General features: G+C 33.4%; 394 protein-coding genes, 7 tRNA genes, 1 pseudogene and 3 riboswitches (2 of these 405 only partly in view). Of the genes and pseudogenes, 212 read left to right on the top strand and 190 right to left on the bottom strand.

Going from position 1 to position 461,373, the window contains the following annotated elements:
- Both OLM54_RS18055 and OLM54_RS18060 read left to right on the top strand, forming a co-directional pair.
- Positions 1-342, top strand: the end of a protein-coding gene (locus OLM54_RS18055; RefSeq protein WP_264535949.1) for a sigma-54-dependent transcriptional regulator. Its footprint begins 1,005 nt before the window's first position; the window shows 342 of its 1,347 coding nt (coding positions 1,006-1,347); its start codon lies off the left edge, out of view; the stop codon is at positions 340-342.
- Positions 343-523: 181 nt separating this feature from the next.
- Positions 524-1,849: a sensor histidine kinase gene (locus OLM54_RS18060; RefSeq protein ID WP_264535950.1), complete on the top strand. Its 1,326-nt coding sequence runs from the start codon at positions 524-526 to the stop codon at positions 1,847-1,849.
- Positions 1,850-1,982: 133 nt separating this feature from the next.
- Here OLM54_RS18060 and OLM54_RS18065 read toward each other — a convergent pair whose 3' ends face one another.
- The 5 genes from OLM54_RS18065 to OLM54_RS18085 all read right to left on the bottom strand — a co-directional run bounded on the left by OLM54_RS18065 (position 1,983) and on the right by OLM54_RS18085 (position 6,133).
- Positions 1,983-2,309: an MGMT family protein gene (locus OLM54_RS18065; protein WP_264535951.1), complete on the bottom strand. Its 327-nt coding sequence runs from the start codon at positions 2,307-2,309 to the stop codon at positions 1,983-1,985.
- A 148-nt stretch (positions 2,310-2,457) separates the two neighbouring features.
- Positions 2,458-3,096, bottom strand: a complete 639-nt coding sequence (locus OLM54_RS18070) for a LysE family transporter (RefSeq protein WP_264535952.1) — start codon at positions 3,094-3,096, stop codon at positions 2,458-2,460.
- A 40-nt stretch (positions 3,097-3,136) separates the two neighbouring features.
- Positions 3,137-3,814, bottom strand: coding sequence for a tRNA (guanosine(46)-N7)-methyltransferase TrmB (gene trmB, locus OLM54_RS18075; RefSeq protein ID WP_059114995.1), 678 nt, complete (start codon positions 3,812-3,814; stop codon positions 3,137-3,139).
- A 182-nt stretch (positions 3,815-3,996) separates the two neighbouring features.
- Positions 3,997-5,379, bottom strand: coding sequence for an ammonium transporter (locus tag OLM54_RS18080; RefSeq protein ID WP_264535953.1), 1,383 nt, complete (start codon positions 5,377-5,379; stop codon positions 3,997-3,999).
- Between the two features lie 262 nt (positions 5,380-5,641).
- On the bottom strand, positions 5,642-6,133 hold the full coding sequence (locus OLM54_RS18085; RefSeq protein ID WP_264535954.1) for a nuclear transport factor 2 family protein: 492 nt from the start codon (positions 6,131-6,133) through the stop codon (positions 5,642-5,644).
- Positions 6,134-6,431: 298 nt separating this feature from the next.
- Here OLM54_RS18085 and OLM54_RS18090 point away from each other — a divergent pair, with 298 nt between their 5' ends.
- Positions 6,432-7,100 (top strand): hypothetical protein, encoded by a 669-nt coding sequence (locus tag OLM54_RS18090; RefSeq protein WP_264535955.1) that lies wholly within the window; start codon positions 6,432-6,434, stop codon positions 7,098-7,100.
- A gap of 90 nt (positions 7,101-7,190) precedes the next feature.
- Here OLM54_RS18090 and OLM54_RS18095 read toward each other — a convergent pair whose 3' ends face one another.
- The gene (locus OLM54_RS18095) at positions 7,191-7,505 is read right to left on the bottom strand and encodes an HPF/RaiA family ribosome-associated protein (RefSeq protein WP_264535956.1); all 315 of its coding nucleotides are present in this window, start codon (positions 7,503-7,505) and stop codon (positions 7,191-7,193) included.
- Positions 7,506-7,982: 477 nt separating this feature from the next.
- Between OLM54_RS18095 and OLM54_RS18100 the strand changes: the two genes are divergently transcribed.
- On the top strand, positions 7,983-8,216 hold the full coding sequence (locus OLM54_RS18100; RefSeq protein WP_264535957.1) for a hypothetical protein: 234 nt from the start codon (positions 7,983-7,985) through the stop codon (positions 8,214-8,216).
- Between the two features lie 123 nt (positions 8,217-8,339).
- On the opposite strand, the gene OLM54_RS18105 is transcribed toward OLM54_RS18100, so the two are convergent.
- From OLM54_RS18105 to OLM54_RS18125, 5 genes are all read right to left on the bottom strand, one after another.
- Positions 8,340-8,756 (bottom strand): very short patch repair endonuclease, encoded by a 417-nt coding sequence (locus tag OLM54_RS18105; RefSeq protein WP_264535958.1) that lies wholly within the window; start codon positions 8,754-8,756, stop codon positions 8,340-8,342.
- Positions 8,757-8,786: 30 nt separating this feature from the next.
- On the bottom strand, positions 8,787-9,998 hold the full coding sequence (locus tag OLM54_RS18110) for a type II restriction endonuclease (RefSeq protein ID WP_264535959.1): 1,212 nt from the start codon (positions 9,996-9,998) through the stop codon (positions 8,787-8,789).
- A gap of 41 nt (positions 9,999-10,039) precedes the next feature.
- Positions 10,040-11,275 carry a DNA (cytosine-5-)-methyltransferase gene (gene dcm, locus OLM54_RS18115; RefSeq protein ID WP_264535960.1) on the bottom strand — a complete coding sequence of 412 codons (1,236 nt, stop codon included), beginning with the start codon at positions 11,273-11,275 and terminating at the stop codon, positions 10,040-10,042.
- Complete coding sequence (locus OLM54_RS18120; RefSeq protein ID WP_264535961.1) at positions 11,275-11,496, bottom strand: helix-turn-helix domain-containing protein; 222 nt, start codon at positions 11,494-11,496, stop codon at positions 11,275-11,277. Before OLM54_RS18120 ends, dcm begins: the two co-directional genes overlap by 1 nt.
- A 263-nt stretch (positions 11,497-11,759) precedes the next feature.
- The gene (locus OLM54_RS18125) at positions 11,760-14,219 is read right to left on the bottom strand and encodes an AsmA-like C-terminal region-containing protein (RefSeq protein ID WP_264535962.1); all 2,460 of its coding nucleotides are present in this window, start codon (positions 14,217-14,219) and stop codon (positions 11,760-11,762) included.
- Between the two features lie 247 nt (positions 14,220-14,466).
- On the opposite strand from OLM54_RS18125, the gene trxA reads away from it, so the two are divergent.
- The gene (trxA, locus tag OLM54_RS18130; RefSeq protein ID WP_041516662.1) at positions 14,467-14,784 is read left to right on the top strand and encodes a thioredoxin; all 318 of its coding nucleotides are present in this window, start codon (positions 14,467-14,469) and stop codon (positions 14,782-14,784) included.
- 341 nt (positions 14,785-15,125) lie between these two features.
- Here trxA and OLM54_RS18135 read toward each other — a convergent pair whose 3' ends face one another.
- Positions 15,126-17,216 carry an ATP-binding protein gene (locus OLM54_RS18135; RefSeq protein WP_264535963.1) on the bottom strand — a complete coding sequence of 697 codons (2,091 nt, stop codon included), beginning with the start codon at positions 17,214-17,216 and terminating at the stop codon, positions 15,126-15,128.
- Positions 17,217-17,921 carry a LytR/AlgR family response regulator transcription factor gene (locus tag OLM54_RS18140; protein ID WP_264535964.1) on the bottom strand — a complete coding sequence of 235 codons (705 nt, stop codon included), beginning with the start codon at positions 17,919-17,921 and terminating at the stop codon, positions 17,217-17,219.
- Positions 17,922-18,122: 201 nt separating this feature from the next.
- Between OLM54_RS18140 and OLM54_RS18145 the strand changes: the two genes are divergently transcribed.
- The 6 genes from OLM54_RS18145 to OLM54_RS18170 all read left to right on the top strand — a co-directional run bounded on the left by OLM54_RS18145 (position 18,123) and on the right by OLM54_RS18170 (position 23,677).
- Entirely contained in the window at positions 18,123-18,650 is a 528-nt protein-coding gene (locus OLM54_RS18145; protein WP_264535965.1) for a hypothetical protein, read from the top strand.
- Between the two features lie 49 nt (positions 18,651-18,699).
- Positions 18,700-19,293, top strand: coding sequence for a hypothetical protein (locus OLM54_RS18150; protein WP_264535966.1), 594 nt, complete (start codon positions 18,700-18,702; stop codon positions 19,291-19,293).
- A 337-nt stretch (positions 19,294-19,630) separates the two neighbouring features.
- Positions 19,631-22,207, top strand: a complete 2,577-nt coding sequence (locus OLM54_RS18155; RefSeq protein ID WP_264535967.1) for a M1 family aminopeptidase — start codon at positions 19,631-19,633, stop codon at positions 22,205-22,207.
- Positions 22,204-23,130, top strand: coding sequence for a DUF58 domain-containing protein (locus OLM54_RS18160; RefSeq protein ID WP_264535968.1), 927 nt, complete (start codon positions 22,204-22,206; stop codon positions 23,128-23,130). Before OLM54_RS18155 ends, OLM54_RS18160 begins: the two co-directional genes overlap by 4 nt.
- Before the next feature lie 86 nt (positions 23,131-23,216).
- Positions 23,217-23,290, top strand: a tRNA-Asp gene (locus OLM54_RS18165).
- A 313-nt stretch (positions 23,291-23,603) separates the two neighbouring features.
- Positions 23,604-23,677: transfer RNA gene (locus tag OLM54_RS18170), tRNA-Asp, on the top strand.
- 270 nt (positions 23,678-23,947) lie between these two features.
- Here OLM54_RS18170 and OLM54_RS18175 read toward each other — a convergent pair.
- The gene (locus OLM54_RS18175) at positions 23,948-24,208 is read right to left on the bottom strand and encodes a helix-turn-helix domain-containing protein (protein ID WP_413614456.1); all 261 of its coding nucleotides are present in this window, start codon (positions 24,206-24,208) and stop codon (positions 23,948-23,950) included.
- 57 nt (positions 24,209-24,265) lie between these two features.
- On the opposite strand from OLM54_RS18175, the gene OLM54_RS18180 reads away from it, so the two are divergent.
- The 4 genes from OLM54_RS18180 to OLM54_RS18195 all read left to right on the top strand — a co-directional run bounded on the left by OLM54_RS18180 (position 24,266) and on the right by OLM54_RS18195 (position 26,084).
- Positions 24,266-24,496: a hypothetical protein gene (locus OLM54_RS18180; protein WP_264535969.1), complete on the top strand. Its 231-nt coding sequence runs from the start codon at positions 24,266-24,268 to the stop codon at positions 24,494-24,496.
- A 257-nt stretch (positions 24,497-24,753) separates the two neighbouring features.
- Positions 24,754-24,972 carry a hypothetical protein gene (locus tag OLM54_RS18185; RefSeq protein ID WP_264535970.1) on the top strand — a complete coding sequence of 73 codons (219 nt, stop codon included), beginning with the start codon at positions 24,754-24,756 and terminating at the stop codon, positions 24,970-24,972.
- A gap of 244 nt (positions 24,973-25,216) precedes the next feature.
- Positions 25,217-25,765: a Panacea domain-containing protein gene (locus OLM54_RS18190; protein ID WP_264535971.1), complete on the top strand. Its 549-nt coding sequence runs from the start codon at positions 25,217-25,219 to the stop codon at positions 25,763-25,765.
- Positions 25,752-26,084, top strand: a complete 333-nt coding sequence (locus OLM54_RS18195; protein ID WP_264535972.1) for a hypothetical protein — start codon at positions 25,752-25,754, stop codon at positions 26,082-26,084. Before OLM54_RS18190 ends, OLM54_RS18195 begins: the two co-directional genes overlap by 14 nt.
- On the opposite strand, the gene OLM54_RS18200 is transcribed toward OLM54_RS18195, so the two are convergent.
- Both OLM54_RS18200 and OLM54_RS18205 read right to left on the bottom strand, forming a co-directional pair.
- On the bottom strand, positions 26,069-26,605 hold the full coding sequence (locus OLM54_RS18200; RefSeq protein WP_264535973.1) for a hypothetical protein: 537 nt from the start codon (positions 26,603-26,605) through the stop codon (positions 26,069-26,071). The two genes, OLM54_RS18195 and OLM54_RS18200, sit on opposite strands and share 16 nt — an antisense overlap.
- A 273-nt stretch (positions 26,606-26,878) precedes the next feature.
- Positions 26,879-26,960 (bottom strand) — tRNA-Leu (locus OLM54_RS18205).
- 108 nt (positions 26,961-27,068) lie between these two features.
- Here OLM54_RS18205 and OLM54_RS18210 point away from each other — a divergent pair.
- From OLM54_RS18210 to OLM54_RS18220, 3 genes are all read left to right on the top strand, one after another.
- Positions 27,069-28,457 carry a dipeptidase gene (locus tag OLM54_RS18210; RefSeq protein WP_264535974.1) on the top strand — a complete coding sequence of 463 codons (1,389 nt, stop codon included), beginning with the start codon at positions 27,069-27,071 and terminating at the stop codon, positions 28,455-28,457.
- A gap of 663 nt (positions 28,458-29,120) precedes the next feature.
- Entirely contained in the window at positions 29,121-29,492 is a 372-nt protein-coding gene (locus tag OLM54_RS18215; protein WP_264535975.1) for a BlaI/MecI/CopY family transcriptional regulator, read from the top strand.
- Positions 29,489-30,712: a M56 family metallopeptidase gene (locus tag OLM54_RS18220; protein WP_264535976.1), complete on the top strand. Its 1,224-nt coding sequence runs from the start codon at positions 29,489-29,491 to the stop codon at positions 30,710-30,712. The genes OLM54_RS18215 and OLM54_RS18220 overlap by 4 nt, the downstream gene beginning before the upstream one ends.
- A gap of 27 nt (positions 30,713-30,739) precedes the next feature.
- Here OLM54_RS18220 and OLM54_RS18225 read toward each other — a convergent pair whose 3' ends face one another.
- A complete protein-coding gene (locus tag OLM54_RS18225; protein ID WP_264535977.1) occupies positions 30,740-30,982 on the bottom strand; it encodes a hypothetical protein in 243 nt (80 codons plus the stop codon).
- Positions 30,983-31,024: 42 nt separating this feature from the next.
- On the opposite strand from OLM54_RS18225, the gene OLM54_RS18230 reads away from it, so the two are divergent.
- Positions 31,025-31,450 (top strand): energy transducer TonB, encoded by a 426-nt coding sequence (locus tag OLM54_RS18230; RefSeq protein WP_264535978.1) that lies wholly within the window; start codon positions 31,025-31,027, stop codon positions 31,448-31,450.
- A 111-nt stretch (positions 31,451-31,561) separates the two neighbouring features.
- Here OLM54_RS18230 and OLM54_RS18235 read toward each other — a convergent pair whose 3' ends face one another.
- A complete protein-coding gene (locus OLM54_RS18235) occupies positions 31,562-32,926 on the bottom strand; it encodes a saccharopine dehydrogenase family protein (protein ID WP_264535979.1) in 1,365 nt (454 codons plus the stop codon).
- Between the two features lie 191 nt (positions 32,927-33,117).
- On the opposite strand from OLM54_RS18235, the gene OLM54_RS18240 reads away from it, so the two are divergent.
- From OLM54_RS18240 to OLM54_RS18250, 3 genes are all read left to right on the top strand, one after another.
- Positions 33,118-33,504, top strand: coding sequence for a DUF423 domain-containing protein (locus tag OLM54_RS18240; protein ID WP_264535980.1), 387 nt, complete (start codon positions 33,118-33,120; stop codon positions 33,502-33,504).
- 203 nt (positions 33,505-33,707) lie between these two features.
- Positions 33,708-35,312, top strand: coding sequence for a phosphoenolpyruvate carboxykinase (ATP) (gene pckA / locus OLM54_RS18245; protein ID WP_264535981.1), 1,605 nt, complete (start codon positions 33,708-33,710; stop codon positions 35,310-35,312).
- Between the two features lie 223 nt (positions 35,313-35,535).
- Complete coding sequence (locus tag OLM54_RS18250; protein ID WP_264535982.1) at positions 35,536-36,636, top strand: DUF4407 domain-containing protein; 1,101 nt, start codon at positions 35,536-35,538, stop codon at positions 36,634-36,636.
- A 122-nt stretch (positions 36,637-36,758) separates the two neighbouring features.
- Here the strand turns inward: OLM54_RS18250 and OLM54_RS18255 are convergent, their stop codons facing one another.
- The 7 genes from OLM54_RS18255 to ruvC form a co-directional block, all read right to left on the bottom strand.
- Complete coding sequence (locus tag OLM54_RS18255; RefSeq protein ID WP_264535983.1) at positions 36,759-37,466, bottom strand: PH domain-containing protein; 708 nt, start codon at positions 37,464-37,466, stop codon at positions 36,759-36,761.
- 49 nt (positions 37,467-37,515) lie between these two features.
- Positions 37,516-37,887 (bottom strand): MmcQ/YjbR family DNA-binding protein, encoded by a 372-nt coding sequence (locus OLM54_RS18260; protein WP_264535984.1) that lies wholly within the window; start codon positions 37,885-37,887, stop codon positions 37,516-37,518.
- An 8-nt stretch (positions 37,888-37,895) separates the two neighbouring features.
- On the bottom strand, positions 37,896-38,246 hold the full coding sequence (locus tag OLM54_RS18265; RefSeq protein ID WP_264535985.1) for a DUF4260 domain-containing protein: 351 nt from the start codon (positions 38,244-38,246) through the stop codon (positions 37,896-37,898).
- Positions 38,243-38,641, bottom strand: coding sequence for a GNAT family N-acetyltransferase (locus OLM54_RS18270; protein WP_264535986.1), 399 nt, complete (start codon positions 38,639-38,641; stop codon positions 38,243-38,245). The genes OLM54_RS18265 and OLM54_RS18270 overlap by 4 nt, the downstream gene beginning before the upstream one ends.
- A gap of 25 nt (positions 38,642-38,666) precedes the next feature.
- Positions 38,667-39,461 carry a cyclase family protein gene (locus tag OLM54_RS18275; protein WP_264535987.1) on the bottom strand — a complete coding sequence of 265 codons (795 nt, stop codon included), beginning with the start codon at positions 39,459-39,461 and terminating at the stop codon, positions 38,667-38,669.
- Between the two features lie 94 nt (positions 39,462-39,555).
- Positions 39,556-40,692, bottom strand: coding sequence for a radical SAM family heme chaperone HemW (hemW, locus tag OLM54_RS18280; protein ID WP_264535988.1), 1,137 nt, complete (start codon positions 40,690-40,692; stop codon positions 39,556-39,558).
- Between the two features lie 82 nt (positions 40,693-40,774).
- Complete coding sequence (gene ruvC / locus OLM54_RS18285; RefSeq protein ID WP_065449180.1) at positions 40,775-41,329, bottom strand: crossover junction endodeoxyribonuclease RuvC; 555 nt, start codon at positions 41,327-41,329, stop codon at positions 40,775-40,777.
- A 105-nt stretch (positions 41,330-41,434) separates the two neighbouring features.
- On the opposite strand from ruvC, the gene OLM54_RS18290 reads away from it, so the two are divergent.
- Positions 41,435-42,379, top strand: coding sequence for a flippase-like domain-containing protein (locus OLM54_RS18290; protein ID WP_264535989.1), 945 nt, complete (start codon positions 41,435-41,437; stop codon positions 42,377-42,379).
- Positions 42,376-43,479: a glycosyltransferase family 2 protein gene (locus OLM54_RS18295; protein WP_264535990.1), complete on the top strand. Its 1,104-nt coding sequence runs from the start codon at positions 42,376-42,378 to the stop codon at positions 43,477-43,479. Before OLM54_RS18290 ends, OLM54_RS18295 begins: the two co-directional genes overlap by 4 nt.
- An 80-nt stretch (positions 43,480-43,559) precedes the next feature.
- Here the strand turns inward: OLM54_RS18295 and OLM54_RS18300 are convergent, their stop codons facing one another.
- Both OLM54_RS18300 and OLM54_RS18305 read right to left on the bottom strand, forming a co-directional pair.
- Complete coding sequence (locus tag OLM54_RS18300; protein WP_264535991.1) at positions 43,560-44,045, bottom strand: hypothetical protein; 486 nt, start codon at positions 44,043-44,045, stop codon at positions 43,560-43,562.
- Positions 44,046-44,089: 44 nt separating this feature from the next.
- Positions 44,090-44,428, bottom strand: coding sequence for a hypothetical protein (locus OLM54_RS18305; RefSeq protein ID WP_264535992.1), 339 nt, complete (start codon positions 44,426-44,428; stop codon positions 44,090-44,092).
- Positions 44,429-44,519: 91 nt separating this feature from the next.
- Between OLM54_RS18305 and OLM54_RS18310 the strand changes: the two genes are divergently transcribed.
- On the top strand, positions 44,520-45,020 hold the full coding sequence (locus OLM54_RS18310; protein ID WP_264535993.1) for a DUF456 domain-containing protein: 501 nt from the start codon (positions 44,520-44,522) through the stop codon (positions 45,018-45,020).
- 279 nt (positions 45,021-45,299) lie between these two features.
- Positions 45,300-45,896, top strand: coding sequence for a DUF937 domain-containing protein (locus tag OLM54_RS18315; protein ID WP_264535994.1), 597 nt, complete (start codon positions 45,300-45,302; stop codon positions 45,894-45,896).
- Between the two features lie 80 nt (positions 45,897-45,976).
- Here the strand turns inward: OLM54_RS18315 and OLM54_RS18320 are convergent, their stop codons facing one another.
- The 6 genes from OLM54_RS18320 to OLM54_RS18345 all read right to left on the bottom strand — a co-directional run bounded on the left by OLM54_RS18320 (position 45,977) and on the right by OLM54_RS18345 (position 51,242).
- On the bottom strand, positions 45,977-46,885 hold the full coding sequence (locus tag OLM54_RS18320; protein WP_264535995.1) for a pseudouridine synthase: 909 nt from the start codon (positions 46,883-46,885) through the stop codon (positions 45,977-45,979).
- Between the two features lie 272 nt (positions 46,886-47,157).
- Positions 47,158-48,114 carry a geranylgeranylglycerol-phosphate geranylgeranyltransferase gene (locus OLM54_RS18325; RefSeq protein ID WP_264535996.1) on the bottom strand — a complete coding sequence of 319 codons (957 nt, stop codon included), beginning with the start codon at positions 48,112-48,114 and terminating at the stop codon, positions 47,158-47,160.
- Between the two features lie 63 nt (positions 48,115-48,177).
- Entirely contained in the window at positions 48,178-48,768 is a 591-nt protein-coding gene (locus OLM54_RS18330) for a DUF502 domain-containing protein (RefSeq protein ID WP_264535997.1), read from the bottom strand.
- A 73-nt stretch (positions 48,769-48,841) separates the two neighbouring features.
- Entirely contained in the window at positions 48,842-49,780 is a 939-nt protein-coding gene (locus tag OLM54_RS18335) for a mevalonate kinase (RefSeq protein WP_264535998.1), read from the bottom strand.
- A 53-nt stretch (positions 49,781-49,833) separates the two neighbouring features.
- A complete protein-coding gene (locus OLM54_RS18340; RefSeq protein WP_055097316.1) occupies positions 49,834-50,088 on the bottom strand; it encodes a hypothetical protein in 255 nt (84 codons plus the stop codon).
- 44 nt (positions 50,089-50,132) lie between these two features.
- On the bottom strand, positions 50,133-51,242 hold the full coding sequence (locus OLM54_RS18345) for a diphosphomevalonate/mevalonate 3,5-bisphosphate decarboxylase family protein (protein WP_264535999.1): 1,110 nt from the start codon (positions 51,240-51,242) through the stop codon (positions 50,133-50,135).
- Positions 51,243-51,394: 152 nt separating this feature from the next.
- Between OLM54_RS18345 and OLM54_RS18350 the strand changes: the two genes are divergently transcribed.
- A complete protein-coding gene (locus OLM54_RS18350) occupies positions 51,395-51,871 on the top strand; it encodes a TspO/MBR family protein (protein ID WP_264536000.1) in 477 nt (158 codons plus the stop codon).
- Positions 51,872-51,939: 68 nt separating this feature from the next.
- On the opposite strand, the gene OLM54_RS18355 is transcribed toward OLM54_RS18350, so the two are convergent.
- From OLM54_RS18355 to OLM54_RS18400, 10 genes are all read right to left on the bottom strand, one after another.
- On the bottom strand, positions 51,940-52,587 hold the full coding sequence (locus OLM54_RS18355; RefSeq protein ID WP_264536001.1) for an HAD family hydrolase: 648 nt from the start codon (positions 52,585-52,587) through the stop codon (positions 51,940-51,942).
- A 4-nt stretch (positions 52,588-52,591) separates the two neighbouring features.
- Complete coding sequence (locus OLM54_RS18360; RefSeq protein ID WP_264536002.1) at positions 52,592-53,800, bottom strand: NAD(P)/FAD-dependent oxidoreductase; 1,209 nt, start codon at positions 53,798-53,800, stop codon at positions 52,592-52,594.
- A 77-nt stretch (positions 53,801-53,877) separates the two neighbouring features.
- The gene (locus OLM54_RS18365; RefSeq protein ID WP_264536003.1) at positions 53,878-54,555 is read right to left on the bottom strand and encodes a glycerophosphodiester phosphodiesterase; all 678 of its coding nucleotides are present in this window, start codon (positions 54,553-54,555) and stop codon (positions 53,878-53,880) included.
- Positions 54,556-54,766: 211 nt separating this feature from the next.
- Positions 54,767-56,359 (bottom strand): alpha-amylase family glycosyl hydrolase, encoded by a 1,593-nt coding sequence (locus OLM54_RS18370; RefSeq protein WP_264536004.1) that lies wholly within the window; start codon positions 56,357-56,359, stop codon positions 54,767-54,769.
- A gap of 392 nt (positions 56,360-56,751) precedes the next feature.
- Positions 56,752-58,611 carry a glycoside hydrolase family 13 protein gene (locus OLM54_RS18375; RefSeq protein WP_264536005.1) on the bottom strand — a complete coding sequence of 620 codons (1,860 nt, stop codon included), beginning with the start codon at positions 58,609-58,611 and terminating at the stop codon, positions 56,752-56,754.
- Between the two features lie 204 nt (positions 58,612-58,815).
- A complete protein-coding gene (locus OLM54_RS18380) occupies positions 58,816-60,930 on the bottom strand; it encodes a glycoside hydrolase family 97 protein (RefSeq protein ID WP_264536006.1) in 2,115 nt (704 codons plus the stop codon).
- Positions 60,931-60,958: 28 nt separating this feature from the next.
- Entirely contained in the window at positions 60,959-63,262 is a 2,304-nt protein-coding gene (locus tag OLM54_RS18385) for a glycoside hydrolase family 65 protein (protein ID WP_264536007.1), read from the bottom strand.
- 330 nt (positions 63,263-63,592) lie between these two features.
- Positions 63,593-64,246, bottom strand: coding sequence for a beta-phosphoglucomutase (pgmB, locus tag OLM54_RS18390; protein ID WP_264536008.1), 654 nt, complete (start codon positions 64,244-64,246; stop codon positions 63,593-63,595).
- Between the two features lie 22 nt (positions 64,247-64,268).
- Positions 64,269-65,621, bottom strand: coding sequence for an MFS transporter (locus OLM54_RS18395; protein WP_264536009.1), 1,353 nt, complete (start codon positions 65,619-65,621; stop codon positions 64,269-64,271).
- 179 nt (positions 65,622-65,800) lie between these two features.
- Positions 65,801-66,832 (bottom strand): LacI family DNA-binding transcriptional regulator, encoded by a 1,032-nt coding sequence (locus OLM54_RS18400; protein ID WP_264536010.1) that lies wholly within the window; start codon positions 66,830-66,832, stop codon positions 65,801-65,803.
- A 235-nt stretch (positions 66,833-67,067) separates the two neighbouring features.
- Between OLM54_RS18400 and OLM54_RS18405 the strand changes: the two genes are divergently transcribed.
- The 6 genes from OLM54_RS18405 to OLM54_RS18430 all read left to right on the top strand — a co-directional run bounded on the left by OLM54_RS18405 (position 67,068) and on the right by OLM54_RS18430 (position 77,798).
- Positions 67,068-70,043 (top strand): SusC/RagA family TonB-linked outer membrane protein, encoded by a 2,976-nt coding sequence (locus OLM54_RS18405; protein WP_264536011.1) that lies wholly within the window; start codon positions 67,068-67,070, stop codon positions 70,041-70,043.
- A gap of 37 nt (positions 70,044-70,080) precedes the next feature.
- Positions 70,081-71,709 (top strand): RagB/SusD family nutrient uptake outer membrane protein, encoded by a 1,629-nt coding sequence (locus OLM54_RS18410; RefSeq protein ID WP_264536012.1) that lies wholly within the window; start codon positions 70,081-70,083, stop codon positions 71,707-71,709.
- A 17-nt stretch (positions 71,710-71,726) separates the two neighbouring features.
- Entirely contained in the window at positions 71,727-72,827 is a 1,101-nt protein-coding gene (locus OLM54_RS18415; protein ID WP_264536013.1) for a SusE domain-containing protein, read from the top strand.
- Positions 72,828-72,903: 76 nt separating this feature from the next.
- A complete protein-coding gene (locus OLM54_RS18420; RefSeq protein ID WP_264536014.1) occupies positions 72,904-75,780 on the top strand; it encodes an alpha-amylase family glycosyl hydrolase in 2,877 nt (958 codons plus the stop codon).
- A gap of 220 nt (positions 75,781-76,000) precedes the next feature.
- Positions 76,001-77,191 (top strand): hypothetical protein, encoded by a 1,191-nt coding sequence (locus OLM54_RS18425; protein ID WP_264536015.1) that lies wholly within the window; start codon positions 76,001-76,003, stop codon positions 77,189-77,191.
- A gap of 13 nt (positions 77,192-77,204) precedes the next feature.
- A complete protein-coding gene (locus OLM54_RS18430) occupies positions 77,205-77,798 on the top strand; it encodes a hypothetical protein (protein ID WP_264536016.1) in 594 nt (197 codons plus the stop codon).
- Positions 77,799-78,387: 589 nt separating this feature from the next.
- On the opposite strand, the gene OLM54_RS18435 is transcribed toward OLM54_RS18430, so the two are convergent.
- The 4 genes from OLM54_RS18435 to OLM54_RS18450 all read right to left on the bottom strand — a co-directional run bounded on the left by OLM54_RS18435 (position 78,388) and on the right by OLM54_RS18450 (position 80,961).
- Positions 78,388-78,612 (bottom strand): DUF6814 family protein, encoded by a 225-nt coding sequence (locus OLM54_RS18435; RefSeq protein WP_264536017.1) that lies wholly within the window; start codon positions 78,610-78,612, stop codon positions 78,388-78,390.
- An 11-nt stretch (positions 78,613-78,623) separates the two neighbouring features.
- Positions 78,624-80,120 (bottom strand): MFS transporter, encoded by a 1,497-nt coding sequence (locus OLM54_RS18440; protein WP_264536018.1) that lies wholly within the window; start codon positions 80,118-80,120, stop codon positions 78,624-78,626.
- 428 nt (positions 80,121-80,548) lie between these two features.
- The gene (locus OLM54_RS18445) at positions 80,549-80,836 is read right to left on the bottom strand and encodes a GIY-YIG nuclease family protein (RefSeq protein ID WP_264536019.1); all 288 of its coding nucleotides are present in this window, start codon (positions 80,834-80,836) and stop codon (positions 80,549-80,551) included.
- A 49-nt stretch (positions 80,837-80,885) separates the two neighbouring features.
- A tRNA-Phe gene (locus OLM54_RS18450) sits at positions 80,886-80,961 on the bottom strand.
- A gap of 104 nt (positions 80,962-81,065) precedes the next feature.
- Between OLM54_RS18450 and OLM54_RS18455 the strand changes: the two genes are divergently transcribed.
- The 7 genes from OLM54_RS18455 (at position 81,066) to OLM54_RS18485 (ending at position 88,151) form a co-directional block, all read left to right on the top strand.
- Entirely contained in the window at positions 81,066-81,800 is a 735-nt protein-coding gene (locus tag OLM54_RS18455) for a type III pantothenate kinase (RefSeq protein WP_264536020.1), read from the top strand.
- A complete protein-coding gene (locus tag OLM54_RS18460) occupies positions 81,793-83,019 on the top strand; it encodes an outer membrane protein transport protein (RefSeq protein WP_264536021.1) in 1,227 nt (408 codons plus the stop codon). The genes OLM54_RS18455 and OLM54_RS18460 overlap by 8 nt, the downstream gene beginning before the upstream one ends.
- A gap of 51 nt (positions 83,020-83,070) precedes the next feature.
- On the top strand, positions 83,071-83,622 hold the full coding sequence (gene lptC, locus OLM54_RS18465) for an LPS export ABC transporter periplasmic protein LptC (RefSeq protein WP_264536022.1): 552 nt from the start codon (positions 83,071-83,073) through the stop codon (positions 83,620-83,622).
- 8 nt (positions 83,623-83,630) lie between these two features.
- Positions 83,631-83,825, top strand: a complete 195-nt coding sequence (locus tag OLM54_RS18470) for a hypothetical protein (protein ID WP_264536023.1) — start codon at positions 83,631-83,633, stop codon at positions 83,823-83,825.
- 3 nt (positions 83,826-83,828) lie between these two features.
- Positions 83,829-85,088 (top strand): hemolysin family protein, encoded by a 1,260-nt coding sequence (locus OLM54_RS18475; RefSeq protein ID WP_264536024.1) that lies wholly within the window; start codon positions 83,829-83,831, stop codon positions 85,086-85,088.
- Between the two features lie 108 nt (positions 85,089-85,196).
- Positions 85,197-87,296, top strand: a complete 2,100-nt coding sequence (locus OLM54_RS18480) for a peptidylprolyl isomerase (protein WP_264536025.1) — start codon at positions 85,197-85,199, stop codon at positions 87,294-87,296.
- Positions 87,297-87,701: 405 nt separating this feature from the next.
- A complete protein-coding gene (locus tag OLM54_RS18485; protein ID WP_264536026.1) occupies positions 87,702-88,151 on the top strand; it encodes a hypothetical protein in 450 nt (149 codons plus the stop codon).
- A 28-nt stretch (positions 88,152-88,179) separates the two neighbouring features.
- Here OLM54_RS18485 and OLM54_RS18490 read toward each other — a convergent pair whose 3' ends face one another.
- Entirely contained in the window at positions 88,180-89,088 is a 909-nt protein-coding gene (locus OLM54_RS18490; protein ID WP_264536027.1) for a GYDIA family GHMP kinase, read from the bottom strand.
- Between the two features lie 104 nt (positions 89,089-89,192).
- Positions 89,193-90,506, bottom strand: a complete 1,314-nt coding sequence (locus OLM54_RS18495) for a hydroxymethylglutaryl-CoA reductase, degradative (protein WP_264536028.1) — start codon at positions 90,504-90,506, stop codon at positions 89,193-89,195.
- Positions 90,507-90,686: 180 nt separating this feature from the next.
- Here OLM54_RS18495 and OLM54_RS18500 point away from each other — a divergent pair, with 180 nt between their 5' ends.
- The 6 genes from OLM54_RS18500 to OLM54_RS18525 all read left to right on the top strand — a co-directional run bounded on the left by OLM54_RS18500 (position 90,687) and on the right by OLM54_RS18525 (position 98,177).
- Complete coding sequence (locus OLM54_RS18500; RefSeq protein WP_264536029.1) at positions 90,687-92,858, top strand: S9 family peptidase; 2,172 nt, start codon at positions 90,687-90,689, stop codon at positions 92,856-92,858.
- A gap of 35 nt (positions 92,859-92,893) precedes the next feature.
- Positions 92,894-94,762 carry a peptide MFS transporter gene (locus tag OLM54_RS18505; RefSeq protein ID WP_264536030.1) on the top strand — a complete coding sequence of 623 codons (1,869 nt, stop codon included), beginning with the start codon at positions 92,894-92,896 and terminating at the stop codon, positions 94,760-94,762.
- A 1-nt stretch (position 94,763) separates the two neighbouring features.
- Positions 94,764-96,251: a peptide MFS transporter gene (locus OLM54_RS18510; RefSeq protein ID WP_264538584.1), complete on the top strand. Its 1,488-nt coding sequence runs from the start codon at positions 94,764-94,766 to the stop codon at positions 96,249-96,251.
- A gap of 53 nt (positions 96,252-96,304) precedes the next feature.
- On the top strand, positions 96,305-96,772 hold the full coding sequence (locus OLM54_RS18515) for a thioredoxin family protein (RefSeq protein WP_264536031.1): 468 nt from the start codon (positions 96,305-96,307) through the stop codon (positions 96,770-96,772).
- Positions 96,773-96,990: 218 nt separating this feature from the next.
- Positions 96,991-97,449 carry a thioredoxin family protein gene (locus OLM54_RS18520; RefSeq protein ID WP_264536032.1) on the top strand — a complete coding sequence of 153 codons (459 nt, stop codon included), beginning with the start codon at positions 96,991-96,993 and terminating at the stop codon, positions 97,447-97,449.
- Between the two features lie 275 nt (positions 97,450-97,724).
- Entirely contained in the window at positions 97,725-98,177 is a 453-nt protein-coding gene (locus OLM54_RS18525) for a thioredoxin family protein (RefSeq protein ID WP_264536033.1), read from the top strand.
- Between the two features lie 8 nt (positions 98,178-98,185).
- Here the strand turns inward: OLM54_RS18525 and OLM54_RS18530 are convergent, their stop codons facing one another.
- From OLM54_RS18530 to surE, 5 genes are all read right to left on the bottom strand, one after another.
- Positions 98,186-100,222, bottom strand: a complete 2,037-nt coding sequence (locus OLM54_RS18530; RefSeq protein WP_264536034.1) for a ComEC/Rec2 family competence protein — start codon at positions 100,220-100,222, stop codon at positions 98,186-98,188.
- 53 nt (positions 100,223-100,275) lie between these two features.
- Entirely contained in the window at positions 100,276-100,761 is a 486-nt protein-coding gene (locus tag OLM54_RS18535) for a C40 family peptidase (protein ID WP_264536035.1), read from the bottom strand.
- A gap of 10 nt (positions 100,762-100,771) precedes the next feature.
- Positions 100,772-101,887 (bottom strand): lipid-A-disaccharide synthase, encoded by a 1,116-nt coding sequence (lpxB, locus tag OLM54_RS18540; RefSeq protein ID WP_264536036.1) that lies wholly within the window; start codon positions 101,885-101,887, stop codon positions 100,772-100,774.
- A gap of 65 nt (positions 101,888-101,952) precedes the next feature.
- Positions 101,953-102,225 (bottom strand): hypothetical protein, encoded by a 273-nt coding sequence (locus tag OLM54_RS18545; RefSeq protein WP_264536037.1) that lies wholly within the window; start codon positions 102,223-102,225, stop codon positions 101,953-101,955.
- A complete protein-coding gene (gene surE / locus OLM54_RS18550; protein ID WP_264536038.1) occupies positions 102,218-102,997 on the bottom strand; it encodes a 5'/3'-nucleotidase SurE in 780 nt (259 codons plus the stop codon). The genes OLM54_RS18545 and surE overlap by 8 nt, the downstream gene beginning before the upstream one ends.
- Positions 102,998-103,213: 216 nt before the next feature.
- On the opposite strand from surE, the gene OLM54_RS18555 reads away from it, so the two are divergent.
- Positions 103,214-105,400: a carboxy terminal-processing peptidase gene (locus OLM54_RS18555; RefSeq protein WP_264536039.1), complete on the top strand. Its 2,187-nt coding sequence runs from the start codon at positions 103,214-103,216 to the stop codon at positions 105,398-105,400.
- An 84-nt stretch (positions 105,401-105,484) separates the two neighbouring features.
- Positions 105,485-106,282, top strand: a complete 798-nt coding sequence (locus tag OLM54_RS18560) for a DNA/RNA non-specific endonuclease (protein ID WP_264536040.1) — start codon at positions 105,485-105,487, stop codon at positions 106,280-106,282.
- Here the strand turns inward: OLM54_RS18560 and rpe are convergent.
- The 8 genes from rpe to OLM54_RS18600 form a co-directional block, all read right to left on the bottom strand.
- Positions 106,259-106,921, bottom strand: coding sequence for a ribulose-phosphate 3-epimerase (gene rpe, locus OLM54_RS18565; protein ID WP_264536041.1), 663 nt, complete (start codon positions 106,919-106,921; stop codon positions 106,259-106,261). The genes OLM54_RS18560 and rpe overlap by 24 nt on opposite strands.
- A gap of 344 nt (positions 106,922-107,265) precedes the next feature.
- Positions 107,266-108,129, bottom strand: a complete 864-nt coding sequence (locus OLM54_RS18570; RefSeq protein ID WP_007804760.1) for an RNA polymerase sigma factor RpoD/SigA — start codon at positions 108,127-108,129, stop codon at positions 107,266-107,268.
- Positions 108,130-108,269: 140 nt separating this feature from the next.
- Entirely contained in the window at positions 108,270-109,994 is a 1,725-nt protein-coding gene (locus tag OLM54_RS18575) for a hypothetical protein (RefSeq protein WP_264536042.1), read from the bottom strand.
- Between the two features lie 14 nt (positions 109,995-110,008).
- On the bottom strand, positions 110,009-111,175 hold the full coding sequence (locus tag OLM54_RS18580) for a DUF4249 domain-containing protein (protein WP_264536043.1): 1,167 nt from the start codon (positions 111,173-111,175) through the stop codon (positions 110,009-110,011).
- 89 nt (positions 111,176-111,264) lie between these two features.
- Positions 111,265-112,440, bottom strand: coding sequence for a DUF4249 domain-containing protein (locus OLM54_RS18585; RefSeq protein ID WP_264536044.1), 1,176 nt, complete (start codon positions 112,438-112,440; stop codon positions 111,265-111,267).
- Positions 112,441-112,444: 4 nt separating this feature from the next.
- A complete protein-coding gene (locus tag OLM54_RS18590; RefSeq protein WP_264536045.1) occupies positions 112,445-115,228 on the bottom strand; it encodes a TonB-dependent receptor in 2,784 nt (927 codons plus the stop codon).
- Between the two features lie 5 nt (positions 115,229-115,233).
- Positions 115,234-115,977 (bottom strand): hypothetical protein, encoded by a 744-nt coding sequence (locus tag OLM54_RS18595; protein WP_264536046.1) that lies wholly within the window; start codon positions 115,975-115,977, stop codon positions 115,234-115,236.
- A gap of 178 nt (positions 115,978-116,155) precedes the next feature.
- Positions 116,156-117,118, bottom strand: a complete 963-nt coding sequence (locus tag OLM54_RS18600; protein ID WP_264536047.1) for a hypothetical protein — start codon at positions 117,116-117,118, stop codon at positions 116,156-116,158.
- 103 nt (positions 117,119-117,221) lie between these two features.
- Between OLM54_RS18600 and OLM54_RS18605 the strand changes: the two genes are divergently transcribed.
- Positions 117,222-117,965, top strand: a complete 744-nt coding sequence (locus OLM54_RS18605) for an LA_2272 family surface repeat-containing protein (RefSeq protein ID WP_264536048.1) — start codon at positions 117,222-117,224, stop codon at positions 117,963-117,965.
- A 3-nt stretch (positions 117,966-117,968) separates the two neighbouring features.
- Positions 117,969-118,586, top strand: coding sequence for a hypothetical protein (locus OLM54_RS18610; protein WP_264536049.1), 618 nt, complete (start codon positions 117,969-117,971; stop codon positions 118,584-118,586).
- A 76-nt stretch (positions 118,587-118,662) separates the two neighbouring features.
- On the opposite strand, the gene OLM54_RS18615 is transcribed toward OLM54_RS18610, so the two are convergent.
- The 3 genes from OLM54_RS18615 to OLM54_RS18625 form a co-directional block, all read right to left on the bottom strand.
- Positions 118,663-120,798, bottom strand: coding sequence for a polyribonucleotide nucleotidyltransferase (locus tag OLM54_RS18615; protein ID WP_264536050.1), 2,136 nt, complete (start codon positions 120,796-120,798; stop codon positions 118,663-118,665).
- Between the two features lie 177 nt (positions 120,799-120,975).
- On the bottom strand, positions 120,976-121,242 hold the full coding sequence (gene rpsO / locus OLM54_RS18620) for a 30S ribosomal protein S15 (RefSeq protein ID WP_029271792.1): 267 nt from the start codon (positions 121,240-121,242) through the stop codon (positions 120,976-120,978).
- Between the two features lie 163 nt (positions 121,243-121,405).
- Complete coding sequence (locus tag OLM54_RS18625; RefSeq protein ID WP_264536051.1) at positions 121,406-121,861, bottom strand: GAF domain-containing protein; 456 nt, start codon at positions 121,859-121,861, stop codon at positions 121,406-121,408.
- Positions 121,862-121,932: 71 nt separating this feature from the next.
- Here OLM54_RS18625 and xrtF point away from each other — a divergent pair, with 71 nt between their 5' ends.
- The 6 genes from xrtF to OLM54_RS18655 all read left to right on the top strand — a co-directional run bounded on the left by xrtF (position 121,933) and on the right by OLM54_RS18655 (position 126,711).
- Positions 121,933-122,469, top strand: coding sequence for an exosortase family protein XrtF (gene xrtF, locus OLM54_RS18630; protein WP_264536052.1), 537 nt, complete (start codon positions 121,933-121,935; stop codon positions 122,467-122,469).
- Positions 122,459-122,905: an exosortase F system-associated membrane protein gene (locus OLM54_RS18635; RefSeq protein ID WP_264536053.1), complete on the top strand. Its 447-nt coding sequence runs from the start codon at positions 122,459-122,461 to the stop codon at positions 122,903-122,905. Before xrtF ends, OLM54_RS18635 begins: the two co-directional genes overlap by 11 nt.
- 45 nt (positions 122,906-122,950) lie before the next feature.
- Positions 122,951-123,349 carry an HYC_CC_PP family protein gene (locus OLM54_RS18640; protein WP_264536054.1) on the top strand — a complete coding sequence of 133 codons (399 nt, stop codon included), beginning with the start codon at positions 122,951-122,953 and terminating at the stop codon, positions 123,347-123,349.
- Between the two features lie 112 nt (positions 123,350-123,461).
- Complete coding sequence (locus tag OLM54_RS18645) at positions 123,462-125,468, top strand: TonB-dependent receptor plug domain-containing protein (protein ID WP_264536055.1); 2,007 nt, start codon at positions 123,462-123,464, stop codon at positions 125,466-125,468.
- A gap of 44 nt (positions 125,469-125,512) precedes the next feature.
- A complete protein-coding gene (locus tag OLM54_RS18650) occupies positions 125,513-125,902 on the top strand; it encodes a heavy-metal-associated domain-containing protein (RefSeq protein ID WP_264536056.1) in 390 nt (129 codons plus the stop codon).
- Positions 125,903-126,030: 128 nt separating this feature from the next.
- Positions 126,031-126,711: a DedA family protein gene (locus tag OLM54_RS18655; protein ID WP_264536057.1), complete on the top strand. Its 681-nt coding sequence runs from the start codon at positions 126,031-126,033 to the stop codon at positions 126,709-126,711.
- A gap of 209 nt (positions 126,712-126,920) precedes the next feature.
- Here OLM54_RS18655 and rodA read toward each other — a convergent pair whose 3' ends face one another.
- From rodA to purH, 6 genes are all read right to left on the bottom strand, one after another.
- Positions 126,921-128,156: a rod shape-determining protein RodA gene (rodA, locus tag OLM54_RS18660; protein ID WP_264536058.1), complete on the bottom strand. Its 1,236-nt coding sequence runs from the start codon at positions 128,154-128,156 to the stop codon at positions 126,921-126,923.
- 15 nt (positions 128,157-128,171) lie between these two features.
- A complete protein-coding gene (gene mrdA, locus OLM54_RS18665) occupies positions 128,172-130,136 on the bottom strand; it encodes a penicillin-binding protein 2 (protein WP_264536059.1) in 1,965 nt (654 codons plus the stop codon).
- Positions 130,133-130,639, bottom strand: a complete 507-nt coding sequence (locus tag OLM54_RS18670; protein ID WP_264536060.1) for a rod shape-determining protein MreD — start codon at positions 130,637-130,639, stop codon at positions 130,133-130,135. The genes mrdA and OLM54_RS18670 overlap by 4 nt, the downstream gene beginning before the upstream one ends.
- Positions 130,632-131,456 (bottom strand): rod shape-determining protein MreC, encoded by an 825-nt coding sequence (mreC, locus tag OLM54_RS18675; protein ID WP_264536061.1) that lies wholly within the window; start codon positions 131,454-131,456, stop codon positions 130,632-130,634. The genes OLM54_RS18670 and mreC overlap by 8 nt, the downstream gene beginning before the upstream one ends.
- A 111-nt stretch (positions 131,457-131,567) precedes the next feature.
- Complete coding sequence (locus OLM54_RS18680; protein WP_007804822.1) at positions 131,568-132,596, bottom strand: rod shape-determining protein; 1,029 nt, start codon at positions 132,594-132,596, stop codon at positions 131,568-131,570.
- 56 nt (positions 132,597-132,652) lie between these two features.
- On the bottom strand, positions 132,653-134,179 hold the full coding sequence (gene purH / locus OLM54_RS18685; protein WP_264536062.1) for a bifunctional phosphoribosylaminoimidazolecarboxamide formyltransferase/IMP cyclohydrolase: 1,527 nt from the start codon (positions 134,177-134,179) through the stop codon (positions 132,653-132,655).
- Between the two features lie 164 nt (positions 134,180-134,343).
- Here purH and OLM54_RS18690 point away from each other — a divergent pair, with 164 nt between their 5' ends.
- Both OLM54_RS18690 and OLM54_RS18695 read left to right on the top strand, forming a co-directional pair.
- Positions 134,344-135,591 carry an ABC transporter permease gene (locus OLM54_RS18690; RefSeq protein WP_264536063.1) on the top strand — a complete coding sequence of 416 codons (1,248 nt, stop codon included), beginning with the start codon at positions 134,344-134,346 and terminating at the stop codon, positions 135,589-135,591.
- 90 nt (positions 135,592-135,681) lie between these two features.
- Positions 135,682-136,575 (top strand): cupin-like domain-containing protein, encoded by an 894-nt coding sequence (locus tag OLM54_RS18695; protein ID WP_264536064.1) that lies wholly within the window; start codon positions 135,682-135,684, stop codon positions 136,573-136,575.
- A gap of 203 nt (positions 136,576-136,778) precedes the next feature.
- On the opposite strand, the gene OLM54_RS18700 is transcribed toward OLM54_RS18695, so the two are convergent.
- From OLM54_RS18700 to OLM54_RS18715, 4 genes are all read right to left on the bottom strand, one after another.
- The gene (locus OLM54_RS18700) at positions 136,779-137,372 is read right to left on the bottom strand and encodes a hypothetical protein (protein WP_264536065.1); all 594 of its coding nucleotides are present in this window, start codon (positions 137,370-137,372) and stop codon (positions 136,779-136,781) included.
- Between the two features lie 83 nt (positions 137,373-137,455).
- Positions 137,456-138,310 (bottom strand): acetyl-CoA carboxylase, carboxyltransferase subunit beta, encoded by an 855-nt coding sequence (accD, locus tag OLM54_RS18705; RefSeq protein WP_264536066.1) that lies wholly within the window; start codon positions 138,308-138,310, stop codon positions 137,456-137,458.
- A 111-nt stretch (positions 138,311-138,421) separates the two neighbouring features.
- Positions 138,422-139,489 carry a class II fructose-bisphosphate aldolase gene (fbaA, locus tag OLM54_RS18710; protein WP_264536067.1) on the bottom strand — a complete coding sequence of 356 codons (1,068 nt, stop codon included), beginning with the start codon at positions 139,487-139,489 and terminating at the stop codon, positions 138,422-138,424.
- Between the two features lie 60 nt (positions 139,490-139,549).
- Positions 139,550-142,105, bottom strand: a complete 2,556-nt coding sequence (locus tag OLM54_RS18715) for an outer membrane protein assembly factor (RefSeq protein ID WP_264536068.1) — start codon at positions 142,103-142,105, stop codon at positions 139,550-139,552.
- A gap of 37 nt (positions 142,106-142,142) precedes the next feature.
- Here OLM54_RS18715 and OLM54_RS18720 point away from each other — a divergent pair, with 37 nt between their 5' ends.
- Positions 142,143-142,871: a TrmH family RNA methyltransferase gene (locus OLM54_RS18720; RefSeq protein WP_264536069.1), complete on the top strand. Its 729-nt coding sequence runs from the start codon at positions 142,143-142,145 to the stop codon at positions 142,869-142,871.
- Positions 142,872-142,880: 9 nt separating this feature from the next.
- Here the strand turns inward: OLM54_RS18720 and OLM54_RS18725 are convergent, their stop codons facing one another.
- The 4 genes from OLM54_RS18725 to OLM54_RS18740 all read right to left on the bottom strand — a co-directional run bounded on the left by OLM54_RS18725 (position 142,881) and on the right by OLM54_RS18740 (position 145,760).
- Positions 142,881-143,600 carry a porin family protein gene (locus tag OLM54_RS18725; RefSeq protein WP_264536070.1) on the bottom strand — a complete coding sequence of 240 codons (720 nt, stop codon included), beginning with the start codon at positions 143,598-143,600 and terminating at the stop codon, positions 142,881-142,883.
- Between the two features lies 1 nt (position 143,601).
- Positions 143,602-144,333, bottom strand: a complete 732-nt coding sequence (gene ubiE / locus OLM54_RS18730) for a bifunctional demethylmenaquinone methyltransferase/2-methoxy-6-polyprenyl-1,4-benzoquinol methylase UbiE (protein ID WP_264536071.1) — start codon at positions 144,331-144,333, stop codon at positions 143,602-143,604.
- Between the two features lie 588 nt (positions 144,334-144,921).
- Positions 144,922-145,404, bottom strand: a complete 483-nt coding sequence (locus OLM54_RS18735; protein WP_264536072.1) for a dihydrofolate reductase — start codon at positions 145,402-145,404, stop codon at positions 144,922-144,924.
- A gap of 11 nt (positions 145,405-145,415) precedes the next feature.
- The gene (locus OLM54_RS18740) at positions 145,416-145,760 is read right to left on the bottom strand and encodes a 2TM domain-containing protein (protein WP_264536073.1); all 345 of its coding nucleotides are present in this window, start codon (positions 145,758-145,760) and stop codon (positions 145,416-145,418) included.
- Between the two features lie 239 nt (positions 145,761-145,999).
- On the opposite strand from OLM54_RS18740, the gene OLM54_RS18745 reads away from it, so the two are divergent.
- Positions 146,000-146,296 carry an isoamylase early set domain-containing protein gene (locus OLM54_RS18745; protein WP_264536074.1) on the top strand — a complete coding sequence of 99 codons (297 nt, stop codon included), beginning with the start codon at positions 146,000-146,002 and terminating at the stop codon, positions 146,294-146,296.
- A gap of 37 nt (positions 146,297-146,333) precedes the next feature.
- Here the strand turns inward: OLM54_RS18745 and OLM54_RS18750 are convergent, their stop codons facing one another.
- The 4 genes from OLM54_RS18750 to OLM54_RS18765 all read right to left on the bottom strand — a co-directional run bounded on the left by OLM54_RS18750 (position 146,334) and on the right by OLM54_RS18765 (position 149,844).
- Positions 146,334-147,185: a thymidylate synthase gene (locus OLM54_RS18750; protein WP_264536075.1), complete on the bottom strand. Its 852-nt coding sequence runs from the start codon at positions 147,183-147,185 to the stop codon at positions 146,334-146,336.
- Between the two features lie 74 nt (positions 147,186-147,259).
- On the bottom strand, positions 147,260-147,883 hold the full coding sequence (locus OLM54_RS18755) for a bifunctional nuclease family protein (RefSeq protein WP_059114911.1): 624 nt from the start codon (positions 147,881-147,883) through the stop codon (positions 147,260-147,262).
- A gap of 164 nt (positions 147,884-148,047) precedes the next feature.
- On the bottom strand, positions 148,048-149,016 hold the full coding sequence (locus tag OLM54_RS18760) for an electron transfer flavoprotein subunit alpha/FixB family protein (RefSeq protein WP_264536076.1): 969 nt from the start codon (positions 149,014-149,016) through the stop codon (positions 148,048-148,050).
- Between the two features lie 81 nt (positions 149,017-149,097).
- The gene (locus OLM54_RS18765) at positions 149,098-149,844 is read right to left on the bottom strand and encodes an electron transfer flavoprotein subunit beta/FixA family protein (protein ID WP_264536077.1); all 747 of its coding nucleotides are present in this window, start codon (positions 149,842-149,844) and stop codon (positions 149,098-149,100) included.
- A gap of 482 nt (positions 149,845-150,326) precedes the next feature.
- Here OLM54_RS18765 and OLM54_RS18770 point away from each other — a divergent pair, with 482 nt between their 5' ends.
- The 5 genes from OLM54_RS18770 to OLM54_RS18790 all read left to right on the top strand — a co-directional run bounded on the left by OLM54_RS18770 (position 150,327) and on the right by OLM54_RS18790 (position 158,065).
- The gene (locus tag OLM54_RS18770; protein ID WP_042566137.1) at positions 150,327-151,304 is read left to right on the top strand and encodes a pyruvate dehydrogenase complex E1 component subunit beta; all 978 of its coding nucleotides are present in this window, start codon (positions 150,327-150,329) and stop codon (positions 151,302-151,304) included.
- Positions 151,305-151,374: 70 nt separating this feature from the next.
- Entirely contained in the window at positions 151,375-153,876 is a 2,502-nt protein-coding gene (locus OLM54_RS18775) for a DUF5686 and carboxypeptidase-like regulatory domain-containing protein (RefSeq protein ID WP_264536078.1), read from the top strand.
- A gap of 285 nt (positions 153,877-154,161) precedes the next feature.
- Positions 154,162-154,761, top strand: a complete 600-nt coding sequence (locus OLM54_RS18780) for a DNA-3-methyladenine glycosylase family protein (protein WP_264536079.1) — start codon at positions 154,162-154,164, stop codon at positions 154,759-154,761.
- A 110-nt stretch (positions 154,762-154,871) separates the two neighbouring features.
- Positions 154,872-155,402 (top strand): inorganic diphosphatase, encoded by a 531-nt coding sequence (locus OLM54_RS18785; RefSeq protein ID WP_264536080.1) that lies wholly within the window; start codon positions 154,872-154,874, stop codon positions 155,400-155,402.
- 113 nt (positions 155,403-155,515) lie between these two features.
- Complete coding sequence (locus OLM54_RS18790; RefSeq protein ID WP_264536081.1) at positions 155,516-158,065, top strand: sodium-translocating pyrophosphatase; 2,550 nt, start codon at positions 155,516-155,518, stop codon at positions 158,063-158,065.
- 91 nt (positions 158,066-158,156) lie between these two features.
- Here OLM54_RS18790 and OLM54_RS18795 read toward each other — a convergent pair whose 3' ends face one another.
- From OLM54_RS18795 to OLM54_RS18805, 3 genes are all read right to left on the bottom strand, one after another.
- The gene (locus OLM54_RS18795) at positions 158,157-158,327 is read right to left on the bottom strand and encodes a hypothetical protein (protein WP_264536082.1); all 171 of its coding nucleotides are present in this window, start codon (positions 158,325-158,327) and stop codon (positions 158,157-158,159) included.
- 364 nt (positions 158,328-158,691) lie between these two features.
- The gene (locus OLM54_RS18800) at positions 158,692-159,306 is read right to left on the bottom strand and encodes a deoxynucleoside kinase (protein ID WP_026983862.1); all 615 of its coding nucleotides are present in this window, start codon (positions 159,304-159,306) and stop codon (positions 158,692-158,694) included.
- Entirely contained in the window at positions 159,306-160,115 is an 810-nt protein-coding gene (locus OLM54_RS18805) for a hypothetical protein (RefSeq protein ID WP_264536083.1), read from the bottom strand. The genes OLM54_RS18800 and OLM54_RS18805 overlap by 1 nt, the downstream gene beginning before the upstream one ends.
- Positions 160,116-160,348: 233 nt before the next feature.
- Here OLM54_RS18805 and OLM54_RS18810 point away from each other — a divergent pair, with 233 nt between their 5' ends.
- The 3 genes from OLM54_RS18810 (at position 160,349) to OLM54_RS18820 (ending at position 166,317) form a co-directional block, all read left to right on the top strand.
- On the top strand, positions 160,349-161,257 hold the full coding sequence (locus OLM54_RS18810) for a GLPGLI family protein (RefSeq protein ID WP_264536084.1): 909 nt from the start codon (positions 160,349-160,351) through the stop codon (positions 161,255-161,257).
- 43 nt (positions 161,258-161,300) lie between these two features.
- Positions 161,301-163,988, top strand: a complete 2,688-nt coding sequence (locus OLM54_RS18815) for a carboxypeptidase-like regulatory domain-containing protein (RefSeq protein ID WP_264536085.1) — start codon at positions 161,301-161,303, stop codon at positions 163,986-163,988.
- A 91-nt stretch (positions 163,989-164,079) separates the two neighbouring features.
- A complete protein-coding gene (locus OLM54_RS18820; RefSeq protein ID WP_264536086.1) occupies positions 164,080-166,317 on the top strand; it encodes a hypothetical protein in 2,238 nt (745 codons plus the stop codon).
- 60 nt (positions 166,318-166,377) lie between these two features.
- On the opposite strand, the gene OLM54_RS18825 is transcribed toward OLM54_RS18820, so the two are convergent.
- Both OLM54_RS18825 and metK read right to left on the bottom strand, forming a co-directional pair.
- Positions 166,378-168,156, bottom strand: coding sequence for a DUF4153 domain-containing protein (locus OLM54_RS18825; protein WP_264536087.1), 1,779 nt, complete (start codon positions 168,154-168,156; stop codon positions 166,378-166,380).
- 158 nt (positions 168,157-168,314) lie between these two features.
- A complete protein-coding gene (metK, locus tag OLM54_RS18830) occupies positions 168,315-169,565 on the bottom strand; it encodes a methionine adenosyltransferase (protein ID WP_264536088.1) in 1,251 nt (416 codons plus the stop codon).
- 1,056 nt (positions 169,566-170,621) lie between these two features.
- On the opposite strand from metK, the gene OLM54_RS18835 reads away from it, so the two are divergent.
- The 10 genes from OLM54_RS18835 (at position 170,622) to OLM54_RS18880 (ending at position 181,161) form a co-directional block, all read left to right on the top strand.
- Entirely contained in the window at positions 170,622-170,807 is a 186-nt protein-coding gene (locus OLM54_RS18835; protein WP_264536089.1) for a hypothetical protein, read from the top strand.
- 70 nt (positions 170,808-170,877) lie between these two features.
- Positions 170,878-172,182, top strand: coding sequence for an O-acetylhomoserine aminocarboxypropyltransferase/cysteine synthase family protein (locus tag OLM54_RS18840; protein ID WP_264536090.1), 1,305 nt, complete (start codon positions 170,878-170,880; stop codon positions 172,180-172,182).
- Positions 172,183-172,320: 138 nt separating this feature from the next.
- Positions 172,321-173,409: an aspartate kinase gene (locus OLM54_RS18845; RefSeq protein ID WP_264536091.1), complete on the top strand. Its 1,089-nt coding sequence runs from the start codon at positions 172,321-172,323 to the stop codon at positions 173,407-173,409.
- A gap of 622 nt (positions 173,410-174,031) precedes the next feature.
- Positions 174,032-174,232: a hypothetical protein gene (locus OLM54_RS18850; RefSeq protein WP_264536092.1), complete on the top strand. Its 201-nt coding sequence runs from the start codon at positions 174,032-174,034 to the stop codon at positions 174,230-174,232.
- 188 nt (positions 174,233-174,420) lie between these two features.
- Positions 174,421-174,528: riboswitch (SAM riboswitch) on the top strand.
- 79 nt (positions 174,529-174,607) lie between these two features.
- On the top strand, positions 174,608-175,591 hold the full coding sequence (locus OLM54_RS18855; protein WP_264536093.1) for an alpha/beta fold hydrolase: 984 nt from the start codon (positions 174,608-174,610) through the stop codon (positions 175,589-175,591).
- A 1-nt stretch (position 175,592) separates the two neighbouring features.
- A complete protein-coding gene (gene thrA / locus OLM54_RS18860; protein WP_264536094.1) occupies positions 175,593-178,007 on the top strand; it encodes a bifunctional aspartate kinase/homoserine dehydrogenase I in 2,415 nt (804 codons plus the stop codon).
- Between the two features lie 134 nt (positions 178,008-178,141).
- Complete coding sequence (locus OLM54_RS18865) at positions 178,142-178,567, top strand: OsmC family protein (protein ID WP_042566157.1); 426 nt, start codon at positions 178,142-178,144, stop codon at positions 178,565-178,567.
- A gap of 142 nt (positions 178,568-178,709) precedes the next feature.
- Positions 178,710-179,882 carry a trans-sulfuration enzyme family protein gene (locus OLM54_RS18870; protein WP_264536095.1) on the top strand — a complete coding sequence of 391 codons (1,173 nt, stop codon included), beginning with the start codon at positions 178,710-178,712 and terminating at the stop codon, positions 179,880-179,882.
- 199 nt (positions 179,883-180,081) lie between these two features.
- Entirely contained in the window at positions 180,082-180,591 is a 510-nt protein-coding gene (locus OLM54_RS18875; protein ID WP_264536096.1) for an RDD family protein, read from the top strand.
- Positions 180,592-180,750: 159 nt separating this feature from the next.
- Complete coding sequence (locus OLM54_RS18880) at positions 180,751-181,161, top strand: RrF2 family transcriptional regulator (protein WP_095928069.1); 411 nt, start codon at positions 180,751-180,753, stop codon at positions 181,159-181,161.
- 80 nt (positions 181,162-181,241) lie between these two features.
- Here the strand turns inward: OLM54_RS18880 and OLM54_RS18885 are convergent, their stop codons facing one another.
- On the bottom strand, positions 181,242-182,024 hold the full coding sequence (locus tag OLM54_RS18885; protein WP_264536097.1) for a sulfite exporter TauE/SafE family protein: 783 nt from the start codon (positions 182,022-182,024) through the stop codon (positions 181,242-181,244).
- A gap of 298 nt (positions 182,025-182,322) precedes the next feature.
- On the opposite strand from OLM54_RS18885, the gene OLM54_RS18890 reads away from it, so the two are divergent.
- The 16 genes from OLM54_RS18890 (at position 182,323) to OLM54_RS18965 (ending at position 201,382) form a co-directional block, all read left to right on the top strand.
- Entirely contained in the window at positions 182,323-183,225 is a 903-nt protein-coding gene (locus OLM54_RS18890; RefSeq protein WP_264536098.1) for a sulfite exporter TauE/SafE family protein, read from the top strand.
- Between the two features lie 25 nt (positions 183,226-183,250).
- Entirely contained in the window at positions 183,251-183,961 is a 711-nt protein-coding gene (locus OLM54_RS18895) for a phosphoadenylyl-sulfate reductase (protein WP_264536099.1), read from the top strand.
- A 273-nt stretch (positions 183,962-184,234) separates the two neighbouring features.
- Positions 184,235-185,134 (top strand): sulfate adenylyltransferase subunit CysD, encoded by a 900-nt coding sequence (gene cysD, locus OLM54_RS18900; RefSeq protein ID WP_056190245.1) that lies wholly within the window; start codon positions 184,235-184,237, stop codon positions 185,132-185,134.
- A 139-nt stretch (positions 185,135-185,273) separates the two neighbouring features.
- On the top strand, positions 185,274-186,518 hold the full coding sequence (locus OLM54_RS18905) for a sulfate adenylyltransferase subunit 1 (RefSeq protein ID WP_264536100.1): 1,245 nt from the start codon (positions 185,274-185,276) through the stop codon (positions 186,516-186,518).
- 94 nt (positions 186,519-186,612) lie between these two features.
- Positions 186,613-188,703 (top strand): nitrite reductase, encoded by a 2,091-nt coding sequence (locus OLM54_RS18910; RefSeq protein WP_264536101.1) that lies wholly within the window; start codon positions 186,613-186,615, stop codon positions 188,701-188,703.
- Complete coding sequence (gene cobA / locus OLM54_RS18915) at positions 188,696-189,469, top strand: uroporphyrinogen-III C-methyltransferase (RefSeq protein ID WP_264536102.1); 774 nt, start codon at positions 188,696-188,698, stop codon at positions 189,467-189,469. Before OLM54_RS18910 ends, cobA begins: the two co-directional genes overlap by 8 nt.
- Before the next feature lie 44 nt (positions 189,470-189,513).
- Entirely contained in the window at positions 189,514-190,095 is a 582-nt protein-coding gene (locus OLM54_RS18920; RefSeq protein WP_264536103.1) for a bifunctional precorrin-2 dehydrogenase/sirohydrochlorin ferrochelatase, read from the top strand.
- A gap of 98 nt (positions 190,096-190,193) precedes the next feature.
- Positions 190,194-191,246: an NAD(P)/FAD-dependent oxidoreductase gene (locus OLM54_RS18925; protein WP_264536104.1), complete on the top strand. Its 1,053-nt coding sequence runs from the start codon at positions 190,194-190,196 to the stop codon at positions 191,244-191,246.
- A gap of 115 nt (positions 191,247-191,361) precedes the next feature.
- Positions 191,362-191,589 (top strand): hypothetical protein, encoded by a 228-nt coding sequence (locus tag OLM54_RS18930; RefSeq protein ID WP_264536105.1) that lies wholly within the window; start codon positions 191,362-191,364, stop codon positions 191,587-191,589.
- Positions 191,580-191,873, top strand: a complete 294-nt coding sequence (locus OLM54_RS18935) for a type II toxin-antitoxin system RelE/ParE family toxin (protein WP_264536106.1) — start codon at positions 191,580-191,582, stop codon at positions 191,871-191,873. Before OLM54_RS18930 ends, OLM54_RS18935 begins: the two co-directional genes overlap by 10 nt.
- A gap of 120 nt (positions 191,874-191,993) precedes the next feature.
- A riboswitch (SAM riboswitch) is annotated at positions 191,994-192,107 on the top strand.
- Positions 192,108-192,455: 348 nt separating this feature from the next.
- Positions 192,456-193,460: a homocysteine S-methyltransferase family protein gene (locus OLM54_RS18940; protein ID WP_264536107.1), complete on the top strand. Its 1,005-nt coding sequence runs from the start codon at positions 192,456-192,458 to the stop codon at positions 193,458-193,460.
- A gap of 525 nt (positions 193,461-193,985) precedes the next feature.
- Positions 193,986-196,661: a methionine synthase gene (gene metH / locus OLM54_RS18945; protein ID WP_264536108.1), complete on the top strand. Its 2,676-nt coding sequence runs from the start codon at positions 193,986-193,988 to the stop codon at positions 196,659-196,661.
- An 81-nt stretch (positions 196,662-196,742) separates the two neighbouring features.
- A complete protein-coding gene (metF, locus tag OLM54_RS18950; protein ID WP_264536109.1) occupies positions 196,743-197,699 on the top strand; it encodes a methylenetetrahydrofolate reductase [NAD(P)H] in 957 nt (318 codons plus the stop codon).
- Positions 197,700-197,868: 169 nt separating this feature from the next.
- Positions 197,869-198,525, top strand: coding sequence for a class I SAM-dependent methyltransferase (locus OLM54_RS18955; protein ID WP_264536110.1), 657 nt, complete (start codon positions 197,869-197,871; stop codon positions 198,523-198,525).
- Between the two features lie 190 nt (positions 198,526-198,715).
- Complete coding sequence (locus tag OLM54_RS18960) at positions 198,716-199,939, top strand: dicarboxylate/amino acid:cation symporter (RefSeq protein WP_264536111.1); 1,224 nt, start codon at positions 198,716-198,718, stop codon at positions 199,937-199,939.
- A gap of 33 nt (positions 199,940-199,972) precedes the next feature.
- Positions 199,973-201,382 (top strand): pyridoxal phosphate-dependent decarboxylase family protein, encoded by a 1,410-nt coding sequence (locus tag OLM54_RS18965; protein ID WP_264536112.1) that lies wholly within the window; start codon positions 199,973-199,975, stop codon positions 201,380-201,382.
- 117 nt (positions 201,383-201,499) lie between these two features.
- Here the strand turns inward: OLM54_RS18965 and gldA are convergent, their stop codons facing one another.
- Entirely contained in the window at positions 201,500-202,396 is an 897-nt protein-coding gene (gene gldA, locus OLM54_RS18970; RefSeq protein WP_264536113.1) for a gliding motility-associated ABC transporter ATP-binding subunit GldA, read from the bottom strand.
- Between the two features lie 145 nt (positions 202,397-202,541).
- Here gldA and OLM54_RS18975 point away from each other — a divergent pair, with 145 nt between their 5' ends.
- Positions 202,542-203,120, top strand: a complete 579-nt coding sequence (locus OLM54_RS18975; protein WP_264536114.1) for a porin family protein — start codon at positions 202,542-202,544, stop codon at positions 203,118-203,120.
- A gap of 420 nt (positions 203,121-203,540) precedes the next feature.
- Positions 203,541-203,924, top strand: a complete 384-nt coding sequence (locus tag OLM54_RS18980; RefSeq protein ID WP_264536115.1) for a helix-turn-helix domain-containing protein — start codon at positions 203,541-203,543, stop codon at positions 203,922-203,924.
- 978 nt (positions 203,925-204,902) lie between these two features.
- On the opposite strand, the gene OLM54_RS18985 is transcribed toward OLM54_RS18980, so the two are convergent.
- The gene (locus tag OLM54_RS18985) at positions 204,903-205,313 is read right to left on the bottom strand and encodes a helix-turn-helix domain-containing protein (RefSeq protein WP_264536116.1); all 411 of its coding nucleotides are present in this window, start codon (positions 205,311-205,313) and stop codon (positions 204,903-204,905) included.
- Between the two features lie 169 nt (positions 205,314-205,482).
- Between OLM54_RS18985 and OLM54_RS18990 the strand changes: the two genes are divergently transcribed.
- Positions 205,483-205,815 carry a hypothetical protein gene (locus OLM54_RS18990; RefSeq protein WP_264536117.1) on the top strand — a complete coding sequence of 111 codons (333 nt, stop codon included), beginning with the start codon at positions 205,483-205,485 and terminating at the stop codon, positions 205,813-205,815.
- A 96-nt stretch (positions 205,816-205,911) separates the two neighbouring features.
- On the opposite strand, the gene metE is transcribed toward OLM54_RS18990, so the two are convergent.
- Positions 205,912-208,233 (bottom strand): 5-methyltetrahydropteroyltriglutamate--homocysteine S-methyltransferase, encoded by a 2,322-nt coding sequence (metE, locus tag OLM54_RS18995; RefSeq protein WP_264536118.1) that lies wholly within the window; start codon positions 208,231-208,233, stop codon positions 205,912-205,914.
- A 157-nt stretch (positions 208,234-208,390) separates the two neighbouring features.
- Between metE and OLM54_RS19000 the strand changes: the two genes are divergently transcribed.
- On the top strand, positions 208,391-208,852 hold the full coding sequence (locus OLM54_RS19000; RefSeq protein ID WP_042566180.1) for an Lrp/AsnC family transcriptional regulator: 462 nt from the start codon (positions 208,391-208,393) through the stop codon (positions 208,850-208,852).
- Positions 208,853-209,041: 189 nt separating this feature from the next.
- Positions 209,042-210,387, top strand: a pseudogene (locus OLM54_RS19005) (deoxyguanosinetriphosphate triphosphohydrolase).
- On the opposite strand, the gene OLM54_RS19010 reads toward OLM54_RS19005, so the two are convergent.
- Entirely contained in the window at positions 210,388-211,389 is a 1,002-nt protein-coding gene (locus tag OLM54_RS19010) for a DUF3078 domain-containing protein (RefSeq protein WP_264536119.1), read from the bottom strand. It lies immediately after the preceding pseudogene.
- Positions 211,390-211,427: 38 nt separating this feature from the next.
- Entirely contained in the window at positions 211,428-213,215 is a 1,788-nt protein-coding gene (locus OLM54_RS19015; protein ID WP_264536120.1) for a 1-deoxy-D-xylulose-5-phosphate synthase, read from the bottom strand.
- A gap of 38 nt (positions 213,216-213,253) precedes the next feature.
- Between OLM54_RS19015 and OLM54_RS19020 the strand changes: the two genes are divergently transcribed.
- Positions 213,254-213,697, top strand: a complete 444-nt coding sequence (locus OLM54_RS19020) for a nucleoside deaminase (RefSeq protein WP_264536121.1) — start codon at positions 213,254-213,256, stop codon at positions 213,695-213,697.
- A gap of 26 nt (positions 213,698-213,723) precedes the next feature.
- Here OLM54_RS19020 and OLM54_RS19025 read toward each other — a convergent pair whose 3' ends face one another.
- The 3 genes from OLM54_RS19025 to OLM54_RS19035 form a co-directional block, all read right to left on the bottom strand.
- Positions 213,724-213,918 carry a hypothetical protein gene (locus tag OLM54_RS19025; RefSeq protein ID WP_264536122.1) on the bottom strand — a complete coding sequence of 65 codons (195 nt, stop codon included), beginning with the start codon at positions 213,916-213,918 and terminating at the stop codon, positions 213,724-213,726.
- Between the two features lie 160 nt (positions 213,919-214,078).
- The gene (locus tag OLM54_RS19030; RefSeq protein WP_264536123.1) at positions 214,079-214,312 is read right to left on the bottom strand and encodes a hypothetical protein; all 234 of its coding nucleotides are present in this window, start codon (positions 214,310-214,312) and stop codon (positions 214,079-214,081) included.
- A complete protein-coding gene (locus tag OLM54_RS19035; protein WP_264536124.1) occupies positions 214,296-214,541 on the bottom strand; it encodes a hypothetical protein in 246 nt (81 codons plus the stop codon). Before OLM54_RS19035 ends, OLM54_RS19030 begins: the two co-directional genes overlap by 17 nt.
- Before the next feature lie 225 nt (positions 214,542-214,766).
- Here OLM54_RS19035 and OLM54_RS19040 point away from each other — a divergent pair, with 225 nt between their 5' ends.
- Positions 214,767-220,445, top strand: coding sequence for an alpha-2-macroglobulin family protein (locus tag OLM54_RS19040; RefSeq protein ID WP_264536125.1), 5,679 nt, complete (start codon positions 214,767-214,769; stop codon positions 220,443-220,445).
- 70 nt (positions 220,446-220,515) lie between these two features.
- Entirely contained in the window at positions 220,516-222,891 is a 2,376-nt protein-coding gene (pbpC, locus tag OLM54_RS19045) for a penicillin-binding protein 1C (protein WP_264536126.1), read from the top strand.
- 236 nt (positions 222,892-223,127) lie between these two features.
- Here pbpC and OLM54_RS19050 read toward each other — a convergent pair whose 3' ends face one another.
- Both OLM54_RS19050 and OLM54_RS19055 read right to left on the bottom strand, forming a co-directional pair.
- Positions 223,128-224,672: a ribonuclease E/G gene (locus OLM54_RS19050; RefSeq protein WP_264536127.1), complete on the bottom strand. Its 1,545-nt coding sequence runs from the start codon at positions 224,670-224,672 to the stop codon at positions 223,128-223,130.
- A gap of 387 nt (positions 224,673-225,059) precedes the next feature.
- Positions 225,060-225,350 (bottom strand): HU family DNA-binding protein, encoded by a 291-nt coding sequence (locus OLM54_RS19055; protein ID WP_042566188.1) that lies wholly within the window; start codon positions 225,348-225,350, stop codon positions 225,060-225,062.
- Positions 225,351-225,489: 139 nt separating this feature from the next.
- On the opposite strand from OLM54_RS19055, the gene mutY reads away from it, so the two are divergent.
- The 4 genes from mutY to gldD are packed head-to-tail and all read left to right on the top strand — an operon-like array spanning position 225,490 to position 228,895.
- On the top strand, positions 225,490-226,536 hold the full coding sequence (gene mutY / locus OLM54_RS19060; RefSeq protein WP_264536128.1) for an A/G-specific adenine glycosylase: 1,047 nt from the start codon (positions 225,490-225,492) through the stop codon (positions 226,534-226,536).
- A 37-nt stretch (positions 226,537-226,573) separates the two neighbouring features.
- Complete coding sequence (locus OLM54_RS19065) at positions 226,574-227,014, top strand: single-stranded DNA-binding protein (protein ID WP_264536129.1); 441 nt, start codon at positions 226,574-226,576, stop codon at positions 227,012-227,014.
- A gap of 23 nt (positions 227,015-227,037) precedes the next feature.
- On the top strand, positions 227,038-228,333 hold the full coding sequence (locus tag OLM54_RS19070) for a gliding motility-associated protein GldE (protein ID WP_264536130.1): 1,296 nt from the start codon (positions 227,038-227,040) through the stop codon (positions 228,331-228,333).
- Between the two features lies 1 nt (position 228,334).
- Entirely contained in the window at positions 228,335-228,895 is a 561-nt protein-coding gene (gldD, locus tag OLM54_RS19075) for a gliding motility lipoprotein GldD (RefSeq protein WP_264536131.1), read from the top strand.
- Between the two features lie 66 nt (positions 228,896-228,961).
- On the opposite strand, the gene OLM54_RS19080 is transcribed toward gldD, so the two are convergent.
- Entirely contained in the window at positions 228,962-229,345 is a 384-nt protein-coding gene (locus OLM54_RS19080; protein WP_264536132.1) for a heavy-metal-associated domain-containing protein, read from the bottom strand.
- Positions 229,346-229,449: 104 nt separating this feature from the next.
- Between OLM54_RS19080 and OLM54_RS19085 the strand changes: the two genes are divergently transcribed.
- Positions 229,450-230,316: a DMT family transporter gene (locus tag OLM54_RS19085; RefSeq protein ID WP_264536133.1), complete on the top strand. Its 867-nt coding sequence runs from the start codon at positions 229,450-229,452 to the stop codon at positions 230,314-230,316.
- A gap of 183 nt (positions 230,317-230,499) precedes the next feature.
- Here the strand turns inward: OLM54_RS19085 and OLM54_RS19090 are convergent, their stop codons facing one another.
- Entirely contained in the window at positions 230,500-232,548 is a 2,049-nt protein-coding gene (locus OLM54_RS19090; protein ID WP_264536134.1) for an insulinase family protein, read from the bottom strand.
- Positions 232,549-232,560: 12 nt separating this feature from the next.
- Positions 232,561-233,883, bottom strand: coding sequence for a M16 family metallopeptidase (locus tag OLM54_RS19095; RefSeq protein ID WP_264536135.1), 1,323 nt, complete (start codon positions 233,881-233,883; stop codon positions 232,561-232,563).
- A gap of 274 nt (positions 233,884-234,157) precedes the next feature.
- On the opposite strand from OLM54_RS19095, the gene rplU reads away from it, so the two are divergent.
- A complete protein-coding gene (gene rplU, locus OLM54_RS19100; protein ID WP_042566198.1) occupies positions 234,158-234,601 on the top strand; it encodes a 50S ribosomal protein L21 in 444 nt (147 codons plus the stop codon).
- A 24-nt stretch (positions 234,602-234,625) separates the two neighbouring features.
- A complete protein-coding gene (rpmA, locus tag OLM54_RS19105; RefSeq protein ID WP_017497241.1) occupies positions 234,626-234,886 on the top strand; it encodes a 50S ribosomal protein L27 in 261 nt (86 codons plus the stop codon).
- Positions 234,887-235,140: 254 nt separating this feature from the next.
- Here the strand turns inward: rpmA and OLM54_RS19110 are convergent, their stop codons facing one another.
- Positions 235,141-237,900 carry an AsmA-like C-terminal region-containing protein gene (locus tag OLM54_RS19110; RefSeq protein WP_264536136.1) on the bottom strand — a complete coding sequence of 920 codons (2,760 nt, stop codon included), beginning with the start codon at positions 237,898-237,900 and terminating at the stop codon, positions 235,141-235,143.
- 54 nt (positions 237,901-237,954) lie between these two features.
- Positions 237,955-238,536 (bottom strand): tRNA-(ms[2]io[6]A)-hydroxylase, encoded by a 582-nt coding sequence (locus OLM54_RS19115; protein WP_264536137.1) that lies wholly within the window; start codon positions 238,534-238,536, stop codon positions 237,955-237,957.
- A gap of 113 nt (positions 238,537-238,649) precedes the next feature.
- Here OLM54_RS19115 and OLM54_RS19120 point away from each other — a divergent pair, with 113 nt between their 5' ends.
- On the top strand, positions 238,650-239,894 hold the full coding sequence (locus tag OLM54_RS19120; RefSeq protein WP_264536138.1) for a glycosyltransferase family 4 protein: 1,245 nt from the start codon (positions 238,650-238,652) through the stop codon (positions 239,892-239,894).
- Here OLM54_RS19120 and OLM54_RS19125 read toward each other — a convergent pair.
- The 9 genes from OLM54_RS19125 to porU all read right to left on the bottom strand — a co-directional run bounded on the left by OLM54_RS19125 (position 239,891) and on the right by porU (position 252,518).
- Complete coding sequence (locus OLM54_RS19125) at positions 239,891-240,769, bottom strand: helix-turn-helix domain-containing protein (RefSeq protein ID WP_264536139.1); 879 nt, start codon at positions 240,767-240,769, stop codon at positions 239,891-239,893. The genes OLM54_RS19120 and OLM54_RS19125 overlap by 4 nt on opposite strands.
- Before the next feature lie 10 nt (positions 240,770-240,779).
- Positions 240,780-241,193: a nuclear transport factor 2 family protein gene (locus OLM54_RS19130; protein ID WP_264536140.1), complete on the bottom strand. Its 414-nt coding sequence runs from the start codon at positions 241,191-241,193 to the stop codon at positions 240,780-240,782.
- A 75-nt stretch (positions 241,194-241,268) separates the two neighbouring features.
- On the bottom strand, positions 241,269-241,820 hold the full coding sequence (locus OLM54_RS19135; protein WP_264536141.1) for a carboxymuconolactone decarboxylase family protein: 552 nt from the start codon (positions 241,818-241,820) through the stop codon (positions 241,269-241,271).
- A gap of 267 nt (positions 241,821-242,087) precedes the next feature.
- Positions 242,088-243,938 (bottom strand): hydrolase/aminopeptidase, encoded by a 1,851-nt coding sequence (locus tag OLM54_RS19140; protein WP_264536142.1) that lies wholly within the window; start codon positions 243,936-243,938, stop codon positions 242,088-242,090.
- 125 nt (positions 243,939-244,063) lie between these two features.
- Entirely contained in the window at positions 244,064-245,710 is a 1,647-nt protein-coding gene (locus OLM54_RS19145; protein WP_264536143.1) for a pyruvate dehydrogenase complex dihydrolipoamide acetyltransferase, read from the bottom strand.
- A 6-nt stretch (positions 245,711-245,716) separates the two neighbouring features.
- Entirely contained in the window at positions 245,717-246,715 is a 999-nt protein-coding gene (gene pdhA, locus OLM54_RS19150; RefSeq protein WP_264536144.1) for a pyruvate dehydrogenase (acetyl-transferring) E1 component subunit alpha, read from the bottom strand.
- A 158-nt stretch (positions 246,716-246,873) separates the two neighbouring features.
- A complete protein-coding gene (gene cdd, locus OLM54_RS19155; protein ID WP_264536145.1) occupies positions 246,874-247,356 on the bottom strand; it encodes a cytidine deaminase in 483 nt (160 codons plus the stop codon).
- A gap of 75 nt (positions 247,357-247,431) precedes the next feature.
- Entirely contained in the window at positions 247,432-248,640 is a 1,209-nt protein-coding gene (gene porV, locus OLM54_RS19160) for a type IX secretion system outer membrane channel protein PorV (RefSeq protein ID WP_264536146.1), read from the bottom strand.
- 41 nt (positions 248,641-248,681) lie between these two features.
- Positions 248,682-252,518 (bottom strand): type IX secretion system sortase PorU, encoded by a 3,837-nt coding sequence (porU, locus tag OLM54_RS19165; protein WP_264536147.1) that lies wholly within the window; start codon positions 252,516-252,518, stop codon positions 248,682-248,684.
- A gap of 214 nt (positions 252,519-252,732) precedes the next feature.
- Between porU and gldJ the strand changes: the two genes are divergently transcribed.
- Together gldJ and OLM54_RS19175 are read left to right on the top strand one after the other, a co-directional pair.
- Entirely contained in the window at positions 252,733-254,415 is a 1,683-nt protein-coding gene (gene gldJ / locus OLM54_RS19170) for a gliding motility lipoprotein GldJ (RefSeq protein ID WP_264538585.1), read from the top strand.
- Positions 254,416-254,532: 117 nt separating this feature from the next.
- Positions 254,533-255,816, top strand: a complete 1,284-nt coding sequence (locus OLM54_RS19175; RefSeq protein WP_264536148.1) for a UDP-N-acetylmuramoyl-tripeptide--D-alanyl-D-alanine ligase — start codon at positions 254,533-254,535, stop codon at positions 255,814-255,816.
- A 55-nt stretch (positions 255,817-255,871) separates the two neighbouring features.
- Here OLM54_RS19175 and OLM54_RS19180 read toward each other — a convergent pair whose 3' ends face one another.
- A complete protein-coding gene (locus OLM54_RS19180; RefSeq protein ID WP_264536149.1) occupies positions 255,872-258,751 on the bottom strand; it encodes a triple tyrosine motif-containing protein in 2,880 nt (959 codons plus the stop codon).
- 345 nt (positions 258,752-259,096) lie between these two features.
- On the opposite strand from OLM54_RS19180, the gene OLM54_RS19185 reads away from it, so the two are divergent.
- From OLM54_RS19185 to OLM54_RS19225, 9 genes are all read left to right on the top strand, one after another.
- Positions 259,097-262,207 carry a SusC/RagA family TonB-linked outer membrane protein gene (locus tag OLM54_RS19185; protein WP_264536150.1) on the top strand — a complete coding sequence of 1,037 codons (3,111 nt, stop codon included), beginning with the start codon at positions 259,097-259,099 and terminating at the stop codon, positions 262,205-262,207.
- A gap of 14 nt (positions 262,208-262,221) precedes the next feature.
- Positions 262,222-263,733, top strand: a complete 1,512-nt coding sequence (locus OLM54_RS19190) for a RagB/SusD family nutrient uptake outer membrane protein (protein ID WP_264536151.1) — start codon at positions 262,222-262,224, stop codon at positions 263,731-263,733.
- A 153-nt stretch (positions 263,734-263,886) separates the two neighbouring features.
- Positions 263,887-265,341: a glycoside hydrolase family 30 protein gene (locus OLM54_RS19195; RefSeq protein ID WP_264536152.1), complete on the top strand. Its 1,455-nt coding sequence runs from the start codon at positions 263,887-263,889 to the stop codon at positions 265,339-265,341.
- An 82-nt stretch (positions 265,342-265,423) separates the two neighbouring features.
- Positions 265,424-266,887, top strand: coding sequence for a glycoside hydrolase family 30 protein (locus tag OLM54_RS19200; protein WP_264536153.1), 1,464 nt, complete (start codon positions 265,424-265,426; stop codon positions 266,885-266,887).
- 29 nt (positions 266,888-266,916) lie between these two features.
- Positions 266,917-268,374, top strand: a complete 1,458-nt coding sequence (locus OLM54_RS19205; RefSeq protein WP_264536154.1) for a glycoside hydrolase family 30 protein — start codon at positions 266,917-266,919, stop codon at positions 268,372-268,374.
- Positions 268,375-268,399: 25 nt separating this feature from the next.
- Positions 268,400-270,154, top strand: coding sequence for a cellulase family glycosylhydrolase (locus OLM54_RS19210; protein ID WP_264536155.1), 1,755 nt, complete (start codon positions 268,400-268,402; stop codon positions 270,152-270,154).
- Positions 270,155-270,352: 198 nt separating this feature from the next.
- The gene (locus OLM54_RS19215; RefSeq protein ID WP_264536156.1) at positions 270,353-271,192 is read left to right on the top strand and encodes an endonuclease/exonuclease/phosphatase family protein; all 840 of its coding nucleotides are present in this window, start codon (positions 270,353-270,355) and stop codon (positions 271,190-271,192) included.
- A 2-nt stretch (positions 271,193-271,194) separates the two neighbouring features.
- Entirely contained in the window at positions 271,195-272,619 is a 1,425-nt protein-coding gene (locus OLM54_RS19220) for a glycoside hydrolase family 30 protein (protein ID WP_264536157.1), read from the top strand.
- A 14-nt stretch (positions 272,620-272,633) separates the two neighbouring features.
- Positions 272,634-274,862 carry a glycoside hydrolase family 3 N-terminal domain-containing protein gene (locus OLM54_RS19225; RefSeq protein ID WP_264536158.1) on the top strand — a complete coding sequence of 743 codons (2,229 nt, stop codon included), beginning with the start codon at positions 272,634-272,636 and terminating at the stop codon, positions 274,860-274,862.
- Positions 274,863-274,911: 49 nt separating this feature from the next.
- On the opposite strand, the gene OLM54_RS19230 is transcribed toward OLM54_RS19225, so the two are convergent.
- Positions 274,912-275,130 (bottom strand): hypothetical protein, encoded by a 219-nt coding sequence (locus OLM54_RS19230; protein ID WP_264536159.1) that lies wholly within the window; start codon positions 275,128-275,130, stop codon positions 274,912-274,914.
- 394 nt (positions 275,131-275,524) lie between these two features.
- Here OLM54_RS19230 and OLM54_RS19235 point away from each other — a divergent pair, with 394 nt between their 5' ends.
- Positions 275,525-276,280 (top strand): NUDIX hydrolase, encoded by a 756-nt coding sequence (locus tag OLM54_RS19235; RefSeq protein ID WP_264536160.1) that lies wholly within the window; start codon positions 275,525-275,527, stop codon positions 276,278-276,280.
- Between the two features lie 59 nt (positions 276,281-276,339).
- Here OLM54_RS19235 and OLM54_RS19240 read toward each other — a convergent pair whose 3' ends face one another.
- The 6 genes from OLM54_RS19240 to ahcY all read right to left on the bottom strand — a co-directional run bounded on the left by OLM54_RS19240 (position 276,340) and on the right by ahcY (position 281,561).
- Positions 276,340-276,948 (bottom strand): alpha-ketoglutarate-dependent dioxygenase AlkB family protein, encoded by a 609-nt coding sequence (locus OLM54_RS19240; protein WP_264536161.1) that lies wholly within the window; start codon positions 276,946-276,948, stop codon positions 276,340-276,342.
- Complete coding sequence (locus tag OLM54_RS19245) at positions 276,935-277,180, bottom strand: Ada metal-binding domain-containing protein (RefSeq protein WP_264536162.1); 246 nt, start codon at positions 277,178-277,180, stop codon at positions 276,935-276,937. Before OLM54_RS19245 ends, OLM54_RS19240 begins: the two co-directional genes overlap by 14 nt.
- A gap of 88 nt (positions 277,181-277,268) precedes the next feature.
- Entirely contained in the window at positions 277,269-277,982 is a 714-nt protein-coding gene (locus tag OLM54_RS19250) for a 2OG-Fe(II) oxygenase (protein ID WP_264536163.1), read from the bottom strand.
- A gap of 23 nt (positions 277,983-278,005) precedes the next feature.
- On the bottom strand, positions 278,006-278,851 hold the full coding sequence (locus tag OLM54_RS19255; RefSeq protein ID WP_264536164.1) for a methylated-DNA--[protein]-cysteine S-methyltransferase: 846 nt from the start codon (positions 278,849-278,851) through the stop codon (positions 278,006-278,008).
- A 151-nt stretch (positions 278,852-279,002) separates the two neighbouring features.
- On the bottom strand, positions 279,003-280,097 hold the full coding sequence (locus OLM54_RS19260; protein WP_264536165.1) for a WG repeat-containing protein: 1,095 nt from the start codon (positions 280,095-280,097) through the stop codon (positions 279,003-279,005).
- Between the two features lie 147 nt (positions 280,098-280,244).
- On the bottom strand, positions 280,245-281,561 hold the full coding sequence (ahcY, locus tag OLM54_RS19265) for an adenosylhomocysteinase (RefSeq protein WP_154781500.1): 1,317 nt from the start codon (positions 281,559-281,561) through the stop codon (positions 280,245-280,247).
- 314 nt (positions 281,562-281,875) lie between these two features.
- Here ahcY and OLM54_RS19270 point away from each other — a divergent pair, with 314 nt between their 5' ends.
- Positions 281,876-282,526: a 4'-phosphopantetheinyl transferase family protein gene (locus OLM54_RS19270; protein WP_264536166.1), complete on the top strand. Its 651-nt coding sequence runs from the start codon at positions 281,876-281,878 to the stop codon at positions 282,524-282,526.
- A 141-nt stretch (positions 282,527-282,667) separates the two neighbouring features.
- Here the strand turns inward: OLM54_RS19270 and OLM54_RS19275 are convergent, their stop codons facing one another.
- The 3 genes from OLM54_RS19275 to OLM54_RS19285 form a co-directional block, all read right to left on the bottom strand.
- On the bottom strand, positions 282,668-283,084 hold the full coding sequence (locus OLM54_RS19275) for a group III truncated hemoglobin (RefSeq protein ID WP_264536167.1): 417 nt from the start codon (positions 283,082-283,084) through the stop codon (positions 282,668-282,670).
- Positions 283,081-283,368: a hypothetical protein gene (locus tag OLM54_RS19280; RefSeq protein WP_264536168.1), complete on the bottom strand. Its 288-nt coding sequence runs from the start codon at positions 283,366-283,368 to the stop codon at positions 283,081-283,083. The genes OLM54_RS19275 and OLM54_RS19280 overlap by 4 nt, the downstream gene beginning before the upstream one ends.
- A gap of 81 nt (positions 283,369-283,449) precedes the next feature.
- Positions 283,450-284,046 (bottom strand): Crp/Fnr family transcriptional regulator, encoded by a 597-nt coding sequence (locus tag OLM54_RS19285; protein ID WP_264536169.1) that lies wholly within the window; start codon positions 284,044-284,046, stop codon positions 283,450-283,452.
- A 95-nt stretch (positions 284,047-284,141) separates the two neighbouring features.
- On the opposite strand from OLM54_RS19285, the gene OLM54_RS19290 reads away from it, so the two are divergent.
- From OLM54_RS19290 to OLM54_RS19310, 5 genes are all read left to right on the top strand, one after another.
- Complete coding sequence (locus tag OLM54_RS19290; protein WP_264536170.1) at positions 284,142-284,870, top strand: geranylgeranylglyceryl/heptaprenylglyceryl phosphate synthase; 729 nt, start codon at positions 284,142-284,144, stop codon at positions 284,868-284,870.
- A gap of 36 nt (positions 284,871-284,906) precedes the next feature.
- A complete protein-coding gene (pnuC, locus tag OLM54_RS19295; RefSeq protein WP_264536171.1) occupies positions 284,907-285,527 on the top strand; it encodes a nicotinamide riboside transporter PnuC in 621 nt (206 codons plus the stop codon).
- Positions 285,491-287,605, top strand: coding sequence for a DUF4301 family protein (locus OLM54_RS19300; RefSeq protein ID WP_264536172.1), 2,115 nt, complete (start codon positions 285,491-285,493; stop codon positions 287,603-287,605). The genes pnuC and OLM54_RS19300 overlap by 37 nt, the downstream gene beginning before the upstream one ends.
- Positions 287,605-288,009 (top strand): alternative ribosome rescue aminoacyl-tRNA hydrolase ArfB, encoded by a 405-nt coding sequence (arfB, locus tag OLM54_RS19305; protein ID WP_264536173.1) that lies wholly within the window; start codon positions 287,605-287,607, stop codon positions 288,007-288,009. The genes OLM54_RS19300 and arfB overlap by 1 nt, the downstream gene beginning before the upstream one ends.
- Before the next feature lie 257 nt (positions 288,010-288,266).
- Positions 288,267-290,429 (top strand): TonB-dependent receptor, encoded by a 2,163-nt coding sequence (locus OLM54_RS19310; protein WP_264536174.1) that lies wholly within the window; start codon positions 288,267-288,269, stop codon positions 290,427-290,429.
- A 53-nt stretch (positions 290,430-290,482) separates the two neighbouring features.
- Here the strand turns inward: OLM54_RS19310 and OLM54_RS19315 are convergent, their stop codons facing one another.
- A complete protein-coding gene (locus OLM54_RS19315; protein WP_264536175.1) occupies positions 290,483-290,899 on the bottom strand; it encodes a hypothetical protein in 417 nt (138 codons plus the stop codon).
- A 155-nt stretch (positions 290,900-291,054) separates the two neighbouring features.
- On the opposite strand from OLM54_RS19315, the gene greA reads away from it, so the two are divergent.
- Together greA and OLM54_RS19325 are read left to right on the top strand one after the other, a co-directional pair.
- On the top strand, positions 291,055-291,531 hold the full coding sequence (greA, locus tag OLM54_RS19320) for a transcription elongation factor GreA (protein ID WP_264536176.1): 477 nt from the start codon (positions 291,055-291,057) through the stop codon (positions 291,529-291,531).
- 76 nt (positions 291,532-291,607) lie between these two features.
- Entirely contained in the window at positions 291,608-291,994 is a 387-nt protein-coding gene (locus tag OLM54_RS19325; protein WP_264536177.1) for an HIT family protein, read from the top strand.
- A 120-nt stretch (positions 291,995-292,114) separates the two neighbouring features.
- On the opposite strand, the gene OLM54_RS19330 is transcribed toward OLM54_RS19325, so the two are convergent.
- A complete protein-coding gene (locus tag OLM54_RS19330; RefSeq protein ID WP_264536178.1) occupies positions 292,115-293,263 on the bottom strand; it encodes a sensor histidine kinase in 1,149 nt (382 codons plus the stop codon).
- Positions 293,264-293,424: 161 nt separating this feature from the next.
- Here OLM54_RS19330 and OLM54_RS19335 point away from each other — a divergent pair, with 161 nt between their 5' ends.
- The 4 genes from OLM54_RS19335 to OLM54_RS19350 all read left to right on the top strand — a co-directional run bounded on the left by OLM54_RS19335 (position 293,425) and on the right by OLM54_RS19350 (position 296,369).
- On the top strand, positions 293,425-294,300 hold the full coding sequence (locus OLM54_RS19335; protein WP_264536179.1) for a flavin reductase family protein: 876 nt from the start codon (positions 293,425-293,427) through the stop codon (positions 294,298-294,300).
- Between the two features lie 30 nt (positions 294,301-294,330).
- A complete protein-coding gene (locus tag OLM54_RS19340; protein ID WP_264536180.1) occupies positions 294,331-294,702 on the top strand; it encodes a DUF3127 domain-containing protein in 372 nt (123 codons plus the stop codon).
- A 231-nt stretch (positions 294,703-294,933) separates the two neighbouring features.
- Positions 294,934-295,575, top strand: coding sequence for a leucyl/phenylalanyl-tRNA--protein transferase (aat, locus tag OLM54_RS19345; RefSeq protein ID WP_264536181.1), 642 nt, complete (start codon positions 294,934-294,936; stop codon positions 295,573-295,575).
- On the top strand, positions 295,575-296,369 hold the full coding sequence (locus tag OLM54_RS19350; protein WP_264536182.1) for an MOSC domain-containing protein: 795 nt from the start codon (positions 295,575-295,577) through the stop codon (positions 296,367-296,369). The genes aat and OLM54_RS19350 overlap by 1 nt, the downstream gene beginning before the upstream one ends.
- Here OLM54_RS19350 and OLM54_RS19355 read toward each other — a convergent pair.
- The 13 genes from OLM54_RS19355 to OLM54_RS19415 form a co-directional block, all read right to left on the bottom strand.
- Positions 296,366-297,076 carry a HesA/MoeB/ThiF family protein gene (locus OLM54_RS19355; RefSeq protein WP_264536183.1) on the bottom strand — a complete coding sequence of 237 codons (711 nt, stop codon included), beginning with the start codon at positions 297,074-297,076 and terminating at the stop codon, positions 296,366-296,368. The two genes, OLM54_RS19350 and OLM54_RS19355, sit on opposite strands and share 4 nt — an antisense overlap.
- Positions 297,077-297,103: 27 nt before the next feature.
- On the bottom strand, positions 297,104-298,225 hold the full coding sequence (thiH, locus tag OLM54_RS19360) for a 2-iminoacetate synthase ThiH (RefSeq protein WP_264536184.1): 1,122 nt from the start codon (positions 298,223-298,225) through the stop codon (positions 297,104-297,106).
- Positions 298,226-298,262: 37 nt separating this feature from the next.
- On the bottom strand, positions 298,263-298,640 hold the full coding sequence (locus OLM54_RS19365) for a GxxExxY protein (protein ID WP_264536185.1): 378 nt from the start codon (positions 298,638-298,640) through the stop codon (positions 298,263-298,265).
- 149 nt (positions 298,641-298,789) lie between these two features.
- Positions 298,790-299,566, bottom strand: a complete 777-nt coding sequence (locus tag OLM54_RS19370; RefSeq protein WP_319802291.1) for a thiazole synthase — start codon at positions 299,564-299,566, stop codon at positions 298,790-298,792.
- Positions 299,547-300,185, bottom strand: a complete 639-nt coding sequence (locus OLM54_RS19375) for a thiamine phosphate synthase (RefSeq protein WP_264536186.1) — start codon at positions 300,183-300,185, stop codon at positions 299,547-299,549. The genes OLM54_RS19370 and OLM54_RS19375 overlap by 20 nt, the downstream gene beginning before the upstream one ends.
- Positions 300,175-300,930 (bottom strand): hydroxymethylpyrimidine/phosphomethylpyrimidine kinase, encoded by a 756-nt coding sequence (locus tag OLM54_RS19380; protein ID WP_264536187.1) that lies wholly within the window; start codon positions 300,928-300,930, stop codon positions 300,175-300,177. The genes OLM54_RS19375 and OLM54_RS19380 overlap by 11 nt, the downstream gene beginning before the upstream one ends.
- Positions 300,897-301,496 carry a thiamine phosphate synthase gene (locus OLM54_RS19385; RefSeq protein ID WP_264536188.1) on the bottom strand — a complete coding sequence of 200 codons (600 nt, stop codon included), beginning with the start codon at positions 301,494-301,496 and terminating at the stop codon, positions 300,897-300,899. The genes OLM54_RS19380 and OLM54_RS19385 overlap by 34 nt, the downstream gene beginning before the upstream one ends.
- A 105-nt stretch (positions 301,497-301,601) precedes the next feature.
- Positions 301,602-303,425, bottom strand: a complete 1,824-nt coding sequence (gene thiC / locus OLM54_RS19390) for a phosphomethylpyrimidine synthase ThiC (protein ID WP_264536189.1) — start codon at positions 303,423-303,425, stop codon at positions 301,602-301,604.
- Positions 303,426-303,563: 138 nt separating this feature from the next.
- Positions 303,564-303,770, bottom strand: a complete 207-nt coding sequence (gene thiS, locus OLM54_RS19395; protein WP_099710711.1) for a sulfur carrier protein ThiS — start codon at positions 303,768-303,770, stop codon at positions 303,564-303,566.
- A gap of 64 nt (positions 303,771-303,834) precedes the next feature.
- A riboswitch (TPP riboswitch) is annotated at positions 303,835-303,932 on the bottom strand.
- A gap of 100 nt (positions 303,933-304,032) precedes the next feature.
- Positions 304,033-304,593 (bottom strand): DNA-3-methyladenine glycosylase I, encoded by a 561-nt coding sequence (locus OLM54_RS19400; protein ID WP_264536190.1) that lies wholly within the window; start codon positions 304,591-304,593, stop codon positions 304,033-304,035.
- A 77-nt stretch (positions 304,594-304,670) separates the two neighbouring features.
- The gene (locus OLM54_RS19405; protein WP_264536191.1) at positions 304,671-305,102 is read right to left on the bottom strand and encodes a lipocalin family protein; all 432 of its coding nucleotides are present in this window, start codon (positions 305,100-305,102) and stop codon (positions 304,671-304,673) included.
- A gap of 304 nt (positions 305,103-305,406) precedes the next feature.
- A complete protein-coding gene (locus OLM54_RS19410; protein ID WP_264536192.1) occupies positions 305,407-306,051 on the bottom strand; it encodes a hypothetical protein in 645 nt (214 codons plus the stop codon).
- Positions 306,052-306,066: 15 nt separating this feature from the next.
- Positions 306,067-306,738 (bottom strand): queuosine precursor transporter, encoded by a 672-nt coding sequence (locus OLM54_RS19415; RefSeq protein ID WP_264536193.1) that lies wholly within the window; start codon positions 306,736-306,738, stop codon positions 306,067-306,069.
- A 180-nt stretch (positions 306,739-306,918) separates the two neighbouring features.
- Between OLM54_RS19415 and OLM54_RS19420 the strand changes: the two genes are divergently transcribed.
- A complete protein-coding gene (locus OLM54_RS19420) occupies positions 306,919-309,039 on the top strand; it encodes a M3 family metallopeptidase (RefSeq protein WP_264536194.1) in 2,121 nt (706 codons plus the stop codon).
- Positions 309,040-309,114: 75 nt separating this feature from the next.
- On the opposite strand, the gene tsf is transcribed toward OLM54_RS19420, so the two are convergent.
- The 6 genes from tsf to OLM54_RS19450 form a co-directional block, all read right to left on the bottom strand.
- A complete protein-coding gene (gene tsf / locus OLM54_RS19425; RefSeq protein WP_264536195.1) occupies positions 309,115-310,077 on the bottom strand; it encodes a translation elongation factor Ts in 963 nt (320 codons plus the stop codon).
- A gap of 137 nt (positions 310,078-310,214) precedes the next feature.
- Positions 310,215-311,018: a 30S ribosomal protein S2 gene (gene rpsB / locus OLM54_RS19430; RefSeq protein ID WP_264536196.1), complete on the bottom strand. Its 804-nt coding sequence runs from the start codon at positions 311,016-311,018 to the stop codon at positions 310,215-310,217.
- Between the two features lie 209 nt (positions 311,019-311,227).
- Positions 311,228-311,614, bottom strand: a complete 387-nt coding sequence (rpsI, locus tag OLM54_RS19435) for a 30S ribosomal protein S9 (RefSeq protein WP_007808909.1) — start codon at positions 311,612-311,614, stop codon at positions 311,228-311,230.
- Positions 311,614-312,069: a 50S ribosomal protein L13 gene (gene rplM, locus OLM54_RS19440; protein WP_007808911.1), complete on the bottom strand. Its 456-nt coding sequence runs from the start codon at positions 312,067-312,069 to the stop codon at positions 311,614-311,616. The genes rpsI and rplM overlap by 1 nt, the downstream gene beginning before the upstream one ends.
- Positions 312,070-312,261: 192 nt before the next feature.
- The gene (locus OLM54_RS19445) at positions 312,262-313,074 is read right to left on the bottom strand and encodes a ferritin-like domain-containing protein (protein WP_264536197.1); all 813 of its coding nucleotides are present in this window, start codon (positions 313,072-313,074) and stop codon (positions 312,262-312,264) included.
- Between the two features lie 26 nt (positions 313,075-313,100).
- Positions 313,101-313,847 (bottom strand): ferritin-like domain-containing protein, encoded by a 747-nt coding sequence (locus tag OLM54_RS19450; RefSeq protein ID WP_264536198.1) that lies wholly within the window; start codon positions 313,845-313,847, stop codon positions 313,101-313,103.
- 197 nt (positions 313,848-314,044) lie between these two features.
- Between OLM54_RS19450 and OLM54_RS19455 the strand changes: the two genes are divergently transcribed.
- Positions 314,045-315,073 (top strand): LacI family DNA-binding transcriptional regulator, encoded by a 1,029-nt coding sequence (locus tag OLM54_RS19455; protein ID WP_264536199.1) that lies wholly within the window; start codon positions 314,045-314,047, stop codon positions 315,071-315,073.
- Positions 315,074-315,193: 120 nt separating this feature from the next.
- On the opposite strand, the gene polA is transcribed toward OLM54_RS19455, so the two are convergent.
- A complete protein-coding gene (gene polA, locus OLM54_RS19460) occupies positions 315,194-318,034 on the bottom strand; it encodes a DNA polymerase I (protein WP_264536200.1) in 2,841 nt (946 codons plus the stop codon).
- Between the two features lie 336 nt (positions 318,035-318,370).
- On the opposite strand from polA, the gene OLM54_RS19465 reads away from it, so the two are divergent.
- The 6 genes from OLM54_RS19465 to OLM54_RS19490 all read left to right on the top strand — a co-directional run bounded on the left by OLM54_RS19465 (position 318,371) and on the right by OLM54_RS19490 (position 322,892).
- Positions 318,371-318,580 carry a hypothetical protein gene (locus OLM54_RS19465; protein WP_264536201.1) on the top strand — a complete coding sequence of 70 codons (210 nt, stop codon included), beginning with the start codon at positions 318,371-318,373 and terminating at the stop codon, positions 318,578-318,580.
- 175 nt (positions 318,581-318,755) lie between these two features.
- Positions 318,756-319,430 carry a response regulator transcription factor gene (locus tag OLM54_RS19470; RefSeq protein WP_264536202.1) on the top strand — a complete coding sequence of 225 codons (675 nt, stop codon included), beginning with the start codon at positions 318,756-318,758 and terminating at the stop codon, positions 319,428-319,430.
- 12 nt (positions 319,431-319,442) lie between these two features.
- Complete coding sequence (locus tag OLM54_RS19475) at positions 319,443-320,780, top strand: sensor histidine kinase (RefSeq protein ID WP_264536203.1); 1,338 nt, start codon at positions 319,443-319,445, stop codon at positions 320,778-320,780.
- A 105-nt stretch (positions 320,781-320,885) separates the two neighbouring features.
- Entirely contained in the window at positions 320,886-321,089 is a 204-nt protein-coding gene (locus OLM54_RS19480; RefSeq protein ID WP_264536204.1) for a hypothetical protein, read from the top strand.
- A gap of 193 nt (positions 321,090-321,282) precedes the next feature.
- Positions 321,283-322,518: a metallophosphoesterase gene (locus OLM54_RS19485; RefSeq protein ID WP_264536205.1), complete on the top strand. Its 1,236-nt coding sequence runs from the start codon at positions 321,283-321,285 to the stop codon at positions 322,516-322,518.
- Between the two features lie 71 nt (positions 322,519-322,589).
- Positions 322,590-322,892 carry a thioredoxin family protein gene (locus OLM54_RS19490; RefSeq protein ID WP_059117840.1) on the top strand — a complete coding sequence of 101 codons (303 nt, stop codon included), beginning with the start codon at positions 322,590-322,592 and terminating at the stop codon, positions 322,890-322,892.
- Between the two features lie 19 nt (positions 322,893-322,911).
- On the opposite strand, the gene OLM54_RS19495 is transcribed toward OLM54_RS19490, so the two are convergent.
- Both OLM54_RS19495 and OLM54_RS19500 read right to left on the bottom strand, forming a co-directional pair.
- Entirely contained in the window at positions 322,912-323,550 is a 639-nt protein-coding gene (locus OLM54_RS19495; RefSeq protein WP_264536206.1) for a polysaccharide deacetylase family protein, read from the bottom strand.
- Between the two features lie 95 nt (positions 323,551-323,645).
- Positions 323,646-326,927: a DUF2723 domain-containing protein gene (locus OLM54_RS19500; RefSeq protein WP_264536207.1), complete on the bottom strand. Its 3,282-nt coding sequence runs from the start codon at positions 326,925-326,927 to the stop codon at positions 323,646-323,648.
- Positions 326,928-327,171: 244 nt separating this feature from the next.
- On the opposite strand from OLM54_RS19500, the gene OLM54_RS19505 reads away from it, so the two are divergent.
- Positions 327,172-327,242, top strand: a tRNA-Gln gene (locus tag OLM54_RS19505).
- A 159-nt stretch (positions 327,243-327,401) separates the two neighbouring features.
- Here OLM54_RS19505 and OLM54_RS19510 read toward each other — a convergent pair.
- The 4 genes from OLM54_RS19510 to OLM54_RS19525 form a co-directional block, all read right to left on the bottom strand.
- Positions 327,402-328,202: a helix-turn-helix domain-containing protein gene (locus tag OLM54_RS19510; protein WP_264536208.1), complete on the bottom strand. Its 801-nt coding sequence runs from the start codon at positions 328,200-328,202 to the stop codon at positions 327,402-327,404.
- A gap of 64 nt (positions 328,203-328,266) precedes the next feature.
- Complete coding sequence (locus tag OLM54_RS19515; RefSeq protein ID WP_264536209.1) at positions 328,267-329,682, bottom strand: aldehyde dehydrogenase family protein; 1,416 nt, start codon at positions 329,680-329,682, stop codon at positions 328,267-328,269.
- 155 nt (positions 329,683-329,837) lie between these two features.
- Positions 329,838-330,068, bottom strand: a complete 231-nt coding sequence (locus OLM54_RS19520) for a hypothetical protein (protein WP_264536210.1) — start codon at positions 330,066-330,068, stop codon at positions 329,838-329,840.
- Between the two features lie 395 nt (positions 330,069-330,463).
- On the bottom strand, positions 330,464-331,288 hold the full coding sequence (locus tag OLM54_RS19525; RefSeq protein ID WP_264536211.1) for a universal stress protein: 825 nt from the start codon (positions 331,286-331,288) through the stop codon (positions 330,464-330,466).
- Between the two features lie 174 nt (positions 331,289-331,462).
- Between OLM54_RS19525 and rimP the strand changes: the two genes are divergently transcribed.
- From rimP to infB, 3 genes are read left to right on the top strand one after another with little or no spacing between them, the layout of a single operon-like run.
- Positions 331,463-331,927, top strand: a complete 465-nt coding sequence (rimP, locus tag OLM54_RS19530; RefSeq protein ID WP_264536212.1) for a ribosome assembly cofactor RimP — start codon at positions 331,463-331,465, stop codon at positions 331,925-331,927.
- Between the two features lie 13 nt (positions 331,928-331,940).
- A complete protein-coding gene (gene nusA / locus OLM54_RS19535; protein WP_029271964.1) occupies positions 331,941-333,188 on the top strand; it encodes a transcription termination factor NusA in 1,248 nt (415 codons plus the stop codon).
- Positions 333,189-333,236: 48 nt separating this feature from the next.
- Positions 333,237-336,122 (top strand): translation initiation factor IF-2, encoded by a 2,886-nt coding sequence (gene infB / locus OLM54_RS19540; RefSeq protein WP_264536213.1) that lies wholly within the window; start codon positions 333,237-333,239, stop codon positions 336,120-336,122.
- 382 nt (positions 336,123-336,504) lie between these two features.
- Here infB and OLM54_RS19545 read toward each other — a convergent pair whose 3' ends face one another.
- Positions 336,505-336,894, bottom strand: coding sequence for an SPOR domain-containing protein (locus OLM54_RS19545; protein ID WP_264536214.1), 390 nt, complete (start codon positions 336,892-336,894; stop codon positions 336,505-336,507).
- Positions 336,895-337,113: 219 nt separating this feature from the next.
- On the opposite strand from OLM54_RS19545, the gene OLM54_RS19550 reads away from it, so the two are divergent.
- The 14 genes from OLM54_RS19550 (at position 337,114) to OLM54_RS19615 (ending at position 366,374) form a co-directional block, all read left to right on the top strand.
- Entirely contained in the window at positions 337,114-338,445 is a 1,332-nt protein-coding gene (locus tag OLM54_RS19550) for a c-type cytochrome (protein ID WP_264536215.1), read from the top strand.
- Positions 338,446-338,477: 32 nt separating this feature from the next.
- Positions 338,478-341,531 carry a TAT-variant-translocated molybdopterin oxidoreductase gene (locus tag OLM54_RS19555; RefSeq protein ID WP_264536216.1) on the top strand — a complete coding sequence of 1,018 codons (3,054 nt, stop codon included), beginning with the start codon at positions 338,478-338,480 and terminating at the stop codon, positions 341,529-341,531.
- Positions 341,532-341,565: 34 nt separating this feature from the next.
- Positions 341,566-342,966: an NrfD/PsrC family molybdoenzyme membrane anchor subunit gene (gene nrfD, locus OLM54_RS19560; protein ID WP_264536217.1), complete on the top strand. Its 1,401-nt coding sequence runs from the start codon at positions 341,566-341,568 to the stop codon at positions 342,964-342,966.
- A complete protein-coding gene (locus tag OLM54_RS19565; RefSeq protein ID WP_264536218.1) occupies positions 342,959-343,483 on the top strand; it encodes a DUF3341 domain-containing protein in 525 nt (174 codons plus the stop codon). The genes nrfD and OLM54_RS19565 overlap by 8 nt, the downstream gene beginning before the upstream one ends.
- A gap of 8 nt (positions 343,484-343,491) precedes the next feature.
- Positions 343,492-344,037, top strand: coding sequence for a c-type cytochrome (locus OLM54_RS19570; protein WP_140507728.1), 546 nt, complete (start codon positions 343,492-343,494; stop codon positions 344,035-344,037).
- Between the two features lie 27 nt (positions 344,038-344,064).
- Entirely contained in the window at positions 344,065-345,459 is a 1,395-nt protein-coding gene (locus tag OLM54_RS19575; protein WP_264536219.1) for a quinol:cytochrome C oxidoreductase, read from the top strand.
- A gap of 19 nt (positions 345,460-345,478) precedes the next feature.
- Positions 345,479-346,672 (top strand): cytochrome c oxidase subunit II, encoded by a 1,194-nt coding sequence (locus OLM54_RS19580; protein WP_264536220.1) that lies wholly within the window; start codon positions 345,479-345,481, stop codon positions 346,670-346,672.
- Between the two features lie 31 nt (positions 346,673-346,703).
- On the top strand, positions 346,704-348,506 hold the full coding sequence (locus OLM54_RS19585) for a cbb3-type cytochrome c oxidase subunit I (RefSeq protein ID WP_264536221.1): 1,803 nt from the start codon (positions 346,704-346,706) through the stop codon (positions 348,504-348,506).
- A gap of 131 nt (positions 348,507-348,637) precedes the next feature.
- Complete coding sequence (ruvB, locus tag OLM54_RS19590; protein WP_264536222.1) at positions 348,638-349,660, top strand: Holliday junction branch migration DNA helicase RuvB; 1,023 nt, start codon at positions 348,638-348,640, stop codon at positions 349,658-349,660.
- 9 nt (positions 349,661-349,669) lie between these two features.
- Complete coding sequence (locus tag OLM54_RS19595) at positions 349,670-350,485, top strand: alpha/beta hydrolase (protein ID WP_264536223.1); 816 nt, start codon at positions 349,670-349,672, stop codon at positions 350,483-350,485.
- 2 nt (positions 350,486-350,487) lie between these two features.
- Positions 350,488-351,408 (top strand): tRNA epoxyqueuosine(34) reductase QueG, encoded by a 921-nt coding sequence (queG, locus tag OLM54_RS19600; RefSeq protein ID WP_264536224.1) that lies wholly within the window; start codon positions 350,488-350,490, stop codon positions 351,406-351,408.
- A gap of 634 nt (positions 351,409-352,042) precedes the next feature.
- On the top strand, positions 352,043-363,397 hold the full coding sequence (locus tag OLM54_RS19605; protein WP_264536225.1) for an HYR domain-containing protein: 11,355 nt from the start codon (positions 352,043-352,045) through the stop codon (positions 363,395-363,397).
- 50 nt (positions 363,398-363,447) lie between these two features.
- Positions 363,448-364,359, top strand: a complete 912-nt coding sequence (locus tag OLM54_RS19610) for a type IX secretion system membrane protein PorP/SprF (protein WP_264536226.1) — start codon at positions 363,448-363,450, stop codon at positions 364,357-364,359.
- An 11-nt stretch (positions 364,360-364,370) separates the two neighbouring features.
- Positions 364,371-366,374, top strand: a complete 2,004-nt coding sequence (locus OLM54_RS19615) for an OmpA family protein (protein ID WP_264536227.1) — start codon at positions 364,371-364,373, stop codon at positions 366,372-366,374.
- 178 nt (positions 366,375-366,552) lie between these two features.
- Here OLM54_RS19615 and OLM54_RS19620 read toward each other — a convergent pair whose 3' ends face one another.
- Complete coding sequence (locus OLM54_RS19620; RefSeq protein WP_264536228.1) at positions 366,553-366,894, bottom strand: hypothetical protein; 342 nt, start codon at positions 366,892-366,894, stop codon at positions 366,553-366,555.
- 90 nt (positions 366,895-366,984) lie between these two features.
- Between OLM54_RS19620 and OLM54_RS19625 the strand changes: the two genes are divergently transcribed.
- The 17 genes from OLM54_RS19625 to OLM54_RS19705 all read left to right on the top strand — a co-directional run bounded on the left by OLM54_RS19625 (position 366,985) and on the right by OLM54_RS19705 (position 387,922).
- The gene (locus OLM54_RS19625) at positions 366,985-367,227 is read left to right on the top strand and encodes a helix-turn-helix domain-containing protein (protein WP_264536229.1); all 243 of its coding nucleotides are present in this window, start codon (positions 366,985-366,987) and stop codon (positions 367,225-367,227) included.
- Positions 367,228-367,904: 677 nt separating this feature from the next.
- On the top strand, positions 367,905-368,330 hold the full coding sequence (locus OLM54_RS19630; RefSeq protein WP_264536230.1) for a CBS domain-containing protein: 426 nt from the start codon (positions 367,905-367,907) through the stop codon (positions 368,328-368,330).
- 156 nt (positions 368,331-368,486) lie between these two features.
- Positions 368,487-370,781 (top strand): NADP-dependent malic enzyme, encoded by a 2,295-nt coding sequence (locus OLM54_RS19635; protein ID WP_264536231.1) that lies wholly within the window; start codon positions 368,487-368,489, stop codon positions 370,779-370,781.
- Between the two features lie 75 nt (positions 370,782-370,856).
- Positions 370,857-371,438, top strand: a complete 582-nt coding sequence (ruvA, locus tag OLM54_RS19640; RefSeq protein ID WP_264536232.1) for a Holliday junction branch migration protein RuvA — start codon at positions 370,857-370,859, stop codon at positions 371,436-371,438.
- A 25-nt stretch (positions 371,439-371,463) separates the two neighbouring features.
- Positions 371,464-378,729 (top strand): cell surface protein SprA, encoded by a 7,266-nt coding sequence (sprA, locus tag OLM54_RS19645; RefSeq protein ID WP_264536233.1) that lies wholly within the window; start codon positions 371,464-371,466, stop codon positions 378,727-378,729.
- 85 nt (positions 378,730-378,814) lie between these two features.
- Positions 378,815-379,195 carry a glycine cleavage system protein GcvH gene (gene gcvH / locus OLM54_RS19650; RefSeq protein ID WP_192185997.1) on the top strand — a complete coding sequence of 127 codons (381 nt, stop codon included), beginning with the start codon at positions 378,815-378,817 and terminating at the stop codon, positions 379,193-379,195.
- Positions 379,188-379,571: a VanZ family protein gene (locus OLM54_RS19655; RefSeq protein WP_264536234.1), complete on the top strand. Its 384-nt coding sequence runs from the start codon at positions 379,188-379,190 to the stop codon at positions 379,569-379,571. Before gcvH ends, OLM54_RS19655 begins: the two co-directional genes overlap by 8 nt.
- Before the next feature lie 115 nt (positions 379,572-379,686).
- Positions 379,687-380,430: a deoxyribose-phosphate aldolase gene (gene deoC, locus OLM54_RS19660; protein WP_264536235.1), complete on the top strand. Its 744-nt coding sequence runs from the start codon at positions 379,687-379,689 to the stop codon at positions 380,428-380,430.
- On the top strand, positions 380,431-382,572 hold the full coding sequence (locus OLM54_RS19665; RefSeq protein ID WP_264536236.1) for an energy transducer TonB: 2,142 nt from the start codon (positions 380,431-380,433) through the stop codon (positions 382,570-382,572).
- A gap of 156 nt (positions 382,573-382,728) precedes the next feature.
- The gene (gene cyoE / locus OLM54_RS19670; protein ID WP_264536237.1) at positions 382,729-383,631 is read left to right on the top strand and encodes a heme o synthase; all 903 of its coding nucleotides are present in this window, start codon (positions 382,729-382,731) and stop codon (positions 383,629-383,631) included.
- A gap of 2 nt (positions 383,632-383,633) precedes the next feature.
- Entirely contained in the window at positions 383,634-384,221 is a 588-nt protein-coding gene (locus tag OLM54_RS19675; RefSeq protein WP_264536238.1) for a heme-copper oxidase subunit III, read from the top strand.
- A gap of 42 nt (positions 384,222-384,263) precedes the next feature.
- Positions 384,264-385,244: a cytochrome c oxidase subunit 3 gene (locus OLM54_RS19680; protein ID WP_264536239.1), complete on the top strand. Its 981-nt coding sequence runs from the start codon at positions 384,264-384,266 to the stop codon at positions 385,242-385,244.
- Positions 385,245-385,262: 18 nt separating this feature from the next.
- A complete protein-coding gene (locus OLM54_RS19685; RefSeq protein ID WP_264536240.1) occupies positions 385,263-385,613 on the top strand; it encodes a cytochrome C oxidase subunit IV family protein in 351 nt (116 codons plus the stop codon).
- A 78-nt stretch (positions 385,614-385,691) separates the two neighbouring features.
- Entirely contained in the window at positions 385,692-386,357 is a 666-nt protein-coding gene (locus OLM54_RS19690) for a hypothetical protein (protein ID WP_264536241.1), read from the top strand.
- Positions 386,358-386,368: 11 nt separating this feature from the next.
- Positions 386,369-387,058: an SCO family protein gene (locus OLM54_RS19695; RefSeq protein WP_264536242.1), complete on the top strand. Its 690-nt coding sequence runs from the start codon at positions 386,369-386,371 to the stop codon at positions 387,056-387,058.
- A 2-nt stretch (positions 387,059-387,060) separates the two neighbouring features.
- Complete coding sequence (locus OLM54_RS19700) at positions 387,061-387,645, top strand: DUF420 domain-containing protein (protein WP_264536243.1); 585 nt, start codon at positions 387,061-387,063, stop codon at positions 387,643-387,645.
- Positions 387,635-387,922, top strand: coding sequence for a hypothetical protein (locus OLM54_RS19705; RefSeq protein WP_264536244.1), 288 nt, complete (start codon positions 387,635-387,637; stop codon positions 387,920-387,922). Before OLM54_RS19700 ends, OLM54_RS19705 begins: the two co-directional genes overlap by 11 nt.
- Positions 387,923-388,233: 311 nt before the next feature.
- Here the strand turns inward: OLM54_RS19705 and OLM54_RS19710 are convergent, their stop codons facing one another.
- The 10 genes from OLM54_RS19710 to OLM54_RS19755 form a co-directional block, all read right to left on the bottom strand.
- A complete protein-coding gene (locus OLM54_RS19710) occupies positions 388,234-388,656 on the bottom strand; it encodes a hypothetical protein (protein WP_264536245.1) in 423 nt (140 codons plus the stop codon).
- Between the two features lie 49 nt (positions 388,657-388,705).
- A complete protein-coding gene (locus tag OLM54_RS19715; protein ID WP_264536246.1) occupies positions 388,706-389,125 on the bottom strand; it encodes a hypothetical protein in 420 nt (139 codons plus the stop codon).
- Between the two features lie 188 nt (positions 389,126-389,313).
- Positions 389,314-389,757 (bottom strand): hypothetical protein, encoded by a 444-nt coding sequence (locus OLM54_RS19720; RefSeq protein ID WP_264536247.1) that lies wholly within the window; start codon positions 389,755-389,757, stop codon positions 389,314-389,316.
- A gap of 227 nt (positions 389,758-389,984) precedes the next feature.
- Positions 389,985-390,431, bottom strand: coding sequence for a hypothetical protein (locus tag OLM54_RS19725; protein WP_264536248.1), 447 nt, complete (start codon positions 390,429-390,431; stop codon positions 389,985-389,987).
- Between the two features lie 48 nt (positions 390,432-390,479).
- On the bottom strand, positions 390,480-390,926 hold the full coding sequence (locus OLM54_RS19730; protein ID WP_264536249.1) for a hypothetical protein: 447 nt from the start codon (positions 390,924-390,926) through the stop codon (positions 390,480-390,482).
- A 35-nt stretch (positions 390,927-390,961) separates the two neighbouring features.
- Positions 390,962-391,414, bottom strand: coding sequence for a hypothetical protein (locus OLM54_RS19735; protein ID WP_264536250.1), 453 nt, complete (start codon positions 391,412-391,414; stop codon positions 390,962-390,964).
- 374 nt (positions 391,415-391,788) lie between these two features.
- Positions 391,789-392,112, bottom strand: coding sequence for a DUF1493 family protein (locus OLM54_RS19740; RefSeq protein WP_264536251.1), 324 nt, complete (start codon positions 392,110-392,112; stop codon positions 391,789-391,791).
- A gap of 4 nt (positions 392,113-392,116) precedes the next feature.
- Positions 392,117-398,551, bottom strand: a complete 6,435-nt coding sequence (locus OLM54_RS19745; RefSeq protein ID WP_264536252.1) for an RHS repeat-associated core domain-containing protein — start codon at positions 398,549-398,551, stop codon at positions 392,117-392,119.
- Positions 398,552-398,556: 5 nt separating this feature from the next.
- Positions 398,557-399,003 carry a T9SS type A sorting domain-containing protein gene (locus OLM54_RS19750; protein WP_264536253.1) on the bottom strand — a complete coding sequence of 149 codons (447 nt, stop codon included), beginning with the start codon at positions 399,001-399,003 and terminating at the stop codon, positions 398,557-398,559.
- Positions 399,004-399,241: 238 nt separating this feature from the next.
- On the bottom strand, positions 399,242-400,648 hold the full coding sequence (locus OLM54_RS19755; RefSeq protein WP_264538587.1) for a DUF4403 family protein: 1,407 nt from the start codon (positions 400,646-400,648) through the stop codon (positions 399,242-399,244).
- A 175-nt stretch (positions 400,649-400,823) separates the two neighbouring features.
- Here OLM54_RS19755 and OLM54_RS19760 point away from each other — a divergent pair, with 175 nt between their 5' ends.
- The 7 genes from OLM54_RS19760 (at position 400,824) to tsaB (ending at position 408,661) form a co-directional block, all read left to right on the top strand.
- Complete coding sequence (locus OLM54_RS19760) at positions 400,824-401,525, top strand: ABC transporter ATP-binding protein (RefSeq protein ID WP_264536254.1); 702 nt, start codon at positions 400,824-400,826, stop codon at positions 401,523-401,525.
- On the top strand, positions 401,518-402,762 hold the full coding sequence (locus OLM54_RS19765) for an ABC transporter permease (RefSeq protein ID WP_264536255.1): 1,245 nt from the start codon (positions 401,518-401,520) through the stop codon (positions 402,760-402,762). The genes OLM54_RS19760 and OLM54_RS19765 overlap by 8 nt, the downstream gene beginning before the upstream one ends.
- A 2-nt stretch (positions 402,763-402,764) precedes the next feature.
- Positions 402,765-404,030: an ABC transporter permease gene (locus OLM54_RS19770; protein WP_264536256.1), complete on the top strand. Its 1,266-nt coding sequence runs from the start codon at positions 402,765-402,767 to the stop codon at positions 404,028-404,030.
- A gap of 41 nt (positions 404,031-404,071) precedes the next feature.
- Complete coding sequence (locus OLM54_RS19775) at positions 404,072-405,193, top strand: efflux RND transporter periplasmic adaptor subunit (RefSeq protein ID WP_264536257.1); 1,122 nt, start codon at positions 404,072-404,074, stop codon at positions 405,191-405,193.
- A gap of 79 nt (positions 405,194-405,272) precedes the next feature.
- Positions 405,273-406,661 (top strand): TolC family protein, encoded by a 1,389-nt coding sequence (locus tag OLM54_RS19780; protein ID WP_264536258.1) that lies wholly within the window; start codon positions 405,273-405,275, stop codon positions 406,659-406,661.
- A 6-nt stretch (positions 406,662-406,667) separates the two neighbouring features.
- Positions 406,668-407,960 carry an efflux RND transporter periplasmic adaptor subunit gene (locus OLM54_RS19785; RefSeq protein ID WP_264536259.1) on the top strand — a complete coding sequence of 431 codons (1,293 nt, stop codon included), beginning with the start codon at positions 406,668-406,670 and terminating at the stop codon, positions 407,958-407,960.
- Between the two features lie 26 nt (positions 407,961-407,986).
- Positions 407,987-408,661 (top strand): tRNA (adenosine(37)-N6)-threonylcarbamoyltransferase complex dimerization subunit type 1 TsaB, encoded by a 675-nt coding sequence (tsaB, locus tag OLM54_RS19790; RefSeq protein ID WP_264536260.1) that lies wholly within the window; start codon positions 407,987-407,989, stop codon positions 408,659-408,661.
- 7 nt (positions 408,662-408,668) lie between these two features.
- Here tsaB and OLM54_RS19795 read toward each other — a convergent pair whose 3' ends face one another.
- From OLM54_RS19795 to OLM54_RS19805, 3 genes are all read right to left on the bottom strand, one after another.
- Positions 408,669-409,481 (bottom strand): mechanosensitive ion channel family protein, encoded by an 813-nt coding sequence (locus OLM54_RS19795; protein WP_264536261.1) that lies wholly within the window; start codon positions 409,479-409,481, stop codon positions 408,669-408,671.
- Positions 409,482-409,574: 93 nt separating this feature from the next.
- A complete protein-coding gene (locus OLM54_RS19800; RefSeq protein WP_264536262.1) occupies positions 409,575-409,982 on the bottom strand; it encodes a YtxH domain-containing protein in 408 nt (135 codons plus the stop codon).
- A 153-nt stretch (positions 409,983-410,135) separates the two neighbouring features.
- Complete coding sequence (locus OLM54_RS19805) at positions 410,136-411,035, bottom strand: NifU family protein (protein ID WP_264536263.1); 900 nt, start codon at positions 411,033-411,035, stop codon at positions 410,136-410,138.
- Positions 411,036-411,177: 142 nt separating this feature from the next.
- Between OLM54_RS19805 and OLM54_RS19810 the strand changes: the two genes are divergently transcribed.
- Complete coding sequence (locus OLM54_RS19810) at positions 411,178-412,167, top strand: type IX secretion system membrane protein PorP/SprF (protein ID WP_264538588.1); 990 nt, start codon at positions 411,178-411,180, stop codon at positions 412,165-412,167.
- Positions 412,168-412,178: 11 nt separating this feature from the next.
- Positions 412,179-412,697: a gamma carbonic anhydrase family protein gene (locus OLM54_RS19815; protein ID WP_264536264.1), complete on the top strand. Its 519-nt coding sequence runs from the start codon at positions 412,179-412,181 to the stop codon at positions 412,695-412,697.
- A gap of 2 nt (positions 412,698-412,699) precedes the next feature.
- On the opposite strand, the gene OLM54_RS19820 is transcribed toward OLM54_RS19815, so the two are convergent.
- The 5 genes from OLM54_RS19820 to OLM54_RS19840 form a co-directional block, all read right to left on the bottom strand.
- Positions 412,700-413,416 carry a LytR/AlgR family response regulator transcription factor gene (locus OLM54_RS19820; protein ID WP_264536265.1) on the bottom strand — a complete coding sequence of 239 codons (717 nt, stop codon included), beginning with the start codon at positions 413,414-413,416 and terminating at the stop codon, positions 412,700-412,702.
- 133 nt (positions 413,417-413,549) lie between these two features.
- Complete coding sequence (locus OLM54_RS19825; protein ID WP_264536266.1) at positions 413,550-414,662, bottom strand: sensor histidine kinase; 1,113 nt, start codon at positions 414,660-414,662, stop codon at positions 413,550-413,552.
- Positions 414,663-414,995: a DUF4907 domain-containing protein gene (locus OLM54_RS19830; RefSeq protein ID WP_264536267.1), complete on the bottom strand. Its 333-nt coding sequence runs from the start codon at positions 414,993-414,995 to the stop codon at positions 414,663-414,665.
- On the bottom strand, positions 414,985-415,992 hold the full coding sequence (locus OLM54_RS19835; protein WP_413614469.1) for a Kelch repeat-containing protein: 1,008 nt from the start codon (positions 415,990-415,992) through the stop codon (positions 414,985-414,987). The genes OLM54_RS19830 and OLM54_RS19835 overlap by 11 nt, the downstream gene beginning before the upstream one ends.
- A gap of 19 nt (positions 415,993-416,011) precedes the next feature.
- Positions 416,012-416,800, bottom strand: a complete 789-nt coding sequence (locus tag OLM54_RS19840; RefSeq protein ID WP_264536269.1) for a DUF6268 family outer membrane beta-barrel protein — start codon at positions 416,798-416,800, stop codon at positions 416,012-416,014.
- Between the two features lie 282 nt (positions 416,801-417,082).
- Between OLM54_RS19840 and OLM54_RS19845 the strand changes: the two genes are divergently transcribed.
- Positions 417,083-418,405 (top strand): DUF4270 domain-containing protein, encoded by a 1,323-nt coding sequence (locus tag OLM54_RS19845; RefSeq protein ID WP_264536270.1) that lies wholly within the window; start codon positions 417,083-417,085, stop codon positions 418,403-418,405.
- Positions 418,406-419,641, top strand: coding sequence for an aromatic hydrocarbon degradation protein (locus OLM54_RS19850; protein ID WP_264536271.1), 1,236 nt, complete (start codon positions 418,406-418,408; stop codon positions 419,639-419,641). It begins immediately after the preceding gene.
- A gap of 10 nt (positions 419,642-419,651) precedes the next feature.
- On the opposite strand, the gene murI is transcribed toward OLM54_RS19850, so the two are convergent.
- Positions 419,652-420,431 (bottom strand): glutamate racemase, encoded by a 780-nt coding sequence (murI, locus tag OLM54_RS19855; RefSeq protein WP_264536272.1) that lies wholly within the window; start codon positions 420,429-420,431, stop codon positions 419,652-419,654.
- Positions 420,432-420,543: 112 nt separating this feature from the next.
- Here murI and OLM54_RS19860 point away from each other — a divergent pair, with 112 nt between their 5' ends.
- On the top strand, positions 420,544-420,714 hold the full coding sequence (locus OLM54_RS19860; protein ID WP_264536273.1) for a bacteriocin: 171 nt from the start codon (positions 420,544-420,546) through the stop codon (positions 420,712-420,714).
- Positions 420,715-420,769: 55 nt separating this feature from the next.
- Here the strand turns inward: OLM54_RS19860 and OLM54_RS19865 are convergent, their stop codons facing one another.
- From OLM54_RS19865 to OLM54_RS19895, 7 genes are all read right to left on the bottom strand, one after another.
- The gene (locus tag OLM54_RS19865) at positions 420,770-421,273 is read right to left on the bottom strand and encodes an OmpH family outer membrane protein (RefSeq protein WP_207384896.1); all 504 of its coding nucleotides are present in this window, start codon (positions 421,271-421,273) and stop codon (positions 420,770-420,772) included.
- Positions 421,274-421,289: 16 nt separating this feature from the next.
- Complete coding sequence (locus OLM54_RS19870) at positions 421,290-422,315, bottom strand: OmpH family outer membrane protein (RefSeq protein ID WP_264536274.1); 1,026 nt, start codon at positions 422,313-422,315, stop codon at positions 421,290-421,292.
- Between the two features lie 48 nt (positions 422,316-422,363).
- Positions 422,364-425,123 (bottom strand): outer membrane protein assembly factor, encoded by a 2,760-nt coding sequence (locus OLM54_RS19875; RefSeq protein WP_264536275.1) that lies wholly within the window; start codon positions 425,121-425,123, stop codon positions 422,364-422,366.
- A complete protein-coding gene (locus tag OLM54_RS19880; protein ID WP_264536276.1) occupies positions 425,056-425,796 on the bottom strand; it encodes an isoprenyl transferase in 741 nt (246 codons plus the stop codon). The genes OLM54_RS19875 and OLM54_RS19880 overlap by 68 nt, the downstream gene beginning before the upstream one ends.
- 4 nt (positions 425,797-425,800) lie before the next feature.
- Entirely contained in the window at positions 425,801-426,484 is a 684-nt protein-coding gene (locus OLM54_RS19885; protein ID WP_264536277.1) for a DUF6089 family protein, read from the bottom strand.
- A 173-nt stretch (positions 426,485-426,657) separates the two neighbouring features.
- Positions 426,658-427,545: an NAD kinase gene (locus OLM54_RS19890; RefSeq protein WP_264536278.1), complete on the bottom strand. Its 888-nt coding sequence runs from the start codon at positions 427,543-427,545 to the stop codon at positions 426,658-426,660.
- 88 nt (positions 427,546-427,633) lie between these two features.
- A complete protein-coding gene (locus OLM54_RS19895) occupies positions 427,634-428,293 on the bottom strand; it encodes a CBS domain-containing protein (RefSeq protein ID WP_264536279.1) in 660 nt (219 codons plus the stop codon).
- A gap of 116 nt (positions 428,294-428,409) precedes the next feature.
- Here OLM54_RS19895 and OLM54_RS19900 point away from each other — a divergent pair, with 116 nt between their 5' ends.
- The 6 genes from OLM54_RS19900 to clpX all read left to right on the top strand — a co-directional run bounded on the left by OLM54_RS19900 (position 428,410) and on the right by clpX (position 434,137).
- The gene (locus tag OLM54_RS19900; protein ID WP_264536280.1) at positions 428,410-429,123 is read left to right on the top strand and encodes a pyridoxine 5'-phosphate synthase; all 714 of its coding nucleotides are present in this window, start codon (positions 428,410-428,412) and stop codon (positions 429,121-429,123) included.
- Positions 429,124-429,125: 2 nt separating this feature from the next.
- Positions 429,126-429,890 carry an alpha/beta fold hydrolase gene (locus OLM54_RS19905; protein WP_264536281.1) on the top strand — a complete coding sequence of 255 codons (765 nt, stop codon included), beginning with the start codon at positions 429,126-429,128 and terminating at the stop codon, positions 429,888-429,890.
- 81 nt (positions 429,891-429,971) lie between these two features.
- On the top strand, positions 429,972-430,316 hold the full coding sequence (locus tag OLM54_RS19910; RefSeq protein ID WP_264536282.1) for a phage holin family protein: 345 nt from the start codon (positions 429,972-429,974) through the stop codon (positions 430,314-430,316).
- A gap of 117 nt (positions 430,317-430,433) precedes the next feature.
- The gene (locus tag OLM54_RS19915) at positions 430,434-431,756 is read left to right on the top strand and encodes a trigger factor (RefSeq protein ID WP_264536283.1); all 1,323 of its coding nucleotides are present in this window, start codon (positions 430,434-430,436) and stop codon (positions 431,754-431,756) included.
- Positions 431,757-432,048: 292 nt separating this feature from the next.
- Entirely contained in the window at positions 432,049-432,723 is a 675-nt protein-coding gene (gene clpP / locus OLM54_RS19920; RefSeq protein WP_026985566.1) for an ATP-dependent Clp endopeptidase proteolytic subunit ClpP, read from the top strand.
- 181 nt (positions 432,724-432,904) lie between these two features.
- Positions 432,905-434,137, top strand: coding sequence for an ATP-dependent Clp protease ATP-binding subunit ClpX (gene clpX, locus OLM54_RS19925; protein ID WP_264536284.1), 1,233 nt, complete (start codon positions 432,905-432,907; stop codon positions 434,135-434,137).
- Positions 434,138-434,265: 128 nt separating this feature from the next.
- Here the strand turns inward: clpX and OLM54_RS19930 are convergent, their stop codons facing one another.
- Entirely contained in the window at positions 434,266-435,231 is a 966-nt protein-coding gene (locus tag OLM54_RS19930; protein WP_264536285.1) for a GlxA family transcriptional regulator, read from the bottom strand.
- 143 nt (positions 435,232-435,374) lie between these two features.
- Between OLM54_RS19930 and OLM54_RS19935 the strand changes: the two genes are divergently transcribed.
- From OLM54_RS19935 to serB, 7 genes are all read left to right on the top strand, one after another.
- A complete protein-coding gene (locus tag OLM54_RS19935) occupies positions 435,375-435,773 on the top strand; it encodes a VOC family protein (protein ID WP_413614470.1) in 399 nt (132 codons plus the stop codon).
- A 35-nt stretch (positions 435,774-435,808) separates the two neighbouring features.
- Positions 435,809-436,219 (top strand): SRPBCC domain-containing protein, encoded by a 411-nt coding sequence (locus tag OLM54_RS19940; protein ID WP_264536287.1) that lies wholly within the window; start codon positions 435,809-435,811, stop codon positions 436,217-436,219.
- Between the two features lie 32 nt (positions 436,220-436,251).
- On the top strand, positions 436,252-436,656 hold the full coding sequence (locus OLM54_RS19945; protein WP_264536288.1) for an SRPBCC family protein: 405 nt from the start codon (positions 436,252-436,254) through the stop codon (positions 436,654-436,656).
- A gap of 113 nt (positions 436,657-436,769) precedes the next feature.
- Complete coding sequence (locus OLM54_RS19950; protein WP_264536289.1) at positions 436,770-437,186, top strand: VOC family protein; 417 nt, start codon at positions 436,770-436,772, stop codon at positions 437,184-437,186.
- 6 nt (positions 437,187-437,192) lie between these two features.
- Complete coding sequence (locus OLM54_RS19955; RefSeq protein WP_264536290.1) at positions 437,193-437,636, top strand: SRPBCC family protein; 444 nt, start codon at positions 437,193-437,195, stop codon at positions 437,634-437,636.
- Positions 437,637-437,669: 33 nt separating this feature from the next.
- Positions 437,670-438,119, top strand: a complete 450-nt coding sequence (locus OLM54_RS19960) for a VOC family protein (RefSeq protein WP_264536291.1) — start codon at positions 437,670-437,672, stop codon at positions 438,117-438,119.
- 221 nt (positions 438,120-438,340) lie between these two features.
- Positions 438,341-439,570 carry a phosphoserine phosphatase SerB gene (gene serB, locus OLM54_RS19965; protein WP_264536292.1) on the top strand — a complete coding sequence of 410 codons (1,230 nt, stop codon included), beginning with the start codon at positions 438,341-438,343 and terminating at the stop codon, positions 439,568-439,570.
- 40 nt (positions 439,571-439,610) lie between these two features.
- Here the strand turns inward: serB and OLM54_RS19970 are convergent, their stop codons facing one another.
- Entirely contained in the window at positions 439,611-441,134 is a 1,524-nt protein-coding gene (locus OLM54_RS19970) for a GH3 auxin-responsive promoter family protein (protein WP_264536293.1), read from the bottom strand.
- A 228-nt stretch (positions 441,135-441,362) separates the two neighbouring features.
- Between OLM54_RS19970 and OLM54_RS19975 the strand changes: the two genes are divergently transcribed.
- Entirely contained in the window at positions 441,363-442,157 is a 795-nt protein-coding gene (locus OLM54_RS19975) for a DUF2797 domain-containing protein (RefSeq protein WP_264536294.1), read from the top strand.
- A 243-nt stretch (positions 442,158-442,400) separates the two neighbouring features.
- Complete coding sequence (locus tag OLM54_RS19980; RefSeq protein ID WP_264536295.1) at positions 442,401-443,483, top strand: glycosyltransferase family 9 protein; 1,083 nt, start codon at positions 442,401-442,403, stop codon at positions 443,481-443,483.
- A 91-nt stretch (positions 443,484-443,574) separates the two neighbouring features.
- Here OLM54_RS19980 and OLM54_RS19985 read toward each other — a convergent pair whose 3' ends face one another.
- The 3 genes from OLM54_RS19985 to sppA form a co-directional block, all read right to left on the bottom strand.
- A complete protein-coding gene (locus OLM54_RS19985; protein WP_264536296.1) occupies positions 443,575-446,211 on the bottom strand; it encodes an AsmA family protein in 2,637 nt (878 codons plus the stop codon).
- A gap of 386 nt (positions 446,212-446,597) precedes the next feature.
- A complete protein-coding gene (locus OLM54_RS19990; RefSeq protein ID WP_264536297.1) occupies positions 446,598-447,545 on the bottom strand; it encodes an alpha/beta hydrolase family protein in 948 nt (315 codons plus the stop codon).
- A gap of 12 nt (positions 447,546-447,557) precedes the next feature.
- Positions 447,558-449,315 (bottom strand): signal peptide peptidase SppA, encoded by a 1,758-nt coding sequence (gene sppA, locus OLM54_RS19995; protein ID WP_264536298.1) that lies wholly within the window; start codon positions 449,313-449,315, stop codon positions 447,558-447,560.
- Positions 449,316-449,452: 137 nt separating this feature from the next.
- Here sppA and folK point away from each other — a divergent pair, with 137 nt between their 5' ends.
- Positions 449,453-450,586: a 2-amino-4-hydroxy-6-hydroxymethyldihydropteridine diphosphokinase gene (folK, locus tag OLM54_RS20000; RefSeq protein WP_264536299.1), complete on the top strand. Its 1,134-nt coding sequence runs from the start codon at positions 449,453-449,455 to the stop codon at positions 450,584-450,586.
- 100 nt (positions 450,587-450,686) lie between these two features.
- On the opposite strand, the gene OLM54_RS20005 is transcribed toward folK, so the two are convergent.
- From OLM54_RS20005 to OLM54_RS20015, 3 genes are all read right to left on the bottom strand, one after another.
- Complete coding sequence (locus tag OLM54_RS20005) at positions 450,687-452,843, bottom strand: T9SS type B sorting domain-containing protein (RefSeq protein ID WP_264536300.1); 2,157 nt, start codon at positions 452,841-452,843, stop codon at positions 450,687-450,689.
- A 41-nt stretch (positions 452,844-452,884) separates the two neighbouring features.
- Positions 452,885-453,421 (bottom strand): RNA methyltransferase, encoded by a 537-nt coding sequence (locus OLM54_RS20010; RefSeq protein WP_264536301.1) that lies wholly within the window; start codon positions 453,419-453,421, stop codon positions 452,885-452,887.
- A 74-nt stretch (positions 453,422-453,495) separates the two neighbouring features.
- Positions 453,496-453,927, bottom strand: a complete 432-nt coding sequence (locus OLM54_RS20015; RefSeq protein ID WP_264536302.1) for a DUF1573 domain-containing protein — start codon at positions 453,925-453,927, stop codon at positions 453,496-453,498.
- 156 nt (positions 453,928-454,083) lie between these two features.
- Here OLM54_RS20015 and mutS point away from each other — a divergent pair, with 156 nt between their 5' ends.
- From mutS to OLM54_RS20035, 4 genes are all read left to right on the top strand, one after another.
- Positions 454,084-456,690, top strand: a complete 2,607-nt coding sequence (mutS, locus tag OLM54_RS20020; RefSeq protein ID WP_264536303.1) for a DNA mismatch repair protein MutS — start codon at positions 454,084-454,086, stop codon at positions 456,688-456,690.
- A gap of 149 nt (positions 456,691-456,839) precedes the next feature.
- A tRNA-Gly gene (locus tag OLM54_RS20025) sits at positions 456,840-456,912 on the top strand.
- A gap of 14 nt (positions 456,913-456,926) precedes the next feature.
- A tRNA-Leu gene (locus tag OLM54_RS20030) sits at positions 456,927-457,012 on the top strand.
- 204 nt (positions 457,013-457,216) lie between these two features.
- Complete coding sequence (locus OLM54_RS20035; RefSeq protein WP_264536304.1) at positions 457,217-457,591, top strand: DUF1508 domain-containing protein; 375 nt, start codon at positions 457,217-457,219, stop codon at positions 457,589-457,591.
- A gap of 120 nt (positions 457,592-457,711) precedes the next feature.
- Here the strand turns inward: OLM54_RS20035 and OLM54_RS20040 are convergent, their stop codons facing one another.
- Entirely contained in the window at positions 457,712-457,936 is a 225-nt protein-coding gene (locus OLM54_RS20040) for a hypothetical protein (RefSeq protein ID WP_264536305.1), read from the bottom strand.
- Positions 457,937-458,284: 348 nt separating this feature from the next.
- Positions 458,285-459,514 (bottom strand): 3-deoxy-D-manno-octulosonic acid transferase, encoded by a 1,230-nt coding sequence (locus OLM54_RS20045; protein ID WP_264536306.1) that lies wholly within the window; start codon positions 459,512-459,514, stop codon positions 458,285-458,287.
- Between the two features lie 136 nt (positions 459,515-459,650).
- Between OLM54_RS20045 and OLM54_RS20050 the strand changes: the two genes are divergently transcribed.
- The 3 genes in view from OLM54_RS20050 to galE are tightly spaced (at most 14 nt apart) and all read left to right on the top strand, a layout consistent with a single transcriptional unit that may run on beyond the window.
- Complete coding sequence (locus tag OLM54_RS20050) at positions 459,651-460,784, top strand: DegT/DnrJ/EryC1/StrS family aminotransferase (RefSeq protein ID WP_264536307.1); 1,134 nt, start codon at positions 459,651-459,653, stop codon at positions 460,782-460,784.
- A gap of 3 nt (positions 460,785-460,787) precedes the next feature.
- Positions 460,788-461,228, top strand: coding sequence for a nuclear transport factor 2 family protein (locus OLM54_RS20055; protein ID WP_264536308.1), 441 nt, complete (start codon positions 460,788-460,790; stop codon positions 461,226-461,228).
- A gap of 14 nt (positions 461,229-461,242) precedes the next feature.
- On the top strand, positions 461,243-461,373 hold the 5' end (the start) of the coding sequence (gene galE / locus OLM54_RS20060; protein WP_264536309.1) for a UDP-glucose 4-epimerase GalE. The gene runs 883 nt beyond the window's last position; the window shows 131 of its 1,014 coding nt (coding positions 1-131); its start codon is at positions 461,243-461,245; its stop codon lies off the right edge, out of view.

Genomic DNA, 461,373 nt, shown 5'->3' on the forward strand with positions numbered 1-461,373 from the left:
GCCGAAAAATACAATCACGAAAATTGGCGTTTTGAAGATAATGTTGCGCCGTATTTAGAAAAATATCCGTGGAAAGGAAATATCCGTGAAATGGAAAATAAAATCGAGCGCGCATTGATTTTGGCAGATAATAATACAATTTCTGTACAAGATCTGGATATTCTTGATTTTGAAGATATTCAAGAAAACGATGATAATCCATTATCAGAAATGGAAAAAAGTGCTATCGAAAAGGCATTGTTTAAACACAATGGAAATATCAGTAAAACAGCCGAAGAATTGGGTTTGTCGAGAGCTGCATTATATAGAAGAATTGAAAAATACGATTTAAAAAATACTTAAATAGTTTTATAATAGATTGAAGGATTAAAAAGGGTTTAATTATACTCTCGCAGATTTTGCAGATTAAGCGGATTCCATTTTAATCTAATTTTATCTGCTAAATCTGCCGAATCTGCGAGAGAATTATATCAGGTAAAAAATCATTTTTAAGATTTTAAACTACGGCAATAAAAAATAAAATATGAAGAATTGGAAATTCTATAATGCCCTATTTGTTAGAGTCATATTTGTTATGATGCTCTTTTTTGTTTGTGTTTTTTTGATCTACAAAATGTTTTATTATAACGCACTTTTGGTTGGATTTTTTGGTGTTGTAATGTTGTTTGAAATCTATTTTTATATCAAAAACAAAGTGCTGTTTTATGACAGAACATTCCTTTCAATGCTAAAAAATGATTTTTCGACCAATTTTCCGGAAGAGAATAAAAAGGATAGTTTTAAAAATCTATATCTTCTTTATGAAACTTTAAAAGTTCAGCAGCAAGAACAAACATCGAAAGAAATTGTGTATCAATCGATTTTGAATAATATCGAAACGGGAGTTTTAATTTTAGAAAAAAACAGTGAAGATTGGAATATTTTTTTGATGAACGAATGTTTTTCAGATTTGTTTAAAGTTCCGAAAGTAAGCCATTGGAAATACCTCAAAAATTATCTGCCGTCATTTTGCAATGAAATTGAGAAAACGGATTTTTCCGAATTAAAATCGGCGATTTCAATAAAAATTGAAGAACAGGATTTACAGACTTTTATTTTGCAAACGTCTCTCACAAGAACATATAACAAAGAATATTATATCATTTTACTCGATAGTATTCAGCGTGTAATTGAGAAAAAAGAAAAAGAAGCGTGGATTAATTTGATGAAGATTATTTCGCATGAATTAATGAATTCTCTAACACCAATTCGTGCGCTTTCGCAGAATTTACTCCAAATTGTCGATCAGGAAAAACTCGAAGAAGACGATTTTGACGACATCAAAAGCAGTATTTCAACCATAATAAACAGAAGCGATCATTTGCAGGTTTTTGTCGAAAATTACAGAAAGCTCGCCATGTTGCCAACGCCAACAAAAGTAATGACACCAATAAATGCGCTTTTTGATGATTGCCTTCGAATTATGAACCCGATTTTAAAAACAGAAAATATCGAATTAATAAATGAAATTAATAGTTCACGTTCTATTTTAATCGATAAAAACCAAATGGAACAGGTAATTATCAATTTGATTACCAATAGTATTTATGCCTTAAAAGAGAAACCGGAAAAGAAAATGTTTCTGTCAAGTTATACAGAAAACAACCGATTTTTTATCACGATATCAGACAACGGAAAAGGAATCGATTCTGAGATTAGAGACAAAGTATTTCTGCCATTTTTTACCACCAGAAAAGACGGCGCAGGAATTGGTTTAACGCTTTCTAAAAACATCATCGAAGCGCACGGCGGTTATTTAAGCTACCAGACAGATGAAGATAAAACGAGTTTTGTTATTTGTTTGATTTGATCGACATCTCCTGCAAGGTTTTCAAAACCTTGTAGGTATGTGTATATGCGTTTTATTAATATTATTTTTCAGAGATTATAATAATTAAACCTACAAGGTTTTGGAAACCTTGCAGGACCCTAAAGTGAAAAATTTAAAATTCAACTTCCGGCTGCCAAAAGTGTTTTTCAAAATCTACAATCTGATTATTGATTACTTCAATACCTTCACTTTCCAACAGCTGCTGCATTAAATTCGTTCCGTCAAAGTGGAATTTTCCGGTCAAAAGTCCTTTGCGGTTTACGACTCTGTGAGCAGGAATATCATCCATATTATGACACGCATTCATTGCCCAGCCAACCATTCGGGCAGAACGAGCCGTGCCTAAAGCTTTTGCAATTGCACCAAAAGAAGTTACTTTTCCGTATGGAATTTGTCTGGCGATTGCATAAACTTTTTCAAAAAAATTATCTTCAGCCATAATTTATTTTTTTGCCACAGATTACAGGATTAAAAAGATTTTCTATAATATAGTTTTCTCGCAGATCGGGCAGATAAAAATGATTTTAAATAACTTGCTAAATCTGCTTGAAATTAAATCATTTTAATACTGTAATCTGTGGTTTATATTATCCGAAATAATAATTCAAAATATTAAAAAGCGTCACCACAGCAACTAAACCTGTAATACTTCCAATAATAGTATTCATGTTACGCATTAGATAATCGGTTTTCTTTTCGATTCTTCCAAAGAAAGCAACATAACTGTAAAGCGCTGCAAAAGAACCTAAAACAGAACCCAATACAAAAGTAAAAATAATGTTGTTTTCAAACTCAAAAAGATGGTAAGAAGCCAAAGTAACACTTACCACAACATAATATGGAATTGGAAAAAAATTCAAACCGGAAAGAAGCATTCCTAAAAAGAAACGGCTTTTTTTACTGCTCTTTTTAATCTTCGATTTTTTTTTGGTTTTTGGTTCTTTGGCAAGAAACAAAAAGTAGATCGTTAAAATAGAGAAAATAACAAAACCTACTTCGCGTAATAAAGTCACAACATCTGGACGATTGTCAATGACGTGAGCAAATAAAACCGCCAGATAAACCTGAAAAAAAATAACGACAACCGCACCAACAACAAACCATAAAGCATTCTTTTTTCCTTCTTTCAAGTTTATTTTGGCTGCCGTCATGTTAAGTAAGCCAGGCGGTATAATTCCGATGAAAGCAGCAATAAAACCTGAAAGTAATGGAGTAAGTAAGGCCATTCAGTTGTTTATGGGTTCGTAAATTCTTTTTAAAATTAAATCAATCTTTAATTTTGAAGCGAATATACGTAATTGCCTTATTAATTTCTAAATATTGTTTCTCATAAAATGTCTGAAAAGCAGTAACTTCTTCCGGACTTCCTTCGTTTGTATACACATTATGATTTGCGTATAAAACCTCATGTCCTTCTCCGTGAAGTAATCCCAGCGTATAACCGTGCATAAATTCGCTGTCGGTTTTAAGATTTACAACACCGTCTTTTTTAAGGATTTTTTTATACAATTTCAAAAATTCAGAATTCGTCATTCTGTGTTTTGTTCTCTTGTATTTAATTTGCGGATCCGGAAAAGTAATCCAGATTTCATCCACTTCATTTTCATTAAAAATATGATCGATTAACTCGATTTGAGTTCGAATAAAAGCAACATTATGCAATCCGGTTTCAACGGCAGTTTTTGCACCTCTCCAGAAACGCGCGCCTTTAATGTCAATTCCGATAAAATTTTTGTTTGGATATCTTTCTGCTAATCCAACAGAATATTCTCCTTTTCCGCATCCTAATTCTAAAACTAAAGGATTGTCATTTTTAAAGAAATCAGAATTCCATTTTCCTTTTAAAGGCATTAAATCGCCTACAACTTCTTCTCTTGTTGGTTGAAAAACGTTTTGAAATGTTTCGTTTTCCCTGAATCTTTTTAGTTTATTTTTACTTCCCACTTGTACAAAAATTTTCGGCAAAATTAAGGAATATAAACGGAATGATTGTTGGGCAATTGTGTTTAAATTTTTTACCACGAATTACACTAATTTTCGCGAATTTTTTTTGCCACAGATTTCACAGATTAAAATGATTATTTTTTCTAATCTGTGAGAATCTGTGAAATCTGTGGCATACTTTTTTACCCATAATGCGGTTCAGTAATTGGTTTTAATTTTGGATCAAGCGTTTCATCGTGTTGCGATAAATCAAGACCAATGTGTTCGTTTTCTTCAGAAACACGCAACGGGATTATAAAATTGGTTACTTTAAACAAGAAATAAGCGCCGAAGAAAGTAAATATCGAAACCAAAACCAAAGCCATCATATGATGTGCAAATACGTTCCAGCCGCCATGTAGCAAACTTGCATCTTCGCCATGAGCAAAAATCGCAGTCAGAATCATTCCCATAATTCCGCCAACACCGTGACAGGCAAAAACATCTAAAGTATCATCAAATCTTTTTGATAAACGACAATTTACAACTGTATTTGAAACCAAAGCCGTAACGAATCCGAAAAACATACTTTCAGGAACAGATACAAATCCTGCAGCCGGCGTTATAGCAACTAAACCAACAACAGCGCCAATACAAGCGCCAAGCGCCGAAACTTTTCTGCCATTCATTCGATCAAAGAAAACCCACGTTAACATGGCTGCGGCCGATGATGTTGTAGTCGTTGCAAAAGCCATTGCGGCAGTTCCGTTTGCAGCAAGTGCCGATCCGGCGTTGAAACCAAACCATCCAAACCATAACATTCCAGTTCCTAATAATACAAACGGAATATTGGTTGGTATATGCTGGCTGTTTTTTCTTTTTCCTAAAACGAGAACTCCCGCCAAAGCAGCAAATCCTGAACTCATGTGTACAACTGTTCCTCCGGCGAAATCTTTTACGCCAAAATAACTTCCTAAAATTCCTGTTGGATACCAAACCGAATGGCATAAAGGTGCATAAATGAAAATCGTAAATAAACTAATAAAAAGTAAATACGAGATAAAACGAACGCGTTCTGCAAACGAACCTGTAATAATCGCCGGTGCAATAATCGCAAATTTCATTTGAAACAAAGCAAACAGCATAAACGGAATCGTACTTGCTAATTTTTTATGAGGTAAAACGCCCACATAATCCATAAAAGCAAATGTGGTTGGATTACCAAAGAAACTATAAAAATGATCTCCTGAGCCAAAACCTACAGGATCTCCAAAAGCCAGACTAAAAGCCACTACAACCCATAAAAGAGTTACAACGCCCAAACAAATAAAACTTTGCAACATGGTCGAAATCACATTTTTTCGGCCTACCATTCCGCCGTAAAAGAAAGATAATCCCGGCGTCATGATTAAAACCAGACAGCAGGAAGTTAACATCCAGGCAACATCAGCAGGAACTATGTGATCTGTTGTACCAAATTCTGACAATATGTAACTATTTTCGGTAACGGTTGGCCAAAATGCACCCGTAATACAAACAATACTTATAATAATAAAGGAGATGATCCAGCGTTTTTCTATTTTCATTTTTCAAATACTTTATTGAACCCTATTTTTTTTGGGGTCAAAGTTAAAAAAAAATCAATATTTAGATTTTCAGGGCTGAAAAAATAGAGGCTTGGCTTTTATTTTAGTCGATTTTGTAAAATTCGATTAGTTTTTTTGAGACAATCTTATTTTAAACTTCTAATTTACGACTAATATTGTCAATTGTATTATAATTAATTTGATATTTGGTTTTGTAAAACGCCAGAAAAGTTAGGATTATAATAAGAAACACTCAAATTGTTTATTTTTTCTTTAGCTTGTCAATTAAAACGTCTTCAACTGGAGATTTTAATTTGGTTACGGCATCAACTTCATCGTTCGGAATTGTCATGGATAAAACATAATGTTGAATTTTCCATTCTTTTCCCACTTTCACTAAAACTCCTGATCCTCGACAGATTTTCATTTGAGTATTTAGCAATTCATCAAACCAGGCAATTTTCCCCGATTTATCAAAAAAGATATGACGTTCTAAAGCCGTGAAACTCCAAGTTGTTCCTTTGTCGAAAAAAGGTTTTGCCCAAACTTGAAACTCTTTTTTTGTCCAGTTTTCTGTAGCATCAGTTCCTATATAAATCGCGTCATCGTTTAATGCAGAAAAATAAGCATCGAATTTTACATCGGCAGCGGCTTTGTGCCACGCGTCAAGCGTTTGGTTGATTTTGTCTTTTTCGGCATTTTGCGCATTCGCGAAAGCAGAAATGAATAATAGAAGCAGGATTGATTTTTTCATATAAAGTTTGTTTTGGTTAAAGTTAGCAAATATTGTAGTAATCTTGCAAAGTTGCAAAGTCGCAAAGTTTTTTTGCTGCAAATCATTTCACGCAGATTTTAAAAGATTTAAGCAGATATATGCGGATGATTTTCTATCAAATTTAATTAAAAAAATCTGCTTAGATCTCTGTAATCTGCGTGAAACAAAAACTTTGCAGATTAGCGTTTTTACGAAAGATAATAAGTTAAAACTTATAGTATCTTATATCACTTATATGGTTTAATTAGTATATTTGAGGGCTTTAAAAATCTACATTATGAATCCAAAAATACTTATCAGTTCGTTAGTTCTTTCTTCAATACTTTTTACTTCTTGCAAAAAAGAATTAGAACCGCAGGAAAACACTCCAACATCAGAATTGGTAAAATTAGGATTGATGAAAGATACCACAAAAGTGAATTCTGTAGTTCAAAACCCGGTTCAGACAAATCCAAATACAGTTTTAAGTTCAAATGCCGGATTAAATCCCGCACACGGACAACCAGGACACAGATGTGATATTGCTGTTGGCGCGCCATTAAATTCAGCTCCAACACAAGGACAAACTGCAACTGTACAGCAGGCAGCACCACAAGCTGTTCAGGTAAATGCGCCTCAGCAAAATGTGGTTACAACTACAACCGCAGCGCCTGTGAAAGTAGCAAAAGGAATGAATCCGTCGCACGGACAACCCGGACACAGATGTGATATTCCGGTTGGAGCGCCTTTAAATTCTCCGGTTGCAGCAAAACAAACAACGACAAATACAGCACAAAGCGGAAGCACTTCGCAAACTTTTACCGTTACGCCGCCAGCAAATAACAATGCAGTTCCGTCTTTATTAAGTACCGAAACCCCAACGGTTGCCGAAGGCATGAATCCCGCGCACGGACAACCCGGACATCGTTGCGATATTGCCGTAGGAGCACCGTTACCGAAATCGTAAAGAGAAGGTACAAAGGTACAGAGTGACAAAGGGACAAAGATGCAGAGAAAACTTAGCACCTTTGTCCCTTTGTAACTATGTATCTTAAATTTAATGTTCTTTCATTTTCTCAAAAGTAGTGGTAAGCGATTTTTTTGCTTTTGCCAAAGCGCCACTAAAAGCTTTTTCAATAGTATCGGCGTGTTCTGTTACGGTTAGAGGCTGTAATTTTGCAGTACGAACTTCAATTACACATTTTTTATCGTTTAAGCTGAATTTCTCGCCATTTTCATCTCCAAAATGCACTTCAACGCGGGTAATTTTTTCTTCAAAACGAGTTAAACCTTTTTCTAATTCTTCAGAAAAATAAGTTGCTAATCTTTCGTGTCCTTCGATGTTTTTGTCTGTATTGATTTGAATTTTCATATTGGTTTATATTTAATGATTAATCTCAAAGCTATTTTATTTAAGATGAAAAGCCAAGTGAGTTAATAAAACATTATGAAAAAATAGTTAAAAATTTCAAGACCATTTTTGCCAGACTTAGCGATTTTGAAATGTTATTATGGAACGCGGATTTAACGAATTCACTTCGTGAAAACGCGGATAAAAACAGATTTTTTTACTTGTATTTTTTGTCAGGTTGAGCGGAGTCGATCCCGAAACTTCGGGACCGTAATAATAAACAAACTAAAAATTAAGATATTTTAGATTGATGAATAAATCCTACTAATTAGAAATGTTTATTTGGTATCTTCGCAGTCCTAAATATCGAGATTATGAACACAACAAAACTTTTTGCCCGTATGGTACGCTGGCGGTATTGGAAACAACCACAACGCGTTCTCGAAAGCGTAGGACAGCTAACCCATACGGGTTTTATATTTCCTAAATTCCGAGATTATGAGTACCAAAACCCTTTCAAAAGAAGCCGAAGCCCGGATTATTGACTTTTTCAACAAATCAGTCGATCCAGAAAGCCTGGCAAAAACAATTAGAAAACTAAATTATGTTCTTGCTTTAAGCACACTGCAAGAATGCCAAACTCTGCAAATTAACAAAACAAGCGTCGAAGATGGTTTTTATTGGCTCAATCAATTAGCCGAAATTTTAAATCCGTATTTGGATGTTGAATGATTAAGATTTAGATATTAAATGAAAAGCCACTGTGAAGTGGTTTTTTTTATTTTGTTTTCTTTTTTCGCCTGCTTTGTCATTCCGAAGAATGAAGGAATCGCACGAGAAACTTCGTTGTAATTGTTAAACTTGTCTTTCTGCAATTGCTTTTTCAATTTCAAGAATACACGAATCTAAATTCTTTTTGATATCGTTACTCCAAAAACGTAAAATTTTCCAGTTTTGAGATTCTAAATATGTATTGACTTCTATATCTCGTTGCATATTTCGTTCGATTTTTTTGATCCAGAATTCAGGATTAGTTTGTGGTTTTTTTCGGGTTTCCCAATCTTTCCCGTGAAAGAATTCTGAATCTACGAAAATGGCAATTTTTAATTTTTTGAATGTGAAGTCCGGTTTGCCGAAAACTGTTTTATTATTTTTTCTGTATCTGTAACCTAGATTCCATAATGTTTTTGCCAAACGAACTTCGGCTTTTGTTGCTGTGCTTTTGATGGCGCGCATGTTTTTTGAGCGTTGTTCAGGATTATGGACATCCATGATAATTTTAGTTAATTATTTCTAATTATTTTATTTTTGTCGTTGGCGAACTACGTTTATAAAGTCTTGAAGGTTTAATAAATTAACTTGTTGGGAAGCCGTAAAAGTTTCCTTCAAAGATTGTGGAATTACAAGTTGCAGATTTTGTGCAAACATTTCGTCAGTTTGATTTACGCTTATTGCTGGTTCTAAAGTGATTAAATGTTTCTGAGAAGTAATTCTCTCTGCTTCTGACAAAACTTGTCTCCATCTATCTTTTGCCGTAGTCTTAACACCAAGCATCGTCAATAATTCAACAGGGAAATCTGGATCATGATAATTTGTTATCGACGGGAAAAGAAAATCAGGTTTGTTATTCCTTTCTGTTTTTGCTCCCTTAGAAAAACGTATTTCCTGAAATTTAAAAATAGATGCGAGATGGTTTTCAAAAGCAAAACCGGCACGAGATTTTCTTCTATTCTGAACACTTAATGAAAATGAAATAAAATCGTCTACGTCGATCTTATTTTCTCCAAATCCTTGTTCAAGTTTTTTTGATACAATATGTTTCTCAAGTGTTTTGAAAAGTATTTCTTCTCTTTCAAGCCAAGCAATTAAGGTTTTATCAGGTTCTTCAAAGGGGGAGACATTATTAACTGTCGAACGGGCAAAATCTGAAAAGATCGCTGTCGAAGGAAATTGACCTTTAAATGTTGTAAGTATCAAGTCTAAAAAATCTGGCTCAGTTTCATCGATTTCAAAACCAAGTGAATTAAGAATGTACTTTCCTGCAAAATTAAGTTTGATGTCATTTGAGGAAATATCACGGAAAATAAATTTGTTTCCAATATCTCCTATTTCAAAAAGCCAAAGCAATTGCTGTTCCGCTGTTGTTCCTGTTGGAGCTACTACCACAGCTAATTTATTATCATGTGTTAATCCAATTAATAAAAAATCACCAACATTAGCCTTTTCCATAATTTGTGTTGTGGAATAATAGAGGCGAAATTCATTTCTTTTGGGATCATTTTCTCGTGCGTTATACCAAGTTAAGGAACCTACCTCATTTAATATAGTTTCTTCATTATCAGTTAGGTATATAAAAACACCTTCATATGTAGATCTTCCCGTGCCTAAAATAGATTTAAATTCATTAATACCATTGAATTCGTGTTGGTTAGAAACTTGGGGATCAACTTCAACTTGACTAAGTTTTTTTGCGACTATGCCTTTAAAGTATTTTGAAAGAAGACCATTTTCCATTATTAATAAAAATTAAAATTAATTTATCACGACTTACTCTATTATTGCTCTAGAGAATTTAATTTTTGATTATCCTTTTCTTTTACAATTTCTGCGACTAAATTTTTACCAACTGCTTGCATTAAAGGAGATACAACTGAATTTCCAAATTGTTTATAAGCTTGATTGTCAGACACAGGTATAACGAAATTATCAGGAAACCCTTGAAGTCGAGCGCATTCTCTAGGTACTAATCGTCTAGGATTTTTGCCTTCTTGAGGAATTAATATTTCTGCGCCATCTTTGTAATATCGGGCACTCATAGTTCTTGAAATTCCGTTTAAATCAGCTAAACCAAATCCAAAACCATTTCCTTTGGCTTTATGTTTTTTAGCATATTCTTGTAAATAGTTCCAGAGCTTATCTGATAGAGTGTATTTTGGATCAACTTCGGATAAAAGAATGTCTTTTAATGCAAATTTTACGTTACTCATTTCAGGAAATTTAAAATTTTCCTTTCCTTGAAAATATTCGTTATCAAATCCAACAATTATAATTCTTTCTCTATGTTGCGGAACAAAATGTTTACCATCTAAAACTTTAAAATAAATGGTATAATTTAATTCTCTTAATGTGTTTTGTATAACTTTAAACGTGTTGCCTTTGTCGTGAGATACAAGATTCTTGACATTTTCTAACATAAAAGTTTTAGGTCTTTTATGTTTAAGAATTCGAGCGATATCAAAAAAAAGTGTTCCTTGTGTTTCATCTAAAAAACCATGTTTTCGACCTAATGCATTCTTTTTTGAAACTCCCGCTATTGAAAATGGTTGACAAGGAAAACCAGCTAATAAAATATCATGATCAGGAATTTCAGTTTCATTTATTTGCGTTATGTCCCCAAAAGGCACTTTTCCGAAATTTGCCTCGTAGGTTTTTTTTGAATAGGTATCCCATTCGCTAGTAAAAACACATTTACCACCTAAATTTTGATATGCTAGTCTTATTCCACCAATACCTGCAAATAAATCAATAAATTTAAACTCAGGATTTTTAGGAGGAGGAAATGGTATATCCCATTTTATTGGCAAGTAATATTGAAAATTAGGTTCTTCAACAATATTTAATTTTTCATGGATGTCGGATAAGTATTCCGTTGCATCATCTTTGAAATATTGAGAAACCCCGTTAGTATGGTTCTGAAAATAATGAGTAAGTTGAGCAAGTCCATTATCTGTTTTTTTATCAACTTCGATATGGAGTTTTTCTTTTATAGCTGAATACTTTTTCTGTGTCATTATTTCTTAAAATTGTTGTCGTTGAAAAAAGCTCCAAAATCAGTTTCAAGAGCAATAATTATTTTTTCTAAAATTTTAACCGTTACATTTTTTTTTCCAGTTTCCACTTTTGTCATATAAGTTCTGTCGACTTCAGCAAGATTTGCTAATGCTTCTTGAGAAAGACCTTTTACTTTCCTTAATTCGCGAATTCGGTCGCCAATTCTAATATTTATGCTCATTGATTTTGTGATATTGAAGTAAACAAAACTATCCAAATGTTGCTTTTGGTACAACGGCATAAGAGGCACATATGGTTTGGATAGAAAATAATTTAAAAGGTTTTCAATAAAAAAAAGCCAATCATTTCTGATTGGTGTTTATGTTTTTGATAATATTGTGCGTGAGATTCTTTCGTTCCTCGGAAAGACAAGATTGGGTTAGTTTAGGGGTGTTTTTTCGTTTCTCTGAAAGACAAGATTGTATGGGAAATGTGATAAGAATTTTATTTCTCTTTATCTTTCTTTCCCCATTTAATTTTCATTTTTCCTTCATCATCCAATGCAATTAAATGCAGGACAATTCCGCGGTCGCGAACGGCGTCGCGTTCGGCTTGGGTGGAAAGTTTGGCGTCGTTTTTAGAGTTTCGGAGTGGGATGGTGAGGGCGAGATTGGTACCTCTGCCAAAGGAATAAATTCCGTTAATATCTAAGTTTAGAACACTGGAACTTATGATGAGATTGTTAACATCGATTTGCTCGCCGCGCATGTTGAGGTTTCCGGACAAATCGCTGAAGGTTATATTCTGCACATCGCGAAACGGAAAAGCAAATTTGCCCACTTTTACAATAGGTTCAAAATTGAGTAAAGCGCCCTGAGTGACTTTAAAATCGAGTTTTCCGTGCATCGAATTAGTAAGTAATTCGCCTCGGCCATTGATAAAACCCGTAACATTGGCGTGACTGCTAAGTCTTCCTTTTGTGTTTTTTGGACTAAAAGATGTGATTCCGAAATTGTTGAACGATTTTAAAAAACTCGCAATATCAACACTATTTACCTGCGCGTTTGATGCAAAACTGTAATTCTTGCCATTTGGCGAAACGGTGGTATTAAAAGTAATACTTCCGCCGGAAGTTTGTAGCGACCCATTTTTAATAACAAGCCTTGAATCAATCATTTGTATCGTAGCTTTTGTGTTGGTCGCGGTTAGTTTATTGTAGTTTATTTTGTCGGCTTTGATGTTGATGTCTACAACGCATTTTTCGATGGCATTTCGTAGTTGGTCAGACATGGTAGCTTTTTTTACTGTTACTTTCCTTTTTTGAGTATTGGTTAAAACACCTAAAAACTGTTTCAAATCGATATTTGGGCAATAAATATCCCAGTTTACGACCATTTTTTCGGGTGCGTCGTAATACAAATTCAGGAAATTGTCTATTCTGCCTTCCAGATAAATGATGTTTTTGTTGTGTTTATACGCGATTTTTTTAATCAATAAAGCTTTCTCTGTAAAGTCGAGCTGTACGTTAACTTTTTCGGCGTGAAGATTCTTCGGAATAAAATGAAACGAAACATCTTTTACGTTGACATTGCCAATAAAACGTGGTTTTGTAATGTACAAATCGACAATATCAAACTGAAATTTTAAGTTTGCCGAAGCGTGACCATCTGTAAAATGAATCCATTTTTCGGTATTTTCTTCGTTGAGGTTTTCAATATCAAAATCAGAATTTACGATTCCGGTTGCCAATGGTTTTTCTAAATTATTAATTACAGCTTGCGGAATCGTTAGCGGAATATTTTTGTATTTACCCGAAAATCGGGTTAAAATTACGGCTGAATTTGCATCGTTAAAACCATCTTTTGGCTTGAAATTATTGGTAAAAATGCCTTTAAAACTGCAATCGGTAATTAATCCGTCCGGAATACTGACTTCGTTATTTTTTATTTCGGCCTGAACGACAATTTTCGGATCGCCTTCGGCATTAAAATCGCCTTTGATGTCGCAATTAACGTCGATTTCTTTTTTTAAATCAAATCGGTTAAGTTTCGAACTAATGTTTGCCGATAATAAATTGGATGCATTTTGCCATAAAATAGTCGTACTAATATTGATTCCGAAAAGCGCATTCCCTTTCGCCAGATTAAAAAAAGCGATAATATCAAAATCATCCGTTCCTATTTTCAGGTTTTGGGTTACAACATCAATTTTCTCTTTTTCAGCAGAATAAGAAACGGCAAAAGTGCCTTCGAGAATTTTCTGTTTGGCAAAACTTCCGTGAACGGTATTAAATGCGAGACTTTTAATATTGGTTTTCAGGAAAACGTCCGTTTGCCAGTCGTCTCCGTCAAAATCAACTTTCGATTTTAAACTTTCGATATCAAAATCAAATAATTTATGTCCAACGTGATTGTCTAAAATAAAATGAACATTATTCAGATCAACCTGATCAATTGTGGTTTCGGTTTCTGATTTATCTTCGGGTGATTTTTTCTTTTTCGGTTTAAAAATATTCGCATTCGAATACCCGTTTTCGGCTTTATACACATAAATTTCGGCGTCGTTTATCAGCATTTTATGAATGTTGATTTCGCTTTGCAATAAACTCCAAACGTTTAAACGCGCTTCAATTTCTTTGGCTTTCAATAAAGTATGTTTGTGAATATTCCATTGATTGTCTTTGATTTCGACATCTTTTAAAGCGAGAGTAAAATTGGGGAAACCGGTCAAAAACTTATATTGAAAATCACCAATATGAAATTTCCCGTTTATGTTTTGATTGATTTTTGTGTTGATTTTAGCGATAATTTCGGTTTTATTCCGATTAAAATAAAACGATAATGCGCCAGATGCAATGACCACAAAGGCAATGCATCCCAAAATAAAAAAGCCAAATCGTTTGGCATATAATTTAAAATGAGAGGATTGCAAAAAGCTTTTTATGTGGTCTAAAAGTGCTTTCATGGATAACCGTTTCTGGAATATTAAAGGTAACATAAAAAAACGACGTTATTTTTAAAATTATGGCACTCAATATTTTATAAGTTTAAGATTACAATTTTAAAACATGGGATTGATATAATAAATGACAATGCATTTATAATGAAAACTAATTTGGGAATGGTGCATGATTGGTTTTTAATTTTTAAATTTGTACTCTAGTTTGATACTTTAGTTAATCAGACGATAAATTTTAAAAACGATAGATATTATGGCATTAGCAATAACAGATGCTACTTTTGACGAGGTAGTTTTAAAATCAGATAAACCAGTAATGGTTGACTTTTGGGCAGCATGGTGCGGTCCTTGTAGAATGGTTGGTCCAATTATTGACCAAATCAGTGAAGAATATGCAGGTAAAGTGGTGGTTGGTAAAGTAGATGTAGATGCTAACCAGGAATTTGCAGCAAAATATGGTGTGCGTAACATACCTACCGTTTTGGTTTTTCATAACGGTGAAGTAGTAGGAAAACAAGTAGGAGTTGCTCCGAAACAAACCTACGCTGATAGCTTAGACGCTTTGTTGTAATCGTAAGATTATGATTTATATAAAAAAGGTTTGACGAAAGTCAAGCCTTTTTTATTGGGATTAACTACTGGATGTTTTTTATAAAACACATAGAGACATAGATTTTGCAAACTTAAAAAGGGCATTTCATTTGTTTAAACAAACATAGCTGTGTGAAAACAAACGCTTCTCTTTTTATTCTTTCTTAAAAAATTTGCGCCTTTGCGTCTTTGCGCGATTTCTATAGAAACGTATATTTTGTAAACATTGAATGCATTTTATCTTTTTAGACACACACCTATGTTTGTTTAAACAAATGAAATGCCTTTTTAAACATTCAGCATAACTATGTTTCTATGTGTTTAAACATTCAACTCAAAGAATATAATCTTAAAAGTTGTTCCTGAATCTGGTTTTGAAGTGACTTCGATTTTGCAATTTATGGCTGTTGCCAAATCCCGAACCAAATGTAATCCCAGACCGGATTTTATTCCGATGACTTCTGAATCGTCGTAAAGTGCTTTAAATTGTTCCTGAGTTCCGCCGTGACCGTTATCTGAAATCGAAAGATAGATTTGGTTATTTTCCTGTCGGGCTTTCCAGATTATTTTTGCGTTTGAAGTTTTATCGAGTGCTTTTATGGCATTTCCGGTTAAGTTTCGGATGATGGTTTTTAGGTAATTTTCATCCGTATTTAAAATAATATTCTCTGGATTTTCGAATGAAATTGCTACTTTTTCTACACTCGAAAAATGTTTTTGTGTTTCTTCAAACAAATCCGAAACTGCTATTTTTTGAGGATGAGGTTTAAAGTTTTCCATTTGACCTTTACTCCACAATAAAATATCTTCCATCGACGATAATAAATTCTCTGCTCCCGAAATTACTTTTGTCTGCATTCGTAAAGCCGTTGCTTCGTCAATCAATTCAGGGTTTTCTTTTTGAAGATGTAAAAAGTGAATCAAATTCGAAATCGGACTTCGCAAATCATGATTTAAAATACTAAAAAATCGGGCTTTTATTTTATTGGCTTCGTCAAGTTCCTGGTTTAAAAGCTGTAGTTTCTGATTGGTTTTCTTTCTGTTTTGATTTTGCCTGAAAAGTAACAATCCAATAATTCCAACCAAAATAATTCCGGAAATTAAATAGAAACGCTGCTTTTTTGCATCTGCAATCTGAATGTTTTTGATGGTATTTTGAGCCGAAAGATTTTTTATTTCCTGCCCTTTGGTTTTGTTTTGATAACGGGCTTCGGCATTGGCAATATTCTGTTTTGCCGATTCCTGCATCATTTCGTCATTATATTTACTGTAGATTTCGTTGTAATAAAGTGCTTCTTTCCAAAGTTCTAATGCGGCATAACTTTGCGATAGTTTTTTATTTATAATTACATAAGATTCTTTATCGTAATTCAGCGCATTTTTTGATGCCAGTTTAAGCGTTTCGATTGCTTTTTTGTATTCTTTTTTTTCATATAAAACCCTTCCCATTATGGTATTTGCTTCGAGCAGAATTTCATCATCAGTAGATTTTTCACCCAATAATACCGCTTTTTTTGCGTAATAATAGGCTTTGTCTATTTGAGATTTATCAACGTAATAATCTGCCATACTTCGGTTTGCAAAACTCAAATTAAGAAATAAAGAATCTTTTACAGACGGAAGTGTATAGATTAACTTATAATATTTTTGAATGCTGTCTGGTTTTTTTTCGGCTACATAACATTGCATATAATAATTGCAGGAAAAAGCCCTGATATACGGAGAGGTTTTTATATACGGTTTTGCATCGTTTAAGTATTCAATTGCTTTATCAAATTGCTTCATTTTAATATATGCACTGGCAATCTGACTGTAAGAAACGCCAATATTTTCTGTATTTGAAATGCTTTTAGGAAGTAGTTTTTTATATGTTATAGCTTTTAATTGATATCCGATAAAATTTTCATACTGAGAATAATCCAGATAATATTCTCCCAGACTTCCGTTGAGTACAGATTGTGTATAAGTGTTTTTTGTAGTATCGAGAACCTTTTTTATATATCGAATTAAATTTTCTCTTTTAATAGTATCATTCAAAGAATAATAAACATAATTGAGACGCATTAAAACCGTTGTTTCGTTTTTAAGATGTTTAACGCTTTTGGCGTATTTTAATGCAAGCTCATAATTAACGACTGCTTTTTGATATTGGTTATTACTAAATTCGTATGCCAGACCTTTGTAAAGATAAAATCTGCTCAAATAAGCGGGATTGTTTTTAGAAATACTAATTCCTTTCTCGGCAATACTAAAAAGTTTCGCATAATCTTCTAAGTCAATAATTTCATTTGCATATGTAAGCCATGCTTTTAGTTTTTCATCGGGACTTTGAAAGCGCGCTAAATTAGGCTCTTGCTGTGCGAAAACAGAAATAGCGGTGAAAAACAAAAGTAAAACCAAGGCTTTTCTCATCTAGAATAAGTTTAGGTTTTCTTTGTAACTTCTCCCAATAGGAATGGTGGTGTTATTATTCAGAATAATTTCGGTTGAATTTATCTTCTGAATAAACTGTTTTTGAACCGCAAAACTTCGATGAATTCTAATAAAAGATTGAAAATGATTTTCTTTCAAAAGATTCCCAATGCTGGATAAAACACAATGTCTTTTTTTATCGGTAATAATTAAGGTATAATCTTTTAATGCTTCGAGATATAAAATTTCATGAAGCTTAACTTTTGTCTGTTCGTGTCCTTCTTTAATATAAATAGTATCGCCGCCAATACTTGCTTCAAAAAGAGAAGCTTTGAGTTTAATTTCCATAAACTCCTCAATACGACTTATGGTTTGTGTAAAACGATCCAGTTTTAAAGGTTTTACAATAAAATCGAGCGTTTCTATCTGAAAACTTTCTACAGCATGTTCAGGATGTGCGGTTATAAAAATGCAAACCGGAATTTCTAAGGCTTTTTTTCTAAACTCAATTCCGTTTAAACCCGGCATATCGATATCCAGAAATAAAACATCAATTTTTTCTTTTTCGATAAACGGAAGCGCTTCTTCAGCAGATTCAAAAACGCCTAAAATATCGAGAACAGGAAATTTTTTGGCAAATGAAACCACGGTTAACCTGTCAATTTCATCATCATCAATAATAATACAGGTGTATTTTTTATTCATTTAAGTTGATTTTACGTCGTCTGTCTATTTAAAATGTCGTCTGTCTATTAACTGTTTTTAGGGCGGTTTTAATCACGCAAATTTGTCCTGTAAATAATTCATCAGTCAAAAATAAACAAATTTTTTCTCTGATGACCTTTACAAAAATAATGTTATTGAACTAAATAAGAACCATTTAATAAAATTTTAAACTCAATTATTATGAAAAATTTCAAAACCATTTTAACTCTTTTTTCTATCGCAATTTTTACAGCTTCATGCAGCAGTGATGACGGAGCTGACGGAACAAACGGAGTTGATGGCAAAACAGGAACGGCAAATGTTATTTATAGTGCATGGTTAACTGCTCCAACGGCTGCTGCAGAAACGGTAGACGGAACTTCGGGAATGTCTACAACTATTAATGCACCGGAATTATCAGAAGATATTCTTTCAAAAGGAACCATATTAGTTTACGTTTCTTTTGGATCAGGAACTTATACGTTGCCTTACACATCAACAGCAGGCGGATTTGTGAATACTATTACAGCTATTTCTACCGTAAAGAAAATTAAATTATTCAGATTTAGACATGACGCAGGAGGAACTGTAAATCTGCCAACATCTCTTAGCTGGCGTTATATTTTGATTCCCGGAGGCGTTGCCGCTGCAACAGCAAAAGCTGCAAAAACAGATTATTCTAAAATGAGCTACGAAGAAGTTTGCGCACATTTTAATATTCAGCAATAAGTAAAGAATATACATTAAACCAAATAAGAACCAGTTAAACGATATTATTATGAAAACTTTAAAAACCATTTTAACTCTTTTTACGATCTCAATTTTTGCGATTTCATGCAGCAGTGATGATGATAAACCGGATCCGGTAAAATATAATGAAGAAAACCCGCTTGATGCATATATGGCAGGTTCAGGATTTAGCCAAAAAGCGGTTGATGTAAAAAATTCAGGAATTTATGAATACGGTTTTAGCTTTAAACCAACTGTAACAGGAAAAATCAATTCACTGATTGTAAAAATTCCGGATGTAAATTCGGCTTTACGAATTACTTTATGGGATGCAGCGACTAAAACTGTTATTAAATCTGAAACTGTAAATGTGACAACAGCAAATGTTACAGTTGAAAAAACGATTACAGCAATCCCGCTTACCAAAGACAAGGAATACTTTTTTACGGTAAACAGCGACGACTGGATTAACAGAACAAAAACTGACGGATCTGCAGCGACTTATCCTATCGTAGCCGGAAATATTACGATTACAGGTTATGCGTATATCTCAAGTACAGCTGCAGAAACTATTTTCCCAACAAATGCCCGCAATACCTATTATGCCGGAGATGTTACATTTAAGTTTCAGCAAACAGAATAATTTTGGATAGTTTGATTTAGTATGTTTTAAAAAAGGTTTGGCGATAGTCAGGCCTTTTTTTTTGCTTTATTTTTTGCCACGAATTTCACGAATTTCCTCGAATTATTTATTTTGATACTGCTAAAAAATTTGCCACAGATTAAATGATTCTCACAGATTAAACAATCATTTTAATCCTTTAATCTGTGGCAAAAGAATATACTAAGTTTTAAGTAATTTTAATTAGTGTAAATTGGTGAAATTCGTGGCGAAAAAAAAATCATTTTAATCCTTTAATCTGTGGCAAAAGAATTAGGCAAACTTTTTTTATTTTTACGAATCAAACAATTCCTCTAAAATGAAAATTTTTTACAGCTTTCTTTGCATTTTTACAATCGTAACAATTGGTTTTTCCCAATCCAAACAAAAAAGAAATCTTGTTTTAGAAAATGGTGTTTCAGAGGAATTAGCTGTTTTTCGTAAGCAGCAAATTTCAAATGTTTCGTACGGATTATCTTTTGAAATTCCGGAGAAAAAAGATCAGGAAATCAACTCTGATTTAATCCTTGACCTTACTTTATCAGATTTGAGTAAACCTTTATATTTAGATTTTAAAGAGAAAATCCAAAACATAAAATCAATTGAAGCAAACGGAAAAAATGTTGCAATTATTCACGAAAAAGGACATATTGTTATTTCTGCTGAAAGCTTGACTTTAGGCAAAAATACAATTACAATTTCTTTTATCGCCGGCAATTTGTCTTTAAACCGCAACGATGATTATTTATACACTTTATTAGTTCCGGATCGTGCGAGTACGTTGTTTCCGTGTTTTGATCAGCCGGATATAAAAGCCACTTATAAATTGAGTTTAACGGTTCCGAAAGATTGGTTGGTTTTGGCTGGAGCCGATATAAAAGAGAAGACAGAAAAAGGTGAATTTATCCATTACACTTTTATAGAATCAAACAAAATGAGTACGTATTTGTTCTCGTTTGTGGCCGGAAAATTTAAAAGTACAACTCAAAAGCCCGGCAATAGAGAAATGACAATGCTGTATCGCGAAAACAATCCCGAAAAACTTCAGACAAGTACCGATACTATTTTTAAATTACATCAACAATCATTAGAATTTTTAGAAAAATATACCAATTATAAATTCCCGTTTCAGAAGTTGGATTTTGCTTCGATTCCTGAATTTCAATATGGCGGAATGGAACATGTTGGCGCAATTCAATACAAAGAATCGGCTTTGTTTTTAGACAATACCGCGACTGACGAATTAAAATTAAGCCGTGCCAAATTAATCGCACACGAAACTTCGCATATGTGGTTTGGCGATTTAGTTACCATGAAATGGTTTGACGATGTGTGGATGAAAGAAGTGTTTGCCAATTTTATGGCAGACAAAATCATGAATCCTATTTTTCCGAAAATCAATCATAATCTGCAATTTTTTACGACGCATTATTCTGGGGCTTTCGCCGAAGATCGATCATTGGGAACACATCCGATAAGGCAACATTTAGCCAATTTGAAAGACGCGGGTTCGCTTTACGGAAGTATAATCTACAATAAAGCGCCCATTATGATGCGTCAGCTTGAAGCTACAATGGGAAAAGAAGCTTTCAGGAAAGGAATTGAAAAATACATTAAAAAATATGCCAACGACAATGCCGACTGGAATAATCTCGTAGAAATTCTTGATGACGAAACGCCGCTTGACATGAAAAAATGGAGTGACGTTTGGGTTAACAAATCAGGAAGAGCGATTTTCTCAGATAAGATAGAATACGATGCTAAAAACCAAATTAAAAAAGTTGAAATAATTCAAAAAGCAGAAGATAAATCAAAAAATATCTGGCCTCAGGTTTTTCAAATTGGATTTGTTTATGCAGATAATGTCAAAGTCATTGATGTTAATGTAAAAGGTAAAATAACGATTGAAAAAGAAGCAATTGGACTTAAAAAACCGCTGAATATTATTTATAATTATAATGGTTTTGGCTACGCCGTTTTTCCGCTTGACGGAGATAATTTAAATTATATCTCAACGTTGAAAGATGAGGTTGCAAGAGCTTCCAGCTACAGTAATCTTTATGAAAATATGCTAACCGGAAATGTTTCGCCTAAAAAAGCTTTTGATTGTTTTTTAAAAGGAATTCAAACGGAAGAAAACGAATTGGTTTTAAAAATACTAACAAATAATGCGAGTGCGGTTTTTTGGAAATTTCTAACAGAAAAACAACAAAATACAACTCAGAAACAATTTGAAGATATAGTTTACAATCGTTTACAAACCAATTTGCCGGGAAATATCAAAAAAACATTGTTTAATTTATTTAGTTCAATCGCTTATTCTGATTCAGGAAAAGAAAAATTATATCAGATTTGGAACAAGGAAACTGTGATCGTGAATTTGAAATTAAACGAAGATGATTACACTAATATCGCCATGAATTTGGCTATCTTTAAGCATGAAAAAGCAGATGAAATTCTGAATAAAGCACAAAAAGCAATAACAAATCCGGACAGACAAAAGCGATTTGAGTTTTTATTGCCTTCATTATCAAAAGAAGAATCGGTTCGCAATGCTTTTATGGAATCTTTAAAAGAAGAAAAAAACAGAGAAAAAGAAACTTGGGTTTTGTCTGCCTTAGCCAATATTCACCATCCTTTGCGTCAGGAAAGTGCTCAAAAACATCTTAGATTTTCATTAGATTTGACAGAAGAAATTCAGCGAACCGGAGATATATTTTTCCCGAAAGACTGGTTAAGCGGAACAATTGGTCGTTATTCTTCGAAATATGCTTTTGATGAAGTGCAGAGATTCTTAAAAGAAAACCCTAATTTTAGTCCGATATTAAAACGAAAATTATTTCAGGCGACAGACGCTTTATATCGCGCACAAAATATTAAAAAAGAAACCGAATGAAAATTGAAACGGAAATAGAGAAAGTCTCCAGTTTTCAGCATCTCGAAATGCTGGCAAATCAGGTTGTAGAAGGTTTTATATCCGGAATGCATAAAAGTCCGTTTCATGGATTTTCAGCTGAATTTGCTGAACATAAAGTTTATAATGCCGGAGAAAGCACCAAACATATCGACTGGAAATTATTTGCCAAAACCGATCGTTTGTACACCAAACGTTTTGAGGAAGAAACCAATATGCGCTGTCATATTATTGTCGATAATTCGTCGTCAATGCATTATCCGGAACTGAAATCGAATCAGCCTTTTTATGAAAAAAAGATTGGTTTTGCGGTTTTGGCATCAGCAGTTTTAATGAATATTTTAAAGAAACAGCGTGACGCCGTTGGTTTAAGCGTTTTCTCAGACAATTATGAATATTATGCTCCCGAAAAAGGAAGCGATCGCCATCATAGAATGCTGCTCAATAAATTAGAACAATTATTAGAACAGCCAAAAGTTAAAAAAACCACCGACACAATTACATATTTGCATCAAATTGCAGAGAAAATGCATCGCCGTTCGATGATTGTTTTGTTTACAGATATGTTTCAGTCTGAAGATGATGAGAAATTATTTAATGCCTTACAGCATTTAAAACACAACAAACATAAAGTCGTTTTATTTCATGTTGTAGATAATGAAACAGAGCTTAAATTTGATTTTGATAATACGCCAAGAAAATTTATCGACTTAGAATCTGGCGAAGAAGTATCGATTTTTGCCGATAATGTAAAAGCAGAATATGAAAAAAGGGCAGAAGATTACTTTAAAAAACTGGCTTTAACCTGCGCAAAGAACCAAATTAAGTACGTTCCGGTAAATGTAGGCGACAATTTTGAAAAAATACTGACTACATATTTAGTTGAAAAACAAAACTTTGGCTAAGGATTTAAAAATATATTTAATTTTTTTTATCAAAACACTTGCAGAAATGAAATTCTGTACTATCTTTGCAACCGCAATAACGCAGAGGTTTGGTAGTTCAGTTGGTTAGAATACATGCCTGTCACGCATGGGGTCGCGGGTTCGAGTCCCGTCCAGACCGCAATATTGGGAGAAGCCTTTCTTAACAGAAAGGCTTTTTTGCCCAAATACGGTATCTAAGATTAGTTGTGTTGTTTGCTACGAATTTGTAACTCGTAGCTGGTTTAGTAGTTAGACCAATGAAAAGCTTTCCACTTTTGTGGATGGCTTTTTTGATTTACAGCAATTCTGATTTTATTTTTTGACATATAGTTTAACTAGTTCAATAGAAATCAGAGGGTTAAAAAAATAGTGATTTTATTTGTTTAAAAAACGCAAAAAACCCTTGCAGAATCAAAGTTCTATTGTATTTTTGCACTCACAATAAAGCAGTGGGTTTGGTAGTTCAGTTGGTTAGAATACATGCCTGTCACGCATGGGGTCGCGGGTTCGAGTCCCGTCCAGACCGCTTTTAAAAAGAAGCCTTTTCTTAACAGAGAAGGCTTTTTTGTTTCCCGTTTATTCTCATTTTATGTCATTGCGAGGAACGAATCAACCTCACTAAGAATGTTCTAAACCCGACAGGTTTTAAACCTGTTGGGTTTGACAATATTGGATTACTTTGCGTTTTAAGGGATTAATCCATCTTTGCAGTTAGAAATGATAAATCAAATGAATTGCCTCCTGCTTTAACTGGAGGTTTTTTTTATGTTTAAAAGAGAAAGGCTTTAGCCAAAATTTATTTAGTAGAAAAATCAAACAATTCTTTAGGTTCAATATCTAAAGCATTTGCAATTTTCACAAGAGTTTTTACAGTTGTATTTATTTCAGCTCTTTCTATTCTGCCAATTTGAGTTTTACGGATATCACAATCATCAGCTAAAGCTTGTTGAGATAAACCTTTCTTTTCACGTAATTGTCTAATGTGAATCCCTAGGTTTGAAATAAAAGTTTCTTCTGAAATATCCATATTCCAAAAGTCACAAGATTTATTTTTCATTAGGTCACATGTATGCGCCTAAAAGTATTATATTTGGAGAATATAAAAAATAAGACAATGACTACAGAACACCTTTCAAAAGAAGTTGAAACGAGATTAAAAGATTTTTTTAGCGATGTTAAGGATCCTAAAGATTTGGCAAAGACAATACGGAGAGTAAATTATGTTCTTACTTTGGCCGTAATGCGAGAACGCGATACGATCGAATCTGAAATAAAAAACATTGAAGATAATTTTTATTGGCTCAATAAATTTGCCGAGGCTTTAGATCCTTATTTAGATGTTTAGATAGATTGGGCTATGCGTCTGTCGTTGCAAGGAACGAAACAACCTCACTAATATGATATGAAGTTTGACTTAGCAAATGTGATTGCTTCGTTCCTCGCAATGACAAAACTGGGGTTACTTGTGTTCCAGAGGAACGGAACATATTGTAGGGATGTTTAATCCATCTTCGCAGTTGTAATCGACAATATTGGTGTCATTTTACGATTTCGGCGAAAGCCTGGCAATAAGATAATAACATATTTTTTACATTTTAAATTATGAGCGAGAAAAAGCTTTCAAAAGCAACAGAAAAAAAACTAATTGATTTTTTTAATAACAACATAGATCCGGAAAGTTTTGCAAAAGCAATAAGAGAATTAAGTTATATAATTGCTTTAAATAACATAACTAAAAACGAAACAAGGTATACTCAGAAAGCGAATTTAGAACAAGGTTTTTATTGGTTAAGTGAATTAGCAAAAATTTTAAATCCTTAATTTTGGAGTGTAAGAAACGATTGTGTTTTGTAAGAAAAAAAAGTGTTTTTTTCTTCAAAAAAACATTTTGCATTCAATTTTTTAAGTTAAATGTTTGTGCCATAAATATTTAGAGGCTTAATGTGTTTTATTTAAAGTTAACTTTATTTCGTATCTTTGCAATATGGGAATGTTTAGAAGCATAAATAACGAAAAGATAGGTTATATTTTAAATTATTTGTCAGCCAATATTGAGTACTTGTCAATGACAAAGGCTTTAAAATTACTTTATATTATAGACGAAACTTCTATTAAAGAGACAGGTTCACCTATTACCTGGCTAGATTATAAAGTTTGGGAAATGGGACCGGTTGCGGTCGATATTTACAATGAAATTAAAAGAAACGAAATTATTTGTTATCAAGGTAAAGAATTGACTGTTAGCGAATACATTACTTTAAATGTCGTAGATAATATAGGCAGAGAAGAAATATATCTAAAACCTAAGGTTAATTTTAATGATAAGATATTTAATAAATATGAATTAAATCTACTTGAAGCTACAGTTTTTAAATTTGGAAATTGGAGTGCACAAGATTTAATTAAATATCTTCATGAAGAAAACTCTTTGTGGCACAAAACAGTAAAGGAACACAACTTAGAAGAGGTTTTTGCTACAGGAAAAAAGAGAACAAATTACTCCATAGAATTTACAGAGTTAATTCAAGATAATCCTATTCTATCATTAGCAAATAAAGCGTCATTTGAAGCTTTAGAATTTCAACAACGCCTAGCAGATTATGGCGAAAAATGATATTTATCAAGAACGTCATTTATTGCGTATAGAAGATTACGAATTTCAAGACGGAAATGGAGTAAGGGACAAATACGTTATTATATTAAATAGGAGTGAAGATTCTGCATTTATAATTCATACATTAACTACTAAACAGGCTAAAGGATTTAATCCATCAAAAACAGGCTGTCATAATAATAGTAATATTCCATTTTTTTATATTTCAAGAGGTGAAGTTATTGGAGAAAATGGCTTTGCTTTTGAATTGGATACGTTTACTTATGGATGTTTATCAAAATTTCGAATAGAAGTTTTTTTAAATTATGAAATCCAATAATTGAATTCCATTACAATTGTCCAAATTCCGTTAACATTTTTCAAAAAGTAACTTTTGCCAGAGGAGTTTTGAAAAGAATGTGAAGATATTGTAGAAACAATACAGTTTTCAAAATTATTGTCAAAAATAGGTTTGCTAATCGAGATTATATTTTGCCTTTTGTTTGTGTCTTTAAAGATTGCTTCTGTTTCTTCTTGAGTTAAACAATTTGTGTTTATAATATGACTGGAATTAAATTCTAATTGTTTCATTAATTCTGAATTCCAAACTTCATTAGTATTGATATTATTCTTTTCAAATTCATTTAGTATGGTTTCAGATATTACGAAACCTTCATTTTCGATCTTAAATTCTTTGATATTAAATGAAGTTTGAGGCTTTTTACATTCTATATAAAATGCAGATTTGTTTTTTTCAATTTCATGGCCAACTATTTTTTTAAATACTTCATTCTCTGATTTATTTTGAGAGAAACTCGAAATCGAAATAAGAAGAACTAATATTTTAAAGGCTTTTTTCATGGGTTGATTACAAATTCTTTAAATGAAATATTTATTAATTAATCAAATATATGAAAGAGTTTTAAAATCAATATAGCTTTTTTACGATGTGTTTGACTTAAATAAATAGATATAATGAGAAAGTAAAATACATAAAAAATAAATCATTCCTCCGGAATTCTATAAAAAGTTCCCGAGGAACGAAACATATTGTAGGGATGGATTTTAAATCCATTATTCTATCGAAATGACAAAAAACAAAAAAGCTTCTGATTTCTCAGAAGCTTTTTTCAGTGCGGATAATAGGACTCGAACCTACACGCCTTGCGGCACCAGATCCTAAGTCTGGCATGTCTACCAATTTCACCATATCCGCTCAATTGTGGGTGCAAAGATAATCATAACTTCTAATTTTCAAAGCATTTTTGCAAAAAAATATTTATTCTCTTTTTTGTACTTTTGAATTTCTATAAAAATAATTTAAATGGAAAATATAAAGTCGTACGTTCAACAACATAAAGATCGGTTTATCAACGAATTGATCGAATTATTAAAAATTCCGTCGGTAAGTGCTGACACTGCATATTCACAAGATGTTATCGATACTGCCGAAGCTGTAAAAGAAAGTTTATCAAAAGCAGGCTGCGATTTAGTCGAAGTTTGCGATACTCCGGGCTATCCAATTATTTATGGAGAGAAAATAATCGACCCAAATTTACCTACCGTTTTAGTTTACGGTCATTATGATGTTCAACCGCCGGATCCAATGGAATTATGGACATCGCCACCATTTGAACCAGTTATTAAAAACACAGAAATTCATCCAGAAGGCGCAATTTTTGCCCGTGGAGCTTGTGATGATAAAGGGCAAATGTACATGCATGTAAAAGCGTTAGAACTTATGGTTCAAACGAATACATTGCCTTGTAACGTAAAATTCATGATCGAAGGTGAAGAAGAAGTTGGTTCAAAAAGTTTAAGCTGGTTTGTAGAACGCAATCAGGAAAAACTAAAAAACGACGTTATTCTAATTTCAGATACCGGAATGATCTCTAATCAACAACCCTCGATTACAACAGGTTTACGTGGTTTGAGCTATGTTGAGGTCGAAGTTACGGGTCCAAATCGTGATTTACATTCGGGATTATATGGTGGAGCAGTGGCGAACCCAATTAATGTTTTGGCAAAAATGATCGCTTCTTTGCATGACGAAGACAATCATATTACGATTCCTGGTTTCTACGATAAAGTTCAGGAATTATCGACAGCAGAAAGAGCAGAAATGGCAAAAGCACCTTTCAGTTTAGAAAAATATAAAAAAGCCTTAGACCTAAACGATGTTTACGGCGAAAAAGGATATGTAACCAACGAGCGCAATTCGATTCGTCCAACATTAGACGTAAACGGAATTTGGGGCGGATATCAGGGTGAAGGTGCAAAAACGGTTATTGCGAGCAAAGCTTTTGCTAAAATCTCGATGCGTTTGGTTCCAAATCAGGATTGGGAAGAAATCACAGAACTTTTCTCAAAACACTTCGTAAGCATTGCGCCGGCCGGAGTTACCGTAAAAGTAACGCCGCATCACGGAGGTCAGGGTTATGTTACGCCAATCGATAGCATTGGTTATAAAGCGGCAAATATGGCGTATACAGAAACTTTTGGAGTTCCTGCAATTCCGGTGCGTTCCGGAGGAAGTATTCCGATTGTTGCTTTATTTGAAAAAGAATTAAAAAGCAAAACTATTTTGATGGGATTTGGTTTGGATTCTGACGCAATTCACTCGCCAAACGAACATTTCGGAATCTTCAATTACCTAAAAGGAATCGAAACTATTCCATTGTTTTACAAATATTTTGTAGAGCTTTCTAAGTAGTTTTACGCGAAGACGCTAAGACACAAAGTTTTATTTGAAATAATATAAAATCCGTTCAGAAATGAGCGGATTTTTTTATGGGCGTTCCCTTCGGTCGGGCTTTCGGCCATATCTTTTATTCCGTTTCACTTCATAAAAGGATACCGCCTCAATCCCTAACGCTTTTTTAAGGTTCAAAGGTTTTTTGTAGAGTCGCATAGCAATGCGTATAAAGGTGCAAAGGAACAAAGGTTTTAGCTTCGAAATTGAATAGCCTCCAGCTTTAGCTGGAGGTAATTTAAAGGAAATAATTGGCTTTAGCCGAAATTTTTAATCTTATTTGAATATAATTATTTGGCTAAAGCCATTTCCTTAAAATCTATTGGAAACCCCCAGCTAAAGCTGGAGCCTATTCAAAAAAAAGCTTTATTTCTTAGCGCCTTTGTGACAAAATAAACTTAGTACTTCAGCAAACTTAGAATCTAGAAACTAAAAAAAGCTTGCGTATTAAAAAATTTAATTCTACATTTGTAGAGCAACATCTATAAATGTAGAGTTAAATTTTTAGCCTCACGGATTTTTTTGACGAAATTGATTTAAATTCTAAAGTAAAATCATTTTAATCTGTGGCAAAAAAACTTAGAACCTTACAATCTTAGTAACTCAGAACCTAAAAAATAAAAAATGCAATTATCAAATTCAGAAGAGCAATTAATGGAACATCTTTGGAAGCTTGAAAAAGCTTTTATGAAAGATTTACTCGAAGCTTATCCCGAACCAAAGCCTGCAACAACAACCGTTGCGACGCTTTTAAAACGAATGATTGATAAGAAATTCGTTGCGTATAACGAATTTGGAAATTCTCGGGAATATTATCCGTTGGTAAAAAAAACAGTTTATTTCTCGAAGCATGTAAACGGATTAATCAGCAACTTTTTTAATAATTCGGCATCACAATTTGCTTCGTTTTTTACGAAGGAAACGAATTTATCAACTTCAGAATTAGAAGAACTCAAGAAAATAATCGATTCAGAAATTCAAAAAAAGAAAAAATGATAAACTATCTTTTAAAATCCGGAATACTTCTCTTGATTTTTTATGCAGTATATAAATTATGGTTAGAAAACGAAAAAATGTTTCGCTTTAATCGGGCTTATTTGCTTTTTAGTTTGGTTTTTAGTTTTGTGATTCCGTTGCAATTAATTTCATTTCGCCAAACCACTTCTAATAAAATTGCCTTATTTCAGCTGAATGAATTAGTGATTCAGAAAAGCACCAAAAATCTGGAAAAAATTTCCAGTAATGACTTTGTACTTGTTTTTATTGGTGTTGTTTACAGTTTTATAGTTTTGTTATTAATAGCTCGATTTTTCCTGAATTTATATTCGTTTTATAAGAGAATAAAAAACAGTGAAGTGCAATTTATAGCAGGAGAAAAAATAATTGTAGTCGACGAACCAATTTTGCCACACTCCTTTTGGAAATCAATTTTTATCAATAAAAATGCATTCGAAAACAGTAAAATTCCATTAGAATTAATTGCACATGAAAAAGCACATTTAAAACAAAAACATACTTTAGATGTTCTATTTATCGAAGTTTTACAAATTGTTTTTTGGTTTAATCCATTGCTTGTGTTTTACAAAAAAGCCATTAAACTTAATCACGAGTTTTTAGCTGATGAAGCTGTAAACAAACAATTTGGCGCTGTTAAAAGCTACCAAAGTCTTTTGTTGGATTTTGTTTCTAATAAAAATACCATTTCGCTTGCCAGTAATATTAATTATTTAATCACTAAAAAACGTTTACTTATGATGACCAAAAAAGAATCTCCGATTGCAGTTGTATTTAAAACATGTACCATATGTGCAGTTTATGTTTTATTGTTGTTTGTTTTTAGTACGAAAACAATAGCGCAAGAAATAAATAACAAAGCTGATGTTAAAGAAAAAGATCTTTACGTACTGGAAGATGTTGAAAAAATGCCTGAATTTCCGGGTGGCATGAACGAGTTTTATAAATTTATTGGCAAAAATTTTAAAATGCCTGCTGAAATTGGAAAAAATAAGATTGAAGGAAAAGCGTACATGCAATTCATCATTGAAAAAGATGGAAGTTTGTCAGATATTAAAACCTTAAAAGATCTTGGTTATGGAATTGGTGACGAGGCAATTCGTGTTTTAAAGCTTTCTCCAAAATGGACCGCTGCAACTCAACAAGGAAAAGCCGTTCGGGTGATGTATAGTTTGCCAATAACAATTCAGACGGAGAAATAAAATTTTAGTATTTTTATCAAGAAAAAACTAAAGTTTTATGATAAAAAGGATAAATTCAGGATTAAATTTTAAAAAAGTGCTATTCATTGTTTTGCTGTTTATTTTTGGAGCAACAAGTTTTGCCCAAACTTCGGTAACATCAACAATACCAGAAGCAGCAAAAAAGAAAAACGTTTTGGAATCGTATTTTGAAAACACGATTTTTAAAATTAAAGATGAAAAAGGCAATATTTCGGCCGAAAAAAGATTTAATGATCTTAGTTTAGCCAAAAAAAAGCGCTTCCAAACATCTTTTTTGATGAAAGAAGATTATTGTCGAAAGAAGAGATTATCGACAAACTTGAAAAAGGAGGTCCCGAAGTTGTAGAAATTAATCTGTTTGCCGAAAAATATAAAGCAATAAAAGCAGAAAACGGAATATATAAAACGGCTGATTTAATTGACAAACCTACCTATCCAGGCGGAATGCAAGAGTTTTATAAGTTTGTTGGAAAAAATTTTAAAGTCCCAAAAACGCCTGATAATGTACTCTTGAAAGGAAAAATATTTGTTAGCTTTATTGTGCAAAAAGATGGTTCATTATCTGATTTAAAAGTACTTAAAGATCTTGGTTTTAGCACTGGTGAAGAAGCATTAAGAGTATTAAAATTATCTCAAAACTGGATTCCCGGTAAACTAGACGGTAAACCAGTAGCAGCTCAATATAGTTTACCGATAAGTATTCAATCGGCTGACTAATCATTTTAACCGTAAAGAGAAAAGTTTTTAGCATAAAAAATCCGCTTCTAAATTTTAGAAGCGGATAAATTAAAAACTAAAAAAAATTCTCAAAAAAAAACTAAGCCATCACTAGAAAAGATCAGGATTATAGCCAAAATAAGGCATGGTTTGTTCGTTAAAAATAACGCCATACTCTTCTAATTCTTTTAAAATAGGCAAATACACTTCTTTATTTATAGGAAGCTGAACGCCGGGAGTTGTTATTTTTCTATTCAAAATCAACAATGTCGCCATTGCAACGGGCAATCCAACCGTTTTTGCCATTGCAGTATACGTTTGATCGTCGCCAATACAAACCATTTTTGAGTCGATTTGTTTTTTTTCACCATCTAATTCATAACCGAATTTATGGTACATCACAATCATATCTTTATCATCCGGTTCAAGAGTCCAGTTGTCTGAAAGTATTTTTTCTAATATTTGTGCAGGAGTTGCATTTGGCAGATTTACTTTTTTGTCAGGATTAAATAAATCAAGTTCCAAAAGTTTATCCCACATAATATCGTCCTGATCAATTTTTAAAATCAATCGTGTTTTAATTTCAACAGAATCTGTTGGATGATACGGTAAAAAAGAGTTTGTAAACTGGCGGTAACTCATGTTTTCAGAATCTTCCATAATGTAGCTGTCATCAGTCATGCCTAATTGTACAAACATATTCCATGCTTTTGAAAAACCAACTCTTCGAATTGTTCCTCTGTATAAAGTCAAAATATCATCTAAGCCATAAATTGATCTGTATTTAAGCGAATCTCTGTTGGAATAAGCTTCGAATTTTCCGTAACCCTCGACTTCAAGAAACTCAGTTCTGCGAAATAAAGTTCCGTATGGAATATATTTATAAGTGCCTTCCTGAACAAATTTGGCAGCACCGCCTTGTCCAGCCAAAACAACATTTCTTGGCGCCCATGTAAATTTGTAATTCCATAAATTATTGTCAGATTCCGGAGCAACAAGTCCGCCGCAAAAAGATTCAAAAAGTAACATTTTACCGCCTTTTGCCCTAATTTCGTCAATTACTTTCATCGCACTCATATGATCAATTCCTGGATCAAGCCCAATTTCGTTCATGAAAATAAGGTTGTTTTTCTTAGCTTCTTCATCAAGTGCCTGCATGGCGTCGCTTATGTAAGATGCTGTAACGAGATGTTTTTTAAATTCTAAACAATCCTGCGCAATTTCAATATGTAAATAAGCCGGCAGCATCGATATAACAATTGAAGCTTTCTCGATTGCGGCTTTTCTTTCCTCGGTATCAAAAATATTTAAAGCAATTGGAGTTGCGTTTGGATGATTTTGTGTCTTTTTTTCGGCTAGAGCCAAAGACAAATCCGCTACAATCAGATGCAGATTTTCACTTTCTGACTTTGATAACAAATATCGTATTAATGAAGATGCTGATCTTCCGGCTCCGAAAATTAAAATGCTTCTCATATTTTATAATTATAACACAAATATATTAAATTGTTATAAATATAACAATCGAAATGATTCAAAAAAATGAAATGTTTTTTATTTCAGAGAAAAAGTTATAGAATTCCTTTTCCTAAAAAGATTTTCAAAAAGTAAAATGCTTTTTCAATTGTTTAAAGTATTTTTGTGTTCAAATTGAAAGTATAGAAAATATGAAAAGAAAAATTATCCTTACTGGTGCTTTTATAGGAATGTTAGCTATTATTTTAGGGGCTTTTGGCGCTCATTTGCTAAAAAAATATTTATCGGTTGAGCAATTGGTTACTTTCGAAACCGGTGTTCGCTATCAAATGTATCACGCTTTCTTTTTGTTTTTTCTTTCAACCCGAAAAGAGCTTTCCCCAAAAGCATTAAAAACTATTTATAATTTAGTAGTTGCGGGTGTAATTTTATTTAGTGGATCTATCTATTTATTAGCTACAAAAAATCTTACTGTTTTTGATTCAAAAATTATCGTATTCGCAACACCTTTAGGTGGATTTTTATTAATTCTTGCTTGGTTGGGATTATTCATTAGTATTTTGAAGCAAAAATCATAAAATACCGAATAAAAAATTCTATCTAAAAATTAATCTTTAATTTTGTCCCATAAATAACATAAAACATTACTAATGTGAATTTTTATTTGTTTTTATCTCTATTGATAAAAAATATAACAATTCTTAACTTTAAGGTAAATACTTAAAGCTCAAAGTAAAATATGTTTGTGCACTAAAAAAATAATATACACAACTACAAATTTATGGACACTAACACACTTTTCACGCAATCGATTTCGCTTTCAGGATTAGGAATTGAAAATGCCAAGGTTCACTATCAATTATCTGCAGACGAATTGCATGCAATTACAGTGCAATCAGGACAAGGTGTTGAGAACTCTACAGGAGCGCTGGCAATTAATACGGGTGAATTTACAGGACGCTCTCCGCAGGATCGTTTTATCGTAAAAGATAGTATTACAGAAGATAAAGTTTGGTGGGGAAATGTAAATATTCCGTTTTCATCAGAGGCTTTTGAAAAATTATACAATAAGGTTACACAGTTTTTATCCAATAAAGAAGTTTTTGTACGTGATGCCTATGTTTGTGCAGATGCAAATTACAGACTAAATGTTCGCGTTGTAACAGAAACGGCCTGGTCTAATTTGTTTAGTTACAATATGTTTTTAAGACCGGAAGAAAACGAATTAGCAAACTTTACACCAGAGTGGACGGTAATTTGTGCGCCAAGTTTTATGGCAGATCCTGCTGTAGACGGAACACGCCAGTCTAATTTTGCCATTTTAGATTTTACTAAAAAAGTAGCATTAATTGGCGGAACAGGTTATACCGGAGAAATGAAAAAAGGAATTTTTTCTGCTTTAAACTTCATTTTACCGGTTTTCGAAAATACTTTACCAATGCACTGCAGCGCCAATGTTGGTGAAGCCGGAGATACAGCAATCTTTTTTGGTTTATCAGGAACTGGAAAAACAACTTTATCTGCAGATCCTGATCGTAAATTAATTGGTGATGATGAACACGGATGGACTGCTGAAAATACAGTTTTTAACTTTGAAGGCGGTTGCTACGCAAAAGTGATTAATTTATCTGAAGAAAATGAACCGGATATTTTTAGAGCGATCAAAAAAGGAGCGCTTTTAGAAAATGTGGTTTTCAAAGCAGGCACAAACGAAGTAGATTATGATGATGTTTCAATCACTCAAAATACACGTGTAAGTTATCCAATAACACATATCGACAATATTCAACCGGGATCTATTGGACATAATCCTAAAAATATATTTTTCTTAACGGCAGATTCTTTCGGAATTTTGCCTCCAATTTCTAAACTTACTCCAGGACAAGCAGCTTATCATTTTATCTCTGGATATACTGCAAAAGTTGCCGGAACAGAAGCGGGAGTTACAGAACCGCAACCAAACTTTTCAGCATGTTTTGGAGCGCCATTTATGCCTTTGCACCCAACACGTTATGCTGAAATGTTAACCAAAAAAATGAAAGAAGCCGACGTAAAAGTGTGGTTAATTAACACTGGTTGGACAGGCGGTGCATACGGAACAGGAACGCGTATGAAATTAAAATATACACGTGCCATGATTACGGCAGCATTAAACGGAGAATTGGACAATGTAGAGTTCAAAAACCACGAAGTATTTGGAATTGCAAAACCACAATCTTGCCCGAATGTTCCAAATGAAATTTTAAATCCGAGAAATACTTGGGAAGATCCTGAGTTATACGATAAAAAAGCATTAGAATTGGCTCAGAAATTTAAAGCTAATTTTGCCAAATTTGAAGAGTTCGCCAATGCTGAAATTTTAGCCGGTGCGCCAAAAACAGAATAAGGAAGATTACTAATTCAAACGAAAAAAAGCTGTTCAGTGATGAACGGCTTTTTTGTTTTTTATCATTTTTGCTTTTATTAAAAGAACAGTTATTTACAGTTGAGATTAGACACAGCAAAATAAAAATTATGGTTGTGTATTTAAAATCTATTACTTATTTACATGAGAATCAAAATTTTGGCGCTAAATTTGCCGTATCAATCACAATCAAAAATCATCAATCATGTTAAAACAATTTTTTATTCTATGTTCCGGAGCCGACAGAGATCTTCTCGAAGGCTGTTCAGAAGGTGAGCAAACCAAATATGTTGGTATTGGCGCCACCGTTTTTTTTACCGCAGTTATGGCTTTCCTTGCCAGTGCTTATGCACTTTTTACTGTTTTTGATTCCATTTATCCGGCTTTAATTTTTGGTTTTGTTTGGAGTTTACTGATCTTCAATTTAGATCGATTTATTGTTTCGACAATTAAAAAAAGAGATCGCTTTATGGATGAATTCCTGCAAGCGACTCCGCGAATTATGCTGGCGATTATTATTGCAATCGTAATTTCAAAACCTTTGGAAATTAAAATTTTTGAAAAAGAAATCAATACCGTTTTATTGAAGGAAAAGAATGAAATGGAATTAGCCAATAAAAAACAAGTTGGCAATTATTTCAAATCTGATTTGGATAAAAATAAAGCCGAGATTGCAGTTTTAAAAGCAGATATTCTGAAAAAAGAAAAAGAAGTAAATGCTTTATATTCAACTTATATTACAGAAGCAGAAGGAACAGCGGGAACAAAAAAATTAGGAAAAGGTCCGGTTTATAAAGAGAAACGCGAAAAACACGATGCTTCTTTAAAAGAATTTGAAACTTTAAAGAAAACTAATGAAGCTAAAATTGCCGAGAAAGAAAAGGAAGGAAAACAACTTCAGGCTGATTTAGATAAAAAAGTATCGCAGACACAACCCATAATCGAAGGTTTTGATGGTTTAATGGCAAGAATAAATGCGCTGAATAAATTACCCTGGCTGCCTTCATTTTTTATAATGTTGTTGTTTCTGGCGATTGAAACATCTCCGATTATAGCAAAATTATTAGCTCCAAAAGGCGAATTTGATTTCAAACAGGAAGAAGCCGAAACCGCAATGAAAGCTACCTTGGCACAAAATAAATACCAACGCGATTTGTTAGTAAAAACCAGTGCCGAAATGCACGACAAAGTGTATGCTGATATTGCCGAAGATAAAAATCTATACGATCTGCAACGTAAAAAAGCGACAGAATTATTAGAATTACAAGCACATAATTTTGTAGAAAAGCAAAAAGCGACTTTATAGTTGGAAAGTCGAAAGTTGGAAAGTCGAAAGTCTTTTGACTTCAATAAAAAAGCCAGAAATAGAATTTTCTATTTCTGGCTTTTTGCTTTAAAAACTTTATGACTTTAGACTTTTAGACTAAATTACATGTAACTCAATATCTCTTTTTTAAACGCATCATATTCACCTTGCATGATTAATCCGTTGTCCAGTAATTTTTTATAATTCTGTAATTTATCAAAAAGTTCTTCTTTAGATAATTCACTCAATTTACGATCTCCAGTCGGAGTTTGAGGTTGAATTGGTTCAAAAGTCTCTGTATAAGAAGGTGTTGTTGCCGGCATAATTTCGGCATAATTGGTTACTTCTTCCGTTTCAACTTCTTCAATTGTATCTTCAATTTCAGGTTCTGCAGCCTGAGCAGTTTCTATAGTTGGAGCAGAAATAACAACAGGATTTTTAAGTAAATCCAATTGTTCTTTTGCGTAAGTATATATTTTTCTAGCCTGGATTTTCGGAATATAATCAATCGAAATTGACAAATCGGTATTGGTGTTGAATGAAAATTCTGAGCCTAAAATATTTTCTTTTACAAAAGCACCCGCAACATCATCCCAGGTATAATCTGTAAAATCCATTGAAAGACCTAAATTTTTAGGCTTGCAAATAATGATTCGTTTGTTTGTTAATACAATACTATCAGGAAAAACAGTAATTGCAGGCTTTTTTTGAACCGCAATATATCCAACTTCTTCACCTTTCATCAATAAATCATTGAGTTTTGAAGTGATTTTTTCAATCGCTTTTGGATCTTGTTCTTCGTTTAGAAATTTTTTAAATTGTTCTTTCATGGGTGATAAATTGCTAAGTTTTGTTGTCGTAATGCTGCAAATGTAATGCCTAATTTTCTAATTCAATAATTTCATTCTGAATTTTCTTTGTCAAACTTTTGAAAACCAATTCATACGAATGATCGATGAGTTCCTTAACGAAAGCTGTCGACAGATTTCCGTTTAAAGCAATCGTATTCCAATGCACTTTGCTCATATGAAAACCCGGTTTTATCTCGTCATATTCAGCTCGTAACTCCTGAGCGCGCTCCGGATCACATTTTAAATTGACAGATTGTTCATTTTTTTCCCATTGTGATAAGGAAGATAAAGCAAACATTTTTCCGCCAACTTTAAAAACCAATGTATCTTCATCAAACGGAAAATGCTCTGTGACGCCTTTTTTAGAAAGGCAATATTCATAAAACGTTTCTAAATTCATATCATTTCTTATTTACCAATTTCACCCAAATGAGTATATTTAAAACCCTTTTCATATTTTAATCCGTAACCAAAAATGCGATCCATTGCCGAATGTGAAAATAAAATAATTCCGGTTAATTGAACACTTTCAATACTTAAATAACAGCCTGCAGCATAAATTAAAAGTGCGAGCCCTTTATGATGAAAAATGTTGTATAGAAATGCTCCGGTTTTATTGCCAAAAATATAGCCCAGCATCGAAAAATCCGGAGCCAGTATTAAAACCAAAAACCACCACCATTGATAATTCAGGAGACTAAATAAATAGATTCCGAGAATAAATAAACCTAATTCTTCTAACTTAATAACTGTTTTCATATTTTCTTTTCCATCATTTTTTCGGGATGTTCTAATGGTTTAAAACCAAATTTCTCATATAAAAAATGGGCATCTGTAGTCGCCAAACGCCAAATTTTAATATCTTTTAAAAGCGGTTCATTCATCATATTTTCAATTAATATAGATGAATAACCTTTGCCACGATGTTCTTCGGTAATAAAAACATCCATTACATAACCAAAAACAACATAATCTGTAATTACGCGCGCAAAACCAATTTGTTGATTATCTAAGTAAATTCCAAAACAAACCGAAGCATCAATTGTAGTTTGCACTTCTTCGATAGTTCGGCCCGCAGCCCAATAAATATCCTTTAAAAAGTTTTGTATAAACGGAACGTCAAGTTTGTTTTTATCTGTAGAAACGGTGATCATAGTATTCAGTCTCAGTTTTAAGTATTCAGTAATCTAAATCTGCAATTTTATATAGTATAGGCTTGCTAGGACTTGCATCATTTTCAAACGAAGCGATTTGTAAATTTAGTATATACGCTCCATCTTCAATTTCATCAGGAACAAAAATCATTTCTGTAATTGTGGCTTCAAAACGCGCATCTTTATTCAGATTATGTGTGTCTTTCACATTCCAAAAAGCTTTATGAGCCAATAATTTTCCTTCATCGTGTTCTTTATCAACACTTGGCAAATCAATTAATAAATGTTGAATTTTGCTTTCGCGGATGAAAATCGCTGCTTCTTCAGATAAATAAGGCGGATTTGTATTTGAATATTTTCTGGACTTTTTGTCTTTTTGATTGGGAAGAGTCCGAATAATAATGGCGTCAATTGTCATGCTGAGTGAAGTTGAACTACTTATCCCATTGAGCGAAGTCGAAATGTGTTCTTTCGTAATCACCAAATCATCGCCAATTTTTTCAGGCTCAATCGTAATTAATTTTGTAAAAAAGAAAAACTGTTTCAGCGATTGATTTATGCTGTAAAAATCATTTGTAATGTGTCCTAAACATTCCGTGTGCGTGCCATGTCCGTGCGGATTGAAGAAAATATTATTGAAATTGGTTGATGATTTTCCCTCAGAAACTTTCCCAATCCAATCGCCAAAAACAACAGGTTCAATAACCGGTTTTTCAATGTACCACGCAATCGGATTTTCGTCTGTATTGGTTAATGAGATCGAAATATCAATGGGTTTTGATAAGTCGATTTGATATTTATTGTTAAGAAGTGCTAGCATAATGGAACGCGGATTTTACGGATATTCTAACGCGGATTTACGGATTTTTCAATCAGCATTGCTTGCATCCGTTTTATCAGCGTTCTAATTTTTTTTATTCTTCCAAATTTAAGTAAAAGAGATCACTTGCAATTCCATCAGTTAAAAATTTTCCCTTTGCAGTCGGTTTTAAAATATTGTTTTCGATGAAAAGTAAATCATCATTTAAGAATTTCTGACTTTGTTTTTGCAGATAATTTAAATATTCTAAGCCAAATTCAGTTTCAATTCTGTCTAAAGAAACTCCCCAAATAGTTCGCAATCCCGTCATAATATATTCGTTATAACGATCTGATATTGTTAGAATTTCAGTTTCAATGGGCAAAATATTTTCCTGAATTGATTTTATGTAAAGAGAATTATTAGCAATATTCCAGCCTCTTTTTTCACCATCATAACTATGTGCCGAAGGACCAATTCCGATATATTTTTTACCTAACCAATACGCCGAATTATTTTTTGAGAAATAATTTTCTTTTCCAAAATTGGATAATTCATAATGAATAAAACCGTTTTTTTGAAGTGTATCAACTAAAATCATAAAATGATTCGAAGCTGCTTCGTCTTGAGGTTCAGCAATTTTTCCGGTATCGATCAATTTTTTTAAAGCCGTTTTTGGTTCGACCGTCAAAGCATAACTCGATATATGCGGAATGCCAAAACTCAATGCCGTTTCGATATTATTTTTCCACATTTCATCGCTCATTCCCGGAATTCCGTAAATTAAATCCAAAGAAATATTATCGAAATATTTAGTGGCTTCCTGTAAACATTTTATGGCTTCTGCTGAATTATGAGCGCGATTCATCATTTTTAAATCATCTTCATAAAAAGATTGAATTCCAATACTCAAACGGTTTATTGGGCTTTTTGATAATTCTAAAATTCGTTCTGAAGACAAATCATCCGGATTTGCTTCTAGAGTTATTTCCGGATTTTCTACAACCTTATAATTTTTATAGACTTCGGCTATTAAAAAGTTTATCTCATCATTACTCAAAACAGACGGTGTTCCTCCGCCAAAGTAAATGGTTTCTACAGTTTCGTCTTTAAATTCATTTTTGCGCAAGACAATTTCTTTGGCTAAAGCCAAAACCATTTCATCTTTCTTTTTCATAGAAGTCGAAAAATGAAAGTCGCAATAATGACAAGCCTGTTTGCAAAAAGGAATATGAATGTAAATACCGCTCATTTTTAATTAGATAATTAGGTAAATGTGCCAATTAGATAATTAAATATCCACAATACAAGAATTATCCAATTGGCACATTGACTCATTTCTTTACTCGTTCTTCATTTTGTTTCACAAAAGCATCCCAACCCGTATAACTTTTTCCGGCGACGATTTTTCCTGAATTAAAAAAGTGACAAACAGCTGCCGCCAAACCATCAGTTGAATCGAGATTTTTAGGTAATTCCTTTAAACCTAAAAGTTGCTGTAACATTTTAGCAACCTGTTCTTTACTGGCATTTCCGTTTCCGGTAATCGCCATTTTTATTTTTTTAGGTTCGTATTCCGTAATCGGAATATCTCTTGAAAGTCCCGCCGCCATTGCAACACCTTGCGCACGACCTAGCTTTAACATTGATTGTACGTTTTTGCCAAAAAATGGCGCTTCAATCGCAATTTCGTCAGGATGATGCGTTTCGATTAACTCGATGGTTCGTTCAAAAATGATTTTTAGTTTTTGGTAATGATTGTCGTATTTGGACAATTGCAGTTCGTTAAGCTGCAAAAACTCCATTTTTTTATTGATAACTTTTATCAATCCAAAACCCATAATGGTTGTTCCGGGGTCAATACCTAATATGATGCGTTCTTTTGTCAAGTGTTTTTTTGTTTCAAGTTTCAGGTTTAGAAAATTGACTCATTTTCTAATTTTCAAATTGACACATTTTCATTGCCACATTTTCAAATTGATTACTTTTGTGGCATGATTTCAATTCCTCACAAAGCTAAGCAATTCCTCGTTCTTCTAGTCAAACTTTTAATTGTAGGTGGTGCATTTTACTTTATTTATAATCAGTTGGCAAATAACGACAAACTCGATTGGCAAAAATTCATTACACTGTTTCGTAAAAATCAGTCGGTTTTAGGGATTGGATTTATACTGCTTTTAAGCATTTTAAATCGTTATTTCGAGATTTTAAAATGGCAGAATTTAGCTAAAGTTATTCATGAAATTTCAGCAGGCGAAGCAACAAAACAAGTTCTGGCAGCATTAACAGCCGGAATTTTCACGCCAAACGGAGTAGGAGAGTACGCCGGAAAAGCATTGTATTATCCAAAATCAGAAGCCAAAAAAGTGGTTTTTCTGAACTTAATCTGCAACGGAATTCAAATGATTTTAACGGTCATTTTTGGCATTTTCGGATTACTCTATTTCAATGCAAAGTACAATGTAATTACATCAAAAACGGTTGCCATTTTGTTTGGAGGATTTATTTTGGTTTTTATTCTTTTATTCTCTCTGAAAAAAATCAAAATCAAAGGATATTCAATTGAAAAACTGATTCATAAAATCAATGAAGTTCCGAAATCAATTCATCAAAAAAATATAATTTTAGGTATTTTACGATATTTAGTTTTCTCCCATCAATATTATTTTTTGTTTTTGGCTTTTGATGTCGATTTGCCTTATTTTACGTTAATTGCAACAATCGCCTCAGTTTATTTTCTGGCTTCGTCATTGCCAACATTTCAGTTTTTAGATTTTGCAGTAAAAGGAAGTGTTGCCATTTATTTCTTCGGAATTCTTGGTGTAAACGAATGGATCGTTGTTTTTATAAGTACATTAATGTGGTTTTTAAATGTAGTTGTACCAGTTGTTTTAGGGAGTTATTATGTGTTGAATTTCAAAACTAAAAGAATAGAATGAGTTTGATTTTATTCGTCATATTAAAAATTTATATAATAAGCATTGGTTTGCTTATTTATGGTTTTACACGAATAAAAAAATATCAAAAAACAGATTTAAAACCGCAAACGAGCTTTACAATTATAGTTCCATTCAGGAATGAAAAAGAAAATTTACCAAATCTTTTAAATAGCTTTTCGAAATTAAATTATCCAACAGACTTATTTGAAATGATTTTAGTTGATGACAATTCTAATGAAAAGTTTCATATCTCACATGCTGCATTTCACATTTCACAAATTAACAATATTCGCTCTTCAAATTCACCAAAAAAAGATGCTATTACAACCGCCATGCAGCACGTAAAAACCAATTGGGTAATTACGACAGATGCAGATTGTATTATGCCTGAAAATTGGCTTTTAACGTTTGATAATTACATTCAGCAAAATAATGTTTCGATGTTGGCGGGAGCAGTTTCTTATAAATGTGAGAACTCATTTTTGCATCATTTTCAGCAGTTGGATTTAACCAGTTTGCAAGGCGCAACTATTGGAAGTTTTGGTGTTAAAAAAGCATTTATGTGCAATGGAGCTAATTTTGCATACAAAAAATTGTTGTTCGAAAAATTAAACGGATTTGAAGACAACAATAAAATTGCCAGTGGCGACGATGTTTTTTTACTGCAAAAAGCAGCAAATTTATTTCCGGATGAAGTTCATTATTTAAAAGCAAAAGATGCAATTGTAATAACGAAGCCAACTGAAAACTGGAAATCATTATTTCACCAAAGAGTTCGCTGGGCAGCAAAAACCAGTTCATACCAAAGCAATTTTGGAAAGTTTTTAGGATTAACTGTTTTCTTCGGAAATCTAAGTTTTATAATAGCATTTGTCTTTTTACTTTTCGGATTCTGGTCCTGGCAACTTTTAATAGTATACGTTGCTATTAAGTTTTTTATAGACTTTATTTTACTTTATAAAACAAATCAAATTTTAACCGAAACAAGATTGCGTTATTTGGTTTTAAGTAGTTTATTTTATCCTTTTTTCAGTACTACAGTAGCCTTATACAGCTTGTTTGGTTCTTATGAATGGAAAGATCGACGATTTGAGAAATGATATTTCTTTCGCCATATAAGTTATATAAGTAAATGTAAGCAGACTTAAATTAAATGAACTTATATGGTGGAAAAAGAGCACTATTTTCCGTCTTTAGCCTTAATAATGACAGGTAGAATAAATTGAGTTTTTACAGGAACTCCGCGTTTTATAGCAGGATTTACTTTAGGAAAATCGACTAAACGAGCGTGTAAAATGCTGTCAATTTTAATAGTATCATAAGCCACAGAATCTTTAGGAAACTGGGGTTCAAATTTCATTGTAGCGTTAGGAAATATCGTTACTTTTACCTCAATAGTGTCGAGTTCAGGATATAAAATTGAGAGGGTGTCAATATCTAGTTTTTCCTGAATAAGCTGTGCCATTACTTCAAAAAAACATTGTTGACGTTGTTTTTTATCACCCACTTTTTCACAATCAACAACAGACGGAAACTCATCAACTTCTTTCCAATTGATAGATTTTAATTCTTTTTGAAGCAATTCTTTTTCAGACGGAACCTGCTTCTCAAAATATTGACAAGAACTTATAAATAACAGGATTAAAAATAATGGGAACTGCTTCAAGGCTTTGATATTGTATTGGAAATAATTATGTTATAAAAATACGATTATTTTTTTTGGCTGGCTTTATAATCTAAATATTCTTCATAACTTTCAGAAAGCCATTTTTCTTTATTTTGTTCAGCAACTTCTTTTTGATCAGGATACAATTTAGCCAATCGATCTGAAAAAGTAGCAATCTGAACAGTATAATTATAAAATTCAGTTTTACTTAATGTAATGTCAGGATTGTTTTTACGTGAAAAATAGTCGAAAAAAAGTGTGTCAAATTCCTTCATCGAGAAATTGAGAATCTTTTTCTTGTTACTTTTATAGATACTGTCCTGAAGTAATTGATCATCGACCGACAGTTTTTTAGTTTGCGTATACGCATTGCTATTAATCATAAAGATTAAGGAACAAATAAAAAATAATTTAAAAACGCTATACATTGTCTAATTTTTCTGACGGTTTATAAGCAAATTTACAAAAAATTAAATGGATTTACTATTGTTAATACTAGGATTTATATGTGTTATTGTGGGTGTTTTTGGCAGTTTTTTGCCTGTTTTACCGGGTTTATCCAGTTGTTGGGTTGGTTTATTATTATTGTACCTCACCAAAGCTGTCGAAAATAATTATTGGGTTTTGGGCATAACACTTTTAATAACAATTATAATTACAATATTAGATTATGTTATTCCGGCAAGCGGCACTAAAAAATTTGGTGGCAGTTCTTACGGAGTTTGGGGAACAAACATTGGTTTAATTGTCGGAATTATTGCTCCAATACCTTTTGGAGTTATAATAGGACCATTTGTGGGAGCTTTTATTGGAGAAATGATTTATGATTCAACAAATCATACTCGTGCAATAAAAGCGGCAACAGGTTCGTTACTTGGTTTTTTGGCGTCCAGCTTTATTAATTTCCTGTTTTGTATCATTTTTCTTGGTATTTTTTTAAATATTGTTTGGCAAAACAGATCTTTATTGTTTTAATTGTTATAATTACATTAATATTTTTCTTATATTTTTTATTTTTTTTGAAAAATAACAATTTTTTAATTTAAATTTTTTATTTCTTTTTGATAACGAAAGGGTTATGTTCATTGAGACTTTTAGTTTTTGATGTTAAAAAGCGTTAAATTTTACATCGAGATTCTTAACTTAATTTTTGGAAATGTTAAAATATTTTATATTTTTATCACGATAAACGATGAAAAGCCCCACTTAGTCGATTATTTTGAATGGATTTAAATAATTTTTAAAACTTAACATATGACTCCTAACCTACAAATTGAACTTAGACGTTTCATTTCTTCTAATGTTGTCTCAAAATTAAATAAGTTTTATTTCGAAAACGATGCACTTTTAATAAAGGGAATCGATGTTTCAATCGGTACCATTCTGATGGGATTGTATAACAAAGCCGAGGAGTCGGGTTTTTACAAAGAAATTGTTTCATTACTTGGTGATAATTCGACATTTTACGGAGAAGTTGATTTTACTTCAGGAAGAATTTTATCAGTAGACGATTGTTACCGAATTGAAGGAAACGCGTTATTGAAAGAAATTTTCAGCAATAAAAAAGGAAGAATTTCCGAAATGATCTCAAACGAAGTTGGAATTAAAAGTGAAACAGCACGCGAAATTCTAAATTTTTCGGCACTACTAGTTGTTTCCTATCTTAAAAATAATTCACAGCTAATTAAAAATCTGAAATTATTGTTAGAAGATCAAAAAAGAGATATTCTAAACAGCATTCAGCCAGGAATTAAAATCATACTTGGATTTTCTTGTCACGAAACAGTAGAAGAAAAAAATCAAGCCATGGGAAGATCTGTTTTCACACTTTTCGGACACAATTTTTTCTAGTATTTCAAACACAATTAAAATAAAAAATCCCATTTTACATATGTAAAACAGGATTTATATTGCTTAATTTGAAGCGTTTCTTAAACGTTCTTCAAATTGATAATTTCTTGTTCGGTTAAAAAACGCCAGTTACCTCTTGGTAAATTCTTTTTGGTTAAACCGGCAAATGATACACGATCGATACGTAAAACATCATAACTAAAGTGTTCAAAAATAGCACGAACCACTTTTACGTTTGATGAACGAAGTTTTAAACCAATTTCGCTTTTAGGTTCATTATCAATATAACTAACCTCTTCAACAAAAACACGGTGTCCGTCAAGAACTAAACCTTTGCTGATTTTTTCTAAATCCTCGAATTTTAAGTTTTTGTCTAACGAAACCTGATAAATTTTAGACGATTTTTGGCTCGGTAAAGTAAATTTACGAATCATATCTGTATCATTCGTAAACAACAATAAACCAGTTGTATTTTTATCCATTCTGCCAATCGGAGCAATTTTTGCCGTTGTAGAACCACGAACTAGCTCCAGAACGTTACGATATTCCTGACCTTCATCAAGAGCAGTTGTAAAGTTTTTAGGTTTGTTCAACAAGATGTATTCTTTCTTTTCAGGAGTCAAAGTAACACCGTCAAAATTTACAACATCGTTTAATTTTACTAAATAACCCATTTCAGTAACCGGAACGCCATTTACTTTAACGTTTCCGGACTGAATGTATATATCGGCATCACGACGCGAACAAACACCAGAATTAGAGATGTATTTGTTCAAACGAATTTCGTCTGCAGCTTTTTGTCTTTTCGGAGCCTGATTCTGTTTTTTAATTTTTTCTGCCTTTTCTTCTTCCGCAGCCTTAACAGCAGGTTTCACTTTTTTTGGCCCTTGCGCACGCTTCGCCATAGGAGGTTTTGGCTTGCTAGAGTTTGATCTTGAACTATTTGGTCTTGATCCGCCCCCTTTATTATTGCCTTCCTTATTGTTCATAAATTCTGTAATTTGTGCAAAGATAGTTTATTCTTGCTAAATAATCCTAAGTTCATTGTTCTTAGATTAATAGCTATTATTTTTTGAAGCTGGAGGAGCATCACAACTGGCTTTTTTCAGGCATGATTTCCCGCTTTCGGCTATATATTGTTCCGTAAACTCCACAATGATACCGCCTCAATCGGGGCTAAATTCAAACAATTGGCTTCTTTTAAATAAAACCTCTGCGTGTCTCAGTGAAACCTTTGTGTATCTCTGTGGCATAACTCATTTTAAAATCGTGAAATTAAATTCTTCCCATGCCACAAAACACTCGGATTAATTAAAACGATGCAAAAAACTCCTGAAACAATCAAAAACTTCAAAACATTATGAAGTAATAAATATTGTTCCTTAGAATTTGATTTCCATAAATAAAGCAAAAAAAACAGCAAGGCAATAAAACAGATATAAAAGTAAATATCCATATAACCCACATCATAAATATTGATCAAAACATAAACCGGAATCACCGTCATGAAAGTCAAAACCGTAATAATTTGTTTCGAAACCGTTTCATTATACAATATCGGAATCGTTTGATAATCGTTTGCCAAATCGCCTTTCAGGTTTTCCAAATCCTTAATCATTTCGCGAATCAGCAATAACAAAAACAAAAACATGGCGTGTGCCGAAATTACTGCAAAATGACTCATGTGATTTTCAATTTCCTCAAATAAAATCTTGTTGTAGAAATACAATAAAATCGCAAAAAAAGGAACAACAGCCAACAATGCCGATGTTAGATTGCCAATAATAACGTATTTTTTTATTTTATGAGAGTAAAACCAGATCAGGAAAATATAAGCCGAAAAGAATAAAAATGCGCGCCAGGAAACAATAAAAGCCATTAAAACCGCCAGAAAATTCAAGCTAAAGTAAACGGATAATTTTGTTTTCTGACTCACCAATCTGTCCAGCATCGATTTGTTGGGTCTGTTGATTAAATCCTTCTGACTATCATAAAAATTATTAATAATATAACCCGAAGCAATTGTAACAGCCGAAGCAAAAACAATCAAAAATAAATTGAAATCAAGTAAAATATCGAGAGCTCTTTTATCTGGAGCCAATATAAAAATGGCAGATAAATATTGTGCCAAAACAATAATCGGAATGTTGTAACCTCTTACCACAGAGAACAGACTGACAATTTTCATTACTAAAAGTTTGTGCTGTCTGCTTAACATTGTTTGATTTAAGTTTTTGAATTTTGGTCTAATTTAATATTTTTTAATGTAGGAAAAGAACGATCACAGTTTATTTTTTAATAATGCCGCAGATCCGTACCCTAATTTTCTGATGCAGGCTAAAGCTTGTTTTTGTGTAATTTCAACATCTTTAATGTCTTTTTTCTCTACAAAAACAACAGAACCGCTCCACGGATTTGGAGCATCGGGAATAAAAACGCTATAGTTGTTTTCATCTATTTGTTCGATTAAAAATGCAAATTGCCAGCCAGCATCTGTAGGAACAAGAATAACTTTTAAATCCTCATTAGATTCAAAACCCATTATATTTTCATTCATCTTTTTCATGAACGAATAACCGGGAACAAAGCTTAATATTCCTTCTTCTAATCTTTGAATTAATCTTTGTGCATACGAAGTTTTAGCAATTAAACCAGCACCAATACAAATAACAAGAATAATTAATATGGCTACGATTTCTTCTATTGCAAGTCCTAAAACTTTTACTTTCGGAAAATGATTTACAATCGGATTCGTGATTTTTTGAATAATGCCAAATCCTTTTTCTAAAAGTACAAGCAATAAAATTAACGGTGCTAAAAATAGAATTCCTCCTAAAAAAGTTGCTTTAATAATTTTTAAAATACTTTTCATATTAAATAACTTTTAGTGTAATAAATTAGAAAAGGATTATTCAAATAAGCGTCATTTTAAAGTGATTAATCCTTTAAAATTGATAAACAACTTCTAATTTGTAATCTTTTAAAGAGGCTTTAGCGCGTTCTAAATCTTCGGTAAAACCAAGAATATATCCACCGCCGCCAGAACCGCAAAGTTTTAAGTAATAATCGTTAGTATCAATTCCGTTTTGCCAGATTCCGTGAAATTGTTCCGGAATCATTGGTTTAAAATTGTTTAAAACGACTTTTGATAGCTTTTTAGTATTGGTAAACAACGATTTCATGTCGCCATGTAAAAAGTTTTCTACACAAGCATCCGTATATTTTACGAATTGGTTTTTAAGCATTGTACGGAAACCTTTGTCTTTTAGGTTTTCCATGAAAATGTTAACCATCGGAGCCGTTTCGCCTACAATTCCTGAATCTAATAAAAAGACAGCGCCTTTTCCGTCAAAACTTTGAGTAGGAATTCCCGTTGCTTCGATATTATCTTTAGAATTAATTAAAATCGGAATACTCAAATAACTGTTTAAAGGATCTAAACCAGAACTTTTTCCGTGGAAAAAACTCTCCATTTGAGCAAATATATTTTTTAACTGTAACAGTTTTTCACGAGTTAAATTCTCTAAAACTGTTATTTTGTGTGTAGCATATTTATCGTAAATCGCCGCAACCAATGCACCGCTGCTGCCAACTCCATATCCTTGAGGAATACTTGAGTCGAAATACATTCCTGTTTCGACATCATTTTTTAGAGTTAACAAATCAAAATTAACCAACTCAGGCTGCTCATTTTGTAAAGCTTCAAGATAAGTGGTGTAACGTCTTAAACTTGCGTTTGATGCAATTGCTTCAGTCGAAGGATCTTCGATTTTCTTCAAAGCACCATTGTAAAAATTATAAGGAATAGAAAGTCCTTTAGAGTCGCGGATGATTCCGTATTCTCCAAAGAGTAATATTTTTGAGTAAAATAATGGTCCTTTCATGTTTATTTTATGTCTTTCTTTATTATTTAAGAAGATGAATTTCTTTATTTTAATTAACCTTTAATATATAATCCAATGATCATCATGGCTAAAGCAAAAAACAGACCAACAAACCATTTTATCATATCATTTTTGGCATCTGTAATTTCTTTCTTTACAAAATCTCTGGTTGCAATTTCGTTTTTATCCTGTCTAATTTCTTCGCTAATAGTTCGGTCGATTGCTTCAACAAATTCTTTAGCCTTACTTTCGTCAAGATTAAGTTCTTTTCTAAATAAATCGTAAAGTTTTATAGTTGCAGTATTCATATTCTTAGCTGAAAATGTATTTTAATATATAAAGATACGGAAAATTATAATGCAATTGCACCCTCTCCAATTTGGTCACAAATGTACTGACCATTCTGACAAAATACAACTAATTCGTCCTGAATAAATTGAAGTACTTTATCGCTAACGTTTTCGGGATATAAAACGTGAACATTTGCCCCTGCATCAAGTGTAAAACAAACCGGAATTTGTGTTTCATTTCTGAATTTCCAAATGGCATTGATGATTTGCAATGTATTAGGTTTCATTAAAATAAAATACGGCATCGAAGTCATCATCATAGCATGTAATGTCAAAGCTTCGCTTTCGACCACTTTTATGAATTCGTCCAGATTTCCGCTTTCAAAAATGGCAGTTAACTTATCCAGATTTTCGTGTGCCTGAGCAAAACGTCTTTCGGCATACGGATGATTATGCATTAAATCATGTCCCACAGTACTCGAAACCTGTTTCTCGCCTTTATCAACTAATAAAATTGTGTCCTGATAATTTTTAAAATTAGCGTGAATTGTATGTGGAAATTCTACTCCAAATAGATCTGAACTTCCTCCAATATTTGCTTGGTTTCCCCAAACTACAACATTTCCTTTTACGCTTCGGCAGGCACTTCCAGATCCTAAACGAGCTAAAAATGATGCTTTTCGATAAAAATATTCATTAGTCATTTCCGGATTTAATGCTCTTTCCAAACTCATAAAGTTCATTGCCAAAGCTGCCATTCCAGATGCCGAAGAAGCAATTCCGGAACTATGCGGAAACGTGTTTTGTGTATCAATTGTAAAATGGTAGTTTTTCAAAAAAGGCAAATAAACTTCGATTCTTTCTAAAAACTTCTGAATTTTTGGTTTAAAATCTTCCTTTGGTTTTCCTTCAAAAAGTAAATCAAAAGAAAAACTTGTCACATTGAGCGGTCCCGAAACTTCGGGAGAAATGTCTCTCTTTTCAAAACCCAATTTAGTAATCGTTTTACAATTATTAAGTGTAAAACTTACTGATGGATTTGCCGGAATTTGATTGTCTTTTTTACCCCAATATTTTACTAATGCAATATTGCTGGGAGCGCTCCATTCAAAATTTCCATTTTCGATGGTCGAAGTATATTTTTTAGGAATAAAATCAGTTGCTGTAAACATGAATTGTAAAATTTTGGCAAAGATAGTTTTTAAATATTTTTACCATATAAGTTATATAAGAAAATGTAAGCTAAACTTCGAATAGATGAACTTCTATAACTTACTATGGTTTAAAATTTCTTTTAACTATTTTTGGATAAAAATAAATAAGAATGAATAAAATAGTTAAAATCGCCATAGCTCTAATCGTTTGTTTGATGGTAGGATATTCTGCAAGCGTTGTTACAAGACCAAGTGTAGAAACGTGGTATCCAACTTTAATAAAGCCAATTTTTAATCCTCCCAATTGGATTTTTATGCCAATGTGGACATTTCTTTATGTTTTAATGGCGGTTGCTGCGGGATTAGTTTGGGATAAGATAAAAGAACAAAACGAAAAAGTTAAAAAGGCATTAGCTTTCTTTTTGATTCAGTTAGCTTTAAATGCGATTTGGTCCTATCTTTTCTTCGGACTTAAAAATCCCATGTTGGCTTTAATCGAAATTGCACTTTTATGGCTGATGATTTATGAAACGTATTTAAAATTTATAAAAATCAATAAAATTGCGGGTTATTTATTGATTCCATATTTGGCTTGGGTTGCTTTTGCGGGAATTTTGAATGCGAGTATTTGGTGGCTGAATAGGTAAAATTGTCTAGTTTTCAGTCTCAGTTTCCAGATTGTGACTGAAAACTGCGACTGCGACTGAATACTTTTTTATAACATATTAATTAGTTCTTGAGGATTATTCAATACCACTTTTGCGCCGCTTGCTATTAATTCTTCTTCCGTTCTGTAACCCCAGGAAACTCCCACAGGAAACATATTTGCATTTATTGCAGTCAGCATATCAATATCTGAATCTCCTAAAAAAATAATTTCTTCGGTATTTAAATTCCAACTTTTGCTTATTTCTATAGCTTCAAACGGATTTGGTTTTTTAAGAGCTTCAGTACTTAAACCAACGGCAACATCAAAATGTTCAGGAAATATTTCAGTGGCTATTTTTTTTGTCAATTCATCTGCCTTATTTGAAAAAACGGCTAATTTGATATTTCTTGAAACCAAATTATCCAATAATGCTACAATGCCTTCGTATGGTTTTGTTTTTAGCGTACAGATTTTTCGGTATTCATGAATCATGCAATCAAAACATATTTCGATTTGTTCTTCAGAATTGTTTGTTGCCGGCAATGCTTTGCTTACTAAATTTCGTAAACCGCTTCCAATAAAATATTGATATGTGTTGTAAGTATGAGTGGGATAATTTAGACCGGTAAGTACGATATTCATAGCATCTGAAATATCTTCTAATGAGTTTACTAATGTTCCGTCTAAGTCAAAAATAATTCCTTTAAATTTCATTCTGTTAAATATTATTTGCCAATATAAACCCGCTTGTCCAGGCATTTTGAAAATTAAAACCTCCGGTAATCGCATCGATATTTACAATTTCTCCTGCAAAATAAAGATTTTGATGTAGTTTGCTTTCCATGGTTTTAAAGTTGATTTCTTTTAAATCGATTCCGCCGGCGGTAACAAATTCTTCTTTAAAAGTGCTTTTTCCGTTTACTTTAAATTCGGCTTTTGTCAATTGAGAAGCTAAATTTTGTAATTGAATTTTAGATAAATCTGCCCATTTTGTTTCCGCTTCAATTGCTGATGCTAAAACCAGACTTTCCCATAAACGATTAGGGAAATCAAAAGGAGATTTTTTTGAAACAGCTTTTTTAGCGTGTTCCTGTTTTAATTCTTTAATAATTTTTTCAGCATCTTCGGTATCAACATCATTTAACCAATTTACGAAAATGGTAAACTGATAATTTTTGTCAAATAAAGTTCGTGCGCCCCAAGCCGAAAGTTTCAAAATCGCGGGACCGCTCATTCCCCAATGTGTGATTAATAATGGGCCGGTTGATTCTAGTTTGGTGTCTTTTACGTTTACGGTAACTTGTGCCGCAACGCCGGGTAATTCTTTTATGCGAGGATCTTTAATATTAAAAGTAAATAGAGAAGGAACGGGACTTACAATGGCGTGACCTTGTGTTTGTAGCATTTCCCAAATTTTAGGATTGCTTCCTGTCGCTAAAACTAATTTTTCTGTAGCGTAATTTTCATCCTGAGTGTCAATTTTCCAATGATTTTCTGCTTTAAAAATCGATTGAACACTTTGACCCGTTAATACTTTAATGCCTAATTTTCCGGTTGCTTCGAGGAAACAATCGATTATGGTTTGGGATGAATTTGAAACCGGAAACATTCTGCCGTCGTCTTCGATTTTTAATTCTACGCCATGTTTTTCGAACCATTCGATGGTATCACCTGAACAAAATTGGTGAAACGGACCTCGAAGTTCTTTTTCGCCACGCGGATAAAATTTTACCAATTCATTAGGTTCAAAACAGGCGTGTGTTACATTGCATCTTCCGCCACCGGAAACACGAACTTTAGAAAGCACTTCTTTTCCTCTTTCTAAAATGGCAATTTTCAGTTTTGGATTTTTTTCGGCAATATTAATCGCTGTGAAAAAACCTGCCGCGCCTCCGCCAACAATAATTATGTCGAAATTTTTGATCATATTTTATTTTTTGCCACAGATTAAAAAGATTAGCACAGATTTTAAAAATCTTTTAAATCCTTTAATCTGTGGCTATTTTATATTTTATCCGGAAAATCAGAAATGATTCCGTCTACGTTGTAATTCTTTATTTTTTGAATATCTTCATCGATATTTATTGTCCAGGGTAAAACGAGAAAACCTTTTTTCTGAATATGATTTACGTTTTCCTGATTTAATAAATGATAATAAGGATGAATTGCTTTTGCTTTTATTGTTTCGGCGAAAGCCAAAGCCAGATCAAGATCAGTTTCTGTCAAAACGCCAATTGGAATATTTGAATTTAGATTATGAACTTTTTTCAGCGCATTCCAGTCAAAACCTGAAATAATAAAGTGATCGTAATTCCAGTTTTTTTCTGAAACATATTCTTCAATCAAATCAACAACTTTAGTGAAAGTTTCAGCACTTTTCAACTCGATATTGATCAGGCATTTTTTATTTACCAAATCAAAAATTTCATTTAATGTCGGAATTTGATGTTTCTCTTTAATCAAAAATGATTTTAATTCGGGCAAAGATAATGTATTTACAAAACCTTTTCCGTTGGTCATTTTGTCGATGGTTTCATCGTGAATTACGATAATATGTCCGTCAGCGCTTAAATGAACATCGAGTTCGATTCCGTCAGCATTTAAGTCTAATGCTTTTTGGAATGCTTTTAAAGTGTTTTCGGGTTCGTATCCTTTGGCACCGCGATGTGCTATTTTTAGCATGGATTGAAATTTTACCGCAAAGGTCGCAAAGTTTTACGCAAAGTGCGCTAAGGATTAGATAAAAAGTTAGGCACAGATTATAGGATTAAAATGAATTTTTGTTTCACGCAGATTTTAAAAAGATTTGAGCAGATTCACGCAAATAATCTTTATAATTTTAAATCTGCTCAAATCTGCAGTATCTGCGTGAAACAAACTTTGGAACTGCTTTCTATTTTGAAATTTCCAGTAAAACAAGTCCGAATTCAGAATTGATAATTGCTTTTCCGTTTTGAACTTCTGTTTCTTTTCCTGAAAAAGCATCTTTTAGTTTAGTTCCGTTTTCAAAAACTGAATTAACCGGAAGTTCTTTTATTCCATTTCCTAAATCTAAACCAACTACAACTTCATCGTTATAATTTCCATTAGTATAACTTCGCGAGAAAATATACGGTTTCTCTGAAATTAGAGTATGTATTCCTGCACCAATTGCAGCATGATTTCTGCGGAATTGCCCTAGCTTTTGCCAGTGCAAAAGTATTCTTTGGGTTTCAGGATTGTTTTGAATATCATCCCAATTCATGAAAGATCGTAAAGTGGCATCGCCTTCTGTGCCTTCAATTACAAGCGAACGACCTAATTCATCACCATAATAAACCTGAGAAATTCCGGGAGAAAGCAATAGTTTGGTTCCAGATTCGAAAGTTCTGTTTCGATTAGCATCAAAAGGAGCAGGATCATCGTGCGACGATACATAATTAAGAACGCTATATCCTTTTAATTCATTTTGAAGTTTCGCCGAATATTTCGAAAATATAAATTCATAATCGTTTTGTGCATCTAATGTAAACTCAAAATTGATCATGCAATTAAAACCGTGTTGAAAATAATTTACTTTTCGATCTCCAAAATCGTAATCTTTTCCACCGCTTATTTCGTAACCGTAAACTTCTGCAATTGTATAAAATGGGTTTTGATCCAGAACTTGTAATGGATGATGTTTTTTCCAGGTTTCAAATGCATAATCACATTCTTTTCTAAAATCGACCCAAACATTTTCTTCTGTGTGTTTTACGGTGTCGGCTCTGTAACCGTCAATTCCAAATTCGACGATATAATCTGTTAGCCATTTTATGATGTAATATTTTGGTGTTTTGGGATAATTTGTTCTTTTGAAAAACTGGTCTAATGAATTTATTTCTTTTTCATAACGACCTTCATTTTTCCATTTTTCGATTAAAAAAGAGGGTAGAGCTACTTCCTGATTACTTTCGGTTCTGACATCCGGAAGATTATCAACCAAAGTACACATTGTAGTATTTTCGAATGATTTGTAATCGCAGACAATTCCGGTTCTCACCCAGTCTTCCGGCCAAATAGGATCTTCGGGAGTTACGGGTCCGGTATGATTTATAACGCCGTCCAGCATAATTCTGATGCCTTTTGAGTGGGCTTTTTTAACCAGATTAGCTAAATCTTCTTTGGTTCCGAAATTAGGATCTAAAGCCGTCCAGTCTCTTGCCCAATAACCGTGAAAGCCATAACTAAGTCCCGTTCCTTCGTCAACGCCGTCGTGAATTTGTTCTACAATCGGCGTAAGCCAAATTGCATTTATTCCTAATTGATCAAAATATCCTTCGTCGATTTTTTTGATAATTCCGATAATGTCACCGCCTTCAAAACCTCGTAATTTTCCGGGAGTTTTGGTTCGGTTGAAATTTATATCGTTCGAAGGATTTCCATTATAAAAACGATCGGTAAGTAAAAAATAAATATTTGCTCCTTCCCAAATGAAAGGTGTTTTTGAAGTATTTTCTTTATTCATTGAAGCTGATTTTGAGCCAGAATATTAAAGATAAAGAAAGGAAAGGATATAATTTAAAAATTCCGCCACGAATTCACGAATTTATTTATTTCATATAACAAATAATAATTCGTGAATTCGTGGCGAAAAAACCATGAACATATTTTTTTAAACACATAGAAATATAGATTTTATTTCCTCAAAAGGTAAAAATAAATGATTAAATCATTTACACATAGCTATGTTTGTTAATGCAAGTGAAACGCCTTTATTGAACTAGAAAAACTATGTTTCTATGTGTTTAAAAATAATAGCCACAGATTAAAAGATTAAAATGATTTTTTAAATCTATAATAATCCTTTAATCTGTGGCAGAAAAATATTGCGCGCCTTGCGATTGCCTTTGCGGACTTTTATTCCAATTCTAAAACAATTGCTGACTTTGGTTCTAAAGTAATTTCAGTAGCTAAATCAAATATTTTTCCTGTCAAAACATCTTTTCCTGATTTAAAGTTTTTGATGTTTTCTTTGAAACGATTTGTTTTGATAGTTTGCTCTTTTGCATTGTTATTGAAAACTACCATTACTACCTTTGCATCTGTATATCTGAAATAAACATAAGTGTTATTTTCCGGAATATAATGTGTCATTTTCCCGAAATGAACGGCTTCGTTTGTTTTTCTCCAAGTGAATAATTTTGATGTAAAACCGAAGAATTTAGCTTGTTCAGCCGTTCTTCCTTCTTTTGTAAAAGCGTTATTTTTATCGCCAATCCATCCACCTGGAAAATCCTGACGAATATCGGCATCGCCTTTGCTTTTGTCACCACCCATTCCAATTTCTGAGCCGTAATACAATTGCGGAATTCCGCGAACCGTAGCTAATAAAGTCATTGCCAGTTTGTATTTTGGAAGATCGTATTTAAACTTATCATTCATACGATCTGTGTCATGATTTTCGGCAAAAACCAAAATGTTATTCGTATTTGGATACAAATAATCCATTGCGAAATTATTGTAGAATTTAATCATTCCGTTGTCCCAGCTTGGTTCATTTTCATTGAAAGCCGAAGTAACCTGACTTTGAAGTGTAAAATCCATTACACTTGGTAAATTCGAATTGTAGTTTTCGATTGCACCAATTTTACTGTCTTTTTGCCAATATGCTAAATTCGCCTGATTGTGCATCCAGATTTCTCCAACAATATTAAAGTTTGGATATTCATTGGTAATTGCTTTTGCCCAATTTGCCATTGCAGTGGCGTCAGAATAGTTGTAAGTATCGACTCTAAATCCGTCAAGATTGGCGAATTCAATCCACCAAATGGCGTTTTGAGTTAGGTATTTTGCAACCAAAGGATTTCTTAAATTCAAATCCGGCATAGACGGCACAAACCAGCCATCGACACAAACTTCCTGATCTAATTTTGAGGCGTGAATATCTGTAATAACTTCACGGCGGTGATGTGTTTGTGTGAAGTTTTCGAATTGGTTGAACCATGTTTTGGTTGGAATATCGCTCATCATCCAGTGCGTGATTCCCCAGTGATTGGTTACGTAATCCATAACCAGTTTCATGTCTTTTTTATGCATTTCTGCAGAAAGTCGAGCGTAATCATCATTTGTTCCGTAACGCGGATCTATTTTGTAAACATCAGATTGTCCGTAAGTATGGTACGAATGCTGTTTGTCGTTGTCTTCGCATAAAGGCGTGCTCCAGATTGTTGTTGCGCCAAGAGACGAAATATAATCTAAGTTTTTAATAATTCCTTCGATATCGCCGCCGTGACGTCCGCTTGGATCCTGGCGGTTTCCTTTTTCGGTTAAAATGGCGTTGCTGTCATTTTTAGGATTTCCGTTTGCAAAACGATCCGGCATAATTAAGTAAATCATATCCGATGCATCGTAACTTTTTCTATCTGCGGAATTTGCTCTTCTTTCTTTAAGGGAATATTTCTGTGTAAAAGCAACTTTGTTTTTGGTTTTGAAAGAGAAAACCAATTCAGAAGCTTTTAGGTTTTGTGTATCGATGGTAACGAAAAGGTAATTTGGGTTTTCTGTTTTCTCTACATTTTTAATCACCACATTGTTTGAAACCGAAGTTTCGTATTGTGCGATATTTTTTCCGTAGAACATGATTTGTAGTTCCGGATTTTTCATTCCTGCGTACCAAAATGGTGGTTCAACTTTCTGGATTTGCGCTTTTGCGGAAGCAGAAAAAATCAAGATGAATAGAAAGATTTTATAAATAATATGGTTTGTTTGAATTCTCATAATTTATAGTTTTAGTTTCCTGCAAGGTTTTCCAAACCTTGTAGGTATGTTTGATAAGAGTTTAAACCTACAAGGTTTTAGAAACCTTGCAGGATTAATTATAGGAGTAATACCTAACAAGTTTTAAAAACCTGTTAGGAGAAAATATATCAGATTAAAAAAAAGACAAGCAATCTCGGGGAAAATTGCCTGTCTTTTAGAAAATTATTTGGTTTCAATAATACTTATTGCATAACCTCCGCCCGGAGCAGAAAGCTGCGATAATTTTGATTTGTTTGTTACAGCAATTTTCTTGATGGTATAAGCTTGCGGATTTGTTTTGTAATGCGCATCTTTTGCATCAGCATAAATTGTAGCCGTATATTTTTTACCTTTTTCAAGGAAACTGAAATCAATGTTTGATGTACGAGGCGTTTCTCCGTTTACGTTTCCTACGAACCAGTTGTTTGTTCCTTTTGCTTTACGGGCAACAGTGATATAATCTCCTGGTTCAGCTTCGATATATTTACTTTCTGACCAATCTACAGCCACATCTTTTATGAATTGGAATGCATCTGGAAAACGGTTATAATTATCAGGAGTATCAGCTGCCATTTGCAACGGGCTGTACATTGTAACGTATAAAGCCAATTGATTACAAATTGTACTATTTACATGCGACGTGTTTTCAGGATTCATTTTGCTGATATCCATTTCGAAGATTCCAGGCGTATAATCCATTGGTCCACCAATTAAACGTGTAAAAGGTAAAACGGTAACGTGGTTTGGTTTAGAACCTCCAAAAGCTTGGTATTCTGTTCCTCTTGCCGCTTCGTTTCCAATTAAGTTCGGGTATGTTCTGCAAATTCCGGTTGGGCGAACTGCTTCGTGAGCATTCACCATAATTTTATAATCAGCTGCTTTTTCAATTGCATATTGATAATGGTTTACAATCCATTGGTCGTAATGGTTTTCACCGCGAGGCAAAATATCTCCAACATATCCGCTTTTTACAGCATCATATCCGTTGTCTTTCATAAATTGGTATGCTTTATCGATGTGGCGCTCGTAGTTACGAACAGAACCTGAAGTTTCATGGTGCATGATAATTTTGATTCCTTTAGATTTTGCGTATTCGTGCAAACCTTTTACATCAAAATCAGGATAAGGCGTTACGAAATCAAAAACATAATCTTTTGAGTGACCAAACCAGTCTTCCCAACCTTCGTTCCAACCTTCAACCAAAACGGCATCGAAACCATTTGCAGCAGCAAAATCAATGTATTTTTTTACGTTTGCATTGTTTGCTCCGTGAGTTCCGCTTGGTTTTGCTTTAGAGAAATCAGAAACTCCCAATTGTACCGTTGGGAAATCATTTGTATATGACCAAGAACTTTTTCCTGTAATCATTTCCCACCAAACACCAACGTATTTTACGGGTTTAATCCAAGAAGTATCATCAATTTTTGATGGATCGTTTAGGTTTAAAGTCATTTTAGATGACAAGATTTCTGTAGCATTATCGCTTACCATAATCGTTCTCCAAGGTGAGTGACTTGGCGCTTGCATATATCCTTTATCACCTTTTGCATCTGGTGTTAACCAAGATTCGAAAATCATGTTTTTGTCATCAAGATTCAAGTGCATACAAGAATAGTTAATCAAAGCTGCTTCGTGCAAGTTGATGTAGATTCCGTCAGCAGTTTTTAACATCAAGGAAGTCTGAACTCCTGTTGGTGAAAAGTTTTTTTGCGAAACATTTGCCGTATATGCTTTTTGAGATAAACCTCTAATTTCAGATAATTTCGATTTTGTATAATCGTATTCCTGAGTATCATAATCTCCCGGAATCCAAAATGCTGTGTGGTCGCCCGCCATCGCAAATTGTGTTCTTTCTTCTTTAATTATGAAATAAGTAAGATTCTTTTGAGCTGGAAATTCATATCTAAATCCAAGTCCATCATCAAATAAACGGAAACGGATTACGATTTGTCTGTCAGTTCCTTTTTGATTTAAAGTAACAGCCAGTTCATTATAATGATTTCTGATATTGTCTACTTCTCCCCAAACCGGTTTCCAGGTTTCGTCAAAAGAGGATGTTTTTGTATCTGTAACTGTAAAATCATTCAATAAAGATTTTTTGTCATCTTTAAGTTCAAGACCTAATTTACTGGTTTTTACAACCTCTTTATTTTTGTATTTTAAATTGTAAGTTGGAGTTCCGTCGTTTTGAAGAGAAAATTCCATTACGAACTTGCCTTCGGGTGATTTTAATTGTTGCGCTTTTGCAATCGTGCTAAAAGCAAACAAGATTAAACTTGCGAAAAATAAGTTTTTCATGTTTTTTAAGTTTTAAGTGTATTCTAGTTTAATTTATTTGTACAAATTTACTTGCAATTGTAGGATTTCCGTTCACGACAATTGTTAAATCTTGATCTCCATCTACAGTAAAATTGGTTTCATTATGATTTACATCAACTTTTAAAATTTGATTTCTGAAATTAATTTTAAAAGAATAACCTTTCCATTCTTTTGGAATTTTTGGAGAAAAATGAAGCTGATCATTTTTAACTCTCATTCCGCCAAAACCTTCTACAATACTCATCCATGTTCCTGCCATTGAGGTAATGTGACAACCTTCTTCGACTTCTTTATTATAATCATCGAGATCAAGACGAGAAGTTCTTAAATAGAACGTGTACGCCATATCCATTTTATCTAAATGAGCAGCCTGAATCGAGTGTACACAAGGCGAAAGTGAACTTTCATGAACCGTAAATGACTCATAAAATTCGAAATTGCGTTTTAATTCTTCTTTAGAGAAATGATCTTCAAAGAAATAAAAACACTGTAAAACATCGGCTTGTTTAATGTAAGGCGAACGTAAAACACGATCCCAAGACCATTTCTGGTTTATTGGGCGTTGTGATTTATCCAAATCTTTTACCGGAACTAAATCTTTGTCTAAAAAGCCATCTTGTTGCAAATAAATCCCTAATTCTTTAGAAGTTGGAAAATACATATCATCAGCTACTTTTTTCCATTCCTGAATTTCAGAAGCTGCAAGGTTTGTTTTTTCTAAAATACGTTTGTGATCTGAAGGATATTCTGTTGCAACTTTTTTAATTTGTTCCGATGCATAATCAATACACCATTTTGCAATATAATTGGTGTAGAAATTATTGTTGATGTTATTTTCGTATTCGTTTGGACCTGTAACGCCAAGAATTACGTATTGATTTTTTTCTTTAGAGAAAGAAGCTCTTTGGTGCCAGAAACGCGCAATTCCAATTAAAACTTCCAGACCTTTTTCAGGAATATAAGAGTAATCTCCGGTGAAACGGTAGTAGTTATAAATCGCAAATGCAATTGCACCATTTCTATGGATTTCTTCGTGTGTGATTTCCCATTCGTTATGGCATTCTTCTCCATTCATGGTAACCATTGGATACAAAGCAGCGCCATTTTTGAAGCCTAAATTGTCTTTGGCATTTTCAATCGCTTTATCCAATTGATTGAAACGATATGTCAATAAGTTTCTAGCCACTTGCTGATCTTTTGTTGCCATATAAAACGGAATGCAATATGCTTCGGTATCCCAATACGTTGATCCGCCGTATTTTTCTCCGGTAAAACCTTTTGGTCCAATATTCAAACGAGAATCTTTTCCTAAATAGGTTTGGTTTAATTGAAAGATATTAAAACGAATTCCTTGTTGTGCTTTTACATCGCCATCAATTGTAATATCTGACATTTCCCAGATTTTACTCCAGGCATCAATTTGATTTTGAAGCAATGTGTCATATCCTAAATTAGCGGCAGTTTTAATCACTTTTTCGGCTGCAGCCAAAGTGTTTTCGTGATTTAAAGAAACAGTATATCCACCAATTTTCTGAATTGATGAGGTTTGCCCTTTAGCAATAATAGTTCCGTAAGTAAACTGAACTTTATCTGCACTTGAATCGATTGTTGAAGGTGAAATATTTACATTTTCTCCGTTTGCAAAAATTGTATTGTGCATGAAAGTCGTAACTTTAAAATGCGTTTTAAAAGTTTGCGCGGTTACAAAAGCTTCACTATTTGATTTTTTTACTTCAAGTGGTTCCCAGAATTTTTCTTCCCAGTTTGCATCTTCGTTCGTAACTCCGGCATCAATATAAGGTTTGTAAACAATTTTAGCGTCTTTGTTTAAAGGCGTGATTTCATATTTGATAATTCCGGCTTCATCCAAATCCAAAGAAAGAAAACGACGGATGTTTACCGCGATTTCAGTTCCGTTTTTTAATGTTGCTTCAAAGGAACGATTGTACCAGCCTTCTTTCATATTCAATTCTCTGCGGAAATTTCTAACTTCGGTACAATTGTTTAAGTCTAAGTTTTCTTCGTTGATTTCAATGTCAATTCCAATCCAGTTTGGAGCATTTAATACTTTCGCAAAATATTTTGGATATCCATTTTTCCACCAGCCCACTTTTGTTTTGTCCGGATAATAAATTCCTGCGATATAACTTCCTTGAAAAGTCTCGCCTGAATAGGTTTCTTCAAAATTGGCGCGTTGTCCCATAGCACCGTTCCCGATACTAAAGAGACTTTCAGACGATTTGACTCTTTCTACGTCAAATCCTTCTTCTATGATGGACCAATTGTCTGGTTTTATATAATCTTGATTCATTTTTTAAATTAGATAATTGGGCAATTAGAGAATGTGTCAATTAGAGAATGTGCCAATTTGATAATTACTTGTCTTTGGCTGCTTCTAAATTTATTCCATCCTTAATTGCTTGTTGTTTTACTATTTTACTTTTTAATTGATGATTTGTATTTTTAAATTAGTTAATGAGATAATTAGTCAATGAGATAATTCAAGATTGCGCAAATTATCTAATTATCAAATTGGCACATTGCCACATTTTAAATTAGACAATTAGAAAATTAGTCAATTAGATAATTCAAGTTTGGAGAATTATCTAATTATCAAATTGACATATTGCCACATTCTTCACTAACCAATTAGTTTCTCGATAAACGTTGACTCGATCTCTGTGAAATCTTTAAAAATATAATCAGCTTCATGTAAAATTGTTTCCTCACCAATTCCTACACTTACCATTTCTGCTATGTTTGCCGCTTGAATTCCGGCAACTGAATCTTCAAATACAATTGAGTTTTTTGGGTCAATATGGAGTAATTGAGCCGCTTTCAGGAAAACTTCCGGATCTGGTTTGGCATTGGTAACGTCATTTCCGTCAACAATAACATCGAAATACGAAAGGATTCCAGTTTTTTCAAGGATTGGTCGGGCATTTTTACTCGCTGAACCCAACGCAATTCCTTGGTTTTTTTCTTTTAATAGTTGAAGCGTTTTAAAAACTCCCGGAAGAATCTCGGTTTCGTCCATGTCAACTAAATAAGATAAGTAATCTTCATTTTTTTGAATCAGCCATTTGTCTTTGTCTTCCTGCGAAGCCTGAACATTTCCTAATTCAAGAATTATATCTAACGAACGCACGCGGCTTACTCCTTTTAGTAATTCGTTGTTTTCGAGTGTAAAATTTATATTTAATGCTTTTGCAATTTTCTGCCAGGCTAAAAAGTGGTATTTAGCGGTATCGACAATTACGCCATCAAGGTCGAATATGAATGCTTTTTTGCTCATTATATTAGAAATTGTTCTTTTATTATTTTTGAATAGTGTCGTCTACATCTTTTACTTTATAGACTAAAAGAGCTGCGATTAAAAAACTAACTCCACTTGTAATTAAGGCATAAATTGCGTCGCCATTGTAGAGGTATTTTACAATTGGACCGCCAATAAGTGCATTTACAATTTGTGGAATAACTACGAAAAAGTTAAATATTCCCATATATACGCCCATCTTTTTTGGAGCAATTGATCCCGCAAGAATTGCGTATGGCATAGCCAAAATACTTGCCCAGGCAACTCCAATTAAAATCATAGGCAATACAACCCAATCTTCATTTGGCATAAAGTAAATGGATATTAATCCGATTCCTCCAATAATTAATGAAAGTGCGTGAGTTGATTTTCTTCCGATTTTTTTAGCGATGTAGGGCAAAAAAAACAGTGCGATAATAGCAGAAACTAAATTGTAAACTCCAAATAAAATTCCAACCCAATCTCCGGCATCTTGATATTGCTGGCTGGAAGTGTCGTTTAATGGTAAACCGTAAATATGATGTGCTATTGCGGGCGTTGTAAAAACCCACATTCCGAATAATCCGAACCACGAGAAAAATTGTACCCAACTTAGCTGACGCATTGTTGTTGGCATTTTTGCAAAGTCTGTAAAAATGTCTGTAAGTTTTGATTTTTCTTCAGAAGGAACATCGACTTCGCTTTGAGGATCTTCAAAATTGGCTAATTCTTCGGGAGTATATTCTTTTGTTGTAAACAATGTTACCAAAATTGAACCTATTAAAACGGCTGCTCCAATGATAAATGATAATTTCAGATTTAAAGGAATACTTCCGGGATCGGCGTTGTTTGAAATGTGAAAATATTTCGTTAAAACATACGGCAATGCTGAACCAATTACTGCTCCAAAACCAATTAATGAAGTTTGAATACTGAATCCGGCAGTACGCTGATCTGTTCTTAAATTATCACCAACAAGTGCGCGAAAAGGTTCCATGGCAATGTTGAAAGAAGCATCCATGATCATTAACATTCCGGCTCCAACCCATAAAGCGGGTAAAACAGAAATAAAAATTTTAGCTTGCGGCATTAAAATTAATCCAACTGAAGCTAAAATCGCACCAACAAGAAAAAACGGCTTTCTTCGTCCGAATCGTCCCCAGGTTCTATCGCTATAATGACCAATAATTGGCTGCACTATTAATCCCATTAAAGGAGCAATAATCCAAAACCATGATAGTTCATGTACGTCGGCACCAAAAATTTGAAGAATTCTGCTGGCATTTGCATTCTGAAGTGCAAACCCCATTTGTATTCCTAAGAAACCGAAACTCATGTTCCAAATTTCCCAGAAACTTAATTTACGCTTTTCCATTATCGTAATTAAAAAATTAATTAGACGATAAGCGCTATGCTTATCAAAACTTACTGTTTTTTTCGAAGTAAAAGTAAAAGCCTTGACGGGCGTAAAAGTATTAATTATTTTTAGATATATGCTAACAAAAAAGCCATAAATATTAATTATGGCTTTAGAATGTGTTGATTTTAAGAAAATTAGTCAGTAGATTCTCTTTTTATCAAATGTGTTTCTATAACTTCTGTGGTGTAATTTTCGTTTTCTTCATCGTCATCTTCATGTTCGGCTTCGAGTCTTTCGATGAGCATTTTAGCTGCTTTATTTCCCATTTTTTCACCACTTTGGCTTACGGTTGTAATACTTGGCGTTGAATATTTAGAGATGATTCCGTCTGTAAATGCAATTACTGCCAGATCTTCGGGAACTTTAAGTCCCATTTTGCTGGCTGTTTTTATAATTGTTACGGCAAAAAGCTCGTTTACAGCAAAAACAGCATCAAATGCTCTGTCGTGCAAAAGCTGACTAATGGTGATTTCGCAAGTGTCTACGTCTTCAATTTTAATGATTAAATCTTCGTTAAAAGGTAATCCGTTGTCAAGAAGCGCTTTTTCGTAACCGTCTGTTCGTAGTTTTCCAACACTTACATAATCAACGGTTGTTACAAGAGCGATCTTTTTTCTTCCATTATCAATTAAACTCTGAACGGCTTCGTAAGCTGCGGCTTTATCATCAATAATAACTTTGTCGCACAAAATATCGTTTGTTACGCGGTCGAACATTACAACGGGCATTCCTTGATTTATAACTTCTGTAATATGGTGAAAATCACCTTTATATTGGGTTTCTTTAGAAAGTGACATGATAAATCCATCGATGCTTCCGTTGGCTAACATTTCCATATTTAAGACTTCTTTATCAAAAGAATCATCAGATAAACAGATAACAACGCTGTAACCATTTTCGTTTGCAACCTGCTCAATTCCATTGATTACGGTTGAGAAAAAATAATGTACAATTTCCGGAATGATAATACCAATACTTTTGGTTTTTCGGTTTTTTAAGCTAAGGGCAATATTGTTTGGTTTATAGTTGTAAAACTTTGCAAAAGCCTGCACTTTCAGGCGTGTTTCTTCTCCTATTTCAAGGCTGTTTCTAAGTGATTTTGAGACAGTTGAAATAGAGACATCAAGCTCTCTTGCGATCTGTTTTAAGGTTATTTTTCGTTTCATGCTAATTTTTGAAAAAAATCTAATTAATAATAAAGGTATGTGAAATTTTGATAATTGATAATTTTTGACTTAAAAGATTACAAAATATAGAAAGTTTTCAACACTACCACGTTTTCGTAACTTATTAAAAATTGCAAAACGTTGGTCATGTTAATAAATTCATAATTTTGAAATTCGAAGTAAAATTAAAAACTTAACTAACAATCACAAACTCAAACTAATTTAAACAAAAAGTATGAAAACAATTTACAAAAAGTTGTTATTTTTATTCCTGCTGTTACCGTTTACTGTACTAGCTCAAAGTACTTTAAAAGGAACTGTTGCAGATCTTGCAACGGGACAACCAATCCCGGGAGTAAATGTAAATGTACAAGGTGCTCCGGGCGGAACATCAACAGATTTTGACGGTAAATTTCAGTTATCTAATTTAAAAAATGGAGACAAAATTACGGTTTCATTTATTGGATATAAAACGTCAACTGTAACTTTTAACGGACAACAAACATTAAGTGTTTCGCTGGAAGAAGATACGAATCAACTTAAAGAAGTTGTGGTACAAGTAGGTTACGGTACTGTTAAGAAAAAGGATGCTACCGGATCTGTTTCACAAATTTCTTCTAAAGAATTTAATAAAGGAATTAACGTAACTCCTGAGTCTTTAATTAGCGGTCGTATTTCGGGTGTTAATGTAACGGGCGGTGGTGCTCCGGGAGCAAAAGCAGATATTAGAATTCGTGGCGGTTCATCTTTAAATGCTTCTAATGAGCCTTTAATCGTTTTAGACGGATTGCCTTTAAGCAATGCGGTTCCTAGTGGGGCAACGAGTATTTTATCTACAATTGATCCTAATGATATTGAATCTTTTACGGTTCTTAAAGATGCTTCTGCTGCTGCAATCTACGGATCGAGAGCTGCAAATGGTGTAATTGTTATTACAACAAAAAAAGGAGCTAAAGGTGGTGTAAAAGTTAATTTCAGTTCTCAGGTTGGTATTAATACTGTGGCAAATACTGTTGATGTAATGAGTGCAGACCAATTTCGTGAATTGGTAAACACTAAAGGTACTCCGGCTCAGCAAGCTTTATTGGGTAATGCAAATACAAACTGGCAAGATGAAATTTTTCATACTGCATTAACAACAAACAATAATATCTCTATAAGTGGTGCTTTGTTTGATAAATTACCGGTAAGATTATCTGTTGGTAATGTTGATAATCCTGGAATCCTAAGAAACACTTCTTTTGAAAGAACTACGACATCGTTATCGTTAAATCCGGTTTTATTTGATAATCACTTAAAAATTGATATTAGCGGAAACTTATCTTTCGGTAAAAACCAATTTCAGGATGAAGGTGCGGTTATCGGAAGTGCTATTGGATTTGATCCTACGCAGCCTGTTTATCAAGCTGGTTCTCGTTATGGAGGTTATTTTGAATGGTTAGAGCCTACTGGGAATTTACCATTATTGCCTGCGAGAAACCCTGTTGCAAGATTAAATCAGGATAACAGAAGAGCTACTTCTACCAGAAAATGGGGTAATATTAGATTAGATTATAAACTGCATTTCTTTGAAGATTTAAGAGCTGTTGTAGAAGCTGGTATTGATAGATTTGACAGTAGCGGATATACTGAAGTAAGTACTCAAAGTGCTTTAGGATATCAGCCAAAACCGTTTAACGGACCGGATTATGTAAACTTAGGAAACTATAACAGTTATACAGATGCGCTTCAAAACAAAAACTTAAATGCTTATTTTAATTATACTAAAGATTTAGGAAAACTTAAAATTGATGCAACTGCGGGTTATAACTACCAATTGTTTCAAAAAGAAAAATATTCATCAGGAGAGGTTAGACAGCCAAATCCTAATTCAGATGTTGCTACAGATCCGGATGTTAATTTACAATCGTTCTTCGGACGTTTGAATTTAGGTTTTGACAGCAGATATTTATTGACTTTAAATTACAGAAGAGACGGAACTTCTCGTTTTTCTGAAGATAACAGATGGGGTAATTTTGGTGGGGCTGCTTTTGCATGGAATATGTCTGAAGAAGCTTTCTTAAAAGGAAATGCAACTGTTTCGACTTTAAAATTAAGAGTTGGTTACGGTACAACAGGACAACAGGATATCTCTGCTCAATATGACTATTTACGAAGAGTTACTTTAGGAACAATTAATTCGCAATATATTTTTGGTAATACAATTTATTCTACGGCAAGACCTGAAGGATATAATGAAAATATCAAATGGGAAGAATTGGCTGAAACTAATGTTGGTATCGATTACGGATTTTTCAACGATAGAATTACGGGAACGATTAACTATTTTGATAAAAAATCAACTGATTTATTAGCAGATATTGCGGTTCCTGATGGTGCAAATTTAAGAAATCAAGGTTTCTTTAATATTGGTAGTGTAAGAACAAAAGGACTTGAATTTAGTATTGCGTCTGATATTGTTAAAAATGATAATTTAACATGGAATGTGGCTTTCAATACGACTTATATCGATCAAAATATTTCTGAGTTAGGAATCACGGTTCCCGGTTTTCAGGGTTATTTGACCGGAGATAATATCTCGGGTGGAAATGGAAATAAAATCCTTATTAACTCTGTAGGATATGCGCCGAATTCATTTTTTGTATTCGAACAATTATACGATGCTAACAAAAGACCAATTGCAGGAGCTTATGTAGATAGAAATGCAGATGGAAAAATTGATGCGGGCGACCGTTACAGAGCAGGTAAGACCGCACCGGATTATACTTTTGGTTTATTCTCAACTTTAAACTATAAAAAGTTTGATTTTACAATGAATTGGAGAGCAAGTGTAGGAAATAAGATTTTTGATAACGTAAGTTCAAACTTAGGTTATTCTGATGCTGGTTTGAGAAGACAAACAGATTTGTCGAACGTAAGTTCAGATTACTTTAATACTGGTTTTACTTTTGAAGATAACGGAACACAACGTTACTTGTCTGATTATTTTATAAAAGATGCTTCGTTTATCAAATTAGATAACGTTACGCTTGGATATACTTTTGATAAAACGATCATTAAAGCAGCTTCTTTACGATTTACAGCTGGTGTTCAAAATGTTTTCATTCTTACGAAATACGATGGTTTAGATCCTGAGAAATTCAACGGAATTGATAATAATGTATACCCAAGAGCAAGAACATTCTTGTTTGGAGTAAATGCCAATTTCTAATAGTAGATTGAAAATCAAAAATTTAAAAATAAACAAAATGAAAATATCATTTAAATATATATCTTATTTTTTCCTATTCGTTTTAGGATTAAGTATGACGCTTACCTCGTGTACGGACGATTTAAACGTGACGCCAAAGGATGATGATGAGTTTTTATCAGAAGCCTTTTTTCAAGATCCCGCATCGTACAAAGAAGTATTGGCAAAGCTATACGCAGGTTTGTATGTTGGAGGTAATGATGGTGACGGAGATGCTACAAAACCTGGACAAAACCCTGATATTGCAGGACTTGGAGGTGATTTTAGCAGTTACCTGAGATTACTTTTTGTAACACAGGAATTTTCTACAGACGAAGCAATTATTGCCTGGGCTGATGGTACTTTGCCAACGTTGAATTCTCAAACATGGGCTCCGGCTAATGAATTTTTAGAAGGAACATTCTCAAGAGCATTCTATCATATTAGTGTTGCAAACGAGTTTTTAAGACAAACTACTGATGAGAAATTAACAGCAAGAGGTGTTGATGCAAATTTAAAAACGGATATCGCAAAGTTTAGAGCTGAAGCTCGTTTTTTAAGAGCGTTCTCTTATTATAACTTAATGGATTTATTTGGAAATGTGCCAATCACTACAGAAAATGATCCTGTTGGATTCTTTTATCCGGTACAAAAATCAAGAGCAGAAGTTTTTGCTTTTGTAGAATCTGAATTAAAAGATCTAGACAATAGTTTAGTAGCTTCTGGAGCAAATGAATATGGCAGAGTAGATAAAACAGCTGCTAAATTTTTATTGGCACAAATTTATTTAAACTCTAAAGTTTATACAGGCGTAGACAGAAACAATGAAGCGGCAACGTTATGTAATGAAATCATTACCGGTTCAGCTTATACCTTTGCAAACGTTCCTTACCGTTATTTGTTCTCTGCAGATAATAACAGAAACGGTGCGCAATCAGAAATTATTTTCCCAATTATTGGAGATGGTAACGCGATTAGAGCTACCGGTGGTGGAATGAGTTTTATTATGCACGCTTCTATTGGTGGTAGCATGGATGCTGCTTCCAGAGGAATGGACGGTGGATGGCAAGGGATTAGAACTCGCAGAGAGTTTGTAAACCTTTTTCCTGATGAAACTGCAACTGCAGATAATAGAGGAACATTTTATAGAGACGGACAATCTAAAGACATTAATAATGTTGGAACTTTTACAGACGGTTATGCTGTAACAAAATACATCAATAAAAATGCAGACGGTTCTGCAGCACAAAGAAATGATATCCCGGATATCGATTTCCCAATGTTTAGATTAACAGATGCTTATTTAATGTATGCCGAGGCAACTCTTAGAGGCGCTACTACCGGAAACATGAATACTGCTTTGGGTTATATCAATCAAATTAGAACTAGAGCAAATGCACAAACAATTGGGCTTCCACAATTAACACTTGATTTTATCTTAGATGAAAGAGGGAGAGAATTATTTTGGGAATGCCACAGAAGAACAGATTTGATTCGTTTTGGAAAATTTACTGGTAGTTCTAAAATCTGGCAATGGAAAGGTGGTTCTGTAAACGGTAACGCTACAGATTCATACAGAGATTTAATGCCTATTCCTGCAAGAAACATTCAGGCAAATCCAACATTGAAGCAAAATCCAGGATACTAATTTTATAAAACATTAAAATGAAAAATATATATAAAATTTTAATCGCATTTATTGGTGTGTTGGCAGTTTCATGTAATGCTGATGCCGTAGATGAAAGAACAGTTCTTAATGATGTTACAACACCAGAAATTACTGCGCCAACAACAGGACAAAATTATGTTCTGGATGTTAATAAAGCGGCAGATGAAGTTGCTAAATTTACATGGTCGGCAGCGGCGTATTCTAGTCCCGTAGCCATAAAATATACTTTGTTAATAGATAAAAAAGGCGGCGATTTTACAGCGGCAAAAACGCTTGCAACAACAACAAATAGTATTAAAGAAGCTTCGGTACTTGCCAGAGATTTAAATCAGGCAGCAATTGATCTTGGCGGACAGCCGGAAGTTGCTGCAATGTATGATGTAAAAATTTCATCAAATGTTTCCGGAGGATTTACTCAGGTATCAAAAGGTTTAATTACAATTACGGTAACCCCTTATGTAGGGAAAGTAGTTTACAATTTTGTTGATTGGTATTTAGTTGGTGATGCAACAGTTTCAGGATGGGATAATAATAAAGGAAATCAAATTTTATTCAGAAGTGCTGCAAATGCTAATCAATATAAATTTACGGGATTTTTTAAAGCAGGAGCATTTAAAGCGATCAAAAATTTAGGAAGCTGGGCTCCAATGTACGGAGGTTCTGCAGGTGCTCTTGCCTATAGAGGAGTTGACGCAGATCCTGATCCGGCTAGTTTTGTAATCGCTGCTGATGGATATTACACCTTTACAATGGATGTTGACAAGTTAACCTATACATTAGTTCCTTATGATGCATCTGCTGCTGTAAGTTATGCAACAGTTGGAATCATCGGAAGCAGTACTTCTAAAGGCTGGGATGCATCAACACCAATGATAAAATCTTCATTCAACGGGCATATTTGGACTCTTGGAGTAACATCATTAAACGATGGTGAAATGAAATTTAGAGCTAATGATGCATGGGATGTTTCATGGGGAGGAAAAACTCCTTTCTCAGGAGTGAACTCAGGAGATAATACACCTGTAGCAAAATCTAAATATGTGATTTATTTCAATGATTTAGACGGAAGTTACTTAATGATTCCAAATCAAGAGTAATCTTTTTTGAAATATTTAAAAGGGCTATCTGTAAGGTAGCCCTTTTTTAATCTTACTAACTAAACCAAACCACATTATGAAAAAAATTATACTATCAATATTCGTTTTGTTGTCGGCCATTACATTTGCCCAACCGCAAACTGCCATTTATTCAGTGAGTCCTTCGCCTTTTGAAGAAACTACCGCTATTACCATTACAATTGCCGGAAGCAGTATTAACGAAACAACATGGGGAATTACAGATCATTCACTTTACTTATGGACGTGGGCTTTTGATATAAACGATACTACGCAAAAAGGAACACCAAATAATGGAACGTGGGAAGCCTCAAGTGATGCCAGTAAATTTACCTACAATGCAGTTTCAGATACTTATACTAAAACTTTTACGCCAACAACCTATTATAATACTACAGGAATTGGAAAAATAGGCTTTTTGGTTAAAGCAAAAAACGGAACAGGCGATAAAAAATCGCAGGATATTTTGGTTGAGGTAGGTTCTTTTCAGACAACTTTAACAGCACCAATTGAAAATAGTACAACAATTATAACTTCGGGTTCAAATTTTAATATTACCGCTACAAATACAAATGGTGCGGCGAGTTATATATTAAAAGCAAACGGAACAATAATTAACACCAATGCAAGTACATCGTCTTATTCATTTAATCATACCAATATAACTACGAATCAAAGCTATGAATTGAGTATTGTTCAGGGCGCGACAACGATCGTTAAAAAATTCTCGGTTGTTGTAAATCCAAATACAATTTCTCAGGCAATGCCAGCCGGTTTGGTTGATGGAATAAATTATAATGCGACAGATGCTACAAAAGCAACGTTGGTTTTAGATGCATCTTTAAAAGATTTTGTTTACGTTGCCGGAAGTTTTAATAATTGGCAGCCTTCATCGGCGTATGCCATGAAAAAAGATCCTGTTTCGGGAAAATTCTGGTTAGAAATAACAGGATTAGTTTCCGGAGTAAATAATACATATCAATATTGGGTTGTTGATGCGACACCGCTTGTCAATTCACCATCTTTGGTAAAAACGGCTGATCCTTATTCTACCTTAGTTTTGTCGCCTTATGATGATTCTGGAATTCCGTCGGCTTCATATCCAAATATGCCCGTTTATCCAACAGGACAAAACTTTGAAGTAACAGTTTTAAAAACAGGACAAACGCCATACAATTGGCAAATAACCAATTTTGCAAAACCCGAAAAAGAAAAACTGGTAGTTTATGAAGTTTTGGTTCGCGATTTTGATGCAGCCAGAAATTATCAGAGTTTAATTGATCGCATCGATTATTTTAAAAACCTTAAAATAAATGCCATCGAATTAATGCCGGTAATGGAATTTGAAGGCAATGAAAGCTGGGGTTACAATACTTCGTTTCATATGGCGCTGGATAAATTTTACGGAACTTCGGATAAATTAAAAGAACTTATCGATTTATGTCATCAAAACGGAATTGCGGTTATTTTGGATGTCGCTTTAAACCATGCTTTTGGTAGAAATCCAATGGTTCGAATGTGGATGAACGATCCTGACGGAGACGGATTTGGTTCGCCAACTGCCGAGAATCCATATTTTAATACCGTTGCCAAACATGCTTACAGTGTTGGTGAAGATTTTAATCATCAATCGCTTAAAACGCAATATTATGTAGATCGCGTTATTAAACAATGGATTGAAGAATATAAAATTGACGGTTTCCGTTGGGATTTAACCAAAGGATTTACCCAAAATTGTACGGCTAATGATGGAGCTTGTACAGATCAATATCAGCAGGATCGAGTAGATGTCTTGAGAAAATATGCAGATTATTCGTGGAGTTTAGATCCTACACATTATACCATTTTTGAGCATTTAGGCAATGATGATGTCGAAGAACAGCAATGGGCAAATTACAGAGTGAATGAAACACCAAGTAAAGGCGTTATGATGTGGGGAAAAATGACCGGAGCGTACAATCAGTTGTCAATGGGATACGCATCTGACAGTAATATTTCGAGAATGTCCAGCGCGAGCCATGGCTTTGCAGCAAATCGATTAATGGGTTACGCCGAAAGTCATGATGAAGAACGCTTGATGTATAAAAATATGCAATACGGAGCTTCAAACGGAACTTATAATGTAAAAGATTTAAATACGGCTTTATCAAGAATGCCGGCAATTGGAGCAGTTTCTTTGCTTGTTCCCGGACCAAAAATGATTTGGCATTTTGGAGAATTAGGCTGGGAAAATTCAATTTTTACCTGCAACGATAATTCTGTAAATAATGATTTTGATGCTGTTTCAGGAGATTGTAAATTAGATACAAAACCGCAACCGCAATGGGTAAATAATTGGTTAGGAAATTCAAACCGAAATAAAATTTACAACGATTGGGCAAAAATGATTACACTAAAAACAACAGAACCTGTTTTTTTAGGAACTCCAACAATTGCAAATGTTAGTTCATTGGCGGTGAATATAAAAATTACGAATAGCAATTTATCTTCGGCACAATTGAAAGATGTTTTAATTGTCGCCAATTTTGATGTTACCACACAAAATGCAGCAACAGGTTTTCAATACACAGGAACCTGGTATAATTTAATGGATAATACCACTATAAATGTTACCGATGTAAATGCGACAATAAGTTTACCCGCCGGCGAATACAGAATTTATGGTAACAAACAGGCAAATTTAGCAATTGCAGATTTCGAGAAAGGAAATACAGTTAATCTGTATCCAAATCCGGTTTCAAATTATTTCACCTTAAATGTAACAACAACTAAAGTTGAGGTTTATGCAATATCAGGACAATTGGTTAAGAGTTTTATTACTGATGGAAATACCGATTTTCAATTTAGCGTAAGCGATTTAAAAGCGGGATTGTATGTAGTAAAAGCTTTAGATCAGAATGATAAAACTCAGGTTATAAAATTTATTAAAAAATAACGACTTGGAAATCTATTAAAATATAACCTAACAAGTTAAAATTTTGGTTTTGTTAGTAGTTAGAAAGGGTTGTCTGGAAACAGGCAGCCCTTTTATTTTACATCAGTTTTACAAACAGAAAGTATGGCTTATTCTGGCGCTTTAATATCTTTTCGGGGCAATTGAATGATTTAATAGGAAATAAATTTCAAGAACTATTTAACCATTAAATCATTTGACCATGAAAAAATTAAAGAAATTAGCAAAAACCGTATTTGTTTTAAGCTTTACGTTATTAATTACAAATTGTACCAAAGAAGAAATTGGTGAAAAACAGTCATTCAATCAGGAAAGAAAAATTAATGAAGCTAAGAATTGGTTTAATGTTTACAAGACAAATGAGCCTCTTGATTCAGTATTTAAGAGCATTGATTATCATTGGGAGAATGCTTCTGAAATTAAATTAGAAAATGATTCGATTGTTATAACCGTTCCAGTTAAGGACAATCCACAAAATCCGGAATACAAAGGAGAAAAAAGGTTATATTTATATCCTTTCGGCAAAGAATATAGGCCTGTTATACATGAGTTATTTCCTGATTCAGAAGCTGTTTTTAAACAAGATCAAACGAAAGATGATTTTGGTAGTCTGAATTTTTATAACGGTTATATTTTAACATGGGACCTGAAAGAAGGTTTTGTAAAAGGAGCTAAATTTGAAAATGGTATAGCCGTTAACAACGTAAAAGCAAGGTTTTTATCTGGTGACGATAAAATCAAACCTCGTAATCTTACTGGAAAAGAAGCTCCTATTCCATTAGATGAAGTAATCGTACAAGGTGGTAGCGGAGGTTCTTCAAATCCAATAGGCATAAGTAGAGATTTTAGTATCGGATCTTCTGTTGGAGGAATATATGGTACAGGTGGTTATATAAGCTCTGGAGGTGGAAGTAATAACGGAGATGGGAGTACAAATTCAAGTAATTCAGCCACGTATGCACCTCCGAGTTGTGAGAGTTTTTATTTTGTTAGAAAAAATGGAGCAAATTGGCAAGAAGCATTGGTTAAAAACGTTAGTTTTAAAATCGTTTTAGTTACTCAAAAAGGATTTCGAATTACACAAATAATCGATTACCCTCAGCCAATAAGTTTTGGTATACCTGTAAATTTTAATAAAGGGAATGGAGATGTAACTGTAGGTGTGGCGGCAACAGTCTCTGCAAAAATTCTTGAATTGGCAATGCGTGAGACGATTACCAAATACGGAAATACAGAAGTTTCTGAATTATCAGTGAGATTGTATTTTCAAAAAAAATTAATAGATGAGTACCGTCTTTATACTAATGGAGGTATAGTAAATTTTAATTCTACGTCCACTATTAAAGCTACAAATTATAAAACAAATACGTCAAGTACAGGAAACTGTGATTAAATTATTATAAAATATGATACATGAAGTTTTACTAAATTTAGCTTATTTGTTTTATCCTAAGAATATATGTCCTTGGGATCAAAATCAATTATATCTGCAAACTCAAGAGCACAAAAGATTGCAGTCAACAATAGATTTTTTTAATTCTGATGAAAATAAGAAATTGCGAGATGATATTAAAATAGAATTTGAAGAGGATTTAATTTTAAAAGATTTTGAGGATTTCTCACGACTAGATTCTCAAGACAGATGTTTTAAGTTTTTCCTAAATATTTTTGAAGGAGGAAAATTACACTCAATTACCCTATATTTAAGTGTCATATGTCCTTATTATGTAATTGTACAAATGCAACATCCACCAGAGCCTTTTTTTTCAAAATCAATAATTGAAAAATTAGAACAGGAGAATACAGACATCAGAAAAATGAAAGATTTAATTTTAGATATAGAAACTATTGTTGAAAGTAAACTGTCATACAAGAAATTTCCAGAAAAAATGCTCAATGTTATTATTCCTGATATTAGTTTTCAAGGTATCTATTTGGGATATTTCAAAATGTATAATGCTTTTTTTAATAACGAAAATATAAATGAAAACAATAACTAAAAACTATTTAATTTTTGTGACGATTTGCATTTTGTTGCTCGTCTATTTTTACTTTGTGGAATATTTTTATACAATTTGCTTTTATGATACTTTTTATATTACAAGTTATTTCTTTTTTGTTTTACTGGCTTTTATTATAGGTACTGTTTTTTATTTAATAAAAATTTTAATGATGAAACTTAGAAAAAAAGTAGATCAATCACCTGATGAATATTTCTTAAAATATTTACTGTTTATTCTGGCACCCAATTCCTATTTTAAAATGGAAAGAACGAATTGGAATTATTTAATTTTTGCGACAATCTGCATTTTGTTAATGGTTTATTTTTCCGTATTCGGTTATAGTTATATAATTTTAGAACCTAATCTTATCTACTATGCTATAAATTACTCCTATTTTATTTTGCCGGTATTTATTATTGGGACTATTTTTTATTTAGTATCAAAAAAAATGAAGAAAAACAGAATAAGCCACTCATAAAGATTTCTTTGAGTGAATTACAATCTTAAAACGATCTAAAAATAATTTGTAAACAAAAGGGCTGTCTTTTTTAGACAGCCCTTTTGTATTTTTGTTCAAAAAGTATTTTTATTTTTCTTTATTGTATTCACCGATCACGGCAAAATAACCAAAAGTTCCCAATCCTAAAACAATTAAAGGCGTTAGGATAAATAGAATGATGATTCCAAATACCAGATCATCTTGTTTGTCTGATAATAGTTTGGGTAAGCCAAATTCAAAGACACAGAAATAAGCGGCGGCAACGGCTAGAATAACCCATAAAACACCTAAAATTTGTTTGATTGCATTCATGTTATTAAATATTAAAGGTGATTTGTTTTGTTTTTATTATCAATATATATCATTCCAATTACAAAGCATACCGAAGCAATAATAATAGGATACCAAAGTCCGTCAAGATAAAATTCCGGTTTTCCTGCTTCTTTAGAATGCGTTACGAAATAGGTTGAGATTGCGGGAAGCAAACCTCCAAAAATTCCGTTTCCTACATGATAAGGAAGCGACATCGAAGTATATCTGATTTTCGCTGGAAACATTTCTACTAAAAATGCCGCAATTGGCCCATACACCATAGTAACAAATAAAACCTGAATGAAAACCAGAAAAATCAAAGTCCATTCGTCATTTGAATTGATACTGATTGAAGTATTAACCAGAGCTTCTTTCTTATTTACTACATACGTTTTTTTCTCTGTCAGAGTTGTTCCGTCTGTGTAATTTTTTTGAGTGGTAACAATAGAATCGTTGCTTTTGCTAGCCTCAGTGGCATATTTTGTATCTTCGACAATTTCAGTTTTATACTTTACATCAGTTGTTTCGTACATCATTTTGTAGATAGGTCTGTAGAACAAAATAGCGAGCAGCATTCCGCTCATCATGATATATTTTCGTCCTACTTTATCGCTCAGCCATCCAAAAACTATAAAAAACGGAGTTCCTAATAATAAAGCAATTCCAAGTAATTCATCTACCTGAGACGAATCTACATTCATTACCGTTTTCATGAAACTCATAGCATAAAACTGTCCGGTGTACCAAACTACACCTTGTCCCATTGTGGCGCCAAATAGTGCCAGTAAAACAAATTTTAAATTATATCGGTTTCCAAAACTTTCTTTTAATGGGTTTGTGCTGGTTGTTCCTTCTTTTTTTGCTTTTGCAAATACAGGAGATTCATCCATATTTTTACGAATCAAATAAGAAACGCCAACCATAACAATAGAAACCCAAAACGGCACACGCCATCCCCAGGAATCAAAATCTTCGGCAGAAAGTACGTTTTTGGTAGCCAGAATTACCATTAAAGAGATAAAAAGACCAACAGTTGCTGTAGTCTGAATCCACGAAGTCCAATACCCTTTTTGTCCCACAGGAGCATGTTCTGCTACATAAGTTGCGGCACCGCCATATTCTCCGCCAAGAGCAAGACCTTGTAATAAACGAAGAATTAAAACGAATAAAGGAGCTAAAAAACCAATGGTTTCATAACTGGGAATACAGCCTATTAAAAAAGTAGAACCGCCCATTAATAATAAAGTAGCCATGAAAGTATATTTCCTGCCAATGATATCACCAAGCCTTCCAAAAAATAAAGCTCCAAAAGGCCTTACTACAAACCCTGCTGCAAAAGTGGCCAAAGTGGATAAAAAAGCCGCAGTTGGATTATCGCTCGGAAAGAATTTTGTTGAAATCACAACGGCTAAACTCCCAAAAATATAGAAATCATACCATTCAATCATTGTACCCATTGACGAGGCCGAAATTACTTTCCAAATGCCTTTTGTAGAAGTTTTACCCATAAAATAACTCTTGTATTTTTGTTAATAAATAAAAGTATAAAGTATTATTTTACGAATATAAAGGATATTTTTTTATTTAATTGGTACTTTTTTAACAAAAACAGCTTAATTATTAACTTTGGTTTTTTTGGTAATTAAAAGTTTACAAAAGAATGGTTTTTTAAGTGCAAAGTGTTTAACCGCAAAGAGTGTAAAGTCACAATTAGTACATTTTTGTCATTTCGAGGAACGAGAAATCACATCCTGAGAGCAACGAAACGTGAATACATTATGTGATTTCTCGTTCCTCGAAATGACAAACTAGCGGTAAAACTTATTGGAATTAAATTGGAATTTTCAATAAAGTATTAAAAACAAAAAAACCGAATATTGCTATTCGGGTTTTGTGGTACCTCCAGTCCCGAGGCTTCGGGAGAACCACGGACACATTATGATTTTCTTTTAAATAGAATGTCTTTTAAAATAGAAGGATCTGCTATTATTTTGGTATTAAAAGTTTTACTTTTCATTCTTTTAATAAATTTTTCTAAATAGATAGCCTCTTCTTTATCAATGCAATCGAAGGTTAAAACAATTTTCCAGTCCTCAGCTATTTTAGTAAATGAATTTGAATAAAAATGATTTTGATGCTTTGAAATTCTACTTTCAATATTGTTGGTCTCTCCGATATAAAATTTTTGAGATGAATCTGAGTAAAGAATATATAAGTAGTGCATTTATAAAAAGTATTAAAAACAAAAAACCCGAATATTGCTATTCGGGTTTTGGTGGTACCTCCAGGGATCGAACCAGGGACACATGGATTTTCAGTCCATTGCTCTACCATCTGAGCTAAGGTACCGTTGTGCGGTTAATGCGGGTGCAAAGATAGAATCATTTTTCGTTTATCCAAAACATTTTTTTAAAAAAATCAATTCGTACCTTCGCATTTATAAAAATGCAAACATGGTTTTAACGGTTGATGTTGGAAACACTCGAATTAAAGCAGCTGTCTTTGAGGGAAGTAATCTTCTTGAAAGTTTTGTTTTTGAGAAAAATGAGCTCGAAAAAAAAATTGAAAAAATTTTAGAAAAATTTCAAAATTGTTCTGATTTGGTCGTTGCATCAGTTGGAAATATCGAAAAGCAGTCTTTTTTGTCTTTCGAAAATCAGCTTAATATTCATTTTTTAACACATGAAGATGTTTTTCCCTTCGTAAATAAATATGCGACTCCAAAAACGTTGGGAATTGACAGAATGGTTTTGGCTGCCGGAGCAACCTTGCAATTTCCCAAACAAAACAGATTAGTAATTGATGCCGGAACGTGTATTACCTACGATTTTATCGACGAAAATGACAATTATTTAGGCGGCGCTATTTCTCCGGGATTGCGTTTGCGTTATGAAGCATTGCATAATTACACGGCCAGACTGCCTTTACTGGAGCTTGAAGCACCTGATCTATATATAGGAAACTCCACAAAACAAGCAATTCATTCTGGTGTTGTAAACGGCTTCGTCTATGAGATTGACGGTTTTATCGATGAATATCGGTTAAATTTTTCAAATTTTATAATAATTTTAACGGGTGGTGATGCAGATTTTTTGGCTAAACGATTAAAAAATACCATATTTGCCAATTCAAATTTCCTTTTGGAAAGTTTGAACCAAACATTTCAATATAAAATCGACAATGATTAAAAAAATTATAATAAGTGCTTGTTTACTTATCTCGTTCGTTTCATTTGCTCAGCAAGGTACTTCATCGCCATATTCTTTTTACGGAATTGGAGATGCAAGGTTTAAAGGAACTCTTGAAAACAGATCTATGGGTGGAGTTTCGGTAGAGCAGGATAGTATTCACCTGAATATTGAAAATCCGGCAAGTTATGCCAGTCTTGGTCAAACGACTTTTACAGTTGGAGGAACTTTTGCAACTAATAATATAAAAAGCAGCAGCGAATCTTCAAAAGCACAAAGATCAACTTTTGATTATTTAGCTTTAGGAATTCCGATGGGAAAATTTGGAGCCGGTTTTGGTTTGGTTCCGTTATCTTCTGTAGGATATAAAATCTCAGACCTTAATCCGGCTCAGGGCGGAATAAATAGTCAGCTTGAAGGAAAAGGCGGCGTAAATAAAGTGTTCTTTGGTTTAGGATATAAAATTACTCCAAAATGGAATATTGGTGCCGATGTACAATATAACTTTGGTAAAATATCAACAACAACTATAGAAGCTGTTACCGATGTTTTAAGCGCAACAAGAGAAACAAATTCTTCTGAATTAGCAGGTGTAAATTTTAATATTGGTACTATGTATCAAACTAAAATTGATAAAAAATTAAATTTATATACAAGTTTAAGCTACACTTTTGCCAGTACATTAAGCTCAAAAAGCACAAGAGTCATTGAAGTAGACGGTGATCCGGATGACGTAACAGGAGATCCGGTTGAAAATACTTTGAAACTACCAAATAAAGTAACTTTTGGTGCAGGTGTTGGAGAAGCCAGAAAATGGTTAATAGGTACATCATTAGCTTTTCAGGGAAGCGGTAAACTTGATAATTATTACAATGCAAGCGATAATGTTCGTTACGAAAACTACTCTAAATATGCTATTGGAGGATATTATGTCCCTAATTATAGTTCATTTACAAGCTATTTAAGCAGAATTACATACAGAGCGGGTCTTAAATTTGAGAAAACCGGTCTGGTAGTAAACAATGAATCTATTAATGATGTTGGAATGAGTTTAGGTGCCGGATTTCCAATTACCGGAACTTTTTCAAATGTAAACTTCGGGATCGAGTTTGGTAAAAAAGGAACAACATCCGCAGGTTTAGTTCAGGAAAATTATCTAAACTTTAGTTTAAGTTTTTCTTTTAACGATAAATGGTTCGTGAAAAGTAAATTCAATTAAGCATAAAGTTATATGTTTTTTTAAGCTATTACAATTTACTACATTTGGCAAATGAATTTACCAAAGAGATATATACTAAACGTTGTCACAGTTTTTGCTGTGACACTGTTTTTTGGATGCGAAAGTAACTTTAAAGAAGTTCAGAAAATTAACTTTTCAGAGTTTGTTCCCGGAAGTGATGCAGATACTGTTAATATAAAATACACAGATTCAGGACGCATAACCGGAGTTTTGAAAAGCCGAAAAATGCTGGATTATTCCAATCTTGATTTTCCGTTTACAGAATTTCCTTTAGGAATTGATGTTACTTTGTATGATAAAAATCAAAAGCGTACTTTTATAAGATCAAATTATGCCGTTTCATACAAACAAACCGGAATTATCGATTTGCAGGGAAAAGTAAAAATTACCTCAGAAACAGGTCAGATGTTAGAAACGGAACAGCTGTATTTTGATCAGAAAAACGAATGGTTTTACACCGAGAGAAAGTTCAAGCTGACAGATGCAAAAGGGGTTTCAAACGGTCAGGGAATAGACTTTAGTAAAGATTTTAAAGTGATAAACTCACAAAGAATAACCGGCGAATTAGAAGCCGAAGAATAAATACTATCATGAATTATTTAAAATACACACAATACGTTTACATTTTATTTGCCGTTTTTTTTATTTATGACGGAATCACGAAACTAAATGAAGGAAACGACAATTCGACATTAAGTTTTATAATTGCAGGATTGGCGATTTTCATGTTTTTCTTTAGAAGAAAGTTTGCCAGAAAATTTGACGACCGTAACAAAAAACAATAAAAAATGGAAATTAGTATTATAATACTATGTTTAATACTATCAGCCTTTTTTTCAGGAATGGAAATAGCTTTTATTTCTTCCAATAAAATTTATCTTGAAATAGAAAAAAAACAAGATAATTTTCTTTCTCAAACCCTGACAAAACTAACCCAAAATCCTTCCAAGTTTATTGCTGCCATGCTTATTGGCAATAATATAGCCCTTGTCGTTTATGGTTTTTTCATGGGTGATTTAATCTTAGAATGCATTATCGGTTTTGGGTATCACTTTTCAAATCTGATAAGTTTATTGATTCAGACTTTAATCTCGACTTTTGTAGTTTTGATAACAGCGGAATTTTTTCCAAAAGTCTTTTTTCAAATTTATGCCAATTCCTTAATTAAGATTTTTGCTATTCCGGCTTATATATTTTATAGATTGTTCTATTATATTTCGACTTTTTTCATCTGGATTTCAGATTTTATTTTGAGAAAATTTTTTAAAACAGAAGGAGATCAGGTTCAGTTATATTTTAGCAAAATAGAATTAGGAAACTATATAACAGAGCAAATGAGTTCTGTAGAAGACAATGAAGAAGTAGATTCTGAAATTCAGATTTTTCAAAATGCCTTAGAGTTTTCCGGTGTAAAAGCGCGTGATATTATGACGCCGCGTACAGAAATTGTTGATATTGACTTGTTTGAAAATATTTCGGCACTCAAAGAACTATTTATAGAAACAGGATATTCTAAGATTGTAGTAAGTCAAAATTCACTCGATGACATTGTAGGTTATGTTCATTCATTTGATTTATTTAAAAAACCTAAAACCATTAAATCCGTTTTAATGACGGTTGAATTTGTTCCTGAAACAATTTCTATTAAAGATGCTTTAAGTTTGTTGATTAAAAAACGAAAAAATGTAGCCGTTGTTTTGGATGAACACGGAGGAACTTCGGGAATTATCACCATAGAAGATATTGTAGAGGAGCTTTTTGGAGAAATTGAAGACGAGCACGATTCCGAAGAAGAACTGATAGAACAGGAATTAGGAGAAGGCAAATATCTGTTTTCGACTCGTTTAGATGTTGAATATTTGAATGAAACCTATAAGTTGGGTATTCCGGAGGAGGATTCTTACGGAACTCTTGGTGGATTTATTGTGAATTCGACCAAAGAAATCCCTCAAAAGGGAGAAAAAATAGTCATTAACAGCTTTCATTTTGTGATTGAAGAGGCATCAAATAAGAAAATTGAATTAGTAAAAATGACTATAAAAGAGTAATTTTTTCATTAATTAAAAAAAAATGTCGAAAATAAAACACTAGTTGTATTGTTATTAACTAGATAATTGTATTTTCGCAAACTGAATATAAAATTAACGATAATAAAAATGGCAGTTTTAGCAAAAATTAGACAGCGTTCCGCTTTATTGATAGGAGTTATTGCACTTGCATTATTTGCATTTATAATACAAGATCTCTTTACAAGAGGAAGCTTCGGTCAGAGTTCGAAAGATGTAGGAAGCATCGATGGAAAAGATATTTCATTTGAAGACTTTAGAGTTAAAGTTAGTAATGTTGAAAAAAGTGGGCAAGGAATTACTTCCACTGAAGCTGCAAACAGAGTTTGGGATCAAGAGGTTTCAATCGCTTTATTGTCATCTCAGTTTGACAAATTAGGATTGAGAGTTGGTGAAAAACACCTTTTGGAAGTTTTAAAAACAGATCCTAATATTGGTAAAAACCCAATGTTTTTAAATGCTGCAGGCGCTTTTGACGTTGCAAAATTTAAAGAGTATTTTAAAACAAATCCTGAAGCAGCAGAATATATCTCATCAAAAGAAAAAGATGCTGAATTAAACGCAAAATTTCAAATTTACAATACATTAGTAAAAGCAGGTCTTTACACAACAGCTAGTGAAGGAAAATTGAAATATGAAATGGAAGCTAACAAAGTAAACTTTGCTTATGCTGCCGGATTATATTCTTCTATTAAAGATAGCGAAGTGAAAATTTCTGATTCGGATATTGTTGATTATATGAAGAAAAACGAGAAAAAATTCAAAGCGGATGAAACTCGTGAAATTCAATATGTTTTAGTTGAAGACAAAGCTTCAAAAGAGGACGAAGCTGAAATTAAAGCTAAAATCACAGCTTTATTAAACGGAAGAGTTGAATATAACGCAAAAACAGGTAAAAATGATACTTTGCCAGGTTTTAGAAATGCGACAAACATTGCAGAATTTGTAAATACAAATTCTGATGTTCCTTACGATTCTACTTACGTAGCTAAAAATGATTTACCTGCAGTTGATGCTGATAAATTATTCAGCTTACCAGCCGGAGCAATCTACGGACCATATGTTTTTGGAAGATATTATGCTATTTCTAAATCTTTAGGATTTAAAGCTGGTGTTAACGCAAAAGCAAGTCATATCTTAATTGCTTATGACGGATCTAAAACTCCAAACGCAAAAGAAAAAAGAACTAAAGAAGAAGCTAAAGCTAAAGCTGAAGAAATTTTAGCGCAAGTTCAGGCTAATCCTGATAGTTTCATGATGTTGGCTTTTACAAGCTCTGATGATTCATCTGCACAACAAGGTGGTGATTTAGGATATTTTGGTCCAAACCAAATGGTAAAACCATTCAATGATTTTGTATTCAATAACGGAATTGGAAAAATTGGTTTAGTTGAAACTCCTTTCGGATTTCACATTATCAAAATTACAGATAAACAAGACGGAATTCGTTTAGCTACAATTGCTCAAAAAATTGAGCCTTCTGAGTCTACTTCTGATAAAGTATTTACATTGGCAACTAAGTTCGAAATGGACGCTGCTGATAAAGATTTTAACGCAACTGCAAAAGCATTAGGTTTAAAAGTTGCAGCTCCTGTAACTGCAAAAGCTATGGATGAAGCGTTTGGTCCATTAGGAAACCAACGTAACATTATAAGATGGGCATTTGATAAAGAAACAAATACTGGTGATGTAAAACGTTTTGAAATTGCTAATATTGGTCACGTAATTGCACAATATAAAAGCGAAAACAAATCAGGTTTAGTATCAGTTACTGTTGCAAGACCTTATGTTGAGCCAATCTTGAAAAACAAGAAAAAAGCCGAAATGCTTAAAGCTAAAATGACAGGTTCAAGTCTTGAGGCTATTGCTAAAAGTGCTGGCGTTGCAGTTCAACAAGCTACAGATGTAACTATGGATAACCCGGTTTTACCTGGTGGAGTTGGACAAGAGCCTAAAGTAGTTGGAAATGCATTTGCTTTAGCAGCAAATAAAGTTTCTGCTCCAATTGAAGGAAACACCGGAGTTTATGTTGTAAAAAACATTAGTACAGTAAAAGCTCCTGCAATTGCTAATCACGCAGAATATGTTGCAAAAATAAAATCTCAAAGCGCATCTGATGCAAACAGAATTTTACCTGCGTTGAAAAACAATGCTAAAATTGAAGATAACAGATTACAATTCAATTACTAATTTTTAGTAAAACAAAATACAAAACCCGAAACATTCATTTGAATGTTTCGGGTTTTTTTATGACTGTTGGTTTAAGTTTGAATGACGTAAATTTTCAATCAAAATTTAAAACCGGAATAAAGAATTATTCGTATATTATTTTGAACAAGAACTACTGCAAATTACTTTAATTAGGAATCGAAATTTTCTATTTTTCAATTCATTTAGACCAATTCAAAATAATTTCGTAATAAAAATCTTTCTATTTTTCCTTAATTATATAGGAATAATAGAAATATAATTTAAAAAATTTGTGATATTCAAATTATTACAGTTTATTTGTTGAGTTTTTTGAAAACAAATTTAATCAATATTATAAGAGAATGATGAGCGATAACTTTAATAATCAGGCATTTAATTTTTTTTATGTTTAAGTTTTTGTTTAGAAGAAAAGCTAAAGTATATTCTAAAATAGAAAATCATATTTTTGGAATAATTACTGAACTTTTAAAAGTAAGCAGCACCGATATCAACGTTGATGAATTGGGAGGCAAGTATTATTTAAGTAATGAGGAACAGCATTTCAAAGTTACTATATTAAGTAACGATTATGTTATCAGACTTACTAATACGAGAGATTCTGTTGCTGAGAAGTACGATAAGTTTTTTGTCGAAGATGTTTTGAAAGCTGTAAAAGAAGAAAAACATCGCAGGATGGAACTTGTCTATGATTCTATCACTAATAGTATAGAAAAAATGGCCGAGCGTTTGCACAATACCCTTATTGAATCAAACGAACAGGAAACGCAAAAAGTGCGCCGACTTGAAACCAATACCAGCAATAAACAGGCTAGGAATAAAAAAGCAAATTACTAAGTTGATTTTTTGCTGAACAGCATTATACTTATAAAATCATTTCATCATAAGTGAGAATTGTTTCATATCCTTTTGAAACAAAGTAATCTTTTGGATTTTCTTTAGAAATTACCATTACAAAATCGCCGCCCCAAGCACCAAGACTTTTTATTACGCCATTAAAATCACGAAAAGCAATTTCTTTAATCGTTCTTGTTTCAAGAATATTACTTAAATGAATTTCATGTTTTTCTACAGCTAATGCAAATTCTTTTACCGTTTTTGCATTTATGATAGCCTCAGTAAGTTTGTTGTTTTTAGCAATGTTTTCAGCTAAATGTTCATTTCGGTTATTATAATATGCATTGATCGCAGCTTTACTGCTTTGCTTTTTATTGAGATAAACGAAGTAAATGTTTTTTGTGAAATCAGGGTTAAATGCGACAGTTTTTACAACGTTATTTTCAATTTGATAAATTATTGGTGTATCATTTTGCGCGCAGGCAATATCATAACCGCTTCCGCCAAAACTGTTTTTAAGCAAAGTAAAAGCATTAATTTTAGTCCATTGAGCAATATTATTCAGGAGCGTTGATGAAGTTCCAAGTCCCCAATTTTTTGGAAACGTTAAATGCGTACTAATTTTATATCCTTCAGCATTAGTAATGAAATCAGGATTTAAAAGATAAGCTTCGTGCAATATATTGACTAAAGTTGTTTTTACAGTCTCCGTTTTTGAGTCGGCATTGTTAATGATTTCTGTAAACGAAATATTATCCTCAAACCAAATATGATTGTCAAAATCGAAACTTTTCCACTCAATTTGTTTATTTAAACCATTTTCAACTACTAAATCCTGACCAAATTTTGTTGGTAAAGCAAAAGCATCAGCGCCGTCTAGAACAAGATATTCTCCGGAAATTAAAAGTTTTCCGTTACTGTAAAAAGTTGTTTTCATTCTGTATTTTTTAGCCCCGATAGTCCCGAAGTTTCAGGAGAAATCCTTTTTTGTTCTTCTTTAAAACAAAAAAGATTGTAACGAATAGCGGGAATAGCTTCTAATTATTTTCTTAAATTCTCGATAAATTCAACCACAGCGCTATGCGAAACGGTATTTTTCTTGAAATGAGCTTTTATCAAATGACGTTCTTCTTCATTTGCTTCAAACTGATTGATAATATTGTTTAAGTGCATTTTCATATGTCCTTCCTGAATTCCGGTTGTGGTTAAAGAACGCAACGCGGCAAAATTTTGCGCCAAACCTGCTACGGCAACAATTTGCATTAATTCTTCTGCAGCTGGTTTTTCGAGCATTTCAAGACATAATTTTACTAATGGATGCAATGACGTTAATCCGCCAACAGTTCCTAAAGCAAGCGGAATTTCTAACCAAAAAGTAAATATTCCGTTTTCGATTTTAGCGTGTGATAAACTTGCATATTGACCATTGCGTGATGCATAAGCATGCACGCCGGCTTCGACAGCCCTAAAATCGTTTCCTGTTGCCAAAATTACGGCATCAACACCATTCATGATGCCTTTGTTATGTGTTACGGCTCTAAAAGGCTCTACTTCGGCAATTTGAACAGCCTGAACAAAACGTTCTGCAAAATCTTGTGGATTTGTAATATGTTTTTCGGTTAAATCTTCGATTGGACACGAAACTTCGGCACGAACAAGGCAATTAGGGACATAATTAGATAAAATACTCATAATTACCTTGATATTTTCATCATCAGAAAACAGATCAGCATTTTGAAATTCGTCTTTTAAAGTCGTTGCAAATTGCTCTAAACAAGAGTTGATGAAATTTGCTCCCATGCTGTCTTTTGTTTCAAAAGTTGCATGAAGCTGAAAGTAGTTTTCGAGTAAACTTCTTTTGTCTTTTAGTTTAATATCTAAAATTCCGCCGCCACGCTGTTGCATGTTTTTGGTAATATTTTGCGTGTCTGAGAAAAATTTCGGTTTGATCTGATCAAAGAAAGATTGTAGTTTTTCTGCGTCTCCGTTAAACGTAAAATGAACCTGACCAATTTTTTCGGTATTGATAACTGTCGCTTTAAAACCCCCGCGAGTTGCCCAATATTTTGCAGATTTTGAGGCTGCGGCAACTACTGAACTTTCTTCAATTGCCATTGGAATGGTTTTGTATTTTCCGTTAATTAAAAAATTTGGAGCAACACCAAGTGGAATATAAAAGTTTGTGATGGTATTTTCTATGAATTCATCATGTAGTTGTTGAAGCTTTTCGTCTGAATTCCAGTAATTTCTTATTATATTAAGTGCTTCATCAGGTGTAGAAAAGTATTCATTTGCGATCCAGTTTATTTTTTCTTTTTTCGATAACTTCGAAAATCCAGCAACAGCATTGTTCATTTTCAGTATTTTAAATAATAATGTTGCGACAAAGATACCAATTTAAGAGTTTTGTTTGAAATCTATTTAATTTTGAAAAGTACGCAATCGTTATTTTTTTTAACATTTAACACTTAAAATGTGTATTATGTTTATTTTTTTCACTAAAATTGGGCTCTTTTTATATTTAAATTAATTCTAATGAATACAAGTAAAATTACTGTTATACTTTTGTTATTAGTTGCTACTGTTTTTGGTCAGCAAAAAATTACTGTTGAAAGTATCTATGGCGGGGCATTTCGTGCAAAAGGAATGGATGAATTGCAATCTTTGAAAAATACAGACCAATATACTGTATTGAATGTTGATAACGCCAGTAGAAGTATGCAAATTGATTTATACGATTTTGCAACTTTAAAAAAAGTATCAAACTTAATTGATACAAAAAATCACAAGGAATTAGCAGATGGAATTGACAGCTATACTTTTGATGCCTCAGAAAAAAAGATTTTGATTGCTTGTAATTCAAACCAAATTTTCCGTCACTCATTTACGGCAGATTATTTTTTATATGATATTGCTTCTAAATCATTAACGAAGCTTTTTGATTTTCAGGTTCAGGAACCAACTTTTTCTCCTGACGGAACTAAAATCGCTTATGCTAAAGAAAACAATCTTTATGTGTATGATGTAGCTTCAAAAAAATCGACTGCAGTTACTACAGATGGAAAGAAAAATGCTGTGATCAACGGTATTACGGATTGGGTTTATGAAGAAGAATTTGCTTTTGTTCGTGCATTTGACTGGAGTAAAGACAGTAAAAAACTAGCTTATATTCGTTTTGACGAAAGTGCTGTTCCTGAGTTTTCAATGTCAATCTTCAAAACAGATTTATATCCAACAATTGAAACATTTAAATATCCTAAAGCCGGAGAAAAAAATTCTCTGGTTTCATTACATATATATGATGCTGCTGCAAATGCAACTAAAAAAGTTGATTTAGGAAATTATAACGATTTTTATATCGCAAGAATGCAATGGACAAACGATAACAATACGCTATCTGCTCAGGTTTTAAACCGTCACCAGGATAATCTTGATTTATTATTTATAGACGGAACTACTGCTGCTGCAAAAGTGGTTTTGAATGAAAAAGACAAAGCGTATGTTGATGTTACAGACAACTTAACTTTTTTAAAAGACAACAGTTTTATCTGGACTAGCGAAAAAGATGGTTTTAATCATATTTACGTTTACGATAAAACAGGAAAACTTAAAAATCAGGTTACAAAAGGAAACTGGGAAGTTGTTTCTTACTACGGTTTCGACGAAAAAACAAAAACTATTTTCTATCAGTCTACAGAGAATGGTTCTATCAACAGAGATATTTACAAAATTGGTTTAGACGGAAAAAATAAATTACGTTTAACTTCAAAAGTTGGAACAAGTACTGCAACTTTCAGTCCGAATTTCCAATATTTCATTACAACTTTTTCAAGCAATTTAGTGCCAACCACTTATACGCTGAATGAGGCTAAAACCGGAAAAGAAATTCAGGTAATTGAAGATAATAAAGCACTTGCTGCTAAATTGAAAGATTATAATTTGCCTGCAAAAGAATTCTTTGTTTTAAAAACGGCTAAAGGAAATGAATTGAATGCATGGATTTTGAAACCAAAAGATTTTGATCCTTCAAAAAAATATCCTGTTTTTATGTACCAATATTCTGGTCCGGGATCTCAGCAAGTAAATAACGATTGGAACAACAGTGACGATTACTGGTTTCTTTCGCTTACACAACAAGGTTATATCGTAGCTTGTGTTGATGGTAGAGGAACTGGTTACAAAGGCGCAGATTTCAAGAAAGTAACTCAAAAAGAATTAGGAAAATACGAAGTAGAAGATCAAATTGATGCTGCAAAAGTAATTGGAGCTTATCCTTATGTTGATGCTTCAAGAATTGGAATCTTCGGATGGAGTTATGGTGGTTTTATGGCTTCAAACTGTATTTTTCAAGGAAACGATGTTTTCAAAATGGCAATTGCGGTTGCTCCGGTAACAAACTGGCGTTTTTATGACAGTGTTTATACAGAGAGATATATGCAGACTCCACAGGAAAATGCTAGTGGATATGACCAAAATTCTCCAATAAACCACGTTGATAAATTAAAAGGTAAATTTTTATTGATTCACGGTTCTGGTGATGATAACGTTCATGTGCAAAATTCTATGCAAATGATGGAAGCGTTAATTCAGGCTAATAAACAATTTGATTCTCAAATATATCCAGATAAAAACCACGGTATTTACGGAGGTAAAACGAGAATTCAGCTTTATAACAAAATGACTAATTTTATTAAAGAAAATTTATAGTATAACTTTATCAACCTTAAAAAATAGTGAATAATATGGAAGAAACTCAAGTAAAAACGGCGCATCCAAAAGGACTGTGGGTTTTGTTCGGGACGGAGATGTGGGAGCGGTTCAATTTTTATGGAATGCGGGCTTTATTGACTTTATTTCTTGTAAACTCATTATTAATGAAGGAAGAAGAAGCCTCGCTAATTTATGGAGGTTTTCTTGGGCTTTGTTATTTAACTCCGATGTTGGGAGGTTTTGTTGCCGATCGTTTTTTAGGTAACAGAAATTGTATTTTACTGGGCGGATTATTAATGGCCATAGGGCAATTATTATTGTTTACAAGCGGAAGCGTTTTTGAGACGAACCTGGGTTTGGCTAAAACAATTATGTATTGCGGTTTGGGAGTTATTGTTTTTGGTAATGGATTCTTTAAACCAAATATTTCAAGTATGGTTGGAAGTTTGTATCCAAAACAAGAAAAAACAAAACTTGATACTGCCTTTACTATTTTCTATATGGGAATTAATATGGGGGCTTTTTTAGGTCAGTCGATTTGCCCTCTATTAGGAGATGTTGTTGATACAGGTGGCGTTAGAGATATTCATGCTTTTAAATGGGGATTCCTGGCGGCTTCAGGAGCAATGCTTATAGGTACAATTGTTTTTTATGTTTTAAAAAATAAATACGTGGTTTCTCCGGATGGAAGACCATTAGGAGGTTTGCCATCTAAAAATGTAGCGGCAGATTTTGAAGAAGGAGAATCTCAAAAAGCCAATTTTTCTCAAAGAGCTTTAATTGGTGCAGGAATCGCATTCGTGATTTTAGGTTTGTTTTTCCATTATATAGTAGGTCAGAATTTAATTTATACGCTAATATATTCTAGTGGGATAGTTTTGGCAGGATTAATTATATCAGATTCATCATTAACCAAAATAGAAAGAGACAGGATTATTGTAATTTATATTGTTTCATTCTTTATTATTTTCTTTTGGGCAGCTTTTGAACAAGCTGGATCTTCATTAACTTTTATTGCTAATAATCAAACTGACAGACATTTCTTTGGCTGGCAAATGCCTCCGTCAATGGTGCAAATTTTTAACGGATTGTTCGTTGTTGTTATGGCAGTTCCGTTCAGTATTTTATGGGATTATTTAAGAGCAAAAAGCAAAGAACCAATTTCTCCTGTAAAATTAGCAATTGGTTTAGTGCTTATTACGGTAAGTTTCTTTATGATTGCTACTCAGGTTTCATATTTGGGAACTTCGGGATTGTTATTAGTTAAATGGCTTATTTTATTGTACTTTTTAAATACTTGTGCAGAGTTATGTTTGTCACCAATTGGTTTGTCATTGGTTGGTAAATTGTCTCCAAAACGTTTTGCTTCATTGTTATTTGGAGTTTTCTTTTTGTCAAATGCCTCGGGTTATGCGCTAGGTGGTACTTTGGGATCTATTTTACCTCCAACAGGAGATAAGTATAAAGCTGCGGAAAAAGTTAATATAGATTTGGCGTCAATATTAGAGAATAAATCTGTAGCAAATGGAGCCGAATTATTTGCTTTGGCTAAATTGCAAATTGCTAAAATTGATAAAGAAAAATCTAAAGAATTTAATTTAGATGTAGAAAAGAAAATTGAAACTATTGCTGAAATAAAAAGTCAAAAAGATTTGGCAATAAGAAAAAATCTAAAGTTCGAAAATAATTTTACTGCAAAGGACACAACATTTACTGAAAAGGAATTAAATGTTATTCAGCAGCAAAATGTAATAACAGTTTCTTATCCTAATTTTGCCGGTTTTATAATCCATAACTTATATGAGTTTTTTATGGTATTTGTTGTTCTTACAGGACTTGCAGCAATAATTTTGTTTGCTTTGACCCCATTATTAAAGAAAATGATGCATGGAGTTAGATAAAATGGAAAACAATACAATTACCTTAGAACAAATACAAGATTTTAAAGGCAAATACCCAAAACAATTGTGGTATTTGTTTTTGGTTGAAATGTGGGAGCGTTTTTGCTTCTACGGAATGAGAGGAGTTTTAGCCTTTTTTATGGTAGACCAATTAGGTTTACTTGAAGGAAAGGCAAATCTTCAATACGGAGCTATTCAGGCTTTTGTTTATGCTTTTACATTTATCGGTGGAATTTTTGCGGATAAAATTCTGGGTTTCAAAAAGTCGTTGCTTTTTGGAGGAATCGTCATGATTTTGGGAAATTTGCTTATTGCAGCGTCTCCGCATGATTTCTTTTACTACGGAATTACGTTGTCTATTATTGGTACAGGTTTCTTTAAGCCAAATGTATCTTCGATGGTTGGCGAATTATATCACGAAAGCGACGGTCGTAGAGATGCAGGTTACGGAATGTTCTATGCCGGTATTAATATTGGTGGAATGCTTGGTGGTGCGATTCCTATTTATTTAGGAAAAAACTATTCCTGGAGTTTATGTTTTCTTTCTGCAGCAATCGTAATGATTATTGGTGTTATAACTTTTCTTTTAACGAAAAAACACTTAGCACCAATTGGAAATTCTCCACTTGAAAATCATACACCAAAAAAACGTAATCTTTATGAAATCGCAGTTTACGTTGGTTCTATTGTAGTAATACCTTTGGTCTATATCATGGTAATCAATTCTGATTTTACAGAGTATTTCATGTATACCATTGGAGTTGCAGCGTTATTATACTTTTTATATGAATTGTTTCAGATAAAAGATAGAAATCAACAATATAAATTGCTGGCGGCTTTCATTTTTATCTTCGGATATTTTATGTTTATGGCTATTTCTGAGCAATCAGGAGGATCATTATCGCTTTTTGCTAAAGATAATTTATCCAGTAAATTACTGTTTTTTAATATCGATCCAAACGTAGTTAATAATAGTATTAACTCAATGTATGTTATTATTTTTAGTCCTTTGGTTGGGTTATTGTGGATCTTTTTATACAAAAGAAAAATAGAACCCAATACAGTTATTAAATTCGGACTTTCGTTTATATTATTGGCCGTAGGTTTCTTCATATTTTACTGTGCAAGATTTTTTGTCGATGCAAATGGTTTGAGTTCATTAGATTTGTTTGCCTTAGGATATTTGGTTTATACACTAGGTGAACTTTGTATTGGACCAATCGGAATGTCTGTAATTACAAAATTATCACCAAAAAGATTATTTGGTATGATGATGGGATTGTGGTTTTTATCGAGCGCATTCGGGCAATTTGCAGCAGGAAAACTGGGGTCAGAAATGTCAAATGCGAATACAGGAACAACCTTAATGTCTAAGCTTATTGCTTATACAGACGGATATTATCAATTGGCAATTTATGCACTTGTTGCAGGTGTTGTTTTAATTGTAACAACGCCTTTGATTAAAAAATTAATGCAAGAAGTAAAATAGAAGACATTTATCGATTCTTTTTTTGTTTAAATTTGTAAAAAATTAAAACGACCATGAAAAAAATATTTTTAGTTGCCTTGTTTATAATGGGCGCGTTTACCTCACAAGCACAAGAATTAAAATGGTATACTGATGTAAAAGAAGCCATTACTGTAAGCAATAAAGAAAATAAGCCAATGCTAATGTTTTTTACAGGAAGTGATTGGTGCGGCTGGTGTATTCGTTTGCAGAATGAGGTTTTAAAAACAGCAGAGTTTACAAAATGGGCAAACGATAATGTTATTTTGGTTGAGTTAGATTATCCAAGAAGAACGCCTCAAACGCCTGAAATAAAAAATCAGAATAATGAATTGCAACAGGCTTTTGGTATTCAGGGATTCCCAACTATTTATTTTACAAGTGCAGAAGCAAAAGATGGTAAAGTAAATTTTAAAGGTCTTGGACAAACAGGATATGTTGCCGGAGGTCCATCTGCTTGGTTAGCAGTTGCAGACGGAATTGTACATCCAAAGAAATCGTAGCAAAAGTTTAGTTTAAAATAATTAAGAAACTCCCTATAGTAATATAGGGAGTTTTTTTTGTTTAGTAGGAAAAGTTCTTGTTTGCATTTTTGTAAATTGTTATTTTAATATTTATTCAGTGTTAAAAAAACACATAGTGTATTTTTTATGCTAATAAAACTTGGAAAATTAAAATATTATGTTAATTTCGTTACGCTAATCTAACCAAACCTATTAACATGAATAAAAAACTACTTATCCTACTCGTTTTTTTTGGTTCATATATGTTACATTCTCAAAATTTAGTATGGAGAACAAACATGACTGATGCAATAGCAATCAGTAATGAACAAAAAAAACCAATGTTGATCTTTTTTACTGCCGCAGGTGCGCCAGATAATCTTCAAAACGAAATTTTTAAAACACCGGATTTTGCCGTATGGTCTCGTGATAATGTTGTACTTGTAAAGTTAGATTTATCCGATATCAATGCTTCTGAAGGTGATAAAGAACAAAATGTTAGACTAAAAGATGCTTTTGGCGTAGTTGAATTACCCGAAGTTTGCTTTGCAAGTGCATCTGTTAGAAAAAACAAAACCACTTTTAGCGCACTTGGAAAACTGGCTTACAAGCCAGGTGGTGCAAAATCATGGATTTCTGAATCAAACGCAATTCTGCATCCGGTCGAGACTGAGTAAAAATAAAATTTAAATTAAGTTTCTTAGTTTAATTTGTAGAAATCCCTTTTCATTTATAAATGAAAAGGGATATTTTTTTTTTACTCGCTTTCTAATTCACTATCAGGACTTTTATTATTTAAAAAGGTTTTTTTTTTTGATTTGATATTTTTTTCTCCTTTTATTATTGATTTCTTTTTTATTGCGTTTTCCTTATTTTTTTAACTCAAATCAACTTGTTTTTTAATGTAATAATGTTAAATTGGTTCAATTATTATAACCAAACTTTATATTTTATGACCCAAAAACTACTTATCCTACTGTTTTTTTTAGGCTCATTTTTAGTACAGTCACAAGGACTTGTCTGGAGTACAAACCTGACAGACGCGATTGCAGTAAGTAATGAACAAAGAAAACCACTATTAATTTTTTTTACCGCCTCTAGTGCGCCGGAAAAAATTCAGACCGAAATTTTTAATACGCCCGATTTTCTAAATTGGTCAAATAAAAATGTTGTTTTAGTAAAGCTTGATTTATCTGATGCTTCTGCCTCTGAGAGCGTAAGGGAGCAGAATGTTTCTTTAAAAAATGCCTTTGGGATTGATGAATTGCCTCAGGCATGTTTTGCAACAGCTTCTATTAGAAAAGGAAAAACTAATTTTAATTCCTTAGGAAAAATAGCCTATATGTCCTCAGGCGTAAAAGCGTGGATTGCAGAATCTAATCTGATTTTGAATCCGGAAGAATAACCGAGATTTTAATTTAATTTGTAATATCCCTTTTCGCGCGTTGCGTGAAAAGGGATTTTTTTTGAGGCGCAACTGGCTTTCCATTGTTTTTGAATGGCATTTGAATTTGTAGCATCTGCAATTATTGCTTTTGGTTTGAGTTCCTCCATCATGCGATCTAAATTTATTTTTGGCGATTGGGTAAGAATAACAATATCCGGCTGAATTTTATTTTCATAAACACCAAGACTATCTATTAAAAGGATTTTTTTGCCATTAAAAAACAAAATGTTTTTAATTGTTTTTATGTCATTTAAACTGGCAAAATTTCCAACGAGATAAGCATCGGTAAGATTGTTCTTTAATCCTTTTTTTAAAAGGCTGTCATTTGTAAAAAGTAAAACATTTTTGCCTGTTCTTTTGGTAATAATTGTTTTTTTGGAAGCATTGAAAACAATCAATTCATGTTGGCTTTCGGTTTCTTTTTTGGTGTATATAAAGGAAGTCTGCAATAAAATTACAGAGATAAGAAATACAAACAGTTTACCGAAACCCGGTTTTTTAAACCATATAATAATTGTAATAGTTGCTAAATAAAATGTGAGTAAATAATAGACGTTAAAACTAATATTGCGAATTACAAAAGAATCAAATGCCGCAACATAATGAATAATCAGATTTAAGAGGAAAATGCTTTTTTCGAAAATTTGAACAATAAATAATGGGCAGGTTTGAAAAACAGAGATTACCATAACAATAATTCCGGCAATCATTATAAATGATAAAACAGGCAAAATAAGAATATTTGTAACAAAAAATAAACCAGGAAACTGATGAAAATAATACAAGCAAATTGGGAATGTGCCTATTTGTGCTGCGAATGAAACTGTTAATCCTTCCCAGAGATATTTCAGAATTTTATTTTTTGGATTGCATATCATTTTCAATAAAGGCTGAAGCCATACGATAGAAAATAACGCAATGTAACTTAATTGAAATCCAACATCGAATAAAAAATAAGGCTCGAAAAGTAAAATCAATAAAATTGAAACGAGTAAAGTGTGATATATATTGGTATTTCTGTGTAAATGATTGCTTATTGCTATAAAAGAAAACATTACAACGGAGCGCAAAACCGGCGGAGAAAGCCCTGAAACAATGGCAAAAAGTGCTAATGAAATGATGATAGCGATTAGTTTTATAAAAGAACCCTTTTTAGTATTGGGAATTGGTTTTAAAATAAAAAGAATAAATAACATTATATAACCAACGTGTAATCCTGAAACGGATAAAACATGCGTAGCACCGGAATATTGATAATCCTGAATAATATCTGCCGAAATTTCTTGTTGCTGACCTAAGATTAATGCCATTGCAACGTTCATTTCTGCTTTATTGAAATTCGCTTTTTCGAGATTGTTTACTATTCGGGTATTTAACCGGGAAGCATAAAACCAAATATCTTTTTTGATTTTTCTATTAATAGTTATTTCCGATTTTGAAATATAAATCTGGGCATAAATTTGTTTGTTCTTCAGGTATTTACTGTAATCAAATTGATTTGGATTTTTTGATGAACTATTCTGTTGGAGAATTGTTTTTACCCTGATTTTATTTCCAATAATAATTGGGTTTGGCAGACTGTCTTTTTGCACGTTTATAATTATCCTGCCAGAATAAGTTTTTTCATTAATGGTATTGATAAGAGCGACATATCGATCGCTGTAAGTATTGCTTTTTATTTTTTCCCGCAATGTTAAAGTGATAAACTGCGGTTTTTCGAAAGCTTCTTTGCAGTGTATGTAATTGGATTTTTGAAGAGAATCGGTATTGATTAACAGTGTTGTCATGCCAATACAAAACGAAAGAAAGGAGGCACTAATTCCAAACAGGATATTTAGCTTTTTTTCTCTATGGGAAAGAAAATATAAGACTGAAATAAAAATTACGCCAACAATAAGCATTATTGCGGTTGCGAAAACTGATGGCTGACAAAAATAGGCGATCAAAATGCCTAAAATAAAACTAATGGTAATTTTAACCAATGGAAAATCGAATACTTTCATGATTTAAAAGTATTGATAATTTTGTAAGAAAAATAATATTTTATTAAATAATATTAATCAACAATTCTATTGATCTGTACAAATGATTTTTGGTAATAAGGTTCTTTTGTAGATGAAATTATAACGCCTTTTGAGGTTGAAGAATGTACAAATTTAATTTCATTAGAATTAACTTCGGTAATTAAACCAACATGATTGATTTGATTGCTTTTATTGGTCTTAAAGAAAATTAAATCACCTTTTTGAGCGTCATTAAACTTAATTATTTTTCCCACTTTAGCTTGTTCATAAGAGCTTCTTGGAAGTTTAATATTTTGAGATTCAAAAGTGGTAAAAACCAAACCAGAACAATCAAAACCATTTCTGGTTGTTCCGCCTGCTTTATATCGAACGCCAATATTGTCTGTTGCATTTTCAATTAAATGCGTTACAATATATTTGTTTTCTCGTTTTGATTCTGTTTTAGTTACTGCAGATGAAGTCGATTTGCACGAAATAAACAGCAAGGACAAAAAGAATAAAACGAGTATTTTTTTCAAAACAAAAACTTTAAGATTTTAAATCTGCAACAATAAGTTTAGCAGTCTTTTTACTTGCGCCAACTCCGCCAAGCTTTTGCTCTAAAATATGGTAATTTTTTAGCAGGTTTTCACGGTAACCCGGTTCCAGTAATTTTTGCAATTCCTCTTTAATACGTTTGGTATTGCAATCATCCTGAATCAATTCGGTTACCACTTCCTGATCCATAATTAAATTTACAAGAGAAATATATTTTAAAGTTATAATGCGTTTGGCAATTTGATAAGAAGCCCAGCTTCCTTTATAGCAAACTACTTCAGGCACTTTAAAAAGAGCAGTTTCTAAAGTTGCAGTTCCTGATGTTACCAATGCAGCGGTTGAAGAACGAAGTAAATCATAGGTTTTATTCGAAACAAATTTGATGTTTTTGTTCGTGATAAACTGCTGGTAAAATTCAAAATCCTGACTTGGAGCGCCGGCAATCACAAATTGATAATCCTGAAAATCATCAACAACACTTAGCATTACACTGAGCATTTTGGTAATTTCCTGTTTTCTGCTTCCCGGTAAAACGGCAATAATTGGTTTTTCGCTTAATTGGTTTTCTTTTCTAAAAACAGCTTCTTCAAAAGCAGGTTGATTCTGAATGGCATCAATTAAAGGATGACCTACAAAATCTACCGGAAAATGATGTTTATCTTCATAAAAACTTTTTTCGAAAGGTAAAATCACAAACATCTTATCAACATCTTGTTTGATCGCTTTGATTCTGTTTTCTTTCCACGCCCAAATTTGTGGCGAAATATAGTAATGTGTTTTATAGTTTAACGCTTTTGCCCATTTTGCAATACGCATATTGAAACCCGGGTAATCGATAAAAATAAGAACATCAGGCTGAAAATTAGTGATGTCTTTTTTGCAAAAAGTAATGTTGCTTAAAATGGTTTTTAGATTAAAAACAACTTCAATAAAACCCATAAAGGCCAGTTCGCGATAATGTTTTACCAAAGTTCCTCCGGCTTTTTGCATTAAATCACCTCCCCAAAATCTAATTTCAGCTTGAGGATCTTCCTCATATATTGCCTTCATTAAATTTGAACCGTGTAAATCTCCAGAAGCTTCACCAGCTATTATGTAGTATTTCATAAAAGTATTTTTGAGAATGTGCTTTATTTAAAAACACTATTTTTTTTGCAATACAAAGATAGAATTTAAATAAACAAAGTAGAAATAGCTAAGACAATTACAGCAAAAATGACTCCTCTAGCCATAAATTCTTTATTCATTTTTAGAAGAATTGTAAAAACAACCAAGTCTAAAGTGGTTCCTAAGGCAATTACTTTTCCTAAATACCCGTATTGTTTTATGGTTTTGATTCCGGTTGAAATTTCAAAGTCAGTGAAGAGTTTTATAAACAAAAAACTTCCCAGTAAAGCGACAAGAATTCCGATTGTGAAACCAATAAAAATGTCTTTTTTATTCATTTAATTTCCAGGTATTAAGTTGTTGCATGGTATGATGTGCCGTTAAATCGAACTGTACCGGAACTACAGAAATATATCCATTTTCTAAAGCCCATTCATCAGTATCTTCGCCTTGATCTTCGTTTGTAAATTTGCCTGTAAGCCAGTAATAATCTTTACCAAAAGGAGTTTGTCGCTTGTCAAATTTCTGGGCATAATAGGCTTTCGCCTGACGGCAAATTTTTATTCCTTTAATTTCATCTTCTTTTAATTTCGGAAAATTAACATTTAAAACGACACCTTTTGGCAATCCGTTTTCCAGTGTTTGCAAAGTAATTCTTTTTATGAAAGATTTTATGGGTTCAAAATCCGCATTCCAGTTAAAATCTAATAAAGAAAAACCAATGGCTGGAATTCCTTCGATTCCGGCTTCAACGGCGGCACTCATCGTTCCTGAATAAATTACGTTTATAGAAGAATTTGATCCGTGATTAACTCCCGAAACACAGAGGTCAGGTTTTCGTTTTAAAATTTCATTTACTGCCAATTTTACGCAATCAACAGGAGTTCCGGAACAGCTATATTCCGCAATAATGTCTTCTTCTTTTGATATTTTGTCCAAAAATAAAGTGTTGTTAATTGTTATGGCATGTCCCATGGCGCTTTGAGGTTTATCCGGAGCTACAACTATTACTTCACCAATGGTTTCCATAACACTTATCAAAGCCCTGATTCCGGGAGCCAGAATACCATCATCATTGGTAACTAATATAAGCGGTTTTTCTTGTTTCATACTAAAGAATTGTATTACTATACGGCTATTAAAAGCAGTATTATAAAGCAAATGTAGTGACAGATTTTGGTTGAATAATAACAATTAAAATAAAATTTGTCAACTAAAGTTAAGATGGCTTTGGTACTTCAAACATTTTTATATCTTTAACAAAAAATTATAGTGAGCTTGGCTTTGTTGGCACAGTTTTTACCGTAACTTAGATTAAAAAATTTGATGAATGCTATTATTAAGTTTATGAAAAGAAATTATAAAATACTTATAGCCGTATTATGCTTGTCTCTGACATTATTTGCTTTTAAAATTAATGCCAATAAACAAGAAGATCCGGACCCGAACAGAGATAAAACGCTTTTAGAATTGCTTGCGTTTGTTATTGAAAAAGGACATTACAGTCCGGCTGAGATAAATGATGAGTTTTCTAAAGGAATTTTTAAAGATTATATCGATGCACTTGACCCTTCAAAAAGATTCTTTTTACAGTCTGATATTGATGAGTTTAAGCAATATGAATTGCAGTTAGACGATCAGTTTTTAAACAAAGATCTTACGTTTTTTAATCTTACTTATACAAGATTAATGAAACGTATGGAAGAAAGCAAAAAACGCTATAAGACTATTTTAGCTCAACCTTTCAATTACAATGTTGATGAGACTTTTAATGCCGATTATGAGACGCTGCCTTATGCTAAAAATCTAACAGAAATTAATGAAAGATGGAGAAAGCAGATTAAATTATCGACTCTTTCGTCGCTTGTTACAAAGCAAAAATTAGAAGAAGATAAGAAAAAAACAGATCCTGCTTATAAAGTAAAATCGTTTGAAACATTAGAAAAAGAAACGCGTGAAAGTTCATTAAAATCTTTAGATGACAATTTCAGTCTTATTAAAGATTTAAATAAACAAGATTGGTTTTCGGTTTACGTAAATTCAATTATGACACGTTTTGATCCGCACACAAGTTATTTTGCACCGGAAGAAAAAGATCGTTTTGATGTAAATATTAGCGGAAAATTAGAAGGAATTGGTGCGAGATTAACTAAGAAAAATGATTTTACTCAAATTGATGAATTAATTTCAGGCGGTCCTGCATGGAAAGGAAAACAACTTGAGGCTGGAGATTTAATTTTGAAAGTTGCACAAGGAAACGAAGAGCCTGTAGATGTTGTAGGTATGCGCTTGGATGATGTTGTGAAAAAAATTAAAGGACATAAAGGAACTGAAGTTAAACTTACAGTTAAAAAAGTTGATGGAAGCATTAAAGTCATTTCGATTATCAGAGACGTTGTTGAAATTGAAGAAACATATGCAAAATCAAGTATCGTAGAGAAAAACGGATTGAAATACGGCGTAATTTATTTACCTAAATTTTATATCGATTTTGAAAATAAAGATGGTCGTGATGCCGGAAAAGATATCGCTCTTGAAGTTGAAAGACTGAAAAAAGAAGATATTAACGGAATTGTACTTGATGTTCGTGATGATGGTGGTGGATCTTTGTCTACAGTTGTTGATATCGCAGGTTTATTTATTGAAGAAGGACCAATTGTTCAGGTAAAATCTGCCGGAAAAAAGAAAGAAGTTTTATACGATAAAGATAAAAAAATAGAGTGGGACGGACCATTAGTAATTATGGTGAACAGTTTCTCAGCTTCGGCTTCAGAGATTTTGGCTGCTGCAATTCAGGATTATAAACGTGGTATTATCATTGGAAGTAAACAAACTTATGGAAAAGGTACCGTACAAAACGTTCTTGATTTGAACCAGTTTGTTCGTAATACAAATTATGGTGATCTAGGTGCTTTGAAAATTACAGGGCAAAAATTCTACAGAATTAACGGAGGTTCAACTCAGTTAGAAGGCGTTCATAGTGATGTGGTTATGCCGGATCGTTATGCTTACCTAAAAATGGGTGAGCGTGATATAGATAACGCAATGCCTTGGGATAAAATTGATCAGGCAGATTATAATACCTGGACAGGAACTGAGAAGTTTAATCAGGCAATTGCAAACAGTAGAAACAGAATTGCAAATAATACTCAGTTTAAATTAATTGAGGATAATGCAAAATGGATTGATGTTAAAAACAAAGAGAATACGTATAGTTTAAATATCAATAGTTTTAAAGCTACTCAGGAACAAGTTGAAAATGAAGGTAAAAAATACAAACCAATTTCAGATTATAAAAACAATCTGGTTTTTAAATCTTTACCTTATGAAGAGCTTGAAGTTAAAAACGATGCTACTTTAAAAGAAAAAAGAGAAGCCTGGCACCAGGCATTATCTAAAGATGTTTATGTTGAAGAAGCTTTGAATGTTTTAGATGATTTACAAAGCAAAAGCAGTGTTGTTAAAGGCGCATCTTCAAGTAAAATGAAAAAAGATAAATTAGTAAAATCTTAATTTTTTAGAAAACTAATTCATAAAAAACGCTCCGAAAGTTTATATTTACGGAGCGTTTTTTTATGAATTTTAATTAAAAATAATATGATAAAGAGTCTTGTATTTAGTTTGATTGGTTTGGCCTTGTTTTCTTGTAAAAATGAAATAAAAGATAAAGAAGAGATTGTAAAAGATGATGCTGTAAAGGATGTGTCATCTGATTTTGTATCAAATCAAAACAGTACAGATTCAGGCTATAATGTTACTTATTTGCCAACATCTACAACAAATCAAATTGTTAAGCATAAGTATTATACATTGTCTTATGATGAAAAACATGAACAAGCCGAATGGGTTGCGTATGAATTAAAAAAGGAATATCTAAAAAACAACGATTTTAAAAGACCTTATTTTATTGAGGATCCGGAAGTAACCACAGGTTCTGCAGATTGGAGAAATTATAAAAATTCAGGTTATGATAAAGGCCATCTTTGTCCTGCCGGAGATATGGAATTTAATAAAGATGCTTATACCGATACTTTTTATACTTCGAATATTTCACCTCAAAAGCACGATTTTAATAGTGGAATCTGGAATAGATTGGAACAAAAAACGCGTTATTGGGCTGGTAAGTATAATGATATTTACGTTGTTACCGGTGGAATTTTGAAAGATGCGGATAAAAAAATAGGAACAGAAAAAGTATCTGTTCCTAAATATTTTTATAAAATTATTTTAGCTAAATCCGGGAATGAACACAAAGCAATTGCTTTTTTGGTTCCCAATGAAGATAGCGATAAGTCACTTTATGATTTCGTTGTTCCTATTGAAACGTTAGAAAAAATGACAGGTATTGATTTCTTTCCGAATTTGAAAAATTTAAAAAGCAGTAAGGACTTTTAAATCTGCAATAGTTTGAGTTGGATTTTCTGCTTTAAAAACAAAGCTCCCTGCAACCAAAACATCTGCTCCGGCCTCTACTAATTGTTTTGCATTTTTGTTTGTTACGCCACCATCAATTTCAATAATTGTTGATGCGCCTTTTCGTGTAATTAAATCTTTTAGCTTTTTAACCTTAGCATACGTATTTTCAATAAATGATTGTCCGCCAAAACCCGGATTTACACTCATGATGCAAACAAGGTCAATATCGTTAATAACGTCTTCTAAGAGATCAATATTTGTATGTGGATTAATGGCAACTCCAGCTTTCATTCCTTCGGCTTTTATCGCTTGTAATGTTCTGTGCAAGTGAGTGCAGGCTTCATAGTGTACGCTTAATATATTAGCTCCTAAATCAGCAAAAGTTTTAATGTATCTGTCAGGATCAATAATCATTAAATGCACATCAATTGTTTTTTTTGCATGTTTTGAAATTGCTTCCAAAACTGGCATTCCAAAAGAAATATTCGGAACAAAAACTCCATCCATAATATCAATATGAAACCAATCAGCCTCACTATTGTTTATCATTTCAATATCACGTTGTAAATTGGCAAAATCAGCTGCAAGAACAGAAGGAGCAATAAGTGTATTCTTCATTGTGTGTAGTTGTGTGTTGTTATTTTTTGCAAAAGTAAGACTTTAGTTTCGTTTACAATGAAATTAAATTTCATTTTTGAACCATTAAGAGATTAAGTTTATTAAGCTTTGTGTATTAATTAGCTTGTTTTTTTAGCTAATTAAGGATCTTTCTTTATAAACTTAATCTTTTAATGTTTCAAACAAAAATAAAAAACTCCGGTAATCAGCCGGAGTTTCAATCATCAATCAAAAAACGAACAGTCAATCAAACTGTTGTTTGCGTTAAAATTATTTCAAGTTTAAGGTTTCAAGTTTTTTGAGGAACCCGAAACTTTAAACCTGAAACAAATATATTTTACTTATTAACCTAAATAGGTTTTAAGGATTTTACTTCTTGAAGTATGTTTTAATCTGCGGATTGCTTTTTCTTTAATCTGACGAACACGCTCACGAGTAAGGTCGAAAGTTTCTCCAATTTCTTCTAAAGTCATTGGGTGTTGGTCTCCAAGACCGAAATATAAACGAACAACATCTGCCTCTCTTGGAGTTAATGTTTCTAGAGAACGCTCAATTTCAGTACGTAATGATTCGTGAATTAATTCTCTGTCAGGATTTGGAGATTCTCCAGAACGTAAAACGTCGTAAAGGTTAGAATCTTCACCTTCAACAAGAGGCGCATCCATAGATAAGTGACGACCAGAGTTTTTCATAGACTCTTTTACGTCATTTACAGTCATGTCAAGTTCTTTTGCAATTTCTTCAGCAGAAGGCGGACGCTCGTTAGATTGCTCTAATAAAGCGTACATTTTGTTGATTTTATTGATAGAACCAATTTTATTTAATGGTAAACGAACAATACGGGATTGTTCTGCCAAAGCCTGAAGGATCGATTGACGAATCCACCAAACTGCGTAAGAGATAAATTTGAAACCACGAGTTTCATCAAAACGTTGAGCCGCTTTAATTAAACCTAAGTTTCCTTCGTTAATTAAATCAGGAAGAGTTAATCCTTGATTTTGATATTGTTTAGCAACCGATACTACGAAACGTAGGTTGGCTTTTGTAAGTTTTTCTAAAGCTCTTTGATCACCAGCCTTTATTCTTTGTGCTAATTCTACCTCTTCATCAGCGGTAATTAGGTCAACTTTTCCGATTTCTTGTAGATATTTATCTAACGATGCAGTTTCACGATTGGTTACCTGCTTGGTGATTTTAAGTTGTCTCATTGTATTGTCTCCTTATTTTAAAGTGTACAATTAGTTATACGTAAAAAGTTATCGAAAAGTTACAATACTTTTGAAAAAAAATAAAAATTCCCGTTTCAATATTGTAGAAACGGGAATTTTTATTTGATAATTTGAGTTTATTAGTTTGAAGTTGAGTCTTTTACTTCAATAATTTCTTTTAAGGAAACCGGTGATCCGTTTTTTGCAAAACCTTCAAGTCTTATCTCAAAAGTTCCTGAAAGATCCGAAGTGTAAAAAGAATTATTATTCTTGTCATTTACGGCAACTTCAGGATTCCAAAATAACTGATTTCTAAAATCCGGAATTCTGGCGTTGTCACTCAGGTTCGTATACTCAATTTTATTATATAATTTTTTTGGCTGTGGTCTTAATACAACAGGTTTTGCGATGAAACTTCCTTTTTCGGTACTTTTAAAATCTTTATCAAAAGTTGTAAAACTAACCAATCCGTTAAAAGATTTTGAGCCAACATAATATCTTCCAATAATTACATCAATTTTATAAACGTTTTTCATATTATAAGTCATCAAATCATTTTGATTTTCTAAATATAAACCATCAACCAAAACTAATGCAGCTTCTGGTAATTGAGGAAAAACGTTTGGATCATTAACATGCAAATATGTTTTGTCACCTACTTGTTTGTGATAAACTTCTGTAGTAACTTCAGTCATCGTTTCTTTTAATGTTTTAAATCGGGTATAATCATCCAAAACATATTCTTTTGCCAAAGGATAGTAGAAAGTTTCAAGTGTTGGCGTTTTTTCGATATTATCTACTTTTTTATGATAATAAGCATTTTCAACCTGACTGGAAACAGATCGGTCTAAAAGACTTTCTTTAATTATGTATGATAAATTGGCGTTTTGCTCATAAGATAATTTTGAATACTCTATTTCTGGTGCATTATTTACTGTCAGGTTATAATTAATGGCTTTCTCATCAATGATATGAACTACAACATCTGCTGTATAATATGTTTTATTGATGTTGAAAATAAAATTTCCTTCAGAATCTGTTTTTACAACTTTAAAAGCAAAAGATTTTCCCGGAAGCGATAAGCCAATGCTAATGTCTCCTACTTTGTCAGTATTGTTTTGCGCTGTGATTTTTCCCGAAATAGTTTCTCCTCGAAGTTCCGGAAGAATTATTTTTTGATCTTTATTTTGTAAATCAAGTAATACCGGATATGCTGTTTTTACAGCAAAATCAGCTGCAGAAACTTGACTTTTTGTTGGTATATTGTCTAATTTTCTTACTGATAAAGAATAATTTCCATCGGCAAAAGCTGCGTTTAAAGATTCAATTTTTAAATCGACCAATTCACGATTTGCAAATGTTTTTTTATTCAAATTGAACTTCACATTTTCATTTGTAAGGTTGCTTTCAATTGACGCACTTTGCGTATTACCTGACGGAGAAACATTTGTTGCCAAACTATTTTCAGACGTACCTTTCTCTGTTGTTTTGTATGGATTAACGATGTTTATTTCAAGCTGAAATAATTCAGAAATTGGTTTGTTCAACATCCAGTTTGTATAACCAATAAGCTTATAGCTTCCTGTTTTTAAAGTTGTGGGAACAAAATAATCACCTTGTCCCACTGCATTTTCTAAAGAAACTTTAGTTTTAAAAACCGATTTTTTATTACTATCTACAAGTTCTACATAAGCAACTTTGCTAATGTTGCTTGGTGTTTTATCGGTAGCTTTTAAGCAATAAATTTTATACAATAAGGTTTCACCCGAAACAAATGTTGTCGCATTTGAATGGATAAAAACAGTTTCATCCAGAGAGATGGTTTGTTGTGCGCTGCTGAATTGTGTACTTATAAGTACAAGCAATACAAAAAGGTGTTTTATTCTGTCCAAAATGAAGGTATTACGTTAGATGAAAATGATGTGCAGTCTCCGCATTCAGCGTCTACTAAAATATATTTATTTCCCAAATTTGAGTTATAGATCATTAGGTTTCTTTCCAGATTGTAAATCATTGATTCTCCTTCACAACTATCTCCTCTAAAGCAAAATAAAAACGGAATATCTTCGCAGGTATTAAAATAAGGAGGAAAGTTTTCAGGAAACATATCAGTATAATTAAAAAAGATTCTCAATGACGATACCGTATTTAATCCAAAATAACCAATTACATTTTTGTTAGGATCATTAATACATTTTATATTTCCACTTATAACTCCAGGTTGTTTCGGGGATAAAATGCTTGAAGAACTTGCTATGTCTCTCATTATTTTGTGAAATGTATAGGCGCCCAAACTTTCTACATATTGTTTAACTAATATACTGTATCTGTGACCTATAATGTAATTGTTTTCTTCAATAAACCGAATCGGAAGATTTACGCGATCTTCGGCTTGATCATTAGTATTAACCAAAATGATATCGGTAGATTTTTTCGTTGAATAACAAGTTCTGGTATCCGGACTGTTTGGAACAAGTTCTATCGATTCTGGTCCGGTTACATTTATTTTCATAGATGTCCATCTTGGTGCAATAATCTTGTATGTTTCCTCATATTCATACCTGTAATACTTTGAAGTTCTGCCAGGATCATAACTTTTAACGTTAATCTGTACACCTTTGCCTTTATCTTTGCTTGTAACGACTGTTGGTTCAATGCTTCCAATAGGAGTATCTGTTGTTAATACTTCTGAAGAAGACTGGTAAATTTTTCCATCTAAAGTTGTTATTTCCAGTGTGTATTCTCTCCCCGGTAAAATTTGAAATGGAGATTGAGAAATATATATACCTGCATTTTGCTCAAAAGTATATTCATTGTTTAAATTGTCTTTCACAATTACCTTCGCTCCATTTTCGGTTGTAATGCCAGTATCTTCAAATCGGGCTGTTTTGGTAATTTTTATTTCCTGATTTTTAAGTTCATTTGTTAAGGTGGCTTCTACTACTATTGCTTCTTCATAGGTATTTGTTAATAGAGGGTACGTTTCTGTGCATCCATTTACAAAAAAGGATATAATTAGTAATAAGAATATTTTATTTAAAGACATGACGTTAAATTTGTTTACAAATAGATATTTTCCATTTTTGAGAAGTAGAAAAATCTGTTTTTTTTTTGATGTTGAAATTAATATAATACTTAATCTGTCCAAAATATTGGTTTTATATTCGAAGCAATAGTGGTGCAATCGCCACAAGGTGCATTTACCCAAAAATAAAACCTGCTAGCGTTAAAATAACTTATTTTTTCTGCATCTAAATCATCAAAGTAACTGTCACCATGTGTACACGGATCTGGATTAAAAGGCTCATTTGCATAACAAAACTCTTTACAATCTGTATAATAAGGCGGAGGTGGTTCATTTGGAAAAATATCCCCATAATTAAAATAAATTCTTTCTACTGATACAGAAGCAACATCAAAATACCCCACTATTTTATTATTGGGATTATTTGTAGATTTTAAGTTTCCTAATAAAAATCCGGGTTGAGTAGGCGATAAAACACTTCCGGAACCTGATATTGTTTTTAAAGTATTGTAATAGGTAAAGGCGGCTAAACTTTCTACATATTGCTTTACTAATATGCTGTATCTTGTTGTAATAATATAATCCTGATCGCTAATAAAACGAATTAAATAATTAACACGATCCTCAGTAAGGGTATTCGTATTCACTAAAATTAGATCTGTACTTTTTTTACTGCTGTAACAAATCTTTGTGTCAGTTGAATTTGGAGTAAAAATAAGTGACCCGTTAATTAATGTTGCCTTAGTTGGCACCCATTTTGGGGCAACAATTTTATAGGTTTCTTCATATTCATACCTATAATATTGGGATTGCCTATTTGCATCAAAACTATTTATTCTAATACCAACTCCTCTTGCATTATCTTTTGTTTCAATAGCAGGAGTTACATCGTGCATAGGGTTAACAGTAGTTAATGTTTCTAAAGATGATTCAAAAGATCTTCCATCTTTGGTAGTAATATGCAATTGGTATTTTCTTTCCGGTTGAGCCTGAAATTCTACATCAGAGATGTAATTTTCGGCGTTTTGTGTAAAATTATACTGATTTCCGGCACCATCAGTAATAAATACTTTGGCTCCGCTTTCAGGTAAATAACTATCATCTTCAAACTTGGCTGTTTTCGTAAGTTTTATTTCCTGAAATTTAAGTTCGTTTGTTATTGTAGCCTCTACAACCAATACTTCTTCATAAGTATTAGTTAATAAAGGATACGATTCTGTACAGCCATTCAAAATAATGGCAAGCAGAAAAAGAATAATACAAATATTTGGTTTATAATTTTTCATTTAATTAAAATTTAAAATTATAGGTAATACTCGGTACAGGAATTGAGAAAATAGATGTTTTATACCCTTTTACTTTTCCACTTTGATCTGTTACGAAGTAAATAGAATATGGATTATTTCTACCTAAAACATTGTAAACAGAAATGTTCCAGAAACTATGTGCTAATTTTTTTATTTTATGATTTCCTTCAATGTTAATTCCAATATCCAGACGAATATAGTCCGGTATTCTGTACGCATTTCTGTCGCTATACAAAGTATAATCTGAATTTCCATAATGGAAAGTCCCAATTGGATATGTTATAGGTCTTCCCGTTTGGTATAAAAAGTTGGTTGATAAACTATAACGTCTTGTAAATTTATAATTTAAAATGGCACTTAAATCATGAGGTTTGTCAAAATTTGCAGGAAAATAATCTCCGTTATTTACTCTTTCAGAACTAAACTGACTATCTAATTTAATAAGAGTACGAGAATAAGTATATCCTATCCATCCGTTTAATCTTCCGGTTGTTTTCTTTAATAAAAGTTCAACACCATACGCTTTTCCTTCGCCTTGTAATAATTCCGTTTCAACATTTTCGTTTAGCAAAAGTTGTGCTCCAACTTTATAATCAAGAATGTTTTTAGATTTTTTGTAATATCCTTCAAGACTAATTTCATATTCTTCATCTTTTAGGTTTTTAAACAAACCTAAAGAAACTTGCTGTGCAGTTTGAGGTGCTACATTTGAGTCCGATAACTTCCAGGTATCCGTTGGCGATTGCGTAACATTGCTGGACAAAAGATGAATATACTGTCTTGTCATATCATATCCGGCTTTTACCGAGAAATCTTCCGTAATAAAATAACGAGCTGCCAAACGAGGCTCAAAACCGCCGTATGTTTTTATAACTTCATTTTTTTTGTAATGTGTCGTTCCTGTTACAGTTTCGTCACTTAAAGGCAAACCTGCCTGATAAGAATTTACATTTGCTTCTCCAAGCGCTGCATAATAAGAATATCTCAATCCTAAATCAAGCAGTAATTTATCGCTTAATTTATAACTGTCTGCTAAATAAATTGCCGATTCGAGCGCCCTTTCTTTTTCAATATCAGTTGAATTTAAAAGCGATTCAGGGTTTTTAGGATGTTGGTAACCCGGCGAAATGTTGTATAATTTACTTGCAATTCCGTAAGATAAAGTATGTTTTGGAGTTAACTGATAATTTAATTTTAACTGTAATTGTGATTCGCTTACTTTATATCCAAAGTCAAATGCGTTAATATCTGCAGAGTCATAATCAATATTAAATTTGTATTCGCTGTTTGTAAAAATCAACGCAGCTTTACTTTTTTTATTAAAAGTATGATCCCATTTTAAAGATGCAAGCCTGTTGCTGTATTTGTATATAGAATCTGAACTCAGACTAAAACGGTCATGACTATAATACGCCGTAGCTTCAATATTATTATTGCTGTTAATTGCATTATTATATTTTATAATTCCGTCATAAAAACCAGCCTGACTATTTTTTAAATTTTCATCATCTAAAGATTTTAAAATCCAGTCCGAGTAAGTGGCACGACCACCAAATATAATACTGGATTTATTTTTTTCGATTGGTAAACTAAGCGTAAGATTTGATGTAATTGGACCAATTGCTCCTTCACCTGAAAATTTTTCCGGATTTCCGTTTTTGGTTGTTATATCAAATACAGAAGATAATCTTCCTCCAAAATCAGCCGGAATACTACCTTTATAAATATCTGCTTTTTTAGCTGTATACGGATTTATAGCTGAGAAAAACCCTAAGAAATGCTGAGGATTATAAAGTACAGCATTGTCTAAAAGAATCAGGTTTTGATCGTCTTTTCCACCACGAACATTAAATCCTGCAGATCCTTCACCGGTAGTTTTAATACCCGGAAAAGTAGTCGCAACTTTTAAAATATCTCTTTCTCCAAGAATTAAAGGCACATTTTTTATTCCTTCAATATCAATTGAAACCAAGCCGGAAACGGCAGTTTCGGTTTGTTTTTTACCTTTTTTATTAATTACAACTTCATCTAACTGATTTGATTTATCATTAAGATTCACATCAAAACTACCGTCATCATAAACCATTAAAGTTTTTGTAACTTCCTTATGGCTTAATGATTTTATCTCGATAACATTGATTCCTCTTGGAAGTTGTAACGTATAATTTCCGTCAGGATCACTAGAAGTGCTAATGTTTTTGTTTTTTACTTTAACGTAAATATTAGCTTCAGGTTTGCCTGTTTCAGCATTTTTTATGGAGCCTGATACAGTGTACGTTTTTTTAGTTAAATCCTTATTTTCTTTACCAATAAAAACAATAGAGGCTTTTTTGGTCACACTATAACTATTTAATGAATCGTATTGCTGATAAAAAACAGGATTATCTGTACCGTTATTTCCATTATTTTGACTGTCTGCCGGAGCATCAGTAAAATAATTAGCAGGTAAATCATCGTGTATTGTGCTGTTAAGTGTTAATATCACTTTCTTTTTAAGAATGATAAAATTTAAATCGGTTTTATTTAAAATTTTATCCAGCAACTCATCGATTTTAATATCAGTATAAGTTTCGTTGATTAACGTTTTATTTGAGCTAACCCAGGTTGGATCAAAATAAAACTTGTAAGATGTTGATGCTTCAATTGCTTTTAAGGCACTTTCTAAAGTATCATCTTTAAAGGTTATAGATATTTTCTCATTCGAATTTTGGGCAACAGATAATTGAAATGAGAATAAAATAATTAAGGCGAGTATAAATTTTTTCATTTGTCTTATTTGGTTTGAATGGAAAGAGAATTACTAATATATTTCATCAAATTTCTCATAAATTGATTCGAGTCTGAATTTTTAAGTTCTCTATTCATTAAATAAAACCCATTGATTTGCTTTTTTTGGTCTGGAAATAGTTTGATGATGTCGTTCTTGCTTTGTATGGAATAAATTTTGCCTTTTAAATCAAGAAAATAAGAAGTGTCTTCTTTAAAAGTGTAAAGTAAAATCCCTTCATTAATTGATTTTTGTTGATTTTTATGATGTTTGATGTAAAATGTAAAATCAGGAGAGATTTTATTTTCTTCATAAAAACCAGCTGTAAATTCAGGAACTGCCGGATCTTTTCTGTCAATATTTACAAAGTTTTTGTCTTTAATAGAAAAAGATCCTACTTTGGTAGTGATAACATTTATTCCAACGTTTTCTGATTCACCAAAAGGATTCAAAACCAAAACATCTCTATAAATGTCATATTTTAGTTTTACATTATAATACATTTGCCCTTCATAAGTGAGTGTTCCCAATTCGTACTGATTAATATAATACAAATGATTTCCTTCAACTGTTCTGTAAGGATTGGTGTGCGGAATGCCATTAATAATGTCCAAATTCTCTTTACCAATCGTTTTATCGAACCAATTGTAAATAGCGACATCATTGCTTGTTTGGCTGTGAATAGCGAAAATGTTTAAGAATAATCCAAATAAAATAAGGAAAGCAGATTTTTTTTGATAATTTTTCAAAGGATTGTGTGGTTTTAATGTTTTATTTTGGCGATTTCAAAAGTATCAAAAAAATGTTATAAATTTCACGCATAAGTGTTAAAATGTCATTTATTATTTACTAGTTTAAATAAAAAATCCCAAGTCATATAGATGAATTAGGATTTTTAATGAAAAAATTATTTTTAAATATCAGTTTTTAAAACAGTAAATCTACCTGTGAATTTATCTTTTCAAGATAATAATCGATCTTCCTGATAGCCCTGTTAAAAAATAGATTTTGTTCCTTAATTCCGGATTGTCCTAAAGGTTTTGAATTGATAATTTGCTGTTTAAAAAATTGATGCACATTTTTGCAACTATCTTCATTATCAGTAATAAAATATCCTAAAAGAGTGTAAGGAACAAACATGGTTAACTTTTCTTCTGTTTCAATAAGCATATTATTGTTGAGTAAAATCAACTCGTTATAATAAATATTGAAATTCGTATTTGGCGCATTGCATTTTTCCTGAATCAAATTAATAATTCTTTTCAAGTCTTTGCAAAGTGCATTTGCATTTTTGAGGGAAAGTAAACCAGCCTCATGAAAATATAAAATTTGTTGTAGACTACTGTTTATTGTTGTGTCGTTCCAAATTTCATTAACAATAGTATTTTCATATACATTTTTTAGCTTTTGCATGTATTCTGCAAATGATTCTTCAATTATAAAACTCTCAAAATTGACTTTCTTCTGATTTGTGTTTAAAAGATTCAGCCAGACAAAAGCTTTGAATTTTGATAAAATAGTTCCGTCCATAAAATAAAACAGCGGAATATCTTTCGCGGAATAAAAAAGAGTTGTTTTGGGATTTTTGGTTAATATTTCAATTTGTTCTGCTGATGTCCTGAAATATTGAAGCATATCTTTTAATGTTTCTATTTCAATTGTTTTCTCTACGATCACTTTTTCTTTCTTCGAAAATAAATTATCCAGAGATATATTGAAATGATCTGCTAGTTTTATGGTTTCATCAATCGAAAACTTACTTTTTTCAGATATTCTTCGATGTGATGCATCATAACTAATTTCTAAAATAGCAGCAATTTCATCTATTACAGATGCCGATTTTGGAATCTTGTTCCGAATTGCCTTTAAAAAAGATTCTTGATATTTCATAATTTGCGATAATCACAAATATAATAAATAGTTTAATTGATTTAAGCAAATTTGTATGTGATAATTGCAATAGGTTTGTTCTGTAATTTTTAAATATAATTTTATGAAAACATCAATTTTAGTCGTTCTAAGTTTTGTTTTTGGATATTCTTACAGTCAAAATTCAGTACTGATTCAAAAGGATTCCGTTATACTGCATTCGCAAATTTTCAGTCTTTCACCAATTTCTAAAAAAGTAGATAAAGTAAACGGATTGGTATTTGGTCTTGGACATATTGAGAATAAAAATATTGAATACCAAACTATTAATGGTATAAATATAGAGGCAAATCCGGCACCTGCAGCCGGGGCATTCTATGCTTTTATATGCTTAATGCATCTGGATGAAAAAATTAGAAATAATAAAATCAATGGTATTGTAAAAACTACTGATGAAGATTTTAAAATTAAAAGTGTGCGTTATGCGCCTGATTTACAATTGAACGGATTAAATATTAGTTCGGGATGTTTTTTTACTATGACTAGTATGAACGGATTAAATATTTCTGCAGGAAATAAATTCAACAATTTTAATGGTCTTTCGATTACTGTTTTAGGAACAATTGCAGATCATCAAAACGGACTTTCGCTTGGTATTTATAATGCTAATAATGATTTAACCGGCTCGACAATTGGAATCTACAATCTATCGTATCAATTAAGTGGACTGCATTTAGGAGTTTTTAATCAAACGAGGATTAATAGAGGTTTGCAAATTGGAATTTTGAATAAATCAAATTCAAAAGGTTTTCAATTAGGTCTTTGGAATATAAATAATAAAAGGTCAATGCCTTTTTTAAACTGGTAAATTATGAGAAGATTTATAATATTGCTGATTTTTATATTTTCAGGATCTGTATTTTCTCAAAACGAATCCCAGGGTTCGTCTGATGAATATGAAAGAATTTATATTGAAGCCGGTTTTCTACAGCCAATCGGAAAGCTTTCTGATAAGTTTGATCTTTCGCCTTCATTTGGTTTTTGGTTTAGAAATAAATTGAATCAGGAAGATTTTGTAGATTTTGGATTTAATTTTTTTATTCCTAAAAATCCGGCGCAACCTAATTTTAAGTATCGGGATTCTATTGTACAATATAAATCAAGTCATTTTGCAATAAACATTGGAACTCGTTTTACAAAAGTTATTCTGTTATCTCAAAGAAAAACAGACTTTAATCTGGAATGGAATTCCGGAATTGGACTGGCTTTAAATTTTTATAATGCTCCAAATGAGTTAGAATTTGGCGATAGAGAACATACAAAAGAAGTTTTGACTACGTTTTATTTGTCTCAAGGAATCAAGCTTAATTATAAAAATACAGGAATACAATGTCATTATCAATGGTCGCCATACGGATTGTTTAATGATCGGGTTGAAAAGAATTTTGGTTCTCAAAGTTTGATGTTCGGAATAGTTTACAGACAGTAATTTAAACGAAAAACCCCAAGTCAAATAAATGAATTGGGGTTTTCTATGAATAAACCTTTAGTAAACTAAGATCTGATTACTCTTTTTTGTCCTCACGAGGAGGTCTTTGTAAAAGTGCTTTTCTTGACACTTTTTCTTTTTTAGTTTTAGGATCAACACCTAAGTATTTCACTTCAAATACATCACCCATGTTTACAACATCAGTAACATTTTCAGTGCGTTCCCAAGCTAATTCAGATACGTGTAATAAAACCTCATTTCCTGGTGCAGAAGTATATTCTACTACAGCTCCAAAATCTAACATTTTAATTACCTTAACTTCGTAAGCTTCTCCCATTTGTGGTTTGAAAGTAATTGACTTAATTTTCGCCAATACTGCTTCAATTCCGGCAGGATCTGTACCTAAGATTTCGATAACACCTTGCTCATCAACTTCGTTGATAACAATAGTTGTTCCTGTAGCTTTTTGTAATTCCTGAATTACTTTTCCACCAGGTCCAATTAAAGCTCCAATAAAGTTTCCAGGAATAGTTCTGGTAATGATTTTTGGTGCATGTGCTTTTACGTCAGCTCTTGGCGCAGCAATAGTTTCAGTTAATTTACCTAAAATATGTAAACGTCCTTCACGTGCTTGTCCTAAAGCCTGCTCCATAATATCATAACGTAAACCGTCAATTTTGATATCCATTTGACAAGCAGTAATACCGTCAGCAGTTCCGGTTACTTTAAAGTCCATATCTCCCAAGTGATCTTCATCACCTAATATATCAGACAATACAGCAAATTTATCACCGTCAGTAATTAATCCCATAGCAATACCAGAAACTGGTTTTACCATTTGAACTCCAGCATCCATCAAAGCCATTGTTCCCGCACAAACTGTTGCCATAGAAGAAGAACCGTTAGATTCTAAAACCTCAGAAACAATACGAATTGTGTAAGGACAATCAGCAGGAATCATATTTTTTAACGCTCTTTGAGCCAGGTTACCGTGACCAACTTCTCTTCTTGAAGTTCCTCTTAGAGGTTTTGCTTCACCAGTAGAAAAAGGAGGGAAGTTATAGTGTAAATAGAATTTCTCTTCACCTTGTTCAGATGGAGAATCAATTTGGTTTGCTTCTCTTGAAGTTCCTAAAGTTACAGTTGCCAAAGCCTGAGTTTCTCCACGTGTAAATAAAGATGATCCGTGAACTCTTGGTAAATAATCAATTTCACACCAGATTGGTCTGATGTCTGTTGTTTTTCTACCGTCTAAACGAACACCTAATTCTAATACTACATTACGAACAGCTTCTTTGTTTGTTTTGTAGAAATATTTAGAAACTAAATCTCCATCAGCAGCTAATTCTTCTTCAGTAAATAAAGCTTTAACTTCTTCTTTTACTTCTGCAAATGCAGCCGTTCTTTCGTGTTTAGCAGATCCAACTTTTGCAATAGCATAAATTTTATCGTAAGCTGCAGCTTTTACTTTTTTGTAAATTTCTTCGTTTTCTTTCTCACCTTCGTAAGTACGGATTTCTTTTTTACCAAAAGCAGCCTGCAAACGCAATTGTGCCTGAATTTGAACTTTTATAGCTTCGTGAGCAAATTTGATAGCTTCTACCATTTCTGCTTCTGAAATTTCTTTCATCTCACCTTCAACCATTGCAACTGAATCCATAGAAGCTCCAATCATCATGTCGATGTCAGATTTCTCTAAGTCTTCTCTGCTTGGATTGATAACAAATTTTCCGTCGATACGTGCAACACGTACTTCAGAAATTAGGTTATAAAAAGGAATGTCTGAAACAGCTAATGCTGCAGATGCAGCCAAACCAGCTAAAGCATCTGGCATAACAGTTTCGTCATGAGACATTAATTGAATCATAACTTGTGTTTCAGCATGGTAATCATCTGGGAAAAGCGGACGTAAAACGCGGTCTACTAATCTCATTGTTAATACTTCGCTATCGCTTGGGCGAGCTTCTCTCTTGAAGAAACCTCCAGGAAAACGACCTGCTGCTGCAAATTTTTCGCGATAATCTACCGTTAATGGTAAAAAGTCTACCGCAGGGTTAGCGCTACGAGCTGAAACTGCTGTTGCAAGTATCATCGTGTCGCCCATTCTTACTACTACAGAACCATCAGCTTGTTTAGCCAAACGTCCTGTCTCGATTGTGATGCTTCTGCCATCACCTAAATCGATTTTTTCTACAAATAATTGTGGAATCATAAATTTTTCCTTATTGGTTATACAATGGGTTTTAGTTGTGTTGTAGTTGTTGTGTGTAGTTGTTGTTAATCTAAAACCCAATGAAAAACCAAACTTTTTTTCTTATAAAAATGCTTGTAAATAAATACAATCTGTAAAAACAAAAAGAGGCACTTTCGCACCTCTTTTCTATATTGATTATTTTCTGATATTCAATACTTTGATAATCTCACGATATCTGTTGATCTCTTTCTTTTTCAAGTAATCCAACAAAGCTCTTCTTTTACCTACTAATAGTACAAGTGAACGTTCAGTGTTGTAATCGTGACGATTTTTTTTCAAGTGCTCAGTTAAGTGTGAAATTCTGTAAGTGAACAATGCAATCTGACCTTCTGCGCTTCCAGTATTTGTTGCACTACCGTGTTGAGCGAAAATCTCTTCTTTCTTTTCTTTAGTTAAATACATTCCAATATTATTTAATGATTTTTATGTAGTCGTACATCTTTTGTAAGACGGTGCAAAATTACTACTTTTTTTTGAAAAAATAAATTTAAAGAATGAAAAATTTACAGATTAAACAATTTAGACTAAAAATAATCTTTTTTTAATCTTTTAAGTGTCCAATTTTTTAAAATAATTTAGCAACTTCTTGATTAACAAACTCTAAAAACCTTTCGTCGGCTTCTGTAAAAGGATCTATAACATGGCTGTCAATGTCAATTTGACCAATATTTACACCATTTACAAATAAAGGAACCACAATTTCAGATTTTACTGTAAAGCTGCAGGCAATATAATTATCCTGAGCAGCAACATCCGGCACTACAAAATTAGCATTGCTTTCTGCAACCTGACCACAAATTCCTTTTCCAAACGGAATCACGGTATGATCTGTTTCTGCACCAACATACGGGCCTAAATGCAGCGTTCTGTTTTCGTGATTGGCAAAATAAAAACCAACCCAGTTATAATATTCTACATTCTCATTTAATAATTGGCAGATTGATAAAAGTTTTTCGTCTCTAACACTATTGTTATCAGCTACTATAGCGCTTATTTTTGGTTGTAATTCCTGAAATGTCATGATATAAAAATTTTATACAAAAGTATTTAAAGCTGAACTCAAAAAATACATAAATTTGAAAAAAAAATCTTTTGAGAAAATATTTAATACAATTCAAGCCATTTTTAATTTTTATCAGTACTTTTTTTGGAGTTTACATCTTGCTTACAGTTCTTTATAAATTATATTTAAATAGTTTTGAAACAACTAACATTGATGGAATAACAAATTTTGCCGGGCATAATGTCGATCAGCTGATGCGTTGGTTTAATTGTGATATCAAAATTTTTAAAAGTATTTCAAAACCTTATTTAGAGGTTTGGTACAATCAAAAATACACACTCAGAATTATAGAAGGCTGTAATGCTGTAAGTGTGCTTATATTATTTGTTTCTTTTGTAATTGCGTTTTCAGGCAAATTCAAAACCACTTTACTTTTTATCATATCCGGTGTACTCCTTATATATATATTGAATGTAATTCGAATCGCGTTATTAACTATTTTGTTATTTTATTTTCCCGAAAAAGAACATATTTTACATGGTGTTCTTTTTCCACTAATAATTTACGGACTTGTTTTTATTTTGTGGATTATTTGGGTGAATAAATTTTCAAAATATGCTAAATAAAATATTCGAGCATAAACTGAAAATTATAGTTACAATTTTGGTTGTAATATGTTTTGGAATCATTAGAGGTTTCGAAAACCAATTCTTTTACGATCCTTTTTTAGATTATTTTGAAACTGATTTTAAAAATTTGCCTTTTCCTGCAGTAGATTCTTTTAGGCTTTTTGAAGGGCTTTTATTTCGTTATTTTTTAAATGCGATTTTATCTTTACTATTAATTTACTCGCTGTTTGAAGATATTGAGATCGTTAAGTTCAGTACAATTTTATATGTATTTTTTTTGCTGCTGCTTTTTAGTATGTTTTTTATAATTCTGAAATTTTATCCTGAAGGAAACTGGATTCTTTTCTATGTAAGACGATTTGTTATCCAGCCCATATTTGTGCTCTTATTTATTCCGGCTTTTTATTATCAGCAGCAAAATCTTAAAAAATAACATTTTGTTAGCGCTTTTTCGAAGCTTTTTAAATAGTTTTGCAATATGAATTTAAAAAAGTGCACCGGATTATTTTTAGCGTTCCTATTGTTGGTATCCAACATTGGGTTTGCTTTTGATGTGCATTATTGCGGAGGTAAAATTGCTTCGGTTTCATTAAACACCACAGTTTCTGCCTCACCGGAAAAACAATGCTGTGGAGCAAAAGAAAAAAAATCATCTTGTTGTAAAGATAAAGTAGTTCATTTGGAGAAAAAATCAGATGACGCTACCTTTAAAATATTTTTTTTTCAGATTGCTTTTCCAGCAATAATTCAGGAATTTAAACCAATTGCTTTTTTATCGATACCTAATTTCAAAAGCAATCAAATCATTTCGTATTATTCTCATGCGAATGCACCTCCATTATATAAATTATATCGACAATATATTTTTTACGCCTGATTTTAATATTTAGAATCAAACCCTTTTATGGTTTGTAATGTACTGTTTTTGTTTTTCTGATGTATCGGAAAACTTAAAAACAGAATTTTCTAAATAATTAAAATCATTTTTTATGCAAAAAAATATCATGCTTTTTGTGATGGTTTTGCTTTCTGTTTCTGTGTTTTCGCAAGAAGATTTAGAAGAAGTAAAAATTACAAAAAAGCAAAAAGGAATTAAAAAATCCTATACGCTTACCGCTAATACAACCGTAATAACCAGCAAAGAATTGCTGAAAGCAGCGTGTTGTAATCTGGCCGAAAGTTTTGAAACAAATCCTTCCATAGATGTCAATTTCTCTGATGCTTTAACAGGAACCAAACAAATAAAAATGCTTGGTTTAACAAGTCCGTATTTAATGATCACCGAAGAAAATATTCCATCGGTACGCGGTGCTTCTCAGGCATATGGATTATCTTTTACGCCCGGAACCTGGATAGAAAGTGTTCAGATTACCAAAGGCGCCGGAAGTGTCATTAACGGTTACGAGAGTATTTCGGGACAAATAAATACAGAACTTTTAAAGCCTTTAAGCGACATTCCGTTTTTCCTGAACGCTTATGGTTCTACCGATTCCCGCTTTGAACTCAATACGCATTTCAATAAAAAAATATCCGATAAATGGGCGACAAGTTTATTTGTACACGGAAATACCCGAGTGTCTAAAAATGACATGAACAACGACGGGTTTTTAGATAATCCGTTAGGAAAACAAATCAATATTTTAAACCGCTATCAATACTATGATCCTGAAAGCGGTTTGGTGAGTTTTATCAATTTCAGATATATGAATGATAAAAAACAAACCGGAGAAGTTGATTTTGATAAAGACCGAGATCGCGGAACAACAAATCATTGGGGATCAGAAATCAATACAGAACGGTTTGATGTTTCTACCAAAATTGGATACGTTTTTCCGGATATGCCATATCAGAGTATTGGTTTTCAAAATGCTTTCAACAGCCATAATCAAAATTCTTATTTTGGTTTAAATCAATATGATATTAAGCAAAACAGTTATTATTCGAATTTAATTTTCAATTCGATTATCAATAATACAAAACACAAATTCACGACGGGTTTAAATTTTACTTATGATCAATATCAGGAATTTGTGAATGTAAATGATTATAGCAGAATTGATAATTCGGTTGGAGCCTTTTTTGAATATACATATGACAACACCGATAATTTTAGTTTAATTTTAGGAGGAAGAGTTGATAATCATAACCGACTTGGCTTTTTTGTAACGCCTCGTTTGCATATGAGATATAATCCGTGGAAAAATGGTGTAATTCGTTTTTCTGCAGGAAGAGGAAAACGCTCAGCTAATATTTTCGCCGAAAACCAACAGCTATTCGCAAGCTCAAGAACATTTTCTATTTTGGATAACAATGGAAAAATCTATGGATTAAATCCTGAAATTGCATGGAATTACGGAATTAGTTTTTCGCAGAAGTTTAAACTTTTTAATAAAAATGCCGATGCAGGTTTTGATTTCTACCGAACTGATTTTCAAAATCAGGCAGTTGTCGATTTAATGCAAAGTCCGCAGGAAGTTTTGTTCTATAATTTAAAAGGAAATTCATTTGCTAATAGTTTACAGGTTGAGTTTAATTACGAATTAGTCCATAATCTGAATTTAAGGACAGCATATAAATATTACGACATTCAAACAGATTATTTACGAGGAACGTTTCAGCGTCCGTTGCAGGCAAAACATCGTTTTTTAGGAAATCTGGAATACGAAACCAACCTGAATAATGATAAACAATGGAAATTCGATTATACTTTTAACTGGTCAGGAAAACAGCAATTACCTTATACAGCTTCAAATCCTGTTGCAGATCAGTTTCCGAATTTTTCACCGTCATACGCTGTAATGAATATTCAGGTAACAAGAGTTTTTTCATCGGTTTTTGAAGTTTATATTGGCGGAGAAAACATTGGGAACTACAAACAGGAAAAAGCAATTTTGGGCGCCAATGATCCATTTGGACCAAATTTTGATGCTTCTGTTGCATACGCTCCAATTTATGGACAAATGTATTATGCAGGATTACGATTTAAAATAAAATAGTTCAATATCAATTTCAATTTCAATAACAATAAATAATTAATAAGATGAAATCAACGATTCACGAATACAAAAAAAGCAATATAAAAGGCATGAGTAAAAATTTAATTTTAATAGCATTGATCACCTTTTTAGGATTTTCGGCTCAGGCTCAAACTAAAAAAAACAAGAACTTTAAATATACGACAGAAGTAAACGGAAATTGTGAGCAGTGTAAAAAGCGAATTGAAAAAGCGGCTTACAGTGTTCCTGGTGTAAAAACAGCCAATTGGGATATAAGCTCACATCAATTATCTGTAATTTTAAACGAGGAGAAATCGTCGCCTGATGATTTAAATAAAGCGATTGCAAAAGTTGGTCATGATACAAAAGATGTAAAAGCAACGCAGACAGATTATGATAATTTACATGCATGCTGTAAATACGAACGAGAATAAATGAATGAAGCCCAAGTTTAAACCTGGGCTTTTTTAATAGTTAATTTATCTTTAAAATACCGTATTTAATTGTGGTTAAAGTAAATTATTGCTACTTTCACCAACTATAAATGTAACCAAACCATTTTATGAATAATTTTGATTGGACCCAATTAATAAATCCTGAATTCTATATAACTTTAAGTATTGGAGGTTTTCAAATTGGTTTGTATATTGTTTTGTTTATAGTCTTTGCTGAAACAGGACTTTTTGCAGGTTTTTTTCTTCCCGGAGATAGTTTACTTTTTTTAGCAGGTATTTACAGTCGTGATTTAATTCAAAATGTAGTTTATATTCCAAGTGATTTTATAAATGTTTTTATACTTTCAATTTTGGTTGCCATTATGGGTGTTCTTGGAAACATGACTGGTTACTGGTTTGGTGCAAAAAGCGGTTATTATTTGTTTAAAAAAGAAGATACTTTCTGGTTTAAAAAGAAATACCTATTGCAATCAAAAGATTTCTTTGAAAAATATGGAGGAAAAGCAATTATTTACGCACGTTTCTTACCTATTTTTAGAACATTCGCTCCAATTATAGCAGGAATAGTTTCTATGGATAAAAAGAAATTTATGTTCTATAATATTCTAAGTTCATTTTTGTGGTCCTTTGTCTTAATCTTTTCAGGGCATTATTTGTACGGAGTGTTCTTAAAACAAGGAATAGATTTAAAAGAACATATAGAATACATTATTATAATAATTGTGATCATATCTACATTCCCGGTGCTTCTTAAATTACTAAAGAAAAGACCAATAGAAAAAATATAAATTAGATCATATTCATATAAAAAAAGTCCGAGGTTTTAAACCTCGGACTTTTTTTATGTAAATAAATAATCAGTAAATGGTTTTTAAACTTAAAAGCGATACAATTTTAAGCACAAAAAATCCAAGCTTTTGCTTGGATTTTTTTATATATAAGTTGAAATTTGGAATTTCAATATTGTAATTTAATCTTTATTTTGGAATTTAAACTCTTACCATTCATTTACCTTATTGGCATCCATCTTTAAAAAGATAAACAATAAAATAGTGAATCCCCAAAGTCCTGATCCTCCGTATGAAAAGAACGGCAGCGGAACTCCAATAGTTGGAAAAATACCGACAACCATTGCAATATTTACAAAAAAGTGAATGAATAAAATTCCTGCAACACAATAACCATAAACCCTGCTAAATTTTGTTTTTTGTCTTTCTGCCAAATAAATTACCCTTAAAAGCAAGCCAACAAATAATGCGATTACGACTAAAGAACCTGTAAAGCCCCATTCCTCACCAACAGTTGTAAAAATATAATCGGTATGTTGTTCAGGAACAAAACCTCCTTTGGTCTGAGTTCCTTCTAAAAAGCCTTTTCCAATCCATCCACCGGATCCAATTGCAATTTCAGATTGATTTGTATTGTATCCAATACCTTTCATATCAACTGTTTTTCCAAGCAAGATATTAAAACGGTCTCTGTGGTGTTGTTTGAATACATTGTCAAATACATAATCAACAGATAAAACAAAACCGGAAATCAAAGCCAAAAGTATAGTACTTAAAAGTATATTTCGATCTACAGCCCGACCTTTAAAATGTATTATGATTAAAACTCCCAAAGCAATAAGGATTACTACATAGGGTTCCAGCACCAAGGTTAACACAAAAAGCAGAATCGTTATAAAGCCAGTCCAGACATACCAGGATGGCAATCCTTCTCTAAAAAGAACCACAATAAAAATACTATATATTAAAGCACTTCCCGGATCTGGTTGCGGTAAAATTAAAAAAACGGGCAAAAACACAATAGCCAATGCCTGAATTTGTCTGTTTGTTTCCTTTAAATTAATTTGACTGTCACTTAAATATTTGGCTAAAGCCAATGATGTTGCGGCTTTTGCAAACTCAGAAGGCTGAATTGTAAAACTTCCGATAGCATACCAACATCTTTGCCCTGCAATGGTTTTTCCAAAAAGAAACAAACCGGCTAATGATAACAAAGAAACACCAAATATAATACTGGCGTATTTTTCATAAAATTTACCATCGACAAAAAGAACGACAAATATTAGCGGAATTGTACAGGCAATAAATATTAATTGTTTTTCATAAGTACCGTCTGTAGACAGTAGGGAAGATGAATATATATTCAGCCAGCCTAGAGTTACTAAGGCAATATAGATAAAGACACTTATCCAATCAATATTATTTTTTACACTTTGATTTCTCATTTGAAATAATCCTTATTAGTTGTCTTTAGTAGTGTCTACGGCTGTTTTTTTAATTTCTGTTTTGGCTGTTGGTACTTTCGGAACAACAATTTTAGCTTTTAAAACAGAGTCTTTAGGAGTAGATTCGATAGCGCTTGCTTCAGTCATTCCTCCTAATTTAGCATATTCGCCTGCTAAGCTTTTATTTAATACACGAACTTCTAAATCTGTTCTCGTAATTTTCTTTCTAAGATATTTTTCGATCATCAAACTCGCAATTGGTCCTGCAACTGTAGCACCAAAACCTCCATTTTCGATCATAATCGCTATAGCAATTTTCGGATTGTCTTTTGGAGCAAAAGCCACGAAGATAGAGTGATCTTTAAGCTGTGTTCTTTTTCCGTTTATTTTAGCGAAATTTTCTGCCGTACCCGTTTTTCCACAAATATCAATGCCTTCTACTCTAAGCGCATAAGCTGTTCCTTTATTGTATACATCAAATAAACCACTTATTACAGGCGGAAAATATTTTTGATCAATTGTTGTAACATGCTTGGTAGTAAATTTAGCATCAATTTTTTTGCCTTCAATCTTTTTAATGATATGAGGTGTGTAATAATAACCCTGATTGGCAACTGTCGCCATCATGTTGGCAAGTTGTATTGGCGTCATTAAAACTTCTCCCTGACCAATTGAATTTGATACAATTGTTGTGCTTCTCCACCCTCCATTAGGATATATTTTTTTATAGGTTTTAGATGTTGGAATATTTCCTTTTTTACCTGTAGGTAAATCATAACCCATAAACTGACCTAATCCAAAACTTTTTATGTGATCACTCCAAACGTCAACAGCTTTTCCCGGATCAGAAAATTTATTAATGGTTAACATGTATGCATTTGCAAAATAGGTATTACAAGAATTATAAATTCCGTTATGCAATTGATGCGGGCCAAAACCGTGACACTTCATAAAACGTCCTCTACCATAACTAAATCCGTGATGACACATAAAAGTTGTCTGCTCATTGATAACACCTTCCTGCAATGCAACTAAACCGGTTAAGATTTTGAATGGCGAACCCGGAGGATATTCTGCCAGAAGCCCTCTGTCGTATAAAGGTTTTGCGATCGAATCATGATATAAAAGTGTATAGTTTTTAGATCTTTGTCTTCCAACTAAAATTCCCGGATCATAAGACGGAGCAGTAACCAAAGCCAGAATTTCTCCGGTTTTTGGTTCAATAGCAACAATTCCTCCTCGTTTATTAATCATTAATTCTTCACCGTACTTTTGAAGTTCGGCATCAATGGTTAAATTGATATCTTCTCCGGCAACGGCGATGGTATCGTATTTTCCATCTTTATAAGAACCAATTTCTCGATTGTATTTGTCTTTCTGAATATATTTTACCCCTTTTATTCCGCGTAAAATTTCTTCGTAACTTTCTTCAACACCTTGTTTTCCAATTAAATCACCGCTATTGTAGTATGGATTTTTGGCAATTAAATTTTCGTTTACCTGAGTGATAAACCCAAATATATTAGCACCATAATCTACCTCATAATCACGAAGCGATCTTTTCTGAAAATAGAAACCTTCATATTTTCTGATCTTTTCCTGAAAAGCAGCAAACTCTGATTTATTTAATTGAGATAAAAATACAGATGGTAATCGCGGACTATAAACTTTTGCCTTTGCAATTCTTTTATAGTATTCGTCAGTTGTAATGCCTAATAAATTACAAAATTCAGAAACATTAAGGTTTTCTTTGATTTCTCTCGGAATAACCATGATATCATAAGAAGCCTGATTGGCAACTAATAATTTTCCATTTCTGTCATAAATATATCCTCTTTCCGGATAATCATAAGCTTTTTTAATTGCATTATTTTCTGATTTTAATTTAAAAGAATCATCAATAATTTGCAAATAAAATATCCTGATCACTAGCAAAGATGCTGCAATAATAATTAAAGAGGGCAGCAGAACTTTTCTCATCTTCTATTAGGCTTAATAAGATATATTATTATGATTGAAATAACTATGGTAAATGCTGAACTAAATAAAGTCCTGACCAGAATATCCCAGATAAATTTAAACTGGAAAGCTTCAAGTACAAATAGTACAATGTGATGTATTAAAACAGATACTAATATAAATGAAAAACGTTCAGGTGTTAAGGAATCATTTAGTTTTATAGTTTGATATTCGTAACTTAAACCAAATGAAAATTTAAAAATATAAGGCCTGTAATAAGCCAGAATTACACAAGCTGTTGCGTGAATTCCACCAGAATTACAAAACGTATCCATGGTAAGACCCAATAAGAAACTAGAGATAATCAAGCCAGATTTATTACTGTTTACCGGATAAAGAATAATATATAAGATATACGGAAAAGGACTTATGTATCCCAGGAAATTCATATTATTAAAAATAACAACCTGAATTGCCAGTAACACAATAAACCGAAAAATATTGACTAACAATGCGCTATTCATCTTTCCCCTTTTTTTCTAAATTAATAAGTTCTTCCCGGTCTTTACTCTTAATAATGTAAACATGTCCAAGATTGGTCATATCGTTAAACAGTTTTACGTTAATAACATAAAAACTTGTTTTGTCTTTGATGTATATTTTATCAACGGTACCAATGTTAATTCCTTCAGGGAAAATAACAGATTGACCACCGGTAACAATGGTGTCGCCTTTTCTGATAGAAGCTAATCTCGGTACATCTTCAAGCTGAACAAATCCGGTACTTTTACCGTTCCAGGTTAATGAACCAAAGTGATTTGATTTTTTGATTTTTGCATTAATCTGCGATTTCATATTCAAAATACTTACCACAGTAGAGTAGTTTTTTGATGTATTATCGACAACACCAATAATTCCTAAACTATTGATTACTCCCATATCCTGTTTAACTCCTTCTTTTGAACCGGAGTTTAAGGTAATGTAGTTTTCGTGTGTGCTGTATGAATTATGAATTACTTTTGAAACAATGATATCAGCAGGTTTTACTCCTTTTATACTATCAGCCAAAGGTATTTTTGTGGTGTCTTCTTTATTAAATAAGAGACTTTTTAATCTTGCGTTTTCAAGTACCAGCTCGTCATTTTCGGTTCTTAAATTCAAATATTCATTTACATGATTGATTTTTTCATAAACACCTCCGCTTAAAAAATTAGCCGAACTGATTACTCTGCTTTTATGGTAAGAATGGGATTGAATTGTGAGAGCCAACGAAATACCTAAAAGCAGCAAAAACAGCAATCGATTACTGTTTCTTATAATGAAATTAAAAATTTGCTGCATTTCTTGTTCGGTTATTTTGTTTCAGGATATGCTTTTGGGTTTCAAATTTTATAAGAGCCGAATGATTCAATTCGACTCTTATAAAGATATTTTGATTTGTTATTTTGAATCTTATTTTATTAAGATGCTTTTGAATTTTGCAATGTTTTTAAGTGCCATTCCAGTTCCACGAACTACAGCTCTTAACGGATCTTCGGCAATGTAAACAGGTAAATCTGTTTTTTGCGAAATACGTTTATCAAGACCTCTTAACATTGATCCTCCACCAGCTAAATAGATACCTGTATTGTAGATATCAGCAGCTAATTCAGGAGGTGTTTGAGATAAAGTCTCCATTACAGCATCTTCAATACGTTGTATTGATTTATCTAATGCTTTAGCAATTTCACGGTAAGAAACATCAACTTGTTTTGGTTTACCGGTAAGTAAATCTCTACCCTGAACTGACATATCTTCTGGCGGACCATCTAAATCTTCGATAGCAGCCCCAATTTGAATTTTTATCTTCTCTGCAGTACTTTCTCCCACAAAAAGATTGTGTTGTGTACGCATGTAATAAACGATGTCATTTGTAAAAACGTCACCTGCAATTTTTACAGATTTGTCACATACAATTCCGCCTAAAGCGATAACCGCGATTTCAGTAGTACCACCACCAATATCAACAATCATGTTTCCTTTTGGCTGCATAATATCGATACCAATACCAATTGCTGCTGCCATAGGTTCGTGAATCAAATAAACTTCTTTTCCGTTTACTCTTTCACAAGATTCTTTTACAGCTCGCATCTCCACTTCAGTAATACCAGAAGGAATACATACGACCATGCGTAAAGCTGGCGTAAACATTCTTTTCTTTAATGCTGGTATACTTTTAATGAACATATTGATCATTTTTTCTGAAGCATCAAAATCGGCAATTACACCATCCTTCAAAGGCCTTATGGTCTTGATGTTTTCATGTGTTTTACCCTGCATCATGTTAGCTTCTTTACCAACAGCAATGATTTTGCCTGATATTCGATCACGTGCAACGATTGATGGACTATCAATAACAACTTTATCATTGTGAATGATTAAAGTGTTTGCGGTACCAAGGTCTATCGCAATATCCTCGGTCATGAAATCAAAAAATCCCATAAGTTTTTTAGGGGTTTAAAATGTTATAAATAATTTATCGAACAAAGTTAAACAAATTAATGTTTAAAATGACGTGTTCCTGTAAATACCATTGCAAGATTATTTTCGTTGCAATAATTAATACTTAATTCGTCTTTAATAGATCCTCCTGGCTGAATTACAGCCGTTATTCCTGCTTTTTTGGCTAACTCTACACAATCCGGAAAAGGGAAAAATGCATCACTTGCCATAGAAGCGCCGGTTAAATCAAAACCAAAAGCTTTCGCTTTATCAACAGCCTGCATTAAAGCATCAACTCTTGAGGTCTGACCTGTTCCTGACGAAATTAATGTTCCGTTTTTTGCAAAAACAATCGTATTTGATTTTGTGTTTTTACAAATTTTTGAAGCAAATATCAAATCTTCTATTTCCTGAGCAGTAGGCTCTGTAGTAGTAACGGTTTTTAAATGCTCTTTAGTATCTGTAATATTATTTCTGTCCTGAATTAACAAACCATTAAGACAAGTTCTTACTTGTCTTGAAGGTAATTCAACTTCATTTTGAACTAATATAATTCTGTTTTTCTTTTCTTGTAAAACTGCAATTGCATCATCATCATAACTTGGAGCAATTACAACTTCGCAGAATAATTTGTTGATTTCCTGCGCTGTAGCTAAATCAATTTTAGTATTTGCAATCAAAACTCCACCAAAAGCAGATGTTGGATCGCAAGCCAAAGCTGCTAAATAAGCTTCGCTAATTGTTTTTCTTGAAGCTAAACCACAAGCATTATTATGTTTTAAAATAGCAAACGTTGGTCCGTCAGTTTTAAACTCATTTATTAAGTTTACAGCTGCATCAACGTCTAATAAATTATTGTAAGATAACTCTTTTCCGTGAACTTTTTTAAACATTGCATCAAAATCTCCAAAAAAGAAACCTTTTTGATGTGGGTTTTCTCCATATCTTAAAATCTGTCCGCCTGCAATACTCTCTTTGTAGATAGTTTCGTCAGTATTAAAATAATTAAAAATAGCACCATCATAATGAGATGAAACGTGGAATGCTTTTGTTGCAAACAATCTTCTGTTTTCAAGAGTTGTCGCTCCGTTTTGCTCTGTAATCAAATCAAGAAGCAAACTATATTCGTTTACCGAAGCAACAATAACAGTGTCTTTAAAGTTTTTTGCACCGGCACGAATCAATGAAATTCCGCCAATATCAATTTTTTCAATAATATCCTGTTCGCTTGCACCGGAAGCAACCGTTTTTTCAAACGGATACAAATCAACAATAACCAAATCAATCTGAGGAATATCAAATTCTTTCATTTGCTGAACATCACTTTCGTTATCCTGACGATTTAAAATTCCGCCAAAAATTTTCGGGTGTAATGTTTTTACTCTTCCGCCAAGAATTTCAGGAAAAGAAGTAATATCTTCAACAGGAACTACAGGAATTCCTAGGTTTTTAATAAAATCTTCGGTTCCTCCAGTCGAATAAAGTGTTACATTTTGTTCGTGTAATTTTCTAACGATTGGCTCCAGCCCATCTTTCGAAAAAACAGATATTAATGCTGATTGTATTGTTTTAGTTGTGCTCATTGTGTAGTTATGATTTTCAGACTGCAAAAGTAGTTTTTTTAAATATTATTTTAAAGGATTTAATGTAACATTATCTTAAAAAAATGTACTCATGAGTAAGTTACTTTTTATTAGGTTTTTGATTTTAATTTATTGAATTTTACTTTATTGAAAAATACTACTATATGCTACTTTATCTTAGGTTATTAAAAGAAAGTCTGAGCTTTGCCATTAATGCTTTACGAAATAATAAATTGCGAACTTTATTATCATTGTTAGGCGTTACAATAGGTATATTTTCAATCATTGCCGTTCTTGCTGCCGTTGATTCTTTAGACCGAAAAATTTCTAAAGATTTGAGCAGTTTAGATAAAAATACGATTTATTTAATGAAATATTGTTTCGGTCCGTCAGAAATTCCACAATGGAAAAGAGAACAATTTCCCAATGTGAAATATGACGAATATATCAGTTTGAAAAATTCACTTAATAATACAGAGCAGGTTGGGTATCAATTATTCGTAAATCACGAAAGTTTAAAATACGATTCGAAAACCGTTGCCGATGTAAATATGGTTCCTTCATCATTTGAGATGGTCGACATTGACGGAGTAAGTTTTGATAAGGGAAGATTTTACAACGAATCTGAATCAAATTCAGGAACTCCCGTAATTGTTTTAGGATATGATATTGCCAACGGACTTTTTGGAGAAAGTGATCCCATCGGAAAAAGTATTCGTTTGTACGGACAGCGTTTTACCGTAATTGGTGTAATGAAAAAACAAGGAGCAGGATTTTTTGGCGACAGTAATGATACTTCTGTTTATTTTCCTGCAAATTTTTTACGCAGAATGTATGGCGACAGCGACGCAATGACGCCCGTAATTGTTTTAAAACCTGTAAAAGGCATCGATATGGATGCTTATAAAGCCGAAGTTGCACAAAAACTTAGAGCAATTCGCGGAATGAAAGCAGGCGAGATGGATAATTTTTTCATCAATATACTTTCTGGGTTTACCGATTTTATCGACGGAATTTTAGGTCAGATGAATGTAGTAGGTTGGATTATCAGCGGATTTTCTCTTTTAGTTGGAGGTTTTGGAATTGCCAATATTATGTTCGTTTCCGTAAAAGAAAGAACTAATTTAATTGGAATTCAGAAATCGCTTGGCGCTAAAAACCGATTCATTTTATTTCAGTTTTTATTCGAAGCGATAATTCTTTCTGTAATTGGCGGAATCATTGGTTTATTAATGGTTTGGGCAATTGCATTAATCTTAACAAAAGCACTGGATTTTGAATTTGTTTTAAGTTTTGGAAATATCGTTTTAGGAACAACTCTTGCCGCACTTATCGGATTAATTTCCGGAATTTTACCCGCAATTTCAGCTGCAAATTTAGATCCGGTTGAAGCTATTCGAACAGGAATGTAATATATTGGTTTGTAATATTTTACTTTAAATTTTGAAGGCTATAAATAATTAGATATTTTTGGTTAGCCAGATAATTTAAATTAATAAATAATGAGCTTTATTCTAAAAAATGTTGATACAGTTGAGTCTATTTCTAGAGAAGATTTTAAAAAGAACTATTTAGATAAAAGAAACCCTCTAATTATAAAAGGATTAACAAAAGATTGGCCCGCAAGAGACAAATGGACAATCGATTATTTTAAGCAAATTGCCGGAGATATTGAAGTAAAATTAGTTGATAATTCAAAAGCAGATCCTAAAAAAGTAATTAATGCCTCAATTGCCAATATGAAATTTGGCGATTATCTGGATCTAATAAAAAACGAGCCAACACAGCTTCGAATTTTTTTCTTCAATCTTTTTAAACATCGCCCCGAATTAATTAATGACGTAAAAATTCCAAAAGAATTAATGGGTGGTTTTATAGAAAGTATGCCCGCCATGTTTTTTGGAGGTTCAAAAGCTATTACCTTTTTGCATTATGACATCGATTTACCCCATCTTTTCCACACACATTTTGGAGGAAGAAAACATATTATATTGTTTGATAATAAATGGAAAAAACGACTTTATTGCGTTCCAAATACCACGTACGCCTTAGAAGATTACGATGTTGCCAATCCCGATTTTGAAAAATTTCCCGCTCTAAAAGGCGTTGAAGGTTACGAAGTTTTTCTGGAACATGGCGATACGTTATTCATGCCAACCGGAATGTGGCATTGGATGCGTTATATAGACGGTTCTTTTTCTCTCAGTCTTCGTGCCTGGGATTCATCCATAACCCGAAAAATGGCAAGCGTTTGGAGTTTATTTATGCACGGCGCAGTTGATAGTGCTATAAAAATAGTTTTTAGAGAACGATATGCAATATGGCGCGAAAAAGTAGCTTTTAAAATAGCCGAAAAGGAATTAAAAAATAACAGGCCAAAAAACAACACGAACTAAAATCGTAATGAGAAAACGGTGTGTTCTCATTGCGAAGAATGGATTAAAATCCATCCCTACAATATGTTTTGTTCCTTTGGAACGCTGCATAAAATTCCGGAGGAATGACATATTTTGCAGCAACGTCCCGAAGCTTCGGGATTAATCCGTTAGAAGATGATATGTTAAAAAATATTCCGTAGGAACGAGACATTTTTTAGTTTCTAATTAGGAAGCTTGATTTTAGTTCGATCCCATTTGATTTCATCTGGATAGTAAGATTCATTGTTTTTCTTGTATTTTAGAACGGTATCTTCTTCTTGGGTTGTTCTTCTTATTTCGTAAGCTCGTAATTTATTTTTATTTATAAAATTAAAAAAAGAAGTGTTTTTTATTGTGTCGTTTTGAGATGCAATGATTAAAATTCGTCTGTTTTCTGCTTTGTTCAAAATGTTTTCTAATAGAAGATCAGTTAAGATTGTTTCAGGGATTTTTAGAATATCTTTTGGCTGTAAATTTAAAAAATGAGGAAGGGTGTCGTTTTCTCTACCTGTTCCGCAGTCAATCCCTGTATACTTTTGTTGATAGTAATATAAATCACCTTTTTTATCAATAATAAGATGGCTTTCTCCATAAAAACTTTTAAAAGGTAAGAATATTTTTCTATTGGTTTTATTTGATGAATCGATATACTTTTGAAGTTTTTGATCTTCATAGGAAATAATATATGGTTTATTTTTAATCTCAACATTCTCTTCTTTTTTACCACAATTTAAAAGAAAAAAACAAATGATAAAACCAATAAAAATTCTTGTCATAGAAATAAGATTTAAAATAAAGATATAAAAAAATCCCATCAGCCGAAGCAAATGGGATTTTATATGTCTTTAGAAGTTTAAAACTATCTAATTGTACTATTCTGAATCAAATCAATATATAAGTTGATTTTTTCTTTTAAATCTTTTCTTGGTGTAATAAAATCAAGGAAACCGTGCTCTAAAAGAAACTCAGCCGTTTGAAAACCTTCCGGTAAATCTTTTCCTGTAGTATCACGAACCACACGCGGTCCGGCAAAACCAATCAAAGCGCCTGGCTCAGAGATATTGATGTCTCCTAACATGGCGTAAGATGCAGTTGTTCCTCCCGTAGTTGGATCTGTACATAAAGAAATGTATGGTAAACCAGCTTCGGCAAGCTGCGCTAATTTTACAGATGTTTTTGCTAATTGCATTAACGAATACGCTGCTTCCATCATACGAGCTCCACCAGATTTAGAAATCATTACAAAAGGCATTTTGTTTTTGATCGCGTGATCAATACCTCTGGCAATTTTTTCACCTACAACAGCTCCCATAGATCCACCAATAAAGGCAAAATCCATACAGCAAATTACAAGTTCTTTTCCTTTAGATTTTCCTACTCCCGTACGTACAGCGTCTTTTAAGTGAGTTTTTTCCATTACATCTTTCAATCGCTCTGCATATTTTTTTGTATCCACAAAATGCAAAGGATCTTTTGATGTCATGTTTTTATCTAACTCAACAAATTCGTTGTTGTCGAATAAAATTTCAAAATAGGTTGCGCTTCCAATTCTAACGTGAAAATCATCTTCCGGACTAACAAATAAGTTTCGGGCTAATTCATCAGCATCAATAATTTTTCCAGTCGGAGATTTGTACCACAATCCTTTCGGAACGTCCATTTTATCTTCTGTAGCGGTCGTAATCCCTTTTTCTTGTCTTTTAAACCAAGCCATTTGTCTAGTTTTCAGTGTTCAGTAATCAGTTCCAGTGTTCAGTTTTTAATAATCAGTTTTAAGTATTCAGCATTATAACTGAAAACTTAAAACTGTTTACTGATCACTTTTTTAAAGTGTATTAACGTTATTTAAGTCTGCAAAAGCTTGCTCAAGTCTTGTATTGAATGTCACTTCGCTTTCACGTACCCATTTTCTTGGGTCATAATATTTTTTGTTAGGAACTTCAGCACCTTCCGGGTTACCGATTTGTGTTTTTAAATAGTCAATATTTTTAACCATATAATCACGAATTCCTTCTGTGTATGCAAATTGTAAATCTGTATCAATGTTCATTTTGATAACTCCGTAGCTAATTCCTTCTCTGATTTCTTCAAGTGTAGAACCTGAACCTCCGTGAAAAACGAAATCTACCGGATTAGGACCAGTTTTGAATTTGTTTTGAACGAAATCCTGAGAGTTTTTTAAGATTTTCGGAGTTAATTTTACGTTTCCTGGTTTGTAAACACCGTGAACGTTTCCAAAAGCAGCAGCGATAGTAAATTTAGGACTTACTTTAGATAATTCTTCGTAAGCATAAGCTACTTCTTCTGGTTGTGTGTATAATTTAGAACTGTCAACATCAGAGTTGTCAACACCATCTTCTTCACCACCTGTAATACCCAGCTCGATTTCTAATGTCATACCCATTTTACTCATTCTTGCTAAATATTCTTTACAGATCTCGATATTTTCTTCGATTGGCTCCTCAGACAAATCGATCATATGAGAACTGAATAATGGTTTTCCTGTTTCTGCAAAATGTTTTTCAGATGCATCTAACAAACCATCGATCCAAGGTAATAATTTTTTTGCACAGTGGTCTGTGTGTAAAATTACAGTTGCACCGTAAGCTTCTGCTAAAGTGTGAATATGTTTTGCTCCTGCAATTCCACCAGCGATTGCTGATTTCTCACCTGCATTAGACAATCCTTTTCCAGCGTTAAATTGTGCTCCTCCGTTTGAAAATTGAATGATAACTGGCGCATTTAGTTTCGCTGCAGTCTCAAGAACTCCATTAATAGTACTTGACCCCGTAACATTTACTGCTGGAAGTGCAAATCCTTTTTCTTTCGCATAATTAAAAATTTCCTGAACCTGATCTCCTGTAGCTACTCCGGGTTTAATGTTGTGTGCCATTGTAATTTTTTTTATAGTTGTTTTTAGTTTTTAGGTTGCAAAAATAAGAATTAATTAGCATTAGAATGGATAATTTATTCCAAAATTTAAAACCGAGTGCCCAAAATTGTATTCTTTAAACCAACGATCTCCTTCCGGATGCGCCGGATTATAGGTCTTGAACCCTAAATCTAAACGAATAACAAAAAAGCTTAAATCGTAACGTAAACCAAATCCTGAACCCAAAGCAATTTCAGCTAAATCGTTTAAGTTGTTGAATTTTGCTTTATCATCAATCACATTATCGAGCACATTCCAGATATTTCCGGCGTCTGCAAAGATAGCTCCCTTAACATCTCCAAAAATTTTAAATCGAAATTCGGCACTCATTGCAATCTTCATATTAGCCTCATTAAAATCGTTCATCGCATCGGTACTTCCCGGACCTAATGAATATGGTTGCCATGCACGATTATCATTAGAACCTCCAGAATAATAACTTCGTGAAAAAGGAATATAATTTGAATTTCCAAACGGAATCGCGATTCCAAAAAAGCTTCTTACCGCCAAAACCTTTTCCTTGCCAAAATCCCAGTGTTTAATATAATCTAATTCAGTTTTGATGTATTCTGAATATTCAAGATTGAAAATTTCATAGTTGCCATTTGTGTTTTTAGGCAAGTTGGCAACGCTTGAAATGGCTGATAATAAAGTTCCTGCAGATTCTATTTTTGTTTTAAACTGATAAAAAGTATTATCGGCAAGATCTTTTTTGGTTGTTGTCGTAAAAGTATAACTCGTTGCCAGGATAAAATCGTTTTCTGTCAATCGAACCCTTCTTTCCTCAATACTTTCCACATCTTTATATTGCGGATCTGTTGGCGTTAAGGCAGTTTGTCCGTTTAAAACTTCATTGGTAAAATTTGTTGTTCCCTGACTGATAATTAAATTTCCGTTATCGTCTAAGTTTGAAGCATTCGTATTGTATTGATTTGCAATGCCGTTTAATTCCTTATAAGAAGAAGTATAAACCCTAAAATAATTACCCGGATTTAAATTACGTACAAACTGTGCATTAAGCAAATCAAGTTTTACAGTATTGCGTCGTTTAGGAGACCAGTTATAAGCCAATCCACCCGTAAAATTTTCCTTGTCAAGACCAATATTCCTTTGTTTAGAAAAACCTGCAGCAATACTTGTGGAAGGAATCATCCTTTTCGGAATAATTTTTTCAGTTCCAAAAGGCATTAAAATCCTTGGGAAATTAAGTTTGGTATCAATTCCATATTCCGAAACATTAAAGAAATTATCATTCGGATTTGCCATATCTTTTGATGAACCAACATTTACACGTGCCGAAATTTCTAAAGTTTCAGCCCTGTTAAATACATTTCGAATCGTTTCAGAAACACTCGCTCCAATTCCGAAATCCTGAATATTAGAGTGCGTAAAATCTAAAGTAGCACCAAAACTATATTTCTTTCTTGGCGTTAAATAAACATTCGCAATTAAAGATTGTGCTGTCGAGTCTCGTTTATCGACTTCATATTGTATCGACGGATAATTAAAAATCTTCAAATTATTTAAATACCGTGAAGAAAGTGTTGTACGCGTATCAGAAAAAGTACTTCCCTTTGTAATAAAAATAGCGTCAGTTATGGCGCGGGGTTTGTATTTTAAGGTTTTGTAACTGTATAAATTAAAGTTGTTGTACGTGGTACTATCATTGATTTTTGTTTTTGCATTTGTAGGAGAATAATCCGTATAAATGTTTACATCGCTAATTTTATACAATTTAAAAGGCTCTGTTCTGCTTGAATCCCTTTCCTGAATATTGTTGTTATTGATAATTAAAGTTACATCAGCTTTATTTTTTTTGCCAATCGTGTCAATATTATAATTGATGTAAGTTGGCTGAAAAAAGTAAGCGCCATGATTTCTGAAATAAGTAGTAATTCGTGCTTTTTCTTCTTCAAAATCAGCAGTTTTAAACTGAGTTCCGGATTTTAAAAGCGAAGGTTCGTTGTTCGTTTTATATAACGAATCTAAAGCAGGAGTAAGAATATTGGTTTTAATTGAATCTAAAATATAACCGGGTCCGGTTGTAATATTATAATTTACCTGAGCTTTTTTTCTGCCCACACTATCAATACTATAATCTGTTTTTACATTGAAAAAACCATTGTTGAAATAATAATATTTTAAACGTAACAAAGATTTTGTTGTTTTGGCAGTATCAATGATTACAGGAGGTTCGCCTGTGTTTTTTAAAAATTCATGAATTCCTTTGTATAAAAAAGACTGACCAAGACGATCGACTTGTTTCGCAGATAATATTTTTGACTGACGTTCGTAAAGACCGGGATTATTTTTAAATTTTGCCTGATAAGTCGAGTCAGGATTTAAATTGGCTAAATTGTACATATTCAAACGCAGCTTATAACCCAATAAAGTACCATTAGGTTTTTGGTACATTTGATTTGATGCAGTTTCATCATTTGTAGACTTTCCATTAACCAGAATATTATTTTTTACAAGAAGGTTTTTTCCATCCGGAACTCTTTTTACGGCATTACAAGCAGAAATAAATATTGCTATTAGAATAAATGCTACTATTTTTGTGGAATTCTTTTTCAAGTGTTTTTTAATATTTAATTCAAAAGTACATTATTTTATGGTTAGTAAAAACCAAATAAAGCTTATAACAGGTTTACATCAAAAAAAGCAACGTTTTGCAAATCAATTATTTTTTGCTGAAGGAGTAAAAGTAATTCAAGAACTCTTGCAATCCAATTTTGAATTAGAGCATTTATACACCACACAAAATGATTTTGAAACAGTTCAATCTTCAAAACGCACACTTATTAATGAGCAGGAACTGAAAAAAATAAGTGCTTTGTCGACCCCAAATTCATGTTTGGCAGTTTTTAAGATTCCTGTCGAAAATAAAATACTGGACTCTGGTTTAATTGTAGCTTTAGACGACATTCGTGATCCCGGAAATTTAGGAACCATCTTACGTCTTTGCGACTGGTTTGGTATCAAACAAATAATTTGTTCAAAAGAAACCGTCGATATCTACAATCCAAAAGTAGTGCAGGCTACAATGGGTTCTATTACCAGAGTAAATGTAAATTATGTCGATTTGAAAACTTTTATTGCACAAACAAAGTTACCGGTTTTTGGAACTTTTATGAACGGAGAAAACATTTATCAATCTAATTTACCTCAAAACGGAATCATTATTATGGGTAATGAAGCCAATGGTATTTCGGCAGAGATTGAAGAAACGGTTACCAGCCGACTCACAATTCCAAGATTTGGAGAGCTACAAAAAACCGAAAGTTTAAACGTAGCTACAGCAACAGCAATTATTCTAAGTGAATTTAAACGAAATAGTTGAGAAATTGTTTTAATGAAAAGTGAAATTTATTAAAATCGCTCTTGATTTCATCGAATCAATATTATCTGTCCACGGACTGGCTCCATTTGCAGGATTATCACGAATTAATTCATCTGTAATTCCAAACATTCCTCTTATAGAAGGAGAGAAAATAAAATATTCAGAGAAAATATCAATTCCAAAACCAAGTTCATAAGCTGTGGTCCAGGGTTTAACCCTGAATTTTCCTTCGTGATTATCATCCAGCGATTTCGAATTACTAGATAAATTTAATGTAGTCGACATTCCTCCAACTATATACGGACGAATATTTCCGGTACGCAGCGAAGAAAATTTCAACAACAAAGGAAAATGAATATACGTACTGTTTACCTCTCTTAAATAAGAGCTTTCTCCAAAAGAAGCTAATTCAGGATAATACAAATCACGTTTTGTATAGTATAAACCAGGTTCAAAACGCAGGTTAATATATTCCTGCAGCCTTAAATCTGCAACTACACCAACATTAAAACCGGTAGTTTTTTTTACCTGAATATCTTGTTGTACGGGATTTTTATAATCAATTTTAAAGTCGAAACTATTAAAGCCTAAATAATAACCAAAATACAAACGCTGTTTTTGCCAGTTTTCGAGGTTAATAATCGGATCTTTGCTAAACATATTTTTAGCAAATTGAGAATATCCTTTTGTCGTTAAGACTAATAAAAGTAAGATTACTGTTTTTTTCATACTATTTTTTAGAAGCAGAATAAATGGTTGCAACTCCAAATGTTTGAGGCATCGCCACAACATCTATAAACCCAATTTTTCTCAAAATATTGTTTAAAGCTTCTCCATAAGGAAAAACAGCAGCCGATTCAGATAAATATCCGTAAGCCGAATTGTCCTTAGAGAACAGTTTTCCTATAATTGGAAGTATATTTTTAGTATAGAATTTATATCCTTGTTTATAAGGAGTTTTATCAGGTACCGAAGTTTCTAGAATAACGAAAACACCGTTTGGTTTTAAAACTCTTAAAATTTCTCCGAAACCTTTCTCTAAATTCTCAAAGTTTCGAACGCCAAAACCTACAGTAATTGCATCAAAATAATTGTCTTCAAAAGGTATGTTTTCAGAATCCCCTAAAACTAAGTCAATAACGTTTGACAGTTTTTTTTCTTCTACTTTCTTTTTTCCCACTTCAAGCATTCCCGCAGAAATATCCAAACCTATAATTTTCTCGGCATTAGTTTGCGTCATTAAAATAGCAAGGTCGCCAGTTCCTGTTGCAATATCAAGAATGATTTTTGGTTTAGTGTCAGAAACTATTTTTAATACTTTTTTTCGCCACTTAATATCAATTCCAAATGAAATCACGCGGTTCAAATTATCATAGTTTCCAGAGATAGTATCAAACATTTGGGCAACTTGTTCTTTTTTGCCTAATGTAGAGTCTTTATAAGGGGTTACTTTTTCAGTCATTATTTTTTATTTACGCAAATATAATACAATCTGACTTAACTGTTAATGGGTTTTTTAAATTGTAAATCAAATGTTTCAGAAAAATATTCTTAAAATTAAAGTTTATCTTTTGCTTATCACGGAAAGTGGGTATTTTGAAAAAATCACGGAAAGTGGGTATTGCGGCAACAAGATATTATTGTCACTTTTGTCTTATAAATATTAAATTTTTTTAATGATTGATAGCTATAAGTGACTTAATCAAATGAATACTTTTTTTGCGCTGGTAATTTCATTTGTTCTTGTAAGTAGTTTTGACAGTATTTTTCTCATAATTAATACTTTTTATAAAGTGCAAAATACGTTCTTAGGATTAAATTTGTTTTTGGAAATTTTAATTTTCTTGTCTTTAATACCTTCGTGGTATTTGGTATTAAAGACCTTTTTTGAGATTTATTCTCAAAAATCAAATCATTTATAACAATGGTTTTCAATTGTTTAACAATTGTAATTTACGTCATGTTATCAAATACTATTTCTTGAATAAGTCCTAAGCTAGAAATCATTTTTATTAAAGACATCCTCATTTATTTGAGGATGTTTTTTATTTTAACGTCTAATGTAAGTTTCATAAGTATAATCATAAAGATGTTTTTCATCTTTAAAATTCTCCTCAGATTCTACTAATTGCCAATCACTCTCTTTAATCTCAGGAAAAAACGCATCAGCATCAAAAGTATGATGCACCTTAGTGATTTCAATAATATCAGCATAAGGCAAACCTAAATTGTAAATTTCTCCACCGCCAATAATGTACGAATCTTCATTTTCAGGACATAATGCAATAGCTTTTTCAATACTGTTTACAACAATACAGCCTTCAGGTTTGTAATTTTCCTGACGTGTTATAACAATATGAGTTCTGTTTGGTAATGGTTTTGGAAAACTTTCAAAAGTTTTTCTTCCCATAATAATATGATGGTTGGTAGTAAGTTCTTTGAATCTTTTAAAATCGTTTGGCAAATGCCAAACCAAGTCATTGTTTTTGCCAAGCGCATTATTTTCGGCAACAGCCGCTATCATTATAATCATGGTATGATGAACTAAATTTTATTATCGGTATCCTCGTTTATTTTTGACTCCAATTGACTTATTCTTTTTTGCTGTAAAGCTACAAGTCGGTCAATTTGTTCTCTTTCCCATTTTTTATTCATGAATCTGTCCGTAATATAAACTTTTATAAAATGGAGAATAAAGATAAAAAGCCATATTGTTATGGCCCAGATACACCAATTTTGTTCGGTATTGGCACCTAAACCAAAAAATCTATTTCCTACAAACAGAAACAAGCTGCCTATTAAGAAAAGTACGAAGTGAAAATAAAGTACTTTCTTTTGTCTTAATCTTCTTCTGGCGTATTCGTATTGTTCGTGCACTTCTTTTTCCATATGACATAAAATGAGGTCATAAAGTTAAAATTTATTTTGGAAACACGCCATTTCAATTATGGAATATTTCATTTAAAATGAGTTCTCAATTCCAAATGCTAAAAAAAGTACGGTTAAAATTATGGATATCATTAAAATAATATTCGCTTTTTGCTATTATCATAAATCGATTACTCCCGTATAGAATGTATAGTTGAATTTGTGTAATTTAGATGTATCAATCTAAAAATTAAATAGTTATGTCTTTAAAAAAGCAATTTATCAAAACAAAGCCAGTTTGTAAAGTTACATTTTCTGTAGAAGCTAAAGACGCAAGCTCAGCTGCTGTAGTTGGAGATTTTAATAATTGGAATGTTGAGGAAGGAACTTTAAGTAAGTTAAAAAACGGAACTTTTAAAGCTACTTATGACTTAGTAAAGGATGCAATTTACGAGTTTAAGTATGTAATTGACGGAAGTTATGTAAATGATCCTGAAGCAGATTCATACAAATGGAATGATTATGCCGGAAGTGAAAATAGTGTTTTAGTTGTATAAAAAAATCCGCTTAAAACGAAGCGGATTTTTTTATAATTTATACAGCAACACTTCCTTTTATACCCGCATGCGGCTCATAATCTAAAAGTGTAAAATCGTTATAATCAAAATCAAAAATATTCTTGATCTCAGGATTTAAGATCATTTTAGGTAACGGTTTTGGTTCACGCGTCAACTGCAATTCTAATTGCTCAAAATGATTATTGTAAATGTGTGCGTCTCCAAAAGTGTGAATAAATTCGCCATATTCTAAATCGCAAACCTGTGCAATCATCATAGTTAATAATGCATAAGAAGCGATATTAAAAGGAACTCCTAAAAATATATCGGCACTTCTTTGATACAATTGACAAGATAATTTTTCTTTTGTTTCACCTTTTTCAATGTCAGGACTTGTTACATAAAACTGAAAAAACGCATGACATGGAGGTAAAGCAGCTTTGTTATTGGCGACATTTTCTTCAAATGATTTTTTGGTATCAGGTAAAACAGAAGGATTCCATGCAGAAACCAACATTCTTCGGCTGTTTGGATTTGTTTTTAGCTCCGTAATTAATTCAGAGATCTGATCAATTTCTTCACTATTCCAATTACGCCATTGATGTCCGTAAACAGGTCCCAAATCACCATTAGAATCTGCCCACGCATCCCATATTTTTACTCCGTTTTCCTGAAGATATTTAATATTGGTATCGCCTTTCAAAAACCAAAGTAATTCGTAAATGATCGATTTTAAGTGCAATTTTTTGGTTGTAACCATTGGGAAACCTTCACTTAAATCAAAACGCATCTGATAACCAAAAACACTCTTTGTTCCGGTTCCTGTTCGGTCACCTTTTTGGTTACCGTTTTCTAAAACATGTTTTACTAAATCTAAGTATTGCTTCATAATTGTTTATTCGGTTATTCGTTTAGTAGTTTGATCGATTTAACGAATCAACAGTTTAACGATTAAACATTGAATTATCTTTTCGAGATTTCGTCTCTAATTTTGGCCGCTTTTTCATAATCTTCCTGAGAAACTGCCTGATCTAAAAGCTCATTTAGTTCTTGTAAACTATGCTTCGCATAAACATCTCCAGATTGATTTGTTTCTTCTTCATGACCAAAAGTTTCCGGATTTGAAAGTACATCGTCAATTTCCTGAGAACCCTGATCAGTTTCTGCAGTATTTGATTTTAAATAAATTCCGGCTTTATCCAAGATGTTTTTATAAGTAAAAATCGGAGCGTTAAAACGCAATGCCAATGCAATTGCATCAGAAGTTCTGGCATCGATAATTTCTTCTATTTTATCTCTTTCGCAAATTAAACTCGAATAAAAAACGCCATCAACCAGTTTGTGAATAATCACTTGCTTTACAACAATATCAAATCTTTCTGCGAAGTTTTTGAATAAATCGTGTGTTAATGGGCGTGGAGGTTTAATTTCTTTTTCTAAGGCAATAGCAATCGATTGGGCTTCAAAAGCGCCAATAACAATAGGTAATTTTCTTTCGCCATCGACTTCATTCAAAATTAAGGCATAAGCGCCATTTTGAGTTTGACTGTATGAAATTCCTTTTATGGATAATTTTACTAGACTCATATATAGTGGGTAAAAAGGGCACTTAATGCCACATTTTAATACTTTTTTTGATTAAAAAATAAAGGTGCAATTTTACTCAAAAAAAATGGAACAAAAAAGCTACCTAAAACAAAGATACGATTATCTTGTTTTTAGGCAGCTATATTTTTATAGAGAATTTTAAATTAAGAATGCTGTGCTTTAAAAGCTTTTAATTTCTCTGTTAGCTTAGGAATAATTTCAAAAGCGTCACCAACAATACCATAATCAGCTACTTTAAAGAAAGGCGCTTCAGGGTCACTATTGATCACAACTTTTACTTTTGACGAGTTGATACCCGCAATATGCTGAATCGCTCCTGAAATTCCAATTGCAATATATAAGTTTGTTGCAACCGGTTTTCCTGTTTGTCCAACGTGTTCGCTGTGAGGTCTCCATCCTAAATCAGAAACCGGTTTAGAACATGCCGTTGCAGCACCAAGTACAGCCGCTAAATCTTCTACTAATCCCCAGTTTTCAGGACCTTTCAATCCACGTCCGCCAGAAACTACGATATCAGCATCAGCGATAGAAACCTTTCCTGTAACTTTTTCTACAGAATCTACTTTTACACCAAAATCATTGTCTCCAATTGTTGGGTTAAAATCTTCTTCAGTTGCAGATCCTGCACTTTCAAAAATTCCATAAGAGTTTTTAGCAAGACCAAGAACTTTTACATCTGTATTGATTTCAGTAATATTGAATGCCTTGTTTGAGAAAGCGTTTCTTTTTACCTGAAAAGGAGAAGTGCTTAATGGTAATCCAACTACATTTGAAGCAAAACCAGCATTTAAAGCCACTGCAACTAATGATGAAAGATAAATACTATCTGTTGTAGAAGAAAGTAAAACTACTTTTGTTCCTTCTTTTTCAGCAGCTTGTTTGATCACATCGGCGTAAGCCTTAGCTGTAAAACCTGCTAATTTATCGTTGTTTACTTTTAGAACTTTATCAACCCCGTATTTATATAATTCGCTTACGTCGCTAGTGTTAATAGTTAAAGCGGTTACGGTAGTTCCTAAAGATTCAGCCACTTTTTTAGCGTAAGAAGCTAATTCAAAAGCAACTTTTTTAAATTTTCCTTCTGCAGATTCTGCATATATTAATATTGACATAATTTTTTTGTTTAAAAGTTATGAGTTTAAAGTTTCAGGTTTAAAGTTTCAAGTTCATAAACTGAGACTGAAAACTAATTACTAGATTACTTTCGCCTCGTTGTGTAATAAATTGATTAACTCATCTAAATTATCAGGAGAAATTAATTTCACTGCTGATTTTGGAGCTGGTTTTTCAAATTTCACCGCTTTTGTATTTACAGGAGCATCAACCGGCTCAAGAATAGTAAGCGCTTTAGTTCTTGCAGTCATAATTCCTCTCATGTTTGGAATGCGAAGATCTTTTTCTTCAACAAGACCTTTTTGTCCGCCAATAATTAATGGTAAAGTTGTACTTACAGTTTCTTTTCCACCATCGATTTCACGAACAGCTTTTACATTATTGCCATCCACAGTTAAAGAAGTACAAGAGTTTAAAAAGTTAGAGCCAGTAATTCCTGCGATCATTCCGGGAACCATTCCACCATTATAATCAAGAGATTCTTTTCCGGCAATTACTAAATCGTATCCGCCAGTTTTAATTACTTCGGCCAATTGTTTTGCAACAAAAAAACCATCAGTTGGATTTGCATTTACGCGAATAGCTTCGTTTGCACCAATTGCCAAAGCTTTACGTAAAGTTGGCTCAGTGTCCGGACCTCCAACATTTACTACAGTTACAGTAGCGCCTTGTTGTTCCTGAAACCAAATGGCACGTGTTAAACCAAACTCATCATTAGGATTAATAACATATTGTACACCGTTGGTATCGAATTCTGAGTCACCATTGGAAAAGTTAATTTTTGAAGTAGTATCAGGCACATGGCTGATGCAAACTAATATTTTCATAAGTATATATTTTATAATTTATAATATGCTTTGACAAATTTAGAAATTAAAATCGGAATAATATACTATGCATGCATAATATTTTTTTAAAACTATTACGTTTTCGAAGATTATGGATTTTTAGTGCTTTTTCATCCGAAAATGAAAATGGAAATACACGTATTGATGCTGATTCTTAGCAATCTTGCAATTTAGGATGTCAGAACTATCGCTAATTATAAAGAAATTTCGGCTTTAATTTATTCAGAAGAATTACATTATTAAAATGTAAAATCAAACAAATAGGGTTAAGTTTGTCAAAAAAAAGATTTTTGTAATCGATAACACGAATTATATCGATTTCGTAAATGATAGAGTAATCGTTAATAAGTTAAAACCAAAGAGCAGAAAGAAGTTCATGTGATTTTAAATTCAATTTATGCTTTTAAGTTATTTAAAATATTTATTTTTGCTCTTCAGAAAATTCAACATACAATATAAATATGAGAACAATACAATTTAGAGAGGCCATTTGCGAAGCGATGAGCGAAGAAATGCGTCACGATGAATCCATATATTTAATGGGCGAAGAAGTTGCAGAATATAACGGAGCATACAAAGCTTCAAAAGGAATGCTTGCTGAGTTTGGCGAAAAAAGAGTAATCGATACTCCAATTGCTGAACTTGGTTTTACAGGAATTGCAGTAGGATCAGCTATGAACGGTTGTCGTCCTATTGTAGAGTATATGACATTCAACTTCTGTTTAGTAGGTATTGATCAAATTATAAATAATGCTGCTAAAATGCGTCAAATGACTGGTGGACAGTTTAATGTGCCAATCGTTTTTCGTGGACCAACTGCTTCTGCAGGTCAATTAGGAGCAACTCACTCACAAGCTTTAGAAAACTGGTTTGCTAATACTCCGGGACTTAAAGTTGTTGTACCTTCAACTCCTTATGATGCAAAAGGACTTTTAAAATCTGCAATTCGCGATAACGATCCCGTAATTTTTATGGAATCTGAGCAAATGTATGGTGATAAAGGTGAAGTGCCGGACGGAGAATACACAATTCCGTTAGGAGTTGCTGACATTAAACGTGAAGGAAAAGACGTTACGATCGTTTCTTTTGGAAAAATCATTAAAGAAGCTTTTATTGCTGCTGATGAATTAGCAAAAGAAGGAATTTCATGTGAAATTATCGATTTAAGAACAGTTCGTCCAATGGATAAAGACGCAATCTTAAAATCTGTTAAAAAAACAAACCGTTTAGTAATTTTAGAAGAAGCGTGGCCATTTGCAAGTATTTCTTCAGAAATCACGTATATAGTACAAGAACAAGCATTTGATTTTCTAGATGCGCCAATTCAACGTATTACAACTGCAGATACTCCTGCACCTTATTCACCAGTATTATTAAAAGACTGGTTGCCAAATGCAGGTGATGTAGTAAAAGCAGTTAAAAAAGTATTATACAAATAATACACATTTAAAATACTCACAAAACTTCATCATTCATAGTTAATCGATGAAGTTTTTTTTTGCCCAGACAATGAAAAGAATAATTGTACTCAGCCTATTTTTTGTATTCGCATTTGCGGCTATTGCTACTGCACAAACGAAAGTGAGTGGAATTGTTTTGGATAAATCAAACCAGCCTATTCCGTTTGCGAATGTTGTTTTTAAAGGTTCAAATACGGGAATAGTTTCTAATGAAGACGGACGTTTTTATCTGGAATCGCCAAATGATTATACTGCTTTATTAGTTACATCTGCAGGATTTTCAGACAAAGAAGTTCCATTAGAAAAAGCCGTAAATTATGATTTTAAAATTGTTTTAGGCGAAGCCGAAGCATTGAATGAAGTAGTGATTTTTACCGGAAAAACATCTAAAAAGAACAATCCGGCACTTGATATTTTGAGAAAAATCTGGGAAAGAAAACGTAAAAACGGTTTATATCTTTTTAATCAATATCAAATGCAAAAGTACGAGAAAGTCGAGTTTGACATGAACACGATTGATAGTGCTTTTATGAAGAATAAACTATTCAAAGGAATGGAGTTTGTTTTTGCCCACGTTGATACATCAGATGTTACCGGAAAAACATATTTGCCAATTTTCATCAACGAATCAGTTTACGATGTTTATGGTGATAATAGATTAAAGAAAGTAAAAGAGAATATAACCGGGAATAAAATGTCTGGTTTTAATGGCAATCAGCAGATTCTTTCCTTTGTAAAAGACCTTTATTCAGATTATAATATTTACGATAATCACCTTAAATTTTTTGATAAAAGTTTTACCAGTCCACTTTCAAGAACCGGAATTGATGTTTACAATTACGTCTTAAAAGACAGTGCATTTATTGATAAAAAATGGTGTTATAATATCGTTTTTTATCCAAGACGTAAAAACGAATTAACTTTTAAAGGTGATTTTTGGGTAAACGATTCTACTTTTGCGATCAAGAAAATTAATATGGGCGTTACTAAAAGTGCCAATATTAACTGGGTAAAAGATATTTATATCGAGCAGGAATTCGAGGTAGAAAACGATTCTGTTTTTCTGTTAACACGTGACTACATGATGTCTGATTTTGCTTTAAATAAAAAAGAAAAATCAAAAGGAGTCTACGGAAAACGTACCACATTATATCGAAATCACCAATTCAATATTCAAAAACCGGAAAAGTTTTATAAAGAAGAAGTCAATTTTATTGATAATGCTGTTTATGACCGACCACCTGAATTTTGGGAGGAAAATCGTTTTGAAAAATTAAATAAAGACGAAGCAGGAATCTATAAAATGCTGGATACTCTGCAAACAGTCAAAAGATTCAAGCAGCTTTATAGTTTAGTTTCCATTTTAGGCAGCGGTTATGTCGAGTTTAAAAACTTTGATTTTGGACCAATATTTTCAACATTCGGTTATAATGAAGTCGAAGGTTTACGAATACGTGCAGGAGGAAGAACCTATTTTGGACCAAACGATCCATGGCGTATTCAGGCTTATACCGCTTACGGTTTTGATGATCATAAATTCAAATACGGCGTTTCAGGAAAATGGATGGTTGATAAGAAAAAAAGAGTCATTATTTCTGGAGGAAACAGGCGCGATATTGAACAGATAGGAGCCAGTTTAACCACAACAAATGATATTTTAGGAAGAAGTTTTGCTTCTTCTGCCTTATTTACAACAGGAAGTAATGGTAAATTGACCAATATTAATTTGAGTAATATTTCGGTTGAAATGGAACCGATGAAAAATTTCGTTGTTCAGGCGGGACTTTCATACAGGACATTAGAATCAGCTTCGCCAACTTTTAGTTTAGATTATTACAGTACTTTGCCAACAGCTGCAAATCCTGCCGGAGTTATCCAAAGCGCAGTAACACAATCTGAAGCTAATATTCAGTTTGAGTATATGCCAAATCGTAAAACAATTGGTTTTGGAGTAGAACGTGATCTTGTCGACAGTCCATTCAGTCATTTCTTTGTAAACTTTAGTTATGGTTTAAAAGGAGTCTTAAATAGTGATTTCGCTTACGAGAAAATACAAGTATTCTATAAGCAGCCTATCATTATTGGACCATTAGGAAGATCAAATATTATTTTGGAAACCGGTAAAACATTTGGAACAATCCCGTTAGGATTAATGAGTGTAATTCCTGGAAACCAAACCTATTTTACAATTGAAAACACCTTTAGTAATTTGAATTTTTACGAATTCATAACAGATCAATACACCACTTTACAATGGAATCATGATTTTGGCGGAAGATTATTTGCCAGAGTTCCATTTATGAGAAAACTGAATTGGAGAGAATTTGTGGGTATAAAAGCAGTTCACGGAACTATTTCGAATGCCAACAGAGCAATTAATGCTTCAGATCAGCCCTATGTTGCACCTGAAAATGTATATTGGGAATATAACGCCGGAATTGGAAATATCTTTAAAGTGTTCAGAATCGATTTTTCCTGGAGAGGAAGTTATTTAAATGCTCCTGATGCTAATAAATTTGCCGTAAAAGGATCTTTCGGATTCTATTTCTAATAGAAAGGTACAAAGAATCAAAGTTACAAAGTCGCAAAGGTTTAATTCTTTGCGCTTTTTTTTGCGCAATATTTGTCATTCGACGGAAGGAGAAATCACACTAGAAAATAGCTTCAATAGTTTTCACGCAGATTTTACAAGATTTAAGCTGATTACCTCAGATTATATAAATACAGTTTGAAGAAAAAATCTGCTTAATCTGCCAAATCTGCGAGCAAAAAAACTTTACAACTTTGAGGGATTCTTTTTTTATTTAATTTTGATTTGAAGCTAAAATTCCAAATCATGCAAGAAGCCATCGATTTTCTATCAAACAAAAATCCAATCTTTCAGCAAATTATAGAAAAGTATGGATTACCAACAATTCCAAAACGCCCGCAAGGTTTTGAAACTTTGGTATTATTGATACTCGAACAGCAGGTTTCTGTAGATTCGGCGAAAGCCACATTTTTAAAAATCAAAGCATATACAACCTGCAATCCTGAAATGATGTCGGTTTTATCAGACGAAGAATTTAGAAATCTTGGTGTAAGTCGGCAAAAAACGAAGTATATTAAAATTTTGGCTGAAGCCGTTTTAAATAAAGAACTCGACATTGAAAGTTTCGCCACAAAACCTGCAAAACAAGTTCGGGAAGAACTCATTAAATTAAAAGGAATTGGAAATTGGACCATCGATATTTATTTAATGTTCTGTTTGCAAGAGCCGGATTTGATTCCTTTAGGCGATATTGCAGTCATAAATACAATCAAAGAATTACTTGATATTCACGACAAACAAGAAATGGAAATTCACGCTGAACAATGGAGCCCGTTTCGATCTTATGCAACATATTTGTTATGGCATTATTACCTAAATAAGCGAAACAGGAAAATTACATATTAAGTGTCTGTTATTTAAAAGAAAAGTACGTAGATTAATGCGGTTTTTTATTGTAAAAAAGGATTCTTTGGTTACTTTTGCAATCGCAATTATAGAAATAATAAAAAACGAAAATGACCGCAGACAAACTAACAACTTTCGATGTATTAATCGAAATACCACGAGGAAGTAGAAATAAATACGAGTACGATTTTGAAATTAAAAGAATGCGTTTCGACAGAATGTTATTCTCTTCAATGATGTACCCTGCAGATTACGGATTTATTCCGGAAACTCTGGCACTTGACGGAGATCCTCTTGATGTATTGGTTTTGATAAACGAACCAACTTTTCCCGGATGTGTTATAGAAGTAAAACCAATTGGTGTTTTCCATATGGCAGATGATAAAGGACCGGACGAAAAAATCATTTGTGTACCCGTTTCAGATCCAATCTGGAATTCATTAAATGATCTTTCTGATATAAACGGACACTTATTAAAAGAAATCGAGCATTTCTTCCAGGTTTATAAAGATCTTGAAAACAAAAAAGTAGATGTAGAAGGTTGGGGAGACGTAAAAGAGGCTTTTGCAATTATTGCAGAATGTACGAAGCGTTTTAACGATATTGAAAACAAACCAGAGGGATTATTTAGCATTAAATAATTTTTACCCTATTCTATTATAAAAAAAGCAATACTACCGTCAGGAGTATTGCTTTTTTGTTTAAATTCGTTTTAGTTAGTTTATTGACTATTAACCAAAACCATTACTATATTATGAATGCATTTATGATTTACTTGCCTATTGTTATGGCAATTTTAGGATTACTTTTCATGGGAATAAAAAGGACTTGGGTTTTAAAACAAGATGCAGGCGACGGAAAGATGAAAGAGATTTCAGATCACATTTACGAAGGTGCACTTGCATTTTTAAAAGCAGAATATCGATTACTGACTTTTTTCGTAATTGGCGCCAGTTTAGTTTTAGCCGGAATTTCTTTTATTGTTCCTACCACACATATATTAATAGTAGTAGCTTTTATTTTTGGAGCATTTTTCTCGGCTTTAGCCGGAAATATGGGAATGAAGATAGCCACTAAAACGAATGTTAGAACAACGCAGGCTGCACGTACAAGTTTGCCACAAGCATTGAAAGTTTCTTTTGGAGGCGGAACTGTTATGGGTTTAGGCGTTGCAGGTTTAGCTGTTTTAGGACTAACAGGATTTTTTATCATTTTCTTTCAAATATTCATGAATGGAGTTTGGACTTCATCAGAGGATATGACTAAAGTTCTGGAAACATTAGCAGGATTCTCGCTTGGTGCAGAATCTATTGCTTTGTTTGCCAGAGTTGGTGGAGGAATCTACACAAAAGCTGCCGATGTTGGTGCAGATTTAGTTGGTAAAGTAGAGGCCGGAATTCCGGAAGATGATCCTCGTAATCCTGCTACAATTGCAGATAACGTTGGAGATAATGTTGGAGACGTTGCCGGAATGGGAGCTGATTTATTTGGTTCGTATGTAGCAACCGTTTTAGCCGCAATGGTTTTAGGAAACTACGTTATTAAAGATATGGGCGGAAATATTCAGGATGTTTTCGGTGGAATCGGTCCAATTTTACTTCCAATGGCAATTGCCGGTTTCGGAATTTTATTTTCTATTATAGGAACTACATTAGTAAAAATCACGGATGACAATGCTAAAGAAGCACAAGTACAAAAAGCATTAAACATAGGAAACTGGGTTTCGATTGTATTAACTGCAATTGCCTGTTTCTTTTTAGTACAATATATGTTGCCTGAAACCATGCAAATGAGCTTTTTTGGAGAAGGTTCCAAAGATATTTCGTCAATGCGAGTTTTCTACGCCACTTTAGTTGGGTTAGTAGTTGGCGGAGCAATTTCATCAGTAACCGAATATTATACAGGATTAGGTACAAAACCCGTTATGGCAATTGTACAAAAATCATCAACAGGAGCAGGAACAAACGTAATTGCTGGTTTGGCAACAGGAATGATTTCTACGTTTCCAACAGTATTATTGTTCGCTGCTGCAATCTGGATTTCATACGCTTTAGCAGGATTTTACGGAGTTGCTTTAGCAGCCTCTGCAATGATGGCAACTACAGCCATGCAATTGGCAATTGATGCTTTTGGACCCATATCTGACAACGCAGGAGGAATTGCAGAAATGAGTGAATTGCCAAAAGAAGTTCGTACAAGAACAGATATTTTAGATTCAGTTGGAAATACAACAGCAGCAACCGGAAAAGGTTTTGCAATCGCATCTGCAGCTTTAACGTCATTAGCCTTATTTGCTGCTTATGTGACTTTTACAGGAATTGACGGAATCAATATTTTTAAAGCGCCAGTTTTAGCGATGTTATTTGTGGGTGGAATGATTCCTGTAGTTTTCTCGGCTTTAGCAATGAATTCTGTTGGAAAAGCAGCCATGGATATGGTATACGAAGTACGTCGCCAGTTTAAGGAAATTCCGGGAATTATGGAAGGAACCGGAAAACCGGAATACGGAAAATGTGTTGAAATCTCAACAAAAGCTGCTCTTCGAGAAATGATGCTGCCGGGAATTTTAACAATAGGTTTTCCAATTGCAATTGTACTTTTAGGAAAATTAGTTTACGCTGATAACAATCAGTTAATTGCTGAAATGTTAGGTGGATATATGGCCGGAGTTACTGTTTCAGGAGTTCTTTGGGCAGTTTTTCAAAACAATGCCGGGGGTGCCTGGGATAATGCGAAGAAATCTTTTGAAGCCGGAGTTTTAATCAACGGCGAAATGACTTATAAAGGTTCTGATGCGCACAAAGCAGCCGTAACCGGAGATACAGTTGGAGATCCGTTTAAAGATACATCAGGACCATCTATGAATATCCTTATAAAATTAACCTGTTTAATTGGTTTAGTAATTGCGCCAATTTTAGGAGAAGGACATTCAGCTTCAGGTTTAGCCGAAAAAAGCTCATGCTGTGCTAAAACTGAAATGCATGCAGGTGCTGCTTCTAAATGCGGAAACCTCGCAATGATGACTAAAGAAGAATGCATTAAAATGTGCAAAGAAAAAGGATGTTCAGCAGAAGAAACAGCAAAATGTTTAGCACATTATGACGCAAACGGAAAATATATCCATCAAAAAACAGATTGTTTTGATACTACGAAATACAGTAAAAACCGCTTAGAAGTTAATCTATCTACGATTAACGGAGTTACAACCGGAACTGTAACCAAAACAGAAAACGGTAAAACAACAACCGAAGTTTATGAAGGTACAGAAGCTGAAGTAAAAGCAAAAATTGAAGCTGCAAAATAAGAAACTTGGGAGCTTTGTCAAAGTTTAAAACTTTGACAAAGGTTTTAGATACAAAAATGCCTCTAAATTTTAGAGGCATTTTTTATGGTTTTTACTTTAGATCAGGAATTGGATAATGTATTAACTCATATTCTTCTATTAGTGTTACTAGATTTTCTAATTCTATAGCTTCATTTGTATTAGGTATAGCATCAAAAAGAATGTTTACTCTTTTTAAAGCTAAGTCATAATCCTGTTCTGTTTTAATTGGTTTTATATCCATAATTACAAAATTTTTAAAGAGTACGGCAAAATGCTAAAGTAAGAAATTAACCATAAAAAAGGAAGTTTATTACAGTTTTAAAACCAAGACTGTAAAGAACTTTAAAAAAAAATGCACACTCCTTAATGTTTTAATTATTAAGCAGCGGTGCTTTTTGTCATTCCGAGGAACGAGGAATCTCCGTAAGAAACTCCGTAACAAGAATTGCCAATCTTTATAGAGCAACTTGCGGAGATTCCTCGTTCCTCGGAATGACAAACTTGAGGGGTTTTGCGACAGTTGAGCTTTGAAGAATCTTTCACAAAAAAATGCCTCTAAATTTTTAGAGGCATTTTTTATTCGTGTAAATCCGTGAAATTCGTGTTTAAAACAATCCGTTCAATTCGGCATCAATTCTATTAATGATATTTCCTAAATCTTCCGGATTATCGACAAAATTGATATTGTCCACATCGATAATCAATAATTTTCCTTTTGTATATGTCTGAACCCAGGCTTCGTATCTTTCGTTGAGGCGGCTTAAATAATCAATAGAAATAGAGTTTTCGTACTCACGTCCGCGTTTGTGGATTTGTCCCACTAAATTAGGAATAGAACTTCTTAAATAGATTAATAAATCAGGAGCTTTTACCAATGATTCCATCAATTCGAAAAGAGAAGTATAATTTTCAAAATCGCGGCTTGTCATTAAGCCCATCGAATATAAATTGGGAGCAAAAATATAAGCATCTTCATAAATGGTTCTGTCCTGAATGATTTTTTTTCCGCTTTCGCGAATTTGCTGCACCTGACGGAATCTGCTGTTTAAGAAATAAATCTGCAAATTAAACGACCAACGCTCCATTTGATGGTAAAAATCATCTAAATACGGATTATCGACAACATCTTCGTAATGTGGTTCCCATTTAAAATGTTTGGCTAATAATTTAGTCAAAGTAGTTTTTCCAGCGCCTATGTTTCCTGCTATTGCTATGTGCATTACGGTATTACGATTTTATAATTGGTAATTTGTTTAGTTGTAAAAATAGATAAAATTTGGTGTTTGTAGCAGAATTTATCAAAGGTTTTTTCTAAAATGTCAATTTCAGAAATAGTGTTCGAATTTGTATCAGAAATGTCTTTAAAATACAACATATTAGCTCTGCTAAAAATGTATTGATGCGGATTAGTAATTTCTATTTTGTCAAAATCAGGGACTTTTCCCAAGGGAGTTGTTTTTCCAAAAATATCACAAGAGAACCAATTGTTTTTTTTATCAATCCAATAGAAAGTATTAAAATCAGTTTGGTAATATTTTATAGATTCTGTTAGTGGTGTAGAAACCGTTTTGTATTCATTTTTCAAATAATCAAAAAGACCAATTTGTTGGTTTAGCGTATTAAAAACCCATAATTGATTTTGGGTTGACATGCCAATTGCCGAAACTACAATTGGAATATTATTTTGAGAAAAATTAATTTCTGTCATTTTATTCAATTGATTGTCGAGTAAAACAACACTATTAAAATCTTCGTAGAATAAAACTATCTTTAAAGGATTCAGAATATCGACTTTGGTGATATTTCCCAATGAAACATTTTTGTATTCGAAAACTTCACTTCCTTTTACTTTGCTGAAAACGTTGTTTTTTATCTGATACGAATATCCAAAAGAATCATAACCCAGAAATTCGTCGACATCAATAGTATAATGAGAAATTGAAGTGGCAATTATCTTTTTGTTTTGTGAAAAAACAGAGAGAGAACAGGCGATAAATAATAAGAATAAAATACGCACTGTTTTGCTCATAAGATTAAGATTTGAGAAGAGCCAAATTACAAAAAACTACTCTACGAATTGTTTAATCGGATAGATTTAAGTGAATTTATTTTTTAAACGCTTCAAAAACGTAATTGTCTAAGTAATAGCTAATTTTATCTATATCTTACGGGTATTGATATATTTAACTTTCAGTATTTTAAAATTAATAATACATTTGAGTGTAAGTTTTATCGGATTTACTCAATTTTAAACAAAACGTAATGAAAAAAGTAATTTTATATATGTCTTTAATCCTTGTATTTACTCAAATGCAGGCACAAAAAGATTTTCAGGGAATGGCTGTTTATGAGTCAAAAACGCAAGCACCTAAATTTGAAGGAATGCGAGGCGGAAATCGTGATATTACGCCGGAAATGCAAAAGACGATGGAAGAGCGAATGAAAAAAATGCTGGAGAAAACATTTATTCTAAATTTTGATAAATCAGCTTCTATATATAAAGAAGAAGAAAAACTAGATGCACCGGGGCAACAAGGAGGCGGAATGAGAATAATGATGAATTCGTTTATGGGCGGCGGCGGAACTTTTTATAAAGATGTAAAAGCAAAAACATATACAGTTGATAAAGAGTTTATGGGAAAAGAATTTCTCGTTGTAGATTCTTTACCAAAATTAAACTGGAAAATGGAATCTGAAACAAAACAAATTGGCGGTTATACGTGTTACAAGGCAACAGCTGTAAAAGAGGCGAGTAAAACAGATTTTAGAAATTTCAGACCTAAAAATAACGACGATAAAAAACCGGAAGAAAAAAAGGATGAAACCAAAAAAACTTCCGGTGAAACGAAAACCAATTTTGAGGACAATTTTGAAATGCCAAAAGAAATTTTTGTAACGGCTTGGTATACACCGGAAATTCCGGTGAATCAGGGACCTGAAAATTATTGGGGTTTACCGGGTTTAATTTTAGAAGTAAATGATGGGAAAACAACAATTTTATGTTCGAAAGTTGTTTTGAATGCAAAAGAAAAAGCGGAGATAAAACCATCTAAAAAAGGAAAAGTGATTTCTCAGAAAGATTATGATGAAACCGTAATTAAAAAAATGGAAGAATTTAGGGAAATGAATCGTGGGCGCGCAGGCGGACCACCGCCTATGATGGGAAGATAAAACTTCAGACTTTTAAAATTTATACATTCTAATCATTTTTTTGATGAACAAAATACTTTGTTTTGCAGCCATTTTATTGACTTCTGTTTCCTTTTCTCAAAGTCTTCGTTTTGATGGTTTTATTCAGGATGGACAAAAAAATCCGCTGGAAATGGCGAATATCATGGCTGTAAATACGGCTACAAAAGCAATGGATTCTTATGGGATTACTAATGATAAAGGAAAATTTCAGCTGACTTTAAAACCCAATACAGCGTATTCGATCAAAGTGAGTTATCTTGGTATGAAATCGAAAGAAATCGCTATTTCGACCAAAACTGAAAATATTGTTCAAAACATTGTTATGGACGATGTTGGAATTGAACTTGAAGGTGTAGAAATCGTGCGCGAAATGCCTGTTTCGATAAGCGGTGATACTATTGTTTATAATGCTGATTCGTTTAAATCAGGAACAGAAAAAAAACTGGAAGATGTACTAAAAAAACTTCCGGGCGTTGAGGTAAATGCCGATGGTGAGATTGAAGTTGAAGGAAAAAAAGTAAGCAAATTAATGGTTGAAGGCAAAGATTTTTTTGACGGAGACACAAAACTTGGCGTAAAAAATATTCCTGCTGATGCGATCGATAAAATTCAGGTTTTAAGAAATTACAACGAAGTTGGCGCTTTAAAAGGTTTAGAAAACGATCAGGATAATGTGGCGATGAATATTAAACTGAAAGAAGGCAAAAAGAACTTTTGGTTTGGCGATGTTACAGCCGGAACCGGAGTTGGAGAACTCGACAGCCGTTATATTATTAACCCAAAATTGTTTTATTACAGCCCTAAATACAGTATTAATTTAATCACCAATTTTAATAATATTGGTGAATTACCGCTTACCGCGCAGGATTATTTTAAGTTTACCGGCGGATTTAAAAGCCTGATGAAAAAAGGCGGAAGCAATTTTAATATTTCATCAAATGATATTGGAATTTCGCTTTTAAGAAACAATCGCGCCAAGGAAATTGAGACAAAATTTGGAGCGACAAACTTTGCTTATTCCATTACAAAATCCTGGAATATTAGCGGTTTTGGAATTCTTTCGACATCAAAAACAGATCTGGAAACGAAGTCTCAAACCACGATTTTAGATTCTGGAGATCAGCAAAAACGTGATGAATTAACACATCAAAAAAATAATCTGGGTCTTTTTAAACTGAGTTCGACTTATAAACCAAATGATAGATTTCAATTTGATTATGACATCTTAACAAAATTATCAAAACAAAATGAAGACACGGATTTGCTTCGTGAATCTGTTGTTGATAATGTTTCGAATACAGAAACTATTTTAACGAATAAAAAGCAAGATCCAACATCTGTAAATCAAAATTTGAGTTTGTATTATACACAAAGCACTAAAAATATTTTTGCTTTTGAAATACAGCATTTATATCAGGACGAAAATCCGTTTTATAATGCTAATTTAAGAACTCAGCCTTTTGTTTTGTCGGGCTATACACCAAATCAGAATAGAAATGATTTAAATCAGGATCGGTTTGTAAAGACCAATAAAATCGATGCCAAACTCGATTACTATTATATGGTAACGCCAAAAAGCAATATCAACATTACATTAGGAAATACGTATTCATACCAAAATTTTAATTCTCATATGTTTCAAATTTTAGATAACGGAGATCGAAATGATCTGAATACGCCGGAAAACAATAATCAGGTAAACTATAATTTTGATGATGTGTTTTTGGGATTTCACTACAAAATATTGACGGGAAAATTTACTCTGACGCCAGGTTTCAGCGTGCATTCGTATGCGATGAAAAACACGCAATTAGGAACAGATTATTCGCAGAATTTCACAAAAATACTGCCGGACTTTTTTGCTCTTTATCAAATTAAAAAAGCAGAAACGCTGACTTATAATTTTTCTTTGACAAACGATTTTACAGATATTAATCAATTGGCAGCAGGTTATGTTCTGTCTGATTACAGTAGTTTGTTTAGAGGAAATCGTTTATTGGAAAATGCGACTTCGCAAGTGCATACACTTCGATATTTTAAATATAATATGTTTAATTTTGAAAATATTTTTGCCAATGCAACATATACAAAAAAAGTCGATGCCATAAAAACGGCAGCAGAATTTACCGGAATTAACCAATCATCGGTACCTTATAATTCTAATTTGGCAGACGAAACTTTCTCCGGAATGGGAAATTACGGACGTTCATTTTTAAAGAATTATAAAGCCTCTGTAAATGCAAGTTTCAATTGGTCAAAATTCAATAACATTCAAAATAAAGAATTGGCTACAACAGAAAGTTTTGTGCAGAGTTACACTGTAAAAGCTTCGACAAATTACAAAAACTTACCGAATATTGAATTTGGATACAATGCATTAATCAACAAATACAGCGGTTCAACCTATTTTACAGATAAGCCTTTTGCACGATTAGATTATTACTTTTTAAACAGTTTTTCGTTTGTTTCTGAATATGAGTTTTACCATTATTATAACGGCAATAAAACCGTCGATAACGAATATGATTTTTTAAGCGCAAGTTTAATTTATCAGAAAAAAGAGAGTAAATGGGAATATAAAATTTCGGCAACAAATCTGTTAAATACAAAGTATCTTAATGATGACAGCTTCTCACAATTTTCTACGAGAGTTTCACAATATACCGTTCAGCCGCGCTACATTATCTTTTCTATGAAGTATAATTTGTAGCATTTTAAGTATCAATTTTAGATTTAACGTATTTGATTTCCATAATAATCGAATATCTTTACGCATAATATTAACCGCCAAAAATTAAATTATGCGCAATTTTATATGGAGTTTCTTAGTGTCTTTTTGTATAATATTTTCTTCTTTTTCTCAAACAAAAACAATAGAAAAAGGAACTTATATTTCTACCAATAAAGGACAAAAAATAAAATTAAACCTATTAGAAGATAATAAATACGAACTGGTTTTTTATACCGGCGAATACAAAATTAAGGGAGATTCGTTATTGTTTTTTCAAAAAGCAAAAGCAGAAAGCGCTTTTAATGTTGTTTTCAATAAAGGTAAAAAATCAGACAAAGTAAAAATCAAGTTTATAGATCCCTCTTATTATGCCTTTTATATAGGTACACAAAATGGTTCTGAGCCTGTTCAATATCAAAAAATTACTGATATTAGAACAAAAACAGATCCTGATTGGAAAGATCTGGATGTTGAATTTGAAATTGACAGAGCAGATTACGTATACTTTGTTTATGAAGGATATGAAACCGAAAGCCAGCTTTCGAAATTTGCTTTGCCAAAAGATGTTTCAGAAGTGACCGTAAAATACGAACTGGATGTTTTGGGCGATTTAAATATTGCAGGATTTTTGGACAAAAAAACAAACGAACTTAGAGTTTCTGAACAGGGAGGAAAAAATCCGTTAGTGTTTGTAAACGAAAAAGATGCTCAGCCGGAGAATACCACTTCAAAAGTTACGCCTCTTGAAAACGAAAAAATTTCAAAATGGACTTATCCCGGAAAAGAACCTTTGGTCGCAGATGATTTTGGAACAACAGATGTAACCGTAGATACTACCGCAATCGCATATCCGGTCTCTACATTTGATTTTAAATTTAAAATTGAAAACAATTTAAAAAGTGCGCTTGCAACAACAAAAACAGCAAAAAATAAATTTTTAGTTGTAAGTGTAGACAATAAAAATCCTAATGCTAAAGCTGATTTTAATGCTTTTTTGAAAGATACGGAAGCACAAGTTGGTTACAGCATGTACAACGGTTATGATGCCCAATTTGATGTTTTTAACTATTATCCGGCTACAGCCGATGATAAAAAATGGTTGAAAACAAATAAAATTGCAGATGATCCAAGTGTCGTTGTTTTAAATAGTGATGGCGATATTTTAGCTACTGCAAAAGCTAGTTTATTAGACAAAAAATCAGAGTTAAGTTATTATGATAGTTTCTATAAGAGTTTACAAATAACAGATGCATTCTACGCATTTAATAAAGTACAGAAAAATAAAAAAGCATCAGATGCTGATTTAGTTTCGGCTTTTTATAAAGCAGCTGCAACCGAATTGCCTTATGATTATCATTACGAAGAAGATTCAACGTATGCTAATGATGTTACCTATTTTAAATATACTAAGGTTGGTTTAAATAAAAAAGAGGTTTCTCAAATTTGGAAAAAGTTAATCGAAGCACATCAAAAAGATACAAAACCAAACCGATATTTAGTAGAAACTATTTTGAAAGAAATTAAAAATCAAGGTTTTTACAAACATTTTTTTAATGAAGACAGAATATTAAATGATACTGATTTTCTTGCCATTGATTATTTGCTAAAGCATTATGATGCGATACAAATAATGAATACAGAAAATGAACAAGGCGAAGCAATTGCGATGTATATGGGCAGTTTAAGTACTGAAATCTCATCATCATTACAGCAAAACACTTATATTTCGCAAGAAGGTATTGAGGGAAGTGCAAATCAGGATAAAATAATTAGTGTTTACAAAAAACTGATCGCTTCCGGAAAAGGCGATTACGATTGTTACAAAAATTATTTTACTTTTTTAACAACAGAAAGTGAGAAAAGTAACGACGATACGGCTCTTATAAAAGAATTTAATGCTTATTTTGAGAAATTTTTATCTACTGAAAAAGGAAATGCAATTCAGCGATTAGATGAAATGTACGCTACAATTAATCCTGAATTTGAGTACAATTACGGAGGCTGGAATGCTTTTAAAGAATATCATTCTAATTTAGCGAATTCTGTGGCTTGGCAGGTAACATTAAAACCTGAAAACGCGAGTTACATAAAAGCGGCTATAAATTGGTCTGAATACAGTTTGGTTATAACTAAAAACAATCCTTATTATTTAGATACTTTGGGTCAGTTGTATTATAAAGACGGACAAAAAGAAAAAGCAATTGCAACGCAAACGCTGGCAGTAAAGTTTTTAGATAAAAATATTGAAGAACAAACCGCTATGGAAATTCGAGAAACATTAACCAAAATGCAAAACGGAACTTATTAGTAATTCTTTTTTATAAATAGTAAACCCGACAGATTTTAAAATCTGTCGGGTTTCTTTTTTTTATTTTTTAATGCCAACCATAACTTTTATCTGGTAATTTTCTAATATTTTTTTCTTGTTTTTAATCTTACCATTCGCATTTATATACGTTAATAAAATAGTATACTTGGAGTTGTCGATTTTTTGTTCAATTTTTTTAGTCGAATTAGAATAATCATTTTTAAAACTTGAAGTTGCATTGACAAAATCATTTATTTTAAGAGGAATTATTTCCTGATTGATCTGTAAATCCTGACCATAATCTTTCTCTTTTGATTGTATTGAATACGATACATTATTTATATCGATACAGTTATTACATTCAAAAGCATTGTTTTTAGATAAAGTAAATGTAAAATCATAGCCATGAATGTTTTCTACGGCATCATCATTGTTTTCGTAGAAATAATAATTAAAAGAATCATTTAAATCTTCTTTTCTGTCGTATTCAGATCTGTATTCAAACCCTAGGCTTTTCATAATTTCACCCGAACCAGGATCTTTGTCTTGTTTATAAAGAGCGTCTAATTTCTTGTGAGCGTAAGGAAGCAGAACTTCAAAACCATAATTGCGTTCTAAAAAATCTACAATACTGCTTAATTCCTGTTCTTCTTCAAACGTTAGTTTTGTACCATCCGTCTTCTGCATATAATTTTCAAAACGAGATAACTGACTGTATTTTGAAACAGAATTAGCGCTTTGCGGACCAACAATAGAAAACAATCCCGCCAAACACATACTTATAGGAATGAATTTTATTTTAGGATGTTTTTGAATTAAAAAATACCCAACAACAACCGCAAGCCAAATCGACAATAGTAAAACGTAATAACGCTCATGCGTAAATCCGTAAAGATTAATTCGGTATAAAATCGCCCAAAATAACAATCCCAATAATGGAATTAATAAATAGTAAAACCAGCGATTGAATGTTCGCATCCAGAGATTTCCGTTTTCATTTGCAATAGGATGAACCAGTAAAAAAGAAAGAATTCCGGTAATAGCAAAGGCTAAAACAAGATAAGAAACCCAGCCAATAGGCAACGAAAGCGTAACAAGTATTTTAGCTTCATAACAAATCAAAATCACCAGATAAAGACTTATTAAAGGCAATAAAACATATTGTGTAAAATTTTTAAGTCCTTTTGGGTAATTTAACTGAAGAGGAATTTCATCATTATTAATCTCAGGAACACCGTTTAAGAAGAAAATAGTATTGAAAATTCCAGTAATACTGAAAAAGATATAGAGATAAATATTATTGTAAAACTCAAAATTAAATAGTTTTTCGACAGCTAAAATAGCCAAAGCCAAACCACAATACAAAACAATGCTATATAAACCAGAGGTTAAAATTCTAATGAAAAGCTGTTTGTTGAATTCCCAAAATTCTTCCTGATTGTATTTTTTTGGTAAAAAAGCGGCAAATGAAACCAATAAATGTAACGCGATATTGAGAACAAAAAACTGCTGAAATTCGACATCAGAAATTCTTTCCCTAAAACCAGAGATAAAAGCGACAACTAATAATCCGAGAATTAAACTTGTAGTAAATCGTAAGATTTTCTTTTTGTTCGAACTAATAAAAAACAAACTAATCGAAAGAAACAAAACGAGGCATAGAGAAGAACTCATTAAAGCTTTTTCGTAAAAATGTTTGTTGGGATTATTGTATTCTAACTCATTAAGAACAATGGCGAAAATGGTTCCTAAAATGGTTGTAATGGTTTCGAGAGGAAATCTAAAAACTGTTTTTTGTATCGCGTTTAATACGTTTTGTAAAGAAGGAAGTTTGCTCATTTTTGGTTGATTAATTTAGCATTAAAGAAAAGCAAATGCAATCTAATAACCAAATAAAAACCCCGAAGTCTAAACGAATAGAAATCGGGGTACTATAAGTAAGATTAAAAAGAAATTGACTGAGAAGTCTAAAAATTAATAATCGTTTGAATTAAAAATTAAAGTCCGAATGCAGCTTTTACTTTGTCTACAAAATCAAGTTTTTCCCAAGTAAACAATTCTACAGTAACTGTTTTTGAATGTCCGCCCGGAGCAGAAAAAGTTTTAGTTACAACTTCTGGTTTACGTCCCATGTGTCCGTAAGCAGCAGTTTCGCTGTAAATAGGATTTCTTAATTTTAAACGCTGTTCAATAAAGTAAGGACGCATATCAAATAACTCCTCTACTTTTTTAGCAATTTCACCGTTAGTTAAATTTACTTTAGAAGTTCCGTAAGTATCAATGAAAATACCCATTGGTTCAGCAACTCCAATTGCGTAAGAAACCTGTACTAAAATTTCGTCAGCTACACCAGCAGCAACTAAATTTTTAGCGATATGGCGTGTTGCATAAGCAGCACTTCTGTCTACTTTACTTGGATCTTTTCCTGAGAAAGCACCACCACCGTGAGCACCTTTTCCACCGTAAGTATCAACAATGATTTTTCTTCCTGTTAAACCAGTATCACCGTGAGGACCACCAATTACGAATTTTCCGGTTGGGTTAATATGGTAGTTGATTTTATCATTGAATAAATGAGCGTGCGCCGGATTTTTTGCAATGATTCTTGGAATCAAAATTTCGATAATATCTTTTTTGATTTTAGCCAGCATTGTAGCTTCTTCATCAAAATCATCGTGTTGAGTCGAGATTACAATCGCATCAATACGAGTTGGTTTGTTATCATCGCTATATTCTAAAGTAACCTGAGATTTAGCATCCGGACGTAAATAAGTAATTTCCTTATTTTCACGTCTTAAAATTGCTAATTCCTGTAATAATTTATGAGATAAATCAAGAGCCAATGGCATGTAGTTCTCAGTTTCGTTAGTTGCGTAACCAAACATCATTCCCTGATCTCCTGCACCTTGTTCTTCTGGCTTAGCTCTGTCTACACCTTGATTAATATCAGCAGATTGTTCGTGAATTGCTGATAAAATTCCACAAGAATTTGCCTCAAACATATACTCGCTTTTTGTATATCCAATTTTACGGATTACATCACGCGCAATTTGCTGCACATCAAGATAGGTATTCGATTTAACTTCTCCGGCCAAAATAACCTGACCAGTTGTAACTAAAGTTTCACATGCTACTTTTGAGTCAGCATCAAATGCTAAGAAGTTATCAATTAATGCATCCGAAATTTGATCTGCAACTTTGTCTGGATGACCTTCACTAACAGATTCTGACGTAAATAAATAAGCCATAATAATGTATTAAATTAAAATTAAGCGAGGAAAATAATTGCTGAAAATGCTAAAGGAGAATTCCTGCTTTAGCATTTTTTACTACTGAAATCAATCTTTCAGTATTCATAATGAACCGTTTCATTATGAAGAGGTTGCAATCAGTTCAAATTTTTCCTCTGTATTCGGGTGCAAAGGTATAAAACCATTTTGATTTGCAAATTAAAGTTGAACTTTTTTTATTTTTCTAAACAGAAATTTAACATATCATACTAATTTGATAGGCTAATAGAAATTATTTCTGTTTTTTGTTTGGTCAATTAAAAAATAGTTTGCAAATTTGCCTCACAAATAAAAAAGAAAAAATGAAATTAACTGTTTGCAATATGTCTTGTATGATGCCGGAAGCCTCCGCAGAGACACTATTGTAGTTTTTTTTCAAAAATATATATAGAACCTCTGCAAACTGCAGAGGTTTTTTTTTGCTCAAAAACGAAACCAATTAAAAACCACTTTAATCAAAATAATAATCAAAGAGAAAAAGGAATAAAAAGATATAGCATTAATAGTAGGTCTTTTAATGTTTTTTGAAATTGATACAGGAAGATTTGGTTTTGTAAGATTAAGTTTCAAGTTCTAAAGTTTATAATACAACCAGGTCACAGATTAAAAGAATCAAACAGAGTAAACACAGATTTTTTAATCATTTTTCTTAATCTGTGGCTAACTTTTTTATAAAATTAAAAGGCTATTTAAAAGCCAGTAAATACAGGGTTTTCTTCAGATTAAGAAACTTTTTAATGTTAAATGTTATTTTTTAATTTGGTGGTTCTAAAAATATTTATTATATTTACTCTATCGAACTAGTAGAGTTTAAAAAAAGAATTAATTTTAAATAAAAAGAAAATGAAAACAATAGCGAATAATATGATGGTATGCTGTGAGATGATGCAAATGTGCATCCAAATTCGTTGTTGCCAAAAGTAAAAGAGAGAATCTTTGTTATAGTTAAACTATAAGCCCTTTTGGTCGCCATCCGAAAGGGTTTTTTTATTTCAACATCTTAAAATTTAAATCATGAATACATTAGATATAAATACAATCGCATTTCAATATTTATTGAGAACAGGTTCTCAAAAAAATAATATTGCTGAAGAATCAATAAGCGAAGCTTTACAATATAATCCGGAACACTATATGAAAACTCAAAAATCATTACTGTTTCAGATGTATGAGCTTGAAGAAGAAGGCTCTTTTCTTTAAATCAATTTCAAAATTCAATTTTAATAACAATATATAATAGTAGTATAAATAACTAAAAAATTAAGAAATCATGAGCACACAAAAATTTGCAACAAACGCACTACACGCAGGACACGACGTAACTAAAAACGGAAGCACAAGAGCAGTACCAATTTACCAAACATCATCGTATGTATTTAATAACGCAGATCATGCTGCCAATTTATTTGGTCTTGCCGAAGCAGGATTTATTTACACCCGATTAAATAATCCAACAAACGATGTTTTAGAACAGCGACTGGCCGCGCTTGAAGGCGGAATCGCAGCTGTTGTTACAGCATCCGGAGCATCGGCAATTGCAACAACTTTCCTGACTTTGCTAAAAGCCGGAGACCATATTGTAGCGTCAAACAGTTTATACGGCGGAACTTATAATTTATTAAAAGTAACATTGCCGCGTTTAGGAATTACAACAACATTTGTTGATCCTTCAAAAGCAGAAAACTTCACAAAAGCAGCAAAAGAAAATACAAGAGCTTTCTTTGTAGAATCGTTGGGAAACCCAAAATTAGATGTTCTTGATTTGAAAGCAATTTCGGCAGAAGCCAAAAAATTTAAAGTGCCTTTTATTGTAGATAATACAGTTGCGACTTCTTATTTATTAAAGCCAATTGAACACGGTGCTAATATTGTCATTCACTCATTGACCAAATATATTGCCGGAAACGGTACTTCATTAGGAGGCGCCATTATCGACGCCGGGACTTTTGACTGGTCTAACGGAAAATTTCCTGAATTTACAGAACCTTCTGCAGGATATCACGGTTTAGTGTATCATGAAGCTTTAGGAAACGCAGCTTTTATTGCAAAAGCAAGAATTGAAGGATTACGTGATTTTGGTTCCGCTTTAAGCCCTTTTAATGCTTTTCAGATTATTCAGGGATTAGAAACTTTGCCAATCCGAATTAAAAAACACAGCGAAAATGCTTTGGCTCTTGCCGAATGGTTAGAGAAACAAGATGAGGTGGTTTGGGTGAATTATCCGGGTTTAAAAACCAATAAATATTATGATTTAGCCAAACAATATCTTCCGGAAGGACAAAGCGGAATTATCACTTTTGGATTAAAAGGCGGTTTTGATGCAGCTAAAAAAGTAGTCGACCAAACGAAATTATTTTCACTATTGGCAAATATTGGCGACACAAAATCATTAATAATCCATCCGGCAAGTACCACGCATCAGCAATTAACAGATGCTGAACAATTAGAAACCGGAGTTTCAAAAGATTTAATCCGACTTTCTGTTGGAATTGAAGATATCGAAGATTTAATCGCCGATTTAAAAACGGTTTTTGCAAGCGTGACACAATCACAATATAGCATTAATAAGAATTAGGTTTTTTTGTTTTTTGTTTGAAAAATTGCCTTTAGTAATGTGAGTTTTACTAAAGGTGATTTTTTATGATAAAAAAATCCAGCATAAAAATTTAACCATAATATATATGGTTCAAATAACCCCAATAAATTAAAAATTATGTCAAAGCTTAAAATAAATATTATCCTTTTCGGAATTGGAAATATCGGCAGCACATTAATTAATCAGATTATAGAAAGCCAGGAATTTTTTCTGCAAAGCAAAAACATCGACTTTCATTTTCCGATTATTACCAATTCTACAGTTGCCTTTTTTGAAAAAGAAGGCGTTGGATATGCCTGGGAAACCAATTTTGTGCAATTGGCGGTTCCTTTTAAAGTAGAAGATATCGTAGAATTTGCGAAAGAAAATGAATTTGAAAATTTGATTGCTGTTGATGCTACAGCGAGCGACGAATTAATAAGTCATTATAATACGTTGATTCAAAACGGATTTAATATTGTGGCGGTAAATAAAAAAGCCAATACGCTGCCCATTGATCTTTACAAAGAAATAAGAGAGAATCTTAAAAAATACGACAAAGAGTTTTTGTATGAAACATCCGTAGATACAGGATTTCCGGTTTTGCAGACTTTAAGAGATTTATACTATTCCGGAGAAAAAATAACCAAAATACGAGGTGTTTTCGCTGATAATCTAAGTTATGTTTTTAATCGATTTTCAAATGAAGAAACTACTTTTTCTTCTGTTTTAAAAGATGCCAGTTTATTAGGATTGATGCGTTCTACTTTTAAAGAAGATTTATCCGGAAATGATACGGCCAAAAAACTGTTGATTTTGACCAGAGAAATAGGAAAGGATTTTGAACTCTCGGATATTAAAATTAATTCTCTTATTAAGGAAGAACATTTAGAGAAAAACGGTATCCTTAATAAAGAAGCTATCGACAGACATTTTAAAATTGCAAAAATCACCCAGGCCGATAATCATGTACTGCGATATGTAGGAGAATTTGATGTGGAGAAAAATACATTAGAGGTAAAATTGGTTTCGGAGTCGGCAGCATCAGCAATTGGACAACTGAAAGGTTCGGATACAATTTTTGAAATTTACACAAAATCGTATGCCGATGTTCCAATCGTAATTCAAAGCGCTTCGGCTTGTAAACAGGCAATTTCAAGAGGAATTATAACCGATATTTTAAAAATTGCCGAAAAAATTAAAAATAAAGAAGCAGTTTGGCTTTAATGCCAAATAAAAAAATGCTTTTTAATGTTCTTTGATAAACTGATTTGTGGAAATAATAAGGTACAAATTGACTTTTTGTAAGTTTTTACATTGTTTTTGTGTAACAAAAAATTTGTAAGATGTTTTATATCGTCAAAAAGTGTTTTTTTGTCGGATTTTCGTATTAATTTATTGTTTTTTATTTGCGTAATTAAAATAATATTCCCATATTTGTTAAACCCAAAAGCTACTAAATCAATGAACTTAAATGTCTATAAAATGTTTTGCGCCATTTCGGTTAAAACCGTTGGGATGTCTTTTGCTTAAATTGTAAGAAAACAATAAAAATATATAGCAAAAGCCTCCCGATAATTTTTGGAGGCTTTTTAATTTTATACTAAAATGCAAGAATTTAAATTAATAAATAAATCACAGATGAATAAGTCCCTACAGATGAACCAAAAGTTCACTGTCGCATTTATTTGCGTATGCGTCTGTTGATACTAAAAAGTATATGAGTTTGAAAAACTTAAACCCTTTTGGTATCACGTCCAAAAGGGTTTTTTTATTTCATTTAACGTCTTAACAAATTAATAAACGAATAGTAAACATAATAAAACACAACAAACTAAAACATAATATCATGAGTACATTAAAATACATCAGCAAAACATTTTCAACATTGAAAAACAGAAGTAAAAGAAACAATCCGCCGCCGCCAAAAAATGAATTGATTCATCCAAGGTTCGGGATAACAGAAACGGACAAAATCGAAGAGAAAAAAGAACCAAACTCTTTATTGTTTTTGATGTACTCAAAAGAAAATGAAACGCTTTTTATTTAAATCGAAAAGCATCATAAAATAGGGGAAAACCTGCTTAATTTTACTGGGCAAATCGTTCGGTAATTTTTTGCGTACAATAGTTTTAGTTTGAATTATGTTTAAGAAATTGAGCAATCAGTTTCGATAAAATTTGTTTGTTTAAGAAATTAGTAGTTAATTTGCACCTTTAAGTTCAAAAACGTATTGAAATGTTATAAAGAAAGGACGAGGGATTAGACCCGATGAATCCTTAGCAACCCTTCGGTAAAGCGAAGAAGGTGCTGCATTCTACCACGCCCAACGTGGAAAGATAACAACAAGAATTTTTCTAGTTTCATACTAGTTTTTTCTTTCTAATATTTCCAGATACAAATCAATAATACAACAGATTTGAAATTGGAAAATATACCAAACCCTATCAGCATACAAAATTTCACCACCGAAAATGGTGCACTTTACCATTCGTTACCTTTAAGTTTTACCCTTTCTGGTTTGCCATTACATAGCGCGCCTATTGTTTTGGTGAATCACGCTTTGACAGGAAATGCTCAGGTGACCGGCGAAAATGGCTGGTGGAACGACTTAATTGGTGAAGAAAAAACAATTGATTCCAACAGATATACCATACTGGCATTCAACGTTCCCGGCAACGGAACAGATGCGTTTATTATAGAAAATTACCAGGATTTTACCACCAGAGATATTGCCCGAATCTTTTTAGAAGGCGTTAAAGCTTTAAATATTGCACAGGTTTATGCCATTATTGGCGGTTCTGTAGGTGGCGGAATTGCTTGGGAAATGCTTGCTTTAGAACCTAATATTACTCAGAATTTAATACCAATTGCAACAGACTGGAAATCGACAGACTGGATGATTGCCAATTGTTTCCTGCAGGAACAAATCCTTAATAATTCATCAAAACCAATTGAAGATGCCAGAATTCATGCCATGTTATGTTACAGATCTCCGGAATCATTCAAAGAAAAATTTCAAAGAACTGTCAACGAAAACCTTTCTGTTTTTAATATAGAAAGCTGGCTGGCACATCACGGAGATAAATTGCAAAAAAGATATCAATTGGCATCTTATAAATTAATGAACCAATTGCTAAAAACCATAGATATTACAAGAAACAGCGAAAATTTCGAATGCTTACTAGCAAAAACAGATGCCGCAATTCATATTATCGGAATCAATTCTGATTTGTTTTTTACGGCAAAAGAAAATAAAGAAACCTATCAGGAGTTAAAAAAGTTTAAAGACAATGTTTTTTACAGCGAAATAGATTCAGTTCACGGGCATGACGCTTTTTTAATAGAGTACAAACAATTAGATCATTTACTTGCCGATATTTTTAAGGCAGAAACAATAGCAAAATAAAATGAAAATATTAAAATTTGGAGGTAAATCATTATCAAACGGAGAAGGACTTAATAAAGTTGTCTCAATTATTTCAGATAAAGTAAATCAGGGCGAAAACATTGCCGTTGTAGTTTCGGCTCGCGGAAACGCTACAGATGAATTAGAATACATTTTAAAAATTGCCGCCAAAAACGGAAATTACAAACCCTTATTTGAAAACTTTAAAATCTATCAGGTTTCTGATTATCCACAAGTTGATTTATCCGAAGAATTTACCATTCTGGAAAAACTTTTTGAAGGCGTAAGCCTAATTGGCGATTACAGCAACAAAATTAAAGATCAGATTTTATCTAAAGGCGAATTGCTTTCGGCTAAATTATTGACCGCTATTTTGAAAGAAAAAGGAATTCCGGCAAATTTTGTTGATTCAAGAGAATTACTAAAAACCGATTCTAAATTTGGTGATGCACAGCCTTTAGAACAACTTTCGAAGAAAAACGTAATCAATTATTTTAAAGAACATAACGGTTCTACAGTAAATATTGTAACCGGTTTTATTGGTTCAAACAACAATAACGACACGACAACTTTAGGCAGAAACGGCAGTAATTATACCGCTTCGTTAATTGCGAATTACCTGAATGCCGAAGAATTACAAAACTTTACGCATGTTGACGGAATTTATACAGCAAATCCTGATTTGGTTGCCGATGCTAAAAAAATCGAATTTCTTTCGTTTAACGAAGCAAACGAATTAGCCAATTTTGGAGCAACAATTCTGCATGCAAAAACGATTATTCCTTTATTGGAAAAAAATATTCCGCTTCGTATTTTAAACACATTCAATCACGAAAATCGCGGTACATTAATTACTTCTGATTCTACAAAAGAAGGAATTAAAACACTTTCTGTTTTAGAAAATGTGTCTCTGGTAAATCTTGAAGGCCGCGGATTACTTGGAAAAGCCGGTGTCGATGCCCGAATTTTTAAAGTAATGGGCGATCATAATATCAGTGTAAGCATTATTTCGCAAGGTTCTTCAGAAAGAGGAATTGGACTTGTTGTAGCAACAGATAAAGCTACATTAGCAATGGTTGAATTAGAAAAAGAGTTCGAAAACGACTTTTATTCTAAAGATGTAAACCAGATTACAGTAACAGATAATGTATCAGTAATTTCGATTATTGGTCAGGATTTAAGTACTTTCCACAAACCATACACCGCATTAATTAAAAATAAAATTATTCCAATATTGTTTAACAATACCGTTACGGGTAAAAACGTGAGTTTGGTTGTTAAAAAATCGGAGCTTAATAAAGCTTTAAACGTAATTCACGGAGAGATTTTTGGAGTTTCTAAAAAAATCAATATTGCTATTATTGGTCACGGTTTAGTGGGCGGAACTTTAATCAATCAAATTTTAGAATCGGCTGCAGCCATCGAAAAAAGAAAAGATGTTCGCCTGAATGTTTTTGCAATTGCCAATTCTAAAAAGTTACTTTTAAATAAAAATGGCGTAAATTCAAACTGGAAAACAGAAATTGAAAAAGAAGGACTTCCTTATACCATTCAGGATATTATAGCCTATGCAAATCAGCATCATTTAGAGAACTTAATTGCGATTGATAATACGGCAAGTGCTTCATTCGTAGAAAATTATATTCCGTTGGTAGAAAGCAGTTTCGATTTGATTTCTTCTAATAAAGTAGCCAATACACTGAGTTATGGTTTTTATAAGGAATTGAGGAAAGCTTTGACAGAAAACCAAAAGAATTATTTGTATGAAACCAATGTTGGAGCCGGTTTACCATTAATTGATACGATAAAATTATTGCATCTTTCGGGTGAAAATATCACAAAAATAAAAGGAGTTTTCTCTGGAACTTTGAGCTATTTATTTAATAATTTCTCTGCAAAAGATGTTCCGTTTAGTGAGATTTTGAAAGAAGCAATTGATAACGGATACACAGAACCGGATCCGCGTGAGGATTTATGCGGAAATGACGTGGGAAGAAAATTATTGATTTTAGCCAGAGAACTTGATTTGCAAAATGAGTTTGAAGAAATCTCAATTCAGAATTTAATTCCGGAACATTTACGTGAAGGAAATGTTTCAGATTTCTTAACGAAACTAAAAGAATTCGATCCAATTTATGAGAAAATAAAAGCCGATCAAAAGCCAAATCACGTATTACGATATATTGGTGAATTGTCTGGAGATTTGCAAAATGACAAAGGAAATCTTGAAGTAAAATTAGTTTCTGTTCCTTCAGACACTGCTCTTGGCGGATTGAAAGGTTCAGATTCTTTCTTCGAAATTTATACAGAATCTTACGGAGATCGTCCAATTGTAATTCAGGGAGCCGGTGCAGGTTCTGCTGTAACTGCGAGAGGAGTATTTGGAGATATTTTAAGATTGTCAGATAAAGAGTAAAAAGTCTAGTCGTCATTGCGAGGAACGAAGCAATCACATTTGCAAAATCAAGCTTTGTGTAATTGTTAGTGAGGTTGCTTCATTCCTCGCAATGACAAGAATAAAACAACAAACAATAAAACAACAACAACACAATGAAAGTAACCTTAAACAGAGTAAACGACGCTTTTCATTTTAAACTTAAAAATGAACGCGGACATGTAGTCGATGTTGATAGCAGAGCCGAATTTGGCGGAAGCGATTTAGGTGCAAGTCCAATGGAATTAGTATTAATGGGCGTTGCGGGATGCAGTGCAATTGATATGATTTCGATTTTGAAAAAGCAACGTCAGGAAATAACATCATTTAATGCTGAGGTAGAAGGCGAGCGCGTACAAGTTGACGAAGCAAAACCTTTTAAAGAAATCAATGTCGTTTTTTATTTAGAAGGCGATATTAATCCTGAAAAAGCACAACGCGCAGCACAGCTTTCTTTCGAGAAATATTGCTCAGTTGCCAAAACGGTTGAACCAACAGCAACCATCAAATACAAAGTTGTATTGAATAACGAAGCGTTATAAGAATTAGAAAATTAGTCAATTAGAAAATTAGATAATTTTTATGTTGACTTAAAACTCACTATCGTTTCGATTTTAAAGTCGGGTTTTTATCTACCGAAAAAACTTGGAACTTGAAACTTGAAACAAAAAAAACAAAAGTAAAATGAACGAACAAGAATTTGGTTTTGAAACACAAGCCATACGCACACATCTGGAAAAAACACAATTTCAGGAACATTCAACTCCATTGTATTTATCATCAAGTTTTGTATTTGAAGACGCAGAAGATATGAGAGCGTCTTTTACAGAAGAAAAAGTACGCAACATTTATTCTCGTTTTAGCAACCCAAATACAACTGAGTTTGTAGATAAGGTTTGTGCTATGGAAGGTGCCGAAGCAGGTTATGCATTTGCAACCGGAATGGCTGCTATATATTCTACTTTTGCCGCATTACTGGATTCAGGCGATCATATTGTGTCTGCCGGAAGCGTTTTTGGATCTACTCACGCGTTGTTTATGACGTATTTTCCAAAATGGAATATTGAAACAACTTATTTTGATATCAATAAACCGGAAACAATAGAAAGTTTTATCAAACCAAACACAAAAATTTTATACGCAGAAACACCAACAAATCCTGGTGTTGATGTTGTTGATTTAGAATTGTTGGGTCAAATTGCAAAAAAGCACAATTTGATATTAATAATAGACAATTGTTTCGCTACGCCATACATACAGCAGCCTATTAAATATGGTGCACATTTGGTAATTCATTCAGCAACAAAATTAATTGACGGTCAAGGGCGTGTTTTAGGAGGAGTTGCAGTTGGAGAAGCTGAATTAATTCGTAAAATATATTTGTTTTCAAGAAATACCGGACCGGCAATGTCACCATTTAATGCATGGGTTTTGTCAAAAAGTTTAGAAACTCTGGCTGTTCGTGTTGATAAACATTGTGAAAATGCATTAAAAGTGGCTGAGTTTTTAGAAAATCATCCTAATGTAGAAAGCGTGAAATATCCGTTTTTAAAATCGCATCCAAAATATGAGATCGCCAAAAAACAAATGCTTTTAGGAGGAAATATTATTGCAATTGAAATTAAAGGCGGTATAGAAGCAGGAAGAAAATTTTTGGATAAAATTAAATTGTGCTCACTTTCTGCAAATATTGGAGACGTAAAAACTATTGTAACGCATCCTGCATCAACAACACATAGTAAATTGTCTGCTGAAGAAAAACTTGCAGTTGGAATTACCGAAGGTTTAGTACGTGTTTCTGTAGGTTTAGAGACTGTAAAAGATATTATCGCTGATTTAGATCAGGCGCTTTCTTAAATAAATTTTAGACTTTAGATTTCTCATTTTAAATTGTTAGAAATCTATAAAGCAAGTTATAAATAACGATTTTTGACTGTAATTCTATTACTGTTAAAAATCGTTATTCTATTTTGTAATTGTTTGGTTAAAAAGTATATTTTTGTTTGGATTAAAATTAAATACTATTAATAATCATAAACTTAAAACCAAACCAAACATGAGTAACTCTACTTACATTCTTGATGACAAATTATTAGTTTCAGGCGGACAAAGATTTCTTAATTATCTTTTGGATAATGTTTTTGTTTTAGCGTTAATCTTTCTTTTAGCTGTTTTTTTAGCATTTTTCGGAACTCTTTTAGGATTCGATGGATTAATTAGCTGGATGGATAACATTGGTGATTTAGAAGGAAGAATTCTTTTTGTTGTTTTTACAATCATTTATTACACCGTTACCGAAGGTTTGTTCGGAAGATCTTTGGCGAAGCTAATTACAGGTACAATTGTAGTGGATGAAAATGGTGAAAAACCTGATTTTGGAACTATTCTTAAAAGAAGCTTATGCAGAATAATTCCTTTTGATGGACTTTCGTTTTTAGGAAGTTCAGGAAGAGGCTGGCATGATACAATGTCTGATACTTATGTAGTGAATAAAAAAGCTTTAGATGAAGAAGTGAAAACATTTCATGAATTTAAACTAATTGGTGTTCAGGAGATAGAAGCGTAAATAAGAATTACGAAGTAATTTGATGGGTAAGGTAGAATTTAAATTCCATATTGTTATTATTCTCATATAAAAAGCATATTTTTGTTGCAGAAAAACATACAGTTTGTAGATTTGGATCAGAAATCTAAAATCTAACTCAACAATCTAAAATTTATATACGTGCTTTCAAAGAAAACAAAATACGGAATTAAAGCTCTTACCTATTTAGCCAGACGTGAAAATAACGATCCTGTACAAATTGCTGAAATTGCCAAAAGCGAACATATTTCGATTAAATTTTTGGAAAGTATTTTATTATTACTCAGAAATTCCGGGTTTCTTGGTGCTAAAAAAGGAAAAGGCGGAGGTTATTACCTAATAAAAGATCCAAAAGATATCAGCATGGCCAAAGTATATCGTATTCTCGAAGGTCCAATTGCATTGCTGCCTTGCGCGAGTCATAATTTTTATGAAAGATGCGATGATTGCGATGATGAATCTACCTGCGCAGCAAGACGTTTAATGACAGAAGTTCGTGATAATACACTTAAAATATTAGAAAGTAATTCATTGGCAGATATTGCATTTTAGCAAATTCTTAAAAACAATAAAAAAGACCTTTTCGTTTAAATGAAAAGGTCTTTTTGTTTATAAAATAATTGAATTTTCGGTTAAAAAATCAATTTATATCCGGCAATAAAAAGCATTACAGCAATGGCGTTTCTCAGAAATAAATCGGGTACTTTTCCACTTAACATACTTCCTATAAAAATTCCCGGAAGTGATCCCATTAATAATTGACCTAACAAAACTAAATCCAGATTTCCCATAGACGCATGTCCAATTCCGGCAACAAGAGTTAACGGAACAGCGTGTGCAATTTCAGTTCCAACCAAACGAGGCGTTGGTAAAAGCGGATAAAGAAAAAACAAAGTAACCGTGCCTAAAGCTCCGGCACCAATAGAAGTTAAAGTTACTGTTGCGCCTAACAAAACTCCAATTCCGATAGTTAACATGTTTTGTGTGTGACTCTCGCTATGAAATTTATCTCCGGCATGTTTTTGAGAATATATCAGTAATCTTTTCTTAAACAAAATAGCTACAGATGTAAAAAGTAATGCCCAGCCCAAACTGTATTTTATTACAGCATTTATTGTAGAGATATCTGTTTTAATACTATTTAAAATCCATAAAGTAGCTAAAGCTGCCGGAACGCTGCCTAAAGTTAGCCAACCGGTAATAGACCAGTTTATATTGCCTTTTCTATGATGTACAAATACGCCTCCCATTTTGGTAAAAGCTGCATATAATAAATCAGTACCAACTGCTGTTGTTGGAGGGATGCCAAACCACAATAAAATAGGAGTCATTAAAGAACCGCCGCCAACGCCTGTTAAACCAACCACAAAACCAACTACTAAACCCGCAACTACAAGACCAATCTGAAAATCCATAAAAAAAATTTGGCATAAAAGTAATAACAATTTTATAATTATCCTATGGAAATGGTAGACTTTGAAATCTTGTTTATAAACCAAATATTTTTTGTTTCAAAACGATAAAATATAATCTTATTTGTTAAATAAAGGTATAGAAGTTTTAAATATCTCGTTATAGTATAATTAATAGGCTATTAGCGGATTAAAAAAATAAAAATATTGTTTTGATATTTAGAAATAAGTAGTATTTTTGCAATGTAATCTACTAAGCCGATAGGGTAATAGGTTTTAAATCAAAAAGGGACATAGAAATATGGAAAGAGAGCTGAAAATAAATAGCGTTGATGTTAAGTCTGACACGTCGATAAAAGAAAAATTATGGGTTATAATACCTGTTGTTTTACTTATTGGATTGTTAAGTACTTTAATCTACAATCATTATGCTGAATTTTCGTGGAATGGTTTTGTTTCGGGATTTAATCAGGAATTTTTAGTTTTTTTCTTAATTGGAATTTTTGCTCAGTTAGTAGACGGAACTTTAGGAATGGGTTATGGAGCAACTTCAACGTCATTTTTATTGGCTTATGGAGTTCCCCCGGTTGTAAGCAGTACAGCAGTTCACGTATCTGAAATGTTTACAACAGGAGCATCGGCACTTTCTCATCACCGCTTTGGGAATATCAATAAAAAACTGGTAAAACATTTGTTGATTCCAGGGGTTTTAGGTTCGATAACGGGCGCTTATTTATTGGCAGATGTTATTAATGGAGATATTATCAAGCCATTTATAGCAGTTTACATGATTATTTTGGCGGTTATTATTATCAAAAAAGCGCTGAAAAAAACAATTATAAAAAAGAAAACTAAAAAACTAAGCTTTTTGGCTGTTTTTGGAGGATTTATGGATTCAGTTGGTGGCGGTGGCTGGGGTCCAATTGTGACTTCAACATTGTTAGGAAGAGGAAGAAATCCGAGATATACAATTGGTTCTGTTAATGCAGCCGAGTTTGCGATTTCATTTGCAAGTGGAATCACTTTTATGCTTTTTGGAGGAATTCACGGTTGGCAGGTTATTATAGGTTTGATTTTAGGAGGCGTAATTGCCGCGCCACTTGGAGCTTATCTGGTAAATAAAATCAAAAGAAAACCAATGATGATTGCAGTTGGAATTTTAATTATATTATTGAGTTTAAAAACATTATCTAAATTATTGTAATCGATTTTTTAGGGAGGAAGAGAATATGAGTGCACCAATTATAGAATCATTATTAGATATAACAAAAGATCTTTCGCTGGATGAAACATTAGTTTTTTTAGCAAAGGAATTTCCGGGAAAAGTAACTTTTTCTACTTCTTTTGGTCAGGAAGATCAGGTAATTACAGATTTTATTGCAAAAAGTAATCAGGACATTACCATTTTTACATTAGATACCGGAAGATTATTTCAGGAAACTTATGATGTTTTTCATAAAACATTAAAAAAGTACAAAAAACAAATAGAAGTTTATTTTCCAGAAGCAACAGCGGTAGAAAGTTTACTGAAACAAAAAGGCCCAAACAGTTTTTATGAATCGGTAGAAAATAGAAAAGAATGCTGTTTTATTCGAAAAGTAGTTCCGTTGAGAAAAGCTTTAGCAGGAAATTCAGTTTGGATAACAGGTTTAAGAGCAGAACAATCAGAAAACAGACAAGATTTAAATTTGTTTGAATACGACGGAGGTTTCGAAATCATCAAATTTAACCCGTTATTAAAATGGACTTTAGAAGAAGTTGAAACTTATCTTTCAGAAAACAATGTTCCTCAAAATGCTTTGCACAAACAAGGTTTCGTAAGTATAGGATGTGCGCCATGTACAAGAGCAATTTTCCCAGGTGAAGATATAAGAGCCGGAAGATGGTGGTGGGAATCAAGTCATAAGGAATGTGGTTTGCATAGTGCTAAGAAAGAGTAGTTAGAAGCTAGAGGCAAGAGAATAGAATAAAGAATATAGATTCAAGACAATAGATTTAAAGTTCCGGAGGAACGATTCATATTGTAGCGTCGTCCCGAGGCTTCGGGATTAACCCGATGGATGATGATAGCAAGATTCCGAGGCTTCGGGATTAACCCGATGAATGAGGAACAAAAAAAACAAACAAAAAAACAGAATAACGATAGTTTAAGATTTTAGGCAAGGTTGAACAACCTGAAACCTAAAACCTGAAACTTGAAACAAAAAAACACAATGAGTTCAGTATTAAAAACAAACGCTTTAGAGAGTGAAGCGATATACATTTTCAGAGAAGTAATTTCGCAATTTGACAAACCTGTTTTACTTTTTTCTGGAGGAAAAGATTCTATAACATTAGTGCGTTTAGCGCAAAAAGCATTTTTTCCTGCTAAGATTCCGTTTCCTCTTTTGCATGTTGATACGGGACATAATTTTCCTGAAACAATTGCTTTCAGAGATAAATTGGTTGAGGAACTAGGATTAGAATTAATCGTTCGTAATGTTCAGGATGCTATTGATGAAGGAAAAGTAGTTGAAGAAACTGGAAAATATTCCAGTAGAAACAGCTTGCAAACGATCACACTTTTAGATGCAATTGAAGAATTTAAGTTTGATGCTTGTATTGGTGGAGCGCGTCGTGATGAAGAAAAAGCAAGAGCAAAGGAACGTATTTTTTCAGTTCGTGATGACTTTGGTCAATGGGATGAAAAAAATCAACGTCCGGAGTTATTTGATATTTTGAACGGAAAAATAGAGAATGGTCAAAACGTTCGTGTTTTTCCAATTTCAAACTGGACAGAATTAGATGTTTGGAGTTATATCGAAAAAGAACACATCGAAATTCCGTCAATCTATTTTTCACATAAAAGAAAAGTTTTTTTGAGAGACGGTTTAATCTGGTCACATTCTCCTTATGTGTATCAGGAAGAAGACGAACAAATCGAAGAAAGGATTGTTCGTTTCAGAACCGTTGGAGATATGAGTTGTACCGCTGCTGTTGAATCGTATGCAGCAACAATCCAGGAAGTTGTTGGAGAAATCAGAACTTCAACTATTTCAGAAAGAGGAGCCAGAATTGATGACAAACGCTCCGAAGCTGCAATGGAAAAGAGAAAGCAACAAGGGTATTTTTAATTTTTGGTAAGAAGTTAAAAGTTAGATGTTAGAAGTTGATTGTAAGAGATCAACAACAGAAATTACAATTCAAAAAAACATACAGATTTATAAGTTTCGAAAGAACATGAAACTTTAAACCTGAAACAAATATTACAGAATGGAAGTTTTAAAAATAGCAACAGCAGGAAGTGTAGATGACGGAAAAAGTACTTTGATCGGGAGATTATTGTATGATACAAAATCATTGACGACTGATAAAATAGAAGCAATCGAAAAAAGCAGCAAACAAAAAGGATATGATTATCTGGATTTCTCATTGGCAACTGATGGTTTGGTAGCAGAGAGAGAACAAGGAATCACGATTGACGTTGCGCATATTTATTTTTCGACTGCAAAGAAAAGTTACATTATTGCCGATACTCCGGGGCACGTAGAATATACCAGAAACATGGTTACAGGAGCTTCGACTTCTCAGGTTTCTATTATTCTAATTGATGCCAGAAAAGGAGTAATTGAGCAAACATACCGTCACTTTTTTATCAATAATTTATTGAGAGTAAAAGAGGTAATTGTAGCAATCAACAAAATGGATTTAGTTGATTATTCTGAAGAAGTTTACAATAAAATCAAAGCCGATTTTCAGGCATTAAATGCTAAAAGCACTTTCAAGGAACAAAACGTAAGTTATATTCCGTTGAGTGCAATCAATGGCGGAAATGTGGTTGATCAATCTAAAGATATGCCTTGGTACACAGGTCAAACGGTGTTAGAACACTTAGAAGGATTACATTCTTCAGATGTTTTTGAAACAGGAAAAGCACGTTTTCCGGTTCAGACGGTGATTCGCCCAAAGACCGAAGAATATCATGATTTTAGAGGTTACGCCGGAAAATTATACGGAAACTCAATTAAAGTTGGAGATGCTGTAACCGTTTTGCCTTCTTTAACAGAATCTAAAGTATCAAAAATTCATTTTTTCGATAAACAATATGATGAAGCCGTTGCAGGTTCTTCTATTACAATTGAATTAGAAAATGATATCAATGTAACAAGAGGCGATATGATTGTAAAATCATCAGAACTTCCAAAAATTGAAAAAGAAATAACCACAACAGTTTGCTGGATGGACAGCAAGAAACTGGTTGCAGGTACAAAATATATCGTGCAACACAACACAAATTCAGTTTTGGCAAAAGTAGAAAGCATCAAAAATACAATCTCAACAGATTATTCCGGAACGAAAGAAGCATCGCAATTAGCCATAAACGAAATTGGAGAAGTAAGCATCAAGTTAAGCAAGCCTTTATATTTTGATGCCTATAACGACAATAAATCAAACGGAGCTTTTATCTTAATTGATACAGCAACGAACACAACAGCAGGAGTAGGATTCATTCGATAAATGCATTAGGCTTTAAGCAATAAGCCTTGAGCAAAAAACACAAAGTTTAAAAAAGCCTAGAGCGTACAGCTTAAAGCCTAAAGCGAAATAAAAAATGGAAAGTTTTAGAACAGAAATAGAAAATCCGATAGTTCAGAAAGAGATTATCGACTTAGAAAAAAAGATTCATTTATTCCGTGGAGGAAAAATTGATGATGAGCGTTTTCGTAGTCTTCGTTTAGCGCGTGGAATTTACGGACAACGTCAGGAAGGCGTTCAAATGATTCGTATTAAATTGCCTTACGGTAAAGTAACCAGCGAACAATTGGTGCGTATTACTAAAGTTTCTGATGAATATTCTACCGGGCGTTTGCACATTACAACGCGTCAGGATATACAAATTCACTACGTAAGTCTGGACAGAACTCCTGAACTTTGGGCAAATTTGGCCAAAGACGATGTTACGTTGCGTGAAGCTTGTGGAAACACAGTTCGTAACATTACAGGAAGCGAATTGGCAGGTGTAGATGTAAACGAACCATTTGATGTTTCGCCTTACGCACATGCTTTATTTCAATATTTGTTAAGAAACCCAATTTGTCAGGAAATGGGACGTAAATTCAAAATTTCGTTCTCATCTTCAGATGAAGATACCGCTTTGAGTTATTTGCACGATTTAGGATTTATTCCGAAAGTTGTTGATGGCGTTCGTGGATTCAAAATTATGTTTGGTGGAGGTTTAGGTTCGCAGCCGGCTCATGCTGAATTGCTTTCAGAGTTTGTTCCGGCGAATCAAATTATCCCAACGGCAGAAGGAATCATCCGTATTTTTGACAGATATGGCGAACGTGCAAAAAGAATGAAAGCACGTATGAAATTCTTAATCAAAGAAATGGGTAGAGATGTTTTCCTTGATTTAGTTGAAAAAGAAAAAAAAGCAATCGCTTTTGAAACTTACGAAATTGACACAACTGCTTTTGACGGACCAATTGCTGAACCATTATTGCAAGCTCCGGAAGTTACAATTGAAGATACTGCGGCTTATGAAGCGTGGAAAAAATCGAATGTAATTGCTCAAAAACAAGCAGGTTATTATGCTATTGGGATCAAAGTTTTATTAGGAGATTTTTATACTGATAAAGCCAGATTATTAGCAGCTTTGATTAAAAATTATGCAGCAAATGAATTACGTTTTTCATTGCGTCAAAATATTGTAATACGTCACGTAAAAGAGGAGAATTTACCCTTCTTTTATCAGGAATTAGCCAAGTTGGACTTTGTGCATTTAGGATATAATTCTACAGCAGATATTACAGCATGTCCGGGAACTGATACTTGCAATTTGGGGATTGCAAGTAGTACCGGAATTGCAGAAGAACTAGAAAAAGTTTTAAATGCAGAATATCCTCAATATTTAAACAATCGCGAAATTGAGATTAAAATTTCGGGTTGTATGAACGCTTGCGGACAACACAATATGTCGGCAATTGGTTTTCAGGGAATGTCAATAAATTCAGGAAAATTAGTGGCTCCGGCTTTGCAGGTTTTACTTGGTGGAGGAAGATTAGGAAACGGTGCAGGACGTTTTGCAGATAAAGTAATCAAAATTCCAAGCCGTAGAGGACCGGATGCTTTGCGTACTATTTTAAATGATTTTGATAAAAATGCAAACGGAGAAAAATTCCTAAATTATTACGATCTTAAAGGAGAGAAATATTTCTATGAAATTTTAAAACCTTTCGCAGACGTAACTAATTTAACCGAAGCTGATTTCGTAGATTGGGGTAATGCAGATAACTACGTAAAAGCAGTTGGAGTTGGGGAATGTGCTGGTGTAGTGATCGATTTAGTAGCGACTTTATTATTAGAAGCCAAAGATAAATTGACTTTTGCACAAGAATCATTCGACGAAAATAAATGGTCAGATGCAATTTATCATGCTTATGCAGGATTTGTAAACGGTGCAAAAGCGTTGTTGCTTTCAGAAAACGAAAAAACAAATAATCACGCAGGAATTGTTGATTTATTTGACACTGTTTTCATTGCAACTGATAAAATTCAATTACCAACAACATTCAGAGAATTGGTATATCAAATCAATCAAAATGAACCAACTGAAGAATTTGCAAAAGCATACATTCAACAAGGAATTTCATTTTTTGATACCATTGAAAAATACAGAGCTCAAGAATTAGCAAATGCTTAATATCAAACCCAAAGTAACTTTAGTTGGAGCAGGTCCGGGCGATCCCGATTTGCTTACACTGAAAGCCGTAAAAGCACTAGCTGAAGCTAATGTGGTTTTGTACGATGCCTTGGCTAATGAAGAAATATTGGCTCATGCTCCTAAAAATGCTATCCGAATTTTTGTTGGAAAAAAAATAGGCAATCACGCGTACACGCAAGATCAAATTAATCAGCTGATTGTTGATAATGCATTAACTTACGGAAATGTTGTGCGTTTAAAAGGTGGAGATCCATTTATTTTTGGACGCGGAAGCGAAGAAATAGAATTTGTAGAAAGCTTCGGAATCGAGACGTTTGTAATTCCTGGAATCTCATCTGTAGTAGCAGTTCCGGCAAGTCAGGGAATTTCGATTACTAAAAGAGGAGTTTCAGAAAGCTTTTGGGCAATTACAGGAACAACTTCTGACAGGAAATTATCTTCAGATGTGGCTTTGGCAGCACAATCATCGGCGACAGTTGTTATTTTGATGGGAATGCACAAATTGCCTCAAATTATTGATTTGTTTCAAAAAGAAGATAAAGGAGATTTACCCGTTGCGATTATTCAAAACGGAACAACAGCGGATGAAAAAGTAGGCGTTGGAACAGTAGATTCGATTTTAGAAGTTGTAAAACAGCAAAAGTTAAGTTCACCAGCGATTATTGTCCTCGGAAATGTGGTTCGCGAAAGCAATAAATTAAAGGGGTTTTACGAAGAATTTCTATCAAAAGAAATCGTTCGATAGTAATGAAAAATCATCTAATTTTGATTGGATGAAAAAAAATTAAAATGGAACAAAATGAATTATATCCAATATTTTTAAAACTTCACAATCTGAATGTTTTGATTGTGGGCGGAGGAAATGTTGGCTTAGAAAAGCTTTCTTTTTTATTAAAGTCGAGCCCAAATGCTAATGTTGAGGTTGTAGCAAAAGATTTTCATCTTGAGATTAAAATTCTGGCTGAAAATCATCCTTCGATTACATTAACACAATCGAAGTTTAAAAAGAAAATGCTCAAAAAACGCAACATGGTAATCGCATGTACCGATGATTTAAAAGTCAATAAAAAGGTATATGATTTATCCCGAAAGCGTTATTTGATTTGCAATATTGCCGATACGCCTGATTTATGTGATTATTATTTAGGCGGAATCGTAACAAAAGGAAATGTAAAAATTGCCATTTCGACCAATGGAAAATCTCCAACAACAGCCAAAAGACTGAGAGAGTTTTTTGAAGAAGTAATTCCGGAGGATATCAATAAAATGGTCGAAAACCTCAATGAATACAGGAAAACATTGAAAGGCGATTTTGAAGACAAGGTTAAAAAGATGAACGAAATCACCGCATCATTAAAAAATAAAGAGTAAAAAAATTCGCAAAGGAATGAAATGATAAAAATCATTGAAATTAGAATAAATTATTCGTTCCTTTGTCTTATTAAGAATGATTATAAACAAATACCATAATGATTAAAACAGATATACTTATAATTGGAGCAGGACCAACAGGTTTATTTGCCGTTTTCGAGGCAGGATTATTAAAATTAAAATGTCATATTTTAGATGCTTTACCACAAGCAGGCGGACAACTTTCAGAGTTATATCCAAAAAAACCTATTTATGATATTCCTGGTTTCCCAGAAGTTTTAGCAGGAGATTTAATTGATAACTTACAAGAACAAATTAAACAATTTGAACCAGGTTATACATTAGGAGAACGCGCTGAAACAATCGAAAAACAAGAAGACGGAAGTTTCATTGTAACATCAAATAAAGGAACTAAATTTCACGCACCGGTTATTGCTATTGCTGGAGGTTTAGGAAGTTTTGAGCCTCGCAAACCACTTATTGAAGATATCGAGTTTTATGAAGATAAAGGAGTAAAATACTTCATCAAAAATCCGGAGAAATTCAGAGATAAAAGAGTTGTAATTGCCGGAGGAGGAGATTCAGCATTAGACTGGAGTATTTTCTTGTCGAATGTAGCTTCTGAAGTAACCTTAATTCACCGTAGAAATGAATTTAGAGGCGCTTTAGATTCAGTAGAAAAAGTACAGGAATTAAAAACATCCGGAAAAATTAAATTAATTACTCCTGCAGAAGTAATTGGAATTAATGGTGCTGAACATGTTGAATCACTTGATATTGAAGAAAACGGAGCACACCGTAAGATCGAAACTGATTTCTTTATTCCACTTTTCGGATTAACGCCAAAATTGGGACCAATCGCAGACTGGGGATTAGATATCGAGAAAAATGCCATTAAAGTAAACAACGCATTAGATTACCAAACCAATATTCCGGGAATCTTTGCTATTGGAGACGTTAACACATATCCGGGAAAATTAAAACTGATTCTTTGTGGTTTCCACGAAGCGACTTTGATGTGTCAGGCTGCGTACCAAATCATCAATCCGGGTAAAAAATATGTTCTTAAATATACAACAGTTTCTGGTGTAGACGGTTTTGACGGAACTCGTAAAGAAGCGCCAAAAGCGGTTGTTAAGGCGATTGTCTAAGTTGCTAAGGTTCTAAGATACTAAGACGCTAAGATTTTATATATAGAGCTCAAACTTGTAAAATAGTTTGAGCTTTTTTTATTTGTACCTTTGTGATATATAAATTTTGATTATCATGGATTTAGAAGCTAGAAAATATCAATTTATTCAAGAGTTGGTTAAGGTGGAAGACGAGCGTGTTTTAGAAAAACTGGAATCGATTCTGAAAGAAAATCAAAAAGATTGGTTGGATGAGTTATCAGAATCGGAGAAAAACGAAATTCAAATTGGACTAGATCAAGCCGAAAAAGGTGAATTTACAAGCCATGAAGATGTTATGAAAAGATTTTCAAAATGGCATTAGAATTTATTTGGACCTCTCAAGCTATAAATGGTTTTAATAAAGTTGTTGATTATCTTGAGGAAAAATGGACAGCAAAAGAAATTTTAAGTTTAGAACATAAAATTCAACAAGTTATTAATCAAATTAGTCTTAATCCGGAACAGTTTCCAAAGTCTGCCAAAAATGAATCTTTGTATAAAGCTATTGTAGATAAGAATAATTATTTGGTTTATAGAATAAATAGAGAATCCAATATTATAGAAATAATCAATTTTAGAGGAACAAAACAAAAGTCTAAACATTAAAGTAAATTTCTAAACTTAAACCTTAGTGACTTAGTCCCGAAGCTTTGGAATATAAACTAAAAAAACACTTGCAAATCGTAAGGTGATTTCATACCTTTGCGCTGTTCTTAAAATTACTGAAAGTTATCACGAAAGGCGGAGGGAAAGACCCAATGAAACCTTAGCAACCCTTTATCATAAAGAAGGTGCTACATTCTACTTTATACTATTCTTAGTATTAAAGATAGATAACACAAATACATAAAAGTATTTCTCAAAACTCTTCCTGACAACTTACAATATAATTTTACCGAATTCACTTTGGTATCATGAGCGAATCATTGGCGCATTTTTGCCGTCAATCGTTCCCGCTTTTCGTTGCAATCTTTTACTTTTTGACAGCAAAAAGTAAAAGGATTTCCACTTCAATCGGGGCTAATGAGCCATCAATAGTGAATTCTTGGAATTAAAGTGAATCAAAATATCGTGCTAAACCTGACAGGTTTTTAAAACCCGTCAGGTTTACTAAACGTTAGAATTATAATTAAATAAAAACTTAGCGACTTAGAACCTTAGCGTCTTAGCAGCTAAAAGCCAAAAGATATGTCAATAACAATTCAGGAAGCAATTAAAAAAAATATCCTAATCCTTGACGGAGCAATGGGAACGATGTTGCAGCGCTATAATTTCTCCGAAGAAGATTTTCGTGGAGAGCGTTTCAAAGATTTTCCGCATCCATTAAAAGGAAACAACGATTTACTATCCATAACACAACCACAAGCAATCCGCGATGTCCACGCCGCTTATTTTGAAGCGGGTGCAGACATCGTAGAAACCAACACCTTTTCAGGAACCACAATCGGTATGGCGGATTATTTTCTGGAAGATTTGGTTTATGAATTAAACTACGAATCGGCTAAACTTGCCCGAGAAGTAGCCGATGAATTTACAGCCAAAAATCCGGACAAACCACGTTTTGTAGCAGGTTCAATTGGACCAACAAACAGAACTGCAAGTATGTCACCAGATGTAAACGATCCGGGTTACAGAGCTGTAACGTTTGATGATTTACGAATTGCTTACAAACAACAAGTAGAAGCCTTAATGGATGGCGGTTGCGATTTACTTTTGGTAGAAACAATCTTCGATACTTTAAATGCCAAAGCAGCACTTTTTGCAATCGAAGAAGTAAAAGACGACCGTAATATCGATATTCCGATCATGGTTTCAGGAACGATTACAGATGCCTCTGGAAGAACACTTTCTGGGCAAACGGTTGAAGCGTTTTTGATTTCAGTATCACATATTCCGTTATTAAGCGTAGGATTCAATTGCGCTCTTGGAGCCGATTTGTTGAAACCATACTTGAAAACATTAGCACAACACACGAGTTTTAATGTTTCGGCACATCCAAATGCAGGATTACCAAACGCATTCGGACAATATGATGAAACACCGGAACAAACTCAGGCATTCATCAAGGAATATTTAGACGATAATTTAATCAACATCATTGGCGGTTGTTGCGGAACAACTCCGGATCATATTAGATTAATTGCTGAGGTTGCGAAGGATTATAAGCCTAGAGTAGCGCCGGTTATTGCGTAACGTTTGCGTTTCCTGCAATCCCGAAGCTTCGGGACGAAACCTTGTAGGTGTGAATTTGTAGGCGAAAAAAACTAAACCTACAAGGTTTTCAAAACCTTGCATGTTGAATTGAGAATAAAAGTTCCGGAGAAACGAAATATATTGTAGCAACGGAATTTATTCCGTTGAAAGAAAGTAGACGCAAAACAAGTTCCGTAGGAACGGCATAAATGATAGGTTTAAAGATTTGAATAACGATAATTGAAATCGTGAAAACATAAAATGTCTTTTGAAACCGAATTTGCGTGAGGGATAGAAGTGGATAGCCCACAGCCTGACGAAGGAAGTGCGAGGACTAGAAACGAATAGCCCGATTCGCCGCGGCGAACACGCCCAAAATAAAATAGAAAAACCTTTTAGGATTCGAAATATTAGAATGAGATTGCTTCGTTCCTCGCAAAGACAAGCAAGACGTTGAACTAAAAGTTCCAGAGGAACGAAACATATTGTAGCAATGGAATTTATTCCGTTGAAAATTGAAAAAAAATGGCAGAAAAAAGAAAAGACCTTGTATTGGCAGGATTAGAACCGTTGATTATTACGCCAGAAAGTGTTTTTGTAAACATTGGCGAGCGTACGAATGTAACAGGTTCAAGAAAATTCCTTCGCCTGATCAAGGAAGAGAAGTATGACGAGGCGCTTGATATTGCAAGACAACAAGTAGAAGGAGGAGCACAGATCATCGATATTAATATGGATGAAGGAATGCTTGATGGTGTTCAGGCAATGACAAAATTTTTGAATTTAATTGCATCTGAACCGGATATTTCGAGAGTGCCGATTATGATCGACAGTTCGAAATGGGAAATCATTGAAGCAGGTCTAAAAGTAGTACAAGGAAAAAGCGTTGTAAACTCGATTTCGTTAAAAGAAGGCGAAGAAGCCTTTATTCACCATGCTAAATTAATCAAACGTTACGGAGCTGCGGCTATTATTATGGCTTTTGACGAAGTAGGTCAGGCGGATAATTTTGAGCGTAGAGTCGAAATCTGCCAGCGTTCGTATGATATTTTAGTTGATAAAGTTGGTTTTCCTCCACAGGATATTATTTTCGATTTGAATATTTTTCCAGTTGCAACCGGAATGGAAGAACATCGCCTGAATGCTTTGGACTTTTTTAGAGGTACAAAATGGGTTCGTGAAAACTTGCCGCACGCACATATTAGTGGTGGAGTAAGTAATGTTTCGTTCTCTTTTAGAGGAAACGATACGGTTCGTGAAGCGATGCACTCGGTGTTTTTATATCACGCGATTCAAAACGGCATGACAATGGGAATCGTAAATCCGGAGATGCTTTCGATTTATGATGATATTCCAAAAGATTTATTAGAACACGTTGAAGACGTAATCTTAAACAGACGTGACGATGCAACTGAACGACTTTTGGATTTTGCTGAGAATGTAAAAGGAGATGTAAAAACCGATGAAAAAGCGATTCAGGAATGGCGTTTAGGAACGGTTCAGGAACGAATAACGCATTCATTAGTAAAAGGAGTTGATGCTTTTATTGAAGAAGATGTTGAAGAAGCACGTCTTGCCGCTGTAAAACCTATTGAAGTTATCGAAATCAATTTGATGACGGGAATGAATGTCGTTGGAGATTTATTTGGAAGTGGAAAAATGTTCTTGCCTCAGGTAGTAAAATCGGCACGTGTAATGAAAAAAGCCGTTGCGTATTTATTGCCATATATTGAAGCAAGCAAACAAGCCGGAGACAAACAAGGAAACGGAAAAATATTGATGGCAACCGTAAAAGGTGACGTTCACGATATTGGTAAAAATATTGTTTCGGTGGTTTTGGCTTGTAATAACTATGAGATTGTAGATCTTGGTGTTATGGTGCCTCCGGAAAAAATTATTGCGGCGGCGATAGAGCACAATGTCGACATTATTGGTTTAAGCGGACTGATCACACCTTCGCTTGACGAAATGGTTTATTTGGCTAAAGAACTGGACAAACAAGGAATTAAAATTCCGATTATGATTGGTGGAGCAACGACTTCGCGTGCGCATACAGCCGTGAAAATCGCCCCGCAATACAGAGAAACTGTAATTCACGTAAACGATGCTTCGAGAGCTGTTACCGTGGCAGGAAACCTGTTAGATCACAATCGCAAAATATATGCAAGCGATATTCGTGCAGAATATGATGCGTTTAGAGAAACGTTTTTGAATCGTTCAAGAGATAAAAACTTCCTGACGATTGAGCAAGCGCGTAAAAATAAACTACAATTGGATTGGGATGAATATACGCCAACCAAACCAAAAGTAATTGGCAAACAAATCATTGAAGTTGATCTTGATGTTTTGGTTCCGTATATCGACTGGACACCATTTTTTAGAACATGGGAATTGTTCGGAAAATATCCGGCAATCTTGACGGATGAGGTTGTGGGAGAACAGGCAACTTCGGTTTTTGCAGATGCTCAGGAAATGCTGAAAGTGATTTTGGCAGAGAAAAAACTAACGGCAAAAGGTATTTACGGAATTTTCCCTGCGAATCAAATTGATGACGACGATATCGAATTGCGTGATGAAAACGGAAAAGTTCTGGAGAAATTCTTGACACTTCGTCAGCAATCACAAAAAACAAAAGGAGCACCAAACATCGCTTTATCTGACTTTATCTTGCCAAAGGATTCAGGAATTACAGATTATATAGGAGCATTTTGTGTAACAACCGGTTTTGGTGTAGACGAATGGGCAGCCGAATTCGAAAAAGATCTTGACGATTATAATTCGATTATGGTAAAAGCATTAGCAGATCGTTTTGCTGAGGCTTTCGCCGAATATTTACACGAAAAAGTACGTCAGGATTTCTGGGGTTATGATGCTGAAGAATCACTTTCGACAGAAGATTTGATCGAAGAAAATTACAAAGGAATTCGTCCTGCGCCAGGTTATCCGGCTTGTCCAGATCACTTGGAGAAACCAACAATCTGGAAACTCTTAAATGTCGCAGACGAAATTGGAGTAACCTTGACGGAAAGTATGGCAATGTGGCCGGCATCATCTGTTTCCGGATATTACTTCGGGAATCCAAAAAGTAAATACTTCGGACTCGGAAAAATAAAAGAAGATCAGGTAGTAGATTACGCCAAACGACGTAACGTCTCAACTGAATACGCAAGCAAATGGTTAAACCCTAATATAGCAGACTAAAAATAGTCATAAAGTCAAAAGTCATAAAGTCTCAAAAAGACGCGACTTTCGACTTTCGACATTCAAACTTTAAGACTTATAATGAAAGTAACAGAACATATAGAAAACGCCAAAGGAAATACATTATTCTCATTTGAACTTATTCCGCCTCAAAAAGGAAAAAGCATTCAGGAATTATACGATAATATTGATCCGTTAATGGAGTTTAAACCGCCGTTTATTGATGTAACGACTTCTCGCGAAGAGTATATTTATATTGATAAAGGAAACGGACTTTTAGATAAAAAGTTAACTCGTATGCGTCCTGGGACACTTGGAATTTGCGCTTCTATAAAACATAAATATAATGTTGATACCGTACCGCATTTGCTTTGCGGTGGATTTACGCAGGAAGAAACAGAATACATGCTGGTAGATTGTCAATATTTAGGAATTACTAATGTAATGGCACTTCGTGGTGATGCCATGAAAGACGAACAATCTTTTGTTCCTAAACCAGGCGGTAATCATTTTGCTATTGATTTGGTACGACAAATCAACAATTTAAACTGCGGAAAATACCTGCATGAAGTAATGGATATCGATAATAAAGCAGATTTTTGTATTGGCGTTGCAGGTTATCCGGAGAAACATTTAGAATCTCCTTCTTTACAATCTGATTTAAAAAGACTGAAAGAAAAAGTAGATGCCGGAGCAGATTATGTGGTTACACAAATGTTTTTTGACAATGCTAAATATTTTAAATTTGTAGAAAAAGCAAGAGAAATGGGAATCACAATTCCTATTATCCCCGGAATTAAACCAATTGCTGTTCAAAGGCATTTGCAAATTTTGCCACAGATTTTCAGAATTGATTTACCGGAAGATTTAATTGATGCAGTAGATAAATGCAAGAATAATGCAGAAATCAAACAAGTGGGAATCGAATGGGCAATTCAACAATCGTTGGAATTAAAAGCTGCCGGAGTTCCTGTGTTGCATTATTATTCAATGGGGAAATCTGAGAATATTCGCCAGATAGCGAGTCAGGTTTTTTAAGCGTAATATTGTCCTTGCGAGGAACGAAGCAATCTCACGCTGCATATTCTTTGTGTTTTTGTTAGTGTGGTTGCTTCGTTCCTCGCAATGACAAACCTGATGGATAATTATTAGTGTGGTTGCTTCGTTCCTCGCAAGGACAAACAGCTTGGAATTTAAATTTAAGTTTATGAAAAAAGAAGAATTACAAGCGATAGCTTCTCAGCTTAAAAATCCAACGGGAGAAAAAGGAATTGAAATGGCAAACATGATGCATGAAACTAACATCAACATGACGCGTCATTCGATTCAAAATCTACATATAGAATCAGGAAATACAATTTTAGAATTAGGTCACGGAAACTCGGGACACGTAGAATTTATTTTCGAACAGGCTGAAAACATTAAATATTACGGACTTGAAATGTCTGAATTAATGTTTCAGGAAGCACGCCGGATTAATAGAAATTTTGTCTCTCAAAAACAAGCTTTCTTTACATTATATGATGGAAATAAGATTCCGTTTCAAGACAATTTTTTTGATAAAATATTTACCGTAAACACCATTTATTTCTGGCTTGAACCTGAAAAATTACTTTCAGAAATAGACAGAGTTTTAAAACAAAAAGGTATCTTTTGTTTAACATTTGCCGAAGAAAGTTTTATGAAACAACTTCCTTTTACACAATACGAATTTGAACTTTACAGCACTGAAAAGGCTGAAAATTTAGTTCAAAAAACGACTTTCAAAATCATCAAAAAAGAGACTTTAACCGAAAAAGTAAAAACTAGAACCGGAGAATTGGTCGATAGAGATTTTACTACTTTGGTTTTAAAAAGAGACTAGCAAGATTAAATCTATTAGTAAATATTTTTTGCCACAGATTAAAAGATTATCACAAATTAAAAAATCATTTATAATCTTTTAATCTGTGGCATTAAAAAAACCGACAAACCAATTTTAGCACTCTTTTTTTGAGTAATTTAATTGATTTTTATTTCAAGTTTCTATTTCTGAATCGTAATACTTTAAATTTATGGAAGTTAAAAAGATCAATTTTCTAAAAAGCTACAGCAGCATTCTATTACTTCTTGGCGGTATCATAATCGGAAGTATTCTCGGATTAGTTTTTAAGGAAAAAGTTGAGGTTATAAAGCCTCTGGGAGATATATTCCTAAACTTACTTTTTACAGCAATTATTCCGTTGATTTTTTTCACGATTGCTTCTTCCGTTGCCAATTTAGAACAATCGGAAAAACTCGGAAAGCTTTTTATTATCATGATGGCTGTTTTTTTAGGAACAATCCTGATTTCAGCAATTGTAATGATTGTCGCTGTTTATATTTTCCCTATTCATCAAAGTATTATTGTATCTAAAATCCCATTGGAAACTATTGAGTCAGAAAGTATTGGTGCACAAATTGCAAAATTAGTTACGGCAAATGATTTCTTCGAATTATTATCGAGAAAAAGCATGCTGGCGCTTATTATATTCTCTTTTTTAGTTGGTTTTGCAAGTTTGCAATCCGGAGAAAAAGGAAGCAGTTTTAGAAGCTTTTTAGATTCAGGAAATGAAGTAATGAAAAAGCTTTTAGGTATTATTATGAAATTAGCTCCCGTAGGATTAGGCGCTTATTTTGCTTATCAGGTTGGCGTTTTCGGGCCTCAATTATTTGGTGCATACGCTAAACCATTAGGCGTTTATTACGGAGCTTGTATTTTTTATTTCTTTGTTTTTTATAGTATATACGCTTTTATATCAGGAGGAAAACGTGCTTTTGTTGTTTTTTGGAGCAATAATATTACACCTTCACTAACGGCAGTAGGAACTTGCAGCAGCATTGCCACGATTCCTGCAAATCTGGATGCGGCGGAGAAAATGGGAATTCCAAAACATGTACGAAATCTGGTTATTCCGCTTGGAGGACCATTGCACAAAGACGGTTCCAGCATGTCATCTATTTTAAAAATTACGGTTTTGTTTGCCATGTTTGGAAAAGATTTTACAGAACCTTCAACGATACTTTTGGCTTTAGGCATTACTGTAATTGTATCTATTGTAGAAGGCGGAATTCCAAACGGAGGTTATATTGGTGAAATTTTAGCGATAACTGTTTACGGTTTGCCAATGGAACAAGCCTTGCCTGTAGCCATGATTTTAGGAACTCTTGTTGACCCAATTGCCACTTTATTAAACGCAAATGGCGATGTAATTTGTTCGATGATGGTTTCGCGGTTTTCTGAAAAAACAAAATGGTAAAATAGAACTGACATCTACTTCAAAATAAAAAAAATGAATACATTATTACAACAGGATTTAAACGATTTTGAAAATATACTTGACAAAGCAAAACAACAGGGAATTGATTTTTTAAATAGGCTTGAAAATATTCCAACTTCCAATAAAAATTCAATTGATCCAACCCGCGGTTTAAACGAATTAGGTTTAGGTTCAATAGAAGCATTGAAGGAATTTAATGAACGATTAGCACCATTAATGGTTGCTTCTGCCGGCCCGAGATATTGGGGATTTGTTACCGGAGGATCAACTCCTGCTTCAATTGTGGGCGATTGGCTGGCTTCGGTTTATGATCAAAATACACAGGCTATAAAAGCTCAGGGTGGAGTTTCTGCTTTAATTGAATTTGAAACCATCCATTTATTATTGCAATTATTACAATTGCCGGATTCTTTTTTAGGAGGTTTTGTAACCGGAGCAACGATGTCTAATTTCACTTGTTTAGGCGTAGCCAGACAATGGTTTGGAAAACAATTTGGAAAAGATTTTGCTAAAAACGGAATTTCAGAACCAATTAATATTCTAACGGCAACGCCACATTCTTCGTCGATAAAATCATTGGCAATGTTAGGAATTGGAAGCAATAATTTCACCACAATTAAAACAATTGAAGGCAATCGTGAAGCAATTGATGTGGTTGATTTAGAAAATAATATCAAAAGTTTAGATGGAAAACCTTTTATCTTAATTTCAAGTGCGGGAACAGTAAATACAGCTGATTTTGATGATTTTAATGCTATTTCAAAACTAAAAGAAAAATATAATTTCTGGTGGCACATTGATGCTGCTTTTGGCGGATTTGCTGCTGTTTCGGATAAATTTAATCATTTTGTTGACGGTTGGCAAGGCGCAGACAGTATTACAATTGATTGTCATAAATGGTTGAATGTGCCTTATGAAAGTGCTTTTTATTTGATTAATAAACAACATGCAAGTTTACAAATAGAAACCTTTCAGAATTCGAATGCGCCATATTTAGGAAATCCGTTAGAGAATTTTAATTACCTGAATGTGCTGCCTGAAAATTCGAGACGTTTAAGAGCTTTACCGGTTTGGTTTTCTTTACTGGCTTATGGAAAAGATGGTTTTAAGGATATTGTAGAAAACAGTGTTTCGATGGCGCTGCATTTTGGAAATGAACTTATCGAAGATGGAAATTTTGAGTTAATGGCACCAATTCGACTGAATAATGTTTGTTTTACTTTAAAAGGAGATCATAATCAGGAAAAAATAGCTCAATTTTTTACGGCGCTTAACGATCGCGGTAAAGTGTTTATGACGCCAACTGTATATCGAAATCGTAAAGGAATCAGGGCTTCGTTTGTAAACTGGCGAACGACAGAAAATGATATTAAAATAGTTATAGAAGAAATAAAAGCTGTTTGTTTGGATTTGAAGATTTAATAACATTTCCGAATACAACAAAAAAGCCCGTTTAAATATAAACAGGCTTTTTTGTTAAACCGAGACTGTAAACTGAGACTGTAAACTGAGACTGAGACCGAGACTGTAAACTGTAACCTACTTAGTAATTTCTCTAAAAACAGCTTCCAGATTTTTATTTTTTTGATTTAATTGTAATGTTTTAAGTCCGTTTTCGTTGGCAAAATCAAAGATAGCCGGACGCATATCTTTCTCTGCAACAAAAGTTAATTCCCAGGTCATATCGTGGATATTTTTGTATGAAGTAATATTTTCAAGTTTAGCCAAAAGCTGTTCCTGTATTTGATAATCAAATTCAACTTCAATAACTTGTTCTTTATTTTCAGAAATTAAATGATCTAATTTTTTATCGGCTACAATTTGTCCTCTGTCAATAATTATGACACGATCGCAAATAGCCTCAACTTCCTGCATAATATGTGTGGAAAGAAAAACCGTTTTATCTTTTCCAACATTCTTAATTACATTTCGAATTTCCATTAACTGATTCGGATCCAGACCAGTAGTTGGTTCATCCAGAATTAATACATCCGGATTGTGCAATAAAGCATTTGCAAGTCCTACACGCTGGCGATATCCTTTAGACAATTGACTTATTTTTTTATGGCTTTCCGGTGTCAGTCCTGTCAGTTGAATAACTTCTTCAATTCTTGATTTGTCAACATGATAAACATCGGCATTAAAAGCCAAATACTCACGAACATACAAATCCAAATACAACGGATTATGTTCTGGTAAATAGCCAATAGAAAGTTGAACTGCCTTTGTGTTTGTCATGACATCGTGACCATTTACAAGGGCTGAGCCATTATCTGCAAGTAAATAAGTGGTCAAAATTTTCATCAAAGTAGATTTTCCAGCGCCGTTTGGCCCTAAGAATCCTACGATTTCTCCTTTCTCAATTTTAAAAGAAATTTCATTAAGCGCTTTTTGCGTACCGTAACTTTTTGATATGTTGTTTACTTCTATCGACATGAGTATTTATTTGCTACAAAAGTAAACAGAAATATGCTCGTTTACTACATTTTTGACTTTTTAAGAAATCATAAAAAAAACTTAACGTTTGGCTGTAACGGCATCGTTATTGTTAAAGAGTTATTAAATTTAAAACAAAAACAAAATGAAAAAAATGTTAGTTATTGCTGCATTAGCTGTAGTAAGCTTTGCAAATGCACAAAAAGGGACAGTCTTAGTTGGTGGAAGTATTGGTTATTCTTCAGAAACCAGAACTCTTGGTAATAACGAAGTAAAAAACAATGAATTTGATTTTTCTCCTAAAGTGGGTTACCAATTTCACGAAAGCTGGACAGTTGGAGCTGAGGCTTCTTTTGGTTCTTCTAAAACAGAACAAGGAGCTAACGAAGATAGATTTAATACAACTAAATTAGGTGCATTTTTACGTTACACAATGCCGTTGAATCCAACTTTTTCATTCTTTGCAGAATTAGGATTAGGTTATCAGGCTGAAAAAGACAAAACGTATACAGGACCAATTACTACAACTGCTAAAGGTGATGGTATGTATGTGGGTGTAACACCAGCTCTTTTTATTGACATGAAAAAAGGTTTTGGTTTAAACTTTAATATTGGTGGTTTAAACTACGGAACTATTAACTACGATAACAACGGACCAGAATACAAAAACTTCGATTTTAATTTTGGTAGAACATTTAATATTGGGGTTTCTAAAAATTTCTAATCTTAAATTATATATTCAATTTGAGAAAAGCATTCGCCGCGGCGAATGCTTTTTTTTGTTTTATAAAGATTCTTTTGAAATTATATTTTTCAATTGTCTAGCATTAATTTACTAACTGAAATTTATAACAATCTATCTTATGTTTTTATAAGATAGATTGTTATATTTTAATTAAGCGCATTGTTCTGCGATCCAGATCATCATTGCAAGAATAGCCTTTGTCATGATATATAATTTTATAAATTAATAATTTTCAAGAAGTCGTCAATTGCCTTTTTGAATATTGTAAATTTGATATTATTACAAGGGTATTAAGTAGTATAAATCGCATATTATTTGCTTAATTCGCATTTGCTTATGCATTAAATGTATTACTATTCTTATAATTTATTGCTATATTAGCTTAAAAGTATACATATAATGCAAACAGAAATTGTAATTAAAATAAAGAAAATCCGTCTGGAAAGAGGATTGTCTATACAAGACATGGCAGATAGACTTAATATAGATTTTTCTGCATATTCACGTTTGGAGTCGGGTAATACATTTACTTGGGGTAAATACTTAGAAGATATTTTAATAATCTTTGATATAACACCTGAAAGTTTTTTTAAGGGCATAATAGGGAAGAAAAATATTAGTGATAAACGTGATTTATTATCAGATAATTTGTCTTTTGAAAAATTTCATGTCGAGTATAAAGAAAAGGTAAAAAAAATTGAGGCTTTATATGAAGGCAGATTAAAAGATAAGGATGAGATGATAGAACAATTAAAAAACTTTAATAAAAACTCAAAAGAATAAACTCTTTTTATGAGCTTTTATTAAAGTTTTAAAACAGAATCAGTCTTAATCTATTTGTTAATCATTAAGGTCTTGTAAATTTTGATGTAATCGATCTATCATTTTTAGATAAAAGGCTTTATAAATTAGCCAAATAAAAAATGAAATAATAGTAGATAAAATGGCGATTAATATGAAAATAAAAATCTGATAAAGGATCAAATTATCTGCTAAATATCTATTAATATCTACTTGCGAACTGCAGAGATATTGATAAAAAAGAATAATTACATTCAAATTAAATAATATAATATTTAAGCAAATATAATTATAAACGGATTTTCTAGTTTTTAGTATTATTTCAGATAGATCCTTCAAATTTAAGGTCAAATCTATTTTTTTTAAATTAATAAAAAACCGAATGAAAAAGTAAATGAAAATGAAATAATATAAATAATTAGTGTATGTTAATATGCTGTTATTTTGGCTTATATTTTTTTGATTTATAATAATAATTGATACTATTGAAAGACAAAATTCTAAAATATTTACTAAAAGGATTCTTTTTAAAATTGATTTAGATTTCAGGTTTAAGAAGTTAGATAATTCAGAAAATTCTATATTATACTTTAAATATTTTTTGTTTTTCCAGTTCTTTTTTAGTCGCCTTAATTGAGATTCCATAATATTCTTTTACTTCATTAGTGGGTTTTTTACTATAATGTTACAATTTTTTATAAATAAATTGTAATATTTATATTATAAATTAATGCAAAAGCTGTAAAAATGTTAATTAGAATTTATAAAAAGGCAAACAATCTGTTAATAAAACAGATAAAAGAAAATTTATACTGAAATTAAGAGGGTTTTTTATAACAATAATGGTAATTTATCGAAGCGACTCTTCAAAAGTTTTTAAAACAAAAATGGTCGGAATTTCTTCCGACCACTCGTATGTGTAAAACTCTTTTTTTAAGAATTAATATGTTTTTAGAAAGCTTATTTCTTTTCCAGTAATTTTTCTAAATATTCGATTTTATCTTTTTCAGATTGTAACAAACGTTCGTAGAGTTTTTTGTTTTCATCGTAAGCTTCTACTAACTTATCTAAAGGATTGAAAGTTGGTTGTATATTAATAGCATTTAGAGTCGAGGTATCATTAAATGTATTATTAATGACATTCAATACATTTTCGTCACTATAATTTTTAATTCCTTCAGCGGTAACGCCTAAAGCTTCAGCAATTGTAATTAATCTTTCTTCATCAATACTTTCGCTTGCTTCAATATTAGAAACATATTGCTGGCTTACACCAATTGCAATCGCAAGCGCTTCTTGTTTCATACCTCGAAGCTCTCTGATTCGGCTTATATTTCTGCCAATATGTTTTGGTTTTAATTCTGTAGTCATAATTCAAAGATATTTAAAATTCTTTAAAATTTTTCTGTTTTGGTAAAATACAATTTAGTTGTGAGATACAACTCTTAATATTTCATTATCGTGTTATCTATTGCTTAATTGCAGTCTTTTTACAAAAGTAAGATTTTTATTATAACAACAAATTAAAACAGATGCAATTATGGAGACAGATGAAATTAAAAAATTAGAGAATCTTAGAAAATTAATTTCTTCGTATTTTAATCCTTCAAAACCTCTTAACGATAAATCAGAATTTTATTTGGCAGGAATAAAAAATCTGGAATATAATGAGTTGGGTTATTTCATTGTGAATATCTTAAAAATGTGTGCTTTGGCAGTAGATCAAGATGTACATAAAATGGTGGAAGTAAATAAAATTCAGCCTATTAATGTGAGCCTTATTCTGGAAATGGTGGTCGAAATGTTTCCTTTGGATGAATTTGAAATGTTAACTGAAATCAATCAAATGTTTATTACAGATTTACAAAAATAATATCAACATAAGTGAAGTCGAAGCTAATTCATAACTACAAGAATTTCGACCTCACTTGTTGACACTAAAAAACAAAAATATATTAAAATAAAAGTATTAATTAACCGGATTTTCAACGGCTGCTCTCATTTCCTGAGCTGCGGCAACCATTTCGATTAAAGCTTTTTTGGTTTCATCCCAATGACGCGTTTTTAAACCACAATCTGGATTTACCCATAATTGATCTACAGGAATTACTGCCGAAGCTTTTTCAAGCAATCTCACCATTTCGGCACTTGATGGCACACGCGGTGAGTGAATGTCATAAACTCCCGGACCAATTTCGTTTGGATATTTAAAGTTGGCAAAAGCATCTAAAAGTTCCATTTGCGAACGCGAACATTCTATAGTGATTACATCGGCATCCATATCGGCAATATTTTCAATAATGTCATTAAATTCGCTGTAACACATATGTGTATGAATTTGAGTGTCATCTTTAACACCGCTTGCCGAAATTCGGAATGCTTTTACTGCCCAGTGCAAATATTTTGCCCATTCTTCTTTTCTCAAAGGCAAACCTTCGCGAATGGCAGGTTCATCAATTTGAATAATTTTGATTCCCGCTTTTTCCAGGTCAACCACTTCATCACGAATCGCCAATGCAATTTGCGTACAAGTTTGAGAACGAGGCTGATCGTTACGAACAAACGACCATTGCAAAATAGTTACAGGTCCGGTCAACATTCCTTTTACCCATTTTGGCGTTAGAGATTGCGCATATTTCGACCATTTTACCGTCATTGGGTTTGGTCTTGAAACATCACCGTAAATAACAGGAGGTTTTACGCAGCGGCTTCCGTAGCTTTGAACCCAGCCGTTTTTAGTAAAGGTAAAACCGTCTAATTGTTCGCCAAAATATTCCACCATATCGTTACGTTCAAACTCACCATGAACCAAAACGTCAATGCCGGTTTCTTCCTGAAAACGAATTGTAGCTTCGGTTTCTTTTTCGATTAAATCATTGTATTGTTCGGTAGTTAATTCTCCTTTTTTAAACTTCGCTCTCCAGCTTCTCACTTCAGCCGTTTGAGGGAAAGAACCAATTGTTGTGGTTGGAAATAAAGGAAGATTTAAAGCATCAATTTGACTTTTTCTTCTGATAGCGAAAGTGCTTTTACGTTTATCGTCTGAAGCTGTAATATTGGCAACACGCGATTTAACTTCATTATTATGAATTAATTTTGAAGTTTTTCGGTTTTCATTTGCGATGTTATTTTGTTTGAAATCTTCTGATTTTTGAACATCAACTTCGTTCGAAGCAAATTGTTTTAAAAGTACAATTTCGTTGATTTTTTGTTTTGCAAAAGCCAGCCATTGTTTAATTTCCGGTGTAAGCGTTTCATCATTTGTTTCTAAATCCAGATCGCAAGGACTATGAATTAAAGAACACGAAGGTCCAACCAAAATTCTGTTTTCTCCCAAAGCATCGGTTGCTTTTTTGATTAATTCTAAAGAATTTTTGAAATCATTTTTCCAGATATTTCTTCCGTCAACAACGCCAAGTGAAAGATTTACGGTTGCGTTTAATTTTCCTGATTCTAAAATATCATCCAATTGCAACGGACAACGCACTAAATCTAAATGAAAAGTATCAACGGGCAAAGCTAATGCCGTTACTAAATTTTCGCCGAAACAATCAAAATAATTAGCCAGAATAATTTTTATTTTGGGAAAACGAATATTAATTTCATTATAAACTTCTGTAAAAATGATGCGCTCTTTATCTGTTAAATTTAAAGCTAAGAAAGGTTCGTCAAGCTGAATATATTCAACATTTTGGGTTTGTAATTTTTCGAAAACTTCGAAGTAAACCGGAAGCAATTTATCGACAAGATCAATTCGGTGAAAACCTTCTTCTTTTTCTTTTCCTAAAAGTAAATACGAAATTGGTCCAATTAAAACTGGTTTTGTAGCAATTCCTAAATCTTTAGCTTCTTTAAATTCATTGATTATTTTTTCTGAAAACAATTCAAATTTTTGGTTTTTTGTAAATTCAGGAACAATATAATGGTAATTGGTATCAAACCATTTCGTCATTTCCATGGCTACAACATCCTGCCCGTTTTTTTGCGCGCCTCTTGCCATTGCAAAATACAAATCGATAGAAGAATTGGTTTTTGCAAATTCGTGATAACGCTCCGGAATCGCGCCCAAAGTCAGCGTTAAATCAAGCACCTGATCGTAAAAAGAAAAATCATTAGACGGAATCAAATCAATTCCTGCCTCAGCTTGCAATTTCCAGTTTGTTTGGCGAATGTCTTTTCCGGTTTGAATAAGTTCTGCGGCCGAAATTTTTCCAGCCCAGTATAATTCACTTGCTTTTTTTAATTCTCGATTGCTGCCTATTCGTGGGTAACCTAAATTATTTGTTTTCATTTTTGTTTCAGTATTTTTTACTGAACAAATTTATTGTATTAGATTTTATAACTTATATTTGGGTATTATTTCAGTAAAATGTCTTACAGAATGAATTTTTAGAAGATTATATTACTGGTAAAATCTGTTTAAAAGAACTTTAGCCGTAAAAATTACTATGGAAAACTTAGATAAAACCGATTTATTGATCCTGAAACACCTTCAGGAAAACTCAAATATCAATACAAAAGACCTTGCCAGTAAATTATTTCTGACGGTTACGCCTGTTTACGAACGAATAAAAAGGCTGGAACGCGACGGATATATCACAAAATATGTGGCATTATTAGACAAGAAAAAAATGAATCGCGGTATGACCGTTTTCTGTAATGTTCGCTTAAAAGAACATGCAAAAAATGTAGGCAGCAATTTTGTAAAAGATATCGTTGCGCTTCCAGAAATTATAGAATGTTATAACATTGCCGGCGATTATGATTTTATGCTCAAGATTCTGGTTCAGGATATGGCTAGTTATCAGGATTTTGTCATGAATAAATTATCAACTATAGAAAACATCGGGAATACGAACAGTATTTTTGTAATGGGAGAAATTAAACACAGTACAGCATTAGAGTTTTAATATTTTGCCACAGATTGCACAGATTATAATGATTTCTTTATGCCGGATGGTAAGATTTCGCAGCGAACAAAACATTTAATCAAATTAATCTACAGTCTATTTTATTCAATATTATCCTAAAATAAAATGTATTTTTGAGGTTTAGATAGATCAATCTAAAATCATCAATCTGAAATATAAAATTGAAAAATGAACTGGGAACAACTTTTATCACTTAAACGCCAAGGCGACACTAGCAAAAGATTACGTGTAGAACAAGACGATACACGATTGGGTTTTGAAGTAGATTATGACCGAATCATATTTTCGGCTGCTTTTAGATCTTTGCAGGATAAAACACAGGTAATTCCGCTTTCAAAAACAGATTTTGTGCATACGAGATTGACGCACAGTTTAGAAGTTTCGGTTGTAGGAAGGTCTTTAGGTCGTTTGGTTGGAAAAAAATCATCGAAAAATATCCGTATTTAAAAGAAGTTCATGGTTATCATATGAATGATTTTGGTGCTATTGTCGCTGCGGCGTCTTTGGCACACGATATTGGAAATCCGCCTTTTGGACATTCTGGCGAAAAAGCAATTGGTGAATATTTTTCGATAGGAAACGGTTTAAAGTATAAGGATAGATTAACCGCAAAACAATGGCAGGATTTAATTGATTTTGAAGGAAATGCAAATGGATTTTCGGTACTTACCGCAAGTCGCCCGGGAATCGAAGGCGGATTGAGAATTTCATACGCCACTTTAGGCGCTTTTATGAAATATCCAAAAGAAAGTTTACCTAAAAAACCAACCTCAAATATTGCTGATAAAAAATACGGTTTTTTCCAGACAGATAAATCATTTTTTGAAGAAGTAGCGCAGGATATGGGAATGATCGCCAATAAAGAGGGAGATGATATTGGTTTTGAAAGACATCCTTTGGCATATTTGGTAGAAGCTGCAGATGATATTTGCTACACGATTATAGATTTTGAAGACGGAATAAACTTAGGTTTGGTTTCTGAAGATTTTGCTCTTGAATATTTAATAAAACTTGTAAAAGACAATATTGGCGTTTCAAAATATAAAATGCTCGAAACCAAAGAAGATCGTATCAGTTACTTACGTGCGCTCGCAATTGGATCTTTAATAAACGACGCCGTAGATGTTTTTATTGAAAATGAAGAAGCAATTCTGGAAGGAAAATTTCCTTTTGCTTTAACAGATAAAAGCAAATACAAGGCACAAATGAACGATATTATCAATTTAAGTGTTGAAAAAATCTATCAAAGCCGCGAAGTTATCGAGAAAGAAATTGTTGGTTATCAAATTATTCAAACATTGCTGGATAAGTTTATAACCGCTTTTAATAACAAATATGAAGGAAAAGCATCGAATTATGATAATCTAATTTTGAAAATGCTGCCGGAAAAACATCATTTAGACAAAACGAACTTATACGAACGTTTGCTTCATATTTGTCATTTTGTTTCTCTTTTAACAGATGGAAATGCACTCGAATTATTCGAAACCATTAACGGAAGAAAGAATAATTAATTATTGAAAAGCATATACAAGACCCACGCCCAAAACTTGTCTTAATTGCGCTCTTGGACCGTCATTAACCTGAGATGTTGTTCCCGTTGTTGGGTCTACAACATCTTTTTTGGTTTTAATATCATCATCATAAACCAAATGAATACCAATATTTGCTTTTACATAAGCGTTAACTACAAGATCTAAACGAGTATCATAATCAACATCGACATTACCAAATTTGTTTAAATAATCAGTATATAAACTTAGTCTGTTTTCGTAGAAAACGTTTTTGTAGATTTCGCTTTTCGAATATGCGGTCATTAAAATACCAAATTCGGCTTTTACTTTTTGCCCTTCTTCAACTAAAATTTGACTTGTCGGATCATTAGGATCAGTCATATAAACCGCTTTTTTAACACCAAAAGATCCCTGATTGGCTAAATATTGGTCTAATACCAAAGTTGTTTTTAACGTAACAGGAGAGAAATAAAATGTTCTGTTTTTTTGCTTATTTGAGTTTTCAGCTCCTGCTCCTAAAAAGATATAAGCCGGTGCAAATGGTCTGGAGATCGCAATATCTCTATTTGGATAATTATATCCGTCTGTAAATTGCGTATTGAAATTAAATTTAGCCGAATAATACCAATTTGAAACCGTATCTTTTCTAAATCCGTAAGTTGAGTTGAGCTGGAAAGCATCGTCGGTTTTTCTCAATTCTGTACCATCCTGTTTATTTAAACCATATTTTACAATAAGTTCGTTAACCCATTTATGATTTCCTTTTGCGTAAGTTCTTCCAAATTCACCTTTAAATAACCCGGAAATAGAACTTGTTCCCCCGGCGCTCCAGTTTACAAATGCAATTTCTGAAATATCAAAACCAACTTGGTTTTTCTTTGTCCAGTTTGATGGAATTTTAGGTAATTGAGCAGGATCTAAGGTTGTTCGAATAATCTGAGCAGATGTCGTAATTGAAAAACTAAAAAGGAATAATAAGATGGTGAATCGAAATAATTTCATTAGGTTAACTTTTGTTTTTTTTTGGTTGTGCAAAATAATTATTTTGAATGGTTTGAAAAAAGATTTGCCAAACTTTTAACGTCAATTTTGCACAATTGTTGTAATTGTAAGACAGTTCCGTGCTCGATAAATACGTCAGGAATGCCTAAAATTTGTATCTTAGAAGTGTAATTATTAGCAGCTGCAAATTCTAAAATTGCGCTTCCAAAACCGCCATTTACAACGCCGTCTTCAATAGTAATAATAGTTTTAAAAGTCTTAAAGATGTAATGTAATAAATTAGTATCTAGCGGTTTAACAAAAGGAAAATCATAATGGGCAATTGTTTTTGGATTGCCGGATTCATTTAATGCCGTAATCACATTATTACCAATTGTTCCCGTTGATAAAACAGCCGTGTGAGTTCCGCTTTTTAAGCAGCTTCCTTCACCAATTTTAATATCTTCGTATTGTCCGAAATTTTCTACTTCCCAATTCGAAATAACGCCACGACCTCGCGGATATCGAATCGCAATAGGATGTTTTAACCCAAATTGAACCGAATATAAAATGTTTTGCAGCGCAATTTCATTAATTGGTGCATAAATAATCATATTCGGAATCGATCTTAAATAAGCAATATCAAAAACACCGTGATGCGTCGCGCCATCTTCACCAACCAAACCGGCTCTGTCCAGACAAAAAATAACTGGTAAATCCTGTAGCGCAACATCATGAATAACCTGATCGTAGGCACGCTGTAAAAAAGTCGAATAGATATTACAATATACAATCATGCCCTGAGTTGCCATTCCGGCAGCAAGAGTTACAGCATGCTGTTCTGCAATACCAACATCAAAAGCGCGTTCCGGAATTTCATCCATCATAAATTTTAAAGAACTTCCAGATGGCATTGCCGGAGTGATTCCGATAATTTTTTCATTCTTTTTGGCTAAATCTAAAATGGTTAAACCAAAAACATCCTGATATTTTGGAGGAAGATTTTCTTCTGATTTTAAATGTATTTCTCCTGTCGAAGCATCGAATTTTCCGGGCGCGTGATATTTCACCTGATTTTCTTCTGCCTGCTGTAAACCTTTTCCTTTTGTAGTTACAATATGCAGAAATTTTGGACCTTTTATCTTCTTTAAGCGGTTTAATTCCTGGATTAAAGTTGGAAGATCATGCCCGTCAATTGGTCCCGAATAATCAAAATTAAGAGATTTAATGATGTTATTTTGCTTTGGATTTTTTCCGTTTTTAACAGCCGTTAAGTATTTTTTTAAAGCACCAACACTCGGATCAATTCCAATAGCATTATCATTTAAGATAACCAGAATATTGGCATTCGTAACTCCGGCGTGATTCAAACCTTCAAAAGCCATTCCCGAAGCGATAGAAGCATCGCCAATTACTGCAATATGCTGTTTGTTATGATCACCTTTTAATTGAGAAGCAATTGCCATTCCCAATGCAGCAGAAATTGATGTTGAAGAATGTCCAACGCCAAAAGTATCGTAAATGCTTTCACTTCTTTTAGGAAAACCGGAAATACCTCCGATTTGTCTGTTGGTATGGAAATTTTCTCGTCTTTCAGTCAGAATTTTATGTCCGTAAGCCTGATGTCCAACATCCCAAACCAATAAATCTTCCGGAGTATTAAAAACATAATGCAAGGCAATTGTCAATTCTATTACACCTAAACTCGCGCCCAAATGTCCTTCTTTTACAGAAACAACATCAATAATAAACTGACGTAATTCCTGAGCAATTTGAGGTAATTGCGCTTCTTGTAAAAGGCGTAAATCAGCCGGATTTTGTATGTTTGAAAGTAAATGTTCTGACATAAAGCAAAGGTACGAATTGAATTCTTATTTTTGCAATTATGATAAACCCTTTCACCGACGAATACTTTATGAAAAAAGCTTTGCAGGAAGCTGGAATGGCCTATGAAAAAGGCGAAATTCCTGTTGGCGCCATAATTGTTGTGGCAGATAAAGTAATTGCAAGAAGTCATAATCTCACAGAATTGTTAAATGATGTTACAGCTCATGCCGAAATGCAGTCTATAACCGCCGCCGCAAACTTTCTTGGCGGAAAATATCTTAAAGATTGTACCTTATATGTTACGCTCGAACCTTGCCAAATGTGTGCAGGAGCTTTGTATTGGAGTCAGATTTCGAAAATTGTTTTTGGCGCCCGTGACGAACAACGCGGTTTTATGGTTATGGGCACAAAACTGCATCCTAAAACCACTGTAGTTTCGGGAGTTATGGCCACAGAAGCTGCTGATTTAATGAGGCGTTTTTTTATTGAGAGAAGGAAGTAAAATTGCCGAGATACTTAGTTAAAACTTTACTCTTTAAAATTAAATTTATTGTAAACATATTTTTCAAACCATTCAGGAATTGATTCAGTATGAAACTTAAATGCAGTTCCTTGATAAATTTCAGCTAATAATTCATCATCTGTACAAATAAAATAAAGATATGTTCTGTAACCTAATTTGTTGGACAGAACAATTTCGTCTAATTTATGGCGATCACTCATTACAGTTTCATAAGTAAAATCTTTTTTGTTTAAAAGTAGAGAATATCTTATGAAGGATGCTGTAAAAGCAGCTTCGTAACTGTTGGTGTTTTTTAGATTATTAACAATGAAATTATCTATTACTTTTATTTCAATTGTATAATTCTCACTTATAGCTTTATTAATAAGTGATATACTGGAAGGTAATTTTTTTAAAATCGTCTAATTTTGAAGCGTCAACTTTTAAATTGAAATCTGTTAAATCAACAAATCTAATTGTTTTTAACTGCTTCTCAATTAAATCTGCATTTACAAAAATCCCTGAAATATATTTTTTACTAATAACATCATAGAGAGAACTTTTGCCGGAACCATTTGGACCTGCATAAATGCGTACTCTATTTTGACTTGGCATAAAGAATAGTTCCTTTTTTAATATTTAAAGGTTTTCTGGCAGCAATTGGTTTTACAAAAATAACATCTCCATTTCCCTCTTGTCTGTAAACTTTGTCTCCTTTTGTAAAAGTAAAAGATAATCCTAAAATTTTATTTTCACGAATAGCTTTTTGAGCAGCTTTTTTACCAGCAGCAATAAGACTTGAAGTTTCTTTAACGCCTCTAAAAATTATTTTTTTGCTTTCCATTGTTAAAAAATTAGATCATACAAAGATATGATTTTTAAAGCATTTTTTCTTGTAACGATCAAAATTAAAATAATTCAGAGAACTGAATTTTCCTCTTAAAATACTTCGGAAAATAGTATACATTTACTAGAATATAATTTGTGTTTTGTTGTTATGATTTTAAGATCATCAGACGGCATTTTGTTTATATTTAACAATATTTGTAACAATTAACTCCTTATCAAAGTGAAAGCAAGAAGATTAGTTTACGTGTTTTTTGTGTTTTTAATTTTTCAGGCCTGTGGCAAAAAATCAGATTTCAATTCCGATTTTTCATTATTCAAAGAGTATATAACAAGTTTTACAGGCGGAATCGTCTCGGCACAATCGGATATACGTGTTGTTCTTGCTTTCGATAAAAAAGAATGGAAAGTAAATCAGGTTTTAGACAATGATTTGTTTGATATTTCGCCAAGCGTCGACGGAAAAGTCGTAGCGCTTTCGAGTAATACAATTGCTTTTATTCCGGAGAAAAAACTAAAAGCCGGAACAGAATATCAGGTGACACTGCATTTAGACAAGTTAACTGAGCTTCCTAAAAAAACGAACGACGATAAAACAGATCTTTCTGATTTTAATTTTACGGTTAAAACCGTCAAACAGGATTTTACGATTAATACCTTGGATATTCAGTCTTACAGCAAAGAATATCAATATCTAAATTGTGTATTAAAATCGGCAGATGACATAGATTTAGAAACTGCAAAACAACTCGTTACGGCATCTCAAAACGGAAATAAAGTCAAAATTAAATTTGATAAAACTCCAAATTCAGGAAAAGAATTTAAATTTATCATTGATAGTATTCAGCGTTTTGATGCAGAAAGTAATCTTGAAATTGCTTATGATGGAAATGATTTTGATATTGACCAAAAAGGAAAAATGGATTTTCCGATTACGTCTATTAATGATTTCAAAATCGTTAAAGTTGATATTCCTGATGAAAATAATCAGCAAGTATTAATTAACTTTTCTGAACCTCTCGAAAAAGGTCAGGATTTTAAAGGTTTAGTAGCGATTCAAAACACTAATAATCTTAAATTTTCAACACAGGGAAATACCCTGAAAGTGTATTTCAGCAATCAAAAACCGGCCAAAGAAGTTGTTCATGAAGTTGCCGTTGTTGCTGTAGATTCGGCAAGTACAATAGTTGATTCGGCAAGTGTAGCCGTAGATAGTGTTGCTGTCGCAGATCCTGTTGTTGAAGAGGTTGCAGAAGAAGAACCGGAACCGGAATCGGCAGCAATATCAGGTGAATTATTACTGGAAGTTTTTCAGGGAATCGAGAGCCAGTACGGGCAGAAAATGAAAAGTAATTATTCTGAAAAAATATCTTTTGATCAGATAAAACCAAATGTTCGCTTTATTAAAAACGGAACAATTTTACCAAGTTCAAGTAATCTAAAACTGAATTTTGAAGCGGTAAATTTAAGTGCCGTCGATGTAAAAGTATATAAAATTTATAAGAACAACATTTTGCAGTTTCTTCAGAATAATGAATTAAACGGAGCACAAAATCTCAAACGGGTTTCGCAGCCTGTTGCAAAAACGACACTTAATCTTAAAGAAAATACTTTAATAAACCCAAGTAAATGGAACACTTTTGCATTGGATTTATCTAAAATTATAAGCCCGGAACCGGGAGCGATTTACAGAGTTGAATTCTCATATAAAAAAGCCTATTCTTTATACAAATGTGAAACTTCTGAAGATGATGAAAGCCAAAATGAAGAGGAAGAAGAAGTAGATGAAAATGACGTGAACTACAGCGGAAACTCATACGACGATTATTATTATGATGATTATGAGTGGAGAGAAAGCCAGGATCCGTGTACAGGTTCGTATTATTATAATGCCAAAATAGGAACCAATATTTTAGCATCTGATTTAGGTGTAATTGCCAAAAGAGGTGAGAATAAATCGTATTTCTTTGCCGTAAATAATATTCTAACGACTGAACCGGTTTCAAACGCAAGAGTTGATTTGTATAGTTTTCAGCAGCAAAAACTGGCATCAGAAGCAACAAGCAGCGAAGGAATTGCATCTTTTAAATTAGATAAATTTGCCTATTTTGCTATTGTAACCTTAGGAAATCAGTCTACTTATGTAAAACTTGATGACGGGAATTCACTTTCGGTAAGTAATTTTGATGTATCGGGCGAAACGCTGCAAAAAGGTTTGAAAGGATTTATTTATGGAGAACGCGGCGTTTGGCGTCCAGGCGATAATTTGTACCTGTCTTTTATTTTAAATGATGTCGCGAATAAATTGCCAAAAGCGCATCCTATAAAATTCAGATTAACAGATCCAAATGGAAAAGTAACGTATCAAACCGTTCAAAAAACGAACGAATTAAATCATTATGCTTTTATTGTGCCTACAGATCCTGATGCGCCAACCGGAAGTTGGGAAGCGATGATAAGCGTGGGCGGAGCCAAATATTATAAGAATATAAAAATAGAAACGATTAAACCAAATCGTTTAAAAATCAAAAACAGTTTTAAAAATCCTATTTTATCTTCGTCACATTCTAATACAAGCAATCTCGAAGTAACGTGGCTTCACGGTGCAATTGCCAAGAATTTGAATGTAGAAATGCAGGCTAAATTTTCACAGCAAAGTACCACTTTCAAAAATTATCCGAAATACATTTTTGATGATTTAGTACGCCAGTTTAGTACCGAAGAAATTAATGTTTTCTCCGGAAAATTAGACGCAAACGGAAGAGCATCCGTAAATATAGATCCTAAATTGCAAGGTCAGGCACCGGGAATGCTAAAAGCTGCATTTGTAACCAAAGTATACGAAGAAGGGGGAGACTTTAGTACAGATGTTATTTCAACTACTTATTCTCCGTATAAAACTTACGTTGGAGTAAAATCGCCGGAACCTAATAAATACGGAATGCTTGAAACCAGAACGGCAAACCGATTTGATATTGTTACTGTTGATGAAAACGGAAGACCAAAATCTGTTAAGAATCTTGAAGTAAAAGTCTATAAAGTCGAATGGCGCTGGTGGTGGGATGCATCAAGCGATAATTTATCGAATTATAATTCATCAGAAGCAACAACTTCTTATAAAACGTTTAAAGTAAATACAGATTCGAGCGGAAAAGGAAGTTTTCAATTTGCATTAACTGATGAAGAATGGGGACGTTATTTAATTCGTGTTTCAGATGAAACTGACGGTCATGCTACGGGATTAACCGTAAATATCGATTGGCCAATATGGTCCGGAAAAACCAGAAACACAGATGCTTCTACAGCAAATATGCTTGTTTTTTCTACCGATAAAAAGGATTATGCAGTTGGCGAAAAAGCACAAATTTCTTTTCCTTCAAGTGAAGGCGGACGTGCTTTGGTTTCTATAGAAAATGGATCAAAAGTAGTGCAGACACTTTGGGTAAAAACGCAAAAAGGCGAAACTAAAGTTGAAGTTCCGGTTACTGCTGCAATGGCTCCAAATGTATATTTCAACATTACGCTTTTACAGCCGCACGCAACAACCAAAAACGATTCGCCAATAAGAATGTATGGTATTGTTCCGATTGAAGTTGTGGATAAAAATACGATTCTTGCGCCTAAAATTGCAATGCCGGATGTTTTAAAACCAGAGCAGACATTTACTTTAAAAGTTAGCGAACAATCAGGAAAAGAAATGACGTATACCATTGCTGTTGTCGATGAAGGTTTGCTGGATTTAACACGTTTTAAAACGCCAAATGCCTGGGATAGTTTTTATGTACGTGAAGCTTTAGGCGTAAAGACATGGGACGTTTATAATGATGTTATTGGCGCCTATGGCGGAAAAGTCAATCAGATTTTTAGTATTGGTGGAGATCAGGATTTAGGTGGTGGAAAGGCGAAAAAAGCCAATCGTTTTAAACCTGTTGTGGTTTATCTTGGACCATTTAAATTAGAAAAAGGACAAACAAAAACACATCAGATAAAATTACCAAAATACATTGGTTCAGTAAGAACAATGGTTGTAGCGGGAGATGCCAATACGAGCGCTTACGGAAGTGTCGAAAAAGCAACTCCGGTTCGTAGCCCGTTAATGGTCTTGGCTTCATTGCCAAGAAAAATTTCACCATCAGAAAAAGTAACAATTCCGGTTACGATTTTTGCTATGGAAAAACAGATTAAAAATGTAAATGTTCAGATAAAAACCAGCAATGGTTTGAAAGTTATTGGAAGTGCAGTTCAAAAATTGACATTTGCAGAGCCTGACGAAAAAATGGCATATTTTAATCTTGCCGTGGGAAGTTTAACAGGAATTGGAAAAGTGCAGATTGTTGCCACGTCCGGAAATGAAAAATCGGTTTATGATGTCGAGATTGATATGACAAACCCAAATCCGGTGACAAATACTTTTACAGATGTAATTTTAGAGCCTAATAGTTCGAAAACAATTAGCTGGAAAACATTTGGAGTTTCAGGAAGCAATAAAGCCAAACTCGAAGTTTCGTCAATGCCAACAATCAATTTAAACGGAAGATTACAGTTTCTTATTCAATATCCGCATGGTTGTGTTGAGCAGACGACTTCATCTGTATTTCCGCAATTATTTTTAAATGATGTTGCAGATATTGATGCAACGCGTCAGCAATTGATTCAGAAAAATGTTACGGCCGGAATAAATCGATTAGGAGGTTTTCAATTGCCAAATGGAGGACTTTCGTATTGGCAGGGAAATACAATTGCAGATGATTGGGGAACTTCATACGCAGGACATTTTATGATCGAAGCCGAGAAAAAAGGCTATGTTTTACCAATTAATTTTAAATCAAAATGGCTTTCATATCAACAAAAAGAAGCCAAGCAATGGCGATTTGAACCTCAGTACGGAAATGATTTGGCACAATCGTATCGCTTATATACATTGGCTCTGGCTGGTTCTCCGGATTTGTCGTCAATGAACAGATTGCGTGAAACAAAAGGAATTTCTAACGAAAGTAAATTGCGATTAGCCGCCGCTTATATTTTAGCCGGACAAAAATCGGCAAGTCAAAACTTGTTTTTGCACAGCAAAATTGAAGATGAAACGAGCGATTATAATTACTATTATTATGGTTCAAGTGCCAGAAACAGAGCGATGGCTCTTGAAACAATGTTATTGTTAGGGCAAAAAGAAAAAGCATTTGCAATGGCAATAAAACTGGCTAAAAATATGGCAAGTGATCAATGGATGAGCACGCAAACAACAGCATATTGTTTATACGCAATGTCTAAATTTGCCTCAAATAATGGTACAAAAGGAATTGATATTCAGTTCAGTAAAGACGGAAAATCTCAAATTGTAAAAACATCAAAAACAGTTGCTGACAGAAGTTTGGTCGTAAAAACTGGTTCAAATAGTATCACTTTAAAAAACAATAAAAAGAATACAATTTATGTTCGTGTATTAAATACAGGAATTTTACCAATTGGACAGGAAAATGTGGTTCAAAACGATGTTTCGGCAGGAATTGTTTTCAAAAACCGAAAAGGCGGAACAATAGATGTTTCAAAAATTACACAAGGAACCGAGTTTGTTGCAGAAGTTACCGTTAGAAATCAACGAAATGAACGCGTAGAAAATGTTGCTTTATCGCAAATTCTTCCTTCTGGTTTCGAAATTGTAAATACCCGTTTTACAGATTATGGAGATGCAACAAACAACATTGCAGATTACATCGATATTCGGGACGACAGAACTAATTTCTATTTTGGAATGAAAGCCGGAGAAACGAAAACATTCAGAATTCTGCTAAATGCATCTTACTTAGGGAATTATTATTTACCAGGATTACAATGTGAAGCGATGTATGATAATACATTTTTAGCAAGAACTAAAGGATTTTGGGTTGAGGTTGTAAAATAAAGTTTCTTGTATACGTTTCCTAACAGGTTTTTAAAACCTGTTAGGAAACGAAAAAAGCAATAATATTACTTTGAAAAATAAAATAAAAGCGTTCTTTCAACGCGTTATAAGCTGGATTAAACAGAATAAAATAAAATCAGCAATTGTATTTTTACTCTTGCTGATTTATTATTTCTCATTACCGCGAACTTTGTTTCAGGAGCCGTATTCGACCGTTATTGAAAGTAAAGAAGGAGAATTATTAGGAGCAAAAATCGCACGTGACGGACAATGGCGTTTTCCTGAACAAGATAGCGTTGCCGATAAATTTAATAAATGTATTGTTTATTTTGAAGATGAATATTTCTATAAACATCCCGGTTTTAATCCTGTTGCAATGGTTAATGCCATCAAACAAAACCGAAAAGCCGGAAAAGTAGTTCGTGGCGGAAGTACACTAACGCAACAAGTAATCAGGCTTTCAAGAAAAGGAAAAAACAGAACTTATTTTGAAAAAATTGTTGAAATTATTCTTGCAACACGTTTAGAATTAGGTTATTCTAAAGATGAGATTTTAGATTTATATGCTGCACATGCGCCTTTTGGCGGAAATGTAGTTGGGCTTGAAATGGCTTCGTGGCGTTATTTCGGATTAAAGTCAAGTCAATTGTCGTGGGCAGAAAGCGCAACTCTTGCTGTTTTACCAAATGCGCCAAGTTTAATTTATCCCGGAAAAAATCAGATTAAATTATTGGAAAAGCGAAACCGGCTTTTATTAAAATTGAATCAGGAAGGCATAATCGACAAACAAACGTATGAATTATCTCTTGATGAGCCTTTACCCGGAAAACCTTATGATTTACCCCAAATGGCGCCTCATTTATTGCAGCGTGTTGCCAAAAATCAGGAAGGAAAAAGAGTAAAAACAACCGTTGATTTTGCGTTACAAAACAGGGTAAATCAAATTGCGAAATATTATTATAATCAGTATAAACAAAACGAGGTTAATAATCTGGCTATTTTAGTTATTGATGTCAAAAACAGAAATGTAATAAGTTATGTTGGTAATTCTCCAACAGATAAAGATCATCAAAAAGATGTTGATATTATTGATGCGCCAAGAAGTACAGGAAGTATTCTGAAGCCTTTATTATATGCCGCAATGCTTGATGATGGCGAACTTTTGCCCAATACGTTAGTTGCCGATGTTCCAACTCAGATTGCAGGTTATACGCCTCAAAATTTTAATTTGACGTTTGACGGAGCTGTGCCGGCACATCGTGCTTTGTCCAGATCTCTAAATATTCCGGCTGTTTTAATGCTGCAGGAATTTGGCGTAAATAAATTTTATGAAGAATTGCAAAAATTCAAATTAAGAGATATTAATAAAACGCCGGATCATTATGGATTATCGCTTATTCTTGGCGGAGCCGAAAGCAATCTGTGGGATTTATGCCGATCGTATGCAAATTTATCTTCAACAGTAAATTATTTTAATAAAAGTCACGGAAAATACAGAACAAAAGAATTTGCTGAACTGAATTATGAACACGATTTTGAGGCTGATTTTGGAGACGATACAAATCAAAAAAATATATTAGGTTCAGGTTCCATTTGGCTGACTTATAACGCAATGGAAGAAGTAAACAGACCGGAAGGAGATGAAGCCTGGAAGTTTTATGACAGTTCGCTTAAAATTGCGTGGAAAACAGGAACCAGTTTTGGTAATCGCGATGCCTGGGCTATAGGAACAAATTCAAGATATGTAGTTGGTGTTTGGGTAGGAAATGCAACAGGTGAGGGAAGACCAACTTTAACAGGCGTTACGAGTGCAGCTCCCGTTTTATTTGATGTTTTTAATTTACTGCCAAGACAAAAGTGGTTTGAAACTCCTTATGATGATTTAGATGAGGTAGAAGTTTGTAAATTAAGCGGTTATTTGGCAAAAGATGGCTGCCCGAAAATAAAGCAATGGGTTAGTAAAAAAGGAAAAACGACAAGTATTTGTCCGTATCATAAAACGGTTCATTTAGATCAAACGGAACAATTTCAGGTTAATAGCAGCTGTGAAAATGTAGAGAATATAATAGTGAAAGATTGGTTTGTTTTGCCTCCGGTTATGGCTTGGTATTACAAAAGCAAACATATTGAGTACTTGCCGTTGCCGCCATTTAAAGAGAATTGTATTGGAACACAAACGGCTTCAATGGATTTTATTTATCCAAAAGCAAACAGTAAAATCTATCTCACCAAGAATTTTGATAGCGAAATACAGCCGGTAATTTTTAAAGTTGCCTATTCGCAAAGAGAAAATAAATTGTTTTGGTACGTTGATAATGTCTATAAAGGCGAAACAAAAGTTTTTCACGAAAAACCAATTTTGATGACTGCGGGTTTTCATTATATTACCGTTGTTGATGAATTTGGGAATGAAATAAGAAGAAAAGTAGAAATTATAAGGGAATGATATTTTATCTGTAATGAGATTTTATATCTAAAATCTCATTACGAAAATAATTGCCTAGCCCAGATAGAAGTGGAAATCCTTTTGTTTTTTTCTTTAAAAAATAAAAGATTGAAACGGATAGCTGGAAATAGCTCCTGAAACAAATTCCGAAACACTAAAACGCAAAGTGAGATTGCTTCGTTCCTCGCAATGAGACACAAAAAAACCGCCAATCTTGCGAGAGGCGGTTTCTTGTTTTATTCTTTGATAACATTTCCTTTTTTGTCGTAGAAATGATATTCTAAGTACGTGTAAGCGTCACGAGGTATGATTTTCACCCATTTTTTATGTTCAAAAAACCATTTTGAACGTAATGATGGAAAACCTTTACTGAGGTATGCAGCCACAAACGGATGTACATTAAGCACAACTTTATTGTGGATTTTTAAAATTCTGTCTAAATCAGATGCGATTTTATCAATGATTAAAATTGGCGCTTCAATTTCGCCATGTTCATTGTTTGGATCTTCTTCTCTAGTTTTAATATTAACTTCTGGTCTTACGCGTTGTCTTGTAATTTGAACTAAGCCAAATTTACTCGGCGGTAAGATTTTATGCTTTGCTTTATCGTCGCTCATTTCTTCTCGCAAGAAGTCGAACAAAACCTTCCTGTTTTCAGGATTAGACATATCGATAAAATCAACTACGATTATTCCGCCCATATCGCGCAAACGAAGTTGTCTGGCAATTTCTGCGGCGGCAATCATATTTACTTCCATGGCGGTATCTTCCTGATTAGTCGCTTTATTCGAACGATTTCCGCTATTTACGTCTATAACGTGAAGAGCTTCAGTGTGTTCGATTATTAAATAAGCTCCTTTGCTCATTGAAACCGTTCTTCCAAATGAAGTTTTGATTTGTCTCTCTATATTGTATTTCTCAAAAATTGGAGTGTCGTTTGATTGATAAAACTTAACAATCGATTGTTTTGAAGGTGCAATCTCTTGCAGATATTCCTTCGTTTGATGGTACAACTCTTCATCATCTATTTGGATACCGCTAAAGGTATCGTTAAAAACATCTCTTAATATCGAAGAAGCTCTGTTAAGCTCTCCTAATACTTTTGACGGATGATGAGCAGTTGGTAATTTTTTACACATTGCAGTCCATCTGGCAAGCAGGTTCTGCAAATCTTTTTCTAATTCGGCTACGTTTTTGCCTTCGGCTACTGTACGAACAATAACACCAAATCCTTTTGGTTTGATAGATAGAACAAGTTTTTTTAGACGATCCTTTTCCTTTTTGTCTTCTATTTTTTGAGAAATAGAAACACGGTCAGAAAACGGAACGAGAACAATAAATCTTCCTGCCAATGAAAGCTCAGCGCTTATTCTTGGACCTTTGGTCGATATAGGTTCTTTTACAACTTGGACTAAAACAGATTGATTGGCACTTAAAATATCAGTAATGATGCCATCTTTGTCAATCTCTTTTTCAAACTGAAAGGTTTTTAGGGAGAAATCTTTTATTTTACCTGCGCTTACAAGTTTTATGAATTTCAATTGAGAAGCTAAGTTAGGTCCTAAATCGTGATAATGTAAAAAGGCATCTTTTTCGAAGCCTACATTTACAAAAGCAGCATTAAGTCCGGCAACTGGTTTTCGTATTTTGGCAATAAAAATATCACCAACCTGAAAGTTGCTTTTCTCTTCTTCTTTATGTAATTCAATTAGTTTTCCATCTTTTAATAAGGCAAAATCTACGGCTTCAGAACTAGATCTAATGATTAATTCTTTATTCACACTGTAAATTTTTATCTGTTTTTTCAGAAAATAGAATATAGAGACAAAAGTATAGATTTATAAAAACCTAAAATCTGAAATCTAAAATCTAAAATCTTATCTACAGATGGATTAAACAATATTTTAACAGGTATTGAACCCGGGGGAATTTTAGTTTGCAGTCATTAGTATCAGCTGGCAGTTTTAAGCTGCAGACTGTGACTGGATACTGAGACTAAATTCCAATTTCAATGAACGTTTAAAAAGAAAAAAGTAGTTTAAAACTACTTTTTCTTTTTGTGACGGTTAGCTCTCGCTCTTTTCTTACGTTTGTGAGTAGCTACCTTATGTCTCTTTCTTTTTTTACCACTTGGCATATCGTGTCGATTTTATAATTAATTAATAGTATTATTTTGCTTCGTTGTTCGTTTTTACTCCCTCTACAAATACTTTTGCAGGTTTGAACGCAGGAATGTTGTGCGCAGGAATTTTGATAGTGGTGTTTTTAGAGATGTTTCTTCCTGTTTTTTCAGCTCTTGTTTTTACGATAAAACTTCCGAAACCTCTTAGGTAAACATTGTCACCAGTTTCTAATGAAATTTTAACTTCTTCCATAAAAGTTTCTACTGTTGCTTGAACATCTCCTTTTTCAAGACCTAGTTTCTCTGAAATTTTCGCTACGATATCTGCTTTCGTCATTTTCTTTCCTATTTTATTTATAAATGATGTACTATTTTTTTGAGTTTGCAAATATAGGAATTAAAAAAATAATTAATCAAGCTAATTCGTTAAATTTTAATTACATAAACATTTACTTTTGTAATCTAAGTATTTTGCTATGAATTTTTCTAACATATTGATAAAATGGTATTTACAAAACAAGCGTGATTTGCCTTGGCGAAATACAACGAATCCGTACCTAATTTGGCTATCAGAAATAATGCTGCAGCAAACCAGAGTTGCGCAGGGAACGCCTTATTTTTTTTCTTTTTCAGAGGAATTTCCTACGGTGTTCGACCTCGCAAATGCCGATGAAGAGAAGGTTTTGAAACTTTGGCAGGGATTAGGTTATTATTCTCGTGCCCGAAATTTGCATAAAACCGCTCAATATGTGGCAAATGAACTCAATGGAATTTTCCCTCCTTCTTATATTGAATTATTAAAATTAAAAGGTGTTGGTGAATATACAGCCGCGGCAATTGCTTCTTTTTCTTATAATGAAGCAGTTCCTGTTGTAGACGGAAATGTATTTCGAGTACTTTCCCGTTATTTTGATATCGAATCGGATATTATGCTGCCGGCAACCAAAAAAGAATTTACAGCATTGGCACACGAATTAATGCCAAAAGATAATCCTGCAATTTTTAATCAGGCGATAATGGAATTTGGCGCATTGCAATGCGTTCCTAAAAGTCCTGATTGTACTGTTTGTGTTTTTGCAGATAGTTGTCTGGCACTGCAAAAAAGGAAAGTAGATATTTTGCCTGTAAAATCTAAAAAAATAAAAGTAACCAATAGATTTTTTAATTATCTGATTTTAGAAGATATTTTAGGAAACACCTTAATTCAAAAAAGAACTGCAAAAGGCATTTGGCATAATTTATATGAGTTTCCGCTTTTAGAAACGCAACATATTGTTGACTTTGATTTTGTTGCAAATGCAGTTCAAAATGAGATTTTTTCAACCTATACTATATTAGGTATTGAAGATTATAGTCATGCAACGGTCATTCATAAACTTTCACATCAGCATTTACATATTCAATTCTGGAAAATTAAAATTAGTGATATAATTGAAAATGGAGTAGATGCGGTTCGTTTAAAAACGTTTCCTTTTCCAATAGTGATTTATAATTTTATTGAAAAGCAAGAAATAAATTGCTAAAAAAATGTATCTTTGGGATAAATACCACAAATAAACCATGAACGGAACATTAAATAAAGTGATGCTCATCGGCCACTTGGGCGATGATGTAAAGATGCATTATTTTGATGGAGGGAATTGCATTGGACGTTTTCAGCTGGCAACAAATGAAGTTTATATTAACAAAACTACCAATGAAAAGATAACTTCGACAGAGTGGCATAATTTAGTTGTACGCAATAAAGCGGCTGAAATTTGTGAAAAATATCTCTCTAAGGGGGATAAAATTTATGTGGAAGGACGTATAAAATCGCGTCAGTGGCAAGCCGAAGACGGAACGACCAAATACACTACAGAAATTCAGGTTACCGAGTTTACTTTCTTGACTACCAAAAAAGAAACAGGAGGTCATAAACAAAATCATGATTCAGAATCCGCAAAAAACACTAACTTTGATGCGACTAATGAAGGCTTACCTATAAATGATTTGCCTTTTTGATTGTTTAACTAATCTTTTTTAATTTGGACCCGGAGCCCAGTTTGTTTTTAAATACCACTTTAGACATCAATTTAATAATTGGTTTTGTCGGAATATTTATTTTGCTGTTTCTATCGGCAATTGTTTCAGGTGCCGAAGTAGCACTTTTTTCTTTATCTCAAAAAGACATCGACGATACTTTACAAGAAGATACCTCAAAAGGAAAAATTATTTCCAATCTTTTAGATAAACCCAAAAAACTCTTAGCAACTTTACTCGTAGCGAATAATTTTTTTAATATCGGAGTTGTTATTTTATTCTCTTTTATAGGGCAAAATATCTTTTCAGGTGTTGTTTCGCCCGTATTTAAATTCATGTTAGAAGTTGTTGTCGTTACCTCTTTGATCTTGTTGTTTGGAGAAGTTTTGCCTAAAGTATATGCGAGCCGTAACAATATAAAATTTGCGAAATGGTCAGCGTATCCAATTTCTTTTTTAGATAAAGTACTCTCTCCAATAAGTTTGCCCATGCGCAGCGTTACCCTATATTTGCAGCATAAATTAGGAAAACAGAAGAATAATTTTTCGATAAACCAGCTTTCTCAGGCTTTAGAGCTTACAGATTCTGAAGGAACATCAAGCGACGAACAAAAAATACTCGAAGGAATAGTTTCTTTTGGAAACACAGATACCAAGCAGGTTATGAGTCCGAGGATTGACATTTTTGCGTTAGAAATATCAGAATCGTTTGCATCCATATATACAAAAATAATCGAAAAAGGATTTTCAAGAATTCCGGTTTACAAAGACAATATTGATCAGATAGAAGGCGTTTTGTTTGTGAAGGATTTATTGCCTCATATTGATAAAAAAGAATTTGAATGGACTTCTCTAATGCGCGAGCCTTTTTTTGTTCCTGAGAATAAAAAACTGGACAATTTACTAAAGGATTTTCAAAGCCTTAAAAGTCATTTGGCGATTGTAGTTGATGAATATGGCGGAACATCAGGATTAGTTTCTTTAGAAGATGTAATTGAAGAAATCGTAGGGGATATTAGTGATGAATTTGATGATGAAAATTTGAATTATTCGCAAATAGATGAAAAAAACTTTCTTTTTGAAGGTAAAATCAATATGAAAGATTTCTACAGAATTGTAGATGTAAATGAAGATATTTTTGAGTCACATAAAGGAGAAGCTGAAACATTAGCAGGTTTTATTTTAGAAATTTTAGGTAATTTTCCCAAAAAAGATCAAAAAATAGCTTTTGAAAACTGTGTTTTTACCATAGAAACAGTTGATAAAAAGCGTGTAAAACAAATAAAAGTAACAATAGAATAAAATGTTTAAAAGAATAATTTCGGCAGCTGCAATTTTACTAACATTAACAGTTATAAGCTGTAAAGATGATGTGATACCAAAACCGGCGAGTTTTTTACGCCTGGATTATCCCGAAGCTAAATATGCTAATTTTGATGGCAATTGTCCGTTTACATTTCAAATGAATGAAGCTGCGGTTATTAAGGGAGAAAAAGATTGCGGATTTGCTATTACATATCCAAAAATGAAAGCTACGATTTATTTAACCTATAAACCTGTAAATAATAATATTGAAAAGCTGCTTAAAGATGCTCAGAAACTAACGTATGAACATGTAATAAAAGCAGATGATATTTTAGAACAGCCCTATTTAAACCCTGAAAAAAAAGTATACGGAATGTTTTACCAAGTTGATGGAAATGCCGCTACAAACTCACAATTTTACGTAACAGACAGCACAAAACATTTTATTACCGGATCAGTTTATTTTTATGCAAAACCAAATTTTGATTCGATCATGCCGGCGGCAAGTTATATTAAAAATGATATGCGACAGTTGATGGAAACATTAAAATGGAAATAGAAAAAAATCAAAACATAAAAAAGGGCGTTCAGTTTGAACGCCCTTTTTTATTGAAAATAATTTCGATTATGATTTCAATTTCATATTCGAAACCTTGTATGTTTTTCCGTCTCCGGTTTCCTGTACCACTTTAGTTAAGTTTTCAGGATTTTGAATTGTTTTGTCAAAAGTAACCATTGCTGTTTTTTTATCAAAATCAACCGCAGCTTTTTCTACACCTTTAAGATTTGATAATTCTTGTTCAATCGTTTTTGCGCAACCTACGGCACAAGTCATTCCTTCAATTGTAAAACTTGCTGTTTGTACATTTTCAGGAGCAATTACTTTGTGTTCTTTTACTACTGTTTTTTCACCTCTTGCTACAGCCAGACTTTTGTCTTCTTCTTTTTTACAGCTTACCAATACTAAACCTGCGATTGCTACTGCTGCTATGATTTTTTTGATTTTCATTATAATGAGTTTTTAATTAGCGTTTTTATGTTGTTTGCAAAATTAATAAAAAAGGAGAGGTCAGTTCGTAAAATTATTACAAATTTGCAGTAAAAATACTATTTATGGATGCAAAACAATTAAAGTGGTTTTATTTATTCTTGCTTTCGCTAATTTGGGGAAGTTCTTTTATTCTAATTAAAAGAGGATTAGTTGGTTTAACTGCAATTCAGGTAGGTTCACTCCGAATTATTTTTGCCGCTTTATTTTTGCTTATTGTTGGATTTTCAAGTTTAAAGAAAATCTCTCGCCGCCAATGGAAATTTGTTGCCTTAACATCTGTTTTCGGGACATTTATTCCGGCTTTCTTTTTTGCTATTGCCGAAACTCAGGTTGATAGTTCAATTGTAGCCATTTTAAATTCGCTTACACCTTTAAATACCTTAGTTTTAGGAATACTTATTTTTGGAATTCAGTTTCAAAAACGACAGGTTATAGGAGTTTTTGTTGGATTAATAGGTTGTATGTTATTGGTTTTGAGTGGAGCTTCGGCACATCCGGGACAAAATTATTACTTTGTTCTTTTAGTTGTAATTGCAACAATTTGTTATGCCATAAATGTAAACTTAATCAAGAAATATTTACCTGATTTGAATTCATTAAGTATCACAACCGGAAATTTTACGGTTTTGCTTATACCCGCATTAATCATTCTAAGTACAACTGATTTTACACAAAGAATAAATATTGAGGTGACGCAGCGTTCTGTTTTATTCGTAATGATATTAGGCGTTTTAGGAACCGGAATCGCGAATGTTTTATTCTTTAAACTAATACAAATGTCTTCGCCTGTATTTGCAACATCAGTAACCTATTTAATTCCGATAGTAGCATTTTTCTGGGGATTATTAGATAATGAAATGCTAACACCAATTCAGTTTTTTGGAGCTTTTATTATTTTGATAGGGGTTTATTTATCGGCTAAGAAATAGAGGCAAAATGTTTTTTGTGAGATATGAAATGTTATGTTCATGTCACTTCGCTCAGCTGATAAAAACAGTCCATAAAAAAAGCTTTGTCAAAGTTTTAAACTTTGACAAAGCTTTCAAAAATCTTAGCAACTCAGTAACTCAGAACCTTTGTACCTCTGAGCCTATGAACCTTTGTGAACCTTTCTACAAAAAATCCCCATCAGAAACCCCTTCATTTATCTTAATTTCCGACATTTTAATATCTAATTCAAAACCTGCATTTTGAATAATATTAAAAGGGACTTTTACGCCTTTTACATCTTTATAATCGTTAAAATAAGTTGTTTGAGTGGTCGATTGTCCGCTTTGTTCTTTTATTTTCGTTTCGGCTAATTTTAATCCTGATTTTACGTCGTAATAATAAACCGTTTTTCCATCTTTTATGGCATAAGCATCATTGCCATTTATTTGCTCAATTCCGCTTACCGTCAAATCAGTTCTTTTGCTTAATTGTAATTCTTCAAAAGGAGCGGCGTTTGCTTTCATTTCGGCTAAATCTGCGCCTTCAAGATTTTTACGCTGACCTTGTTGTTCAATATAAGCGCCTTTGTCATTTACAACCTGTTTCATCAAAGCCATGGTTCCCATAGAAAGTGATACCATCATTTTTCCTTTTGAATCTAATTTTGAAACAAAGGTTAAAGGTGTTGGCGCTTGCGGAATTGTTGTAGAACCTTTCATAGCAAGTGTTTTTGCTGCCGAAACTGCTTTTTCTCCACCAATTGCCTTAATATAATTGTCAAAAACTGTTTTTGCAGTAATTCCTGCAGGAGCTTCTTTTTTACTTACCGGTTTTTCGACAGGATTTCCGTATTTGTCAAAATAGAAAATCGGAATTTGAAGTTTTTCTAAACCACTAAGTACTTCAGAACCTTTTCCTACGATAACAATTCGCATATTATCAATTGGAAAATATTTATTGGCTACACGATAAATATCATCTGGCGTAACATTATTAATGGTCTGAATGTATTTTTCGTAGAAATCAGCAGGAAGATTTTCTGTTTCAATGTTTAAGGCATAACGCGCCACAGCCTGAGGTTTTTCAACCTGCATTACAAATCTTCCAATATAACCTGCTTTTACGTTTTTCAGTACATCATCAGAAACTTTTTCAGATCTGATTCTTTTAATTTCTTTTACAAATTCTGTTACGGCACTATCTGTTACGGCATTTCGTACTGCAGATGTTGCTTTAAATTTGGTTACATATTTTCCGCTTCCAATGTTCGAATTTGCACCATAAGTCCAGGCGTGCTGTTCACGAAGATTCATATTTAGGTAACTATTAAAATCGCCGCCTAAAATTTGATTTGCAATAACAGCAGGGAAAAAATCAGGATCGCTCATTTTTAAATTCACCGTATTTACTAATGAAATTTCAGATTGAACTGCATTTGGAACATCAACAAAATCAATTTGAAGTTTAGAAACATTTTCCGGATTTGGATAACTGTTTTTTGGAGCAGTTTGTTTTTTCCATCCGCCAAAAAGTTTTTCTACCGCCGCCTTTGTTTCTTTAAATTTGATGTCTCCAATTACAACTAAATAAGCATTTTCCGGAACAAAATAAGTAGCATAATTTGCCTGTACATCTGCCAGAGTAACATTTTTTAATGTTTCTTCAGAAATAAATTCTCCCGAAGGATGATTTTTTCCAAAAGCCAAAACATCAACAACACGATTTGCAATTGCCGGAACGCTTTTTTCATCGGCTTTAAGCCCTTCTGATAATTTTGCTTTTTCCTTATCAAACTCTTCCTGAGTAAAATTAGGCTGTAAAGCACCTTCTGCCAAAAGCTCTAAAACACGTCCTGAATATTTAGAAAGTGAACTCGCATAAGCACCGGATGAAGTGAAATTGATACTGGCTCCGTAAAAGTCTATTTCTTCATTAAAAGCTTCTTTAGTTGTTTTTTTGGTACCGTTTCCAATTAAACTGCTGGTTAATTCGTCAACACCTTTTTTGTTTCCTTCAGTAAAAGGAGCGTTGTCAAGAGTTAAGTTAAAACTTACTCTTGGTAATTTATGATTTTCAACGACCAGAACTTTCATGCCGTTTGCCAAAACAAAAGTTTGTGGTTTTTTGATATTGACTACTGGCGCATTGCCTGGTTTAGGTTGTGTACGATCTTGTGCTTGCATAATTCCTGTTAGGAATAAAAGGATTAAAACTGTATGTATTTTTTTCATGATTCAATATTCTTAGTTTTGAACTTTTTTTGAAGGAACATAATCTAAAATTAAACGCTGATTAGGGTTTAAATACTTTTTAGCAACATCTCTGATTTCTTCTCTTGTGATAGAGTGGTAGAGGTCAATTTCGGTATTTATAAGATTTACGTCTCCATAAAGTAAATAATAAGAAGCCAGATTTTCGGCAATTCCTTCAACACTTGCGTTTGCATTGACAAAATTATTGTCGAATTTATTTTGTAACTTTTGATAGTCTTTTTCAGAAATCAAATCAGTTTGGATTTTTACAATTTCTTCATCCATTTCTTTTAAAATGTCTGCAGTTGTATAAGGCTGCATTGGCAAACCGTACAAAATGTACATTCCGTAATCTTCCTGACTAAAACCAACAGCACCAATTTGAAGCGCCATTTTTTTGTCGTCGACTATTTTTTTGTACAGTTTAGAACTTTTTCCATCACTTAAATAAGAAGAGATTAAATCTAAAACTCTTGCGTCTCTAGTTTTCATTGATGGCGTTCTGTACGAAGCAACTATCATTGGAATTTGAATGTTAGGATCTTCGTAAGTTGCTTTTATAGTCTGACTGATTGGTTCTTCAACAAAAGTTTGTTTTTTTACTACTTCGCCTTTCGGAATTGGAGCAAAATATTTCTGAATCCATTCTTTGGTTTTCGTTTTATCAAAATCACCGGCAACGACTAAAACGGCATTATTTGGTGTATAGAATTTTTTATTAAAAGCCTGAAATTCTTCAAGAGTTGCGGCATCCAGATCTTTCATCGAACCGATAGTTGTCCAGCGATACGGATGGTTTTTGAACATATTTTCTTTTACAACCGGCAAAATATTTCCATACGGCTGATTATCGTAACGCATTCTCTTTTCTTCTTTTACGACTTCATTTTGCGTGTCAACACCAATTTTATTGATTATTGGGTGCATTAATCGTTCAGATTCCATCCATAAACCTAATTCTAAACTGTTTGATGGAAAAACTTCATAATAATAAGTTCTGTCGTCAGAAGTGTTGGCGTTGTTAACTCCGCCATTTGCAGTAACGATTTTCATCCATTCGCCACGTTTTATATTTTGGGTTCCTTCAAATAATAAATGTTCAAAGAAATGCGCAAAACCTGTACGATCCGGGCGTTCGTCCTTTGATCCTACGTGGTACATTACAGATGTAACAACAACGGGCGCCGAAGGATCGTTATGCAAAATAACATGCATTCCGTTGTCTAAATTGTATTCTTCAAAAGCTACTTTTTGAGCATGAGCAACTCCGCCGAGCATTAATGCAGCACTTAACATCATTATCGAATTTTTCATAAAGATTAATAATTTATATTACCTAATAAGAGAGTAGGTAGTCAAGACTTGGTTATCGTTACACCAAAAATAAGTTTTTTTAATTATCATTTCAGGATTAGGGTTTGTTTTGATAATACTTTAACAATATTTTACCTCTAAATACTTTAATTACGGTATAAAACACCTTGAAAAAGAGACTTTAAGGTGAATAAAATATTTTTGAAATAAGAGATTGCACAGTAAATTATTAATTGTATATTTGCAACCTTAAAAATCAATAAATCAATTTGGTATGTATGCAATCGTAGAGATAGCAGGGCAACAATTTAAAGTAAGCAAAGACTTAAAGGTTTATGTTCACCGTTTGGCTAATGAAGAAGGTTCAAAAGTTTCTTTTGACAAAGTTCTTTTATTAGACGATAACGGAAACGTAACTTTAGGCGCCCCAGCTATAGAAGGTGCTTCAGTAGAAGCTAAAGTGTTACAACACTTAAAAGGAGATAAAGTTATCGTTTTCAAAAAGAAAAGAAGAAAAGGATACAAAAAGAGAAATGGTCACAGACAATATCTTACTCAAATTGTAATTGAAGGTATTACTGCAGCAGGTGGAACTAAAAAAGCAGCAGCTAAAAAAGCAGTTGTAGCAGAAGAAGCTCCGGCTACTGAAGTTGAAGCAGCTCCAAAAGCAAAAAAAGCAGCAGCTCCAAAAGCAAAAAAAGAAGCTACTAAAGAATAATAACAATATTTAAACTCATACGTCATGGCTCACAAGAAAGGTGTCGGTAGTTCGAAGAATGGTAGAGAATCAGAATCAAAACGTTTAGGCGTTAAGATTTTTGGTGGTCAAGCTGCTATTGCTGGAAACATCATCGTTAGACAAAGAGGTTCAAAACATAATCCAGGTGAAAACGTTTACATCAGTAAAGATCACACACTACACGCAAGAGTAGCTGGAGTTGTTAAGTTCCAAAAGAAAAAAGATAACAAATCTTATGTATCTATTCTTCCATTCGAAGCATAATCATTAGACTACTTATTACAAAACCCGTTCTGAAAAGAACGGGTTTTTTGTTTTTTATAGTTTTAGCATTTTGTCTTTGCGAGGAACGAAGCAATCACACTAATGATTATTATATATAAAGTTTGATTTTTGTAAATGTGATTGCTTCGTTCCCCGCAATGACTAAACTGTGCAAAAAAAACCTTTATCAAAGTTTTAAACTTTGATAAAGGTCACTATAGGTTTTTAAATAACCAGTAAGATAAAAATGGAATTTAATTTTCTGTATCCTTAGTTTCTTCCAGATCTTCTGTTTTGCGGCCCACTTTTACTTTCGGACTATTCTGTGTTCCGGTAACGGTTAACGGAATTCCAAAAATACCTAGCGGAGGTAAACCTAAACGCATTTTTAAATTCAGTTTTCCGTCTAAGCTTGTAGTTCCTTCAATTCTTGGTCTAAAACCTGCAAATTTAAATTTGAAGCGTTCAACCGTTATGATATTATTTTTGATTTTACTTTTAATTTCCACTTTCGAAAGATCCGGATTTTTCATTGCGTCAGAGCTTGTTTCCTTGCTTACGGCATTGAACATTTTTAATCCTCGCACTTTTACATCTTTTACGGCAAGCGTTCCGCCGCCAACAAGCGATGGGTAAACAGGATCCATATTTCCGTTTAATCTTCCTTTTAACTGATAATCGAGCGATACAATTCCTTGAGCTTTTTCGGCAGCGCTGGCCATTTTTCTAAAAACTTCGATTTCATTATAAGCCCTTTTAATATCAAAATCAGAAGCTTTTATACTATAGTCAAAATTTGCTTTTTGAGGCGTTACAGCCTGATAATTGGCATTCATGGCAACATTACACCCAATTAAATTAAAACCTGTATTCTGCATGCTCAATTTGCCTTTGGTCATTTTTAAATTTCCGGAGGCATTTTGAAGAATCAATTTATCAAAATATACTTTTTGTGCATTTGCCATTAATTGCAAATTCAAATTCGTCGGAATAATTATAACTCCCGTTTGTTTTGCTTCGTTTTGCAAAGCAGGAGTTTCAGTCTTAGTTTCTGTTACAGATGTATTTGCGGGCGTACTCGACATAAATTCGTCAACATTAATATATCGTGCCGAAACCGTAAAAGAGCCTTTTAAAACACCTGTTTTTGTAGTTACATAATTAAAAACGTTTTGTAAATAGCCATTCATTTTAAAATCTGATTGACCGTAAGCGGCCAAAAAGTTATTGAAAGACATTTTATCCTGATTGATTTTGAAAATCCCTTCCTTAATAATGAATTTTTTAGGCAAATATTCAGATGCAATTCCGATATTTCTTAGTTCAAGCGTTCCTTTATTATGAAGTTTGCTGTAATTTCCTTTTTCGGCATCGCTTTGTTTGCCTTTTAAAACCAAATCAGCTTTTACAAAACCATCTAAATCAAGTCCTTTTTGAGAAAAAACTTTATATATTTTACTAACATCCAATTCTCCTTTTGCTTTAACGTCATACGTTAAATCGTCAAAATTGCTTAAATCTGCGGCTACAAAAACCGGTTTTCCTTCAAAGGTAAATTGTGCCGGTTTTAAAGTGACCTTCAAATCCTGAAAAGTTCCTTTTTGATTCTCAATTTTAGACTTTATTAGAATATTGGTAATTGCATTTGGGTAATATTTTGTTTTTAAATATCCGTTCTCCAAATCAATATTTCCATTTGTAACAGGGAAAAGTTTCTTCTTTTGATCAAATTTTCCTTTTGCTTTTACATCACCAAGTAAAATTCCTTTCAGTTCCAAATTTGGAATTCCCAGCGCTTTATTTAGTTTCCCCAGATCCATTTTAGCATTAAAAGCAGCATCAATATCCGGCGTGGTTAAACCTTGCATGTAAAACTTCGATTTTACATAATCGTTATTAATATTTAAGGATATATTTTTAGCATCGACAATTAAAAGTTCAGGATTTAAGGACGGAACTTTTGTTTTTAGTTCTACATTCAGATTCGAAACCGGAAAAGCACTTTTGTTATAATTTATAAAACCATTGTCTAATTTTACGTCTAAATTAAGATCCGGAGCTTTTTTTTGCGAAGCAATATAATCTCCTTTTACGGTTAAAAGTAAATTGGTATTTCCTTTTAATTCTGTTTTAGAAAGCCAGGTAATGTATTTTGGGGGAAAAGCGGTGAAAACATCATTCAGATTACTGTTTTCAGATTTTACAGCCAAATCCATATTGTAACCGTCTTTCAGGAAATTAAAGTTTCCTTTAAAATCGACTACAAGCTGATTTATTTTTAAGTTGTTTTGCTGGAAAAAGAACGATAATGAGTTGATGTTTACTTTCGTAATCAAATCGGCATCAATTTTTTTGTTCATTAAATAAGGTTCTCCTTCATAAACAATATTTAGTTTTTCGACTTTTGCTTTAGAATATAAATCGAAGACGGATTTGTTTAGATCTCCTTTTCCTAAATAATTAAAACCCAAAGCGTCAAAATGAACTTTTGTAGATTGATCATCGTAAATTATCTTACTGTTGATGATTTCAATTCTCTCTAGTTTTAACGCGGTGTCAGAGCTGTCTTTTGTGTTTTTAACGTGCGCTTTAGATTTGTAAATGTTATAATTAGCTTCTCCTTTCGAGTTTACTTTTACGTTGATAAAAGAATCCGACAGATAAATCTGGTCAATTTTTACAGATCTTCCAAAAACCAGACTTGCGACATTTATTCCAAAAGAAACCTCTTTTGCAGTAATGAATTTTTCATTTTTATACGGAGCAGAACCGTTTAAATTTAAATCATTTAAGGTTAACGTTAAAGAAGGAAAATGGCGAAAAAACGATACAGAAACATCAGAATAATTTAATTCTGCGCTTAGCCTTTCGTTCGCCGTTTTTTTGATTTGATCTTTAATCTGATCTTCAAAAACGATAGGCGTTAAAAACAATAATCCCAGAATAACTGCAAAAGTTATTGCCAGGTATTTTCCTGTTTTTAATAAGGCCGATTTAAATTTATTCGTTGACATTTAAAATTGTGGTATTATTTATATTTTTGAAATAGAGTTGATTAGAAGATTTTCTTATCCGTGAACGGTTTCTTTTTTTCCGTAATTAGTAATGATCGAAGCTTCATATTCAATCCATTCTTTCCAGCGTTTATCGATATCTATATTATCTGTATATTTTCTGGCAAAACCTAAGAAAGTAGTATAATGTCCAGCTTCTGAAATCATCAAATCACGGTAAAATTTAGCTAATTCTTCGTCTTTTATATTTTCTGAAAGTACTTTAAAACGCTCACAGCTTCGGGCTTCGATCATGGCCGAAAACAATAAACGATCGCAAAGTGCATCTTTACGGCTTCCGTCTTTTTTCATAAATTTAAAAAGCTCATTTACATAATGGTCTTTTCTTTCGCGCCCCAATGTTAAACCTCTTTTCTTGATAATATCGTGAACCATTTGCAAATGCTCTAATTCTTCTCTGGCAATGACAAGCATTTCAGTTACTAATTCTTCTAATTCAGAATTGTAAGTAACTAAGCTAATGGCATTTGAAGCAGCTTTTTGTTCGCACCAGGCATGATCCGTTAAAATTTCTTCGATATTCGACTCGACTATATTTACCCAGCGAGGGTCTGTAGCTAATTTTAATCCTAACATAATTTTATAGAAAAAAGTTAACTGCAAAATTAGTGTTTTTTATCACCGAAAGTCAGTAAATTAGGTGCAAATCCGCGCAAAATAGTATTATTTTGTAACTTGAAACAAATAAAATGAATCAAACAAAAAAACTTTTAATAATTGGTTTTGTCTGGCCTGAACCAAATTCGTCTGCGGCGGGTGGCAGAATGATGCAATTGATTTCTATTTTTAAGGAAAATGGATTTGAAATTACATTTGCAAGCCCGGCATTAGACAGCGATTTTATGGTTGATTTAGCTGCATTTGGAGTAGAAAAGGTATCAATCGAATTGAATAATTCGAGTTTTGATGATTTTATAACAGCACTAAATCCGGATGTTGTTTTGTTTGATCGCTTTATGATCGAAGAACAATTTGGCTGGCGTGTTTCTGAAAATTGCCCAAAAGCTATTCGATTATTAGATACCGAAGATTTACATTGTTTGCGAACTGCTAGACAAAAAGCTTTTAAAGAAAACAGAACTTTTGAACTTCATGATTTATTATCAGAAGAAGTTGCAAAACGTGAAATTGCCAGTATTTTAAGATGTGATTTGTCATTTATTATTTCTGAATTTGAAATGAAACTTTTAAAAGATGTTTTTAAAATTGATTCGTCACTGCTGCATTATTTGCCTTTTTTAGTTGATAAAATGGCAGAAAATGATCTTTCGAAATTACCTTCTTTTGAAGATCGCAAGAACTTTGTTTTTATTGGAAATTTTCTTCACGAACCTAATTGGAATACGGTTCAATATCTAAAAGAAACAATTTGGACTTTAATTAAAAAGCAATTTCCTGAAGCTGTTTTAGAAGTTTACGGCGCTTATCCATCTCAAAAAGTACTGCAATTGCATCAGCCTAAAAATGGTTTTTTTATTATGGGAAGAGCTGTTGATGCTAATGAAGTGGTCAAAAATGCCCGTGTCGTTTTAGCGCCAATTCGTTTTGGTGCCGGATTAAAAGGAAAATTATTAGAAGCGATGCAATGCGGAACGCCAAGTGTAACTACAACGATTGGTTCTGAAGCGATGCATGATAATTTACCGTGGAATGGTTTTATTGCTAATGAAGCTGAGTTGTTTGCAAAACAAGCGACAGCTTTATATCAAGATGAAAACCTGTGGAAACAAGCGCAAAAAAACGGAATTGCAATTGTGAATTCCTGTTTTCAAAAAGAACAGTTTTCTTCTCAATTAATAAACATAATTAATGGATTGCTAAGTGATTCTGAAAGCCATCGTCTGCATAATTTTATGGGAAGTTTATTGCAGCATCATACTTTAAAAAGCACAAAATATATGGCAAAATGGATTGAGGCTAAGAATAAAAATTAGGCTTCCATTTTTCCAAAACCTACTGTTTCCCGATACAATTGTGGCGAAACATCTGCATTGGTTTTAAAAAATCGGCTAAAATAATGTTCGTCATCATAACCTAATTCATAAGCGATTTCTTTTACCGTTTTATTGGTCATATATAGTTCTCTTTTGGCTTCAATAATTATTCTTTCGGCAATAAGATCTGTCAGTGTTTTGTTAAAATAATTCCTGGATATTTTCGCTAAGGCTTTCGCTGAAATATTCAGCATTTCTGCATAATTTCCTGCGGAATGTTTTGTTTTGAAATTGTCTTCGATGGCATCTTTCAGGTTTTGAAGTATAAAAGGCTCTTTGGAATTGGGTATCGATTTCATTTCTTCTAACTGCTGATTTTTTAATCGTGAAGCTGTAATTAAAAATATCTTCAAGTAGGAAACCAGCGATTCGTATTGTGCCAAATCACTGTTTTGAATTTCTGCTTTCATCTGATCCAAAACCATTTTAAAAGTGGCGGAAGCTTCATCTGTAATTTTTACAAACGGCGGCTGATACACATTATTAAATAAAACACCACTGCACGAAACCTCTTTTTGATGCATGTGAATGCAATAAAAATCAGGATGAAAATGAATTGCAATTCCTTCAATTGGTTCGTTTACACAAAGCATAAAAGGCTGGTATGGAGAAAAGGCGAGGAGCGAGTTTTCTTCAAATTGATGTTCGGCAAAATCAGCTTTTACCTTTCCTTTTCCGTTGGTAACCCAAATTAAAGAGAAAAAATTATTGCGCTGCAAATGATCAAAATGGCTGTTGTCATCAAAGGGAAGTATTTTGAAAGCCAGATTTCCAGTTTGCGGATTTATCAGAGTAAAAACATTTTGACTGCTCATTTGGTGTTATTTATAATTTGCGATCAGTTTCGTTAATTGCTAAATCATTAATGCTGGCAAATCTTTTTTGCATATATCCATTCTCGTCAAATTCCCAAAGTTCGTTGCCATAACTGCGAAACCATTGTCCGGAATGATCTTGCCATTCATATTCGAATCTAACGGCCATTCTGTTTTCACGGAAACCCCATAATTCCTTTTTAAGTTTATAATTAAGCTCTTTTTCCCATTTTTTAGTAAGGAATTGTTTTACTTCTTCACGACCATTAATAAAGTCAGTTCTGTTTCTCCATTCGGTATCAATTGTATAAGCAAGTGCTACTTTTTCCGGATCTTTTGTATTCCATGCATCTTCAGCGATTTGAACTTTTTGAAGAGCAGTTTCCATCGTAAATGGAGGTAATGGATGTCTTTGTAGTTCCATAATTCGTTTTTTTATGATAAAGATAGTCATGAAATAAATCACGACTATCTTTATATATTCTTTTTTTTTTGAAAATTAGTTTTGTAATTCTAAACTTTGAACTGCAGGAAAATCAAGTTCTGTATTGGCAGTATTATTGAAATAGTTGGTTAAAACATTCAAAGCTACGTGTGCAACAGTTTCGGCGATTTCAGCTTCTGAAGCTCCTGCATTTTTAACTGCCTGTACATCTTCGTTGCTTACCAAACCATTTTTACTCACTAATACTTTAGCAAATTTTAAAATTGCATCTGTTTTTGCGTCTGCAGAATTTCCTTTTCTTGCATCTTGTAAAACCTGAGCATCAGCTTTTAGTAATTTTTCGCCAATAAAAGTGTGTGCCGCTACGCAATATTCACATGAATTTTTTTCTGAAATTGTCAAGGCTAATAATTCACCAGTTTTTGCACTTAGTTTTCCGTGGCTTAAAGCGCCGCTTAAATTTAAATACCCTTCTAATACCGCCGGAGAATTTCCCATTGTTCTCATCATATTTGGAACAACGCCTAATTTTGCTTGTACAGCGTTGAATAAATCTTTAGTTTTTCCTGTTACTTCTTCTGGGTTTAATGCTGTTAATCGTGTCATCTTATTTAATTTTTACGTTGTTATTTATTTGTTGTCTTTTGACATTACAAAGATGCGACGATCACAGATTTTAGAACATGGAGAATTTACGCTATGTGATGGACAATTTTCCCGAGGTGTTTTTTTGATAAAAAAATCCCCGATTACACCTTGTAATCGGGGATTTTTAGTTTACAGTTCTCAGTCTCAGTTCTCAGTTGCAGGATCACTGAGAACTGCGACTGCCACTGCAAACTGAGACTGAAAACTGAAAACTGCGACTGTAAACTATTCCAATAAACCTTCAACAGCCTGAACAGTTGTGGCATGATAACCTGATTTTGCTTTATCGAAAATTTGTTTTGCCCAGGTTTTTCCTTTCGGAGTTTTTACTAATTCTTTGTAAAGTGTCATTAAAGATCCGGTTCTGCTTGTTGCAATCATAAACTGTTCAATTGCAGGATAAGCGGTTTTGTATTGATGACGAATTGCCTGAACAAACCATTGACGTTTAATAACGAAGTTTCCGTTTTTAGTAAAACTGAATTCATTATCAATTGCAGCCATTTCTTCAACAGTGATATCTGCGGGTAAATAATCGATAAAATGTTGTTTTTCAGTTGTCGATTTAATCTTTTCGCTTAATCCTTTAACGCCTGATGTTCTCCAGCTTTTCTGAATATTATCTATTGCAGTAAAATCTTCAGATGAAGCTGCAGTAATATTTGAAGGGATTCCCGGTTTGTAAATCCAGTCGTCTAGTTTTATTTTATCAGCAAGGGCTTTGTCTCCTTTTATAAGGTTGTCATTTAGATATTTTACAAAATCTTCTGTTGTGATAGATTGAAAAGCATGCGCATCAAAATAGTTTTTAATAAACGGATCGAATTTTTCACGTCCAACAGCAGCTTCAATTACTTTTAAGAAGTTGTATCCTTTTACATAAGGAATTTGACTGATTCCATCGTCAGGATTTCTGTTCGTAAGGCTTACTTTTAATCGTGTATCTGGGTTTGTAGCGCCATATTCTGCTACATTATCGTCTAAATCTTTACGAGTTAAAACGTTTTGCATTTCAGCCTCTTTTTTACCGAAAATTTCTTCTCCAATTCTGTGTTCAACATACGTTGTGAATCCTTCGTTCAGCCAAATATCGTCCCAGGTTGCATTGGTTACTAAGTTTCCGCTCCAGCTGTGACCTAATTCGTGTGCCAATAAACTGGTTAATGAACGATCGCCGGCAATAACGCCCGGAGTTAAAAATGTTAAGTTTGGATTTTCCATTCCGCCATAAGGAAAACTTGGCGGTAAAACCAAAACATCATAACGTCCCCAGCGATAAGGTCCGTATAATTTTTCTGCTGCGCCAACCATTTTTCCTAATTCAGCAAATTCCCAAGCTGCTTTTTTTAGTAAAGATGGTTCAGCATAAACTCCTGTTCTGTTATCGATTGATTGAAATTCAATATCACCAACAGCAATTGCCATTAAATAAGATGGAATTGCTTTGTCTTGTTTGAAAGTGTAAATTCCGGTGTCATTCTTTTTCTGCGGATTTACTGAAGCACTCATTACTGCCAATAAATCTTTAGGAACGGTAACTTTTGCATTATAAGTAAAACGTATTCCCGGTGAATCCTGACACGGAATCCAGGTGCGTGACCAGATACTTTCGCCTTGAGAAAAAAGAAATGGTTTCTTTTTATCTGCCGTTTGCTGTGGATTTAGCCATTGCAATGCAACAGCATCTTTGGTTGTGCTATAATAGATAGTAACTTTTGTAGTGTTTGGCTCAATTGTAATATGAAGTGGTTTTCCGTGAAATTCAACTGCTGAACCAAGTTCGAATTTTGTTTCTTTTTCATCATCGCCTAAAGTTACTTTGGTAATGTTTAGCGTGTTTTCATCGAAAATAATTTCGTTTCCTTTACTGATGTTGTCAATTTGCCACGAAGCTTTTCCTGAAATGGTTTGTGTATCAAAATCGACTTTGATATCAAGATCCAAATGTTTTACAACGGCAAGATCTGCTTTAGAAAAAGTGTGTTCGTCTTTAACGGCGGTTGTTTTTTCTGCCGGATCTTTTTTCTGACAAGCTAATGCAGATAGAAATAAAGTTACTAAGAATATTTTTTTCATATTTATGAGGTATTGAAATTGAGGGTCTAAATTAAATAAAAAATCCCGTTCTGATTACTCAAAACGGGATTTAAATATAAATAACCTTCTCCCGAAGCTTCGGGACGCTCAGGCTGACAAAAAAATTATGCCAACATTGTAACCGGGCTTTCGATGTATTGTTTTAATGTTTGTAAAAATTGAGCTCCGGTTGCACCGTCAATTGTTCTGTGGTCACACGCTAATGATAACATCATTGTGTTTCCAACTACAATCTGACCGTTTTTAACGACTGGTTTCTCAACAATTGCACCTACAGAAAGGATTGCAGAGTTTGGCTGGTTGATAATTGAATTAAATTCAGTGATACCAAACATTCCAAGGTTAGATACTGTAAAAGTACTTCCTTCCATTTCCTGAGGTCCAAGTTTTTTGTTTTTAGCTCTTCCTGCAAGATCTCTTACGCTGGCACCAATTTGAGATAAACTCATAGCATCTGTAAATTTCAATACAGGAACTACTAATCCGTCTTCAACAGCTACGGCAACACCAATATTAACGTGGTGGTTGATGATAATAGCATCTTCTTTCCATTGAGAGTTAATTTTTGGATGTTTTTTCAAGGCTAAAGCACAAGCTTTAATTACCATATCGTTAAAAGATACTTTTGTATCAGGAACAGTATTGATAGTTGCTCTTGCGCCCATTGCTTCGTCCATATTTACTTCGATCACTAAGTTGTAGTGAGGAGCTGTAAATAAAGATTCTGCCAAACGTTTTGCGATAATTTTACGCATTTGAGAGTTTTTGATCTCTTCTGTGAAAACTTCTCCGGCAGGAACAAATACTTTTGGAGCAGCTGGTGCAGCAGTTTCTGATTTTGCGTCAGCACTTGCAGCTGGTTGCACTTGTGCAGATGGAGTAAAGTTTTCGATATCGCTTTTTACGATACGTCCGTTTTCTCCTGAACCTTTAACCTGGGTTAATTGGATTCCTTTATCAGAAGCGATTTTTTTAGCTAATGGTGAAGCTAAAATTCTTCCTCCGTTTGATGAAGTGTCGGCAGTTGCTTCTGTAGCTTTTTCAGCAGCAGGGGCAGCTTTTGTTTCTTCTGCAGCAGGAGCACTTGCAGTACCTCCGGCAGTATAATTTTCAGCAATTCCGGCGATGTCAGTTCCTGCAGGTCCAATGATTGCTAATAAGCTATCAACAGGAGCAGTATTTCCTTCCTGAATTCCTATGTATAATAAAGTTCCGGCATTGAAAGACTCAAATTCCATTGTAGCTTTGTCTGTTTCAATTTCTGCCAAAATATCTCCTTCAGCAACTGTATCACCTACTTTTTTTAACCAGGTTGCTACAGTTCCTTCTGTCATTGTATCACTTAAACGCGGCATAGTTACTACTATAACACCTTTTGGTAATTCAGTTGCAGCTTTTGCAGGAGCAGCAGTTTCTGTTTTTGTTTCAGCAGCAGGAGCGTCTGTTTTTGGTTTCGAAGCTTCGGGAGCAGCAGGAGCGTCTCCACCAGCTAAAAGTGCTGAAATGTCTTCCCCTTCTTTTCCTATAATTGCTAATAATGCATCAACCGGAGCAGTTTCTCCAGCCTGGATTCCAATATGTAAAAGAGTTCCTTCGTTAAAAGATTCGAACTCCATTGTTGCTTTGTCTGTTTCAATTTCAGCAAGGATATCTCCTTCGCTAATTTTGTCGCCTACTTTTTTAAGCCAGGTCGCTACCGTTCCTTCCGTCATAGTATCGCTCAAACGAGGCATTGTTACTTTTATCGCCATAATATTTTATAGTTTATGAGGTGTAAATGGATAGTCTTCTTGTGCGTATACTACATCGTATAATTGTTGCAATTCAGGATATGGAGATTCTTCTGCGAATTTCTGGCATTCCTCAACTAAGTCTTTAACTCTTTGGTCAATGGCTTCAATTTCTTGTTCTGTAGCATATTTTTGATCCATAATTACATCTAAAACCTGAGTAATCGGGTCAATTTTTTTGTATTCTTCTACCTCTTCTTTAGAACGGTACAATTGCGCATCAGACATTGAGTGTCCTCTGTAACGGTACGTTTTCATTTCAAGAAAAGTTGGTCCGTCTCCACGACGCGCTCTTTCGATAGCTTCGTGCATTGCTTCCGCAACTTTTACAGGATTCATTCCGTCAACAGGTCCGCAAGGCATTTCATATCCTAAACCAAGTTTCCAGATGTCAGTGTGATTTGCAGTTCTTTCAACAGAAGTTCCCATTGCATAACCGTTGTTTTCAACGATAAATACAACTGGAAGTTTCCATAACATTGCCATGTTAAAAGCTTCGTGTAATGAACCTTGTCTTGCAGCTCCGTCACCAAAATAAGTCATGGTAACACCACCTGTTTCAAAGTATTTATCAGCAAAAGCTAAACCAGCTCCTACCGGAATTTGTCCACCTACGATTCCGTGACCTCCGTAAAAACGGTGTTCTTTAGAGAAAATGTGCATAGAACCTCCCATACCTTTAGAAGTTCCGGTTACTTTTCCTAAAAGTTCAGCCATTACGTTTCTGGGATCAACACCCATACCTATTGGCTGCACGTGATTTCTGTAAGCGGTAATCATTTTATCTTTGGTTAGGTCCATAGCGTGCAAAGCGCCCGCTAATACGGCTTCCTGACCATTATATAAGTGTAGAAAACCTCTAACTTTTTGTTGAATGTATAATGCTGCAAGTTTGTCTTCAAACTTTCTCCAAAGCAGCATGTCTTCGTACCACTTTAAATATACTTCTTTTGTAACTTCTTTCATCTGAATTCTTTCTTTTGCTAAAGTTTGTTTGTGTTATCAATTGTTGCCTATAACGCAAAATAGTTTCCTCCCACAAATTTGCGCCCGAAAGGTCGGGATGCAAAAATAAGACATTACATTTAAGAACTAAAATTTAAACGCTACTTTTTGGTTTTTTTTTACAAGAACTTTTTATCAAACATAAAAGGGAGCAAATTTTTAAGGGATGTTGATTTGTAAACTTCGCCTATTTCGCCCATAAAATAGATTTCAATAGGGGTTTCCTGTTTAATCTCATATTCTGCTATTGATTGTCGGCATGAACCACATGGCGGAATTGGAGCTTGTGTCTGATTCGTGTCTGAAGCGGCTGTAATTGCCATTTTTAGTATTTTTGCTTCCGGATAAACACTTCCGGCGTGAAAAATAGCTACGCGTTCTGCACATAATCCTGAAGGATAAGCTGCGTTTTCCTGATTTGACCCCAGAACTATTTTTCCGTTGTCTAAAAGTAAAGCTGCACCAACTCTAAATTGTGAATAGGGAGCATATGCTTTTTTACGAATTTCAATCGCCTGGTTCATTAGGTTTTGAACATCGTTTGGCAGTTCATTTAGTGAATCATATACCAAAAATGATGATGTGACGCTTATTTCTTTCATTATTTTTAAGGGAAAAAAAATCCAAATTTCTAAAATTCAGAAATTTGGATTGTTATTATTGTATATTTTTTTTATTTAATATTCTTCGTATTTGTCGCCAAAGTTAAACGTTAAAGAAAAACGAAGTGTATTTTCTAACGGATTTTTAACTTTTGATGATGAGAATAAGTACGAAACGTCAACTTTTACAGAAGTATATTTGAATCCTGCTCCTAAAGAGAAAAATTGTCTTGCTCCTTTTTCAGGGCTTTCGTGAAAATATCCTGCTCTTACCGCAAATGAATCCTGATACATATATTCGGCTCCAACACTATAAGTTACTTCTTTTATTTCTTCACTAAATCCGCCCGGCGCATCTCCAAAAGATTTAAATATTCCGGAAACCCATCCTATATCTTTATAAGCCTGATAATTTGCAGCATCAGCTTGTGCCTGAGTAGTGTCTCCCGGATCTGTAAAATCTCCGTCTCCATTGGCGTCAACAGCTGTTCCTGGTCCCGGAGGCGTAGGAACTAAAAGTTTGGTAAATTCTACACTAACACCAACTTTATTATAATCATCTAAAATAAAATCAAAACCTCCACCTAATCTTAGGTTTGCCGGCAAAAAGTTAGAACTCAGATCGTCGTTGTCATAACTTATTTTCGGACCTAAATTTTGCATATTAAAACCAGCTCTCCATCTTCCGTTAAAATCACTGTAAGCAATTTCTTCTGATTGATAGAAACCTGCAATGTCTACTGCAAATGAGCTTGCCGCTGATGCATCAACACCGGTTGAAGGAATTTTTAAATTAGAATTGATGTATCTCGCGCCAACAGCCATCGAGAATTTATCACTTAATTTTAAAGAGTAAGATCCGTCTAAAGCAAATTCATTTGGGCTTACTTCTCTTGTAGGTTCGTTGGGATCTCCTGTTTCTCTTAATTCAATTCCGCCAAAACCAAAATAACGAAAACTTGCTGCAAAGGCGCTTCGTTCATTAATCTTGTTGTAATAATTAACTTGTCCAAGAGAGATATCAGTGGCTAAGTCTGTTAAATAAGGAGTATAACTTATTGCAAGACCTTGTGCGTCTGTCGCAAATGCGTATTTTGCCGGGTTCCATTGTTGTGAGTAAGCGTCTGTTGATGTCGCAACTCCCTGATCTGCTAAACCGGCTGCTCTTGCATCGGCTGCAACTAATAAAAATGGTACTCCGGTAGTAACTGGGTTTTCAATATTCTGGGCTTTTGCGTAGGAAATAATTAATAAACAGGTTAATAGTAGTGCTATTTTTTTCATTTATAGATTTAGGTTTTTTTATGGTAAAAATATATATATAATTATAATATGACAAGTTTTTCGTACTTTTCTGCTTTTTTATTTGTTAAATTCGACTTAACGGTAAGCTTATAGATGTATACTCCTTTTCCTATCCGGTCTCCAAAATCATCTTTTCCATCCCATGTTATCTCTCTCGATAAAAAGCCTTCTGTTGTAATAACCTGATTTTTTGTCCATACCACTTTTCCTGTAATAGTCATTACCTGAACTTGTACATCTAAAGGTTCGTAAGGCCTGTTGTGCGAAAACCAAAATTGGGTGTAGGTCGAAAAAGGATTCGGATAATTAAGAACGTGCGTCAGAGTTAATGATTCATCTCCAACAACTATAAATTGTATTTCGCTTGTTACAGGATTATTATAAACATCCCATGCTGTAAAACTTATAGTGTGCAATCCTGCTTCTAAATTTCGTAACGGAAAACGTACATTTCCGTTGGTGTAATCGTCTAATTTAGTTTGATAGTAATCGTTTAATATATAAGGATTACTGACATCTCCATCCAAAACAGCTATAATATCATGACCAATTCCACTAGCGGTATTTATTCCGTTTTCATCTTCTAAAAAAGCCAATAAAAAGGGAGAACTATTTGTAATTCCGCCAGAAACAAATGTTTCATCGTTCATATATAACTTCACTTTTGGATTTATATTGTCCACGGGTGCATTTTCATTTATTCCGCCTATTTTAATCGTACTGTTATAACCGGATTGGTTCTCTAATACGCTGGTTTTCTTCGAATAAAAACTGATTCTGCCATTATCTACGGGGATTCTGATATCTTTTGGGACAACAAACGTAAATTCAAATTGCCCGTTTGTTACAGATGCATTTCCTCTAAAAATGGTTTCTCCAAGAGTTTTAAATGACATTGCAGGGCTATAACCATCATTATTTAAGGTTGTGCTGGTGATTAATTTGTCGAAAACGGCTGTGGCTAATTCTCCATTATAATTACTTAAAAGGTTGTTGTTCTCATCTGTAATTTCACCCGTAATTTTAATTTTGGACAATGATTTTAAATCCGGAATAGTTTGCGAGATCAAAATATCATTAACTTTTGTCAGATTAATTTTTGGTTTCGGAATAGCAAGCATTAAAGCGGGATCTCCTATATAAAAAATAACATTGCTGGCAGAACTTGGGCTTTCATTTTTAGCATTTCTCAATGCTTCTGAAATGGTTGAGTATTGATTTGATCCGTAAGCGAATAAATATTTGTTTAGGGTATCATTGAAATTTTCGGCAGCAGGCTGTCCAATTGCACGAATAGTTGTCAACATAGAAATTGCTCCGCCTTTTGGATTCCAATAAATATATTCTCCTGCGGTTGGTCTTGTTGGGTCGTCAAATCTTGAAAACTCGCAGGTAATTGTAATAAATAAAGGGTATTTATATTGATTGTTTAAATTTTGCCCATCAGCTTTTTCCCAGATTCTTTCGGCTGCCAAACCATCTTCGCCACCGTGTCCTAAATAATTAAAAACCAAAGCACCTTTTTCAAAAGCATCAAAAAAATCGGTTCTGGCTTTAGGATATCTTGAACCTCCGGCAGAAGCTTCCTGCGTGTAAGAGTCTAAAATAATTTTATCAATATTAAAAAAAGGTTTTTCAGTTGCAATGCGATCTGCAAGTGTGTTTTGGCGGGCTTGCAGAGTAGAATCACCGTTTTTATCAGAATCATCGCTTATTGATACGAGGTTGTTTCGCCAGTTTCCGTACGATTTAATATCATGATATTCTAAGACTTTATTGACCATTTCTTCTGCTTGTGCATTATCAGAAATCAGCATTCTTCCTGTGGCAATATCAATTCCGCCAAACTCAGAAATGCCATGTCCTTCATCAGGATCCATGCGTGCGTAAAAATCATCCGAAGCAAACGAACTTTCGCCTTGTGTATCGCTTCTTAATGCATGATATACAGGCACAATATTAGTGTTGTTTGTGGTTCTGTTTTTATAATCATACGAAGCGTCGCCAAACAAATTCAGGTATTTAATTTTTTTATCTGTAGAAGAGGCGTTTTCGTAAATATATTTTATGCAATTTCTAATAGCTGCAATATCCTGTTTTCCTGAGGAGAATTCCTGATAGATATTTTCTAATGCAATTACTTTGACGTTTAGTTTAGAATAATTACGATGAAAATTGGCTAATTTTTCGGCTTGAGAAACTAAAAATTTTGGCGCAACAATTACATAATCGATATCCTGAAATGCATTTTGACTGTTTTTGAAAATAGTTCCTTTTAAATCCTGATTTGCAATTTTAGGCTGATTGTCTTTTAAAGGAGTATAAAAATCAGAAGCATCAATTGCGATATATTTTCGAATTTCTCCTAAAGCAGCTTTAAAGCTAAAAGTGCTTAAATTAGGGTTTTCTATTTTTGATACATTATATAGGTCTGTAACATCCCAAATTTGGCTAATGCCGGATGCGTTTCCAATCGTATAATTTGCGATTCCTGCTGTTGAACCTGCAAGATCATACTGAAACTTAAATTGTTTTCCCGTTCCAAGAAGTTTTCGCTTTGCAGTCAGATTAATATAATCCAGATATCCTTTTGAGCCGGGTACACTATTATTATTATAGGTAAGTTTTATTTTGATATTGTCTGAACTCGATATAGTAGTATTAGAAATGAGGTTTTTTAAATAAAACCGAGCTTCAGAATCTGCTTTGATTGCGTCAAAAGAAATATTTCCCACACTTTGCCCATTTGCAGAAACAACAAAAGAAGTAGTGGTGTAAGCTGCCGATAATGCATTTACTTCTATTTTTACCGGAACCGAGGTTTCAAGGTTAGGAAAATTAAACTCAAATTCTTGTTCCTGATTGATATCGAAGGATTCTCCAACCCATAAACGACCCAGATGTAAAATGTTAGTAAGATCAATTTCGTGAAATTGATAGTCATCAAACGTGTTTAGCTCCAGCGTACTGCTTCCTGTAGGCTGATTTGTTGTGGGAATTCTTTTTCCGTCGCCTCCGTTTGCCGTAATATAATAGTATGATTTAGTATCATATAAGTTAATGTTAGTCTGGCTTTCCGTGTTCCAGTTGTTCACTCCTTCGGCATAAAAAAGAATATAATCGTCATTATTAAAAGTTCCGTCTTCTTCTCCTATAATCTGAATTCCGTTTTCTGTTAAATCATCCGGATAATAAATGTTATTTGCCAGCGGAAGCATTTTTCCGCCATTTCCATAGATTTTAATTCTTCTTGGGTCGACTTTGCCGGCATCAAATCCTAAACTTTGTAAAAAAGATTTTGAAATTCTGTATACGCCAGATTTTTCAACATAAAATCGATACCAGTCTCCGGAAGCCAAAACAGAATTAGTGACTAAAGCTGACTTTTGATACGTGGATGAATTGCTGCTTTTAGATGAACTGCTGTTTGTTACGTACGAAAATGATTTAATTCGTTTGTAGCTATTTCCTTCCCTAATAATTGGGGAGAGAGATAGAAAAGTTTGCCTTATGTCTCTTGATAAGACGTTTTTTAGCGTTTCATTTGGTTTGTTAGGGATGTTTTCGGGTGTTAAATCGCCTAAATCCGATATTGAAATTGTTTCGTATATGACGTTAGTTAAAGAAACAGAATTGTCGTTTGAGGAGCCTGAATCGTCAAGTTTAAGCAAGAGTGTTATGTTTTTTTTAGTAGTATCGAACCTAAAACTGTTTCCTGTGAAATAAGGAATGATAATTTTGTATTCGCCAAAACTGACCTCTTTTTTGTTTTGCCAATCTAATGTGAAGCTGCTATTTATCTGGGAAAATGAGACAAACGGAATCAAAAAAAGATACAGGATTAGAGCTTGTTTCATAGGGTTTAAAAGCGTATTTAAAATTAAAATATTTTAGTAAGTAAAAATATAGTATTTCATGTTATAGTAAATAATAAAAAGTATATTTTTGCGTTCGTAACTATAGGTTATTTTCTGGTAAAAAAACAGCTAAATAAAATTATTAGAACAGATGTTGCTAATTAAATGTTAATTATTATATTGCAGCACCTAAATTTATCACCTAAGAATGAGTATGAAAGTAAACAAAATTGTAGTCTTGCAATTAATGATGTCAATGGTATTGATGTTGGGCACGGCTAGTTGTAGCAAAAAATCGAGTTCAAGCCACGCTTCTAGAGCAACAGGTTGGGATGTAGATAGTCAGAATGGAACTTCTGCTAGAAATGCAGGGAAAAAACAACAGGCTGGTCCTGGTTTAGTTTTTGTTGAAGGAGGTACGTTTACTATGGGTAAAGTACAGGATGATGTTATGCACGATTGGAATAACACACCAACCCAACAACACGTTCAATCATTCTACATGGATGAAACTGAAGTTACGAACGGTATGTACTTAGAATACCTGGAATGGCTTAAAAAAGTTTTCCCTCCAACAGAAGAAAATTACAAGAATATTTATGAAGGAGCATCTCCTGATACTTTGGTATGGAGAAATCGTTTAGGATACAACGAAACGATGACTAATAATTACCTAAGACATCCTTCTTATGCTAATTACCCTGTAGTTGGTGTAAACTGGATTCAAGCTGTTGAATTTAGTAAATGGAGAACAGACCGTGTAAACGAAGCTGTTCTTGAAAAAGACGGATATCTTAAAAAAGGTGCTAAAACTACAGATGTTAGTGCTGAAAGTTTATTTAATACAGAAGCTTACTTAGCGTCTCCATCTACTACTTACGGTGGTAATGAAGAACTTGTATTGAAGAAAAATCCAAACGGAAGAAGACCAAAAGCTAATAAAGATGGTGTAGTAGAAGAAAAAAATGTGTACGCACAACGTTCTTCCGGAGTTATCTTGCCAGAATACAGACTTCCTACAGAGGCAGAGTGGGAATATGCTGCTGCAGCTGATGTTGGACAAAGAGAATACAATATATATAAAGGACAAAAGAAATATCCTTGGTCCGGAGATTATACACGTTCTGCAAAACGTAAAAACAAAGGAGATCAATTGGCTAACTTTAAACAAGGAAACGGTGATTACGGTGGAATTGCAGGTTGGTCAGATGACGGAGCAGATATTACAAACTCTGTAAAAAGCTACGCGCCAAATGATTTCGGATTATACGATATGGCAGGTAACGTTGCAGAATGGGTAGCTGACGTTTACAGACCTATTATTGATAATGAAGCGAATGATTTTAACTACTATAGAGGAAATCAATATGCTAAAAACAAAATTGGTAAAGACGGTAAACTTGAAATCATTACTAAAGACAATATCAAATATGATACTTTAAGTAACGGTAAAGTTGTTGCAAGAAACCTTCCAGGAGAAATTGCTCAGGTACCAGTTGACGAAAATGAAACGTATTTGAGAACAAACTTCAGTACAAGCGACAATATCAATTATAGAGATGGTGATAAACAATCATCTAAATATTTTGACTTTGGAGATTCTGAAGCCGGAGCAAAAGCGGATCAAAATATGTACAATTCTCCTAAACATAATATCACTACTGATAGTTTAGGTAAAATGGTAAGAAAATATGATAACTCTAGTAAACGTACTACTTTAATCGATGATAAAGTTAGAGTTTACAAAGGAGGTTCTTGGAGAGACAGAGCTTACTGGTTAGATCCGGCTCAAAGAAGATATTTCCCTCAGGATATGGCAACTGATTATATCGGTTTCAGATGTGCAATGTCAAGAGTAGGTTCTAAAGCTGAAAGAAGAAAATCGCCTAGAAACTAAGTTTTAGAAATTTCAATATAAAAAATTCCAAATTCCAGTGCTGATTTCAGTTTGGAATTTGGAATTTTTTTATTAGAACTTTTCTATTTTTACACTTCATAAAAAAAATGTTTATAAATGAATATTCAGGAAATTCATAATCTGTTTTTGCAATGCAAATCAGTTTCAATTGACACACGAAAAATTGAAAAAGGTTCTATGTTTTTTGCTATTAAGGGAGAAAATTTTGATGCGAATATTTTTGCACAGCAAGCACTTGATTTAGGCGCTTTGTATGTTATTATTGATAATGAATCCTATTTAATAGACGACAGAACTATTTTGGTTCAAAACAGTTTGGAGGCTTTACAGGAATTATCAAAATTTCACAGAGCCTATTTAAAATTACCTATTATTGCTTTAACAGGAAGTAACGGTAAAACGACAACAAAAGAACTTATTAATGTTGTTTTGACTAAAAAATTCAAAACAAAAGCTACCATTGGAAATTTAAACAATCATATCGGCGTTCCTTTAACCTTGTTATCTTTTACAAGTGAAACTCAAATAGGAATTGTTGAAATGGGCGCAAATCATAAAAAAGAAATAGAATTTTTATGCGAAATTGCCCAGCCTGATTATGGTTATATAACCAATTTTGGAAAAGCACATCTTGAAGGTTTTGGTGGTGTTGAAGGCGTGATCGAAGGAAAAAGCGAAATGTATGAATATCTTGCCAAAAATAATAAAACTGCTTTTGTAAATCTTGAAGATCGTATTCAAATCGAGAAATCTAAATCAATTCAGTCTTTTACCTTTGGTATAGATAAAGATCATGCCGATGTAAAAATAAATTGGATTGAAGCAAATCCTTTTGTAGGTATTACATACAGTGATTTTAATGTAAAGTCTAATTTAATTGGACTATATAACGCAAATAACATAAATGCCGCTGTTGCGATAGGAACTTATTTTAAAGTTGATAATAACGATATTAAAGCAGCTATTGAAGGTTATGTACCGGACAATAACAGATCGCAATTATTAAAAAAAGGAACAAACCAGATTATTCTGGATGCTTACAACGCCAATCCGAGTAGTATGGCTGTTGCGATTGCAAATTTCGTACAATTAGACAATCTTAATAAAATTATGATATTAGGAGATATGTTTGAGTTGGGAAATGAAAGTCAGCAAGAACATAAAATCATTGTAGATTCAGTTTCTAATCAAAATAAATCCGTTTGTTATTTAATTGGAAAAGCATTTTACGAGCATAAAAATCTAAAAGAAAATGTTCATTTTTTTGAAACTTTTGATGCTTTTGCAGAGTATCTTAAAACCGCAAGTATTAATGATAATACCATTTTAATTAAAGGTTCAAGAGGAATGGCGCTTGAGCGAACTTTAGAATATATTTAATCATAATTCATAAAAACAAAAAAGCCATTCGTCGCAACGAATGGCTTTTTTGTTTTTAAATACTCATTAAAAAACCAATTAAGTTTTCCTTCTTATTTAAACCGAGTTTTTTTCTTAATCGGTATCTGGCAAGTTCAACTCCGCCTGTCGAAATATTCATGATTTCTGCGATTTCCTTCGTTGACATATTCATTAATAAATAGGTTGACAAATCAAGTTCTCGCGGCGAAATAGTTGGGTATTTTTCCTTTAATCTTTTCAGGAATTCAAAATGAACGTTTTTAATATGCTTTTCTAAATCTTTCCAGCTTTTATCAGTATTAACCTCTTTTACGATGCTTTTGTTTAATTTACTTACCTGAAATTTAGTCGAATCATCAAGAGCTTCAATATCGATTTCTTTAAGTTTATGAATAATCCCGTTTAAAATTTTATTCTTCTTTACAACCTGCAATGAGTTGTTCACCAGTTCTTTATCTTTTGCTAAGATTTTGATTTGAAGCTTATCGTTTTTAAGCTTTTCAATTTCTTTTTCAAGATCGTATTGTTCTTGTCTTATTCTTGACTCTTTTTCAAGATAAAGCCTTCTTTGTTCGATAGTTTCATAATATTTATTTTTTCTAATCTTCATTTTTATTCGATTCGAAATAATATAAATTGCGATGATGATGAAAATAAAATAAACCATGAACGCTAAAAAATGCCTGTACCAAGGCGGCGATACAGTAAACAAAAGTGTCGAGGGTTCTGATTGTATTCCGTAGCTATTTCTCACTTTAACATTCATGGTATAATCTCCTTCGCGAAGATTTGTATATTCTTTAATAGAAATCGTCGACCAATTACTCCATTTGTCATCAAAAGGCTCCAGCTGATATGAAAATTGCACATTTTCGAGATTTTCATACGTAGGCGATGAAAAAGTAAAACGTACGTGATTTGAAGAATACGGAATTCGTATATTCTCTATTTTATTTTGATTGTTTCCAAGAACAATTGTGTCTCCGGGAAATGAAAAGCTGCGAATAAAAGCCTTTGGTTTTGTTACAAAATTATTTAGTAACTGTGAGTCGTAATGCGCCAAACCATCTGTTAAACCGATAAAAATATTGTTAGCATCGATTGTATTTACAGATAAATAGTTGCTTACCAAATTACCGGTTAAATTAGAAAATGGCGCAACAATGTTAACATATTGATTGTTTTTTTTCATCAAAACGCCAAGAGACTCATCAAAAGCATACCATAAGTTTGCTTTAGAATCTTCACTTAAACTATTTATTACAGGGATATTTTTAAACAAATCCGACATTTTTTTGTCTTCATAAAATATATCCTGTTCTTCAGAGTATTTATAAAAATGATTATTAGTTTGAAAGTATATTTTATTATCGATCATTTGAATGCTTCCGATGTTTTTATATTTTGAAGTTAAATGATTTATCTTTTTGATAGATGAAAATCTCGTGAGATCACTGCTAAAAGACATACGATAAATAGACTCATCTTTCTTTAACCATAAATAAGATTGATCGAGCTCAAAACTATTTGAAGACTTGTCAAATCCGGCGACTTGGTTTTTAAATACCAGCCCGTTTGGCGTTTTTTGAAAAATAGCAAAACCATCATAATTTGAGCCAATTAAATATCCGGGTTTACCGGGAATTTTTTTGAATCCAAAATATCCTTTTGAATCGATTACATTCGTTACCCTGTCACCTTGTATTTGTAATGCACCTCTGTTATTTGCACATATAAGCAATCCGTCAATTACCTGAACGTTCCATGATTGTGCTGTTGTTCCTTCAACAAGTTTAAAAATATCTTCTTTAAAACTGTTAGTATCGTTGTTCCAGGCATGGTAGAAAACACCTTGATTCGTTGCTACATATAAATTGCCTTCATGTATTACAGAAGCGTAAACAGTACTAATATCATAACTAAAACCAAAATAAGTAAACGGCGAACCTTCATTTATAAAAGCAATACCATTATCTAGGCCCAGCCACAGATTATTTTTATTATCAATGAAAGAGGTTAAAACAGTATTGTTTTGTAATCCCTTTTTTCTGTTGATATGCTGAATAATTTTTCCGTTAAAATCACAAATTATAATGCCATCCAAAACGGAGTTTAGAACTATAAAGTTGTTTTTTATAATGACTCCGCCTAACGAACTGTTCTTTTTAATGAAATTATTAGCTTCAGTATTCCACGGTTTGATTGTATTGTTCTCATAGATAAAAAGACCTTTATCCAGTGTTATAATTAATATTTTTTCTTTGGAGATTGAATACATCGCCCAAACCTCGGTATTGTTTAGGGAGGTTGTATTTGGTAAAGAATACAATTGACCGTTACGGTATTCTAAAATTCCCTTTTCTTCATCCTGCAGATATAATTTTTTGTTTACTATAAATGAAAACTGGAATCGTTTTGGAGCTTTTAATATAGATAGCTTTCCGTCTTTATAAATATATATTCTTGCAAACGACTGAAAGATTACCTGATTGTTAAAAGAATGTATTTTCCAGATAAAATCGATTATTTTGATTTTATTGGCGTCTACTTTTTTAGATAATGAAGTATATTCTAGTTTTCCTTTTTCATTTGGTTTAAAATAACCAAATTCATTATAACCGCCCACGAATATTTTTCCGGAATCATCAATTTTCAAACATCTTACCGAAGTTAAGTTTGGCAATGGATATTGTCGCCATGAAGAGCCGTCAAATTGTAAAAGACCACTATTATTTGCGAAATATAGATTTCCATTCTTATCCTGATCTATGTTCCAGTTTTGTGTGCCTCCTTTATATTCATTTCGTTTGTAATTTCTCACATCCGGAAGTCCAATATTTTTAACCTGCCCAAAAAGTGTAATTGTGAATAGTGTAAAAAAAATAATAATAAAATATGATTTTCTCAATTTCATAATTTTTATAGCTTGTTTCGGTTTTTTATATTTAAATTGTTGTTTTACAGCTATTTAGTGCGTTTATTAACATACTATTTCGTTGTAGAAGGTACTTTTTTATATAAAAATAAGCAATCTTACCTAACTGTAGTGTTTATTTTTGCAATTAACATTTTCATAACATCTGTAATTTATTATTTAAGTATTTAAATATCAAATGATTATAAAAAAAATGATCGGTTTTTGTAATGTAATAAAATTTAATTTGATGTGTTTTTGTAATGAATTTTAATTGTTGATAGTAAAAAAATAACATTATTATTGCATCAAATTACTAATTAATTAACCAAAATTTTTAGAAAAATGAAATTAACAAAATTACTTATTTTTTGTGTTTCGTCTTTGTTATTCTCGGTTATAGCTGTGGCTCAGGATGTCACAGTAAATGGAGTTATAACTGATGAAAGTGGAATGCCGGTTCCGGGTGCTACTATTGTATTAAAAGGAACAACAAAGTCAACGGCATCAGATTTTGATGGAAAATTCCAAATTCAGGCCGCTTCAAACGGTGTTTTAACAGTTACTTTTATTGGATACGCTCCGGTAACTGAAGCTGTAAATGGGAGAACAAAGATTACAATTCAATTAAAACCAGAATCGCAAACATTAAATGAAGTTGTGGTTGTGGGATATGGAACGCAAAAGAAATCAGTTGTAACGGGAGCAATCTCGAGTGTAAAAGCCGCTGATCTTGAAAAAGTACCAAACGGACGTGTAGAGCAAGCTTTACAAGGTCGTGCAGCAGGTGTTACTGTTGCAGCTACTTCCGGACAGCCTGGTGCAGCTTCAAAAGTGCGTATTAGAGGTATAACTACTTTTAGAGAAGGAGGAAATGATCCTTTATGGGTTGTTGATGGTGTTGCTGTAGATGCAAATGCAATTGGTTTTATCAATCAAAGCGATATTGAATCTATCGAGGTGCTTAAAGATGCTGCTTCTGCTGCAATTTATGGTACTCGTGCTGCGACAGGAGTTATTTTGGTTACGACTAAAAAAGGAAAATCAGGAAAAATTTCTGTAAATTATAATGGTTTTGCAGGTACATCTGGTCCGGCTAAAAGATTAAAATTACTGAATGCTACAGATTATGCTACATTAATGAATGAAAGATCTGTACGTGATGGTGGTGCAAAAAAATATGCGGATCCGGCATCTTTTGGTAATGGAACTAATTGGCAGGATGCAATTTTTAATGATTCAGCTTTTAGATACACACACGAATTAAGCATTAGCGGAGGTGGTGAAAAATCTACTTTTTATGCCTCTTTCGGTATTCAGGATCAGGAAGGTATTGTTGCAACAGATATTTCGAATTATACAAAGAAAAATTTCCGTTTAAACTCAACACATAAAATTTCTGACTATTTTACTTTCGGACAGACTTTTGGTTACACACACCAAAAAACGAAAGGTATTGGAAATACAAACAGTGAGTTTGGAGGTCCTTTAAGTTCTGCAATTAACTTAGACCCGATTACTCCGTTAGTGGAGACAAACCCAGCATTAAATACTACTGGATATTATGCAAATGCAGGTATTATTAGAGATGCTAATGGAAATCCTTACGGAATTTCTCCTGTGGTTCAACAAGAAATGACGAATCCTTTAGGTTATATCCAAACAAGATTAGGTCAATTCGAATGGTCAGATGATTTTGTTGGAAATGCTTATTTAGAGGCTAACATCACTCCACATTTAAAATTCAGAACAACGCTTGGTGGTAAATTAGCGTATTGGGGTAAAGAAGGTTTTACACCGATGTTTTACCTAAATCCAAACATGAAAGCGGATAGAAATAATTTCAGCCAGGATAATAACAGATCTCTTGCATGGACTCTTGAAAATATTTTAACATATTCTAATAAATTCGGAGATCATACGGTAAACATTTTAGCAGGACAAGGAGCTTATGTAGAAAACATTGGTGGTTCTATTGGAGTAAGTATGTTTGGTTTGCCAATTACAAGTTATAAAGATGCATCTTTTAATTTTGACATTCCACAAACAGACAGAGTAAACAGAGCAAGTGATTTTGTTGAGCACAAATTATCTTCATTGTTTTTACGTGCCAATTATGATTACATGGAGAAATATCTTTTCACAGGAATTGTTCGTCGTGACGGATCAACTCGTTTTGGTGAAAATAAAAAATGGGGAGTTTTCCCTTCATTCTCTTTAGGATGGGTACTTTCAAAAGAAGCATTCTGGAAAGAAAACAATGTAGTGAATAGTTTAAAACTACGTGGAGGTTACGGAGTTGTTGGTAATGATAATATCGACGATTTTAAATACAGAGCTTTAGTAGTAGGAGGATATAACTATTCTGTTGGACCAAATGGTGACATTACAACAGGTTATGGAAACTCTACTTTACCAAATGCCGATTTAGGATGGGAAGAAACATCTCAAACTACTGTAGGTCTTGATGCAAAACTTTTTAATGATTTCTCACTTGCTGTTGATTACTACAAAAAATCAACTAAAGGAATTTTAAGAAACGTTGTAATTCCGGGATACGTAGGAGTTGTTGATCCGCCTTCTGCAAATATTGCTGATATGGACAACAGTGGTATTGAAGTAGAATTAGGATACAAGAAAAAACTTGGTGATTTTAATTTAGGAGTTAATGCAAATGTTGCTTACTTAAAAAATGAAATCACTTACGTAGGATCATCTACTAATTTTATTGTTGGAGATGCTACTTTTCAATCAATGGGACCAGTAACAAGAACACAAGTTGGTCATTCATTCAACGAGTTTTATGGTTATAAAACAGCAGGTATTTTTCAAAACGCAGCAGAAGTTGCAGCATACAAAAATGCTTCAGGAGGTTTAATTCAGCCAAATGCTCAACCGGGAGATTTCCGTTGGGTAGATTCAAATGGCGATGGTGCTATAAATGATGATGACAAACAATTTTTAGGAACAAATATTCCTAAGTATACATTTGGTCTTACTGTAAACCTTGATTACAAACGTTTTGATTTCATGGCATTTGCTCAGGGATCAGCAGGAAGTAAAATTTTCCAGGGATTAAGAAGACTTGATGTACCAAATGCAAACTACCAAACAGAAGCTTTAGGCCGTTGGACAGGAGAAGGAACTTCAAACGATTATCCTAGAATGACTGGTAATGACCCAAATAAAAACTTCAGTAATATGTCTGATTTTTATCTTGAAAATGGAAATTACGTACGTTTAAAAATTGTTCAGCTTGGATACACACTTCCAACTAATTTATCATCTAAAATTGGTTCAGATAAAATCCGTTTTTACGTAACAGGAGAAAACTTAATCACTTTTACAAAATACACTGGATATGATCCGGAAATTGGAGGTCAGGTTTTTGGGGTAGATAAAGGAGTTTATCCACAAGCAAGATCTATTCTGTTGGGAGCTAACGTTCAATTTTAAAAAATTAAAGAATTATGAAAACTATAAAATTTAAATACATATATATTGCTGTAGCAATGGCAGTTCTGGGATCTTGCTCTGAAGATTTCGTGACCATTAATCCAGAGGGAAAATTTGATACAAGCACCTATTTTGCTAACGAACAACAATGTTATGCTGCTTTAATGGGAACTTACGATCCGTTGAGAAAAAACACCGGTGGTTTCGAAAATTTAGTAGCAATGCTAAATGCAGGATCAGATGATTTTTATGCAGGTGGAGGAAATGCTACGGATGGAAATGGAATTCAGAATTTCTCTACGCACTCACTTTCTTCAATTATTATTCCCGCTAGTTACTGGAACGATCATTATCAAGGTGTTTCAAGAGCAAATTTGCTGTTAGAGAAACTTCCTGCAGCTACTATGGATAATAATGCAAGACTTAGATTTGCTGCAGAAGCAAAAACATTGCGTGCATTCTATTACTTTAATTTAGTAAGATTGTTTAAAAACATTCCATTAGTTTTAGTGCCATTAACAACTCAAACTATTTATGATCCTGAACAAGTTGCGCCAGAAGTTATTTATGCACAAATAGAAAAAGATTTATTAGAAGCAATTCCTGCTTTACCTAATACAGTTGATCGTGCAACAGAAGCCGGAAGATTTAATAAAGGAGCCGCTCAGGCACTACTTGGAAAAGTATATTTATTTGAAGATAAAAAACCGGAAGCAGCTGCAGTTTTAGCACAAGTAAACGGTACTCCGGGACAACCTAATCAATACGGAAATAAATTACTGACTAATTTTAGTGATTTATGGATTACTACAAATAAATTTAATGCAGAGTCTATAATAGAAGTATCGCATAGTGCTGCCGGTAACTCAGATTGGACTTTCTGGGGGAATGGAAAAGACGAAGGAAACTCTTTAAATATTATGGTTGGACCTAGAGGTTATACAAGACCGGCAGGTTCAGATGCACCGGATCTTCCTGCAGGATGGGCTTTCAACGTGGCGACTCAAAAATTGTATGATGTAATTAAAACAGATCCAAGATTTGGAGCAACTATTCTTGATTTAAAAGCTTTAAAAGCAGCTGGCAAAGCAGATTATATTCCAGCTTACCAGGATACAGGTTACTTCCTGAATAAATATCTTCCAAGAAAATCAGATGTTAGTACAGGAGGAGGTAACTCAGAGTTAAACTACAGACAAAACTCTTATGTGATCAGACTTGCTGATACGTATTTAATGGAGGCAGAAGCTTTAGGAGCGACAGGACAAAGAGCGCAGGATTTACTTGACGCCGTTAGAAACAGAGCGCATGCGCCACTTGTTCCCGTATCATTAGCAGCTATTAAAAACGAGAGAAGAATTGAATTAGCTGGTGAAGGACATAGATTTTTTGATTTAGTAAGATGGGGAGATGCAGCAGCAGCACTATCTGACAGAGGTTTTGATGCAGGTACTGACGAAATTTTCCCAATACCATACACAGAACTTAATGGTACTAAATTGAAACAAAATCCTCATTATCAATAAGAAATAAAAATAAAGTTTAAGTTTAAGTTTGGTTGTAAATAGCCCATAATCACTATGAGTATGGGCTATTTTTAAATCCTTAAACGATTAGAATGTGTTTTTACAGATAAAGAGTTTCTTTAAAAAACTTCAATTTTAAATAATAAGGGAAGAATGAAAAAAAATAGTTTTAAGATTCTATGCTTTTTGTTTTCGCTGACAGCATTTGCACAGCAGCCAAAAACAAAAAAAGAATTTACAACCAATGGAAAAAAAGTAACAGTTTATACAACAGCCGAAAATTCAAAATTAAGATTAACATCTACAGATAATTTAACTTTTTCAGCATCAAAACAACCTTTAGAAACAGAATCATCTGTTTTTGTACAACCATCTAAAAAGTTTCAAACCTTTATGGGAATTGGGGGTGCTATTACTGATGCGAGTGCCGAAATTTTTGCTAAACTTTCAAAAGAAAAGCAAACGGAATTTTTAAATGCCTACTACGATAAACAAAAAGGTATAGGCTATTCATTGCTAAGAACCACGATACAAAGTTCTGATTTTAGCAGTGGAAGCTACTCTTATATCGAAGAAGGAGATAAAGATTTAAAAACTTTTTCTATTGATCACGATAGACAATATCGCATTCCATTAATAAAGCAAGCCATAAAAACTGCCGGTGGAAAATTAACCACTTATGTTGCACCATGGTCGCCAAATGCTTTTATGAAAAGCAATAAAAACGTTTTAAAAGGCGGAACATTATTGCCGGAATATTATCAGACATGGGCAAATTTTTATGCCAAATTTATAAAAGCTTACGAGAAAGAAGGAATTCCAATTTGGGGAACTTCAACTCAAAACGAACCTATGGCAGTTCAAACCTGGGAATCTTGTATTTATACAGCAGAAGACGAAAGAGATTTTATTAAAAACTTTCTTGGGCCAACTTTGAAAAAAGAAAAACTGGGCAATGTAAAAATCATAGTCTGGGATCACAATCGTGATTTAATGAATTACAGAGCCAATGTCATTTATTCTGATCCCGAAGCTTCAAAGTACGTTTGGGGAATGGGTTTTCATTGGTACGAAAACTGGTCCGGCGGCGCATCAATGTTTGATAATGTTGGTAAAGTGCACGAAGCATATCCGGACAAAGGACTAATGTTTACAGAAGGATGTATCGAAAAATTTGACGCCGCAAAATATCAATTTTGGGGTAACGGAGAAAGATATGGTATTTCTATGATTAATGATTTTAATAATGGAACTGCTGCCTGGACAGATTGGAATATTCTTTTAGACCAAAACGGAGGACCAAATCATGTTGGAAATTTCTGTTTTTCGCCAATTCATGCTGATACAACTACGGGTGAATTAATTTATACACCATCGTATTATTACATCGGACATTTTTCAAAATTCATACACTTAAATGCAGTAAGAGTAAGCACAGCCGTAAGCAGAAGCGCTTTATTAAGTACTTCATTTTTAAATACCGACGGAACAATGGCAACAATTGTCATGAATCAATCTGACAAAGAAATTACATATAATTTGATTATAGCAGCTCAAAAAACAGTAGTCAAAATACCTGCGCATGCTATACAAACACTTGTTTATTAATATTTTGTAGTTAAATACGAGGGTTCAAATTGAATCATCCAATTGAACCCTCAACTTAATTTAATCATTTTTTGAAAGTACAATGAAAACCATCAATAGAATTTTAATAGCATCAATACTAGTTCTACAAATAAGTTGTTCTTCATCAAAGGGCGTAGATAATTCTTTAGCATCTGCATCCCAAACAAATAAAAAAATAGCAGTATATACCACTGCCGAAAACACAAACCTGAAATTATCATTATCAAATAATTTCATTTCAACATCACAGCAAACAAAATCAACAGTTTCGATTACAATAGATCCTGAAAAAACAGACCAGACTTTTCTGGGAATTGGCGGCGCAATTACAGATGCAAGTGCGGAAGTTTTTGCCAAATTATCGCCAAAAAAACAGCAGGAATTTCTTACTGCCTATTACAACAAAAACAAAGGAATTGGTTACACATTAGCCAGAACCAACATACATAGCTGTGATTTTAGCAGCGATAGTTATACCTATATTACCGAAGGCGACAAAGACCTCAAAACCTTCAATATTGATCACGACAGAAAATATCGAATTCCATTACTTAAAAAAGCAATAGAAACTGCCGGCGGGAAATTAACTTTATTTGCTAGTCCGTGGAGTCCCCCAGCTTTCATGAAAGACAATAATGATATTTTGCACGGCGGCGTTTTATTGCCAGAGTTTGCACAATCATGGGCAAATTACTATGTTAAATTTATTCAGGAATACGAAAAAGAAGGAATTCCGGTTTGGGGATTAACCGTTCAGAACGAACCAATGGCAAAGCAAAGATGGGAATCCTGCATTTATACGCCCGAAGCCGAAAGAGATTTCCTGAAAAACTTTCTTGGACCAACTTTAGAAAAAGAAGGACTTGGTGCTAAAAACGTGATTATTTGGGATCACAATCGCGGAGACATGTTAGAAAAAAGAGCCAATTTGGTTTTCTCAGATCCTGAAGTTTCAAAATATGCCTGGGGAATTGGATTTCACTGGTATGAAACCTGGAATGGCGGAACTCCAAAATTTGAATCAGTAGCTAAAGTTCACGAAGCATTTCCAAACAAAAATCTGCTATTTACAGAAGGCTGTATCGAAAAATTTGATGCTTCAAAATTTCAGTTTTGGGGAAATGCAGAACGATACGGAATCAATATGATCAACGATTTCAATAACGGAACCGTTGGCTGGACAGACTGGAATATTCTTTTAGACCAAAACGGAGGACCAAATCATGTTGGCAATTTCTGCTTTGCACCAATTCACGCAGACACCACAAAAGATGAATTAATCTTTACGCCAATGTATTATTATATTGGTCATTTCTCAAAATTTATTCGACCAGATGCTAAAAGAATAAACGAAACCATCAGCGATAAAACATTATTGAGTACATCATTTAAAAACACAGATGGAAAAATCGTCACCATTGTCATGAACCAATCCAATAAAGATGTTGTATACAATTTAACCGGCAGCACTTTAAAAACCACAATAACCATTCCGTCACACGCTATACAAACCATTATATATTAGACTTGACGACAAACTAAAAAACTATAAAAATGAAACCAAATCTTAAAAATGCCATACAAGTATTGTTTTTTGCGGCAGCAGTATTTACTCAGGTAAAATGCTCCTCATCCAACGATACTGTTGAAAATCCTCCGGTATCGCCGCCCGTTACCGTTACAAATGATGTTGATTTTTGGTTAACAAAAGGAGATCAAAGCGTTTTATTGGCAAAGCAAAGCGGAGTAATAGGATTTGGAACAACAACTAATACGTTTTCAAATATAGAAGTAGACGCTTCTCAAAAATACCAGACAGTCGACGGTTTTGGATATACGTTAACAGGAGGAAGTGTAGATGTAATCAACCAGTTAAATACAACAAAAAGAACAGCACTTTTACAGGAATTATTTGGCTCTGCCGAAAATTCAATAGGAATAAGTTATATCAGAATCAGTATTGGAGCTTCAGATTTAAGCGCAGATACTTTTACTTATAATGACCTTGCAACCGGAGAAACTGATTTAGATCTTGCTAAATTTAGTTTAGAAAAAGACAAAAATTTAATTGCAGTATTAAAAGAAATTTTAGCCATTAATCCTAAAATTTTAATCCTGGCAACACCGTGGTCAGCGCCACTTTGGATGAAAGATAAAAACAGCTTTGTTGGAGGAAAACTAAACACCCAATATTATGATGTTTACGCTAAATATTTTGTAAAATATATTCAGCAAATGAAAACAGAAGGAATTACAATTGATGCCGTAACGCCTCAAAATGAACCTTTGCACGACGGAAATAATCCAAGCATGTATATGTCTGCAGGAGAACAGGCAAACTTTATTAAAAATAATTTAGGTCCGGCTTTCAAAACAGCCAATATCACCACAAAAATTATTGCTTACGACCACAATTGTGACAACGCAAATTATCCGAAAGAAATTTTAGCAGATGCCGCTGCATTTCCTTTTGTAGACGGATCGGCTTTTCATTTATATGCGGGAAATATCAGTGCACTTTCAGATGTATATAATGCTTATCCAACAAAAAACATCTATTTCACAGAACAATTTACAGCATCAACCGGAGACTTTGGAGGAGATTTAAAATGGCATCTTAAAAATGTCATTATTGGCTCAATGAGAAATTTCAGCAGAAATGCTTTAGAATGGAATTTAGCCAATAACGCGTCTTTTCAGCCACATACACAAGGCGGCTGTACGACTTGCAAAGGCGCGATAACCATAACTTCAAGCGATAATTTTCAGCGCAACGTGGCGTATTATATCATTGCCCATGCGTCAAAATTTGTTCCGGCAGGTTCTGTTAGAATTGCAAGTAACACCAGCGGAAATTTACAGAACGTTGCATTCTTAACACCATCAGGCTCAAAAGTATTAATTGTTGAAAATGACGGATCGGCAAACGAAACCTTCAATATTAAATACAATGGCAAATGGGTAGCCATAACGCTGGATGCCGGAGCCGTTGGCACTTATATATGGAAATAAAAAGATAGAATAAATTACTTTTCAGATGAAAAAAATAATTATAACAGTACAGCTATTAGTTTCAATTACAGTTTTCGGACAAGGTTTTTTACACAGAGACGGACAGAAAATTGTTGATGGAAACGGAAAAAATATAATATTAAGAGGATTAGGCGTTGGGGGCTGGATGGTTCAGGAAGGCTATATGTTACAAACACAGCCTTTTGCAAGTCCGCAATATATGATAAAACAAAAAATTCAGGACGTAATTGGCGAAGAAGGAACCAAAGAATTTTATGCAGCCTATAAAGCAAACGGAATTACAAAACGAGACGTTGATTCGCTGGCAAAATGGGGATTTAATTCCATTCGATTACCAATGCATTACAATTTATATACACCGCCAATTGAGCAGGAAAAAAATGGTGAAATAACCTGGATTGAAGAAGGTTTTACCATGACAGATAATTTGGTAAAATGGTGTGCCGAGAATAAAATTTACCTTATTCTGGATTTGCATGCAACGCCCGGAGGTCAGGGAAATGATGCTGCAATTTCTGATTACGACACTACAAAACCATCCTTATGGCAAAGTGATGCCAATCAGAAAAAAATGATTGCACTTTGGAAAAAACTGGCTTCGAGATACAGAGACAATCCATGGATTGGGGCTTACGATATTATCAACGAACCAAACTGGAATTTTACCGGAACCAATAAAAATGGCTGCGACGAAAACTCAAACGGACCTTTAAGAGACTTGATGGTTCAGGTGACAAAAGCAATTCGTGAAGTCGATACAAACCATTTAATTTTTATTGAAGGAAATTGCTGGGGAAATAATTACAAAGGAATTTTTCCTTTATGGGATGAAAATATGGCGTTGAGTTTTCATAAATACTGGAATTACAATACAACAGCTTCTATCCAGAAAATGCTCGATTACAGACAGCAATACAACGTTCCGATCTGGTTGGGAGAAAGTGGAGAAAACTCAAATGTTTGGTTTAAAGATGCCTTGACATTAGTAGAAACCAACAATATTGGATGGGCTTTTTGGCCAATGAAAAAAATTGAAAATATTGCCGGAGTAACTTCTGTAACCAAAATTCCGGAGTATGATGTTTTACTAAAATACTGGAAAGACGGCGGAGAAAAACCATCGGAAGATTTTGCTAAAAAAGCATTGATGAAAATGGCGGATAATTACAAAATGGAAAATGTAACCGTAAAACCGGATGTAATTGATGCCATGTTCAGACAAGTGCAGACGAATGATACAAAACCGTATAAAAAACACAGAATTCCGGGAAAAATTGCGGCAACGCATTATGATTTAGGAACGAATGAAAAAGCATATTCAGACAAAGATTTTGTGAATTACAGAGTCGAAACCGGAAAATTTGATCAATGGAATAAAGGCAATACGATGCGAAATGATGGTGTCGACATTTTACCCTGCAAAGATTCAGGCTCAAACGGTTATCAGGTTTCTTTTATTGAAGATGGAGAATGGCTGCAATACACCATTGAAGCTGCAAAAAGTGGCGTATACAATGTAGCAATTCGTTATTCTGGCGAAGCAGAAGGCAAACTTCATTTAGAGATTGAAAATGGCAAAAAATCAGAACCAATTTCGCTTTCAAAAACAGGAAATAATGACAAATGGGAAACAATTGTTTTATCAGGAATTGAATTAAAAAAAGGAACAAATAAAATCAAAGTAGTTTTTGATAAAGGAGGTTTCAATTTGAATTATTTAGAATTCTCTGAAGCCAAAAAAAGTCAACCTAAAAAATAAAACCATACTCCGTAGGAGTTAAATGTTGGCAGATTAAATGTTGGTAGAATTATTTTATTGAATAAAATTTTAAACCGTATACACATGTTGTCTTTAATATTGACTATAGTTGAATTTTTAATTAACATTATTTTTGGAGTTAATTTTTTTCTTTAAGGCTAATGAAATGGTAGCTTTACCGAATTAAAATTTTTAAAAATGAAAAAAGTAAATGCGTTTTATTTAGTCGTAATCCTAATTTTTGTTAGTGGTTCATTCTATGGTCAGAATTTAAAAATGATGACCTATAATATTCGTTTAGATGTTGCTTCAGATGGAGAAAATGCCTGGGCAAACAGAAAATATTTTTTCACATCGCAAATAAAGTTTTACAGTCCTGATATTTTTGGTATTCAGGAAGCACTTCCAAATCAGGTTATTGATATAGCTTCGGCTTTGTCTGAGTATAACAAATTTGGAATTGGACGAGAAGAAAAAGGAGAAGGAGAAGCCTGTACGATTTACTATAAAAAAGATCGTTTTCAGGTTGATAAAATAAATACATTTTGGTTGTCGGAAAACCCTAATGTAGTTTCCAGAGGTTGGGATGCTGCTTGTAACAGAGTCTGTACGTCGGCTCTTTTTAAAGATTTAAAAACAAAAAAGTTTTTTTGGGTTTTTAACCTGCATCTCGACCATGTTGGAAACGAGGCAAGAGTAAAAGGAGTACAATTAGTGCTTTCGAAAATAAAAGAGTTCAATACTAAAAATTATCCCGTTTTTCTGATGGGAGATTTTAATTCAGAACCCGATACGCCTCAAATTGCCGAAATAAAAAAAGTAATGAATGATACGAAAGATGTTTCAGTAGAAAAACCTTTTGGCCCATACGGAACTTTTAATGATTTTGAACATAATAAGCCGGTAACACTATTATTAGATTATATTTTTATTTCTAAAAATAGCGGGTTAACAGTTCAAAAACATGCAGTATTAAGTGATTCAAAAGATTTAAAATATCCATCGGATCATTTGCCCGTTTTAATAGAAATACATTAAAAATGAAAAACATCAACAAAAAACTTCAGATTTTACTTTTATTGCCGCTAATTGCAGTTCAGATAAAATGTGGAACTTCAAAAAATTCAGCATCAGCTTCCGGTAAAGCAGAATCGTGGATTACAACAACCGACGAGACTTCAAAACTTCAAAAGCAAAATGATTTGATTTTTAATACACAAACCAACGCAAACCAGACTATTGAAGTAAATCCTTCTCAGAAATTTCAAACCATCGAAGGTTTCGGATTTTCATTAACGGGAGGAAGCGCTCAGGCAATTTTAAAATTGGATAAAGCAAAAAAAGAAGCATTGCTTCAGGAATTGTTTTCCAGAAAAGAAGATGCAATTGGGTTGAGTTATCTTCGAATTAGCATTGGAGCTTCTGATTTAAATGAAAGTGTTTTTTCGTATGATGATATGCCGGAAGGCCAGACAGATTTAAAACTGGAACATTTTAATCTGGGACCAGATCTTAAAGATGTTGTGCCCTTGTTAAAAGAAATTTTAGCGATAAATCCTAAAATAAAAATTATGGGTTCGCCGTGGTCACCGCCAGTTTGGATGAAAGACAACGGAAGCTCAAAAGGAGGAAGTTTACAGCCAAAATATTATCAGGTTTATGCCGAATATTTTGTAAAATATATTCAGGCAATGAAAGCACAGGGAATTGTAATTGATGCGATAACGCCACAAAACGAACCATTGCATCCGGGAAATAACCCAAGTTTATTGATGCTTGCAGAACAACAAGCGGAATTTATTAAAAACAATTTAGGTCCGGCATTCGCCAAAGCGAATATTAGAACCAAAATTGTGGTTTACGATCACAATTGCAACAAACCGGAATATCCTTTAACGATTTTAAACGATCCGAAAGCATTGCCATTTGTTGCCGGTTCAGCATTCCATTTATACGAAGGAGATATTAGTGCATTATCAACAGTTCACAATGCATATCCAAACAAAGATTTATATTTTACAGAACAATATACAGGATCAAAAAGCAGTTTCGAATCTGATTTAAAATGGAGCGTAAAAAATGTTGTAATTGGTTCAATGCGTAACTGGAGCGTAAACGCGCTTTCGTGGGGATTGGCAAATGACGAATATTACAAACCATTTACGCCAGGCGGATGTTCGACCTGTAAAGGCGCATTAATGATCGATCAGGCACAAAATATTAAAAGAGAAGTAGGATATTATATTATAGGTCATGCTTCTAAATTTGTTCCTGAAGGATCTGTTAGAATCGAAAGTAATATTGCAGGTAATTTACACAATGTTGCTTTTAAAACGCCATCAGGACAAATCGTTTTAATTGTCGAAAACGACGGAACTTCAGCAGAATCATTCAATATAAAATACAATCAAAAACAAATTTCAACTACCTTAAACGCTGGTGCAGTGGCAACTTACGTTTGGTAATCAAAATTAAATTCATGAAGAAATTAACCACATTTGCCTTGTTGATGGTGTCGTTTTTTGCGATCGCTCAACAAGAAACAATCGATCAGAAAGTAAATGCTTTATTGAAAAAAATGACCATTGAAGAAAAAATAGGTCAGTTAAATCAATATACCGGAGATAACTCTGCAACAGGACCAATCACCATAAACCCAAACAAACAAGCGGAGATAAAAGCAGGTTTAGTTGGTTCGATGTTGAATATCATCGGAACAAAATACACCAGACAATATCAGGAATTGGCGATGCAATCACGCTTAAAAATCCCGTTGTTATTTGGTCAGGACGTAATTCACGGATACAAAACAACATTTCCAATCCCGTTGGCCGAAGCAGCGAGCTGGGATTTGCAAGCCATTGAATTAGCAGCCAGAGTTGCGGCTACAGAAGCATCTGCAAGCGGAATTCACTGGACATTTGCACCAATGGTAGATATTGGTCGTGACCCACGTTGGGGACGCGTAATGGAAGGCGCCGGAGAAGATACCTACTTAGGTTCTAAAATAGCTTACGCCAGAGTAAAAGGATTTCAGGGAAATAAATTAGGAGATTTAAACTCCGTTATGGCGTGCGTAAAACACTTTGCAGCGTATGGCGCAGGAGTTGGCGGACGAGATTATAACTCCGTAGATATGAGCGAACGCATGTTGTTCGAAACGTATTTACCGCCATTTAAAGCCGCTCTTGATGCAGGTGCAGCAACTTTTATGAACTCATTCAATGATTTAAACGGAATTCCGGCTACAGGAAATGCACATTTACAACGCGATATTTTAAAAGGAAAATGGAACTTTCAGGGATTCGTAGTTTCAGATTGGGGTTCTATTGGCGAAATGGTAGCACACGGATATTCAAAAGATCTTAAAGCTGCAGCACTTTCTGCCATTACAGCCGGAAGTGATATGGATATGGAAAGTAATGCGTACCGTTATAATTTAGCCGAATTAGTAAAAGAAGGTAAAGTTTCTATCGATTTAATTGATGATGCTGTAAAACGTATTCTTCGTAAAAAATATGAATTAGGATTATTTGATGATCCATACCGATATTCAGATGAAAAAAGAGCCGAAAAAACCCTGAGTAATCCTGAAAACAGAAAAGCAGCGCTTGAAGTAGCTCAAAAAAGTATCGTTTTATTAAAGAATGATAACCAAACATTGCCAATCTCTAAAAATGTAAAAACAATCGCATTTATTGGACCAATGGTAAAAGAATACAAAGCCAATATGGGATTTTGGTCTGTAGAATTACCGGACGTTAATTATGATAAATGGGTCGTTTCACAATGGGATGGTTTACAAAATAAAGTCGGCAAAAACACCAAATTGCTTTATGCAAAAGGCTGTGAAGTAGACGGAGATAATAAAGATGGTTTTGCAGAAGCCGTTGCAACTGCAAAACAAGCCGATATTGTTATTTTAAGTATTGGTGAAAGACGCGATATGAGCGGTGAAGCAAAAAGCCGAAGCGATCTACATTTACCGGGCGTTCAGGAAGATTTAGTAAAAGCAATTCAGGCAACAGGAAAACCGGTTGTAGTTTTGGTAAACGCAGGAAGACCTCTTATTTTTAACTGGACAGCAGATAACGTTCCGGCAATTGTATATACGTGGTGGTTAGGTACAGAAGCAGGAAATGCAATCGCGAATGTTTTATTTGGAGATTATAATCCGTCTGGAAAATTGCCAATGACATTCCCGAGAGAAGTTGGGCAAGTGCCAATTTATTACAACCATTTCAGTACCGGAAGACCGGCAAAAGATGAAGACTCAAAAAACTACGTTTCAGCTTATATCGATTTAAAAAACTCACCTAAATTTCCTTTCGGATACGGATTGAGTTATACACAATTTGGTTATAAAGATTTGAAATTATCTTCGACTAAAATAAAAAGCAACGAAACCATTAAAGTTTCATTTCAATTAGCAAATATTGGAAAAGTAGCCGGAGAAGAAGTAGTACAATTGTATTTAAAAGACAAATTTGGATCTGTAGTTCGACCGGTTTTAGAATTAAGAGATTTTCAAAAAGTAAAATTAAATGCAGGAGAATCGAAAACAATTGAATTTACAATTGACAAAGAAAAACTTTCTTTCTACAATGATAAATTAGAATGGAATGCAGAACCGGGAGATTTTGAAGTAATGATTGGAACTTCGTCTGCCGATATTAAATTAAGATCTGACTTTGAATTAGTACAATAAACAGAAGTCAATTAAAATTGGCGTTATGGATTTTATAAGCGTTTCTGAATTATTTCAAGACCGTGTTTATAAAATCCATAGCGCCAATTCCTTTATACGATGCATATAACGCTTTATCAAAAGCCTCGCGTTTTGCTTTTTTATCTTTTGCCTCAGTTTCAACAATCATTTGATTGAAAATTTTCTCCTGCTCTTCACTATATTTTATAGAAGCTTCTAAAAGATCATTTTTTGATACTAATCCAAAAGAAGAGTATATTCTCTTCATAAGCTTCTTGTTCAGTTTTTCCAGATTTGAAATGCTCATATTAAATCAATTTAACTTTCCTAATATAACAGACTACTACTTTCATGTTTTGTTACAGATTTGTAACAATAAAACGATCAATTACATAAATTTCCTTAGTAATTACCTTTTTTTTGTGTCTTTTGTTGAAAAAACAACAAGTTACGATTTTAATGTGTTATTATGACGCAATGTACTTATTTTTTTAATTTGTTTTATATTTTTAAGTAAAAATTGTGATTTTAACACTTATTTATTTGAAGCCGTTTTTTTAAGATCTGATAAACTTGAATCTGAGAAAAATGCCTCGGTTTTATAAAAATGAATTAAATTGCAGAGCCAATCTAAAATGAAAGTTGTAATTAATTAAAATTAAATGTTAAAAGACATTATAGAAAATAATCAAAATTATCAACCCGGACTTTCGATAGATTGCGTGATTTTTGGTTTTCATGATAATCAGTTAAAAGTATTATTAATCAAAATTCCGCATCAGGATACATGGTCATTGCCCGGAGGATTTATACCTATAGATCAGGATATTGACACGGCAGCTGTGACTGTTTTAAATGAAAGAACAGGCGTAGAAGGGATCTTTTTGAGACAATTTGCCACTTTTGGAAAAATAAAACGCAACGATCAGCATTTTAGCGAAGAAGTTTTAGAATATTTAAAGATTGAAGAATCAAAAGGAAAATGGCTTACACAACGCTTTGTAACAATTGGCTATTATGCGTTGGTTGACTTTTTAAAAACAATTCCGAAACCTGTAAATAAAGACGAAATCATAGAATGGATTGACCATAAAGAAGTGCCGAAACTTATTTTAGATCATAAAGAAATTCTCGATAAAGCATTGGATACTTTACGAATTGAACTTAATTTAATGCCGGTTGGATATAACTTATTACCCGAGAAATTTACGATTCCGGAACTCCAGAAATTATATGAAACAATTCTGGACAAAAAGCTGGACAGAAGAAATTTTCTCCGAAAAATAACCAATATCGGAATCCTGACAAAACTCGACGAAAAGAAAAGCAACGTCGCACATAAAGCTCCAAATTTATATACTTTTGATAAAGATAAATACGAAGAAGTCCTTAAAAACGGATTGAATCAAGGCTGGTAAAACATAGTCAACAGAGACCCGACAGGTTTCAAAAACCTGTCGGGTTTAGTAATATGAGTTTACTCAACAATAGTTCTAAAAGTCAGGTTTACTCTGGGTTTTGATGTTGTTTTGGTCGGTGGTAAACGATGTAGCCAATGCGTTTGCGTAGTATCTTTCATCACCAATAAACTGCCGTGTTCTAAGATTAAAGAAACCGTTTCTTTGGTTTCTTTATGTTTGAAAGCAAACTTTCTTTCCGCACCAAAACTTACCGACCCAATTGCGCCATTCTTTTTCAAATCCTTTTCAGCATCGCTGTGCCACGCCATCCCTTCATCGCCGGAATGATATAAATTAAGTAAGCAAGAATTGAATCTTTCGCCTGTTTCTTGTTCAATAACAGCTTTTAATTCAAGTAATTCCTTTGTCCACGGAAGTGCCTTTTTAGTGGTATTCGAATACGTATATTCAAAACCCGAATCGCCATACCAAGCCACTTTTCGTTTCGTAAGAATTAATTTTCCGAAGATAATGGCTTCATCATTTTTCCATTCAATAGTATTTAAAAGCACATCTAAATAATGATTAGATTGTTCTCTGGAAAATAGTTTCCCGTAATAATTTACAGTTCCGTCTTTAGGAAGCAGATTTGTCGTTTCGTCAGTTTCGGGATTAAATAAGTCCATTTTTCCAGTTTTGATATTCGGTTTTCATACAATGTCCGCAAGGTCTGAAACCATTTTGTCTTGCTTCGCTTTCAGATAAAAAGAAAACCCGATTTTCTCGTTTCATTCTTTTACCCGAAGAGCATTTTAAAGTTCCGTAGATTTTTAGTTTTCGGTTTCCACCAAAGCAAATTTCCGTATTTTTAATTTTATTTCGGAGATTTAAATCTGAAATTTCTAGATGTTGAATCATGTTTTTTAAAGTTACAAAGGTTCAGAGGGACAAAAGTTCAGAGGTTTTTTTGTGAGCACATATCTTTGCAACTTTGCACCTCTGAACCTTAATTCAACGCATCATGAAAAATAATTCCTAATGTATGTCGCTCTCCGGAATGAATCTCACTAACGCCATGTTTCATGTTTACGCGATAATACCCTTTTGTTCCTTTTACAGGTCTAAAATTTGTTGTAAAAATCAAAATATCACCTTTTTTAGGTTTCAAAACAATTGCTTTAGATTGCGCTCTGGGCGTTTGTTGCGTTAAAACAAATTCGCCGCCGGTAAAATCTTCATCCGGTTTGTTTAGAAAAAGCACAATTTGAATGGGGAAATAAACATCGCCATATAAATCCTGATGCAAAGTATTAAAGCCGCTTTTGCCATATTTTAAAATCAAAACTGTTGCTTTTAGCTGATTATTGGCGTGACATTGTTCGAGTAGTTTTTCATGTGTTTCAGGAAAAGCGATGTTTATATTCAGCGCTTTCATCCAGGCATTTGCAATTGGCGCAAGTTTAGGATAAATAGAAGTCCGGATTGTCTGAATCAAATCAGGCAACGGATAATTAAAGTATTTGTATTCGCCCAAACCAAATCGATAACGCTCCATAACAACTGTTTTTCGATATAAAGTTGGATTATCATAATCGAATTTTAAGTCTTCACATTGTTCGTTATTGAGTACATTCGGGATAATGGCGAACCCATTTTCGTGCATAGATTCGGTGATGCTTTCCCAATTAAGAGAAGCAATTTTTGATTGTATATTTTGCATAATAATTTTAGATTGAGATTTTTTTATGGGTTTATTTGGGCTCCTTCCCAGCCAATAATAGCTGTTTTACGAGTGTTTCCCCACATATAACCGCCAAAGGTTCCCGAAGATTGGATTACGCGATGACACGGAATTAAAAAAGCGACAGGATTACTGCCAATTGCCGTTCCAACAGCTCTTGAAGCATTTGGTTTCTCAATTTGTTGTGCAATTGTTCCATAAGTAGAAAGCTGCCCCATTGGGATTTTTAGCAAAGTTTCCCAAACCTTCAATTGAAAATCCGTTCCTTTTAAATGCAGTTTGATTTCAGATAATTTACTCCAGTCATTTTGGAAAATAAATAAAGCATTTTGTTGCGATAAATCCAGTTTTCTGGAGAATGCAGCATTCGGGAATTTGTGTTTTAAATTTTCAAATCCGGTTTCTTCATCTTCGGCGAAAGCCATAAAACAAACGCCTTTAGTGGTCGAAGCAACGATAATATTCCCAAACGGACTTTCGGCAAAGTTGAAATTAATTTCTAAGTTTTTACCGCCATTTTTATATTCCGCCGGAGTCATTCCTTCGATGTTTACAAACAAATCATGCAAACGGCTTGTTCCCGATAATCCGGTATCAAAAGCAGCATCAAACAATGTAGCTTTATCATTTTCTTTGAGAACTTTTTTGGCGTGTTCGACACTGATATATTGCAAAAACTTCTTCGGACTTGTTCCTGCCCATTCGGTAAACAAGCGCTGAAAGTGAAACGGACTTAAATGCACTTTTTCGGCAACCTCATCTAAGTTGGGTTGTTCCTTAAAGTTGACTTTGATATAATCGATTGCATCGGCAATTCGGTTATAATTGATGTTTTCCTGTGTGTTCATTTTCGTTCAATTTTATAATGCAAATATCGACTGGTTTTTGCGGGTATAAAATCCGAAACTTGCGCAATTTTTTTGTGTTATTATTCAAGTTTCAAGTTGCTGTAGAACCTGAAACCTGAAACTTGAAACCTGAAACAATTTCAATATAATTTTATTTAAATTCTTCTTTTCTTAATGAAACACTTATTAGTTTATATCCATTCTCCGTTCTTAAAAATTCAAAATGATCTTGTCCGAAATCATTTTTATTCTGAGGAGAAATAATAATATTTTTCAAAGGATTAATCCAGTCTTTAGGCTGACGGCAATTATCAAAATATGAATCATACTCTTCGGCCTCATAAATAAAGCGGTTTAAACTTTCTGAGGAAATATCATATTTGCAATTAGCCTGTTTTAGCTCTAGTAATTTGGCTTTTATGCGTTTGTAATTTAGTTTCATAAAATCGGCTTTTGGTTTACAGATCCATCCGTTTTCTTCTTGTTCTTTCCAATACGTGATTTTATCGTAAGAGTGTTTCAATAAATTGTCTTTGGATAAATCAGCAAGCAAACTATTTTTTAACCATGATTTAAATTCTTTATCAAAATTTATAAACGAGTAATATTGTCCATCAGTTCCAAGAAAATTATCTCTTATCGGATCCTGATTTTTCTCTTTTGATTTTTCTAAAGAATAAAAATTCAATTCGTCATTATAACCGAAATTTTCTATTAGAATTTGGTTGTTTGTGTCGATAAGAAATTCTTTTCCGCCCGCCCAGCTAAAATGTTCATCTCCGCCCGGATCTTTTATTTTTTCGGAACCCTTTAAAGCGATAATCATTCCGTTTCTAACTCTTGTTAAGTCGCTATATTCAGCTGGAATCACGATTTTCCCGTCTCCATTAAACAAACCCATTTTGTCTGTTTTATAATCTTTAAAACGAATAAAACCTTCATTTTCACAATCAGGACCATTATCGAAAATATACAAACTATCGCGCCCAACTATTTTTCCGGTTTTGGTTAAATAATAGCTTTTCCAATTGTCTTTTTCTTCTTCTGAAACTACTATGATATCATCAAATTTATTGGCGGAAGTTAAACCCATAAATTTGGGTGCAATTTTGATGTTGCCGTTTTTATCTTTAAAACCGATATGTGTAGAATCTTTATCCCAAAATGAAACCCAGGTATCTTTATTTTGAGCAAATAAAGTACATTTTATAAAAAGAACTATATAGAAAAGAATAAGTCGCTTCATGAAAAGTATTTCCAGTAAATATAATGCTTTTGAAAAAGAAATTAAAAAACAAAACCCGACAGGTTTTTAAAACTTGTCGGGTTTGAAAAGGTATAAAAAATCTAATCCCGAAGCTTCGGGACTACAATCTTAAATCTAAAATTTATTTTAGTATCTGTAGTATTCTGGTTTGAATGGACCTTCAACCGGAACACCAATATAAGCAGCCTGATCGTCACGTAAAGTTTCCAATTCAACTCCTAATTTAGCCAAGTGCAAAGCAGCAACTTTTTCATCTAAATGTTTTGGTAACATATAAACGTCATTGTTGTAAGCAGCGCTGTTTTTCCATAATTCGATTTGAGCAAGAGTTTGGTTTGTAAATGAGTTACTCATTACAAAACTTGGGTGACCTGTAGCACAACCAAGGTTTACCAAACGACCTTCAGCAAGAATGATGATATCTTTTCCAGCGATAGTATATTTGTCAACTTGTGGTTTGATTTCGATTTTTGATGCACCGTGGTTTTTGTTCAACCAAGCCATATCAATTTCGTTATCAAAGTGACCAATGTTACAAACAACAGTTTTGTCTTTCATTTGTTCGAAATGACTTCCAAGAACGATATCTTTATTTCCAGTAGTTGTAATTATGATATCAGCATTAGCAATTACAGTGTTTAACTTTTTAACTTCATAACCGTCCATTGCAGCTTGTAAAGCACAAATTGGGTCAATTTCAGTAACTGTTACAATAGATCCTGCACCTCTGAAAGAAGCAGCAGTTCCTTTTCCAACATCACCGTATCCGCAAACGATAACTCTTTTTCCAGCTAACATTAAGTCAGTTGCACGACGTACAGCATCTACAGCAGATTCTTTACAACCGTATTTGTTATCAAATTTAGATTTAGTAACAGAATCGTTAATGTTGATTGCAGGCATTGGTAAAGTTCCGGCTTTTACTCTTTCGTAAAGTCTGTGAACTCCAGTTGTAGTTTCTTCAGACAATCCTTTAATTCCAGGAACCAATTCAGGGAAACGGTCAATAACCATATTAGTTAAATCTCCACCGTCATCCAAGATCATGTTCAATGGTTTTCTGTCTTCACCAAAGAATAAAGTTTGCTCAATACACCAGTCAAATGATTGCTCATCAAGACCTTTCCATGCATAAACCTGAATTCCTGCAGCAGCAATAGCAGCAGCAGCCTGATCCTGAGTAGAGAAAATGTTACAAGAAGACCAAGTAACTTCTGCACCAAGAGCGATTAAAGTTTCGATCAAAACTGCAGTCTGGATCGTCATGTGTAAACATCCTGCAATACGAGCACCTTTAAGAGGTTGTTCGTCTTTATATTCAGCGCGAAGAGCCATTAAACCTGGCATTTCAGCTTCAGCTAATTCAATTTCTTTTCTTCCCCAAGCCGCTAGAGAGATGTCTTTTACTTTGAAAGCCACAAAAGGCGTAGTTGTAGTACTCATTTATAGTATATTTGTAATTGTAAAATTTTTGCAAATTTACGGAATAGCTTTTTAATTTTGACTATCTTCTGTAAGATTTGTGAAATGTTTAATTTCTTAATCTTTTGAATTTTAGCTAAATAATTTACTTGCTACAAGAAGGTATTGAAAGTGAGGAGCTATTTCCTGCTGTCCGCTATATCTTTTCCTGGCTAAAGAAGCCAGAAAAAGGATGTCGCTCCCATCAGGGCTAGAACACCAGAGAGATTTTTAAATTGCATTACATCTCACTATTTACATTTTACAATTAAGAAATAATTCATAATTAGAAACCAATGCCTCTATTTCAAACCATACAATGCAACGAAACGACCAAACTTTTAATTTGGGAAATAACAGAATCTTTTGAAGAGTTATTGAGCAAAGTAGTTTTAAAAGAAAAAACGCAGCGAAGACTAAACGGAATGAAATCTCAAATGCATCAACGCGCTTTTTTGAGTGTTCGCATGTTGATTCAGGAAATGGGTTTTACAGATCAGGATTTACATTATGATGAATTTGGGAAACCTTATTTTGATTGCCATAATTATATTTCGATTACGCATTCGCACAATTTTGCAGCAATTATAATCAGCCATGAAACTGTTGGAATAGATATGGAATTACAGCGCGAAAAAATCCTTCGTATTGCCGATAAATTTGTCGATACAGAATTCAATTATTTAAATCCAAATGGTTTAGAAGAATATATTAAAAAGCTCACTGTAATTTGGGGAGCAAAAGAAGCGATTTTTAAAATCAGAAATGAAAAAGGCATCAGTTTTAAAGATCATATTCGGGTTGAAGATTTCTCGTTAAACGAAAATCAAACCGGAGCGAGCCTTCATTTTGACAACCTGATTAAAGATTTTGATGTGCATTACAAGGAAATCAAGTCAGATAATTTTGACGAAAAATTTACTTTGGTTTATGCTTTTGAGAAATAGTTTTTAGTCTCAGTTTTCAGTGGCAGTTTTCAGTGGCAGTTTTCAGAAAAACAACCACAATCGTGTCATTGCGAGGAACGAAGCAATCCCACTAACAATCGATTTAGCAAGTGGGATTGCTTCGTTCCTCGCAATGGCAGCTTAGTTTAAATGGTCTAAAGTGTTTTCAGCCATCTTCTTACGATGTTCAAACATACTCAAAAACAAAAAAGTTCCCATTTTTCTGGCTCGACGTTTTAGTGTTTCTACATTTTCGCCTTCAAAATGTTCTTCTAAAGTCTGAAACCAGTAATTAAGCCAGATTCCAAATTCATTTGAAGTAATTTGACCGTTAAAATGTGCATCTACTTTATTATGCACCGCATGCGGATTGCCTTTGTATTTTTTTACGGCAAACAAATTGGTTTCCCAAAAATCCGTCAGCTTTTCCAGATGTGCGTCCCAGTCTTTTATCATCGTATTAAAATAAAAACCAATTTCAGCGTCAGCTCTTATTTTAGCATAGAACTGATGCACTAAAAAAGAAACATCAGCTCTATTTTCTATTTGTTTTTTCATAATACAAAACTGTTAAGGAATATAAATAAAACACTCAAAAAAGCACTTGTAATGATGAGGTTAAAAACCAGTTTATGTTTCATTTGTGCCAAAATAGAAGTGTTTACAAAAATACATGCCAAAACAATAATGGCGAGTTGTATCATTTGCCCAATTGATGTTCCGTGTGAAAGAATATACATTGCTGCAGCTGCACCTAAACAGCTTTGGCCAATTACAGCCATTGTTGCAGAACCAATATAATTTTTATTGAAATTTTCGAATGTTGTTTGATAAAGTGTCATGGTATTTCGTTTTTATATTAACAAAGGTACATGCACTTTACGCCACTGTTTTATGACTAAAATCATAAAACAAGAACTTTTTTATCGGTATACTTTTCTGTTAATAATCTTCAAAACACCTTTCTTTTCCAGGGCTTTAATAGTTCTAATAACGGTTTCGACACGCAAACCCGTTAAATCTCCAATTTGTTGTCGTGTAAAATTAATGAGATAGCCATTTTCGTCTTTTTTAAAATTGAAATAAGCAATTCCGTGATCCATTAATTTTAAAACGCGATGTTCCGGTTCCTGCGTAGACATTTCTGCTGCCATAACTGATTTGTAATACAATCGCTGCGCTAAGTTTTCGATTATTTTAATACTTACAGTTGGATTTTCTTCTAATAATTTCATGAAATTATTTTTAGGAAGCAGCAGTATTTCAGCATCTTCAACCGCAATCGCATTAGCCGGATAATTTTGGTTTAAGAATAAAGGCGGTTCACCAAAAGATTGGTTTTTATAGAATATTCCCTGAATAAACTCCCTTCCATCATCATTATAATTGCTCATTTTTACTTCTCCGGAAACAATTTGATAGTAATATGCGGGTAAATTTCCGTCTTCAAAAATGATAGCTGTTTTGTCAAAAAACTTCTTCGAAGCACCATATTTTTCTAATAATTCAGTAGCAATCATAATTTTGTTTTTTGAATTGTAAAAAAACTTCATGCAAATATAATTCATTCAAAATTGTTCTTCTACATTAAAAAACTTTTACTTTTACGGCGATTATGCAACAAAAAATACCCAACATTTACCAGCAAATTATTCAAGCTAAAAGCAATGGACAAAAACTACTTGCCATTCTTTTAGATCCGGATAAAATTGCTTTAGAAAACTTAGAAATTTTATTGCTGAAGATAAATCAATCACCGGCCACACACATTTTTGTTGGCGGAAGCATTGTACAAGCAACCATTTTAGAAGAGTTAATTGCTCAATTAAAACAAAAAACAAATTTGCCCGTTGTATTATTTCCGGGAGATCCGTCGCAAATTTCACCTCAGGCAGATGCTATTTTGTTTTTGTCTTTATTATCAGGAAGAAATCCGGATTATTTAATAGAATATCAGGTTCAGGCGGCGCCAATTCTTAAAAAAATGAATTTGGAAGTAATCTCAACAGGATATATTTTAATAGAAAGCGGGAATGAGACAGCTGTAGCACGGGTAAGTAAAACACAGCCGCTAAACAGGGATAATCTCGACTTGGTTTTAGCAACTGCGCAAGCCGGAGAAATGCTGGGCAACAAATTAATTTATCTTGAAGCAGGAAGCGGCGCGAAGAAAGCAGTTCCGTTGGAAATGATTGAGTTAATTTCTCAAAATATTAAAATTCCTATAATTGTTGGTGGAGGAATTGTAGATTTGCACGGAATTCAAAAAGCCTATAATGCAGGTGCTGATTTAGTAGTAATAGGAACAGCTTTTGAAAATAACAGTCATTTTTTCGAATCATAATAAAGATTACAATACGAACCAAAAACAACAGCCCCAATGATTGATTTTTTTCTCGATAGTTATAAAAATGCTCCTTTGTGGCATATTGTTTTAGAGTCCTTGGTTTTTGTTTTCGGAATTTTAAGCGTTTGGTTTGCAAAAAAAGAAAATATCTGGGTATACCCAACGGGTTTAATTGCTACGGTAATTTCTGTTTACCTTTTATACGTCGCCGGTTATATTGGTGATATGATTATTAATGCTTATTTTTCGGTAATGAGTATTTATGGTTGGTATGTTTGGGCAAAAGGAGGAACTGTCGAAGACAATTTGCCCATTACAAGGACTAATAATAATGAAAAAATAATTGGTATAATATTGTTTTTTGTAACCGTTTTTGTAGTTTTCGGCATTTATAAATATTTCGATTACGAAATCAAAAATGACAATTATGTCGATATGATTTCTTCGGGGATATTTTTTGCAGGAATGTGGTACATGGCCAGAAAAAAAATCGAAAACTGGACACTTTGGATTATTGGTGATATTATTGTAGTGCCTCTTTATGCTTATCGCGGCTTAGGGATGCTGTCACTTCAGTATTTAATTTTTACAATTTTAGCTATTTCAGCTTATTTAGAATGGAAAAAAATCTTAGACAGCAAAAAACAGCTATAATAAAAATTGCTTTGTTTGGTCCTGAAAGTACAGGCAAAACAACTTTGGCAAAACAGCTTGCTTCATATTATAATACAGAATGGGTTCCTGAGTTTGCACGTGATTATCTGCAAAAAAAATGGGAGGAAAACCAGCATATTTGTGTGGCCGATGATATGCTTCCAATTGCTTACGGACAGGTTGCATTAGAAAACGAAAAACTTTCTTCGGCTAAAAAATACCTGTTTTGTGATACCAATTTAATGGTTACCAAAGTTTTTTCTGAGATGTATTATGGTTTTTGTGATGCTCTTTTAAATGAAGCTGCCTTAGAACATGAATACGATTTGTTTTTCCTGACGGATATTGATGTTCCTTGGGAAAAAGATGATATTAGAGATAAGGCAGAAGGAAGAGAAACCGTTTTTTCGGTTTTTAAACAAACTTTAATCGATAATAAAAAGCCATTTATTACCCTTTCGGGAGATAAAGAAAGCCGTCTTGCAAAAGCAACAGCCATTATTGATAATTTGACAATTGCCAAAGAACGCGGATTTTCATCTTCTGATTTTGTGGAAATTTACAATCACGGAATTTCTATTGATACTATTTTGAAGCAATTAGAAATTTTTAAAAACGGAATTTCGAAAAGTAATTTAATAAGTCCGGCAACAATTAACAACGGAATTTTAGATTTAACAGAAAATGATTTTGAAGCAAATGCCATTTTTTTTGATCTTCAGAAATCGAAATTAAAATTAAAGAAATTTGTTCCCGCTTCTGGTGCAGCAAGCCGAATGTTTAAGTTTTTGAGCACTTTTTTGAATGATTTTGATATTCAGAAAGAAACTATAAATGCCTATATAAACAGAAAAAAAGATAGTGATTTGTCTATTTTTATAGTGGCGATGAATAAGTTTCCTTTTTTTGAAGCTTTAGATAAAAAACTAAGAGAAGTTTATCCTGATTTTGAAACTTTAGAGAGAGATTACAAAAATTATTATTTCATAAAACTATTATTATCACCTGATTATTTTGATTTTGCAAACAAGCCAAAAGCCGTTTTGCCATTTCATTTATATCAAACTCATATTGCAAATCCTATAGAAGAACATTTGAACGAGTGTGTACATTATGCCACATCTGGTCAAATATCAAACCTGCATTTTACGGTTTCAGAAATTCATCAGACTCAATTTGAAAAGGCGATTGATTTGGTTCAGGATAAAATAGAAAAAGAGTCCGGTACTAAAATTAATATTGGATATTCTTATCAAAATAAAAGTACAGATTCTATAACGGTAGATATTAATAATAAATTTGTTCGGAACAAAAACGCAGAATTGGTTTTTAGACCGGGAGGACACGGTGCATTAATTGAAAATCTGAACGCACTGGATTCAGATGTTATTTTTATAAAGAATATTGATAACGTGATTCAAAATCATATTGATAAAATTACATTATATAAAAAGGGACTCGCAGGTATTTTAATTAAAATTCAACAGCAGGTTTTTGGTTATTTAAAAGCCATCGAAAAACAGGAAATCGGCGAAAATCATATTATTGAAATTGTTCAGTTTTTAAAAGAGCACTTAAACATTAATGTGACAAATGATTTTAATAAATTTACGTTTGATAATAAAATTATTAAAATCAAAGAACTGCTTGATCGACCAATTCGCGTTTGTGGAATGGTAAAAAATGAAGGAGAACCGGGAGGCGGACCTTTTTGGGTTATGAATGAAAAAGGAGTAGTTTCACTTCAAATTGTAGAGACTTCCCAAGTAGATTTAACGAATAAAAAGCAACTTCAAATTTTAGCGGAAGCGACGCATTTTAATCCGGTTGATTTAGTTTGCGGAATTAAAAACTATAAAAATCAAAAGTTTGATCTAACTCAATTTGTAGATCATAAAACAGGATTTATTGTAGAGAAAAGTGTTGACGGAAAAATAGTTAAAAGTTATGAGTTGCCTGGATTATGGAACGGTGCAATGGCAAATTGGCTGACTATTTTTGTTGCTGTTCCGTTGATTACTTTTAATCCGGTAAAAACAGTAAATGATTTATTAAAACCAGCTCATCAGCCACAATAATGGATATAGAAAAAATAATATCAGAATTAAGTTTTAAAGCTGTTCGTAGCAGTGGCGCAGGCGGACAAAATGTAAACAAAGTTTCTTCAAAAGTGGTTCTGACTTTTGATTTGAATACTTCTCAGGCTTTATCTGAAGAAGAAAAATTGCTTTTACAGACCAATATTGCAGCCAGATTAACGACAGAAAATATTCTGATTTTAAATTGTGATGAAGATCGAAGTCAGCTTAAAAATAAAGATATTGTTGTAAAACGTTTTCTCGAAATCATAAAAAAAGGATTATTTGTTCCTAAAGTCCGCAAGGCAACCAAGATTCCAAAATCAGTTATCAAAAAGCGAATCAAGGACAAAAAGAATATTTCTGAAATAAAGCAATCTCGCAGAAAACCTAATTTAGATTAAATTACAATTTCAGTTTTTTGTAATTGTAATTGATTTTTGCTATTGTCTTTTGATTTTTGATATTTTTAGCATTACTTTTGTCCCGTCTCAAAGGGGTGCTCTAAATAACGAGCTGAGATCATACCCAAAGAACCTGAGCGAGTAATGTTGCTAAGGGAAATAAACGACAATTTTAGCGTATACACTATTTTGTCGTGAAACACATTTATTAATTTAACAAAAGAATAATTCCCCCTTTTATTCGTAATTTTTTACGGATGAAAACATTTTTTGAAGGTACTTTTACAGGTACAAAGTTGCAAAGTTACAAAGGTTCAAAGTTGAGCCAAAAATCTATTTTTTTTCTTCTATTCTCTTTATTCTATTCTCTGTTCTCTTTTGCGCAAGAACAAGATTCAACCCAAGTCAATCAGCTTGATAATGTTTTGGTTTCTGCCGTTCGTGTTACTGCAAAAACGCCGGTTACGTTTAGTAATCTGGATAAAAAAGATATTAAATACAGAAATCTTGGTCAGGATATTCCAATTTTAATGAACTATTTGCCTTCTGTTGTTACAACTTCTGATGCAGGAAATGGTTTTGGTTATACCGGAATCAGAGTCCGCGGAAGTGATGCAACGAGAGTTAATGTTACCATAAACGGAATTCCGTATAATGATGCCGAAAGTCAGGGAACATTTTGGGTAAACATGCCGGATTTTGCCTCATCTGTAGAAAGTTTACAATTACAGCGCGGTGTAGGAACGTCAACAAACGGTTCTGCTGCTTTTGGTGCCAGTTTAAATATGCTTACAGATAATTATGCATCTAAAGCAAATGGCGAAATTTCAAGCTCATACGGAAGTTTTAATTCTCAAAAAAACACAGTAAAATTTAGTACAGGTTTATTAAATGATCATTTTGAATTGGCCGGACGTTTGTCCAGACTTAAATCAGATGGTTATATTGATCGTGGAAGTTCTGATTTAAAATCCTATTTCCTGCAGGGAAGTTATGTTGGTAAAACCACTTTGATTAAAGCATTGGTTTTTGGCGGAACTGAAAAAACATACCAATCCTGGAACGGAATTGATGCAGAAACCCTAAATAGCGATCGTACTTTTAACTCTGCAGGAATGTATACTGATGAAGCTGGAAATGTTCGTTTCTATAATAATGAAACCGATAATTACCAACAAGATCATTATCAATTGCATTGGAGTGAATCATGGTCTGATAAATGGAGCACGAATTTGGCTCTTCATTACACAAAAGGAAAAGGCTATTACGAAAATTATCAGGAAGATGCAGATATGGCTGAATATGGTTTGCTACCGGTTGGAGCAATAACTACAACTGATTTAATTCGCCAAAAATGGTTGGATAATGATTTTTACGGAACTACATTTTCTGTAAAATATAAAGATGAAAAATTTGACGCTATTTTTGGCGGCGGCTGGAACAAATATGAAGGCGATCATTACGGTAAAGTAATCTGGTCAAGATACGCTTCACAATCAGAATTGGGAGATCATTATTATGATGATTTTTCGACAAAAACAGACGGAAATGTTTTCGCGAAAGTCAATTATCAATTCACAGAAAAGTTGAGTTTTTATGGTGATTTGCAATACCGAAATGTAAAATATAAAGCCAATAGTATCGAAACTGGTGTGGTTGATGATAATTTCAATTTCTTTAATCCAAAAGCTGGTTTGAATTACGAAATCAATCAAAAAAACACCCTTTACTTTTCATACGCAAGAGCCAATCGTGAACCAAACAGAACCGATTATGAAGGCGGAAATGTAAAACCTGAAAAATTGAATGATTTTGAATTAGGTTGGAGATTCAATTCAGAGAAGTTTCAATTGAATTCGAACTTTTATTATATGGCGTACAAAGATCAGTTGATTTTAACCGGAACATTAGACGATGTTGGATCTCCGATTCGTTCAAACAGTGAAAAAAGTTACCGTTTAGGTTTTGAAGCTGATGCGACAATTAAGCTTTCAGAAAAATTTATGCTGCGTCCAAACTTTACTTTAAGCAGTAATAAAAATGTTGATTTGGCTGTTGAAGGACAAAACTACGGAACTACATCTATCGCTTATTCACCGGAAATAATTGCAGGAAATATTATAGTTTACAGTCCAATTGAGAATTTACATATTTCATTACTGCAAAAATATGTTGGCGAACAATACATGAATAATATAGAGTTGCCGGATGCTAAACTGGCAGATTATTTTGTAAACGATTTAAATGTTTCATTTGAAATAAAACCAAAAACTATTTTCAAATCGATAATGATTACCGGTTTGGTAAATAATTTTCTGGATAAAAAATATGTTTCAAACGGTTATATGTACGATGTTTATCCATACTATTATCCTCAGGCAGGAATTAATTTCTTAGCTGGATTAACACTGAAATTCTAAAAAGTAACAGAAACAAAAAAGCCTGAAAGTTTTAAATTTTCAGGCTTTTTTTGTTAGTTATAAACATGAACAGATGTTCCGGATAATTCAGTTCGATATTGTTTCATTGGATATTCCTGACCGCCAAGTCCTGTAAATAAATTGTAAGATGTTTTATCGCAGGAACAAACAGCATAAATACCATCAATTGTCATAGCGGCGCAAGATACTAGAGGCTGATTAGGACATGCAGCATCAAATGCGGTATAAGTTCCTTCGCCGGTTTTCATTACAATGATGCCTTTTGCACCATAATTTGCTACGTAAACAGGGCTGCTGATATATAAAAGATTATTGTATGATGGTAAATTCGTATTTAGATAAGCATTTACCGAATAATTTGGAATATTAGGATTGTTATTGGTCTTATTATTATCACTACAAGATAAAAGCACACAGGTAAATACGATAAACAGCCAGATTTTTTTCATTATTTTTAATAGTATTAGTGAAACAAAATTAAATTATTTAGATTTGAATTCTATATGATTAACATATAATTATGTACTATAAAAAATTATAGTATATTTGTAATACAAAATCCCGTCCCGATGGGATTTTTTGTATTTATATAAACGATGAAGTTATGAGTAAAGTATCTTATTATACAGCAGAAGGATTAAAAAAACTAAAAGATGAGTTGGAGCACTTAAAAAGTGTAATGCGACCAAAGGCATCTCAGGATATAGCAGAGGCGAGAGACAAAGGTGATTTATCTGAAAATGCAGAATACGATGCCGCTAAAGAAGCACAAGGTTTATTAGAAATGAGAATTAATAAACTGGAAGAAGTATATTCAAATGCAAGATTAATAGACGAATCGCAATTAGATGTTTCAAAAGCATTGGTGCTTTCTAATGTAAAAATTAAAAACCAAGGCAACGGAATGGAAATGAAATATACGCTTGTTGCCGAAAGTGAAGCTGATTTGAAAACCGGAAAAATTTCGGTAACGTCTCCTATTGGAAAAGGTTTACTTGGAAAATCAGTTGGTGAAGTAGCTGAAATTACAGTGCCAAATGGAGTTTTGAAATTCGAAATATTAGAAATTACAAGAGACTAAATTTTTTAAAAGTTTAACCGTTTATTTGTTTAATCGGTTAACCGATTAAACAATTCACCAAATTAACGATTACACAATGAGCATATTTACCAAAATAGTAAACGGAGAAATTCCAGCTTATAAAATTGCCGAAGATGATAATTATCTGGCTTTTTTAGATGTAAATCCAAATGCAAAAGGACACACACTTTGTATTCCAAAACAAGAAATCAATAAGATTTTTGATATGGAAGATGAATTGTATTTGGGATTAATGAAGTTTTCTAAGAAAATTGCAATTGCTTTAGAAAAAACGGTTCCCTGCAAAAGAATCGGAATGGCAGTTGTTGGTTTAGAAGTTCCTCACGCACACGTTCATTTGATTCCTTTAAACGAAATGGATGAAATGCGTTTTCATAATAAAGTATCACTTTCAAAAGAAGAATTTGAAGCTTTGGCGAAAAGTATTCAGGCGAATCTGTAAAGTTAATAAGCATCTTGACGTTGTCAGGCTGAGCGAAGTCGAAGCCTTTTCATTTCAAAACATAAAAAAAATCTCGACTCCGCTCGATTTGACAAAATAAAAAAGTGTAGCAAAGATTTGCTACACTTTTTTATTTAATTGAATTTGAAAAGTAGTTCCTTTTCCTATTTCAGAATGTAAAACCTTTATTTTACCGCTGTGATATTCCTCGACGATTCTTTTGGTTAAAGAAAGTCCCAATCCCCAACCGCGTTTTTTGGTCGTAAAACCGGGTTCAAAGATAGTTTTGAATTGTTTTTTTGGAATTCCGCTTCCTGAATCTTTTACAGTTATTTTTACGTGATGAGAATCTTGTTCGATATTAAATTCCAAAGTTCCTTTTCCTTTCATGGCATCAATCGCATTTTTCACCAAATTTTCTATTGTCCAGCTATGTAATGTTGGATTTATCATAACCAAAATTGGTTCATCCGGCGCATGATATGAAAATTCAACCTGTTTAGAAAAACGAGATTGCAAATATTCGTATGAATTCAAGGTTTCTTCCACAATATCATGGACTTCTAAAACAGGAACAGAACCAATTTTAGAGAAACGATCTGTAATAGTTTGCAGACGTTCAATATCTTTTTGAATTTCAAAAGTTATAGACTGGTCAATTTCTTCCGTCTTTAAAATTTCAACCCAGCCAATTAACGACGATAAAGGTGTCCCAATTTGATGCGCGGTTTCTTTTGCCATTCCGGCCCAAAGTTTATTTTGCGTTGCCATTTTGGTACTCTTGTAAAAATTGTAAATCAAAGCGCCAAATAAAAAAATAATCAGTAATAAAGCAATTGGATAATATTTAAGTTTATTCAGTAATGACGAATTTCCATAATACAGTTTTTGATATTTTCCGGGAGAATATTCAAAAACAATTGGCTCATTTTCATTTTTCAGATTTCTCAAAAACTGCATTGATTTTTTTTCGTCTTTTAATACTTCTTCAGGAACATTTCTGGTGGTAAGAATTTTGTCATACATGGTTAATATGACCGGAATCGAAGTATTATTGCTTGAAATCTGAAGCGGAAGTTCGAGGTCAGTATTTTCATCGGCATTAATAAGTGCGATTTGTGCATTGGCCAAAAGTTTCATTTTAATTCGTTCTTCATTTTTGAAAATTTGGAAAAAAGTATAAGTGTTCCAAAGAATCAGGGAAATAATTGTGAATGATATAAAGATGATAATCCAGCGCGTTGTATTTCTTCTTTCAGAAAAAGACATAAATTAATTTTTGAGGTATAAATATAACGAAATATACACATTTAATATTTTGTAACCGTTTAAAGATTTTTTTGTTTTAAGGCGAAAACTATTTCTTTGGCTTAAACGATTTCTATACTTTTGCAGTAACCAAAAAGAGCTTTGGTTTAAAAGAAAAAATTATGATTAGCATTAATCCAAAAGAAATTACTACAGCAAAATTACATGGTTATCTGCAAAGTGCCGTTGGGCCAAGGCCTATTGCTTTTGCCAGTACCATTAGCGAAAAAGGAATTCCGAACTTATCGCCGTTTAGTTTTTTTAATGTATTTAGTGCCAATCCGCCAATTTTGGTTTTTTCGCCGGCTCGACGTGTTCGCGATAATACCGTAAAACATACTTTAATTAATGTTGAAGCAACGCGTGAAGTAGTTATAAATGTTGTAAATTATGATTTGGTACAGCAAACTTCATTAGCGAGCACAGAATATGCAGAAGGTATAAATGAATTTATAAAAGCCGGATTAACACAAATTCCGTCAGATTTAGTAAAACCGTATCGCGTAAAAGAGTCGCCGGTGCAGTTTGAATGCAAAGTCACGCAGATTATTCCGTTAGGAACAGAAGGCGGAGCAGGAAATCTGATACTTTGTGAAGTCGTAAAAATACATATTCATGAATCCGTTTTAGATGAAAACGGAGCAATCGATCAGCATAAAATTGATCTGGTTTCAAGATTGGGAAATAATTGGTACTCAAGATCTAATCAAGGACTTTTTGAAGTACAAAAACCACTTACAACTTTAGGTGTTGGCGTAGATGTTATTCCAAATTATATCAAAGAAAGCCCTGTTTTTGATGGAAATGATCTGGGAAAATTAGGAAATATAGAAGCCTTGCCTACAACCGAAGAAGTTAGTATATTTGTGAAAGAAAATTTTTCTGTGAAAGGAGTTTTAAGTTCCGATGATCAGGAAAAAATACATTTAGAAGCCAAAAAATACCTGAATAAGGATGATATTACATCGGCCTGGAAAGTACTTTTAGCTAAGAAATAAGAAAAGAAACAATAATTAATATAGACGAAGATGGAAGTTATAGGAAAAGTAAAAGTGGTAAACCCGGAGCAACAAGTTAGTGCCTCATTCAAAAAAAGAGAATTAGTTGTTACTACAGACGAGCAATATCCACAACATATTTTAATCGAATTTACACAAGATAAATGCGATTTGTTGAGCAGCTATAAGCAAGGAGAAGCGGTAAAAGTTTCTATCAATTTAAGAGGAAGAGAATGGGTTAATCCACAAGGAGAAACCAGATATTTCAATAGTATTCAAGGGTGGAGAATCGAAAGAGTAGCACCGGAAGGTCCTGCGCAAACACCTCCAATGCCTGCTGCAGAAGCTTTTGCTCCGGCAACAAATTTAAACGAAGACGAACCGGACGATTTGCCTTTCTAAAAGTTTAAATTCCAATTATAAATTCCAAATTCCAATTCATTTGCGTGTAATTGGGGTTTGGAATTTTTTGTTTTAACCTTAGTTTTGTCGTAAACCTTTGTCAAAGTTTAGTCCTTGCGAGGAACGAAGCAATCTCATTTGCTAAATTAACTGGTTTTTTGATAGTGTGGTTGCTCCGTTCCTCGCAATGACAATATTGAGAGAATTAGAATTTAAAAATTGTAATTTAAGATGTATTACGTATTTAAAGATTTATTTTTTCCTCCGGTTTCAGAGGCTGATGAAGAAGGAATTGTGGCAATTGGCGGTGATTTAAATCCCGAAAGATTGAAATTAGCGTACAAAAGTGGTATTTTTCCGTGGTTTAATGAAGGGGAACCTATTTTGTGGTGGGCGCCGGATCCTCGAATGGTTTTGTTTCCGGATGAACTGATTGTCTCTAAAAGCATGCGAAACATTTTGAATAGAAATCAATTTAAAGTAACTTTTAACCAAAATTTTGAAGCTGTTATTTTAAATTGCCAGAAAATAAAACGTGAAGGACAAAACGGAACCTGGATTTCAAACGAAATGATCGACGCTTATTGTGAATTACATGCTCAGGGAATGGCAAAATCTGTTGAGGTTTGGCAAGATGAGGTTTTAGTAGGCGGCTTATACGGAATAGATTTAGGTCATGTTTTTTGTGGGGAAAGTATGTTTTCGAAAGTATCAAATGCATCAAAAGTGGCTTTTATAGCTTTGGTAAATTCGTTAAAAGAAAAAAAATATAAACTACTGGATTGTCAGGTACATAATCCACATCTGGAAAGTTTGGGCTGTCGCGAAATCGATCGTGAAGAATTTATGTTTATTTTAGAAAATAAGAAATAATGAGTGCGATTCATATTGTAAAAGAAATTTATATTTTTCCGATAAAAAGTCTTGCCGGAATTAGCTGTCAACAAGCTTTTGCAGAAGAAATGGGGTTTGAAAACGATCGTCGCTGGATGTTAATTGATGCTGAAAATCAATTTATAACACAAAGAGAACATCCGATAATGAGTCAGTTTTATCCACAAATTTCAGATGGAAAAATCAGCATTACTTTTCAGGACGAAAAACATGAATTTTCTACAGCCGAACATTTAGATATTCCTTTAAAAGTAAATGTATGGGATGATAAAAGTGAAGTTGTTGAAGTGAATAAATCAACATCAAAATGGTTCAGTAAACAGCTGGGTTTTGAATGTAAATTGGTGAAAATTATCAAAAGCGGAGATCGAAAACATGAAAGTTCAAGACTCAAAGAAACTTTCAATGTAAGTCTTGCAGATGGATATCCTTATTTACTGATTGGAACAGAAAGCCTCGATTTTTTGAATGAAAAATTAGAAGATAAAATCACCGTTTTAAGATTCCGCCCAAATATTGTGATAAGCACTCAAACTGCTCATGAAGAAGACGATTTAAAAACTTTTAAGATTGGAGAAGTTCAGTTTAAAAATGTAAAACCTTGCGGAAGATGTATTATGGTGAATAATGATCCGCAAAAAGGAATTGTAAAAAAAGAACCTTTGAAAACGTTGAGCAAATACAGAAATTTTAATAATTCGGTCTTATTCGGAACTAATATTGTGAGTTTAAATAGCGGATTAATTAAAATTGGAGATGAAATTGAGTTCTAAAAATTTAGTTTTGTAAAACTCCAATTCAAAGTATTAAAAAGTACCAATTCGTTTTTTAAAGTTGGTAATTCTAAGATTAATTTAAGTGTTTCATGCGCCATCATTGTACCTATAATTCCGGGTAACGTTCCTAAAACGCCATTTAAATTACAATTTGGAACATCTTTTGGATCCGGCATTTCAGGAAATAAATCACGCAGGTTTTTACTCCCGTTATGATTAAAAACAGCAACCTGTCCTTCAAATTTTAAGATGCTTCCATAAACTAAAGGTTTGTTGAATTCAACGCAAGTATCGTTTACCAAATAACGTGTTGTAAAATTATCTGAACCATCAACTACAATATCATATTGCTGAATAATTGATGAAGCATTTTCTACAGTCAGTTTTTCAGGAATTGCAATAACTTCAATCAGCGGATTTAGTTTCGAAACTACTTCCTTAGCAACAAGCGCTTTTTCTTTCCCTATTCCATTTTCAGTATATAATATTTGACGGTGCAGGTTGTGAATTTCAATCGTATCGAAATCCATAATTCCGATAAAACCAACTCCGGCGGTTGAAATATACTGTAAAATTGGACATCCTAAACCGCCCGCGCCAATTACTAAAACTCTTGCTTTTTTCAGTTTTTCCTGCCCTTCATCGCCAATTTCAGGTAATATAGTTTGTCTGTTGTAACGTAAAAATTCTTGTATGATACTCATTTTTTGTAAAATGTATTTTGTAAAATGTTAGATGGAATTGCTAAAACTTTTGCTCCAGTCCTTCCAGATTGGTTCATAACCGGAGTCGGTTATAATTTGCGCTATTTCTTTTGCCGAACGTTCGTCGCTGATTTCAAACTGTTCCAAAGATTGCGGATCAACAACATAACCACCGGGATTTGTTTTTGAACCTGCGCTCATACTCGTTACGCCAATTGGAATAATGTTGTTTCTGAATTTTTCATTTTCACGAGTCGAAATGGAGATTTCCAGATCTTCATTCCACAATCTGTACGCGCAAATAAGTTGTGTCAAATCTTTATCATCCATAATAAAATTGGGTTCAATAATGCCTTCTGCGGGGCGTAATCTCGGAAATGAAACTGAATATTTAGTTTGCCAGTATTTTTTTTGAAGATAATCTAAATGTAAAGCATTAAAAAAACTGTCCGTTCGCCAATCTTCCAGACCTAATAAAACGCCCAGACCAATTTTATGAATTCCTGCAGTTCCAATTCGGTCAGGAGTTTCAAGTCGGTAATCAAAATTTGATTTTTTGCCTTTTGTATGGTATTTTTTATATACTTCCTGATGGTATGTTTCCTGATAAACTAAAACGGAATAGACTCCGGCTTCATGTAAACGTTCATAATCTTCTGTAGAAAGCGGTTGCACTTCAACAGAAATAATCGAAAATTGTTTTCTTATTAAAGCGATTGCATTCAGGAAATAATTAATATTTACGGTATAATTTGCTTCGCCTGTAACCAATAAAACATGATCAAACCCAGCATTTTTTAAAGCTTCAACTTCAAGTTTTATCTCTGCATCAGTAAGTGTTTTTCTTTTGATTTTATTGTCTAAACTAAAGCCGCAATAGGTGCAAATGTTCTGGCATTCATTACTCAAATAAAGTGGTGCATACATTTGTATCGTTTTTCCGAAACGTTTTTTAGTGATTTCATGGCATTGTTGGGCCATTTGCTCCAGATAATTTTGGGCAACGGGAGAAATCAAAACTAAAAAATCATCGAGATTTCGTTTGGTTTTTGCCAAAGCGCGTTCTACATCTTTCGATGAAGTTGTATATATTTTAGATTGAATAGTATCCCAATCATATTGTTCAAAAACCGATTTGAATGTTTTCATTGGATTGATATGTTTTACACGGATTTTTATAGATAGATCAGATTTTGTTTGCAACTCGATGTATATTATCTAGAATGTTGATACAATTAAAATTGACTAATAATCCTAGCTTTTTATTTGTTAGTTTTAAATAAGTATTTAATTGTTTAAAGTGAATAGATTTCAATTCATCAACAGATTTTAGTTCAACAATTACTTTGTTTTCAACTAATAGATCTAATCGAAAAGTAATATCCAAATCTACATTATCATATTTAACGGGTAAATTAATTTGTTTGATGGTATTTAATCCATCCTTGTTTAATTGGTAGTGTAAAGCACTTTCGTAAACTGATTCTAATAGTCCAGGACCTAAAATATTGTATACCGTAAATATTGCACCTCTTACTTTATATGAAATTTCATTTTCTGACATGAATGTAGCTTTAATTTAAAATAAAATATAGTGAAATTTCCTACTTTTTAGATTTTTCTCTCGCAGATTTGGCAGATTGAGCAGATCATTATTAATTAAAACGTGCAAAAAAATCTGCTCAATCTGCCAAATCTGCGAGAGATTAAAAACTAGTCATATAAGAAAGATGTTAAAGGACTTGATGCAGTAGCATAATTCTGTTGATTTGCAATTTTGGCTTCAAAGGCTTTTCTGCCTGCCATAACAGCTTCTTTAAAGGCTTCAGCCATTAATCTTGGATTTCCGGCTACGGATATTGCAGTATTGACCAAAACAGCGTCGGCACCAATTTCCATTGCTTTTGCGGCATCAGACGGAGATCCAATTCCCGCATCTATAATTACAGGAACGTTACTTTGCTCGATAATAATTTCAAGAAAATCAATTGTTTTTAATCCTTTATTAGTCCCAATTGGAGATCCTAAAGGCATTACGGCGGTTGTTCCTGCATTTTCTAAATGTTTGCATAAAACAGGATCTGCATGAATATACGGAAGAACAAAAAAACCAAGTTTAGCCAGTTCTTCGGTTGCTTTTAAAGTTTCGATTGGATCCGGCATCAGATATTTCGGATCGGGATGAATTTCTAGTTTTACCCAATTTGTTTCTAATGCTTCGCGGGCTAATTGTGCTGCAAAAACAGCTTCTTTAGCATTTCTTGCACCCGAAGTATTGGGTAATAAGTGAATATTTGGATGTTTTAAATGCGATAAAATAGCATCTGTTTCTGTTTCCAGATCAATACGTTTTAAGGCAACAGTCACAAATTCACTTTCGGAAGCTAAAATAGCTTCTTCCATTTCAAGATTCGAACCAAATTTTCCCGTTCCTAAAAACAGTCGGGATTTAAAGGTTTTGTCTCCAATATTAAACAATGACGTTTGCATATAATTTTTCGTTTAGTTGTTGAATTAATTTGTCTTTTTCGGTACACTGTGTGATCATTCCCGAAACAGCAATACCGTGAATTCCGGTTTCCATTAATGGATTAATATCTTGTAGATTAATTCCACCAATGGCATATACTGGAATCTCAATTTTATTGTTTTTGAGTTTTTTTAGTATTTCAAAATACCCTGATAAGCCTAAAATCGGACTTAGTTTTTCTTTGGTTTGTGTAAAACGGAATGGTCCTAAACCAATATAATCGCAGCCATTTTTTACGTGTTTTTGAATATCTTCGAAAGTATTTGCTGTTCCTCCAATAATTTTTGTGTTTCCCAAAATTGCTCTTGCCTCTGCAATATTCATATCAGTTAAGCCCAAATGCACGCCATCAGCAGTAATTTGCTGTGCCAGATAAAGATTGTCGTTTACAATAAAATTAGCCAGATATTCTTCGCATAAAAATTTTACCGCTTCTGCTAAAACATAGGTGTCTTTGGCAGTTTGGTTTTTAAAACGCATTTGTACCCAATCACAACCGGCATCCAGCGCCTGATGAATAGCATACAATTGTTCTTCGATTGTGTTTCCTTGTGAGATGTATTGCAATTTATTGTACATAATGATATCCGATTAAAGTTGAAGTTGAACTCAGGTATTTTTCTATGTAGGTTTTGGCATTTTTGCAAGCTTCTTTCGGAGTTTGTTTTAATGCGAGATTTGAGGCAATTGCTGCTGATAATACACAGCCGGAACCATGTTTTTCAAAGCATTTTTCTTGTGAGGGCAATAAATCAATGATTTCATTTTTTAGAAACAAACGATCTGCTCCAATATCTGAAGGATTATGTCCGCCTTTTAATAAAATAGTAGTTGAAATTTCGTTCTGCATTCTTAATTGATGTTGAATAAAACCGGGAAATAAGATCTCAATTTCATTATAATTTGGCGTAATCAAATCAATTTTAGATAAGATTTTATTCAGGTTTAAACGATCTTCAATACTCAGAAACTCAAATTTTGTGGTCGATTTTAAAACAGGATCCCAAACAATTTGAGTTGAAGGAGAAAGCAGTTTAATCGTTGCAAGAATTCGGTTTAGATAATGCAGATTTGGAATAATTCCAATTTTTACAGCATTGATTTTATACTTTTCAAATACCGTTTCAATCGAACGAATCACAAAACTTAGATTTATCCATTGGATGTCTATAAACTCATTTTCGGTTTGAATTGTATTCGCCGTTATAATGGCAAATCCTGTTATCTGATGCTGTTCAAATGTTTTAATATCTGCTAAAACTCCGGCACCGCCAGATGGGTCGAAGCCGGCTATACTAAGTACGAATGGGCGATTTCCTGACATAATCTAAATTGTTTTACCGGGTTTTCATTTTTCCAGACAGCTCCTAAAAGTGCAATATCATCAAAACCATTTTCAAGTGTTTTTTTGATGTTTTCAGACTCAATTCCGCCTAAAGCGATAACTTTTATTTCGCTATTTGTTCTTGAATTTAATGCTTCAAAAAGGTTTTCTTTTGGATAATAATCGTCTTTGGAAATACTTTTAAAAACAGGACTTAGAAAAGCATGATCAAAATTTTCTAATGCATTGAAATCTTCGATCGAATGTGTTGATGTTGATTTATACCTATAAGATTTTGGAAACCTTGCAGGAAGATCATTCAAATTTTTTCTTTCCTTTTCAGAAAAATGTATCCGGTTAATTCCAAAATCCCCGGCCAGTTCATGATGGTTGTGTAAGACTAAATTCGATCGAAATTCTAATCTTATCTGATGAATAAATTGAGCCATTTCCATCTCAGAAAAATCTGGTTTCCGAATATGAAGTAAAGACAAACCTTCTTCAAATAAAGAATCAATAATTTCCATTTCATTTATAATTGGAGAAGGATTTGTAATTACGATCATACTGGTAAAATGTTTTTTGTGAAATGTTAGAAATGAAATGTTGTTTGTAAAATGTGAAATGAGATAGTGTTTTACATTTCACATTTTACAAAAATCATCTTACGACTAGATATAGATTTCTTTGCCTTGTTCAATAAATTCCTCTGATTTTTCCTGCATGCCTTTTTCGGCGGCAGCCACATCTCTAATTTCCTGAGATATTTTCATTGAGCAGAATTTTGGTCCGCACATCGAACAGAAATGCGCCACTTTTGCACCATCAGCAGGAAGAGTTTCATCGTGAAATTCTCTTGCCGTATCCGGATCCAGAGATAAATTAAACTGATCTTCCCAACGGAATTCAAAACGAGCTTTGCTTAAAGCATTGTCTCGATATTGCGCACCCGGATGACCTTTTGCCAAATCAGCAGCGTGAGCAGATATTTTATAGGTGATTACTCCGTCTTTAACGTCTTTTTTATTAGGTAAACCAAGATGTTCTTTTGGCGTAACATAACACAACATTGCACAGCCGTACCAGCCAATCATCGCAGCCCCAATTGCCGATGTGATATGATCGTAACCTGGTGCAATATCAGTTGTTAATGGCCCAAGTGTATAAAAAGGAGCTTCGCTGCAATGTTCTAATTGTTTGTCCATATTCTCTTTTATCATGTGCATTGGCACGTGACCAGGACCTTCAATGAAAACTTGTACATCGTGTTTCCATGCAATTTTAGTCAGTTCACCTAAAGTTTCTAATTCGGCAAATTGAGCTGCATCATTAGCATCGGCAATTGAACCCGGACGTAAACCATCGCCTAAAGAAAATGCAACGTCATATTGTTTCATGATTTCGCAGATTTCCTCGAAGTGCGTGTATAGAAAGTTTTCTTTATGATGAAATAAACACCATTTAGCCATAATAGAACCACCACGAGAAACGATTCCGGTAACGCGATCAGCGGTTAAATGAATGTAACGTAATAAAACTCCGGCGTGAATCGTAAAATACGAAACACCTTGTTCTGCCTGTTCGATTAAAGTATCACGGAAAACTTCCCAGGTTAAATCTTCGGCAATTCCTTTTACTTTTTCTAAAGCCTGATAAATAGGAACGGTACCTATTGGAACAGGTGAATTACGAATAATCCATTCTCTGGTTTCGTGAATGTTTTTTCCTGTAGATAAATCCATAATTGTGTCTGCACCCCAACGGCAAGCCCAAACGGCTTTTTCAACTTCTTCTTCGATGCTTGAAGTCACGGCACTGTTACCAATATTGGCGTTTATTTTTACCAAAAAGTTGCGACCCACAATCATAGGCTCGCTTTCAGGATGATTGATGTTGTTTGGAATTATGGCTCTTCCGCAAGCTACTTCGCTACGAACAAATTCTGGAGTAATTTTGCTTTTTGGTGTATTGGCTCCAAAACTATGTCCGTCATGCTGACAACGCATCGCTTTGGTTTGTTCGTTTAAAAGTTCAATACGTTGATTTTCACGAATGGCAATATATTCCATTTCCGGAGTAATAATTCCTTGTTTTGCGTAATACAATTGCGTTACGTTTGCACCTTTTTTAGCTCTTTTTGGTTGATGCAGGTATTCAAATCGAAGATGATTTAGGCTTTCGTCTTTCAGTCGGGTTTGACCGTAATCAGAAGATATTTCGTTTAGAATTTCGACGTCATTTCTCTCTAAAATCCAATTTTCGCGCAAGCGTGGCAATCCTTTTCTAATATCGATTTCAATATTTGGATCGGTGTAAGCTCCGGAAGTATCATAAATAGTTACAGGCGGATTTTTCTCGATTCCGCCATTTGAAAGTTTGGTATCGCTAAGAATAACTTCGCGCATCGCCACTTTTATGGGATGAATTTCGCCATTGACGTATATTTTTTTTGAATTAGGAAAAGGAGTTCTGGAGATTTGTTCTTCTGTAGTCATAGCTTGTGAATTGTAAAATGTGTGTTGCAAAATGGTTTTCTGTAGAGGGCACAGCTGTGCGTCTTCTGTTGTATGTTTTTAATCTTGTTTTTGAAAATAAATTTCTTGTTGCCGTTTCTGCCCGTTTAAGCAGCCATATTATCCGCCTTGCGTTGCTGAAATAATTAAAATTTCGTCGGTTTCCTGTACTAGATATTGGTTCCAGTTTAGTTTTGGAACAACGGTGTTGTTAACAGCAACGGCGATTCCGTTTTGTTTGTTGGGAATTTCGAGATCAAGCAATGATTGAACGCTAAGCGATTCAGCATTGAATTGTTTGATTTGTTGGTTGATTTTTAGTTCCATTCCTTTTGAATTTAGTATGTGTTATACTTTAGGAATGGCTACAAGAACGCATAAAAATGCGCGCAGAAGTCATCTTACTTTTCCCTACGCTAGTATGAACTAGATCAGGTTCAGAGGGTAAAATCTCAGCCTACAAGTTTGTAGACACCCCTAAAGTGTGAAGCAAATATATGTATTTTTTGTTTGGAAGCTTAAAAAAGTTTCAAGTTTCAGGTTTCAAGTTTTTGTAAAATCGAAAACTGGTACTGAAAACTGCGACTGTTTACTGAGTTCTCGTCCAGCAATCTTCGGCATGATCATTGACCATTCCGGTGGCTTGCATGTGTGCATAAATTACGGTTGAACCAACAAATTTGAAGCCTCTTTTTTTTAAATCTTTGCTGATTTCATCAGAAAGCGGAGTAGTGGCAGGAACATCTTTTGAGGTTTTTGGATTATTTATAATTGGTTTTCCGTCTACAAATTTCCAAATATATTCAGAGAAGCTTCCAAATTCTTCTTGTACTTTCATAAAAGCCTGAGCGTTTGTAACAGCGGCTTTAATTTTAAGTTTATTTCTAATGATTCCTGTGTTTTGCAATAACTCTTCGATCTTTTCTTCAGAGTAATTTGCTATTTTTTTATAATCGAAATGATCAAATGCATTTCCGAAATTTTCTCTTTTGTTTAAAATAGTTATCCAGCTTAAACCAGCCTGAAAAGTCTCCAAAATTAAAAATTCGAATAGCGTAGGATCATCATAAACAGGAACGCCCCATTCTTCATCATGGTATTTTTTATATAAATCACTCGCCGTACACCAGCTGCATCTTATTGGTTCCATTTTTTATTTCAAATGTATAAAAAAACCTCAAATCAATTAAGATTTGAGGCTCTTCAAAATTTATAAGTCGCTAAGACCTAGATTTTTTTGTATACTTGGATAGCTGAAATCGTAACTCCTCCTTCAGAATAAGTAAATTTTAATTTTAATTTGCTTCCGGTTAATTCAGCAACTTCCACTTTTTCTTCATCGTCACTTGCGTATTTTTTAGTCAACGTGCTTCCGTCTTTAGTCCATGTTCCTTCTTGAGTGTAAGCAGTACATTTATTATCTGTGAATTCTGAGTAACTATCAACGAATTTACCATCTGTTTTAAATTCCACAACATCGTTATCACATCCGTCATTTGTAGCTGGCTCTAATGCTTCTGTACCGTTAAAAACTACTCCTACTTCAGAAAGTTGCCATTTTCCTTCGATAGTTCCATTGTCATCATCGTCACTGCTACAAGATGTTACTGCTAATCCTAATGTCAATACTGACACAAATAAAATGCTTAATTTTTTCATTTTGGTGGGTTTTTAATTGTTAATTTTTCGGCAAAAATAAAATCTTTTTCCAAAAATTAACATAATATAATAAGTTTTTTCGTGTTTATTTCACAATTAATCTTAATATATTGATTCTTAGAGGTATGTTATGAGTAGTTTTTTATTTTGCTATAAAAATTATCTTGTTAAAAGAAATTGTTTAAATTATTAAGATAATTTGGGTGAATATTATTGCCCTGTTAGAATGAATAAAAAGCGGAAAAATAAAAAATAGAAGTGAATTTGTGAGCTGTTTGTTCTCGCATAAGAAAAATTATTTGGGTTATTTCCCTATTTGCCAATGATATCCTTTTACACTTGGGATATACGCAGAATTCCCAATTATAACTAAATCATTATAGATTTTTCTATTGTATTTAATTCCAATTGCTTCGCCGGAAGTGTACATTTTGTTGGCGATAAATTTAATTTTCATGCGGCCATCATTGAATTTAGCATCAGACATTTTTTCTATAAACCAAGTCGAATGCCATTTTAATGCAATCTCATCTTCGGCAGTTTTAGTAATGCTTTTTACCATTTTTACAGCATCTTTCGGAATTTCGAAATTTTGAATTAATTCTTTTTGGGTTAAGGTTTCTCCAATTTCAGCGCCTGTAAGTATCTTTCGGATATTGATAAAACTTATTAACTCCTTATCTGTCTCTTTTAGTTCTATATCTGTATTTTCTTCTGGACTTTTTGTCGAGTCAATTTGGGTTGGAGATCGTGTTTTTTTATTAACGATAGTCGTTTTATTTTTTATAGATGCAGTAATAGCAGGAGTATCTGAAGAAACAGTCTCAGAAACAGGTGTTAGGGAATTAACGGGAGATAGTTTTTTTTTAGACGGTTTTGTTTCGTTATTACCACAGCTGAAAAAGCAATATGCTATAGAAAAAAATAGAAGTATAGTTTTGTTTTTCATTGTGATAATATCAGTTTATTTTTTTTCAGAATGGTCTTCTTCTCCTTCTTGCAAATATTTTTTAATCAAATGATGACCTGCATAAATTAAAGGAGTCAATAAAACTGCTACGGTTAGTTTGAAAATATAACCTGTTAATCCTGATGAAATAAAAGTGTCGAAATCAATTTTTCCGGGTAGCCAAAAAGCAATTCCAAGTACAATAAAGGAGTCAAATAATTGTGAGATTACTGTTGATCCGGTTGCTCTAAGCCATATTTTTCTTTCTCCTGTTCGTCTTTTGAAAAACCAAAATATCCAAACATCAATTAATTGAGATGCCATAAAAGCGATTAAACTACCCACAATAATCCACATACTTTGCCCAAAAACGGCGTGAAATTGTTCATCATTTACGGGGCTAATTCCTTTTGCTGCCGGAATTACAATTGCCATAAATAATATTAGAAAAGCATAAGCAATTAAGCAGGCTGTTATTAAAGATAGCTTTTTAACTCCTTTTTCTCCAAAATATTCATTGATTAAATCTGTGGTTAGAAAAACAATTGGCCAGGGTAAAATTCCGATGCTCATTACAAATGGTCCAATTTGGATTAATTTTCCGCCAATTAGTTCTGCCACAACAGCATTTGTTATAAAAATTCCGGCCAGGACTACAAAAACAATTTCTTTTTTGGTTTTAAACATATGGATTTGGTAAATGATAATTCAAATTTAAGGTATTATCTATAATTTTGAATGGATATTTTGAAATAAAACTACAGTTTTGAGAGATACAGAAAGTTAAAATTCTCTTTGGAACGCCGATTTTTAGTTACATTTGAAACAGTTACATGTTTTATTTTATATCAAATCAAATTAGTGATAATGAAAAAATTAATGACAATTTTTCTTATGGGATCATCTTTATTCGCGGCCAGCGCACAAACCACTTCTGAGAATCCATTGCTTAAAAAATGGACAGGACCTTACGGAGGAGTTCCTGCTTTTAATGAGTATAAGATTTCTGACTTTAAACCGGCAATTCAATTTGCAATTCAGGAAAAACTTAATGAAATAGATGCTATTGCAAATAATACAAAAGCACCAACTTTTGATAATACCATGGCGCCTTTAGAACGCGCCGGAAAAACAATTGCTCGAATTTATACTGTTTATAGTATTTATGGTTCAAATTTAAGCACTCCCGAATTTGATGCTGTCGAAACAGAAATGTCTCCAAAATTATCTGAATTCAATGATAAAATTTTTCAAAATAAAAAGTTATTTACAAGAATAGAAACGTTGTATAATTCGAAAGAAAGTAAAAAACTTACTAGTGAACAACAACGTTTAATTTGGCTGTATTATACTGATTTTGTTCGTGAAGGTGCGAAATTAAATGAAAAAGACAAAGAGAAAGTTGCCGGGATTAATCAGGAATTAGCAAGCCTTTTTACAAAATTCAGTCAAAACTTATTAGCGGAAGAACACAATCAATATGTGCCATTAAAAACAGAAAGTGATTTTGACGGTTTGCCAACTGAAGTGAAAAACGCTGCAATTGCCGAAGCAAAAACGAGAAAACTAGATGTAATGGGCTGTATTGCAAACACTCGCTCATCTATTGAACCATTTTTGACTTTCTCGACTCGCAGGGATTTAAGAGAAAAAGCATTCGATATTTTTGTAAAACGCGGTGATAATGGTAATGCAAATGATAACAATGCAACGCTTGTTTCTATTTTGCAATTGCGCACTCAAAAAGCAAAATTATTAGGGTTTCCTACTTTTGCAGACTGGAGTTTGTCTAATAAAATGGCAAAAGATCCTAAGAAAACATTGGAGTTAATGGAATCTGTTTGGGAGCCTGCTGTAGAAAAAGTACATCAGGATGTTGCCGAAATGCAAAAAATTGTTGATACAGAAGGGGGTAATTTCAAAATTCAACCTTGGGATTATCGTTATTACGCTGAAAAAGTTAGAAAAGCAAAATACGATTTAGATCAAAATGAGGTTAAACCTTATTTACAGTTAGAAAATTTACGTGAAGGTATGTTTTGGGTTGCGGGAGAATTGTTTAATTTAAGTTTTAAGCAAATTACAAATGTTCCGGTTTATCACCCTGATGTACGTGTTTGGGAAGTAAGTAATAAAATAACCGGTAAAGCGGTTGGACTATGGTATTTTGATCCGTATGCACGTGCAGGAAAACGTTCCGGTGCATGGATGAATTCTTATCGTGATCAACAAAAAATGGATGGAGAAGTACTTACAATTGTCTCTAATAACTGTAACTTTATTAAAGGAGCTGCAAATGAGCCAATTTTAATTTCATGGGATGACGCTTCGACTTTATTTCATGAATTTGGGCATGCACTTCACGGATTATGTTCTAATGTAACATATCCTAGTTTAGCAGGAACATCTGTTGCGAGAGATTATGTAGAGTTTCCTTCGCAGTTATTAGAGCACTGGCTGGCGACTCCTGAAGTTTTGAATAAATTTGCTTTGCATTATAAAACAAATGAGCCATTGCCGCAATCATTAGTTGACAGAATAGAAAAAGCAGCTAATTTTGGAGAAGGTTTCGCTACTGTAGAAACAATATCAAGTTCGTTAGTTGATATGAAACTGCATTTAACGACAACACCTATTGATCCTCATAAATTTGAAAAAGAGACTTTAGATGCACTTCATATGCCGTCAGAAATTGTAATGCGTCATAGAATTCCACAGTTCGGGCATATTTTTTCCGGTGATGGATATGCTGCGGGATATTACAGTTATTTATGGGCAGATGTTATAAATGCAGATGCTTATGAAGCTTTTACAGAAGGAAAAGGTCCGTATGATAAAGAAGTAGCAAAAAGATTATATGATAACGTTTTTAGTGTTGGAAATACTATTGATCAGGAAAAAGCATATGAGAATTTTAGAGGAAGAGCTCCTAAATCTGATGCTTTAATGCGTGCCAGAGATTTTCCAATTGTAGAGAAGAAAAAATAAGAATAGAAACAGAGCTTATATAAAAAAGCCCGAATATGTAAATATTCGGGCTTTTTATATTGAAAAAATAATATATTAACCTAAAGTAACTCTTTTGAAACCTGTAATTTCAACGTTGTATCCTTTAACATAATCACCAACTTTTTTACTGTCATCTTTGATGAAGTTTTGATCCAATAAAGCTTTCTCCTGATCTAAAGTAGTATTGTCAGAAATGAAACGTTGAACTTTTCCCGGGATAATTTTGTCCCAAATTTGCTCTGGTTTGCCTTCAGCTTTTAATTCAGCTTTAGCATCTTCTTCAGCTTGTTTTAAAACTTCTTCAGTTAATTGAGAGAAAGAGATATATTTAGGAACATTTTTTAAAGTTTTTCCTAAACGTTTTGCTTCTTCATTATCCTTTTCGATTACAGCAATACGGGCAGCAAGTTCAGATTCAACGAAAGCAGGATCAAAATCTTTGTAAGATAATGTATCAGCTCCCATAGAAGCAACTTGCATAGAAACGTCTTTAGTTAAAACGTCAGCGTTAGCAATTGGTGCAGAAATTGCAGTTAATGCAGCAATTTTGTTAACGTGAACATAAGATCCAACGAAAGCGCCTTCTAAAATTTCAAAACCACCGATTTCGATTTTTTCACCGATAACACCAGTTTGCTCAATTAATTTTTCAGCAACAGTAATTCCGTTGAAATCTGAAGCTAAGAATTCTTCTTTAGAAGAGAAATTGATAGCTCTTTCAACTAATTCTTTAGCTAAAGTTACGAAAGCTTCATTTTTACCTACGAAATCTGTTTCGCAGTTTAAAGTGATGATAGCTCCTTTAGTTTTGTCAGCATTAACAAAAGAAACAGCAGCTCCTTCAGAAGACTCACGGTCAGAACGGTTAGCAGCAACTTTTTGTCCTTTTTCTCTAAGGTTTTGTATAGCTTTATCGAAATCTCCATCAGCTTCAACTAAAGCTTTTTTACAGTCCATCATTCCGGCACCTGTGGTTTGTCTTAATTTATTTACGTCTGCAGCAGTAATTGTTGCCATAATATTTTGAATTTTAATGTTAAAAGTAAAAATTCCATCTTTTAAATTCCAAACTCCAATTTTATTAAATTATCAACATAACGTTTTTAATTTGTGTTTGGATTTTGGAATTTAAAATTTGGAATTTAAAATTTGATTTATTCTTCAGTTGCAGGAGCAGCTTCAGCAGCTGGTGCAGCTTCTGCTACAGCAGGAGCAGCAGCTTCAGTAGCAGGAGCTTCTTCTGTGAAAACGTCAGCTTCTTTATCTGAACCTCTGTCAGAAAGACCTTCGATTACAGCAGCAGTTACTAAAGATAAAATTTTGTCAATTGATTTAGAAGCATCATCATTTGCAGGAATAACGTAATCAACCTCTCTTGGGTCAGAATTCGTATCAACCATTGCGAAAACTGGAATGTTTAATTTTTGTGCTTCTTTTATTGCGATGTGTTCAGCTTTGATATCTACTACGAACAATGCTGCAGGTAGTCTGGACATATCAGCAATTGAACCTAAGTTTTTCTCTAATTTAGCACGTAGACGATCAACTTGCAAACGCTCTTTTTTAGATAACGTCATGAAAGTACCATCTTTCTTCATTTTATCAATAGAAGACATTTTTTTAACTGCCTTTCTGATAGTTACAAAGTTAGTTAGCATTCCACCAGGCCATCTTTCAGTGATGTAAGGCATGTTTGCAGCTTTTGCTTTTTCAGCAACGATGTCTTTTGCTTGTTTTTTGGTAGCTACGAATAAGATTTTTCTACCTGATGCTGCGATTTTTTTCAAAGCTTCATTAGCTTCTTCAATTTTAGCTGCAGTTTTATATAGATTGATAATGTGAATACCATTACGCTCCATATAAATGTAAGGGGCCATGTTTGGATCCCATTTTCTAGTCATGTGTCCAAAGTGAACACCTGCTTCTAGTAAGTCTTTTACTTCTATTTTGTTTGCCATTTTTGTACTAGTTTACGTTCTGTTGATTAGCAATGTCCCGTTTTGGATTTAATGATTTAAAAATTATTCAATCTTTTAATCTTTCAATCCCAGTTTCATTTAGATGCTAAACTATTTCCTACCTCGATAGGAGAGCAACAACAACTGTGTTTTTTAATTTCAATAAATAATTGATGATGTCCTGTACCAAATGTACAAGACAGGTAATATTAACGTTTAGAGAATTGGAATCTCTTACGAGCTTTCTTCTGACCGAATTTCTTACGTTCAACCATTCTTGGATCTCTTGTTAATAAACCTTCTGGTTTAAGGATAGCTCTGTTTTCAGCATTTACTTCACACATAACGCGTGCCAATGCCATTCTTACAGCTTCTGCCTGACCAGTTGAACCACCTCCGTAAACGTTTACTTTTACATCAAAGTTGTTTACATTTTCTGTCATAGACATTGGTTGTAAAACTTTGTATTGTAAAGTTGCAGTTGGAAAGTAAGTTGCGAATTCTTTTTTGTTTACAGTGATTTTTCCTGTTCCTTCAGAAACATATACACGTGCAACAGCGGTTTTTCTTCTACCGATTTTGTGAATAACTCCCATTACTTAAGATCGTTTAGGTTAACAGTTCTAGGTTTTTGAGCTCCTTGTTTGTGCTCAGATCCTACAACAACATTTAGATTTCTAAAAAGTTCAGCTCCTAATTTGTTTTTAGGCAACATTCCTTTTACAGCTTTTTCTACTAATAATGCAGGGTTTTTAGATTGCAATACTTTAGCAGTTAAAGTTCTTTGTCCTCCTGGGTAACCTGTATGACGCATGTAAATTTTGTCATTCATTTTTGTACCTGTAAGGTTAATTTTTTCTGAGTTGATAACAATTACGTTATCTCCACAGTCAACGTGTGGTGTGTAACTTGGTTTGTACTTACCTCTTAAGATCATCGCAACCTTTGAAGCAAGACGACCTAAGTTATGACCTTCAGCGTCTACAACAATCCACTCTTTTGTTACAGTGGCTTTGCTAGCTGAAATTGTCTTGTAGCTTAATGCGTCCATAATATTATTTTAATTAAACATTCCATCCCCAATAAAGGGGATGCAAAAGTACAATTAATTATTTTAAATCCAAATACCTGAAATGATTATTTTATATGCTGAAAATCAGGACATCAGTTTTTTATTTAAAACAATAAAAAAAAACCACCTTCACAATAACGCGAAGGTGGTTCTGTATTTAGAATTTATTTATTATACAATAAATAAATTTGCAATATCAACTACTTGTTGTGTAGCAAGCGGTTCATCATAAGCTTCTGATCCTGCCGCAGCTCCAAATAAAGTGGCTGTGTTATAGCCTGCCTGCATTGTAACTCCCTCTCCAGCATATACTGCCTGAGTGGCTTCCGGCATTCCGGCGCCTCTTTCTTCATTAGAAATCCATCCTTTTAATCCGCGTAAGCGTCGTACTTCTGATGCGTGACGTGCTTCTACAGAATGTATTTGCAAAGCGGCAGTCAATAGATCCGGTGTACTTATTAAATTTCCGGCCTGACCTTTATATGCTCTCACTCCTGTATCTTCAAAGGCTTGTGCCAATGCTAAAAAAGTCGGGTAATCACCAAAAGGATCAAATGCTCCGCCAACGGTAAAGTCAAAAGTAGGTTTTGCAACAAAATTAGCGCTTGCTGGTCCGCCCAATCCTGCAATTAAAAAAGAAACATGGTCTGATTCGTGTGCTGCTATTTGTTGAAAAACTTTTAAATCACGCCCGCCATTTTCTGATGCAGGAATTACTCCTGAATCTAAAGCCATGGCGTAAAATTCGTTTTCAAGATATTCTAAAGTCAGTGCAAACTGCAAAGCACCAATAGGAGTTGCAGGTGTTGCAGTAATATCTTTTGCCAATGCTTTATTTGCCATTGCAGATAATCCGAATGGTATTGATGCATATGCCAATGTTTTTCCTATGTTTCCAAACTGCGAAAAACTATCTCTTCGAGAACCGGTGCTTCTCATTAAGCTATCATCAGTAAAGGTTTCTATAAATTTTAAAATATTCATAATTTCTAAGTTTTAGCTAGTTAAGATTAAGGTAAATATTTGGCAGTAAATTTTGTGGTAATAAATCCTCCTGCAATAGGCAGAATTTTTGAAGGATCTTTAGCAACATCCAAACCAGTTGATGTACTAATAATATCATCACCGGCAAAATCACTTGAATTTGGATTGATCAAACTTCTAATTGCCGAAGCGTGTCTTGCTTCAACAGAAACAATTTTTCCGGCCAACACTAAATAAGCCGGAGTTTTAATTAATTTTCCTGCGCCATTATAAGCGGCAACTCCGGTATCTTCCAATGCTTTTGCAGTCGCAAGAACTTCAGTACGGCTGTTAAAATTTAAAGAACCATAGTTAAAAGCCAAAGACGGAAGCAATTGAGAATTTGGATCAGGAAGCGCTCCGGTTAATGCTGCTTTAAAAAAATCTCTGTGTATTACTTCGTGATGATATAAATCAGTAAGAACCTGACGTTCTGTATCATTAAAAGTAGCATTGAAACTTGTGGCATTTACAACCTTTGTATAAAAATCTGCTTCTAGCTGTTCTAAAGCATAAGCATAAGTTAGTACGCCGAAATCTCCGGAACCCAAATCAAACACACCATTTCTGATTCCCGGCAATGAAGTATCGTCCATTTCTTCATCGTTATCATTATCGCTGCATCCAGCTAAAACCAAACCTGCGCTAACTAATGTTAAGCCACTGAGCTTTAGAAAGCTCCTTCTGTTATTCAGTGAAGGGTCAACTTCATGAATTTTAACTTCGTTTTTCATAATAAAGGTTTTTTTTAATAAGGTTAATAACATATATTAAGTTATTAACGAAATATTTAGAGATGCGGTTTTCAAAATTGGATGTTTTTTTATTTTATTTTAAAAAAGCCCCTATAATTTTAAATAGGAATGTGTGTTTTTTGTTTTATTTTCGGTATTTCTACTATATTTGTATTAATTACATAAAATATTTTTAAATGAAAGCTAAAGCAACTCTAAAACAAATTGCGAAAGAACTAAATGTTTCTGTATCGACGGTTTCTAAGGCGTTAAACGACAGCCCGGAGATTAGTGAGCAAACAAAGGTGAAGATTAAGGAGTATGCCAAACTCAAAAATTACAAGCCTAATGTTATTGGTCTGAATTTAAAGAATCGTAAAACCAAAACAATTGGTGTAATTATACCGAATATATTGAATTCCTTTTTTGCGAAGGTCTTTAGTGGTATCGAAAAAGTAGCCGATAAAAAAGGATATAATGTAATCACCTGTATTTCGAATGAATCTTTAGAAAAAGAAATTCATACGCTCGAAATGCTGAGCAACGGAACTATCGACGGATTTATTCTTTCGGTTTCAGAAGAAGCTCAGAAATTACACGATTACAGCCATTTTTCTGCTATTATTAATGACGGAACACCAATTGTAATGTTTGACCGTATTGCTGATGAAGTAGACTGTGACAAAGTCGTGGTTGATGATTTTGATTCGGCATATAATTCAACGCAGCATTTAATTGATTTACAATGTAAAAATATTGCGTTAATTTCTTCGGTAGATAATTTAAGTGTTGGAAAACTAAGAGCTAATGGATATTTGAAAGCTTTAAAAGACAATCATATTCCGGTAAATGAAAAGATTATTCTTCGTACTGATTCTGAATATGATATGAAAGCTAAAATTGACAGAATCTTCGATAATAAAATTGATGCCATTTTTGCTTTGGATGAAAATGATTCAGTTGCTGCTTTAAGATTGAGTTTGCAAAAAGGTTTCAGAGTTCCCGAAGATATTTCGATAATAGGATTTGCTGATGGAATTTTAGCATCAAGACGTTTATCACCAAGTTTGACTACAATAAGCCAACACGGAATTGAAATTGGAGAAGTTGCTGCTAAACAATTAATTAAACGTTTAGAAGAAAAAGAAGGTGAAACTTCAGAATATGAAACGATCGTCATCAAAACAAAATTAAAAGAACGAGAGTCAACAAGAAAATTTCATTAAATTTTAAAATAAATAATGCTGTATAAAAAAAGACTGTCCATAAGGGCAGTCTTTTTTTTGTGTTTGTCTCATTGCGACATTTGTGTCATTGCGGTGTTTTATTAAGAAATCTAAAATAAATTAATGCGCTGCCAGCCAATCTGCGCCCAAACCTAATTCAACATCTAAAGGAACACTCATCATAAATGCATTTTCCATTTCGTGTTTAATCATGGGCTGAATTTTTTCGAGTTCATCGTTGTGAACATCGAACACAAGCTCATCATGAACCTGTAGCAGCATTTTAGATTTCCAGTTTCCTTCTTTTAATTTTTTATGAATGTTGATCATCGCGATTTTAATAACATCGGCAGCACTTCCCTGAATTGGTGCATTTACAGCATTTCTTTCGGCAGCACTTCTAACAACGGCATTTGCTGAATTGATGTCTTTTAAATATCGGCGACGGCCTAAAATAGTTTGTACGTATCCTTTTTCGCGCGCAAACTCTATTTGTTCATTAATATAAGATCTTAATCTTGGATATGTTTTGTAATATGCTTCGATCAAAGCAGCACTTTCGCTTCTTGATAATGAAGTTTGATTGCTTAATCCGAAAGCAGAAACACCATATATAATCCCGAAGTTTACTGTTTTAGCATTACTTCTCTGTTCGCGTGAAACTTCTTCCAAAGGAACATTGAAAACTTTTGAAGCTGTTGCTTTGTGAATATCTTCTCCGTCCTGAAATGCCTTAATCATATTTTCTTCACCACTTAAAGCAGCGATAATTCTTAATTCTATTTGCGAGTAATCGGCAGAGATTAAAGTATGGTTTTCATCGCGGGCCACAAAAGCTTTACGAATCTGACGACCTCTTTCAGTACGAATGGGAATATTCTGCAAGTTTGGGTTGTTAGAACTCAAACGACCTGTTGCGGCAACAGTTTGCATATAATCGGTATGAACACGCAATGTTTTTTTGTCTACTTGTTCCGGCAAAGCCAAAATATAAGTGCTTTGTAATTTTACCATTTGTCGCCAATCCAGAATTTCTTTTACGATTGGGTTATCATTTGCCAAATACGTTAAAACTTCTTCGCCGGTTGCATATTGACCCGTTTTGGTTTTCTTTTGTTTTGCACCACCAATTTTTAGTTTGTCAAATAAAATATCTCCTAATTGTTTTGGAGAAGCTAAATTGAATTTCTCTCCCGCGGTTTCGTATATTTTTTGTTCCAAAGATTTAATCTCGATGTCCATTTCTTTAGACATTATGCTTAAAAACTCTACATCTAAACGAATTCCTTCGGTTTCCATATCAGCCAAAACGCTTACTAACGGAATTTCGATTTCATCAAATAACTTTTTAGTTTCTGTTTTATCCAGTTCTGCAGTAAAAACTTCCTTTAGTTGGAGCGTAATATCAGCATCTTCGGCAGCATATTCTTTGATGTCTTCTAATTCAACATCGCGCATCGAAATTTGGTTTTTACCTTTTTTACCAATTAAGATTTCAATTGATTTTGGAGAATATTTTAAATACGTTTCAGCTAAAATATCCATATTATGACGCATATCCGGATTGATCAAATAATGCGCAATCATGGTATCAAAAAGTTTTCCTTTTACGGTAACACCATAATTAGAAAGAATTTTTAAATCGTATTTTAAATTCTGTCCAATTTTTTCGATGTTTTCATTTTCAAAAAACGGTCTGAACTTATCGATTAAAACCTGAGCTTCTTCCTGACTTTCTGGAAACGGAACATAATATCCTTTTCCTTTTTCGTATGAAAAAGAAACACCAACCAATTCGGCATGTAAAGCATCTAAACCAGTCGTTTCAGTATCAAAACAAACCGAAGTCTGTTTTTGTAAATTTTGCAAAAGCAGTTTAATACCTAAATCACCTTCAATTGCCTGATAGGAGTGCGTTGTGTTTTCTAATGTATTGTAAAACGATGTTCTTTCTTCTGAATGTTCATCTATGGTTGCACCTCCGCCAAAAAGATCAAATTGATCTTCGTTTTTAGGCTGTGGTTTTTTGTATAATTTGGCTTCGTCGCCTTTATTTGCCAGTTCATTTCCGCCGCCAATTTTAAATAAATTATCAAATTGTTCTGCCATTCTTCTAAATTCCAATTCCTGAAAAATAGCATCGGTTTTTTCAATATCCGGACGTGAAAGTTCATAGTCATTTTCATTAAAAACAACATCACAATCACATATAATAGTAGCCAGTTTTTTAGATAAAATTCCTTTGTCTTTATTGGCCTCAATGTTTTCTTTCATTTTGCCTTTCAGCAAATGCGTATTTTCTAAAAGATTTTCCATTGTGCCAAATTCTTTCAGAAATTTTTTGGCGGTAACTTCACCAACGCCAGGCAATCCCGGAATATTATCGACAGCATCACCCATCATTCCAAGAAAATCAATTACCTGATCCGGTCTTTCGATTTCAAATTTTGCCAAAACTTCGGGAACTCCCCAAATTTCTATACCATTTCCCATTCGGGCTGGCTTGTACATAAATATATTTTCAGACACTAATTGTGCAAAATCTTTATCAGGCGTAACCATAAAAACTTTGTAGTTTTCTTTTTCGGCTTGTTTGGCAATTGTTCCAATTAAATCATCGGCTTCACATCCTGCCATTTCGATAATAGGAATGTGCATGGCTCTTAATAAATCCTGAATATACGGAATCGCAATTTTAATCGCCTCCGGCGTTGCATCACGATTGGCTTTATAATCAGAATACATTTCTGTTCTTACCTGGCTTCCTTCTTTATCAAAAGCTACGGCCAAATGATCCGGTTTTTCACGTTTTATAACATCTAAAAGCGAATTCATGAACCCCATGATCGCTGATGTATCCATTCCTTTTGAGTTAATTCGCGGATTTTTTATAAAAGCATAATAGCCACGAAAAATTAATGCATAAGCATCGAGAAGAAAAAGACGTTTTTGAGTTGACATAGAAAAAATATTAGTCTGTAAAAATAAACAATTGGGTTTAAAAATGATTGGGTTCTGAAAAAATTAATGTGTTTTCACCATATAAGTGATATAAGTTCATTTTAGCAGAGGCGCACAGCAGTGCGTCTAAGATTTAGATTGATAAAAAGCAGCGCATTTGAAATTATGTTAATAAAATTAAATGAACTTATATCACTATATATGGTAGGAAAAACGCAAACCGTTAATGTCAAGTTAAATTATTCAGGATAGGTATTTTCTTCATTTTGTCTTCATTTTGTGAGGGTAAATTTGATCTGTAAAATAAAAAGTAATAATTTTTAAATAGTAGAAATCATGAGAAATTTATTGATGTTATTAGTAGCAGTTTTAGGAACAAGTGCAATGGTTAGTGCGTTTCCTGCAAAAGGAAAAGAAGCTCCTGTAAAAGAAGTTAAAGCAACAAAACACCCAAAAAACAAAGCTGACAAAAAAGCAAAATCTGATAAAAAAACAGCTTCTAAATCTGAAGCGTCTAAATCAGAACCTGCAAAAGCAACCAAATAATATTGTTTTTGTTTTGCTATCGAAGAATTGTAAGGGCAGCAAAACAGAAAGGGTAATTATGGAGAAAGCTGATAGAGAAATTTATCAGCTTTTTTTTGATTCGTTAATTTTTTAATAATTGGCAACCGGACTTTTTAGAATTGCTTAATTTTAGTTGCGCTTAGAACTTGTGCTTATGAATATTTTAATTGTTGAAGATAATAAGGAACTTGCTGTCGAGGTTTACGACTTTTTGTGCAATGCAGGTTATATATGCAAAATCGCGAATACTTGCAGCGATGCATTAGAAGAAATAAACAGCAACGATTATGATGCCATGCTGCTCGATCTTGGTTTGCCGGACGGAGATGGTTTTGAGGTTTTGAAAACCATTAGAAAAACCAAATCAAAAATTGCAGTGATTGTTATCACGGCTCGTGGAGAACTTGACGACAGAATAAACGGGTTGCATCTTGGTGCCGATGATTATTTGACCAAACCTTTTGCTTTGACGGAACTTAGCGCCAGATTATTTGCGGTAATTCGAAGAATGCATGGTTTTACTTTGAATGATTTACTGATACATGGTTTTTCATTGCAATTGCAGGATTATAAAGTCAGTTACAATGAAATCCCTATTAATCTGACGAAAAAAGAATTTGATATTTTTCAATATTTGGTATTGAATAAAAATCGGGTAATTACAAGATTGCAGCTTACAGAACATATTTGGGGTGATATTCTGGAGGTTAATTCAGATTCTAATTTTATTGATGTTCATGTTCGAAATCTTCGAAAAAAACTCGATAAACACACGGCAATTGAGTGGTTCGAAACCGTAAGAAATGTAGGGTATCGCATAAACGAATAAATACACCAGATTGTGAAAATAAAACACCAATTGGCCATTTTTAATGCACTAACGCGTTTGTTGGTGATTTTAGTTTTATGGTTAATGTTACCAATTTTGGTACAAAGTGTGGTTTATAAACATATTAATAATGGATTGCTCGAAAAAAAGAAAAAATTCATAGATCATTTAAATCAAAAAGAAATTAATGACTTTATCGAAAATGCTGATGATTCAACCGAAACATATTCTCAGTTTTCGACTTTGCACAGCGAATTTTTGGTTTTGTCAAGAATGCCTATTAAAGCGCATGAAAAAAAAACAAGTTTTAGTAATGATTATCGAATTATTGAAGGTGAAGAAAATGAATACAGAATTCTACAGCATCATTTTACCTACGAAAATGAAGATTATCAACTGGAAATTGGCAGCAGTCTTAGCGAAGTAAAAGATCTTACTTTTATTATCAGGCTGTTTATTATTATTGTTCTGGTTATTATTCTTTTGGCTACTTTTTTGGCAGATACCGTTTATATTGAATATTTGCTTAAACCTTTCTATAAAATTATCGACACTAAAATTAGGCGTGTAAACGAGCCTGAAGTTTTTGATTATACACCGATAAAAGCAAAATCGAGAGATTTTAGAGAGCTGGATTTAGTTTTAAATCAAATGATGGATCGTATTGGAACGGTTTTTAAAAAAGAAAAACAATTTATATCCAATGTTTCGCACGAACTTTTAACGCCAATTGCTTTATTAAAAAACAAACTCGAGAATTTACTTCAAAATGATTCTTTAAATGATAATGCGATTGATAAAATTGCCAGCTCGCTTAAAACGCTGGACATGCTGAAGAAAATCATTAACAACTTATTATTGATTTCCAGAATAGAAAACAATCAATATGAAGCTATTGAAAGTATCGACTTTAATGAAATCGTAAACAGTTTATACGAAGATTTACAGGATCGAATAGAAGATAAAGGGCTAAAGTTTGAAAATAAAATACGTTACGATTTTCATTTTACAGGAAATAAAACGTTAATCCATATTTTGCTCTATAATCTGGTTATCAATGCTATAAAATACAACCGTGAAAACGGAAGTGTAAAGGTTAGTGACGGATTTATAAACCAGAATTATTTTTTATCAATTTCTGATTCAGGAATTGGGATGGATGAAACCCAAATACAAAAAATCTTCAATCGTTTTACAAGAATCAGCTCTGATCAGGACGGACAAGGCCTGGGTCTTGCTATTGCAGAAAGTATTGCTGTTTTTCACCATATCGAAATTAAAGTTACTTCGACTTTAAATGCCGGAACTACATTTATGTTATTATTTTCAAGTGTTGTAAAAGCCAATTAATTGTTAATTCTTTTAATAGGATAATTTCTTCATTTCTTCTTCATTTAGCGATTATATCTTTGGCTTATAAATAATGAAATAATAATAATCATAAAACTTAAAATCATGAAAAAAGTATTAATGCTTGCTATAGCAGTTCTAGGAACTACAGCAATGGTAAACGCTCAAACAACTCCAGCTCAAACAACTCCTACAAAAGAGGTTAAAGCTTCAAAACACGCAAAAAAGAAAGCTGAAAAAGCAGAGAAAAAAGCGGAAGCAGCAAAAACAGAAGCTGCGAAGCCAGAAGCTGCAAAAGCTAAAAAATAAAGATTGATTTTCATTTTGGGTTCATAAATTGTTGGTTTGGTTTATGAAATTAGTTAACAATGATAATTTTTAGTCTGAGAAAAGCTGATAGAGAAATCTATCAGCTTTTTGTTTTGCTTTTTGAGTTAAATTTTTGATAATAAAAAGCAATAAAATTTTCATTCTTTGTTACTTTGCTTAAAACTACACCTACATGATAATTCGTTTTATAATTCTTTGTGCCCTTTTTTTATTTATTGAATTTTATTCTTATCAAGCCTTTCGTACCTTAATTAAATTAAGATGGGTTTTGGTTAGTTATCAGGTTATAAGCTTACTGCTTTTAATTTTTATCATCTATTCATTTACACAATTTGATCGTTCTGTTGGGCAAACCAAACAAACCATGTTTACAATGGGTTTAATGCTGTTGGTTTATGTACCAAAAATTGTTCTGACGCTTGTTATGTTTGGAGAAGATATTTTTAGAATTGGAGCAAGTCTTTTAAATTATTTCATGTACAATGCTCCAAGAAAAGAAATGATGCCGGATAGACGAAAGTTTATTAGTCAGATCGCTTTAGGTTTGGCAGCTGTTCCGTTTTTATCTTTAATTTACGGAATTTTCGAAGGTAAATACAATTTTAAGGTAATTAAGCAAACGGTCTTTTTTCCTGATTTACCAGACGCTTTTGATGGTTTTAAAATCACTCAGATTTCAGATGTTCACAGCGGAAGTTTCGATAATCCTGAAAAAATAAATTATGCTGTTGATTTGATTAATGGGCAGGAATCCGATATGATTTTGTTTACGGGTGATATTGTAAATACACATGCAGTAGAAATGAATCCATGGCTAAGTACTTTTAATAGAATAAAAGATTTTAAATATGGTAAGTTTTCGGTTTTAGGAAATCACGATTACGGCGAATATGTAACCTGGCCTTCTGAAAAAGAAAAAAACGATAATTTTCAGGCAATAAAAAGCCTGTATGGTCAAATAGGATTTAAGCTTTTATTAAACGAACATATATATATTCAAAAAGGCGATGATAAAATTGCGCTTATTGGTGTTGAAAACTGGGGCGTGAATTTTAAAAAAGCGGGAGATTTAAACAAAGCTTCGCAAAATGTTCATCAGGACGATTTTAAAGTTCTAATGAGCCACGATCCAAGTCATTGGGAAGCTGAAATTAAAGAACATCCTAAAAACTTTCATCTTACTTTATCAGGACACACACACGGTATGCAATTTGGTATCGAAATTCCGGGATATTTTAAATGGAGTCTGGCACAATACATTTATAAACAATGGGCTGGCCTTTATGAAAATGTAGGAAGATATATTTATGTTAATCGTGGTTTTGGATTTCATGCCTATCCGGGACGCGTTGGTATCATGCCGGAAATAACGGTTATTGAACTAAAAAAAGGCAACAATGTGGCTTAATTCGTTAAAAATGCTACATTTGTATTAATTATCTCTTTTTAAAAGATTAAAAGAATTAAATTTTTGGTTTTATGTCAAAATTTGGAGAACTTATAAACGCTCAAGTTCCGGTGTTAATCGATTTCTACACGGATTGGAACGAATCATCTGTATCAATGCATCCTGTTATTAAAGATGTTGCTGCTGCACTTGGCGATAAAGCCAAAGTGATTAAAATTGATGTAGATAAAAATCAGGAACTGGCTGAAGCATTGCGTATTAAAGGACTTCCTACTTTAATGATTTATAAAGAAGGACAAATGATCTGGAGACAATCCGGAGAACTTGATGCGAATACTATTATTGGAATTGTTCAGGAACAATTTAGCGTATAAAGAATACTTTTCAGGGATATTAGTGAATAATATCAAAAGCAAATCCATTTTCTTTTAAAAAATGAAGTGTTTTAGGTAACGCAAATTTTAAATTTTGTGAAGCTTTTATACTATCATGAAAAACAATTACACTTCCTGATTTTACATTTTTAGTAACATTTTCAAGACATTTTTCTGGTGTAATACTTTGATCAAAGTCAGCGCTTAAAACATCCCACATTATTATTTTGTAGCCAAGATTTCGCAAAATCTTAGATTGCTCTTTTTTAATTTTCCCGTAAGGAGGACGAAATAATAAGGTTTCAGTCTTTTTTTCTTCTTCTAAAATAGCAGCACAGTTTTTTACATTCTCGATATAGTCATTTGTATGGCTTTTCCAGCCGTTAACATGATTCATCGTGTGGTTTCCTATTGAATGTCCTTCGGTGATTAATTTTTCAAATAAAGATAAATTGGCTTTTATATTTTTTCCAATGCAGAAAAAAGTGGCTTTTGCGTCAAATTTTTTCAATTCAGATAAAACCCAATCTGTAACTTCCGGTGTAGGGCCATCATCAAATGTTAGGTATATTTTCTTTTCATTGTTCGGAATATCCCAACAGTATTTAGAAAATACCCTTTTTATGAATGAATTTGTCTTTACCCAATAAAAGCTCATTTTGAAATGATTTTAGATATATGTAAAAATAAAAAATGTAGCGCTATTTTTCAATAATGCTACATTTTTTTAATTAAATTGTTTTTCGTATCTTATTATTCTTTTTCTCTGCCAAAGCGTTCGAAGATATTTACATAGGTGTTAAAAGTCGCTTTATGCTTTTCATAGAAAGCTAAATCTTTATTTTCCTGCATAACCTGCAGTAAACTTCTGTAACGTTCGATATCTGTAATAATATCCATTGCTAAATCGGTTTGGTCTCCGGGAGTTAGAGTTTTATAATAATCTAAGTTTTCTCTATATTTCTGAACTAACTTATTAAGTAAATCCTGTGCTTTTGCTTTTTCTCCAACTTGATAATATCCTCCTGTAAATGGTTCTACTAAAGAGTAATAGCCAAATTTGTCTAAAGGCATTTTTGTTACAGCTAAGTTGATAATGTTTTTAGCTTTGTCAATTTTTCCTTCTTCAATAAGCTGATACATTAAGCGAGACAAGTTTGTACGGTAGGTAATACTGTTTCTTCTTGTTTCTGGATCGTGATAAATTTTATTGCTGTCACTGTTACCCCAATCCCATTTCATGACAATATCGTACATTTTATCGGCATCAATTTGTCCCATATCCATTGGTCCGCCATCTTTTGACGGAACATTTTTAACAGGAACTAATTTGTACACCATTCCGTCTAATTGCAAATAATCTTTTAGCCATAAATAATCTTCATCATCAAAAGCACCGCCACTAAAATAGATAGGACGTTTCCAGTTATTGTTAGCCAAAATATCAAGCATCATTAAGCGGTTTTTGTAAATCGCGCTTCCTTTAATATCAATATCCATGTATGGAACAATAGAATCGTTGTATTTAGAGTTGACAACTTTGTTTTTAATAATTAAAGCTTTGTCAACATTCACTCTGATTTTATTTGTTGGATAAAAATGAATCGTTTGTCCGTTTTGTAAACCTACAGTCGATTTTGGATTTTTAATAAAACTAATAAAGTCATTAATATTCCAGCGTGTTTCTATTTTTGGAATATGTGCTACATAATCCAATTTATCACCCACATATTCTTCATGTTTAAATGAAATTGGTAATGGCTCAGATTCGTATGATTTGGCTTTCATTTGGTCAATGTACCAATCTGTCATAAACAAACTCGTGTTTACGATTTTTACATCGGTTCTAAAATGTTCAATTTCCTGAGCATACCATAACGGGAAAGTGTCATTATCTCCAATCGTGAATAAAATAGCATCTTTATCGCAAGAATCAAGGTAAGCTTTTGCCATTGCAACTGCTGTACGTTTGTTAGATCTGTCGTGATCATCCCAGTTTTGAGACGCCATTAAAATAGGAGCGGCTAGTAAACTTCCGGCAATAATAATAGGTCCGGCAATTCTTGGCGCGACATATTTTTGAATGCTTTCATATAAGGAGTAGACTCCAAAACCTATCCAGATGGCAAATACATAAAATGATCCTACAAGTGCATAATCTCTTTCACGAGGCTCAAAAGGTCTTTCATTCAGGTATATTTTCAAAGCAATACCTGTAAATAAAAATAATGCTAAAAGCACATAAAAACTTTTAAGATCTTTATTTGCGTGATACATTAAACCAATAAGACCAAGAATAAACGGCAAGAAGAAATAAACGTTTCTTCCTTTGTTATTTAAAACATCCGAAGGTAAATTATCCTGAGATCCAAGGTGTAATGAGTCAAGAGGTTTGATTCCGCTAATCCAGTTACCATCTAAATTGTCGTATTTTCCCTGAACATCACTTTGGCGTCCAACAAAATTCCACATTAAATATCTCCAGTACATATAGCCAAATTGATATTCAACCATAAAACTGAAATTATCAACCGTTGTTGGTTTTTCGATAATTAAATAATCACCGTAGCTTTTTAAGAATTTAACGTAACCTTCGTTGTCAATTTGTTTTTGAGCATAAGCTCTTCTAAATTCAGAAACTGTTTTCTCAACTTCATTACGCAATTGAGCAGTCGCTTTATCGTATTCTTCTTCGCTTAATTGGCTGGCGTCAATTCCGTATTTTCCTAAATCATCTTCATAAGGATAATTAGGATTTATTTTGAATTGCGGAGGATGTGTAAAATTGATATAGTTTTGAATGTGTCCTGTTTCGGTACTCCACATTCTTGGCAGAATCGTTTTTTGATTGTCATCCGTATTCTGATCGGCATTTTTATAATTGTTGGTAATGATATATTTACCTGTTTTATAATCTCTTTCGTAGTTTGGTTTTTTGTCTAAATAAGGTGTTTTTGCATCTAAACCGGCAAAAACTTCTGTGTATTGTGGTCCGTAAAACAATGGATTTACACCATATTGTTCACGGTTATAATACGCTAAAACCTCGGTAGCATCGGATGGTTTATTTTCATTAATTACCGTATTGGCATTTGCGCGAACCGGCAGCATCATCCAGGTAGAAAAACCAATAAGGATGAAAAGAATACAAAGAATAATAGTGTTATAGAAAACAAGTCCTTTTTGTTTGGTGAATTTTAATCCAAAATAAAAGAATGCAATAAAAACCAGTGCAACAAAAATAGTTCCTGAGTTAAAAGGCAATCCCATATCATTTACCATGAATATTTCGGTTTTACCAAAGAAAGCCATCGTTAACGGAAGAAGCAGTTTGAATATAAATAACAAAATTGCAATTACAACAACATTGGCAATAATGAAATTTTTGATTGTAACTTTTTCGTAATGTTTAAAGTAGTAAAGAAAACCAATTGCCGGAATGGTCAATAAAGCCATAAAGTGAACTCCAAATGAAAGACCAATAACAAGAGAAATGATTAATAACCATTTGTTTCCTTTAGGTTCGTCCATATCTTGTTCCCAACGTAATCCAAGCCAAAGAAGCAATGCAATTAATAACGATGCCATGGCATAAACCTCTGCTTCAACAGCATTAAACCAAAAACTGTCTGAGAAAGTAAAAGCAAGAGCTCCAACAAAAGAACTTCCTAAAATTACAATTGCATTATCTTTATTAATTTCGGCAAAACGGGCTACGATTTTTTTCAAAATCATTGATGAAGACCAAAACATAAACAAAATTGTAAATGCACTAGAAAATACAGACATCATATTTACCATTACCGCAACATGTTCTTTATCTATGGCAAACATGGCAAAAAACGCACCCATCATTTGAAACAAAGGCGCTCCCGGAGGGTGACCCACTTCTAGTTTAGCGGCTGTGGCAATATATTCGCCACAATCCCAAAAGCTCATGGTAGGTTCAACAGTTAGTGTATAAGTAATTAAAGCGATTGCAAATGCAAACCAACCAATAATTGTATTCCATTTATTGAAATTGAATTGTGCCATATTTAGGTGTTATAATTTGTACGTTTTCTATCCTACAAAGAAAATGTTTTTTTGTGTAAAGAAACGAGCATTAACAAAAAATTCTATAAAACTATTTGGTAAAAGTAACGCATTGTTTGTGAAATACTTGCGAGAATATTAGCTGTTTTGAAGAAAAAAAAATCAAAAAAAATGAAAAATTTTTATCAAAAAGTTTGCGCAAACTAAAAAAAGCTTTAAATTTGCACTCGCTTAACCGCACTGCTGGTCTATGGTGTAATGGTAACACAACTGTTTTTGGTGCAGTCTTTCTAGGTTCGAGTCCTAGTAGACCAACATAAAAAGCCTCTCAATCGAGAGGCTTTTTTTATGTAATAAAGTTAATGTTGGGAAAATACCAAATTTTTAAAATACCAAATTCCAAAACGATCAATTCCAAAACCTGTGTGGAAAGAAAAAAATTACTCTGCGGTAAAATTTGCGATTAAAACAAAACTATTTAGAAAGTAAAGAGGAGGGAACTACGCCAAATTTCTTTTTAAATGAAAATGAGAAATGCGACAAATCTTCAAAGCCAACTCCTATATAAACATTTGATGGCGCGTTTCCCTGATTGATTAAGTAATAAGCTTCTTGTAATCTTTTGTTTAATAACCATTTTCCGGGTGTTTGTTGAAATACTTTTTCAAAATCTCTTTTAAAAGTAGCAAGGCTTCTGCCTGTTAAATAAGCAAAACGATTTAAGTGAACATTAAAATGAAAATTCTTGTTCATAAAAGCTTCTAAATCGATCTTTCCGGGTTCAGTAAAATCAAAAAGAATATTTTTTAATTCGGGATTTACTTTAATCAAAAGATGTACGGCTTCTTTTATCTTTAATTTAAATAAAGCTTCATTATTATCCTGTTCTACGTCGAGATAAGAAATTAGCGATTCTATAAAAGATTTGTATAACGGATCAGGAGGTAATTGAATCATAGCTTCTGAATCTGCTTTTTTGTGTGTGGTAATATTGTATTCGCTGCTTATTTCGCGTAAAATTTCCTGATCTAAAAAAAGTGAGATCGATTTAAATTCACCTCCTTCGGGTGGAATTTTAGTGAATTTTGCTAAATGATTTCTTTTGCTTAAACGAAAATCTCCCGCTTTTAAATGATACGTGTTTTTGCTGTCTGAAGCGATCATTTCTCCCGAAATCTGATAACTAAAAACATGTTCAGGTATAAAATGTTCGCCTTCGCGGCTGCGGGCATAATAACAGGAATATAATATTTTTGGTTTTGTATTTGCTGTCATAATGTAAAGTTACTAAAAGATCTGAAAATCTTTTTAATGATTTTCAGATCTTGTATTTTGCGATTTATCTAATTAAGGCTTTTGGTTCAAGATACGCTTCAAGACCAAGTATGCCAAATTCTCTGCCTATTCCTGATTGTTTAAATCCGCCAAAAGGCGCCATCGGATCGTGTTTAATTCCGTTTATTTGCACACGTCCCGCATTAATTTGTGAAGCAACTTTATGGGCTCTTTCTTCGTTTGAAGAACTTACATAAGCTTGTAATCCGTATGTTGTGTCGTTTGCGATTTTAATTGCTTCTTCTTCTGTTTTGTATGTAATAACAGAAAGTACGGGACCAAATATTTCTTCCTGAGCAATACGCATATTGTTTTTTACATGTACAAAAACAGTTGGTTTTACAAAGTTACCATTTTCCAGGCCTTCGGGTTTTCCTAAACCGCCAATTAAGATTTCTGCACCTTCATCAATTCCGGTTTGAATATAATTTTGAACACGTTCGTATTGTTTTGCGCTAACCATTGGTCCAACCGAAGTGGTTTCTTTTTTAGGATCATCAACAATAATAGTGGCTGCGATATTTTTAATAAGAGATTTAACTTCGTCTAATTTGCTTTCAGGCACTAGCAATCTTGTTCCGGCAATACACGCTTGTCCGTTGTTCATATATGCAGCGGCCATTGCAAGCGGAATTGCTTCTGAAAAATTAGCATCGTCAAGAATAATATTTGGAGATTTTCCTCCAAGTTCCAGCGTAACACGTTTCATGGTGTTGATGGCTTCTTTTGCGATAATTTTTCCAACCACGGTAGAACCTGTAAATGAAATTTTTGCAATATCGGGATTACGGCTTATTTCGGCTCCAACAACTTCTCCCAGACCATTCACGATGTTAAAAACGCCTTTTGGCAACTTGGCTTCGTGCAGGCATTCTGTAATTAATTGCGTTTGCTGCGCACTCATTTCGCTTGGTTTTATTACAGTTGTGCATCCTGCGGCTATTGCGGTTGATAATTTACTGCAGATAAAACCATTGCTTGAATTCCACGGAATAATGATTCCAACAACGCCAATTGATGTCATTTGAACTTCAGATTCTCCCATGATTTTGCTAAACTTGTAGGTGTTTAATAATTCAATTACAGAGTTGAAACTCTTTAACATATACTCATAACTTATAGTTGCAAATTGAAGTGTTCCTCCGTATTCTTCAACCATTGTATTGATGAAATCTTCTTTTCTTTTTTCGATTGAAGCTTGCATGTTTTTCAAATATTGAATTCTTTCTTCAATTGTAGTTTTAGAAAAAGTTTCGAAAGCATTTTTAGCTGCTGCAATTGCATTTTGAGTATCTTTTTGGTTTCCTAAAAGCACTTTTCCAAGTATTTTGTTTGTAGTTGGGCTAATAAGGTCAAAATATTCTGTTCCTTGTGGCGTTACAAACTCTCCGTTAATGTAAATCTTGTCTATTGTTTTCATGATGTTTTTATTTATGATATTTATTTGACAAAGATCTGGATTAACAACATGGTTAACTTTGTTAGAAAGCTCAATTGCACTTTGTTAAAAAGCTCAATAAATAAAAAACCCCAACCTGTAAAGTTGGGGTTTGTGCAATAATTTAAATATCGGAATTATTCAGCATCTAAATAAGGATTTAAAATTTCTGCCAGTTCATTGAGCCAATAATAACCATTTTCTACATTTTTTTTCTCGAGTTCAAGAGTTTCGCATTCTCTCATTAAGCTTAGAGCCAAGAGATGATTTATTTGCCGTATTGATTTTGCTAAAGTTGCGGGATCAATAATCTTAAAAAAATCTGCTAGTTTAGCTTCGGTTTCATTTGAACAATTGTTTGTAATCATAATTTTAAGAGTTTAAAATTTGTTAATTTTATGCTCTGAAAGTTTTAGGACTGCGAAGATATCAAATAAAAGAATATTTTGTAAGTGTTTTATTATAAAATCGAATAATAGAATATTTGGTGTGTAATCGCAATAGCGAATATTTAGGAAAACATGAAGCCCGCGCATTTTAGGTGTCCTACGCTATTCAGAGCGTTGCAGTTGTTTCCAATACCGCCACCATTTGCACGGGCAAAAGTTTTTCGAAAATTCTAATTTGAAAATTATTAGGATTGCGAAGATACCAAATAAGCTATGGGATTAGTAGCGTTTTCGTTAATAAAAAATAGATTGTATAAATAAAAAAGCCTCTCAATTGAGAGGCTTTTGCGAAATAAATTGAAATGTAATTTTATTTATATTTTGAAAGTAATAACGGGACGAACAGCATGATTAACTAAACCTTCGCTAATACTTCCGTTAAAAAAGTGAGCAAAACCGGTTCTTCCGTGTGTGCACATTCCAATAATATCAGCATTTATACTGTTCGAAAAATTAATAATTCCTTTTTCTATATTGGTATCGTTATAAATATGGGTTGAATAATTTGTTAGATTAAACTCTGAAATAAATTCTTTCATGGCGTTTTCGATAACGTGAGTTGGTTTAAAACTATTTGGCGTGCAAATAGTAACCAAATGTATTTTTGAATCGAAAAATTGAATAAAGTTCAGCAGTTTTTCAAATGGTTTTTTTGTTTCGTGTGTAAAATCTGAGGCAAAAACAATATTTGAAGCATTAAAATTTGTTACGTCTTTTTTGATAACCAAAACCGGAATTTCAGAATTACGAACCACTTTTTCAGTATTAGAGCCAATCAGTAATTCTTCAATGCCAGAAGATCCATGCGATCCCATGATGATTAAATCGACATTGTAATCTTTGCTAACTTGTATGATGCCGTGAATTGGTTTATCCATTTTTACAATTTCAGTAACAGGAATTCCGTCCAGATAAGGTCTTGATGAGATTGCGTCAAGCATTTCGTTTGCTTTTTTCATAAAAAGCATGGTTTCAGGAATACTTGCTCCGCCTGTTATTGCATCGCTCATTTGATGTGGTAATTCAAGCATATGCAAAATAATGATTTCCGAATCATTGTTTTTTGCAATTTGTGAGGCAACTTTTAAGGCGTCTTCTGCGTGTTCTGAGAAGTCAGTAGGTACTAAAATTCGTTTCATAATTTTTGGGATTAAATAAGATAAATTCTTTTGTTTTAATACTCTTATAAAGATAAGAAATATTTTCTTCGCCATCTATTTATTTTGATTTATAAAAAAAACACTATATTTGCACCGTTATTTATTAAAATCTAAATAATGAGGGGACTAAGTGTCCCCTCTTTTTATAAAATTATGACATTTAAAGAAAAAGTAAACGAACTAATCACTGAGGCTCTTCTGGAAAAGCCGTCAATCTTTTTGATTGATTTATCTATTTCGGATTCTTTTAAAATTAGTGTGGGTTTAGACGGTGATAATGGGGTTGCGCTGCAGGATTGTATTGATATTAGCCGTGCAATCGAGAATAATCTGGATCGCGAAGAGCAAGATTTTTCTCTTGAAGTAGCATCGGTTGGAGTAGGATCACCTTTGAAATTAACAAGACAATACAAGAAAAATATAGGTAGAACATTGATTGTTACTACAAAAACTGAAAAAATTGAAGCAGAATTAGTAGAAGCTAACGATGTTTTTATAATTTTGTCTTGGAAAGCAAGAGAACCTAAAAAAGTAGGAAAAGGAAAAGAAACAGTTCAAAAAGAGCAACAAATACCTTATACAGAAATTAAAGAGGCAATTGTTACAGTAACATTTTAATTAAAGAATTCGCATGGAAAATTTAGCATTAATCGATTCATTCTCAGAGTTTAAAGATAATAAACTTATTGATCGTGTAACGCTTATGGCAATTTTAGAGGACGTGTTTAGAAATGCACTAAAGAAAAAATACGGTTCTGATGATAACTTCGACATTATTATAAATCCTGATAAAGGAGATATGGAGATTTGGAGAAGAAGAGTAATCGTTGCTGACGAAGATCTTGATTTTGAAAATGAAGAAATTACATTGACAGAGGCCAGAATGATCGAAGCTGATTTTGAAATTGGTGAAGAAGTTTCTGAAGAAGTTAAATTGATCGATTTAGGAAGAAGAGCTATTTTGGCTTTGCGTCAAAACTTAATATCTAAAATTCACGAACACGATAATACTAATCTTTACAAACAATTTAAAGATATTATTGGTGATATTTATACTGCCGAAGTACACCACGTACGTCCTAGAGTAGTCATTTTGGTTGATGATGAAGGAAATGAAATTGTGCTTCCAAAGGAAAAACAAATTCCATCTGACTTTTTCCGTAAAGGAGATAATGTTCGTGGAATTATTGAAAGCGTTGAATTAAAAGGAAACAAACCTCAAATTATTATGTCCAGAACTTCTGAAAAGTTCTTGGAAAAATTATTTGAACAAGAAATTCCTGAAGTATTCGACGGTTTGATTACTGTTAAAAATGTAGTGCGTATTCCTGGTGAAAAAGCAAAAGTAGCAGTAGATTCGTATGATGACAGAATTGATCCTGTTGGAGCTTGCGTAGGTATGAAAGGATCTCGTATTCACGGAATTGTTCGTGAACTAGGAAACGAAAATATCGACGTAATCAACTACACAAGTAATATTCAATTGTTTATTACAAGAGCATTAAGCCCTGCAAAAGTTTCTTCTATCAAAATTGATGAAGAAAATAAAAGAGCCGAAGTTTTCTTGAAATTAGAAGAAGTTTCTAAAGCAATTGGTAGAGGTGGTCACAATATTAAACTGGCGGGTCAGTTAACAGGTTATGAGCTGGATGTTATCAGAGAAGGAGATGTTGCAAGCGGAGAAGATGATGACGTTGAATTAACAGAGTTTTCAGATGAAATCGAAGACTGGGTTATTGAGGAATTTGCAAAAATTGGTTTAGATACAGCTAGAAGTATCTTAAAACAAGAAGTAGAAGATTTAGTAAGAAGAACGGATTTAGAAGAGGAAACTATTCTTGACGTTATGAAAATACTAAAAGAAGAGTTTGATAGCTAGTTATCTGCTCTAACAACACAACGAAAAAGGTAATAATAAAAAGGTTATATGTCTGAAGAGAGAGTAATAAGAATAAACAAGGTTTTAAGGGAATTAAATATTTCGTTAGAAAGAGCTGTTGATTATCTAAAAGATAAGGGAATTGCTATTGATGCAAATCCAAATGCGAAAATTTCTGATAGCGAATTTAATATCCTACAAAGCCAATTTGCGGGCGATAAGGGGAATAAAGAGGCTTCTAAAGAAGTTGGTGAAGAGAAAAGAAAAGAAAAAGAAGCTTTGCGTGTTGAGCGTGAAAAAGAAATTGAAGACAAACGCAGACAAGACGAAGAACGCCAAAAACAACAAGAGATTATCAAAGCGAGAGCTGTTGTAACCGGACCTGTTCAAGTTGGTAAAATAGATTTAAATCCAAAGAAACCTACAGTTGTTTCTACACCACCTGTTGAGGAACCGGCTAAAGTCGAAGAACCGAAAGCAGTTGTTACTCCAACTCAACCAGAAAAACCTGTTCAAAAAGAAATTGTACAGCCTGAGCCAGTTGTTGCTCCTGTAGTTTCTGAAGAGAAAAAGGTAGAAAAACCTATTATTACAGAGAAAAAAGAAGTAAAAGCTGAGAATCCTAAAGTAGCGCAAGAACCTGTTGTTTCAACAGATCCTGCAACTGCTGAGGAAACAATCACTACGCAATATCAAAAATTATCTGGAACTACACTTACCGGGCAAACAATTGATTTATCTCAATTTAATAAACCTAAGAAAAAGAAAGAAGATCCAAAGATAACTCCTAATAAACCAGGAGCTCCGGGAGCCGGAGGAAATAACGCCAATAAAAATAAGCGTAAAAGAATTGCTCCTAAACCGGGAGCGCCGGGTGCACCAAAACCTGCTACAGGTAATGCGCCGGGAACTCCAAACCCAAATAAAATCACTCCAAATACTGGTGGTGGAGGTTTTAATGCTAACAGAAGCGCAAGACCAGGTTTTGTAAAAGGAAACCGTCCTGCAATTGTTGCTAAAGTTGAGCCTACTGAAGAGGAGGTAAAAAACCAAATTAGAGAGACTCTTGAAAAACTTCAGGGTAAAGGTGGAAAATCAAAAGCTGCTAAATACAGAAGAGATAAAAGAGATACGCACCGTCAGAAATCTGATGAAGAGCAAAGAGCAATTGACGAAGGAAGTAAAACTATTAAAGTTACAGAATTCGTTACGGTTGGTGAAATTGCAATCATGATGGATGTGCCAATTACTAAGGTTATTGGAACTTGTATGTCGCTTGGTATCATGGTTACGATGAATCAGCGTTTAGATGCTGAAACATTAACAATCGTAGCAGATGAATTTGGTTACGAAGTTGAATTTATTACTGTTGATATCGAAGAAGCTATTGAAGTAGTTGAAGATAGAGAAGAAGATTTAGTAGTTAGAGCGCCAATCGTTACTGTAATGGGTCACGTCGATCACGGTAAAACATCTTTACTGGATTATATTCGTAAAGAAAATGTTATCGCTGGTGAGTCTGGAGGTATTACACAGCACATTGGGGCATACGGAGTTACTTTAGATAATGGTCAGAAAATTGCATTTTTAGATACTCCGGGTCACGAGGCGTTTACCGCGATGCGTGCACGTGGAGCTCAAGTTACCGATATTGCCATTATTGTAGTAGCTGCGGATGATGATATCATGCCACAAACAAAAGAAGCAATTTCTCACGCACAAGCTGCGGGAGTGCCAATTATATTTGCAATCAATAAAATTGATAAGCCAAATGCTAATGTTGAGAAAATCAAAGAGCGTTTAGCAGGAATGAATTTACTTGTTGAAGATTGGGGTGGAAAAATTCAGTCACATGATATTTCTGCAAAAGTTGGAACAGGAGTAAAAGAATTACTAGAAAAAGTTTTATTAGAAGCTGAAATTTTAGATTTAAAATCTAATCCAAATAAAGCAGCTCAGGGAACTGTAGTTGAAGCTTTCTTAGATAAAGGAAAAGGATATGTATCAACAATCTTAGTTCAACACGGAACTTTAAAAGTTGGAGATTATATGTTAGCTGGAAAGCATCACGGTAAAATTAAAGCGATGCATGATGAAAGAGGGCATATTGTTATAGAAGCAGGTCCTTCGACTCCAGTATCTGTTTTAGGTCTTGACGGTGCTGCAACTGCAGGTGATAAGTTTAACGTTTTTGAAGATGAAAAAGAAGCAAAACAAATTGCATCGAAACGTTCTCAATTAATGCGTGAACAATCTGTACGTACACAACGACATATTACACTTGATGAAATTGGTCGTCGTATCGCTCTTGGTCAGTTTAAAGAATTGAACGTAATCCTTAAAGGAGACGTTGATGGATCTGTTGAAGCATTATCAGATTCGTTCTCTAAACTTTCTACAGAAGAAATTCAAATTAATATTATCCATAAAGGTGTTGGAGCAATTACAGAGACTGACGTTATGTTGGCTTCTGCTTCTGATGCGATTATTATCGGATTTAACGTTCGTCCTGCAGGAAATGCAAGACAACTTGCAGATAAAGAAGAAATCGATATTCGTTACTATTCTATTATCTATGCTGCTATCGATGACTTAAAAGACGCGATGGAAGGAATGTTAGCTCCTGAGATGAAAGAAGAAATTTTAGGAACTGCCGAAATCCGTGAGATTTTCAAAATTTCTAAAGTTGGTTCAATTGCAGGTTGTATGGTAATGGATGGTAAAATTATGAGAACTTCTAAAATTAGAGTTATCAGAGACGGAGTAGTAGTGCATACAGGTGAACTTGTAGCCTTAAAACGTTTCAAAGACGACGTTAAAGAAGTTTCTAAAGGTTACGATTGTGGTATCCAGATTAAAGGATATAATGACATTGAAGAAAGAGATGTTATTGAAGCGTACCATGAAGTTGCTATCAAAAAGAAATTGAAATAATATTCAATAATTATATTAAAAAGTCCCAATGAAAATTGGGACTTTTTTTTTGGGTTTAACTTTTACTTTGTCACTTGTCAATTTAGAAAGTTTAAAATATAAAAGTGGATATTTATAAGTCGTTTTTCCTCAATTGTAGATTTAATCGATTTACAGAGGTTTTTTTGTTGTATTAGATTGGCAATCGTTATGTGAATGATCGTTTAAGACAGTCGTTAATTTAATGGTTAGACTGTATTAATGACTTGATTTTTGAATTCTAAATACTTGAAAAATTGATTTTACAGCGTATTTCAAAAGAGTATGATTTCAATATTTAGTTTAGGTATAAAAAAAAAGCGAGACTAAAATCTCGCTTTTTTGTATTAATAAGGGTATATTTTTATTTGCCTGGCTTGATTAAAAAAACACTTTTGTATTTATTTTTTATGTCCGCCAAAATTCGTTCTGCTTCTATTCTGGTTTTAAAGTTTCCAACCAATACTTTGTAGTTTGGTGTATTAAAAATTATAGTCCCGTCAATATCACTATATTCTCTTTTGAAATCATTTAAGGTCTTTTTGGCGTCTTCGCTTTTTCCACTGAATATTTGAATTTTATAAGTGTCGTTTGTACTTAATGACGTGTTAATTTTACGCTTGTCGTTTAGTAACTGCTCAAATTTTGGGTCCTGATTTAGTGTTAAATTTTGGTCTTGAGCATGAATATTATATGTTAAAGTAAACATAGTTAATGTTAAGAAAAAGCTTTTTGAAAGGGTTAAAATTCTCATAATGTGATGGTTTTTATGCAAAAATAGTATTTAAAGTTTGTATTAAAAATTTTGATATTATTTAGAATTGATATAAATTGATATTTAAGAGTATTTTAAGGTTTTGAGAATAGTTCATAAGTCGTATTTTTGTGCAAGTTTTAAAAGAGGGTATTCGATTTTTACTGATTTATTACAGAAAAAATCATACCAAAAATTAGTAGATAATTATTATACTATATGAAAAAGGTGGGTAACCATAATTCGATCTCAAGAAAATTGCTGCTTAGCTTATCGCTAACGCTTATTTTCTCCTTAACTTCATTTGCTCAAGATGCTGCTGCTCCGGCGGCACCTGAAGCTGCTGCTCCGGCTGCTGCTGCAGGTGGTGATCCAGTAAAAGGGAAGGAACTTTTTAATGCAAATTGCGCTGCATGTCACAAATTAGATGCTAAATCAACAGGTCCTGCTTTAAGAGGAGTTGCTGCAAAGCATGAAATGGCTTGGATCTACAAGTGGGTTCACAACAGTTCTGAAGTTATTAAATCAGGTGATGCTGTTGCTGTAAAACTTTTTGAAGAAAACAATAAGTCTGTAATGACTCCTTTTCCTCAATTGTCTACAGGTGATATTGATAATATTATCGCTTATACTTCTGAAGTAAAAGCTGAGCCTGCAGCTGGTGCCCCTGGTTCTGCTGCGCCTCCGGGAACAAACGTTGAAGGTGGCGGAATTTCTAATAACATTATTTTAGGAGCTCTTGCTCTTGTAATGGCAATTTTAGTTGTTATGTTGTTCATGGTGAACAAAGTATTAACTAAAGTAGCAGGAAATAATGGTATTGTAGTTGCTCCAAAAGAAGCTAGAACTCCAATTTGGAAAGCCTTTGCTAAAAACCAATTTTTGGTACTAGTTACTTCTATATTCTTGCTTTTGGCGAGTGGTTATTTTGTGTATGCTTACTTAATGCAAGTAGGTGTTGATCAAAATTATGAGCCAATTCAGCCAATTCACTATTCTCATAAAATTCACGCAGGAGATAACGAGATCAATTGTAAATATTGTCACTCTGCTGCTCGTGTGAGTAAAACTGCTGGTATTCCTTCTTTGAATGTTTGTATGAACTGTCATAAAAATATTTCTGAAGTTGCTGAAACTACTGCTACTCCTGAGTACAGCAAAGCATTTTACGATGCTCAAATTCAAAAATTATACGATGCTGTTGGATGGGATAAGGCGAAACAAGCTTATACCGGAAAAACACAGCCTGTGAAATGGGTTCGTATTCATAATCTGCCTGATTTTGTTTACTTCAATCACTCTCAACACGTTTCTGTTGCAGGAATTGAATGTCAAACTTGTCACGGCCCAGTGCAGGAATTTGAGATCATGAAGCAATACTCTAAATTAACAATGGGATGGTGTATTGATTGCCATAGAAAAACTGATGTTAAGATGGAAGGAAATGCATATTATGATAAAATTCATGCTGAACTTTCTAAAAAATACGGTGTAGAAAAATTGACTGCAGCGCAAATGGGAGGTTTAGAATGCGGTAAATGCCACTATTAATCGAATTATTAAGATTTTAATATTTATATACAATGTCATCAAACAAAAAATACTGGAAAAGTGTTGAGGAACTAGAAAATAGTTCTATTGTTGAGGCGCTTAGAAATAACGAATTCGTTGAAGAGATTCCTACAGAAGAATTCTTAGGGAATGCAGATGCTTTAGCTCAATCTGGAACTTCACGTCGTGACTTTTTAAAGTACGTAGGATTTAGTACTGCAGCGGTAACTCTAGCTGCCTGCGAAGGTCCTGTTCACAAGTCTATACCATATGTGTTACAACCGGAACAAATCATTCCTGGTGTTGCTGATTATTATGCAACTACTGTTTTTGATGGTTTTGATTTTGCTAACCTTTTAGTAAAAACTCGTGAGGGTCGTCCAATTAAAATTGATAACAATACTATTTCTGGAGCTAAGTTTTCAGCCAATGCTAGAATTCATGCGTCTATCTTATCATTATATGATAGCATGCGTTTGAAAGAACCTAAATTGGATGGAAAAAATAGTAGCTGGTCTGCTGTTGATTTGAAAATAAAATCAAGTCTTGCTGATGCAAAAGCAAAAGGCGGACAAGTGGTATTGCTGACAAATACTTTAGCAAGTCCGTCTACTGAGAAATTAATAGGGGAATTTATTGCTAAAAACCCAAATGCAAAACACGTTGTTTATGACGCTGTTTCTTCTTCGGAAGCTTTAGATGCATTTGAAACAGTTTACGGAGAAAGAGCTCTTGTTGATTACGATTTTTCAAAAGCTTCTTTAATTGTGTCTGTTGGAGCTGATTTCTTAGGAGATTGGCAAGGTGGTGGATACGATGCAGGATATGCACAGGGACGTATTCCTCAAAACGGAAAAATGTCACGTCACTTTCAGTTCGAATCAAACATGACATTGTCTGGTGCTGCTGCGGATAAACGTATTCCAATGACTCCGGCAGATCAAAAACAAGCTTTAGTTTTAGTTTATAATATTATTGCAGGTGCTTCTGTTCCGGTTTCTTTAGATGCCAAATTTAAAACAGAAGTTACTAAAGCTGCTCAACAGTTAAAAGCTGCTGGTTCTAAAGGAGTTTTAGTATCTGGAATTGAAGATAAAAATGCTCAATTATTAGTTTTAGCTATCAATCAGGTATTGGCTAGTGAAGCTTTTAATACAGCTGGTACAAGACAAATTAGAAAAGGTTCTAATGCGATTGTATCTCAATTAATAAAAGATATGAATGCTGGAAGTGTTCATACTTTAATCATGAGTGGTATTAATCCGGTTTATACATTAGCTGATTCAGCTTCTTTTGTATCTGGATTGAAAAAAGTAAAAACTTCAGTTGCTTTTTCTTTAAAAGAAGATGAAACTGCTTCAGTTACTACAATTGCTGCTCCGGCTCCTCATTATTTAGAATCTTGGGGTGATGTAGAGATTACTAAAGGAACTTATAGTTTAACTCAACCAACTATTCGTCCTATATTCAATACAAAACAATTTCAAGACGTTTTATTATCAGTAAATGGAGTTTCCGGAACTTTCTACGATTATCTTAAAGCTAGTTCAGCTGGGATTATTGCAGGTTCTTCTTGGAATAAAGTTTTACATGATGGTGTTTTTGTAATTGGTTCGACTGCATTATCTGCAGGTTCTGTTGATTATGCTACTGCTGCAAATGCGGTTTCAAAATCAAAAGCTGCAGGAGAATTTGAATTAGTGTTGTATACTAAAACAGGTTTAGGTGACGGACAACAAGCAAACAACCCTTGGTTGCAAGAGTTTCCGGATCCAATCACAAGAGTTTCTTGGGATAACTATGTTACAGTTTCTAATGCTGATGCTAAAAAACTTGGCTTGACAAATGAAATTGTTGCTAACGGAGGTTTAAACGGAAGTTATGCTACAATTACTACTGCTGATGGTTCAAAATTAGAGAATGTTCCGGTTATTGTTCAACCAGGACAAGCTGTTGGAACACTTGGTTTAGCAGTTGGTTATGGTCGTAAAGCGGCTTTAAAAGAAGAAATGGTTGTAGGTTTAAATGCTTACGCTTTATATAAAAACTTCAATAGTGTTCAGTCTGTTTCTATTGCGAAAGCAAATGGAGTGCATGAGTTTGCTTGTGTTCAGGGACAAAAAACATTAATGGGTAGAGGAGATATTATTAAAGAAACTACTCTTGAAATCTTTAATACTAAAGATGCTGAACATTGGAATGAAAAACCAATGGTATCTTTAGATCACCAGGAAGTTGAAGCTACTACTGTCGATTTATGGGAATCATTTGATCGTACAGCCGGACATCACTTTAATCTTTCAATCGACTTAAATGCTTGTACAGGATGTGGAGCATGTGTTATTGCTTGTCATGCTGAAAACAACGTTCCGGTTGTTGGAAAAGCAGAAGTAAGAAGAAGCCGTGATATGCACTGGTTGCGTATTGACAGATATTATTCTTCTGAAAGTACTTTTGAAGGTGATAACGAAAGAAAAGAAAATATTGCTGGTTTATCTAGTTCATTATCTACATTTAATGAAATGGAAAAAGCTGGAGATAATCCACAAGTTTCATTCCAACCGGTAATGTGTCAGCACTGTAATCACGCACCATGTGAGACAGTTTGCCCAGTTGCTGCAACATCTCACGGTCGTGAAGGTCAAAACCACATGGCATACAACAGATGTGTTGGTACTCGTTACTGTGCAAACAACTGTCCATATAAAGTACGTCGTTTTAACTGGTTCTTGTATAACAAAAACAGTGAATTCGATTATCACATGAATGACGATTTAGGTCGTATGGTGTTAAACCCAGACGTAAACGTTCGTTCTCGTGGTGTTATGGAAAAATGTTCAATGTGTATTCAAATGACACAAGCTACTAAATTAAAAGCTAAAAACGAAGGTCGCCCAGTTGCTGATGGCGAATTCCAAACAGCTTGTTCTAACGCTTGTTCTTCTGGAGCAATGATATTTGGTGATGTTAATGATAAAGAAAGTAAAGTTGCTAAATTAGCAGCTGATGAAAGATCATATCACTTATTAGAGCATGTAGGAACAAAACCTAATGTGGTTTACCATGTTAAAGTTAGAAATACTTAGAATAAATTATTAATTAAGAAACATATAAAGGATTATGTCGTCTCACTACGAAGCACCCATTAGAAAACCTTTAGTTATAGGTGATAAATCTTATCACGATGTAACTGTAGATGTAGCTGCACCTGTTGAAGGTCCTGCAAACAAACATTGGTGGATTGTATTTTCAATCGCATTAATAGCCTTCCTTTGGGGGTTAGGTTGTATAATTTACACCGTATCTACCGGTATTGGAACATGGGGATTAAATAAAACAGTTGGTTGGGCTTGGGATATCACGAACTTCGTTTGGTGGGTTGGTATTGGTCACGCTGGAACATTAATTTCTGCGGTATTATTACTTTTCCGTCAACGTTGGAGAATGGCTATTAACCGTTCTGCAGAAGCAATGACTATCTTCTCAGTAGTACAAGCAGGTTTATTTCCAATTATTCACATGGGACGTCCATGGTTAGCATACTGGGTTTTACCTATTCCAAATCAATTTGGATCTTTATGGGTAAACTTTAACTCACCATTGCTTTGGGACGTGTTCGCAATTTCGACGTATCTTTCGGTGTCATTAGTTTTCTGGTGGACTGGTTTATTGCCTGACTTTGCAATGCTACGTGACAGAGCGGTAACTCCTTTTACAAAAAGAGTATATTCTATCCTAAGTTTCGGATGGAGCGGAAGAGCTAAAGATTGGCAGCGTTTTGAAGAAGTATCATTAGTATTGGCTGGTTTAGCTACTCCTCTTGTACTTTCTGTACACACGATTGTATCGATGGACTTTGCTACTTCTGTAATCCCTGGATGGCATACAACAATTTTCCCTCCGTACTTCGTTGCCGGAGCGGTTTTCTCTGGATTTGCAATGGTAAACACCTTGCTGATCGTTATGAGAAAAGTTTCTAATCTTGAAGCATATATCACATTACAACATATCGAATTAATGAATATCATTATTATGATTACAGGTTCGATTGTTGGTGTAGCTTATATTACTGAGTTATTTGTAGCTTGGTATTCAGGAGTAGAATATGAGCAATATGCTTTCTTAAACAGAGCTACCGGACCTTACTGGTGGGCATATTGGTCGATGATGACTTGTAACGTTTTCTCTCCACAATTTATGTGGTTCAAGAAATTAAGAACAAGTATCATGTTCTCATTTATTATTTCGATTGTTGTAAACATCGGAATGTGGTTTGAAAGATTCGTAATTATTGTTACTTCTTTACATAGAGATTACCTTCCATCTTCTTGGACAATGTTTTCACCAACATTTGTTGATATTGGAATTTTCATCGGAACGATTGGTTTCTTCTTTGTATTGTTTTTATTATACTCTAGAACATTCCCTGTAATTGCTCAGGCAGAGGTTAAAACAATTTTGAAAGGAACAGGAGATAATTACATTAGAGAAAGAGCAAATAAAGATTCACATCATGAGTAATAAAGTAATATACGCCATTTATAATGACGATGATATTTTGATGGATGCAGTAAAGAAAACCAGAGCTGCTCATCATCATATTGAAGAAGTTTTTACTCCATTCCCAGTTCACGGGTTGGATAAAGCTATGGGTTTAGCACCAACAAGATTAGCAATTTGTTCTTTCTTATATGGATGTGTTGGTCTTTCTTTTGCAACATTCATGATGAGTTATATTATGATTCATGACTGGCCACAGGATATTGGTGGTAAACCAAGTTTCAGTTTCATTCAGAATATGCCATCTTTTGTGCCGATTATGTTTGAGTTGACTGTATTTTTTGCTGCCCACTTAATGGTTATTACTTTTTATATGAGAAGTAGATTATGGCCATTTAAACAAGCTGAGAATCCTGATGTAAGAACAACAGATGACCATTTTTTAATGGAAGTTGCCGTAAATAATAACGAAGCAGAACTAGTTTCTTTTTTCGAAGGTACAGGAGCTGTTGAAGTTAAAGTAATTGAAAAGAATTAATTGTAGCTATGAAAAGGATATATAAAATAACACTTTTAGTTGGTATAACTATTTTAGTTTCATCTTGCCACAATAATTCGGCACCAAACTATCAGTATTTCCCTAATATGTATGAGTCTGTAGGTTATGAAACTTATTCAGAAGCAAAAATATTTAAAGGAGGAAAAGAAGGACAGCTTCCTGTTGCAGGAACGATTAATAGAGGTTTTGAGCCTTATGAATATGAAAATTCAACTGCAGGTTATGAATTGGCAAAAGCTAATTTAAAATCTCCTTTGGATTCTATCGAAAGAAATTCCGGAAAAGGAAAAGAACTTTTCGAGATTTATTGTATCAGTTGTCATGGTGCAGCTGGAAACGGTAAAGGTAAATTGGTTGAAAGAGAAAAATTTCTTGGAGTACCTAGCTATAAAGACAGAGAAATCACTGAAGGAAGTATCTTTCACGTTGAAACTTATGGTTTAAATGCAATGGGTTCACATGCAAATCAATTAAGTGCCCACGAACGTTGGTTAGTTGCTGACTATGTTCTAAAACTAAAAAGCCAATTATAATTGTTGAACAAACTGATCGTAATAGATATGTATACATTTTCAAGTAAATTAAAAACTTTTTCTATCATCCTAATGGCCGTTGGTATATTAGGAATTGGATATGGTTTTTTAACTGCTCCTAAAGATATTCAAGAAGTTGAAAAAATTCTAGCTGCAGATGCGCATGGAGCTCATGGAGCTGCACATGAAGTAACGGCAGAGACTACTCACAAAGAAGCCGGACATCATGAAACTGCTGAAGTTTCGCATGAATCACACAAAGGCGGTGAACATGCAGAAGTTAGCGCTGCTGACGAGCATAAAAAACATTTAACACACGTATTGCACCAATTGCAAAATAAGCCATGGTCTGCATTATATGTTGCTTGTATTTTTTTCTTGTTAATTTCTCTGGGAGTTCTATCATTTTATGCTATTCAACAAGTAGCTCAGGCAGGCTGGTCTCCGGTTTTGTTTAGAGTTATGCAGGGAATTACAGCTTATTTACCTGTAGCTTCTGTGATTTTCTTCATCATTTTAATTCTTTGCGGATTACACTTTAATCATATTTTTGTATGGTTAGGAGAAGGAGTTACTGATCCTAAAAGCCCTAATTATGATGAAATTATTGCTGGTAAGCATGGTTATTTAAATTTTGGTTTCTGGATTGCGAGAGCAGCTATCTTTTTATTAGGATGGAATTTATACCGTCATTATTCAAGAAAAAATTGCTTAGCTCAGGATGAAGCTAATGATGATTTAAATTACAAAAAGAACTTTAAATTATCTGCGGGATTCTTAGTATTCTTTATCGTATCTGAATCTATCATGTCTTGGGATTGGATTATGTCAATTGATCCACACTGGTTCAGTACTTTATTTGGATGGTATGTATTTGCTTCTTTCGTTGTAAGTGCTGTTACTACTATAGCATTAGTTACTATATATTTAAAATCTAAAGGATATTTAGAATATGTAAATACAAGCCATATACACGATTTAGCTAAATTTATGTTTGGTTTTAGTATTTTCTGGACTTATTTATGGTTCTCTCAATTTATGTTGATCTGGTATGCAAACATACCTGAAGAGGTTACTTATTTTATCACAAGAATTCAATTATATAACTTACCTTTCTTTGGAGCAGTTGTAATGAACTTTGTTTTTCCATTATTAATTTTAGTTAACACTGATTTTAAACGTCTTAGCTGGGTTATTGTAATGGCTGGTACTGTTATCTTATTTGGACATTATATTGATTTCTTTAATATGATTATGCCTGGTACAGTTGGAGATAAATGGTTTATTGGAATTCCTGAAATTGCATCTATTCTTTTCTTCTTAGGATTGTTTATTTTTGTAGTGTTTAATGCATTAACTAAAGCTCCTCTGTTAGCAAAAAGAAATCCTTTCATAGAAGAAAGTAAACATTTTCATTATTAATATTTAAAGAAATAAACAGATGACAAGTTTGTTGGTAATTATAGTTTTAGTTTTATTAGCAGTTGCATTGTGGCAATTGACCAAGATATTTGATCTTACTCAGGTAGGATCTTCTTCGGACGATTCGCAAGTTGCATCAGATAATGATAATAATGTACAAGGTTATATTATGTTTGGCTTCTTGGCATTCATATATATATTTACGATTTATGGTTTATTAAAATGGGGTGGTTTAGCACTTCATACTCCTGCATCAGAGCATGGGCTTTTAGTAGACAGCTTAATGAATATTACTTGGGTTTTAATTTTTGTAGTTCAATTTATTACACAAGGTTTATTATATTGGTTCTCTTTTAAAAATAGAGGAAATAAAGATAAAAAAGCATTATTTTTTGCTGATAGTAATAAATTAGAAGCAATTTGGAGTATTATTCCATCTGTAGTTTTAGCTTGTTTGATTCTTTACGGATTGTATGCATGGAACAATATTATGTTTGTTGACAAAGATGAAGATGTAATTGAAATTGAATTATATGCTCAACAATTTAAATGGACAGCAAGATATGCAGGACAAGATAATGTTTTAGGTAAAGCTAACGTACGTTTGATTGAAGGTATAAATACTTTAGGAGTTGATATGTCAGATCCGAATGCTCAGGATGATATTGTAGTTTCTGAGTTACATATTCCTAAAGGTAAAAAAGTACATTTCAAAATGCGTTCTCAAGACGTATTGCACTCAGCTTATATGCCTCACTTTAGAGCGCAAATGAACTGTGTTCCCGGAATGGTTACTGAGTTTGCTTTTATTCCAACTTATACAACTTCTGAATATAGAGAATTACCTTTTATGATCGAGAAAGTTGCAAACATCAACAAACTTAGAGCTGAAAAAAGCGTTGAGTTAGTTGCAAAAGGAGGTACAGCTTTAGATCCTTACACATTTGATTATTTATTATTATGTAATAAAATTTGTGGAGCTTCTCACTACAACATGCAAATGAAGGTAGTTGTTGATACTCCGGAAGATTATAAAAAATGGTTAGGCGAAAAAACTACTTTAGCTCAGGATATTAAAGCGGCAGCTGCTGCTAAAGCACCGGCTGAAGGAGCAGAAGCTACTACAGATAGTACAACTAATACAGCTAAAGATACTGTTAAAGCAGTTATTGATACTGTTAAAGCAGTTGTAGCTAAAGTTGCTATGAAATAATATTTATTAAGAAAATTTAAAGTACACATATATGTCAGCAGAAGCGCACGATCACGATCACGGACACGATCACGAGCACGAACATCATCATAAAGACACGTTCATTACTAAATATATCTTTAGTATTGATCACAAAATGATTGCTAAGCAATACTTAATTACCGGTATCATTATGGGTATTATTGGTATTGCAATGTCCTTGCTTTTCAGAATGCAATTAGCATGGCCAGAAGAGTCTTTCAAAATCTTTAATGTTTTATTAGGAGATAAATTTGCACCTGATGGTGTAATGGCAAATGATATTTATTTGGCTTTAGTAACAATTCACGGTACCATCATGGTATTCTTTGTACTGACAGCCGGTTTAAGTGGAACGTTTAGTAACTTACTTATTCCGCTTCAAATTGGAGCAAGAGATATGGCTTCTGGATTCATGAACATGATTTCATACTGGTTGTTTTTCTTATCTGCTGTAATTATGTTAAGTTCTTTATTTGTTGAAGCTGGACCAGCTTCTGCAGGTTGGACAATTTATCCTCCATTAAGTGCTTTACCACAAGCAATTCCAGGTTCTGGAACGGGTATGACTTTATGGTTAGTTTCTATGGCTATCTTTATTGCATCTTCTTTAATGGGATCTTTAAATTACATCGTAACTGTAATCAATTTAAGAACTAAAGGAATGTCTATGACAAGACTTCCACTTACAATCTGGACATTTTTCGTAACAGCTATCATTGGTGTTATTTCATTCCCGGTGTTGTTATCGGCTGCTTTATTATTGATTTTTGACAGAAGTTTTGGTACTTCATTCTTCTTATCTGATATTTATATCGCTGGAGAAGTTTTACATTACCAAGGTGGTTCACCTGTATTGTTCGAGCACTTATTCTGGTTCTTAGGACACCCTGAGGTTTATATCGTAATCTTACCAGCAATGGGTCTTGTTTCTGAAATTATGGCTACGAACTCTCGTAAACCAATCTTTGGATACAGAGCGATGATTATGTCAGTTCTTGCAATTGCATTTTTATCTACAATTGTTTGGGGTCACCATATGTTTATTTCAGGTATGAATCCTTTCTTAGGATCTGTATTTACCTTTACAACTTTATTGATTGCGATTCCATCTGCTGTAAAAGCTTTTAACTGGATTACAACTTTATGGAAAGGTAACCTGCAATTCAACCCTGCAATGTTATTCTCTATCGGAATGGTTTCTACTTTCATCACTGGAGGTTTAACCGGAATCATTTTAGGAGATAGTACTTTAGATATTAATGTTCACGATACTTACTTCGTTATTGCTCACTTTCACTTAGTAATGGGTATCTCTGCACTTTACGGAATGTTTGCTGGTATTTACCACTGGTTCCCTAAAATGTACGGAAGAATGTTGAATAAAAACTTAGGTTATATTCACTTTTGGGTAACTGCAGTTTGTGCTTACGGAGTATTTTTCCCAATGCACTTTATCGGATTAGCTGGTTTACCAAGACGTTATTATACAAACACAAACTTCCCATTATTTGATGATTTACAAAATGTGAATGTTTTAATTACAACATTTGCTCTTGTAGGAGGAGCTTTCCAATTGGTATTCTTGTACAACTTTTTTAGTAGTATTTTCTACGGTAAGAAAGCAACACAAAATCCATGGAGATCTACAACATTAGAATGGACAACTCCGGTAGAACATATTCACGGTAACTGGCCAGGTGAAATTCCTCACGTATACCGTTGGCCGTATGACTATAGTAACCCAAATCACGATGTAGATTTTGTACCGCAAAATGTACCAATGAAAGAAGGTGAAGAAGTTTTACACCACTAAAAATATTTTAGAAGACCATCTGAAGAGATGGTCTTTTTTATTTTCAACAAAATCTGATTAAATAAGAATACCAATATTTTATTTGAAATTTATCTATTTTACAAACTGATTACTTTGTCTATCTTTGTAAAATGAATGAAAACCTAGATCCCACTACAAATGGGTACAATCCAGAAGAATTAGATCTTGAAAAAAGATTACGTCCGCTGTCATTTGATGATTTTGCCGGACAAGATCAAGTTTTGGAGAATTTAAAAGTATTTGTTGCTGCTGCCAATCAACGTGGTGAAGCTCTTGATCATACACTTTTTCATGGACCTCCCGGATTGGGGAAAACTACTTTGGCTAATATTCTGGCTAATGAACTTGAAGTTGGAATCAAAATTACTTCCGGACCTGTTTTAGACAAACCTGGAGACTTGGCTGGTTTATTGACAAATCTTGACGAAAGAGACGTTCTGTTCATTGATGAAATTCATCGTTTGAGCCCAATTGTCGAAGAATATTTATATTCTGCAATGGAAGATTTCAAAATTGATATTATGATCGAGTCCGGACCAAATGCCAGAACGGTGCAAATCAATTTAAATCCTTTTACTTTAATTGGCGCAACAACCCGTTCAGGATTATTAACGGCGCCAATGCGTGCACGTTTTGGGATCTCATCCCGATTACAATATTATACAACTGAACTTTTAACTACTATTGTCGAAAGAAGTTCTTCTATACTTAAAATGCCAATTTCATTAGATGCTGCTATCGAAATTGCCGGTCGTAGTCGTGGTACACCTCGTATTGCTAATGCATTGTTACGAAGAGTGCGAGATTTTGCACAAATAAAAGGAAACGGAACTATCGATCTTGAAATAGCACGCTATGCATTAAAAGCACTTCATGTTGATGCACACGGTCTTGACGAAATGGATAACAAAATATTGTTAACCATCATTAATAAATTCAAAGGCGGACCTGTAGGACTTTCTACTTTGGCAACTGCAGTTTCTGAAAGCAGCGAAACCATAGAGGAAGTTTATGAACCTTTCCTGATTCAGGAAGGATTTATTATGCGAACTCCAAGAGGAAGAGAAGTTACAGATAAAGCTTATAAACATTTAGGGAAGATAAATACCAATATTCAAGGCGGGTTATTTTAAAAATATACTATGAGGCATTTCATTTTATTATTGCTGTTTAGTTGTTTCAGTTCTTTTGGGCAAACTAAGTATTTTTCGCATCTTGCTTATGGAAAATCATCTCAACAGGTTTTAGATTTGTATATTCCTGACGGGGATTTAAAAAATGTACCTGTTGTTATACTACTTCATGGCGGAGCCTGGACTATGGGCGGACTTGAATACACTAGTAAACATGCTCAGGATATATGCAATAAAGGATTTGTTGTAGCTAATGTTGATTATCGTTACATAAACGACAAGATTTCTGCGAAGGATTTATTAGCTGATATTGGAGCTGCGGTTAGTTATGTTTCAGATGCTTCTGGAAAATACGGTTATGCTAAAACGGGTTATCATATTGTTGGAATTAGTGCAGGAGCGCATTTGGCATTATTATATGGATATACTGAAAAAAGCATGAAATCTATAACAGCACTCTGTGCACCTTCAAGATTAGATTCTACTGAAATATTAGAATTTCTTAAAAAGAATGGTCTTTTAAGCACTATTGAAAAATTGGCTGGAGCAAAATTCAAAGCAAATGGAAGTAATCCCGCATTTGTCGCAATAAGCCCTTTCAAAAATATCTCAAATATGCCGACATTATTGATACATGGTGATGCGGATCCTTTGGTTAATGTAAGTCAATCTCAAAATCTTTATACCGAATTAAAAAACAAAGGAGTAGAGACAAAATTGATAATTAGAGAAGGTAAAGGCCATGATGTTGGAATGAATTCTCCCGATACTGAAATTCAGAATATAAATGATATTACAGAGTGGATTAAAAAGCATAATAACTAAAGTTGATTGATAAGGAAAAATACACGCAATTTATTAAAGCCGAATCTAAAAGACTCGGCTTTCTTTCTTGTGGTATTTCGAAGGCTGGTTTTTTAGAAGAAGAAGCACCTCGTCTTGAAAACTGGCTTAAAAATAATAGTCATGGTCAAATGTCATACATGGAAAACCATTTTGACAAACGACTAGATCCAACATTATTAGTTGATGATGCTAAAAGTGTTGTGTCACTTTTATTGAATTATTATCCTGCTGAATCTCAAACTGAGGAAAGTTTTAAAATCTCTAAATACGCTTACGGCCAGGATTATCATTTTGTAATTAAAGAGAAGTTAAAAGAATTACTTTTTTCAATTCAGGAAAATATAGGAGAAGTTGCGGGTAGAGCATTTGTTGATTCTGCCCCAGTTTTAGATAAAGCCTGGGCCGCCAAAAGCGGTTTGGGGTGGATTGGAAAAAATAGTAATTTAATAACTCAGAGAGTTGGTTCTTTTTATTTTATTGCTGAATTAATTTTAGATTTAGAATTAGAATATGATCACGCTACAACAGATCATTGCGGCTCATGCACTGCTTGTATCGACGCTTGTCCGACACAAGCGATAGTTGCACCTTATGTTGTAGATGGAAGCAAATGCATATCCTATTACACCATCGAACTCAAAGAAAATATTCCGTATGATATGAAAGGAAAGTTTGATGAGTGGATGTTTGGCTGTGACACTTGTCAGGATGTTTGTCCGTGGAATAGGTTCTCAAAACCTCACTCAGAACCATTATTTAATCCAAACCCTGATTTACTTTCTTTCACCAAAAAAGATTGGGAAGAAATTACAGAAGAAACCTTTCGGATTGTTTTTAAAAATTCACCTATAAAACGAACAAAGTTCGATGGTTTAAAACGTAATATAAAATTTTTGGAATAATTTTATATTGTCTTTTTTAAAGAATTTACTTCTTTTTTTTATCATATTTTTTTCTATTCCTCTCTCCTTCGGGCTACTTTATTTATTCCCATTTAAATTTAAAAAAACTATTTAAGGTTATGCGATTTTTATAAGTTATTCCTATTAGGAATACTTTATTAATAACCTGTATTTCAATTATTTAGGCGTTTTTTTAGAAGATAGATTTGTAAGATATTTTTGTGTATTCATTAGTATATTTCTAAATCATTAATAAATCAATAAAAATTTAAGAATTTTCTGCGTTATTATTGCCAAATAGTTAAGTTTTATAAGGTCTTAGGTTAATTTTTGTCGATAAAAAGTGCCGTTAAACGTTTTTTCGGGTAGTTTGTCGACGAAACTAGCTAGTATAGAGGTGTTTGTATATTTTCGCGCATCCAAATTACTAATTTAACCTAGAGACAACAGTACGTCTTGAACCTAATAATTCTTATGGTCCGAACACTACTTTTTTATTTTATAGACGTTGAAAAATCTTTTGTGAGATTTTTCAAATCCATATCCTTTCTTTTATCGTATCTGTCATATATGTTGAAAAACACTTTCCTTTTTTCAACTCCTAATATTTCTATTATTCAAACAATAGCTGTCTATGCGTAACTTTACTCTTAGCAAGTTTAATTCATTTAAACTAGTTTTTTTTATTTTATTATTATTAAGCACTACTCAAACCAGAGCTCAGTTTCCTTATTCGCAGTCATTTAAAAATTCGACAGCACCAGGTGTTTTGTTTGGAGGGAGTCCTGTTGCATTTCTAACAGCAGGGGCAGGAGCAAAAGACGGATATACTGATTTAGAAGGATCGGGTTATTTAAGACTTACAAATAGCCAAGGAAGTCAGAAAGGTATTGTATACTCAGATATGTATTCGTTTCCGTCTGCTTATGGTATGACAATTACATTTGAATATTATACTCATGGGGGAAATGGTGCCGATGGTATAGCTTTTATATTATTTGATGCCACAGCTTCGCCAGTTGCAACTGGTGCTTTTGGAGGTTCTTTGGGTTATGCACAAAGAAATACAGAAACAGGTTTCTCTAAGGGGTATCTTGGAATTGGGATTGATGAATATGGAAATTATTCGGCAAATAATGAAGGAAAAAGTGGTGGAGTAGCAGTATTACCCAGTAATATTACTTTAAGAGGTGCAGGAACAGGAACTACCGGTTATGCTTATTTAACTTCAGTACAAACTACAGCATTAGCAACCCCGTTTAATGTTGCCGGTAATGACAGAACAGCTACTGACAATACTAAAGCCGGATTTAGAAAAATGGAAGTAGTTTTAAAACCACGTTCAGGGGGTGGTTTTTTTATTAATGTTTATCTAACACATGGAAGTGTAAGAGATTTAATTATTAATAACTATGCCTACACAACTACAGCACCTTCAAATTTAAAATTTGCAATTTCTTCTTCGACAGGAGGGTCAAATAATTTTCATGAAATTCGTAATTTAAATATCACAGTAGATCAGTCAACACTTTTAACACCGGTAGCCAATGCCGATTCTTTAATAGGTTGTGTTGGTTTGCCTGCGACTTCTGGAGACATTACTGCAAATGATAATGGTACTGTTAATACATTAGGAACAATTAATAAATCTACTGTAGATTTAGATACTGCTACAGCAGGTATTCAAACATCAAATACAGTTGCCGGAAAAGGAACATTTACATATGATTCATCAACAGGCAATGTTACTTTCACGCCTTTAAACAATACAGTAGTTGGTCCGGTTGCCATTAATTATACGTTTAATGATACGTATAATAAGACATCTAATTCTTCTACAATAACGTACAATACTTATACGCCAATAGCTAATAATACAATTACTGCACCTTCGCCATCTTCATTTTGTACAAGTCCAAATGATCCGGGTAATATTGTTGGATCAACTGCAACAGGTGGTACAACTACATTAACATATCAATGGTACAGTAGTTTAGATAATGTAACTTTTAATCCTATTTCAGGAGCTACCGGTTTAAGTTATGATCCGCCTAGCACAAGTACAACAGCATATTATAGAAGAGAAGTAACATCAGCAACCTGTAAAAACACAAGTAATGTAGTGTCTATAATTTTTGGAACTGCAAGTACACCAACCGCTACAGCTGCAACGGCCGTAACATGTAATAGTTTTACAGCAAACTGGAATGCAGTACCTAATGCTTCATCCTATGGATTATCAGTTTCTACAAATTCAGGATTTACCAGCCATGTAGGTAATTTTGATGGAAGGGATCTTACCTCTGCCACTTCGTATAATGTTACAGGTTTAACTTCCGGACAAACATATTATTTCAAAGTTTGGTCTTTCAATTCATGCGGAGTTGGAGCAACATCATCTAATGTGATTTCAGTAATTGTAGGTAATGGATCGGTTGCCGGAACAGTATCTTCAGCACAAACAATTTGTTCAGGGTCATCTCCCGCAGATTTAACTTTAAATGGTTATACAGGAACAATTCAATGGCAGTCATCAACAGATAATAGCTCTTTCAATAATATTTTGTCAGCCACTGGCTCAACTTTAACAAGTGCCCAAATGGGTACACTTTCGGCAAATAAATATTATAGAGCAGTCGTAACCAGTGGTTCATGTACACCGGCAAATACAGCTTCTGTTTTAATTACAATTAGTCCGGTACCAACATTAGCAACAGCTGCACAATCAGCTACGGTTTGTGTGGGTTCTACAGCAAGAATAAACTTAACAGGTTTATTGGCCAATAGTACATCTACTATTGTTTATTCTATAGATGGAGTATCTCAAACCCCGGTTACGGGAGTAATCGCAAATGCATCAGGTGCGAGCGGATTTGATTCTGCAGTTTTAACAGCTGCCAATGATGGAAAAATATTAAAAATAACAGGAATTACAACAACAAGTACAACACCAAACTGTACAAGTGCTGTTGATAAAGATGTAGTACTAAGTGTAAATGCCACTTCAATTGGAGGAACAATTGCAGCAGTACCGGCAATTTGTGCGGGAACTTCACCAGCCAATTTAGTTTTAAGCGGAAATACAGGAACAGTTGTAAAATGGCAGAAATCTACCGATTCTGGATTTACAAGCCCTGTTGATATTGCAGGAAATTCAACCACGTTAACAGGAGCAACTATTGGAAACTTAAATACCAGTACTTATTTTAGAGCTATAGTTCAAAATGGAGTTTGTTCTGCAGCTTTCTCTAGTTCTGTCCTTGTAACTGTTAATGCATTACCAACTATACTTTCATTAACCGGAAATACCATTTGTGTTTCACCGGGTGGAAACGGAACCATTACATCTTCAACTTCAGAAACAGGAATAAGTTATCAATTATATAATTCAGGTAATACCGCAGTTCAAACAGCAAAATCAGGTACAGGATCAGCATTAAGCTGGACAGGTCTTGCAGCCGGAAATGGTTATTATGTGATTGCAACAAATACTTCTACGACTTGTACTTCTACAAGTGGTACAGTAAATATTACAACAACGCCAAATCCTGTAGCACTTACATTAACAGGAAGTTCGATTTGTGTTTCGCCTGGCGGAAACGGAACCATTACATCTTCAACTTCGGCGACGGGAATAAATTATCAGTTATATAATTCAGGTAATACCGCAGTTCAAACAGCAAAATCAGGTACAGGATCAGCATTAAGCTGGACAGGTCTTGCAGCCGGAAATGGTTATTATGTGATTGCAACAAATACTTCTACGACTTGTACTTCTACAAGCAGTACAGTAAATATTACAACAACGCCAAATCCTGTAGTTCTTATATTAACAGGAAGTTCAATTTGTGTTTCACCTGGTGGAAACGGAACCATCACATCTTCAACTTCAGAAACAGGAATAAGTTACCAATTATTTAATTCAGGTAATACGGCAGTTCAAACGGCAAAATCAGGTACAGGATCAGCATTAAGTTGGACAGGTCTTGCAGCTGGAAACGGTTATTATGTAGTTGCAACAAACACTTCTACTACTTGTTCTTCTACAAGCGGTACAGTAAATATTGTTACAACACCAAATCCTGTAGCCCTTGCATTAACAGGAAGTATGATTTGCGTTTCACCTGGAGCAAATGGAACCATTACATCCACAGCTTCAGTAACAGGAATCAATTATCAATTATATAATTCAGGTAATACGGCAGTTCAAACAGCAAAATCAGGTACAGGATCAGCTTTAAGCTGGACAGGTCTTGTAGCTGGAAATGGTTATTATGTGACAGGAACAAACGCTTCAACTACTTGTTCATCTGTGAGTAATATAGTTGATGTTGTAAATGATACTCAAAAGCCAACAATTACTTGTCCATCAAATGTTACGGCTGTAGCCGATGCCAATTCATGCGTTGCTACTGGAGTAAATTTAGGAACGCCTACAATTTCAGATAACTGTAGTGGAACAGTAACAACAATAAACAATGCACCATCGAGTTTTCCAATTGGAGTTACAACAGTAACATGGACAGCTACAGATGGTATGGGAAACACACAAACCTGTACCCAAACAGTAACAGTAAACGATACCCAAAAACCAACAATTACGTGCCCATCAAATGTTACGGCTGTAGCCGATACCAATTCATGTACTGCTACAGGAGTAATTTTAGGAACACCAGCAACAACGGACAATTGCACAGGCACAATAACAGTAACCAACGATGCGCCATCAAGCTTTCCAATTGGTGTTACAACCGTAATCTGGACTGCTAAAGATACAGCAGGGAACACACAAACCTGTACCCAAACAGTAACAGTAAACGATACCCAAAAACCAACAATTACGTGTCCAGCAAATGTTACGGCTGTAGCCGATACCAATTCATGTACTGCTACAGGAATTGTTTTGGGAACACCAGCAACAACGGACAATTGCACAGGCACAATAACAGTTACCAACGATGCGCCATCAAGCTTTCCAATTGGTGTTACAACCGTAACCTGGACTGCTAAAGATACAGCAGGAAATACGCAAACCTGTAGCCAAACAGTAACAATAAACGATACCCAAAAACCAACAATTACGTGCCCATCAAATGTTACGACTGTAGCCGATACCAATTCATGTACTGCTACAGGAGTTGTCTTGGGAACACCAACAACGACGGACAATTGCACAGGCACAATAACAGTAACCAACGATGCGCCATCAAGTTTTCCAATTGGTGTTACAACCGTAACCTGGACTGCTAAAGACACAGCAGGAAACACACAAACCTGTTCTCAAACAGTTAAAGTAGTAGGTCCAATTAAAGCAAATGATGATATTGTATTATCATTAAATGGATATACAGGAGGAACTACTGTTTCAAACGTATTAAGTAATGATCTTTTAAATTGTAATAATGTAATTGCAAGTGATATAAATCTTACTTTAACAAGTACTTTACCATCGGTTTTAAATTTTAATGCAACTACTGGATCAGTAACAGTTAATCCACAAACTCCTGCGGGAACTTACTCATTCGATTATACAATCTGTGAAAAATCAAATAGCACTAATTGCAGTACAGCTTCAGTTAAAATAACAGTTGTTGTTCCAACAATAAATGCGGTAACAGAAACGACAACATCAATCAACGGAAATACCGGCGGCACCACAATTTCATTAACTGCTAACGATACCTTAAACGGAAATCCTGTAGTTATCGGAACAAATCTGGGAGAAGTAAAATTAACAGGCATCACAGTTCCAACAGGATTGACACTAAACCCAAACGGAACAATAACTGTTGCAGCAAATACTCCGGCAGGAAACTACAATGTAGAATACAGCATCTGCGAAATTACCAATCCAACAAACTGCGACACAGTAATTTCAGTAATTGTAGTTGGAAAACCAACAATTGATGCAGTAACAGAAACTGCAACATCAATCAACGGAAATACTGGAGGCACAACAACAGAATCACTAATTACAAACGATACCTTAAACGGAAATCCTATAGTTATCGGAACAAATCCCGGTGAAGTAAAATTAACAGGCATCACAGTTCCAACAGGATTGACACTAAACGCAAACGGAACAATAACTGTTGCAGCAAATACTCCGGCAGGAAACTACAATGTAGAATACAGCATCTGCGAAATTACCAATCCAACAAACTGCGATACAGTAATTTCAGTAGTTACAGTTGGAAAACCAACAATCGATGCGGTAACAGAAACGACAACAGAAGTTAACGGAAATACTGGAGGAACAACAACTTCATTAACTGCTAACGATACCTTAAACGGAAATCCTGTTGTAATTGGAACAAATCCCGGTGAAGTAAAATTAACAGGCATCATAGTCCAAGCAGGTTTAACACTAAACGCAAACGGAACAATAACTGTTGCAGCAAATACTCCGGCAGGAAATTATAACGTAGAATACAGCATCTGCGAAATTACCAATCCAACAAACTGCGACACAGTAATTTCAGTAGTTACAGTTGGAAAACCAACAATTGACGCTGTAACAGAAACTACAACAGAAGTTAACGGAAATATTGGAGGCACAACAACAGAATCACTAATTACAAACGATACCTTAAACGGAACTCCGGTTGTAATTGGAACAAATCCGGGAGAAGTAAAACTAACAGGTATTACAGTTCCGACAGGATTGACACTAAACGCAAACGGAACAGTAACTGTTGCAGCAAATACTCCTACAGCAAATTATAACGTAGAATACAGTATCTGCGAAATCACCAACCCAACAAACTGCGATACAGTAATTTCAGTAATTGTAGTTGGAACACCAACAATAGATGCGGTTACCGAAACGACAACAGAAGTTAACGGAATCACAGGCGGCACCACAATCTCATTAACTGCAAACGATACTTTAAACGGAACTCCTGTAGTTATCGGAACAAATCCGGGTGAAGTAAAATTAACAGGCATCACGGTTCCAACAGGATTGACACTAAACGCAAACGGAACAGTAACTGTTGCAGCAAATACTCCTGCAGCAAATTATAACGTAGAATACAGTATCTGCGAAATCACTAATCCAACAAACTGCGATACAGTAATTTCAGTAATTGTAGTTGGAAAACCAACAATTGATGCAGTAACAGAAACGACAACAGAAGTTAACGGAAATATTGGAGGCACAACAACTTCATTAACAGCCAACGATACCTTAAACGGAAATCCTGTAGTTATCGGAACAAATCCCGGTGAAGTAAAACTAACGGGTATTACAGTTCCAACAGGATTGACACTAAACGCAAACGGAACAGTAACTATTGCAGCAAATACTCCGGCAGGAAATTATAACGTAGAATACAGTATCTGCGAAATCACCAATCCAACAAACTGCGATACAGTAATTTCAGTAATTGTAGCTGGAAAACCAACAATCGATGCGGTAACAGAAACGACAACAGAAGTTAACGGAAATACTGGAGGAACAACAACAGAATCACTAATTACAAACGATACCTTAAACGGAACTCCTGTAGTTATCGGAACAAATCCGGGAGAAGTAAAACTAACGGGTATTACAGTTCCAACAGGATTGACACTAAACGCAAACGGAACAGTAACTATTGCAGCAAATACTCCGGCGGGAAATTATAACATAGAATACAGCATCTGCGAAATTACCAATCCAACGAACTGCGATACAGTAATTTCAGTAATTGTAGTTGGAAAACCAACAATTGATGCAGTAACAGAAACTACAACAGAAGTTAACGGAAATACTGGAGGAACAACAACTTCATTAACAGCCAACGATACCTTAAACGGAAGTCCGGTTGTAATTGGAACAAATCAGGGAGAAGTAAAATTAACAGGCATCACAGTTCCAACAGGATTAACATTAAACGCGAATGGAACAGTAACAATTGTAGCGAACACTCCGGCAGGAAATTATAATGTAGAATACAGTATCTGTGAAATTACCAATCCAACAAACTGCGACACAGTAATTTCAGTAGTTACAGTTGGAAAACCAACAATTGACGCTGTAACAGAAACTACAACAGAAGTTAACGGAAATACCGGCGGCACAACAATTTCACTAACAGCAAACGATACCTTAAATGGAACTCCTGTAGTTATCGGAACAAATCCGGGAGAAGTAAAACTAACAGGCATCACAGTTCCAACAGGATTGACATTAAACGCGAATGGAACAGTAACAATTGTAGCGAACACTCCGGCAGGAAATTATAATGTAGAATACAGTATCTGTGAAATTACCAATCCAACAAACTGCGATGTTGTAATAAGTATTATTCCAGTTACAGGCGGACTACTTCAGGCAAATCCTGATGTAATTCCTTCGGTAGTTACAACAAATCTGCAACAAACTATTGTGAATGTTTTTGATAACGATACCAATAACGGAATCGCTGTTGTACCAAATGATGTAAATCTTTCAATAGTAACTCCGGATCCAACAGGAATTTTAACCTTAAACCCTGACGGAACGGTAACTGTAGGAGCAAACGCACCAGCAGGAAACTATGAATTGACTTATCAAATTTGTGAGAAATTAAACCCGACAAATTGCAGTTCAGCAACTATAAAAGTAACAGTAAACGCTCCAGTTATCAATGCAGTTGAAGATACTACAACAACAATTATCAATGGAGTTGTTGGCGGAAAAACAGAACCGTTAGTTGCAAATGATACTTTAAACGGATTACCGGTTGTTATCGGAACAAATCCAGGAGACGTAAAACTAACAGGAGTAACACTTCCAACAGGATTTATTTTAAATGCAGACGGAACAGTAACGGTTCCGGCAAATACTCCGACAGGAAATTATAATGTAGAATACAAAATTTGTGAGATCAACAATCCAACAAATTGTGATAGTGCGACTTCAATAATTGTGGTTAACGGAGGCGTTTTAATTGCAAATCCAGATGTAATTCCTTCGGTAGTTGCAACAAATCTGCCACAAACTATTGTGAATGTTTTTGACAACGATACCAATAACGGATTACCAGTTATTGCAAATGATATGAACCTGACACAAACTGTTGCAGATCCAACAGGAATTTTAACCTTAAATCCTGACGGAACAGTAACTGTAGGAGCAAATGCACCAGCAGGAAACTACGAATTGACTTATCAAATCTGCGAAAAATTAAACCCGACAAATTGCAGTTCAGCAACTATAAAAGTAACAGTAAACGCTCCGGTTATCAATGCAGTTGAAGATACTACAACAACAATTATCAATGGCGTTGTTGGCGGAAAAACTGAATCGTTAGTTGCAAATGATACTTTAAACGGAAATCCTGTAGTTATCGGAACAAATCCGGGAGACGTAAAACTAACAGGAGTAACAGTTCCAACAGGATTTATTTTAAATGCAGACGGAACAGTAACGGTTCCTGCAAATACTCCGGCAGGAAATTATAATGTAGAATACAAAATTTGTGAGATCAATAATCCAACAAATTGTGATAGTGCAACTTCAATAATTGTGGTTAATGGAGGCGTTTTAATTGCAAATCCTGATGTAATTCCTTCGGTAGTTGCAACAAACCAACCACAAACTGTTGTGAATGTTTTTGATAACGATACCAATAATGGAATCGCTGTTGTACCAAATGATGTAAACCTTTCAATAGTCACTGCAGATCCAACAGGAATTTTAACCTTAAACCCTGACGGAACAGTAACTGTAGGAGCAAACGCACCAGCAGGAAACTATGAAATTGTATATCAAATCTGCGAGAAAGTAAACACAACAAATTGTAGTTCGGCTTCAATAAAAGTAGAAGTTAAAGCAGGAATCATCAACGCAGTTGAAGATACTACAACAACAATTATCAACGGAGTTGTTGGCGGGAAAACAGAATCGTTAGTTGCAAATGATACGTTAAACGGATTACCTGTTGTTATCGGAACAAATCCGGGAGACGTAAACCTAACAGGAGTAACACTTCCAACAGGATTTATTTTAAATGCAGACGGAACAGTAACGGTTCCTGCAAATACTCCGGCAGGAAATTATAATGTAGAATACAAAATTTGTGAGATCAATAATCCAACGAATTGTGATAGTGCGACTTCAATAATTGTGGTTAACGGAGGCGTTTTAATTGCAAATCCTGATGTAATTCCTTCGGTAATTGCAACAAACCAACCACAAACTGTTGTGAATGTTTTTGATAACGATACCAATAATGGAATCGCTGTTGTACCAAATGATGTAAATCTTTCAATAGTAACTGCAGATCCAACAGGAATTTTAACCTTAAACCCTGACGGAACAGTAGCTATCGGGGCAAACGCACCTGCAGGAAACTATGAAATTGTGTATCAAATTTGCGAAAAACTGAACCCAACAAATTGTAGTTCAGCAACTATAAAAGTAATAGTAAACGCGCCGGTTATCAATGCAGTTGAAGATACTACAACAACAATTATCAATGGCGTTGTTGGCGGAAAAACAGAATCATTAGTTACAAATGATACTTTAAACGGATTACCGGTTGTTATCGGAACAAATCTGGGAGATGTAAAACTTTCAGGCATTACCGTTCCAACAGGATTTATTTTAAATGCAGACGGAACAGTAACGGTTCCTGCAAATACTCCGGCAGGAAATTATAATGTAGAATACAAAATTTGTGAGATCAACAATCCAACAAATTGTGATAGTGCTACGTCTATAATTGTTGTAACAAACGGAGATCTTCATGCAAACCCGGATTTAATTCCTTCAGTAGTTGAAGGAAAACAGACGCAAGTTCTTTTGAATGTTTTTGATAATGATACTAATAGTGGATTGCCAGTTGTACCAAATGATTTGAACCTTACGATAGTAACGGCAGATCCAACAGGTTTCTTAACAGTGAATACTGACGGAACGGTAAGATTAGGAGCAAACGCACCTGCAGGAACTTATGAACTGACTTATCAAATTTGTGAGAAACTAAACGCCACAAATTGTAGTCAGGCAATTGTGCGTGTTAAAGTAAATGCAGTTATACCAATTACTCCAATGCAGCCAATTTTTGCGAGTAATGATACAGATGTTTTAGTTGACGGAATTAACGGTCAATTAGAATTTATAAATGTTTTGGCAAATGATTTATTAAACGGATTGCCGGTAAGTGCATCAGATGTAATAATTTCAAATACTCCAAATCCTTATTTTGAATTTAATTCAGATGGAACCGTAAATGTATTACCAAATACACCGGGAGGAAGTTACACATTAGCGTATCAAATTTGTGAAAAAGCAAATGCATCAAATTGCAGTACTGCTACATTAAATGTTTTTGTCGAAGTTCCCGCAATTGCAATTATTAAAACAGCAACTTTCAATGATGAAAATAGAGACGGATATGCAAATGCTGGAGAAACGATTGCTTATAAATTTAAAATAACCAATACCGGAAATGTTCCATTAGTAAAAATTATGGTAACAGATCTTTTACCGGGAATTGTGGTTTCAGGACAGGAAATTGATTTAGCCGTAAACGAATCTGATGAAAATAGTATTACAGCTCAATATAAAATTACCCAAACAGATATCAATTTAGGAAGCGTAAGCAATCAGGCAACTGTAAAAGGACGCAGTGAAAGAGGAGTTGTTGTCGAGGATAAATCAGACAATACAAATAATACAGAAGATAAGCCAACAGTTTTACCTTTAAACGGCTGTCAGATAGAAGTGCTGAATGCTTTCTCTCCAAACGGAGATAGTAAAAATGAAAGATTCTACATTCGAGGATTAGAATGTTATCCTGATAATACTGTTGAAATATACAATCGCTGGGGAGTTTTAGTATTTGATATCGATCATTATAATAATGAAGACAGAGCTTTTGTTGGATATTCAGCAGGTCGTGCAACAATTAAACAATCAGATGGATTGCCGGTTGGAACCTATTTCTACATTTTAAAATATAGAGACAGCGAATCAAATCAGCATGAAAAATCAGGTTACTTATATATCAATAAATAAAAAAAAATGCGGTTTAGTTTTTTAGCCAAACCGCTTTTAAAACTTATTAAATGAAAAAATTAATTTTAGTTTTTGTGTTTTTCTCAGCAGTGTGTTCCGCACAGCAAGATGCTCAATTTACGCAATACATGTATAATACCATCGAAATTAATCCGGCTTATGCGGGTTCGCGTGGTGTTTTAAGTGTTTTTGGTTTGTATCGTACGCAATGGGTTGGGCTTGATGGCGCTCCTGAAACAAGTACTTTTTCTGTAAATACACCTTTAAATAATAAAAAATTAGGATTAGGTGTTTCGTTGGTAAATGATAAAATCGGACCAACAAACGAAAATACTTTATCGGCTGATTTCTCGTATAGTATTCCAACTTCTGAATCATTTAAGCTTTCGTTTGGAATAAAAGCAACGGCGAATCTTTTCAATTTAGATGTAAATAAATTAAGTTTTGAAAATCAGGATGATCCGCAGTTTCAGGATTTACAAAATAAATTTACACCAAATGTCGGAGCAGGTATTTACTGGCATTCAGACAAAGCATATTTAGGATTATCAGTTCCTAATTTCATACAAACAAATCGCTATAGTGATGATGATGTTGCCATTTTTAAAGAAAAAATCAACTATTATTTTATGGCAGGTTATGTATTTAATTTAGATCATTTAGAATATATAAAATTCAAACCGGCCATATTAACCAAAATGGTCGAAGGAGCACCTTTGCAGGTTGATGTTTCAGGAAATTTTATGTTCAATGATAAATTTGTGGTTGGTCTTGCCTATCGCTGGAGCGCTTCGGTAAGTGCATTGGCAGGTTTTCAGGTTACAAATGGTTTGTATATTGGTTATGGTTACGATCATGAAACTACCAATCTAAGAAAATACAATTCAGGATCGCACGAGATTTTCTTACGTTTTGACTTTTTTAATAATTATAATAGAATGACATCACCAAGATTCTTTTAATTAATTTAAATATGAAGATTAAAAATTTAGCTTACAGCTTTTTGTTTTTTTGCTTTTCTATTACTGTAAATGCTCAGGATTCTAATGCAAAAAATGCAGATAAAAAGTATGATAATTATGCTTATGCCGATGCAATAAAATTATACGAAAATGCAATAAAAAAAGGCTATAGAGACGAAAACATACTTCAAAAACTGGGTAACTCGTATTATTTTACGGGAGATTTGGCACAAGCCTTAAAAAGCTATGAAGAATTGTTTGCACTGAATCGAAATCAGGAAGCAGAGTATTTATACCGATATTCTCAATGCTTAAAATCAGCCGGAAATTATAGTAAGTCTGATGAAATTTTAGATCTTTTTAGCGAAAAAGCCCCTTTGGATAAAAGAGGAATTATATTCAAAAAAAACAGAAATTATTTAGATGATATTAAAATAAATTCAGGCCGATATGAAATTGCCGATGCCGGAATTAATTCTAAAGACTCTGATTATGGAAGCGTACTTTTAGACAATAAACTGGTTTTTACATCAGCCAGAGATACGGGATCAATTGTAAAAAGAAATTTTAAGTGGACAAACAAACCCATTTCGGCTTTGTATGCTGTCGATTTAATGCCAGACGGAAGTATTGGTATACCAGTATTTTTTCATAAAAAAGATTTAAAAACAAGATTTAATGAATCGACGCCTGTTTTTACAAAAGATGGAAAAACAATGTATTTTACCAAAAACAATTCGATAAACGGTAAAAAAGGACAAAGCGAAAATAAGATTACACTTTTAAAACTCTATAAAGCAATCTTTATTAATGAAGAATGGGGCAGTATTCAGGAACTTCCTTTTAATAGTGATCAATATAGTGTGGCGCATCCGGCTTTAAGTCCAGATGAAAAAACATTGTATTTTGCGTCTGATATGCCGGGATCCCTTGGGCAGTCTGATTTGTTTAAAGTAAGTATAAACTCCGATGGCACTTATGGAAAACCAGAAAATTTAGGCGCAGAAATTAATACCGAAGGCAGAGAAACATTTCCGTTTATATCAAATGATAATGAAATTTATTTTGCAAGTGATGGAAGACCGGGTTTGGGCGGACTTGATGTTTTTGTCTCAAAAATAAATAACGACGGTTCTTATGATGAGGTACAAAATTTGGGAGAACGAATAAATAGTAAACAAGACGATTTTGCTTTTATAATTAATAGTAAAAACAGAAACGGTTTCTTTTCTTCAAATAGAGAAAATGGACACGGACTTGATGATGTTTATCGTTTTACAGAAATACGAAAACTTATTTGCGAACAGGATTTAATGGGAACCGTGACAGATACAGAAACAAATGAAACACTGCCAAACGTAACCTTATCATTGTTTAATGAAGCTTCTCAATTTATATCAGAAGCTGTTTCGGATCAAAACGGAAACTATATTTTTCCAAATATAAAATGCGGTAAAAAATATTTCATAAAAACATCTAAAACAGATTATGAAATAAAAGAAATTCCATTAGCGATAAAAAGACTTTCAGGAAAAACGACATTACCAATTGCTATTCAAAAGAAATTTACACCTTTAGTAGCAAAAACAATTGTGGTAAAAGCGACAAAAGTTAATCCGGTAATCATTAAATCGATAAAAGTAGGAACAGATTTAGCAAAACTGCTACATATTCCGATGAACTTTTTTGATTTAGGAAAAGCAACAATCAAAAAAAGCTCAGAACCGGATTTAATGAAAATTGTAGATATTTTAAACCAATATCCAACCTTAAAATTAGATATTCGTTCACACACAGACAGCCGACAATCTGCTGAAAATAATATGATTTTATCAGAGAAAAGAGCACAATCGACCAAAAATTGGTTAATACAAAAAGGAATTGACGGTAATAGATTAAATGCAAAAGGATACGGAGAAACACAATTAGTAAACCGTTGTGCCGATGGCGTAAAATGTACCGAAAAAGAACATCAACAAAACAGAAGAAGCGAATTTATAATTACCTACTTATAATTTTCATTTTTATTTAATTTTAATCCCTTTTCTAAATTTTAGAAAAGGGATTTTTTGTTTATAACCACAATCGTGTCATTGCGAGGAACGAAGCAATCTCATTTGCTAAATCAATTTTTGTTTTGTTAGTGTGGTTGCTTCGTTCCTCGCAATGACAAAATAGTAATGATAAAAAATCTTATTGAGTAACGCTTTGAAAATCTGAAACAAACATTCGATTAATTTCATCTAATACCTCAAATTCATCCGAAGGAAACATTTCAAGAACCATTTCTAAAATGAGCGATACATTAATAGGTTGAGTTTTGTTTATTTCTGAAACTTTATGAGCGTCTTGATCAAGAGCTATAATACATAATTTTATGGTTTCGGCAATAACACAACCAAGTTCAGAATAATTTGCCAGCTTCATTTGAGCCGTATAACCTCCTTTTTTATCATTAGACGGTTTTAAAGTGCTGAAATATAAGGCAGATATTTTTTTTAGGCGTTCTAAATTTTTAATTTCATTTGATTCCATGATATAATATTTTTTGTAAATATAGTCTTATATTTTAAATGGGGCATATATGTCTATTCTTTTTTTCTAATAGTTTAATAGATTTGATTTGTGGAAAATGATAGATACAAGTTAGAGATTGTTCGATTAGGATTACTGATCAAGGAACTTAGAATAAAAGAAAAAATTGCGCAACAACAATTGGCAATATTGTGCAATGTTGATAGAAAAACTATTTATCGAATTGAAAAAGGAGAACAAAATATTACTATTAGTTTGCTTTTTACAATAGCTGAATCATTGAAAATAAATCCAAGTATCTTAATAAGTAAAATATTTTCTAAAAATCAATAACGCTTCATAATCACAATCGCAATCTTGTCATTTCGACGCAAGGAGAAATCTTCGCGATAAAATTCGACAAAGCTTAGAAATACTTTATAGAGCTACTTGCGAAGATTTCTCCTCCGTCGAAATGACAAATAGAAACAATCGTCTTTAAAACTTGTCGGTTTTATATGTCATTGCGAGGAACGAAGCAATCTCGTTTGCTAAATCAATTTGTGTTTTGTTAGTGTGGTTGCTTCGTTCCTCGCAATGACAAAAATTGGGGTTACTTTGCCGTTTCAAGGGATTAAAATCCCTTGCTACAAAATAGATCATTCCTACGGAATTTTATAAAGAGTTTCGGAGAAACGGATTATATTGTAGGGATGGATTTTAATCCGTCTTCGCAATCATAACCGCAAATCGTGATAAAAAACAATCGTTCCTAAACCCGACAGGTTTTTAAAACCTGTCGGGTTTGTCGTAGAAAATCTTTTTTATTTATAATAAATCTAAAACCATCAAAAACCCTGCGCTTTTCGCAAAAAAGTATTAAAATTCATTCATTTTTTTAAAGTAAAATTTCTTTAAATTAAATTTTGACCTATTATATTTAAAATGAGCACGTTAAGTTTTAAAAAATCGATTTCGTTATTGTGTATTCTCATTTTTTTTTAACTTTATAGGACTAAAATTTTTCAGATATGACTGTAGAACAAATATTAAATGCAAAAGGAAGAAATGTTTTTTCAGTGCGCTCAACAACAACTGTTTATGAGGCATTGAAAGTAATGGGTGATAAAAATATCGGAGCAATTCTTGTAATAGACGGATCTGATTTAAAAGGTATTTTGTCTGAAAGGGATTATGCCCGAAAAATTGTTTTAAAAGACAAATCATCCAAAGAAACTTTTGTTCACGAAATCATGGAAAGTACTGTCTTTTCTGTTAAGCTTTCAAACAATATCGAAGATTGTATGGAACTTATGAGTACAAAAAGAATCAGACATTTACCTGTTTTAGAAAACGAAATTGTAGTTGGAATAATTTCTATAAGCGATGTTGTTAAGGCAATTATAGAAATTCAGAAAGACACAATTAATCATTTAAATTCTTATATCTCACAGTAAAAAAATCAAAAAAACAGTCTTTTATTAAATAGTCCAGGATAATTTGGACTATTTTTTTATTATCTGAATTTTCTTTTTAACAAAAGAAAGCTAAAAAATACGCCATTTTAAGTGAAGACTTATATCTTTGTAAGCTAGAATAAAAGCAAAAAAACAATGAACAAAGAGAGTAAAAGAAGAGAGGCGTTACTGTACCATTCAGAACCAACTCCAGGAAAAATTCAGGTAGTTCCAACAAAAAAATATGCAACGCAAAGAGATTTATCTTTGGCTTATTCGCCGGGTGTTGCCGAGCCATGTTTAGAAATTGCAGCAAACGTAGAAGACGTTTACAAATATACAGCAAAAGGAAATTTAGTTGCCGTTATCTCAAACGGTACTGCTGTTTTAGGACTTGGGGATATTGGTCCTGAGGCTTCTAAACCAGTTATGGAAGGAAAAGGTTTATTGTTTAAAATATTTTCGGATATCGATGTTTTTGATATCGAAATTGGAACAAAAGATATTGAAGAGTTTATCCAGACGGTAAAAAATATCGCACCAACTTTTGGAGGTATAAATCTGGAAGATATTAAAGCACCGGAATCTTTTGAAATCGAAAGAAGACTGGTTGAAGAATTAGATATTCCGGTAATGCACGATGATCAGCATGGTACGGCAATTATTTCTTCGGCAGCTTTGATCAACGCGCTTGAATTAGCAGGAAAAAAAGCAGAAGATGTAAAAATGGTAGTTTCCGGAGCAGGTTCTGCTGCGATAGCTTGTACAGATTTATATGTTTTATTAGGCGTAAAAGTCGAAAATATAATGATGTTTAACAGTAAAGGACTTTTAACAAAAGGCAATCCTGCACTATCAGATTTACAATTAAAATACGCTGTTGATGGCGCTAAAATTGAGTTGTCAGAAGCTGTAAAAGGTGCCGATGTATTTATTGGTTTATCTTCGGGAGATATTCTTTCGCCAGAAATGCTATTAACAATGAAAGACAATCCGATTGTTTTTGCAATGGCAAATCCAAATCCTGAAATCGATTATAATTTAGCTGTAGAAACGCGTAAAGACGTTATTATGGCTACAGGACGTTCTGACTTTCCTAATCAGGTTAATAATGTTTTAGGTTTTCCATATATTTTTAGAGGAGCTTTAGACGTAAGAGCTACAAAAATTAACGAAGCTATGAAAATGGCGGCGGTAAAAGCGTTGGCTATTTTGGCTAAAGAACCAGTTCCAGAGCAGGTTAACGTAGCTTATGGAGCAACAAAATTAGGTTTTGGTCAGGAATATATTATTCCTAAACCGTTTGACCCGCGTTTAATTACTATTGTAGCGCCTGCTGTTGCAAAAGCTGCAATGGACTCTGGGGTTGCAAAAAGTCCTATTACAGACTGGGCAGCTTATGAAGATGTGCTTCGTGAACGTATGGGGAATGATAATAAAATGGTGCGTTTAATGACAAACCGTGCAAAAATGGATCCTAAACGAATTGTTTTTGCAGAGGCAGATCAATTAAATGTACTAAAAGCAGCTCAGATTGTTTATGAGGACGGTATTGGTTTTCCGATTTTATTAGGTGATAAAGATGTAATCTTAGGGCTTAAAAAAGAATTAGGTTTTGATGCTGAACTTGAAATCATCGATCCTAAAACCAATGAAGAAGCTGCAAGACGTAATAAATTTGCAACTGCATATTGGGAAACAAGAGAAAGAAGAGGAGTTTCGTTACTTGATTCTCAAAAATTCATGCGCGAGAGAAACTATTTTGCCGCAATGATGGTAAACTCAGGCGAAGCAGATGCCTTAGTTACAGGTCATACAAGAAGTTATCCAAGTGTTGTAAAACCAATGTTACAATTAATTGATAAAGCACACGGAGCGTCACTTGTGGCAACTGCAAATATGATGTTAACATCTCGCGGGCCAATGTTTTTGTCAGATACGGCGATAAACATAAATCCAACTTCTGAAGATTTGGTAAATATTGCAATTATGACGGCTAAAACTGCCAAAATGTTTGGTGTTGAACCGGTTATTGCAATGGTTTCATTCTCAAACTTTGGATCATCTACAAGCCCTGGAGCGGCAAAAGTTAGAGATGCTGTAGCATATTTACATAAAAATCATCCTGAATTGATTGTTGACGGTGAAATTCAGGCAGATTTTGCTTTGAATCCGGAAATGCTTCAGGAAAAATTCCCTTTCTCTAAACTGGCAGGTAAAAAAGTTAATACATTGATTTTCCCTAATTTAGAATCGGCAAATATTACTTATAAATTGCTAAAAGAATTATACAAAGTAAATTCTATTGGTCCAATTATGATGGGTATGGGCAAACCGGTTCACATTTTTCAATTAGGCGCCAGCGTAGAAGAAATGGTAAATATGGCGGCAATTGCAGTAATTGATGCTCAGGAAAAAGAAAATAAAAAAAATAAACTGGCTAAAGAATAGGGATATTTTTAATTAACAATAATTTTGTCGTATTTTTATTGCAATATCCTTATATTTGGGTCCTTAAATTAAATTATGATAGCACATTTGCAAGGAAAATTAGTGGAAAAAAACCCCACTGAAGTTGTAATTGACTGTGGTGGAGTAGGATACCATGTAAATATATCTCTACATACCTTTTCATTACTTCCTAATGCTGATTTTATAAAACTGTATACGCATCTTCTAATTAAGGAAGATGCGCATACTTTATTTGGATTTGTAGAAAAATCAGAACGAGAAATATTTAGAATGTTGTTATCTGTTTCAGGAATTGGAGCAAATATTGCCAGAACAATGTTATCATCCATAGAACCAAGGCAAATTATCAACGCTATTGCCTCTGGAGACGTAGGCGTTATACAATCTATAAAAGGAATTGGAAACAAAACAGCGCAAAGAGTTATACTGGATCTAAAAGAAAAAGTGTTAAAGTTGTACGATTTAGATGAAGTTTCGGTAGTTCAAAACAATACAAATCGAGATGAAGCGTTATCTGCTTTGGAAGTTTTAGGTTTTGTTCGAAAAACTTCAGAAAAAGTAGTTGAAAAGATCGTTAAAGAAGATCCTGAAGCTACAGTAGAGACAATCATCAAAAAAGCGTTAAAAAGCCTATAAACACAACTTTATATAAACGAATTGTATGCGTAAAATTTGTATTTTTTTACTGATATTGTTTTGCGGTAATGTTTTGCGTGCGCAAGTAAATCCAGCAGTTCAAGATACAACTAAAACTCAATTCTCTACAGGTAAAGTAGAGCTTGAAGATCCTCCAAGTATACTTTCGGCTTACAAGTACGACCCAATTACAGATCGATATATTTATACCAATTCTGTAGATGGCTTTTCTATAAATTATCCTATAATCTTAACACCAAAAGAATACGAAGATTTAGTTTTGAAAGAATCCAGAAGAGATTATTTCAGAAAAAAATCGGATGCTATCGATGGTAAAAAGTCTGGGAGTGAGGCTGCAAAAAAAGATTTGCTGCCAAGATATTATATCAATTCAAGCCTTTTTGAAAGTATTTTTGGTAGTAATACAATCGATGTAAAACCTACCGGATCTGTAGAAATGGACTTAGGTATTCGATATACAAAACAAGATAATCCTGCATTTTCTCCAAGAAACAGATCAAGTCTAACTTTTGACTTTGATCAGCGAATCAGTATGAGCTTAATGGGTAAAGTGGGTACACGATTAGAAGTAAATGCTAATTATGACACACAATCTACATTTGCGTTTCAAAACTTATTTAAACTAGCCTACACCCCATCAGAAGATGATATTATTCAAAAAGTAGAAGTTGGTAACGTTAGTATGCCTTTAAATAGTTCCCTAATTCGTGGAGCTCAGAGTTTATTTGGTGTAAAAGCACAATTACAATTTGGAAAAACAACCGTTACCGGAGTTTTCTCAGAACAGAAGTCACAAACAAAGAGTATAGTTGCAGAAGGTGGCGGAACAGTTCAGAATTTTGATTTATATGCTCTGGATTATGATAATGACCGACATTTCTTTCTTTCGCAATATTTTAGAGATAAATACGATGCTTCGTTAAAAGGCTATCCTTTAATTAAAAGCCGTGTTCAAATTACAAGGTTAGAAGTTTGGGTAACAAACAAACAAAATCGAGTAAGCACAACAAACAACAACTTGCGTAATGTTATAGCCCTTCAGGATTTAGGAGAGGGACAAATTGCAGGTATGCAGGATAATGAAGTAGTGGTTATAAATCCTTCAGCAGGCTTTTTCAGTACTGCAATAGGTTCTCCAACAGATAATAAAAACAATAAATATAATCCTGCTTTAATTGGTCAGTCAGGATCTTATTTAAACTCAAATATTAGAGAAATAGTAACAGCTAAAGCTGGTTTTAATCTTGCAAATGTTCCAAATGTAAGTGAGGGAACAGATTTTTCAGTTCTTGAAAACGCCCGAAAATTAACAACAAACGAATATACTTTTAATTCACAATTAGGATATATTTCCCTGCAGCAGCGTCTGGCAAATGATGAAATTCTTGCTGTTGCTTATGAATACACTGTTGGAGATCAGGTTTATCAGGTTGGAGAATTTGGAAGCGATGGTGTCGACGGTACAATCGTTACCGGAAATAATCCCTCAAATCAGGCTATCATTACGCAAAGTTTGATTTTAAAAATGCTTAAAAGCAGTTTAACAAACGTTAATAATCCGGTTTGGAATTTGATGATGAAAAACGTGTATCAAATTCCGCAGGCTTATCAAATCAAACAAGACGATTTCAGGTTAAACATTCTATATACAGATCCGTCTCCAATAAATTATATTACGCCGGTTTTAGGAACCACATTCCCTAATAATCCAGCGGCCGATATGGCGGTAAAAGACACGCCATTATTAAATGTTTTCAACTTAGACCGATTAAATTATAATAATGATCCTCAAACAGGAGGTGATGGTTTCTTCGATTATATTCCGGGAATAACTGTAGATGCCCAAAACGGACGAATTATTTTTACAACCAAAGAACCTTTCGGGGAGCTTTTATTTAGCAAACTGCAAAATTCTGCCGGAGAAGATTATGATAATCCAACCACTTATAATGACAATCAGCGAAAATACGTGTTTAGAAACATGTATCGAAACACACAATCCGGAGCTCTACAGGACAGCGATAAAAACAAATTTTTATTGCGTGGAAAGTATAAATCTACCGGAAGTAATGGTATTCCTATTGGTGCATTCAACGTTCCTCAGGGTTCTGTTGTAGTTACAGCTGCCGGAAGAGTTTTGGTTGAAGGAATTGATTATAGCGTAGATTATCAATTAGGAAGAGTACAAATTCTTGACCCTTCACTTCAGGCATCAAATACACCGATTGAAGTTTCATTGGAAAATAATTCCATTTTTGGGCAGCAAACCCGAAGATTTATGGGTTTCAATATCGAACATAAAATATCAGATAATTTTGTTATTGGCGGAACATTTTTAAAAATGACTGAAAAGCCATTTACCCAAAAATCAAGTTATGGACAAGAATCAGTAAATAATACCATCTTTGGTTTTAACGGAAATTATTCAACCGAAGTTCCATTTTTTACCAGATTGGTAAATAAATTACCAAATATGGATACTGATGTTCCTTCAAATCTTTCTATTCGTGGAGAAGTTGCATTTTTAAAACCCGACGCTCCAAAAGCAAGTGATTTTGAAGGTGAAGCAACTATTTATATTGATGATTTCGAAGGATCACAATCTACCATCGATATGCGTTCTGCATATGCGTGGAGTTTAGCTTCGACACCATTTTTAAATTCAATAAATGATAATACTTTTAATGCCGGTTCAAGTACTTTGGATTATGGTTTTAAAAGAGCAAAATTATCATGGTATACCATCGATCCTGTTTTTTATTCTTCAAAACCATCGGGTATTTCAAACGATGATTTGTCATTAAATACAACCAGAAGAGTTTACAGTAAAGAGTTATATCCAAATACAGATATTGCACAAGGTCAGATACAAGTTATCAATACATTGGATTTAAGTTATTATCCATCAGAAAGAGGACCGTATAACAACAATCCAAGTTTTAATTCAGATCCTGTAACTTCAAATTTTGGAGGAATTATGCGTTCTTTAAATTCAACCAATTTCGAACAGGGAAATGTTGAATATATCCAGTTTTGGGTACTTGACCCGTATGTTGGAAATGGTGAAGCGCAAACGAATAATATTGGTAAAATCTATTTTAATTTAGGTGAAGTTTCTGAAGACGTATTAAAAGACGGTAGAAAACAATATGAAAACGGATTAGGTCCGGATCAGGTTATGGTTAATCCACAGCCAATTTGGGGAGATGTTCCGGCATCTCAATCATTAATTTACGCATTTGATACAAATTCCGATAATCGTAAAAATCAAGACGTAGGTTTAGATGGTTTGCCAAACTCCAGAGAAGGATCTGTATATACCAATTACGCAGGAGAAGCTGATCCCGCTGCAGACGATTATACCTATTATTTAAATACCGAAGGAGGCGTTTTAGACCGTTATAAAAAATACAATGGAACCGAAGGAAACTCACCTGTTAGTATTGATGATCCAAATCGTGGTTCTACAACATTACCTGATGTAGAAGATATCAATCGTGATAATACAATGAATACCATTAATGCTTATTATGAATATAGTATTGATGTAAGACCGGGAATGCAGGTTGGACAAAATTATATTACAGATATTCGTGACGTAAGCAATGTGGAGCTGCCAAACGGAGGGACAACAAATGCAAGATGGATTCAGTTTAAAATTCCTGTTGCGCAGCCACAAAACACCATTGGAAATATTACCGATTTTAGATCTATTCGTTTCATGCGTATGTTCATGACTGGTTTTAATGATCAGATGACAGTTCGTTTTGGAGCTCTTGATTTAGTAAGAGGCGAATGGAGAAGATATACAGGCAGTCTTGATGGAACTGATACAAATCCCGATGATGATGGTACTGACTTTGATGTTTTAGCGGTTAACGTTCAGGAAAATGGAACAAAAGAACCAGTAAATTATGTGATTCCGCCAGGAGTACAACGTGAGCAATTGTATAATAATAATACCGTTATTAATCAAAATGAGCAATCATTAGCATTAAGAGTTTCCGGAGCAGGATTGCAGGTAAATGATTCCAGAGCTGTATTTAAAAATGTGAGTGTTGATATGCGTCAGTACAAAAAACTGAAAATGTTTTTACATGCTGAATCATTACCGCAGCAAGCTACATTGGGAGATGATGAAATGGGTGCATTTATCCGTTTTGGAAATGACTTTTCCCAAAACTTTTATCAGGTCGAGATTCCTTTAAAAGTAACAGTGCCCGGAGGATCTTCGGCTGTAAGCCCTGATCAGGTTTGGAAATCAGAAAATGATATAGATTTGGCACTTGACTTATTGACGAAAATGAAAATCAAGGGGATGTCAATAGATATTAACTCTCCAAAAAGAGATATTAATGGTATTTATTATCCTGATGATGACCCCGAAGTTGAAGGGGGAGATGGTGACAGTAGATTAAGATTAGGGATAAAGGGTAATCCAAATTTTGGTTTGGTTCGAAATTTAATGCTGGGTTTAAAAAACAGAACTGATCGTACCGATGTAAAGGGAGAGGTTTGGTTTAACGAACTCCGTATGTCTGATATGGATAATAAAGGCGGTATGGCAGCGATATTAAATATCGATACAAACATGGCCGATTTTGCAACCATTTCGGCTACAGGTAAAAAAAGCACGATAGGTTTTGGATCTTTAGAACAAGGCGCTAACGAAAGAGATCGTGAAGATATTCAGCAATATAATATTGTAACTAATTTAAATTTAGGTAAACTTCTTCCGCGTAAATGGGGAATCAATTTGCCGTTTAATTATGCGATTGGAGAAGAGGTTATTACGCCAGAATATGATCCTTTTAATCAGGATATTAAATTAGATCAGTTGTTAAGAGAAACAACAAATGAAGCCGAGAAAGACAATATCAGAACACGTGCCATAGATTATACAAAGCGAAAAAGCATCAATTTTATTGGCGTGAGGAAAGACAGGGCTCCGGAACAAAAACAACATGTTTATGATGTTGAGAACCTGACATTTTCGCAATCATACAATCAGGTAGAACGACATGATTATGAAGTAGCATCTTATGAGGATGAACAGTCCAATACAGCAGTGAATTATGCGTATACTTTTCAGCCAAAAGAAGTAGTGCCATTTAAACAAACCAAATTCATGAAAAAAAGTGAATATTGGAAGCTGTTAAGTGATTTCAATTTTAACTATTTGCCATCGAATATTACTTTTAATACGAATGTTATAAGACAAAGCAATCGTCAGGAATATAGAGATGTTCAGGTTGAAGGAATTCAGATTGATCCGCTTTACAGAAGAAATTTTGCGTTTAATTATCAATATGGATTTGGTTACAACCTAACGAAATCATTAAAATTAAACTATACTGCGGCTTCAAATAATATTGTTAGAAATTTTTTAAATGACGATAATACACCAAAAGAAGACTTTAATATTTGGGATGATTACTTTGATATTGGAACACCAAATCAGCACATTCAGCAATTGGTGCTGAATTATGATATTCCGATTAATAAAATTCCATTGTTCAGTTTTGTTAAGGCAAGTTATTCTTATACTGCAGATTATAACTGGCAGCGTTCTTCAACTGCATTTTCTCAATATGAAGAGGTAAATACAGATGGGACAACAAGTTTATATGATTTAGGTAACACGATTCAGAACGCTAATTCAAATACTTTAACAACAACGCTTAATATGAATATGTTGTATAAGTATTTAGGTTTGACACCCGGAGGAAAATCTCCTGCTAAACCTAAAGCTATAACACCGCCAAAACCAGGAGAAAAAATTGTTAATACGGCAACAAAACCGGTTGCAAACAGAAGTCCTTTTTATGATGGTTTAATAGGCGTTTTGACAAGTGTAAAAAATATTCAGATTAATTATACTAAAAATAGCGGAACAGTTTTACCGGGATATACGCCGGGTGTTGGTTTCTTTGGTACTTCAAAACCATCTTTAGGATTTGTTTTTGGAAGTCAGGATGATGTTCGATATGAATCGGCAAAAAATGGCTGGTTAACCACGTATCAGGATTTTAATCAAAACTTTACACAAACAACAAATAAGCTATTAAAAGTAACTGCGAATGTTGATTTGTTTCCCGATTTGAAAATCGATTTAACAATGGATCGTTCCTATTCTCAGAATTCATCTGAGCAATATATTGTTGATATAGATAATAATAATCAATATACACCACAGTCTCCTTATACTTACGGAATGTTCTCGATTTCGACAGTATTAATTAAAACGGCATTTTCTACCAGTAATGAAACGCAGTCAGCTGCTTTTGATGATTTTAGAAACAATCGTTTAATTATTGCCAATCGTTTAGCCGAAGGTTATTATGGAGCAGGAACTGAAATTCCGAGATACGGAGATGCAAACAATCCAATTCCGGCACCGCCAGTAGATCCAACTAATGATCCTGACAAAGCCAAAAGAGATATTTATACATCTAATGCAGGATATCCAATAGGATATGGAAAAAGTAATCAGGCCGTTTTATTGCCGGCGTTTTTAGCAGCTTATTCCGGTGGTGATGCTTCGGGTGTTTCAACAGGAATTTTTAAAAGTTTCCCTATTCCAAACTGGAGCATAAAATATAATGGGTTAATGCGTTATAAATTCTTTAAAGATAAATTTAAACGTTTTTCATTACAGCATAATTATAGAGCATCATACACAATCAACCAGTTCAGGTCAAATTTTGATTATGATAAGTTTGCAGATACGCCGGAGAATAAGGACGTAAATTATAATTTTTACAACAAAACGATTATGTCTAATGTCAATTTGGTAGAGCAGTTTAGTCCGCTTATTCGAGTAGATTTTGAACTTAAAAGTTCTTTGCGATTGCTTACTGAAATTAAAAAAGACAGAGCTTTATCGATGAGTTTTGATAATAATTTGTTGACAGAAGTAAAAGGAATTGAATATGTTGTAGGATTAGGATACCGTTTTAAAGATGTAATTTTCTCATCAAGACTTGCAGATAATCCAACAGGAATCATCAAAAGTGATATTAATCTAAAAGCGGATTTCTCTATGAGAAATAACCAGACTTTAGTGCGATATTTAGATTACGATAACAATCAATTGGCAGCAGGTCAAAATATTTGGTCTGTAAAAGTAACTGCAGATTATTCGTTTAGTAAAAACCTGACGGCGATATTCTATTACGATCATTCGTTCTCGAAGGCAGTAATTTCAACATCATTTCCGTTAACAAACATTAGATCGGGCTTTACACTTCGATATAATTTCGGAAATTAATTTTAAGTTTCTAAATGGGATTTCATTAGAAGATTATTACATTTGTGTCTAAATTATTAAATTATCAATTTTCAAACATACTATTATGAGTATACCAGCAAATTTAAAGTACACAAAAGATCACGAATGGGTTAGCATCGAAGGAGATGTTGCAACTGTAGGAATTACTCATTTTGCTCAAAAAGAGTTAGGAGATATCGTGTATGTTGAAGTAGAAACTTTAGATCAGACACTCGATAAAGATGAGGTTTTTGGAACAGTTGAAGCTGTAAAAACAGTTTCGGATTTGTTTTTGCCTTTAACCGGAGAAATTATTGCTTTTAATGAAAGCCTGGAAAGTGCTCCTGAAACAGTAAATTCTGATCCTTACGGAGCTGGATGGATGATTAAAATAAAAATTGCTGATGCATCAGAAATAGATTCTTTATTATCTGACGAAGCTTATAAACAACTTATCGGTGCCTAAACAGTTATTGCTTCTTTGGGCGATAATCTTATCAGGAATCATCACTTATTTTTGTTTGACAGATTCAAGTAACATTCCTGCGGTAAATTTTCCGAGCATTGATAAAATTGTACATTTTTGTTTTCATTTTGTGTTTACATTTTCCTGGATTTTGTTTTTTAAAAAAGAATTAAAAGGAAAAGCGCCGGATGATTATAAAGCTTATTTGATTTCGTTTATATTTTCTGTTTTTTTTGGAATTACAATCGAAATTTTGCAAAGTGTTTTTACAACAACAAGATCTGCAGATGTAACAGATATTTTAGCAAATGCAATTGGAGCGACAATAGGTGTTTTTACAGCAATAGCTTTTAAAAAACAAATCGATAGAATATAAAAATAAAACCCACTTCGGTGGGTTTTTTATTGCCAAAAAATCAAGATTCAAAAAGAGGTTTTTTTTCTGAATTTTAAATGTATTTTTGTCGAAATTCCACATGTATTTAAAAATCATGAATATTAAGCAATATTTAGATTCGACCTACTTAAAAACTGCTTCTCAAGCCGGACTTTCGGATGAGGAAAATACTATTGTGGTTAAAAATGCAATTTCTGAAGCCATTACCGAAAATTTCAAGCTGATCATGATTCGGCCGGAATATGTGAGTTTGGCAAAAGAAATGATTTTGAAAGCTAATTCATCACTGCTTGTTGGAACTGTTATTGATTTTCCGGAAGGCAAATCAGATATCGAAACCAAAATTAAAGAAGCAAATGAAGCCATTGAAAATGGAGCAGATGACTTAGATTTTGTTTGTAATTATGAAGCTTTTAAAAACGGAAATCTTGCAGTAGTAAAACAGGAGATTTTATTAGCGACACAAATAGGACTCGCCTACAATAAAACAGTAAAATGGATTATTGAAGTTGCTGCACTGACAGACAAAGAAATTATTCAACTTTCGGCTTTGATAAAAAATGTGGTTATATCAAATTTTAAAGAAGAAAATTACGCATCGGTTTTTGTGAAATCATCTACAGGTTTTTTTAAAACCGAAAATGATTTGCCAAACGGAGCAACAATTCACACTATAATTATGATGTTAGAAAATGCTTCGCCGTTGCCTGTAAAAGCAGCCGGAGGCGTTCGAACGTATAATGAAGCAATAGAAATGATTCGTTTAGGAGTTAAGCGAATTGGAACTTCGGCAGCAAAAGTAATTGCGAACGGAGGAAATACCCCAAATCAATATTAAATGAAAACCAAATTTTACATCATTAAGAATTTTTTATCCTTTATTCTTATATTATCTTCCTTCGTTGCATTTTCTCAGGAAACGAATACCAGTTCTGTTAAGCCGGGTTTTGCAACCGAGCAATTTCCTGTTTTTCCTAATTGCGAAAACTTACAATCAAAAGATTTAGAAAACTGTTTTTATAAAGAAGTGCAGGATTTTGTATATCATAATTTTGAAATTCCTGAAAATCTAAAACAATCTAATTATCAAGGTGAAGTAAAAGTGCTTTTTGAAGTAGATGTTAACGGAGAATTTAAAGTAATTTATGTTAATGCACAAAATGAAGATTTATCAGAAGAAGCGAAACGTGTTTTTGGTAAATTTTCGAAAATAAAACCATCGACATATAGTGGAAAACCAACGTATTCTAAATATACCATTTCGATAGCTATTCCGTTAAAAAGCGCAGAACAAATTGCTGCAGAAGCTTTGGCAGCAGCCGAAATTGAGAAACCACTCGAAAAACCAATGACCGAACTGGATAGTATTGTGTATAAAAAATACAATAATCCCGAGTTTGAAAGTCATTTGAATATTCCGTTTTCACATAGTTATTACGCGCAATTTGACGGCGCAATGAATCAGGTTGGAACTAATAATCACACGGCTTCAAAACCGTATACGTATGCTGAGGTTTCAAAATATTATAATTTGAAAGCAGTAAACGAATCACTTCAAAAAAATGTTTCGACCTGGTTAGGAAGAAAATTCTGGAATCAAAATCTGGTTCAGATTCAGGGTGAAGATTATTGGCTGGCTTTAAACCCAATTCTTGATTTGCAAATGGGGAAAGCCTCAGATCTTGATGCTTCCTATAGTTATGTAAATACACGTGCCTTAAATTTTAGAGGAGGTTTAGGAAAACAAATCAATTTTACGACAACTGTTTTTGAAAGTCAGGGACGTTTTGCGGGTTATTATAATGATTATGCCGAAACATTAAAACCTTCGGGAGGAAATCCGGCTATTATTCCGGGAATGGGAATTGCCAAAAGATTTAAAACAGATGCTTACGATTTTCCTTTGGCAGAAGCCAATATTACATTCGCTCCAAGTAAGATCTTTGATTTTCAGTTAGGTTACGGCAGAAATTTTATTGGAGACGGATATCGTTCTTTGCTTGAAGGTGACGGAGCGAGCCCATACCCTTATTTTAAAATCAATACTACTTTCTGGAAAATAAAATATACCAATACCTATATGTGGCTTAAAGATGTGCGCCCCGATGTTACGGTTGAAAAAACCTATGCGTCTAAATTTATGGCAAATCATTATTTAAGCTGGAATGTTTCGAATAAATTAAATTTAGGATTTTTTGAATCAGTTGTTTGGACAGACACCAACAACAGAGGATTTGATGTGAATTTTGTTAATCCGATTATTTTTTATCGCTCTGTTGAGTTTGCTTCTTCTTCACGAAGCGGAAATGCGCTTTTGGGTATGACGGCTAAATACAAATGGAATAACAGTGTTAATTTATACGGTCAGTTTTTGTTAGATGAATTTTCGGTTTCAGATATGGGAGCAGGAGAGCAAAGCTGGAAAAATAAATTTGGATATCAGTTAGGTGCCAAATACTTCAACGCTTTTAAAGTTAAAGATTTATTGCTGCAGCTTGAATATAATCATGTGCGCCCTTATGTTTATGAGCATAGTGCTGTAATTACCAATTACGGGCATAATAATCAAAGTATGGGACATCAATGGGGCGGAAATTTTGAAGAGTTTGTTGCAATTGGACGTTATCATAAAGGACGTATTTTTGGTGATGCAAAATTTACAATGGGAACAAGAGGTTTAGATTTTGATACCACAGCAGACAGTTATAATTATGGAGGAAATATTTATAAAAGTTACGATGATAAACGTCCGTATGATAAAGGTGTAAAAGTAGGGCAGGGAAATAAAACAAGTATTTTTATTGCCGATATTCAAGGTGGATATTTGATAAACCCAATGACCAATCTAAAATTCTTTGGCAGTTTTATCTACAGAAATTTTGATCCAACACAAGAAACAGCAACCACTTTTAAACAAAGTACGACCTGGTTTACGATCGGATTGCGTTCAGATGTCTTTAATTGGTATTTTGATTACTAGTATTTAATAAGATTTTTCGAAATAATAGTGTTAAAAATATGCAAGTCCTTATTTTGTAAAGGTTTTATTGAAAAAAATCTAATTTTATAGTTCAGAATTCTACAATCTAATTTGTACATTTGCACCACTCAAAAAAAACATACAAACAATTACGGTTTGAACGCTACAAAAAATACATTTTCATTAAAGTCAATATTTCTGGATTTCAAAGAGATTACTAAAGCTGGTTTGGCTATTAGTGTTTTGTTCTCTTCAATAGCAGGATATTTATTAGGTGTAAATGATGAACATCCTTTTAAATGGAGCGTTTTGGTAATATTATCCATTGGCGGATATTGCATGGTTGGTGCGTCAAACGCATTTAATCAGGTTATCGAAAAAGACATTGATGCCTTAATGGACAGGACTAAAAATCGTCCGGTTCCTTCGGGAAGAATGTCTCCAAAAATGGCTTTGTTTGTTGCAAGTCTGCTTACTGTTATTGGCATTACATTGCTATATACAATTAACGCAAAATCGGCAATGTTTGCTGCAATCTCGATTTTTTTATATACAAGTATATATACCCCTTTAAAAACAGTAACTTCGCTATCAGTTTTTGTAGGAGCTTTTCCGGGCGCGATTCCGTTTATGTTAGGATGGGTTGCGGCAACAGGAGAGTTTGGAATAGAGGCAGGAACGTTATTTTTAATTCAGTTTTTTTGGCAATTCCCTCATTTCTGGGCAATTGGCTGGTTTTTATACGAAGATTATGAAAAAGCCGGAATCTTTATGCTGCCAACAGGTAAAAAAGATAAAGGTACAGCGTTACAGATTATTTTATACACCGTTTGGTTGATAATAGCTTCGCTGTTACCGGTTTTAGGCTATACAGGACAATTGTTTATAACACCTATTGCAGCAATTTTAGTGTTTTTATTAGGATTGTGGATGTTGTTTTATGCAACACGTTTGTATCAATTAAGAACTGCAAAAGCAGCAAGAACATTAATGCTGGTAAGCGTTTCGTATATTTCGCTGCTGCAAATCGTATTTATAGTAGATAAATTTTTAAGATAATTATGGAAATGATAATGACAACAAGTGAAGAACAGGTAACGAAATCAAAATCAGCGAAACTGATTTTATTATTTGCTATGGTAAGTATGACGATGATGTTCGCCGGACTTACAAGTGCATTTGTAGTAAGTAAATCAAGAGCAGACTGGTTGAAGAATTTTGAATTACCAACTGCATTTTATTATAGTACAGCTGTTATTTTAGGTTGTAGTGTTACTTTTTATTTAGCAAAAAAAGCAATTCAAAAAGATAACAGAAGCGCAACAACAGCTTTCCTTTTAGGAACATTGGCATTAGGGATTTTATTTGTGGTTTTACAGTTTGCAGGATTTGGTCAAATCGTAGAAAGCGGGTATTATTTTACAGGAGAAGGTAGCTCAATTACTACAACTTTTCTTTATGTTGTAACGGTTACACACTTGTTGCACCTGGCTGGAGGATTAATTTCACTTTTAATTATAATTTATAATCATTTTAAACAAAAATACAATTCGACTCAAACTCTTGGTATAGAACTAGGTGCGATGTATTGGCACTTTTTGGATTTATTATGGGTATATTTATTTTTATTTTTATATTTCTTTAAATAAGAAAAAAACGTAAATTTGGGAACTTTTTAACGAATATCTTTTATGGAAGCGACAGTTACTACTGCAAATAACGACGAAAAAACTTGGGGAGGTGGCAATGAGCCACTAGGAGCAAGTTATGGTAAAATGATGATGTGGTTTTTTATCGTATCAGATGCCTTGACATTCTCTGGATTCCTTGCTGCTTATGGTTTTTCTAGATTTAAATTTATCGAAACCTGGCCTTTGGCTGATGAAGTGTTTACTCACTTCCCATTTATGCATGGCGTTTCGGCTCCAATGTATTATGTAGCCTTAATGACTTTTATCTTGATTTTCTCATCTGTAACAATGGTTTTGGCTGTTGATGCAGGTCATCATTTAAAAAAGACAAAGGTTGCCATCTATATGTTCTTAACTATTATTGGAGGTTTAATTTTCGTTGGTTCTCAAGCCTGGGAATGGAAAAACTTCATTAAAGGAGAATATGGTGCAGTTGAAACTGCAGGTGGAAGTTTATTGCAGTTCGTTGATAAAGATGGTAAAAGAGTAGCTCTTGAAGAATTTGCTGTAAAATTACCGGAACAAAGAGAAGCTTTAACAAGAAGCAAAGAAAAATGGTTTATGGAAGATGCTGAAACGCAGCCAACATATACTGTAGCAGAAGTTCAGGCTGGTTTTAAAGCACATCCTGAATTATTGGTAAGAACTGAAAAACTTACTGAGAAAAAGAAAAAAACAATTTTAGACAGAGCAGAATCTGAAGCTCGCTTGAGCTCGGCAAAATACGTAGTAGAAGGTGCAAACTTAACCAGAAACGAATATGGAAGTAAATTATTTGCTGATTTCTTCTTCTTCATTACAGGATTCCACGGATTCCACGTATTTTCCGGAGTAATCATTAACATCATTATTTTCTTTAATGTGTTATTAGGAACTTACGAAAAAAGAAGAAGTTACGAAATGGTAGAGAAAGTTGGTTTATACTGGCACTTTGTCGATTTAGTTTGGGTATTTGTATTTACAGTTTTCTACCTAGTTTAATTTAAGATATTTATTATTATGTCACACGAGCACGTATCAAATACAAAAAGAATCTGGTTTGTTTTCGCACTATTATCAGTCGTAACTACAGTAGAAGTTATCCTTGGTATTTTAAAACCAGCAACATTAGAATTTAATCATTTTATTGGTTTGAACTTGTTAAACTGGATTTTCTATATCCTGACAATCTTCAAAGCATATTATATAGTATGGGCATTCATGCACATGGAAGGTGAAAAAAGCAGCCTTAGATGGGCTGTAGTTTCTCCAGTTATATTCCTAGTTTTATATTTATTGTTTATTCTGCTAACAGAAGGACATTATATTTATGGGGTTTTTAAAGATTCTACTATAAAATGGAATTTTTAACATGATATTAATTCGAAAAGAGTCCCGATAACATCGGGATTTTTTTATTTTTGTATCTTAATAACTTCCGTTAATATAATGAAAAAAAATATAGTCCTCTTTGTACTTTTTGTCCTGCCAATTGTTGCCTATTTATTTTTTGCTTCCGGTGTTAATAGTTTTACTAAACTTCCTGTTATAACACCTAAGATTGCAGATTTTGGTAATTGGAAATCCCTAAATGGAGAAAAAGTTTCACTTGATAAAAAGATAACAGTTCTGGGTTTTTCAGGTTCAGAAATTTTAAATAACCGTGGTAATTATTTCAACTTAAATGAAAAAATTTACAAACGTTATAATGGATTTGAAGATCTTCAGTTTGTCGTGATTTGCCCTGTTGGGACAGAAGATCAAGCTCAAAAAGTGTTAGATGCATTAAAGCCTTTTACAGATGTAAAAGGATGGAATTTTGTTTTTGCCTCTCCCGAAGAGATTAAAACCTTTTACAACCAATTGCACTTAAAAGGAAAGCTGGATGATAATTTAGGAACTTCGAATGTTTATATCATAGATAAAGAACGAAATTTAAGGGGCAGAAAAGGAGCAAATAAAAATGATAAAGACAATAAAAAGGAGTACAAAGAAGGTTATGATACCTTTCATCCGTCTGAATTAAGCAACGAAATGCTTGATGATTTTAAAATCATTTTATACGAATATCGTGCTGCTCTAAAAAAGAATCACAACGCTACTAAACAACTTTAAATTGCAATATAATGTTTAAAAATAAATCATATATCGGAATTTCTTTTATCATTTTAATTTTCGGAATTTATGCTGTGCCTAAAATTGTAGACAGAATAAAAAACGGTGAAGTTGTAAAAGGAAGTCGTTTGGATAATGTAGGTTTGAAAACGGACAAATCGGATTCGAAATTGTTAACCATTGGTCCCGCACCAAAATTTGACTTAACAAATCAGGACAATGCCAAAATTTCAAATGAAACCTATAAAGGGAAAGTGTATGTATTAGAATTTTTCTTTACGACATGTCCTTCTATTTGTCCAAAAATGAATTTGAGCATGTTAGAAATCGAAAAGACTTTTTTCGGAAATCCAAATTTTGGAATTGTTTCCATCACAATCGATCCTAATCACGATACACCGCAAGTTTTAAAAGAACATGCAAAACTATTAGGCGTTAAATCATCAAACTGGAATTTCCTGACAGGAGAAAAAGCCACAATTATGGATTTGTCTAACAAAGGATTCAACTTATACGCTGGCGAGAATGCAAAAGTAAACGGAGGTTTTGAGCATTCAGGTTTATTTGCCTTAATTGATAAAGACGGCAATATTCGTTGTCGTAAAGATGAGTTTGGAAATCCAATTTTATATTACGACGGATTAGACAAAAAAGGCGTTAGAGATATTCAGGAAGATATTAAAATATTATTAGCAGAATAAAAATGGAAGATCACTCATTAGAAAAAAAATTCAGCACATTTATTATTATTGTTTCAATTGTAGTTCCGGTACTTGTAGGTATCTTGTTCGCTGTAAAATTAAAAGATTTAGGATTTAATGTTGAGCCATTATCATTTTTACCTCCAATTTACGCTACAACAAACGGTATTACAGCGATAGTTTTGGTTTGGGCAGTAATTGCTGTTAAAAACGGAAAACGTAAACTGCATGAACGTTTAATGACTTCTGCCATTGCATTAGGAGTTGCCTTTTTAGTTATGTATGTAGCGTATCATATGACTTCTGATTCGACTAAATTTGGAGATTTAAACCATGACGGAATTCTTGATTTGGCAGAAACAGCTAAAATTGGCGGATTGCGTTATGTATATTTCTTTATTTTAATAACTCATATTTTATTGTCTATCATAATTATTCCTTTGGTATTAATATCGTATGTGAGAGCACTTTCGGAACAATTTGACAGACATAGAAAAATAGCCAAAATAACGTTTCCACTTTGGTTGTATGTTGCTGTGACAGGTGTAGTGGTTTATTTAATGATTTCTCCTTATTATGCAAATTAAAAAAGAAAATAGAATTAAGAATAAAGAAAAAAGAATTGAAAGAAGATTATTTTCATCGAAATACATCTATATTCTATTATCTCTTTTCTTTTCTCTTGCAGCAAATGCTCAATGCGCAATGTGTCGTGCGGCTCTTGCAGGAGATTCGAATGTAAAAAAAGCAGAAGCTGTAAATGACGGAATTGTTTATTTAATGGTGATTCCGTATTTATTGGTAGCAGTTATAGGCGTTCTGATTTACAGAATGTATCAGTCTAAAAAGAAAAAAGCAGTATAATTTTATACTGCTTTTTTTTGATATAAATTTTGAGATTATTTCAATCCATCAACAGAAACATTTACAGTTCCGTTTATTTTTATAAAAGCGATAATCGCCTGATTTGTTAATTGGATTTTATCAAACTGAATATCTCCCCGCTCTGCAAAGTCTTCTGACTTTGCGTTTTAAGTTTTATTACAGCTAAAAATTAAACCTCTATAAGTCTCCCGACTTTTTACAAAATAGTCTTTAAGATTGATCTTTCAACAACGGACTCTACACAAAACCTAAACACTTGTGGGTGCGAAGTCAGAGACATTCGCACAGCGTTATAATTTTTCTTTGATCTTACTTAAAATCCGTTCTTCAAATTTTTTCTTTTCCTCCTTGTTTTCAGAACAATTAAAATCTTTGTTGATATCTTTCCAGTTCCCTAATTCTGTACCTTCATTCACAGCTATGAAAGCAAATTCATTTCCTCTAATCCAAGTATAAATGATTTGATTTTCTTTTTTATAATAAAACCAAATATGATACCAGTGATCTGTTTTATCCTTACTTCTACCATCAACTAATCCAATGTTTTCCGGTACAATAAAATCAGGATTATTGATTTTAAACTCGCTTACAGCCCCTATTAATTTATCTTCGGGTACATCAAATTCATATACTTCTGCGTACGGATAACTTCCAGAAGCAAAATTACAGGAAGCAAAAACAAAAAATGTTAATAGATAAATCGTTTCTTTCATAACATAAAAATTTTAATTTCCTGGAGTTATGTATATTCGAGCGATCGGGTTATAATTTTTCTTTGATCTTCTTTAAAATTTGTTCTTCAAACATTCTCTTCTCTTCTTTATTTTCTGAGTACCCAAAATCTTTGTTAATTTCTTTATAGCTTCTTAAATCCATTCCCTCACCTATACCTACAAATGCTATTTTATTACCTCTTATCCAGGATTTTACAATCTTATTTCTATCAGGATAATAAAACCAAACATGAAACCAATGGTCTTTTTTATTTTTTTTACCATCTATAAATCTTTCTTGATTTGGTAATGTATATTTAGGATTATCGATTTTAAATTCTTCAACTGCTTTTATTAAAACTTCCTCTGAAACATCAAATTCATATATTTCGGCATAAGGGTAACTTCCTGGAGCTAAATTACAAGAGCTAAAAACAAAATAAATAAATAAACAAATCACTTTTTTCATAAAACAAATATTTTAATTGCCGGGTTTATTAGTTACTCCAGTACTACTTATATAATACCACATCATTATTTCAGAAAAGCCGGTTGGTTTTGCCATTTGATATATAGTTTTTGGTATTGACAGGGGGAAGTATATTGAGCTAATGCTAGTTTCATATATATAATTATCATATAATGTCAAACTATTTTTTATATTAAGTTTTTTTCTTTAAAATAACTTTCTAAATCTCTTTTGAAATTTATCAAATCAAAGTCTTTAATTTTAGCCTTCATAGTTTCAATAATATCTAATGATTTTAAAATTTCTTGTGCCAAATATTTTTTAGCTTCGACTTCTGAAGAATTTTTAAATGTTTCAAAATCAAGCTTGATACTATGTTCAAAACTATCTTCAAGAGTGAAAGGTATTCCGTCAGGATTGATCACTTTTTTACCTTTGGTATATTTAGGTTTCTGAGCTTTGAAAAACTGGGCAAATTGTGGAGCTACACAAACTATGCCTATTGTATAAGCTTTAATGTCAGATCCATAAGTTTTATTTCTAAAATAGACCTTCATTTCATCCGATAATTTTACAATCAAATCTGTTTTTTTTTGATCGATATTGCCTATAATTGCTAATCCTAAATCCATATTTTTTAAATTTTATCTAAATATACTGTTACCAGGAGGTAAAGTTCCATTATTAAAGAAATAACCATATATCATTATTTTTTTCTGTATTTTAATTTCCATTTGGTTTACAATGAACTGGGGGACTATTTTTAGTCCCATTGATCCCAGATATCTGTCGGAATATCGGGCTCACAGCTAAGTGTCAAACATCCTAAACTACAACATCATTAATATATAATCCCTTTTTATATAAGTCCTTTTTCTTTAAAATAATTCTCTAAATCTCTTTTAAAATTTATCAAATCAAAATCTTTAATTTTAGACTTCATAGTTTCAATGACATCTAATGATTTTAAAATTTCTTGCGCCAAATATTTTTTTGCCTCATCATCAGACGCTTTTTTTACTATTTCAAAATCTAATTTTAAATCATATTCCAAATATTTTTCAATATCATACTCAAAACCTTCACTTTTTACATGCTTTTTATCTTTGATATACTTTGGTCTTCTTGGTTTAAAAAAGGCTTCAAGACTTGAACTAACACAAATAATTCCTATGACAATATTCTTTAGACTATCTCCATATTCTTTTTTATTAAAATGAGATTTTAAGTCGTTTGAAAAACCCGTTACAAAATCTGTTTCTTTTACAATGTCTGCTGATGTATATTGTGCTAATACAAGTTTCATAAATAATTTTATTAGTTATCAATATCATACAATTACTATACTATTCCTTTATATTAAATCTTTTTCTTTAAAATAATTTTCCAAATCTTTTTTAAAATTTATCAAATCAAAATCTTTAATTTTAGATTTCATTGCCTCTATAATTTCTAATGATTTTAAAATTTCTTCTGATAAATATTTTTTGGCTTCGATTTCTGAAGAATTTCTAAATGTTTCAAAATCCAATTTTATACTATATTCTAAACATTTTTCAATTTCATATTCAAATCCTTCACTTTTTATATGTTTTTTTTCTTTAGTATATTTTGGTGGTTTTGGCTTAAAAAATTGTTCAAAGATTGGACTTACACATATAATCCCAATTACAATTTCCATTAAATCATTCCCATATATTTTTTTTATAAAAGATTTTTCCATATTATCAGAAAAATCAATCAAAAATCTAGTTTCTTTTTTTATTTCAGCTGATATATACTGAGCTAATGCTAGTTTCATACATAATTGTTGTTAATTATCATACCATGAAACCTCTATATTAAGTTTTTTTCCTTAAAATAATTCTCTAAATCTGTTCTAAAAGTTAAAGAATCAAAATCTTTAATTTTAGCCTTCATAGTTTCAATAATATCTAATGATTTTATAATTTCTTGTGCTAAATATTTTTCAGCTTCGATTTCTGAAGAATTTTTAAAGGTTTCAAAATCAAGTTTAATACTATGTTCAAAACTATCTTCAAGAGTGAAAGGTATTCCGTCAGGATTAATAGTTTTTTTTCCTTTCGTATAGCTTGGTTTAGGAAGTTTAGAAAACTTCTCAAAACCTGGAGGTACATTTTGACAATGTACCCCAATGGTATATGATTTAACATCATTTCCATAATCTTTATTTTTGAAAAAAAATCTCAAATCATCTGATAATGAGTTAATAATTTCTATTTTATTTTCTACTTCAGGAGTTGAAATAATTGCTAATCCAAATTTCATATTTTTTACTTTTAAATTTATCTAAATATACTGTTACCAGGAGGTAAAGTTCCATTATTAAAGAAATAACCATATATCATTATTTTTTCCTGTATTTTAATTTCCATTTGGTTTCCAATGAACTGGGGGACTATTTTTAGTCCCATTGATCCCCCCGCTGCGCAAAGTCTCCTGACTTTGCGCTCCTTATTTTGCAGTTCTCATAAAACGTAAACCTCTAAAAGTCTGCCGACTTTTTTCAAAATTGTCTTTAGAATAATAATCGTTTTAAAATTTCGATCTTCTAGACAAAACTTAATCGCTTTGCGGGCGCGAAGTCAGAGACATTCGCGCAGCGTTAACGACGAACACTTCGTAGAGCGGGGTACTTAAAATTATTCCCGTATTTCAGGTTCAAACCATTTTCCTTTATTGATAACTAATAACAAATGAGCTACCGTTAAAGATTTTCTTTTCTTTATTTTTTTGAACATCCTTCTAAAAATTGAAATCAAGATAAATTCATCTTCTTCAAAATATTCATAGTAGTTAAAAGCCCTCATATCTATATTGAACTTCGTCTGAAATAAGTCTATAAAATGATCATTTTCCTCTGATACAGTGTTTAATTTATTTAGTTCTGTATTTGAATTAATATTATCTATTCCAAAAACTTCTTTTACTAATAGTTTAAGCTGAATTAAATTGTTATCATTCATAACTTTATTTTTTTTGCAAATGTTGTAATTGGCCAGTGCCTATAACTCTTCCTCCAGGTATTATGTAATTTCTGTTATAATATGTTGCTCTATCTATAGTATACATACTATTTGGCCATGTAAAACTTCTCTCGCTTAACCTTCCCCACTTTCCATAAGTACTTAAGGACTGAATTGTGGTAAATTTACTTGCATTACCAACATCACGAGCTCCTTCTAGTAATGCTTTTGGAAGAGGCATCGTTCTTCTTGTTATTGCTATTTCAAGTCCTTTTTCAATTCCAAAACCTAAATCATATCCGATTTCATAAGCAGACATATTAGGTACATTTTGAATGTAATCTGTCGATGCGTCTACTATTTGCGATCTCATGTAAGCTCCTTGTGGACAATACGAGCATGATATGTTTGCGATATCAACAAATCCCTCCCCTAATGAATACCAACCTTCAGCTGTCCCAAGACTCTTAAAAAAATCAACCGTATTACTTACACCTCCGCTAAAACCAGAAACAAAGCCTTTACCAAAGCCTTCTTTTTCACCATCAATTGTTTTAGGATTAACAACAGGCGCATTTTGAGCAATACCATTCTGCTTATCTTTAGAATCGGAATAACCCCAATCTGTCTTTACAGTTGCGCCAAAACTAATCCCAGCATTATTTGATGCGGCATTCCAGTCTCCGGTTTTAGTATACTCAGCATATGTAGCACCAAAATGTGCCACTCCCGCTCCAATTAATACAGCCCCAACTGCAGTACCAACTCCGGTTGCAGACAAAACTGCTCCAACAGCTATTGCAACTCCCGCAATTATGTCATTCAAATTAATTTTAAACTCTCCACTAGGATCTGTGTATTTTAGAGGGTTGTTTAGTACATACCCATAACGATTGTAGTTTTGGGTATTATCAGGATCTTGTACATAATTGTCTGGCTGCAGGAAACGGTGGAGTTTAGGATCATACAAACGCCCGTTCATATGTATAAGACCTACACTTTGCAAGTGTTCATGTCCTGTATAACCTCTATCAAGAATAGTAAGACCGTTTAATATATTACCTGCGCCATCTTGTACTTTTATAATTGCTCCCCAAGCATCAAACTGTCTTTTTTCTACTACAGCTCCCGTCTCGTTGGTTATAGCCAAGATACTGCCTTGATAATCTCTATGCAAATATAAAGTTTGTTCTTGTGCAGCTCCTATGTTACTATATAATTTTTTATACACAACCGGAGCTGAGTAACCGTCACCACCTATATAAGTTACGAACTCAATCGCTCCTGTCTGGGTATTTTCTTTGATCTCCATAGCGCCATCGGCACTGTAATGTTTACGGTAAGTTCGGGTTTCTTTAAGCCCTAATCCGCCATAAAACATAACACTGCGATTGTTGTTGGCATTATAAACAAAGCTTATTTTGTCTTTACCTTCTTCTATTATTTCTACAGGGCTCTTAAAAGTGTTATAGCTAACCGTTTGTAAGGGTTTGTTTTGATAATCAGATAAAGCCTCCGAAGTTAATGTTATCGAGGTATTTTGATATTTTTTACCAGCATTGGCATAATTGTAAGTTCCTAACGTATTAGATTTAATACGACCATCGTCTTCATAGACCTGATTTTCCTGAACACCTTGCCCATTAGGGTATAGTACAAGTCGGTCCTGACTATCATAATCAAAATTTTCGGTAACATTTCCAAAAAGGCTGTTTTTACGCCATTTAAGGTTGCCTCGCTGCGTGTCAAAATTGGTGCCTAATTCCATAATAGTGGTCATGCCCAAAGTGTGCTTTGCATTGGTTACATAGCCATAACTATCGTATATATTATTGATAGCAATTCCATTGCCTAGTGTAGCTTTGGTCAGCTGCCCTTGAGCATTTACCTCGGTTGTTTCCCAAAGAGTTTTGGTCTTTTGTCCGTTTTTTATTTCATATACTTTATATGCAAAACCATTTTTGTACTCATTTTGCGTAGCAGAGGTACTGGTTTTTCCGTTTAAAGATGCAGTTTTGGTTTCTTTTTCAACTCTGCCCCAGGTATCATATTCTATTTTTTTTGTAAAAACCGCACCATACCCTGTTGTCTCCGTAGTGGTTTCCAGTCGTTTTTTAGAGTCGTAGGTATAATCGGTAACAATTGTTTTCCCTGTATCTCCACCATCAGTATATACTGTTTTTAGAAGTAATTTGCTGTCTGGCGTATAGGTGTACTGGGTAGTACTGTTAGTATTAGTGCCTACAATAGTTTTGGTTTCCAGTTTACCCCAATCATTCAGTTTATAGGTGGTACTGCCGTTTGGAGTTGTTTCTTTTGTGCTTTCGCCAAGTTCGTTATAGGTATACGTATATGTACCGGCCGAAGGATCTGTTAGGCTGATCTTGCGCCCCCAGCCATCTTGTATTATACTTATTTTATTGCCATTATAATTGGTTTCCTTAATGTTTCCGTTGGCAAAATAACTATAATTTATGGTGCCTCCTATTGGGCTTTCCAGCAGGGTAAGTACATTACCCATGGCATTTTTGGCAGATACTTTGATTTGACCTGTACTGCCATCTGTTATTGTAGTGGTTCGTTTATCATATGTTATAGTCAATACTTTACCTTTGTAATCTGTAATATTTTCGGGACGGCCGTAAACATCATACAAAGTTGTACTCCATAATGGATTGCCTGTATTGGGTTCGCTAACACTAAAGTTACGATCGTAAATATCGTATTTAAAATCTTTGTAGGACATAGTGCCTTGTATATCTTTTATACCAGTACGTATTTTTCTCCCCAATTCATCATATAGTTCTTCACTATAAGTATCATCACTGTTTCCAGTGAGCGTGATTTTAGCTTTCTCGCTTTGGCGTATATAGGCATACGTATGGGGTTTACCCAAATAATCAGTGACTACCGTTTTCCTGAACCAGGAATCATATTCATAACCTGTTAACATGGCATTGCTCCAAACACCAAGTTCTGTTTGTCTACTTTCTGATTTGAGTGTACCGTTAGGATAATACTCAAATGCCGTTTTGAATCCTTCAATACCAGTAGTTTCTTTTAATAAAATACCGTTTGGATAGTACACGAAACTTGTTTTTCTATCTGTCACGCCAGGTGCAGATATTGTTTTTACTATAATATTTCCAAAAGTGTCATACCCATTGGTTTCTGTAATAGCATTTGTATTGTTGCCCCATTTTTGGATTACTTTTAGTAAATTACTTTCTGATCCTGAGCCATATTGATAAGTTTCCTTAGAATTCATGCTATCGCCAAAAGCCGTTACAGTTTGTGTTTTGCTTTTAGGCCTGCCTACCATATAAGGGGAGTTTATAGCCGGTTCATAAGCTATTGCGCTAATAGTGACTTGTTGGTTAACTCCTGATCTAATTTTCGTTATAGACTCTACAGGATTGTTGAAGCTATCATATACAGTATTGGTTTCATCACTGCTATCATTTAAAATATCGTAATTGTTTGATCGTACATTTTGTAGTTTAAAAACTTTAGATGGAGAAAGACTAGTTTCATAAAATGATAAGGATTTACTTATCAAACCATAAGACGGACTAGTATTTGTTTCTGCATAACCATTAGTGTCATAATCCGAAGTGATTTTGGCTATAAAAACATTACCTGCTTCAGGTTTGATAATTGCACCTGGACTGAACGTAATACTGTTTGTTGCCAAAAGAGTTTCCGTTGCTGTTCTCGTGTTGTCTACTATAATTTGGCTTGCTCTTGGAATGTTTGGAGCAGCATTGTTTAGTGCAATTGAAGGGCCAACTATACCTAAATAAGTATAATTCTCCACAATAGCGCCACGCAAATCGGGATCAAACTTAGACACGGTACTAATTGCCTTGCTATCATCCTCAAACCAATTCGTTCGCATCGACGCACGAAACCCCATAAAGCCTAATCCTTCTAAATTGGAAGTTGCTCCAGCATACGCAAACAATTGTTTTTTATAAACAGAAGCGCTTTGTTTCTCTAATTTTGTGACTACCCTTACAGTCGCTGCAGATTCTATATCTATTCTAGGATAATTCTCCGTATATCCACTAGTGTATATTGGCATATATCTCTCATTGTAAGAATTATCAGATAATGACTGATAGGTAATTGATTCTCTAACTCCGTTTCCAGTGGTTATCGTTCGTAGTAATTGATCTTGGGTGTTATCTTTCTTTGAATTAAAATAAAATATTTTATTATTACTTAAAAATGCAATTTCCAAAGTTGGATTGTATGGCTTACCATTACTTGGTATACCTTTTCCAGTGGATAGGTAAATGGGTAGTGTACCTAGATTAATATCTAAACTATTTACGCTTGAAGAAGTTGATGTGCTAGGATAAGAAAAATAACCGCCCTTGTTATTAAAACACTCAATATCTATCCTCCCCATTAATGTGCTTGTGTTCTTAGATGATGAAGTAATAATTAAATCAGATTTTCCATCTTTGTTATAATCGGTAACTAAATAATTATAAGTATAATTAGCGGTATTGGGATTATACCAAGCTCCAGGAAAAGGATAGCTTTTTAAAAAACCGGTCCCTGTTGATGTGTAAGTAATCCATGCCATCGACCTATTGATTCCATCTGAAGGAATCATAAAATCTGTTTTCCCATCTCCATTATAATCCCCTAACAACGGTAAATTTGAGATTGAAATAATTTGAGTGTCCGTATAATCAAATAATAAAATCAGTTGATTGTTATCATTGAGGGTATAAACAGTTACTTTTCCTTTTTCAAAAATCATGAAGTCAGATTTCCCATCTCCATTGACATCAGCAACTTCTACTTTGGAATTGGAAGTGATAACAGAGGCCAATTCACCAGAATAGGTTAGAAAGTTAGTAGTATTGTCTCTTTTTAAATCTACAAAATATACTTTCTTGGAACTAGGTGACTGAAGATCTTGATCAATAGCAATCACATCGGTTATACCATCACCATTAAAATCTCCCGAAAGTATTTTTTTTGGAAAAATAGCTGGAAAATTTACAACCTTTTCGTATTGGTAATAAATAGGGGACAATATTCCAGCACTATAAACAGTAAAAGTATAATTAGCAGCTGATTTTTTTGCCACAGCCCAGCCTTGTTTTGAGTAGAGCTTATTATTCCAAGTTAGCCAACTAACAGGAAAAATAGTCTCAAAAGCTCCCACTTTATGTTCAAAACCCATATTATCCCCGCCTGAATTTATACCCGAATACAGCCAATACTTTGACTTAGTGTCAGGACCTGTTGTAGGATAGATCAAGAATTCCATTTTTTCATCACCATCAAAATCTCCGGAAACGGTAGCTGCATTTTCAGAAGATATATTCCCTACGCTTAATTTTGTGGTAATGTCTACATATGATATTGATTCGGGAGAGTTTTCATAAGTGAATACCGTTGGGTTATAACTTTTAGTCACATCCCCACTTAATTCAAATACTTTCTCTAAACGTTGGTATCCTATAGAATTAGAAATGTATGATAGGTTATAATTTCTAAAACCTATTCCATTGCTTTTTACTTGAATTTTTTCTAATATCTTATTATTCAGTATACTTTTTCCTCCTACATAGGATTGTTCTTGCCTTGCACGTGTGCCATAAACAAACTGAATTTCGTTAATTGGTGCTGTAGTTCCTAAAGTTCCATATTTAATACTAGTTACAACAATGCTATTTTCTACTTTAGTATAATTATATGAGATTCGCACTCCTTGTGGATTTTGCCAATAATTTATAGTCCACGCTGTAATGGATTGTGATTCTAAAGTAGCGCCATACTCTGCAATAGAACCATCAGGATACTCTACTAAGAAAGAGGCTGGTCCATAGTTAGCCCCTAGTGGTGATACTCCAACGGCAGTAATTTTTAAATTCGAGAAGTTCTCGGTTTCATAAGTCGAACCCGCCGCGCCATAAGCTACCCCAGTTTTTAAAATCAACCGTTGTCCATCGAGAGCAAAACGATCCTTGGCATCAAGATTTATTCCTCCGACGCTTCCATCATGAAATTTTGTTCTTGGAATTCTAGTTATAGCCGAGACACCTGAAATATTCCAGCCATAACCTGCAATTCCATTTCCTGCCTGACTACTGTAAACTAAAGCTACCTGGGGAACTACACCATTAATTCCTGCAGGTACTGCAATAGGAATAGAATAACCTGCAACTCCGTTAAGTGAAACTGACAATTGCCCTTCAGTTACACCTACTTCCGTTGATGTCCCTGTTGGCCCAGGTATTGTACTTACGGCTGATAAATTAGCCGTTTCGCTATCAGTCTTATTAGCTGTAGTTTTTAGTATTTCATTACTTCTCTTTATAAGGGTTACCCCTTCAACAGGCGTTCCTTCTAAATCCTGAGCTGAAACAAAAAACGATAAACTGAAAAACAGGAATGTAATATAAAAATTCTTCATGGCGCTTATTGTTTGATGATTTTAATCGATTTTTCTCCTCCGTCTTTACACGACATCAAAACAATATAAACTCCCGCTGGATAAGACTGAAAAGGCACCGTAAGGTTGTTATCCTGAATGTTTTGCTGATACGTTCTTAAAACCTGTCCTGTCATAGAATACAAGTGTATTGATGTAACATAATTATCATTGACTAACTGCCATTGCAAATACAACTCTTCGCGCACCGGATTGGGATAATAGGAGATAAAATCTTTTTCTGAAAACTGTAATAAATCATCTTGGGTAATGGCTTCAATTTCTTTTACTTCTTTGACTGTTTTTGAGACGCAGTTAATGCAAAGAATTCGGCTGATTTGGTTTCCAGCAGCATCGTAACTAAATGTTAGTTTGGGTTGTGCATTTGCTTTGAAGCAAAATAAAAAGAAAAGAATTAGGATACATTTTTTCATAAGGCGTATATTTACTACATTTCTTACAAAATTGTCTTAAATTTTTCATAAAGTAAAACAAATACTGTTAAATAACATTTAAGCCCAATAAAAGCTAAACAATTAACATGTATAGCAATAATTGAGAATCACTTGGGCTTAGTAAAATATATTTACTATTATATTTTAACATTTAGAAAAAAGGCATAAAAAAAGCGAGACCTAAGTCTCGCTTTTAACATACTATATTTTGTAAACTTTATTTCAATCCATCAACAGATACATTTACAGTTCCGTTTATTTTTATAAAAGCGATAATTGCCTGATTTGTTAACTGAATTTTATCAAACTGAATATCTTCCATTTTTCCATTTACAAAAACACCCGGTAAAGGCGAATAATTTTTAAGATAAGCCGCCATGCTTTTTTTGCCTTCTTCTAAATTGGGCTGAATTGAATAACGACAGCTTTCTTCCATTTTCTTTAAAATATAACCCTGCGCTAACCAGCTTGCAGTTCTCATTAGTTTGCTTTTAGTATCTAAAACATAATCTAATTTGTCAAAATAAATTTCTTTGGTTTGAGGATTATATTGCGGAAAACCGGTTACATATATTGTTCCGTTTACAGATCCTAGAACATCAAGGGCAATAATCATTTTGTCATTTTTATGCCAGATTGCTACATTTTTTACCGTAACTTTTTTGCTTCCTGAGCCAAATTCCTGACCTGCAAAATTGTTTGTCATTATTTTGGATGCATCGGCATACGTTGAAATCGCAGCAATATTCGCCGAAATTTGATTCGGAATTTTAGCGACAGGTTTTAAAACAATTTTACTGGCATTGAATTTAGATTCAGGCTGTTTGCCAACAATGGTTTCCATATTGCATTTCATTCCCATATCCAATAAAAACAAATCATTTTTAAGTTTTGCGTTAGTCGAATAAACTTCAACAGGAACAATTCGAAGCCAGGTTTCATACGTGTCGTTCATTTTAAACGGCGTACATATTTTTTCTAAAGCAGATAAAACATTCGGCTTAAAATCCATTGACTTTTCGATGGCATCGTCTATGCTTTTTTCAATTTTTGATTTAAAAATAGAAATGGCAGGATTTACCAAATAAGTAATCGGCATGTTTTTACCAAAAACCGTCATTGTCGGGCTTTCATTCCAATCCAGAGATTTGAATTCTGTTTTGGTATTTAATTTCCAGTTAGTTAAAGCAACCTCGCTTGATAAAGTAATTACCCCATTTAAGTTAAATTCGCGCGTATCATAAAGTTCAATGCCCAATTTTTTAGTACCAATACGATATTTGATAGTCGCTTTTAAAGGTAAAATGGTTTTTATTTTTTTATCCGGATTTGCGGGATCATTTTGAATTTTGATTGGTGCCTGTTTCCAGATCTTCATTTCAATATCGTCATCTTCGATAGTATTATCTTCAAAAATTAACCCGTTTAAAAGAGTGTTGGTCTGATTTTCGATGTCATGAAGTTTTACTGTAATAGGCAAATTAATAAAGGATGGATTTGCATCATAAACCAACGGACTTGCATCGTCTGGTTCTGGTTTTAATGTTTCTAATTTTTGTGATGTTGAGCAGCTAACAAGTGTTGTAAGTGCCATAAATAAAGAAAGTGTTGAAAAAAACTTCATCATTACGATTTTTTGAGTGGAGCAAAATTAAGAAAACAATTATATTATTCTGAAAAAGTGTAACATTTAGTAATAAATGGAGTCTTATTGAGATAGTATATCAAAATTATTAACTTTTTATTACCATAAAATACTTAATAAAAATATTATTATTGTCTTAAAATTTAACAATATCATGATCGAAATCAAAGATTTGCATAAGTCCTATAAAATGGGAAGTTCTGAATTGCATGTGTTAAAAGGAATAAATTTTAATATCGAAGAGGGCGAGTTGGTTGCGATTATGGGATCTTCGGGATCTGGAAAATCAACGCTTCTTAATATTTTAGGAATTCTGGATGAGGCCGATTCCGGTAGTTATATTTTAGATAAAACACCAATAAAAAAACTGAACGAAACGATCGCTTCAAAGTATCGAAATAAGTTTTTAGGGTTTGTTTTTCAGTCTTTCAATTTGATAAATTATAAAACAGCTCTTGATAATGTGGCAATGCCATTATATTATCAGGGAATAAAAAGAAAAGAGCGTTACGATATTGCAATGAAATATCTGGAAAAAGTTGGTTTAGGTTCGCATTCGCACCATTTACCAAGTGAGCTTTCCGGAGGTCAAAAACAACGTGTTGCCATTGCAAGAGCTTTGGCATCGAACCCAAAAGTTTTATTGGCGGATGAGCCAACGGGAGCTTTGGATACGAAGACTTCGTATGAAGTTATGGAACTTATTCAGGGAATTAACGATGAAGGTAAAACCATTTTAATCGTTACGCACGAACCTGATATTGCCGCAATGTGCAAAAGAAATGTGGTCCTGAAAGACGGACTTATTATTGATGATAAAATGGTAGAACAAGTTAGAGCTTCATCTTATGTTTAATATAGAACGTTGGCAGGAAATATTTGAGGCAATCTCTAAAAACCGGTTGAGAACTTTTCTTACCGGAGTTTCTGTGGCTTCAGGAATTTTTATTCTGGTGATTTTGCTGGGAGCAGGAAAAGGGCTTCAAAACGGAATTGAAAAACAATTCGAACGTGATGCTGCCGGAATTATAGAGGTTTGGTCCGGTACAACAACCAAGGAATATAAAGGGTTAAATCCCGGAAGACAAATTCAGTTTAGAAATAGTGATTACTCACAATCTGTTCAGAAATTTGAGGATAAATTAGATTTAAGAGCTTCAACACAGAATTATTGGGGAGCGTCTTTCTCTTATGGAAAAGAATCAGGAAGTTATCAATACAGAGGAGTTGATCCTGATTATGGCGGAATTGAAAATTTGACGATTGTTCAGGGGCGATTTATAAATGCTAAGGATTTAGCCAATAATGAAAAAGTAGCGACTATTGGAATGAAAGTCAAAACGGATTTATTTAAAGATAAAGATGCGCTTGGAAAGGAAATTGCAATTAATAATATCAATTTTAAAGTAGTAGGCGTTTTTACAGATCCTGGTGGAGAAAGAGAAGAAACAAGGGCTTATTTGCCTAAAACTACAGTACAAAGAGCATTTGGTGCTGGAGATAAAATAAGTAATTTGTTTTTTACGCTGAAAAAAACAAACGATTATGATGAAGCTTTGGCACAATCTGAAAAATTTACACAGGATTTAAAAAACTTACTAAAAAGTAAAAATGTTGTAGCTCCTGATGATGATGGCGGTATAAATGCGTATAACTCCGTTAAGGATGCGAAACAATTTTATGATTTAAATCTTTATATCAGGTTGTTCTTTTGGTGGGTAGGTATTTGTACCATTATCGCCGGAGTTGTTGGTGTAAGTAATATTATGCTGATTATTGTAAAAGAACGAACAAAAGAAATTGGAATTAGAAAAGCACTTGGCGCATCACCATTTTCTATTATTTCGATGATACTTCACGAATCCATTTTTATAACTACTATTGCCGGATTTACCGGTTTGCTGGCTAGTTTATTATTATTGGAATTTGTTGGGCCAATGGTACAAAGCGAGTATTTTAGAAATCCTCAGGTCGATTTTAGTGTGGCTTTAACGACACTTGTTTTACTTGTATTTGCAGGCGCGCTTGCGGGATTTTTTCCAGCTTACAGAGCAGCCAAAATAAAACCTATTGTAGCACTTAGAGACGAATAATTATGTTTAATAAAGATAATTGGGATGAGATTTTACAGGCTTTAACAGCCAACGTTTTCAGAACGGTTCTAACTGCTTTTGGGGTATTTTGGGGTATATTTATTTTGGTAATATTACTTGCAGCAGGAAACGGATTAGAAAACGGAATTAAAAAAGGCTTTGACGGAATCGCGACAAACACGATGTTTATGTGGAGTCAGACAACATCAAAAGCTTATAAGGGATTGCCTAAAACCCGTCGTTATGATTTTAGAAATAGTGACGTAATGGCTTTAAAACAAGCTTTTCCGGATTTATTATATGTTTCGCCAAGAAATCAGTTAGGTGATTTTAACGGAACAAATAATGTGGTACGCGGAACAAAAACTTCCTCTTTTACAATTTATGGAGATTATCCGGAGCTGATTAAACAACAGCCAATGGATATTATTAAAGGACGTTTTATAAACCAACAGGATATTCTTGAAAGAAGAAAAATAGCGGTTATTGGAAAAGGCGTTATTTCTGAACTTTACGGAAAAGCAGAAGAAGTAGTTGGAACGTACATTAAAGTAAACGGAATTAACTTTATGGTTGTTGGGGTTTATAAATCCAAACAGCAAGGCGGAAATGCAGAACAGGAACAAAAAAATATTTTTATTCCGTTTACTACTTTTCAGCAGGCATTTAATTATGGCGATAAAGTAGGATGGATGGCATTAACGGCAAGAGACGAAACATCAATTACGTCTTTGAAACCGAAAATTTTAGAACAAATTAGAGCCTTACATTCCATAAATCCGGCAGATGACAGAGCTGTAGGAAACTTTGATTTATACGAACAGTTTAATAAAGTGCAAAGTCTTTTTAATATTTTGAATATCATTGCTTATTTTGTAGGAACTTTGGTGCTGATTTCAGGAGTTATCGGTATTTCAAATATTATGCTTATTGTAGTTAAAGAACGTACAAAAGAAATAGGAATTCGAAGAGCTCTGGGCGCAACGCCGGCAGCTATTCGCGGACAGATTTTATCAGAATCTATATTTTTAACTATTATCTCAGGAATGTTTGGTATTGCAGTTGCCACGGGAATTATCGCATTGCTGAATATGGCTTTAGATTCGATGCCCGCCGGAAACGATACCATGTTTGCCAACCCAAGTGTTGATTTAGGAGTTGTATTTGTTGCATTATTAATATTAGTAGGATCTGGTTTATTGGCAGGATTTATTCCGGCTCAAACCGCAATTAATGTAAAGCCGGTAGATGCTTTACGAACAGAATAAAAATATCAATCAAAAAATAATCGAATTAAACCAAAAACAAAATGAAAAAAGGAGTAACTGTAACCATTTTAATTTTTATTGCTATAGTTTTCTTTGGCGCATTATATTACTTATACGCTAAAAATCAAGAGTCTCCAATTATCTTTAAAACGGAGAAAGCAGAAATTAAAACGATCGTAAAGAGTACCATTGCGACAGGTAATATTCAGCCGGATGAAGAAGTCCTAATCAAACCAAACATCTCGGGAATTATTGAACAAGTGTATATTAAAGCAGGTGAAAAAATCAAAGCCGGCGATATGATTGCCAAAATTAGAGTTGTTGCCAATGTATCGAATGTTAGCTCAACTCAAAATCAGGTGCAAACCGCTAAAATTGCTTTAGACAATCAGGAGAAAATCTATAAAAGACAAAAAACCCTGTTTGATAAAGATGTAATTTCTGCAAACGATTTTGATGCCGCACAATTAGCTTATACGCAAGCCAAACAAAACTATCAGGCAGCCAGACAAAGTTTAGATATTGTAAAAACAGGAACGACAACTTCATTAGGAACGTATGCAAATACATTAATTCGTTCAACAGTGAACGGAATGGTTTTAGCAGTTCCCGTAAAAGTAGGAAATCAGGTTATTGAAAGTAATAACTTTAATGAAGGAACTACAATTGCGAGCGTTGCCGATGTGGGAAGAATGATTTTTATTGGAAAAATAGATGAATCTGAAGTAGGGAAAATAAAAGAAAAAATGCCAATTGAGATTACTGTCGGAGCTATTGAAAATAAAAAATTTATTGCTGTTTTAACGGATATAGCCCCAAAAGGTGTAGTAGAAAATGGCGCAATTCAGTTTGAAATAAAAGCTTCTTTAGAAAATAGAGATGCCACTTTTATCAGAGCCGGTTTAAGCGCAAATGCTTCTATTATTTTAGAAAAAGCAGATAAAGTTTTAGCAATCAAAGAATCATTGGTTCAATTTGACAAAAAAACACAAAAACCTTATGTTGAAGTTGAAACTGCTCTTCAAAAATTTCAAAGAAGAGATTTAGTTTTAGGAGTTAGTGACGGAATTTATGTTCAGGTTAAAAGCGGACTTAAAGCTTCGGATAAAATTAAAATCTGGAATCAGGGCTTAATTACTGAAGGTGAAGGAGAAAAAAAATAATTTGAAATTGTAAAGGTTTTTTGGTTTTAAAAAATGTTAAATTTGCGTAGTGTCTTTGCTATGCTTTGATCTAGAAAATATGAAAATAAATAAATATAACAGTCTTATTATTGTTTTGTTATTTGGGTTGGGTTTATCTGCTCAGGCTCAAACACAACCAAAACAATGGACTTTAGAAGAATGTGTCAGATATGCACTGGATAGTAATATCACAATCAAATTATCAGAATTAGATGTGCAAAATGCTGCAATTGATAAAAAAGATGCATTTGGTAATTATCTTCCATCAGTAAGCGGAAACGCTTCGCACTCCTGGAATATTGGTTTGAACCAGGATCTTACAACGGGTCTTTTGCGTAATCAGACGACTCAGTATTCATCTTTAGGTTTAAACGCAGGAGTTGATATTTACAAAGGTTTACAAAACCAGAATGCTTATAGAAGAGCGAAACTTACTATTATAGCTTCTCAATATCAATTGCTGAAAATGCAGGAAGATATTTCGTTGAATGTTGCGAATGCTTTTCTTCAAATTTTGTCTTATAAAGAAGAATTAAAAGTAAAGAAAGAACAATTAACGATTGATGAAAAACGTTTGGCACGTTCTGAAGAAATGGTAAACGCCGGAACAATTCCAAGAGGCGATTTATACGATCTAAAAGCGACGATTGCAACAGATAAACAAAATATTTCTGTTTCAGAAAATAATTTATTGATCTCAAAATTAAGTTTAGCACAGCTTTTACAATTAAAAGAATTTGCAGATTTTGATGTAATCGATGATACAGATGCTAAAGATGAAAATAATATCATGGCGCAAAACCCAGTCGATATTTATAATAAAGCAAAAGAGACAAGAACAGAATTAAAGCTGGCGCAGACCAATCTTGAAATTGCCGAGAAAAATGTTGCGATTGCAAAAGGAGCTTATCAGCCAACACTTAGAGGTTTTTATGGTTTTAATACCAGAGCAAGTTATAGCGATCAGGTTAAATTTGACGAAAATAATAACCCATATACTGTAGGTCCGGCTCCGGTTTTTCAACAGTTTAGCGATAATAAAGGACATAATTTCGGTTTTCAATTAGATGTGCCAATTTTCAATGGTTTCTCTGTTAGAAACAATGTAGAGCGAAATAAAGTAAGTTTAGAGAAATCTAAAATAGATTTAGAACAAAAAAGTTTAGATTTGCAACGTAACGTTTATACTGCTTTTACAAATGCAAGAGGCGCTTTAAACACCTATGAATCGTCAACGGTAACATTGGAAGCAAGACAGCAGGCCTATAATTATGCAAAAGAAAAATATGATGTAGGTTTGATGAATTCATTTGATTTTACTCAGGCGCAAACATTATTGACAAATGCACAGTCAGACGTTATTAGAACAAAATACGATTACATGTTCAAAATAAAAATACTTGAATTTTACTTTGGAATTCCAATTGTTCCAATTATTACAAAATAATTTATTATGTCAAAAAAAACAGTTTATTTCTTAGTTGGTGGTGCTTTAGTAATCATTGCAGTTTTGATTGGTCTTTCAAAATCAGGAGTAATAGGAAATAAGGATGAAGGAAAAGAAGTAGAGATCACAAAAGTCGTAGCTTCAACTATTGTCGAAACAGTTTCGGCAACAGGTAAAATTCAACCGGAAATTGAGGTAAAACTTTCATCAATGGTTTCCGGCGAAATCATAGCATTAAATGTAAAAGAAGGTCAGGTTGTTAAAAAAGGAGATTTATTGGTAAAAATAAATCCTGATTTATATACTTCAGGACTGGACAGATCTGTTGCCAATTTATCCGGAACCAAGGCTGGTTTGACACAATCTGAAGCGAGTTACAGAGAAGCAAAAGCAAGTTACGAACGTAATAAAACATTGTATGATAAAGGTGTAATCTCAAAATCAGATTGGGACAAGGCGATATCTACTTATGAAGTTGCAAAAGCGACGAAACAAAATGCGTATTATAATGTTCAAAGCGCTTCGGCATCGGTAACAGAAGCAAGAGATAATCTTGGGCGTACTACAATTTATGCTCCGGCAGACGGAACAATTTCAGTATTAAATGTTGAGTTAGGCGAGCGTGTTTTAGGGACACAGCAAATGGCCGGAACAGAACTTTTAAGAGTTGCCAACCTAAATAATATGGAGGTTGAAGTTGACGTAAATGAAAATGACATCGTAAAAATTAAAATTGGAGACGAAGCAAATGTTGAAGTTGACGCTTATTTAAAAAAGAAATTCAGAGGTGTTGTAACCAGTATTTCTAACTCTGCAAGTACCACTTTAACATCAGATCAGGTAACGAATTTTAAAGTAAAAGTTAGAATTTTGAAAGAATCTTATCAGGATTTATTAGAAGGACAACCCAATACATATTCTCCTTTTAGACCGGGAATGACAGCCACAGTTGATATTATTACAAAAACAAAATCGAATGTTTTGGCAGTGCCAATTAGTTCTGTTGTGGTAAAATCTGATACAACTGCAGTAAAAGATTTTAAAGTTGAAGATCCGAGCGAGGATAAAAAAGCGGCTCCAAAAAGCGATAAGAAATTTGAATGTGTTTTTGTAAAAGTAGGCGATAAAGCTAAAATCAAAATCATTAAAACAGGTATTCAGGATGATACTAATATCGAAGTAATGTCAGGTTTAAATCCTGGTGATGTCGTTATTACAGGTCCTTATACAACCGTTTCTAAAGAATTAAATTCCGGTGATAAAGTAAAGCTTAAAAAAGCCGAAGCACCTAAGAAATAAATAATTAATTTTTAAAAATAAATACATTGTCTTTTATTCTCAATATCGAAACTGCCACTAAAAATTGCTCTGTATCCATTGCAAAAAATGGAGAAACAATTTTATGTAAGGAAATTGCAGAAGAAGGTTATTCACATGCCGAAAAGCTGCATGTTTTTATTGAAGAAATAATTGCCGAAGCCAAAATATCAGTTCAGGATTTAGTTGCAATTGCAGTAAGTCAGGGTCCGGGATCTTACACAGGTTTGCGAATTGGAGTTTCGGCGGCAAAAGGATTATGTTTTGCGTTGAATATTCCGTTAATAGCAGTTGATACTTTGCAGACTTTAGCATCTCAGGCCAAAGTTTCAGAAGGAAAAATAATTCCGATGCTGGATGCTAGAAGAATGGAAGTATATAGCGAAGTTTTTAATGCTAATATAGAAATCGAAAGACAAATTCTGGCGGAAGTTATTGACGAAAATTCATTTGCAGATTTTACCGAAACTGTTTATTTTGTTGGCGATTGTGCCGAAAAATGCAAACCCGTTTTAACAAAGGATAATTTTGTGTTTTTAGAAGACATCAAATATCCTTCTGCATCAGCAATGAGTAAAATCAGTTTTGATAAATATCAAAAAAGCGACACTGTAGATGTCGCTTATTTTGAACCTTATTATTTAAAAGATTTCATGATGGCACCTCCATCAAAAAAACAATAAACTTATTTTATTTTTGAATTGTATACGGCTGAACAGCAATTCCTGCTTCATCCAAAGCTATTTTGCAATTCTCTAAAGTTTCAGAAAAAACAGCTCCGTAATTTACATTTTTTGCCCACGGGCGCACGGCAAATTCTACAGAACTTGCTGTAAGGTTTTTTACAAAAACTTCCGGCGCAGGTTTTTTCAGCACTTTTGGATTTTTAGTTAGAACTTCCAACAAAATATCTTTTGCTTTTTTAATATCAGAATCATAAGAAACGGCAAAAGTTAAATCAGCTCTTCTTTCTCCCTGCATTGAATAATTGATAATCGTTCCGTTAGATAAAGCACCATTAGGTACAAAAACAGTCTGATTGTTTGCTGTAGTCATTTTGGTAACAAAAATCTGGATTTCTATAACGGTCGCAATAACGCCTTGTGCTTCAATCGTGTCTCCAACCTTAAAAGGTTTAAAAACGATAATCAGCATTCCTCCCGCAAAATTAGAAAGAGAACCTTGTAATGATAAACCAACCGCAAGACCCATTGCTCCTAAAATGGCAACAAACGACGAAGTTTCGATACCAAGTTTTGAAATAAAGGTTACAAACAATAAAATTCGGAGTCCCCATATTAAAATATCCGAAAGGAACTTGGTTAGCGTAGGATCTAAATTTCTTTGAATCATTACTTTGGTAATGATTTTATTGATTAATCTGATGGCGTATATACCAACAAATAAAATTAGGAATGCCGAAATTAATTTAGGCGAATAGTCAAGTAATACGTCAATAAATCGTGTTGCGTAGTTGCTAAGCTGGTTCGAATTGATGTCCATTTTTTAAGAATAAAAAAACCTTCTCAATAGAGAAGGTGGTATTAGGTTTTGCAAATATAAAGATATTTATTCTATAAGAAAAAATGTAGTTTGTTATTCCTTTTCAGGAGTCTCATCAACAATTTCTTCCGTTGTCGTTTTCGTTTCTTCACTAAGATCAACTACCGTTTTTGTTGTAACTGTTTTGGTCTCGCCGGTAATTTCATTTGTTTTCTCTTTTACAGACTCGATAACAACGTTAATAGAATCTGAGGCTTTTTCAACATATTCACTCACAACATCTTTAGCATGACTTGCATATTCTGCAGCACTGTCAATTATAGGTTCTGAAACCTCTTTTGCCTTAGCTATCGCATCTTCTGCAAAAGCTTCTGCCTTGTCAATATAAGGAGAAGCTGCTTCTTTTGCATGTTCAAAAGTAGTTTCGGCCTGATTAGCTAAATCTGTCGCTGATTCTTTGGCCGAGCCAAATAAATTCTTAAAAAATGAAGATAATCCCATAGTTTTTGGTTTTGATTAGTTTATCATACAATATTAACTAATTTTATCACACTATGATCGTAAATGTTAAAATAATTTATTGATAATTAGACAGATACAAATAAAAAAAGCGTTCGCCAGGGCGAACGCTTTCAGTGTTATTTTTAGGTGAATTTATGCATTTAAAGCTTCTACTTTAATAGCTTCGTCATTCAACATACTTTTTAACATATTTTCGATTCCGCTTTTTAAAGTAAATGTAGATGACGGACAACCGCTGCAAGCTCCCTGAAGGATAACTTTTACCGTTTTGTCATTTTCATTATAAGAATCAAAAGCAATATTTCCTCCGTCAGCGGCAACTGCAGGTTTTACATATTCCTCCAGAATGTTGATAATTTGTTGTGAAGTCACATCTAATTTATCAAAAGCTTCATCTTTAGTTGCATCATTTTTTTTAGCAACCTCAATTAAACTTTCATCAAGAACAGTTCCTCCGTTTTCGATAAATTGTTTGATAAATGTTCTTACTTCCAATGTGATTTCGTCCCAATCGTTAATGTCGTATTTTGTAACCGAAATATAATTTTCATCAATAAAAACTTCTTTAACATAAGGAAATTTAAACAATTCTTTTGCTAACGGAGAAGAAGCAGTCTGATCGATATTTTTATATTCAACCGGATTTTTAGTTAACATTCTGCTCACTACAAATTTCAATGCCGATGGATTTGGAGTTGTTTCTCCGTAAACCGTAATAGGTTGTTTTTTTGCTTTGTTTTCGTCGATTTTGATAATAACGCCACCTTTGTCTACAAAAGCTGCAATTTGCTCAGCAACAGCATCTTTTACATCATCCCACTCTACAATGCTGTATCTTTCGATAGCAATAAAATTTCCTGAGATATAAACTGTTTTTACAAACGGAAGATAAAATAATTGTTGTGCTAATGGTGATGCGTCTGCTTCATCAATGTTTTTGAACTCAAAATTTTGATTTTGGGTAATGAAGTCTTCAAATTCAAATTTTAGTATAGTCGGATTTTGGGTTTCCTTTATAGTGATTTTTGTCATGATTGTAATTTTTTACAAATTTAGTAAAGTTATTTTCTACTAATACCTATATTTGATTTTTTAATAAAATAATTAAGACTCTTTACAAATAAATCGTATTAAAATGCAGGAGTCTGAAATTTATTTAAACTTATTTGCCTTTATGGGATTTAGAATCAGGGTTTTATTTGTTTTTTTGATAACTTCTTTTTTTGCTTATTCTCAAGAAGGAATTCCTGTTTATTCAGATTATTTATCAGATAATTATTATTTAATTCATCCGTCTATGGCGGGAGCGGCGAATTGCGCCAAAATAAGATTAACTGCCAGAAAGCAATGGTTTGGTCAGGATGATGCACCTTCACTTCAAACGTTGAGTTTTAACGGAAGAATTGGTGAAAGATCCGGAGCCGGAATTATTGTTTTTAATGATAAAAACGGATACCATTCACAAAAAGGATTAAAACTTACATACGCACATCATATTATGTTTTCGAGAGATGAAGTCGATTTAAATCAGCTTTCGTTTGGTATAAGCGGTGGAGTTATTCAGAGCCAACTTGATGAAACACAGTTTGGAACCACTTTTGATCCTATTGTTTTTGGTTCAATTCAAAAAGATTCTTATTTTAATCTTGATGTGGGAGCTTCGTATAATTTTATGGATTTTTATGCTCACGCAACGGTTCAGGGTTTGCTTGAAACCAGACGGGAAATATATACAGACTACGAAAGTGATAATTTGAGAAAGTTTTTGTTAAGTGTGGGATATGTTTTTGGCAAACATGATAATATTACCTGGGAACCTTCTGTTTTGCTGCAGGTATTTGATCAGACCAAACAAAAATCGCTAGACGTGAATTTAAAAGCATACAAGTATATGGATTTTGGCAGTTTATGGGCTGCATTGTCTTATAGAAGAAGTTTTGATGGCGTTCAATATAGCTCAGGAAGTGGAGTATCTGCTCAAAAACTGCAATATATTACGCCTATTATAGGTATAAATTATAAAAATTTCATGTTTGCTTATACGTATTCGCAAGTTACGGGCGATGTGAAATTTGATACTGGTGGTTATCATCAGATTACTTTAGGAATCAATTTATTTTGTACAAAGGAACGTTACGATTGTAATTGTCCGGCAATTAATTAAATTTTTTTATTATGCTGATTAAATCTGTAAACGGAAAATCTCCGGTAATTCCTGAGGATTGTTATGTTGCCGAAAATGCAACTATTGTTGGTGATGTTACCTTTGGAGATTCTTGCAGCGTTTGGTTTAATGCTGTAATTCGCGGTGATGTTCACTTTATTAAAATTGGAAATAAAGTTAATATTCAGGACGGCGCTATTATTCATTGTACGTATCAAAAACATCCAACAATTATTGGTAATAATGTTTCAATTGGGCATAATGCAATTGTTCATGGCTGTACGGTTCACGATAATGTTTTAATAGGAATGGGAGCCATTGTAATGGATAATTGTGTCATAGAAAGTAATTCTATTGTTGCAGCCGGTGCGGTTTTAACACAAAATACAGTGGTGACTTCCGGAAGTATTTATGCAGGTGTTCCGGCCAAAAAGGTAAAAGATATTGACCAATCAGATTTTGCCGGCGAAATCGAGCGTATTTCGAATAACTATGTAATGTATTCAGGCTGGTTTAAAAACGAAAAATAAAACTATAAATTGATTTTTTCGAAGAAAGCATTCTTGTAACTTTCGCTAATCGGAATTCGTTTGTCGCTTATTAAAACTTTATTTTTTTGAATTGATTTCACATGTTTGATATTGATAATATACGATCTGTGAATTCTCGAAAATCCTTTGCTCGAAAGCAAGTTTTCTAACTTGATCAGACTAATTAGCGTTAAAGTAAATTTATTATCGGTCGTATAGATTTTTACGTAATCTTTTAAACCTTCGATAAATAAAATATCAGCAAAATTCATTTTTACATTTTCATATTCAGCTCGCACAAACATAAAATCCTGTTCTAATTCAGGAGCTGTGGTATTTTCTGAAATGGTTTGAAGCGCCGAAGTCGGATTAAAAATTTGCTGCGCACGCACAACTGATTTTAAAAAGCGATGAAAAGGGATTGGCTTTACTAAATAATCGACAGCGCCAAGATTAAATCCTTCAACAGCATAGTCTGAATAGGCAGTTGTAAAAATAATTAATGGTTTTTTCTCAATGGTATTTAAAAATTCGATTCCTGAAAAATGCGGCATCTGAATATCCAGAAAAACCAAATCTATATTCGTTTGATTGATAAACGAAACAGCATCAATCGCGTTATTGAAAGTGCTGACCAATTCAAGTGAATCTACTTTTCGAACAAAATCTTCTAATAATTCAACCGCTAAAGGTTCATCGTCTATAATTACACATTTCATCTGTTCGGAATTAAATTTTTAAAGTTGTTTCGGCAGCCAAAAGTAGTTTGAAACCAATGTATTAAGTTTTAAAATTATCATAAAATAGTATCTTATTATGATAAATTTATGCTTTTACGGTGATGATAATATACTAATTAAGTGCTGTTTGAATTTTGTCTAATTTTAAATTTAAATGCACACGATAATATTGATTGTCTTGCGTAATGGTAAGTTCGTGCGCATTTGGATAAAGTAAATCGAGTCTGTTTTGAATGTTTACGAGTCCAATTCCTGAATTTTCAGGATCTTTCACATAATTTTCAATTTTGTTTTCAATCCAGAAATCAAGATTATTATCTAATATAAAAATCTTAATTTTTACATGAGCAGCACCTTTATAATCAGTTCCGTATTTAAAAGCATTTTCTACAAACGAAATCAAAAGCAAAGGTTCGATAAATTTATTTTTGGTATTTCCGTGAACATTTACAAAAATGTCTTCGATATCATTAAGCCTGAGCTTTTGTAATTCGATGTAATTTTGAATGTAATTGATTTCTTTTTCTAAAGCCACCGTTTTATTATCCGTTTCATACAGCATATATCGCATAAGTTCAGATAAAGTTACGATGGCATCAGGGACCAAATCAGATTTCTTGTGTGCCAAAGAATAAATACTGTTTAAGGAATTAAATAAAAAATGCGGATTGGTTTGTTTTCGCAAATAAATTAATTCAGTATTTGTTCGGTGCGTTTCGGCAATTAATTTGTTTTGTTGGTTGTTATAAAATTCAGTTAATGTTTTAATAATGGCACTTATTGTAATAATCAGAATGTAAAAAAGAGAAGGTCCAATTTTAAAAAATAAGGGCTGTCTTCTTGCCATCATTATATGTCTCCCATTTTTTAAATACAAATCCATATTTTGAGGCATCATTTTAGGAGGCAGCATATTTAGGGGTCTTGTATGACCAAATTCAGGAATAAAATAATTGATCCTGATTACCATAAAAAGAAAAATAAGAGCAAAAACAAAAACAAAATAAAGCCAGTATTTTTTTTCCAAAAGTAAAGTAGGTACCAAATAAAAATAGTTGAGATAAAACAAAATAATCCCGGTACTCCATTGCACATAAAAATCATTATTGATTCTAAACGGGCTTTCGTAAAATTGAATCAATGAAGTCAATATAAAGAAAGTCCAAATGATGCTATGAAATAAAATTTTGTTGGAGCTGGTATTTTTGATGGTACTGATGTTCATTTAGATTTTTATTTTTAATAAAATTAAATCATTTTTTGATACCGTTGGTGATATGTTCTCTTTCAGTTTTTCTGCAACCAGATTTGCCACTTTTAAGGCATCTTCTTCTGTCGAAAAACTTTTAGTATCGCTGATAACCGGTATAATAGATTGTTTTATTAAAATCTTGTTTTTATGCGAAATCGAATATCCCCAACCCGAAGCTGTTTTGAAAGATTCAACTTTAAGTGTTTCATTTTTTGTACAAGCCGTAATTTGTACAACAAGAAAAAGAAATAATAAATTCTTCCGGAGTAAAATCCGGAAGAATTGTGTTTTTGTATTAATTATCATTGTCATTTTGTTCCTCTAAAGGTTTAAATTCCCAGGCATCATCAAAATAAGTAGTACCTATTCTTCCTAACATATAAAAACCCCTGTTGTTAATTGCAAAACCAACAGCATCCGTTCTTGTAGCGCCTTCCATTGGGGTTCTTTCTACCCAAAGATCTGTTGTTGGGTTGTATTCCCAAACGGTTTTTACACTTTCACCACCCACAATAAAACCTAAACCGTTCATAGAAAAACTTGATGCATTAGAACGAACAATAGCATAATCATCGTTGAAAGACTCATCGTCATCGTCATCCTGATCAATATCTCTTTTACGAGTCCAAACATCTGTAGAAGGATCAAATTGCCAAAAATCTTCCTGATAAACACCATTATTAATTCCGGTTCCTAAATAAGCTTTGTTATCAATTACAAAAACAGTAGCATTACGTCTTTTGTTTCCGCTAAAACCGTTTACAAGAGTCCATGTATTTGCCTGATCATCATATTGGTAAAAATCTTTTAGATAATTTCCGTCATAACCCGTTCCAATATAAGCTTTTCCACCCACCTGAAAACCTACGGCAGCATAACGGGCAGTACCCGCAAAATCGGTTTTTTGAGTCCAGGTATTATTCGATGGATCATATTGATAAAAATCTTTCAGTTTATTCGTTCCGTCATAACCAATTCCCACATACCCTTTATCATTAAGTGTAAAACTAGATGCAGAACTTCTGCCTACACCAATAAAATCAGCTTTCTGTTCCCAATAATCACCAGTTGAGTTGTACGCCCATAAATCTTTTAAATACTCATCTCCTGTATAACCGGTTGCTATATACGCAAAATCACCAATAACAAAACTAGTGGCACTAGATCTCGCTGGTCCATCAAATGCTGATTTTTTTATCCAGTTTCCTATTAAATCATCGTCGTCATCACTCTTGCTGCAGCCTATAAAAAGAAGGCTCGAAAATATTGCTGCGAATAATATTCCATTTTTTAAATTATTCATCATAGTGTATTAAATTTATTTATTGTTTGTATTTGATGCCAATGCCTAAAATGTAACCGTTTCCGGTATTAAAATCATAAACGGTATGATTATCGCTGTCCCGAATTGTGTACTTTTTATTAAAATCGTAACCCGCCTTAAAATTTAAAAACCAATTTTTGTCAACGTTTCTCTCATATTCAAACGCAGTTGTCATTTGCGATGTACTAATTTTTGTACCATTATTAAGGTCAACAAGCGAATGATCGAGATTGTAAAAATTGCCATTAAAGCTATTCGTTAAGCTAAATGCATTTCGAATATTGTTAGCATATGAAATTTTAGAATCAGGAAACCCAACCAGCAATGCACTTTTATCGTTTACCTTATATTGTAAAGATAAGGTGGGCAGGAATCGTGGATAACCAAATACCGTTGTTCTCGAAACTCCAATATTTACATTGAAATTCGGATTCAGTTGTTGACTTATTTCGAAACTTCCTAAGAGCGTTACATCAGAAATGTCAAGATTTTTTTGAAAATTTGCTGTTGGCGTAAGAGCAAGATTCAGTTTCGTATTTGAAATTTCATGCGAAATTTCAAATTTGTTTTTCAACTGATTAAATTGATCCAGATTTTCAAATGCTTCAAAATTTTCCGCGTCATAATTCACTTTCAAATTCGAATATTCTATTGTATTCTTTATTTTATTTTTTGAATTGAGTGCTGCATTAAATGATACACCAATACCGGTTTCATTAAAATCGATTTTATCCGTTGGCTCTGTTTTCAAATTCGCATTTACTGAAAATTTTTCCTGAGCTTTCATATTCAAAAATGAAATCAAAAAAAGAGCACCTATTAAAAGCCTTATTTTCATTACTTAATTATTGGTTCAAAAGTAGGTGGCTAATGGTTTTAAAAAAAAGAAGATATATGTATGCCTCTTTTTGATAGACTAAATCCCCTTTTTTATGGCTGAACCAATTATTTATAAGCCCAAAGCTATTGTAGATGATATTTCACTGTTTATAGGTTAAAAAGGCGAGACTGTATATGTTATAGTGCAGTGCAGAAGAGTGCATTTTATATTTGTTCAAAAAATAAGATTATGCATAAGTATATATTGATGTTGGTTTTTGCACTTACAGTAATTTCATGCGGTACAGATACAGATGCCGGCGAGTTTGTTGTTGGTTCTGATTATTTGGCGGTAAGCAATAAAGTAATTATGATTGATACCGTAACGGTCGAAATGTCTACCATAAACTTCGATTCGCTTGTTACCTCAAGTCAAAGCCGGATTTTAGTGGGTAATTACGAAGATCCAATATTTGGGAAGATTAAATCAAACGGCTATTTTGAATTAGCAGGAAGTTCTTATAGTCTGGCAAGTACAGGTTCTGATACTGAATCTGTAAATTATGTTTTTGATTCTATTTCGATGATTTTAAAATATGATAATTATTATTACGGAGATACTACTAAAGTTCAAACGTTTGATATTCACAGAGTCACTCAAAAGATAAAACCAAATACAGATGATGATAGTTTTTACAATAATTCTTCTGTGAGTTACAGCAATGATATTCTTGGAACTATATCATATAAACCGAGACCAACTGAAAAAGATTCCATCAATATTAAAATGGATAATACGTTTGGAGAAGAACTTTTTCAAAAGATCAAAAAAAGGGAAATTACAGGTTTAACCAACTTAACAGAATATTTAAAAGGTCTTGTTTTAGTTCCTTCCATTACCAATTCTTCCAGTATTGTTGGTTTTAATACTAAAAGCGTCGTCAGGATGTATTATTCGAAATACCAAAGTGATGATGAGAATACGTATCATATAGATTTTACCATTTCTGACGCCGTAAAACAGTTTAATTCTATTTCTTCGGATAAAACGGGAACCTTAATTCAAAATTTACCCATTTCGAGCAGTAAATTATCGAGTTCATTAACAAACAGGCAAGGATTTATTCAGTCGGGCGCAGGAGTAGCGTGCCGGATTGATTTCCCGAATATAAAACAGCTCAAGTACATTTCAGAAAAAGGCGCGATTGTCGACGCTCAATTGATCTTAAAACCGGTAAATAATACGTATTCAGAACAATATCCTCTCCAGGATTCTTTGCGGGTATATGTAGCTGATAATCTAAACCGAATTAGCGCTCCTTTAGCAAATTCTGCGGGAAGTGCAGTATATGGTTTATTGAACAAAAAAAGCGATGAGTTTAATGAAAATATCGGTTATACAATATCGGTTGGCGGATTTCTTCAAAAGGAAATGTGGAAACAAACCGATTCAAAATCCGCACTTATTTTAACGTTGCCGGGAATTTCTAAATCAGTAAACAGAATTGTTTTAGGAGATCAAAAGCATCTGAACAATAAAATTCAATTGAAAGTTTATTATATCTCCTATTAGATGAAAAATAAAATAGTTTTTTTAAGTTGCCTCATTCTAATGTCGCTAACGGCATTTTCTCAAAGTATTTCAAGTTCTCCATATTCATTATATGGTGTCGGAAGTGTGTATGACTCTGATTTTGGTTCGATTCCTTCTATTGGTTCGTCAGGAATTGCATTGCCTTCCAATGTTTTTATTAATAATTTAAATCCGGCGTCATTAGGTTATTTGCCTTTAAATCATTTTATGTTTGATATTGGAGGAAAAGCAATTGCAACAACTTATGAAAGTGATTCAAGATCTGAAAAGCGAAATAATTTTCAGTTTTCTCATATCGCTTTTGCCTTTCCGGTTACAAAAAACTCCGGATTTAGCATGGCTTTGCGGCCTTATTCAAGCGCAACATTTAAAATATCAAATTTAAAACTTCCTATCACGGACAGCCAGGAATTTTATTATTTAACAGCAGCAGGTTCCGGCGGATTAAATAATTTTGATTTTTCATATGGATATCGATTTGGTAAAAAAATAGCCGTAGGAGCAACGGCGACAGCGATATTTGGAAATACAACGGATGACAGAAGTTATCTGATTTCAAATTCTATAACAAGTATTAGCAAAAACACACATTATAATGGTTTACGTGCCACTTTAGGCGCTCAATATCAAATAGATTCTACGCTTACAATTGCTTCAACGTTTAAATTGCCAACAAAAGTAAAAGCTACAAAAGTGCAAACGGTTGAAACGTTGACCAACGAAGTTGTTTCTATTGTTGAATCGAATGTTGCTTCTGATACTGATGACTATTATTTGCCTTTAGAGATGGGAGTGGGGATTAGCAAACGTTTTAAAAATAATCTGAATATGACTTTAGATTATGAAAAAAGTTTGTGGAATAATGTGAATCAATCTGAGTTGTACGGAAATTTTGTTAATCAGGATCGATTTGCGCTTGGCTTTACGTATAGTGCTAAAAAGAATATCAGACGATATTGGGATCGTATTCAATATGCAGCCGGGGCTAATTTTGATACAGGTTATCTTGAAGTTGATGGTAAACGAGTAAATAATGCTGCCATTTCTGTCGGACTTTCATTGCCAATAGAAAACACATATTCGGCTTTAAACATATCGTATTCATACGGACAAAAAGGAAGAGTTTCGGATAATCTTATAAAAGAAAATTATCATAAAATCTCTCTCAATTTATCTTTAGACGGAATTTGGTTCGTCAAGCGAAAAATAGAATAACAATCAAGTCTTAAAAGTCCTTCTGAATTACATTATATTTATTTTCTAAAATTGATTTTAATACAGAAGGATTTGCATTGGCATAAAATACGGGCTCGCTTTTTTCAACCGTATCCGAAAAACCAACTTTCTCACGCAATACATTTTGAGTTTGTCGTGCAACCGCTTCTCCTGAATCAATAATTTGTATGTGTTCCGGAAGAATCTTTTTTATTTGAGGAATTAAATAAGGATAATGACTGCAGCCTAAAACCAGATAGTCAATATTGGCATCTATCATGGGCTGTAAATAAGATTCCAGCAATTTTGTCATTTCCGGAGAATACAAATTTCCATCTTCAATAAGCTGAACCAATCCATGACCAACCTGTTCAATTATTGTAGTGTTTTGAAACATTTCGGCAGTTTTGTTAAACAACTCACTGTTCAGTGTTCCCTGCGTTGCTAAAATACCTATAACTTGTGTTTTCGAATTATTGGCAGCAGGTTTTATTGCAGGCTCAATACCAATAAACGGAATATCATAATCAGCACGAAGTTCTCTGATTGCATTTGTAGTTGCAGTATTGCAGGCAACAACAATTAGTTTGCAGTTATTTTCGAGCAAAAAATCAACATTTTTTTTACTTAAAGCAACAATTTCTTCTTTGGTTCTCTGACCATAAGGAGCGTTTTTATTGTCTGCTAAATAAATGGTTTTTTCGTTGGGAAGTAGTTCGTGAATAGCGCTCCAAATGGAAGTTCCTCCAATACCGGAATCAAAAACGCCTATAGGATTGTTGTTTGTCATAAAACAAAGTTACATATTTCTATGTTTTTCTACAATTTCAAAATTAAATAAAAGAGTTAATAAAATGTAAAAAAAATACTATATTTACATAAACCTTAAAATATCAATAACTATGAAATTTATCAAAAATTGCGAAAGATTGACAAAAGAAGAGTTAAAACAAATTAACGGAGGTAATCCTCCTCATTGTACTACCGGTAAAGTGTGCATTCGAGGATTTGATGAGAATGATAATCCTATTTGGGATTGTATTCCATTAACGACTGTCTGTCCGGGAATTTAAAAAAAAATGGCTCAACTTTTTTAAGTTGAGCCATTTTTTATAATAAGATTGTTTCTTAGAATCCTAAGTCTTTCTTAACATCAGCAGTTATGTTTGGACCATCAGCTAATAATAGAGTAGAACCGTCTAATACGTATTGGAAACCTTTAGCTTTTCCAACTTTTTGGATAGAAGCTCTTACTTTTTCCATTAATGGTTTTACGATATCAGTTTCTTTTTGTTGTAGTTCTTTTTGTGCATTGTCTCTATAATCAACAATTCTTTTTTGCATGTCCTGAACTTCTTTAGAACGCTCACCGTTTACAGCTTCAGTTACAGTAGCAGCTTCAGCCTCATACTTTTTGATTTTCACTTGATATTCGTCAACCATTTTTTTGTATTCAGTATCGTATGTACCACTTAATTTTTGTAGTTGATTTTGAGCGTCAAGCATTGCAGGCATTTTCGACATAATCTCGCTAACATCAACATGAGCTACCTTAGCTTGTGCATTCATTGTGTTACTTGCTCCTAAAACTAGTATCGCAGCAATTAGTAAAGTTTTGATTTGTTTCATCATTTTTAAAAAATATTAATTAATTATTGGTCGTATTTGATTTTTGTGTTTCGGCTTCTTTCGCTTTTTTAGCCGCTTCTCGTTCTTCTAAAATTTTCTTCTTTCTGTCTTCTAACTCTTTTTTGCGCTGTTCATAAATCTTTTGTCTTTCCTCGGCTTTTGCCGCTGCTGCTGCCGCCGCATCATTAGCAGTGGTTGTTGTAGCTGGTTCTGTTGTTGCAGCTGCAGGTTTAGCTGTCGTAGCGTCAGTTTTTGTTTCTTCTGTTTTAGCAGGTTCAGAAACCGTGCCATTTTTTTTGGCTTCTCTTTCGGCTAGAATAGCTTTTCTCCTATCGTCATATTCTTTTTTCTTAGCCTCTTGTTCCAGCCTTCTGTCTTCAATTAATTTTTCTCTGGCAGCTTTTCTTTCGTCTAGTACTTTTTGTCTTTCTGCCATTTCAGGATTTTCATCAATGGCATTTTCACGACTTTCTTTAACTTCCTGATCTTTCAATTGTTTTTTAGTCAATTGTTCTCGTTTGTCAGTTCTGTTTAATATACGTAAAACCTGATCGCTGATATCAAATCTTTTGTTGCTAAAAAGCATTGTCAAATCTGATGATTTGTCAAAAACAAAATCATAATTTTTCGCTTCTGCAATATCCTGAACAGCTGTAAAAACCTGATCTTGTATTGGCTTTGCTAAAGCTGCTTTATGTCTGATTAAATTTCCATCAGCACCAAATTGCTTTTGCTGATAATCCATCATCTCCGTTTCGAGAAATTTAATTTCAGTTTCTCTTTCATCAATAAGTTCTTTGGTAAGTAAAGCTTTTTCGGCTTTAAGACTTTCTTTCAGATTATTGATTTCTAATTTTTTGGCTTCTATTTCTTGCTTCCATTTTTGAGCTTTTAACTCTAATTGGGCTTTTGCTTCTTTATAATCAGAAACATTTTCCAAAATGTATTCCATGTCTATATAGCCAATTCTAGTTGTCCTTGTTTGCGCTTGACTAGCAGACACTACAATCAGGGCTAAAAATATAAATAAAAATTGTTTTCTCATAACATTAGTTTATTTTCAAATTTTTAGCCAAATGTACTAAAATTTGTACTAAAATTGTTGTCCAATGATAAAGTGTGTTTCCCAACCATTCGCTTTATTAGTTACAGATCCCGGTAATGCATCAAATCCATAACCAAAATCAATACCTAACAATCCAAACGCAGGCATAAATACACGTAAACCAACACCAGCAGAACGGCTCAAATCAAACGGATTATAATCTTTAAACGTTGGATATGATGATCCTGCTTCCAAGAACGTTAAAGCATAAATAGATGCAGATGCTTTTAATGTAATTGGGTATCGTAACTCCATCGAGAATTTGTTATAAATAGTCGCTCCAATTTGATCTCCTACAGAATTCACCGGAGTTAATGAGTTATTTGGATAACCTCTTAACTGAATGGTTTCTCTACCATCCATAGAGTAGTTTGCCATTCCATCTCCTCCTAAATAAAAACGCTCGAAAGGTACAACACCTCTTGCCTGATCATAAGCTCCTAAGAAACCAAATTCTGTTAATGTTCTTAAAACTAATTTTCCATATACTTTAGTATACCAGTCAGCTTTAAATTTAACTTTATAGTATTCTAACCAGTTGTATCTCTTTTGATCGACTTTACCAACATCGGTATCAGCACTTGCAAAATCAGATCCAACACCTACAGTACCGGATTGTCCGTTTATAACTTCCGTTTTTGTATAATCCCCAGGGCTTATAGGCTGTCCGTCTGAACCTGAAATTGTTGTTGTTCCTGAATATCTTGTTTTGTATTCTTTTTGATTTTTTAAATCTCCATAATCAATTCCATTAAACAATGAATATGGAGGTGTCACTTTTGCAGAGATACTAAACTCAGAACCATACGTTGGGAATATCGGGTTAACCCCTTTATTACTTCTTGAAATTCCAATAGTATACGCTAAGTTTCTTGATGCTCCGTTACCAAATGTAAATAAACCTGTATTATAATTATTTAAATCATAATGCTGATAACTGATCGATTGTGATAAAACAAAATAGTCATCCGGCACGGTTAACCTTTTAGCAAGTCCAACCTGTACAGTAAAAATATTAAAACTTTTACTCTTATCAACATCTCTCGTAATATAATTATTAAGAAATTGCGTACTATACGAAATAGATGAACTAAATTGTACTGGTTTCTTTCCTCCAAACCAAGGCTCAGAAAATGATAAACTATACGTTTGGAAATAAGTACTTCCTTGTAAACGAAGCGATACTTTTTGACCATCTCCCATTGGTAATGGTTTGTAAGCTTCTTTTTTAAATATATTTCTTGCAGAAAAGTTATTAAACGAAAGTCCTAAAGTTCCAATGAAACCACCTCCGCCGTAACCACCCTGAAGCTCAACCTGGCTGGATCCTTTTTCTACAACGTGGTATTCTATATCTACTGTTCCGGCTCCAGCATCAACATTTTTGAATTTCGGATCAATTGCTTCCGGATCAAAAAATCCTAATTGTCCAATTTCACGAATAGTTCTTACTAATTGTTCCTTGCTGTATTTTTCTCCCGGTTTAGTTCTTAACTCACGATAAATAACATGATCATTTGTTTTGTCATTTCCAACAACCGATATTTTATTAAAATAAGCAATTGGACCTTCTGTAACTCTAATCTCGAAATCAATCGTATCGTTCACCGTTTTTACCTCTACAGCGTTGATATTAGAAAATAAATAACCATTGTTTTGGTATAAGTTCGTAATATCTTCTGCGTCTGGTTTTGTCTTGTCGGCAATTCTTTTTTCAAGTAAAACACCATTATAAACTTCTCCTTTTTTAATTCCTAAATAACGGTTTAAAAGTTGATCAGAATATACTGTATTCCCTAAAAATTTAATATTTCCAAAGTAGTATTTATTTCCTTCTTCTACATTAATTTTGATTGCCAGCATATTCTTCTCCTTATTATAGGTAACAGAGTCATATATAATACGGGCATCACGATATCCTTTTTCTTTATAAGTAGCAATAACTTTTTCTAAGTCGGCTTTGTATTTTTCCGGAATAAATTTCGATTTTTTTAATACACGAAGAATATTTTTTTGTTTTGTGTCTTTCATGGCTGCTCTTAACTGATTATCAGTAAGTTTTTCGTTGCCAATGAAATCAATTTTGCTAATTTTTACCTTATCGCCCTTGTCTACACGAACAAGCATATTAACCTGATGTCCTGCAGTACTGTCTGCCGGAGTGTTTGTAATGGTAACTTTAGTATTATAATAACCTTCTTTTTTATATTTATTTTCAATATAATTTTTGGTTGTTGTAATTAAGTTTTCGTTTACAATTTTATTTTTGGTTAAATTGTTATCTTTAATTAATCCTTCAACTTTACTTTTCTTAACACCAACAAATTTTACCTCGTTTAATTTAGGAAGTTCAATAATATTTAAATCAAGATAAATACTATCATTATCTATTTTATTTACGTAGAATGCTATTTCGTCAAAAAGGCCAAGTTTGCCTAATTTTTTAATTGCGCCACTAATTTCTTCGCCGGGAACAGTGATTTCCTGCCCTTTTTGAAGACCAGAAAAGGTAACTACGGTTTGTTCATTGAAGCTTATTTTACCAACAACAGAAACTTTAGCAAGAATATATTTTTTTCCCTGATCAAAAGGAACTCTTTCTTGTGCTTTTATTTGTGAAAAACTACCCAAAAGAAGTAGGGTAAGGACTATTTGTATTCTTTTTTGTAACACTAAAAAATTATTTAATTTGTTCACTGGTTTTTCCAAATCTACGTTCTCTTTTTTGATAACTAATAATAGCCTCATATAAATCTTGATCTTTAAAGTCTGGCCACAAGACATTAGTAAAATATAGTTCTGCATAGGCAATCTGCCAAAGCAAAAAATTACTTATTCTATGTTCTCCACTTGTTCGTATTAATAAATCTACGTCAGGTAAATTTTGCGTGTAAAGATGCTCATTTATAATTGAATCGTCAATAGTGTCTATTGAAATTATATTATTTTTAACTTTATCACTGATGATTCTCACAGCATTTACCAATTCTTCTCGTGATCCGTAACTTAAAGCCAGTGTTAGTGTAAGACGTGTATTGTTTTTGGTTTTATCAATAACATCTAAAAGTTCTTTTTGAGCAGTTTTTGGTAATTTCTCAAGATTACCAATAGCATTAAGTCTGATATTGTTTTCCTGCAAAGTAACAAGCTCTTTTTTTAATGAATTGATTAAGATTTTCATTAAAGCTTCGACTTCTAATTTTGGACGATTCCAGTTTTCGGTAGAAAAAGCATAAAGAGTTAAGTACTCAATGCCAATTTTTGCACAGGTAGTAATTGTTTTTTTTACTGATTTTGTCCCATTTTCATGACCAAAAGCTCTTAGGAACCCTTGTTGTTTTGCCCATCGTCCGTTACCGTCCATGATAATGGCCAGATGTTTTGGTAAGTTTGTTTTGTCTAAAGAGTCTATTATGTCCATTTTATTATTCTGCGCAATAGCAAGGTTTTAGTCCAAAGGTATACGTTAAAGTAGCACCTGTAAAGACATACCAATCATTATTATTTAAATTTCCAAATCGCAAAGATGTTAAAGCATTATTGCTTGGATTACTTCCGTCTATATCGTCCGTAAAAGTATAACGGGCTCCAACTTCAACACCTAAAACCCAATTAGGGGCTATGTTCGATTTTATTCCTAACGTTATAGGGATAGCAATTGAACTCGAATTTTTTTCTTTTCTGGTTTGTCCTCCTGAAATATATAATTCATCATACATAAAGTAACTTAATCCTGAATATATATAAGGAGTAACTTTTGGATGATAATCATGCAGGTTAAAATCGAAAAAATTAAATTCTAAACCGGCAGAAAGTTCTTTTATATTGTTTTCAAATTTGTAGCCTCTGATGCTTCGCCCGGTTTCTTCTGATTCACGATCATTTCCTACAACGGTCGATTGTGTATATGAAAAGCGATACGAATGTCGGGGGCTTTTATTCCATTTATACAAAATACCAAAAGCTAGTTTTTCAGGGGCAATATAAGTTGTTTTACCAACATCACCTACAAAGTTGCTTCCACCAAGAAAAACACCAATCTCATTGATCTGAGCATTTAGTGTAATAAAGGGAAAGAAACATAACAATAAATTAAAAATTTTCTTCATTTAATTCAGAATTGCGTGCAAATATAATAATTATCGATACGAATCAACGTCGCTTTAGTTAAATGTGCTTTTTTTTCAATTTGCATAATGATTGTGAGACATTTAATGAGGATTCGATACATGCAGAACGAGAAAAAGTGGTATTATCGTATAGTTATGCGTCAGAAAAAGACTTAATTCCTTTTGTCTTCTCCCCAAAGCAGCTTATTTCTTAAAGTTTTCAGGAAAGTTTCGCCGGGAATCTCAACCATTTTTATTTTAAAATCTGTTTTTTTAATTGTTAAAACAGATTCATTTTTTACTGAAGCAATTCTGGAATCTAATGAAACCAAATATTGATCTTCTCTTCCTGAAACACGAAGTTTAATTTCGGTATCATCAGGAATAACAAGCGGTCTTGCAGTTAAATTATGTGGTGCAATAGGCGTAATTACTAAACTTTTAACGTCAGGCGTTAATAATGGTCCGCCACAACTCAAAGAATATCCTGTAGAACCGGTTGGTGTCGAAATAATCAAACCATCTGCCCAATATGAATTTAAATATTCATTATTTAAATAGGTTTCAACAGTAATCATCGAAGTAGTGTCTTTTCTGCTTACTGTAACCTCATTCATTGCAAAATTTAAATCTTCTTCAATAGCATCATTTTTCGGATCACAGGTCAGGCTTAGTAAAGTTCTTTCAGAAGTAGTGTAATTTTTGTCAATTACAAATTGCAAAAAACTATCAATATTTTCTTTTTGTACAGTTGCCAGAAATCCAAGTCTTCCTGCATTAATTCCTAAAATTGGAACGCCGGAATTGCGAACCAGAGTTGCGGCTCTTAAAATAGTTCCGTCACCGCCAATACTAATTAACATTTCAAAACTATTGTCTAAAGAAGTGGTCGCCGAAAAAGTCTTGTATTCTTTTTTCACGAGTTCCTTTTCATGAAGCATTTTTAGAAAGTTTTCCTCTATTACCATTTCAACATTATTGGTATTGAAAAACAAAAAAATATCTTTAATAATAGGTTCGGTACTGTTTTGATAATACTGTCCGTAAATGGCTACTTTCATCTGATGTTGAATCGATTTTTTGTTTAATTGTTTAACCGTTATTTTTTTGTCAAAACGATTAAACAATTAACCGGTTTAACATACAAAACTATATATTAAGGTATTTGTCTAAATAATCTGAACGTTCTTTTAAACTATTTATATAAGCATCTTCCTGATGTTCTGATATGATTTCGTAATTGTATCGTCTAAAAGTCTGAATAATTTCATTCATTGGTCCAACCCCGATTTTTACTGTAATCTGAACATTTTCCAAATCGGCTTCAGAAACAAAACAGCCTAAAATTTTCCCATTATTACTTTCAACGATCTGCGCAACCTGTCCCATAGAATAATCTAAAAGACCTTTTTGCACAATGATAATACCGCCTTGTTCTTTTAAAAATGGAGTTTCCTGAAAAAATTTCATGATATCTTCCATTTCATAATACCCTATATAAGTATTGTTTTCATCAATAACCGGAACCATATTGGTGTGATTTTTAGCAAAAACTTCTAAAACATCGAGCCACATCATTGATTTTCTGGCAAAAAAGCGCTCTAAAGTATATTTATAATCAATTGCTTTTTTGTCAGTATCAAAAGTTTCAACATCATCAGAAGCAATACTTCCAATAAAAATGCCGTTTTCTAAAACCGGAAAATGCGAAAAATCAGCATCAGCAAAAAAATCCTGAACGGATGCGATTGTTTCCTCGCTATTAATTGCTCGAAAATCGTTTGTGATATAGTTAGTAATTTCTGTCATAGATCAATTGAGGATATTTGATGCAAAATAATCAAAAAATAGCAAAAACTGCTACGTTTTACTTTGTATTTTTGTCGTAACAAATATAGTGTTACTAGAATTAATTATCTGTTTATATGACAAAGTTAAGTGTAAATATCAATAAAATTGCAACCCTGCGTAATGCACGTGGCGGAAATGTTCCGGATTTATTAAAAGTAGCCGCCGATATTCAGCGTTTTGGCGGGCAAGGAATCACCATTCACCCGCGTCCGGATGAACGTCATATCCGTTATCAGGACGCTCGCGATTTAAAACCTATCGTGTATACCGAATATAATATTGAAGGAAATCCACAGCATAATTTTATTGATTTGGTTTTAGAATGTAAGCCAACTCAGGTTACTTTGGTTCCTGATGCAATTGGAGCAATTACGTCTTCTGCAGGTTGGGATACAATAAAAAATCAGGAATATTTAACCGAAGTTATTCAGGAATTTCAACGCAACGGAATCAGAACTTCAATTTTTGTTGATCCAATTAATGAAATGATTGAAGGAGCAAAAAAAACAGGAACCGACAGAATTGAATTATATACAGAAGCTTTTGCACACCAATATAGTTTAGGAAATAAAAACGGAATTGATTCTTATGTGAAATCAGCCGAATTGGCAAACGAATTAGGATTAGGAATTAATGCCGGACATGATTTGAGTTTAGATAATATTCAGTTTTTTAAGCAAAATATTCCGGGACTACTAGAAGTTTCAATTGGACATGCTTTAATCTCAGAAGCATTATATCTTGGTTTGGATAATGTTGTGAATATGTATTTAAATAAATTGAAATAATTATGCTTTATTCAAAAATAGAAGGCGAAGGAAAACCATTTATCATCATGCACGGTTTTCTTGGTATGTCTGACAATTGGAAAACACTTGCCGGTCAATATGTCGAAGCAGGATTTCAGGTTCATATTTTAGATTTACGAAATCACGGCCGTAGTTTTCATTCAGATGAATGGAGTTACGAAGCCATGGTTCAGGATGTATTCGAATATTGCCAGGCCAATCAATTAAATAAAATAGATATTTTAGGACATTCAATGGGTGGAAAAGTAGCGATGCTTTTTGCAACCACACATCCTGAAATTGTCGATAAATTAATTGTAGCTGATATTGGTCCGAAATTCTATAAACAGCATCATCAGGATATTTTGGCAGGTTTAAATGCAGTAGATTTTTCTGTAAAACCAAGTCGAAATGATGTTGAAGCTATTTTGGCAGAATATGTTTCTGATTTTGGAACACGCCAGTTTTTGTTGAAGAATTTATATTGGATAGAACCCGGACAATTGGCTTTTAGATTTAATCTGGAAGTTTTTAATAACAATCTGGATGCTATTGGAAAACCTTTGGCTGATGATTTGGTTTTCGATAAACCAACCTTATTTATCAGAGGAGGAAATTCGGGTTATATTTTAGATTCAGATTTTGATGCTATACGTCAACATTTTTCAAATGTAAAATTTGAAACTATACCAAATGTGGGACATTGGCTTCATGCCGAAAATCCTAAAATGTTTTTTGAATTGACAACTGCGTTTTTAAAAGAGTAAGTACTTGTTGGCACAGATTTAAAAACACTTTTAATCCAATATAAAATTCATTACTTTTATTAAAATTTAAAATCAAAAAATATGAAATTATTACTTAGACTTCTTGTTACTGCAGCCTTGGTTTTATTACTTGCTAATCTTTTGACAGGCGTTCATGTGGCAAGTTTTGGCACAGCTGTAATTGTTGCAGTGGTTTTAGGATTGCTTAATCTTTTTATAAAACCAATATTAGTTATCCTGACTTTGCCTGTAACAGTAGTTACTTTAGGATTGTTTTTACTGGTAATAAATGCAATCATTATTTTGTTGTGTACTAATATAGTAGGAGGTTTTGCAGTAGATTCTTTTTGGACAGCGTTAATATTTAGTGTTATATTGTCTATACTTCAGTCTATTACTTACAAAATTTTGGGAGACGACAAATAAAAGAAAATAGAAATGACGTTTAAAACGTCTTCAAATACAATAGATTAAAAACTTGGTTGGGTTGCAAAAATTTTATAATTTTGCAACCCAATTTTATTATGTAAATTAAAGAAGACGATGGATATTAAAAGAGTAGCAATAGACGCTGTGAATGAAACGATTGTAATGACAGTTGTTCACATGGATTATAAAGGTCAAGTAGCAAAAAGAATAAACGAAAAAATGCCTTTGGCTACCGTTAAAGGTTTTAGAAAAGGGCAAGTGCCTAAAGACCTTGTTGAAAAACAATACGGAAAAGCAATTAAGCAGGAAGAAGTTAAAAAAGTAGTTGATTTGGCTTTAGAGCGTTTTGTTCAGTCTGAAAGACTAAATCTTTTAGGAACTCCTCTTGCTAAAGAAAACGAAAACTTTGATTGGGATGCTGAAGAACTAACTTTCGAATACGAAATTGGTTTAGTGCCAAACTTTGAAATTGATTTAGAAGCTAAAAACAATATCGTAAAATATATCGTTACTGCAGATGATAAATTAATCGACGGACAAGTAGAGCGTATCCAAAAACAATTCGGAAAACCAATTCCACAAGATAAAGTAACTGCAGATTCTGATTTAACAGGAACTTTTACAAACGAAGAAAAAGGGATCAGCAATACAACTACAATTTCTGTTGGTACTTTCAACAAAAAAGCAGGTGATAAATTCATCGGTAAAAAAGTTGGAGATGTTGTAACGGTAAGCACTAAAGGTTTATTTGAAGATGATCACCAATTAATGGATTACTTAAAAGTATCTCATGATGATGTTCACGGTTTAGATGTTGAAGTAAACTTTACAATCGAAGCGATCAACGGAGCTGAATTGGCAGAATTAAACCAAGAGTTATTTGATAAACTTTTTGGTGAAGGAAAAGTAGCTTCTCTTGAAGATTTGAAATCTAAAATTAAAGAAGATGCTGAAGCTCAATTCGCGCAACAAGCAGATCAAAAATTATTATTAGACGTTCAGGATTTCCTAATCGAAAATACAAAATTTGATTTACCATCTGAATTCCTTAAAAAATGGTTGCAAACTGTTGGAGAGAAAAAACTTTCTCCGGAAGAAGCTGAAATTGAATACGCAAGATCTGAAAAAGGATTACGTTTTCAATTAATCGAAGGAAAAGCAATGGCTCAAAGCAATATCCAAATTACATTTGAAGATTTGAAAGCTTTTACAACAAGAGCTATCAGACAACAAATGGCTCAATTTGGTCAAACAAATCCAACTGACGAAGAAGTACAAGGAATCGTGGCTAGAGTTTTATCTAACCAGGAAGAAGTAAAAAGACTTTCTGAGCAAGTTGTAGCTGAAAAATTGTTAGAAGTGTTTAAAGAAAAAGCAAATCCAACAACTAAAGAAGTAACTTACGAAGAATTTATTGCTGCGTCTTACGGAGAATAATTTCTAAAAAATTAAGTATATTTGAGCGTCAGGAGATTTTTTTCCTGACGCTCTTTTTTTGTTTCAGGTTAATTTGTTTCAAGTTTAATTTTGTTTCAGGTTTCAAGTTGCTGTACGTTACGGAAAACCTGAAACCTGAAACCTGAAACCTGAAACCTGAAACCTGAAACCTGAAACCTGAAACCTGAAACCAAAATTAAGACAAATTGACACCCTTTATAAAAAGGTATGACCTTTGCGGGAGATAAAAATATACACCTATTTATTAAGTAAAACTTTAGACAGATAAAATATGAACTACGGTAAAGAATTTAAAAAATTTGCTACAAAGCACCAAGGAGTAAACGCAATGTACTACGATAAAATCGTAGCAGCAATGAACCCAACAAACATGACTCCATATATTATCGAAGAGCGCCAGTTGAATGTTTCTCAATTAGATGTGTTTTCAAGATTAATGATGGACAGAATTATCTTTTTAGGAACAGGTATTGACGATCAGATCGCAAATATTGTTCAGGCGCAATTATTATTTTTAGAAAGTGCCGATGCTTCAAAAGATATTCAAATTTATCTAAATTCTCCTGGAGGAAGCGTTTACGCAGGATTAGGAATTTATGATACAATGCAATACATCAAACCAGACGTAGCTACAATTTGTACAGGTATGGCAGCATCTATGGGAGCTGTATTATTATGTGCAGGAGCAGCAGGAAAACGTTCGGCTTTACCACATTCAAGAGTAATGATTCACCAGCCATCAGGAGGAGCACAAGGTGTTGCAACAGATATGGAAATCAACTTACGTGAAATGTTGAAACTAAAAGATGAATTATACCATATTATCTCTCAGCATTCAGGACAAACTTTTGATAAAGTACACAAAGACAGTGAGCGTGATTACTGGATGAAAGCTGATGAAGCAAAAGAATACGGAATGATTGATGAAGTGTTGAGAAGAAGCTAAAAAAGTTTATATGTTTCAAGTTTCAGGTTTCAAGTTAACAATAGCAACTTGAAACCTGAAACCTGAAACCATTTTTTTAACTTGAAACAAAAATAAAAGTTAATAGGTTGCTAAGTTTTTAAGGTTTTGATGAAAAATCTCAGAAACTTAGTAACTTTGCGACTTATGTAACTAAAGAAGAATGGCTAAAGTAGTATTAGAATGTTCGTTTTGTGGAAGAAAAAAGCCAGAAACCAATTTATTGATTGCAGGTATTAATGCACATATTTGTGATAAGTGTATTGAGCAGGCACACGGAATTGTATTAGAAGAATTAAAATCAAGCGGAAGCGCAAAACTTGTTGGTGATTTAATTTTAAAGAAACCAAAAGAAATCAGAGCTTTCTTAGATCAATATGTAATTGGTCAGGATCAGACAAAAAAAGTAATGTCAGTTGCGGTTTACAATCACTACAAACGTTTAATGCAACAGCAATTAGACGACGAAGTAGAGATTGAAAAAAGTAACATCATTATGGTAGGTCAAACCGGAACAGGAAAAACATTGGTAGCAAAAACTATTGCAAAAATGTTAGACGTTCCTTTGGCAATTGTTGATGCAACCGTACTTACAGAAGCAGGTTATGTTGGTGAAGATGTCGAAAGTATTTTGACACGTTTACTGCAAGCTGCTGATTATGATGTAACCAAAGCAGAAAGAGGAATCGTATTTATTGATGAAATTGATAAAATTGCCCGTAAGAGCGATAACCCATCCATAACACGTGACGTTTCTGGAGAAGGTGTACAACAAGCATTATTGAAATTATTAGAAGGAACAGTTGTAAACGTACCGCCAAAAGGAGGACGTAAACATCCGGACCAAAAATTTGTTGAGGTAAATACACAAAATATCCTGTTTATTGCAGGTGGAGCTTTTGATGGAGTAGAACGTATTATTTCTAAACGTTTAAACCGTCAGGCAGTTGGATATTCTACTTCTAAAAATGTTGATAATATCGATAAAGACAATTTATTGCAATATATTATTCCAAAAGATATTAAAGATTTTGGATTGATTCCTGAGATTATTGGTCGTTTACCGGTTTTAACGCATATGGATCCTCTTGACAGAGAAACGTTGCGTGCGATTTTAACGCAGCCGAAAAATGCATTAATCAAACAATATCAAAAGTTGTTTATGATGGACGAAGTGGAATTCAGTATAACGAATGAAGCTTTAGATTTTATTGTAGACAAAGCTTTAGAATACAAATTAGGAGCTCGTGGATTACGTTCATTATGCGAAGCAATTCTAACAGATGCAATGTACGAACTGCCAAGTTCAGACGATAAAGTTTTGACAATTGACAGAGATTATGCAGAGCATACTTTGAGCAAAAATTTATTGAAGCGTATGGAAATTGCTTCTTAAATACTGATATTACTTTGTCAAAGTTCAAAGCTTTGACAAAGTTTGCATATAAACCTGTTCATTTATTTGAGCAGGTTTTTTTTATGCAATTTTTTCTTGCGGTGCTATCTTTACTTAGTGAGCAAATTTTACTGCACCCTAAACTTCTCTCTGTATTCAATAGGTTTCATGCCAACCATTTTATAGAATACTTTTCTAAAAGCTTTTGGATCATTATAACCCGTTTTTTCAATGATTTCAGAAATCGAAAGCTGCGTTTGTTCCAGATATTTCTTAGAACTTTCTACACGTATATTTTGCAGATACTCAATTGGCGGTATTCCGATAACTTGTTTAAATCTTCGTGTCATGTTTCTGGCACTTGTTGGAATATCTTTAGTAATTTCTTCCAGTTTTTCAATAGAATGGTATTGACTTTCAATTTTTTGCTGCAGCATCGCAACCAAAGAATCATTATGTAAATGATTTGGTCTGAAAGTGCTAAAATAACTTTGTTTGTATCTGTTTAAATCGATAGAAAAAATCTTGGCAATTTGCACTGCAATTTCATTTCCGCAATATTTCTGCACCAAAAGAATCAGTAAATGAAACGTTGAGGTAGAACCGCCGCTTGTATATAAACTTCCATCTGCCGTTAAGGTTTCTTCTGATTTTAATTTTACTAATGGAAAAGCTTTTGTAAAAGCACTGCAGGCATCAACATGCGTTGTAGCCAGTTTTTCGTTTAATAAACCCGAAGCCGCAAACAAAAAGGCACCCGTACAAAAACTAGCCAATTCAGCCCCTGCCTCATGCTGCTTTTGTAACCACGGAATAAATTTTTTATTCTTGGCTATCATCTCACTCATATTATCTGTCGTAAAAGCAGGAATCAAAACCAATTCTAAATTTGCATCACAATCCTCAATAGACTTTACTTCATAACCAAACAAATGCTTTTGGTTGATTTGCTCTGCTGATTGAAAAACCATAATTTCAAAAGGCTTTTGCGTGCCTTTATGTAATTTATTAGCCGTTTCAAAAACTTCCAGAATCGCTGCTATACTTAACAATTTATAGTCATGTGGTACAATTAAAGCTGTTTTTTTGCTCATGGTTTTTCATTTATGGTTATTGCAAAAATAGAAAAATTGTCTTAAATGACCCTAAAGATGACTTTTTTTGTAATGTAAGCCTTGTTATTTAACTTTAAATTTGTTTTGATAATTTGTAATTTTATAATCTCATAGAAACAAAAATTTTCTTAAATCTTCCGGTAAAAGATTTAAATCGTTCAATATCATTTTTTACCGAATTGGGTTTTTCGTTCAATCCAAAATTTACAAATGAAAAAGGAACATGTTTAATTATTGGAGAAAATATAAATGTGATGCTTCTTGTTGAAGAATTTTATAAAACCTTTACCAACAAACAAATTTGTAATACTACAACAACAAGCGAAGTTATTATTTCAATATCGGTCGAAACACGTGAGAAAGTTGATGAAATGATTGAAAAGGCTGTTAAAGCCGGCGGATCAGAATATATGAAAACGCAGGATTATGGGTGGATGTATCATCGCACTTTTCTGGATACAGACGGACATCATTGGGAAATTTTCTTTATGGATGAAAGTCAGATTCCGGAAATGAGTTAGAATTTAATTTATAAATAGAATTTAAATAACTAATAATGGTACAAGTTCAAAATACAATCAATGCCACAATAGAAAAAGTCTGGAATCTGTGGACATTGCCGGAACATATTAAAAATTGGAATAACGTTTCTTCGGATTGGCATACGCCTTATGCAGAAAATGATTTGAAAGCTGGAGGTAAATTTAAATTTACAATGGCTCGGAAAGATGGAAGCGAAGGGTTTGATTTTGAAGGTATATATACTAAAATTGAAAATTTTTTACTTATAGAATATCAGCTTTTTGATAACAGAACAGCAAGCGTTCGTTTTGAAAATAAGGGCAATGAAGTAGTACTTACAGAAACATTTGAGCCCGAAACAAAAAATGTTGAAAATATGCAGAAACAGTTTTGTACCTCTATAATTCAGAATTTTAAAAACTATGCCGAAAACTTTAAAGAATAAATTAATTTATAAATTATAAAATTCAATATATAATGATAACAGTAAAGAGCACAATTAATGCGTCAATCGACAAAGTTTGGAAATTCTGGAATTTGCCGGAACATATTACAAAATGGAGTTTTGCTTCGCCAGATTGGCATACTCCTTTTGCAGAAAATGATTTAAGAGAAGGCGGGAAATTCAAATCGACAATGGCAGCAAAAGATGGTAGTATGAGTTTTGATTTTGAAGGTGAATACACTTTGGTAAAACAAAATGAAGCTATAGAATATGTAATGGCAGATGGAAGAAAAGTCGAAATCAATTTTGCTGCAACCCCAAACGGAGTAGAAATAACGGAGAGTTTTGATCCCGAAACACAAAATCCCGAAGAAATGCAGCGCGGAGGCTGGCAGGCAATTCTGGATAATTTTAAAAATTATGTAGAAGCGAACTAGGTCTTTAGAGGTACAAAGAGACAGAGTTACAAAGATTCAAAGAAAAAACTTAGTGCCTTAGCATCTTAGAACCTTAGCCCTTTAAAAAATAAGTTTAACAAAAAAGCAAAAAAATGACAAAACAAATATGGCTGAATTTGCCGGTAAAAGAGGTGGCAAAATCAAAAGCTTTTTTCTCGAAAATAGGTTTCTCTTTTAACGAAAAACACGATACGCCAAGCTCAACTTGTATGGTTGTAGGCGAAGGAAAATTTGCTGTAATGCTTTTTGAAGAATCTTTATTTGCCAGTTTTTCTCAAAACAAACTGACAGATACACAATTAAGTTCAGAGATCTTAATTTCGATTGATGCAGAAAGTAAAGAAGAAGTGGATCAATTTGCAGAAAAAGTAAAAGAAGCCGGCGGAAATGTTTTTAGTCAACCCGCTGAAAGCCAGGGCTGGATGTATGGCTGTGCTTTTGCAGATTTAGATGGTCATCGCTGGAATGTTTTATATATGGACTTTAGTAAAATACCACAAGAAAATTAAACAGATATGGAAACACTAGAATTTAAAATCAGAATCAAAGCTCACCCGGATAAAGTTTGGGAAGTTTTATGGAATGATGAAACCTATAGAAAATGGGCAGGCGTTTTTTATGAAGGATCGTATGCTGTAAGTGATTGGAACGAAGGTGGAAAAATACACTTTCTGGGACCTAACGGTGGAGGAATGAATAGCATAATCGAGAAAAAAATCCCAAATGAATATATTGCTTTTAAGCATTTGGGAGAAGTTAAAGATTTTAAAGAAGTTCCTATGAATGAAGAAACAGAAAAATGGAGCGGTTCAATGGAAACCTATCGATTAACTCCCGATGATGAATTTACAGATCTTTTAGTTGAGGTTGATGTAATCGAAAAACATATCGATTATTTTAAAGACACTTTTCCTAAAGCATTAGAAATCGTAAAAGAACTTTCGGAAGAGAAGAAATAGAAAATATATAAATAACAAAAAAACAAAAATATCATGGCAACATCAGTAAACCCTTATTTAATATTTAATGGAAATTGTGAAGAAGCATTTCTATTTTATAAATCAGTTTTTGGAGGAGAATTTCCATATATCGGAAAATTTAAAGACATGCCGAAAGACGAAAGCGGAAGCTGTCCTGAAGTATCAGACAAGGATGCAAACAAAATAATGCATGTTTCATTACCAATTGGAAATACCATTTTAATGGGAAGCGACAGTAACGAACAATCCGGAGATGTAAAATTTGGAGGAAATTTTTCTGTTTCGATTAATGTGGAAAACAAGGAGGAAGCAGATAGAATTTTTAACGGACTTTCAGCAGGTGGAAACGTTTTTATGCCGATGGATAATACTTTTTGGGGAGCTTATTTCGGAATGTTTAAGGATAAATTCGACGTAAGCTGGATGGTAAATTTTGATCAAAATGAACAGCATAAATTGTAATTAAAATGCTTTAGCTGATAAAAAATGACTCCTGAAAGGGAGTCATTTTTTATTTACAAAAAAGTTAAAATAATGTTGTTTTAATAACTCAGGTTAAATGTTAAATTAATTAAATAATATATACTGATTTGTGTTTTTTATCTTCAAAAAAACAATGATTATTCTTTTTTATCACCGATAGATTGTCGATTTTTGTCGCTTCTAAAATCAATAAGGATAAAATGGCAATAGAAGATAAAGAAATTATTTTATTAAAAGTTTCAGGACATGATAAACCAGGTGTAACTGCCGGATTAACATCAGTATTAGCAACTTACGATGCTGTTGTTCTGGATATTGGTCAGGCCGATATTCACGATACGCTGTCTCTTGGAATTTTATTCGAAATTGAAGCGGGCTCAAGTTCGGGACCTGTTTTAAAAGACTTGCTGTTTAAAGCTTATGAGTTAGAAGTTAAAGTTAAATTTATTCCTATTTCTATTGAAGATTACGAAACATGGGTAAAATCACAATCTAAACAACGTTACATCATTAATATTTTAGGCGAAAAATTAACTGCTGCACAATTAGCAGCCGTAACTAAAATATTATCAGATCAAAATTTAAATATTGATTCCATCATAAGATTAACCGGAAGAACTTCGGTTGTCGAAAAAGAAGAATATCCGCGTTCTTGCATTCAATTATCCGTAACCGGAGAAATTGTAAATAAGATCGAAATGACGGCTAATTTTATGGCAATTTCAAGAACTTTAGATGTCGATATTTCTTTTCAGGAAGATAATATTTACAGAAGAAACCGTCGTTTGGTTTGTTTCGATATGGATTCGACCTTAATTCAGGCAGAAGTAATTGATGAATTGGCTGAACTAAATGGCGTTGGTGCACAAGTAAAAGCCATCACAGAATCTGCAATGAATGGTGAAATCGATTTTAATGAGAGTTTCAAACAGCGTATGGCTTTGTTAGAAGGTTTGAGCGAAGATGTTTTGCAAAAAGTGGCCGAAAGTCTGCCAATAACAAAAGGAGCACATCGTTTAATGAAAGCTCTAAAATACTATGGTTATAAAACGGCAATTTTATCCGGAGGATTTACTTATTTTGGAGAATATCTGCAAAAAGAACTAGGTATCGATTATGTTCACGCCAATCAGTTAGAAATTAAAGACGGTAAATTAACCGGTAAATATATAGGTGATATTGTTGATGGTTTAAAAAAAGCCGAATATCTTAAAGCGATTGCCGAAAAAGAGGGTATTCATATTAATCAGACAATTGCTGTTGGAGACGGAGCTAACGACTTGCCAATGATAAATTTAGCAGGTTTAGGAATCGCTTTTCACGCTAAACCAAAAGTAAAAGAAAGCGCCTCAAATTCTATTTCAAGTTTAGGTCTTGACGGCGTTTTGTATCTTTTAGGATATCACGACAGGTATATTGATATGATGTAGATAATGATTAAAGACAAATGGGCAAATAATAAAGTCTCATTTAATTCTTAACCACACACATCTCTTTCAACTGCTCCAGATAATCTCTTTGATTAGAAAGTCTCGGGATTTTATGCTGACCGCCTAATTTATCTCTTTCTTTAAGCCAATCATAAAATAAATTTTCACGAGCTACATTTATTACCAAAGGATTTAAAGTCATGTTATTGTAGCGTTTGGCTTCGTAATCAGAATTTAAAGTTTGTAAAGTTTCATCAAGAACCTTTTGGAAAAGACCAACATCAGCCGGTTTTTTCTTGAATTCGATCATCCATTCGTGAGCGCCTTTTTCTTTGTCCTGCATAAAAATAGGAGCAACGGTATAATCAATCACTTCGGTTTGGGTAAGCTGACAAGCTTTGGCAATTGCCTGGTCTGTATTTTCGACCATTAATTCTTCGCCAAAAACATTAATATGATGTTTGGTTCTTCCGGTAACCCTGATTCTGTATGGGTTTAATGAAGTAAAACGAACCGTATCGCCAATTAAATAGCGCCATAAGCCGGAATTTGTCGTAATAACAATCGCGTAGTTTTTATTCAATTCAACATCGGCCAAACGAATCACTTTTTGATTTGGAGTTCCAAAAGTATCCATCGGAATAAATTCGTAGAAAATTCCGTAATCCAGCATCAATAACAAATCGCTCGAATTATTTAAATCCTGAATCGCAAAAAAGCCTTCAGAAGCATTATATATTTCGTAGTATTTAAAATCCTTACTTGGTAAAATTTTCTTGTATTGTTCTTTATATGGGGAAAAACTCACGCCTCCATGAAAATAAACTTCAAGATTTGGCCAGATTTCGAGTAAACTTTCTTTACCAGTATTTTCTAAAACTTTATTCATTAAAACCAGCATCCACGACGGAACTCCGGCAAAACTGGTTACGTTTTCTACTTTTGTTTCGTTTATAATGGCAGCAATTTTAGCTTCCCATTCACTCATCAACGAAGTTTTATTACTCGGCGTACTGCTAAATTCAGCCCAAATTGGCATGTTTTCAATCAAAATTGCCGATAAATCTCCAAAATAAGTGTTGTTGTTTTCGTATATCTGAGAGCTTCCGCCTAAGCGAAGACTTTTTCCCAAAAAGAGTTCAGAATCTTCGTTGTTGTTCAGATACAAACAAAGTAAATCTTTACTTCCTTTATAGTGGCAATCTTCAAGAGCTTCGTTACTAACCGGTATAAATTTGCTTTTTGCATTTGTTGTACCGCTTGATTTTGCAAACCATTTTATTGGAGTTTCCCAAAAAACGCCTTGTTCACCCTGACGAGTACGTTCAATCAAAGGCTGTAATTCTTCATAACTTGCAATTGGCACTCTTTCTGTAAAAGTTTGATACGAACTGATCGAAGCAAAATCATACTTTTTTCCCACTACTGTATTTTCAGATGCCGTTAATAAATTGTGCAACAATTCTTCCTGAACTTCATTCGGATATTTTAGAAAGAGCTCTATTTGGTGAATTCTTTGTTTAAGAACCCAGGAAGCGAAAGAGTTGATAATTGATAATGGCATGGGGAATTTTAGATTTTAGATTTTAGATTTTAAATTTTATACTTTTTGTAAAAAGTCAAAATATAAGATTTGAAATATCACCAGACAAACATTAACTTTGTCGTTGTATCAAAAATACTGTTTTTTTGTATTAAAAACATTCTATTTTTTACTAAAAATAAATTTTAAAAATTAAAATTCCTCACCAGGGATGCAATCTAAAATCTAAAATCAACAATCTAAAATATAATGACATATCAAGGCGTACTTTCAAAAATGCAGACAGAAATCGGAAATCCAATTCAGTATTATTTGGTTTTTGAAGATAGTTTTCTCAGTATGAATCAATTGTTGAATAAAGAAATTGAAATTAGTTTTGCAGGTTATCAATGTTTGAATTGCAGTAAAAAGAAAAAGATATTCAGACAAGGTTTTTGCTATGATTGTTTTTATTCAAGTCCGGCAGTTGGTGATTGGATTATGAGACCTGAATTGAGTACAGCGCATTTAGGAATCGCAGATCGTGATTTAGATTATGAGCAAAAAGTGCAATTGCAGCCCCATGTTGTGTATTTGGCTGTTGCGAGTGAAATTAAAGTGGGTGTGACACGTAAAACGCAAGTACCAACCAGATGGATAGATCAGGGAGCAAGCCAGGCAATTGCCGTGGTTGAAGTTCCAAATAGATATTTGGCAGGAATTACCGAAGTTGCCTTAAAAAATCATTATACGGATAAAACCAATTGGAGAAAAATGCTTCAGAACTCCACGGAGATTTTTGACCTGATTGCCGAAAAAGTAAAAATTGAAGAATTAATTCCGGCAGAAGCCCGCGAATATTTTTACAGTCAAAAAAATGATTTATTCGAATTAAATTATCCTGTTTTGAATTATCCAGCGAAAGTGGCGAGTTTAAATTTAGACAAAACTGCTTCTTTTAGAGGAAAACTTGTTGGAATTAAAGGGCAGTATTTGATTTTTGAAGACGGAACCGTTTTTAACGTCCGCGGATCGGAAGGATACGTAGTTACAATCGACGTGTAAGTCGATAAGTTTTAGCTATTGGTCTGATTCTTTTGCATTTATAAAATGCTTTTGTAATTTTAGATTATATTTTTGATAAGCGACAAGTGGGAAATTTGATACATTTGGTTACAATTTTGTAATGATAGCTTATTGAAAGATTTTAATTTTAGATGTTAAAAGTTACTAGATTTGAAGTAATTCAAGTTATAGGACTTTTTTAAAATTAAATGAAAATTTATAATTTTTAAATTATTTAAATCAATGGGTGTTTTAAGCAAAGTAAACGTTTTTAGAAGGGGATTAATGCGTAACCTGACTAAGAATATTGGAAAACCAAAAAGTGAATCAGGAATAGTTTTAGTTGATAAAACTGAAATTAAAAGAGTCTTAATCTGTAGACCAAATGCAAGATTAGGAAATCTCTTGTTGGTTTCTCCACTCGTTCAGGAAGTTGCAGAAACGTTTCCAAATTGTAAAATTGATTTATTTGTTAAAGGTCCGCTTGCACCTATTATATTTGAAAATTATGATGTTGTTTATAAAACAATTCATTTACCCAAAAAGCCTTTTAAAGATTTATTAGAATATATAAAGGTTTGGGTTTCTATCAGAAAACAGCCTTATGATATGGCAATAAATGTCGATCAAAATTCTTCTTCAGGCCGATTGGCAGTGCGTTTCTCAAAAGCAAAATATAAATTCTACGGAGATTTACACGATGAATCTCAGGAAGTAAAACCTGATTATGATCATATTGCTAAATATCCGGTTTATAATTTCCGAAACTATCTGACACATTTAGGATTAACTAAAAGCAATAAAATAATACAACCTTTAGATCTTAAATTAACTCCGTTTGAACTCTCAGAAGGTAAAAAGATATTAATCGCATTAAATGGCGATAATTCTAAACGAACAATCTGTATATTTACCTATGCGACAGGAACAAAATGTTTATCTGAAACTTGGTGGGAAGATTTTTATGCTTCTCTTAAAGAACAATATAAAGACTATAATATAATTGAAGTTTTACCTATTGAAAACGTGTCTCAAATTGGTTTTCAGGCACCAACATTTTACAGTAAGGATATTAGGGAAATTGGAGCATTAATCGCAAATACAGAATTATTTATAGGCGCAGACAGTGGAATGATGCATTTGGCAAGTTCAGCTCAAACACCAACAATAGGATTGTTTTCGGTTTCAAGTCTTAAAAAATATGAACCTTATGATAATTGCAGTATTGGTGTTGACATCGAAACCTTTTCTAAAAACGATTATTTTAAAATCATAAATGGTATTTTAAATAACGGTAAATTAAAAATATATTCAAAAGCAGTTTAAAGCATAAAACATACAACATAAAAAAAGGTCATTCGCCGCAGCGAATGACCTTTTTCTTTCTTCTATTTTCTTTCTTCTATTCTATTTCAGCTTATTTTTTCTTCTTAAACAAACCATTTAGCAAGTCACTTGCTTTTTTGGTAGCTTCCTGAGTTTTTGTTTCTTTCTCAGTTGCTGCGGCCTTTGTAGTGTCTTTCGCTTTTGTGTTTTTATTAATCAAATCTGTAAGAGCAGATGTTCCTTTTTGAGTTAACTTCTCTTTTTGCTGGTTGACAACCTGAGAAGCTAAACTGCTAACGGCACTTTTCATATCAGTAGATACTTTCGGATTTGAAAAATTACCAGTAATCATCGCATTAATTGGAATATTGTCCAGTTTTGCAGCATCTGCAGGAGATAATTTTGATAAAAATGCACTAGCTTCTGATCCTAAATATTTCGCCGGAACATCTAATTTTAAGTTATAATTCATCGTTTGATCAAAACCGTGAGTTCCACCAACCGTAACTTTAATATCCTGGTATTTAATATCAAATGGTTTTACGTTAACCTTTCCATCATCAAAAGTTAAAGCCATTTTTAAATCGTTCAAATTCAGTTTGCTTGGATCAAGAAACTTAATATTTGACGTTAATGAATTCAATACAGTCGAATTTTTAGCATTTACAGTAGCCGAAAGCAATTGACCAATTAAATCTCCCGAAAGTGATTTTAAGTCCGGCGTTAATTCATTTGCATCAAGATTTCCGTTTAATTTTATAGTCGAATTCAATTTTCCATTGATGATTCCTGCCAAAGGAGCAATTTTTTTCATCATCTCTAATTGTGTAAAAGTCTGTGCAATATCAACTTGATTGAAACCTAAATTCATATCAAACGTTGGTACTTTTGCCTTAGTCGAAACAGATCCGGTTAAACCAATTGTTCCGCCAAAAATTGACGTTTTAAAGTTCTCTAAAAGCGCTTTTTCATCTTTTATAATCAATTTTCCTGAAACATCTTTTAGTTTTAAATTGTCATACAAAACCGTATTTGCTTTTGCATTTAAAGTACAATTTAAAAACGCAGGAATTTTCATTGCTTCGGCAGGTTTTGCCGTTGTTGCTTTTGTTTCTGATTCTTTTTCGGTTGCAGTTCCAGTTTCGGTTTTAGCAGGTTCTCCCGAAGTCATGAAATCATCAACAGCCAATTGATTTGAACTCATGTTGAAGTTTCCTTTTAGTTCTTGTTTTTTGAACATGAAACCGTAGAAATTCTCTAAAACTCCGTTAATGCTAATATCACTTCTTCCGGTAGTAGCATCAAATTTTTTCAGGTTGATTGTACTCGTATTGAATTCAACCAAAGCCGTACTGATATTCATTGACTTATTGTTTTCATCAGTATATTTAAATCCTGACAAACTCATAGTTCCGGCATTTTTAATGTTTTGATACTGACTTTTTTCTACAGAAGCCATATCAAATTCTGTTGTAACATCAGCTTTTAAAATACCTGCCAAAGGTTTATCCAATTTTACAGGATATGCTTTTGAAAGGTTTGCAAGATTGATAGTTCCTTTTAAAGCAGCTTTTACCAAAGGATTTACCGTAATGTTTCTAACATTTGCTTTAGCGCTAAAAACATCCTGGTCGATTCTAAAAGATAGCTGATCCAGATTAACGTAAGTATCATTTAAAATACCTGTTTCGTTAATAATTTTAGTATCGATTACAATATTCTGAACTGATTTTGGCAAATTCGGATATTGAAAAGAAGCATTATTTGATGCAATAGCAATATTGAATTTTGGTACAGTTTTATCGGTTAATTCCCCTTTTGCAAAACCAACAACAGTAAAATCTCCGGTAGTTTTTACTCCATTTAAGCTTGAAGAATAAGCAGACGGAATTAAACCTAAGAAATTGGTAAACGATGAAGTTGGTGTTTTAAATTTCAAATCATAAAGCTGACCCGCTTCAACCATTTGAATAAATCCGTCGAATTCTAAAGGCAATTGGTTAATTAAAGCTTTATTTTCCTTAAATGTATATTTGCTTTTGTCTAAATCGATTCCTAAAACAGCGTCCAAAGTTAGTTTTACATTTTTCATGTAATTCATTTTGTCCATATCCAAAGAAACGTTGGCTGTCGTTTTTGTTGTTAAATCAAGTTTAGAATTGGTAAAATCTCCCGTTCCTTCGTGATTTAAGCTGTCAATAACCATTTTTATTTTAGAACCCTGATCGATATATCTAAAAGTAAAATTCTCGATTTTATAGTTTTGGATCTTTAAAGAAAGCGGTTTGCTTGCTTCTTCTTCCTTCGTTTCTTCTTTTTTATCTTTTAAAGCGATATCAAAGTTTCCAACACCATCTTTATTAAAAATAATATTGATTAAACCATCTGTAGAGCTAATTCCCTGAATATTTAAAGGCTCATCTTTCCCTTTAAAAAGCTCTTTAATGCTCATTTTAAGATTTAGTTCACCTAACGAGACCAAAGTATCACCTTCAAAAGGCGCTTTGTTGATGATCACTAACTTTTCTATTGCAACAGTAGCATTAGGAAAGTTTTTAAACAAACTTAAATCAGCATCAGCAAAACTCACTTTTGCATCTACGCTTTCATTAATAGCTTCTGTAATTTTTGTTTTAATTTGATCCTTAAATAGATAAGGAATGGCAAATAATGCGGCAATAATAACCACAAGAACAATGGCGGTAATTTTTAAAATTTTCTTTAACATAATTAATTATAGATTTGAGGTTTTAGGGTTCTTAATTTATACGTAATATTCTTGCAAAAATAAACTTTTATCGTTCAGTACATCCAAATTTGTCATAAAAAACAATAGCCTGCCGTAAATCGAATTTCGATTATGGGCAAGCTATCAAAAAAAAATAAATTATTCTTAAATATTTTTAAAACTTTATGATATGTATTTTTGATTTATCAGATACTGTAATTTTTTGCTAAAATAGCTAGTATAGCAGGCAAAAGCCGTTAACTATAAATTAACTTTGAGTTAATTAAAACAGTAGTTATTGTTATGTATGCTAAGAAATTGTTTTGCAGAAATAAAAAAATCCGTTTGAGAAGTTTCAAACGGATTTTAGCTAGAATAAGTTTAAATTATTTCTGAATGAAAGAAACAATTTTAGTAGTCAATTCTTCTGAAACAGGTAACGTTTCGTTATTGTAACTTTCAAAATTTGCTTTTTGATCTCCATCAATAATTTTCATGATGTGATTCATTTTATCAATTATCAAAAGTTCTGAATTCTTATTGGCATGTGCTAAATTTTCAGCATCTTTTACAGTTACCTGTAAATCATTATTTCCCTGTATAATTAAAATTGGAACATTTAATTTTTTAATCTCTATGGAAGGATCATACTTAAACCAGGAAATTAAATAAGGCTGAATACCTGGTCTAAAAAGAGAATTAAGCATTGGATCTACTTTTTTGACTTTGTTTCCATTTTTCAGACTATCGATAATAGGAAAGGTCATTTCCTCAATTTGTTTGTTTGACTTAGCTGCAATCTGATTTTTAAGAAGCTTATCTGCAGATTCTCCCGGGCCTGCAATTGAAATAAACTTATCTGCTTTTGCTCCGGCAATTATTCCAATTAATGAACCTTCGCTATGCCCAATGATAATTAATTTGGAAAATCGTTTGTCCTGTTTTAATAAGTTTATCCAACTTTTTACATCTTCGGTATAATTCTCAAATACCAAACTTGATTCGGCTCCGGCAGCGGCTTTACTTTCTCCAATGCCGCGTTTATCAAATCGTAACGATGCAATTCCATTTTTCGCCAAAGCTTCTGCCAGCATTTTTAAGGAGTTGTTTTTCATCATCGGATTATTTCCGTTTCTGTCCGTTGGTCCGGAACCTGAAATAATCAATGCTACTGGATATTTTTTTGTTAAATCAGGAGTTGTTAAAGTGCCATAAATCTGATCTAAATTGATTTTTAGCGCTAAACTGCTTTCCTTAAATGTTATCTCACTTTTATTTTGTGCATGAATAAGATTTACAAATACAACAAATAAAACGACGTATATCTTTTTCATCAGTAAATAGAATTATTGAATATTTAATCCAAAAGGCATCACCGCCTGAACTCCTTTTTGTTTTTGAAGTCTTTTTACCTGTTCGATCAAAAGATAGTTTTCTTCGCCAATTTCTTCTTTTATAAAAGCTTCTTTAGATTTTGCAAAAGGCAAACCGGCTAATACATCGTTGAATGTTTTTTCGAATTCAGGATAATTTTGTGTACTGTACGATTTTATTTTAGCAATTTTAGCAGCTTCGGCAATAGCATCATCCAAACCGCCAATTTCATCAACTAAACCTATTTTTATGGCTTGAGACCCTGACCAGACTCTTCCTTGTGCAATAGAATCTACTTGTGCAAAAGTCATTTTTCGGCCTTGAGCGACGTGCGTTACAAAAGTGTTGTAAATTTTTTCTACTCCTTCTAATGTAAAAGCTTTAAATTTTTCATCAACAGGAACAAACGGACTATAATTTGCTGAATTTTCGTGTGTTTTTACCTGTTCCGTATTAATTCCTAATTTATTGGCTAACGGACTAAAGTTTGGTAAAATTCCAAAAACACCAATTGAACCTGTAATTGTATTTTTTTCTGCGAAAATCTTATTGGCATTACAAGCAATATAATAACCGCCCGAAGCAGCATAATTACCCATAGAAACTACAACAGGTTTTACTTTTTTAGTGATTTCAATTTCTCTCCAAATCAAATCAGAAGTCAAAGCGCTTCCACCCGGACTGTCAATTCGAAGTACAATTGCTTTTACATCTTCATCTTTTCTCGCTTCCTGCAATGAACGACGCATAGCGCCTTCGCCAATTACGGTTACATCGCCTTCGCCGCTTTCAATTTCGCCCTGAGCATAAATAATCGCAATTTGATCGCTTGAAGTGTTCGTTAAAGCCGTTGTAATATTATTTTGTGTATAATCTAAAATCGAAATTTTATTGTAATCGTCGTCTCCGGTTACTTTCAATTGTTTTTTAATAGCGTTATGATACACATCTTCATAAGCCACAATATCTACTAAATGCTGGCTTTTTGCCATTTCAGGAGTTCTTGCCAGTAAACCGTTTGCAATTTCATTTAATTTGGCAACAGGAATATTTCGGCTTTTCGAGATATCTTCAGAAACGTTTGTCCATATAGAATTTAAAAGCGCTGTAATTTGTTCTCTGTTGGCATCGCTCATTTTATTTTCTAAAAAGGGCTCAACGGCACTTTTATATTTTCCGTGACGAATCACTTCCATATGAATACCTGATTTATCCTGAAAGTCTTTAAAAAACATCACTTCAGACGAAAGTCCTTTAAAATCAAGATCTCCGGCAGGATTTAAATAAATTGTATTGGCAACGGAGTTTAGATAATATTCTTTTTGAGAAAATGAATTAGCATACGCCCAAATAAATTTTCCTGATTTTTTAAAGCTTTCGAGCGCATTTCTTAAATCTTTGTATTGCGCCAATCCTAAAGAAGATTCATCATTTAAAATGGAAATTCCTTTAATATTATCGTCTGTTTTTGCCGCTTCGATTGCATTGATAACATCAGTTAAACCAACTCCTTTTTTATCTGAAAAAACAGTTACCCAAGGATCTTTATATTTTCCGGCGTAATCATTATTGATTTTTTTTAAATCTAATTCTATAACAGAATCAGCTTTTACAGAGACCGTTTCGTCCCCGCCAAAAATAGCACCAATAAGAATTACTCCAAAAAAGAATAACATGATAAAAACAAAAATACCAATTACTGTGGCAATTACATTTCCTAGAAATTTCATAAATATATTTTTTTAATATGTAGCAAAAATGAGTAAGAAGTTACAAATTTTAACGCACAAAGTCACAATTAAATTCAGAACTCGTTTCACAAATATATTGTTAATTCTAAAATAGATTTAGTTAATTTGCATTAATTATGAAATCACAGCATCAGGTCGTTTTATCTATAGGCAGTAATCAGGGAAACCGATTGGCAAACATCGAAAGTTGTATTGCATTAATACATCAGGAAGTGGGAACCGTAATCGAGGTTTCAAAACTATATGAAACACCCGCCTGGGGATTTGAAAGCGATGCTTTTTATAATTGTGCATTGCTGTTACACAGTAATTTATCGGCACAAAAAATATTAAACCAGGTTTTAAAAGTCGAAAAACAATTAGGACGAATCCGTTCGAACCAACAAGGTTATCAATCAAGAATTATTGATATTGATTTGATTGTTTTTGATAATGAAATTATCGAATCTGAAAAACTTACGATTCCGCATCCGTTAATGCAAAACCGAAAATTTGTGTTATTGCCAATGCAGGATTTAAAATTAAACTGGAAACATCCTGTTTTTCATAAAACCGTAAGCGAATTAATTGCAATTACGCCAGATGAAAGTGTTTGTACTATTGTTCAGGATTTGAAAAATCCCGTAAAGGAAATTCCGCTGCAGAACTTTAATTATATTTCTTTTGAAGGGAATATTGGCGCCGGTAAAACAACTTTAGTACACAAAATTGCAGAAGATTTTAATGCGAAAACTGTTTTAGAACGTTTTGCAGATAATCCGTTTTTGCCTAAATTTTACAAAGATCAAAATAGATATGCTTTTCCGCTTGAAATGTCTTTTTTAGCCGACAGATATCAGCAATTATCAGATGATTTGGCGCAATTTGATTTATTTAAAGATTTTATCGTAGCCGATTATCATATTTTTAAATCATTGATTTTTGCAAAAATCACTTTGCAGGAAGACGAATACCGTTTGTACCGAAACTTATTTGATATTATTTATAAAGAAATGCCAAAACCGGATTTGTACATTTATTTGTATCAAAATACCGGACGTTTACTCGAAAACATCAAAAAACGAGGACGAAATTATGAGCAAAATATCGAAGCCGAATATCTGGATAAAATCAATAATGGTTATTTAGAATATATTAAATCCCAAACAGATTTGAATGTATTAATAATAGATGTTTCAAATCGTGATTTTGTAAAAAACCATGAAGATTATCTTTTCATTTTAAATGAAATCCAGAAGAAGATTGCGTAATGTGTCAATTAGGCAATTAGAAAATGAGATAATTAGAAAATTAAAATTACGTCGTGCATAATTATCTCATTTTCTAATTGACACATTTCCTAATTAAAAACTATCTCTTTAACGCAAAATGTCCTTTAAAAATAGGTTTTGTATCATCAATTTTCATGACATACCAATAATCAGAAGCGGGAAGAGGTGTTTTCTCAAAAGTACCGTCCCAACTCATTTTAGAGCCGCTTAGCTGCGCCAAAAGTTTACCGTAACGATCAAAAATAGTGACTTCCGCCTGAGGAAAATTTTCCATTCCCGTTACTTCCCATAAATCATTAAAAGTATCATTGTTTGGCGTAAAGAATGGCGGAAAAACAAGAACAACAAAATCTAAGGTTGATTGCCCACAGTTATTTTTTTCTCTTACGTAAGCAGTCTGCAAACCTCCGGGAACATCGTAAAAAATATTAGAATTCTGAAAATTTTCTCCGTCAACAGAATATTCATAATAGTCTTCCTCTTTACTCAAATATATAGTGACCTTAGTTTCATCTACATTTACTCGTGTTATTTGAGGAATTAGATGTTCAATAACAGTAATTTTTTTTGTGTTGGGACAGCTTTCCGGCGCAGGACTCGTAACATCTACGGTGTAAGTTCCTGCCTTATCGACTTCGATAGTTTGAGTATTTTCTCCGGTAGACCATACATAAGTTACGCCTGTAATTTTTGCATCTAATTGTAATTTTTGAAATTGGCACAAAATCAAAGTTTCGTCTGAAACCACAGGCGGAGTATAAACGATAATATTTACCGGTACACGATTTGTGTTTACACAACCGTTATTAGAAGCTTCTGCATAATAAATCGTATTTGCAGAAACAGAAGGAGTTACAAAACTACTGCCATTATAAACACTTGTTCCGCTTGTAGCAGTAGTAAACCAATTAATGACACCAATATTTGAACTCGCTTCGAGTGTTACGCTTCCAGTGCCACATCGCGCAACAGGCGAAGTAACTGTTGGAGCTGCAGGTGTTGTATTTATTGTTGCAATTACTGATTTTCGATTGCTCTCGCAGCCCGCGTCAAAATAATAAGTTGTTGTAGTATTTATTGTTGGTGTAATATATGTGTTTCCGGTGTGTAATAAATTCCCGCCAATGGCTGAATCATACCAGCCAACGGTAGCTCCCACAGTTGCAGTTGCATTTAAAGTAAACGTTCCCGAATCGCAAAGTGCATTTGGCGTGATTGCCGAAGCTATCGGAATTGTAATTTTGGTACTTGCTGCAATTTCTAAAGGTGATTCTCCAGGCATTCCTCCGTATTCGACAACATATCCTTTTGGCTGATAAGCGTCACCGGGAGTTAATGATCCTGTATTAGATAAATCGTTCCAGGAGCCTTTTATTCCAATACCGGCTTGTGTAATATGAGCGTAATCTTCTTCTCCCAGCTGATTTGGTTCGCCGTTATTCCAGAAAGTATAACTCATAACAGTTCCCGCTTCGGGACCGGTAACCCATTTCCAAATACCTTCAGTTTCCTGATCGCTACCGCCAATCCACCCTGTTCCCGAAGCTTGTTCGCCAACTAACTTTGCTTCATCTGCAGCCAAAATAGTTGCTAAATATCCTTTTAATCCATAATATGTACTCGCTTCGGCTGCTGCTTTTGCATTAGTCCACGTAATACCAATACTTGGCGTAAATAAATAATAATGTCCTGTAGATGGCAAATAATTCGCCTGACCAATAGTTATAGAAAAATCTCTGGTTCCCGACGCAGTTGGCGAAGAATTAGAAAAAACAACATCTTTAATTGCGGCTTCAAAATCTGAATATAAAATATCAATTCCGGTTGGGCTTGAAAGTTTTAATTTTCCGGCAGTAGCATCCCAACTTGTTATTATTGAGGGATGCGCTGTTGGGTTTAAAAGTTCGAGTTTGTCAAAACCACCGGAATAACCGGATGAAATTTGAATGTATACAGTCTCAGTTCCTGTTTCTGCAGGATCGTGGGTGATACTAATAGAGGTGACAATATTTATGGTGTTTAAGGGACAGTATAATTGATCTCCGGTTGCTTTTATAACAGGCGGATTAATGGCTAAAGTAATTTTTTTATTGCTTTTTCTGACTGATTTAAGAGTATCGTTTAATCGGAGAATTGTAGACTTGTTTAAAGTTTTAATTTTCTCATTTGCAAATGATTGATTGAAACTTAAAGCATAAAATAAAATTGATATTTTTAAGAAAAGAAACTTTTTCATTTCATAAATATATCAATTTTGCAATTATAAAAAAATATATTCTATTCCGGCCAATTTAGTTTTTGAAACAAATCCCAAACGACAATTCCTGCACTTACAGAAATATTTAAGGAATGTTTTGTGCCTAACTGCGGAATTTCTATGCATCCGTCGCAAATCGCAACCGCTTCTTGTGAAACGCCGTAAACTTCATTTCCAAAAATTAAAGCATATTTTTGATTTTTCTCAACTTTAAAATCCTGAAGAAAAATCGCACTTTCAACTTGTTCAATGGCAAGAGTGAGAACCTTTTCTTTTTTTAGGTTTTCAATAACTTCCAAAACATTTTCATGATGTTCCCAGGCAACAGTTTCGGTAGCGCCAAGAGCGGTTTTATGAATTTCTTTGTTAGGAGGAGTTGCTGTAATCCCGCACAAGATTATTTTTTCGATCAAAAAAGCATCAGCAGTTCTAAATACAGATCCAATATTATGCAAGCTTCGAATATCATCCAAAACCAAAATCAAAGGCGTTTTTTCTGATTTTTTAAAATCCTCTATAGATTTTCTGTCCAGCTCACTATTTTCAAGTTTTCTCATTGTGTTGAATTCAGGTCATAAAAAAAGCTTCCAAAGATAAGGAAGCTTTTTCGATTATTTTATTGTTTTTCAGATTAGCTTTTTACTGGATCTGGTAAAACAGTACCTTTAATTGTAAGTACTTTTGTTGGTTGTCCTTCAGCATTAGAAGTAACGGTTACAGTTTTTGTAAAAGCACCAACTCTGTCAGTAGCATATTTTACACCAATAATACCTTTAGCACCCGGAGCGATTGGCTCTTTTGGAGTAGTTGGTACAGTACAACCACAAGATCCTTGTGTGTTAGTAATGATTAATGGTTTAGTACCGTTGTTTACAAAAACAAACTGACGGTTACCATCTGCATTGTGAGCGATAGTTCCGTAATCAATTGTTTCGTTTTCAAAAACCATTCCGGCTCCTTCAATTTTAGCAACTTTTGCAGCTTTAGCTTTCTTAGTACTTTGAGCGTTAGAAGCTGTAATTCCAACAACAGCTAACATAGCAAATAAAATTATTTTTTTCATCTTTTAAGAGTCTTTTTTAATTATCACAAATCTATATAAAATTCTTATATCTGAACTTAAAATATTCTTAAAATATTTTAATTATTATAGCTCTTCGATATTCCTTTAAAATATTATAAATTCGCTGTCTTAATTTTCATTTAAAAATACAATAATTTGGCAGCGAAAGAGAAAGTGGTGAAAGAAACACCTTTAATGAAACAGTACAACGATATCAAGAGAAAATATCCTGATGCATGTTTGCTTTTCAGAGTAGGTGATTTTTACGAAACCTTTGGAGAAGATGCTATTAGGGCTTCAAAAATTCTTGGAATTACGTTAACCAAAAGAGGAGCGGGTTCTGAGACTGAAACTGCATTGGCAGGTTTTCCGCATCATTCTATTAATACGTATTTGCCAAAATTGGTAAAAGCCGGACTTCGTGTTGCCATTTGCGATCAGCTTGAAGATCCTAAAATGACCAAAACGATTGTGAAACGCGGCGTTACAGAGCTTGTAACTCCCGGAGTTTCTTTAAATGATGAGGTTTTACAGTCTAAATCAAACAATTTCTTAGCATCGGTTTATTTTGCTAATAAAAATATTGGAGTTTCTTTTTTGGATGTTTCAACCGGAGAGTTTTTAACGGCTCAGGGAAATGCCGAATATATAGATAAGTTATTGCAGAATTTTAATCCAAGCGAAATTCTGGTTCCAAAAACTAACAAAGGAGATTTTGCAGCAGCTTTTGGAGAAGATTTTCATAGCTTTTATCTGGAAGATTGGATTTATAAAGAAGATTATGCTTTAGAAACCCTGACAAAACATTTTCAAACCGTTTCTTTAAAAGGTTTTGGAATTGAAGAGTTAAAAGAAGGAATTATTGCATCCGGAGCAATTTTATATTATTTATCAGAAACACAGCACAATCGTGTGCAGCATATCACAGCGATTCAGCGTATTGCAGAAGATGCTTATGTGTGGATGGATCGTTTTACGATTAGAAATTTAGAATTATATCACAGTTATAATCCAAATGCCGTTACGCTTTTAGACGTAATCGATCGTACGCTTTCGCCAATGGGAGGACGTTTGTTAAAACGTTGGCTCGCACTTCCTTTAAAAGACAGTAATAAAATAAAAGGACGTCATGATGTGGTTTCGTATCTGAAATCAAATTCTGAAGTTTTACATAATATTCAATACCAAATCAAGCAAATTTCAGATTTAGAACGTTTGATTTCTAAAATTGCGGCAGGAAAAGTTTCTCCTCGTGAAATTGTTTATTTAAAAGAATCATTAGACGCTATTATTCCAATAAAAACCCTGGCGCTCGAAAGTCCTCAGGAAGCAGTGAAAATTATTGGAGACAGTTTGCATGCCTGCGATTTGCTGCGGGAGAAAATCAAAACAACCTTAAATCAGGATGCGCCTGTTGCGGTTGCAAAAGGAAATGCAATTGCAAAAGGAATTAACGAAGAATTAGATGAATTGCGTGCAATTTCAACTTCGGGAAAAGAATTTTTAGAAGGAATTGAAAAAAGAGAATCAGAACGAACAGGAATTTCTTCGTTGAAGATATCTTTTAATAACGTTTTTGGTTATTATATAGAAGTTCGAAATACGCATAAAGATAAAGTTCCGGAAGAATGGATTCGTAAACAAACTTTGGTAAATGCAGAGCGTTATATTACCGAAGAACTAAAAGAATATGAAACCAAGATTTTAGGAGCCGAAGAAAAGATTTATAAAATAGAATCAGAACTTTTTGAGCAATTGGTTGGCTGGATCGCGACATATATTAAACCCGTTCAGATGAATGCCAATTTGGTAGCGCAATTAGATTGTTTGTGTTCGTTTACGCAATTGGCAATCGAAAATCAATATGTGTGTCCTGAAATTGACGAGACTTTCGAACTTGACATCAAAAACGGAAGACACCCGGTTATCGAAAAACAATTGCCTGTTGGCACGCCATATATCGCCAATGATGTTTTCCTTGACAGAGAAACCCAACAAATAATCATGATTACAGGTCCCAATATGTCCGGTAAATCGGCTATATTAAGACAAACGGCTCTAATTGTTTTGTTGGCTCAAATGGGTAGTTTTGTACCGGCTGACAGTGTAAGAATGGGCATTGTAGATAAAATCTTTACCAGAGTAGGAGCGTCGGATAATATTTCGATGGGAGAATCTACATTTATGGTTGAGATGAATGAAACTGCTTCTATTTTGAACAATATTTCTGATCGTAGTTTGGTTTTATTAGATGAAATTGGAAGAGGAACCAGCACGTATGATGGAATTTCGATTGCCTGGGCAATAGCAGATTTCCTGCACGAACATCCTTCAAAAGCGAAGACGTTATTTGCAACGCATTATCATGAATTAAACGAAATGACGGAATCGCTGCCAAGAATCCAGAATTATAATGTTGCGGTAAAAGAACTAAAAGATACCGTTCTTTTTATTCGTAAACTGGTAAAAGGAGGAAGCGCACATAGTTTTGGAATTCACGTTGCAAAGATGGCAGGAATGCCCCAAATTGTAATTTTGAAAGCACAGAAGTTATTAAAGAAATTAGAAAAAAATCATTCCAGCGATGCTCTAAATGGAGTGAAAGCTGCAAATGACGAAATGCAAATGAGCTTCTTTAATCTTGATGATCCTTTATTAGAAGAAATAAAAGAAGAAATCATGAGTCTTGATATAAATGCGATCACACCTGTTGAAGCATTAATGAAGCTTAATGAGATTAAAAGAATGTTGGTTGGAAAATAATTCAGATTTAAAGTTTAGGTTATCAGAAAGTTATAAAATAAGTATAATTTTTTTTCAAAAAAGGCTTGTGTAATTGAATAAATGTCCTAAATTTGCACTCGCAATACGAAACAAGTCAAGTATTGTTAGTTCTTACTAAAATTTGAAACGCGAAAATAGCTCAGTTGGTAGAGCGCGACCTTGCCAAGGTCGAGGTCGCGGGTTCGAGCCCCGTTTTTCGCTCAAAACCATATAATGCTCGGATGGTGAAATTGGTAGACACGCTGGACTTAAAATCCAGTGAACAGCAATGTTCGTGCGGGTTCAAGTCCCGCTCTGAGTACTAAAGCCTCTTCTTTTTGAAGAGGCTTTTTTTATTATATAAATTTAGTAGTTTTCGGTTTTTAGTCTCGATTTACAGCTTAACAGTTTATAGTTTTGCAGTTTGCACTTTACATTTTACATTTTACAGTTTTATTAAACAGTAATCCAATATCGAAAAATCCAGCAATCAAATAATCTAAAATCTAAAATCAACAATCTACATATGGGTGCTTTTGTAATTAGTAAGCGATTTAATGATGAATATAAGTTCGTGTTTACTTCTAGAAAAGGCAAAGTAATATTTACGAGCTTGAGTTATGAGTTAAAATTTGAATGTGAGGAAGAGATTGAGAAGTTTAAAGTAAATGTTGATCTGGCCAGGTTTTTAAAATTTAAAGGCTCAGGAGGAAAATATTTTTTTAAATTGATGTTGGGGGAGGTTCACTTTGCAACAAGTCGAAAATACACAACCGAATTGCTTTTGCAGAAAGGAATTAAAGAAATAGTTCAATATTCATCAAAAGCAGAGATTTTGGATTTCTCATCATGTGAATCAATTTTTGAAGATGAGGTTGAAGAAGAAGAAGAAGTGGAATAAAAAAAGCGATTGCCTCAGCAATCGCTTTTTTTTGATGTAATAATGCTCTAATCGAAAATTTTGAGCATAAAAAAAACCATCACTAGGATGGCTTTAAAATTTTTAGAACTTAGGTTCTAATTATTTTTTTACTTCTTTAGCAGCTTCTTCTACTTTAGTAGCAGCAGAATCAACTTTTGCAGCAGCAGAATCAACAGTTGTAGCAGCAGAATCAACTACAGCAGCAGCAGAATCAACAGCAACAGCAGTAGAATCTACAGACTCAGTAGCTGCAGCATCAGCTTTTTTACAAGAAACAACAGTTAAAACAGCAACAACAGCTAAACTTAAAAATACTTTTTTCATCTTACTTTATTATAAAAGGTTAATTATTAATTCGTGGCAAAGATATAAATTTTTTAATATGTAAAATATTTTTTTATTTTTTTTTTAAAATATTTTCGTTGCTCACGATTATCTTATTTATCAAAGATAGTGCCAAAATAGTAAAAATTTATGATATTATTGTATTTTTTGTATAAATTATTTTTCGTTAAATATTCAATAATGAAATTGCCTTTTTTGATTCACTTAGTTGCAGTTTATTTTGTTTTTAATTGATTATTCTGCAAGCCGAGCAAGCTAAAATTAGCGCGTTTAAGACCTTTTTTTGGTAATAACAATACCAAATCAGTGTCAGTTGTTTAAAAGCGCTTATAAAACGATTTTTAGAATGCGATCAGTTGCACCTGTATTATCCTGAATAAACGACCTGCAAATTTGCCCTTTTTCATTCAGGAAATTTTCATCGGTAATCAGTTGATCAAAACTGCTTTTTAGTTCTTCCTTATTCGATATTACAATGCATCCTCCAAGTTCGACCAACTGAACAGCTTCGGCAAAATTCGAATAATTGGGTCCTATTATAATCGGAATTCCAAATGTAGCAGGTTCTAAAATATTGTGAATACCCGGATTTCCAAAACCACCGCCAACATAAGCGATCGTTCCGTAACTATATATTTTTGTTAGCAGCCCAACAGTGTCAATTATAAAAACCTGATAATTTGATAAATCAGCATTCTCTTTCTCAGAAAATAAAATACTTGTTTTTTTAATTTGCGATTTCAGATTTGAAATTTGATCTGCCTTAATATTGTGCGGGGCAATTATGAATTTTACATTCTCCGGAGCCTGATTGATATATTCTGCCAGTAAAGCTTCGTCTTTTGGCCATGAACTTCCGATAACTATGGTAGTCTGATTGTTTTTAAATTTTTCAATAAAATCAAGCGAGTTATCTCTTTCTAAAATAGCATTAACACGATCAAAACGAGTGTCGCCGGATACAATTACATTATCAAAACCTATAGCTTCAATTTTTTGTTTTGAAACTTCATTCTGAACAAAGAAATAAGTGAAAGCTTTTAATGCTTTTCTGTAAAAACCGCCATACCATTTAAAAAACATCTGGCTGTCTCTAAAAATCCCCGAAATCAGATAAGTCGGAGTTTTGCTTGTTTCTAATTCTTTTAAATAGTTTAACCAAAATTCATATTTAATAAAAAATGCCTTTTCAGGATGTACCAGTTTTAAAAAACGTTTTGCATTTTTTTTGGTATCTAAAGGCAGGTATATCGTAACATCGGCAACAGTATTGTTTTTGCGTACTTCATATCCCGAAGGCGAAAAAAACGTGACAATAATTTTATGTAAAGGATATTTTTCTTTAATTTTTTCGATTACAGGCAAACCTTGCTCATATTCACCAAGTGAGGCAGAATGAAACCAAATCGTTTTGTCTGTTGGTTTTATTTTTTCTTCTAAAACAGCAAAAATATTTTTTCTTCCATCAATAAAAAGCTTAATTTTTGGACTAAAAAGTGCAATAATTTTAAGAAAAAAGCCGGCAATAGAAATAACTAAATTGTATAGAAAAAGCATATATATAATTTTGGCGCTAAATTACGCTTCTTTCGATTATTTTCATTGTTTGAAGTTATTAAATAACTATTTTTGTTCTTCGTTTTAGAGATTTGGTTTCAAATCCAGTCTCAAGTTTTAAATAAATAAAAGATCAATGAAAAAAATTCAAATGGTTGACTTAAAGAGTCAATATGAAAAAATAAAAGCTACTGTTGACGCATCAATTCAAGAAGTTTTAGATACAAATACTTATATAAACGGACCTCTGGTTCACCAGTTTCAAAAGAATCTTGAGGATTATTTAGGGGCAAAACACGTAATTCCGTGTGCCAATGGTACAGATGCTTTGCAAATCGCCATGATGGCTTTAGATTTAAAACCGGGCGATGAGGTAATTACTGCAGATTTTACTTTTGCGGCTACAGTTGAGGTTATTGCTTTGCTGCAATTAACACCGGTTTTAGTTGATGTTGATATGACAAATATGAACATTGATATCGAAGCAATTAAAAAAGCAATTACGCCAAAAACAAAGGCAATTGTTCCCGTGCATTTATTTGGCCGCGCTGCCAACATGGATGCAATTATGGAAATTGCTGCCGAACATAATTTGTATATAATTGAAGATAATGCACAAGCTATTGGAGCCGATTATATTTCTAAATCAGGCGAAAAAACAAAAGTTGGTGTGATTGGACATGTTGCTGCAACTTCATTTTTTCCATCAAAAAACTTAGGTTGTTATGGTGATGGAGGTGCAATTTTTACAAACGACGATAAACTGGCGCACATTATTCGCGGAATCGTAAATCACGGAATGTACGAGCGTTATCATCATGATGTTGTGGGTGTAAATTCTCGTTTAGATAGTATTCAGGCAGGAGTTTTAAATGCAAAATTACCTTTGTTAGACGAATATAATAAGGCACGTCGTCGTGCAGCTTCAAAATATAATGCAGCTTTTGCAGGGCATAAAAATATTATTACTCCAGATTTTGACGCAAACGAAAATGATCACGTTTTTCATCAGTATGTGTTGAGAATTATCGATGCAGACAGAAATGCTTTAATGCAGCATTTATTGGATAAAGCAATTCCTTGTGCTATTTATTATCCAATTCCGTTGCATTCGCAAAAAGCGTATGTAGATGTTCGTTATAAAGAAGAACAATTTCCGGTTACAAATCAATTAGTAAAAGAGGTTATTGCTTTGCCAATGCATACAGAGCTTGATGATGAGCAAATTAAATTCATTACAGATTCTGTTTTAGAATTTTTAAACAAATAAATTATGAAAAGTTTCTCTGTTTTAGTTTTGATGGTTCTTGTTCAGTTTTCGGCTTTTGCTCAAAAATCGAATGTTAAAGAAGAAACCGCTGTTGGTAATCGTGTTGAAATTTTGCGTAAGGCAATGATTGATGCTGATGGAGTGAAATTAAAGGAACTAACTTCTGAAAATTTGAATTATGTTCATTCCAATGGTAATTTTCAAAACCAAACAGAATTCATAGACGGAATAGTGAGTGGGAAATCTGACTTTGTGACTATAGATTTTCAAAACCAAACCATAACTATTCAAAATGATGTTGCAATAGTAAGACATGTTTTGGCGGCACATACCAAAGATGACGGAGTTGACAGAGATATTAAAATAGGAATAATGCTTGTTTGGCAAAAGCAAAAGAATAACTGGGTTCTTATTGCAAGGCAGGCTTATAAATTAACGACATAAAAAACAACCAATAAATGAAAGTATTAGTAACAGGAGGATTAGGTTTTATTGGTTCTCACACTGTAGTCGAATTGCAAAATGAAGGCTTTGAAGTGGTGATAATTGATAATCTTTCTAATTCTTCGGAAGATGTTTTAAAAGGAAT

Origin of the sequence: Flavobacterium sp. N1736, from assembly GCF_025947065.1 — a bacterium.
Lineage (GTDB): Bacteria > Bacteroidota > Bacteroidia > Flavobacteriales > Flavobacteriaceae > Flavobacterium.

What these genes read in the sequence shown, in the direction of transcription:
- OLM54_RS18865 (WP_042566157.1), top strand. Translation starts at nt 178,142, where the DNA reads ATGAAAGTAACCTTAAACAGAGTAAACGACGCTTTTCATTTTAAACTT.
- OLM54_RS19400 (WP_264536190.1), bottom strand. Translation starts at nt 304,593, where the DNA reads ATGGAACCAATAAGATGCAGCTGGTGTACGGCGAGTGATTTATATAAA.
- OLM54_RS18395 (WP_264536009.1), bottom strand. Translation starts at nt 65,621, where the DNA reads ATGGAAAAGCGTAAATTAAGTTTCTGGGAAATTTGGAACATGAGTTTC.
- sprA (WP_264536233.1), top strand. Translation starts at nt 371,464, where the DNA reads ATGCGTAAAATTTGTATTTTTTTACTGATATTGTTTTGCGGTAATGTT.
- OLM54_RS18975 (WP_264536114.1), top strand. Translation starts at nt 202,542, where the DNA reads ATGAAAAAAATGTTAGTTATTGCTGCATTAGCTGTAGTAAGCTTTGCA.
- OLM54_RS18480 (WP_264536025.1), top strand. Translation starts at nt 85,197, where the DNA reads ATGGCAGTTTTAGCAAAAATTAGACAGCGTTCCGCTTTATTGATAGGA.
- OLM54_RS19255 (WP_264536164.1), bottom strand. Translation starts at nt 278,851, where the DNA reads ATGAACACACAGGAAAACATCAATTATAACCGAATTGCCGATGCAATC.
- mreC (WP_264536061.1), bottom strand. Translation starts at nt 131,456, where the DNA reads ATGCAGCAAATTTTTAATTTCATTATAAGAAACAGTAATCGATTGCTG.
- OLM54_RS18570 (WP_007804760.1), bottom strand. Translation starts at nt 108,129, where the DNA reads ATGAGACAACTTAAAATCACCAAGCAGGTAACCAATCGTGAAACTGCA.
- OLM54_RS18345 (WP_264535999.1), bottom strand. Translation starts at nt 51,242, where the DNA reads ATGTTTACAGCAACTGATTTTATTCCTAAAAAATATACTTCGACCATC.
- OLM54_RS18415 (WP_264536013.1), top strand. Translation starts at nt 71,727, where the DNA reads ATGAAAAATATATATAAAATTTTAATCGCATTTATTGGTGTGTTGGCA.
- OLM54_RS18385 (WP_264536007.1), bottom strand. Translation starts at nt 63,262, where the DNA reads ATGAATCAAGATTATATAAAACCAGACAATTGGTCCATCATAGAAGAA.
- metK (WP_264536088.1), bottom strand. Translation starts at nt 169,565, where the DNA reads ATGGCTTATTTATTTACGTCAGAATCTGTTAGTGAAGGTCATCCAGAC.
- OLM54_RS18720 (WP_264536069.1), top strand. Translation starts at nt 142,143, where the DNA reads ATGGTTAGTAAAAACCAAATAAAGCTTATAACAGGTTTACATCAAAAA.
- OLM54_RS18365 (WP_264536003.1), bottom strand. Translation starts at nt 54,555, where the DNA reads ATGCTAAAAATAGCACATCGCGGTGCCAAAGGATACGAACCCGAAAAC.
- OLM54_RS19115 (WP_264536137.1), bottom strand. Translation starts at nt 238,536, where the DNA reads ATGTTAGGATTAAAATTAGCTACAGACCCTCGCTGGGTAAATATAGTC.
- OLM54_RS19085 (WP_264536133.1), top strand. Translation starts at nt 229,450, where the DNA reads ATGGATGCAAAACAATTAAAGTGGTTTTATTTATTCTTGCTTTCGCTA.
- OLM54_RS18690 (WP_264536063.1), top strand. Translation starts at nt 134,344, where the DNA reads ATGCTACTTTATCTTAGGTTATTAAAAGAAAGTCTGAGCTTTGCCATT.
- OLM54_RS19980 (WP_264536295.1), top strand. Translation starts at nt 442,401, where the DNA reads ATGGGTGTTTTAAGCAAAGTAAACGTTTTTAGAAGGGGATTAATGCGT.
- OLM54_RS20015 (WP_264536302.1), bottom strand. Translation starts at nt 453,927, where the DNA reads ATGAAAAAAATAATTTTATTTGCTATGTTAGCTGTTGTTGGAATTACA.
- OLM54_RS19025 (WP_264536122.1), bottom strand. Translation starts at nt 213,918, where the DNA reads ATGAGTGATCGCCATAAATTAGACGAAATTGTTCTGTCCAACAAATTA.
- OLM54_RS18760 (WP_264536076.1), bottom strand. Translation starts at nt 149,016, where the DNA reads ATGTCAATATTAATATATGCAGAATCTGCAGAAGGAAAATTTAAAAAA.
- thiH (WP_264536184.1), bottom strand. Translation starts at nt 298,225, where the DNA reads ATGAAAACATTCAAATCGGTTTTTGAACAATATGATTGGGATACTATT.
- OLM54_RS18615 (WP_264536050.1), bottom strand. Translation starts at nt 120,798, where the DNA reads ATGATTCCACAATTATTTGTAGAAAAAATCGATTTAGGTGATGGCAGA.
- OLM54_RS18640 (WP_264536054.1), top strand. Translation starts at nt 122,951, where the DNA reads ATGAATTTAAAAAAGTGCACCGGATTATTTTTAGCGTTCCTATTGTTG.
- OLM54_RS18680 (WP_007804822.1), bottom strand. Translation starts at nt 132,596, where the DNA reads ATGGGATTTTTTGATTTCATGACCGAGGATATTGCGATAGACCTTGGT.
- OLM54_RS18725 (WP_264536070.1), bottom strand. Translation starts at nt 143,600, where the DNA reads ATGAAAAAAACAGTAATCTTACTTTTATTAGTCTTAACGACAAAAGGA.
- OLM54_RS19030 (WP_264536123.1), bottom strand. Translation starts at nt 214,312, where the DNA reads ATGCCAAGTCAAAATAGAGTACGCATTTATGCAGGTCCAAATGGTTCC.
- OLM54_RS19250 (WP_264536163.1), bottom strand. Translation starts at nt 277,982, where the DNA reads ATGCAAAATATACAATCAAAAATTGCTTCTCTTAATTGGGAAAGCATC.
- OLM54_RS19635 (WP_264536231.1), top strand. Translation starts at nt 368,487, where the DNA reads ATGAACAAAGAGAGTAAAAGAAGAGAGGCGTTACTGTACCATTCAGAA.
- cdd (WP_264536145.1), bottom strand. Translation starts at nt 247,356, where the DNA reads ATGAAAGAAATAAGCGTCACATCATCATTTTTGGTATATGATTCACTA.
- OLM54_RS19565 (WP_264536218.1), top strand. Translation starts at nt 342,959, where the DNA reads ATGAGTAATAAAGTAATATACGCCATTTATAATGACGATGATATTTTG.
- OLM54_RS18105 (WP_264535958.1), bottom strand. Translation starts at nt 8,756, where the DNA reads ATGGATGTCCATAATCCTGAACAACGCTCAAAAAACATGCGCGCCATC.
- OLM54_RS18155 (WP_264535967.1), top strand. Translation starts at nt 19,631, where the DNA reads ATGAAAATTTTTTACAGCTTTCTTTGCATTTTTACAATCGTAACAATT.
- OLM54_RS19500 (WP_264536207.1), bottom strand. Translation starts at nt 326,927, where the DNA reads ATGGCACAATTCAATTTCAATAAATGGAATACAATTATTGGTTGGTTT.
- OLM54_RS18745 (WP_264536074.1), top strand. Translation starts at nt 146,000, where the DNA reads ATGTCTTTAAAAAAGCAATTTATCAAAACAAAGCCAGTTTGTAAAGTT.
- OLM54_RS19280 (WP_264536168.1), bottom strand. Translation starts at nt 283,368, where the DNA reads ATGACACTTTATCAAACAACATTCGAAAATTTCAATAAAAATTATATT.
- OLM54_RS19955 (WP_264536290.1), top strand. Translation starts at nt 437,193, where the DNA reads ATGGAAACACTAGAATTTAAAATCAGAATCAAAGCTCACCCGGATAAA.
- OLM54_RS18270 (WP_264535986.1), bottom strand. Translation starts at nt 38,641, where the DNA reads ATGATCACCGTTTCTACAGATAAAAACAAACTTGACGTTCCGTTTATA.
- OLM54_RS19725 (WP_264536248.1), bottom strand. Translation starts at nt 390,431, where the DNA reads ATGAAACTTGTATTAGCACAATATACATCAGCAGACATTGTAAAAGAA.
- OLM54_RS19520 (WP_264536210.1), bottom strand. Translation starts at nt 330,068, where the DNA reads ATGATTACAAACAATTGTTCAAATGAAACCGAAGCTAAACTAGCAGAT.
- OLM54_RS19885 (WP_264536277.1), bottom strand. Translation starts at nt 426,484, where the DNA reads ATGAAGAAAATTTTTAATTTATTGTTATGTTTCTTTCCCTTTATTACA.
- OLM54_RS19745 (WP_264536252.1), bottom strand. Translation starts at nt 398,551, where the DNA reads ATGAAGAATTTTTATATTACATTCCTGTTTTTCAGTTTATCGTTTTTT.
- OLM54_RS18085 (WP_264535954.1), bottom strand. Translation starts at nt 6,133, where the DNA reads ATGAAAAAATCAATCCTGCTTCTATTATTCATTTCTGCTTTCGCGAAT.
- OLM54_RS18410 (WP_264536012.1), top strand. Translation starts at nt 70,081, where the DNA reads ATGAAAATATCATTTAAATATATATCTTATTTTTTCCTATTCGTTTTA.
- OLM54_RS18185 (WP_264535970.1), top strand. Translation starts at nt 24,754, where the DNA reads ATGAGCGAGAAAAAGCTTTCAAAAGCAACAGAAAAAAAACTAATTGAT.
- OLM54_RS18350 (WP_264536000.1), top strand. Translation starts at nt 51,395, where the DNA reads ATGAATAAAATAGTTAAAATCGCCATAGCTCTAATCGTTTGTTTGATG.
- OLM54_RS19415 (WP_264536193.1), bottom strand. Translation starts at nt 306,738, where the DNA reads ATGTTTAAAACCAAAAAAGAAATTGTTTTTGTAGTCCTGGCCGGAATT.
- gcvH (WP_192185997.1), top strand. Translation starts at nt 378,815, where the DNA reads ATGAGTATACCAGCAAATTTAAAGTACACAAAAGATCACGAATGGGTT.
- OLM54_RS18885 (WP_264536097.1), bottom strand. Translation starts at nt 182,024, where the DNA reads ATGGATTTTCAGATTGGTCTTGTAGTTGCGGGTTTAGTAGTTGGTTTT.
- OLM54_RS18470 (WP_264536023.1), top strand. Translation starts at nt 83,631, where the DNA reads ATGAATTATTTAAAATACACACAATACGTTTACATTTTATTTGCCGTT.
- OLM54_RS18635 (WP_264536053.1), top strand. Translation starts at nt 122,459, where the DNA reads ATGCTAAATAAAATATTCGAGCATAAACTGAAAATTATAGTTACAATT.
- OLM54_RS18380 (WP_264536006.1), bottom strand. Translation starts at nt 60,930, where the DNA reads ATGAAAAACTTATTTTTCGCAAGTTTAATCTTGTTTGCTTTTAGCACG.
- OLM54_RS18475 (WP_264536024.1), top strand. Translation starts at nt 83,829, where the DNA reads ATGGAAATTAGTATTATAATACTATGTTTAATACTATCAGCCTTTTTT.
- thiC (WP_264536189.1), bottom strand. Translation starts at nt 303,425, where the DNA reads ATGACTACAGAAGAACAAATCTCCAGAACTCCTTTTCCTAATTCAAAA.
- OLM54_RS18330 (WP_264535997.1), bottom strand. Translation starts at nt 48,768, where the DNA reads ATGAAAAGTATTTTAAAAATTATTAAAGCAACTTTTTTAGGAGGAATT.
- lptC (WP_264536022.1), top strand. Translation starts at nt 83,071, where the DNA reads ATGAATTTACCAAAGAGATATATACTAAACGTTGTCACAGTTTTTGCT.
- nusA (WP_029271964.1), top strand. Translation starts at nt 331,941, where the DNA reads ATGGAAAATTTAGCATTAATCGATTCATTCTCAGAGTTTAAAGATAAT.
- OLM54_RS18600 (WP_264536047.1), bottom strand. Translation starts at nt 117,118, where the DNA reads ATGAAATATCAAGAATCTTTTTTAAAGGCAATTCGGAACAAGATTCCA.
- rpsO (WP_029271792.1), bottom strand. Translation starts at nt 121,242, where the DNA reads ATGTATTTAACTAAAGAAAAGAAAGAAGAGATTTTCGCTCAACACGGT.
- OLM54_RS19940 (WP_264536287.1), top strand. Translation starts at nt 435,809, where the DNA reads ATGGTACAAGTTCAAAATACAATCAATGCCACAATAGAAAAAGTCTGG.
- OLM54_RS18785 (WP_264536080.1), top strand. Translation starts at nt 154,872, where the DNA reads ATGACCGCAGACAAACTAACAACTTTCGATGTATTAATCGAAATACCA.
- rpmA (WP_017497241.1), top strand. Translation starts at nt 234,626, where the DNA reads ATGGCTCACAAGAAAGGTGTCGGTAGTTCGAAGAATGGTAGAGAATCA.
- OLM54_RS18220 (WP_264535976.1), top strand. Translation starts at nt 29,489, where the DNA reads ATGATAAACTATCTTTTAAAATCCGGAATACTTCTCTTGATTTTTTAT.
- OLM54_RS19830 (WP_264536267.1), bottom strand. Translation starts at nt 414,995, where the DNA reads ATGATAATTAATACAAAAACACAATTCTTCCGGATTTTACTCCGGAAG.
- OLM54_RS18495 (WP_264536028.1), bottom strand. Translation starts at nt 90,506, where the DNA reads ATGAACAATGCTGTTGCTGGATTTTCGAAGTTATCGAAAAAAGAAAAA.
- OLM54_RS19210 (WP_264536155.1), top strand. Translation starts at nt 268,400, where the DNA reads ATGAAAAAAATAATTATAACAGTACAGCTATTAGTTTCAATTACAGTT.
- folK (WP_264536299.1), top strand. Translation starts at nt 449,453, where the DNA reads ATGAAATCACAGCATCAGGTCGTTTTATCTATAGGCAGTAATCAGGGA.
- thrA (WP_264536094.1), top strand. Translation starts at nt 175,593, where the DNA reads ATGAAAATATTAAAATTTGGAGGTAAATCATTATCAAACGGAGAAGGA.
- accD (WP_264536066.1), bottom strand. Translation starts at nt 138,310, where the DNA reads ATGGCTTGGTTTAAAAGACAAGAAAAAGGGATTACGACCGCTACAGAA.
- rodA (WP_264536058.1), bottom strand. Translation starts at nt 128,156, where the DNA reads ATGAGAAATCAAAGTGTAAAAAATAATATTGATTGGATAAGTGTCTTT.
- OLM54_RS18375 (WP_264536005.1), bottom strand. Translation starts at nt 58,611, where the DNA reads ATGAGAATTCAAACAAACCATATTATTTATAAAATCTTTCTATTCATC.
- OLM54_RS18485 (WP_264536026.1), top strand. Translation starts at nt 87,702, where the DNA reads ATGTTTAAGTTTTTGTTTAGAAGAAAAGCTAAAGTATATTCTAAAATA.
- OLM54_RS18695 (WP_264536064.1), top strand. Translation starts at nt 135,682, where the DNA reads ATGAGCTTTATTCTAAAAAATGTTGATACAGTTGAGTCTATTTCTAGA.
- OLM54_RS18095 (WP_264535956.1), bottom strand. Translation starts at nt 7,505, where the DNA reads ATGAAAATTCAAATCAATACAGACAAAAACATCGAAGGACACGAAAGA.
- OLM54_RS19795 (WP_264536261.1), bottom strand. Translation starts at nt 409,481, where the DNA reads ATGGACATCAATTCGAACCAGCTTAGCAACTACGCAACACGATTTATT.
- OLM54_RS18650 (WP_264536056.1), top strand. Translation starts at nt 125,513, where the DNA reads ATGAAATCAACGATTCACGAATACAAAAAAAGCAATATAAAAGGCATG.
- OLM54_RS19970 (WP_264536293.1), bottom strand. Translation starts at nt 441,134, where the DNA reads ATGCCATTATCAATTATCAACTCTTTCGCTTCCTGGGTTCTTAAACAA.
- OLM54_RS18315 (WP_264535994.1), top strand. Translation starts at nt 45,300, where the DNA reads ATGACTCCTAACCTACAAATTGAACTTAGACGTTTCATTTCTTCTAAT.
- OLM54_RS19840 (WP_264536269.1), bottom strand. Translation starts at nt 416,800, where the DNA reads ATGAAAGCTCAGGAAAAATTTTCAGTAAATGCGAATTTGAAAACAGAG.
- OLM54_RS18125 (WP_264535962.1), bottom strand. Translation starts at nt 14,219, where the DNA reads ATGAAAGCACTTTTAGACCACATAAAAAGCTTTTTGCAATCCTCTCAT.
- OLM54_RS19335 (WP_264536179.1), top strand. Translation starts at nt 293,425, where the DNA reads ATGATTAGCATTAATCCAAAAGAAATTACTACAGCAAAATTACATGGT.
- OLM54_RS18510 (WP_264538584.1), top strand. Translation starts at nt 94,764, where the DNA reads ATGGAAAACAATACAATTACCTTAGAACAAATACAAGATTTTAAAGGC.
- ruvA (WP_264536232.1), top strand. Translation starts at nt 370,857, where the DNA reads ATGATAGCACATTTGCAAGGAAAATTAGTGGAAAAAAACCCCACTGAA.
- OLM54_RS18590 (WP_264536045.1), bottom strand. Translation starts at nt 115,228, where the DNA reads ATGAAAAAATTTATACTCGCCTTAATTATTTTATTCTCATTTCAATTA.
- OLM54_RS18850 (WP_264536092.1), top strand. Translation starts at nt 174,032, where the DNA reads ATGAGTACATTAAAATACATCAGCAAAACATTTTCAACATTGAAAAAC.
- OLM54_RS19875 (WP_264536275.1), bottom strand. Translation starts at nt 425,123, where the DNA reads ATGAGGCTATTATTAGTTATCAAAAAAGAGAACGTAGATTTGGAAAAA.
- OLM54_RS18810 (WP_264536084.1), top strand. Translation starts at nt 160,349, where the DNA reads ATGAAAAAAGTAATTTTATATATGTCTTTAATCCTTGTATTTACTCAA.
- OLM54_RS19230 (WP_264536159.1), bottom strand. Translation starts at nt 275,130, where the DNA reads ATGAAGAGAATATACTCTTCTTTTGGATTAGTATCAAAAAATGATCTT.
- rplM (WP_007808911.1), bottom strand. Translation starts at nt 312,069, where the DNA reads ATGGACGCATTAAGCTACAAGACAATTTCAGCTAGCAAAGCCACTGTA.
- OLM54_RS19140 (WP_264536142.1), bottom strand. Translation starts at nt 243,938, where the DNA reads ATGAAAAAAATATTCTTAGTAACTTTATTTCTATCTGCATTAGCTTGT.
- OLM54_RS19815 (WP_264536264.1), top strand. Translation starts at nt 412,179, where the DNA reads ATGCTGATTAAATCTGTAAACGGAAAATCTCCGGTAATTCCTGAGGAT.
- OLM54_RS18400 (WP_264536010.1), bottom strand. Translation starts at nt 66,832, where the DNA reads ATGAAACGAAAAATAACCTTAAAACAGATCGCAAGAGAGCTTGATGTC.
- OLM54_RS19800 (WP_264536262.1), bottom strand. Translation starts at nt 409,982, where the DNA reads ATGGGATTATCTTCATTTTTTAAGAATTTATTTGGCTCGGCCAAAGAA.
- OLM54_RS18930 (WP_264536105.1), top strand. Translation starts at nt 191,362, where the DNA reads ATGGATTTAGAAGCTAGAAAATATCAATTTATTCAAGAGTTGGTTAAG.
- OLM54_RS19905 (WP_264536281.1), top strand. Translation starts at nt 429,126, where the DNA reads ATGCTTTATTCAAAAATAGAAGGCGAAGGAAAACCATTTATCATCATG.
- OLM54_RS19615 (WP_264536227.1), top strand. Translation starts at nt 364,371, where the DNA reads ATGAAGATTAAAAATTTAGCTTACAGCTTTTTGTTTTTTTGCTTTTCT.
- OLM54_RS18515 (WP_264536031.1), top strand. Translation starts at nt 96,305, where the DNA reads ATGAAAAAAATATTTTTAGTTGCCTTGTTTATAATGGGCGCGTTTACC.
- OLM54_RS18065 (WP_264535951.1), bottom strand. Translation starts at nt 2,309, where the DNA reads ATGGCTGAAGATAATTTTTTTGAAAAAGTTTATGCAATCGCCAGACAA.
- OLM54_RS19470 (WP_264536202.1), top strand. Translation starts at nt 318,756, where the DNA reads ATGAATATTTTAATTGTTGAAGATAATAAGGAACTTGCTGTCGAGGTT.
- tsf (WP_264536195.1), bottom strand. Translation starts at nt 310,077, where the DNA reads ATGGCAACAATTACTGCTGCAGACGTAAATAAATTAAGACAAACCACA.
- OLM54_RS18755 (WP_059114911.1), bottom strand. Translation starts at nt 147,883, where the DNA reads ATGAGTCTAGTAAAATTATCCATAAAAGGAATTTCATACAGTCAAACT.
- OLM54_RS19675 (WP_264536238.1), top strand. Translation starts at nt 383,634, where the DNA reads ATGGAAATGATAATGACAACAAGTGAAGAACAGGTAACGAAATCAAAA.
- OLM54_RS18740 (WP_264536073.1), bottom strand. Translation starts at nt 145,760, where the DNA reads ATGGAAAAAGAAGTGCACGAACAATACGAATACGCCAGAAGAAGATTA.
- OLM54_RS19145 (WP_264536143.1), bottom strand. Translation starts at nt 245,710, where the DNA reads ATGGCGATAAAAGTAACAATGCCTCGTTTGAGCGATACTATGACGGAA.
- OLM54_RS19195 (WP_264536152.1), top strand. Translation starts at nt 263,887, where the DNA reads ATGAAAAAAAATAGTTTTAAGATTCTATGCTTTTTGTTTTCGCTGACA.
- OLM54_RS18815 (WP_264536085.1), top strand. Translation starts at nt 161,301, where the DNA reads ATGAACAAAATACTTTGTTTTGCAGCCATTTTATTGACTTCTGTTTCC.
- serB (WP_264536292.1), top strand. Translation starts at nt 438,341, where the DNA reads ATGGCAATAGAAGATAAAGAAATTATTTTATTAAAAGTTTCAGGACAT.
- OLM54_RS19805 (WP_264536263.1), bottom strand. Translation starts at nt 411,035, where the DNA reads ATGACAAAAATCACTATAAAGGAAACCCAAAATCCGACTATACTAAAA.
- OLM54_RS20050 (WP_264536307.1), top strand. Translation starts at nt 459,651, where the DNA reads ATGAAAAAAATTCAAATGGTTGACTTAAAGAGTCAATATGAAAAAATA.
- OLM54_RS19225 (WP_264536158.1), top strand. Translation starts at nt 272,634, where the DNA reads ATGAAGAAATTAACCACATTTGCCTTGTTGATGGTGTCGTTTTTTGCG.
- OLM54_RS19180 (WP_264536149.1), bottom strand. Translation starts at nt 258,751, where the DNA reads ATGAAATTGAGAAAATCATATTTTATTATTATTTTTTTTACACTATTC.
- OLM54_RS18955 (WP_264536110.1), top strand. Translation starts at nt 197,869, where the DNA reads ATGAAAAAAGAAGAATTACAAGCGATAGCTTCTCAGCTTAAAAATCCA.
- OLM54_RS18770 (WP_042566137.1), top strand. Translation starts at nt 150,327, where the DNA reads ATGAGAACAATACAATTTAGAGAGGCCATTTGCGAAGCGATGAGCGAA.
- OLM54_RS19095 (WP_264536135.1), bottom strand. Translation starts at nt 233,883, where the DNA reads ATGAAAAATTCGATAATGATGTTAAGTGCTGCATTAATGCTCGGCGGA.
- OLM54_RS19775 (WP_264536257.1), top strand. Translation starts at nt 404,072, where the DNA reads ATGAAAAAAGGAGTAACTGTAACCATTTTAATTTTTATTGCTATAGTT.
- OLM54_RS18750 (WP_264536075.1), bottom strand. Translation starts at nt 147,185, where the DNA reads ATGAAGCAATACTTAGATTTAGTAAAACATGTTTTAGAAAACGGTAAC.
- OLM54_RS19245 (WP_264536162.1), bottom strand. Translation starts at nt 277,180, where the DNA reads ATGATTCAACATCTAGAAATTTCAGATTTAAATCTCCGAAATAAAATT.
- pdhA (WP_264536144.1), bottom strand. Translation starts at nt 246,715, where the DNA reads ATGAAAGAAGTTACAAAAGAAGTATATTTAAAGTGGTACGAAGACATG.
- OLM54_RS18835 (WP_264536089.1), top strand. Translation starts at nt 170,622, where the DNA reads ATGAATACATTAGATATAAATACAATCGCATTTCAATATTTATTGAGA.
- OLM54_RS20045 (WP_264536306.1), bottom strand. Translation starts at nt 459,514, where the DNA reads ATGCTTTTTCTATACAATTTAGTTATTTCTATTGCCGGCTTTTTTCTT.
- OLM54_RS18735 (WP_264536072.1), bottom strand. Translation starts at nt 145,404, where the DNA reads ATGATTATAATGATAGCGGCTGTTGCCGAAAATAATGCGCTTGGCAAA.
- OLM54_RS19130 (WP_264536140.1), bottom strand. Translation starts at nt 241,193, where the DNA reads ATGGAACTACAAAGACATCCATTACCTCCATTTACGATGGAAACTGCT.
- sppA (WP_264536298.1), bottom strand. Translation starts at nt 449,315, where the DNA reads ATGAAATTTCTAGGAAATGTAATTGCCACAGTAATTGGTATTTTTGTT.
- OLM54_RS19605 (WP_264536225.1), top strand. Translation starts at nt 352,043, where the DNA reads ATGCGTAACTTTACTCTTAGCAAGTTTAATTCATTTAAACTAGTTTTT.
- OLM54_RS20010 (WP_264536301.1), bottom strand. Translation starts at nt 453,421, where the DNA reads ATGAGAAAACTTGAAAATAGTGAGCTGGACAGAAAATCTATAGAGGAT.
- OLM54_RS19065 (WP_264536129.1), top strand. Translation starts at nt 226,574, where the DNA reads ATGAACGGAACATTAAATAAAGTGATGCTCATCGGCCACTTGGGCGAT.
- OLM54_RS18990 (WP_264536117.1), top strand. Translation starts at nt 205,483, where the DNA reads ATGGAGACAGATGAAATTAAAAAATTAGAGAATCTTAGAAAATTAATT.
- surE (WP_264536038.1), bottom strand. Translation starts at nt 102,997, where the DNA reads ATGAAACAAGAAAAACCGCTTATATTAGTTACCAATGATGATGGTATT.
- OLM54_RS18355 (WP_264536001.1), bottom strand. Translation starts at nt 52,587, where the DNA reads ATGAAATTTAAAGGAATTATTTTTGACTTAGACGGAACATTAGTAAAC.
- OLM54_RS19765 (WP_264536255.1), top strand. Translation starts at nt 401,518, where the DNA reads ATGTTTAATATAGAACGTTGGCAGGAAATATTTGAGGCAATCTCTAAA.
- OLM54_RS19465 (WP_264536201.1), top strand. Translation starts at nt 318,371, where the DNA reads ATGAGAAATTTATTGATGTTATTAGTAGCAGTTTTAGGAACAAGTGCA.
- OLM54_RS18150 (WP_264535966.1), top strand. Translation starts at nt 18,700, where the DNA reads ATGAAAACTTTAAAAACCATTTTAACTCTTTTTACGATCTCAATTTTT.
- OLM54_RS19175 (WP_264536148.1), top strand. Translation starts at nt 254,533, where the DNA reads ATGAATATTCAGGAAATTCATAATCTGTTTTTGCAATGCAAATCAGTT.
- OLM54_RS18790 (WP_264536081.1), top strand. Translation starts at nt 155,516, where the DNA reads ATGAATGCATTTATGATTTACTTGCCTATTGTTATGGCAATTTTAGGA.
- OLM54_RS19685 (WP_264536240.1), top strand. Translation starts at nt 385,263, where the DNA reads ATGTCACACGAGCACGTATCAAATACAAAAAGAATCTGGTTTGTTTTC.
- OLM54_RS19525 (WP_264536211.1), bottom strand. Translation starts at nt 331,288, where the DNA reads ATGAAACGAATTTTAGTACCTACTGACTTCTCAGAACACGCAGAAGAC.
- thiS (WP_099710711.1), bottom strand. Translation starts at nt 303,770, where the DNA reads ATGGAACTAAAAATCAACCAACAAATCAAACAATTCAATGCTGAATCG.
- OLM54_RS18965 (WP_264536112.1), top strand. Translation starts at nt 199,973, where the DNA reads ATGAATACATTATTACAACAGGATTTAAACGATTTTGAAAATATACTT.
- OLM54_RS18145 (WP_264535965.1), top strand. Translation starts at nt 18,123, where the DNA reads ATGAAAAATTTCAAAACCATTTTAACTCTTTTTTCTATCGCAATTTTT.
- OLM54_RS18545 (WP_264536037.1), bottom strand. Translation starts at nt 102,225, where the DNA reads ATGAATAAAAAAGACATTTTTATTGGTTTCACAATCGGAATTCTTGTC.
- OLM54_RS19680 (WP_264536239.1), top strand. Translation starts at nt 384,264, where the DNA reads ATGGAAGCGACAGTTACTACTGCAAATAACGACGAAAAAACTTGGGGA.
- OLM54_RS18100 (WP_264535957.1), top strand. Translation starts at nt 7,983, where the DNA reads ATGAGTACCAAAACCCTTTCAAAAGAAGCCGAAGCCCGGATTATTGAC.
- OLM54_RS19550 (WP_264536215.1), top strand. Translation starts at nt 337,114, where the DNA reads ATGAAAAAGGTGGGTAACCATAATTCGATCTCAAGAAAATTGCTGCTT.
- gldA (WP_264536113.1), bottom strand. Translation starts at nt 202,396, where the DNA reads ATGTCGATAGAAGTAAACAACATATCAAAAAGTTACGGTACGCAAAAA.
- OLM54_RS18445 (WP_264536019.1), bottom strand. Translation starts at nt 80,836, where the DNA reads ATGCACTACTTATATATTCTTTACTCAGATTCATCTCAAAAATTTTAT.
- OLM54_RS19455 (WP_264536199.1), top strand. Translation starts at nt 314,045, where the DNA reads ATGAAAGCTAAAGCAACTCTAAAACAAATTGCGAAAGAACTAAATGTT.
- OLM54_RS19700 (WP_264536243.1), top strand. Translation starts at nt 387,061, where the DNA reads ATGGAAGATCACTCATTAGAAAAAAAATTCAGCACATTTATTATTATT.
- OLM54_RS19850 (WP_264536271.1), top strand. Translation starts at nt 418,406, where the DNA reads ATGAAAAATAAAATAGTTTTTTTAAGTTGCCTCATTCTAATGTCGCTA.
- OLM54_RS18625 (WP_264536051.1), bottom strand. Translation starts at nt 121,861, where the DNA reads ATGACATTTCAGGAATTACAACCAAAAATAAGCGCTATAGTAGCTGAT.
- OLM54_RS18160 (WP_264535968.1), top strand. Translation starts at nt 22,204, where the DNA reads ATGAAAATTGAAACGGAAATAGAGAAAGTCTCCAGTTTTCAGCATCTC.
- OLM54_RS19750 (WP_264536253.1), bottom strand. Translation starts at nt 399,003, where the DNA reads ATGAAAAAATGTATCCTAATTCTTTTCTTTTTATTTTGCTTCAAAGCA.
- infB (WP_264536213.1), top strand. Translation starts at nt 333,237, where the DNA reads ATGTCTGAAGAGAGAGTAATAAGAATAAACAAGGTTTTAAGGGAATTA.
- OLM54_RS19190 (WP_264536151.1), top strand. Translation starts at nt 262,222, where the DNA reads ATGAAAACTATAAAATTTAAATACATATATATTGCTGTAGCAATGGCA.
- pckA (WP_264535981.1), top strand. Translation starts at nt 33,708, where the DNA reads ATGGACACTAACACACTTTTCACGCAATCGATTTCGCTTTCAGGATTA.
- OLM54_RS19810 (WP_264538588.1), top strand. Translation starts at nt 411,178, where the DNA reads ATGGGATTTAGAATCAGGGTTTTATTTGTTTTTTTGATAACTTCTTTT.
- OLM54_RS19860 (WP_264536273.1), top strand. Translation starts at nt 420,544, where the DNA reads ATGAAATTTATCAAAAATTGCGAAAGATTGACAAAAGAAGAGTTAAAA.
- OLM54_RS19950 (WP_264536289.1), top strand. Translation starts at nt 436,770, where the DNA reads ATGACAAAACAAATATGGCTGAATTTGCCGGTAAAAGAGGTGGCAAAA.
- OLM54_RS19325 (WP_264536177.1), top strand. Translation starts at nt 291,608, where the DNA reads ATGAGCATATTTACCAAAATAGTAAACGGAGAAATTCCAGCTTATAAA.
- OLM54_RS18960 (WP_264536111.1), top strand. Translation starts at nt 198,716, where the DNA reads ATGGAAGTTAAAAAGATCAATTTTCTAAAAAGCTACAGCAGCATTCTA.
- OLM54_RS19410 (WP_264536192.1), bottom strand. Translation starts at nt 306,051, where the DNA reads ATGAAAAACAAAACTATACTTCTATTTTTTTCTATAGCATATTGCTTT.
- OLM54_RS18670 (WP_264536060.1), bottom strand. Translation starts at nt 130,639, where the DNA reads ATGAATAGCGCATTGTTAGTCAATATTTTTCGGTTTATTGTGTTACTG.
- metF (WP_264536109.1), top strand. Translation starts at nt 196,743, where the DNA reads ATGAAAGTAACAGAACATATAGAAAACGCCAAAGGAAATACATTATTC.
- clpX (WP_264536284.1), top strand. Translation starts at nt 432,905, where the DNA reads ATGGCTAAAGTAGTATTAGAATGTTCGTTTTGTGGAAGAAAAAAGCCA.
- aat (WP_264536181.1), top strand. Translation starts at nt 294,934, where the DNA reads ATGTATTACGTATTTAAAGATTTATTTTTTCCTCCGGTTTCAGAGGCT.
- OLM54_RS18370 (WP_264536004.1), bottom strand. Translation starts at nt 56,359, where the DNA reads ATGAATAAAGAAAATACTTCAAAAACACCTTTCATTTGGGAAGGAGCA.
- pgmB (WP_264536008.1), bottom strand. Translation starts at nt 64,246, where the DNA reads ATGAGCAAAAAAGCATTCATATTCGACCTTGATGGCGTAATTGTCGAT.
- OLM54_RS19055 (WP_042566188.1), bottom strand. Translation starts at nt 225,350, where the DNA reads ATGACGAAAGCAGATATCGTAGCGAAAATTTCAGAGAAACTAGGTCTT.
- OLM54_RS19135 (WP_264536141.1), bottom strand. Translation starts at nt 241,820, where the DNA reads ATGACACGATTAACAGCATTAAACCCAGAAGAAGTAACAGGAAAAACT.
- gldD (WP_264536131.1), top strand. Translation starts at nt 228,335, where the DNA reads ATGTTTAAAAGAATAATTTCGGCAGCTGCAATTTTACTAACATTAACA.
- OLM54_RS18940 (WP_264536107.1), top strand. Translation starts at nt 192,456, where the DNA reads ATGTCAATAACAATTCAGGAAGCAATTAAAAAAAATATCCTAATCCTT.
- porU (WP_264536147.1), bottom strand. Translation starts at nt 252,518, where the DNA reads ATGAAACAAGCTCTAATCCTGTATCTTTTTTTGATTCCGTTTGTCTCA.
- OLM54_RS19300 (WP_264536172.1), top strand. Translation starts at nt 285,491, where the DNA reads ATGGAAAAAAATCTTAGACAGCAAAAAACAGCTATAATAAAAATTGCT.
- OLM54_RS18305 (WP_264535992.1), bottom strand. Translation starts at nt 44,428, where the DNA reads ATGATTAATAGCAATGCGTATACGCAAACTAAAAAACTGTCGGTCGAT.
- OLM54_RS19405 (WP_264536191.1), bottom strand. Translation starts at nt 305,102, where the DNA reads ATGAAAAAATTAAGCATTTTATTTGTGTCAGTATTGACATTAGGATTA.
- OLM54_RS18425 (WP_264536015.1), top strand. Translation starts at nt 76,001, where the DNA reads ATGAAAAAATTAAAGAAATTAGCAAAAACCGTATTTGTTTTAAGCTTT.
- OLM54_RS19285 (WP_264536169.1), bottom strand. Translation starts at nt 284,046, where the DNA reads ATGATTGCTACTGAATTATTAGAAAAATATGGTGCTTCGAAGAAGTTT.
- OLM54_RS19375 (WP_264536186.1), bottom strand. Translation starts at nt 300,185, where the DNA reads ATGTACAATAAATTGCAATACATCTCACAAGGAAACACAATCGAAGAA.
- OLM54_RS19945 (WP_264536288.1), top strand. Translation starts at nt 436,252, where the DNA reads ATGATAACAGTAAAGAGCACAATTAATGCGTCAATCGACAAAGTTTGG.
- OLM54_RS18060 (WP_264535950.1), top strand. Translation starts at nt 524, where the DNA reads ATGAAGAATTGGAAATTCTATAATGCCCTATTTGTTAGAGTCATATTT.
- OLM54_RS19910 (WP_264536282.1), top strand. Translation starts at nt 429,972, where the DNA reads ATGAAATTATTACTTAGACTTCTTGTTACTGCAGCCTTGGTTTTATTA.
- OLM54_RS18195 (WP_264535972.1), top strand. Translation starts at nt 25,752, where the DNA reads ATGGCGAAAAATGATATTTATCAAGAACGTCATTTATTGCGTATAGAA.
- OLM54_RS18120 (WP_264535961.1), bottom strand. Translation starts at nt 11,496, where the DNA reads ATGAGCATAAATATTAGAATTGGCGACCGAATTCGCGAATTAAGGAAA.
- OLM54_RS19785 (WP_264536259.1), top strand. Translation starts at nt 406,668, where the DNA reads ATGTCAAAAAAAACAGTTTATTTCTTAGTTGGTGGTGCTTTAGTAATC.
- OLM54_RS18585 (WP_264536044.1), bottom strand. Translation starts at nt 112,440, where the DNA reads ATGAAAAATTATAAACCAAATATTTGTATTATTCTTTTTCTGCTTGCC.
- OLM54_RS18895 (WP_264536099.1), top strand. Translation starts at nt 183,251, where the DNA reads ATGAGTGCACCAATTATAGAATCATTATTAGATATAACAAAAGATCTT.
- OLM54_RS19365 (WP_264536185.1), bottom strand. Translation starts at nt 298,640, where the DNA reads ATGTCAGAAAATGAAATTTCATATAAAGTAAGAGGTGCAATATTTACG.
- OLM54_RS19240 (WP_264536161.1), bottom strand. Translation starts at nt 276,948, where the DNA reads ATGGACTTATTTAATCCCGAAACTGACGAAACGACAAATCTGCTTCCT.
- gldJ (WP_264538585.1), top strand. Translation starts at nt 252,733, where the DNA reads ATGAAAGTAAACAAAATTGTAGTCTTGCAATTAATGATGTCAATGGTA.
- OLM54_RS19895 (WP_264536279.1), bottom strand. Translation starts at nt 428,293, where the DNA reads ATGACAGAAATTACTAACTATATCACAAACGATTTTCGAGCAATTAAT.
- clpP (WP_026985566.1), top strand. Translation starts at nt 432,049, where the DNA reads ATGAACTACGGTAAAGAATTTAAAAAATTTGCTACAAAGCACCAAGGA.
- OLM54_RS18250 (WP_264535982.1), top strand. Translation starts at nt 35,536, where the DNA reads ATGTTAAAACAATTTTTTATTCTATGTTCCGGAGCCGACAGAGATCTT.
- porV (WP_264536146.1), bottom strand. Translation starts at nt 248,640, where the DNA reads ATGAAAAAAATAGCACTACTATTAACCTGTTTATTAATTATTTCCTAC.
- OLM54_RS19120 (WP_264536138.1), top strand. Translation starts at nt 238,650, where the DNA reads ATGAATCAAACAAAAAAACTTTTAATAATTGGTTTTGTCTGGCCTGAA.
- OLM54_RS19515 (WP_264536209.1), bottom strand. Translation starts at nt 329,682, where the DNA reads ATGAAAACAATAGACAAGATTTACATTAACGGAGAGTTTGTAACGCCA.
- OLM54_RS18340 (WP_055097316.1), bottom strand. Translation starts at nt 50,088, where the DNA reads ATGAATACTGCAACTATAAAACTTTACGATTTATTTAGAAAAGAACTT.
- OLM54_RS19330 (WP_264536178.1), bottom strand. Translation starts at nt 293,263, where the DNA reads ATGTCTTTTTCTGAAAGAAGAAATACAACGCGCTGGATTATCATCTTT.
- OLM54_RS19000 (WP_042566180.1), top strand. Translation starts at nt 208,391, where the DNA reads ATGGAAAACTTAGATAAAACCGATTTATTGATCCTGAAACACCTTCAG.
- OLM54_RS18335 (WP_264535998.1), bottom strand. Translation starts at nt 49,780, where the DNA reads ATGAAAGGACCATTATTTTACTCAAAAATATTACTCTTTGGAGAATAC.
- OLM54_RS19270 (WP_264536166.1), top strand. Translation starts at nt 281,876, where the DNA reads ATGCCTCTATTTCAAACCATACAATGCAACGAAACGACCAAACTTTTA.
- OLM54_RS18795 (WP_264536082.1), bottom strand. Translation starts at nt 158,327, where the DNA reads ATGGATATAAAACCAATTAAAACAGAACAGGATTATGACTTAGCTTTA.
- OLM54_RS19820 (WP_264536265.1), bottom strand. Translation starts at nt 413,416, where the DNA reads ATGAAATGTGTAATTATAGACGATGAACCTTTAGCGGTTGAATTATTA.
- OLM54_RS19610 (WP_264536226.1), top strand. Translation starts at nt 363,448, where the DNA reads ATGAAAAAATTAATTTTAGTTTTTGTGTTTTTCTCAGCAGTGTGTTCC.
- OLM54_RS19580 (WP_264536220.1), top strand. Translation starts at nt 345,479, where the DNA reads ATGACAAGTTTGTTGGTAATTATAGTTTTAGTTTTATTAGCAGTTGCA.
- OLM54_RS18820 (WP_264536086.1), top strand. Translation starts at nt 164,080, where the DNA reads ATGCGCAATTTTATATGGAGTTTCTTAGTGTCTTTTTGTATAATATTT.
- OLM54_RS18560 (WP_264536040.1), top strand. Translation starts at nt 105,485, where the DNA reads ATGATAAAGAGTCTTGTATTTAGTTTGATTGGTTTGGCCTTGTTTTCT.
- OLM54_RS18870 (WP_264536095.1), top strand. Translation starts at nt 178,710, where the DNA reads ATGAACGAACAAGAATTTGGTTTTGAAACACAAGCCATACGCACACAT.
- OLM54_RS18780 (WP_264536079.1), top strand. Translation starts at nt 154,162, where the DNA reads ATGCAAGAAGCCATCGATTTTCTATCAAACAAAAATCCAATCTTTCAG.
- OLM54_RS18525 (WP_264536033.1), top strand. Translation starts at nt 97,725, where the DNA reads ATGACCCAAAAACTACTTATCCTACTGTTTTTTTTAGGCTCATTTTTA.
- OLM54_RS20040 (WP_264536305.1), bottom strand. Translation starts at nt 457,936, where the DNA reads ATGAAAAAAGTATTTTTAAGTTTAGCTGTTGTTGCTGTTTTAACTGTT.
- OLM54_RS18910 (WP_264536101.1), top strand. Translation starts at nt 186,613, where the DNA reads ATGGAAAGTTTTAGAACAGAAATAGAAAATCCGATAGTTCAGAAAGAG.
- OLM54_RS18200 (WP_264535973.1), bottom strand. Translation starts at nt 26,605, where the DNA reads ATGAAAAAAGCCTTTAAAATATTAGTTCTTCTTATTTCGATTTCGAGT.
- mutY (WP_264536128.1), top strand. Translation starts at nt 225,490, where the DNA reads ATGAATTTTTCTAACATATTGATAAAATGGTATTTACAAAACAAGCGT.
- rpsB (WP_264536196.1), bottom strand. Translation starts at nt 311,018, where the DNA reads ATGGCAAACAAAATAGAAGTAAAAGACTTACTAGAAGCAGGTGTTCAC.
- OLM54_RS18325 (WP_264535996.1), bottom strand. Translation starts at nt 48,114, where the DNA reads ATGTTAAGCAGACAGCACAAACTTTTAGTAATGAAAATTGTCAGTCTG.
- OLM54_RS19080 (WP_264536132.1), bottom strand. Translation starts at nt 229,345, where the DNA reads ATGAAAATCAAAAAAATCATAGCAGCAGTAGCAATCGCAGGTTTAGTA.
- OLM54_RS18800 (WP_026983862.1), bottom strand. Translation starts at nt 159,306, where the DNA reads ATGCACATAGCAATAGCAGGAAACATAGGCGCTGGAAAAACTACTTTG.
- OLM54_RS19495 (WP_264536206.1), bottom strand. Translation starts at nt 323,550, where the DNA reads ATGAGCTTTTATTGGGTAAAGACAAATTCATTCATAAAAAGGGTATTT.
- OLM54_RS18490 (WP_264536027.1), bottom strand. Translation starts at nt 89,088, where the DNA reads ATGAAAACAACTTTTTACAGTAACGGAAAACTTTTAATTTCCGGAGAA.
- OLM54_RS19510 (WP_264536208.1), bottom strand. Translation starts at nt 328,202, where the DNA reads ATGACAGCAAATACAAAACCAAAAATATTATATTCCTGTTATTATGCC.
- OLM54_RS18875 (WP_264536096.1), top strand. Translation starts at nt 180,082, where the DNA reads ATGAGTAACTCTACTTACATTCTTGATGACAAATTATTAGTTTCAGGC.
- OLM54_RS18080 (WP_264535953.1), bottom strand. Translation starts at nt 5,379, where the DNA reads ATGAAAATAGAAAAACGCTGGATCATCTCCTTTATTATTATAAGTATT.
- OLM54_RS18295 (WP_264535990.1), top strand. Translation starts at nt 42,376, where the DNA reads ATGAGTTTGATTTTATTCGTCATATTAAAAATTTATATAATAAGCATT.
- OLM54_RS18320 (WP_264535995.1), bottom strand. Translation starts at nt 46,885, where the DNA reads ATGAACAATAAGGAAGGCAATAATAAAGGGGGCGGATCAAGACCAAAT.
- nrfD (WP_264536217.1), top strand. Translation starts at nt 341,566, where the DNA reads ATGTCGTCTCACTACGAAGCACCCATTAGAAAACCTTTAGTTATAGGT.
- OLM54_RS18985 (WP_264536116.1), bottom strand. Translation starts at nt 205,313, where the DNA reads ATGACTACAGAATTAAAACCAAAACATATTGGCAGAAATATAAGCCGA.
- OLM54_RS18460 (WP_264536021.1), top strand. Translation starts at nt 81,793, where the DNA reads ATGATTAAAAAAATTATAATAAGTGCTTGTTTACTTATCTCGTTCGTT.
- OLM54_RS18455 (WP_264536020.1), top strand. Translation starts at nt 81,066, where the DNA reads ATGGTTTTAACGGTTGATGTTGGAAACACTCGAATTAAAGCAGCTGTC.
- OLM54_RS18845 (WP_264536091.1), top strand. Translation starts at nt 172,321, where the DNA reads ATGTCAAAGCTTAAAATAAATATTATCCTTTTCGGAATTGGAAATATC.
- dcm (WP_264535960.1), bottom strand. Translation starts at nt 11,275, where the DNA reads ATGACACAGAAAAAGTATTCAGCTATAAAAGAAAAACTCCATATCGAA.
- OLM54_RS20005 (WP_264536300.1), bottom strand. Translation starts at nt 452,843, where the DNA reads ATGAAAAAGTTTCTTTTCTTAAAAATATCAATTTTATTTTATGCTTTA.
- OLM54_RS19350 (WP_264536182.1), top strand. Translation starts at nt 295,575, where the DNA reads ATGAGTGCGATTCATATTGTAAAAGAAATTTATATTTTTCCGATAAAA.
- metH (WP_264536108.1), top strand. Translation starts at nt 193,986, where the DNA reads ATGGCAGAAAAAAGAAAAGACCTTGTATTGGCAGGATTAGAACCGTTG.
- OLM54_RS19755 (WP_264538587.1), bottom strand. Translation starts at nt 400,648, where the DNA reads ATGAAGTTTTTTTCAACACTTTCTTTATTTATGGCACTTACAACACTT.
- OLM54_RS19595 (WP_264536223.1), top strand. Translation starts at nt 349,670, where the DNA reads ATGAGGCATTTCATTTTATTATTGCTGTTTAGTTGTTTCAGTTCTTTT.
- deoC (WP_264536235.1), top strand. Translation starts at nt 379,687, where the DNA reads ATGAATATTAAGCAATATTTAGATTCGACCTACTTAAAAACTGCTTCT.
- rpe (WP_264536041.1), bottom strand. Translation starts at nt 106,921, where the DNA reads ATGAAGAATACACTTATTGCTCCTTCTGTTCTTGCAGCTGATTTTGCC.
- OLM54_RS19220 (WP_264536157.1), top strand. Translation starts at nt 271,195, where the DNA reads ATGAAAAACATCAACAAAAAACTTCAGATTTTACTTTTATTGCCGCTA.
- OLM54_RS19890 (WP_264536278.1), bottom strand. Translation starts at nt 427,545, where the DNA reads ATGAAAGTAGCCATTTACGGACAGTATTATCAAAACAGTACCGAACCT.
- OLM54_RS19915 (WP_264536283.1), top strand. Translation starts at nt 430,434, where the DNA reads ATGGATATTAAAAGAGTAGCAATAGACGCTGTGAATGAAACGATTGTA.
- OLM54_RS18435 (WP_264536017.1), bottom strand. Translation starts at nt 78,612, where the DNA reads ATGAATGCAATCAAACAAATTTTAGGTGTTTTATGGGTTATTCTAGCC.
- OLM54_RS19370 (WP_319802291.1), bottom strand. Translation starts at nt 299,566, where the DNA reads ATGCAAACGTCATTGTTTAATATTGGAGACAAAACCTTTAAATCCCGA.
- OLM54_RS18265 (WP_264535985.1), bottom strand. Translation starts at nt 38,246, where the DNA reads ATGAAAACAGTTATTAAGTTAGAAGAATTAGGTTTATTTATTCTCGGA.
- OLM54_RS19870 (WP_264536274.1), bottom strand. Translation starts at nt 422,315, where the DNA reads ATGAGAAAACAATTTTTATTTATATTTTTAGCCCTGATTGTAGTGTCT.
- OLM54_RS19760 (WP_264536254.1), top strand. Translation starts at nt 400,824, where the DNA reads ATGATCGAAATCAAAGATTTGCATAAGTCCTATAAAATGGGAAGTTCT.
- OLM54_RS19205 (WP_264536154.1), top strand. Translation starts at nt 266,917, where the DNA reads ATGAAACCAAATCTTAAAAATGCCATACAAGTATTGTTTTTTGCGGCA.
- OLM54_RS19770 (WP_264536256.1), top strand. Translation starts at nt 402,765, where the DNA reads ATGTTTAATAAAGATAATTGGGATGAGATTTTACAGGCTTTAACAGCC.
- OLM54_RS19715 (WP_264536246.1), bottom strand. Translation starts at nt 389,125, where the DNA reads ATGAAAAAAGTGATTTGTTTATTTATTTATTTTGTTTTTAGCTCTTGT.
- OLM54_RS18700 (WP_264536065.1), bottom strand. Translation starts at nt 137,372, where the DNA reads ATGACAAGAATTTTTATTGGTTTTATCATTTGTTTTTTTCTTTTAAAT.
- trxA (WP_041516662.1), top strand. Translation starts at nt 14,467, where the DNA reads ATGGCATTAGCAATAACAGATGCTACTTTTGACGAGGTAGTTTTAAAA.
- OLM54_RS18290 (WP_264535989.1), top strand. Translation starts at nt 41,435, where the DNA reads ATGATTTCAATTCCTCACAAAGCTAAGCAATTCCTCGTTCTTCTAGTC.
- OLM54_RS19485 (WP_264536205.1), top strand. Translation starts at nt 321,283, where the DNA reads ATGATAATTCGTTTTATAATTCTTTGTGCCCTTTTTTTATTTATTGAA.
- OLM54_RS18240 (WP_264535980.1), top strand. Translation starts at nt 33,118, where the DNA reads ATGAAAAGAAAAATTATCCTTACTGGTGCTTTTATAGGAATGTTAGCT.
- OLM54_RS19710 (WP_264536245.1), bottom strand. Translation starts at nt 388,656, where the DNA reads ATGAAAGAAACGATTTATCTATTAACATTTTTTGTTTTTGCTTCCTGT.
- mrdA (WP_264536059.1), bottom strand. Translation starts at nt 130,136, where the DNA reads ATGAGAAAAGTTCTGCTGCCCTCTTTAATTATTATTGCAGCATCTTTG.
- ahcY (WP_154781500.1), bottom strand. Translation starts at nt 281,561, where the DNA reads ATGAGTACTACAACTACGCCTTTTGTGGCTTTCAAAGTAAAAGACATC.
- OLM54_RS19010 (WP_264536119.1), bottom strand. Translation starts at nt 211,389, where the DNA reads ATGAAATTATTTCGATTCACCATCTTATTATTCCTTTTTAGTTTTTCA.
- OLM54_RS18805 (WP_264536083.1), bottom strand. Translation starts at nt 160,115, where the DNA reads ATGAGCAAAACAGTGCGTATTTTATTCTTATTATTTATCGCCTGTTCT.
- OLM54_RS19015 (WP_264536120.1), bottom strand. Translation starts at nt 213,215, where the DNA reads ATGTCAGAACATTTACTTTCAAACATACAAAATCCGGCTGATTTACGC.
- greA (WP_264536176.1), top strand. Translation starts at nt 291,055, where the DNA reads ATGAGTAAAGTATCTTATTATACAGCAGAAGGATTAAAAAAACTAAAA.
- OLM54_RS19835 (WP_413614469.1), bottom strand. Translation starts at nt 415,992, where the DNA reads ATGAATAATTTAAAAAATGGAATATTATTCGCAGCAATATTTTCGAGC.
- OLM54_RS18430 (WP_264536016.1), top strand. Translation starts at nt 77,205, where the DNA reads ATGATACATGAAGTTTTACTAAATTTAGCTTATTTGTTTTATCCTAAG.
- cysD (WP_056190245.1), top strand. Translation starts at nt 184,235, where the DNA reads ATGAGTTCAGTATTAAAAACAAACGCTTTAGAGAGTGAAGCGATATAC.
- ruvB (WP_264536222.1), top strand. Translation starts at nt 348,638, where the DNA reads ATGAATGAAAACCTAGATCCCACTACAAATGGGTACAATCCAGAAGAA.
- OLM54_RS19125 (WP_264536139.1), bottom strand. Translation starts at nt 240,769, where the DNA reads ATGAGCAGTCAAAATGTTTTTACTCTGATAAATCCGCAAACTGGAAAT.
- OLM54_RS18275 (WP_264535987.1), bottom strand. Translation starts at nt 39,461, where the DNA reads ATGCTAGCACTTCTTAACAATAAATATCAAATCGACTTATCAAAACCC.
- OLM54_RS19315 (WP_264536175.1), bottom strand. Translation starts at nt 290,899, where the DNA reads ATGAAAAAAATCTGGCTGTTTATCGTATTTACCTGTGTGCTTTTATCT.
- OLM54_RS19585 (WP_264536221.1), top strand. Translation starts at nt 346,704, where the DNA reads ATGTCAGCAGAAGCGCACGATCACGATCACGGACACGATCACGAGCAC.
- OLM54_RS18090 (WP_264535955.1), top strand. Translation starts at nt 6,432, where the DNA reads ATGAATCCAAAAATACTTATCAGTTCGTTAGTTCTTTCTTCAATACTT.
- OLM54_RS18180 (WP_264535969.1), top strand. Translation starts at nt 24,266, where the DNA reads ATGACTACAGAACACCTTTCAAAAGAAGTTGAAACGAGATTAAAAGAT.
- OLM54_RS18255 (WP_264535983.1), bottom strand. Translation starts at nt 37,466, where the DNA reads ATGAAAGAACAATTTAAAAAATTTCTAAACGAAGAACAAGATCCAAAA.
- OLM54_RS18260 (WP_264535984.1), bottom strand. Translation starts at nt 37,887, where the DNA reads ATGAATTTAGAAACGTTTTATGAATATTGCCTTTCTAAAAAAGGCGTC.
- OLM54_RS19570 (WP_140507728.1), top strand. Translation starts at nt 343,492, where the DNA reads ATGAAAAGGATATATAAAATAACACTTTTAGTTGGTATAACTATTTTA.
- OLM54_RS19555 (WP_264536216.1), top strand. Translation starts at nt 338,478, where the DNA reads ATGTCATCAAACAAAAAATACTGGAAAAGTGTTGAGGAACTAGAAAAT.
- OLM54_RS19490 (WP_059117840.1), top strand. Translation starts at nt 322,590, where the DNA reads ATGTCAAAATTTGGAGAACTTATAAACGCTCAAGTTCCGGTGTTAATC.
- OLM54_RS18580 (WP_264536043.1), bottom strand. Translation starts at nt 111,175, where the DNA reads ATGTCTTTAAATAAAATATTCTTATTACTAATTATATCCTTTTTTGTA.
- pnuC (WP_264536171.1), top strand. Translation starts at nt 284,907, where the DNA reads ATGATTGATTTTTTTCTCGATAGTTATAAAAATGCTCCTTTGTGGCAT.
- OLM54_RS19695 (WP_264536242.1), top strand. Translation starts at nt 386,369, where the DNA reads ATGTTTAAAAATAAATCATATATCGGAATTTCTTTTATCATTTTAATT.
- murI (WP_264536272.1), bottom strand. Translation starts at nt 420,431, where the DNA reads ATGACAAACAACAATCCTATAGGCGTTTTTGATTCCGGTATTGGAGGA.
- OLM54_RS18420 (WP_264536014.1), top strand. Translation starts at nt 72,904, where the DNA reads ATGAAAAAAATTATACTATCAATATTCGTTTTGTTGTCGGCCATTACA.
- OLM54_RS19990 (WP_264536297.1), bottom strand. Translation starts at nt 447,545, where the DNA reads ATGAAAAAGATATACGTCGTTTTATTTGTTGTATTTGTAAATCTTATT.
- OLM54_RS18605 (WP_264536048.1), top strand. Translation starts at nt 117,222, where the DNA reads ATGAAAACATCAATTTTAGTCGTTCTAAGTTTTGTTTTTGGATATTCT.
- OLM54_RS19575 (WP_264536219.1), top strand. Translation starts at nt 344,065, where the DNA reads ATGTATACATTTTCAAGTAAATTAAAAACTTTTTCTATCATCCTAATG.
- OLM54_RS19385 (WP_264536188.1), bottom strand. Translation starts at nt 301,496, where the DNA reads ATGATCGTAATTACAAATCCTTCTCCAATTATAAATGAAATGGAAATT.
- OLM54_RS19275 (WP_264536167.1), bottom strand. Translation starts at nt 283,084, where the DNA reads ATGAAAAAACAAATAGAAAATAGAGCTGATGTTTCTTTTTTAGTGCAT.
- OLM54_RS19665 (WP_264536236.1), top strand. Translation starts at nt 380,431, where the DNA reads ATGAAAACCAAATTTTACATCATTAAGAATTTTTTATCCTTTATTCTT.
- OLM54_RS18440 (WP_264536018.1), bottom strand. Translation starts at nt 80,120, where the DNA reads ATGGGTAAAACTTCTACAAAAGGCATTTGGAAAGTAATTTCGGCCTCG.
- fbaA (WP_264536067.1), bottom strand. Translation starts at nt 139,489, where the DNA reads ATGGCACACAACATTAAACCCGGAGTAGCTACAGGAGATCAGGTTCAG.
- OLM54_RS19235 (WP_264536160.1), top strand. Translation starts at nt 275,525, where the DNA reads ATGTTAAAAGACATTATAGAAAATAATCAAAATTATCAACCCGGACTT.
- OLM54_RS19930 (WP_264536285.1), bottom strand. Translation starts at nt 435,231, where the DNA reads ATGAGCAAAAAAACAGCTTTAATTGTACCACATGACTATAAATTGTTA.
- OLM54_RS19630 (WP_264536230.1), top strand. Translation starts at nt 367,905, where the DNA reads ATGACTGTAGAACAAATATTAAATGCAAAAGGAAGAAATGTTTTTTCA.
- OLM54_RS18190 (WP_264535971.1), top strand. Translation starts at nt 25,217, where the DNA reads ATGACAAAGGCTTTAAAATTACTTTATATTATAGACGAAACTTCTATT.
- OLM54_RS19020 (WP_264536121.1), top strand. Translation starts at nt 213,254, where the DNA reads ATGATAAACCCTTTCACCGACGAATACTTTATGAAAAAAGCTTTGCAG.
- OLM54_RS19985 (WP_264536296.1), bottom strand. Translation starts at nt 446,211, where the DNA reads ATGTTAAAGAAAATTTTAAAAATTACCGCCATTGTTCTTGTGGTTATT.
- OLM54_RS19380 (WP_264536187.1), bottom strand. Translation starts at nt 300,930, where the DNA reads ATGTCAGGAAATCGCCCATTCGTACTTAGTATAGCCGGCTTCGACCCA.
- OLM54_RS19290 (WP_264536170.1), top strand. Translation starts at nt 284,142, where the DNA reads ATGCAACAAAAAATACCCAACATTTACCAGCAAATTATTCAAGCTAAA.
- OLM54_RS19185 (WP_264536150.1), top strand. Translation starts at nt 259,097, where the DNA reads ATGAAATTAACAAAATTACTTATTTTTTGTGTTTCGTCTTTGTTATTC.
- OLM54_RS18775 (WP_264536078.1), top strand. Translation starts at nt 151,375, where the DNA reads ATGAAAAGAATAATTGTACTCAGCCTATTTTTTGTATTCGCATTTGCG.
- OLM54_RS19845 (WP_264536270.1), top strand. Translation starts at nt 417,083, where the DNA reads ATGCATAAGTATATATTGATGTTGGTTTTTGCACTTACAGTAATTTCA.
- OLM54_RS19355 (WP_264536183.1), bottom strand. Translation starts at nt 297,076, where the DNA reads ATGAGTATCATACAAGAATTTTTACGTTACAACAGACAAACTATATTA.
- OLM54_RS18140 (WP_264535964.1), bottom strand. Translation starts at nt 17,921, where the DNA reads ATGAATAAAAAATACACCTGTATTATTATTGATGATGATGAAATTGAC.
- OLM54_RS19545 (WP_264536214.1), bottom strand. Translation starts at nt 336,894, where the DNA reads ATGAGAATTTTAACCCTTTCAAAAAGCTTTTTCTTAACATTAACTATG.
- OLM54_RS18610 (WP_264536049.1), top strand. Translation starts at nt 117,969, where the DNA reads ATGAGAAGATTTATAATATTGCTGATTTTTATATTTTCAGGATCTGTA.
- rimP (WP_264536212.1), top strand. Translation starts at nt 331,463, where the DNA reads ATGACATTTAAAGAAAAAGTAAACGAACTAATCACTGAGGCTCTTCTG.
- OLM54_RS18405 (WP_264536011.1), top strand. Translation starts at nt 67,068, where the DNA reads ATGAAAACAATTTACAAAAAGTTGTTATTTTTATTCCTGCTGTTACCG.
- OLM54_RS18110 (WP_264535959.1), bottom strand. Translation starts at nt 9,998, where the DNA reads ATGGAAAATGGTCTTCTTTCAAAATACTTTAAAGGCATAGTCGCAAAA.
- OLM54_RS18215 (WP_264535975.1), top strand. Translation starts at nt 29,121, where the DNA reads ATGCAATTATCAAATTCAGAAGAGCAATTAATGGAACATCTTTGGAAG.
- OLM54_RS19865 (WP_207384896.1), bottom strand. Translation starts at nt 421,273, where the DNA reads ATGATGAAACAAATCAAAACTTTACTAATTGCTGCGATACTAGTTTTA.
- OLM54_RS18980 (WP_264536115.1), top strand. Translation starts at nt 203,541, where the DNA reads ATGCAAACAGAAATTGTAATTAAAATAAAGAAAATCCGTCTGGAAAGA.
- OLM54_RS19450 (WP_264536198.1), bottom strand. Translation starts at nt 313,847, where the DNA reads ATGAAAAACGAAGTTAAAATTCATGAAGTTGACCCTTCACTGAATAAC.
- OLM54_RS19340 (WP_264536180.1), top strand. Translation starts at nt 294,331, where the DNA reads ATGGAAGTTATAGGAAAAGTAAAAGTGGTAAACCCGGAGCAACAAGTT.
- OLM54_RS18905 (WP_264536100.1), top strand. Translation starts at nt 185,274, where the DNA reads ATGGAAGTTTTAAAAATAGCAACAGCAGGAAGTGTAGATGACGGAAAA.
- OLM54_RS18920 (WP_264536103.1), top strand. Translation starts at nt 189,514, where the DNA reads ATGGAACAAAATGAATTATATCCAATATTTTTAAAACTTCACAATCTG.
- OLM54_RS19110 (WP_264536136.1), bottom strand. Translation starts at nt 237,900, where the DNA reads ATGTCAACGAATAAATTTAAATCGGCCTTATTAAAAACAGGAAAATAC.
- OLM54_RS19740 (WP_264536251.1), bottom strand. Translation starts at nt 392,112, where the DNA reads ATGAATGATAACAATTTAATTCAGCTTAAACTATTAGTAAAAGAAGTT.
- cobA (WP_264536102.1), top strand. Translation starts at nt 188,696, where the DNA reads ATGCTTAATATCAAACCCAAAGTAACTTTAGTTGGAGCAGGTCCGGGC.
- OLM54_RS18890 (WP_264536098.1), top strand. Translation starts at nt 182,323, where the DNA reads ATGGAAAGAGAGCTGAAAATAAATAGCGTTGATGTTAAGTCTGACACG.
- OLM54_RS18765 (WP_264536077.1), bottom strand. Translation starts at nt 149,844, where the DNA reads ATGAAAATATTAGTTTGCATCAGCCATGTGCCTGATACTACTTCAAAA.
- OLM54_RS19090 (WP_264536134.1), bottom strand. Translation starts at nt 232,548, where the DNA reads ATGAAAAAAATACATACAGTTTTAATCCTTTTATTCCTAACAGGAATT.
- OLM54_RS19260 (WP_264536165.1), bottom strand. Translation starts at nt 280,097, where the DNA reads ATGAAGCGACTTATTCTTTTCTATATAGTTCTTTTTATAAAATGTACT.
- OLM54_RS18175 (WP_413614456.1), bottom strand. Translation starts at nt 24,208, where the DNA reads ATGAAAAATAAATCTTGTGACTTTTGGAATATGGATATTTCAGAAGAA.
- arfB (WP_264536173.1), top strand. Translation starts at nt 287,605, where the DNA reads ATGGATATAGAAAAAATAATATCAGAATTAAGTTTTAAAGCTGTTCGT.
- OLM54_RS19825 (WP_264536266.1), bottom strand. Translation starts at nt 414,662, where the DNA reads ATGAACATCAGTACCATCAAAAATACCAGCTCCAACAAAATTTTATTT.
- OLM54_RS18840 (WP_264536090.1), top strand. Translation starts at nt 170,878, where the DNA reads ATGAGCACACAAAAATTTGCAACAAACGCACTACACGCAGGACACGAC.
- OLM54_RS19445 (WP_264536197.1), bottom strand. Translation starts at nt 313,074, where the DNA reads ATGAATATTTTAAAATTTATAGAAACCTTTACTGATGATAGCTTAATG.
- OLM54_RS19310 (WP_264536174.1), top strand. Translation starts at nt 288,267, where the DNA reads ATGAAAACATTTTTTGAAGGTACTTTTACAGGTACAAAGTTGCAAAGT.
- polA (WP_264536200.1), bottom strand. Translation starts at nt 318,034, where the DNA reads ATGTCAACTCAAAAACGTCTTTTTCTTCTCGATGCTTATGCATTAATT.
- metE (WP_264536118.1), bottom strand. Translation starts at nt 208,233, where the DNA reads ATGAAAACAAATAATTTAGGTTACCCACGAATAGGCAGCAATCGAGAA.
- OLM54_RS18310 (WP_264535993.1), top strand. Translation starts at nt 44,520, where the DNA reads ATGGATTTACTATTGTTAATACTAGGATTTATATGTGTTATTGTGGGT.
- OLM54_RS18520 (WP_264536032.1), top strand. Translation starts at nt 96,991, where the DNA reads ATGAATAAAAAACTACTTATCCTACTCGTTTTTTTTGGTTCATATATG.
- rpsI (WP_007808909.1), bottom strand. Translation starts at nt 311,614, where the DNA reads ATGGGAGTTATTCACAAAATCGGTAGAAGAAAAACCGCTGTTGCACGT.
- OLM54_RS19620 (WP_264536228.1), bottom strand. Translation starts at nt 366,894, where the DNA reads ATGGAATCAAATGAAATTAAAAATTTAGAACGCCTAAAAAAAATATCT.
- OLM54_RS19720 (WP_264536247.1), bottom strand. Translation starts at nt 389,757, where the DNA reads ATGGATTTAGGATTAGCAATTATAGGCAATATCGATCAAAAAAAAACA.
- OLM54_RS19705 (WP_264536244.1), top strand. Translation starts at nt 387,635, where the DNA reads ATGCAAATTAAAAAAGAAAATAGAATTAAGAATAAAGAAAAAAGAATT.
- OLM54_RS18235 (WP_264535979.1), bottom strand. Translation starts at nt 32,926, where the DNA reads ATGAGAAGCATTTTAATTTTCGGAGCCGGAAGATCAGCATCTTCATTA.
- ubiE (WP_264536071.1), bottom strand. Translation starts at nt 144,333, where the DNA reads ATGACTGAAAAAGTAACCCCTTATAAAGACTCTACATTAGGCAAAAAA.
- hemW (WP_264535988.1), bottom strand. Translation starts at nt 40,692, where the DNA reads ATGAGCGGTATTTACATTCATATTCCTTTTTGCAAACAGGCTTGTCAT.
- lpxB (WP_264536036.1), bottom strand. Translation starts at nt 101,887, where the DNA reads ATGAAATACTACATAATAGCTGGTGAAGCTTCTGGAGATTTACACGGT.
- OLM54_RS18210 (WP_264535974.1), top strand. Translation starts at nt 27,069, where the DNA reads ATGGAAAATATAAAGTCGTACGTTCAACAACATAAAGATCGGTTTATC.
- OLM54_RS19690 (WP_264536241.1), top strand. Translation starts at nt 385,692, where the DNA reads ATGAAAAAAAATATAGTCCTCTTTGTACTTTTTGTCCTGCCAATTGTT.
- OLM54_RS18645 (WP_264536055.1), top strand. Translation starts at nt 123,462, where the DNA reads ATGCAAAAAAATATCATGCTTTTTGTGATGGTTTTGCTTTCTGTTTCT.
- OLM54_RS19215 (WP_264536156.1), top strand. Translation starts at nt 270,353, where the DNA reads ATGAAAAAAGTAAATGCGTTTTATTTAGTCGTAATCCTAATTTTTGTT.
- OLM54_RS20055 (WP_264536308.1), top strand. Translation starts at nt 460,788, where the DNA reads ATGAAAAGTTTCTCTGTTTTAGTTTTGATGGTTCTTGTTCAGTTTTCG.
- OLM54_RS18825 (WP_264536087.1), bottom strand. Translation starts at nt 168,156, where the DNA reads ATGAGCAAACTTCCTTCTTTACAAAACGTATTAAACGCGATACAAAAA.
- OLM54_RS19735 (WP_264536250.1), bottom strand. Translation starts at nt 391,414, where the DNA reads ATGAAATTTGGATTAGCAATTATTTCAACTCCTGAAGTAGAAAATAAA.
- OLM54_RS19780 (WP_264536258.1), top strand. Translation starts at nt 405,273, where the DNA reads ATGAAAATAAATAAATATAACAGTCTTATTATTGTTTTGTTATTTGGG.
- OLM54_RS19900 (WP_264536280.1), top strand. Translation starts at nt 428,410, where the DNA reads ATGACAAAGTTAAGTGTAAATATCAATAAAATTGCAACCCTGCGTAAT.
- OLM54_RS18555 (WP_264536039.1), top strand. Translation starts at nt 103,214, where the DNA reads ATGAATGCTATTATTAAGTTTATGAAAAGAAATTATAAAATACTTATA.
- OLM54_RS18925 (WP_264536104.1), top strand. Translation starts at nt 190,194, where the DNA reads ATGATTAAAACAGATATACTTATAATTGGAGCAGGACCAACAGGTTTA.
- OLM54_RS19420 (WP_264536194.1), top strand. Translation starts at nt 306,919, where the DNA reads ATGAAAAAATTAATGACAATTTTTCTTATGGGATCATCTTTATTCGCG.
- OLM54_RS18935 (WP_264536106.1), top strand. Translation starts at nt 191,580, where the DNA reads ATGGCATTAGAATTTATTTGGACCTCTCAAGCTATAAATGGTTTTAAT.
- OLM54_RS20035 (WP_264536304.1), top strand. Translation starts at nt 457,217, where the DNA reads ATGGGTGCTTTTGTAATTAGTAAGCGATTTAATGATGAATATAAGTTC.
- OLM54_RS18530 (WP_264536034.1), bottom strand. Translation starts at nt 100,222, where the DNA reads ATGAAAGTATTCGATTTTCCATTGGTTAAAATTACCATTAGTTTTATT.
- OLM54_RS19730 (WP_264536249.1), bottom strand. Translation starts at nt 390,926, where the DNA reads ATGAAACTAGCATTAGCTCAGTATATATCAGCTGAAATAAAAAAAGAA.
- OLM54_RS18500 (WP_264536029.1), top strand. Translation starts at nt 90,687, where the DNA reads ATGAATACAAGTAAAATTACTGTTATACTTTTGTTATTAGTTGCTACT.
- OLM54_RS18655 (WP_264536057.1), top strand. Translation starts at nt 126,031, where the DNA reads ATGAATAATTTTGATTGGACCCAATTAATAAATCCTGAATTCTATATA.
- OLM54_RS18360 (WP_264536002.1), bottom strand. Translation starts at nt 53,800, where the DNA reads ATGATCAAAAATTTCGACATAATTATTGTTGGCGGAGGCGCGGCAGGT.
- OLM54_RS18505 (WP_264536030.1), top strand. Translation starts at nt 92,894, where the DNA reads ATGGAAGAAACTCAAGTAAAAACGGCGCATCCAAAAGGACTGTGGGTT.
- OLM54_RS18070 (WP_264535952.1), bottom strand. Translation starts at nt 3,096, where the DNA reads ATGGCCTTACTTACTCCATTACTTTCAGGTTTTATTGCTGCTTTCATC.
- rplU (WP_042566198.1), top strand. Translation starts at nt 234,158, where the DNA reads ATGTATGCAATCGTAGAGATAGCAGGGCAACAATTTAAAGTAAGCAAA.
- OLM54_RS19200 (WP_264536153.1), top strand. Translation starts at nt 265,424, where the DNA reads ATGAAAACCATCAATAGAATTTTAATAGCATCAATACTAGTTCTACAA.
- OLM54_RS19880 (WP_264536276.1), bottom strand. Translation starts at nt 425,796, where the DNA reads ATGGACATAATAGACTCTTTAGACAAAACAAACTTACCAAAACATCTG.
- OLM54_RS19975 (WP_264536294.1), top strand. Translation starts at nt 441,363, where the DNA reads ATGACATATCAAGGCGTACTTTCAAAAATGCAGACAGAAATCGGAAAT.
- purH (WP_264536062.1), bottom strand. Translation starts at nt 134,179, where the DNA reads ATGAGCACAACTAAAACAATACAATCAGCATTAATATCTGTTTTTTCG.
- OLM54_RS19480 (WP_264536204.1), top strand. Translation starts at nt 320,886, where the DNA reads ATGAAAAAAGTATTAATGCTTGCTATAGCAGTTCTAGGAACTACAGCA.
- OLM54_RS18135 (WP_264535963.1), bottom strand. Translation starts at nt 17,216, where the DNA reads ATGAGAAAAGCCTTGGTTTTACTTTTGTTTTTCACCGCTATTTCTGTT.
- OLM54_RS19035 (WP_264536124.1), bottom strand. Translation starts at nt 214,541, where the DNA reads ATGGAAAGCAAAAAAATAATTTTTAGAGGCGTTAAAGAAACTTCAAGT.
- OLM54_RS19960 (WP_264536291.1), top strand. Translation starts at nt 437,670, where the DNA reads ATGGCAACATCAGTAAACCCTTATTTAATATTTAATGGAAATTGTGAA.